The organism is Methylomonas stagni (assembly GCF_050154735.1).
Lineage (GTDB): Bacteria > Pseudomonadota > Gammaproteobacteria > Methylococcales > Methylomonadaceae > Methylomonas > Methylomonas koyamae_A.
The window spans coordinates 4,350,675-4,812,047 of the sequence record NZ_CP189557.1 but is presented as its reverse complement, the minus strand read 5'-3'; the positions used below and the strand labels follow the sequence as shown (position 1 = coordinate 4,812,047).

The window sequence follows — 461,373 nt, the reverse complement described above, 5'->3', positions numbered from 1 at the left end:
ATACGTTTATTGTTTTCGCCCTGGCGGATCAGATTGGCGACTTCGAGCTCGCGCGCCGACAAGCCGGCGATCTGCTGCAGTTTCTGCTCGGCGTCGTAACGATTTTTCACGGTTTGAGTTTGTCTGGCGCGGGTCAACGCCCCGATCACCTTGGGGACCAGGGCGCGGCGTATCCAGATGTCGCCGTCCAGAATGCAGGCGACGGCCCGCTTCAATAATTCGGCGGATTCGGATTGATCGCAGTAACCGGCCGCGCCGTTGATCAACACTTCGATTTGCCGGCTATCCGGCCAATCGCAGCCCATCACTAGAAAACGGGTATGGCGGTTGGAAAACAACGCCATCAGACTGGCATCGTCGTCCAGCTTCTTGGCGTCCAGAATGACCGCGTCGGCGGTGAATTCGGTCTTGGGATTGTGCAACATACTGACCGTGTATTCCGAAATCAACGCGTGGTTCCATTGCGCGGTCAACTGGGGATTATTAGAACAAATCAATAGGTTAGCCACGGATATGCCGTTTGTAATTATCGTTCTCTCAACGCCCTATCCCTGGCCTTGAATATCGGCTTCATCAGGTATTCGAGCACGGTTTTCTTGCCGGTCAATATATCGACCTCGGCGGTCATGCCGGCAATGATCTGCAAGCGTTCCCCTCGGTTTTGCAAAGTGTTCGTGGCGGTGCGCAGGCGGATCAGGTAATAGCTGTCCTCATCCTTTTTTTCGCCGGGAATACTGTCGGCGCTAATATGCTCCAACACTGCGTCCAAACCGCCGTATATCGAATAGTCGTACGCGGTTAGTTTTACCACAGCTTGCTGCCCGGGGTGAAGAAAAGCGATGTCGGCCGGGCGGATTTTGGCCTCGATCAGCAACTGATCCTCGACCGGCACGATTTCCAACAAATCCATACCCGGCTGAATTACGCCGCCGACCGTATTGATCTTGATGCGCTTGACGGTGCCCTTGACCGGCGACAACACCCGCGTCCGGCTGACCCGGTCTTCCAGCGCAACGGCGGAAGCGCTGGTGCGATCCAACTCGGCCTTGGTCTCGTTCAATTCCTTCAAGGCCTCGGTCCGAAACCGCGCCTTGATTTCGGAAAGTTTGTTGCGGGCTTCGTCCAGCGCCGAACGCGCGCGCGGCATCGCCAGATTGGCCGAATTCAATTCGCCGCGCAAATCGTTGGCGGCCCGCTGCAGCCGCAACAATTCGACTTGCGACATCGCGCCGTCGGCCACCAGCGGCTCGGACATTTTCACCTCGTCCTGCAGCATTTTATAGCTACGCCCGAGTTGCTCGCTCTTGGACTGCAACTCGACGATTTCCTGTTCGCGCTGGCGAATCTGCTCGCTGAGAATATCGGTGTTCGACTTCAGTTCGTGTTGGCGGGAAGCCAGCAACTGCCGGACATTGTCGGCGATTTGCGGCGCCTGCTTGCCCACTTCGTCCGGCAATTGCAACGCGCCGCCGTTGATTTCGGCGTTCAAGCGGGCGGTATTGGCCAGCAGCTCGTAATACTTAAGCTTGGCTTCCTGAAACGACGAGGCAAAACGCACCCGGTCCAGTTGCAGCAAGACTTGATCTTTTTCGACGCTATCCCCCTCGCGCACCAGGATTTCCGAGACGATGCCGCCTTCCAGATTTTGTACGACCTGGATCTGGCTGGACGGTATCGTCTTGCCTTGACCGCGCGTCACTTCATCCAGCGTCGCGAAATTGGCCCAGACCAGCGCCACGACCACGAAGACCAGCGTGGTCAGCAAAATCAAATGACTTTGGATCGGCAATTCGTACAGCGCGCTGCCGTCGGCGATGTCGAAATCGCGGCGGTCCTCGCTGCGATAGCGGTAGTCGGCCAGCCAAGCACCCAAAGTTTTTTCATCCGGCCACCTTGATCTGGCCTTGCCGCAAGGCTTCCAACACGTGGTCTTTCGGCCCGTCGGCGACGATATGGCCGCCGTCCATGACGATGACCCGGTCCACCAGACTCAACAGCGAAGCTTTGTGGGTCACTAGGATCAGGGTCTGATCGGACAATTGCGCCGCGAAGCGCTGCTTGAAGGCTTCCTCGCTGCTGTTGTCCATCGCGTTGGTCGGCTCGTCCAGCACCAACAACGCCGGCTGCAACAGCAAGGCCCTGGCCAGCACGATGCTTTGGCGTTGACCGCCCGACAAACCGGCGCCGCGCTCGCCGACCGGCATGTCGAAACCGAGCGGATGGCGGGCGGTAAACTGCGCGACGCCGGCCAACTCCGCCGCCCGCAGCATCGCCGCGTCGTCGACGTACCCGGCGCCGAATACGATGTTGTCGCGGACGCTGCCGAACATCAACGCGTTATCCTGCGGCACGTAGCCGATTTGGCGACGCAATTCGGCGGGATCGAGCTGGCGACTATCACAACCGTCCAACAAAATCGCGCCTTGTTGCGGCTGGTACAGCGCCAGAATCAATTTCTCCAGCGTACTTTTGCCGGAGCCTATCCGCCCGATCACGCCGACCCGCTCGCCGGCCCGAATCTTGAACGACACATTGTCCAGGGCCGGCACCGGCTGGCCGGGATAGCTGAAGCCGACTCCGCGAAACTCCACCTCGCCGGCCAGACGCGGCCGGTGCAGATAATCCTTACCGGCCTCGCGCTCCACCGGCAGCTCCATCATCCGCCGCACCGAGGCCAGGGCCATCCGCGCCTGATGATAGCGGGTCAGCAAGGCCGCGACCTGACCGACTGGCGCCAAGGCCCGGCCGGCCAGCATCGTGCACGCCACCAGGCCGCCGGTGGTCAAGTCGCCGTCGCCGATCCGGTAAACCCCGGCCACGACCAACAGCACCGCCGCCAGTTGTTGAAAGAACGCAGTCAAATTGACGGTCAAGCTGGTGTACAACCGGGACTTCAAACCCAGCCGCGCCAATTCGCCGATATTGTTTTCCCAACGCCGTTGCAACTGGCTGGCCGCGCCGGTGGTTTTAACGTTTTCCAAATTAGTCAGGGCTTCGATCAAGGTCGCCTGGTTCTCCGCGGCGTAGCGAAACATCGTATCGACGGTTTGCCGCAACGGCGCCTGCAAGGCGATGCCGGCCAATACCGCCAGCGGCAATATCGCCAACGGAATCCAGGCTAGTGGGCCGGCAATGCTGTACACAATCAATACGAACAGCAGCAAAAACGGCAGATCGACCAAGGTCACCAAGGTGGCCGAGGTCAGAAACTCGCGGAAGGCCTCGAATTCGTGCAAGCGGTTAGCGAATGCGCCGGCCGAGGCCGGGCGAGCTTCCAGGCGAATGTTCAACAATTTTTCGAAGATGCCGGCCGACAACACGATGTCGGCGCGCTTGCCGGCGGCGTCTATAAAGTAGCCGCGCAACAGCTTCATCGCCAACTCGAAGCCGAACACGATCAACACCCCGAGCGCCAGCACCCATAGCGTTTCCAGCGCGTGATTCGGCACCACCCGATCGTAAACATTCATGAAGAACAACGGCGCCGCCAACGCGAACAAATTGATCAGCAACGACGCGGCCAACACCTCGGCGTAGATCGGCCAAGCCGCGTAGACCACATTGCGTATCCAATGGCCGGACCGTGCCGCGCCGAGATCGGCGGTTCTGGCATCGAAGCGGTGATTGACTCGAACGAAGAAAGCCCGGCCGGCATACAGATTCTCCAGTTCGGCGCTGGGCAAGGTCTTTTCGCCGCCGGTTTCCGGCACCGCGATGCGGCAAGTTTCGGCGTCCTTGCCGACCAGCACGCAAGCATGGCCGTCGCGCAACAACAGCACCGCCGGTAGGCTCAAGGCCGGAATGTCGGCCAACGGCCTGCGCAGCAAGCGCGCCGACAAACCGGCCCGCTCGGCGGCCCGCCCGAACAGCGCCGGCGTCAGTTTGTGATCGACCAAGGGGAGTCCCGCCGTCAACGCCGCCGGCGTTTGCGAAATATGCAGGCGCCGGCAAACCGTCAATAAGGCGGCCAGCAACGGATCGTCGAAACCGGTGTCCTGGGTTCCGGCTATCGCTAGTGGGTCGGACATGGAGGTGGGAGAAATTGTTGAATAAGTGACGGAATCGACGGTTCAACCGGCAATTATAGGCTAGTTGGCGCGCGACGGAGAAAATCGCCGAGCACGGGGAGTCTGATAGTCACTCACGCTCGTGAAAGGATTTTCGCCCCGAAGATTGAAGCAAATGAGCGTGGGAAGCGCTTTAGCCGAAATCAATGGCGTTCCAACACCGGGATGTCCGTCATTTACCCGACGACTGTCAATGTGTGCTTACTGTCGTTGGGGTTCAGACAGGCCCGTCAAATGCGACAAAGCTTGCGCTGAGCTTCGGGCTTGTTACAGAAATCCAGATAAAACCAAAACCAAATTCGAAAAGCGTGGTGCTGTTGATCAGGCACATTTCGCTGATCGAGTTGCGCCTCAAATGCTTGGCTAACAGATGCGAGAACGGCTAACATGACAAACTCCAACGCCAAAGCTGATACTGGCACGATATGAATGATATACAGAAGGGAAAAACCCATGCTGATCACAGAGTTATTGGAGAAGCACGGCTTTTATGGTAGATATACGGAACTATCTAATAACTAGTTAGGCGAATGAACGGTCTCACGTTAAATATGCTGAATGTCTTTCCGGTAACGACTCGAGAACACACGCCCCAAGAATTAGCATTCTCAAAAGCTGGGATAGAACCGCTTCGTGAAAGGATAACCTATCAAGATGAAGCCGAGATGGTTAAGGCGGTCATTGATGAAGAAGGGGCTGGCCAGGCATCCTCAGCAATGTCTGATGCGTTGCAAAAATCATCGGTATATCAGTCTTGGCAATGCGCCATGCCCTATTTGAAAGATGTGAAAAATATTCACTCATACAGGGTTAATAAAAAGCATCGGCATAGCATTAACGATGTGAATACGGAAATTCTTTATAATGGTGGGTACTTGGAGAAAGGCCAAATATTATTCAGAGGTGGCAATTTTCTAGAAGAGAGCTTCAAAGTTACAAACGGTCCTATATCAACATCCACTATGCCAAGCGTAGCTCGATGGCATGGAATTGAAGTTCACGGAGAGATAGCAATCCTGAGAATTTCCGAGTCAAATTCTGTAAAGGGTTTTGCTTTTAAAACCAAAGGGCATCAAAAGCACACGCGAGAATTTGAGGTGCTATTGCAGAATAACTTGAAACTCGAATTTCAAAATACCTTTACTCATAATGGGATGAAGGTACTCAGTTATGATGTATGCAGCGCCTAACAAGGCCGTAAACGCGGACGCATTTTTCGTTCGCTGCGCTCACTGCAAATGCGCCGGTTACGGCTGGCGTTATGAGGACCCTCCCTGGAGTATGCTAAAGATGTTGGTTAAATTCACTGGAGAAAATCAATGGAAAAAAATTTACTTGGTGTAGTTCGGGATCATCTTTCACCAGAGTTTTTATTCTCTGCTTCCTTTTTTGCCGAGGAGGCAGGAAAAATTGAGACACAGTCGGAACCTATCGGTGCAGAAGTAATTTTTAAACACCGATCTTATATCATCTCATCAATAACAGCTGCGGTTTCTTTTCTTGAAGCAACGATTAATGAAGTCTATTGTGTAGCATGCGATGATCTAATAAAAACGGAACGAATGCCTGCTGAAATAAAGCGAAGGCTTTCAACAATTTGGAAAATTGATAGCTTTAGAGATCGAGCACGTTTGTTAGAGAAATACCAAACCGCAGTGGAGTTGACAACTGGTGAGCCGTTTAATACCGGAATTACACCATATCAAGAAGTAAAACTTGTTGTTCAACTGCGAAATGCTCTTGTACATTACTCTCCAGAAACGATGGAGATATTTTCCGAGAAAGAAACTGGCAATATGCAGGGTTTAGAAAAAAACTTCAAGGTCGATTTGGAACTAATCCGTTTTCGCAGAAATTTCCTGTTTTACCAAATGGCAACCCAAATAAAATGGTGGAATATCCTTTTTTCCAGAAAGGTGTCTCAGTTATGGCTGTGCAAAATGGGCAGCAGACAGCTCACTTAACTTCGCCAAAGATTTTTTGGAAGGATAGGCGTCAAGCCGTTCTACAGCAATATGGTCGTTAATACTGGATCTTAAGAACGAGATTTCGCATAACAAAGGGTTCAACCTGACTCAGGCAATTCGGCCATCTCAGGCTAAACCAATGTTGAATGTCAGCTCTTTCGCCGCCTGCCGACATTTAGCGCAAACCTTCGAACGTCAACAAGGGGTCGACTGCGCCAGCGCGGCTACGAACATGCCCCTGGGTCAGGCAGCAAGAACTTCCCCGGTATTGCCTTCAATTTCCGCATCCGGTTTGAGCCACCCGGTCCGCCGTTCAATACATCCGCTTACGAAACAACCAACCGGCACACGTTAGCGAGGCCAAGCCGATCAAGGCCATCGGCCAGTATTGATGCAGAAGCGCCGGGCTGTCCAGGCCTTGCAGGAATACCCCGCGGACGATGACCAGAAAGTAGCGTAGCGGATTGAGCAAGGTCAGGGTTTGCACGGCTTCCGGCATGTTGGCGATCGGCGTGGCATAGCCGGACAGGATCACCGCCGGTACGATGACTAGAAAGCCGCCCAGCAAGCCTTGCTGCTGAGTCGTCGATAGCGAGGAAATCATCAGGCCGACCCCGACGATCGCAAACACGTAGAACACGATGCCGATATACAAGGCCGTCAAACTGCCCAGCAGCGGCACCCGGAACCACAGCACCACCATGACAATGCTGAAGGTGGCTTCGAACACGCCGATCAGGAAGCCCGGCACGGCCTTGCCGATCACGATTTCCCTCGGCGTCAGCGGCGTCACCAATAACTGGTCGAAGGTCCCCTGCTCGCGCTCGCGCGCCACCGACAGCGAAGTCACCAACATCGTTACCACCAAGGTCAGCAAACCAACGATGCCCGGCACGATAAACCAACGGCTTTCCAGGTTGGGATTGAACCAGGCTCGGGTCCGCAATTCCGCGGCCGGCAGCGGCAAACCGTGGTCCCTGGCCCAGGCGAGGTTGAAATCGGCGATCACCGTTTGCGCGTAGCCTTGGGCGATTTGGGCGGTATTCGAATCACGGCCGTCCAGCAGGATTTGCACGTCGGCCGGTTGGCGGCCGCTCAGCAGGTCGCGGCTGAAATGCCGACCGATATGCAACACCAGCAATACTTGCTTGGTATCCAGCACTTCGGCGACTTCGGCCTCGCGCCGCAAGCGCCGCGCCTCCCGAAACGCCGGCGCGCCGCCGAAGCGAGCGATCAACTCGCGCGAGGCGATGCCGGCGTCTTCGTTGTACACCGCGATCGGCACTTGGTTGAGATCGTAAGTGGCGGCGTAGCCGAACACGAACAATTGCACGATGGGCGGCGCGATCAGCACGAAACGACTTTTCTTGTCCTTGACCAGATCGAGGAACTCCTTGACCAGCATTGCGTAAATCCGCCAAAACATCGTTCACTCCAAGCGGCGCGGCGCCCGCCACCAAGCCAGCGCCATGAACAGTGCCGCCATCAAGGCCAGCGCCAGCGCGTTGGGGACGACGACTTCCCAGACGTTGCCGGCCAGAAACACCGTCTGCAAGATCGCGACGAAATAGCGGGCGGCGATCAAATACGTCGCCCACTGGACGACGGTCGGCATACTGTCGATGTTAAAGATGAAGCCTGACAACAAAAACGCCGGCAAAAAGGTGATGATGATGGCGATCTGGCCGGCGACAAACTGGTTTTTCGCGGCAATCGAAATCACCAAGCCCATGCCCAAGGCCGCCAGCAGGAACAACGAGCCGCACACCAGCAACACCCACAACGAACCGATCAGCGGCACTTCGAACAGCCACACCGCCATCGCGATCGAAAGCAGCATGCCGCCCATGCCTAGCAAATAATACGGTATCAGTTTGCCGAGCAAAACCTGGCGAACGCTGACCGGCGTGGCGATCAAGGCCTCCATCGTGCCGCGCTCCCATTCCCGCGCCACCACCAGCGCGGTCAGCAAGGCCCCGATCAAGGTCATGATCACCGCGATCAAGCCTGGCACCAAAAATTCCGGCTGCGTAGCGCGCTGTTGTACCAAACCCGATTCCGTAATTGCACCGGCCGTACCGCCCGCAAGCCGCGGCTTTCGGCGCGCGCGTTCAGCCAGCGGTCCCAAACGCCGAGCACGTAACCGCTGACCAGCCGGGCGGTATTGGCATCGACGCCGTCCAGAATCAATTGTATCGGCGCCGGTTCGGTACCGTGCAAGCGCCGGTCGAAGTCGTCCTGCAAGTTGACGATGGCATTGATTTCGCCTGCCTGCAACGCAGCGGCGGCGGCCGGCATATCCGGAAAATAACGACTGCGAAAATACTCGGACTGCTCGAATCCGGTGGTCAGCGCGGCGGTCTCGGCGCTTGGGGCCACCACCACCAAGCCGATCGGCACCCGCTTGGCGTCCAGCGACACGCCGTAGCCGAACAACAGCAGCAAGAACACCGGCATCACGAAGGCGATCGCCAGGCTACTGGGATCGCGCCAGACCTGCAGGAACTCCTTGCGGATCAAACCGATCAGCCGTTGCCGGGTCGCCGTCATGCTGCCCCTCCACCGCCGGCCGCTTCCACCAAGCGTATAAACGCTTCTTCCATATTCGAGGCCGCTTCGCTTCCGCCGGCGCGGACGATTTGCGCCGGCGTGCCGGCCGCCAGAATGTCGCCCTCGCGCATGATCAGTAGGCGGTCGCAATATTCCGCCTCTTCCATGAAATGAGTGGTCACCAGCACCGTCACGCCGCCGGCAGCCAGTTGGTTGATACGCGCCCAAAATTCGCGGCGGGCCAACGGATCGATACCGGAAGTCGGCTCGTCGAGAAACAGGATTTCCGGCTCGTGCATCAGCGCGCAAGCCAGCGCTAGACGCTGCTTGTAGCCCAGCGCCAAATCGCGGCTGTCGGTATCGGCGAACTCGGTCAAGCCGAACTCGCCGAGCGCCCAAGCGATGCGTTCCCGGCGCGCGCCGCCGCGCAAGCCGTAGGCGTGACTGAAAAAATCCAGGTTTTGCCGTACCGACAATTGCCCGTACAACGAGAATTTCTGCGACATATAACCCAAACGGCCCCTGGCCTGGGCCGCCGCCCGCCGCAAATCCACGCCGGCCACTTTCAGGCTGCCGTTGCTGGCCGGCAGCAAGCCGCACAACATTCGAAACGTGGTGGTCTTGCCGGCGCCGTTGGCGCCCAGCAAACCGAAAATTTCGCCGCGTCCGACCTGAAAGGAAAGTTTTTTGACGGCCTGAAAATCGCCGAACCAGCGATCCACCGCCTCGACCTCGATGACCGGCGCGGCGGTTGGGCCGGTAACAGCCAGCGGGCAGACGTTCTCGACGACGCCGTGGCCGCCGTCGCGCTCGGTCAATAGCCAAATGAAGGCATCTTCCAAGCGCGCCGGCACCGACCGCGCCGTCACGCAGTCGCTTGCCGTAAACCAGCCGGCCCAGTCCGGCGCGGCACCCGGCGCCATGACCGCCCGGACCGCATCGCCCTGCACTACCGCGTCGATGACGCCATGCTGGCCCACGATGCGTTGACGCAGTTGCCGACTAGACAACACCGCGCTAGTTAGACGATAGCCGCACCCCCGCACCAATTCGTGCAGCGCGGCCGGCGCGCCCTGTCTGAGTATTCCACCATGATCCAGCACGATAACATGTTGGCAGCGCTCGGCTTCGTCCATGTAGGCGGTGCTGAGCAGGACCGTGGTACCGTGGTCGCTGACCAGCGCGTCGATGATATGCCACAGTTCGCGGCGGGACAGCGGATCGACGCCGACCGACGGTTCGTCGAGCAACAGCAAACGCGGCCGGTTCAGCAAGGTGCAAGCCAAACCCAGTTTTTGTTTCATGCCGCCGGACAAGCGTCCGGCCAAGCGGCTTTCGAATTTGCCTAGCCCGGTCATCGCCAGCAATTCGGCAAAGCGCTCGGGTCGGTCGGCCTGGGCGATACCGTGCAGATCGGCATACAGCGTCAGGTTCTCGCGCAGACTCAGATCTTCGTACAAACCGAAACGCTGCGGCATGTAACCGGTGGTGGCGTGCAACAGCGGCCCGGCCGTCGCGGTGTCGTTACCAAAGCTTTCGACGCTGCCGGCTTCCGGCAGCAACAAACCGGCGGCCAGACGCAACAAGGTGGTCTTGCCGGCGCCGTCCGGCCCGACCAGCGCGGTGATGCCGCCGCCGGGCAATTCGAAATCGATCCGGCGCAAGGCCGCCACTTCGCGGCCGCCGGCCCGGAACGATTTATCGACGCCTTGGAACCGCAGCGCCGGGGCGTTCGTCGGCGAGATCACGGCCGCTCGGCGCAGCCCGGCTGTCCGGCCGGCGGAGCGTCGACATCGATCTCGACGCTGACGGGCATGCCCAAGCGCAGTTGATCTTGGGCATTGCAGACGTAAACCCGCACTTGGTAAACCAGACTGGTCCGCAACTCGCTAGTCTCGACCGACTTGGGCGTGAATTCGGCGGTCGGCGAGATATATCCGACCCAACCGGCGTAATGCCGGTCGGGAAAACTGTCGCTGACGATGCGGGCCGGCAGGCCGTGGCGCAATTTACCGAGATCGGTCTCGGCCGCGTAAGCTCTGGCCCACAGCGGCTCGGTCAGGGCCAGCGTCAGCACCGGCGTCTGGGCGTTGGCCATGTCGCCGGGTTCGAGAATCCGGTTTTGCACAACGGCGTCGGCCGGCGCGTAGAGATGAGCGTCTTCCCAGGATTTCTTGGCCAACAGCAATTCGGCTTCGTCGACTCGAAGTTGAGCTTGGGCGGCTTGAATGTCCTCGCGGCGCGGGCCGATCGCGGTCAACTGGTATTGTTCCTTCAGGGCTTGCAAGGTCTCGCGGGCACCGTCGTAGGCGGCCTTGGCTTGATCGACCGACTCCACCGAGGTCAATTTGCGTTCCGCCAAATTGCGCATGCGCTCCAATTCCTTCTTGGCCAATACCAATGCCGCTTCGGCGCCCTTGACGTCATTGCCGGCCTTACCGATTTCCTGCGGCCGCGAGCCGTTCAAGGCCTTATCGACCACGTGGCGCTGGACCTCGACTCGGGCTTGCGCCGCATCCCAGGCATACTGGAAACGTTCCAGGGTCTGCACCGCCAACAATTGGCCGCGCTTGACTCGCTCGCCCTCTTGCACCTGAATTTGCGCGACATGTTCGGAATCGTGGAAGCTGAGTTCGACTTGGCGAATATCGATATTGCCGTAAAGCTTGAGCTGGGTGGGCGGCGATTCGGAATGCCGCCAATGAAACCCTGCGGCGGCGATACCGGCCGCCGCGAGAGTGGCGAACGCCGCGATGCGTAGACTGGACATGGTGTCCTTCCCGGTCTGGTTAAATCCGTCCTGGGACGATTGAAGGCGGCCCCTTCCCGATGCCGCCGCCGTCGGCCCCAGCCGACGACGGTCTCAGTATACTGAACGGACTCGCCGCCCGCCAATGACTTACCTCCCCCAACGCACCGACGCCGAGGGGCCGGCCGAGGTGACTGTACGCTCGGCATCGACCATCCGCCATCCTTGCCAACTTGCACGGTTCGGTTGAGAATATTGACGACGCAGTTTTGATCCAAGCCGTTGGCAATCGCTGGCCTTTACCCTACCATTCCCAGCAGTAACGCCAATAAACAAAACAATTTTGCCGTCGGTACGTTCATCGTCTTGATCGCCCGAACCCTAAGCCGCTGATCTATTTTTTAATCGATTGATGATGTCTGCAAAGGCCTCGCGGTAAAACGCCACGAGTACCGAATGCCACACGCCCAAACCAGTACCGAATTTGTCGAAGCAAGCGCCGCCGGCAAAATCTACGTTTGCTTTTTGTGTCCGCCTAATTTGATTTCGACCATTTATTACAATCGTCATATAAATGCAGATTATATTTGGTGTCGGCGCAAACCAAAATCATCGTCGGATTCGGGTAATGTCCGTATCGAATGCAAATGGTCTGACAAAATTACCACCTGATAAGCACCTTGCAAAAGTTCACATCTATTATGTTTATTACCAATTCATGCGCTCCTAGAGATGTCAATCGCGCTCACTGACTTATTCCTAAGCACTTATCCGTCGTTTTCCGCTAAAAAAATCAGTTATTTCCGATGCCATGCATCGCGGAAACATGGAGGCGAGCGTAACGATGCGAAACTCATTCTATCGACCTTCAAAAGCCCAATGAATATCCGCTATAAAATCCTCCTTAGCTAAAACGTGACCTGTGTCGATTGTCTGATCGAGAATTCTAGCCTTTATTAGCTCGTCGTTAACTCTATAGTAGACATATGAATCGTTTACCCAGAGAACTTCACTATCCCCTTGACTAGTAATTATTTTATATTCTTTGCCTGTATTGATATTGTGCAACATTAAAATTCCCGAGAAAAAAACATTAGCGCTATCAAATCGCCAATCGATCGGCGTGCCGGTTTCTGCCATATGTTTTCTTCTTCTATCAGATCCAGGACTTTGTGTTTTCCTAGCTATATCTGCCACATAGCCCACAAGCCACTCATTCAAACCTCGCACCTCTGTTCTCCCTCCCGGAAAACCAATAATCTTCCATTTAGAGGAACGTTTGTTGAAAACATAGTAAGTACTTTTCCCCAGCTCTTCAGCGGTACTTCTTTGCTTATTGTCTCTTGAACTTAATACCAGCATATTATTTGAATTAACATAAGCAACAACATTATCGCCTTGACTAAAAATAATATTTTCCGGAAGCCTCCAATTGGTAGTCAATTTTTCACGACCCACCCAAATTGACAATTTAGAATCAGAACCAACTTTAATATAAAAATCACCAGAAATAATCCCACCAGGAATGCCACCAGCCTTTATTTCGACTACGTCATTCAACTTATAATCAATCTGCTTGCCATCAACCCCTCATGACATTGTTATATCGGAATTACTCTTACCAAGAAAATAAGTATAAGCCAACTGTTTATTAGGCAAATTGACCAAATGGGCTTCTAATACCGAACATGCCGGACACTTGTCAAAAACACCAGTTTTGATAGATTTTTCCTTCATTGGGTCATCCATTTCAAGAATGTTAACTGTATCCGGCTTAACAGGAGGCGAGCCAATTACAATCAATCTTTCATCGTAATAAACTTTCAGAAATTCCGCACCAAGCTGCTTAGACACGACTTCACGGCACAAATTCAGCGCCTGCTCATTGTTATCATACGAATATAATCGCGTTGGAAACGTCCCTTCACTCAAAGGCGTGGGTGTTGAACTAATAAAAAAATATCCTTATTAATCTCCGTTGCAAATAAATGCGCATCTGTAAACAACAGCGACAACAATATAAATATGTGATTTATCTTCATCTAAATTCCATATGGCACTCAGCAACGGGGATCAGAGAAAAGTTAAATACAATGTTACTCTAGCCCTATTATTCATTATTGGCTATCCGACCAGGATTCCAAAATTTAAGTGCATCAAGCAATGCATCAACTTGACACTCAGCACTACCAGATAATTTATTTATTAGGTTTGATAACTTCACCCACTGAGAAATAAACGATAGTAGAAACAACTCTTCATGGATAACGCAAAATTTATAACGGAATAGGCAAGCCGCACTTAATCTATCTCTATGCGAATAGAGGAAAGATAAATTCTTTTCTTTTATAGACGAATATGCGGACTCGAAAATAAAATCGCTTGAATACTCCTTTGCTAACTTAAAAGCATTTGCCCTAGAATATTTTTCGCTATAAAAAATAGTTTCTTCATTTGCGTATAACACATCCGGCCTAGTAATTACGTATTGCACCATGTTGCCTGCTATTAGAGTTAACTCCTCATTCCCTGGCAATCCGTATATCTCTTGACATGAATACCAAGTCGAGTTTTCCAGGACAGAAACAAATGCATTTTGCATCAAGTCAATACGATCTTTTGAGGCACCGTCTAAACAAAATAGTTTATTTAAAATATCCATTAATCCAGCCAAAATAAATTATTAAGGGACGCAATTTTTTGCTACTGAAGTTGAGCAACGTGCGGCAGCATTTCGTTTGCTAGAAAAGGCCGCAAGGCGTAATCTTACGGCGTCGAGAGGCGAAACCGTATTGCGCCGCATGTTGACTTTTAATCATTCGGCGCATTACGCTATTGCCAATGCGCCCTATGCGAGCTATAGCCCCTACTCATATTCGGGTTAACTATCCTACATACACCCATCATACCCAGATCAGTTACAGCCGTAGATCGCTAAGACTAATGATTTTATGCAAAATAAATTTACCTCCTTCAATAACAGCTTTCGAATTATTTTGAACGACAAAAAGACCATTTTCGTTTTTAAATAAAAAAATCTTAGTCGAAAGGTTAAATATCATTCCTTTCTCTGCAAAGTCCTTTTCAATTAACTTTCGACCTCTGCCATCTAATATATCAAGCCTCATGCCATTTTCCGGCAATCCATAAACGACAACAATTCGATCATTATAAAAACTTACACCCCCTGCCATATCAGCTACTTTATTGTCTTTTATCGAAAAGACAACGTTCTCCCATTTCTCCTTAAAATTAGAATCGAACAAACTGACAACTCTGTTTAATGAACCAGACTTGAAATTCTCATACGCAATTACAACATCACCAGCTTGATTTAATTCAAAACTCGCATTGCGTCCTTCAACGAATTTGCTTTTAATTATTTCGCCATCCGACGACAACCAACCAAACCAGATTGAATCTTTACCTTGCGAGCTAAAACCAGAACCAAGCAAAACTATTTTTCCGTCTTTTGCAAACAATCCATTATGAACATCAATATTGGACTCATAATAACGCTCCCATTCAATGGCTCCGTCCAAGCCTGTTTTCAGCGCCGCACCTTTACCCTCGGAACTTCCAATCAACAAATAGCCTTTATTCAGGACTAACAGCCTCTGAAATACTGGCATATGAAACAATTTAAACAAATCAAGCCTAATAACAGGAAATCCATCCCGAATAATTAAATAACCAGAACTTTTTTTAATTAAATAAATAGAAACATGACCATCTTCAATCACAGACTCTACACTGAAATCCTGAGTTTCATTATTTAGATACTTGCCCTTAATATCACTATAGATTGAGTCTGACTCAATAACGCCAGAAGCATTAACTCTCCATATTTTTTTACCTATCAATTTCGAACTGTTTCTTTCGTTTTCATCTAACGTAATCCATAATTTCTGCTTATCTGGAGCAAAAAAACATTACGAACAATATAATCATTCCTCAAATCAGAAAACTCTTTAATATTTGAAACCGTTAAAATTTCAGCATTTACTAACTGTGGAAAAATAATAAAAACCAGAAATCGGAAAAATATTTTCATGACTAATACTTTCATTTGCAACTCAGTAAGTCTTTATCATCATTATCTTTTGGCGAAGGTTTACCACCTATACAACCAGTCGTGTAGGATGGGTAGAGCGGAGCGAAACCCATCACGAGAACATCAAACCCACCGAAACCCAATGTCAAAATCGACATCTGACCAAAACACGTATTTAAGTTAAACAAATGATTTCGGCCTTATCTGATGGATTTCAGCTATAGTCTCTACCCATCTACGGGGTACGGCTTTAACTTAATCCGACCACACCCAATATATTTTCATATTTCTGGCGGAAGTCGTCAGGCGTTCCGCCATGTCGGAGCCAGCTACTTACCCGAAACAGACGAGTACAGTTGAAGCCAACATTCGGCGGCTCATCCCATGGAGTACTCGCCTTACGGGTTACGGGTTACGGGTTAACCATCTGCGGGCCATCGAAATCCATTTTATGGGCTTTGCCCCAAACACATGAACCATCTTTAAAATATGCTAAATAGGGTAAATTTAAATAATCAACAGCAACAACTAAGGACCCATCCTCATAGCGAAACATTTTAATATCCTTATTTATTTTCGGAACACCAATTTCAAACACTAGATCCTCAGCTTTTACAGCGGATTTTTCAGAACTACTTGAGAAATATACAATCATATGCTTTCCATCTTCTTTATACACGATATTACCCAACCATTTATGTGGCACTTTTATTATGGTAGGCATTTGTATAGGAACAATTGGCATATCCATATTTAATCCATCACCGAAAACGAGGCGAACTAATGGAGCTTTAGACTTACTGTCCACAGAGTAGCGGTAACTTAAGCTTGACGCTTTAACCACGCCTATACCAATAATACCACCCGATTCAATGCATTGAGTATCAACATTACTTCTAACAATTTCCTCTTTGGAAGACTCAGCGCTACAAACACGACAAAATCCTGAAAATAACAAATAACATATTAAAACAACATAAAAATAGCGCATCACATTATCTATCCAAGGCCGTAAGGCGTAATCGTAGGGCGTCAATAGGCGAAGCCGTATTGCGCCGCATGTTGGCTATTAATCATTCACACCGCATTACGCTATCGCTAATGCGACCTACGCGGGCTTGAAGCCAACATACGGCGACTCGCATCCGCCTTATGTGTTACGGTTATCAGTCCTAAGCAGGCTACAAGTCAGGAGAAAGAAATACATTCTCCATAACAAAATCCATCGACGAATTAAAAAACTCAGACTCACATTGCTTGCTCTCTACAGCGTACAAGAAATAAAAACCCGAAACTATTGTAATACCCCCCTTTGATTAGTTCATCAGGAAGTTTGTTACCATTTAAGAAACTCTTGATTTCAAACAACCATGAATACGTATCTCCAGGAGGCAGAAATATCTCTTTTAAAGGCCTTAAAACCCTATTATCAGTTGAATGCTTTACATGCGGTTTAGAAACCTCCCGACCATTAAGTAAATAGGTAATCATAAATGATTGACTTATATCCTCCCAGACACGAATCTTAATGGACTGAGCAAGGGTATTTTGAAAAAAATACTCTATTTTTTCAGCTCCTCCGCCAGATTTATTATGAACAATCATTGTCATTTCGACGTGCGACTTATCGGAATTATATTCAGCCTTATCAAAACAGTTAGAATCTCGAACTTCTAGCTTATTTATTCGCATCGCCTCATCACCCAAAACCTTACCCCCAAAAAAATCATAAGCAATGCCGACAAACAAATATTGACAACTAAAGCACTCAACTTTCTTTTCTCCATAATAAACGCTCTTGAATTTTATATTCCAATTCATTGCGATAGCGAAAATCAAATCCAACAGACTGCGGTTAAGCACCTTACAAAAGGTTAGCATGTATTTTCGGTGTTGCGCCCCTGGGTAGATAACAAGCATAAAATAGTTATAAACGTTATTAAAATACTCACCAAATACCAATAGAGTTATCAAGGACACCCAAGTGCCGTCCTTCTCGTATTTATTTTCGCTATCACAGGATCGACAACACCATGCTCTATGTCAATAAAGGGCTGCATCGGATTGTGCGCTGCCGTAGCGTTATTTGCCGCAACATCATCAGTGTGAAAAATAGTCATCGCATTAGAATAACTCGCTAACGCTTGAATTTTGACTTTTGCTTCCGCGGCATTTTTTGCATCTGTTAATGGTATCGAAAGAGCCTCTATGCTATTTTTCAGCTTTGTATACGCAGGATTTAAGTCATTTCTATATTGAATAATATGCAAATCTTCATGGGCTTGAACTGCAGAAAGCACATAATAACCACTATCTGCATTTTGATCCGCAACATCATTTAAACTCGTTTTCATCGCGTTTAATACCAAACAACTTGATGTAGACTGAATTATCGCTGATGTAACTCCGGCAACTCCAGGAAGTAAACGAACCCCTTGATGAACCTGTTGGTCCGCTTTTGTAATTCTCACTTTCCAGTCGACCCCTGCACAATAAGCGGTAACATCAAATATCGCATCATCTTCTTCCGTGACGCCCCATCCCTTCGGAGACAGGTCCATTTTGACCGGCAAATAATTTAGTGCAGCCAAACCACCTGGATCTGTGGTACTTGAAACATCGATAACATTGCCAGTCCCTTTTTCACAAAATTTACATTTTTCTGTAGGCTTGTCTGAGTCATCTGGTATTTGCTTAGATCCATTATCACAAACCAGTTTCTTACAGTCTCCTTTACTATCAGTGAGAGAAGTAGGTTTTTTACTATTATCCCAATAACAAGTGCAACTCGCATCGCAACTCTGACACTCCCCACAGTTATGAGTACACCCACTTCCTCCCGGTTGACTACCGCAATGCCACCCCGCCTTAATCACTCCCACGCCGTCGTTACTCTTGATGACCCTGCCGTCCTTTGTGACCGTCCCCAAACCGATCGCCACGAATTCTTCCAGGTCGTGGTCGTAGGAGTACATTTCCACTTGCGCGCCGGGTTTGTGGCCGTCGACGTTGGGAGGGTCAGCCGGGCCGGCGGGTCGAATTTGGCGCCGACCGGTTGGATCGTGACGATAAATTGCGGCTGCATGCCGTTCGGCGGTGCCATCGGGATTTTGCTGGCGTTGACCGGCGTGACCAAGAGCTTGCCGGTCGTCTTGCCGTCCGGGAAGGTGACCGAGCCGCGTTTGACTTCCAACGCGAAGCCGGGTAGGTCGGGCAGCGTCAGCGTGACGTCTTGGTCGCCGACGGTTTTGGCGTTGACGGTGTCGAGTTTGACCAGGTAGATCGGCGCGGACAGCGGGTTGTCGGCACCGGCGATCGTAAGCGATCCATAAACCCCATCTACCCCGCTCACTTCAATCCGTTAATATAGGCCGGATCGACAGCCCAAGGCAGCAGTTTCTCGATGTCTGCAAGCGTCTTAGCTTTGGGCGGTTCCGTAAAAATAGGCTGCAGATGGCGATAAGGCTCCAATCCGTTGAGTTTGGCGGTTTCGATCAGGCTGTAGAGGTTGGTGCTGGCCTTGGCGCCGCCCACGGTATCGGAAAAAATCCAGTTGTTGCGACCAATCACGAAAGGACGAATGGCGCGTTCCGTGGCGTTGTTGTCGATGTCCAGCCGCCCGTCTCACAGTAGACGGTGAGCGAGGCCCATTGCTTGCCCAAATAAGCCAAGGCTTTGGATCAGGCTGGTCGGGGCGACTTGAGTTAAGGATACATCGGCCCAGACCTTGATCTCGTTTAATAACGGCACAGCCTGTTCCTGGCGGATGCGGTATTTATCCGCCGCTGGCAGATGCTTGATCTGTGTCTCGATACGATAAAGCTTTTGGATGAAGCCTAAGGCTTTACTGGCCTTGCCGGCTTTGGGTTGACCTTTGCCGGTGGCTTTCAGCGCTTCATCGACGTAGCGCCGGGCATGCGCCCAGCAGCCGGCGTGGCGCAAACCATTTTTGGCTCACACGGCCGCATAGGCGGTGTAACCGTCGGTTTGAACGGTGCCGGAAAAGCCTTGCAGCAGTTGGTCGGCAACGGCTTGGCTGCGACTGGGCGCGTAGTTGAACAGTACCACCGGCTGGCCGGGCGGGCCACCGCGCCTGACCCAGAGGTAAGACTGACTTTCGGCCGCGCGGTCGGGCTCTTTGAGGACCTGCAGGGTCGGGGCAGAAAAATGCTCCTGCATTTTCTGCACTTCCCACATCCCTGTGGGTCGTCGTCCATCTGCAGCGCCGGATAATTCAGCAGATGTTCTTCGAACAAATTGATCAAGGGCTGAATCAACCCGCCGCTGCGGATCATCCAGGTCGCCAAGGTGGCGCGGTTCAATTCGACGCCGATCCGGGCAAACTGCTTGCTCTGCCGATTGAGCGGCAAGGCGTCGACGAATTTGCTGGCGGCGACATAGGCCAGAAGGCCGGGCGAGGCGTTGCTCTTGGGAACCGGCTGAAGCGGCAAGGGTGCGGTTTTGACGTATGCCTGACAACAAGGGCAAGCGTACTTCTTGCAAATATGGCGCAACACTTGCACCTTGGCCGGGATGATGTCCAGTCGTTCGGAAACCTCTTCGCCAATGACTTTTAAGGCATGGCCTTCGGCGCAGTAGCGTTGCTCTTCGAGCAAGTCGTGGACGATGTCGACGCGGGGCCGTTCGGCAGGTAAGGGTTTGCGGGGTCCCGTGGGCTCGGTCGCGGTCGTTGTTTCGGCGAGTTCTTCTACGGTCGCGGAATCGACGTCCTCGTTTTCGGCTTCGCCGCCTTCCTCGGCATAGGCTTCCGCTTCGTTGAACAGATCGGCTTGCTCGGCGCGGTATTTTTCGCTGTTGGCACCCAATCGCTTGTGCAGCAGCAGATTGATCTGCTCTTGCGAAACGGCGTTCTCGCCCAACACCGTGCTGTAATCCGATTTCAACTGCGCAAGTTCCGTGGCAAGATCGACGGCTAAACGGCGTAGCGCATCCATCTCGTCGGGCAGTTTCAGATCGGTTTCCATGGGGGCCTATTATACCGCATGGAAACCCAATAAGTCATTGAAGCGCAATGGAAAAACATCAAATCACCGACTTGAAATCCAGCGTCTTACGCAGCGTCATCCGGTTGATGTCATAGCCATCCAATAGCCAATTCAACTGCTGCGGCGTCAACGCCAGCGTACCGGAAGCATTCCCCTTGGGCCAACAAAATCGTTCCTGCTCCAAGCGTTTCTGCCACAAGCAAAAGCCGTTGCGCTCCCAATACAACAGTTTCACCACCGTCGCCGAGCGGTTGCGGAACACATACAAGCTCTTCGTAAACGGATTCAAGCCCAACTGCGCCCCCACCAGCACCGCCAAACTGGCCATACCCTTGCGGAAATCCATCGCCTGAGTACAGACATAGACCGACAGGCGATCATCCCGAGGCCGCATCATGAGGCTTGCCGAGCCAGTGCCTGTAACAGCGCGGCGCCCGTCGCTACATCTGCACCAACCTGGCAACGCAAATCGCCCGGCAAATCGAACGCTAACGTCAGCGGGCCAGACGCAAGCGGTTTTGCTTCAACCAATGCGACTGCTTGAAACAATGGTCGCTGTGGCCAAGCACCTGATGCCGCCCAAGCCGACAAACGCTGACTCATCGCGTAGAACGTGCTAATCGCCAAACCCTGTTGACGCGCGTAAGCCGCCATGCTCAAGCCTGAGTGCTGCTGTTTGAAATGTTCAAGCCATCGTCGCTGCGCGATGGTCAGCGTGGCTTCGGATAAGGGTGACTCTGTCATCGGCAATCTCCTTGTTTGATTGCCTGATCGTTTCGCGGATTTACACTACGGTTTCGATTTGTGGTTATTCAATCGCTTACGTTTATTCCCCAATATCATAAAACCGCTTCTTCAGCAAATCGCCAAGATCGCTGCGTTTGAGCAAGTCCTTGATCCGGGCCGACGCGCCGCCGGTGCCGTAGGGTTGGTGCAAATTCGCCAGGGTTTCGGCCAGTTCGCCGGACCAAACTTTTTCCAACGCGGCTTGGATCGCTTCGGCTTGCGGCGGGCAATGCAATACGCTGGCGGCGCACAGCCGGCCGCGTTGGCGGTCGCCGATGTTGACGGTCGGAATCTTGAAGGCCGGCGCTTCCAGAAGGCCGCTGGACGAGTTGCCGACCACCGCGTCGACGTGGCGCATCGCCGACAAATAGCGTAGCGAACCGAGCGAGACAAAGGCCGCGACCCGCTCCGGCCAGCGCGCCAGATAGTCTTCGATCAACCCGGCGATGACCCGGCCGCCGGCGTCGGCGTTGCTGTAGGTGAAAATGACGCGAACCGCCGGAAACGCATCCAAGGCTTGCAGCAGCTGTTGAAATTGTTCGGCGGCGGTTTCGGCTTCCAAGGTCGCCGGATGGAAAGTCGCCAACAGGTTACGTTCTGCTAATTTGAAGTCGATGGCTTGTTCTAGCCCGGCGCGATCCAGCAACGGCAGCCGAGCGATATTGTCCAAACCCGGCGCGCCGACGTTAAACACCCGCTGCGGCTGTTCGCCGAGTTGAATCACCCGTTGCCGGTAGACTTCGGCGGCGGTGAAATGCAGGTGCGACAGCTTGGTCAAGGCGTGGCGGATGGCGTCGTCAACCGCGCCCTCGCTGAGTTCGCCGCCGTGAATATGAGCGATCGGAATCCGCAGGTTCATCGCGGCCTGCGCGGCGGCGAAAATCTCGAAGCGATCGCCGAGCACGACCACGATGTCAGGGTTCAGCTCGCTGAACGCATCGGCAAAGCCAATCAAGCCCAGACCCATCGCCTTGCTGATGCCGGCCGGCGTGTCCGACGACAACAGCATTTCCACCTTGCGGGCGATGCTAAAACCGTCGGCTTCGATTTGCCGCCAAGTCAAGCCGAACTCCGGCGACAAATGCATGCCGGTCGCGACCAATTGCAATGTCAAATCCAGATCAGCCTGAATTTCTTTGAGCAACCAATACAGCAAGCCGTATTCGGCCCGCGAGCCGGTGACCACGCAAATATTACGCGCGGCCATCAGATCGTCACGCTGCTGGGCAAATTGACCAAGCGTTCCGCCAAGCGCCGCGATTGGCTCAAACCGTCGGTTTGGCAATGCCGATACATCGGCAAGTCGGGCATCAAGGTCCACAACGGCCGGGTCATCACGCCGTGGGCGTTGCTGACTTCCAGAAACGCGTCGCGTTGCGCGGCATCGTCCAGTAACAGCGCATTGAGCCAGTAATTGGAGCGGGCGCCGGCCGACTCTTGGACAATCTCGGCGCCATTGGCGCGCGCCCAATCCAGATAACGCCCGGCCAGCGCCCGCTTGCTGTCGACGAAGGCCGGCAATTGTTCCAGTTGCGCCAGACCCAACGCGGCATTCAGATTCGGCATCCGGTAGTTGTACCCGATTTGGTCGTGCTCGAACTTCCAGGCGTGCGCCAGTTTGGCGGTGGTGGTCAGATGCTTGGCCTGCCGGGCCAGATCGTCGTCGTCGGTCAAAATCATGCCACCGCCGCCGGTGGTGATGATTTTATTGCCGTTGAAGCTAAGCACACCGAGCCGGCCGAAGGTGCCGCAATGGCGCTCGCCGATGCGGCTGCCCAAGGCCTCCGCCGCGTCTTCCACCACGGGAATTCCGTAACCGTCGCAGACCTTCAGCAAGCCGGCCATGTCGCAAGGATGGCCGAAGACGTGCATCGGCAGGCAGGCGGCGATGCGCCGGCCGCTGGTTTTGTTGTAAACAACGCCGGCCCGCCGCTCGCAGCCGCATTCCAGAAACTCGGCCAGCGCGGCCGGCGCCAAGCCCAAGGTCGCGGCTTCGATATCGACGAACACCGGCTCGGCGCCGCAATAGGCGATCGCGTTGCAGGTGGCGACGAAGGTCGCGGCCTGGGTGACCACTTCGTCGCCCGGCCGGACGCCGGCCAGCAGCAAGGCGATATGCAGCGCGGCGGTGCCGTTGACGGTGGCGACCGCGTGTCTGGCGCCGCTGTACTCGGCGATCTTGCGCTCGAATTCGCCGACATACGGCCCGACGCTGGACACGAAAGTGCTGTCGATCACGTCGTTCAAATAGCGCTTTTCGTTGCCGCCGAAACGCGGCTCGTGCAGCGGGATGAAGGCGTCGGTTTGGTAAATCTCCCGCACCAAGCCGAGCAAACCTTCAAACATTGTAAATGTCCGTTTTGTACTTTTTCAGATTGTCGGCCTCTTTAAACCAAGCCACGGTCCGGCGCAAGCCTTCCTCCAAACCGACTTGCGGCGCGAAGCCGGTCAAGGTCTTGAGCTTGGCGTTGTCGCACCACAGCCGATTGACTTCCGACTTTTCCGGCCGCAAACGCTGTTCGTCCACCAGAAACTCGACATCGCTGGCCATGATGGTCTTAATTAACGCCAGGGTATCGCCGACCGAGATTTCGAAATTCGAGCCGATATTGACCGTCTCGCCGATGGTACTATCCGATTCGGCTAGTGCGATGAAGCCCCGGCAGGTGTCTTCGACATAATTGAAATCGCGAGTCGGCGAAACGTCGCCCAGCTGGATTTGCTTTTTGCCGGCGGCGATTTGGGTGATGATGGTCGGAATCACCGCCCTGGCCGATTGGCGGGGACCGTAAGTATTGAACGGCCGGGCGATGGTCAGCGGCAGATTGAAGGCGTTGAAAAAGCTCATCGCCATCGCGTCGGCTGCAATCTTGGAAGCGCTGTACGGCGATTGCGGTTGTAAGGGATGCTTTTCGTCGATGGGCACGTATCGTGCGGTGCCGTAAACCTCGCTGGTCGAGGTATGGATCACCCGGCGTACGCCGGCATCGCGGGCGGCCTGGCAGATGTTCAAGGTGCCGCGAATATTGGTATCGACATAGCTGTCCGGTGCCTGGTAGGAATACGGGATCGCGATCAACGCGGCCAAATGAAACACCGTGTCGATGTCCCGGCAAATGGCCCGGCAGAACGCCGGATCGCGCACGTCGCCGCACACCACTTCGATGTCGTTCTTGCACGCCGCGTCGTCGAGCCAGCCCCAACTGTTAAAGGAATTGTACTGGGCCAGCGCCCGCACCTCGCAGCCGCGCGCCGCCAGCATTTCGGTCAAATGCGAGCCGATGAAGCCGTCGGCGCCGGTCACTAGCACTTTGTTCATACCAAACCTTGTTTAATAAACGCCTCGGCGATGGCCCAGTCTTCCTCGGTATCGATGTCCAGGCTTTGCACCGCGTTCATGATTAACGGCCGGGTGTTGGGCGGATAAAAGGATAGCCGTGCCAGCAAATATTCGCTGAGGCATAGATACATCGCCCCGTTCGGGGTTAGCAATGGACGACTTTGTTGCCGGCTGGTCTGAGTCGGTTGCCGACTGTCCAACGGCACCAGATAGCCGTCGTCGGCGCGAAACAGCGTGGTCGGGTCGCGATGGATTTCCTTGCAACCCACGACCGCATCGACATCCGGCTCCGCCATCATCCGCGCGGCTTGCCGAAGTGCACCCGGCGAACGAAACGGCGAAGTCGGTTGCAGCCACATCAGGCGCTCGGGCAAATAACCGTATTGATCCCGAAACCATCCCAACGCATGTTGCGCGACTTGCAACGCCGACGCGCTATCGGTCGCGCAGGCCGCCGGCCGGATAAACGGCGTCGCCAAACCGTATTGCCGGCCGATCTCGGCATACTGCTCGGAATCGGTCGATAGAAGACTCAAGCAATCGGCCAAATCGGCCTCGGCGATGGCCCGAGCGGTCCAGGCCAACAGCGGCTTATCGCCCAGCCGCCGGATGTTTTTATCCGGCAAACCCTTGGAACCGGCGCGGGCCGGTACGACGATCAGCGTGGCGATCGACATTAGCCCGGCAACCCGCGAACCCGCAAAATTAAAAAAACCGCCATTCAGGCCATCACTTGTTCGTAAAAGCCGGTCAATCGATGAATATTGTTATGCATTTGCAATTCCTCGCGGGCCGCTACGACATTCTGCTTCAGCTCGGCCACATCCAACATCTCGATAATCTCAGGCAAAAACTCGATTTCGCGTTGATTAATAATCACGCCAATCCGGTATTCCTTAACGATACTGCAAACCGCGCTAAAGCGATCGCTAACCAAAACCGGTAATCCGGCTTCCAAGTAATTAAACAACTTGGTCGGTATCAAATGTTTGAAATGCAAATCACCGGTATAAATACCGCCAAAATCGTAAACCATTAAACCGAAATCGTAATGGGCGATTTTTTGATTGATATGTTGCGGCATATCGCCGATAAAAAAATTGAAATTGCGGTGGCGCTTGGCTAACTCGACAAAATCCGGATATAACTTCGCGTAATCTTCCTCGGCGGCGATCAACGGATTATTGTAAATATCCAGATAACATCCCCTGGCGATTAATTTCATCACCAGTCCCAGCAACTGCGAGTCCCCAAATAATTCATGCGGCCTATTCGCTGAAAACGGTGGCACCCCCCAACAAACACTAGCCTTTTCTCTTGATTAACAATATTCGAGGCGTGGAAGAAATCCTTGACCGGTAAGGCCGGGAACGCCAAATGCTTGTTCCGTAAATGCGGCGAATCGCGCTTGACCAAGGGCTGCCGATATTCGTCGTCGCCATTAAAAATCACGCCATCGGCATGGTGAACAATATAATTCTCGCAGGCCAGTTGCAATTGATGGTTTTCGATGACATTTTCGCCCCAGGCCATTTTCATCGTATCGGGAATTTTCGATACGGTGGCCTCCGGCAGGTAAAACGATTGACTGTCCATAATCTCGATAATTTGCCGACAGTGCTTGGGCTTATACGTATCGATTAATACCGGAATATGGTATCGAAACAGCCAGCCCTGAGTATGCAGCAACAGTTTTCTATCGACCGAGTTTAACAGCATTAAAAAACTGATAAAATCGGTATAAATAATATCGTCGAAGAAACCGGCTTGATGTTTAACCATATTTTGGTCGAATACCAATGCCACGGTTTTATAGCCGCAGTCGCGCAATACCTTGCTCAGCCGCAATTGATTGAAATAAACCTTTTTCGCCGCGAAAACGATGACCGAGCCATCGTGACCGGTTGCCTGCTCCAAGGCGGATTGCAATGTCCGGCGATGTTGTACGAGCAACGAAACATATTGCCGGCCCAGCCGTTCGCCGGAAAATACGTCGTTTACCAATATATCGCCGTCGCCGATCTCGCGCACCACCGGGGTGCCCATGAAGGTATTGGACCGATGGGACGCACTCAACACACCCAGATTCTGATGCAGCGGTTTCAACGCCTGCAATAATGCAATACTGAGTCCGGAAACCCCATCGATTAACCAACGCCGGTTTTTAGGCTCGGATTCTTCCGGCAATAGGCCGTAACACTGTTTGATAACTTGATGATTGATACCCTCTTCTTTTAATAATTCGATAGACGAGCCGCCGAGCACATCCTTAGCCTCTTCGCTAACGACAGTCAATTTCTCGAAGGACGAGAAAAATATCTCTTCAAAAAAATCGCTTCTCACGCCCATTCGTATCCATTATGCCAGTCGGTGATAAAAGGAATGCCTAATTTGGCGGCATATCCGGCTAATTCCGGCGCGGAGCGGTCTAGTTGTTCCTGAATCAGCTCTTTATTCTCCGCGGAAATGGAATCGAAATACCCCTTGGTCAAGCCGGCTCTAAAATGCGAGCCGCCGCCGTCGCTTTCGGCTTTTTTTGCATCGTCGAAAACGCCGAATCCAGACAAATAGCCTCGATTTGTTGCTCGGTCAACTCCAAGCTTAAAAACTCGGCGCATCGCCGCACGCAAACCGCTTTATCTTCGACCAATTGTTCAAACGTCAATATTAAAGCTGACCCGGCCGCCGCGAACTCAAGCATTTTTTGCATTTGAAATAATTGCCCGCCGATACCCTGCCAGTTAAAACCATCCGACTGCCTGCGACAAATAATCCTGGAAATGCCTTCATCCTTGCTCAAACTCGCGAAGAAGTCGGACTTATTGGCACCGCGGCCAATTTCCCAGTCGATATTATCGGCAAAATGATGGTACATCGATAAGGTCATCGCATAGATATTCCTGACCACAAAGATACTGCGCGCATCGTTTTCGATCAGTTCTCGCTGAATTTCCGCTACCGGCACGAAATGCCACGAATAAAAGGCGTCGGTTTTAAATACAATATTCGCCGGATCGCTCGGATCGATACCTTTAACCAGCGCCGGCTCGAACCAGGGTAGCCCGGTCATGCCGGATATGATTTGGCGTATCATCCACGTGCCGCATTTCAACGGCGTCCCAACCACAATAGGCGAATCTGACTTAGTTAAAGTATTCATACCCGCCTATATCACTGTAAAACGCCAGGGTTTGCGGTTCGACAATCCGCTCGAACGCTAATTTTTCCAGTCCGGCCAAGCCCGATACAGACTATCCGGCTTGGCCGACACCCGCGCCTCGCCGCGAAACGGCCGGTAAACCCAGCGATAAATATAGGCTAATAAGGCGTCGGAAAACTCGACGCGATTCTTGGTTAAATACGCCACAATCTCCGCGAAACGTTGCGGCGATGTCACCAAACTTTCCAAGGCAACCCGGCGGATGCGGGCATCGATATCGACCCGGTGGCGATTTAATTGATACATACCCTGATAGGCCGACCATATTTCGACATCGTCTTTTCGATAAGCTTTAAGCCCCAACGCCTTGAAATAATCGTGCTGGGCTATCGACCATTCGTGTTCTATCGGTCCGAAACTGCCGTCCGGCATGCGCATGTTACCGGCCCGCCAACTTACGTAAAACTCCAGCCAGGCGTAGGGATGGCGAGCCAGAAACAGCAACGGAACTTTATCGATATATTGGTCGATCACGTCGCGAAAATGCCAAGGCCGATACGACCAACAATCGCCGATCGCTTGATAGGTGGTACCCATATCTTCCAAAAATGCCGTGAAGGCGTCTAGCGGCGGACGTTCGGATCGGCTACGCTCGGCTAAATATTTCGGTCGCGAGCCTTCGTGAGCCATCAGCGCGAATATTTCCGGATGTGCGTTTAAAGCCTTGGCAAACCAGCTAAACCAATGGTCGCCGGCATATCCCCAAGCTAGCACATAAAACACATGACTGGATTCGTTAATTTGGAACAATGGCGATCCCGGAACTAGGGTAAGGTAAATTGAATATTCATCGAATTACACGGACGAATAGCCTATCGTTTTTAAATCGTTGAAAATAGAATCGACGCGATGCCGCCAGGTGTGATGGTTCAGAATTTCTTGTGCGGCATTATTTCTGATTCGATTCGCCTCCTGTGGATTGTCGCGGTAAAACTCCACCTTATCGGATAAATCGTCGATATCGAACTCGATATAATGCTCACCTGGCGTAAAAAAGGTTTTAATTCCGCCGGGTTTCTCGTCGTATTCGCCTTTTCGAACGAATATCAAACCGGCCGACGCCATACAATCCACTACCCGAAAATGCATGCCGTTTCCCTCATGGAAATTCATAGACGACTCGTATACCGCTCGCATATCGCCGGGATCATTCAAAAATCGCCGATAATCATCGCGATAAGCCGGCCAATCGCGCCAATTTTCCGGACCGTAAATGTCCAGCGGCAAGTTCAAATCGACCAGCGCATCCAGTAATTCCCGACGATTCACCAGCCGTATTAGCCGGCCGGTCATGTCGTATGCCAAGGTCCGGTCGGAAGCTAATTCAACGCCGAACACACTCGACGCCAAGTCGGTCAGCAAACGCATATAGTCTTCATGCACTTTCAAACTCGCCCGATGTTCCAGCAAGGCTTGTTCTATATGCGGCAGAAATTCGCCAAACTTTAATGGCGGGCCGGATTGGGAAATGTCCCTCGCCAATTCCTCGTGCCGCCAGGGCCGCGGAATATGTCCGACGAACGCGGCGCGGCCGGTCGGCGCGGCGACGCTCGGGTAGTAGCTTTGGGGGCACGCGCCGGGTCCAAACCAACCATGAAAAGCGCGGTGCGGGTATTTCTCCAGCCACTTGGGTCCGAACAAATAAGTGATCTCGCTACCGTGAAAGTCATTGATCGGCCTGCCGTTAAAATCCACGACCCAGCAAATATGGACGATGTCTGCGGGCAAGCAAGGCAAATCGCTTCTGGGCCGATTCATATCGAAAATGACGCGCGTACCGCGCTCCTTGATCCAGGCTAGCATTTCCGCCTCGCTCAGCGGGCCGCAATGCCAGGATAGGCGAACGTCGCGGCCGGCGAATCCGCCGGCAATTTGGCCGGCCAGATGGCGGTACCACGCATTGTCACGCGGGAAAAACAGCGAAACGCTAGTATCCGTCACGACGCCTAGGATGGGCTATAAGGCGTTAAAATCACGAACAATTTTTTCGACCCGATGTCGCCAGGTATGATTCTGTCGGATAAGGTCGATCGTCTCCAGGCGCTGCTTTCCGTGCCGATAATCAAGCGCCAAGGCATGCGCATAAGCCTCATCGAACTGGTGCCACAAAAATTCGACATAATGTCTGGAATTATCGAAAAAACTATGCAAACCGCGCCGCTTGTGCGGGTCCAAACCCAAGCGGTTGTATTTGTCGCCGGAGTTTTCATTATACCAGCACAACAATCCGCCGGAGGCCATGCAATCGATGGCCCGAAAATGAAAGCCAACCCCGTCGTGCAAATTAAACCGGCTAATTTGATGTACTCTGTTTAACTCAGTCGGGTCATCGATATAATATCGATAATACCCTTGATACTCTGGCCAGGCCCGCCAGTGTTCCGAACCGTATATCGCAACCGACCGAGTTTTCGACAGTGGAAACGCGATGATCTGCGTGCGATTTTTAACGCGCTTTACCCGTTCCAAAAAATCGTAACGCATATCCAGTGTTAATTCGACATGTAAACCCGAACGTTGAAAAACGATATTATCGATAATATCCAACAAGGACGCATGCGTTTGACCGAAATAGCTGATTTCATTCATACGTCGGTTAAAAATCTCCAGCAACTCGCCGAAAAGCATACCGGTATCGACAGCGCCTTCGCCAATAATCGGTCGATTTAATTCCGCTTGGCTCCAGGGTAAAGGAATATGGCCGATAAAACTGAACTCGATAGTCGGCAGATATTCGTCGATCGGCCGATAGGTATCGACGCAGGTGCCTGGCGGTAACCAATCTTGAAACCCGCAGGTCGAGTAATTATCGTCCCATCCGGAATCGAAAAAATAAGTGATATCGCTACCTAAAATCGAGTGCTCGTTACGGCCTTGGAAATCGACTATCCATGTGATATGCGGAATTTTTAAATCGTGCAGCACCGGTATTTCGTTCTTGACCCGATTCATTTCGAATATAAACTTCGGCCGATACGACTTTACCCAATCCGACATCTCCTGATTGTCAAGAACTCGGCATAAGCCGCTTACGCTAAACCCGGCTTGCAAAAACGCCTTGGACAAATGCGAGTACAGCCGTCGATAAAAAGCCGTATCCTTGGGCAAGAAAATCGAAATGTTATTCAAAAACCGATTGCCCTATAAAGCGTAACGAGACTAAGCCAAAGCCGATTGAGCCAACCAGAACTCTCGAACTTCGCCGCCTTGATTCGCGTACTCAATAGACTGAATAATTGCGTCCATCGAATAATGCTCCACTGCTCGGCGGCCGAAATGATCGGATATCCTATCGAAGCTCATCACCTCGCAAAACCGGCACAACGCGCAGGTCGAGTTATTTGGCGCCGTCACTTCCCGAACGTAGCCTTTGTACTCTTCGGACAGAATCAATGCGCTCAAGCCTTGTTCAAAGATATTTCCTAAATATTTCTTACCGTAACAGGTTGTCATTGCCCCTGACCAATCGACATAAAACCGGTCCTTATAGCCGGTGCAAGTATCTCGGCGTGATTGGCTGTTGTCCGTATCGAATAACCCGTCATTAAAACTCATGCTATTTTGGTGGGCCTCAATAATCGATTTAATCTCTTTTACTACCTGATAAGCTCTCAACTTTTCGTAGATTAACAATTCTCCGACCAGTTGATCGTTGGGTTTGCGTAACTCCAGAAAACCGACCCTGAAACTGCGAAATTGATAATCTAACAAATAAGCCGCAAGTTGCGGAAGCTCGTCGAGATTGCAACGCATCGCGACCGCATTCGACGCCAGATAGGGGGTGTCCGATCCCAAACGAAGTTTCGCTTCGTTGATTAAGTCTATGGCTCTGGCGATCTCCGAGAATCCCAAACCCCGCGGATTTTTTTGACCGTGACATCGGTGACACCATCCAACGAAATCGACAACAAGGTTAAACCGGACCTAACCAAGTTTTCGGCATCACCGGCATTACGAATCAGTTTGGCATTGGTTTGCAGCGATACCGGAATATCTTGCGTCCGTAAATAAGCGATAATTTCGAAAATATCGTGATTGATCAGCGGTTCGCTACCGTCACCAATATGCACCAAGCCAAAGCCATCAAAACCTTGCGTTACGGTTTTCAGCCGATCGGCTGGCATCCACCGGAATTTCTTCAAGTCATCGTGAAACGTACACATCGCGCAACTGATATTACAGCCCAACGACACTTCCAAATGTAGACTGGGTAACGTGCGTATGCCCAGCATTTGCTTGAACTCGGTCCGACTCATTAACATAGCGTATTCCTGATTTAGCAGTTAAACAGGCTCGGACAAGCGCAGTGCAACGGAATCTCGAATACGTTCCGCGATACTCCGATAGGAAAACAAGCGCAAGGTTTTTCGATAAGCCTTGTCGACGATTTCCGCGCGGGCAGCCTCGTTATTTAGATAAAACTCGACTTTCTCGATTAACTCCTTTTCATCCGCGTAATAAGCCACCTCATCGTCGGAATAATATTCCGACAGCGGCGCGGCATCCTTGTAAATACGCCGGGATAACATAAAACAACCCGCCGCCATGATTTCCAGCGCGCGCATGTGCAAACTGGTGCCTGGACTGCCGTTAAAACAAATCCTAGAGCGATTCATTAATTCGTTAATATTTCCACCATTTTCCGCGACGCCATGCGCATAAGGCGAAAACTTGGCGAATTTATCCCAATTTCTTCCGTATAGCGCTAGCTCAATACTCAGCCCGGCATCGAGCAACGCGGCGATCGGGCGGGTTTTCATTTCGGTTAAATAGTGATAATGAAATCGACTGCCGCTGCCGGCCATTAATTGATTAATAACGTCAATCGTGATGGTTATACCGTGGTCGCCCAATAATTGTTCCACCAACTTAAATTTACCGATTTGATTATCTAGACAAAAGCGGTGAAATTGATCGATCGGCAACTGATCGGTATATTCTAAAATAACCTGATATATCCTGAATAAAAGCTCGGCTGGCAGTTTACGCTGTTTCAGCAAGCTCGATTCAGTCGAATCATATTGTTTAAAATAGCCGCCGCCGGATCGGAATGGTGCCAGCGTTTTGGCCGGATCGATCAGATGGGTAATAAACAAGAAGTCGTATTGGTAGGCGCGGTTTTGGATCGGATAATAATAGGCGTCGTTAAAGCCGAGCGGTAAATATTCGACCGGAAAACTGGCATATAATGGATTGCGATTCATCGCCAACCAATCCTTGGAAAATACGAAGGTAAAATCCCTGGATTTGACGGCGCGGCGATTTTGGGTGATCGACGGCAACATATCCTGTATCCAATTGACGAACGGCACCGGTTCCGGCAAGCCAGAAAATTCGTGGCGAAAATGATCGATGGACAGTATCAGGTCCGGTTTAAACTCAGCGATTTGCGCCACGATACTTTCCATGCCGTTACGGCGGAAATTGGCGGTATCGGTGGATAGCTGAATTTCAGCGCCGGCTCTGGCAAACCCGTCCAGCAAGTCCCGCATGCAATATTGCAAAAAGCTGGTAAATCGCGAGGCAAAGCCCATCACTCGAATTGGCGTTGCCGGGTTAGGCCGGAATTTGTCGCGCCAAGTTTCCAAACTCATTTGCCGGTAGTAGTCGTCGATTATCGCCAGCAATTTCGCGTGGGAATCGCTTCTATTGTCCCTGGCCTCGTCCACCGCGCACTTAATTTGATGAAACTCGGTTTCCGTCGCGCTAACATTAATCGTCACTTCCGGCAAAATCGATTGCTTAGCATTCAATTCGGCGACAAACTCGTTAAAACCGGACGCTTGAAAGCACAACCATACTCTATTCTCGGAGAGCACATTTCGAATATCCCGAACTAACATAGTGACCAGCAAGTCGCCCAAATCGGCATCGACCAGATAAATCGGAATCTCGAGATTCGGCATTTCCGCGATCGGCGTCGATGTGGCGGAAAATATCTCCGCTAATTCGCCGCCGTCGCCGATGCCGGCCAAGCCGTAACAAGGCACGTTAAAGCGTTGAGCCACCTTCGCCTGGGCGCGTATATTCCTGATGTTTTCGGCTTTTTTCGGCAAATCCAATTGGTAAAGCCGCTGCTCGCCGGCAAATACCGCGACCGCATAAAATTCGCCCGCGATGGCTTCGCCGACAAATACGTTAATTTGGCGATCGGCTAAATAAATTCCGAGGTTTTCATAGAGCATCGGCCTAAATTGTTTTAGGGCCTGCAAATTACCGGACCAGCGTTCCGCGCATTGATTAATCTCCTCAGCGGGTCCTTCCAGCACGATCGGCGGCTCGAGTATCTCGCGCCGCGAATTCGGCCGCGCATGATTGAAACTACACCACGGTATCGGTAGAGTCAGCTCGTCGGCTTCCGGCTCGATCCGAACAACATTGTCGGCCCCGCAACGTTTTAAATGTTGGAAAACGGTTTGTTCTCGGCAGAAATTAAAATCGTTCTTTCTAAACGGCAGCGACGCCAAGGATTCGAATCCCATATCGTCGGCCAGCCAATAGACCATATTAATGACGTCGTCCGCCAGAAAACCATTATCCAATTGATTTTCCTGAATCAGAATATGCGGGCGGAATTCGACATATTGATTCAGCGCATCGACCCTGTTTAGCGTATGCATCACATCGCTAATAACATACAACATCACCGAGTATTCGGCGCTAGCCAGCGTTTCCGCCAGCGAGCATAATATCGACGAAGAATTGGCCGCGTAGATTAGAATACGCCATGGCCGATCGGCCACGAAATCCGGTTGCTGATCTAGCGCTTGCCGTTCCAACTCAGCCGTGAATTGCGCCCTGGTTTCGAGTACCGAATTCAGCACCTGTTGGTAGTCGGCCATTAATTCAGGGGCCGCCCGCAACTCTTCCGGCAAACGCAATCGAGTGAATACCAAAAACTCCAGAATACGGTCCAAATCCACATGGATCAGATTTTCCAAATCGCTTGCCAGTTTTTCGCCGTGGTAATAGCAAAGCTGCAAACCGGTACTACCGTCGTCGGCAATCCGAACATTGCGTTGCTTTGCGGTATTCAAGGCCTCCAAGGCATTAAAAAAGTCGGTATCCTTATGATTCGGCCGGTGATTGTCCGCGTTTCGCAATACCAGAATTTCTTCAAGCATATTGCCGGGATCGGCCGTTAAATCATGCTCCCGACCGTCTTGGTCGACGACGTATTTCGGTATCGGCAGCGTGTTATTCGCAAAAAACTCGCTAAATTGATATTGCGAAACATAAATTAAATTCGGCAATAGGCTATCGCTTAGCGGCCCGTCGTAATAACAATATTGCAAGCGCTCCACGCCGGCTTCGTCGACGCAACGGTTTTGCCGCTCGGCTTCTAGCAAAGCCAATTTCAGATCGAGAAAATAGCAATCCGGTCTAACGGCCATAGCGTCATTTAAGGTTGGATTAGCGGCCGACAAACATTGAAATCCGGCTCTGCTTGGCTTGGCTAAGTTCACCGATATTGCTGTGTTTAATAAAGTTGTCGACGGCCGCGGTATAAGTAAACCGTTCGGCAATAACCGTGGGTGAAAGCGCCGGCCGGGCTTGTGTTTTTAATATCTCCAGCAATTCCCGACGGGTTTTAAAAAACAAACAGGCGTCGTCCCAGTGCGGCTTTTCCGCCACGTCGCGGCAATCGTAGACCAGCGGAATGCAGCCGCAGGCCGCGGCTTCGGCCAAACGTTGGGAATTGATTTCGAAAGGATGGGACACCAGCGCGTAACGCGCCGAACGATACACATCGGCAACCTGCGTGCCGTGTTTCAACTCGCCGTTGAAATGGGCGGCCACGTCGGGATCTTGCTCCCAGTAGCGCCCGTAAATTTCTACCGGCATTGCCGTGGATTCACACAGCCATTTCACCGAATAATCGCGTATTGCGTAATGCAATAAATTCCAAAATACGAAGGCGGGCGGCAATCCAAAGCGTACCGCGATTTCGCCGGCCATCGACTCGGTGACAATCTCGCCGTTATCTATTTTATCGATAAAAACCTCTACAATTTCGCGCTGCTCCGGACGACTTAAATCGACCGAGTTGAGATACGAACTACCGACGAATACGACCTTGTTTTGCCGCTCGATGTCGCCATCGGTATTGAATATCTCGTCATCGACCGCGAAATGTTGGCGAACGATATTTTTCGCACCGGTTAACGCCAAATGGCGGTCGAGTACCGGCGAAATCGAAAACACATAGTCATTGCCTCGCCAACGCAATGCTTTATGTTCGGTAATTTGCGGCATGCTGTCCTGCCACCAAGAGATATGCGTGACATTATCGTTAAGCGCCAAATTATTTAATTGATTGACGTAAAAAATAACGTGGGGATTAAATTCGATATAGTTTCGGTAGAACTTAATCAGGTTATTGGTTTCCATTTCCCCGTCTTCCATGTAAAACCATACTTGGTATCCGCGCTTTTCGAAGGCCTTGGCGACCGCCCGCGAGCAATATTGCATAACCGTGGTCAATCGGCTCGACGGCAGCATGATTTTCAGTGGCTCGCCGTCGTGAAATTTAGGCGTTACTTGTTTCGCTTGCGCCAGCAATTGCGAAATCAAGGTCCGCCGCTGTTGCTTAACCTCGTTAACGATCGTCTCGAATCCGCTCCGAATCGAGGTTTTTAACTCGTCTTCCAACTCGTCCGGCAATTCGATTTTCGTCGGCAACCGGTAAGCGGTATCGACGAAGAATTCGATGGCTTGATCCAATTCCAAATGCAGCAGATTTTCTATGCCGTGCTCGGGTAGTTCCCCGCGGTAATAACAGATTTGCAAACCGTCTATCGTCGGATGTCCGCAATAAATTCGGTTCCGTTGTTTGGCGACATTTAACGCTAATAACGGATCGGCGAAAAAACTGTCCGCATGAATATAATCGACGACTTTATATTGCGTACGCTGCTGGTGAATTTCGTCGATAATATCGGCCGGCATCTCGTTGAAATGCACGACGCCCTCGTGCGAAATAGCAATTAACTCAGGTATCGGCAAATGATTATGCGAAAAGAATTCGCTAAAATTGTCGGTGGGTACCTGAATAAAGTTCTGCAATACAATGTCGGTGAGCGGACCGTCGTAATAGCAATATTGCGGCCGAGTCCGGCCGTTTTCGACCACCGGATTTTGTTTAAGTGCGGTCAGGTAGGCATCTTCTATATTCATAAAAAATGCATCCTTCGCCGAATCGTGTTGGCTTTGCGTCTCGCTCACTTGATTCATCGCGCACCCGGTTTGGTCGATATTAAATAAAATTAATATGTTCCGGCGGATTTTTTAAATCCCACAGGAATTTGTTCACATAATCCTGGCGGCAGCCGATCGCGCAATCCTTGTGAACATCGACCGACTCGGAGACGTCTTTGTGCACTTGCCAGTAGCGCTCGCTGTTGGCGACCAGATCGTAAAACGAATCGCTGTGCAGATCGCCGATGTAAAACCGTTCCTTGTTGAAGAACGGTCCGCACGGATAGATTTTGCCGTTGCCGGAAATCTGCAATAGAAACGGCGTGCCGAAGCATTGGTCGTATTTACGGTAGCCGTCCTTGTACAGATTGGTTTCGCCGGCGGCGTTGATCTTGTTCCATTTGGCCTGCACCACGTAGTGCTCGTTGCTTAGTGCTTCGGCCTGTTTCAATAGGTCGTTGACGTTAAGATAGGCGTCGTAATCGATGCCGATTTCCTTGTATTCGGAATCCGAGCAATGCTTGATGACGAAGTAATCCACGCCCAATTCGGCGCCCAGCCTGGCTTCGGCCAATACTTCGTCGAAGCACTCGGGGATCAGGACCATTTGCAGGCCTATCGTGCATTTGTAATTGTTTTCTTTCTTGATTTTGACCAGTTCGCGGATCTTGGCGATCAGCACGTCGAAATTGCCTTCCACCGATTGATGCACCCGGCGGAACCCCTCCGGGGTGCCGGCGGACAGGTTGAAGCGGATGTAGCTCATATTTTTCAGCAGGTCGTGGGCGCGATCCATGTCCAAGGCGATGCCGTTGGTTGCCATCGCGGTGTCTATACCCAATTCGCCGGCCAACACGGTCGCGTCGTACAGCGTCGGATTCAGGGTCGGCTCGCCGTCGCCGATGAAGCCCAGCGAGCGCACGCCCAGTTTGCCGCAGTCGCGCACGAAATTTAGCAGCGCCTCGCGGCCTATCATCGCGCCTTTGGTCATGTTCTGTACCACCGCATAGCAGTACAAGCAGGCGGTGTTGCAGAACTTGGTCAAGCCCATGTCGATATGCACCGGGGCGAAGCGCTGGCCGTTTTGCCAAGCTTGCACCCTGTCCAAATGGTGCATCATCTTGTGGCCGTCGAAGCGGAAGCGTTCGCGCTGAGTACGGAAGCTGGGGCCGGTGAACTGATTGGGCACCGAAGGCTCGTGTTCGCAACCGGCGTCCAGGCGCACGATGCCTTCCTGACCGTCGTGGCTGACGGTCTGGAATTTCTGCCCCGGCAAACGGCTTAACTGGCTGGTGTCGATGACCTGATAGTCTTGCGACAACGCGCTACGGTCGACGATCTGATTGGAGGTGCGCAGCTTGTGGCCGGGCTTGTTGAACAACGGCGCGTCTTCCGGGATGGAGGTGACGGCGGCATTGCCGAATCGGTTGATTTGCTCGGGTTTGCACATGGCGAGTTCTCGAATAAGTTAAAACGGGCCGACGAAACTGCGGTCGGGCTGATCCTTGGCCAAATCGGAATGCAATTGCCGCCGGACGCTGTCTAGTAGCGGCCGGCGATCCAATAACTCCAACACCGTCTCGGCGATGCGCTCCGCGCCGGGGTAGTACTGGTTGGCCAGATAATGCGTGGTCGGTACCGGATGGTTGGGATAGGCGATCAGGCGCGGCGCTTGTTTTAACAGGTTCGGCTGCCGTTGATACAAGCGCGAGATCAAGGTATGACCGAGCGAAGCCATCTCCGGCGCGCAATCGGCCACCAGCAATAAGCCGGTTTTGGCGGCCGAGCGTGCGACAGTATCGACATCCAGCGGCGTCAGGCAGCGCATGTCCACCACGTCGGCTTCGATACCGTGTTCGGCCAGTACGGCGGCGGCCTTCAGCGCTTCAATCGTCATATGCGAGAACGCGGCGATGCTGATGTCGCGGCCTTCGCGCAATCGCGCCGCGCCGCTCAAGCCGGCTGCGGGCCGGTCTTTATCGACTTGGCCGATCACATGATGCAGCCAGCGGTGTTCGACGAACAACACCGGGCCGTCGTCGGCGATCGCGTCCAGCATGAAATGGTAGGCGTCGCCGGCCGTGGTCGGCATCACCACCTTCAGGCCGGGAACCTGGGCGAACATCGCTTGCAAGCTTTGCGAATGCTGCGGCCCCTGCCCCCAGCCGCGGCCGATGATGACTCTCACCACCAGCGGCACGCTTTGCTTGCCGTCGAACATGTAATGCCATTTGGCCGCGTTGTTGACTAGTTGATCCATCGCCAGCAACGCAAAATCGATGCGCTGATGCACCAGCACCGGCCGCATGCCGGCCAGCGCCGCGCCGATGCAGATGCCGGTCATGCCGTTTTCGGCCAGCGGCATGTCCAGCACCCGCTCGGCGCCGTATTTCTCGCGCAAGCCTTGGGTGGTGGCGAAAATGGTTTTCGGATCGGGCACGCCCTCGCCGATCAATAGCGAGTCCGGAAACCGCGCCAACCCGTCGTCCAAGGCCTCGCGGATCGCCGCGCCGTAACTCAAGGTCAAGGTCTCAGACATACAGATACCGCTCCATGCTCGCCCACGCCGGTGCCGGGCCGGTCAAGGCTTCGGCGAAGGCTTCGGCGATTTCGGCGCCGACCCGTTGCTCGATTTCGAGCAATACCTCGGCGCCGACGCCGGCATCGGCCAAGGTCCGCCCGGTATGCAACAGCGGACAGCGCTGTTTCCAGGCCAACAGTTCGCCGGGCATGCGGTAGCCCAGCTCGTCGTCCTCGTTCGGTCCGCAATGTTCCGGCCAGCGATGGGTATGCAATTCCAGGAACTGCGGGCCCTCGCCGTTGCGGGCGGCGGCGATGGCGTTTTCCGCCAGCGCATGGACGTGTTCGACTTTATTGCCGTCGCCGCTGACGGCCTGCAAGCCGTGGGCGGCAGCAATTTGATAAATGTCGCGAGCCGGCTGGCGTTCGTATAACGGCGTCATCACCGAGTATTGGTTGTTCTCGCAAACCATCACCAGCGGAAGATTTTTCAGCACCGCGAAATTCATGGTCTCGTGCAACACGCCTTCCTCGAAACAGCCGTCGCCGAAAAACACCACCACGACGTTGTTTGAATTCCGGCGCTGTTCGCCCCAGGCGTAGCCGGCAGCGACCGGCACCGTGCCGCCGACGATGGGTGTGGAGGCGATAAAGCCGGCCGATAAATCACTCAAATGCATCGAACCGCCACGCCCGCCGCAACAACCAGCGGCTAAACCGTACAGTTCGGCGATCAGGCCGACCAGACTGCCACCCTTGGCCAGATAATGGCCGTGGCCGCGATGGTTGCTGAATACCTTGTCGCTCTCGGTCAGATGCGCGCAAACGCCGACCGCGATGGCTTCCTCGCCGATGCACAAATGGGTCGGGCAACGCATGTGCTGCTCGGCGTAACGGGCGGCGATGGCCTCTTCGGCACGGCGGATGCGCAGCATGCGGTAATACAAATCTTGCAGTTCGGCGGTTGTCGGCACGTTCATTTGAGCAAGGTGGTGATGTATTTGAACAAAGCCACCGCCCGCACCGGCTCGCGGTTGCAGACGATTTGCACGTCCAGCGCCGCCGCCGCGCTACCGGCGAACAAGGCCGCGTCCGGCGCCAAGCCGGCGCCCAGACACAAGCCGGCCAGCGACAAGAAGGCATCGCCGGCGCCGATGCGGTCCACCACTTTGGACGACAGGGCCGGAATCTTGTACTGGGTCTTGGCTTGATCCAGCAGCAACGCGCCCTTGGTGCCACGGGTGATCGCGATGTGGCTGGCCGCCAGCCTGTCGGCCAACTGTCCGGCCAGTTCCTCGATCGCCCCGCCTCTGTCGTGTACCGCCAAACGCAATTCCGGTTCGTTCATCGACAGGAAATTGGCGCGCGGATAGCGGGTGATCAAATGGTAACCGCGATTGCCGCTGTTAACTTGGGCGTTGACGGCCAGGAACTTGGCGCCGGCGCACAAGGCCGCGACGATGTCGCCGGAAATGAAACCGTTGCCGAAGTCCGGCACGATCACGACGTCGAAATCGCGCAAATGCCGTTCCAGCCAGGCCACGATCTTGCGGTTGACTTCCACCGGCAACGGGGCGTCGTTGTAAAAATACACCTCGAACAACTTGGCGATGTCGGCATCGACGTAGCGGCGCTTGACGATGGTCGGCCGATCCTGGCTAAAGAAAAACACCGGATCGATGTTGGGATTCAAATTAGTGCGGATGAAGTCTTCGTGGCTTTTCGTCGCGCCCAACCCGGACAACAAGGTCACGTTGCCGGCAAACTCGGCCACGTGGTTGGCGACCGCGATCGCGCCGCCGGCGAAGCGTTCGTAGTCGTTGTATTTGACCGAAAACACGTTGCCCTTGCCGGACTGGCCCAAGGCCGAGGTGTAATGGTACTCGTCGACGATGGCCTCGCCGACCACCAGCACATTCAGGCCTTGCAAACCTTTCAGCTGCTCTATCATCGCGTTGGCCGAAATCCGTTCCTTGAATTCGTCCAGATAGGCGGAAATTTCCGGCGAGAACACCTCGAAATATTCGTTCAGCAAACGGGTGGAACTGGAGGTCAGTTCGTCGGTGAAAAACACCTTGCCGCCGTGGCGCTCGACCGCGTCCTGCTCGTGCTGAATATTGCCGGTCAAATCGTCGCTGGTGCTCTTGTAGTCGCTGCCCTTGACGTACAAATCCGGCTTGACCGCATCCAGCACGTTGACGGCGGTCACGGCATGGTTGATCGCCACGCTATCCACGCAAGCCAGCGCGGCAATGTTTTCGGCGCGCAAATATTGGTTGAACACCGGCCGTCCGGGACCTTTGTTGACGTATTCGTCGGCGGTGACGCTGACCAGCAGCGCGTCGGCCTCGCGCGCGGCGGCCTGTAAATGGCGGATATGGCCGATGTGCAATAAATCGAAAGTGCCGTGACACAGCGCCACGGTTTTGCCTGCCGCCTTCAATTCGGCGGAACGCTGGGCCAATTGCTCGATCGAGACGATTTTGGATGTGGACATGGTTTTAGCTTTTTATCAAATGATCGGTGATGTGGTGCAACACGAACAAATGCGCCAGCTCGACCATGCCGTAGTGGCTGCTGTCCAGCCAGACGTTCCAGCGCCCTATTTTTCTTAATGGGTTGTCGGCCTTGAAACCGCTCAGGGTCAGCACTGCCAAGCCCTTGGCGTTGGCGGCCTCGACCGCGTTGACGATGTTGGCCGACTGGCCGGAGCTGCTGATCGCGATCAGCAAGTCGTCGGGATAAGCAAAGGCCGACACCTGCTTGGCGAAAGCCTGCTCGTAGCCGAAGTCGTTGGTAAAACAGGTCAACGGCGCGGCCTCATGCAGGGTCAACGCGCACAAACCGCCGACATTGCGCAGGTCGGTAATCACGTGGCTGGCAATCGCGGCGCTTCCGCCGTTGCCGAGGATGATCACCTTGGCCTGTTGTTGCTTGACCCGCGCGAATTCGGACAAAACGTCGGCGACAACGCCTTCGCCGTCCAATTCGGCGCCGGCCGCATCGCTGAAACGGCAGCCTGCCATCAGTTCGGCAAATTGTCCCGCGGCTTGTACTAACGGCATCGCGACCTCCTATTTATCCAGGTATTTAAACCAGTCCGCGGTGGCGTCGGCGATCGAGGCCGAGGTCCACAGCGGCGCTTCCCGCCAATAATCGATGTGCGCCAGCATGTTGGCGACGCCTTGTTCGAAACTGACTTGCGGTTGCCAGCCCAGTTTCTCGCGAATCTTGCGAGTGTCGGCGAAGGTGCAGTCCGGCTCGCCGGGGCGTTTGGGAATGTATTCGACCGGGCCGCCCAGCAAGCCGACCAATTGATTCACGCTGTAAGTGCCGCCGCTGCCGACGTTCATCACCTCGCCGACTAAGGCCGACTCGGCGGCGGCGATAAAGGCATTGGCCACGTCGGTGACGTAAGTAAAGTCGCGGGTTTGGGTGCCGTCGCCGACCACGGTAAACGGCTTGCCGTTGAGTTTTTGCGCCAAAAACACGCCGAACACCGCGCCGTAAGCGCCGGTGGTACGGGCGTGCGGTCCGTAGACATTGAACAAGCGTAGCGATAGCGCCGGCAGGCCGTACAACTGCGCCCAGTGCAATACCAATTCCTCGCCGAGATATTTAGTCAAGGCATAGGGATATTGCGGCTTGACCGGCGCGGTTTCCGGCGTTGGGAACTGTTCGGCCAGGCCGTAGCAGGACGACGAAGCGGCGTAGACAAAACGCGTGACCCCGGCGGCACGGGAAGCTTCCAGCACGTTGAAAGTACCGTCGACATTGGTTTCGTAATAGGCGCGCGGCTTTTCGATGGAGGGTACGATGTCGGCCAAACCGGCCAGATGAAACACCCAATCTGCGCCGTCGAATAAGGGTGCGATGGCGGCAAATTCACGAATATCGGCCTGATGAAACGCGAAGCGGTCCTGGCCCAGTAAATCTGCGATGGTTTCCTTGCGGCCGCCGATCAGGCTATCGATGACTTGGACCGTATGGCCCCGACGCCACAGCTCGCGGCTGAGATGACTGCCGATAAACCCGGCACCGCCGGTAACAATAACCTTCATGATTTGTCCTTAAATGAAATTGACATGGGCGGGTTCGTTGTCGGCCAGTTTGTCCAAATATTGATTGACAGCTTCCATCCGGCAATTCTTGCGGCACTCGTGAATGTCCAGTTCGTGGCCGATGTAATGCCAGTTCGCCCGGCGCTTGTCGCCTTCCCAGATCGCCTGAAAACTTTGTTCGGCAATATTGCCGTAGGCAAAGCGCGGGTCGGTCAAATAGGCGCTGCAGCCGTAAACCTCGCCGTCGGCCATGATATAAGCCCAAAAATATGGCGTGGCGTGACAGGTTTGGTAACGTTGTTCGTCCGACTGGCTGTAATTTTTCATGGTTTGTTCGCGAAACACCACGTTGAAGCCGTCGCCGTTAAAGGCCGCCAGTTCTTCGGCCATGCCCAGCAAATCGTCGTAGCGCAGATTTTCGTAGACACGAGTCTCGCTGAACAGGTGTTGGGAATAGGGTTTGACCACCAGATAATCCAGGCCGATGTCCTTGCAAATCCCGGCCAAAATGGCGATTTCGCCGCGGTTTTCGGGTAACAGCAAAATCTGCGCGCCTAGCGTGCAAGTCAGGCCATAGGCGCGTTTATGCGCGACGGCGGCTCGCAAATTGTTCAGCACCAAGTCGAAATCGGCCGCCTTGGTACGGTGTATCGCCGCGTAGTTCTCGGCGCTGCCGGCGTTCAAGGAGACTTTAATCCACGAGGTCAGCGGCAGCGACTGTTCGATAAACTTGGCGTTCATCAGGGTGCCGTTGGTGGTGAACGACACGTCGATGCCGGCATCCACGGTAGCTTTGACGATGTCGTTAATGTCCTTATGCAGCATAGGCTCGCCTTCGCCGGCGTACATGATGCTTTTCACGCCCAGCCGGCCCATCTCGGCCAAACGATCCGCCAGAATGTTGACGTCCAATCGCTTGGCCTGATAGCCGATGTAATCGACCGCGCAAAAAGTGCAGCGATGGTTGCAGGCGCCGACCGGCGAGATTTCCATGTAGATCGGGTAGACCGATTTGGCGAGTTCCCAGTCCTGCTTGCCGTCCAGCCATTGAGCGACGCGCTTGGGGTGGTACACCAATTTATGACTGTCGATGCCGTATTTGTCCGTCATATTTTTGTCGCTTGCCGGTGAAAAACGCTATTGTCCCAGTAAAAGCGATAATTGTGCCAACGGGATACCTATTAAGTGTAGCGTCCGGCCGGACGAATGCGGAAATGTCCGCGCGCACCGTCAACATCCAATGCAGGCTTACCGGAACCGCTTGCCGCAGCGCGCACCTAGCCAACCAGCCGAGTTTCTATCAAAAATTTTGATTGACATCACAAAATTTCGCTCGATAGAATGGAACCGTCGCAATAATTGTCACACGATTGTCATAAATACAAGGCGAAGAGCTGGAAAACAATCGGGAGCAAACACTTGCGCGACACCAGTCCATCACAATTGCAGCAAGGAGAGTGGAATGAAAGCACTGATAGTCGGCGGAATTCTGTCCCTGACGTTAGCGGTACCCGGTTCGGCAAACGCCGTTTCGTTGTTGACGCTGGCGGACGGCACATTCGGCGAGATAGCCCTGACCCCTAACGATGACGAATCGAGTTCGATGTTGAATCTGCCGTTTGCCGTTAATTTTTACGGAAACGTGTTCAACAACTTTTACGTGAACAACAACGGCAATATCACGTTTCAGTCGCCGCTATCCGAATTCACGCCCAGCAGTTTCCCGATCTCCGAACAACCGATGATCGCGCCCTATTGGGCCGATGTCGATACGCGTTGCGACGGTTGCGGCAACGTTTACGTCGGCGCGCCGAACAGCAATACGACCATCGTCACCTGGAACAACGTCGGTTACTACAGCGAACACGCCGACAAAACCAATAACTTCCAACTGGTGTTGCGCAACCAGCAAAACGGCGACTTCGACGTCGAATTTCGCTACGACCGGCTGGAATGGACCACCGGCGACGCCAGCAACGGCAGCAACGGCTTAGGCGGCACCCCCGCGCAAGCCGGTTTCGACGCCGGCGACAACGTCAATTACTTCACGCTGCCGGGTTCGTTCACCAGCGATATTCTCGATATTGCCAATAACACCAATGTCGTCAACGGCGACCCCGGCTTCTGGTCGTTCAGCATCCGCAACGGTTTGACGCCCGGCGCAACGCCGTCCAACCCGTTGTTGCCGGTTGTCGTAGACGGCGCTTTTGTCTTCGATTTCAATGTTCAACCTGAACAACCCATCTTTATCGACCCTGAGGTAGCGGTCGGTTACGACTACGAAGTCACATCCGGTCCCAACATTGCTTCCGTTCTGCTGCCCACCAATCTCGGGGACGGAATTTACGATCTGTACCTTTGGGAGAATACGGAGTACGTGTTCGCGGCGGCATTGACCGCAGGCATTGAGTACTTCTTCGAACCCGGCGGCGTCAGCCGCTTCCGAATTCTGGGCATCGAAGTCAGCGCGGGCCTGGACCCCAACAATCCGCAAGCCTTCGTAACCGGTCTGACCTTCGTCGGTGCCGGCGCGGTCAGCCTGACTCAAACACCGCTGGTCAGCCAAGTGCCGTTGCCCGCTTCCGGACTGCTGATGTTCTCCGGATTGCTGGCTGTCGGTTCCATGAAACGCTCGCGATCCGCACGTTCGGCCGGCTAACGGGTTAGTCGCTACTCCAAAGAGGGGCGGCCGTCGCAAGGGACCGCCCCCACCCTAATGACGGAGTGAAGACTCCTCCCATCCCACTCGAGTTCGAAACGGCGCGTTGACCGCGCCAATGATTTTCGCCACCTTTACCAAGCTTTACACCCAGCTACGGCTCGACCGTCTTGCCAAGCGTCCGCGCAACACCTAAACTGAACACCGGCTCACTAGCGAGCCGCGATCCCGCCGCCGAATTGTTCAGGCTCGGGAAGATTTACCCACCTACCGCTGTCGAAGCCATCGCCACTACTGCCGGTCGGAATGTTTACTAGTACCAACCGTAATCAACCGATACCGTTGCCATGCCGCCAAACCCGGAGAATAACCGTAGCCGTCAACGTCGGCCCGCGATCATTTTGCTGTTGCTGTTGACTACCGCGATCGCGGCTTATCGCTGGCTGACGCCCACTAATAAGTCCACGGATGCCGACCGCCCCGCGTTAGCGACCGTCACGCTCGGGGACATTGAGGAAACCGTCACCGCTCAAGGCAAACTCGAGCCCAAGGAATACGTGGATGTCGGCGCCCAAGTCACCGGTCAGTTACAAAAAATCCAAGTCAAAATCGGTGACGATGTCGAGGCCGGCCAACTACTGGCGCAGATCGATCCGCGAATTTATGCGGCTCGGGTCGCCGCCGACGAAGCCAATATCAAGAACCTGCAAGCGCAATTGCGCGGTCAACAAGCGCAAGCACTGTTCGCCCGTCAGCAATACGAACGCAACCGGGAATTGCTGGTCAGCCACGGCGTCAGCGTCCAGGATTTTCAAAACAGCGAATTCACGTTGAAAAACGCCGACGCCACCGTCGCGGCGCTGGAAGCGCAAATCGAGCAATTGCAATCGACGCTGAACGGCGATAAAACCAATTTGGGCTACACCAAAATCTACGCGTCGATGGCCGGCACGATGGTCGATCAAAAGGCCCGCGAGGGCCAAACGTTAAACGCCAATCAAACCACGCCGATGATCCTGCAGTTGGCGAAACTGGACACGATGACGGTACGCGCCCAAGTCGCCGAAGCCGATGTGATGCGGCTCCGCCCGGCCATGGCGGTATATTTCACGACGATGGGCTCGGGCGAGCGGCGTTGGCAAGCCACGGTCAGGCAAATACTGCCGACGCCGGAAGTCATCAACAACGTCGTACTGTATAACGTGTTGGTCGACGTCGACAACCGCGACCGGCAATTGATGACCGGCATGAGCGCCCAGATGTTTTTCGTGCTGGGCAAGGCCGAGCAAGTCCCGCTAATACCGATCAACGCGCTCGGCGCCCGCGACCGCCGCAACGACAGCGACTTGGGAGACGCCTATCGCGTCAAGGTCGCCGGCCCGGACGGCGGCGAGAAAGTCGTCCAAATCGGCTTGCGCAATCGCCGTTTCGCCGAAGTTCGGGCCGGACTGGCGGTCGGCGACCGGGTCGAACCGCCCGCCGGCGGCGAAGACAAGATCAAAAACCGCCGTAAGGACCCCGGACCGCTCGGTCCGAACGCGGCGCCCGGAGTACCGCGCCTATGAATCAGACGCCATTGCTGCAACTGACCGACATTCAGCGCGTCTATCCGAACGGCGACGCCACGGTTCGAGCGCTGGACGGCGTCTCGCTGACGATTTGGCCCGGCGAATTCGTCGCGATCGTCGGCCAGTCCGGGTCGGGCAAGTCGACGCTGATGAATTTGATCGGCTGCCTGGACCGTGCCGACGCCGGCGCTTACCGGGTGCTCGGTCGCGACGTGGCCGACCTGGACCCCGACCAACTGGCCGCGCTACGGCGGGATAGCTTCGGTTTCGTATTCCAACGCTACAATTTGCTGAATACCGCCACCGCCACCGAAAACGTCGAGATACCTGCCCTCTACGCCGGCCTACCGAAGCTCGAACGCCGACGACGCGCCTTGCAGCTGTTAAGTAAACTGGGTCTGGCCGAGCGTGGCGAGCACCGACCAATGCAACTTTCCGGCGGCCAGCAGCAACGGGTCGCAATCGCCCGTGCCTTGATAAACGACCCGCCGGTGATTCTGGCCGACGAACCGACCGGCGCGCTGGACAGTCACAGCGGCATGGAGGTGATGAGTCTGCTCGGCAATCTGCACGCCGAAGGCCGCACGGTATTGCTGATCACGCACGACGAAAAAATCGCGGCCCATGCGCAACGCGTGATTCATATCGCCGACGGCAAGATCGTCGGCGACGGGGAAGCTCATATTCGCGGTTCGGCCGTGCCGCCGCCGGCGCACCCCGGCATCGGCGGCGCCGGGCTGGCGGCGGAACTGGGCGAAGCAGCCAAGACCGCGCTACGCTCGCTACGCGTCAACCTGTTTCGCACCGCGCTAACCTTGCTGGGCATCGTCATCGGCGTCGCCGCCGTCGTGACTATGCTGGCGGTCGGCCAAGGCAGCCAGGAAAAAGTGCTGGAGCAAATGCGGGCGATGGGCACCGACATCCTATCGATCCGCCCCGGCCTGCCGGGCTTTCGCGGTGGCGGCGACGTGGCCACCTTGACACTCGCCGATACCGACGCGATCGCGGAACTGGCCAACGTCGCATCGGCCGCGCCGGAACGCAACGGCCGGATGACCGTGCGTTACGGTAGTGTCGATTACGCGACCAGCGTGCAAGGCGTCGCGTCCAGCATGCCGTGGGTACGCGACTGGCCGGTCGCGCTTGGCGATTTTTTCGACGAGCGCGACCAGCGGCGCTACGCACCGGTGGTGGTATTGGGCGAAACGGTACGCAAACTGTTGTTCGCCGAAGGCGAAGACCCGCTGGGCCGTTTCGCGATGATAGGCAATATTCCGTTCGAAGTGATCGGGGTAATGGCAACCAAGGGTGCCGACGCCCAAGGCAGCGACCGCGACGACGCGGTGTTCGTACCGATTACGACCGGCCTGACCCGTTTGTTCGGCCAGAAGTATCTGGGGGGCGTCACGGTGCGGGTCGAGGACGTCGTTAAGATCGACGCCACCCAACAAGCGATCACCGATTTGCTGATCGCCCGTCACCAGACCGAGGATTTCCGGATACGCAACATGGCCTCGATTATCGAATCGGCCACCGAAACCCAGAATACCTTTACCTTGATGCTAGGCATTGTCGCCGCTATTTCCTTGCTGGTCGGCGGCATAGGCGTCATGAACATCATGTTGGTCAGCGTCACCGAACGCACCCGCGAAATCGGTATCCGTATTGCCACCGGCGCCCGGCGCCGCGATATTTTGTTGCAATTCAACACCGAAGCCGCGGTGGTCTGTACCTTGGGCGGATTAATGGGCGTGTTGCTGGGATTTGCCGCCGGTTACGTTTTGAAGTACTTCGAGATGGCGGTGCTGTTTTCGCCGCTACCGGCGATCCTCGCTTTTTCCTGCGCCTTCGGTACCGGCGTGTTATTCGGCTACCTACCGGCCCGCAAAGCCGCCTTTCTGGATCCGGTCGTGGCCTTGGCGGCGGAATGACCAAGAAAGCCCGACATCCAGCGCTCCTACTTGCGTTACTAAGCCTGAACGCCGGCTGTAACCTGTTGTCCGACTACCGACGTCCCAGCGCCGAAACGCCGACGCAGTGGCGGGAAGCGCGCGCGGACGATCCGGCCGATATCGATGAGCAATGGTGGCGAGCTTTCTCCAGCGAGCAACTCAACCTTTTGATCGGCGAAGCCTTGGCCGCCAACAAGGATCTGGCCGCGGCCGTTCAACGGATAGCGCAAGCGCGCGCTCAAGCCAGAATCGCCGGTGCCGACCTCTGGCCCAGTGCGACGTTGGACGGCAACTTCAGCGACAGCCGCAACGAACTGAGCGACAGCCAGAAAACCAGCGGCCAAATCGACATCGCTTACGAGGTGGATTTGTGGGGCGCCAATCGGGCCAAGCGCGACGCCGGCGGCGCTCGCGTGCTGAGCCAGCTGTTCGCCCGCGACGCGCTACGGCTGGTCGTAATGGCCGACATCGGCCAGACCTATTTCAACCTGCTGGCCCTCCAAGAACGCCGGCAAATCGCGGCCGATTTCCTGGAAACGGTCGGCGCGATCTTGACTATCGTCGAAGCTCGCCAACGAGCCGGCGCCGCCTACGAACTGGAAGTGGCCCAGCAACGCACGGCCCATGCCAATGCCCGCGCCAGCCTAGACCAGCTGATCCAGCAACAAGCGCTGGCGGAAAACAGTTTGGCGATTTTACTCGGCCACCCGCCGCAACATTTACACTTGGCGCCGGCGCGATTCGCCGATCTGGCGACACCGAGCATTCCCGCCTCGCAGCCCGCCGACCTATTACAGCGAAGACCGGACATCGGTCAATTGGAAATGGAGCTGGTGGCCGCCAATGCCGATATCGCCGTGGCGCGCGCCGCGTTTTATCCGAAGTTGCAGTTAAGCCTAAGCAGCGTGCTTGCCAACCCGCAACCGGCCGGCGTGGCGGCGAGTCTGGCGGCCGGACTTTCCCAGCCGCTGTTCCAAGGCGGGCGCTTGGAAGCCGCTCTGGACTACGCATTAGCCGCGAATGCCGAGTTGATCGAAAACTACCGACAAACCGTGTTGACCGCCTTCAAGGAAGTCGAGGACGCCGCCGCGACCTTCGCCAACAGCCGCCGCCGTCTGCAAGCCCTACAAAGCGCCGCGGAGCAGGCCAAGTTGGCTTACCGGATTTCCGAGGACCGTTACCGTTTGGGCGCGGTGGATTTCCAAGCATTGTTGAATGCGCAGAGCAGTTACCTGAGCACCGAAAACAACCGCGTCCAAGCAAGATTGGATGTGTTGACCGCTCAAATACAAATGTATAAAGCTTTAGGGGGTGGTTGGTCGCTGGTCGAGCAAAACACCGATCCGACGGCGCAAGTCTTGTCGCCCTAGCTAACAAGAAAACGCAATCACGCAAGTCGGGGCGCGCGGCGCCGCTGCTTTTCTCAGCGCGTCGGCCACGCCAACATCTGTCGACCGCGAATCCTCCGGTATTGTCGTTGTCAACGAATGTTAGCGAGCACGTCGATGCCGTGCAGATGTTTCAACTCGGCTTCCGCCACCAGATAATCGAACAATTTATCCAAGCGCTGGGTTTGGGTCGCATCCAGATTGCTTTCCAGATTCCGGTATTCCATCGGGTTCATCGTGCCAAGCTCCACACTTTTCCGGCCGGCTTCCAGTCGGCGTTCCTGAACCTTGCGCAATTTGTCCAGCAGTTCGATCTGCTCGGTCAATTTGGTTAATTTATTTTGAAATTGCCTGGATTGGCTGCGGGTATCGTCGATCGCGCCGCGCAATTGCTCGTCCAACATGGTCTTGTCGTGAGAGGCCACCTTAACGGCGGCATCGCGAGCCTCGAAATTGGGCAACTCGACTTGCACTTCCACGCCCACGGTCACCAAGTCGTTGATTTCCCTGGATTGCGAAGTACCGACCGACTTGATGTAGGGACTGTAACCGGCCCAGGTCGAGACGGTGGGTTTCCAGACATCTTCGTGCTTGTCGATTTCGACCGCTTGTTGAACTATCTGGATATTGACTTCCTGGGTTTGGAACTGCAAGGCCCGATCGATATCGTAGGCGTGAACATCGCTCTTGCCCGGCTCCAGCGGATAGTCGTCCAATTCCACGCCGGTGGCATTCTTGATATCCAGCCAGCCCAGCAACTCGTTCATTTTGGTATCCATCGCCTCGCGGGTGTCGCCGGCGGTCAATTGCTGATTCAGCAAATTGCCTTCCTCGATCACCACGCCGACTTCGGAAGCGCGCCCCAATTCGAAATTGCGTTGTTGGGTTTTGCTCTGGTCGCTGATCGCCTCGAGTTTGCGAGTCTCGATATCCAGCTTATGTTTCTGCACCAGCGCCGCCAGATAGGCCTTATAAACCGAGAACATCACATCCTGTTCGGTACGGTTCAAACGCGCCTCGGCTAACTGTATACCCAAGCGGCTCTTGGCTGCCTCGTACTTGAATTCGGATTTGTACCACCAGGGCGCGGTCCAGCGTAGACTCATATAGGTGCGTTCCGAATTGGAACGGATCGAGGTCGGATTGGCCGGGTCGACGTTGACCACATTTTCGATCTGGCTGGTATCGCCGAACTGGTAACTTTCATTGACGGTGAATTCGACCTCGGACGCGTATTTGGCGTCCTCGGCGTCGTAGTTCAAACGCGCCGACCGCACGTCGCGACGCGCTTTAACGACCGAAGGGTTGTGGCACAACGCCATTTTGATCGCTCCCGGCAAGCTCAAGCGACCGACCGACTGGCGCGGTATGCCTTCGCAAAATGCGGGCGCGGCGACTTCGCCGCTGTCGGCTTCCGCATCGTCGCCATACGGCCACGCCTGAGCCGAGGGCATGCTCGCGCAGGTCATTGCCGCACCGATCAGCCAAGCCCTAACCCAGCAGCTGTTTCCGGCTTGGGCTTTGCGTGGACGTCTTTCACCGATCTCCGCCCCGTTCGAGGCTTCGACACTCATCTTCGCCGATTTTCTATTCATCATTCTTCAAATTTGACTTTATCGCCGGATTGCAAACCAACTTGTCCGCTCAATACCACGCGCTCCCGCTCGCCGAGTCCGGACGAAATCGCTACCATGCCATCCATGCTGGCGCTGTAGCTGACCTGCTTCAATTCCAAACGCCGCTCGGCATTGACCGTCATGACGACGCCGCGCTGTCCGGAATAATTCAGCAAGGCTTTTTCCGGTATCGCTAGGGCCTGAAACGGATAATCGAAGCGGCAATAGCCGTTCATACCACGCGCCAGCGGTATCGATTCGGTCGGCACCCCCTCCAATTCCAACCAAACGTTGAACGTATAGGGGACTGTCGCCTCGGCCTTGCCGGCAACCGCGATGAAGTTGTCGATTTTAATCACCTTGGCGGCGAACGGCTTATCGGGATATGCCTGCAAATAAACTTCCGCCCGATTGCCGGCTTGTATCGTCGAAAAATAGCGCTGATCGACCGAAGCCTTGAACATCAAGGTATCGCCCAGCGACATCAAGCCGTTCTTAGGGCCTAGGATGTTCTCTCCGGCATAGGTCGCCACCTGGACCACTTCGCCGTCGATCGGTGACAGGATGTCGGTCTTGGCGCCGCGACTGCTTTGCTTGGCGTCGCCGAAGATGTTCTTGCTGCGCGACTCGAACGATTGGCTCAAACTTTCCTGCGCCTTATTCAATTCGATTCGGGCCTGATTCATGTCCGCTTCGTACTGCGCCAAATCGGTTTGGGCGATGATGCCGCTTTTGAAGGCCTCTTTCTCCCGCAAATAATCGCGGCGGGCCTTTTCGTAGGCATTCCGTTTGTCCTCGACATCCAAACGGGCCAAACGGGTCGGACTGCCGCCGTTATCCAGACGTAGCAACAGATCGCCGACCTTGATTTTCGCGCCGCTCTCCACATACACGTCGGTCACGATACTGGCGACTTCGATATTGATCGGCACCTCGTGCAAAAAGCCGATTTCACCGGCCGCCGACACGGTCTTAACCATTTCCCGCTGGCTCGGCAACGCGGTTTCGACTGGAATCTCCGCGTTCATTTTGCGCAACATGGCCGGATAACCCATCGCCGAGCTCCACAAGCGGGAATTGGGCGATTTATAGGTCGGCACGATCGCCGCGTACAGCAAGTAGGCGCCCAGCAGAATTAGGCCTACGTAAAGCCAAAACCAACCGGAAACGCCGGATAGTATCGATAGTGGTTTAGGACTTTTCACGAGTAACCGAACCATATACGTTAGACAAGGCGTCTATGATACGCCGCCAATCGAAATATGTCCTCGCGTGGGCCGCTCCGGCATTGACCAAACGCTCGGCCAATTCGGGGTTTTCGAGTACTTTCAATACCGCATCCGTCAGCGCCTTGGCGTCGCGTTGCGGCACCAGCAAGCCGGTTTCGCCATCGCGAATCACGTCGGAGATGCCGCCGACATCGCAAGCCACCACCGGCGTCAAGTAAGCCAAGGCCTCGACCAACACAATGCCGAGACCCTCGGTGTCGCCTCGGCTGTCGACAATGGACGACAACACGAACACGTCGGCCTCGCGATACAATTGTTCCAATTGCTCGTTGGTCACGACGCCGTGGAAGCTGACACTGGCTTCGATGCCAAGCGTTTGGGCCAAAGCCTTCCACTCGGCGGCCTTGTCGCCGTCGCCGACGATATGCAAGCGCGCTTGGGTGTGCTTGACGATGTCCGTCCACGCATTCAGCAAATAGCCGACACCTTTGCGCTCGATTAGACGGCCGACATACAACACGTCCTTGACCGGCTTGGCGCGGTTTTTCTCGACGGGTTTGATCTCCACCGTGGCGCCGAACGGAATCACGTGTATCGATGCCACCGGAACCCCGGTCAGTGCCGCGAGCTGTCCGGCGGTATAGTTGGAATTGCAGATCAAGGCCTGGGCGTGCCTGACCGCATGGCGAATGAAATAGGCGACGAACGGAAACTTCTTGGATAGCAGCAGTTCGGCGCCGTGAAACGTCAGCACGATGGGCGTGCGATGCGCCATCGCCGCGAAATAGCCCCAGATCCCATGCGGGAACGGCCAATGGACGTGAATAACATCGTAATTGCCGCGCCGACAAAATCCGATCGCCTGGACCAGACCGGACAGAATATAAAACCCGGCCACGAACAAATACAGCGGATTGCGAATCCGGTTGGGCGCGCCCTGAAAATGGGTCAAATTTTCGAAGCGCTTGAAAAAATAACGGAAGCGGTAAACCGGCACGCCTTGCACGCTATGGTTTTCCCGGCCTTCGTAGCTGGGCGCGAACACCTCGACCCGGTAACCGCGCTCGGTCATGTATCGGTTGCACTCGACCAAAAACGAACCGTTACGGTCGTCTTCGCCGAGCGCATACACCGAAGTCATCATGCACACTTTCATGGTTTAGCGATCTCCGGTTTTTAAAATGAATTCGACGGCGGCGCCAATGGCCAGCAATAACACGCTGGTCAACGCCAATCCGGTCGCCGCGACACCGCCGAGCACACCCTGACCGAGCAAGGCAATCGCCAGCGCCGCTACCGCGCAATAACCGAAAAACAGCAAGGGCCGATCGCCGTAAGCCAGCAATAATTTAACCGTCACCAGATCGGCGATAGCGATCGAAAAACGCTTGAGTCCAAAATTGGATCGGCCGTAACGGCGTTGATGCCACTGAGTAACCACTTCCTTGAACCGGCAGCCGCGTTTCTGCGCCAGGATAGGCACCAAAAACCGGTGCCAATCGGAACGCAGCCGCAAATCGCTCAGCTTTTCGCGGCGAATCAACTTGATCCAGTTCATGTCGTGCAAGCGCACCCCAAACAAGTACCAGTTGATCCAATTGTAGATTTTCGAAGCCAACAATTTGCCGTCGCCTCTGTCCTTCCGCCAGCCGACCACCACGTCGGTCTCGTCGTCCATCGCGCCGTACAGCACCGGGATGTCGTCTTCCGGCAAGGACTCCAGATCGGACGGCACCAGACACACGTAGCGGCCGGCGGTGTTGGGATAGGTATCGACAATCGTCGCGGTAATCCCCATCTTGTGCGGCCGGCTGACCAATTTGATCGGAACGTCGCCGGAGCGGCCGGCAAAGGCCGCCACCGCCGCGCCGGTACCGTCGGTGCTGCCGTCGTCGAAAAACACGATCTCGGCCGACACGCCCAGATTTTCGACAGCTTGCAACGCCCCGCTCAGAAAGCGTTCGACGTTACCGACCTCGTTATACGCCGAGGTGACAATGGATAATTCCGGAGCCGCCATGTCGCCGCCTTATGCCTGGAAAAAACGCTGTATCGTTGCCGCGACGTAATCGATCTGATCGCGGGTGATTTCCGGGAACATCGGCAACGACAAAATGTTGGCGGCGGCCTCCTCGGTACGCGGAAAATCGCCGGCCGAGTAGCCCAGGTAAGCCAGCGCCGGCTGCAAATGCAACGGCGTCGGATAATGCACGCCGCTGTCGATGCCGTTGGCTTTCAGAAAGGCGGACAATCCGTCCCTATCCTGGCAACGCACCACGTACAAGTGGTAAACCGGCTCGCAACCTTCCGCGACGGCCGGCAACGTTAACGGTAAACCGGCCAGCTTTTCTTGATAATGGGCGGCGGCTGCCTGCCGACTGGCGGTCCATTTCGGCAAATGCTTGAGTTTGACGTTGAGCAACGCTGCTTGCAAGGTATCCAAACGACTATTGCGGCCAACGATTTCATGCAAATATTTAGTCGAACGGCCGTGATCGCGCAGTTTGGCGATTCTGGCCGCCAATTCGGAATCGTTGGTGGTCACCGCGCCGGCATCGCCGTAGGCCCCCAAGTTTTTACCGGGATAGAACGAGAAACAACCGACATCGCCAATGCCGCCGACGGTCTGGCCGTTGATCGTCGCGCCGTGCGCCTGCGCCACGTCTTCTATAACCCGTAATCCGTGTTTTTTGGCAATCGCCAGAATTTCCGGCATCGGCGCCGGATGCCCATACAGATGCACCGGAATGATCGCCTTGGTCTTGGCGGTGATTTTGCTTTCCAACGCGGCCGGATCGATTTGATAAGTCAGCGGATCGATGTCGGCAAATACCGGGGTGGCACCGGACAAGGCGATCGCTTCGGCGGTCGCGATAAAGGTGTGCGGCGTCGTGATGACCTCGTCGCCTTGGCCTATGCCCAAGCCCATCAAGGCCAGTTCCAGCGCATCGGTACCGCTGCCGACGCCGATCGCGTAAGCGGTTTTGCAATAGCTGGCAAAACTTTGCTCGAATTCGGCGACTTCCTGACCGTTGATAAAGCGATTGTTCAAAATCACCCGATCCATCGCCAGACGGAATTCCTGTTTGTGGCGCTGATACTGGGCACCGAGATCGGCAAACGGCACGCGACGGGCGGGCGCATCGGTCGGCGCGGCTCCGTCGGTTTTGTACGGACTTTGCGGCATCAACTCGTACTGGCATTTAACGCCCTCGACCTCGCCGATTTTCTTGGCCGGCACGCCGAACAAAATCGCGCCGTCCTCGGTCGATTTGGTGATCACACTGCCGGCCCCAACCAATACCCGTTCGCCGATTTCGAGATTCGGGCTGACCGTCACGGCCGCGCCCAAAATCGCGCCGCGGCGGATCACCGGTCCGTTCAGACATTCCTTGGCTTTGTCGCAAGTCGGATGCGGCACGTTAGTGGTGATGACTCTAGGCCCCAGCCAGACATCGTCCTCCAGCACGGTGTATTCGCACAAACCGGCTTGGGCCTGCAGACGCACGTTGTTGCCGATCTGGCAGTGGTGCTCGATGACGACGTTAACGCCGACCGAACAATGATCGCCGAGGTTGGTATTCTCGCGAATGAACACGTAATGACTGACATGGCAATGGCTACCCAGAGCCGCGCCGGCGTAAATGATCGTGTTCGAACGAATATGGGTATCGTCGCCGATCACGGTCTCCAGTTCGCCGGGCTGATAGCCCTTGGGCGGATAACCGATGATGCAAAAATCCTCGATGACGACGTTCTTGCCGAGCTTGACGTTGGGGTGGACGATGGCAGTCGGCGCCACGCTGGCCGACGACTGCGAATTTTCTGAATTGGACATGAATTAAAAATCTCGTGGGTCGAAAAACTGAAGGGGTTACTTGCGCGGTTTACGAAGATCCTCGGCCGTGTCGCTCCGTCTGCGCATTTCCGCCCGGCCCAGTCGACTATGCGTCGGCTGAAAGCGCAACCAGACTTCGCGACTGGTCGCGGCGGACTCGTAAATCGCGCTGATCAAGCGCAACGACTTCAAGCCTTCGAGACCATCCACCATCGCACCGCCGCCGTGATTGATCACGTGCACCACGTTGCGCAAATATTCCAAATGGCCGAAGCCATAGACGTTGGGCGGATTCTGGTTGAACTCTTGCAACACCAGCTCGTCGTCGGGCGTCGGCTCTTCGAACAACCACGTCTTCATCTGGTTAACGGCGAAACCGCCGATCTCGACAGTACCGTGTTCGCCAAGGATGTTGATCGACGCCTCCAAATCTTTCGGCCGGGCCGCCGTGGTGGCTTCGATGACGCCCAGCGCGCCGTTACGGAAGCGTAGCACCGCGACGCCGGTATCCTCGACTTCGATATCCACCAGACTACGCGCGGTGTATGCGAACACCGAATCGACGTCGCCGCACAGCCAGGTCAGTAAATCCACGTGGTGACTGGCTTGATTGGAAAACACGCCGCCGTCCCACAACCAAGTGCCGCGCCAGCCGTCCTGATCGTAATAGGCCTGATTGCGCATCCAGCGCACTCGCGCGGTGGCCATCGCAATCTTGCCGAAACGCCCGGCCTTCATCGCTTGATGCAGCTTTTGCACCGGCACGTTGTATCGATTTTGCTTGACGACGAACAGTTTGACTTGGGCACGATCGCAAGCCTCGATCATTGCCTCGGCATCGTCCAACGTTAACGCCATCGGTTTTTCGACGACCACGTGCTTTTTGTATTCAACGACTTCCAACACGTGCTGAGCATGGCAACCGGTCGGCGTCAGCACGTTGATCACATCAATCTTGTCGCCCATCGCCGCCATCATTTCGTGCAGGTCGGTGAAGTGCGGCACGCCGTATTTGCTGCCGAACAATTCCGCCCGTTCCTCGGTGACGTCGCAAACCGCCACCAATCTAGCGCCTTCCACGGGTCCCGACAGTACCTCCGCATGCCGAGAGGCAATCCGACCGCAACCCAATAACGCAAAATTCAGTGTATTTTCCATTTTCTTCCCGAATAACTCATCCCCACAGAACATAAACGCGGAATCGCCGATTCCGCACCCTAAAACTTTAGATCAACCGTGCTTAAGCGCAAATGCCATCACGCTGTCGGCCAGACGGCCCGCCTCGGCATCGTCCGCGATCACCGACCAGTAGTAAAGGCAATAGGCGACTTCGCCATAATTGATTTCCTTGACCTTGCCGAAGAAACTTTCCTGGCCCAGGCCGGTACGCGTATTGCCTTCGGCCGACACTTCGCCGCTAGTCAGAATACGCGGTTTCAACCAAGCCATACCCAAGCGCACCGCGTCGAACAACTGCTGGCGCAAACGAGCATCGTCGGAATAGGACCAGGCAATTTGCAGATTCATCAATGTGACAGCCTGGTAGCTACTATCGTGACCGCCCTTTTCGACGAATACGCCATCGCCGCGTTGAGCCGCCACCACGTCGCGCAAAAATCCGTTACCGATCGCAACCAAACTAGGATCGTCCAACAATTTGCCGTTCAACTGAAATGCCAGCGCATCAAACACCAGTCGGTTGGCGGTGTGACCATCTTGGCGCAGCATTTCATCGGTATTTTGTCTAAGCCAAGCCATCGCCTGGCGGACCTTAGGCAACAAAGCTTCCAAGCGCGCTGTATAGGCCGGCTGGCTGTTATCCTCTTTCAGTATCCACAGCATTTGCCCGTAAGCTTGCAGAAAAAAAGTGTCGGCATTGATCGCCGTGCGCGGCGATGCACCCTGGCCATTATGAAAATATCCGCTCGGATCTTGCTTGCCGAACGCAAATTCCGCGGCCCGCGCCGCTTTTTCAAACAATTCGGGATTTGCTTCCACCAAAGCCAGCGCCAATACCCAGCCGGCATCGCGCTGAGCCGCGACATCGGAAAACTCGTCGATATTCCGCCCGGCCGCCCCGCTGGCATCGATACGGCGGGGATTGCCCTTATAGGCTAGAAGTTGGCGAAACGTGGCGTTCGACGCCAGCGTTCTGATGACGGCACGTTGCGCCTTGACGGGACTAGTGGATAACGGAGAGGTCGCTACCGGCGACTGGATTGCAGCGCTTGGCGCGCCTGCGTCGCTTTGGGTGGGCTTGGGCTGTTCGAGGGTTTGAAACGTCGCGTCCAGCTCGGAGAGAGCAGCGGCTAATCCGCGCAAATCGTTGTGTTGGCGAGCTTGCTCGATGGCTTGCACCTGAGCGTCGGTCACTCGCAAATCGAACCCCCGCCGTTTTAACCCTTCGTAATGCTGCTTGAGTTCGTCATAGCGGTCGCGCAAAGCCCGCTTGTCCAACTCTTCGGCATGCCCGAGCGTCGCAATGCCAAGCAACGCCACAAGCGCCCAACGATACCAATGCATTTATCCATTCCTCCGGAAAAACTCCGGCGTCCAAGCAAAAAGCACAAGTATAAGTTAAAAATGTGACAATTCCGGTAAAACCAGTATTTTAACGAAATCTTAATAGAGCGACTCTTCTCGTCGAGAGCGGTTAATCTTCCGGCCCAAAGCACTGTGGGTAGTCGTGACAAACCTCGCAGGAGGGCGCCCGACAGACATACAATCCTTCGGCCTCGCAAAGCTGCTTATATAAAAACTTTTTCCACTTCATATCCTTGCTGTTGCGCGCCACCAATTCCGGAAAATTCCGCAGTAACATATCGGACAAGTCCTTGCGCGACCATAAGCCGAGATCTTGCCAAAGATGATCGCTGCCCAAGCAAGCCGAAACGATCAACGAGATCAAAATTTCCCGATCGTCGGCTTCGACGGCAAATTGCCGCAACAACACTTCCAAATCCTGTTTTTCCAGCATCCTACCGTAATCCAGCACGCTACCGGACACTGCCGTTTCCGCTAACGAATATCCGGAAAAATGCCGCGCCAGCAACTGCTTGAAATCGTCGGGCTCCAAGCCCATTCGGTCCGGCAACACGCCGTCTCCGACCGCCCAACTGGCGATAATTTGCGCCAGCCAGACGCGATTGGGCGTCGGGCTGGCACGGGCCAAAAGATCGTCGCGGATCGCCTGCCTGGACTGGTTTTTTGCCGCCAAATCGGCTTCCGCCGGCGACGCTAGGACGGGTATGCAACTCATCGACTTTCCTCCGGCCGGGGTTAACCGAGTTAGTATTCGACCCGGATGTCTTCGTCTCTGACTATCATCTGGCAGGCCAGACGCCACTCGCATGGCAAATCGTCGACGATCATTTTTTCCAACTCCTCGGCGGTTACCTTACCGACTTCTTTCAACACGGTTTTTTCCTTCTCGGTCAGCGGACCGCCCATGCGTTGATTTTTTTGTCGATACTGGTTACCCGCACTAAACAAGTACCGCACTCTCCGTCTTCGCATTCGAAGTTAATCGGAATCTTGTTTTCCAAAGCCAGTTTCAGCACCGTCTGAGTGTGACTGCCGGCTACCGCGTAAACGGTTTTATCCCGATATTCGGGACTGGTAAAGGTCACTAAAGCCATGTCTGCCTCCTGTGAAGTGGGTTACACCGGTTTGACGGAGATTTGACCGCCCAACACTTGCGCCTGACAAGCCAGACGATTGTGTTTGCCGGCCATGTTTTCCCGCAGCACCTTATCTTCCAGCACCGATGGCTCGGTCAAATGATTCCAGCCCGAAGTCACCTTCATGATGCAGGTGCCGCAATCACCTTCTCGGCAGCCGTAGGTAATCCCAGACCCGACTTTTTCAGACACTTCGATGACTCGAGTGCCGGCCGGAACCGTGACAGTGACATTGATATCTTCGAACGTAATGGTCGCTTTGGCCATTGCTAAAACTCCTTAAGGTATTGAAAATAATCCCGAAAACCGCCTAATCTGACGAATCTTCGTTGTGGAGGCCCGATAAGGCCCCCGATTTCCACCGCCTTTCGACGGTGGATCCACCGATGCGTCCTTGCATCGGCCCGGCCGAAACCCAGGGGCTCCGGCCGAATACTCGGTAAACCGCTTGTGCTGCTCAACAAGCGGGACAATCGGTGGCAAGACTCACACGGTCCTGTCCGCGCGGCGCGCGTCGATGTTGTTTCAGGCCAAATCGGCGAAATTCACGGTGCGGTTGGCTCGGGCGCCGGTCAACTCCTGCGCCAGTTCCAAGCCAAAGGCTTTGCATTCCAAAATTTCGTCGTCGGTTGGGATCAGTTTCACCCGCAGACCGGGAATCGGTACCCGCAATTTCAAGCCGCGCAGACGGTCCTCGACCAGACGCACGCCTTCGCCGGTCCAGCCGTAGGAGCCAAACACCCCGCCCAACTTGTTTTTTAGATTGACCACGGTCAGCGAGGACAACAAATCCCAAATCGGCTTGACCGCGTCGCCGTTGATCGTCGGCGTACCCAGCACCAAGCCGTCGGCTTCTTCGATCAAATCGACGAAAGGCGCCACTTCTCCGCCCTCCAGGTCGTACAGCGATACCCGCACGTCCTCGACCTGCATCGCGCCTTGGTAAATCGCTTCCGCCATGCGCCGGGTATTCCCATAGGAACTGATGTAGAAAATCAGCAGAGTCTTCTGATTGGGGCTGAGCTCGTTATGTAGGGCCGGGCTGGACAACTGCCGGTAGCGCTGGATGTAATGCTGCGGCCGGTCGCGCAAAATCGGGCCGTGCGTGGGAGCGATCAGCGTCAGCGGCAACGGCTCGATCAGCTCCAGCGCGCGTACCACGTATTCCTTGAACGGCCGCATGATGTGCGCGTAGTAATACTCGAACGAGAACCGAAAATCGCCGACGCAATCGTTGTACAAACGCTTGTCGCAAAAATGGCAACCGAATACGTCGCCGGAAAACAAGATAGCTTCCTCGGGCGCGTAGGTGCACTGAGTATCCGGCCAGTGCAGGTAAGGTGTGTGCAAAAACTCCAGACTACGGTCGCCGAGCGAGACCGAATCGCCGGTCAACACCGGCGTAAAGCTCAACTCGTTCTGTTTCAGCAACCCCTTCAACATCGATTGCGCTTTTTGCGAGATGAACAACTGCGCTTGCGGCGCCCGCCGCATCAATTCCGGCAGAGCGCCAGTGTGATCCGGTTCCAGATGATTCAGAACGATGACCTTGATTTCCGAATAATCGGCCACGCTTTCCAGTCGAGCGAAAAAATCGCCGGCAAAGCCTTCCTTCACGGTATCGATGACCGCGACACCTTCGCTGCCGCGAATGATGTAGGCGTTATAACTGGTGCCGTTGGCCGTCTTCAGAATGATGTCGAAGGTACGCAGATTGGGATCGAAAGCGCCTATCCAATGCACCCGCTCCGATAACGACACCGCTACCGGAACGCCGTCATCGTTTTCCAACTTTAGGGTGTTCATGGCTTGCACGCCTCGGCGTGGGCCTGCCTAGGACACGTCTCCAAATCCTTGCCGGACGGTATTTTCAAACCTAGCCAGCGATCGACCTGAGCTTCGTCGAAGCCGCATACCCGAGTGCCGTCGACTTCCATCAGCGGCCGGCGGATCAGCAAAGGCTGCCCAACCATCAACGCGATCGCCTGTGCTTCATCCAAACTATCCGGATCGATCAAGCCTTGCTTGACGGCCGGCGCACTACGGTTAAACCATTCGGCAACCGGCATTTCGCCAAAAAACGCCCTCAACAGGTCGGGTTGTTTGGCCCATGGATGCTGCAACAAATCATGCACGACCAACAAGTGGCCGGCCGCGTTAAGCAACTGCTTCTGCCGGGTGTTGTTCAAACAACCCGGTTTCTCGTAGAAATGGACGATGGCCATCGCCGTCAATGGGCTTGCAGTTCCGCCATCGCTTCCGCCATGCGCTCCGGCGGGATACCGGTCAGCGAACCGGGTGGGTTGATTGCGATGCCTTGCGCGTCGAGTATCGCGCCTTCGATCGGGCAAATGCTGGCGCACTGGGTATCTTTGTAATCGCCCTCGCACTCGGTGCATTTGCGCGGGTTGATTTTAAAATGCCCGGCCGATTCCGACATATAAATTGCCTTGCTGGGGCACAAAGGCTCGCAGGCGTAGCAGTTCACGCAGGTTTCAATAATTTTCAATGCCATGACGTCACCTCTTGGCGAATGTGTGCTGAATGGGCGGGTTACCCGCGTACGCAAGCCTTGCTTGCGTACGCGGGTAAATCCGGTCCGTAGTTACGCGGTTGCGCGTTGGTCGTCTTTCACCTCGTCCAACTTGCCGGCGGCGGCCAATTCCTTGTACACCGCTATCACCGCATCTTCGATCGGCTCCATCGCGTGCTCGCCGTTAGGCACGATGCCGGCTTGCTCCAGCATGTCCCAAGGCTCGTAACCGATTTTCGAACACAGCACCACTTCGCAACCTTCCAGCGCCCGGATCGTGCGCTGCAATACGCTTTCGCCGTCGCCGCAAGTCTCGTCACCGCTGCAATACAGATCGGTTTTGCGGTGGCTCATGAAACGCACGCCGTCAGGAGAAGCTTCGTAGATCAAGAACTCTTTAGCATGGCCGAAATGCTGGTTGATCACGCCTTGGCCGCTGGTGGCGATGGCCATCAGTACCGGGCGGGTGTTCAGCTTGGGCTCGTCGGCATGGCTGGCGGCTTTTTCAGCTTTGGCGGCACGCTTGCTGTGCATTTCCTCGGCAATCGCTTCGTGGATGACCTTGCGTTTTTCCATCGCGGACTGGTAATCGATTTCCATCGCTTCGATTTTGTCCATCGTGAACTCGTCGCCGCGGTCTTCGCCCAACAGACCAACCGCGTCGGCCCGGCATTGCCGGCAGTGGCGCATCATGTTCATGTCGCCGGAGCAAGAATCCTGCAGGTCCATCAGTTCGTCTTGGGTCGGACCGCGTTGGCCCATCACGCCGTAGAACGTGCCGTGCTCGGCTTCGGCGATCAGCGGCATCACGTTGTGCAGGAAAGCGCCCTTGGCTTTGACGATTTTGCTGACTTCAGCCAAATGCTTGTCGTTGACGCCGGGAATCATCACCGAGTTAACCTTGACCAGAATGCCTCTAGCTGTCAGCATTTCTAGGCCTTTTTGTTGCTGCTCGATCAAAATCTTCGCGCCTTTCACGCCTTTGATGCGTTTGTTTTCCCAGAAAATCCAAGGATAAATTTGCGCGCCGATTTCCGGATCCACACAGTTGATCGTGATCGTGACGTGGTCGATATTGTGTTTGGACAATTCCTCGACCGATTCCGGCAAGGCCAGACCATTGGTCGAAACGCACAGCTTGATATCCGGCGCTTCGGCGCTGAGGCGGCGGAAGGTTTCGAAAGTCCGTTCCGGATTGGCCAGCGGGTCGCCGGGGCCGGCGATGCCCAGCACGGTCATTTGCGGGATATTGGCCGCGACCGCCATGGTTTTCTTCACCGCCTGTTCCGGGGTCAGCAATTCCGAAACCACGCCGGGACGTGATTCGTTAGAGCAATCGTATTTGCGGTTGCAGTAATGGCACTGGATGTTACAGGCCGGCGCCACCGCCACGTGCATGCGGGCAAAGTAGTGGTGAGCGTCTTCCGAGTAACACGGATGGTTTTCCACCTTGGAGCGAATCTCGTCCGACAAATGCCCTAGTTGGTCATCGGACGTACCGCAAGAGTGGGAAGAACAGCCGCCTGCGCTGGCTGCGGGAGTTTCGTTTAATACTGGCAATTCCATGATGAGTACCTCGCTTGGATGGGTTACGAAGTGAGGTAGCACAGGCTATGCCAGTTCTAAAATATCTATAAACCTATGACTTTAAATAACTTTTTTTCGACAACCCCGATTTGCCCTTGGAAAGGGTCGGCGCAATGTTTGCAACGACACAAACCCCGGAATCCATTTGTAAGAATTTTTACATTGATTTTCAAAGGGGATTTGTGGCTGGACCTTGATCGGTGTCCGCATAGCATTCGGCGATCTCCCGAATTTGCGCTTCTATCCGAAAAAACTCGGCCAGCATGTCCGGATCGAAATGACCGACATGCTGCTCGCGCATCGTCGCCAACGCCGATTCGTGGGACATCGGCGGTTTGTAGACGCGCCGGCTGATTAACGCGTCGTAAACATCGGCGATGGCCATCAAGCGGGCCGGTATCGGAATGGCGTCGCCGGACAAGCCGTGGGGATAACCGGAACCGTCCCATTTTTCGTGATGACCGTAGGCGATCTGTTTGGCCGCGTCCAAAAAGCCGACCCGCATACCCAATTGTCGTTCGGCGCGTTCGATGGCCTCGCGACCCAGCGCCGGATGGGTTTTCATGATCTCGAACTCATCCGGGGTTAGCCGGCCGCGCTTCAGCAAAATCCGATCCGGAATGCCGACCTTGCCGATGTCGTGCAGCGGCGCCGATTTGCAAAAGATCGCCACATCGGCTTCGTTCAAGCGCCCGGCAAAACGCGGCTGGCTGAGCAGTGCCTCGGCCAGCGCCTTCACATAAAACTGGGTGCGCCGAATATGATTGCCGGTTTCCGGATCGCGGGTTTCCGCCAACGCGGTAACGACGTGTATCGTGGCATCCTGAATGGCCAGTACTTCCGCGATACGCCGCCGTATTTCGTTCTCCAGAAAGGCGTTTTGATCGCGCAGAAAATCGGCGGCCGCCTTCAGAGCCAAATGGTTCTTGACCCTGGCCAACACGATCGGCGGGCTGACCGGCTTGGCGATGTAATCGACCGCGCCCAGTTCCAAGCCGTATCGTTCGGCTTCTTGCTCGGTCTTCGCGGTAAGAAAGATCACCGGAATTTGGGCGGTGCGAACGTCGGCCTTCAACAGCCGGCACACTTCATATCCGTCCATTTCCGGCATCATCACGTCCAGCAAGATCAGGTCGGGCGGCCCGTCGCCGGCGGCGATCCTTAAACCGTGCGGACCGCTGCCCGCCACCTTGACCCGGTAATAAGGCTTTAACAAGCCACTGATCAACACCAGATTGTCCGGCGTATCGTCGACTACCAGCACGGTTGGGCGTATCAATCGTTCGTTGGATCGCATGGCGCTACTCCGTTTCCGCGTCGGTTTCGTTCAATAGTGCCAAGGCTTTGGCAAATTCGAAGTTATCGACGGCTTTGCGCAGCTCGGCATACCGCCGTGGAAACGCGCCGGCAAACAGCTGGGCATTTGCCGCCAGATAATCGCCGGACTCGGCATCGTCGTCGCCGAGCAGCGCCTTCAGCCGGTTTAACGCAGTCTGAAATTCGCCCGCGGCGGGCGGCGGCGCCTCCACCGCCGCCTCTTCCGGCAACCAGGGTTGCAAACCCGCCGACAGCACCTGGAGTTGATCGCCGATAGCGGCCAACAGCGGAGCGAATGCGTCCAGCGCCTCGCCGCCGCGCAAACGGGATTCCAATTGCTCCGCCAGTTCCGCGACCGGCAATGCACCGATGTTGCCGGCCAAGCCTTTTAAGGTATGCGCCCGGCGCCGCGCGGTCTCGCGATCGCCGCCGGTCAAGGCCGCGCCGATCGCCTCGGCGGCGTCGGCCTGACCTTCGACGAATTTTTTCAGCATGGCCAAATAGAAGTCGGTTTCGCCCAACATGCGCCGCAAGCCGGCCGCGCTGTCCAAGCCAGGCACGTTTTCCGGCACCGGCGAGCGCGCCGTCGGCTCAGGCGGCCGTCTCGGCGGCCGCACCAGCCAACGTTGTAACAAGGCCAGTAAATCGTCCGGCTCGATCGGTTTGGCAATGTGGTCGTTCATCCCCGCCGCCAGGCACTCGTCGCGGTCTTGCGACATCGCGTTGGCGGTCATCGCCAACACCGGCAAATCCACCAATTCCGGGATTTTGCGAATCTCGCGAGTGGCCTCGACGCCGTTCATGATCGGCATTTGCATGTCCATCAGCACCGCGTCGTAACTGTCGCCGCGCAATTTGGTCAGCGCTTCCGCGCCGTCGCCGGCCACATCCACCCGGTAGCCCCAGCTCTGCAACAACTCGCGGGCAATCTGCTGATTCATTTCGTTGTCTTCGACCAGCAACAGTCGCCCCGCGCAATCCGCAGTCGGCAACGGCATCGACTCGGAAACCAATTGCGGCGCGGGACCGCCAGCCAGCGCTCGAATCACGCTGTCGAACAGGGATGAAGCGTTGACCGGCTTGATCAGTACTTCGTCGATGCCGGCCACGCTCGCCCCCGCCAACACTTCCTGACGATCGTAGGCCGTCACCAGGATCAACTTGGGGCGCGGAGTTAGGCCCATGCCGAGAATGTTACCGGCTAACGCGATGCCGTCGGTCTTCGGCATCTGCCAATCCACGAAAATCAGTTCATACGGTCGATCGACCTTGATCGCCTCGCGGATCGCGGCGACAGCGGTTTCCGCCGAATCGGCCTGATCCGCCGAAAATAACATGCCGGTCAGCAACGACACCAGCACCGAGCGGGCGTTTTCGTTGTCGTCCACGACCAGCAAACGCTTCCCGCGCAAATCCGGCCGGGCCAGCGGCTTGGATCGCTCCTTGCCCTTGCCCAACCACACCGTAAACCAGAATTCCGCGCCTCGGCCCGGCTCCGAGTCCACGCCGACTTCGCCGCCCATCAATTCGATCAGTTTTTTACAGATCGCCAATCCTAGGCCGGTACCGCCGTATTTGCGCGTCGTCGAACTATCGCCTTGCCGAAACGGTTGAAACAGCGCGTGAATTTGCTCACCTGATAGACCAATACCGGTATCCCGCACCGCGAAGCGCAGCTTGACTTCCCGCCCGCTATCCCGGTCCTTGCGTATCACGACGGAGACTTCGCCGTGTTCGGTAAATTTCACCGCATTGGAACCGAAATTGATCAACACCTGCCCCAAACGTAGCGGATCGCCGATCAACACCATCGGCACATCTTCCGCCACGTCGCAGATCAGCTCCAAGCCTTTCTCGTCGGCCTTACCCCGCACCAGGCCGGTCACGGTGTCCAGCATCCTCTCCAGATCGAACTCGATATTTTCGACCGCTAATTTGCCGGCCTCGATCTTAGAGAAATCCAGGATGTCGTTGATGATGCCGAGCAAATGGTGGCTGGATGCCTGGATGCGCTGTAAGTAGTCGCGTTGTTGGCTGCTAAGTTCGGTTTTCAAGGCCAAATGACTCAAACCGATGATCGCATTCATCGGCGTGCGAATTTCGTGGCTCATATTCGCCAAGAAATCCGCCTTCATTTTGGCCCCGTCTTCAGCCAGCTCCTTGGCCTTGCGCAAGGCCTCCGCCGCTTCGCGTTCGATGCCGATGTCATCCACCAAAGCGACAACGCCGTTGGCGGGATCGACGCCGTCCAGCGCCCGCGCCGTCACCCGCGCCCAGAACAGACTGCCGTCGCGGCGCAGCAGTTGTTGCTCGCGCCTATAGCTGCCGCCGTTCAGTATGTCTCGGTCGGCCGCCTCGCCGCCGATCCGGTCAGACTCGTCGTCGGCATACCACAAATGGGTCGAGCGGCCGTCCAATTCGCCCGGCGAGTAGCCGAAGATGCTTTCCAGTTGCCGATTGCAGCGCAAAACGATCTCGACTCGCAGCAGCGCAATGCCGGACGACGCCGAGTCGAAAATCGCCCGCTGTTCGGCGTTGGCAATTCGCAACGACTCTTCGATGTCGCGTTGCACTTGCAACTGCCGGGTCAACTGGCACTGTGCTTCGATGCGCTCGGTAATGTCGTAGAACCAGCCCAGCACGGCCTCTTCGTCCCGATACACGATCGGCATATAAGACGCCAACATCCATAAGGTGCGGCCATTGCGGGTACGGATTTCGACCTGCCTGTCCATCACGCACCGGCCTTCGGCCAATTCCGCCAAGATTTCCCGGTACTCCTCCGGGCGGGTGTAGTAGCGACCGGGATCGTCGCCGGTCGCGTCGACATTGTCGATAACCTCTCCGTAGCGCTGGTTGTAAAACACCACTTCCCGCCCCTGTCGAGTCGCGATCCGCACTGCGATCGGGCTGAAATCCAGAATGTCCAGCAAGCGCTGCTGATTGGCGCGAATATCGGCTTCGTGCCGCTTACGCTCGGAAATATCGCTGAATAACACAAACCGGTACCACAAGCCGCCGCGTTCATCGACGACATCGTTGCCGTATGCCAGACAAGGCAATATTGAACCATCGGCGCGCCGCAAGCCGACCTCGCCCCGGTAACCGCCGCGTAGCACATCGGCGTCGCCTGAAGCAATCCAATCCCGAAACGAACGACCCACGACCTCGGGGTCGGTGAGACCAAGCATGCTCAACATAGCCGGATTGGTGCCGGTGACGACCCCAGCCCGATCCAGCATCAACAAGCCCTGGCTGGTCGATGCCAAAATTGCCTGAATTCGACAGCGTTCCGAGGTAATTCGCCCGATCAGAAAAGTCACGGTCGCGCCGCCGACGATCAAGAGCGTGACAACGACCGCAACCCCAATCGCCATGCCGGCCGAGTCCACCGTCACAGCCGATTCCGCCAAGGTTTGCGCCGGCCGCCGGACGAAATTGGCCGCGGCCATCGCCACGTAATGCATACCGGAAATCGCGCCGCCCAGGCAGACTCCGCCTAGCAGGGACGGCAGCCAATTCGCGCGCGACCCCGCCCGGCGCTGCCGGCTCAGCCAGGGCTTTAACAACATCGCGGTAATCGCCAGCAACACGGCGACCAGCAACGAGGCCACGAACAAGCTACGGTCGTAGCGCAAGGCGCCATCCAATCGGACGGCCGCCATGCCGGTGAAGTGCATCACGCCGATCCCGGCCGCCAAGATCGCGCCGCCGAGGATTTTTCCGGTCGCCGAATCACCACTGCCCGCCAACGTGCGCAACGCCGCCCCCGCCGCGACGATCCCAGGCACTAACGAAAGCAAGGTCAACCAGGGATCGTAGCCGACAGGCACTTCCAAACGAAACGCCAACATCCCGATAAAGTGCATGGCCCAGACGCCACCACCCAACATCAACGCTCCGGCCAATAACCAAATTCGACGCCGACCGTGAAACTGGCGCGCCATGGTTTCCAATGCGCAAAACGACGCGAACACCGCGATCAGCACCGAACACGCGACCATCGCAAGATCTAAGTGCCCATGCATCAAGCCGTAAGATAAGTCGCTGGGTTCCAGGAAGAAATGTTCGAGCATCGCGTCTCCGGGCCAATGCCCTCCGCCGTTCAAAGTAGGCCGGCCGGCCACACCCCGTCAGTTTAGTCGATAACGCGCGGTTTCAGCGGATGGCTAGCGGTTCGCCCCCGCTTAAGACGGACCGAACAGATATCCCGACAACCAGCGGCCCAGCACCTCGCGAATATAAGCGCGTTCAAGCTCGGTCGAAACTCTGCCGCGCGGAATGCGATGCCATTTTTCCAGGCATGTTCGGCAACAACAGGCGGTGGCGTGCTGAGCGACGAAAACCGGGTGGCCCCGATAAGGGGTTTGCTTGCCGTCGTTGACCGGTTCGGCGGCGGCCAGACGCTTGGCGACGAAATCGTCGGCATGCCGTAACACCGTGTCCAGGCCCTTGTCGCGCAGGTATTTCAAATCCTTGTCCGGCAAGCGAAATTGGGCGCGGAATCTGGCCCTCGACAAGGCCGCGAACAACTCGTCCAGGTCCCGCACGCAAAAACTAGCGCAGCACGCCGACGGCCGGCGTATAACTGTCCAGCACCTGCACATAGTTGGCGCGCTCGTAGGCACTTGGGTCGATGGCATGTTGTTGACTGACGCTACCCTTCATTTGCGCGACCGAGGTATATTCGTGCTCGCGCAGCCAGATCAGCAATTCGTCAAGCAAATCGGTCAGCCGGTCGGCACCGTGCTCCAGCAACACACTGCACAAATGCACGACGTCGGCGCCGGCCAGCAAGGCCTTGACCACATCCTCGCCGCGATGAAAGCCGCCCGTTACCGCCAGCGACAAATTGACTCGCCCGTACATTAACGCGGTCCAGCGTATCCGCAGCAAGGCTTCGGCCGGCGTGGACAATTCCAGTTTCGGCACGACTTGCAGCGTATCCAGATCGATATCCGACTGGTAAAACCGGTTGAACAGCGCAACGCCGTCCGCGCCCGCCGTCGCCAACCGCCGCACGAAATGCAGCGGCGAACTGAATTGCGGCGATAGCTTCAGCGTCAACGGAATGTCGATCTGGCTTTTCAGCTCCCGCAGTATATGCAGATAACGCTCCTCGACCGCTTCGCTGTCATCCTCGGCGTTGGCCGCCAGATGGTAGATATTCAGTTCCAGCGCGTCGGCCCCGGCCTGTTGCAACGCCACCCCGTATTCCAGCCAACCGCCCAGCGAAGTACCGTTCAGGCTGGCAATGACCGGGATGCTTAACTCGCCTTTCAACTTATGCAAGTGCTCGAGATAGCGCTCTTGATAGGTTTTGATCTGATCCGGCACCGGATGAAAGCTGTCGGCTTCGCCATATCCTAGGGCTTGGCCGTAGTAAAACCGTTCCATCTGCAATTGCTCGGCTTCGATTTTTTCCTCGAACAACGACGGCATCACGATGGCCGACGCGCCGGCATCCTGCAAGCGGCGGGCGCCGTCCAGATCCTTGGCCAGCGGCGATGCCGACGGCACCAGCGGGTGAGCCAACTTCAGGCCCAGATATTCAGTCGTCAAATCAACCATGTTGGCTCTCCGGGGCAATGTCGGCTTTGATCTGGGCCTTGGCGGCGGCCACGCTGGCGGCCTGACTCCAATCCAGCGCCGCCAATTGTTGGTAATAGCGGTAGCGGTTTTTCACGTCCTGTTGTGCCTGTTGCAAGAAGGCTTCCGCATCGTCGGGATGGGTTTGCCAAAGCATGCTGAAGCGGGTTTCGCTCATCACGAAGTCGCGATACGGAATCGAAGGCTCGGCCGAATCCAGATGCATCGGATTCTTGCCTTGCTTGATCTTGGCCGGATCGAAGCGGAACAGCGGCCAATGCCCGCTCTTGACCGCCAGATTTTGCTGGCGGTGGTTGTTGGACATATCCACGCCGTGGGCGATACACGGCGCATAGGCGATGATGATGGACGGCCCGTCGTGGGCCTCGGCCTCCAGAAACGCGCTGATGGTCTGGGTATCCTTGCCGGCGTAGGCCACATGGGCGACGTAGACGTTGCCGTAATCCATCGCCAACAGCGCCAGGTCTTTCTTCGCGGTAGCCTTGCCGCCGGCCGAAAACTTCGCGACCGCGCCGAGCGGTGTGGCCTTGGACGTCTGGCCGCCGGTGTTGGAATAGACTTCGGTATCCAGCACCAAAATATTGACGTCGCGCCCGCTGGCCAGCACGTGGTCCAAGCCGCCGTAACCGATGTCGTAGGCCCAGCCGTCGCCGCCGATGATCCACACGCTTTTTTTGCATAAATAGTCGGCCAGCGGCAGTAAGGCTCGGGCGGCCGGTTGGTTCAAGGATGGCAAATGCTGCTTCAATTCGACGATGCGCTGGCGCTGCTCGTAGACACCGACTTCGTCGGACTGGTCGGCGTGCAGCAGGCCGTCGACCAATTCGCCGCCCAACACTTCGCGCAGACTCAGCAACAACTCGGCGGCTTGTTCGGCCTGCTTGTCGATCGCCACCCGCATCCCCAGGCCGAACTCGGCGTTATCCTCGAACAGCGAGTTGCTCCAGGCGGGACCGCGGCCGTCTGCGTTTTTGGTCCAAGGCGTGGTCGGCAGATTGCCGCCGTAAATCGACGAACAACCGGTGGCATTGGCGACGATCATCCGATCGCCGAACAGTTGCGAGGCCAATTTGACATAAGGGGTTTCGCCGCAACCGACGCAAGCACCGGAAAATTCGAACAAGGGTTGCAGCACCATCGCTCCCTTGATCGTGCTGGTCTTGATCAAGCGCCGGTCGTATTCCGGCAGACCCAAAAAATAATCCCAGTTTTGGCTTTCCGGCTCGCGCAGCGGGCCTGCGGCGCCATGTTCAGCGCCTTGCGGCTGGCGTTGGATTTGTCGCGTATCGGGCAAATATCCACGCACAAGCCGCAACCGGTGCAATCCTCAGGCGCCACTTGGTAGCTGATCGACAAGCCGGCCGGAAAGTCCTTGCCCAGCATCGCCGCATGCTTGAAGGTGGCCGGCGCGTCGGCCACCGCAGGGGTCGGAAAGATTTTGCTGCGGATTGCCGCGTGCGGGCAAACCATGGGGCACTTGCCGCACTGGGTACATAAATCGGTTTCCCAGACCGGGATCGCCAGCGCCAGATTGCGTTTTTCGTAGGCGGCGGTACCGGTCGGGAAGGTACCGTCGGCCGGCATCGCACTGACCGGCAACGCATCGCCGCGGCCGGCGATGATTTCGCCGGTGACTCGGCGCACGAAGTCCGGCGCGTTGGCGGCGACCGGCGCCTGTAGATCGAATGTGCTATCGGCCCGGCCTGGTAACATGACCTGATGCAGCCCGGACAGGGTTTCGTCGATGGCCTTGAAATTCAGTTCGACGATGCGTTGGCCCTTTTTACCGTAGGTTTTTTCGACCGCATGCTTGACCGCCGCGATCGCCTGCTGTTGCGGCAAGACCCCGGAAATCGCAAAAAAGCAGGTTTGCATGATGGTATTGATGCGCTTGCCCATGCCGCATTGTTCGGCGACCGCATAGGCGTCGATCACATAAAAGCGGATGCGTTTTTCCAACATCTGCCGCTGCATCGTCGCCGGCAGGCTGTGCCAGATGCGATCGGCCGGCTCGGCGCTATTCAACAGAAACACCGCGTTGTCGGCGGCGTTAGCCAACATATCGTAACGTTCCAGGAAGATGGTTTGATGGCAACCGATGAAGCGAGCGTCGCCCCGGCCGATCAGATACGTCGAGCGAATTTGCTTGGGCCCGAAGCGCAAATGCGACACGGTGATCGCGCCGGATTTTTTCGAGTCGTACACGAAATAACCCTGGGCGTGCCAATCGGTTTCCTCGCCGATGATCTTGATCGTATTTTTGTTGGCGCTGACCGTGCCGTCGCTACCCAGGCCGTAAAACATCGCCTGAAAGGTATCGGCATGGGCGTCGGTACGAAAATCGGCGTCCCAGTCCAAACTGGTATGGCCGACGTCGTCGAGTATGCCGATGGTAAATTGATGCTTGGGCCTTTCGCGCTTGAGTTCGTCGTAGACCGCCTTGACCATGCCCGGCGTGAATTCCTTGGAGGACAAGCCGTAACGGCCGCCGACCACTCGCGGCAAAGCGGCGAATTTGCCGCCGGCGGCAAAATCCTGAACCAGCGCCGCCAGCACGTCTTTGTACAAGGGCTCGCCGTCGCTGCCCGGCTCCTTGGTCCGATCCAGCACCGCGATTCTGCGGCAACTGGCCGGTAAGGCTGCGATCAGCCTATCGGCGGCAAACGGCCGGTACAGGCGCACTTTCAGCAAGCCGACCTGTTCGCCTTGCCGGTTCAGAAAATCCAGGGTTTCCTCGGCCGCCTCGGCCCCGGAACCCAGCAGCACGATCACCCGCTCGGCTTGCGCCGAGCCGACGTAATCGAACAAGCGGTATTGGCGGCCAGTCAAACCGGCGAACCGATCCATCGCCCGCTGGGCGATCTCCGGTAGCGCCGCATAAAACGGATTGACCGATTCGCGGCCTTGAAAATACACGTCGGGATTTTGCGCGGTGCCGCGCAGTACCGGCCGATCCGGCGTCAGCGCCCGGTTACGATGCGCGGCAACCCAGGCGTCGTCTATCATCGCCCGAATCACGTCGTCGCCGACTTCGACGATCTTCGCCACCTCGTGCGACGTGCGGAAACCGTCGAAGAAATGCATGAACGGAATTCGGCTTTCCAACGAGACCGCGTGAGCGATCAATGCCAAATCCTGGACTTCCTGGGGTGAGTTGGAGCACAGCATCGCGAAACCGGTCATCCGCGCCGACATCACGTCGCTGTGATCGCCGAAGATCGACAAGCCCTGGCAAGCCAACGAGCGGGCGGCGATGTGAAACACCGCCGGACTCAGTTCGCCGGCGATCTTGTACATGTTCGGCAGCATCAGCAACAGGCCTTGCGACGCGGTAAACGTCGTCGCCAGCGTACCGGCCTGCAAAGCGCCGTGTATCGCGCCGGCGGCGCCGGCCTCGCTTTGCATTTCGATGACGCGCGGCACGGTACCCCATAAATTGACCTGACCGCGCGCCGACCACTCGTCGGCCCATTCGCCCATCGCCGAGGACGGCGTAATCGGATATATGGCGATGACTTCGTTGAGTTTGTGGGCGATAGTCGCCGCGGCCTGATTTCCGTCTATCGTAAGCGTTCGAGGATTTTCCATGACACAACCTTGATGCTAAGGTGAATGGCGCCGCCCGGCGGCAGCCTCTGAATTCGCTGGCGTCCCTCTCCGATTCGCCGGCGGACTGGGTCGGGCGTAGCAAACTTTAGCGGCTGCGCGAGGCTCTCCGACCGGTAAAGTTTTCGACGCCGTGATTAACCCTACTAAGCATAGTCAAAAAATGCTTGCGCAAAATTTGGTCAATTTGATGACAGCCTAATGGCAACGGCGAATGGCGGCGATTGGCAACCGCTTAATCACAAACTTATCCACAGCTTTTGTGCATAACCGTACTTTAGGACAATAGCCTGAAAGTGGCGGCCATAAGGAATTCAATCGCGAATCGGTATCCGCCCCAATTTCTGCTCGATGCCGAGAACGGCACGGTTAAGTAGATAAAAATGCCGGTCCTCGACAAACTGCAAGCCCAACATGTAGAAAGTCGGTCCCCAGAACGGGTTGACCAGCATGCCGCCGAGCACGCTTTTAGCGGTCCTCGACAGATTCCGTAACGGATTGAACGCCACCGCCAAGGTTTGCCTGGGGTGCTCGGCAAACACCTCGGCAATCGGCTGCAATTGACACAGTTCGCGTTGCTCCAGTCCGGCCGAGGACACCGCCAGTTTTTTAGCCATTTTGGCAAAATGCCATCGCGCAACCGTTGCCGACACCGCAAACACCAGGGCCATCAACGGTAACAGAATTTTCGGCGGTAGCAACGGCGCGAATATCGGCGCCAGCAGCACGAGACCATATCCCAACATCACCAAATCCTCGCCGCGTTCGACGTCGCGGTCCAGATGCTCGACTATACCGGCGACTCGATTGCCGGCCTGTAACGGATAACTGTCTGATTCAACCATGTCGCTCGCCTCCGCAATGAATTCGAGAGGGTTCGATTTAATGCTTGTCGCGGGAAAAAGTCAATCTTCTGAAAGAGTAACGGCCGGCAACGGCCAACGCGCTTGCAACACCTCGGCCCGCCACTGGAAAATCCGCTGTAATCGCATTCCGATCAGGCAGTAATGCAACAATTCACCCATCCAGCCCCAGCGCATCGAGTAAAACACGATGTCCTCCACTTCTACTCCGCTTCGGCAAGGCGTCACGACTACTTCGTGGCTAAAGAAAGCGAAAGGACCGACGCGCTGCTGATAGACAAAACGTCGCGGCGGTTCGCAATAGCACACTTCGGACAACCAAGCCATCGGCCATCCGAAAACCGCGCGCATTCGGTATGCAATCAGTAAACCAGGATAAATTTCCTCCGGCACCGGCGAGGCAATATCGACGTGAAAAAAATCCGGGGTAATCGCGTTGAGATGCTGAGGCGACGAGAAAAAACGCCAAGCCTGTTCGGGAGCCACATTCAGATGCTGAGATCGGTGAAGGCGATGAATAACCATGACGTAGTGAGTTCTATATCCGGTTGGACTAAACGCCAATCTACCGCGAAAAAGGTCAAACGCCAGTATAAACCGGCGCAAGTATCGCTTTAACGGTCGCCGTCGCGGTCCGGATCGCGAATTTCGGCAATCAGATCGCCCAAATTCTCTTTTTGTCGCAAAATGAAATTTCTACTTTCCACGGCGGTGCGGCCACTGACGGTCAATAATTCCTTGCGGTATTTGTGCGCAAAATAGCCGCTGGCAATGCCTGCCACGAACAAGCCCAGCGGGCGCCTGACAAAAGCTTTGGCGATACTCCGACTGGCATGGCTGATGCCGGAAATCACAATGCCCATCACCACACCTTTAACCAGTATTTCGCCGTTGGTCGGCGGCGCCATCCTCGCCGACTTAGGTTTACGGATTTTCTTTTGCGGCATTTCCGCGCCTGCTTCCAGTGGTTTTTTCTGTTTCATCCCGCGACTCCAGTACAAATTGATCGAAACCGTCCTAACGTCCCAACAGAAGGCATGCCTGAAAACGCAAATGCTGCTTGACCGACATATCGCTATTCTCTAATCTTCCGCGACTTTTGGCGGCCGGTCAAATTTCCTTAACCGGCGTTCGGTTCGGCTCGACCCGCGCTATCGTCGCGGCTCGAACTTTGCGTCCGCGGAAATAATCCGTCAATGAACAGTCCAAGCGAAATGCCGGCGGAAAACGCCGAACTTCCAGAATCCGAAACTGCCTTCCACCACGGAATACCGATGCCCATGCCCATGCCGCTTTCGCCTATCGCCACTATTCCCTTTCGCGCCGAACAATTGAACGGCTCCTGCCGCTGCGCTTCGTTAAACCGTAAGGCCTTGCGCAAATCACTAGCGGACTCGATGAACGGCGATGCACTGTACCGCATGCTGACCGAGGAGCGGCCGCATTTGTGCGCCGACGTACCGGTATTCGTCAGTCAATCGGATCTGGATCGGCAAGCTGAAATCATTGCCGCACTGGAACGGGTAATCGCATTACCGGCGTTTCGGGAACAGGTATTGAGCCGCGCGCCGCTGAGTGCCGCTCACCAAACCCAAGCTACCGGTGTATTTCTGGGTTACGACTTCCATCTAGGCACCGATGGCCCACGTTTGATCGAGATCAATAGCAACGCCGGCGGTGCGCTGATCAATGCCCTGCTGATCCGCGCCCAGGACACTTGCTGCGAAGTCGCCGACCATCGGCAACCGGGCCGCCCGCCCATAACTCCGCCCGCGCCGGAAGCGGCCTTCGTCGAGATGTTTCTCAGCGAGTGGCGCGCGGAACGCGGGATTCAAGCGCTGCGGACCATCGCCATCGTCGACGAGCAACCCGAACAACAATACTTGTATCCGGAGTTTTTGCTGTTCAAACAACTGTTCGAAGCGCACGGTTCGCAAGCCTGGATTCTCGACCCCAGTGCTCTGGAATATCGGGACGGCGGCGTCTGGCACCAGCAAACCCGAATCGACCTGATCTACAACCGCTTGACCGATTTCGGCCTGGACGAACCCCAGCATGCGGCGTTACGCGCGGCATACCTGGCCGGCGCCGCCGTGGTCACGCCGCACCCGAGAAACCACGCCTTATACGCCGACAAGCGCAATCTGATCTTGCTGAGCGACGACGATTATTTACGAACCCTGGGCGTGGATAACCAAACTCGGGCGGTATTGCGCGAAGGCGTCGCCAAAACCATAGCCGTCGCATCGGAAAACGCCGCTGCCTTGTGGGCGGAACGCAAACGGCTATTCTTCAAGCCCGCCCGCGGCTACGGTAGCAAAGCGGCATATCGGGGGGATAAACTGACCAAACGGGTGTTCGAGGACATTCTGCAAAACGATTACGTTGCCCAGTCGATCGTCCTACCCAGCGAACGCCGCCTGGACAGCGGCGATTTGAAACTGGATTTGCGCCACTACGTGTATCGGGGCGAAACTCAATTGGTCTGTGCCCGGCTCTATCAAGGCCAAACCACCAACTTCCGGACGCCCGGCGGCGGCTTCGCGCAAGTCGTGGCGATTGCCGAATGAGATCAAACCCGCTCCAACAAATGCCGATATATCGCCAGTTCGGCCGCGCCGAAACAGCAAAAAATCACGTCGACCTCGTAACGCGTTAGCTCAAGAGACTCGCTAACCTCCGCTACCGCTACTTCGGCGGCGGCTAGTATCGGAAAACCGTAAGCGCCGGTACTGATGCAGGGAAAGGCGATAGACGACAAAGCGTGCTCGCCGGCCAACGTCAACGAATTGTGGTAACACGCAGCCAGTAGCTCGGCTTCTCGATGAGAACCGCCTCGCCAGACCGGACCCACCGTATGAATGACGAATTTGGCCGGTAAGCCGAACCCTTCGGTAAGTTTCGCCTGCCCAACCTGACAGCCGTCCAAGCGGCGACAGGCGGCCAACAACGCCGGACCGGCGGCCCGGTGTACCGCACCGTCTACCCCTCCGCCACCCTGCAGCGAGGCGTTCGCGGCATTGACGACGGCATCCACCGCCAACGTGGTAATATCCGCTTGCACGGCCTGCATAGTCCGCATTATAACTCCCGGCCGATTTGGGCCTGAAACGCAGTCCGCCTGAAAAGGCGGAGGATAATCTAATGGTAGGCAAAATTTTGACGATTGCCGGCGCCGGTCTGTTATTGCTCGGCTTGGCAATAAGCCATGCGCCTTGGCTGTTGAATTGGTTCGGCAAACTACCCGGCGATATTTCGATTCAAACCGAAAACAGTCGAGTCTTCATTCCGATCACGTCGATGCTGGTCGTCAGCCTGTTGCTGAGCTTGCTAAGCCATCTGATTTTGCGGAAATAACGTCATCCGTCTCTATGAAACACTTAGTCATCTACAACCACGGCATGGACAGTATTCCCTGGGGCGAGAAGGCCTTGGCACTGGCCGACGTCGCCGAGCGGCGCGGGTTTCGTTTCGAAAGCATCGATTATCGGCCCAACAACGATCCGGACTGGCGGGTTTCCCGACTGCTGGCCGAAAATTTGCCAGCGCACGATAAGCTGGTTTTAGTCGGTTCGAGCATGGGCGCCTATGTCGCCACGGTCGCCGCCGAAACACTGAATCCGCACGGCTTGTTCTTGATCGCGCCCGCCTTCTATCTGCCGGGGTACGCCCGCGACCGTTTCGCACCGGGGACTACGAATATCGAAGTCTTTCACGGCTGGCGGGACGACGTGGTCCCGCCGGAACATGCCTGGCGATTTTGCCGGGAACACGGTGCCCGCTTGCATCTGTACGACGCCGATCATCGCTTGCTCAGTATTCTGCCGGCGATGAGCGCGGCCTTCGACCGCTTTCTCGCGGCGTTAAGCGTCGACTAATCCATAGCACAAGCACATCGGAAACCGACCGACTAGTAACGCCCGTTACCCAACCAAGCACCCGCCGCCGCGCCAACGCCGGCCGCCAACGGATCGCCGCCGCCGAACTGATAACCCATCGCCCCGCCGACCACGCCACCCAATAGTCCTGTCGGTGAACGCTGTTCGTAACGGTAATAGACCGGCGGTGGCGGCGGTGCATAATAGCGAGGTACCGGTACGTACTCGACAACTCTAGGAGCCTGTCGGACTTAACTTACCAGCACTTCTGTTGTCATCCAGCTCAGCGAAGACGGCGGTCGAAGGAAGGATTTGCCACTGGTTAGGCGAGCGTTTTGGCGTTGGATTCCGATAACGCCAATCGAGCCTTTTGCTGGCCAATCGTTTCGACCATTAGACGACCCTCGCCAAGATATGCATCCGTTTCAAGTTGAAGGCCATGGCCACCAGTTTCCACTCACCGGTGACCGCATCCAGACCGCGTAAGGAGAATTGGCGAAAGCCGAGTACCTGTTTGATGATCCCGAACACGGGTTCCACCGTGCATTTGCGCTTGGCATAACGGGCTTTGCCTTCGCGGGTTTTCAAGTACCAAGCCATCTTTTCCAGCGGATCGTCGCCAGTCGGTTCCGGCGCATCCGGGGCTAAACGTTCCGCCAACGGCCGATGATGACTGTCACGGCCCATGGCGATTAAAGGTTCGATCCGGTTTCGTTCGCAAGCCTGGACGTTGGCGGCACTGAAGTAGCCGGTGTCCGCCAGTAGGGCTTCGGCTTGGCCCAAGGCGTCGGGCAGTTTTTTCAGTTCGGCCAGCATCGGCTCAACTTGTTGTTTGTCGTTGGTCTGCTGCGTGACCGTGGTGGCCACGATCAGCATCGTATCGACATCGACGGCGGCCTGACTGTTGTAGCCTTGCACAAAGCCTTCGTGACTCGGCAGGATGCGCGATTCCTCGTCGGTCAGGTTGATTTGATCGTCGGGCTTGGGGCCGGCTACCGGCGCCTTGGGTTCCGGGCCTCGCGGCTTTTGGCCAGCTTGCCGCTGGGCTTCCCGGCGGGACACCTTGTCCTCGTATGCCTGTTCGGCTTGCGCGTCGCGCGGTTTGGCCCGCTCGGCGATCTTGGCTTTCGCTTCACGCAAGGCTTTCAGCCGGTCTTCCCGCCGCGCCAATTCGTCCGGCAGATCAAGGCCGTCCCGGTCGTCCACCGCGTCGGTTTCGTCGGCCTTTTGCAGTAAGGCCTGAACTTCGTCTCGTAGCTGTGCTTCGAGCTTTTCGATATGGCTGTGGGACAAGGCCTTGTGCTTGGAGGCATTCGCTTTGAGCTTGGTGCCGTCCAACGCGATTTGCCCCAGCTTCACCAACTTCATCGCTTGCGCCAGACTCAGCACTTGGACGAACAGGTCTTCCAACTCGACCAGGAACGTCTTGCGGAAGTGAGCCAGGGTATCGTGATCGGGATGGGTATCACCAGACAAGAAACGAAACGCCACCGAATCGTAGGTGGCCCGTTCGATCTTCCGGCTGGAAAACACGCCGGTGGCGTACCCATAGACCAGCAGTGCCAATAATATCGCCGGATGGTGCGCCGCCGAACCCCGACCTTGATAGCGGCTCGTCAACCGGCTTAAATCCAACTGCTCGATGACTTCGACGACAAAACGCGCCAAGTGATCCTCCGGCAACCATTCGTCCACCGAGGGGGTAATAGATAGACTTGATGGCGGTTGACAGGAATGAATCGACTCATCAAGGGCTCTCCCGGTTGCTGGTTCTTTCTATACCACCTATTTTATCTAACCAAGTTACCGAATGGACTATTGGCTTTTAAGTCCGACAGGCTCCTAGGCGGCATGTAGATGATCCGCTCCCGAATTATCGGGCCGTGCCCATGGTGGTGGTGGCCGTGATGCCAACCGTGACCGTCGGCGCTAACCGCCGACGAAAATATCAAGCCAACAACCATGAATTTCAAAGTGTTCATCGCATAGCTCCTTTTCCTGGGTGCTTGGACCAGAGCATGCGCCGCGACACTTAATGTTGACTTAAAATCGAACCTCGGGCGACTAAACAGATAATAGAACTTACGCCATCTCGATTGCCGGGCCGGGCTGGGCAGCCACACGTCGAATGCCTTACTCCGCCAGCAAGGTAATCGCCAGTCGTTGTTAATCGTGCGCGTCACAGTTAGTTTGGACCACAAAACGTCCATTGCCGACTTCCTTGAGTAGATGGTTGGTGCGCGGCTTCCCCGTGACTAAAACGATCCTTCAATTCGCCGTCGGAATAGGCGACCTTATCGGCAACGCTGTAGTTTTCTCAACCGACATCCGCTGAACCGACCGCCGAGTCGGCTCTGATTTTGGCTAATTGCAAGCGCATCGCCAAGGCCGCCTCCAATCCCGGCTTGTTCGTCAACAAGTGATCGAGCATCAATTCAGCCGCTTCGTAAATACCCTGATCCAGATATAAACGCGCCAATTTCAACTGAGCGGCACTATCGTCCGGAAACCTGCGAATGTAGGCATTGTAAGTGTCAATCGCCACCAGAATGTCGCCGTGTAAGCGCTGAATTTCAGCGTACCAAGGCTGGTAAAGCGGATTCAACCGCGACAGGCATTCCAATGCCAGATTGGCCTGATACACGTCATCGCGCTCGACCGCGATAACGACGATACGCGCCAGCGCTTCTTCCAACAACGAGTCCCCACCGTCGACAATCTGGCGATACGCATCCAGCGCCGCATCGTGATCGCGTGCCAACTCAGCCAAATAACCGGTTATCAGTGCTTGATACGGCGCGACATTTTCCGGTTCAGAGTGTTTTCGCAGACTATTTCGCAAGTCCGCCAATTCTTCGACTTTTTGGTGTTTGAATAGCATCCCCGCCCGTTGCCTCAGGTTTTGCAAGCTGCTTTGGCCTTTGGCTTGAACAAAATGCCGGGTTTCCCTATCGTGCAGTACCCGTAGATAGGCGCTATCCAATTCGGCCAGCTCGTGTTGCAGCGCCGCCGGGATTAATTCCGCCGCGAAACGCCGGCGCCATAAACGGACGCGACCGAAACTTCGATCCTTACGGGCTTGAGCAATCAATACGCTAAAATCCGGATGCAAGGCCAGCTCCTGTTGCCTGGCCAATACTCTGTCGATCGAGGCTTCGATCAACTGCAGCAGCTTAGCCGCGCCGTCGCGATAGGCATCGTAAAATACGTTACCAAGCTGTTTTGCCTCTTCGGCGGTCCAATCCTGGTCGTTAAACGGTTTCGCCAGCTTGATAAAACGGCGTATGCCGAACTTCTTAACCAAGCGGCTGTAGTGGCGGTGTTCGCGCTTGAGCTTTTTCTCGATTTTATCGAGCTTCTGCTTGTCCTTGTACTCACCAATCACGCCGTGTTCGTTGTACATCGCGTCGTTGATACGTCGGGCGTCTTCCACCAGTTTGGCGATGGAGCGAATCTGAAATCGCGCTCTACGCAAATCCGTCAAGGCCTTGACGTAATACGCGGCTTCCTCGTCGGAACCCGCCAGGCGTGATTGAACAATGTCGGCTACATCAACCGCTGTTTGCGGCAAATCGAGTTCTGCAAGCGCTAGATAGCGTATGCCGTCGACTTTGGCGGCGTGCTCGGACACGTTGACGATGTCGCAACCGGCGGCGGATAGATGACGGGCTTGCAACGCTAGCGAGTGTATCGCTTGGGCAAAGTCGCAACTGGTTGGCGCCATGCCGCCGGCGTTTGTTTGCACTTGCAGGGACGTCAAATTAAAGCGCGGCCCGGCCAGAGCTTCGTTGCTGCCTTTGGCATGGGTAAATCCGTCGCGGGTAAAACATAAATCAACACCGGCCAGTACGATTCGCCGGAAGCCAAAACGATAAGCCACCTGCAGTGCTGTGTTCGTCACGGTCGGTCCAACGCTTTCCAGGTTGGGGCAATTCAGATCGCTGATCCAGGGCAAGCGATCGCCTAAATACAAGGCCAGGCCTCGCCATTGATTTAACAGGGTAGGCACGGTGTGATGGGAACAGACGAAAACGGTGCGCTCGTCGAACTCCAGCATTTCCTTGCTAATATCGAAGCTGAGTTCGGTCGGATCGACCGAAAAAATGAAGTCGGGATATAGATCGGCTTGCAACAATTGTCGGGCGATCCTGGAAACGGCAAAAACGACCAAACGGTCGCGATGGGTCCTGACCCAAGGCAGCGCGCTATCCAAGGACGGGCCGCCGGCCAACAGAACCACAGTTTTACCGGCGAAGGCCCCCGCCAACAATTTGGCGGGCAATTTGTTGTCGGCAATGTTATGGATTTGCCGGGCAATGAATGCCTCCGCGCCTAATTCGACGCTGGTCTGCCAATGCAGTTGCGACAATAGTTCGGTAACATGCCAACTCAGCTCGGCATATTCCTCGATATAATCGTCCTGGGCGCAGATTGCATTGTATGACCGGACCGCATCGATATAGAAATAGTCGGTAATCTTAAAGCGACCGATAGCGTCCACCCAATCGCTCATCGCGATACAGGCCATACGCTCGTCCATATCCGTCAATAAACCGTTAGCGTCGAGCGCCGCTAGTACCGACTCCGGTTCGATAAACAGATAGCGGGTTCCGTTAGGTAGCGGCCTCGCTTGCAAATAACGAAGCAGTAAACCGGAATCGGTGCCGATTATGACGTTTAACGCGTCTTCTTCGAACAAAGCCTTGCCGAACTTCGTATCGAATAGCACCTCGGCGCTAACCTTATCGAAGCCGTGCCGATTCAGGTTGTAATAGTACCGTTCCCCGAAATCGTTAACGCACAATGGCCCCAAGCGTTGTTCTTCCGAACCCTGTTCGCACTGTGTCATGTTTGGAACCCCGGTTAGTCGGCATCTCGACCATTATCCCGTTTGCACGGCTAAACTCAAGCCGGCGTTATTGCAACAACTGCAACACGCCTTGCGTTACTTTGTTGGCCTGCGCCAGCATCGCGGTTCCAGCCTGTTGCAAGATTTGGCCGCGACTCAAGTTCGAAGTTTCCGAAGCAAAATCGGCATCCATAATCCGCGAACGCGCCGAACTTTGATTTTCAATAGACGATTGCAAGTTGGAGATCGTCGTCATAAACCGGTTCTGAATCGCACCCAAATTGGAACGGAACACGTCGACTTTTCGAATCGCGGTATCGATTGCGTTAATCGCCGACCGAACGTTGTTTGAGGTCGCGTCGGAACCGATCGACAATTTAGTGCCAAACAAGGCGCTTAAGCTATTAACGGTCGCCAAATCCGAAACTGTCACCGAAATTTGGTTGTCGGTCGCGGTGTTGGCACCGATCTGAAAATTGGCATTTTTTAACGAACCGTTCAAAATTTTCTTGCCGTTGAATTCGGTATTTTGAATGATACGCTTGACCTCGGCACCCAATTGCTTGAATTCCGTCTGCAATTTTTGTCGGTCTTCGGTACTCACCGCCGCCCGGTTGGCCGCTTGCACGGCAAGGTCGCGCATGCGCTGCAAAGTCTCTGTGATGGTTCCCATCCCCGCCTCAGCGGTTTGCGCCATCGAAATGCCGTCGTTGGCGTTGCGCATCGCGACCGTCATGCCGCGAATTTGCGACGTCATTCTATCGGCTATCGCCAAGCCGGCCGCATCGTCCTTGGCGCTGTTGACTCGCAAACCAGAGGACAGACGTTCCATCGACGTTTGCAAACTGTCGTTCGTCCTGCTTAAAAACTTTTGGCTGTTCAACGAAGCGATGTTCGTATTAATGACCATTGATGATGGCATGATCGTTCTCCCGGTTTATCCTGAATGAAGTAGGCATGTTTGCCGCCATCCAGAATCAATCACTTTCCATGCCAACAAATAAAATGACTTTATTTTCAATAAATTATAAAATTTTGCTTCATGAAACATCGCCTATCTATCCGTAGCGGCAACGGGATTTTGCCGCTCCGCTTGCCGCCAACGCCGGCCGGCGACAATTTTTTGACGACACGCCGCCGTACAATTATCGGACGCGCCTAATAATCTTCCCTCGCCGCTAAAAGCAGACTGAGACAAGTGTCGACGGGATTTCCCGAAGCTTTACCGCAGTAAAATGATTGGCCTCGCAAGTGGCCGTTGAACACTAAAACCGGCGACCTAACATTTCCGGCCCTGCCATTTTTACGACACGTTCAGATTGATAGCTATTTTCGAGATCCGAAGAATTCCGGAGGCGGGGATCAGAGAGAAAGCTGATTTGGCATTTCGATAGGATAAAGAATGAGTTTACTTCTACTTGGAGTTGACGCACGAAAAGCTCAAGCAACACCCCCTTAGCACAGGATTGAACCAATCTCGCGGAAGCCGATCTTGGGCAGTTTTCTAAACTGGCGATTGAACTTAACCAGCGCGATAGGCGCGTAACGCCCGCTTGCCTTTTTCGAAAGCCAATTGATTGGTCTTGGCTTGAGCTTGAAGGTGTTGTATCTGCGCCAGAAACGGTTTATCCAGTTCGGCCACGTTCCGCGCGAACTGCTTCGCCTGAGGTTTTTCCGATTCGGCTAGCGGCATCGTCGCTAACGCCTCCAGCCAAGCCTGCCGCTCGTTCAATAAAACCGACAAATTTTCCCAGTCCTCCTGGGTTATGTGGCCTTTTATGGCTGCGTTAAATTGCTCCAGACGCTCTTGCCAGGCCAGGAAATCAACGCGAGGACCGGTTGCCATCACGCAATCGCATCCCAAGCTTCCTTAATGTCGCGCATCAAGGTCGCGACTTCGTTAAGCTTGTCTTCGCTGTTTTCGCGACTGGCTTCCAATAGCCGGATGTTCATATAGTCGTATAGTTGGCGCAGATTGGCCGCGATCTCGCCACCACGTTCCAAATCCACGGCTTCATTCAAGCCGCCAACGATGCCGATCGCCTTGGAGATGTAGATACTTTTGGCCTCCATGTCATGATGGGCTATCGCGCCCTTCGCGGAGTTGACTCTAGCCAAGAAACCCTCCATCAACATCTGAATCAAACGATGCGGAGAATCCTCTCCGAGACCGCTGGAAGTGTGCACATCGGCATATTGCCTAGCACCTCTCTTATGGGCATCTACATACATGGGAATCCCCCTTCCGGTTTATAAATTATTGATCCAACTTGTCAAAAATGAACCAGTCGAATTAAATTGCCCGACCAGCACATCCATCGCGGTAAATTGCTTTTGCAAGGATTTCTGAAAGTTATCCATCCTAACCTGCACGTCGGTCCGCCTATCTTCCAATGTGGTTAATTGCTTTTTCAACGAGCTTTGCTGAGTATCCAAGTTACCGCCGGACTGCAACAATCCCGTTAACGTCGAGTCCAGACGGGTGGCAACACCGTCGCTCGAAGAAAACACATCGCCGACCGAATCGAAATCGGCCGCCAAGGCGGTATCCAGCTGGGTACTGTCCAAGGACATCACGCCATCTTTATCGATTTTGACGCCAATCAACGCTAAGGAGTTGTAATTGCCCGTCGCCGACGAAACCACCGAGGTCGTATTTGTCCGCACTTGGCTGGTGACATAACGTAAGGTGGCATCGCCAATTAACGCGCCGTTACCGTCGCCGCTGCCATCGGTACTGCCGCCGTATTTGCCAAGGTCTTTGGTGGTGGTGTGCAGTTTGTTGTAAGCGGTAACGAAACTGTTGATAGACTTGGTAATCGCGGCCTTATCCACACCGATGTCTATGTTTACCGAAGTACCAGGCTCCTGGGACTGTAAATTGAGCGTCACTCCCGGTAAAACATCGGTGATAGTATTGCTGCTACGCGTTGCAGTCTGTCCGTCCACCTTAATAATCGCGTCTTGGGCAACCGATGGATTATCGAAATTCGTCGAAAACAACTGAGACAGCCCGGAAGTATCCGTATGGTTGCCGTCGCTATCGCTACCACTGACAGTAAACGCATTCGTCGTGCCGCTGTTTTTGGCGGTCAACACCAGTTTAGATACCGTGCCGGTTCCGGCGGCATTGTCGACATTAACGATGCTGGCGCTGACGAAACTATTATCCGAAGCGCTGTTGATCGCATCGCGCATTTTCTCCAGCGTATTGTTACTACTGTCCACGGTCAGGCTGAATGTCGAACCCGAGGTCGCGGTAAACGATAAAGTACCGGTACCGACCGTCGTAGTCGTAATATCGGAAAACTCGGCTTTGGCGATCGACTTTTGAGCCTTGGCCAGCTGGGTCACTTCCAGCGAATATGAACCGGCAACCGCCGAGGCTCCGGCGGTTGCCTTCAAAATAGATTCGTCGGAGGAGGAAGCGGTGTGGGTCTTAAAAACACTACCGTCTTTCAACGAAGCGAGCGCCGTCTGAAAGTCTGACAGTCCGCTCTTCAACGTACCCAAGCCGCTCAACCGGGCGTTGGCGGCGTCCTCCTGACGCTGAATCGCGTTGAAGGCCGGCTGGCCCTCAGCGGTTACCAATTGAGAGACCAGCGAATTAATGTCGATACCGCTACCGATACCTGTCGTGGAAACTATGCTCATGACACCCTCCTCAACGAACCGCCGCTATCCCACGCTAAGCCCGATCCTGAATAACCGAACCTTGATGCCCGTCTAACTCTTGCATTCGCCTGATAAACGCCAACATTTCCTCCGACGGAATTTGCCTTACCACATCGCCGGTTTCGCTATCGACAATCTTGACGACCAATTCTTGCGTTGAATCGTCCACTTTAAATTGCAGATTGCGGGTTACGGCCTGCAACAGCGAATTGCCTTGATCGGCCGCCTGCTTTACCGTATCCAATGTCACTTTAGCGTCGTTCTGCTTGTCCTCGTCCTGTTTCGAATTCAAAGAAGACGCCGTTGAATCGCTTTGCAACGCAGACACCGCCGAACTGGCTTGATTCGCCTCGGTTCTAGTGCTGGAAAACGACTTTTCATCCGTTTGCTTATCGGTTTTCACAACAGTCAAGGGGGCTAGCTTCAGCACATTTGAAATTTCACTATTCATGATGCTCACCCTATGTTGTCAGTGTTAAAGGAAAGATTGCGCCATGACGGCGCAATCTTCCTATCCAAACTACCGGAGCAAACTCAAGACGTTTTGCGTAGACTGATTCGCTTGCGCCAACATTGCGGTACCCGCTTGTTGCAGAATTTGCTGTCTACTCAAGTTCGATGTCTCTGTCGCGAAGTCCGCATCCAGGATCCGGGATCTTGCCGCGCTTTGATTCTCGATCGACGAGTTCAAGTTGGCAATTGTCGTTGTAAACCGGTTTTGAATCGCACCCAATGTAGATCTAAAAGTATCTATCTTTTTGATCGCGGTATCAATCGCTGTCATTGCCGATCTGACGTTTCCAGAGGTCGCCATCGACCCAATCGACAATTTGGTACCGAACAAGGCGCTCAAGCTGTTGACCGCGGTTAAATCGGAAATATTCACGGAAACCTGGTTATCCGTGGCGGTATTGGCACCCACTTGAAAGTTAGCGTTTTTCAACGAACCGTTCAAAATTTTCTTACCGTTGAATTCGGTATTCTGAATGATACGTTTCATCTCCAAACCTAATTGCTTGAATTCGGTTTGTAATTTCTCGCGGTCGGAAGAACCGACCGCCGCCCTGTTGGCCGCCTGTACGGACAAATCGCGCATCCGTTGCAAGGTATCGGTGAGAGCGCCCATGCCGGACTCGGCCGTTTGCGCCATCGAAATGCCGTCGTTCGCGTTACGCACCGCCACCGTCATACCCCGGATTTGCGATGTCATCTTGTCGCTAATCGCTAAACCGGCCGCGTCGTCTTTCGCGGAATTCACCCGCAAACCGGAAGATAAGCGCTCCATCGAAGTCTGCAAAGACATGTTGGTATTGCTCAAAAACCTTTGACTGTTCAACGAAGCTACGTTTGTGTTGATTACCATTGCCATGATGTTACCCTCCAAAATCCGAAAACTGAGCCGCCGCCGGAATTATTTGTTTTGGTTGATTTACGAAAAAAAGGTTTGTTTTCAAACTCGCTGGATGTATCGGCCCCGATTTGAAATCCTTTAACCCTCGTCATCAAAAATATTTGGCGAATTCGCCCTGCGCGCGCAGAAAATCGGCTTCCCGACCAATATCCAGCCAATAGTCGTTCACCGGAAACATAGACACCGTCTCGCCTAGCGCGATTTGCTGGTTAAACAGTGTCGGCATATCCAGGCTTTTCTGGCCGGCGATCCCTGCAATCAAACTGTGATCGAGCACATAGATTCCGGCGTTGGCCAAGCAGCTCTGCAACGGCTTTTCCTCGATACCGACGATCCGTTGCTGTTCCAACATCACGACGCCATAAGGAATCTGATACTCGTACTGGCGGACGCACATCGTCGCGATCGCTTGCTGTTCGTTGTGGTAAGCCAACAGTCGCGAAAAGTCGATCTGGGTCAAGATATCGCCATTCATGACGATCAACGGCACGTCCGGCAGGCTATCAGGCAGTAACCCAATCGCACCGGCCGTCCCCATCGGCTCGACCTCGTCGATATACCGAATGCTTATCCCCCAACGACCGCCGTCGCCGAAGTAATCCTTGATCTGGTCGGCCCGGTAATGCACCGCGATAAAGAATTGGCGGAAACCCGATTTCACGAAATTTTCGATGATGGTTTCCAGAATCGGCTTTCCGCCGATTTCTAGTAATGGTTTCGGCCTATCGTCGGTATAAGGCCGCAGCCGTTTGCCGAATCCCCCGCCATCAAAAACACCGGATTCGGAAAAGCCGGCTGCTTGTATAAAGCCTGCAGCGATTCCAAGCGCACCACTCGGCCACGCTCGTCCACCACCGGCAACTGATACAAATGATGCCCCTCCATCACCGCGATCAATTGGGTCTTACTGTCGGTCTCGCTGGCCACCTTAGGCCGCTTGTTCATCACTTCGCCGACCGGATGCTCCAGCGCCAGGCCCCGAATCAAGGCGCGGCGAATGTCGCCATCGGTAACCACCCCGACCAAGCGCCCGTCTTCATCCACTACCAACGCGATTTGCAGCGCGCCGCGGTCGATCACCTCTATCGTGGTCCGTAACGTCGCTTCCGGACTTATCACTACCTGCTGCCAATGCTGTTTCATGATTCTATATTCTTGAGCTGCGATCGGGCCGGATAGACAATTTGCCGAACCGCAACGTCGCGCGTCACGACACTGCCGGCACCTATCACGCTACCCGCGCCCACGCGAATTCCTTGGATTACGACCGCGCCGGCACCGACATGTGTCCTATCGCCAATTTCGACACCTCCGCTTAACACCGCGCCCGGTGCGACATGCACATGGCGGCCGATTACGCAGTCGTGCTCGACGATGGCACCGCTGTTTACGATGGTATTCTCAGCAATATGCGTGCCTGCCTGAATTATGGCGCCCGCCATGATTTGCACGCCAGCCGCCAATTCCACGCTCCCCGCCAAAAAACACGTCGGATCGACGACATGACCGAAGCGGTAACCGCGCTCGGCGAATGTCTCGAAAAGTCGAGACCGCGTGCCGGCGTCACGGGGCAGCGAGCCAAGCCCGTTTATCAGCGCAATGTCTTCTGAGCCGTAATCGGCTACGACCTCATCCCCGCCCAATACAGGTAGGTCGAGCCAACTATCACCTTGTCGCTTGGCCGGGTCGGCGACCCCCAGAATATCGACCTCCAGGCGCCGCAAAATATCCAACAACACCTTGGCGTGCCCCCCGCTACCGAGCATAATCACCGGCAACTTCATGAAATCAAGTCGTCTACTTGATAGGCGCGCGGGCTGGTTTGTCCCAACATCCGCCAATATTCCATCGGGCTCAAGCCTGTGCCCGGCCGTTTGGCCGCCAAATTTTCGACGCTGAACGGCTCGCCAATCGCAATATCCGCAGCTGCCACCAGACTTTTGCGTACCACATCGCGATTTTGCAACTCGATCGGTTGCGGGATTTTGCCTGCACCTCCCAAAGCCAACTCGACTGAGCGAATAGCCGCTACCATTTGCGTCAGTTCCGCCGGTTCCAGCGAAACCCGATGATCCGGCCCCTGTAAATCTCTATCCAACGTAAAATGCTTTTCGATCAACACCGCGCCGCGAGCTGCCGCGGCAATAGGCACCGCCAACCCCTCGGTATGATCGGAATATCCCACCCGCAAGCCGAACGCTTGCGCCAGCGTATCCATCGCCCGCAGTTGAACGTGTTCCAGCGGCGTCGGATACTCGCTGGTGCAATGCAGCAACGTGACTTTTTCTCGCAGTGACGCCTGGCCGGCGTCGCAGCCGTAAGCTTGCCGAAACCGCGCCAAACTCGGCCGCTGCCAACCTAAGAAGCCGAAGGCCAACACCCCCAGCGCGGTCTCCACCTCACCCAAAGTCGCCATGCCGGTGGACAACACAAGCTCTTTTCCGGTCGCGGCGTGAGCCAGCAAAAATGGACCGTTGGTAATTTCACCGGAAGGTACTTTCAGTTGCCTAACGCCGATTTCGCCGGTCAAGAATGCCAAGCTGTCGAAATCGAACGCGGTCGATAAAAACTCGATACCGTGCTCGGCGCAGTAGTCGCGCAATCGCACGTGGAATTCGTATTTCAGCTCCAGTTTCCGCAGCATCGCCAGTTGACTCTCGCCGGCATCGGTGGTTTCTCGCTGATAGGCCGCCTTGCCGGCCTTACCGGTCACCAGTTTGTCGGCTTTAAAGGTTTGAAATTTGACCGCATCGGCGCCCGCCGCCACCGCAGCGTCTATCAACGCGATTGCGGTGTCCAGGTCACCGTTATGATTCACGCCGGCTTCGGCGATGATATAGATACTCGTCATCCTGTCGTTCTCAAAAACTCAATCGAACACGTCGCCCCAATCCGGCGGCGGGTTGCCGGCGGCGGACTTCTCTTTTTCGTCGGAAGGCTCAGTCTCTTGTCCGCTGTTGTCGTCCGGCAACTCTTCGCCGGCTACTTCGGCCGTCTCGGAACCCGGCATCGAACTGAGATAACTGTTCAGCAAGCGGCACAAACCGTCGTAAAAGCCGCTAACCGCTTGCTGTTGCATTTGCTGCTCAAAAAAACCGTGCAAAAACTGTTTTTCGGCCAAAATCAGACTTTCGGATAACTCCCGCGCCTTTTGCTCGTCCAGCCGGTATTTGCCGACGAGCATCTCAGCCATTTGATCGCTGCGCTGGCCCTGCCGGTCCTTGATATCGTCCAACAAATGCTCCAGCTCCGCCTGACTCTGTTTGCGCTTGCGCCAAGCGACCAACATCAGGGCAACCAATGCGATCAACAGCACCAGCAGCAGATTGACCAACACCACGACCAGCAGCGATTCGTCCATACTACTCCTCTGCCTCGCCAGCGACATTGATCCGGATGCTGTGTTCGGCTTCCGCGAACACTTGCAACATTTTCTTACTGCTGTTTTCCAATTCCAGCGCCGTCTGATTGCCGCTAAACACGCGGGTATATTCGGCGGAAATTTCGTCTATGGTTTTCATCGCGGTGTCTAGCTGTCGAACCAGTTGTTGGTTGATGCGCTCCATGGCCGCCAGCTTGTCGACCTGCCCAACGGCACCGCTTGTCGGCTCGGGGTGATCAACCAATAGATTCTGGTACGGCTCGGCCAATTCGTCGATTTTTCTCTCGATGTCGGCCAGTGTCGCCAAATCCCGCTGTAAAAACAGCCTAAATATTTGCTGGAACAGGGCCCTCTCGGCTTTGAGTACGGCCGCCAGCACCGATTCGACCGTTTCGACCGGCAAACCGCAGTCTTCGCCTAGAAATTGTTCCAACCGATGTTGTTTGACCAAACTTTGCTCGTCCATTTGATCGATAAATCGGTCGACTTCCGCCATTTCCCGGCCACGCCGGTTCCGAGACAGGAAAAACAACACCGCCATGAACAGTACCAATACGACTAGGGCTTCCGCCATCAGCACCACGACGACCGAGTCGAGCTGAATCATGCCAACCTCTCCAATAACGCTTGCTGTTTGCGAAATTGCGCTTGCTTAAAGGCCCGGTAACCGAAATAACCCGTTCCGGCGATCAACAGGTTCAACCCCAGCACAATGCCGGCAACCTGCAACCAATTGGTTTCGCTCACGGGCTCTCCGTGAACGTCCTCGCTCTCTCCCGCGGCCGCATCGCCGCGCGTCGCGCCGTGCTCCGCATCGGCCGCGACATCCGGTTCGGCCGGATGTGTCTCGGAGGCAGTCGGCTCGGCGACAAACCAACTATCGTCTATCGTGACCGGCGGCACCAACGGTTCCAACGTGTTACCGTCCTTGCCGCGGGCGGTAACACTAAAGCTGACTTGTGTAGTCCCGCCGACCGGAATGTCGGCCAAAACCAAGTCCCAGCGCCCGTCGTGCGCGGCCAACGCTCTGGATTCGCCGGCTTGACCCGCTCGGCCGATGCCGACATTGACGGACATCCCGGTCGTGTCCAGGAGAGCGGTATCGGGAACCAAGGTCAGCGTGACCCGACGCGCGGCAATATCGATCTGCTTTTCGATGGCAATCGGTGCCGCCACCACTTCAAACTCATGGACGATTTCACGCCGGAAAGTCTTGCCGTCGGCCACGACCCGTAACAGATGCTTACCGAGCCCCGGATTCAGCGCATTCCAACCAAAGTAGCCCGCTTCGCCAGTCGCCGCCATATTGGTCGGCGTCTGCTGGTCCACGGTAACCTGCAAGCTCAGCATCGCCAGAAAATCCGCCCTGTCAATCAATTGGCCGCCATCGGTAAAATGCGCTTTGACGGTCAAACCCTGCTTTTCGGTTAAGAAATTCGGCAATTCGCCCAGTTGCAATTTCAAGTCGGTCACGATCATGACCCGGTTATCCGGGTCCACCTCCGCTTCCAGGCGCCATTCGCCGGCGCGCGGCTCTCTGACGGTTATCAGATCGTAATTGGCGCTCTCCAGCCAGGACACGTTGCCGGAGGCGCTTTGCTTGCCGAGCTTTACGCCATCCGGCGTCCACAACAAAGTCGGCGCCGCGCCGGGCTTCTTGAACACCAGCACCGAAAACTCCTTGATGCTGGCGTCCACCTCGAAGCGATTTCCCGCCAGCGGCAGACTGTCCTTGGGCGCGGCCTTTTGCGCCATCTTAACGAAAACCCGCTGCAACTGGTCGGCCGACTCGGCGACTTCGGCCCATCCGCCGGTCTCGCCCGCCAAGCGTTGCAACAACTCCTTATCGGCTTGAGCGGACAACGCGATGGTCTCGACCTTGACCCGCATTTGCTGCAAGCGCGGTATCCATTCGCTGAGGATACGTTCGCGCGAATCGGCACTCTCCATAATGTCCTTGGAAATATCGACGAAACCATCGGTCAGTAAAATCAGATGTTTATTTCCCGTTCCCGCAAACCCACCGTCCAAGACGCTTTTTATCGCGTCCTCGATATTGGTATAGAGTCCGCGCGAGTGAATATTCGCGGTAGCCTTGCCGGCTTGCTGTTTCCATGCGGGTGAAACCGCGTCGCTAGCCGAAAGGACCTCGGTTTTTTCAGCGAACAAACGTAAACCGGCCTTGGCATTATCCGGTAATAAGTTGACCAGCAAACGGCTGGCTTCAATACGCAAATTATGCGGATCGTTTTGCTTCATACTGCCGGACACGTCGATCAGCACTTGAATCTCGTCGGTTGCCGACACTTGCGCCTGGAGACTTGCGCTCCAGGCGACCAACCAGCCGATCACCGCAAAAATTAACGCTTTGGCCATGAATCTATCCGCGAAAGAGGGCAATAGATTGCAAATATAGTTCAAGCCTCTCACGGGAAGACGACTTTTATTCGGCCGGCGCCGGTTACACTTTATAATGGCGACACTATTACACACAAAGGAGAGCTTATGTCTATCAAACGAATGGTCGATCTGGATCTGGCAGGCAAGCGCGTGTTGATCCGCCAGGATTTGAACGTGCCGGTGAAGGACGGCAAAGTCACCAGCGATTTGCGCATCCAAGCCAGCGTACCGACCGTGGAAAAGGCCTTGGCCGGAGGCGCGGCGGTCATTTTGATGTCGCATCTGGGCCGTCCCACCGAAGGCGAATACGACGAAGCTTCCAGCTTGAAACCGGTCGCCGAACGTTTTTCGCAATTGCTCGGCAAACCGGTGCGGTTGGTGAAAGATTGGCTGGATGGCGTGGATGTCGCGGCCGGCGAAGTCGTGCTTTGCGAGAATGTCCGCTTTAACAAAGGCGAGAAGAAAAACAATGCCGAGCTGGGCCAAAAGATGGCCAAATTGTGCGACATCTTCGTGATGGACGCCTTCGGCACCGCCCATCGCGCCGAAGCCTCCACCCACGCCGTCGCCGAATACGCGCCCGTCGCGTGTGCCGGCCCGTTGCTGGCGGCGGAGCTGGACGCGCTGGGCAAGGCGCTGGAAACCCCGGCTCATCCGCTGGTCGCCATCGTCGGCGGCTCCAAGGTGTCCACCAAGCTGACCGTGCTGGAATCCTTGTCCACCAAGGTCGATCAATTGATCGTCGGCGGCGGCATCGCCAATACCTTCATCGCGGCGGCTGGCTATAACGTCGGCAAATCGTTGTACGAAGCCGATTTAATCGCGGAAGCTCAAAAACTGATCGCGGCCGCCAAGCAACGCGGCGCCGACATCCCGGTACCGGTTGACGTGGTCTGCGCCAAGGAATTTTCGGAATCCGCCGCGGCAACGGTCAAAGCGGTTAGCGACGTGGCGGACGACGACCTGATTTTGGACATCGGGCCGGAAACCGCCCGGCAATATGCCGACATTCTGAAAACCGCCGGCACCATCGTTTGGAACGGCCCGGTCGGCGTGTTCGAAATCGATCAATTCGGCGAAGGCACCCAATCGCTGTCGCTGGCGATTGCCGAAAGCCCGGCGTTTTCGATTGCCGGCGGCGGCGACACCCTGGCAGCCATCGACAAATATGCGATCGCCGACAAAGTGTCTTATACATCGACCGGCGGCGGCGCTTTCCTGGAATTTCTGGAAGGCAAGGAATTGCCGGCCGTGGCGATTCTGAAAACCCGCGCGTAACCGCGGCAAGCTCGGCGAGGCGAGGCGAGGCCAACCGGCCGCCTCGCCACTTATCGGTTATCTACAAGCCCGCCACCTTTTTTTCGTCTTCGTCCTGGAAATTGCGATAGTTGATCGATATTTTTAGGCCGGCAAAGCGGCCGGACATTTTGACCAACTCGGACGTGGCCTTATCGAAGGTCAGGCGCACTTCGCTCAAAGCCCGATCTTCGTAACCTTCCTCGATCTCGCGGGCATCCAAGCGGAAGTGGTATTTATAAATTTCCTGTTTGTCTTCATTCTCGACTTCCAGCGGTTCACCCAATTGTTTGACCACTACAGCCTTTTTCGGCAGTTTTGCGGCGATTTTTTCCATCTGGTCCGCTTTGGCTTTCAACTGCTGTTTTTCTTCATTGATCTCGGCACCGCCCAACGAACGGAACGAAGCTTCCAAAAACTCCGGCGGCGCAATCTGTAAAAACAGATTGGAAAAGGTCCAGTCGGTGATTTTGTCTTCTTTATTAAAGGCCAGATCCAGATAAAAACTGATTTCCGGATTGATCGGCTTGCCGTCCTTGTCGATCTTGCGAAACCAATAGCGCCATTTTTTGCCGTCGCCGATTCTTTCCTCGCTGCTGGCGTGCAACTTGGCCAACGACACGAAATCTTGGCTTAGCAACCTCGGCTCCTTGAAATGCACGGTGAAATCGTCTTTAGACGTCACCGCGAAATAGCGGTCGAATTCGTCCATTTGCAGATAAGTCTGATAGGCGTGCAGCCAGTGCAGGCAGCCGGTCAACGTGGAGAGCAGGCCAAAGGCCAACACTAATCGAAAAATGCGGGTGACTTTTTTCATGCGCGTCCTCAATGTCTGGTCGGCGACGGCAGGCCGCTGTCGACCGCCGAATTGTTCAGTAAATGCTCGACATCGACTTTGTCGTAGCGGTATTGGGCTCCACAGAACTGGCAATCGACTTCGATGTCGTCGCGTTCGCGCAAAATAGCCTCCAACTCGGACCGTCCCAACGCCGATAAAGTGCCGGCAATTTTTTGCCGCGAGCAACTGCATTGAAATGCCACCGGCTCGGCTTCGTATAGCCTGACCTGTTCCTCGTGAAATAAGCGATGCAAGATGTCCTCGCAGTCCAGGCCCAGCAATTCGTCGGCGGTGACGGTGCCGGCCAGGATTTCCAAACGCTCCCAATCCGCTTTGTCGGCGGTTTCCCCAGGCAAGGCTTGCAGAAGCAAGCCGGCGGCATGCGTGTTACTCGCAAACAACCACAAGCGGGTATCGAGCTGCTCCGACTGCCGAAAATAAGTCGTCAGTACCTCGGCCAAACTGTCTTCGGTGAACGCGACGATGCCTTGATAGGGTTCGCCGCTGTCGGACTCCACGGTTAACACTAGTCGGCCACCGTCGCCGATCATTTCCCGCAACGTTTCACCGTTCACCTCGGGTAGACTGCGCACCAGCCCTCGAATCCGCCGCTCGTTGCTGGATTGGGCGACCAGCGCGCGCAGATCGCCGCCGCCCTGCACCTGCAAAATCATCGCGCCCTTAAACTTGATGGTCGCCGACAATAGCACCGCCGCCGCCAGTGCCTGTCCAAACTGAGCGTCGACCGCGTCGTTCGGCAAAGACTGATGCTGCTTAGCATCTTGCAAGCTGTGTTGCAACCTGACCCATACGCCGCGCGCACCGGCTTCTTCAAATAGAAACCGCCTTAAACAATCTTGTTGTGTCATATCGTTCCGAAACCTATCCAAATCGAGACGGGATTATAATCCCCGCCATGCTTCGATTCGACCACGGGATGTCCACCATGTCTATTCTGTTTAAAAAATCCGCAATGCCCAGCCCTGAACAAGCCTTACCCGGCCGCCGCAATCCGATTGCCAGCGGCAGTAAGCATCACGTCAGCGGCAACGGCTACCACCCACCGTTTCCGGCATCCATGCAACAAGCCGTCTTCGGTCTGGGCTGTTTTTGGGGCGCCGAGCGAAAATTCTGGCAACAGGCCGGCGTACATGCGACGGCGGTTGGCTATGCCGGCGGATTCACCCCCAACCCCACCTACCAGGAACTCTGTACCGGGATGACAGGTCACGCCGAAGTCGTTTTGGTGGTATTCGATCCGGCCCTACTCGATTACCGCCACTTGCTCCAGGTTTTCTGGGAATCGCATGACCCAACGCAAGGTATGCGCCAGGGCAACGACGTTGGCACCCAATATCGTTCGACCATTTACTGCTACACCGAACAGCAACTCGCCGAAGCGCTGGCCAGCCAACAACAATACCAACAACGCCTTAGCGCGGCCGGCTTCGGCTCGATCACGACGGAAATCGCCCCGGCGCCGAGCTTCTACTATGCCGAGGAAGAGCACCAGCAGTACTTGGCCAAAAACCCGGACGGTTATTGCGGTTTGGGGGGATGCGGAATTTCCTTCGCGGAACCGCTCGATGTCCGAAAAAGCTAAGGCATTATCAGGCTTGACATTATTCCCGCCAACCGGGATTCCCAGAGTTTTTCCGGTTGACTTTTAGGAAAAAATCCTTCAATTTACGCGCTTGGCGTGGCTTAGCCTAGGCTGTGAGCGGCCGGTATCGGGCGTTTCGGGCAGTCATCCAAACAGAGCTTTAAAACTAATATTAGTCTTAACAACACAAAATCGTACTCTGTGTACATCCGCAGATTACCAGGAGGAAACATATGAAGAAGCCTGTAACAAACTGGCTGCTTGCTTCGACTGTAGCTACTATTCTTGCTGCACCAACTGTCTCTACCGCTAACGACGACTTAGAAAAATTAACCCAAAACCCTGCCAACTGGGCTTCTTGGGGCGGCGACTACGCCGGCACTCGTTATAGCAAACTGTCGCAAATCAACGCTCAAAACGTTAAAAATCTGCAACCGGCTTGGTCTTTCTCCACCGGCGTTCTGCGCGGTCACGAAGGCGGTCCCCTGGTTGTTAACGGCGTTCTGTACATCCACACTCCGTTCCCTAACACCGTTTACGCGATCGACCAAAAAACCAAAGCGGTCATCTGGGAATTCACCCCAACCATGGATGCCGACGTCACCATCCCCGTGATGTGCTGCGATACCGTTAACCGCGGCTTGGCTTACGGCGACGGCAAAATCTTCCTGCAGCAATCGGACACCGTACTGACCGCGCTGGATGCTAAAACCGGCAAACGTATTTGGAGCGTGCAAAACGGCGATCCGAAACTGGGCATGACCAACACCAACGCCCCTATCGTTGTTAAAGACAAAGTTCTGACCGGTATTTCCGGCGGCGAATTCGGTGTGCGCGGCTTTCTGGCGGCCTACGACATCAAAACCGGCCAATTGGCGTGGAAAGGTTACAGCATGGGTCCCGACAAGGACACTCTGATCAAACCGGGCAAATCCACCACCTGGCAAGACGGCAAAGTCACCCCTCTGGGACCTGAGTCCAGCTTGGCTACCTGGAAAGGCGACCAATGGAAAATCGGCGGCGGCACCACTTGGGGCTGGTACTCTTACGATCCTAAACTGAACTTGGTCTATTACGGTTCAGGCAACCCATCTACCTGGAACCCTGTACAACGTCCGGGCGACAACAAATGGTCCATGTCTTTGTGGGCGCGTGACGCCGACACCGGTGAAGTTAAATGGGTTTATCAAATGACCCCGCACGACGAATGGGACTACGACGGTATCAACGAAACCGTTCTGGTCGATCAAGAAGTCAAAGGCAAAATGCACAAAACCATCGTTCACTTCGACCGTAACGGCGTGGGATATACCCTGGACCGCGAAACCGGCGAATTGTTGGTTGCCGAAACCTTCGACAAATCCGTCAACTGGCTAACCCATGTCGACATGAAATCAGGCCGCCCACAAGTGGTACCTGAATTCTCTACCGAACATAACGGCGAAGACGTCAACACCGTTGGCACTTGCCCTGCAGCTTTGGGTGCGAAAAACCAACAACCGGTTTCTTACTCTCCACAAACCGGCCTGTTCTACATCTCAGGCAACCACTTGTGCATGGAGTACGAACCGTTCGAAGTTAGCTACACCGCCGGCCAACCTTACGTCGGCGCAACTCTGAACATGATGCCGGCTGGCGCCGATGTTCTGACTGGTAAAAAAGACGGCACCACCAACCTCGGCCAATTCACCGCATGGGATGCTAAAACCGGCAAAATCGCTTGGTCCAACAAAGAGCAATTCTCTGTTTGGTCAGGCTCTGTTGCTACCGCGGGCGGCGTCGTATTCTACGGCACCCTGGAAGGTTACCTGAAAGCGGTTGATGCCAAAACCGGTAAAGAATTGTACAAATTCAAAACCCCATCCGGCATCATCGGTAACGTTAATACCTGGGAATTCGAAGGCAAACAATATGTTGGCGTTCTGTCGGGTATCGGCGGCTGGGCAGGTATCGGTATCGCGGCCGGTCTGGACGACGGCTCGTCATCAACCAACTCGGAAGGTTTGGGCGCGGTGGGTGCGTACAGAAGCTTAGGCTCCTACACCAAATTGGGTGGTACACTCACTGTGTTCGCCCTGCCTAACTAAGATCCAACCTTAATAAGATCCGCGTTAAGCAAGCCTTGGCCGAGCAATCGGCCAAGGCTTTTTTGTGGCTTCATGAAAACGAAGGAAGAAGACTATGACTTACAATCGATGCGTAGCCGCGCTGGCACTGAGCTGCGCGGCCGTTACCGGCCAAGCTGACGAGAATAAATTTCGGGTTTGTGCCGACCCGCTGAATCCCCCTTATTCCACCAAGGAACTTAGCGGCTACGAAAATAAAATCGCGGCCCTCTTCGCCAAACAACTGGGTCAGGAATTGGAGTTCACTTGGTTTCCGGAACGGATGGGCTTTGTCCGCAACACCTTGAAAGCCGAAAACGACAACGGCCAGGGTTTTAAATGCGACGTGATCATGGGCGTGCCGGCGGGTTTCGATTTGACCGATACCACCAAACCCTATTTTCATTCGACTTATGTGTTGTTGATCGCCAAAGGCCGAGGCTGGGACGATATCCACGACCCGATGCAACTAACGCAACTGCCGTTGGAAAAGCAGGAAAAGCTGAAAATTGCGATGTTCGATCGTGGGCCCGGCACCGAATGGTTGCAACGCAACGGCTTGCTGGAATACGGCGTTCCTTATCAAAGCATGACCGGCGACGGCGAACACAATACGGCGATGCAAATTGAAGCCGATCTGAGCACCGGCAAGATCGATATGGTGATTTTGTGGGGACCGATGGCCGGCTACGTTCAATCGAAAAACCCGAAGAACCAGTATATCGCCATTCCGATGCAGTCCACGCCGGGCATGCGCTTCGATTTCTCAATCGCGATGGGCGTGCGACAAGGCGACAGCAAGCGCAAACAACTTTTGAACGACCTGATTGCCAAGAACTTCGATGAAATTCAGCAAATCATTGCCGGCTACCGGATTCCGTTATCGCCGATTCCCAGCGCTCCCGCCAAGCAAGACGACGACTAATGCGGACCTCGGCCGAACAAGCGTATCAAGTGTTCGAAATGGCCGGCTTTGTCGCCGGTTAATTGCGACCAATCGAAACGCCAGCGCCAGTTACCCTCGGTGGTACCTGGCGTATTCATCCGGTCGGCGGAGCCAAGTTTCAAGATATCCTGCATCGGGATAATAGCCAAGTTGGCTACCGAGCCCAACGCGGCATGAATTAAGGCACTAGGCATCGGCAGACTGGACCAGCCCAAATAGTCGTATATGCGCTGCTTGTCGGTATCGTTAAGCGCGTCGAACCAGCCTTGGGTGGTGTCGTTGTCGTGCGTACCGGTGTACACCACGCAGTTACGCCGGTAATTGCAAGGCAAATAGGGATTGCGAGCGTCGTCGCCGAATGCGAACTGCAAAATTTTCATACCGGGCAAATTAAAATCGTCGCGCAAGGCTTCTACTTCGGGGGTGATGATACCCAAGTCCTCGGCGACCAAGGTTAAAGCCGGAAAATGCTGTTGAATCGCTGCCAACAGCTCGCCACCCGGCGCCGTCACCCAGCGACCGTTGACTGCGGTATCTTCGCTGGCCGGGATTTCCCAAGCCGCTTCCAAGCCCCGAAAATGATCGATCCGCAAAATATCGAACATTTCATACTGCGCTTCTATCCGATCCAGCCACCATTTGAAGCCGGTCTTTTTCAGGTAGACCCAGTTGTAATGCGGATTGCCCCAACGTTGCCCGAACTCGGAAAAATAATCCGGCGGCACGCCGGCCACGACATCCATTTCACCCAACGGGTTCAATTTGAAAGCTTCGCGGTTGGCCCAGACGTCGGCACTGTCGTAGGACACGAAAATCGGAATATCGCCGAACATCAACACGCCTTTACTGGAGGCATAAGCCTTTAGCTCGTCCCATTGCTTGAAAAACACATATTGCTCGAACTTGATGCCTTCTATGACCGCCTTCAACAACTGCCGGGACTCGCTCAAGGCATCCGGCTTACGTTGCTTAAGACCATCCGGCCATTCGTTCCAACTTTTGTGTCCGAACACGTTGCGTAGCGCTATGAACAGCGCAAAATCGTCCAGCCAACTCGACTTGTCCTGGCAAAACTGCTTGAAATCCTGCTGGGCCGATACATCCGCCAGCACTTGAAAGCCGTAAAACGCCTTAGTCACCAGACAGCTTTTGCTCAATTCACCATGACCGGAGCAATCGTTGCAGCGGTCCGCCAGTTGCAGCCAACCTCTATCCACCAACCAGTCAATACTGATCAAGGCCGGGTTTCCGGCATGAGCGGATAAACATTGATAAGGAGAACCGTCGCCATGCGGCATGCCTAACGGCAGGGTTTGCCAGATCGTGGCGCCGACATCGTGCAGAAAGTTGACGAAGTTGAACGCTTCCGATCCCAAGTCGCCGCACTCGCCATGCCCCGGTAACGAAGTGATATGCAGCAAAACACCCGCGCGACGTCTATCCAAGCCAACCCCCAAAAACCGTTTTTCGAATTCGTTCAAAGTTCATTACCGCGCCGCATTGCGCCGCCCATCGCCGGACTACCGCTGCCTTGAGTGAAGGATAAGGCTAAATAGCCGGGCGGTTCCTCGCCCAAGAGCCGATACAAATTGGTTAAATTCAATCGGTACTGCTTTTCGAAATCGCTGACCGCCTCGCCGGGATTGTAGTCACCGAACCACCAAAACCAATCGGACCCTTCGCACACCGCCAACTGTACTCGCGCCTTTTCCTGCTGTTGATCGGACAAGCGGCCATCCTGCACCGCGTTGTCGAACGCCTGCTTGACGTCCCCCAACATATCCCAGCCGCAGTTTTTATCGGCGTCGCCGATCCAGGTCGAGAACGTGCCGTAAACCCAACTGCCTGCAACCAGACGCGGCAATGGCTGTACTTGAGCTTCGGCACCTTGCAGGTATTCCGAAAACGTCGTCAACTCTATCCGTGGATGTTCGCCGAGCCGGCGATACAAAGCGCTCAAAAAATGATAGCCGTTATCCGGAAAATACTCCCAGGCATTTTCACCATCCATGATAATCGAAACCAACGGCGGCCGAGCCTCGTAATCCGCAATATTTTCCAGATGCTGAATCAGGTCGGCCACGGCATCGTCGGCATGCCATTTGGAATATTCGAAGCCAATCAGATCGGACAAACCGTCGTCCCGAAAAAGCACACCGTGCTGGCCGACGCCAACCGGAACGCTTGATGCACGCTAGTTTTACCGGCCAGGTCGGAGGCCCGCAAGCTATTGTGCAAGACATTACCGCCGCTGGCGGCCCAGTGAAAACCGAACTCGCCGAGTATCGCCAGCGTACGCTCGCTGACGCCACCTTCGGATGGCCAACAACCGCGCGGTTCGAAACCGAAAAAGTGTCGAAAGGTGTTGATCCCCTTCCGCAAGTGCCAGCATACGCGCTCTTCACCGCCGGGGTAATTCGGCAATTTAGGCAAAGCCACTTCCGGCATCGCCTCTCGGGCGCTGGCGATATCCAACATCAACGGCATGATGGGATGCGCGTATGGCGTCACCGATAATTCGATACGGCCCTTACGGGCTAATGCCTTATAGCGATAAATCACTTTGGACAACAAATCGCCGATCACCTCGACGATTTCTATCCGGTCGTGCAACGTGAACGCCGCGCCTTTTTCGATCAAGCGTTTGATCCGATTGTCCGTCAACTTGACGGTTTCGCCCATCCAGATCAAGTGATACCAAACCAGGATATCGGAAACGAATTGGGCGTTGACATATTTGATGGCGTCCTGATGCCCGAGAATCCAATCGGCCATGTCGATCAATTTGCGGAAGGCCGGATAGCGGTCGATTTGGCGTTCGCGGTTAGCTTTTTTACAATCGCGCAGCAGCTTCAGACGTTTGTCCGGGTCGGCCGACGCCGTCGGCTCGACCAACGCGGCCAACAACGGATCCTTCATAGCGATCCGATCGTGCAAATAGCCGGTCACCTGATTAGAATAATCTTCGATTTGCTCCAGCAAAATCGGCGCGAAATTGACAACCGCCTTAGCCGACGGAGCCGCCTCCAAATGGGCGACCATATCGACGTAATCCTTGATGACGTGCAGATAAGTCCACGGCAATTTGAATTCGCCGCTCTGCGTGTCGCGGTACTCCGGCTGGTGCATATGCCAGCACAGCACCAGCTTGAGTTTTTTACCGGACATAATGCCGTCTTTGACCGAGCATCTCCGGCGTCACCAACACCACACCGCCCTCGCTGACATAAAAGCGCTTTTCGTCGTCGGCGCGGTTCTCGCCGATCACGGTGCCTTCCGGCACTTGGCAGCCCTTCTCGATAATTGCCTTGTCGATCCGGCAATGCCGGCCGATGTTGACTTCCGGTAGCACCACCGAATCCTTGACGGTCGTATACGAGTTGACGCGCACCTGCGAAAACAACAGCGAATGGCGCACCGTTGCCCCGGAAATCACGCAACCGCCGGACACCATCGAATCGATCGCCGCGCCCCGTCTATCGTCGTCGTCGAACACGAACTTGGCCGGCGGCGTTTGCGCCTGATAGGTCCAAATCGGCCAAGTGTTGTCGTACAGGTTCAAGTCCGGCTTGACGCCGATCAATTCCATATTGGCGGCCCAGTAGGCGTCTATGGTTCCGACGTCTCGCCAATAACTTTGCTGACCGCTTTGCAAATCCAGGAAGGGATAGGCATACACCCGATATTTATCGATGACGGCCGGAATAATGTCCTTACCGAAATCGCGGCTGGAGGCTTTGGTGTCGGCGTCCTTGATTAATTGCTCGAACAAAAAGCGGGCGTTGAAAATATAGATACCCATCGACGCCAATGCGGTATTGTCGCGACCCGGCATCGCCGGCGGGTTATCCGGTTTCTCGACAAAGGATTTAACCCGGCGCTCGTCGTCGACATGCATCACGCCGAATGCCTTGGCATCTTCCAACGACACTTCGATGCAACCGATCGTCAAGTCGGCTTTGTTGGCGACGTGATCGGCCAGCATCACCGAATAATCCATTTTATAAATGTGGTCGCCGGCCAAGACCAACACGAACTCGGGATTTCGCGCCCGCAAAATATCAATGTTTTGATAGATGGCGTCGGCGGTTCCCTGGTACCAGGAATGTTCGTCGTGGCGCTGCTGAGCGGGCATCAAATCGACGTACTCGCCGAATTCGCCGCGTAAAAAACCCCAGCCTTGTTGAATGTGCCGAATCAGCGAGTCGGCTTTGTATTGCGTCAAAATGCCAATCTTGCGGATATCCGAATTGATGCAGTTGGACAGCGGAAAATCGATAATGCGGAACTTGCCGCCGAACGGCACCGCCGGCTTCGCGCGCCAATCGGTCATGTCCTTAAGTCGCGATCCCCGGCCACCAGCCAAAATCAAGGCTATGGTGTTACGGGTCAAATCGTTGACCCGTCTTTCCTGTAGATTTGTATCGACGACTGACATGAGCATCCTCTAAGAAAAAATAAGCGACACCGATGGCCGCCCGGGATGGGCATATCGGCGGATTTGTCGGCATGGCACTTGCCGCGTCCGAGCATTATCGTTACTCTTCGCGAAAAAGTAAAAGCCAAGCGATTTGTTACCGAGTAGTCTATCCTGCCTGGCATGGCTGTCCCTGCCAACCATCTAACAAAACTATAACCGAAGGCGTTGCATCATGAACAAGCCAAGCCCATCCCTGCCGCTCGATCCGGAAATCGTCAAAATCATCGAGGCCAGACATCACGACCCCTTTTCCGTGCTGGGTCGCCACGGCCAGGACCGCGATACCGTCGTCCGAGTGTTTCTACCCTACGCCGAAAGCGTGAGTCTGGCCGCCGACGGCGGCGATTTCGTAAGACTACCGGATACCGACGTATTCGAATACCGCCCCGGCACCGGCGACGTTCCGAAGCATTACCAATTGGCCTGGACCGACAAGGACGGCAACGACCACCTCCAATACGATCCCTATTGTTTCGGCCCGGTACTGCCTGAATTCGACCAACACTTGTTCGCGGAAGGCCGCCATTGGCACATCTATCAAAAACTCGGCGGTCACCGCCAAAGCGTGGCCGGGATAGACGGCGTGTCTTTCTCGGTCTGGGCGCCCAACGCGCAACGCGTCAGCGTCGTCGGCGACTTCAACCGCTGGGACGGCCGCTGCCATCCGATGCGCAGCTTGGGCGGCAGCGGGATCTGGGAAATCTTTATCCCCGGTTTAAGCGTGGGCTGCTTGTACAAATTCGAAATCATCAATCGCAATTCCGGGGAATTGCTGGTTAAAACCGACCCCTACGGCCAACAATTCGAATTCCGCCCGCAGACCGCCGCGATCGTGGTCGATGAAGATCGTTACGTCTGGCACGACGGCGAATGGATGGACCAGCGCGCCCAACATGACTGGCTGCACCAACCGATGTCGATCTATGAGGTGCATTTGGGCTCGTGGCGACGCGACCAGCGCGGCAACTTCCTGAACTATCGCGATTTGGCCGAGCAATTGGTCGATTACGTCAAAGCGTTGGGCTTTACCCATATCGAGTTACTGCCGATCACCGAACACCCGCTCGATGCATCCTGGGGGTATCAGACCACCGGCTATTTCGCGCCCACCAGTCGCCATGGCACGCCGGACGACTTCCGCTATTTCATCGACCACTGCCACCAAAACGGCATAGGCGTGATCCTGGATTGGGTGCCGGCCCACTTTCCCAAGGACGCCTTCGCGCTGGCCCGCTTCGACGGCACGGCCCTGTATGAGCACGAGGACCCACGCAAGGGCGAACACCGCGACTGGGGAACCTTGATCTACAACTACAGCCGCAACGAAGTGAAAAACTTCCTGCTGTCCAGCGCATTCTTCTGGCTGGAAGAATTTCACCTGGATGGCCTGCGCGTCGATGCGGTGGCCTCGATGCTGTATCTGGACTATTCGCGCGAAGCCAACGACTGGATTCCCAATATGTACGGCGGCAACGAGAACCTGGAAGCGATCGACTTCCTGCGCCACATGAATACCGTCACCCACGAGCAACACCCCGGCACCGTCGTGATGGCCGAGGAGTCCACGTCCTGGCCGCAAGTCACCCGGCCGACCTGGACCGGCGGATTGGGCTTCTCGATGAAATGGAACATGGGCTGGATGCACGACATCCTGTGCTACATGCAACAGCAACCCATCCACCGCGCCTACCACCACGACCAACTGACCTTCGGCTTGCTGTACGCGTTTACCGAAAACTTCATCCTGCCGTTTTCGCACGACGAAGTGGTACACGGCAAACAGTCGATGCTTAACAAAATGCCGGGCGACGAATGGCAGCGTTTCGCCAATCTGCGCCTGCTCTATACGATGATGTTCACCTATCCCGGCAAAAAACTGTTGTTCATGGGCAGCGAGTTCGGCCAAGGTACCGAATGGAGTTTCAATCGCACGCTGGATTGGTACGTACTGGACTACGCCCACCATGCCGGTCTGCAAACCCTGGTCAAGGACTTGAACCGCCTCTATACCAGCCATCCGGCCCTATACCGCTTCGATTTCGAGCACGCCGGCTTCGAATGGATAGACTGCCACGATTACCAACAGTCCATCATCAGCTACCGGCGTAAATCTGCCCACGAAGAGCTGATCGTGATTCTGAACTTCACCCCGGTGCCGCGCGAACGTTACCGAATCGGCGTGCCGCAACCCGGTACCTACGTCGAAATCTTTAACTCGGATTCTCACTATTACGACGGCAGTAACACCGGCAACGGCAGCGTACTGTCCGAGCCGCAGCCCTGGATGGGGATGGAGCATTCGATCTCCGTCACTCTTCCGCCGCTGGCCGGCATCATATTAAAAATGTAAACCTGTTTAAGCGATGAAGAAAATTTTGTTCGCCACCAGCGAAACCCATCCACTGATCAAAACCGGCGGCCTGGCCGATGTCGCCGGCAGCCTGCCGCTGGCCCTCGGCGAGCTGGAGCAGGACGTGCGTATCATCATGCCCAACTACCAGGCCATCCGCAATTGCGAACCGGGCCGTTACCTGTGCACGGTCAAGGTCAACAATTGCGATGTCAACCTGCTGGAAACCTGGCTGCCCGGCAGCCAGATTCCGGTCTGGCTGGTCGATTACCCGCCGTTCTTTAAAGTACCGGGCAACCCTTACGTCGACGATAACGGCATGCCATGGCCGAATATCGGCGACCGCTTCGCGCTGTTCTGCCGTATCGTCGCCGAAGTGGCAATGAACCGCGCCTACCTGGACTGGCAACCCGACATCGTGCATTGCAACGATTGGCAAACCGGTCTGGTGCCGGCTCTGCTATCGCTGGAACACCAACATCCGGCCAGCGTATTCACGATCCACAATATGGCCTATCAAGGTCTGTTTCCCGCCACCGCGTTTACGTTGCTGAACCTGCCCGGCCAGCTCTGGCACCCGGAGGGTCTGGAGTACCATGGGATGTTGTCGTTCATCAAGGGCGGCTTGGCCTACGCGGAGCGCATCACTACCGTCAGCCCAACCTATGCCCAGGAAATCCAAACGCCGGAATTCGGTTACGGTCTGGAGGGTCTGTTGGCGCATAAGCAATCGCAATTGAGCGGTATTCTAAACGGCATCGATACCGAAGTCTGGAATCCGGCGATCGATCCGCACATCGCCCAGACCTACGGCATGAAGACCCTGAACGACAAAGCCGCCAACAAAATCGCATTGCAGCAACAAATGAACTTGCCCGTCGACGCCGAACTCCCGGTATTCGGTTTGATCGGCCGGCTGGTCGAACAAAAAGGCATCGATCTGATTCTGGCTGGCTTGCCGGAATTGTTGGAACTACCGGCCCAATTCGTTTTCCTGGGCAGCGGCGACAAGAGCAACGAATACCGCTTGATGGAATTCGCCCGCCTGTATCCGGAAAAAGTCGCGGTAACGATAGGCTACAACGAGCCGCTAGCCCACCAGATCGAAGCGGGCGCCGACATTTTCCTGATGCCGTCGCGCTTCGAGCCTTGCGGCTTAAACCAAATGTACAGTCAACGCTATGGCACGATCCCTATCGTCCGCAAAACCGGCGGCTTGGCCGATACCGTCGTCGACACATTGCCGGAAAGCATCGCCAACGGCACCGCGACCGGTTTCGTATTTAACGACACGTCGGCGGCGACACTGACCGAAGCGATCAAACGTTGCCTAGTGATGTTCCGACACAAGAAAGATTGGCGGCAGTTGCAGCGCAACGCGATGAGCCGGGACTTTTCTTGGCAAAGTAGCGCCCAACGCTATCTGGCGCTGTACGATGAAATTTAGCGGGCCGACGCTTGCAATCAGCCTTTGGGCCGCGGCCGTTTTAGCCGACGATACGGTGATGGAAATCATCGAGCTTGGCAACCGGCCGGCGGCGGAGATCCAAGCCCTGCTCCAACCGTTACTAAACGGTGACGACCGCATCGTCGCCGATGGCGCCAAATTGATCGTCAAAACTGCTCCGGCCAAGCTTGCGGAGATCCGCGCCCTGGTCAAGCAATTGGACGGCCCGGTCCGCAATTTGACGATCAGCGTCTTGCAAACCACCAGCCAGACCGCCGAGCAATTGAACGCCGAAGCGGCCGCGACACTGCACCCCGAGCGCGTCGAACTGCGCGGCTTGGCCGGGAATACCGAGGATTTGCGCGGCCAACGCCAACAACAGCAGGTGCGCGCCACCGAGGGACAAACCGCCTTTATCAAGACCGGCGAAATCAAACCGGTCCGTAACGTCACGGTATACGGCTCCAATTACGGAGGCGCGGTGCTGAGCAGCACCCAAATGCTGGAAGCCAGCAGCGGCTTTGCGGTGGTCCCGCGCTTGGCCGGCGACGACCAAGTGACGCTGGCGATATCGCCTTGGTCCAACCAATTTCAAAACGGCGAAATAGCCACTCAAGCCGTTCAAACCACCCTCCGCGCCAAACTGGGCGAATGGATTGAAATCGCCGGCAATGCCGATCAAACCCAATCGTCCGGCGCAGGCATGACGGGTTTCAACCAAAGCACCGAAACCCAGACGACGCGTATCCTGATACGTGTCGACATTGCCAAATAAAACCGGCTAATCTCGGCCGGCCTTACTCGCTAGCACAAAAACCGATTAATACAAGTTTTTCGCGCGATTCGCCAACAATTTACCTTTCTTTCCAACCGCCTTTGGGTATCATGGGCAACCATGAAATCCATCGTCTCTCTCCTAAGCTCCCACCAACGCTTCGCCAGGATGGTTTCGATCACGGCACTGTGGCTGTGCTCCGTTTCGCTGGTAAGCGCGAAACCCTCGTTAAAGGTTTTGGCCTGGCCGGGTTACGCCGACTCGGAGATCGTCGCCGAATTCGCCAAACGCTACGACGCCGAAGTGGAAGTCACCTACGTCGAATCGGACGACGACTTATGGTACAAGCTCAATCACGAGCATCACGACGTATTCGCGGCCAACACCGCCGAATTGCAACGTTACATCGCCGCCGGCATCAGCGTGCCGCTGGATGCGGCCAAAATTGCCAATCGCTCGCGCCAACTGCCGCGCTTTCGCGACCTCGCTACCTTTGGCCTGATTCACGCCGGTCGCGCCTATGCGATACCCTACACCTATGCTGAAATGGGGCTAATCTACGACCGCCGTAAAGTGACCTCCCCGCCTCGCTCGATGTCGGCACTTTGGGACCCGGCCTACCGCCAGCGCGTGCTGGCTTTTAATACCAGCAACCACAACTTTACCCTGGTCGGATTACTCAGCGGCGCGGCCCACCCTTTCAGCCTCGGCGACGCCGAGTTGAACGCCGCCGCCCGCCGACTGGCCGAACTGCGCCGCAATGTACTGACCTTTTACACGTCGGTAGAGGAAGCCGGCGAACTGTACGCCAAGCACGATATCGCGCTGATTTTCGGCAATTACGGCAATCAACAACTCCAGGAACTAAGGCGGCGCGGCGCGGACGTCGGTTACGTCATCCCCGACGAAGGCGCGTTGGCGTGGTTGGATTGCTGGGCGCTTACCCGAAACGCCGGCAATACCGGGCTGGCCGAACGCTGGATAGACTTCATGCTGGAGCCGCAAGTCGGCGCGCACTTAACCGAACGACACGGCCTAGCCAACACCACCAGTCAGCCGGCCGATCTGGCACCCGATGCCAAATTGATCTGGCTGGAGCCGATCGGCAATCCCGAGCGTCAAAAAACCCTGTGGGACCGGATTATTTCCGGCGATGCGCCGGAGGCCTTCTGATGCGTCTGAGCATAGGCCTAAAACTGGCATTCTGGCTGGGTCTGTTCGGCACGTTGTCGTCGGGCCTGACCGGCTATTACGTCTACCAGCGCAGTCGCGCGCTGCTGATCGATTCGGCCAAGGAAAAACTGCTGACCGCGACGCGAGACTCGGCGCAACGCTTCGACGCCGCGCTCAAGGCGACCGTTGCCGATGTCGATTTCCTGGCCGGCTTGGCGCTAAACCGCGCAATACTGGAAGCCGAGCCGGCCACCAAACCTACGATGGATAAAGACAGGCTCGCCGAGATATTTAGCGGCTTGCTGGTCTCCCACCCCGAGTACAGCCAAATCCGCCTGATCGATAGCCGGCATTTTGGCCTGGAAACGGTGCGGGCAGATCGCGACCAATCCGGCGTTAAAGTGATCGAAGCACCCCACTTGCAGGAAAAAACCATTTCCCCTACGTCTTCGAAACCGCGGCCTTGCCGGCCGGTCAGGTTTACATTTCGGAGATCAACTTAAACCAGGAGCTTGGGACCCATCTGGGCTACGGCCAACCGACCATCCGCGTCGCCACCCCGGTCAAGTCCGCCGCCGGGACAACCTTGGGCGTGCTGGTCATTAACGTCGATCTCGCCGACCTATTCAAGCGGCTGCGCGACAGTTACAGCGGCGACAGCTACCCATTGCTGGTCAATCGACGCGGTGATTACCTGATCCATCCCGATCCCGCGAAAGCCTTTAGTTTCGAACGCGGCCGGCCGGTCAGAATCCAAAACGACATTCCGGACACCGCGCCGCTGCTGAACGGTTCCAGCCGGATCGCGGTACTCAGCGATACCGCCGTTAGCGCGTTGGGCGTACCCTATTTGGCCGCTTTCGCCCGCCAGGATTACGGCGCGGCCAGCGAAGGCCGTTTCGTGGTACTCGGTTTATACACCCCGCTGGACGTGGTCTCGATCGGCAGCAAGACTCTGAGCCTCCAAGTCATCCGTATCGCCTTGTCCCTAAGCTTATTGGTCAGTTTGGTTTCACTGCTGCTTGCCAAGATGCTAGCCAAACCGCTGCAGGCAATGACCAAAGCCATTGGACAATTTCAGCTGGGCTTGCCGCTCGCCGATATCCCCGTCGACCGCAACGACGAGATCGGCCATTTAGCTCGCCTGTTTCGAGCGCTGGCGGAGCAGCTCAACGGTCAAATCGCCGAGATACATGCCTCCGAAGCCAAACTGCACGCGATCCTGAACAACGCGCCGGTCGGGATTTGGTTGGTGGACACCAACGGTCGCTACGCCTTCGTCAACCAGACCTTCTGCCAAGCGCTAGGCATTCCGGAAAGCCGGTTTTTGCACACCTCCGCGCTGGACGAACTGCTGGGCACCGACATGGCTGCCCGCTTCGAAGTAGCCGACCAACGCTGTCTTAGCGGCGGCCTGGCACCGCACCTAAGTCAGGAACAACTCACGTTCGTGGACGGCGAGAGCCACAGTCTGGAAATCAGTCGCACCAAACTATTGGGCCTGAAGGGCGAGGTCTTGGGCATTATCGGGATCGCGACCGACATCAGCGACCGCAAACACGCCGCCGATCGCGAACGCGCTCACAACCGGGTGTTGGAACGCCTGGCCAAAAGCCTGCCGCTTGCCGACATTTTGGAAGCGGTCGTCGAGGGCATCGAAACCCAAAATCCGGCGCTATTGTGCTCCATTTTGTTGCTGGACGCAGAAGGCAGCCATTTGCTGGTCGGCGCGGCCCCGCATCTACCGGAATTTTACAATTGCGCGCTACACGGCCTGCGCATAGGCTTCGGCGTCGGCTCTTGCGGCACAGCGGCGGTGACCGGCGACCGAGTCATTATCGAAGACATTCAAAGCCATCCTTATTGGACGCCGTATCGGGAGTTGGCGGCCAAGGCCGGCTTGGCTTCTTGCTGGTCGGAGCCGGTACGCGATGCCGGCGGCAAGTTGCTCGGCACTCTGACCATTTATCAACGTCAGCCGGCGCTACCCACGCCACGCGACTTGCAAATGACCGAACAGGCCGCCAATCTGACCGGAATCGCGATAGAACATTGCCGTGCCAACGAAGAATTGCGGCTGGCTTCGCTGGTCTACCAAAACAGCAGCGAAGCGATGGCCGTCACCGACGCGCTCGGCTCTATCCTGGCCATCAACCCGGCATTTTCGGCGATCACCGGCTATACCCCGGCGGAAGTCATCGGTCAGAATTACAATATTCTGAACTCCGACCGCCAGGACTACCATTTTTATCAAACCATGTGGCATGCGATTAACGCCAGCGGCCACTGGAAGGGCGAAATCTGGAATCGCCGCAAGAACGGCGAAGTGTTCGTGCAATGGTTGACGGTCAACACGATTTTTAACGAAGACGGCAGTCCGCATCGGCGCGTGGCCTTGTTTTCCGACATCACCGAAAAAAAGCAAACCGAAGAGCTAATCTGGACTCAGGCCAATTTCGACCCGTTGACCGGACTGCCCAACCGCCGGATGTTTCACGACCGGCTGGATCAGGAACTGAAGAAGGCGCATCGCACCGGCCGCGCGCTGGCGCTGATTTTTCTGGATCTGGACCGCTTCAAGGAAATCAACGACACGCTCGGCCACGATATGGGCGATTTGTTGCTTAAGGATGCCGCGCAACGCTTGCTGCGTTGCGTGCGCGAATCCGATACCGTGGCGCGACTGGGCGGCGACGAATTCACGATTATCCTGGGCGAACTCGACGATACGGAACATGTCGAGCGCATCGTCGTCAATTTGCTGCAAAAACTGGCCGAACCGTTTCAGCTGAAAGCCAAGGTGGCCTATCTGTCGGCGAGTATCGGCATCACGCTGTTCCCGAAAGACGGCGACAAAATCCACGTACTGATCAAAAACGCCGACCAGGCCATGTATGCCGCCAAGCACCAAGGCCGCAATCGCTATTGTTATTTCACGCTCTCAATGCAGGAAGCGGCGCAAGTCCGAATGGAAATCGCCGGCGATTTACGCGGCGCGCTCGGCGCCGATCAATTCCAACTGTATTATCAACCGATAGTCGATCTTGCCACCGGCGTCGTGTATAAGGCAGAAGCCCTGTTACGCTGGCGGCACCCGCTACGCGGCTGGGTGAGTCCGGCGGAGTTCGTGCCGATCGCCGAGGACATCGGCATTATCAACGAAATCGGCAATTGGGTGTTCAAGCAGGCCGCCGAGCGCGCCAAACTGTGGCGGCAACGGTTTCACGCCGATTTCCAAATCAGCATTAACAAATCGCCGGTCCAATTTCATGATACCAACCAAACTCAGCGCGATTGGCCTGAACACTTACGGCAACTGGGCTTGCCTGGGGCCGGCATCATCGTCGAAATCACCGAGGGGCTGCTGCTGGATGCCAGTAACGACGTCAAGGAGCAATTGCTAAGCTTTCGGGACAACGGTATCCAAGTGGCGCTGGACGATTTCGGCACCGGCTATTCGTCGCTGGCCTATCTGAAAAAATTCGACATCGATTATCTGAAAATCGACCGCTCCTTCGTCAGCAACCTGGGGCCGGAATCGAGCGACCGCGTGCTTTGCGAGGCGATTATCGCAATGGCCCATAAACTGGGAATGAAGGTTGTCGCCGAAGGGATAGAAACCGAAGAGCAACACCGGATACTCGTGGAATCCGGCTGCGACTTCGGTCAGGGCTTTCTATTCTCGCAGGCGCTACCGGCCGAGGCGTTCGAAGCCCGCTTGGCCGGCGGCCCGGCCGAGTTTACTTCAATTTCAGTTTGATCAAGTGCACGCGGCGGTTGTCGGCGCGCAAGACTTCGAAACAAAAGTCGTCGATTTCGACTTTTTCGCCCTTCTTCGGAAAATGCTCCAAGCGTTGGACGATCAAGCCACCGATGGTGTCGCATTCGTCGTCTTCCAGAACCGCCGAGAAGTAGTCGTTGAATTCCTCAATAGGCGTCAACGCGTTGAGTATGAACTCTTTCTCGCTACGCTGGGAAATGTACTCCTCGGATTCGTCATCGTCGTGTTCGTCCTCGATCTTACCGACGATTTGCTCCAGGACATCCTCAATGGTCACCAAGCCGGCGGCGTTGCCGTACTCGTCGACGACGATGGCCATATGATTGCGCTCGGTACGAAACTCTTTCAGCAAGACGTTCAAGCGCTTGCTCTCCGGAACGACGTTGGCCGGCCGCATCACGTTTTCGACTTTCAAGTTCTTGTCGCGCAAAACGCAGCCAAGCAAATCCTTGGCAAGCAGAATGCCGACCACCTTGCTGCGGTCTTCTTCGATGACCGGGAAACGGGAATGGGCGAATTCGACAACCAACGGAAAGATGGTTTCCAATTCCGCGTCCCTAGGAACCACCACCATCTGCGAGCGGGGGATCATGATGTCGCGGACCCGCATCTCGGCGACATGCATCACGCCTTCCATCATGGCCAGCGCGTCGGAGTCCAGCAAGTGCTTTTCCTGCGACTCACGGAGAATTTCCAGCAGATCTTCCTGATCTTGCGGCTCCCCACTCAGAAAATGGCCGATACGTTCGATCAGGCTTTTCTGGTGGGGCTGACTACTCGGGGGGTTACCATCGCTCATCGTTCGTGTTCCTCCATATAAGGATTGGCAATATCCAATTTTTCCAAAATTTCAATCTCCAGGGATTCCATTTGCTCGGCCTCCAACTCGTCGACGTGATCATACCCTAACAAATGCAATACGCCGTGTACAGTGATGTGCGCCCAATGATGCTCAACCGACTTGCCTTGCTCCGCGGCCTCGCGGGCTATCAGCGGCGCGCAAACCACCAAATCGCCCAGCAAATCCATTTCCACGCCGGGCGGCGCTTCGAACGGAAAACTCAGGATATTCGTCGGACCCGCCTTTTGTCGATATTGGCCGTTCAATTCGGCGCTTTCGGTTTCATCAACCAAACGGATCACAATTTCGCTGTCGGCCTCGCGCCCGGCCAGTGCTGCATCGACCCAAACCTGAAACGTCGCCGGCTCGGGATGCTCGGCTTCGGTCGCGACCTGCAACTCGATCAGGTTCATCAGCCGACCTTACCTTGTTCTTGCTCGTAACGGTCGTAAGCCGCCACGATGCGCTGAACCAACGGATGGCGCACCACGTCGCGCACACCGAAGAAGGTAAAACTGATGCCTTCGACATCCTTCAAGACTTTCAATACGTGTTTCAACCCGGACATTTTTTCGTTCGGCAAATCAATCTGAGTCACGTCGCCGGTGATCACCGCCGTCGACCCGAATCCAACCCGGGTCAGAAACATCTTGATCTGCTCGACCGTGGTATTTTGCGCCTCGTCCAGAATGATGAACGAGTCGTTCAGCGTTCGTCCGCGCATGAAAGCCAGTGGCGCGACTTCGATGACGTTTTTCTCCAATAACTTTTCGACCCGCTCGAAACCCAACATGTCGTAGAGCGCATCGTAAAGCGGCCGCAAGTAGGGATCGACCTTTTGCGCCATGTCGCCGGGTAGAAAGCCGAGTTTCTCGCCGGCCTCGACCGCCGGACGAACCAACACGATACGCCTTACCCGCTCGGTCTGCAGCGCCTCGACCGCGCAAGCCACCGCCAGATAGGTCTTGCCGGTACCGGCAGGACCGACGCCGAAGTTGATGTCAAAGCTGAGAATCTTGCGCAGATAATCCTGTTGGTTATGTCCCCGGCCTTTGATGACGCCGCGTTTGGTGCGAATCGCCACCGGCTCGAGCTGCGATGCCGGCAAGGCCTTCAACAATTGGTCGATACTGGCGTCCTGCAGACTCAGATGCACTTGTTCGGGGGTAATCTCTTCGCGCTCGGTCAATTCGAACAGCTTCAGCATGACCGCGCAAGCCGCCTTGACCGCCCCATCGACACCGGTCACCCGAAAGAAATTGCCGCGATTGGCGATCTCGACCTGCAGACGTTGCTCGATTTGACGAATATGACTATCGAGTTGACCGCAAAAATTAGAGAGGCGCTGGGCATCCGCCGGCAGCAGCGTCAGTTCTTCGGAAAAATGAGAGCTGTTCAACACTAGGCAATCTGTTGGATTTTTTCGACGCTGGACTCGGCCAATCGGCCGCGCAGCGAATTGGGTAAGGCTTCGGTAATCAACACATCGACGAATTGACCGATCAGCCGTGGGTGAGCGGCGAAATTGACCACCCGGTTGTTTTCGGTCCGGCCAGTCAAATGCAGCGGATTTTTCTTGGAGACACCTTCCACCAACACACTCTGCACCGACCCCACCATACTTTCGGAAAACGCCATGAACATGTCGTTCAAACGTTCCTTCAGCCGTTGCAAGCGCGCCTCCTTGACCTCCATGCCGACATCGTCGGCAAAACCGGCCGCCGGCGTACCGGGCCGCGCGCTGAAGATGAAACTGTAAGAAAAGTCGAATCCGACCTCATTGATCAAGGCCATCGTGTCTTCGAAATCCTGCTCGGTTTCGCCGGGAAACCCGACAATGAAATCGGACGACAAACTGATGCCGGGACGGGCCACCTTGATCTTGCGGATGATGTCCAGATAGTCCTCGCGGCGGTGACCGCGCTTCATTTCGGCGAGTATTCGATTGCTACCGCTTTGCACCGGCAAATGCAGGTGATTGACCAGTTGCGGAATCTCGGCGAAAGCCTCGATGATGTCGTCGGTGAATTCCAACGGATGCGACGTGGTAAAGCGAATTCGCTCGATACCGTCTACTGCCGCCACGTAATGCAGCAGCAACGCAAAGCTGGCGATGTCGCCGTCTTCGGTTTCGCCGCGATAGGCGTTGACGTTTTGACCTAGCAGATTGACTTCGCGCACGCCCTGCCTAGCCAGCGCTTCGATTTCGGCGATCACGTCGCTGAGCGGGCGACTGACTTCCTCGCCGCGCGTATACGGCACCACGCAATAGGTGCAGTACTTGCTGCACCCCTCCATCACCGATACAAAGGCTTTCGGGCCTTCCGCCCTGGGTTCGGGCAAGTTGTCGAATTTCTCGATTTCCGGAAATGAAATATCGACGACGTGCCTGTCGCCGCTCCGGGCTTTGTTCAGCAATTCCGGCAGCCTATGCAGGGTTTGCGGTCCGAACACGATGTCAACGTAGGGCGCGCGCTTTTGCAATGCCGCGCCTTCCTGGCTGGCCACGCAACCGCCGACGCCGATAATCACGTCCGGACGTTTGTCCTTGATTTTTTTCCAGCGCCCAACCGCCGAAAACACTTTTTCCTGGGCTTTTTCGCGTATCGAACAAGTGTTCAATAACAACACGTCCGCCTGCTCGGGTATTTCGGTCAGTTCCATACCGTGCGAGGCCATCAGTACGTCCCGCATCTTGTCGGAATCGTACTCGTTCATTTGACAACCGTTAGTTTGTATATACAGTTTTTGCGCCATGCTCGATGAGATACTCCAGCCTTTCTCACTAACAAAAAACCCCAGTCTCTCGACAGGGGCTAGATTGGCGCGGATTATAAACCCAATTTTCGGCAAATGCTTGTTTTATACGGCAATCCCCACCGGCAAGGCTTCAAACCAGTCCAGAAAACGCTTGACATCGTCGCCCTTAAACATTCGCCCGTGCTGCGGCGCCAGGATCTGAATATCTAATTTGCGGACGCGCTCGATCCAGACCCGCTTGGCTTGATTGGACGGCATCCAGCGTTGATGGAAATAGCGCATTTTTTCAACATGAGTATCGAAATGCTCGACGAATACCGGCGTATCGCCCTCCTCCAGCGCCGCGCCGACGTCGCCGGACATCAGAATCTTCGCGACTGGATCGTAAATATGAAAGTTGGCCGACGAGTGTAGATAATGGGCCGGCACTATTTGCAATTGCACGCCACCCAGCTCGATAGTCCCACCCTGATCGGGAATGGCGACGTACTCGATCGCGTCGCAACCGAAATGCCTCAAAAAACCCTCCCAAAGTAGCGGCGCGTGCAGTCTAGCGTGCGGTAAGGCCCGATCCCACAAGCCCAACGACGAAATGATGTCGGGATCTTGGTGCGAGGCGAACAAGTCGGTGATTTCCTCGACCGGCGCGTGATGAACGGCTGCCGCCAGCATCGGCGCGAACAATTCGATCCCACCCGGCTCCATCAATAGACAACGGCTGGCGGTGCGCACCATGTACTGATTGGTATCAATGATGGTGGCCGGTTTGGTGTTGTCGCGGCCAAACATCAGCCACTGATGAGCACCTTCGTAGATTTTCGTGATTTTCATAGCTGGCCTTGGTTGCCCTGAGCGTATCCGGCGCTGATCGCGACCAACGCTCCCCGGCACTTGCTAACTTTTTCGTTGATGATTTGCGCGGCACGATCGACACTCTCGGCGACGGCTTGCAAGCTTTGCAGGTATTCGCCGGCTTGCGACGCTTCGATGCGCGAGTTGGCGGCGATCACTCTGGCGGCTCTGGCGGGATAGAGGATGCCGCTTAACTGGTTTAATAAATCATCGACGTGAATCGAAAATTCGCCGTGACAGGCCTCCGCTTGCCGTCGAGCCGTTTCCCTTACCCGTAGCAACGAATCGGCGTGACGAGCACCCGCCGCTGCCGCGACCGCCAAATCAAAGTGCCGATTGGCCTCCCGCATTCGCTGCTCGGCAACCGTCAAACGGTATAAGTTCAGGGTATCGGCGTTGATCCGATTGACCACTGCCATCGTGTCCTTGGCCAACTCGTTGATGAAATCGGTGATCGGTTTGAAGCCCTTGGCCTTTTCGCCGGCCCGAAACGCAATCGCCTTGGCATTCGCCGCTGCCAACGAAATCTCCTTGGCGACCTGTAATACAGCACTCAATTCGGCGGCAATCGAAGCAACCGCGACGAATTGTGAACTAGTTGAACTCCGCATGATGACGCCCCAAGCCCTTGATCCAATCAAGGCAAAGCATAGCCGAGGATCGCCGAAGCGCCATCTAACCGCGAACGTAACGGGTGGGATCGACCACACCGGCCGCCGCGAATCCGGCCGCCCGCAACCGGCAAGCATCGCACACGCCGCAAGCCCGGCCTTCAACATCGGCGGCATAGCAAGAGACCGTGTCGGCGTAATCAACGCCCAACGTCGAACCTTGCCGAATAATGTCGGCCTTGCTCATCGCCATCAAGGGCGTGTGTATTCGGATTTGCTGGCCTTCGACGCCGGCCTTGGTCGCCAAATTCGCCATGGTCTGAAAGGCTTGGATAAATTCCGGCCGGCAGTCCGGGTAGCCGGAGTAATCGACGGCGTTAACGCCGATGAATACGTCGCTGGCGTGCAAGACTTCGGCCCACCCCAGCGCGTACGCCAAGAAGATCGTATTGCGAGCCGGCACATAGGTGACGGGTATGCCGGTTTGCGGCGAGGTCGGCACGGCGATCGCGCTGTCGGTCAGCGCCGATCCGCCCATCGCATTCAAACCGAGATTGAAAATCTTATAGTCGGCGACTCGATACCGTTCGGCGATGCGCCGTGCGGCCGCCAATTCGGCATTGTGGCGTTGACCGTAATCAAAACTCAACGCGTGGCAAGCATAGCCCTGCCGAGTAGCCAACGCCAGAACCGTAATCGAGTCCAATCCGCCCGATAACAACACAATGGCGGCTTTGCCCGCCGAATCATTTTCCTCTCGCGTCATCCCAAAGAAATTTATGCAGTTGAATTTGAAAGCGTACCGGCAACTGGTCGGCTAGAATCCGATCAGCCAACTCGCTTGGAGCCATCTGCCCCATCACCGGCGAAAACAGCACTTGGCAGCGTTCGGCCAAACGATGTTCGTTTACTTGTTGCTTAGACCATTGATAGTCGGCCGAGTCGGCAATGACGAATTTGATTTGATCGCGCGGCGTCAGGCAATCGAGGTTCTCGTAGCGGTTGCGCGCCATTTCGCCGGAGGCTGGCGTTTTCAAGTCCATGACCTTGACGATTCGAGCATCGACACCCGAAACATCCAGTGCACCACTGGTTTCCAAGGAAACCTGATAGCCCGAGTCGGCCAACACACTCAGTAAACTCAAGCAACCGGGCTGCGCCAGCGGCTCGCCGCCGGTCACGGTAACGTAACGGGTCGAATATTCGCGAACCCTTTGCAAAATCGCCGAAATCGGCATTTTCTCGCCGCCGCTGAACGCGTAAGCGGTATCGCAATAAGCGCACCGTAGCGGACAGCCGGTCAGGCGGATAAACACGGTCGGCCAACCGACGCTATCCGCCTCGCCCTGCAGCGAATAAAAGATTTCGGTAATGCGTAACGACAGTTTCGCTAGCTCGTCGGTCATTGCGGCATTTGCGCCAGCTTCTTAGCGGCCAGATGCGCGGCGGTGGTCCCGGGGTAGCTGGTCGTAACCCGGGTCAGATAATCCTTAGCTTTCGCGGCGTTTTGCAGGTCGAACTCGATGTAACCGAGTTTCAGCAACGCGTCCGGCACCTTGGAGCTATTCGGATACTGACTGACCACTTTGTTGAACGCCGCCTTGGCGGCATCGAATTCGCGGTTGATCTTGTAAGCTTCCGCCAACCAGTACTGCGCGTTGTCGGAAAGTTCGCCGGCCGGATTGGCCGCCAACAGTTCCTGAAACATCTTGATGGCCTGGCTGTTATGGCCGTTCCGCAAAGTTTCGTAGGCTTGCTGATAGCGCTCCTGCTCGCTGCTGCTCGTGGCGGGAGTTGAACTGGCGCTCGCGGCCCCACTAATTGCAGGCTTGACTTCGACGGGCGGGACAGTCGCGGCAACCGGTGCCGGGGCGGCCTGACCCGCTGGCGTCGATACCGGCGATCCGGCAACCGAAGGCGGTGTAGCGCCGGTCTGCGCCGGCGGAACCGCGGATGCCGCCGCCGTACTCGCCGCCCCGGCCTGCGCCGCCGCTGCAGCCGGCGCGCCACCCGGTTGCCCGGCCGCCTGCAACGCCTGCATTCTGTCGTCCAGATCCGAATACATATTGCTTTGCTTGCGCTGCAAGTCCGCGATCGTTTGCGATTGCTCCTCGACCATGCCGCGCAGTTGTTGCACTTCCGATTGCAATTGTTCCAGCCGGCTCAACACTTCGAAGATTGCGTTGTCGGTCGGAGCCTGCACGGCATAGCCGCCCTGCTGCCCGACATCGCCGCCGTTCGCCGGAGCGGCTTGGGCCTGGGCGCCCAGGCCCAAGCCGATACTTGCAATCAGAAGCGCCCGCCGGCTCATTGATAGCCTACTTCAACGCGACGATTTTGTTGCCATGCGGATTCGTCATGACCGGAAACCGCCGGTTTCTCTTCGCCGTAGCTGACGACTTCCAACTGGCCGGAACCGACCCCTTGGCTACGCATCATCCGTTCGACCGACTTGGCGCGTTGTTCGCCCAATGCGATGTTGTATTCGCTGGAACCGCGTTCGTCGGCATGACCCGCCAAAATCACGTGTTGATTCGGGTGGGAGGCCAGATAACGGGCGTGAGCGGCAACGACCGGCACATAGTCTTGTTTGACTTGCGCGCTATCCAGTTCGAAATAGATCACTTGCTTGGACAACGGGTTGTTCGGATCGCTGAACTCCGGACCCAGGTTCGAACCGGAGTTGAAGCCGTTACCGGAGCCGAATTGGCTGCCGGACATGGAGCCGTCGTTATAGCCGCTGGTCGACGCGTCGCTACCTTGAGTCGCGTCGCCCAAACCGTTCTCGCTTTCGTCGGTCGAGCTACATCCGCTTGCCAAGACGGCGATCATCGCCAAAGCCAGAGTTTTTTTGCTAAGTGTCATGCTGTTCTCCAAATAAAAAATCAAAGTCGATTAGTGAAAGTTTGCAGGCTATCGCTCGGGCGATCAAGGTGCCCAGGCCGGCTCGCGAACCCCGCCGTTCTCGAAGGCCAATTTCTGCTGCATCGCACCATCGGTAGATACGACGGACAGCGCCGACTTGCCGCCGCGCGTCGCCGCGAACAAGACCATGCTGCCGTTGGGCGCGAAGCTCGGCGACTCGTCCAATCGGCCTTCGGTCAGCACGTTGACGGTCCGAGAGGCCATATCCATCACAGCGATCCGGTAATCTCCACCGCTACCGGTCACCATCGCCAAACTGCGACCATCGGCCGAGAAGCGGCCGCGAGCGTTGTAATCGCCCTGGAAGGTCAGGCGACTGGCTTTACCGCCGGACGCCGGCATGATGTAAAGCTGCGGTTTACCGCCTTGGTCGGACGTGAACACGATCGAACTGCCGTCCGGCGACCAAGTCGGCTCGGTATCGATCGACAAACCGGACGTCATCCGAGTCAAACTGCGGCCGGACAGATTCAGCACGTAAATATCGGGACTACCATCCTTGGACAAAGTCATCGCCAAGCGACTGCCGTCGGGCGAAAATGCCGGCGCGCCGTTGATGCCGGGATAGGCCGACACGCTCTCGCGCTGACCGGTAGCCAGGGTTTGCACGAAAATTTCCGAACGCTTGGTGTGGAACGACACGTAAGCGATCTTGCTGCCGTCCGGCGACCAAGCCGGCGCCATGATCGGCTCCGGCGATTCGGCGATCGTGCGCGGGTTGTAGCCGTCGGCATCGGCCACTTGCAGCATGTATTGCTTGCCGTTGCCGCGCGCCACGCTGGTCACGTACGCAATCCGGGTGTTGAACGCGCCCTTGCGACCCGTCAGTTTTTCGTAAATCAAATCGCTGATATGGTGGGCGGCGCGGCGCAATTCGTTGGCGCCGGCGGTCAGTCGGTAACCCATCAACAATTGGCCGTTATGGACATTGAACAAATGGAACTGAATGTTGAAGCTGCCGCCGTTGCCGACGACCTGGCCGATGACGACGTAGTCCTGCCCTAATACCTGCCAGTCCTTGAAGTTGACGCGCTCAGGCTCGGTCGGCTTGGTCAACATATCGTCTTCGGACAGGGTTTTGAAAAAACCGCTACCGCCCAAGTCGGCGCTAACCACATCCGACAACTTTACATTGCCGACGGCGCCCTGCTGACCGAACGGGACGATGGCGATGGGCACCGCAGTTTGCGAGCCCTTGGTGATTTCTATTGTCAAACCGGCGGCCTGAGCGACGGAAAGTATCGAAGCCAACAGGCCGACGACTAATATTCGGGGGATTAACATCATTTTCTAGGGTTCCGTTACGGGTTATTCCGGCTTAAACACAAAGGTAAATACTCTAAATTCCTGATTGAACAGATTCCTGTCCTGCGGGACCGGCAATGGCGACGCTTTTCTAACGGCGTTTTCGGCCGAACGATCGAAAATCGGGTCGCCGCTGCTGCTAACGACCACCGCATCCATGACATCGCCGCTAGCCAGCAATTTTACCTGAATTGTACATTTCAAGCCCTGCGTCGCGCTGATCGGCCTCGTCCAAGCGCCCTCAACCTTACGGGCGATCGCGTCCTTGGCGGCCGAGCTGGCTTGCTTATCCGACTCGGCTTTCGCGGCCGCCGCGGCAGCGGCTTCAGCCGCCTTGCGTTCCTGTTCGGCTTTTTCGGCGGCGGCAATCGCGGCTTGCCGCTCTTGTTCGGCCTTGGCCTTGGCGGCGGCCTCGGCGGCCAAGCGCTCTTTTTCAGCCTTTTCCGCTTTTTCGGCCGCCAACTTGGCCTGACGGTCTTTTTCGGCTTTGGCTTTAGCCTCGGCTTCCGCCGCCAAGCGCTCCTTCTCGGCTTTTTCGGCGGCGAGCTTTGCTTGGCGGTCTTTTTCGGCTTTCTCGGCAGCCAGTTGTTTTTCCCTTTCAACTTTGGCCCGCGCTTCGGCTTCGGCGGCTTGCTTGGCTTTTTCCGCGTTCAGCGCGGCCTGCCGGTCTTTCTCAACCTTGGCCCTTTCCGCCGCCAGTTGTTGCTCTCGTTCGGCCTTGGCTTTGGCTTCCGCCTGTTTTAACTGTTCCTGCCGCTTCGCTTCCTCGGCTTTTTGTTCCTGTAACTTTTTTTGCTGCTCCAGTACTTTTTGCTCCTGCAGCTTCTTCTCTTGCTCCAGTTTCTTGCTTTCGGCTTCTTGTTGTTGCTTGAGCTTGGCCTCTTCCGCCAGTTTTTGTTCCTTGAGCTTGGCTTCGCGCTCCGCTTCCTGCTGCTTCTGCTTTTCCAGCTGTTTGAGTTTTTCGACTTCCCGTTGCTTTTCCAGCGCCGCTTGCTTTTCCAAGGTCGCTTGCTTTTCCGCGATTTCCCGTTGCTTCTCCAGTTCGGCCTGTTTCTGCTTCTCGGCGGCTTCCTTGGCTTTTTTCTCTTCCAGAGTTCGCCGTTCCTTGGCCTCCTCTAGCTTTTTTTCCTCTTCCTTGCGCTTGGCGGCCAGTTGTTCTTGCCGCTTTTGCTCTTCCAAAGCCTCTTGCTTTCGGCGCTCCGCCGCTTCTTGAATTTTCTGTTCTTCCAGCACTCGCTGTTTTTTGGCTTGCTGCAAGGCCTGTTCTTCGGCTTTCCGGGCATTTTCCAGTTGTTGTTGGTGCTCGACCTCGGCTTGATGCTTATTGGCTTCGTTTTGTTTCAAGCGCTCGGCTTCGGCATCGATTTCGGCGCCGTCTAGGATCGTGGCTTCGATAACTTCAGCCGGCGGCGCGGTCCGAGCCGTATCACTGTCGGTCAGAAAGCTGATACTGAACAGCAACACGATCAATATATGTAAAGCGACCGCCAGGACAAACGAGGGTTTGAAATTTCTCATGCGCTATCGTTATTTACTCTCGGGCGGGGGCGAGGTCATCAAACCAACCTTGGGGGCGCCGGTCTTTTTCAATTCCACCATCACTTTAACGATACTGCCGTAATCCACTTCGTGGTCGCCGCGCACGTAAAGCTGGGCTTTCGGATTGTTTTTGAACACGGCGGCAACCCGAGTCTTGACGGTATCGACATCGACCGGCGTATCGGCCTCTTCGTCGCCATTACCGATATCGACGTAAAGACTGCCATCCTTCTTGATCGACACGATGACCGGGACTTGATCCTGTAGATCGACCGACTCGGCTTCCGCTTGCGGCAGCTCGACATCGACGCCGGTCTGGACCAGCGGCGCGGTGATCATGAAGATCATCAACAAAACGAAGGTGACGTCGATATAAGGTACGACGTTGATTTCGGCCATGACGCCGCGTTTTTTCGCGATCTGCGATTGCTGCCGCCGACGTTCATTTGCTGTGCGCCTGTCTTTGCAAAAGGACCACGAACTCGTCAACGAACAACTCGTAGCGACCGGCCAAGCGATCCAATCGAGTCGAGAAACGGTTGTAGGCGATCACCGCCGGAATCGCCGCGAACAAGCCGATCGCCGTGGCAATCAAAGCCTCGGAAATACCCGGCGCGACGTTGGATAAAGTGGCATTCTTGATTTCGCCCAGCGCCCGAAACGAGTTCATGATGCCCCAAACCGTGCCGAACAGACCGATATACGGACTGGTCGAACCGACGGTAGCCAGAAACGGCAAGGTCTCATCCAGCCGATCCAGTTCGCGCGAAAGTTCGATGCGCATCGCCCGTTGCGCGCTTTCCACTTGTACCGACGGCTCGACGTCGCCTTTCTGGCGCATCCGCGCGAATTCGCGATAGCCCGCCAAAAAGATTTTTTCGATGCCTTCCGGCTCGAAACGGTCGCTGGACATTTTTTTATACAGTTCGGCCAGACCGACTCCGGACCAGAATTCGTCCTCGAAATCGTCGGTAATCTCGATCGCCTGCTTCAACTCCTTGCGTTTGGAGAAGATGAAAGTCCATGAAGCAACCGACGCCGACAGCAAAATGAACATGACGAACTGAACGACAAAACTGGCTTCTTTAACCAGCGTCAGGATGGATAAATCGGTATTCATCAGTTTAGGGTTTCCAAAATGGCAAGGGGAATCGGTTTAGGTTTCATCGTTTGCGCGTCGAGACAGGCAATGCGAATCTCGCCGCTGGCTAATTGGTCTTGGCCGCGCATCAGGGTTTGAGCAAAGGTCAGATTGGTTTTTTGATGCTCGACGACCGAGGCGGTGGCCAGCAGCAAATCGTTAAAGCGAGCCGGTTTCAGGTAATCGACCCTCACCGAACGGACCACGAAAATCAGATTTTGTTCGCGTAACAGTTGGTCTTGCTCGAAGCCGCGATCACGCAACATTTCGGTGCGGGCGCGCTCGAAAAACTTCAGATAATTGGCGTAAAACACGACGCCCCCGGCATCGGTATCCTCGTAGTAGACGCGGACCGGCCAACTGAATGCGCTATTTGACAAGGTCATAAACTAAAGATGTCGTCGCTGCCCGGTTCTTGGTTGGGCGCCGGCAAACCGAAGTGACTGTATGCTTTGTGCGTGACTACCCGCCCTCGGGGCGTCCGCATGATAAATCCCTGCTGTAACAAATAAGGTTCCAATACGTCTTCGACGGTGCCGCGCTCCTCGCTGATGGCCGCCGCCAAGGTATCCAACCCGACCGGCCCGCCCTGAAAGTGTTCAATCATCGCTAAAAGCAATTTACGATCCAACATGTCGAAACCGTGTTGGTCGATTTTCAACATCGCCAAGGCCCGCTGGGCAATATCCCGATTGACGACCCCGTTTCCCATTACCTCGGCAAAATCGCGTACCCGTCTCAAGAGACGATTGGCGATTCTGGGCGTACCGCGCGAGCGGCACGCGATCTCGTCGGCACCCCCGCTGTCCATGCCGATGCCCAGCATGGCCGCGGAACGCGTCACGATACTGGCCAGTTCCTCGATGCTGTAAAACTCCAGGCGTTGCACGATCCCGAAACGGTCTCTGAGCGGCGAAGTCAGCAATCCGGCCCGCGTTGTCGCGCCGATCAGCGTGAACGGCGGCAAGTCCAGCTTTATCGACCGGGCGGCCGGACCTTCGCCTATTATAATATCAATTTGGTAGTCTTCCATAGCCGGATACAGCACCTCTTCGACCGCCGGACTCAAGCGATGGATCTCGTCTATGAACAATACGTCGTGCGCTTGCAGATTGGTCAGCAAGGCCGCCAAATCGCCGGCTTTGTCGAGCACCGGCCCGGATGTCTGCCGAATGCTGACATTCATTTCGGCGGCGACGATATTGGCCAGCGTGGTTTTTCCCAAACCCGGCGGCCCGAAAATCAGTACGTGATCCAAAGCCTCGGCGCGACTGACCGCCGCCTGGATGAAAATCTCCATTTGTTGGCGCAATTCGGTTTGCCCAACGTAATCCTTCAATCGGCGCGGTCGGATGGCGCGATCTTGACGTTCTTCGTCGCCACTGCCGCTGGCGCTGATCAGCCGGTCGCTCTCTATCATTTAACGGCTCCGCGCAAGGCCTGGCGAATGATGTCCTCGCAGCTTTTATCGTCTTCGGCCACCGCGCGGACCATTTTTTCGGCTTCCGACGACTTATAGCCGAGCGCGCAGAGAGCGCTGACGGCCTCTTGCCTAGCTCCGGCCGGCATGCGTGCCGCCGCTTGCTGGGTCGTCCGCGACGCGGGCTCACCGATGTCCGGTAGCCGGCCGCGCATTTCGATAATCAGTCGCTCCGCCGTTTTCTGGCCGACGCCTGGCAAACGCACCAAACTCTTGGCGTCGTTATCGTCGACACAACGGTAGAACTCGTCGATGCTTTGGCCGGACAATATCGTCAATGCCAATTTAGGCCCTACGCCGTTGACTTTAATCAGGGTTTTGAACAGCAAACGCTCGTTTTCGGTCGCGAAGCCGAACAGAATATGCGCGTCCTCGCGCACCACTAGGTGGGTATGTAAACGCACCTCCTCGCCCAAAGCCGGCAAATCGTAAAACGTGGTCATCGGCGCCTCGACTTCGTAGCCGACGCCTTGCACGTCCAAAACCAATTGCGGCGGCGCCTTGTGGATTAATTTACCGCGCAGAAATCCGATCATGCGCCGGCCCTCGCCAAACGCAAGGCGGTTTCTCGATAATGGCTGTGGCACAACGCTATCGCCAACGCGTCGCTGGCGTCGATTTGCATCTCGCCTTGGATTCCCAGCAGTATTTTGACCATGTGCTGAACCTGAGTCTTGTCGGCATTGCCCTTGCCGACCAGAGCTTGTTTGACTTGGCGGGCGGCGTATTCGTGTACCGGCAAATCCAAGTTCATCGCCGCGCAAATTGCCGCTCCGCGCGCTTGCCCTAGCTTCAAGGCCGAATCGGCGTTCTTATGCATGAAAACTTGTTCGATGCCCATCTGCTGTGGCTGATAAAGCGCGACGATTTCACTGACTCCGTCGAAAATCTGCTTCAACCGGCTCGGAAAGTCGTTGGGAAGCACGCGGATGCAGCCACTGGCAATATAGCGAACACCGCGCGGTGTGGTCTCTATCACACCGTAACCGGTGATCCGGGAGCCGGGATCTATGCCGAGTATCCTGATCAATAGCGGGCCAGGGAACGGGTTAAAAAGAACTTAATCATTGCCGAGCGACATCATGATGTCGTCGCTGATATCGGCATTGGTATAAACGTCTTGTACGTCGTCCAGATCTTCAAGACGATCGATTAATTTAAGCATTTTCTCGGCCGCTTCACTGTCCAGATCGGTTTTGACATCGGCGTGCATGGTCACTTCGGAATTTTCCGCCACCAAGCCCACCGCCGCCAACGCTTCCTTGACGTTCAAGTAATCGTCGGGCGCGGTAAAGACGTCTATCGAACCATCGTCGTTGGTTACAACGTCTTCCGCGCCGGCTTCCATCGCGGCTTCCATCACCGCATCCTCGTCGACCTCGCTCGAAAAACCGATGATCCCCACTTTGCGGAACATATAAGCCACGGAGCCGTCGGTACCCAGATTGCCACCGTGTTTGGAGAAGGCATGCCGCACATCGGCGACGGTACGGTTGCGGTTGTCGGTCAGACAGTTAACCATTACCGCCGTGCCGCCCGGACCGTAGCCTTCGTAGCGCACTTCTTCGTAAACCACGCCATCCAAAGCACCGGTGGCTTTTTTGATCGTATTGTCGATGGTGTCGCGCTTCATGTTGGCGCCCAAGGCCTTGTCGATCGCGGTACGCAAGCTAGGATTATTGGCCGGATCGCCACCACCGGAGCTTTTGGCCGCGACGGTGATTTCCCGAATGAGCTTGGTAAAAATCTTACCGCGCTTGGCATCTTGAGCGCCTTTGCGGTGTTTGATGTTTGCCCACTTACTGTGCCCAGCCATGCTATCCCTCTGAAACCTATAAAAAACCGAGAATTCTACCACCCTAGCGCCCGCTAATCGACCCTAGCCTTACAGCAAATAAGGCAAAACGGCCATCAGCGACGGTTCGATAACATAACAATCCGCCTCGGCCTCGACCATAGGACGCCGCACGACCCCGCCGAAACCCACCATATAAGCGCCGGCCTGTTTTGCTTCCAGATCGGTTTTTCCGTCACCGACCATCGCCAGCGCGGCGTGGCGCATTCGTAGCCTGCGACAAATTCTGGCTTTCCCGCCGCTAACCGCCAGCGGCGAATGCACCGCAAATCCGAGATACTGACCGACAGCGTCGAATTCGACGTCAACCGCATGTACATTGGCCTCGGGTATCCCCAAGTAGTCCGCCAACGGCAAAATCGCTTGGCGCAAACCGCCGCTGACGATATGTATTTCCTTGCCATGCGCCAACAGCGAATCCACGGTTTCCTTGACGCCGTCGACGATTTCATCGAGATACAATTGTGCCAACCAAGCAATCGCCGCCCTGTCCGGCCGAATTAATTCCAAGCGCTTGGCATACACCTCTTCCAGGGGTAACTCGCCATTCATCGCCGCGTCGGTTAGCGCCGCCACTTGCTCGAACAAGCCGTTGCGCCTAGCCAACTCGTCGATTCCCTCGACTCTGCTCAAAGTACTATCGCAGTCGAAACAGATAACATCAAACTTCATAACACGATTTGCCTTGCCGTTTGTACCGCGGGCACGTCGCAAACGGCCTGCAGCAATTGTGGATTTAACGGATTGGATACGCTGATCGCCATCATCGCCGATTGCTGGCGATCGGCATTGCTGACCTGCATCCGAGTGATATTGATGCCGGCCCCGCCCAATATCGAGCTAATAGCGGCAATCACCCCCGGCCGGTCGTGATGACGAGTAATCAGCAGCACGCCTTCCGGGACCACTTCAATTTCGAAATGATTCATACTGACCAACCGCGGATGCTGATCTCCAAGCAATGTTCCCGCCAAAATCACTGAATGATCACCGCAATGACCGGTAATCCGAATCAACGATTGGTATCCTTCCGATAATTCACTTTGAGACTCGAGCAAAACAATGCCTTGCCGCTTGGCGATCCGTTCGACATTGACCCGGTTCACCGGTGACGACAATTGCCCGGCCAACAAGCCGATCAGTGCTTCGGCGGAAATCGGCCGAACCTTGGCATACGCGGCCTTACCAAACAACGCCACTTCCAAGCGCTCGATCGGCCGATCGAGCAACTCGGCCAGCACCTTCCCGAGTATATTAGCCAAGCGCATAAAGGGTTGAGCCAAATTCAACTCCTCACTGGACACTCTGTCCAGATTCAGCGCATTGATGGCTTCGCCGGTTTGTAAATATTGGGTCACTTGCCTAGCGATTTCAACACTGACCGCTGTTTGCGCTTCCTTGGTCGAAGCCCCAAGATGCGGGGTAAAAACGACGTTATCCAATTCAAACAAAGGATGTTGTTGCGGCGGTTCTTGCTCGAAAACATCCAAGGCCGCGCCCGCCAATCTTCCGGAATGCAACGCTTGAAACAAGGCCTGTTCATCGACTAGCCCGCCCCGCGCGCAATTGATCAAACGCGCACTTTTTTTCATCGCCGCAAATTGATCGGGCCCGAGCACATGGCGCGTTTTTTCTAGCAAGGGACAATGCAGGGTCAAGTAGTCGGCTTGCCGAACCAAACTATCGAAATCCATCATCTCGACGCCGTACTTGCTGAAAATTTCAGGCGCCACGAACGGATCGTGGGCAATGACCCGCATCCCTAATCCATGCCCCCGTAGTGCGACTATGCGTCCTATCGTGCCAAAACCGAGAATGGCAAGCGTCTTATGAGCGATCTCGCTCCCCATTAATTTAGACCTTTCCCATTTCCCGGCACGCACCGATTGATTGGCGGCCGGCAAATTCCGACTGAGCGAAAGCATGTGCGCAATGGCGAGCTCCGCGGTTGTCGTGGCGTTGGCATCGGGGGTATTCATAACGATAATGCCGCGCTCGGTCGCGGCATTGAGGTCGACGTTATCGACGCCGATACCGGCGCGACCGATAATTTTTAAATTTTTCGCGGCGGCAAGTACTTTAGCGCTGACCTGGGTCTCGCTACGAATCAGTAGCGCATCGTAATCCGCAATCAATTCACAAAGCTCGTCCTCGGTCAATCCGGTTTGAATTCGAAGCTGCAAACCCGGTTGCGCCGTCAGAAAGTTAATACCTTCTTCGGCCAATCTGTCCGAAACCAAGACTTTTTTCATCGTTCCCACCGCAATGCCAAGCATGACGGGCATTCTAGCAGCTTTGCTATAATCGCCGGACCGCCCCGATTGAAAAAACCCATGACACTAAAGACCGCGCTGTTCGCTTTGCTGCTATTTGGCGGTGCCGCCGGAATTTTCCAGCTAATCGACCAAACACCGCTCGCGCCAGACCACACTTTTACCTCGTTAAACGGCGAGCAAATTTCGTTGCGGCAATTGCATGGCTCACCGGTATTGGTCACGTTTTGGGCGACGGACTGCGCCAGCTGCCTTTCTGAAATCCCCACCTTGATCAATTGGCATCATCGATTTGCCAACCGTGGCTTGAAAATTATCGCGGTAGCGATGTATTACGATCCCCCGAATCGGGTATTAGAACTAACGAGAGAGCGAAAGCTACCCTACGACGTTGCGTTGGATGTCGACGGCAGCGGCGCTGCTGATTTCGGTAACGTAAACTTAACCCCGACGACATTCCTAATCGACAGCACGGGGAAATTAATTCTGCATCAAATTGGAATGGGTGACTTAGTCGAGTTGGAAGCTCGCATTTCAACGTTGTGAGTAAGCGCCCTTTAAACCACGCGATTGACTTTTCGGACAAAGCGATAGCGACATCGGCAGTCTCGCCGGTACCCGACGATTAATGGCCGGGATAATCGCCTATTGCGCTCCGTCATAGGTATCCACCTCGTTATCAGTGAACACTATCTCCGCTTGCTTCGATCTGCGGATATAGATGCGGTTAATAAACCGCTTACTTTAAAACCTAAGAGTCAGCCGATAAACCGTTTATCTTCATCCTGCGGAGCAGCTCGCGTCCCCAGCCTTCGCAAACTAGGGTCGTGTAGGCTGAGGTAAGGGCGCGATTTTTCCTGAAATAGGCGACGGGATTAAATTACCCGTCCAATATTCGCCGAAATTACAGCTGGATTTGTCCTCGGCGGAAGACACTCCGCTGGGTGCCGAAGGCTACGTAATGGTCATTGCGTAGCAGGAGAAGACTCGGTTAAAGCCGATCGATCGGGGAAACCCTAGACCGGCTGTTATTGCCGAGAAGTCAGATCGCTTGGCCTTGTTTTTCGATGGTCACGACAATCGATTTTTGTTGGCCGCTCGGACTGGTTTGAGTAATGACGACTTGCAGCGGCAATTGCGCGGCACCAGCGTTGTCGGTACTAAAACTTAAAGAGTGGCTATTGAAATTCAGCCAAGCCGGTAGCGGTTCGCCGTTACCCATTTTGGCTGTAACGGTGCCTTCGCCGGCCGTTGTAGACAATGCGCCGGCGGGCAGCGCAAAGCTGAACCCGCTCGAGTAATCGCTCACCTCGACATGGGCGACGATCTGCACCTGACTTCCCGCTACCAGGGTTTGAGACGCCAATAAATGCACGGTATTGCTTAACTGAGTCGGCGCTTCACCGCCCGTCGCCATGCCGCTTGCGGCGTTCCCGCCGCTATTGATCCCCGAGTCGGCGATACTGAATTGCACGCTGCGGTTGCTGTCGGTACCTCGCAGCGCGGACATGGCCAAGCCGGTAGTCCGTCCGCCGCCGCCACTGCCGGTATTGTTACTATTCGAACTTCCGCCGTTATCCGGTACCACGGTGCCAGCGTTAACGGTCTCGGTCGGCGCTGGGGTATTGACCGTAGGCGGTTGCAGAATGGTGACCATTGGGTTGCCGCCGGCTAATGTGTAATTGCTGGCCAAACCGCCATTACCACCGTCGGCCAAGGCCAAAGTCCCGAGATCGACCGGTTTATCGATACCCGCGCGATTATCCGACATTAAACCCGCGCCGCTCAGCAACAGGGTTTCGTTACCGACCAAGGTGCCTAAATTGAAAATGTCGGAATTCACCACATTGCTGCCGTCGAACACTCTCGAACCGGTTAAATGGATGACGTAGGGCAGAACGGTGCTGGTGGTGTTGTCGCTATAACTGATTGAGTAATTGTTGCCTCCGTTGCCGTCGGAAACACTAATTCCGCTAACCGTCACGGTGCTGCTGCCGTTGGCGTTTTTATCGGTAAACGTGTACACGCCGCCGGATAAACTATCCGAGCCGAAGAGCTGACTACCGCTGCCGGCTTTGACGATCGGTGTTCCCGAGGCGGACGTGGTGCCGTCGTATGTTTTGATGACGTCGCTGGTGGTCAAAACCAAATTGGCTTGGCTAATGTCGGCGCTAAGATCGCCGCCGATCAATGTATAGTTGCTGGCCAGGCCGCCGTTGCTTCCGTCGGCCAACGCCAAGGAGCCCAAACTTACGGTTTTACCGGTACCAACGTTTTTATCGCCTAAGGCGCCCGCCCCCGTGAGGATTAAAGTCTCGCCACCGACCAGACTTCCGGTGTGCAAATCCCCGGCGGCGACAACTGTGGTACCGTCATAACTCCGGCCTCCACTCAGGTTCACGACAAACGGGTTGATCGTGCTGGTGGTGTTATTCAGGTAGGACACCGAGTAATTATCGCCGGAATTGCCATCGTTCACGGTGACAGCGGCAACCGTGACGGTTTTGGTGCCGATACCGACATTTTTATCGGTGAAGGCAAACGAGCCGCCGATCAGGCTGTCGCTACCGTAGAGTGTGCCGCTCGAGACGATCGCGGTGCCGATTGCCGACGTATTGCCATCGTAGGTTTTACTGACGTTTTCGGTGCCGACGGTCAAATTTGCCGCGGAGATGGTGGCGTTATGGGTGCCGCCCACCAGGGTATAGTTGCTGGCCAAACCGCCGTTACTGCCGTCAGCCAGCGCCAGACTGCCCAGCGTCAAGGATTTACCGACCCCTACGTTTTTATCCGCCACCGTGCCGGTACCGGTTAGATTCAAGGTTTCGCTTCCGACCAGAGTGCTCATGGCAAAAATATTGGCCGCCGCGTTGGTACTGCCGTCGTAGCTGCGATTGCCTGTCAAACTGACTGCGTAGGCCGTCACATCGGCGCTACGCGTACCGCCGACCAACGTGTAATTGCTAGCCAAACCGCCGTTGTCGCCGTCGCCCAAGGCCAAGGAGCCAAGCGCGACCGTTTTACCGGTGCCGACATTTTGGTCCGCGACGCTTCCGGCGCCGGTCAGAGTCAATGTTTCACCGCCAACCAGAGTAGAGGTCGTCAAACTGGCTGCATTGATGACTGTGGTGCCGTCGTAGGTACGGCTACCGGTCAGATCGACCGTGTAGGCCCCGATGTCGGCAGTATGCGTGCCGCCGCTCAGCGTGTAGTTGCTGGCCAAGCCGCCGTTCGTGCCGTCGGCCAGCGCCAAAGTCCCCAGCGTCACCGCTTTGCCGGTGCCGACGTTTTTGCTGGCAATGGTGCCGGTGCCGCTCAGGCTCAGGGTTTCGCTACCGACCAAACTCCCCGCCGAGAAGATGCCGGCCGCCACGTTGGCGCTGCCGTTATAGGTCCGGTTGCCGGTCAGGCTGACGACGAAGGGCGTGATGGTGCTGGTGGTGTTATTGGCATAGCTCACCGAATAGTTCGCGCCACTGTTGCCGTCGCTGACGGTCACCCCGCTCACAGTCACCGTCTTGTTGCCGCTGCCGACGTTTTTGTCGCTAAAGGCAAAGGTGCCGCCGCTGAGGCTGTCGCTGCCGTACAGCGAGCCGCTCGTGATGGTTGCGGTGCCGGCCGCCGTGGTGCCGCCGTCGTAGGCCTTGCTGACGTCGCTGGTGCTGACGGTCAAGCTGGCCGCTGAAATATCCGCGGTATGGGTGCCGCCGCTCAATGTGTAGTTGCTGGCCAAGCCGCCGTTCGTGCCGTCGGCCAGCGCCAAAGTCCCCAGCGTCACCGCTTTGCCGGTGCCGACGTTTTTGCTGGCAATGGTGCCGGTGCCGCTCAGGCTCAGGGTTTCGCTACCGACCAAACTCCCCGCCGAGAAGATGCCGGCCGCCACGTTGGCGCTGCCGTTATAGGTCCGGTTGCCGGTCAGGCTGACGACGAAGGGCGTGATGGTGCTGGTGGTGTTATTGGCATAGCTCACTGAATAGTTGGCGCCGCTGTTGCCGTCGCTGACGGTCACCCCGCTCACGGTCACCGTCTTATTGCCGCTGCCGACGTTTTTGTCGCTAAAGGCAAAGGTGCCGCCGCTGAGGCTGTCGCTGCCGTACAGCGAGCCGCTCGTGATGGTTGCGGTGCCGGCCGCCGTGGTGCCGCCGTCGTAGGCTTTGCTGACGTCGCTGGTGCTGACGGTCAAGCTGGCCGCTGAAATATCCGCGGTATGGGTGCCGCCGCTCAGCGTGTAGTTGCTGGCCAATCCGCCGTTCGTGCCGTCGGCCAGCGCCAAAGTCCCCAGCGTCACCGCTTTGCCGGTGCCGACGTTTTTGCTGGCAATGGTGCCGGTGCCGCTCAGGCTCAGGGTTTCGCTACCGACCAAACTCCCCGCCGAGAAGATGCCGGCCGCCACGTTGGTGCTGCCGTTATAGGTCCGGCTGCCGGTCAGGCTGACGACGAAGGGCGTGATGGTGCTGGTGGTGTTATTGGCATAGCTCACCGAATAGTTGGCGCCGCTGTTGCCGTCGCTGACGGTCACCCCGCTCACAGTCACCGTCTTGTTGCCGCTGCCGACGTTTTTGTCGCTAAAGGCAAAGGTGCCGCCGCTGAGGCTGTCGCTGCCGTACAGCGAGCCGCTCGTGATGGTTGCGGTGCCGGCCGCCGTGGTGCCGCCGTCGTAGGCTTTGCTGACGTCGCTGGTGCTGACGGTCAAGCTGGCCGCTGAAATATCCGCGGTATGGGTGCCGCCGCTCAGCGTGTAGTTGCTGGCCAAGCCGCCGTTCGTGCCGTCGGCCAGCGCCAAAGTCCCCAGCGTCACCGCTTTGCCGGTGCCGACGTTTTTGCTGGCAATGGTGCCGGTGCCGCTCAGGTTCAGGGTTTCGCTACCGACCAAACTCCCCGCCGAGAAGATGCCGGCCGCCACGTTGGTGCTGCCGTTATAGGTCCGGCTGCCGGTCAGGCTGACGACGAAGGGCGTGATGGTGCTGGTGGTGTTATTGGCATAGCTCACTGAATAGTTGGCGCCGCTGTTGCCGTCGCTGACGGTCACCCCGCTCACGGTCACCGTCTTATTGCCGCTGCCGACGTTTTTGTCGCTAAAGGCAAAGGTGCCGCCGCTGAGGCTGTCGCTGCCGTACAGCGAGCCGCTCGTGATGGTTGCGGTGCCGGCCGCCGTGGTGCCGCCGTCGTAGGCTTTGCTGACGTCGCTGGTGCTGACGGTCAAGCTGGCCGCTGAAATATCCGCGGTATGGGTGCCGCCGCTCAGCGTGTAGTTGCTGGCCAAGCCGCCGTTCGTGCCGTCGGCCAGCGCCAAAGTCCCCAGCGTCACCGCTTTGCCGGTGCCGACGTTTTTGCTGGCAATGGTGCCGGTGCCGCTCAGGTTCAGGGTTTCGCTACCGACCAAACTCCCCGCCGAGAAGATGCCGGCCGCCACGTTGGTGCTGCCGTTATAGGTCCGGCTGCCGGTCAGGCTGACGACGAAGGGCGTGATGGTGCTGGTGGTGTTATTGGCATAGCTCACTGAATAGTTGGCGCCGCTGTTGCCGTCGCTGACGGTCACCCCGCTCACGGTCACCGTCTTATTGCCGCTGCCGACGTTTTTGTCGCTAAAGGCAAAGGTGCCGCCGCTGAGGCTGTCGCTGCCGTACAGCGAGCCGCTCGTGATGGTTGCGGTGCCGGCCGCCGTGGTGCCGCCGTCGTAGGCTTTGCTGACGTCGCTGGTGCTGACGGTCAAGCTGGCCGCTGAAATATCCGCGGTATGGGTGCCGCCGCTCAGCGTGTAGTTGCTGGCCAAGCCGCCGTTCGTGCCGTCGGCCAGCGCCAAAGTCCCCAGCGTCACCGCTTTGCCGGTGCCGACGTTTTTGCTGGCAATGGTGCCGGTGCCGCTCAGGTTCAGGGTTTCGCTACCGACCAAACTCCCCGCCGAGAAGATGCCGGCCGCCACGTTGGTGCTGCCGTTATAGGTCCGGCTGCCGGTCAGGCTGACGACGAAGGGCGTGATGGTGCTGGTGGTGTTATTGGCATAGCTCACCGAATAGTTGGCGCCGCTGTTGCCGTCGCTGACGGTCACCCCGCTCACAGTCACCGTCTTGTTGCCGCTGCCGACGTTTTTGTCGCTAAAGGCAAAGGTGCCGCCGCTGAGGCTGTCGCTGCCGTACAGCGAGCCGCTCGTGATGGTTGCGGTGCCGGCCGCCGTGGTGCCGCCGTCGTAGGCTTTGCTGACGTCGCTGGTGCTGACGGTCAAGCTGGCCGCTGAAATATCCGCGGTATGGGTGCCGCCGCTCAGCGTGTAGTTGCTGGCCAAGCCGCCGTTCGTGCCGTCGGCCAGCGCCAAAGTCCCCAGCGTTACGGTTTTGCCGGTGCCGACGTTTTTGCTGGCAATGGTGCCGGTGCCGCTCAGGTTCAGGGTTTCGCTACCGACCAAACTCCCCGCAGAGAAGATGCCGGCCGCCACGTTGGTGCTGCCGTTATAGGTCCGGTTGCCGGTCAGGCTGACGACGAAGGGTGTGATCGTTAAGGTGCCGTCGACATAACTGAAATCGTAGTTGCTCGCGGTATAGCCGCTCGCGGTGATGGCGTAGCTACCCGCGTTGGTGGCACCTTGCGAGGTTCCGCCGTAACTGACGCTACCGCCCAATACACTAGAGGTTTCGCTGTTAACGAAGCCGGTAATATTGACGCCATGGCCACCGCTATAGCCCGAGCCGTTGTATGCGCGACTGTCGTTGCTGGCGGTCACGGTCAACGTTTTTTTGTTGACCGTTAAGGTTCCGCTGGCGCCGCCGGTGCCTATCGTCGTCGAATAACCGGCCCCGCCACTGATCGCGGCCGAGCCGACCGCACCGTTGACCGTGTAGCTACCGACCTCGCGACCTGTGCCGGCGGTACCGCCGACGATACTAAAACTGGGCGTGCCGCTTAAACCCGCGACCGTGGCCGAGTCCGTCACGCCGTCGTCGTTGACGTAGCCGGAAAAGGCGCTGCTCGCACTCGGATCGGCATCGCCGTAGGTTTTGCTGATGTTGCCGACATCGACGCTCAAGCTCGGCTGATAGTCGTAGATCAGGTGATTGCCCGCGACGATCGTTCCCGGCAGGTCGCCGTCGTAGGTTTTGTTGTAAAGCCTCGGTAGTGCCGAACCGGCCGCGCCGGTAAGTCCGCCTTCCGTCGATCCGGATGGGCTGTGCATATACACCAACCAACGACCGTTGGCGGCGGAGAGTACGCCGCTGCCGACATTATTGACCAGTTCGCCGCCGCTGGCGGCCGCCAAAACCAGCGCGTCCCCGCTGCCGTTGGCCGTCAAGCCGGCACCGCTGTTCAAAACGATATTCTTGCTGCCGCTCGCGCCTCCGGTGCCGCGATGGATAATGCTGATGGTATCGGCCAGGATTTGTCCCGCCAGCGTGATGTTGCCGCTATCGTCCTCGGTGTTGCCGGTACCGTCGCGCAATTCCATGGTGACCGAACCGGCGCCGGCATCTATCGTAACGCCGTGGGCCAATTCGATAACCGCATTCCCGGCCGCGCGATCGGCGTCGACGACGCCGTTGGCGGCCAAATCGTTGGCGTGCAGCACTAAATTGCCGCCGTCGGTGGTGATATCGGCATTGACGTAAATGCTGCGGCCCGCTTCCAATTTCAGCGTCGCGGTCGAACTGAAAAGCCCGGCGACGTTGAGGGCGCTGTTAACCGTAATGTCGTTGCTGGCTTGTAGCGTGACGTTGGTGCCCCACCCGAGCAAATTGGTCAACACGCCCGGTGCAATGGTCATGTCCTTGCCGATCGCCATGCCGTAGGTGATGCGACTCGGATCGGTGGCGCCCGAGGTGACCCGGCCGGTGTTCTCGTTGGCGAAGCTGACCACGAAGGTATCGCCGTGATCGTAGGCAAAGCCGGGCAGCAAGCTGAAATAGTTGGTGCCGGCATATTGATAATAATCGACCCAGGGTCCGCCGGTATCGAAGCTGATGCCACTATTGGCGGTGGTGCCGACAACGCTGTTCGCGACCGATACCTCGCCGAAGATGCCGTAAAAGGCGTCGCCGTAGGTCACCGAACCCGCGTTCGCCAGCCCGCCGTTACGCCAATCGGTATCGATGACCAGATAGTCGTAATAGTAGGTATTGTAGTTCACCGTTAATCGGACTTGGTTCAGGCCGACATCCTGATTGCTGTAGCTGCCGATCAAACTATTGCTGGCGGACACCGCGCCGGCCCCGCCGATACTGGCCCGCGCCCAAGACAACGCGCCGGCGTCCGCGGCCGAACCATTGTGCCAATGCCGACTACCCACCAGATACGAGACGCCCAGATCAATGACGCCGTCGCTGCCGACTTGGTCGCCGGCATGACTGCCGACCAAGCTGTTAGCGGCGCCGACCACGGCGCCTTGGCTGCTCTCGCCGTAAGCAAAGCCGGTTTTTTCGGCGACCCAGGTCACGGCACCGGCGTCGGCATTCGCGCCGCTGTGCCAATGCGGACTTAAGACCAAGTAGTTATAGGTGTAGACACTGTTGACAGGATCGTAACCGTTGGTCAATACCGTGACGCCGCCGCTGCCGATTTGGTCACCCGCCGTGGCTCCGATCAAGCTGTTGCCGGCGCTGACGGCGCCAAGCAAACCCGTCAAACGGCTTCCCCAGGTCACCGCGCCCAATTGGCTGTCGGTGCCGTTTCCCCAATTAGGGCTGATGACGACGTAGCCTAGTCGCGTCGCGTTGTTATATTCCGCCGGGAGGGCAACGACACCGCCGCTACCAACACGATCGTTGGCGTGCGTGCCAACCAAACTGTTAGCCGCGCTGGCGTTACCTGTCAGCGGGGAAGCGGCGCCTGCCGTGGTTGTGACACTGCCCCAAGTAACCGCGCCGGCGTCGGCGGTAGCGCCGTTATCCCAATACGGGCTAGCGATCGCATAGTAATCCAGATGATATTGCTTTTGACCGTTGGCGTTGGCCGGTCCGGTTGTCCAGTCGTAAGGCAACAGCGTGATGCCGCCGCTGCCGATTTGATCGCCCGCGGTGCCGCCGATCAAGCTGTTTGCCGAGCTGATACTCCCGGTTATGCCGTTCGCGGCGGCGGTTTTGGTGACGGCTCCGACGTTCGCGGTGCCGCCGTCACTCCAATTCGGACTGGCGATCAAATAATACGCGGTGCGGGTGCCGGACCAGGAGCTCCCGTTGTAGGTCAGCGTCGTGTATTGGCCGGCCTTGACACCTCCACTGCCGACTTGGTCGCCGGCGGTATCGCCGACCAAGCTGTTGCCGGAACCGACAGTGCCTTGAATGCCGCTAGCTTCGGCGCCCATCGTGACCGCCCCGCGATCGGCGTTCCAGTGCGGACTGATCACGCTGTAGTAGTAGGTATAGGACCAGCTATCCGCGGTATCGACACCGTTATAAGTTGCCACGACGCCGCCACTACCGACCCGATCGTTGGCGTGACTACCAATCAAGCTGTTGCTACTACTGATCGCGCCACTGACGCCGCTGCCGGAACTACCCCAAGAGGCAGCGCCGGCGTCGGCATTACCGCCGTTATCCCAGGTGGGCGTTAGGACCACGTAATCGGCCACGCCCACATCGACGATATTATTGACGTCGCTGCCTACGCCATCGTTGGCGGTGCTGCCGACTAGGCTGTTTCCCGCGCCGACCGCGCCGCTGACACCGCTGGACTTGCTGCCCCAGGTAATCGCGCCGGTGTCGGTCGCTCCACCGTTATCCCAATCCGGGCTCAACACTAAGTAATAACCGCTTTTCAGCAAAATACCGCCGCCGCCGACATGATCGTTGGCGGTCGAGCCGACCAGACTGTTAGCCGAACCTAGAGTTCCGGTCTTGGTGGCGGTAGCATCCCAGAAGGTAACCGCGCCAGCGCTGCTGTTCCACAGCGGGCTAAGGACCACATAGCCGGGGTCTTGTCCAAGGTCGGTGACGCCGCCACTGCCGACCTGGTCGCCAGCGTGACTGCCGACCAAACTATTGCCGCTGCCGATGACGCCGGACACGCCGCCGTTGTTAGTAGTAGTTTCGGTCGGAATATTGGTTAAGGTGTTGCCGAGGTAGTTCGTTGTGGTGATGGTGCCGTAGGTGATATTGCGACCGTCGCCCCAGGTAATCGCACCTGCATCGGCGGTCGATCCTCCGTTGTTGAAGTGCGGGCTTAGAATCAGATAATAAGGGTGCGTCGAGGTGTATCCTGTATCCTGATTACGGCTCGTGTAGTGGCTGAGGACTTGGATGCCGCCGCTACCGACCAAATCGCCTGCGGTCGCGCCAACCAAGCTATTAGCCGAAGAAACGGCGAAACCGGCAGTCGCGCCGCCGGACGCGTAACCGGTCGCGCCGTCGAGCCAAGTGACCGAACCTTTGTCGCCGTTCCAGTGCGGACTGGCGACCACGTAAGCGGCGTCGGTACGGTAAGTATTCACGTGGCCGTGCGGCGGGGTGTCGCTAGGTTGACTGTTGTAGTTGGTGCTGCTGGTGTAATAAAGCACTTTGATGTCGCCGCTACCGATCTGGTCGTTGGCATTGCCCCCGACCAGACTGTTCGACGAAGAAACGGTACCTGTCAATGCGGCGGAACCGCTAGCCCAAGTGACCGCGCCGGCATCGGCGCTGGCACCGTTTTGCCAATGCGGACTGGCGATCGCGAAAAAATTTCGGTAATACTCGGTGGCGGTAATCAACGCGCCGCTACTGTTGTAATCGTGAAACTCGGTGACAAATTGCGTGACCCCGCTACTGCCGATTTGGTCCCCAGCGGCACCACCTACCAGACTGTTGGAAGATGAAATGACACCGGATATTCCGCTCAAAGCGCTACCCATCGTCACGGCACCGGTATTGGTATTCCACTGAGGATTGAGCACCAGATATTTTAAATAGCCGTTTTCGTTGTTCCACGCATGGCTGGCGGTGCCGTAGTAGTTGTCGATCAACACAATGCTGCCGCTGCCCACCGCGTCGCTCGCCGAACTGCCGACCAAACTGTTGGACGACGTCACCGTTCCGCTCAGCCCCGTGGTTCCGCTGGACCAAGTCACCGCCCCCTTGCCGCCGTCCCAATGCGGACTGGAAATCAAAAAGTTGCCCTGCGAATTGAACGAGACGTTGACGTTAGTGTTGGTATTTTGGCTAACAAGCAGGGTGATACCGCCGCTGCCCAAGCGATCGTCGGCGTGGCTGCCGGTCAACGTCGCCAACAACGCGCCGGACCAACCGTTATATAAATAGACCGCGCCGGCATCCTGACCGCCGAAGTCGTCGTAGGGGTTGGTGACCACCACGTTCGTGCTCCACAGCACCGAGGTCCCGGTACCGAAACCGGAGGTAACGCCCAGTGTATTGGTGGGGTTGGGGTCTTCGAATTCGAATTGCGGGTATTTGCCGCTGTTATCTATCGTGATGTTGCGCGGGTCCAGCAACAGATTGCCGTTGCGGCCCTTGGGCGCGGCCGTCGCCACGCTACCGCCGAAGATCAGCGTATCGTGCGAAGACACCTCAACGGTACCGCCATCGCCACCGTTCTGACCGCCCTTGGCGGATATATTGCCGTAAAAATCGGTATTCTGGTCCGACCAAACCACGACGTCGCCGCCGTCGCCTTTTGCGGTAGCATCGGCTTGCAACTGGGTAAAGGGGTTGATCCGGACCAACGTTGCGTTGCGAACCGCCGCGTCCTTGCCATGAAAACCGCCGCCGATACTGATCTTGCCGCCGCCCTTGGCGCCGTTGGCGGTGAGCGTCGCAGCAGCCAAAGTGACGTCTTTGCCGCCGGTGACGGTGATCTTGCCACCCTGTCCGGAAACGCCGCTAGCATCCAGGGTAGCGGAGCTGAATACGCCACCCTGGCCGCCCGCGGTCACCGCGATGTCGCCGCCATTTTTGGTTCCCTTAGTCGATAGTTTCGCGGACGCAGTCTGGACGACTCGACTGTCGGCGGCAATCGTGATTCGGCCGCCGTGGGAGACGGTACCCTCGGCGCTAAGCGTTCCGGTTTGCAGCACGCGGTCGCCAGTCAGGCGAATATCGCCGCCGCTTTTACCGTCGGCGCGGACCGTGCCGGTATCGACAACCAGCTGGCCGCGCTCGACGACATTGCCGCCTTGAGCATTCTCGGCGGCGGACACGTCCAGTGTACCGCTGTTACTGACTTCGTCGCCGATCAGTTCTATCGAACCGCCGCGATTGACTAGGGATTTGGCCTCGACCACGCCGCCGTTGTTAATCGCGGCACCTCGCAATTGGTCGGCGGCGCTGGCGGTCATAATGACCCGACCGCCATCGGCGCGGATCAGCTGCTTATTCTCGATCAGCGTATTGACGGTGGCGGGATCGACCTGAACATTGACCAGTTTACCTTCGTCCAATTCCAGTGTTACGCCATCGCCGCCGGCCAACGCTACCGTGCCCAAACGGGCCTGGACCAGACCTTCGTTGCTGACGCTAGGGGCCAGCAAGGCCACGTATCCGCCGTCCTTGACACGGATTTCGCCCTGGTTGACAACGCCGGTATCGCCGCCGTCGCGCTTGAAATGGTAATTTCCGGCACGAAAATCGGCATCGCTGATGTTCATCGTCGACGCGGCCATCGCACCAACGTCGACTTGGGCGCCCTTGGCAAACAGCACGCCGTTAGGGTTCACCAGAAACACTTGGCCGTTGGCGGTCAATCGACCGGCAATGACCGACGCTTCGCCGGACGTCACCCGATTCAGCGCAATCGAGTGGGCGTTAGGTTGTTGATAATCCACGTGGGCATTGGCACCGATGTTGTAGCTCTGCCAGTTGATGATGGCTTTCTGACTGCCTTGTACGACATCCATCCGAGCGCCGTTTTGGTGGATTTTCACCTGTCCCGACGCCACTTGCCCTCCGCTCGGCAACGCGTTGCCGGCCATTTCGGCCAAGGCGGGCTGCCAAGCGCCGGCCAAGGCGATCTGTATCGCCAGCACCAGCGGATGACGGTTGAAGTGCGGCGTGCGGCATTGGCTGGCATGTCTAGTCATGAGACTGTCCTCTCGAATCAGTGCGGTTTTTCGGTGCTTGCGGCGGCTTTGCGTTCCAACAGGCGGGCAAAATTGCTCAACGACGCCAAGTGCAGATAGATCAATCCCAGCGCTCCGGTTTGGAACAGGCTGTCCAACGCATCCCGGCTGATTTTTTGGAAGCGCGCCTCATCCACTATCCAAAGACCGGACAACGAGTAACGCTCGCCGCTCGGTGATACCGCATCGGCGCGACGCTCGGTTAAGAGGTCCAATTCGTGCAAGGTGGCGGCGAATTGCGCAGTCCGTTGCGATTCGGCGTGGAACTCCCGCAAAAAGGCGATGATTTGTTGCAGGTAAGCCGACGGTTCGCCGTCGACCAACAAAGGCTCGCCGGCCGTTTCGTTAAAACGTGGGCTAGTGTCGTCAAAACAAACGATCAATTGCTTGTCTTCGGCTTGCTCGGCGGGTACGAACGGGTATCGGCGGACGAAGGCGGGTATGTAATGACCTGCCCAGCGACCGGCACCATTGACGAACAGGTTTTCGCCATCGTTCAAGCCCAGCACCGCGACCGGGACAAAGTGCCCGTCGCCGGCTTTGGCGAAGGCGATCGGGTATTCCTTGCCGGCTTCGCCGAATTCCGGACCAATCAGCGGTACCGAGTTACTAACTCGCGCATATCCTACGTCGTCGGACGGCACGATATGCAACCGACCGTGAGCGGCGGGGTTCAGGCTGACGATGCGTTTATAAAATAGCAATTGGTTGTCCACGGTGGTATCGCAGGTTGAGTTGGTGGAAAAACGGAGCCCGAAGACGCTTAAAACGCTTTGCTCAGGCTGACCCAAAAATGAGGCGTTTTGTAAGTTCCGTCCGAGTCGTTGCCGTCCGTAGAGCGCGCTGGGTTGGCGCCTATGCGTTGAGCAACGCTGCCGCGGATGACGAAATTGCCGGGGACCGTCCAGTTGATACCGACACCGCCGCCGCTGAGCGTGTAGTGATTGGGAACGCCTTCGGTGGCATTCGGCCAAAGATCGTTATGCAACGTGATGCCGCCGTGGTCGATGAAACCGACCAACTCGACATGTTCGTAAACTTCGTAGCGCAATTCGAAATTCATCAGATAGCCCTCATCGCCGAGGGCTTCGTTGACCGGATAGGCTCTGATGCCGAAGGGACCGCCGAGGCTGAATTTTTCGGAGGAATCCAGGTTTTTGGTAGCCAACTGTCCGCTGAAACCGGCGTACAAGCGTAATTTGTCGGTCAGACCTTGCAGGCGGGAAGCATTAAGCGAGAATTTTTGATAGGCGCCGCCGGCTCGAGCCGTGGCCCGATTTTGGGCTTGATCGACTGGGCTGCCCGACAAATCCAGATTGCCGGCCACCATGGTCGCGCCGAACAAGGTCACCGCACCGCCGAGCCAATCGTCTTGATGGTCGCCGCTCAGGCCGACGTAACCGCTTTGCACTTCTTTGTCGCTGACCACGCTAGCAAGGCTGGTATTGTAGTAGTGGCGATCGTCGAAACCGCTGGCAACGTACAGATTCGTACTCACCCCGCGCAGCAGCGGATAGGTCGCGAAAGTGCCGCCGGTCCAGGCCGAGCCTTGCGCGTCCAACGACTGAAAGGGTTCGCCCAAGGTATAGTCCAACGCGGACGCCGCCAAACCAACCCGAAGCCCGGAGTAACCCACCGGCAACGAATAAGCGACCCGCCCGTAAACGTTGCCGCTGCCGCCCTGAACGCGCAACGTCGCCAAGTCGCCCAAACGCAAGGGGTTATTGAGGTTCAGAGACCCACCGAACTGGTTCATGCCGACCGAACGCACGCCGGTATTGCTGTAATCCACGGAGCCGCTGATTAGGTTGCTGGGGTCGATTTTCAACAGCAGGTCGGATTCACCCGCTCTCGCGCCGGCTTTCAGGGTAGACGATACCGTGCCGCCGGTCAGGTCGTTCAACAGCAAAATACCGCGCTGCATATCGGCCAACCGCAAGGCTTCTCCCGCCGGCTGAGCCGCCAACATCGTTTGTCGGGGAATGTCGTTTCGGTAAGTGTTAGCCGAGTCGTCAACTTCGACCTTGCCCAGGGTGGCTTCGCGGATCAGGATTTCGACGATACCGTCGCGAATTTGCTGAGCTGGCAATAGCGCGCGGGCGAAAAAACCACGTTGCTGGTAATACGCCGCGATATCGCGAGTGATTTTGCGCAGTTCAAGCAAGTTCAAGTCCTTGCCGATATAGTCTTTTAGAAACGACTGCAGATCGGCCTCGCTAATCAACACGGCGCCGCTGATCTTCCAACCCTTTACTTGGATGCGGATGTCGCTTTCACCGGCAGGCGCCGGTTGTTCCGATATTTCGAACGGGACTTGCGAGTTGCCCGGCAAAATCGATTCGGGTTTGATATTTCGCAAAATCGAGCCGGCCTCGGGAACCACCTCGACCGCGTGACCGACCACTAAGTAACTGATTAATGAAGCTAAGGCGCCGGCACGAAGCGGAACAAGGCTGACGTTGCGATTTCGATGGTTCGGTTGCATACGATTCCACTTAACTGAAATGAATGAGAGTTGTGGCCTGCCCGTATTCTTAAGGCAGCAAAGTCGGTTGCGACTATCGCCTATAAACTCATTTTACCCGTTACGAATTAGAGTGCCGCTTTCCGGTCGACGTTGTGTCTCGATCGCATCAGCACAACCGCTCAACTCATGGGCCTAAAAGCATGCCCCGAGTAGACCACAAGAACTAGATGGAAATAATATAGTCGATTCAAAACTAACTGACAGCAAAAAAACGCCAAACTTTAATACGCCCGCGTCACAGTTCTGGCATTTTCCGAGCAAGGACGCTCCAGCAACAGTCGTTTTTTGTCAAATTTGTAGGGTAATTTGCATTGCATGCCCTTTAAACCACGCGATTGGCTTTTCGGACAAAGCGGTAGCAGTTTATTCGGATAGCGGCCCGCCTTGCATCGCCCCTTCTTCGCTCCGTACCACCACCGATCAGGACGCCACTTCGCAGCGTCAGGCCGATCAGGCGCAGTATGCGTTTGTCGGTGATCCGTTATCCCATGCGAGCAATCGACCGGTCACGATAGATTCGATCAAAGAATTTCGATAAATCAATATCCACCACGTACTGCTTGCCGCTGTTGATGATGCTTTGTGCCGCTTGATGTGGAATCCGTCCCGGACGGAAGCAAACTGTGCGGCGAAAATTGCGGTTCAAATAGCGGCTCCAGCAGCAGCTTCAATATAGCGTTATCGAATGGCGTTAAACTGGAATTGCAAGGGGTTAGCTTGACCGATCTATCCCCTTTATTGAATATCAAGGGGTTAGCTTGACCGATCTATCCCCTTTATTGAATATATTGAACGGTCTGGCCGCCTTGCTGTGTTCCCTTCGAGCCGAGATTAAAGGTCTACTTGCACCGCGAACCGGTCGATGGCCGCAAGGCCATCAATGGCTTGGCATTGCTGGTCGAGCAGGCATTAGGCTTGAATCCGTTTGAACCGGCGATCGATGTGTTCAGCAATCGGCGGCGGGATCGGATCAAACTGTTGCATCGTCTGTATGCGGCCAAGTCCGAGGCCAGAGCGAATCTGGCTCAGCGCGATCTGTTTCTGAACGAAGCCGAAGCTCTGGCACCCAACGCTGCACCGGTGGCCGAGGAAACCACACCTGAAGCTGTCGAAGGGCAGGCCATAGTCGCAAGAAACGCGGCCGCAAACCGCTCGATCCCCTCCTGCCTCGCGAGATTGTGCGCCATGAACTAGCGGAAGCCGAGCGCATCTGCGCCCATGACGGCACACGCCTGGTGGAAATCGACGCTAACATCAGTGAGCAACTCGATATCGTGCCGCAGCAAATCCACATTATTCAATATCAGCGCATCAAATATGCCTGTCCGTGCTGCGACAACAGCATCCGGATCACGCCGCCACCGGCGCGCATCATCCCCAAAGGCTTACTCACCGAACCCGTGCTGGCTTGGGTGGTGAGGGCGGTGTTGTCTACTGACTTCGGTGCCGCCATTGACAGCACCGGTGCAAAGGCCGATCGTATGGCTGGGGTACTGGGCTGGGCTGCACTGACATTTTCACAGTGCCGGTTAATCCATTTGCGCATCAGATTGGCATTGATGCCGTGTTCCAATGCCATCAAGGCTACCGAAACACCCGGCTGCAGACAGGCTTCACCGAGCTCCCGTTTTGCTTCCGGGTCATAGCGACAACGGCCATGACTCCGATGTCCCACCATTAGCGGTCGCGATAATCGTCTCTTGTTCTCCATCGTAGGTGTCCACCTTGTTATAAGTGGACACTATATTCAGAGCTTTTAATCAGGAGTGATAGACGTGGCTAAAAGGGCTCTTACGATTTATTATGCGCAATAAAAATCTAGTAGCGCGGCTTGAAGCTTATTTCACCTTGCGCTCAAGGGCGTTGGAACGAGCGATTGGCTATCGTTCAGAATAAGTCGCCAAATAGACAGTTACTAATCGAGCAAGACAAAAAAAGCCCGCTTATTAGATTAATAGGCGGGCTTTTGGTATAGGCGCTTGGCGATGACCTACTTTCACATGGCAACCTGCCACACTATCATCGGCGCTAAGCGGTTTCACTTCCGAGTTCGGGATGGGATCGGGTGGTTCACGCTTGCTATGTTCACCAAGCAAACTGGTTAAGTTGGTTGTTGACCAACTGTCATGCAACAGGTCGGTTAAGCCGTTTGGCTTAGCCTTCAGGCATTTACTACGCTAACCACCGCGAGTGCGGATATTCGCGCTTACGTGGTTTTGCCTTTGACCTGCTTTTCATGGAAATCTGTATCGAGTTCGTTCTCTTGCGTTGTTTTCAGCGATCGTCATTTGACGTTACCCAAACGCATTGGGTGTTATATGGTCAAGCCTCACGGGCAATTAGTACACGTTAGCTACGCCCATTACTGGACTTCCACACCGTGCCTATCAACGTTGTCGTCTCCAACGGCCCTTCAGGGGACTTAAAGTCCCAGTGAGATCTCATCTTGGGAGGGGCTTCCCGCTTAGATGCTTTCAGCGGTTATCCTGTCCGAACGTGGCTACCCAGCAATGCCCTTGGCAGGACAACTGGAACACCAGAGGTTCGTCCACTTCGGTCCTCTCGTACTAGAAGCAGCTTCCCTCAAATCTCAAACGCCCACGGCAGATAGGGACCGAACTGTCTCACGACGTTCTGAACCCAGCTCGCGTACCACTTTAAATGGCGAACAGCCATACCCTTGGGACCTGCTTCAGCCCCAGGATGTGATGAGCCGACATCGAGGTGCCAAACACCGCCGTCGATATGAACTCTTGGGCGGTATCAGCCTGTTATCCCCGGCGTACCTTTTATCCGTTGAGCGATGGCCCTTCCATACAGAACCACCGGATCACTAAGACCTACTTTCGTACCTGCTCGACTTGTCCGTCTCGCAGTCAAGCACCCTTATGCCTTTGCACTCATTGCCTGATTTCCGACCAGGCTGAGGGTACCTTCGTGCTCCTCCGTTACTCTTTGGGAGGAGACCGCCCCAGTCAAACTACCCACCAGACACTGTCCCTAATCCAGATAATGGATCGAGGTTAGAACTCCAAACATACCAGGGTGGTATTTCAAGGTTGGCTCCACAAGAACTGGCGTTCCTGCTTCAAAGCCTCCCACCTATCCTACACAAGTAGGTTCAAAGTCCAGTGTCAAGCTATAGTAAAGGTGCACGGGGTCTTTCCGTCTAGCCGCGGGTACACTGCATCTTCACAGCGATTTCAATTTCACTGAGTCCCAGGTGGAGACAGTGTGGCCATCGTTACGCCATTCGTGCAGGTCGGAACTTACCCGACAAGGAATTTCGCTACCTTAGGACCGTTATAGTTACGGCCGCCGTTTACTGGGGCTTCGATCAAGAGCTTCGCTTACGCTAACCCCATCAATTAACCTTCCAGCACCGGGCAGGCGTCACACCCTATACGTCCACTTTCGTGTTTGCAGAGTGCTATGTTTTTGCTAAACAGTCGCAGCCACCGATTTTTTGCAACCGCCTTACGCTCCATCCGCGAGGGACTTCACTTATCAACGGCATACCTTCTCCCGAAGTTACGGTATCATTTTGCCTAGTTCCTTCACCTGGGTTCTCTCAAGCGCCTTAGAATTTTCATCCCACCCACCTGTGTCGGTTTAGGGTACGGCCACTTGTAACCTGAAGCTTAGAGGTTTTTCCTGGAAGCAGGGCATCTATCACTTCGCGTTTCTTTCGAGACACTCGTCATCACGCCTCAGCATATAGCATCCCGGATTTGCCTAAGATGCCTGCCTACACGCTTAAACGGCCACTTCCAACCGACCGCTGATATAGCCTTCTCCGTCACCCCATCGCAGTTACAACTGGTACAGGAATATTAACCTGTTTTCCATCGACTACGCCTTTCGGCCTCGCCTTAGGTGCCGACTAACCCTGCGTCGATTAACGTTGCGCAGGAAACCTTGGGTTTACGGCGAGGGGGTTTTTCACCCCCTTTATCGTTACTTATGTCAGCATTCGCACTTCCGATACCTCCAGCCGACTTCTCAATCGACCTTCGCAGGCGTACGGAACGCTCCTCTACCACTCACGCAAAGCGTGAATCCGTAGCTTCGGTACTATGCTTAGCCCCGGTAAATCTTCCGCGCAGACCGACTCGACCAGTGAGCTATTACGCTTTCTTTAAAGGATGGCTGCTTCTAAGCCAACCTCCTGGCTGTCTGTGCCTTTCCACATCGTTTCCCACTGAGCATAGATTTGGGGACCTTAGCTGACGGTCTGGGCTGTTTCCCTTTTCACGACGGACCTTATCACCCGCCGTGTGTCTCCCGTGCTGACACTTGCTGGTATTCGGAGTTTGCATCGGGTTGGTAAGTCGGGATGACCCCCTAGCCGAAACAGTGCTCTACCCCCAGCAGTGATACACGAGGCGCTACCTAAATAGCTTTCGAGGAGAACCAGCTATCTCCGAGCTTGATTAGCCTTTCACTCCGATCCACAACTCATCCCCTACCTTTTCAACGGGAGTGGGTTCGGTCCTCCAGTGTGTGTTACCACACCTTCAACCTGGTCATGGATAGATCGCCCGGTTTCGGGTCTACACCTTGCGACTCAACGCCCTATTAAGACTCGGTTTCCCTACGCCTCCCCTATTCGGTTAAGCTTGCCACAAAATGTAAGTCGCTGACCCATTATACAAAAGGTACGCAGTCACCCCACGAAGGGGCTCCCACTGCTTGTACGCATACGGTTTCAGGTTCTATTTCACTCCGCTCTCCGCGGTTCTTTTCGCCTTTCCCTCACGGTACTGGTTCACTATCGGTCAGTAAGGAGTATTTAGCCTTGGAGGATGGTCCCCCCATATTCAGTCAACGTTTCACGTGCGCCGACCTACTCGATTTCACTAGAAAAAGGTTTTCGTGTACGGGGCTATCACCCTGTATCGCCGGACTTTCCAGACCGTTCCACTAACCTTATCCTAGCTTAAGGGCTAGTCCCCGTTCGCTCGCCACTACTTAGGGAATCTCGGTTGATTTCTTTTCCTCCGGGTACTTAGATGTTTCAGTTCTCCGGGTTCGCTTCAGTGAGCTATGTATTCACTCAAAGATGACGAGGTTATCCTCGCCGGGTTTCCCCATTCAGACATCGCCGGATCACAGGTTGTTTGCCACCTCCCCGACGCTTTTCGCAGGCTACCACGTCTTTCATCGCCTCTTACTGCCTAGGCATCCACCGTATGCGCTTATTCACTTGACCATATAACCCGAATACGTCTGTATTAAGGTTTTTAGTCGCTGACATGTTCGCTGATGTTGCTTGAGAACGTTTTACGGAGGTTTTGGGCCGCTTTCTTTCGAAAGCCGCTGGCTACCGCCCGCAACTCGTTTTTAAGTATTGATCGTTAGCCGATCAAGACTTAGGTTACAGATTTCCATATTGTTAAAGAGCGTATTGATACGAATATCAATGCTATCGAGCCTTGGGTTATTAACCGAAAAGCTGTATAGCGTTGATGTTGATATCTTGGCTTAAGATCGACGTCACGTGATGGTGGAGCCAGGGAGGATCGAACTCCCGACCTCCTGCGTGCAAGGCAGGCGCTCTCCCAGCTGAGCTATGGCCCCGAATAGATTCAGACTTTCGCCTTTTCGTTAGTTGGTGGGTCTGGGAGGATTTGAACCTCCGACCTCACCCTTATCAGGGGTGCGCTCTAACCAACTGAGCTACAGACCCAGGTGCGTCTTTCAATCGAAATAATTTGTTGTGAGTACGTGTGACAGTGTTCTGTCTTTGTAAGGAGGTGATCCAGCCCCAGGTTCCCCTAGGGCTACCTTGTTACGACTTCACCCCAGTCATGAATCACAAAGTGGTAAGCGCCCTCCCGAAGGTTAAACTACCTACTTCTTTTGCAACCCACTCCCATGGTGTGACGGGCGGTGTGTACAAGGCCCGGGAACGTATTCACCGCGGCATTCTGATCCGCGATTACTAGCGATTCCGACTTCATGCAGTCGAGTTGCAGACTGCAATCCGGACTAGGATCGGCTTTTTGGGATTTGCTGGCTCTCGCGAGTTTGCTGCCCTCTGTACCGACCATTGTAGCACGTGTGTAGCCCTACCCATAAGGGCCATGATGACTTGACGTCGTCCCCACCTTCCTCCGGTTTATCACCGGCAGTCTCCCTAGAGTTCCCGACTTGACTCGCTGGCAACTAAGGATAAGGGTTGCGCTCGTTACGGGACTTAACCCAACATTTCACAACACGAGCTGACGACAGCCATGCAGCACCTGTCTCTCGGTTCCCGAAGGCACCAAGTCATCTCTGACAAGTTCCGAGGATGTCAAGGGTAGGTAAGGTTCTTCGCGTTGCATCGAATTAAACCACATGCTCCACCGCTTGTGCGGGCCCCCGTCAATTCATTTGAGTTTTAGCCTTGCGGCCGTACTCCCCAGGCGGTCAACTTAATACGTTAGCTCCACTACTAAGTTCTTTAAGAACCCAACAGTTAGTTGACATCGTTTACGGCGTGGACTACCAGGGTATCTAATCCTGTTTGCTACCCACGCTTTCGTACCTCAGCGTCAGTTTGAGTCCAGAGAGCCGCCTTCGCCACTGGTGTTCCTTCAGATCTCTACGCATTTCACCGCTACACCTGAAATTCCACTCTCCTCTACTCAACTCTAGTCTTCCAGTATCAAATGCAGTTCCCAGGTTAAGCCCAGGGCTTTCACATCTGACTTAAAAAACCGCCTACGCACGCTTTACGCCCAGTAATTCCGATTAACGCTTGCACCCTCCGTATTACCGCGGCTGCTGGCACGGAGTTAGCCGGTGCTTCTTGTATAGGTAATGTCAGTCTATCGGGTATTAACCGATAGGTATTCCTTCCTATTGAAAGTGCTTTACAACCCTCAGGCCTTCTTCACACACGCGGTATTGCTGGATCAGGCTTTCGCCCATTGTCCAATATTCCCCACTGCTGCCTCCCGTAGGAGTCTGGGCCGTGTCTCAGTCCCAGTGTGGCTGATCATCCTCTCAGACCAGCTACGGATCGTCGCCTTGGTAGGCCTTTACCCCACCAACTAGCTAATCCGACATAGGCTCATCTATTAGCGCCAGGCCCGAAGGTCCCCGGCTTTCATCCGTAGATCGTATGCGGTATTAGCGTGAGTTTCCCCACGTTATCCCCCACTAATAGGCAGATTCCTATGCATTACTCACCCGTCCGCCACTCATCCGGGTGCAAGCACCCTTCAGCGTTCGACTTGCATGTGTTAAGCATACCGCCAGCGTTCAATCTGAGCCATGATCAAACTCTTCAGTTTAATAATGCTTGATACTAAATAAGATTAGTATCCAATCTTGGCTCGACTACAGAACGTCGTTTCTTGCGAATTGACGTGGATTCTCTGCGCCGATAATTTCTAACAGAAACGTATCGCCACACATACCCACACAAATTATTTCGATTCATCTTGTTAAAGAGCCAGAGCATCTCGCCCTGTTGAGCCGACATATTCTACAGAACTTTCAGAAAGTGTCAACACTTTATTTTCGAAGCCAGAAACAAACAACTTCCGAAAAACCAGCCACTACCGCAAGCCCGGCAAATCCTGCCGCTCTTCGCTACCAACTCAGTCAGTAACGAAGAGCCGCTCATTATAGCGGTTTTCTAATTCGCGTCAAGCGTTATTTCGACGCGAGCAAATTTACGCTTACCAACTTGGTAGACATGGTTGGTGTCGACCGGGATAACGGCTTTAACGTCTTCTATTTTTTCTCCATCGATTTTCACGGCGCCTTGCTTGATCAGACGCATCGCTTCCGAAGTGCTATCGACCAACCCGGCGTTTTTCAACAAATTGGCAACTGGAATCCCAGCCGCATCGACCTTCAACCCCACGGACTGGATATCATCAGGCAGCGCGCCGCGTTGAAACCGGGCTTCGAAAGCTTCCAATGCGGAGACCGCCGCCGCCGCCCCATGAAACCTTTCGACGATTTCCTGGGCCAGCGCGACTTTGTGATTACGCGGATTCTCACCGGCTGCGCAGGCTTGCCGTCGTGATTCGATTTCCGCCATCGGCCGAAAACTCAATAGCTTGAAATAACGCCACATCAAATCGTCGGAAATCGACATCAACTTACCAAACATATCGTCCGACGTATCCGCTATGCCGATATAGTTATTGAGCGATTTGGACATTTTCTGAACGCCGTCCAAGCCCTCCAAAATAGGCATTGTCAACACTACCTGCGGCTTTTGACCATATATTTCCTGCAACTGGCGCCCTACCAACAGGTTAAATTTTTGGTCAGTTCCTCCCAGCTCGACATCCGCCTTCATGACGACGGAATCGTAACCTTGAATCAACGGGTAAAGGAATTCATGGATAGCAATCGCTTGACCACTTTTGTAGCGCTTACTGAAGTCGTCCCGCTCCAGCATTCGAGCTACGGTATGCTTGGCCGCCAACTGGATCAACTCGGCACTGGTCATCGCACCCATCCAGGAAGAGTTGAACTTGACTTCGGTTTTTTCGGGATCGAGAATTTTGAAAACCTGGGCCTGGTAAGTCTTGGCGTTCTCCACCACCTCTTCCCGACTTAACGGCTTCCGCGTCACGTTCTTGCCGGTAGGATCGCCGATCATCGCGGTAAAATCGCCGATCAAGAATTGCACCTTATGCCCGATATCCTGGAACTGTTTGAGCTTGTTGATCAGTACGGTGTGACCAAGATGTAAATCCGGTGCGGTGGGGTCGAATCCAGCCTTGATCGTCAACGGCCGACCCTCTTCTAATTTTTTCAGCAAATCCGCTTCCAGCAAAATTTCGTCAGCGCCGTAACGCAGTTGAGCCAAAGTTTCCTGCAACAATTTCCCCTCCCGGTAACCTTAAAGTTTGGGGGCGCATTATATGATGCAATTGTACGTGAGGATAAAAAATGCCCGTTTATGGCAGTTAACGACGAAATTGCCTACAATGAGACGCTCGACAAACAATGAAAAGTGATTACTGTGCAGAACAGAATACTCAAGTCGGCGCTACTCGGCGTCTACACCGTTGTTGCCGCCGGCGCAAGTTACGGACTAATACCGCATAGAACCTTCGAAGATAAAAGGACGCTTGAACAAGAAGCCCTGATCTCCGCAAAAATCAACCAGTATACGAATTACGTCGAGCCTGCTCCCGAGCAGCCTTTGGACGTCACGGAAGAACTTGAACATACCGTCCGATCCGGCGAAAGCTTGTCATCTATTTTCTCCGACTTGAACTTAAGCCGCGAAGACCTGCATAAAATCGTCCATGCCAACGCCACAGGCAAACAATTCGCCGATGTTGCCCCCGGTAACGACGTGGTGGCCACCCTAAACGCCGATGGCGAACTGGAACGACTCACCTATGCAAAAACCCCGTTCGAAACGCTGATTGCGACTCGACACGACGACGAGTTCGATGTCGAACTGCTCAGCAAAAAAGTCGATTACCAACTCGCCAGTGCCAAGGCGACTATCCACGCATCATTGTTTGAAGACGGCACCCGCGCCGGGCTGCCTGAGAAACTGATTTTAAAACTGGCCGACATTTTCGCCTGGGATATCGATTTCGCGCTGAATTTACGGGAGGGCGATCAATTTACCGTGGTTTACGAAAAACTCTTCGTCGACGGCAAGGAATTCGACAGCGGCGACATTCTCTCGGTCGAATTCGTCAACCAGGGCAAGGTCTATACGGCGGTACGCTTCGAGGACAACCAAGGCAACACCGGTTACTACACCCCCGAAGGCAACAGTCTGCGTAAAGCCTTCCTGCAAACGCCGATGGATTTCGCCAAAATCAGCTCGCACTTCGATTTGCACCGCAAACATCCCATCCTGAACACGATACGCGCCCACAAGGGCGTCGATTATTCGGCGGCGACCGGCACGCCGATCAAGAGCACCGGGGACGGCAAAATCATTTTCAAAGGCGGCATGAACGGCTACGGCAATGTGGTGGAAATCGAACACGGCCAAAAATATTCAACCCTATACGCCCATCTGTCCGGCTTTAAGTCCGGTTTAAAAACCGGCGGTTCCGTGAAACAGGGCGAGGTTATCGGCTATGTCGGCAGTACCGGTTTAGCGACCGGCCCACATTTGCACTACGAATTCAGGATCAACGGTGAACACGTCAATCCTCTAACCGTCAAACTACCTCATTCCCTTCCCATGGACGCTACGGTACTCGCCAAATTCAAGGCGCAAACCCAACCCTTGCTTGCCCAACTCAAACAAGCGAAAGGCGAAGCTCAGTTCGCCCAAAATTAAGCCCATGCCCGATCTATATATCGGCTTGATCTCCGGAACCAGTGTCGACGGCATCGACGCCGCGCTGGTCGATTTCAGCGACGGCGCCATCCGTCTGATCGCGTTTCACTATCACCCCTTCGGCGAAGAACTCCGCAACGCCATTTACCGGATTAGCCAGCCCAATCAACCGGTATACTTAAAAGAATACGGCGAACTGGACTGCAGACTCGGCATATTATTTGGGGACGCGGCAACCGCCTTGCTGGCGAAAGCCAACATAGACGCCAGTAGCGTCAACGCAATCGGCAGCCACGGCCAGACGATTTACCATGCGCCGGAACCGCCTTTCCCATTTACACTGCAAATCGGTGATCCCAATGTGATCGCGGAATGCACCGGCATCACAACCGTAGCCGATTTACGCCGCCGCGACATCGCCGCCGGCGGTCAGGGCGCACCGTTAGTACCGGCATTTCATAGCGCGGTGTTCGGCGACTCGACGCAAACGCGAGTAATCGTTAATATCGGCGGCATCGCCAACATCACAGTTTTAAACGATCAGCCGGTAATCGGTTTCGACACCGGCCCCGGCAACGGCCTGATGGACTGGTGGTGTCAGCGACACCGCCAACAAGCCTACGACGCCGGCGGCGCGTGGGCCGCGACAGGCAAGGTTCATGTGGGTTTACTCGCCACCTTGCTTGATGATCGATATTTCCGCTTACCGCCCCCGAAAAGTACCGGCAAGGAATACTTCTCTAGCGCTTGGCTAACGGAAAAACTCCAACCATTCGGCGACTTACCGCCGCAAGACGTGCAGGCCACGCTCTGTCAATTCACCGCCGACTCGATTGCCGCCGCAATCCTCGCTTGGGCAGCCGAAACGAGACAAGTGCTGGTGTGCGGCGGCGGAGCGCATAACGGCCACTTGATAGGCTTGTTGGAAAAAGCGTTAAACGTACCGGTCGAATCGACCGCGAGATTCGGCATCGACCCAGATTGTGTCGAAGCGATGGCTTTCGCTTGGCTGGCGAAACGAACCTTACAAAACCAAGCAGGGAATTTACCCAGCGTTACCGGCGCGAAAACGCCGGTAACGCTGGGCGGAATTTATCCGGGCAATAAGCGTTAAGCGGAAAACGACGATCCGCAACCGCAAGTGGTCGTCGCGTTGGGGTTCCGAATGACAAATTGCGCGCCGGACAAATCTTCTTTGTAATCGATCTCGGCGCCTTGCAAATACTGGATACTCATCGAGTCGATCAACACCGTGACGCCGTCCTTCTCGATTTGGGTATCGTCGTCGTTGATGTCCTCGTCAAACGTGAAGCCGTATTGAAACCCCGAACAACCGCCGCCGGAGATATAGACCCGCAACTTAAGGTTATCGTTACCCTCTTCCTGGATCAGGCCGGCAACCTTCCGCGCGGCATTATCGGTAAATACAATCGCATCAGCCATAATTTAGACTCTTCAGTGACTACAAAATAGGTAACGGATTATGGCTATACCCAGTAATTTAGTCAAGATTACCCAATATCGCACCGCTAGCCGTTGCGCCCCTAACCTCCAGATAACTAGAGCACTATGATCATCACCTTGCTTAGACACGCCGACGCCGAGCCGCAACGTATCGGCATCGCCGACGCCGACCGCCATCTAACCGAAAAGGGCGAGAAACAAGCCAAACGCCTGGCTAGATTCTGTCTCCGCAACCGCCTCTTGCCCGGCAGACTTTACGCCAGCCCGCTGGCGAGGGCCCAACAAACCGCCAAACTGCTGCAGGCGAATCTGACCGGCTGCCCTATGCCGCATACAGCGCCATGGCTAGCAGGCGACAACGACACTCACACCTTGCTTCGAGAGCTGACCATTCTCGCCGAAGATACCGACGACGTGTGGCTGGTCGGACATGAGCCGAATTACTCCGACGTTGTAGGCCAATTGCTAAGCACCTCACCCGCCAGCGTAATCGTCAAAAAAGCCTCGCTAATACGTTTGGAGATCACGTTCGCCGAACCGGCCACCGCCACGCTATTGTGGAGCATTCCGTGTTCCTTGATGCACTGACGCAAAATGACCAACAGAACCGGGACTAGTCTGCGATCCGAGACGGCCCGAAGTTTACGGCCGACAACCGCAAGCAGCTTGGCGACCCGAAAACAGAAACCACCTTCAATTCTAAGCAAGGCCCAGACCTGAATCAGCGTACCGTCCACGGAAAAATGGTCGTCGGACAGCAATTTTTGCCAGTCCGCCAAGGCCGGCACTCGTTCGAAAAACAAGCGACTGATGCGCTCGTTCAGCAAGCGGTCGCGGTTGGCGCTGAAGGTGGAGTGGTCCCAAACTTCGTCGTCCATGGTCAAGCCAACGAACCAGCGATACAACAGGTTGAAATCGATATGCTCTGCCAACTGCCGTTCTGAACGGATGGAAAACAGGACGTGCTGTAGGCGGGTGCGGAGCAAACGTTCCGGCGGAATGGAATCCTGACCGCGACGAGCGCAGAGCGTGTTGAACTCATCGTTGAGTGTGGACAGTAGCAGATCGACCACTTTGCGCGGCTTGCGGAGCGGATGTTTTTTCGGAATCCGTCCTTCCAGGGTTCGGTAACTGAACAGCTCTTATTGGGTGATGTCGGCGCCGCGCATGAATTCGATGGAATATGTGGAAAACAATAGAGTTTTACCGATAATCACAACATGTTACGAATATATCCAGCACCTAACTCAACGAATCCATGCCGATTGAGGAGGAGATAAAATCAACAGCCTGTTACAGCAATTACACCGAAAGTTTTGGTGCCAATATCGGCAAGGTCTATCCCAACCAGCCAGTGCCACCTTCGAGTGCGGAGCAATGGGAAATGGGGGCGAAAACCGAGTTTTTTGGCGGGCGCTTACGCGCCACCCTGGCTTACTATGACCTGACCAAAACCAATGTCGCTACCGACGACAATCTGCGGCCCAATCAAGGCTTCTCCGTGGTGGCTGGCGCGGTGCTCAGCCGTGGGCCGGAGTTGGACATTCAAGGCGAAATTCCGCCGGGCTGGAACCTAATAGCGGCTTATGCCAATACCGATGTCATCACGACAAAAACTTCAATGCCTACCCCGCCCAGGGTGATCGTTATCACGGCGTGCCAAGAAATACCGCCAGCTTTTGGAATACCTACGAATTCAAGAACGGTGACTGGCAAGGATTGAAAGTCGGTGGCGGCATCACCTTGCGCGACAATCAGGCGACTAACGCCCCATCAGGCGCCAATCTGGAGGTGCCGGGTTACGAAACCGCGGATTTGATGGCCGCCTACAGCCGCAACATCGGCAAATCCAAAATCAGCGTGCAATTCAACGTCAACAATCTACTGGACAAGTACTACTACAGCTCCATCATGCCCTATCGCATCCCTTCGGCTCTGGGTTATGACACCAGTTACGTCAGCTTCGGTACGCCCCGTTCGTTTATGGGTTCCATCAAAATCGAATACTGAACTCCGTTAGGTCACGGACGGCTATATCCGCATTCCTCCCCGCGTATCGTTTCGCCGGTAGCCTTTTCCAACAATCGATGGCATAGTTTTATTACATTCAAGTTGGCGACATTCCCCACCATGCCGCCGACCAACAGGTTAAGGAACACACCTCGTCATGAATAAAACCATCGCCATTGATGAACCGTTGACATGGCCCACCGAAACCGCCGCCGCGGTTTCAATCAACCCCTCCCTAGTCGGTAAACTCTACGACGACCATTATCAGGACTTGCAACGCTATCTGCGGCGGCATTGCCCCGATCGCGAATCGATGGAGGTGATATTGCAAGAGGTCTATTTGAAGCTGCTGGAAATGGACGACCTGAGCGCGATTCAAACGCCTGGCGCCTATCTGAACCGCTTGGCGCGAAATTTATTGATCGATCATTATCGCCGCCGACAGCGCGAGGGCGGCCACTGGGTTAACGACAGCGAAGAAGTCTGGGAAAACGCCGACGCCGGCTTCGACCACGAAACCGATCTGCACTACCGGCAACAGTTGGAAACCTACGAGCGCCTATTACAACAACTGCCGCCGCCGATTCCCGATGTGGTCTATCTGAACCGTTATCAAGGTGTCTCGCTGGAACAAATCGCCAAGCGCTACGGTAAGTCCAAAAGCTGGGTCGAAAAAACTATTGCGAAAGCGCTACTGTACTGCAGACAGCGCATGCAGGATTTTTGAACGTGGCCGATTCCGCTTACCGAACAAGCGACGCCGACGCCATCGCCAACGAAGCCGCGCACTGGGTTGCCCGGCTAGAATCCAGCCGGATGGACGAACACGAACGCCGTGCTTTCATGGCCTGGATCAAACAGTCGCCGGAACACCGCGCCCGATTTTTTGAGATGCGCAAACATTGGCAAGGCCTGAGCAGTGCCAGCAGCGCGGTCCGGACGCGGACCACAGCCTTTCGCGCGCCGGCACTCCGCTACGCGGCGGCGATTTTACTGGCGGTCGGCCTGCTGAGTTGGCATTTCAGATTGCCGGACCGGCTGCAAGCCGACTTCGCAACCGCGCCCGGCGAATCCAAAACGGTACAACTGAGCGACGGCAGTACGCTGTATCTGAACGCCGACACCGCGCTAGCGATAGCCTTTACCCCGCAAGGCAGGCAAATTCGACTGTTGCGCGGCGAAGTCGAGTGTCGGGTCGCCCACGACAGCCATCGGCCTTTCGCCGTCGTTACCGGTCCGGATCGCGTCACCGCGCTGGGTACCGACTTCAGCGTCTACCGCGACTCGGGGCAAACCACGGTATCGGTGTTCGAAAGCACCGTACAGGTTGAGCACGCCGACCACCTGGTCGGCGTATTAAACCCTGGCCAACAGCAACATCTCGACGATGAAACCGGTGCCGCTCCGCCGCTTAACGGCGTCGGCGACGACGCCCGCGCCTGGCGTTACGGCCAATTGGTATTTACCGCCCAATCGCTGACCGACGTGGTCGCTGAACTGAACCGCTACCGGCCAGGCAAGTTGGTTTTAATGAATCGGACGGCCGCCCAACGCAAAGTCAGCGGTGTTTTCAATATCAACGACCTGGAAAGCGCAATCCAGACCATTGCCAACACTCAGCAACTACGAATCGTTCGCTTGGGCGCTTGGCTGACGGCGATCTACTGAGCCTACCCGCAAAAAAATTCCGCGAATTTTTACGACCATCCCCCCGTCGTTTCGTCAGTGTAAAAGAAGGCCTACTTCGAGGCTAACCGAAAGGAAACGACACCGATGACTCAAAAACCACTATCGCCGCTATTTTGCCTATTGTGCGCCGCGCTGCCCGCTTCGCTACCCGCGGCGGCCGCCGCCGAACCGGTCCAATCCAGCAGCCAGGGACCGCAAGACTTCGATCTGCCGTCGCAAACCCTGGGCGAGGCCCTCAAGGCTTTCAGCCGCCAAACCCGCTTGCAATTGTTTTACGACGCGGAACTGGTGGCCGGCAAAATCAGCCCCGCGCTTCAGGGGCGTTTTACGCCAAGCACCGCGCTACAAAAAATCCTGGAGAACAGCGGGATACGTTATCGCCTGGAAAACGGGAACACGCTGGTTTTGGAAAAAGCCCCAACGAAACCCGATCAGCCGCAATCGGCGAATACACTACCCTCGGTCACTGTCGTCGGCCAAACCGTTCAATTCGACGCCACCGATCCGTATAACGAAGATTACGTGCTGCCGAACGCCACCAGCGGCACCAAAACCGACACGCCGATCATGGAAACGCCGTTGAACGTGCAGGTGATTTCCAAGCAGGTGTTGAAGGATCAGCAGGTCATCAACCTGGGCCAGGCCTTGAAGAACGTCAGCGGCGTGACCACCGGCAGTTTTGCTTACGGCACGGGGAATGCCAACGTCGCCAACCAGCAAATCACGTTGAGGGGCTTTGCCTCGGAAACCTTCTTTCGTAACGGCTTTAGATTGCAACAAGGCTCGGCCCAGCGTGAAATGGCTAACGTGGAAAGTGTAGAAGTTCTGAAAGGCCCGGCCGCCATTTTATATGGCCTGGCCGAGCCGGGCGGCATGGTCAACGTCGTCACCAAGCAACCGTTAGCCACGCCCTATTATTCCGCCAGCCAACAGTTCGGTTCTTATGACCTATATCGAACCGTATTGGATGCCACCGGGCCGCTGACCCAAGACGACACCTTGCTTTATCGCACGGTTTTTTCGTATGAAAACAGCAATTCTTTTCGCGACTTGGTCTTCAACGACAGCGTGTTTTTCGCGCCTTCGCTGAAATGGAATATCAGCCCCAAAACTCAGGCAATGCTGGAATTGGAATATCAGCATAAAAAGTTTGGCGCCGATGTTGCGGCCGTACCGGTTATTAACGGTCAACTTCTGAATATTCCCAATAGCCGTAATTATGGCGAATATTCGCCAGGCCAGACCGATACCATTTTCGTGGGCCTGAATTGGTCGCACCAATTCAACGACGATTGGTCGATCAAGCATCGGGTATCGGCCAATTTGAACGATAGCTTTATTCCAGTAAGTAGTTACCCCGTTTTTAATCTGGCTGATCCCGCGACATTGGCTGTATTTCAAAGTTTTGTTCTCGGCCCCATCACGCCTAATTCTATTCCGCGACTGTCTTACATAAACCAGAAAAACAATAATGACACCTACTCCACCAATCTCGATCTGGTCGGGCATTTCGATACGTTGGGCTTGAACCATACCCTGCTGTTCGGCGGCGACTATTACCGGCTTGACTCTAGCGGTAGTCACCAGACCGATTTGGGTTCTTTTTTAAATTGGTATGCGGGCGGTCCGGAACCATCGAATATCGATGCCTTCAACCCCAGCCATCCCGGCAGAAATTATCCACCGACGGTCGATCCGACCAGCTACAACAAAACCGTCACCAATACCGATCAATACGGCCTTTATTTCCAGGATCAGATCAAGCTACCTTATAACTTTCAAGTGATGGGCGGCATTCGTTACCAGTACATTCATCAAAAGCAATCATCGCAAAATTACACCGGCACGGTGACTCCACAAGACCCAACGACCCAAGACGCGGTGACGCCGCGCGTCGGCATTCTGTGGCAACCGCAAAGTTGGCTCAGCCTTTACGCCAACTATGTTGAAGGTTTTGGCGCCAATACTGGGAAAACCTATGTCAGTCCCGGCGTCAGCAAAACGATAGACCCCACCAGTGCCAGCCAATACGAAGGCGGTATCAAGACTTCGTTCTTTGATGGCCGCTTGCGGGCTACCTTGGCGTATTACGACCTGACCAAAACCAATCTGGCTTCGACGGACCCCGATGTTACCCATGTTTGCGGAGGCGAGCGTTGCAAGATTGCGATTGGCGAAGTGCACAACCGCGGTCCGGAACTGGATATTCAAGGCGAGATTTTGCCGGGCTGGAATGCAATAGCCACTTACTCGTATACGGACACCACTATCAGCAAAACCAATCCGGAAAATGAAGCCTTTTTGGGCTTGTATCCGGTCGGAACTCGCTATTGGGGCGTACCGCGCAATACCGCCAGCGTTTTCAGTACCTATGAATTTCAAAGCGACACTCTGAAAGGCTTCAAATTTGGCGGCGGAATCAACCTGCAAAGCAGTCAGCTGACTTGCTGCAATGCACCGCAATTTTCGATACCGGGTTATGCCACGGTTGATCTGTTGGCGGCCTACAGTATCAAGGTTGGAAAAACCAAAGTCAGTGCGCAGTTGAATGTGAATAACTTATTGGATACGTATTATTTCACCGGAGCCGGATTCGATAGTCCCAGCGTGATGTTTCCAACCTTCGGTCAACCCCGATTTTTCATGGGGTCCATCAGCGTTCAATATTAGCCCAGGCAAAATGGAACGCCACGTCGGTCCCGCCTGGATGACGGCTGGCGTTCCTCGCCATAGGATGCCAGCCGCTAGCCAACAACAGCATCACGGGCATCGATTGGCGAATCGGCCTACGCGATAGCGCGACGACAATTTGCGGTGTACCATGCGCGAGAATTCACGCATTCACTCGACGCAAACACCCCAACGCATGAACGACTTGGCAAGGCACAGGGTTCAGTGCCTGATAGAAACCCACCAGAAGGATTTGCAGGCCATGTTGCGGCGGCGCCTGGATTGTCCCCAGGACGCCGCCGATGTGGCCCAGGAAGCCTATCGGCGCCTGCTGAAGATCATCCCCGCTCAAGACATTCAAAGCCCCAAGGCCCTGCTGTTTCATATCGCCGGCCAGTTAGCCGTCAACGTGCTGAATCGCCGGGCTTGGCACGACGCCAAACACGATGGCGACGCGGCGCTCGAAGAGCAAACCAGCCGGGACCACAATCCCGAACAACAATTAAGCCTGTCGCAAACTCAAGCCGTGATCCGCGCCGCGATCGACTCGATGCCGCCGCGCCGGCGTGAAGCCTTCGTTCTGCATCGTTTTCACCATCTCACCTACCCGCAAATCGCCGACATCCTCGGTATTTCGGTGGCGATGGTGGAAAAGCACGTCAGCGCCGGCCTTCTGACTTGCCGACAGCACCTGCACGATGCCGGCTTGCTGGAACCGTGACATGAATCTCCCCCCTTTTAGCGACGCGCGACGGCTCGACGGCGACCGGCGATGTCTGACCATCCCAACACGCCATCGCCTGCCGAGGCCGCCAGCGCTTGGTTTGCCCGGCTGCGTTCGCCGGACTGCGGCGCGGCGGACCGGCTCGAATTCGAGCGCTGGCTGGCCGCCGACCCGCGCCACCGTCAGGAATATCAAACGTTGGAGTCGCTATGGCAAGCCATGAGTCCGTTGCAGTCGGTCTATGCCGGTCCGTCAGGCGGTAAACCAGCTCGCCGCGCCGTCGCCAAGCGTTTTTATCCTGTCGGTATCGCCGCCGCGCTGCTGTTGGCGGTTGGTCTCCTGTGGCGGAACCCGTATTTCGGCGAACACTATCAACACTACCATACCGATATCGGCGAACGGCTCGGCGTGACCTTGGCCGACGGCAGTTTGCTGGAATTGAACACCGCGACCGACGTCACGGTTCGATACGACACAGGCCGGCGCGAGTTGGCGCTCGAACGCGGCGAGCTGTTCGCGCAAGTCGCCCACCAACCCTGGCGACCTTTCGTGGTCAAGGCCGACGGCGGCGAAACCCGCGACATCGGCACCCAATTCGCGGTCTATCGCGGTCCGGCATCCACCACGGTCAGCGTATTCGAAGGCGAAGTGGAAGTCCGCTCCGGCGCGGGTGCCCAAGCACTTGCCACCACCTCGCTGCGCGGCGGCGAGCAACTGGCCTACAACGCGTCCGGCCGTCAATCCGCACCGATCGCCATCGACATCGAAGCCCGCCAAGCCTGGCGGCGCGGCGAAATCATCTGGCGCAACCAAAGCTTGGCCCAGGTAGCCGCTGAAATCGAGCGCTACCATCCGGTCCGCATCCAACTGGCCTCGCCCGGACTGGCAAGCCAACGCATCAGCGGCGTGTTCAAGGCCGACGACCTGAACGGCATCGTCTCCGCCATCGCCGCATTGCTGGACGCCGAGGCCCGCCGGCCCTCGCCGGAAGTCGTGGTATTTACCGAAAACCGGCAACGCTTGTAACCGCTTAACGCAAAGCGCAATTTTGCCTTTCGGCGAAATTCAATTTTCGCGATCGCAATTTCAGAGGCGGACGGCCAATTAGAAATTTTGTTTTTGATTAATGACGTGGTAGGGCTGGCTTAATAATTGCCATCATTCAATTGTATTTCGATCAGCTTTTTCCCTGCCTGCCGCAGCACGTGTTCGACGTGGCGTTCGGAAACCCCAAGCTCGGTAGCGATTTGCCGCAGACTTTTGCCTTCCAATCGATGCCAATAAAACATTTGCCGGCTGGACACGGGCAAGCCGCTTAACCAGCGGTTGACCTTCTGCCACTGCTGCTGGGCTTGCAAGTATTCCTCGGGTTGCGGACAAAGACACGGCCATTCTTCGTCCAAATCGCCGCCGTCCCGCTCTTGTTTCCGGGTTTGGGCGCGTAAATGATCCAATGCCAAATTACCGGCGACCCGGTACAAAAAGGCCCGGCCATTAGCGATTTGGTCTTGTGCCGGATATTCGGCGATATGCAAAAAGGTGTCGTGCAATAAATCGGCTGCCGTTTCGGCACAATCCACCCGCCGATACAGAAACTGCCGTAACTCGCTCTGATGGCGTAAAAAGGCTGCGGTCAGCGGCGGAAAGTCGGGGTCCATTATCTAACGTTAAGGGTATTGTCTAAAATAGAACAGGGGTAGACGGACCGCCTCGCCGGCGCTGTATCCAACGACGATTAAAATAGCTTCGCTGCCAGACCGTCATAACGGCGGTAATACCCGGAACGGGTGAATTTTCATCATGATTCCCATGTTAAATTCCCGAATAACTTAAACCGCATCGCTCCAGCAGCCATGCAATATCGACGCACACACCGAGGGCGGCAGCTATTTCTTTACTGTCAACCTGGCAGAAAGAAAACGGCGCTTATTGGTAGAGCACATCGATGCGCTGCGCGAGGCCATCCGCATCGTTCGCAGCCGCCACCCGTTTCAAATCGACGCGATGGTGGTGATGCCTGACCATTTGCATGCCGTATTCACGATGCCGCCGGAAGATGCCGATTACCCGACCCGCTGAATGTTGATCAAAGCCGGATTTTCCCGAAACATCCCCAAAACCGAACGCATCAACGCCAGTCGCCAAAGCGAAGGCGAGCGAGGTGTGTGGCAGCGCCGGTTTTGGGAGCACACCATCCAAAATAAAAAGGTAATTAATATTCGATACGAATAGAACCCAAAAACGTCCTCGGTGCACCGAAGTACACTTCAGCACCTCCGTTACTGCCTGCGTAAAAATATTTGTCCAGCAAATTATCAACGTTTAGCTGAGTAGTAACTTTAGTTGCGCCTACTTTCATTGCATAACTGGACATTAAATTAAGCGCGGCATAACCAGGAATTTCATACTTGTTAAGTGGATTACCTTCACGCTTACTGAGCACTGTTACACCACCTCCAAACTTGAGACCTTTTAACATACCGTCCTGAAACTCGTATGTACTGAAGACATTACCTGAGTTATGAGGTGCATTGGGTAGTCGGTGTCCTTGATTGCCTATTCCACGGTCAAAACCTACATCGCGAGTAATATTGGCAAAAAACAAATGACTATAACCTCCAATAACTCTCCACCCTGGGAGTAGTTCGCCCGAAATATCCAGTTCAAGGCCCCGACTTTCGGCAGCGCCTATAGTGGTCATTAGAAACGTATTATTCGGGTCAGTAACGGCCAAATTTTGTTTTGTCAAATCGAAATATGCCAGGGTTGCGCTAAACTTACCATTCAGTAGCTCGGTTTTTGTGCCTAGCTCCCATTGCTGCGCGGTTTGTGGCGAAAGGGTCTGGCCATTTCCATTAATTCCGTTTTGAGCTCCAAAGTTTTCTGTGTAGCTTCCATAGAGTGACAATTCTGGAATTGGTCGCCATAACAATCCGCCGCGTGGACTGACGCGATTATCATTCCCAGCGACTGAAGATGTCAGATGATCGTATTGATCCGCCTGATCGTAACGAAAACCACCTAATGCGAACACGTTATGCGGTAATTCAATTTGATCTTGCGCATATAAACCATACCATGAGGTTGTATTATCGACACCGAAAGTGATACGGTTATTTACATCAACGCCGTCAAACCCGACAGTGTTATAGACTGGATTAAATAGATTGAATGTCCCTGATATAAAACGTACATCGTATGAATCCTTAGCGTCTGTACGATAATAATCGCCACCAAATAACAAGGTATGTTTAATACCGAGCGTATTTATTTTTCCTGTCAAATTTAATGATGTAAAATAATTATCGGTGCGAGCCGATTGGTGTTCATATCCTCTGGAAACATTGCCTTGACTATCTGCAAGTCCACCTAAAAACGCTTGTCGAATTTCTGCATTAATGCCTGTGTAATAAAATCGATGCGAGACGGACCAGTTATCGTTGAAACCATGTGACCAATTGAACCCTGCCAAAATCCTGTCACCCTTATTAGAATTAAATGACGGTTCACCGGTAAATAAATTACGGTGGAGGCTAGACAAATAAGCGTGACTACCATTACGTAATGCCGTAATCCTAGCTGATCCCGGAGTTTCATCGAAACGCTGATATTCAAACTCGGTGGTGAATTGTGTGCGCTGACCAATATTCCATTTCAGCACTGGCGCCACAAAAAAGCGGTCACTATTGGCAAAATCGGTAAACGATCCAGCACCTTCATATGCGGCATTAAGCCGATACAAAAGGTTGCTATCTTTAGTAACAGGCCCTGTTGCATCAATCGTTGTCCTGTAATAATCGAACGAACCAAATTGCTGCTGTAAAGCGTAGTATGGGATATCAAGAGGTTGCTTAGTAACCATATTTACAACCCCACCCGGTTCGGCTCGTCCGAACAAAATAGAGCCGGGACCTTTTAGTACCTCAATACGCTCAAGATTCGCCGGATCGCGTTTGGTCGAATAAGCATTTCCACCATTTTGCGGATACGGTGAGCCATCCCGGTAAGAAAGAATATCGTTCCCTGTCGAAAATCCACGAATAACAAAACTGTCGCGCATCAATCCACTTGAAGCTTCTTGTACAACGCCCGCTACGTTTTGCAGAGCTTTTTCCAATCTTATAACTTGTTGGTCTTCCAGTACTTGTTTGGGTACAGCTTTAACTGAATAAGGCGTCTCCATGATCGGCGTATCGGTTTTAGTCGCAGTCGAGGCGTTGGGCAGGCTGTAGTCTGGATTGTATGGATCACTACTATCATACACCGCCTGTCCCACCACCTTCACCGCCGGCAAAGTCGATGCCCCATTGCTTCCTGTCTCGGCAACCCTAACCGCCACCGCGCCCTCCGCTGTAAACGTATAAGTCAGACCTGTGCCGACCAGGAGTTTTTTTAATGCGTCTTCGGCGGTGTACTCGCCATCCAGACCGGCCGTGGTTTTACCCTCGGTCAATTCAGCTTCCGCCGAATACAACAACCCGGAGTTGGTCGCAAACTGTCTTAACGCCTGCCCCAATGAACCGCCGCTAATGTGATAGTTATGCCTGATGCTGGCAGTATCCGTACTGGTCTGTGCATACGCCGCTGCGGATACGGTGAGTGCGGAGGCCAGCAGGATGTGTTGGATGGCCTGGTGCAATCGCGAGGGTTGTAGACCTGAACGGCTGGTGTGACTCGTCATTGACATCGGTTTTATCTCCTTTAAATAATGGTGTTGTCATTCTCCTTGCCGGTCGAGATTCAAAATCCGGAACTCAAAAATGAAAAAAATTTCAAATATTTTTTAATTCAATGATTTTGTTGTAAAAATAGATTGATATTTTTGTGGTATGCGCAAGCACTGACTGTTGAAATTTAGTTGCAGCCGACTTGCTCTGGGAAACGCTGGAGTCCATAAAGTGGCTGCAGGTGCCAGTCATGGGTCAAGTTGCGGAACGCAGTGGTCCTAGTAAAACAATCCGACTAGCGCGGTAGAATTTTTACCCAGTATGGGAATGGGCTGGATAGCTTGATCGGCAAGTTGGCCTGGAGATTTGACAGGATTTTGTCGGTATCTTTGAGTGGGAAGGAACCAAAAATGCGCAAGTCGGCAATTTCAGGCGCGCAGGTGACATAGCCTTTCCGGTAACGATTCAGTTGTAACAGAAATTCGCTGAGCGGAATGTTGTCGGCAACGATGACGCCTTGACTCCAAGCCGGTTGGTTGAGTTTTACTGAGTGAGTTGGATCAACACGGGTTGTGACAAACTGGGTTTCTTGGCCTGCTTGCAGCAGCTGCTTTGAGGCGGTTGGATCGGTGGGTTGGATTTCAACGCTATTGGCATACACAGAAACGTGGCTGTAGTCGGCTTGTTTGTTAACGCTAAAACGGGTGCCGAGCGCCCGAACCCTGCCGTCTTGGGTATCGACCACTAAAGGCCTATGCCAACCGATGTTGTCCTTGGCGGTTTCGATGTAAATCTCACCGGCCAGCAATTGTAGGCGGCGCAAATCCATGCTGAATTCAACGTTCAACGCGCTGCCGCTATCCAGCATGACTTTTGAGCCATCCTCCAAAGCAATGGTTTTGGTTTCTCCTTGCGCGATATGATAATCCGCCGTCCATGCCTGCCAGTAGCGGCTACGGGAAAATTGCCAACTGGATAATCCCACCGCGCCTAACAGTACCAGGTTCTTGATGGCGCGCCGGCGCTGTAAATCAGGCGCTGTGAGTGCAACTAAAGCGGCTTTGGGTGGGAGTGATTTGAGTCGATCTGCATGGAACTCCACTCTGGCCCAAGCGGTTTGGTGGTCGGGGTGTTCAGTCAGCCAGATTTCCCATTCTGCTTGCTCAGTCGGGTGTGCCTGCCCTTTACGCAGGATCGCATACCATTCGGCAGCCTGAGCCAGGATTTGCGGGTCGATAGTAACGCGGCGTTGATTTTGCATGTTGCGTTAAATTTCGGCGCACAAGCATTGCAACATGGCTTGCGCGACATATTTTCTGACCATGCGGTCGCTGACTCCCAATTTTTGGGCAATTTCGGCATCCGTGAGATCTTCAAAGTGCGCCAAGAAGAATGCCTGGCGGACTTTTGCCGGAAGTTGATTCAGTAATTCATCGATTTCCCGCAACACTTCGAGAATGATGACATTTTCTTCGGGCGAAATGACAAACTCATTCGGATAGGCCGCAAGTCGCTCCAGGTAAGCTTGTTCTATGTCGCTTCGTCGCCAGTGGTCGATCAGCAAACCTTTTGCGATCGTTGTCAGGAAAGCGCGAGGCTCTTTCAGGTTGGGAGCTTGTTTTGATGCAATGACGCGCACAAAAGTATCATGCGCATGGTCTTCTGCTTGCAAGCGGCAGGAGACTTTGCGCTCTATCCAATGTAAAAGCCAATCATGGTGATCTGAATATAATTGGCTGATGATGTGATTGTCAGTTAATCCTTTTGATGTCATGCATTACATGGTCGAAACAAAAATTAATTAAACCCCTTAACTAGGCAATTTTTGCGCCTTTTCTTGAAATGGCGCCTTTTGTTTTTGCGCTTATCAGTTTTTTCTGCATATACAATTGGTTATGAAGCGCTTGACTAAGAGCGAATTCCTTGGGTAACTGATTCAGCTAGACGCAATTACGCAATGATCGCGGGATTTAACACAAACAATATGCGTTAAATGACATTGTTTAATTTATTAAAATGCGTCATCTTGTCTTTTGATACATCAAAAAAGTAACTGCAACAATGCTCTTTTGCGTGGCTAAATTTGGAAATAACGGAGCCCCGTTAAATATGCGCACAACTCTCCGATTAATAACTCGCCCATTGAACGAAAATAACTTAGTCGGCCAACATTAGCGTCCTATGCGATTTATTAAAAAATTTCCTCAGCCCCTCTTATTCAAAGAGGAACTGATCGCTGAAGAGTTACTTTTTTCACGCTTATAGGTAGGGTAAGCAGCGGCTTCGTTTGGCTTAGTGCGCATAGGGATCGAAAACAGTGTCCCGGTCTACAAGGAGATCGCCCATGCCGAACCACCACCGCCGGTCAAATCATCAGCCTTCCGCTCGCGGCAAGTCCAAAACAATGCGCTGGGCGCTGGCGACGGCCCTGGCCGGCTTGCAGTTGGCTAGCGCCCAGGCGGTGGAAGCCGACTTGGATTTGCATCTGCCGGCGCAACCCTTGGCGGCGGCTTTGGAAGCTTACTCGCGCGCTACCGGCTTGCAACTGATCTTCCGCCCGGAAAGCGTGGCCGGCCTGAGCAGCCCGGCCCTCGACGGCCGCTACAGCCGAGCGGACGCCCTCCGGCATCTGCTGAAAGGCACCGCCTTGAACGTGCAAACGGTTGACGACCATACCTTGGCCATCAAACCGAGCCAGCAAAATCCGGACAATATCGAAAAGCCCGACGCGGCGGCCACCTTGCCGGCCGTCAAGGTGGTCGGCCAAGCCGCCTACGACGCCACCGATCCCTACAATCCGGATTACGCGTTGCCGAACGCCAGTTCCGGCACCAAAACCGATACGCCGATCATGGAAACGCCGCTGAACGTACAGGTGATTTCCAAGCAAGTCTTGAAGGACCAGCAAGTGATACGCCTCGATCAGGCCTTGAAGAACATCAGCGGCGTCAGCGTCGCCAACGGCAACAACAATGCCGCCGGCCCCAGCAACGCCGAGCAATACACGCTGCGCGGCTTCGCGACCAGCACCTTGTTCCGCAACGGTTTTCGGATGGATGCGGGCAGCACTTGGTACGGCAACGGTCAACAAATGGCCAACGTGGAAAGCGTGGAAGTCCTGAAAGGGCCGGCCGCGATTCTGTTCGGCCGGGTCGAGCCGGGCGGGATGATCAACGTCATCACCAAAAAACCCAGAGCCACGCCCTACTACGCGATCAACCAGCAGTTCGGCTCCTACGATTTGTTTCGCACCAGCGTCGATGCGACCGGCGCGATCAACTCCGACGCGAGTTTGCTATACCGGGTCAACGCCTCGTTTCAAAGCAATCATTCCTACCGCGATCTGGTCGAAAGCGACGACAAATTCATCGCGCCGGTCATCCAGTGGCAAATCGGCGCCAAAACCCAAGCGACCCTGGAAATGGAGTATCAGCATAAGCGGGCCAGCGAGGATTTCATGATTTTGCCGACCGACGGCAACAACCGGTTTATCGACCTACCCCACCAGCGCAACCTCGGCGAAAAAAACCTGGCCACGACCGACGGCTACTTCGCCGGCTTCAACTGGACGCATCAGTTCAACGAAGATTGGAGCATCAAGCATCAAGTCAACTTCCGGCGCCGCGAGGTGCGGCAAGGCCCCAGCACCTTGCCGATTTTCTTGGCGGGCAACACCTTGAGCCGGGTGGTTTACGGAATCAATCCGGAAACCAACGACACCTTGGCCAATATTCTGGACCTGACCGGCCATTTCACGACCGGTGCGTTGAAACACACCTTGCTAGTCGGCGGCGACCACTACGCCACCGATTATTTTCAGGACCTGACCTTCGGCGGCATCGGTTTCACGCTGTCCGATATCGACATCAACCGGCCCGCCCATCCCGGTCCGGGCTTAGTATTGGACCCCAGCTTGCGCCAGCTTTTCGCCCAAAAAACCGACAATTTCGGTGCCTATCTTCAGGACCAAATCGAGCTTCCGCACAACATTCACCTGCTGGGCGGGTTTCGCTACCAATATGTGCATTCGAAAATATTTCGCGGCGGCGCGGACGGCGTACTGCGGCCGGACGCATTCGGCCTGCCGCAAACCGACGACGACGTGACCCCTCGCGTCGCGGTACTGTGGCAACCCGCCGCGTCGCTCAGCGTCTACGGCAATTACGTCGAGAATTTCGGCGCCAATACCGGGCGGTTTTCGTTTGTGGAAGGCGCGGCCTTCGGCAAGGCCTTGGCGCCGGAAACCGCCCAACAATGGGAGCTGGGCGCAAAATCCGAGCTGTTCGACGGCCGTCTGCGCCTGTCCTTGGCCTATTACGATTTGACCAAACAAAACGTCGCCACACTGGACGTCGCCCGCGGCGCGCTTGCGGCAACAATTTTTGTTATTTGTCGGTCGGCGAAGTCAATAGCAGCGGACCGGAGCTGGACATACAAGGCGAAATTCTGCCCGGATGGAACGCGATCCTGACCTACGCCCACCAAGACGTGCGTGTCACCAAAAGTTCGGACACCTCCGGCCAGATCAAAGTCGGCAACCGCTTGCAGTTTGTGCCGGAAAATACCGCCAGCGCCTGGACTACCTACGAAATCCAACAGGGGCCGGCCAAGGGCTTGAAATTCGGCGGCGGCGTAAGCTTGCGCGATTATGTCGTGAATGCCAACAACCAAACCCGTTCGGTCGGCAATACCTTGGTCGGCCTGATGACCGGCTACAGTTTCAAAGTCGGCAAATCGAAAGTGACGGCGCAACTGAACGTCGATAATTTGCTGGACCAACGCTATTTCACCGACGCGTCGCCGGTGACCGACTCCGGTTACGGCTATGTCAGCTTCAGCAACCCGCGCAGTTTCATCGGCTCGCTCAACGTCGAGTATTGACGGCCCTCGTTGCCGATTCTCCCTGCCGTGTTGGCGGGTTTTCCGTTCGGCCGCGCCTGAAGAACGCTGCCAAGGATTAACGGGGCTTTCGAGGCGAAGTTGCTTTATCGAGCATGAAAAGTCGTAGCGCAAAGTACGGGTACACGCGTATCCGAAGGGGTTCTCGGTCGCGGCTGAAGCCGTTGCCGGGCCCATCTGTTCCTGCGTCGCGATAATGACCGTTAAGTCGCTAGATGCGATAAATCGCAAATTTCTGTCTGGATTTAACGCCGAGATTCGTCTTATGGATTAAACGACCTTTAACAAACTTTATATGACGCGACACTTCTGGGTTTTGGTACACCGTTACGCCGGCTTGTACATGGCGTTCTTTTTGACCGTGGCCGGGCTGACCGGTTGCGTGCTGGCCTTTTACCACGAATTGGACGACTGGCTGAATTCCGACCTGTCTCGGGTGGAACTTCGCGACCAGGCGATGCTGGACGAGTTCGTGCTGCGCGACCAAGCCTTGGCGCTGGAACCGCATGCGTACATCAACCAACTGATGTTAAGCCGGGAATCCAACCGGGTTTTCGAAGCGGGGTTGACGCCGCGCACCGATCCGGCCACCGGCAAACCCCACGAGCTGGCTTATCAAAGCCTGCGCTTGCATCCCTACACCGGCGAACTGCTCGGTTACGGCAAGGACGAAGGCTTATGGCCGCTGACCCGCCGCAACATCCTCCGAGTGATCTACAGCTTGCACTATTCGTTGGCCTTGGACGAGGTCGGCGTGTGGTTGTTCGGCATCGCCGCGCTGATCTGGACCGTCGATTGCTTTGTCGCGTTTTACCTGACCTTTCCGGTGCGGCGTAAATCCCCTCACCCTAACCCTCTCCCTGAAGGAGAGGGAACAACTTCGCGCGGCTTTTGGTCGCGTTGGGCGATTGCGTGGAAAATCAAATGGCCGGCCTCGGCCTTTCGGCTGAATTTTGACTTGCACCGGGCCGGCGGTTTGTGGACCTGGCTGATGCTGTTCGTGTTCGCCTGGTCGTCGGTTGGCTTCAATTTGAGCGAAACCGTCTACCAACCGGTGATGGCCGCGCTATTCGACATGCCGGATTTACGGCAATTTCCGGTCCCGAATCTGCCGGAACCGCGCCCGGAACCGCGCATAGCCTGGCGTGAGGCGCACGTGATCGGCCGGCGTTTGATGGCCGAACAAGCCCAAGCGGCGCACGTGCGGGTGTTGGCGGAAGAAGCGCTGGCCTATCAACCGGAGAAGGGCATGTTTTTGTACGTGGTAAAAAGCGACCGCGACCTCAGCCCGGACCACGCCGGCACCGCGATCTGGTTCGACGGCGACAGCGGCCGGTTTGGCGGTCTACTGTTACCGACCGGCGAAAACCTCGGCTTGACCTTGAGTATGTGGCTGTTTGCGTTGCACATGGCAAAAGTCTGGGGACTGCCGTTCCAAATCTTCGTTTGCGCAATGGGTTTGGTGGTCGCGATGCTATCGGTCACCGGCGTCTATATCTGGCTGAAAAAGCGGAGCGCTCTGCGGTCGTCCAAAGCCAGACAAGCCAACATCGCCGGGCGTGTCGATGCTTAAGTGTTTCGCCGTCTCCATCGAAGAAACTACCGAGCGAATGCAGCCAGGGAGTTTAGAGCTTAAGCGCGCGATGCCCTTCGAATACAGTCAATACCGATATGCCGTCGTCTTCGACGCGATAGACGATTCGATAGTGCTCGACAAACACTTCTCGAATATCGGCTTGGCCCAGCTCCGGCACAATCCGGCCAATCAATGCCGAGTGAGCGGCATCTCGGGCACGCTTTCGGAGTTTGTCCACCCACTGCTTGGCGTTTTGGGGATTGGCACGCGCGATATACCAGTAGATCTCGGCCAGATCGTCCGTGGATCGATCGCTCCAGCGCAACTTCACAATTTGGCAATTTTATGTTCCAGAACTTCCGCCAGTTGCTCGTCCTCTATGACCCGTCCCGCCTGAATGTCATCCAAACCTTGCCTCACGGCGGAGACAAATCGGGCTTGGCTATTAAGCCGGTCGAATTCGCTAGGCGACAGTACCACGGCGGCCGGCTTGCCGTTCTGGGTAATGACGATGGAACGGTTACTGGAATTAATGCTTTTAATCAATGCGGAAGCCTGCGTCTTGAACTGCCCCAGCGGCAATATATCTTCGGAAACTTGTATGGTTGACATAACGATAAACGCTCGAAACGGATCGAAATTAAGCGTCGAATATAGGTTTTATATCTCCGGGAAGCAAGGCCTTTCGCGGCAGTCTTTTTTCATTGCCAAGGCGCCACACTCCGATGATAGAAGCCCGAGAACTGACTAAACACTATGGCGCGATCCGAGCCCTGGACGCGTTGAATCTGCAAGTCGCCCCCGGCGAAATCTTTTGTTTGCTCGGCGCCAACGGTGCCGGCAAAACCACGACGATTCATCTGTTTCTGGACTTTATCAAGCCCAGCGCCGGCGTGGCCAGGATAGCCGGCCTGGACGTCAACCAAAACCCCGATCGGGTTCGGCAACGGGTCGCCTATTTGCCGGAGAACGTCGCGCTGTATCCCAGACTCTCGGGCCTGGAAAATTTGGACTATTTCAGCCGCTTGTCGGGCCATCGCTATGACAAAACGCGTTTGCGCGACTTTCTGTGCCGGGCCGGCTTGCCGGACGAAGCCGTCGAACGTCCGGTCGCCGCTTACTCGAAAGGCATGCGCCAGAAAGTCGGCATTGCGATGGCTTGCGCCAAAGAAGCCCAGGTTTTATTGCTGGACGAACCGACCTCGGGCCTGGACCCGCAAGCCGCCTACGAGTTTTCCAACTTGCTGGTCAAACTGGCGAACGCCGGCGTAGCGATCTTGATGGCGACCCACGATTTGTTTCGCGTCAAGGAAACCGGTCACCGGGCCGGCATCATGAAGGCCGGTCAACTGTTGACGGTTCTGAAAACCGCCGACACCAGCGCCGCCGATTTGGAACGGATTTATCTGGACTATATGCGGGCCGGTTTGCGCGCTGCGGAGCCCATCTCATGATTGCCGTCATCGCCGAAAAAGAGTTCACCGAATGCCGCCGCGACGGCCGCTTCAAGCTGGCGGCATCGTTGATGCTGGCCTTGATGATCGCCGCCAGCGGATTTGGTTGGCGCAACTACCTGGATTTGCTAAATCAAGCCGACATCGCCGCCGAGCACGACTATCGGCGTTTCGGCCAACAAGACCCCAAACACCCGCACGACGCCGCTCATTACGGGGTGTACGCATTCAAGACGCCGCGGCCGCTGACCATTGTCGATGGCGGGATCGAGCCGTACGTCGGCGCCTCGATCCTGAATGGTGCCCACATCCAAGGCGAAGTGGAATATCCGCCGGCCCAGGACATGAGCGCGCTGCAGCGCTTCGGCGACTTGAACCCGGCCAATGCCGCCCAAACCCTGCTGCCGCTGTTGGTGATACTGCTCGGTTTTTCGGCTTTCGCCGGCGAACGCGAGCAAGGCACCTTGCGACAATTGCTGAGCCTCGGACTGCGGCCTTCGTTGCTGCTGTGGGGCAAGGCGGCCGGCATCGCGCGGGCGCTATTGCCAATACTGTTGCCGCTTGCCGGATTCGGTATCGCCACTGCCGGCTATCTAGCGCCGGCCGAATCGCGCGGCGACGAACTGGCCCGCGCCGGTTTACTGGTGGTGTTGTACGGACTGTATCTGACTCTGCTGTTGTTTCTGACACTCGGCGTGTCCGCCTGTTGCCGCTCGGCGCGAACCGCGCTGGCGGTGCTATTGGTGTTCTGGGGCGTCACGGTGTTCGCGCTTCCTCGCATGTTGCTGGATGTCGGCGGCTACGTTTATCCGGTCCCGTCCACTCATCGGTTTTGGGTCAATTTCATGACCGATCTGAGCCAATCCTGGGAAAGCGCCGAACAGACCTTGCAAAAGCAGTTGCTCGCCAAGTACCGGGTCGAGCGCGTTGAGGAGCTGCCCTTCGATTACACGGGCCGGAGTATGCAAGTCGGCGAGGAAGCGGCCTGGGCGGTGTGCGAACGTTACGACCGCCAACGCTACGATATTTACGCCCGGCAAAACCGCTTACTGGAGTGGGGCACGCTGATCGCGCCGAGCGCCGGCGTCTCGCTGCTATCGATGGCCCTGGCCGGCAACGATCCGGCGCAGCATCAAGCTTTTACCCGGCAAGTCGAACACTATCGTCGCCACTTGAACCGCCTCCTCAACGATTACGTCTCCAGCCATCAAACTCGGAATGCCAACGGTTGGGACAGCACGTTAATCAAAGCCGACGCGAGCTTCTTCCAACGCGTTCCGGCGTTTCGTTATCGGCCGCCCGATTGGCGGGAAGCACTAAGCCCCTATCCCAGAGCCATCGCTTTATTGCTAATTTGGACGGCCGCGGCGGTAACGTTTGCCCGTTACGCGGTTTCCCGTTTGTCGGGGGCATCGGCATGAAGGGCTGGAGCTTATGCCGCATCGAGTGCCGGCAACTGCGTCACGACCGGGTGTTTTGGGTGACTAGCTTGCTGTGCGCGGCGGCCTTGCTGTTCGGTTTCAACAACGGCAGGCAATGGCAAACCGGCCAGGATGCCTTGATCGCCGAATACGCCCAACAGAGCCGCCAAGATTTCGAGGAATTGTTGAACATGGCCAAGGAGCTGCGCGCTAAAAACCAGCCGCCGGCCCAAACCGTCGCGGAGCGGGAACGCGATCCGCGCTACGCGCTGACCCTGGGCGGCATGGCGCAACATATCTGCCGGCAAAACGGTGACTTGGCGGCGCTGACCGTCGGCCAAACCGATCTGTACAACGCCTGTATCCTGGTCAACGCGTGGGAAGTCGGCGGCGCTTACGACGAGCGCTTACATCGCACGCTGGAAAACCCGTTGCGCTTGCTGCTCGGCCGCTTCGACGCCACGTTTGCGATCCTTACGCTATTGCCGATCGCGATTTTGCTGCTGACTTACAACCAATTGTCCGCCGAACGCGAGCTCGGCACGCTGGCCCTGCTCGGCTGCCAACCGGTTCCGCCGCGACGCATCATAGCCGCCCGCTTCGCTGTCAGATCCGCATGCTTCGTCGCGTTGACGCTGCTCCCGTTGAGTCTGGCGCTGTGGCTGGCAGCACCGCCCGCCGACGCGCCAAGCTTTGTCGCGGCTTGGGGCGGTTGGTTGCTGGTCAGTACGGCGTATCTACTTTTTTGGTTTGCCTGCGCCTTTTGGGTCAATTCGCGCGGTCAGAGCAGCGCCGAGAACGGTCTGCTATTGGCGGGACTGTGGCTGTCCTTGGTGGTCGTGTTGCCGGGCTGCCTGAATCTAGGTTTGAAACAGTGGTACCCGCTACCCTCGCGGATGGCCTTCATCGACGCCAGCCGCGAAGCCACTATTGAAGTCGGCAAGCGTAAGAGCGCATTGCTGGGCAAATACTTGATCGATCATCCCGAGCGAGTGCCGCCATCCTCGAGTGTCAACGCCGACGACTTCATCCAGACCCGCATCGCGTTGGACGAGGAAACCCAACGGGTACTGGCACCCGGCCGGGCCGAGTTCGCGGCCCAGCAAGGCCATCAACGCGAACTGGTCGAACGACTAGGCTTTTTGTCGCCGGCCATCGTCTATCAGCACACGGTTCAGCAACTGACCGGGCAGGGCCAGGACTACCAGCAGGCCTTTCTGGAAGCGGTCGCCGACTATCACCAACGACTGCGGGCTTTTTATTTTCCGAAATTTGTTCAGGACGGGCCGGAATTCAACGATTACCAGGCCATTCCGCAATTCCGGCACCCGGCGCCGGCCGATGCGTTTCGACGCTCCAATCTGCCGCTGGCTTGCGTAGGCGTGGGCTTGCCAAGCTTGCTGTTGGTCGTTGCCGGCTGGCGGAACATGCGCCGAATCCGTTTTAAAGTCGGCGCATGATGGGCATGACCGTTTTCCCGACTCCCAACCAACCACTCCGGCGCGCGGCGCACGCTAAGGCAACGGCCCGCGCATCCAGGTTTACATTGGAAAAGCCGATTGCCGCCTGGTTGGCGGCGTCGTGGTTAACGCTATCGGCTGCCGCATGGGCGGACGATCCGGTTGCCGTGCGGGTCGCGCCGCTCGCCCAAGTCGCGATTTACCCGGAATCCGCCGCGCCGGCGCTGGTCGTCAGTTTGAATCACTCGCCGATCGCGGCCGAAATCGACGCCTCGGTCGTCGAGCTGCCGGTCAGGGTCGGCGACGCGGTCAAGCTCGGCACGGCCCTGGCGCAACTGGCCTGCCGAGACTTCGAATTGGAACGCGCGCGTTTGCAGGGTGAGCGGTTAGCCGCCCAGGCCAAGCTGGAACTGTCGCAATGGCAGCTCAAGCAAGCGGAAACCCTGGCCCAACAGCAAACCCTACCCGAAGAGCAAGTCCAGGAAAAACGCGCGCAATTGGCGGTCTTGCGCGGCGATCTGGCCGCGAATAGCGCCCGTCTGGAAACCACCGACCAACAAATCAAGCACTGCACCGTGAAAGCGCCGTTTGCCGGGGTGGTGACCGAACGCTTGATCGCGGTCGGCCAATTCGCCGCGCGAGGCACGCCGTTGGTACGCCTGCTCGACACCGGCCGGCCGGAAGTGTCGGCGCAAATCCCCGATCAGGAAACCCAGGCCTTGCGGCAGGCCAGCGACTTGAACTTTGAACACAACGGCAACCGCTATCCGTTGAAGTTGCGCAGCGTTTTACCGGCCATCCGCACCGAAACCGGCACGCACGATGCCCGGCTGGATTTTGCGGCCGCCACCGCCGAGGCCGGCAGCGCCGGCCGCGTGCTATGGCGGGACAAACTGATGCACGTCCCGGCCGAATTCGTCGTCAAGCGCGGCGAACAATTGGGCGTGTTTCTGAACCTGCAGGGGATTGCCCGTTTTCACGCCTTGCCGGCCGCGCAAAGCGGCCGGCCGGCGGCCATCGCGTTACCGGGCGACAGCCAGCTCATCGTCACCGGTCAATTCGCGCTGCGAGACGGCGCCGCGATCACGGTCGAAGCAGCGCCCGCCGCCAAGAGCAAGCCTTGAACATGCGGCTGGATTCGCTGTACCGCAACCACGTCCTCGCCAATCTCAGCTATTTGATGGTGCTGATTCTGGGGGTCTTGGCCTATCCGCAACTCCCCAAGGAAAAAGCGCCGGATACGCCGGCCCACACCGCCAGCATCTCGGTGGCCATGCCCGGCGCCGGCGCCGAGGATGTCGAGCGCTTGATCGTCGATCCTATCGAACGCACGCTGCGCGGCAAAATCCGCGACATCAAGCACGTCAGCAGCAATGCCCAAACCGGTATCGCAACGATCACGGTTAGCTTCGAGGAACTCGATAAACCGGTCTACGAACGCCGGATGATGGAGCTGCGGCGCGAATTGCAGACCTTGGCGCAATCGGAATTGCCGAAGTCGGCCGCGCTGCCGGAGATTTTCGAAGGCAATTTGGGTTCGGATTGGTTCAAGATTTTGGTGTACGGCCCCGGCGAAGACGAAAACTTTCGCCGCCAGGCCCGCCAAGTCAAACTCGATTTGCAACGCCTACCCGGCGTGGCGAAGGTCGAGACCAAAGGCTTGGAAGATCCGGAGCTGCAGGTGGTGTTTCATCCGGAACGCCTGGCCGGCCTGGGCATCAGCCCCACCGCCCTGGCCGATACGGTCAGCGCGTACTTCCGAGACATCGCCGCCGGCGTCGTCAAGGTTGACGAACGCGAGTGGCTGCTGCGCCTGACCGGCACCGAGGACGCGGCAAGCCGGCTGGCACAGTTGCCTATCCTCGGCGCCAAGGGTGAAGTCAGGCTGGGCGATTTGGCCGACATCAGCCGCGCCAGCAAAGCCGTGAAACTGGGCGCGCGGTTTCGCGGCCAACCGGCGGTGGCGGTGATGCCTATCAAGCAAGCCGGCGCCAACACGCTGACCTTGATCGATCAACTGAAAGCCTATATCGATGCCCGCAACCGGGTCGGCGCCCATACCGGCGTGCAACTGTTTTTACTGATCGACCAGTCCGATCAAATCAGGAGCGCCATCGCCACGATGGAGGAGCACGCCTGGTCCGGCATGTTGTTGGTGTTGGCGGTGACCTGGCTGCTGTTGGGTACCCGCTTGTCGCTGCTGACCACGTTGGCGGTGCCGTTCTCGTTGGCCGGGGTCTTCATCGCGTTGCAGGTTACCGACCAATCGCTCAATCTTAGCGTGTTGCTGGGGGTCATCATCGTGCTGGGGATGTTGGTCGACGATGCGGTGGTGGTGATCGAGGCGGTCGGCCAACAGTTGCGGCGGGGTTTGCCGCCCTTGTCCGCGACGGTGGCGGCCTTGCGCGAAGTCTGGCTGCCGGTCGCCACCTCCTCGCTGACCACGATCGCCACGTTTGTGCCGCTGATGTTGATGAGCGGCTATCTGGGCATTTTGATGGGCGTGGTGCCGCAAGTGGTCTGCCTGGCCTTGCTGATCAGCATCGTCCAGGCCTTGTGGATTTTGCCGGCCCACGCCGCCGCTACCGTCAGGGCCGAAGCGCCAAATGCCGGCAAAGCCGCGACACATTGGCGAGAACGGATGCGTTTAAGCCTGCAACGCCGCTACGGCCATGCCTTGGTTTACGTGTTACGCCGCCCCATTCAGGCCTTGCTGTTGTTGCTGGCCTTCTTCACCGTGGCCGGCTCGGCCGTAGCGTTTTCCTGGGTAAAATTTAATTGGTTGCCAACGCCACCCGATTACGGCTTCGTCGTCACGCTGGAAATGGCCAGCGGCACGCCGTCGGCGAAGACCCTGGCCACCTTGGAGGAAATCGAACGGCGCATCACCCCGTTATTCGAACCGGGCGAATTACGGGCCAGCGCGGCCGAAAGCGGCGCTATCGCCAAGGAAGGCCAATATTTGTACGGCCACCAATACGGCGATTTGTGGTTCAGCTTGAACCATGGCAGTCGCAATGCCGCCGGCTTGATACCCTCGGTCAAGCCCCTGCTGACGAATCTCGACGGAGCCGTCGAGGCTTGGGTCGAGGGCGAAGGCTCGGCATTGGGCGGCGGCGTCGGCAAGGCGATTAACCTCAACATCCAAGGCGGCGCCGGCGCCCAACTGGATGCCGCCGTCGTCGAATTGAAGAGCATGCTCGCCGCGACGCCCGGCATCAGCCAAATCCGGTTGGACCGGATCGCCGGACTCAGCGAGTTGAAATTAAGGCTGAATAGCGCGGCGATTCAACGGGCCGGCCTAAGCCCGGACACCGTCTCCCGCACCCTGCAATTGCTGGCGGACGGCGAGAGCGTCGCCAGCTATACCGAGCAAGGCGAGCCGGTCGGCGTGCGGGTACGCGCGTATCAAAACGACATACGCGACATCGGCGAGCTACTGCGTTACACCGTGGCCCGCACCGACGGTTCGACCGTGCCGCTCGGCCAATTGGTCAGTGCCGAGCCGCGTATCGGCCCCGCCAGCATCAATCATATCGATTACCAACAGATGCTGACCCTGCAGGCCGATCTCGATAAAAGCCAAATGGATACGCTGGCCGCCAACGGCGAGATTCAGCGCCGTTGGGAATGGGTCAAGGATCGTTATCCGGACATCAAGGTGAGCTTCGGCGGCGAAATGGAAACCGTCGAAGAAGGCCTAAAACAGCTCTGGCAATTTTTGGTGTTGGGGCTGGGGCTGATATTCATCATCGTCGGCGCGCAATTTCAAAGCTACGGCTTGCCGCTGCTGGTGTTGCTGAAAATCCCGATGGCCTTCGCCGGCGTCATCCTGGGGCTGATGCTGTCCGGGGAAGCGGTCAGTTTGTACACCTTTTACGGCGCCGTGGCGCTGGCCGGCATCGCCGTCAACTCGGCGATCCTGATGTTCTCGGCGGCCCACGATCGCTTGCAATCCGGCATGGGCGTGGTACATGCCAGCATCTGGGCGGCGCGGCGGCGATTACTGCCGATTCTAATTACCTCGTTGACCACCACGGTCGGTCTGTTGCCGCTGGCGCTGAGCGAGGACCAGTCCACGTCCGCCTGGCGGCCGGTGGCGACCGCGATCGTCTGGGGAGTGGGCTTTTCGACGCTGTTTACCTTATTCCTGATGCCTTTGCTGTACCGCTTGGGGATGGCGGGGGCCTTGCGGGGTAAAACGCATGGCGCTTAACCGCGCGGCGCGGCCGGCGGCCGCCCCAAGCCCATCCGGCCAGCGCCATGCCAGGCCGGCTCCGCGCCGGGCTGGCTCGATCGGCTGGCTGCTGGCCGCCGCGCTAGCCGCTGTTCCGGCAAGCGCGCAAAATTTGCTGGCGGTGTATCGCGACGCTCTGCAAGACAATCCCAGTCTGGAAAAAGCCCGCGAAGGCGTGGAAGCCGTCGTCGAAAGCCAATCCCAGGCGCAAGCCGCGCTGTTTCTTCCGGAGGCCAGCTTTAGCGCCAACGTTGCGCGCGACTACCAAAATATTCGTTACGGCGGCGCGGCCGCGATCGGCTTGGGCGGTCGTAGCGAATTCATGACCGGCGCCTACAGCTTATCGATCAGCCAACCCTTGCTGCATATCGACCGCTGGGTCGCGCTGGAGCAGGCCGACAATCGGGTCGCCCAAGCCGAGGCCGACAGCAGCGCCGCCGAAATTGCGCTGATGCTGACGGTTTGCGAACGTTATTTCGACGTACTGGCCGCCGAGGAAAACCTGAAATTCGCCCAGGCCCAACAACAATCGTTGCAGCGCAAGCTCACCGAAGCCGAACAACGGCGAGCGGTCGGCTTTCTGGCGTTGACCGATGTCCAGGAGGCTAGAGCCGGCCACGACCGGGCCGTGGCCGACGCCATCGCCGCCGATCACCAACTGCGCGACGCTCACGAGGGGCTGCGGGAAACGTCCGGCCAGCACTATCCGCAATTGGACGCACTCAGCGCCGACATGCCGTTGTTGGCCCCGGAACCGGCCGACGAACAGCGCTGGGTCGAGTTGGCGCTCACCCAAAACTACGGTTTGCTAGCGCAACAAAAAGCTGTTCAGGTCGCCCAAGATGAAATCCAGCGACAGCGCGCCGGCCACCTGCCGACGCTGGATGCCAGCGGCAGCCACGGTTTTGCCACGTCCGGCGGCCGATTCGGGTCGGCGGATGTCGAGGACGACGTGATCGGCCTGAATCTGAACCTGCCGCTGTACCAGGGCGGCCGCACCGAATCCCGGACCCGCGAAGCCGAACACCGCTACCGCCAGGCGCTGGCCGATCTGGCCCAACAAAAGCGCGCGGTGCGGCGCGGCGCCAGCAATGCCTATCTGGGCGTAGTGGCGGGCATCAGCCGCGTCAAGGCATTGCAGCAAGCGCTGAAATCCGCCGAAACCGGTCTCGCCGCCACCCAGGCCGGTTTCAACGCCGGCCGGCGTACCGCGTTGGACGTCATCGTCGCCGAACGCGAATTGCTCGGCGCTCAACGCGACTACGCCCGCGCCCGTTACGACTACTTGCTTGACAGTCTGCGCCTGAAACAAGCCGTGAGCAGTCTGTCGCCGGCCGATCTGGAACAAGTGAACCGCTGGCTAATACCGGCTAAAACAAACGAGCTCGAGGATGCAGGCACGGCGCTGCCTTAGCATGTGTCGCGGGAAAAAGGCTAGGGCCAAACCTTGGTTACGTTTTCAGGACGACTGACGGGGAATCAAGGGTTGATGGCGCTGAAAGGCAGCGGTCGCATAGGCGAGACACCGGTGTCGGAACGACATCGATCGCGGCTAAAGCCGCTCCTACACCAGTGATTTTGATTTTCCGGGCGACCCGTTTGCCGATCGCCAGGCTAGGGGCATTGGTTGCTCCCGAAGTGCGGAGTGTTCCGCATCAGCCGTTTACGGCCGCTCTATCCAGCTGATTCGAGGGGCCGGCAATTTCCACGTCGCTTAGATAGCAGCCGGGGTCCTCGGCCCAGCAATCGCCGGTCAATTGCTGGGCGCGGACCCGTGTGTTGCCGTTGCAGATGGCTTGGTAGTCACAGGTACCGCAACGGCCTTGTAGCGGCCGAGGCGAGGCTTTCAATCCGGCCATCAGCGGATCGGACAGATCTTGCCAGATCTCGGAAAACGGCCGCTGCCGGACGTTGCCGAGCCCGTAGTGCCACCAAAAGGTATCCGGATGGACATTACCTAAGTTGTCGATATTAGCCACGTTGACGCCGGAAGCGTTGCCGCCCCATTGCCGCAGTTTGGCCTGGATATGGCCGGCGCGCTCCGGGAAGCGGCGTGCGACCCAATGCAGAAAATACACCGCGTCGGCATCGTTGTTGCCGGTAACCACTTCGCGGTGCAGGCCTTGCGCCTCCCAGCTCAACGACTTTTCGAACAGCGCATCCATGATCCGGCGCGTCAGTTGAAACTCGGCGTCGTCCTTGCGGTTTTTGTTACCGCGCCCGCCGTAATTCAGATGCGACAGATAAAATTTGTCGATGTCTTCGTCATCCATTAATTGCAGCAGGGCTTCGAAATCGTGGGCATTGTCCTGGGTTAACGTAAACCGAATACCGGCCTTGATGCCGTGCTCACGGCACAGGCGAATGCCGGCCAACGAAGCGTCGAACGAGCCTTGCTTCCGGCGAAATTTATCGTGGGCCTCGCGCATGCCGTCCAGACTGACGCCGATATATTGGTAGTCGATCGCGGCAATCAGGGCAATGTTGGACTGGTCGATCAAGGTCCCGTTGCTGGACAAGGCGACGTAAAAGCCCATGTCGCGGGCCCGCCGCGAAATCGCGAAAATATCCGGGTGCAGCAGCGGCTCGCCGCCGGACAGGATCAATACCGGCACCTTGAACGCCTTCAAGTCGTCCATCACCGCGTAAATTTCCGGCGTGGCCAGTTCGCCGGGGAAATCGATGTCGGCCGACGTGGTGTAACAATGCTTGCAGGTCAGATTGCAGCGGCGGATCAGATTCCAGATCACCACCGGACCCGGCGGCTTACGCGCAGGTGCTAACGGCGTCGGCGCCAACACTTCACGCATGAATTGACTCAATCTGAACATCGCTTAGCCGCCAATCCGCAAGCCGGTTTTTTAAAATTTTGGTGCTGTACAACACCTCGTGGGCGCGGGCATGTTCGCCCAGGCGTTCGGCGATCATCGCCACCTGCCGCTCGGCATCCTGCTCGGTTTTCGCGTGTACCATCGCGAACAGGTTATAAGGCCAATCCGGCAAATGCCGGGGGCGCCGATAACAATGGCTGACAAACGGCAGCTTCGCTAGCTGTTGTCCAAGCGCGTCGACTAGACGATCCTCGACGTCCCACACCGTCATGCCGTTATAGCGGTAGCCCAGCTTGTAGTGATTGGGCACCGCCGCGATGCGGCGAATCACGCCGGTCTGTTGCATTTCGGCCAGGCACAACATCACGGTGCGCGCGGACAATCCCAGTTGTTCGGCAACGGCTTGGTAAGGCTCGGCCACTAATGGCAAGCCGGATTGGGTAGCCTGGATGATTTGGCGATCGATAGGATCGAGCGAGCTAGGACGGGGCATGGTCATTTGCGGATCAGATAACCGATCAAGCCGCCGGTGGCCGCGGAAAGAATCGACATCGCCCATTTCTTTTCCTCGGCACTGGCTGAAGCGGACAGCAACGTGGAGTAGCACAAGGTAGCAATCGTGATCACAAAGCCCAGCGCCACCAAAAACAGGGCCAAATCCTTGAACAATCTTACCCGCCGCTCGCCGTCGGTTTCTTCCCGATTGACCGAAACGCTGAAAGTATGGTTGGGCGGCGGCTGGTTGAGATCGATATGGTTCATAAACCAATGATTTCGGTTTCCAATTTTTGGGTGGTCGGCTCGACCAAGCCCAGCTTCAGCCCACGCCGGCGACCATCCTGCGCGGCCAAGTACAAGGTCATGGCCTTGCGCATGATCTCGCTTTTGTTGGTCTCATTTTCCTGGGCCACGCGATCCAGCTCGCGGTTGAGATCGTCCGACAACACGACATTAAAACGTACGGACATGGCAGACTCCTATTTAATAAATGATGTGTATTTTATACACTCATTCCACACACCAAACAACGTTACCCATGACTCGGATATTCGTATTTCGAGACTTCGAGACTCGGCCACGCTAAGCCTCCAACTGCAAACCCACGAAATATTCGTTGATCTTCGGCATGTTGTAGACGACAAGACCGGTGCGGCGCTCGATTTCGGCGATCACGTCCGCCACTTGCTCGGGTTGTTCGGTGGCCAGCACGAACCACATGTTCAAGACATGGTTGCGGGCGTAATTGTGGGCGACTTCCGGGAAGGCGTTAACGATGTCGGCGACTTCGTCGAAACGCGCTTCCGGCACTTTCAGCGCCGCCAAGCTTAACGCGCCGCCCATTTGCTCGGCGTGATACATCGGTCCGAACCGCGATAACACGCCGTCGGCCAACAAGGCTTGCAAACGGCTCAGTAAATCCGCTTCCGCGATGCCCAATTCGTCCGCGACCCGCCGGTACGGCGCCGCGCAAATCGGAAAACCTTGCTGCAGGCGGTTGACGATGGCTTTGTCGGTGGCGTCCATGTTCAAGCCATTTGCAGGTCGAAGCTCAACGTGGCCGCGGCCGCTTCGGCTCGGCCCTCGCCTGCCAAAACCGGGCTTTCCCGATGAGCGGCGTGGCGGGCGTACAAGGCTCCGCGTTGCTTGAAGCACTGCCGGCTAAACAGCACCTCGAAGGCGTACTCGTCCAAGCCGCAGACATTGCGCAACGCCGCCCACTGCGCCAACACCACGTCGCGGCTCTTGCCGTGAATCATGCAATACAGGTTATACGGCCAGACCTCGCCTTGCCGTGGCCGTTGATAGCAAAGATTGACGCAGGCCTGCCGGCTGACCAAGCCGCCAATCTCGGCAACCCGCTGGTCGGGCACGTTCATCACGATCATTGCATTGGCGCGATAGCCCAACTGCCGGTGTTTGACGACGACGCCCCAGCGCTTGATCAGACCCTGCTGTTTCAGTCTGGCCAAGCGGCTGAGCACTTCGTTTTCGCTCAAGCCCAAGCGCTCGGCAATCAGCGCATACGGCCGGGCGGCAATCGGCAGGCCCGCCTGCACGGCGGCAATCAAACGGTAATCGACGGCATCAATCATGCAAATTCAACTCGAAGCCCAGGTTGATGAAGTAATCGGCCAGCATCGGCAGTACCATGGCCGGATAGCCGGCTTGCGCTTCGATAGCGGCAATCACCGCGTTAAGATGGTTTTCGTCATCGGCGATCAGCACAAACCACAGATTGAAGCGATTCTCGCGCTCGTAGTTGTGATTGACCTCCGGATACGCACTGACCAATGCGGCGACGCGGGCCAGATCGGCGCCCGGAACAGCCATCGCCACCAACGCACTGCTGCCTATACTGTTTGGCGCGATCACCGGGCCGATACGGCTGATCATTTGCTGCCCGGCCAACTGTTCGAAGGCCTGCAACACTTGGTCCTCGCTGACGCCAAGCTGCTCGGCGATGTCGCGATAGGGTGTCGGGCTCAACGGAAAATCCTGTTGGTAATCGTTGAGCAGACGTTGCTGCAAGGGGGTCAACATGCGCTACCAGCCTATCCGATTCGCGCGGTCCGAGAAGAAAATGCCGCTGGGCTTTTGCGCCGGCAGACGGGCGGTTTCGGCGAAGGTTTCGGTGTCGTAGACCATCACCCGGTCCTCGTCGCGCACCGCCAGCCACACCGCTTCGCCACGCGGGCTGAATTCCATGTGCAACACCGCCTTGCCCGGTTGCAGGGTTTTGACGATATTGAAATCCTTGACGTCGATGACTTGCACGGTCTGATTATCCGGAAAGGCAAAATTCACCCAAATCTGCCGGCCGTCGGGCCGGCCGCTGACGAACACCGGCTGGCCGGCCACCGGAATCCGCTTGACCAATTCCCAGTCCTTTTTATCAATAACCAAGACTTCATGCGCACCGATTGCCGGCACGAACAGCCAATCGCCAGCCATGGTCCAGCCTTCCAGATGCGGCATTTTATAAACCGGCAATTGCTCGTCGTCCTTGCCGTAATCTTCGAGGATATGCTCGACGCCATTTTCCGGCTGCCACAAGTCCAGCAAGGCCAAGCCTTTTTCGCCGAACAGGCCGGCGGCATAGAAATGGCCGTCCGGACTCAGTAAGGCATCGTAGGGTTGTTTGCCGATGTCTTTAAACTTTTTGACCACGGGTTGGCGAGGATTTTTGGCGTCGATCAGCCAGATTTCGTTGGCTTCGAACAAACTGCAGACGAAACGTTGTCCGGGCGCATCGACCAAGCCGACCACCTTGGACAACTTACCGTCGTCGCCGTAGACGGCCGGAATATCGGCCAGCGGCTCCAGCGTATCGGCATCGAATAATTTCACGCCGCCCGGCGTGTAATTGGATGCGGCGATGACCTTACCGTCCTGCGAAATCGCGCCGCCTATGCTGTTGCCGGCTTGCACGATGCGCTTGGCTATCTGGTCTTGCAGCAAATCCAGCTTGGTCAATCCGCCGTCGCGACCGAACACGTAGGCGTAACGCTGGTCGCGCGAAAACACCACCGAAGCATGCGACAAGTCGCCCAGGCCTTCGATGCGACTCAGCGTCGCCGGCTTGCTGGTGCTGACGATTTGCACCGTACCGGCCTCGCGCTCGATGACTACACCCAGATCGCCGGTGGCGCGCAAATCGGCGCTAGCGGACAGGGTGTAAAAAGCGAAAGCGCCAGCCAAAGCAATGAGTCGTTTCATGAAAAACCGTAAAAATTATTCGGCAAATACTTCCTGCAAATCGATCGTACAATCCGGAAATAGATGTGGTGTAGCACTGTCCTCCCCGGAGAACATGTTCAGCAAACGGTATTGATCCAGTTCTTCGTCGAGCACGAACTGATGCACCGCCTGTTCGAACGGGTAAACGATCCAGTATTCCTTGACGCCGCTTTCCCGATACAGCTCGAATTTAGTCTGCATTTCCTTCTTGGAATTACCCTTAGACAAAATCTCGATGATCCAGTCCGGCGCTCCCAGACAGCCGCGCGGGTCGAGTTTTTCGACATCGCAAATCACACACAAGTCGGGTTGAACAACGGTATAAATATCCTGGTTGGCGGCTACCGATTTACGGCGGTCGTATAGACGCACGTCGAACGGGGCGGCAAATGCCCGGCAAGGTTTCTTCCGAAAATACTCGAAAAGCAAACCATTCAACTGCCAGGAAACTCGTTGATGATCCAGACTCGGCGCCGGACTCATCAGGCTGATCTTGCCTTTAATCAGCTCTATGGTTTCGTTCAGGCTCCAGCTCAGGTAATCGGCATAGGAATAATGACCATTCGGGTCCAGTTGCGAGAGTTCGGTAATCGTGGTCATGACTGTTCCTCTGAAATCGAAAAGCAAGGTCCGATTGTAAATGGCGAGGTCTTATTGATAAACCCTGCCGCCATGCTTCAACCATCCAGCTGCGTGCCGCCCACCCGGATCGCGATGGGTCCAGTGCAAGGTGCCGCCTTTATCGCTCCACTCGTATTCGCCGGCAAAAGCCAGCTTGTCGCCAACCTTGAGGCCTTCGATTTTCGGCGCCAGGTCAATGTTATGCGCCACCAACAGGGTTTGTCCGGACTCCAGGCGAATGATGAAACGCTGATGACGGCTGCCTCGATTGTCGTCGGCCAGCAGCTTGATCACCATGCCTTCGCCTTCGATTTGCAGGTCGCTACGCTGTTGGCGGTAAGCCTGTTCGATTTGCGCGTTGTCCGCCCAAGCCAAGGGATGGACGGCGAGAAATAGCGCGCAGCCCAGAATCAGCGCATTGCGTGTCATGGCAGCCAACCTTGCCTCAATCGCGCGATCAACCAACGGCTTTCATTGATGCTCAAAAACGGCTGCCAAGGCGGCATAGCCGTACCGGCTCGACCTTTCTGGATCGCATCCAGCAATAATTCGTCGCTCTTGCCGGCCAATGCGTCCGGCATCAACGACGGTCCCAAGCCGCCTTTCGGCGGCAGGCCGTGGCAGGAACCGCAGTCGTGCTTGAGCATGTTTAACAATTCCTGCTGGCGAGCCGGATTGGGTTGGTCCGCCTGCGCGGCAACGCCGACGCCCCAAGCCAGACAGCAAGCCGCCGCACGCGCTATCAAGGCTTGACGCTACCGTAATACGCGGCGATGTCGTTGATCTCGCTATCGGTCAACGAGCCGGCGATCGCATTCATGATGTCCGATTTCCGGGTTTTGTCGCGGTATTGCTTAATCGCGGTTTTCAAATACTCGGGATCGCGGCCGCCTAGCGGCGGAAACGGTGCATCGGCGCTCGGCATCCGAATGCCGTGGCATTGCGCGCAAACCGCGCCGGCCTTGTTTTGGCCGACGTACAAACTGGTGGCCTGTCCGGGACCGGCCGCGATTAAGCCGCCGAGCAGGATCAAGGAAATTTTCGCTCTCATTTGCCTTGCTCCATTTCGTCGGGCGACAAGCCGCGGGTCATGTATTTGACCCGGCCTCTGGAGAAAATGCCGGCCGGACTTTCCATCGGAATGCTCGCGACTTTTTGCAGGCTGTTGGAGTCGTAGACCACCACTTCGTCGCCGTTGTAGCCGGCGCTGATGTAGAGGAATTTGCCGTCGGCACTGTATTCCGGGAAGTAGGCGTGACCGCCGACATCCAGGGTTTTGGCGACTTCCAGCGTTTTCTTGTCGATCAACTGCACGGTGCGGGCACGTCTGTCCTTGCTGATGATGTCCACGGCCACGTAAGGCGCGTTGGCGTGAGCCGCCGGCGATTCGGTACCGCCGGAAACCGGTACTTGCTTCACGACTTCCATTTTGTCCAAGTCCCAAACGCTGACCACCATTTTGTCGCAATCGCCGAAGTTGGTGCCGAAGCCCAAGGTACGGCCATCGACCTTGACCGCCGAGCCGCCGCCAACGTGCGGCACGCAACCGGCTTCGAGTTTTTTGATCAATTTGCGTTCTTCCAAATCGATCGCAGCGACGATGCTATCGTCATAGGAAGCGACCATCAACTTCTTGCCGCCGTGGGTCAGGAAGGCGTCGTGCAAGTGACGGCCGACATTTTCGATCCGGGTCACCGGGAAACCTTCTTTCTTGTAATCGACCACCCAAACCTGGCCGGCGTTTTCCAACGCAATCGCGAAGATGTCGGCATACGGCGTGCCGATGATCATGCCGGAGTCGGAAGAAACGTGTTTGCCGTCGGGATCGGTGCCTTCCAGTTCGAAGGTTTTCAGCGGTTCCAGGGTATCGGCATCCAAAATCACGGCGTTATGCGGCACGAAGGAGCCAGCCATGATGTATTTGCCGTCGCGCGATACGCCCATGCCGGGTCCGTTCCAACCGGTTTTAATGCTGCGCACCGCTTTCATTGAATACAGATCGACCTTGAAAATCTCGGCGGTATCGGTTTTGACGTAAGCCCAACGCGGATTGGCCGGGTTGAAGTCGATGATGTGGGCGGCGGTACCTGTCGCGACTTCGCCGACTTTTTGGTGCGTCGTGCTATTGATGAAAATGGCTTTGGAGCCTTCGCCGCGCCCGTATTTACCGCGCGCCGCCACACCGATCAGGTTTTCGAATTTATCATCGATTTGAAAGGTCGGCTTGGCCGGCAACGTGGATTCATCCTTGACGTAGACTCTCAGCGACTTCTTCATGTCGTCGATGGTCCAGGCCGGATTCGCTTGCTTCGGCGTGGCTTGCAAATATTTGATGACGCCGCGGATTTCGTCGTCGCTGAGTTTGCCGTAGAACGGCGGCATCAAGGTATCGAAACTGCCGGCCATCACGATGGTGCGCAATGCGGTCGGACTGCGGCCCTTGAGTGTGGTCGCGTTGATCGCCGGAGCCAAGTAACCGCCCAAATCCGAGCCGTGGCAACTGGCGCAGTTATCTTGAAAAATCTGGTGCATGTCGTCCGATTTTGCGTTCGCCAAACCGGATGACAACAGCGTCGCGACGGTGCCCGCCAATAGGGATAGGTTCAGTTGTCTTTTTCTAGTTGTTTTCATTGAATTTCCTGGTCATCCGCTGGTGAAAAAAGAGTCAACGCGCGGCATTAAACCACAAAAGGTCTGGCCGGACAGCCTTGGGACCCGCGTGGTAAAATAAGCGCTTGTTGACTCCAGGCCGAATGTTATAAATTAATGTTTCGATTCGCTATTAAGTTACCGCTCGATGCACGCTCTTGTCAACCTTCCGCATCCAAACCGAAAGCAACGTATGCAACAGACTGATATTTATGAACTTATCGAGTGCATGACCACGCTGATCCGTTCCGAGGAACGGAAGAAATGCACGGAGTTGGGCTTGCAACCGGTCCATTTTCAAGTTTTAAACTACCTGTCTCGCTGCAACAAATACAGCGACACCCCCGCGGCGGTCGCCAATTATCTGGGAATGACACGCGGCACCGTATCGCAATCGCTGATTATCCTCGAGAAGAAAGGCTATATCGGCAAGACTCAAGACACCCGCGACAAGCGAGTCGTGCATCTGCAATTGCTGGCCGACGGCGCGGACGTGCTGAAACAAGCCAGACCCTCCGACTTGTTTCAAAGCGCCACCCAAATCCTGATCGCCAGCGACGCCCCGCCGTCCGACGCCAACGTGTTTCAGCAAGCGCTGACCGCGCTGCAGAAAGCCAACCAGTCGCAATCGTTCGGCGTCTGTAAAACCTGCCGCAATTTCAGCGAGAAAGACGGCGACTATTTCTGCCTGCTGACCCAGGAAAAACTCAGTAGCGCCGATAGCGAACAAATCTGCCAGGAACATGCACCGCGCTAACCTTGGTGGCCGCAAACGGCGTTCCGCATGACTCCGGCGGTCCGCATCGCGCTGACGCCGGGCGAACCGGCCGGCATCGGTCCAGATTTGTGCGTGCGGCTCGCGCAGTCCGCCCATCCCTGCCAATTGGTAGCCGTCGCCGATCCCGAACTGTTACGACGACGCGCCGATACACTCGGTCAGCCGCTGACAATAGACTTGTTCGACCACCAAGCGGCTTTCGAACCCAGCCAACCCGGCCGCCTCACCGTCTTGCCGGTCGCAATGAAAGCCCCGGCCGACTGCGGCCGACTCGATCGGACCAACAGCGCTTATGTGCTGGAAACGATACGATTGGCAACGCTGGGCTGCCTGGACGGCCGGTTCGCGGCAATGGTCACCGCGCCGGTGCATAAGGGCATCATCAACGATGCCGGCATCGCGTTTAGCGGCCATACCGAATTCATCGCCGACATCACCGGCGGCACCCCGGTGATGATGCTGGCGACCCCCGGATTGCGCGTGGCGCTGGCCACCACACATTTGCCGCTGGCACAGGTCAGCGCGGCAATCACGCCGTCAAGCTTGACCGAGGTTATCCGCTTGCTGGACCGCGACTTGCGCCAACGTTTCGGTATCGCCCAACCTAAAATTCTGGTCTGTGGCCTGAATCCGCATGCCGGGGAAGGCGGTCATCTGGGTCGAGAAGAGATCGAGACCATCGAACCGACCCTCGCCTCGCTACGCGCCGCCGGTTTGAACCTGATCGGCCCGCTGCCGGCCGACACGCTGTTCACCCCCAAATACCTGGACGATGCCGACGCGGTGTTGGCGATGTACCACGATCAAGGCCTGCCGGTGCTGAAATTCAAAGGCTTTGGTCAGGCCGTCAACATTACGCTGGGATTGCCCATCGTCCGGACCTCGGTCGATCACGGCACCGCGCTGGAACTGGCCGGCACCGGGCTGGCCAATCTTGGCAGCCTACAATTCGCGTTGCAGACCGCTCTACAAATGACAGCTAACAAGCAGCCGGTCTAAATCTGCGTCTAGGGGCTTTTTCACAAAGTTCCGGCAAATTTGCTTCCTAAAAAGAAATAAGCCATGTCAAGTTTCACCCATTGTTAATTAATTGCTCAAGCCCTATTGTGTCAGCGTGTTAGATTTTTAGGAGATCGACATGAGTAATTTACAACGCGACATTTTGACGGGCTTGATTTTCGTCACCGGTCTCGTCGGCTTTTTCTCCGGCGAATACATTATTTCCTCGGCGCTGTTCGCGGCCAGCACCTACGCCAGCAATCTCGGCGGGGACGATAGAAAAAACCACTCTAAGTAAACGAGACCGGGGGTCGGGCTTCGTGGCGACTGGATCAAAGCGGTATCAACCCGGCACGTCAGTATCGGCGCAGGCCAGCAACTAAGGCGGAGAAGGTTAGCATTCCGTGCCCACGGAACGGCAAACGCGGCTGGCATGGACTGTCGATCGGAACGGCGATGCACTAAAATGCCGGCGCGGGTAGGTGCCCGCGCAGTCTTTAATTCGAAATGACCGACAGTAAACTCTATCTGAACGTGCCTTACGCGCAAAAGGATGCCGCCAAGGCGCTGGGCGCGCGCTGGGATGCCGCCGCCAAAAAATGGTACGTGCCGGCCGGCAAGGATCCCGCCACCTTCGCGCAGTGGACCAGCGCCGAGCTTGGCGCCTCCCCAGCCAAACCGGCTAAATCATCGCCGCCCAAGTCTTCGAGCGTCAACGCTACCGTCACGCTGCCGACGATCGCCGATTTCGTTCCCTATGACGGCGACGAACCGCCCTGGAATCCATGACCGAACTGGCCGCCCTGTGGGCGGACCCGTCGGTTCAACGCGGCTGGGCTTACTTGGCGGGCGGGATCGGCGTGCTCGTGGAATGGCGGGCCTATTTCGCCCAAAACGGGTTGAAGTTCCGACGCTGGTCCGCCGCCGGGGCGCTGTTGTGGGCCTTGCAGTACGTTTTGCTGGCCGCCTGGACCGCCGCGCTGACCATGGCCTGTACCGCGTTGCGGACAGCACTGTCCGCCAAATGGGACCAAGCGCCGCACAAGCACTGGGCGGCAATCGGCTTCGTCGCATTATTCATCGGGTTGACCGCAATGTCCTGGCAAGGCGAAGTCTCGTTGCTGCCGGCGTTCGCCGTCGTCAACACCACGCTGGCCTTGTTTTATCTGGACAACCGGCGCATGCGCATCGGACTTTTGGCATCCAGTCTAGCCTGGATCGGCAACGACTGGTATTGGCAAGCCTGGCCGGCGCTAATCGCGGAAAGCGTGGCGATGTTGATCAACCTACGCACCCTGAGCCGGCTACCGGTACATCGTTGATCGCGAAAAGGGCTATTTCTACCTTGTCAGATTCTCGGTAGTGCCCGTCATTTCGGCAGGGATTGCCGAAATCCAGACTCCACGGACGGATCGAAGCTTGCCATCCATGGCACTGGATGCCCGCTTCCCGGCGGGCATGACGGCGTTGCTCAAATCTGACAAAGTAGAACTATCGCCTGAAACGCAAAAAACCCCAGCCGCGGCTTTCGCCAACGGCTGGGGTTTCGATTGGCGCCGCGGAACAAGCCGCGCCGGCCGAACTTAGGCGTAAGTCGGTTGAAACGCCTGCTCCGGATTGGCGACCGGGCAATTGTTGACGCTGTCCCAATACGGCGACAGTTTCCGCAAAGTTGCGACAATGTTAGGCATTACCTTCAACACTTCTTCCACGTCGCTCATCGTGTTGTAGCGCGAGAACGAAAAGCGGATCGTGCCGTGAGCGGCGGTGTAAGGAATGTCCATCGCCCGCATCACGTGAGAAGGCTCCAGCGAGCCCGAAGTACAGGCCGAACCGCTCGAAGCCGCGATGCCCGCCTTGTTCAGCAACATCAAAATCGCCTCGCCCTCGATGTATTCGAACGCGATGTCGGTGGTGTTCGGCAAACGGTTTTCCAGGTCGCCGGTCGCGAAACAATGCGGAACCGCCTCGACGATGCCTTTTTCCAAGCGGTCGCGCATCGCCTTGACCTGAACGTTTTCGAACTCCATGTGCTGCATCGCCAACTCGCAAGCCACGCCGAGACCGACAATCGATGCGGTGTTCTCGGTACCGGCCCGCCGACCGCGCTCCTGATGACCGCCGCGCAACAACGGACGGAAACGGGTGCCCCGGCGCAAATACAACACGCCGATACCTTTAGGCGCATGCAGCTTGTGGCCGGACAGGCTGAGCATGTCGATTTTGGTGTCCTGCAACATCATCGGAATCTTGCCGACCGCCTGCACCGCGTCGGTGTGAAACATCACACCGGCCGCGTTAGCCATTTCGGCCATTTTTTCGACCGGGAAAATCGTGCCGGTTTCGTTGTTGGCCCACATCACCGATACGATCGCGACTTGGTCTGACAACAGCTTTTGATAGGCATCCAGATTCAAGCGGCCGCATTTGTCCACCGGCAAGCGGTGTACCGTGTAGCCTTCTTTTTCCAGATTTTCGACCAGATTCAGGATCGCCGGATGCTCGACCGTCGTGGTAATGATTTCCTTGCGGTTTGGCTGGCACTTGATCGCCGACAGAATCGCGGTGGAATCCGACTCGGTACCGCACGAGGTAAAGATAATCTCGGAATCGTGCTCGGCGCCCAACAGTTCCTGAACCTGGCTACGGGCTTTTTTAATGCCCCGCGCCACGCCGTCGGCGAAGCGGTGAATCGACGACGGGTTACCGAACTGTTCGGTGAAATACGGGATCATCGCATCGACGACCACGCTATCCACCTTGGTGGTTGCGTTGTTATCCAGATAAATATCAGGCATGACCCGCCTCCTGGATGCTCACCAGTTTAGGCATTTGCGAAGCCGGCACGACTTTAATGAATTCGCCCATGACTTCCATCAGCCTTTGCTGAATACCGGCGATGGTCATCGCCGACATTTGGCAACCGTTGCAAGCGCCGGTCATGTTGACGTAAGCGGTTTTGTCGACCACTTCCACCAACTCGACGTCGCCGCCGTCGGCCATCAATTGCGGACGGAAGGACATGATCACTTCCTCGATTTTCTTGATGCGTTGCAAATTGGTCATAGGACCTTTTTCGGCGACCACCGGTGCCGGTTTAGCGATTGGCGCTGCGTTCGGATCGAAGGTCTCGCCGCGTTCCTTCAGGACTTTTTCCAGAATCGCTTCGATGTCTTCGTGGCAAGCCGCGCAACCGCCGCCGGCTTTGGTGTAGTTGGTCACGTCTTCAACAGTACGCAGCTTGTTGGCCCACACCATCTCTTCGATCATCACGGCATCGATAGCAAAGCATTTGCAGACCAGCGCGCCTTCTTCGTGATCGTCTTTCCACTCTTCGCCGCGATAGTTGGCGACCGCCGCTTGCAGGGCTTCACGACCCATCACCGAGCAGTGCATTTTTTCCGGCGGCAGGCCGTCCAGCTCGGCGGCGATATCTTGGTTGGTCACTTTCAACGCTTCGTCCAGCGTCAAACCCTTGATGATTTCGGTCAACACCGAAGAAGAGGCAATCGCCGAACCGCAACCGAAGGTTTGGAAACCAGCATCTTCGATGACCTCGGTATCTTCATTGACTTTCAAGGTCAAACGCAACGCGTCGCCGCAACTGATCGAACCGACTTCGCCAATCGCGTTGGCATCGGCAACCGCGCCGGCGTTTTTCGGGTTGAAAAAATGATCTTTAACTTTATCTGAATAATCCCACATGACTTTAACCTCGCAAACTTAAGAACAGGATTTAGGAGCACCGCCGTTGTCGCCGGTAGTGAACGACGAACCGCAGGCGCAGCTCTTCACTGCGTTGGGATTGGTAAACTTGAACCCGGAGCCTTCCAGGCTATCGACGAAATCGATCGACATGCCGTCCAGTTTTGGAAAGCTGAGTGGATCGACAAACACTTTGACTTCGCCGCAATCGATAATACTGTCATCGGGATTTTCCTTGGCTTCCAATCGCAAGCCGTAAGACAAACCGGAACAACCGCCATCGGTAACTTCGATGCGCAGTCCGCCGGTCGGCTTGTCGGAACTGCTGATAAAACGACCCACGGCCTTAATTGCGCTTTCTGTTAATGTAATCATGTTCTTGAGTCTCCTGAGAACGGTTTGGCATTGATCTTGTAACTCGTTAATGCAACCAGCATGCCATGCCCGCCAATTTCGGCAAAAAGGCTGATTTTGCTGGATAGCAGGCCGCCGAAAACCTCGATTCGGCGAGCCGTTTCGCAACAATGCCGGCCTATTTGTCGGCTTTGCTACAAACAAGATTGGAGAAAAAATGAACGTAGAAGATTTGGATTTGGGCGACGTGGTTTATGCGGCTCATAGCATCATAGACGACGGCAGCATGCCGGAAGGCGAGGAAGGCGCGGTCCTGGCCGAAGCCGGCGCTCGCGGCGTGATCGTCATGAAGGGCCACGTCGAGGAAGACCCGTCGCTGACCGTTTTTCTGGTGCGCTTCGAGGACCAGGAAATGAATTTGGGCCGCCCGATAGGCTGCTGGAGCGAAGACTTGGTCGTGCCGGAATCGGAGGCCGAAGCGGTCACCCATCACTGAACCGCAACCATTCCATATCGTACCGGCGAATGAAATACATCGGCGTAGCAGCGGTTCCGGCCGCGATTGACGGCGTTCCGACACCGGATTGGCGATTCCGCGCCGCATGACTTTCATCGCCACTCGTTAACCGAACCGAGCCCTTACCGCCCCATGCCCAACGCCACCGCCGTCATTGCGTACCACAACCGCACCAAACACCAACTCAACGCCTACGCCAAAGGCCCGGAGTCGCTGGACTGGGACGACCAGCCCAGCCCGTTTCGGCGTTTTGCCGATTGCGATATCGTCAAACTACCGTTACCCGGCGCTGAGTTGGCGTGCCGCTTTGCTGAGTTGGACCGCCCCGAAGCCATAGCCCCTCGGCCCGTCTCACTGGAAAATGTCGGACTATTGATGGAACTGGCCTTCGGCTTGTCGGCCTGGAAACAATTCGGCCCGGACCGCTGGTCGTTGCGCTGCAATCCGTCCAGCGGCAACCTACACCCGACCGAAGCCTATCTGATCAGCACCGACCCCGAGCTGCTAGGCCCCGGCGTCTACCACTACGTCAGCCACGACCACGCGCTGGAACGGCGGGCGGCGTTTAGCGCGGACGGTTGCGAGCCGGCGCTGTACCTGGGCTTGTCGTCCATCCATTGGCGGGAAGCCTGGAAATACGGCGAACGTGCCTTCCGCTACTGCCAACACGACATCGGCCATGCGCTAGCGGCGCTGAGCTACGCGGCCGCCGGGCTGGGCTGGCGCGTGGAATTGCTGAGCGAATGCGGCGACGCCGACATCGCCGCTTGGTTGGGCCTGGATCGGGCCGACGACTTCGTCGCCAACGAGCGCGAGGCGGCCGACCTGTTTTGTCGCATTCACGCCGACGCGCGAAGCACGGCCGATTTCGATCCGGCCGCTTTGTCGGGTTGCCTGCAAACGGCGGAGTGGTTCGGCAAAACCGGGCGCTTGAGCGGCCGGCATTTCTATCGCTGGCCGGTGATCGACGAAGTCGCCGAACACGCGCTGAAACCGCCGACGCCGGCCGAGCGGCAAACCTGGCCGGCCGCCGAGCTACCCGCGCCCAGCCGTGACGATTCGGCCAGCCGGCTGATTCGGGGCCGCCGCAGCGCCCAACACTTTAACGGCAAATCGGCGCCGCTGCCGCTCGCCGATTTTTACCGCATCCTCGCCGCACTGCTGCCCGGCGCCAAACCGCCGTTCACGGCCTGGAACTGGCCAGCGCAAGTGCAATTGTTCTTCTTCGTGCATCGGGTGGACGGCCTGGAACCCGGACTGTACTGTCTGCCGCGCGCCGGCGAACTGGATGCGCTGAAACAAGTTTGCTCCGCCGACTACGTTTGGCAGCGCGTCGAAGCGCCGTTCGAGTTTTACTTGCTGACCGCCGGCAACGTCCGCCAAGCCGCGAAAACCCTATCCTGCCACCAACCGATTGCCAGCGACAGCGCCTTCAGCCTGGGCATGCTGGCCCGCTTCGCCGCCAACGTCAACGCCGAAGCCTGGCGCTACCGGCGGTTGTTTTGGGAATGCGGCCTGCTCGGCCAGATTTTATATCTGGAAGCCGAAGCCGCCGGCGTGCGCGGCACCGGCATCGGCTGCTTCTTCGACGACGCCGTGCATGGCGTTCTGGGCTTGCAAAACGACGTTTGGCAAAGCCTCTACCACTTCACCGTCGGCGAACCACTGGACGACAACCGCCTGCAAACCTTTCCGGCGTATGCGCATTTGAGTGATCCGGGGGCGCCTTAGAACCAAAACCTAACGATTGGCGCGGTTCGCCTACCGGATTGAGCGCCGGCAAAATCGCGGCGTCGTTTGATGGAACCGTCCCAATCGAACACCGACAAAGTCGCGGCAATTACACCGTAATTGCCCACGTTTGGCTTAACGCTATTTAAAGTCCACCCAACCACAAACCCTTTTGCGGTAGGACAAATCGTGACGAACCTTTATCGCCGAGGCACGCGGGTCAACCCACTATTCTGACGGCGGAGGGCGACGCGCATAGCACACCCAATATCCTGCAATTTCCGGAATCGAGGCCGCACCATTCGGGCGACACACTACGCCGACGACAGAACCCGCGACGCTGCCCAGCCACAGGTAATATCCGTGGAATGTCTGCGGCTCGGCCTGACGCAACCAGTTCGGTAGGCTGAATTTACCTTGACTGATCTTACCGCTAGGAGCCTGTCGGACTTAACTTACCAGCACTTCTGTTGTCATCCAGCTCAGCGAAGACGGCGGTCGAAGGAAGGATTTGCCACTGGTTAGGCGAGCGTTTTGGCGTTGGATTCCGATAACGCCAATCGAGCCTTTTGCTGGCCAATCGTTTCGACCATTAGACGACCCTCGCCAAGATATGCATCCGTTTCAAGTTGAAGGCCATGGCCACCAGTTTCCACTCACCGGTGACCGCATCCAGACCGCGTAAGGAGAATTGGCGAAAGCCGAGTACCTGTTTGATGATCCCGAACACGGGTTCCACCGTGCATTTGCGCTTGGCATAACGGGCTTTGCCTTCGCGGGTTTTCAAGTACCAAGCCATCTTTTCCAGCGGATCGTCGCCAGTCGGTTCCGGCGCATCCGGGGCTAAACGTTCCGCCAACGGCCGATGATGACTGTCACGGCCCATGGCGATTAAAGGTTCGATCCGGTTTCGTTCGCAAGCCTGGACGTTGGCGGCACTGAAGTAGCCGGTGTCCGCCAGTAGGGCTTCGGCTTGGCCCAAGGCGTCGGGCAGTTTTTTCAGTTCGGCCAGCATCGGCTCAACTTGTTGTTTGTCGTTGGTCTGCTGCGTGACCGTGGTGGCCACGATCAGCATCGTATCGACATCGACGGCGGCCTGACTGTTGTAGCCTTGCACAAAGCCTTCGTGACTCGGCAGGATGCGCGATTCCTCGTCGGTCAGGTTGATTTGATCGTCGGGCTTGGGGCCGGCTACCGGCGCCTTGGGTTCCGGGCCTCGCGGCTTTTGGCCAGCTTGCCGCTGGGCTTCCCGGCGGGACACCTTGTCCTCGTATGCCTGTTCGGCTTGCGCGTCGCGCGGTTTGGCCCGCTCGGCGATCTTGGCTTTCGCTTCACGCAAGGCTTTCAGCCGGTCTTCCCGCCGCGCCAATTCGTCCGGCAGATCAAGGCCGTCCCGGTCGTCCACCGCGTCGGTTTCGTCGGCCTTTTGCAGTAAGGCCTGAACTTCGTCTCGTAGCTGTGCTTCGAGCTTTTCGATATGGCTGTGGGACAAGGCCTTGTGCTTGGAGGCATTCGCTTTGAGCTTGGTGCCGTCCAACGCGATTTGCCCCAGCTTCACCAACTTCATCGCTTGCGCCAGACTCAGCACTTGGACGAACAGGTCTTCCAACTCGACCAGGAACGTCTTGCGGAAGTGAGCCAGGGTATCGTGATCGGGATGGGTATCACCAGACAAGAAACGAAACGCCACCGAATCGTAGGTGGCTCGTTCGATCTTCCGGCTGGAAAACACGCCGGTGGCGTACCCATAGACCAGCAGTGCCAATAATATCGCCGGATGGTGCGCCGCCGAACCCCGACCTTGATAGCGGCTCGTCAACCGGCTTAAATCCAACTGCTCGATGACTTCGACGACAAAACGCGCCAAGTGATCCTCCGGCAACCATTCGTCCACCGAGGGGGTAATAGATAGATTTGATGGCGGTTGACAGGAATGAATCGACTCATCAAGGGCTCTCCCGGTTGCTGGTTCTTTCTATACCACCTATTTTATCTAACCAAGTTACCGAATGGACTATTGGCTTTTAAGTCCGACAGGCTCCTAGTATCTCAAAACAGGTAGCAACAACCTGAGACATGTCCCACGTCCAAGCGCGCTATCGATCTTAAATTCACCCCCTAAATATTCCGCACGCCGATTCTGGTTGCGTAATCCACGCCCCAATGAGACGGTATTTAAATCGAATCCACAGCCATTGTCTTCAATATGAATTTCGACATGATCTTCCGAAGCGCGGGTGGCCAATCGAACGTGATCGGCGCGAGCATGCTTAAGCACATTGGCTAACGCTTCTTGCACCAACCGCAGTACATGCAGCGCATCGGGCGGTTCCAGCCAGGGCAGTTCCGGTAAATCATGGATGTCCCAGTCCAACGTGAGGCCGGCATCTGTCAGGCGCGGCCCCAAGCGATAACGGACCGTCGCTAGCAAAGTAACCAGATCATGCTCCATCGGCTCCAGTGAATCGATCACCAAGCGCAGGTCATCCACACAGCCACGCAAGGCTTCAATGACGGATGATTGCGGCAGATTGTCACGTTCAATAGCGCAGAGGGTAGCCAGTAACGTCGAGCCTAAGCCATCGTGCATGTCATACATCAAACGTTGTCGCTCCAACAACAAGGCGTTTTCACGCTCGACAGTCACCAATTGCTTCTGTTGTTGGGTCAATGCTTCGTTAAGATCCCTGGCAAGATGGCGCTCGGTCATGGTGGTATGGATAGCCGCTTGCACCCGCAAACCATATAAAAGAACCAAGCTTATTACGACCAGGAAATAACCCGCATAGATCAACTCGCTACGGAAGGCTAGCGCCGAGGTGTTTAGCAACATAACCGGAAGCACTGCGCAAATCAGCATCTTTCGTGTGCAGGGCGAATTGACCACACAAAACACCAGCATCAAATTGAAAAGACTGACGTAAGCAAATACTGTCGGTATTGGAGGAGACAACAGCCAAGGCAGCGAACCCCAGACTACGCCGCTAACCGTGATCGAAAACAACAGCCACGGCATATAGCGAGGAATCGCCTTAACTAAGGATTCCTCGGTTTCCATCTTCCAAGACACAAACGATTGCGCTAAATAGTTACCAAAGGCGGCTACACACCAAACCAATTGAAGATGTCTGGGCCAGTACTCGCCCCAAACATACAGCACGGCCATGGTCAGCAGCGATACTGCCAGTAAAGACATGCGCCAGTGCGCCAAAAACAACGCCACTGCATCGACACGGGTTCGCTCTCTAAGGCTTTCCTCTAAACCACCCGAATTCGACTCAATCACGCAACAGCCCCAACTTGCGGGCTTCATAAATCGCTTCGCTCTTGCTGTGGACCTGTAATTTCAGATAGATGCGTTTGACGTAAGTGCCGACTGTGTTGCCGGACAACTGCATCAAGCCGGCAATCTCTTCGTAGCTATAGCCCTTGCTGCTCATTTCCAATACTGTGCGCTCCTGAGCCGACAAGCGCTGCGCCTCCAAGGATTCACCATTGTTGTTCTGAAAGCGTTTGATCAACAACTGGCGGGCTATCGCCGGGCTAATCGGGCTGCCGCCCTGATACAAGGCCCGAATCTGTTCGACAATATCCAAGCTACTCGCACCTTTCAGCAAATAGCCCGTGGCACCGGCCTCGATACATTGCAGCACATGGCGTTCATCGCCAAACACGGTGATCACCATCACATCGCAGCGTGGCAAAAACTGCCGGGCCCAGCGGATCAATTCGATGCCGCTACCGCTGGGCAGGCCAATATCAACCAACAGCACGTCGGGTTTAGTCTGCTCCAGCAGGCGACGTCCCTCCGACAAATCGTCGGCAACGCCCGCCAAACGCAAATCGGCGGCACTAGCAATGGCATCAGCAAACGTCGCGCGGAATTGCGGGTCGTCTTCGACGATAAGAACAGAATGACTCATGGTTTGAGTCTATCACCCAACAGCATCCCAGGTGATCGTTTCCCAGGTAAAACATTACGATTTGTCCCGTCTTCACGGGACAGGACTGGCTAGACAAAGAGGCTTGTAAGCAGAAGAATGTGTCCGTGTTCACAACGCAAAGGTTTTTCGTTGTGTGTATTGCAGAGAACCTCGTGATCTCGCGCCGGTAAGGCGAAAATCAGCGGGTCTTAAATTACCCATAAACCCCAGTTCGTCGATTGCGTTCAGCTGGGATATTTTTGTAAAAAACGCCCAAGGGGGCAATATGCAAAGCAAAGCCATACTCTTCAATTCAATGCTGCTCGCCGCGCTGAGCTGCTCCGCTATATCCGCGGCTCATGCCGGTTATGCTGCAATAGGTTTTGAGGCTTCAGCTGAAAATTATATCTATGAAGGTCCCACTCACACCTATATCACTAACAGTGTTCAGACGCCTGGCAATTGGGGCGATGTAGCCAATGGCTACTATGATACCGGTGACGTGGTGGGTGAAAGAGGCAACCACGCGGGGGTCAGTGGCTCCATCTACACGAATGTCGTGCCGACAATATCGCTGCAAGGCTATGCGGTTTCGGCTGCTAACGGACCTCATCATTGGGACTATGAGGAAAGATTAACCGCTAGTTTCTCGGGCTCAGGCACAATCGAGTATCTTGTCAACGTCACTGGTCCAGGTGGCTATGTTCCTTTTTTTGTCTCAGGTACGACATACGGCCATAAGACCAGTGGTGTTGGCTTTGGCGGAGAGATTAAGAGTTATCTCGACTTGCAAGATGTTAAGGCAAATGGGGTTTTCGATTCACAGGCCGATGCGGCGACTTCTACTTATACCCACTATCGCGCATCAACCGGAGATTATAACTACCATGCCAATTTCGGGAATGAGTTTGGCAAAAACAATGACGATAGCTTCTCGACTTCGTTTGTTTACGAGATTTATGTCCAGGCGAATACGACTTTCAAGTCGTTGATGACGGCCAGCGTCCAAGGGTTTGCCGGAGAAGGTGAGGGTCAAGCGTCGGTTTATATGGATCCCTACTTCTACATCGACCCGGTCTGGCTGCAAGCCCATCCTGGGTACAGCTTGCAAACTGAAGCGGGATTCGGCAATTCAGCAGCAGTACCCGTACCCGGTGCAATCTGGCTGTTCGGTTCCGGCTTGCTTGGGTTAATCAGTTTGAAGCGTCGGCAAAACATCAGTTGAAGTTGTTCTTTTCAGCGCTGAAGGTTATCCGTCTGACCATACTTGCCAGGCTGATAATCACAGTTCAGCTTTTTAAATTCCCATTTTGTTGCATTCGCCTTCGGCAATTGCCGCATTGCCTTCTATATCGCTGAGCCTTTTAAGAGACATATCGACCATGAAATTATCCCTAATTCTAGCGACGCTTGCGCTTACCACCGCAACGGCGGGCAGCTATGCCAGTTCCGTAACAGTAACGGCGAACTTTACCCAATTCACGATGGGCGGCTTCGCCAGTGCAGCCGCGACCTTCAACAATCAACTGTCGGTCAATGGCACACCGATTGATGTTTGCGGAGGCGATCCCACGTGTGCGGGTGCTATTAATAACCCCTCGAGCATCACTGTAGGCCTATCCGGAAATTCAGTCACTTTTGGATACGACCCAAACCGGTTTCCGACAGCGCGCATGAATGAGTTTTCCTTCAGCGGTAGCCCGATGGAGGTGGCTGGCCTTGGTCCTGAAAACTCCTTCAAACTGGGCAGCATAACTTACACCAATGGTATGTTCTATTCATTGGCATTTCTGGACTTTACCCTGACCACCCATTCCAATGACGCTGCCTTGGACAATCACATGTTCAATGGTCGTATCCGCCTAGATACCAATCAATCTCTTACTTTTCCCGCCGATCCAATGGTGGAGGCCGATTACTTTACCGTGGGTCAACCAGGGGGAGGTACGTTTACTACCATGGGTAGCGTACGGGTATACGATTACGGCTACTGCCCCGACGGTATCGGGCCAAATTGCAATACGGGTTCCGTTGACTTAATCGGACACATCAATTCGCTTGACCTGGACAAGTTTGCCAATCCTGCCGGCGGCGCTTTTTAAATGCCAGTACCACCTCGACGCTGACACCGGTGCCGATACCGCCGGCCGGAATACTCCTTGGCTCCAGCTTATTTGGCCTGTCGAGAATCAGAAAAAGCCGTACTCGGATTTAGTCCTTATTTCACAAACGACGGATATTTTGAAATCGGAAGCCCCCAGCTGAAGCGACTACGACTGACACCCCATGAATTTTCGAGCTTCGACGCAAGCATGCTTTCATGTCGTTAGGCGAATGATTACGCCACCCCTTGCCGGCCCCGCATGTCGGCCGCCGTCGCAATTTCAATAGCGTAAAGCCCGCACCATCAAACCCGCTCGTCCAACCCGCCCGGCAACGGCATGCCGTCGATGCGTTTCAGTTTGGTCAGTACCGATTCCAGAAAATCGGTATTGGTGCCTCGGCTTTTGTCGAAGGCGATGGCGCCTTCGATTTGGCCGAGATAATCGATCTTGACGTCGGCCTGGGCTTGGGGTTCGGTATTTGCGAACAGGTTGCCGTGCATCATCGGCACGATGTCCAGCAAGCCATCTACTCCGGCCTTGATTAGCGAGTTGATTTCGTTCAGCGACACATTGTGCAGATCGACCGTGCGCGCGGTACTGTCCACCGCCGACGTTGCGCCCGCTTCGCGGCTGGTTGCGATGGCCGGCCGGCTGTTGCCGGTTTGGGCGGCATAGGCGGCAAGGGTTTGCCCGATCGCGGCAATGTTCATAGTGAGCTCCTGTTAATGGGTTTGCGGATCGTCCGGTCTGACGCGAATGTTGGCTGGACGGCAGCCGGCGCTTGGAAATCCGTCAGCCAATTGCATGCCACTTTCCCAGAGCAAGCTGCCCAACAACGGCAATTCCGCGCGGCACCAAGCCGCGAACCGGGAATAGCGGAGATCATGCCGTCAGCGCCAGCCCGGCAATATCCGTCGCCGTCGTCATCGCACTTCAAGTTTGGGTTTTTATCCCCTCACCCTGCCCTCTCCCGCGAGGAGAGGGTTCTGTTTCGACTTTTACGACGGCCTCCACCGGGAGAGGGGCTTTTACGACACGCTCCGGTGGGCGAGGGAGCGGACGCGCCGAAATTTGAAATGCGCAAGGCTATTCGGCGTCTACCGCGTCGGCCGCCGGCAGCCAGCGGCTCAACAAGGCGTACAGTGCCTCGGGATCGACCGGTTTATGCAACACGACATAACCTTCCAGGTCGGCTTGATGCAGCGCCGGGGAGTCGAATTCGCCGCTAATCATCGCCCCGACAGCGGCCGGGCAACGTTCCAGCAAGGCTTGCAGCAGTTCGAAACCGCTTTCGCCGGAGCGCAAGCGCTGGTCGCAAAAAATCACCCGCGGTTCGAAGCCGCCGGCCAGCGCGGCGAAGGCCTCGCCGCCGGACCCGACGCAGACGGTTTCCACGCCCCACGCCGCCAACATGGCTTGCCAGGCGCCGCGTACTTGCGGCTCGTCGTCCAACACCAGGCAGCGTCCGTTCAAGGCCCCGCCCCGCCCCGCCGGCGAAAAATCGCGGTCGCGGGTCGCCGCGCGCCGTTCGACGATGTCGGCGCTCGGCAATTGCAACCAAAACCGCGAGCCCTTGCCTTCCCGCGAACTCAAGCCTTGACTGGCCCCCATCAGATCGGCGCACCTTGCCACCACCGCCAACCCCAGGCCGTGGCCGGCGTTGTCAATGCGCCAAGCGTGCTCGGGCCGGAAGAACGGCGAAAAGATGCGTTGGCGGTCGTCCTCGGCAATGCCCACGCCGGTATCCCACACTTCCACTCGCCAGCCGCCGCCGCGTCGGCGCGCCGCCAGCAACACGCCGCCGTGTTGGGTGTAACGCAGCGCGTTCTGCATCAGATTAATCATGGATTGGCGTAACAAAGTCGAGTCGGCGCGCACCAGCGCGTTACCGGCACCTACGCGCACCCGCAATTGGATGTCGCGGGCATGGGCTTCCTCGCGAAACAGGGTGGCAACGTCGTTCATCATCGGTTCCAGCGCCACGGTTTGCAGATTGACCGGTTGGGCGCCCAGTTCGATGCGCGACAGGTCCAGTAGCGAATTGAACATCTGCGTCACCGATTGCACGCTCTGTTTGAGGTCTTGCAAGGCCGGACTGAGCAGCAAATCCCGGTTGCGACGAGAGATGGATTCGATCAAGAACCCCATCGCATGTACCGGCTGGCGCAGATCGTGGCTGGCGGTGGTCAAAAACTGGTTTTTGGCCCGTAGCGCTTCCTCGGCCTGCTCCATGGCCAAACGGTAACTTTCCGCGAGTCTGGCGCTATCTTCCTCCAGTTTGATCTGTTGCAAGAAAAAGCCGTGGGCAATCGACGAATGGCGGTGTATCGACAATACGTAGCTGAGGCATAGGGGTAGCGTCAACGGCCAGTGCTCGGGAAAGGTCCACGGCGTCAGCAGCGTACAAACGCCCCAACTGGCGGCGAAGAAGCGTTTGAAGGCGCTGAATACCGGCGATTGATGGGTAGCGTTGGCCGCCATCACCGCCGCCAAGCTCATGTACAGCGTCAACGCGAATTCGAACGGCACCCGGCCGGCGACGACCAACACCAATGCGGTCAACCCGAAGCCGTGCAGCAGCGCCGTCCTCAGGACTACCGGCAACCATTCGGCCACCGCGAGCGCCGGATCGAGTTGCGCGCGATCGCGCAGATATTGGCGATGCAGCCGCCGAACCGCGACCACGGCAATCGAGTAGGATGCGGTCCACATCAACAAACCCCAGGGGTTCCGGTCCAGTTGGTATTTCCAGTAAGCGAAGGGCAAACCGACGAAAGGAATAATGGTAATGCTGTAGACCAAGCGGTTTAAGGTCATATCCAACAAGCGCGCCTGACCGTCGGGGCTGATGTCTGCAAAACGTAAAGGGTCGGCGGCAGTTGAATCAGAGAGTGCCGACTTCATTACGAACCTTCCAGTTTTCTGCCGCGCAGCATGGTAATCACCTCGATCCGATTGCGGGCACCCAGCCGCTCCAGAATACCGGTGACGTGCTCTTTGACGGTTTGTTCGGACAAGGACAGGTTCAAGGCAATGCGTTTGTTGGGCAAGCCCTTCAACATCATCGCCAGTACCTGGCCTTGACGGGCGGTCAGACCCAGCTCGGCGGCGGTGACCGGCAGCTCCTTGAGCGGCTGATTGATACCGGTCGCGGCAAATGGACCGGTGTGAAACCAAGTGTCGCCCCGCAGCAACGCGGCCACGGCGCGGCCGAAAATATCCGGCGCTTCCTGCTTGTGCAGAAAACCGTCGGCACCGGCTTCGCGCACCTTGCCCGACACGGCCGAATTGTCGTCCGCGCTGATGGCCAGCAAACGCGTCGCTGGGCATTGCCGTTTCATTTGCACGAGTAAGGGTAGCGACGCACCTTCCGGCAGCCAAAAATCCACCACGGCCAACGACGGCGGCTGGGCGGTATCGAGAACTTCCCAAAACTCGGCGATGCTGGACACCGGCCGCGCCTGACCAAAGCCGCAATGCGATAGCAAAAAATCGGCGATGCCGCTCGCCAACAGCGGGTGGTCGTCGATAACCAACGCGCTTGCCGAATTTGTCACATTCAATTCTCCCCAATGGTCGACAGTCTCGTTCGGCATTCTCCGCCGAACAAGGCTGTCGCTAAAACATGCAAAATGATTACATCTTAACAATAGCCGGCGTGTCCCAACACCCTACTCCGGTAGGGTTCCGCCGCCACGCCGCGCTTCCGATAATGTCGCCCACTCATGTAGTCGATAGCCTGGTTTTCGGGTATCCGCATCCGTTCAAGACGGCTGTTTGGCGGAAGTTTTTTGACCTTGCTGTTTTATAAAACAATTAATTAGAGCAGCTAATACCGAAGGTACGACAAGTGACGAATTTTATAAGACATTCGATGCCGTATGCATCACTAAGGCCTATCGATTAAAAGGGGGCGCGGTGAAACCTTGCTTTCTATCGTTATCGGTTGTTGTTTTAACGATTAGTTGGATCTGCTTTAGGTTTTCACGCCAATGACAAGGCTAATTCATGAAAAATGTTATGACAACAATTGCCGCGTCCATGCTCTGTTCATGTGGTTTTATGACGCCGGCCAAGCAATATGCGGGCGACAGTCTGGGACCAGACGAGATTGCGGTAATCCAAAGTGTTGTGGGCTCCCCGTTTGCCGATGCTTATCATACGACCATCATCGGCTATTCGAAGATTGAACCCAACGGCTCCGGCGAACGGAAGGAATTTGGCTGGCCGGGTTTTACGGACTACCCCAGCGAAATTCATCTCCTGCCTGGAGAGTATGAAATTCAAGTCTATTGCTTTAAAGGGTTTTCGAGTCGTAGACCCAAGAAAACGCTGGTCCTACAAGCAGGTCGAATCTACCGGCTCAAATGCGATGTCCGAAACGATCAGGCACTCGTCACTGTGAGCTTGCAAGTCAACTAACCCGCTAGGGTGGTCGGTGGTCACGCAACATTTAACGCGATCTACGATTCTTGCTCAGTCGAAACCCATTTTCCGAGACCAACGCGCTGTTCCGCTTGACGTTACAAGACCGACGATAGCCGGCTCCGATGGTTGAAACAGCGCGGCGCAGGTTTGCCTCATGCCTGATCGTGTCTCTGTTGATACATCTTGGGCTAGCGTCGGCGTTGACCGATATATTTCGACCGAGGAAACCGACGGACCGGTTGCCGGATCGCTTGGCAGTGCTATCAGTGGAATTCAAGATCCTACATTTAGCGGAAAATGGCAGGGACAATCAGTCGCCGCCAAGCTTACCTGCTAAGACGGTGGGAGGCAGATCAAGGGCTCAACCCAAGCCTGCGCCGATTTTGACGGCCTCGCCACGGCAAGCGATTAACGTTGCACCGCGGACCGCTACGTCAGCGAATCCCGCACATCCGGAGCCTCCCAAACTCGACCTATCCAAGGTACTGAACGATATGCGCCAAGTCGTCCGAGAATCGGCGGAGCATTATGGAGAACAGAAATTCGATCGCCGCAAATTGGCAGTTAACCCGGAAAATCTTCACGCTCCGGATAGCGGGCCTAAGGACGTAATAGAGACTTATACGCTTCCCAATGGTTACCAGCGCCGATGCGCCGTCACTGCGGACGGCAAAAAGCAATGTATGAGTAAAGAAGCGGATGACGACGGCATTTGGAACGCTAAGATTTATGTACCGGACTCGCTGCCGTCCGACGGCAAATCCGTCGAGTTTGCTCGACGTCTACAGCAGGCTGTCGGAAAACATTAGCGCTGTCGCTCGGCTTGATGAAAACTGATGACTTAGGGTCGCATCGTAATTTCGATTCGGCCGATGTAGGCTTCGGCCAATTGCACGGCGCTCGCTAACGCGAGCCAGCCGAACAACACGCCTTCGGCAACGCGTTGGATCAGTCCCCTGTAGTCCGCCAGACAGGGGATGGCAAGCGACACCAGAACCGTCAGTACCAGTGCGCCGGAAATCTTCAAAGGGATTGCGATGCGGGAGCCCGGAATGCGCCCAAACAGCAGCAAAGCCAAACCGCCTCCCAGGTATTCAAGCGCACCGAATAGGTTATGAATTTGCTGGCGCCAGGAGCCGATCAGCGGGGAGCCGGGATCGCACGGGAATAGCGCGCAGAATACATAAGCCGTTCCCACCCAGGAAAATGCCAGTAATCCTTCGCGTAGACTGGGGTACTGCTCGAGCATGCGGTACTGGCAGACCAGTGCTAGCCATTGCATCAAGCCCACCGGCAGGAAAAGTCCGTAATTGATTTGGTCCGCCAATGGCGTTCCGAACGCAGCCAATTCGCTGACTGTCTGGCGCGCGGCGTCGTAGTTGGGTAGCGTTTGGGCATAGTGCCAGTTTCCCCAAGCCAACAGGCCCGAGGATGCCAGTCCCAACCAGCCGGCATGGCTACTAAGTGGCAGTTTCATTTGTCTGGGCTACCCCTGTCGGCAGATCGGATGGCAATAGCCGGCTTAGCAGAGCATACGAAGCCACCGGGTCCGACCGCTTGTGCAACACCAGATAACCCTGCTGCTCGGCTTGGGCCAGGGTCGGCGAATCGAACTCGCCGCCGATCATGGCCCCGACGGCGCCCCGCCCGACCCAAACCGTGGCCGGCATTGTCTATCCGCCAGGCCGATTCGGGGCGGAAGAATGGCGAATAGAAGCGTTGCCGGTCGTCTTCGCCGACTCCGACTCCGACTCCGACTCCGACTCCGATGTCGGGCATTACTTCAGCATTTGCCGGCAGCTCGTAGTAATGCATTACAGTTTGCATTGTTGGTTTTTCCGATGTCGCTCGATCCCCGAGTAAAATCCGTACACATGGCGTCCGCCCCGCTTGCCATCCCCCACGTCGCGAATTTACCGAGCCCCGACGGCTCCAAAATTTCGCATTTAAAGGTGGCCCCATCGTTCGTTTTAACGGTGTACTGCATACCGTTATAACCAGTGGGCGCTTCCGTTGCCTGTGAATTAGTGATCGTGAAGTTGCCAATTTCACGGCCGATCGCCATTGATATTTTGCTCTCGGCTTTGTTGCCTCCTTGGGCGGGAGCGTTATTTGCCGTGGTTGCGCAGCCGGAAAGTACCAACAACAGCGTTACCGTCAGAAGTTTTTCTACCATTTTTGCTCTCCAACGCTCCGAGTTACAAAAAACGCAAGGCATCGGAGCGTGAAGATATGCCTAACGTCGAGTTGCGGTATCAAGCCGCCAAACTAAGCATTCGGTGGGTTATTGCCACATGAGTCGATTGCCGACACTGGCTGATTTTCTGCAGTTGGCGGGACTCATTCAGACCGGTTCAAAACATGCAAAATAATTACATCTTAACAAACCGCCTGGTTGGCATGACACCCTACTCCGGTAGGGTTCCCAGCCTGTATCTGTCTTCCGATAATGTGCCCAGCCTTGGAGCCGTTAGTCCGGTTACCGAGTATCGGCATCTGTTCGAGAACAGCCTTTTGGAGAAAACGATGAAACGTATAATTTTACGCGCGGCCTTGTCTGCGCTCGGCACGCTGGCAGTCGGCAGCGCGCAAGCCCAGTTGTTCGACCGGGGCGGCGGCCTGATCTACGACAGCGAGCAAAACGTCACTTGGCTGGCGGACGCCAACTACGCCAAAACCAGCGGCTACGACGCCGAAGGCAAAATGAGTTGGCAAAACGCCGTGGCCTGGGTGGATGGCTTGACCTTCTTCGACGACGTACGCGGCGCGAGTTACGACGATTGGCGCCTGCCGACCTTCAACGACCTGGGCGTGCCCGGTTGCGACTATGGATACAGCGGTAGCGATTGCGGATTCAACGTCTCCACGGCCAGCTCGGAACTCGCGCATCTGTTCTACGGCGATTTCGCTAACAAAGGCGCCCTCGATTCGCATGGCGGACCGCAGTCCGGCTACGGCCTCGTCGACGATCCGGCCACGGCCGACGACGAAAGCCTGTTCAGCCATCTGCAATCCTTTGGCTATTGGCTAGGCACCAGTTACGGTGGTGACGCCAGTAAAGCCTGGTATCTGAGCACCGCGACCGGCATGCAAAATTACATCAGCAAAGGCACCAATTATTACGTCTGGGCGGTGCGCGACGGCGACGTCGCCGCGCCGGTGCCATTGCCGGGCGCGGTCTGGCTGTTCGGTAGTGCGCTTATGGGCTTGATATACGCGAAACGTCGCGGCGTATAACTTGATTTTTAATCCGGCGGGCGGCTTTTGTAGGCCGCTTGTTACTTTCGAGGAAATCTTATGAAATTGAAACAAATGGCCGGGGTTTGGGTTATGGCCTTATTAAGCGTATCGGAGGTTTATGCCTCGCAAACCGTGCTCACCTTTGAAAACTTGAACGATTGGGATTTGGTTGACGGTTACGGCGGCATTTCCGGATGGCAAGCCGGCGGAAGCTTGCGAGATTATTCCATTTACCCGTCCCATCAGCCGGACATGGGGGATCGTTATTTCGCGGTTTCTTACGGCGGCGCGGAGCTGAGTTTCGACTCGGCGCCGGTGGTATTCGAGGGCGTGCATTATAATTTTGTCGGCTTCGACAGTCATGTCAGCTACGACCTGTATTACCAAAACCAACTGGTTTATAGCGCACCGCTGGTTCCGGAAAATCAGCCGCCGGAAGTTTATTGGTTGGCATCTGGCTACGCTGGGCTAATCGATAAAATCTATTTTCACGGGACGTCGGACGGCGTCGTCGTCGACAACCTGACCTACTCGACCACGGCCCCGGTACCGCTACCCGGCGCGGCTTGGCTGTTCGCAAGCGCCTTGGCCGGCGTCGCGGTCCGCCAGCCGCGTCGGCAAACGCGGTGGAAATAAAATGCGTGCGGTCAAACCCGCGGCCTAGGCAATCATTCCACCGGTCCCGCGCGATAAAGCCGTGCGCCGCCGGTTAGCTCTGAGTTAGACTCCGCATCTATCTCTGATTGCCGCGGCCGCCGCTGATGAAACTCCTTAAACTTCTACTCGCGATAACCGTCGGCGCCGGTGCCTATAATCACTGGCTGCGGCACCGGCAAGATAGTCCCCCTGGGAGTTCCGAAACGCTCGCAAACGTATCCAGCGCGTTTGTGGAGTTACCCGCGATCAGCGGTCAGAGTCCGTCCTCGGTTATTGTGGTCGCGGCCGAACACTGCCCGCATGCGGATGCGCGGCGCGCCGATCGCCTTGCGGAGGACTTGTCTCGAAATGGCGTGCCGGTGGTCCGAACGCACTCGGTAAACTTTGACATACCCAACGGCGGACAGGCCGATCTGGACAAAATCGACCAAGTGATGACCGGTCCGCTCCCAGTCGTCTTTGTCCACGGCCGAGCGAAGGCAAACCCAACGCTAGACGAGGTACTTTCAGAATTCAGAAGCTCGGAACAGTGACTGCCTCGGCATTAGAAAGATTCGACATCAAGCCAGCCGTCAACTATTTCTTGCGGCCAAATAATCAAGGTGAAATTCTCGCTTAATCGCGATCGGTGACCGCGTGTTCAATGGGCATGTCTGCCTGTTCAGCGAAGAAGCTTGGCTGTTTACATGGCGATGCCGAGTGTTGGTATAAGAACGCCGCGCACGCAAACGGCAACGTTGCCTATCTCTATTAGACCGCACCCGGTCTAATGCTAACGCTCGACTGTTAAAACGACAACACTGCCTGTTCCAACAGCCCCTACCGCGACGTATTGCGGCGATGGCGAGAAAGTTCCCTAATAAGCACAAAGTTTATGTGATTTTAATCATAAATTAATTTTAAGTTAATTATTAAATGCTAATGTTCAGCCGGGAACTTTTCCGGTTCCGCCGTTCGTCACGACTCGCGTTGCGATCTTAGAATCCAAGCCAGAAGACAGGAAGCCTCGCGCGAGTACTCGTCACCGATTATTGAAGGTAATAGGTTGAACACCATGAGAAAAACCGGTTTTCTGATTCTGCTGACCAGCCTTTTGGGCTTGATGAGCCACCAAAGCCAGGCCGCCAATGCGGTTTTGTTGGGCTGGAATAATCTTGGCATGCACTGCATGGATTCGCGCTACGCCGAATTCGCCATCCTGCCGCCTTACAACACCATCGAAGCGCAATTGATCGTCGGCGGCAAATTGATGAAGGCCAGCACGGTACCGAACGCCGCCGATTACACGCTGAGTTATCAGGCCATCGTCGATCCGGTCAGCGGCGTGATGAACAGCACCTCCAGCGGTAAGAGCGATTGGGAAACCTACGCGCCCACGCTGTTTCCGGTTTTGAAAACGTTCAATCCGGCCTACACCGCCGACATGGGCTTGGCCGGCTGCAACATGCCGGGGATCGATAGCCCTTACGTGCTGAATAGCGCGCAGCCGATGAGCTTTCAACCGGCCAACTCGCCGGAAAATACCTACCAGGCCGAAGGCGTGCCGATCACGCCCACCGACGATCAGGGCAACAAAAACACCTATCCGTTGATGCGTTTGGTCGCCAGGGATGCCAACAACGCCGTGGTCGCGCAAACCGACATCGTGTTGCCGGTCTCCGACGAAATGAGCTGCAAAACCTGCCACGCCGCCAATACTAACGACAAGGCCAAACCAGCCGGCGGTTGGATCAGCGATGCCAACCTGGAGCGCGAATACCGCCTGAACATACTCAAACTGCACGACGACACCGAATTCGCCGAGCATGCCGCGCTGTACAACGAAGCCTTGGCGGCCAAAGGCCTAGACCCGGCCGGCTTGTACGCCGCCGCGACCACCGACCAAGACCCGGCGACGCCGGGCGTACAAGTCAAACCGATGTTGTGCGCGGCTTGCCATTCTTCCGAAGCGCTGGGCGCCCCCAGCTTCAGCGGCAACAACGGCACCGTGCCGGCGCTAACCCAATCGGTGCACGCCACCCATGCCACCGTCACCGCGCCAGGCAGTTCGCTGACCTTGGATAGCTCCGACAATCGCGCGGCCTGCTACGACTGCCATCCGGGCTCCAAAACCCGCTGCTTGCGCGGCGCGATGGGTAGCGCGGTCGCCGCCGACGGCAGCATGGAAATGCAATGTCAAAGCTGCCACGGCAACATGAGCAAGGTCGGCGACAGCCATCGCACCGGCTGGCTCGACGAGCCCACTTGCCAAAGCTGCCATACCGGCACCGCCACCAACAACAACGGCAAAATCCGTTACAGCTCGGTGTTCAACAATCCGCTGACCTACGACAGCCAACGGGTCGCGGTCAACCAAACCTTCGCCACCAACGCCGATACGCCGGCCCCCGGATTGTCGCTGTACCGCTTTTCCAAAGGCCACGGCGGCCTGCAATGCTCGGCTTGCCACGGCTCGACCCACGCCGAATTCCCGTCGTCGCACCAAAACGACAATATCCGCAACGAGCAACTGCAAGGCCATGCCGGCGTAACGGTGGAGTGCAAAACCTGTCACACCGCCGGTGTCCCGAGTACCACCGACGGCGGACCGCACGGTCTGCACCCGATCGACCAAAACTGGGTGGGCCGGCACGGCGACGCGGCCGAGCGCTCCGGTACCGCCGGCTGTAAAGGCTGCCACGGCAGCGACCTACGCGGCACCGAGTTGTCGCGCGTTCAGGGCGACCGCTCGTTCAACGTCGAAGATTTAGGCACAGTCAAATTCTATCGGGGTGGCACGGTCGGCTGTTATTCCTGCCACCGAGGCCCTAGCAGCGAGAGCATGAACACGGCGGCCTATCCGATCACCGCCGACGTTTCGGCCAGCACCGCCGCCGGCACACCGGTCAATTTGACCTTGCCGGTCACCGGCACCGGCGTGACGATGCGCATCCTGAAGCAGCCGCAACACGGCACGGTCGGCTTGAACAATGCGGTCGCCACCTACTTCCCGGAAGAAGGCTTCAGTGGCACCGACAGCTTCTTGTTCGCCGGCTACGACGGCGCCAAAAACACCGTGACCAGCACCGGCAACAAGGGCGCGGTTCCGGCCACGGCGACCATTACCGTCAATGCCGCGTGTTCTTATAGCCTGCAACCCGGCAGCCAAGCCGCCGCCAATAGTGCCGGCAGCTTCAGCGCGACGCTAACCACCGGCGCGAATTGCGTCTGGCAATTGCAAAGCGACGCCGCTTGGCTGAACGTGACGTCACCGACCAGCGGCAGCGGTCCGGCGACGATTCAATACAACGTCGCGGTCAATCCGGCGCTCAACACCCGTATCGGCAACCTGACGGTATTGGGCGGCAGCAATCAAAACGCCGCCCAGTTAGCGGTTACTCAAGCGGCCGGCACCGATGGCGATGGCGACGGCGTAGTCGATGCGGTGGACAACTGCACCGCGCTCGCCAACGCCACGCAATTGGATAGCAACGGCGATCACTTCGGCAACCTCTGCGATGCCGATTTGAACAACGATTGCAAAACCAACTCGCTGGACTTGGGCTTGTTCAAAAGCGTTTACGGTAACGCCGCCGGCAATGCCGACTTGAAGGCCGCGGCCGACATGAACGGCGACGGCAACGTTAACTCGCTGGATCTGGGCTTGTTCAAACGCATCTACGGCAAAGCGCCGGGACCTTCCGCGCAAGCGACTTGCCCGTAAGCACGCCAAACTGAACATCAACTTTAATTGGGAGTTAAATCCATGAAAATAAAAACCTTGCCCGCCGCATTCACCCTGCTGGGCGCGCTCTGTTTCGGCGAAGGCCAGGCCGCGTTAGCCAACCACGTGTTCTTCGATCCAAGCAGCCTGGATGTCAATCTGGGGGATACCTTCAGCTTGGTGTTGAAAGGCGAAGCCTTTAGCGGCGGACTGGACGGCGGTTCGGTGGATCTGAGCTTCGACAGCGCCATCCTGCAAGCCGATTCGGTGGTGGTGAATGCCACGTTGTGGAGCTTCATCAATCAACCCGGCACGATCGACAACAACGCCGGGAAGATCGAGTTTACCGATTTCAGCCAATTCGGCGCCAATTTGAGCAGCGGCTCGTTCGACATCGCCACCTTCACCTTTGTGGCTATCGGTAGCGGCTCGAGCGCGATTAATCTGTCGGTGAACAATCAAGACCCCTTCGGCTCGGCCGGCAACGTCATCACCCCGGATTTCAGCAACGCGCTGATTAACGTCAGCGGAATTTCCAACGTACCGCTGCCCGCTTCGGCATGGTTGATGTTCAGCGCGATGGCGGGCTTTATGACGCTCAAGCGCCAACGAAAATAAGCGAACGCAAGCCCCCAATAAAGCCGGCGGACCGAGCTTCCAGCCACAGCATCCCGAACCACGCGAAGCGATTTCGGGATGTGATGAAGCCACGTTTTAAAATGTTTGAATCATCTGTACATGCCCTTCGCGGAGGTAGTCGCCCACGGATACCTCGCAGGGCTATAACCGCCTGTTCCTTTTTCCGAGTATGGACATTTGATCGAACTTAGTTCGCACGGGGTTTAATGCTCAACCAACTCCCGTTCTATTTGCTCAATGCTCGGCAAACTGGTTTGCAATTCGGCTGGCAAAGCTTCAACTAATTGATACTCCGCCACGCCGATCGGCTTGTTGGTATCGCGCAAAGCGTATTCGGCCACGACCCGGTTTTTGGTCTTACACAACAGTAAACCGATGGTTGGGCCGTCGTGCTCTGATTTAAGTTGCGAATCTACCGCCGTCAGGTAAAAACTCAATTGCCCCGTGTGTTCCGGCTTGAAAGCACCCGTCTTGAGCTCCACCACCACATAGCAGCGCAACTTCAGGTGATAAAACAACAAGTCGATGAAGAAATCGTCGCCGCCCACTTCCAGATGATACTGCCGGCCGACAAAGGCAAAGCCAGCGCCAAGTTCGATCAGAAAACGGGTGATATGCTGAACTAGCGCGCTTTCGATCTCCCGCTCGTCGGCTTCCTGGCCGATGCCGAGGAAATCGAACAAATAGGGATCTTTCAAGGATTCGCGGGCCAGATCCGAATGGGGCTTTGGCAAATTGGCTTCGAAATTAGTGACCGCGTTGCCTTCCCGTTCCAACAAACGGGTTTCGATGTGGATGTTCAACACGTTGCGCGACCAAGCATATTCGATAGCCCGCTCGGCGTAGCGCTTACGGTTTTCGGCGTCTTTTAGTTTGCTGAGTAACACCAAGTTGTGGCCCCAGGGTAATTGTCCAACAAGCTGTTGGACAATTTCGACGTCAGGCCAAGCTTCCGCGAAAGCGCGCATGTACATCAAATTGGCGCGCGAAAAGCCTTTCATATCCGGAAACGAGGTGCGCAAATCGTGCGATAGCCGTTCGATTACCTTGGCGCCCCAGCCTTGTTGCGCTTGCCGCTCCAATATGTCGCGACCGATTTGCCAATACAGCAAGACTAATTCGCGATTGACGGATAAGGCCGCGCGTTGCTGAGCGGAATGAATGCGGGTTTTGAGTTCGGTTAGCCAGTCGGTGTAGCCGGTGGGTGTATCGAACAAGGAAATGAAATCTGGAGTCATTCCTCCTCCCTATGGTAAATTGGAGCTTTACCACGTTCATTCAGAAACATATCTGATAGCCATAGCAGTAGGATATCTTGTAACGCGCTCTGCCAACACCGCTCGTAACTTGTAAAGTCAAAGTCTACAAAACCAAATAGTATCCTTGAGCATCTCAATAACCACCGATTTGTGTAAGATGCTGTCGATATTGGGAGAAATATCATTCCAGCTTTATATGTTTCACTAAGCTCAATGCGTTTGTTGTCGAAAATCATTCGCTAGCTGCCATCCTGTTCAAATACTTTCCAAAGCGTAGGCCAATTTTCTGTAGGTATATATGCCTCTATACGCCGAATAAAAACACAGAACTCACTAAATTCCTTTGTATCAATTGAAAGAGCATTGGCTATTCGATTCATGGCAACAATGAAACTATCGACTCGCAATAAACGGTTCTCATCTCGATAAGCTCTAAAGAGTAAATCAGGAATTAATGACCAAAGGCCTCGTTCGGTGTGCAATGCGTTGACCGCTTTTTCAATGAGCTGCTCGCGCAAATCTAACGCATGATCATTCTTTAACCGTCCAAGCAGCTCGGCTTGTGCTAAAAACGATTTCTGGTTGACTTGATTAAACGAAGCTTCCTCAAGAAATTTTTCTACAATGCTGCTTAGCGATTCAACCAGTTCTGGTTCTACAGGGTCTGGATAGCGTGCCAGAATGGAAAAGTAACTATTCAATAGATTACTGTCCCCGTTCTTAATAGCTTCTAGCCAAAAATTCATGGGCTGGTTTTGCGTGTACGATTGGTTTCCAGATAATTGCGCGTGGAGCTGTTCTGCGTATGTCCATCCTTGATTGGTGATAACGCTATTTTTGTGATTATTAACAAAATCGTTTGGCTCAAGAAATTCAAACTGATGCAATTTAGTATGGTCGAATGCGTTGCAAGAGTTTAAAAGAGGCTGAATCATTTTAAGAACGGATTGCTTAGCATTGCTTAAGTAATCAATATCTCGCCTGAGGATGCCTAATGTTCCGCCAATGATTGTTCGCCACCAAGAAGCTGCACTAGGCAAAATGACATCAGCTTCATTATCTACTTCGCTGACAAAAGGGTTCTGTTGTTTTTGCAATGTGACAACTGCTTCCTTAATGTTTTTGGATGCTATAACCCAATAATCTAAATCAGAAGTCTTTTGCTGTAACATTCCGCCTAATATGCGGTCGGCGTAAATATATGCCCAGGTAACACGCTCCTCGTAAGTATTATTTTTGAATTCTGCTGTGATTTGAAAATAATTCCATATTAGGTGTAGCAGTTCGATATAGTGTTCAAACGCTTCTTTGGTATCCGGGCTTTGATCCAACCTTAGCAAGGTTTGAATAAGTGCTTCAATCTGCTTTTGCTTACTGGATTCATCAGGGAGGTGCAGGTAGGTTGCAAGCAGATTTTGAAGAACGATTGGATTTAAACTTGATGCCGCTAAATCATCCATCAGTTCAGTTATTGTTCCTATAGGAATCATGCCTGCAGAAAGGGCTTGTTCTACAAACGTGGCAAGGTCAAATGGTTTTCCAAAAGGTAGCGCGGCAATACTTGCTAAACGTTTTTTCGTTTTTACAGTGTTGACAGCATCAGCAAAAAGCCATTCAGCGGATATTTCAGCCGGGCTGGCTGATATAAGTATGTCACTATAAGCAGGGAGGATTTGCAGCCAATGATGCTCGGAAAGTTTAGAAATTTTGAGCGCATATTGAGCAAAGGAAAAGAAAAAGTCAGCTGAATGATCACAGCAAGTTCGCAAAGCATTAACCGCTACATTAAAACCATCACTAGCCAAAATAGATCGGTGGTTAATTGAATCCTCTTCCGATAAAAGTCCTATTTTGACTATTTCATCCAGCCAATTGATACGTTTTTCAGGCATTGAATGTTCTAAACGTATATATGGAGTCAGGATGTGAAGTTGGGTAAGGCGTCCATTGGCAGCCTGACCTGAAACGCAAATCATATCGCCGATCCCATTTTTTGGCTTAAATTCAATAGTAATTTTTCGGTCATTTATGGTTTTAGCAAGCGATTTTCCACCCCCTAGATTAATACTTGATTCGGTCAACTCTTTCCATTCGTCTTCAGGAATTAATAAATCAAGTGTTTCGATGTACTCGCCTGTCTGGAAATAGCAGCTTAAATGAGGTTCTAATGCAGGGTGGGACAATAATTTGACTAAAATATTATTAGGAAGACATCTTAAAGGAATTGCGAATACTTCGATCGCCAGTGCCTTATCTTCATCTTTTAAACAAAATTTAAATTGATCGATAATTAATTCGGTAAAACGAAATAAAGTTGCTTCACGTAAAGCAGGCTGATTCCGCCATGCCGGTTCCAGATAGGAAAACAGCCATTGATAATATTCTCTAATAGAACCGGATTGATTAAGTAACATCCATGGCAAACACATTCTTAAACTTTGTTCCGTTGCCATACGCTGAATTGGATCAATGCTGAATTCTTCTCCAAATGAAACCAACCTTCCTCTCTGAGGCAAGAATTTGTAATACAACCAGTCTGCCACTGCTATTCGTTGTGCCCGATTAATTTTTTTCGACGCCCAAATATCTACCATTGCAGCATCTACTAACCGATGCAGTTGAAATCGAAACGACGCCTCCTCTGGCATTAAGTCGGGGCGTAAGGGTTCTTTATTGAGAATAGATGTAGGCGATAGGGTTAAGAACAGGCTTTCGCGCAGTTTTGCCAAAAAAGAATTTTCTATTAAACAACCTGATGTTGCATCGATCTTGGCTAGAGCTATTTCGCCCATCAAGTAACTTAACGGAGGTAAGCGGCAACCGACGCTGACACGAGTCAAATTTCGAAAGGATTCAACAAATTTGCCTTCTGTAATCACTTTTCGTGAATAGAGTAAGGCTAATATGTCATGTACACCAACAATAGGTACATTTTGATTTGCTGAGGCTGTTGTATAGCTACCGAGCAAACGATCATCTATCCAAACGGGAAAGTTTATCTGCTCAACACCTAGCAATAATTGTTGCAATGCTAAACTCAAGTTCCAATCATCAGGCGACTCGTCGGGTAATCGCGGTAATGTAAGAAGTTTAAGCTTGTCTTTGGCTTGCAAGCGTTTGAGTTCAGATTGCAAGGATTCTAACCAGGCTTTGATTTTATGCCGATATCGGTTGCTTTCAATATCTGAATGTAGTTGCTCCTGCAAACCATCAATACAATAAAAATTGAATAATTTAGCAGCAGATTCTAATAGATTTAAATTAAGCAATCGCTCTAAAAATGGTCGATCTACTAACAAGTTATTGCAACTGCTAAGCTGTTTAAATTTTAATGGATCTGGACTATGAATCGATATTTTTTCGAGCAGATTTTCGTCCAGAAATAACTCACCTTGCTCCTTCATGAATGTGAAAACATCCACATATGTCATCCTTAGAGCTTTCAAAGCTTCAGGAATTTCTCCACTTTCAAATAATTCAGTCGCGAAATGATCCTCTACAATCCAGAGATTAAATTTATCAGCAAGATGCCAATTAATGCGATCAAGGAGCTGTAAGCCTGAAAATTCTCCAGCTTCCAGCTTTGGCTCTGGTAGCCATTTCAACGACAAACTATCCAAATGATTAAACAACTTTTCAGCCTGTTCAATCAAGTCGGATTGAGCGCGAGCCAATTGCTGGATTTCATTTCCAATAATGGAAAATAAACAAGGTGCAATATAAATTTCATCAAAAGCTTTATCGATAAATGGAAAGAGCTTTAGTTGATGTGCAATTAAACATGCTGAATAGTCCATGATTATGGAGTTTTCATGCCAATCTTTAAGCAAAGGCTCTATGGAGCCTCCTCCGTAACTCATGAGAAAGGGCACATGCTGGCATAGCGGCTGATTATGGTTATTTTGCCACCGCCAATAGAACTCAGCGCCAAACCCACTACGTTTGCTATCTAACCATAAATGCTGCGGTAGTTGTCCATCAAGAAATTGTTGCCAATTTGCTCTGCTACGTTCTTGGCCTTCATGCATCCAGTCTAAAAGCGTTGGTAATTTAACTTCCTGTAACAAGCCGCTATCCGGAAACTTGTGCCGTAAAGCTCCCAGTTGCATGGCGGCCCAATCGCTATGACCGGACTCAAAGCCAACCATTGCAGCGCAGAGCAGTAATTGCGGATCGTCAGGATGCAGGTCGACTGCGTACTGCGCATAACGGAATGCTTCCTCGCGGTCAATTGGTAGGCTGTATTGTGCGATTTGCACTAAAACTTGAGGAGTTTTAAAACCTTGTTCAGCGCCTTGCTTGAGTAGCTCGATAGCTCGCGGAACGTCACCCAACGATACTTGCAATGTTGCTCGTTGCACCAAAAGCCGCTCATTTGGTTTCGCTAACCACAAAGGTTCGCTTGCCTCCCACGCAGGCAAATATTGACCCAAGGCAATTTGTACGGACATACGGCTAGCGAAGTAATTGTTTATAACCCCCTCGCGCTCAAATACAGGCTGGTATTGATCTAAAACCGCCAAAGCTTCTTTAGGTTTATTTAATGCCCATAGCGATTGGGCGAGCTTTTCGACAATATGTGCAGGAGTTTCTTCTTTGAAGCGTTCTAAACATAGCTTGGTGGACTTAGCTAATTCCTGCCACATCCGCTCATGATGATAGATATTCACAAGATTGATGTAATCGAGTCGTGTACCTGGATTTTTTACCAGTTCTTTAGCAATAGCGAGTCCATCGGCAATTTTGCCACACCGTAGCCAATAACCAGCCTTAACTCGACGATATTGGTCTGTATCGTCCAATTCGATTATTCGTCCCGATAGTTCATATAATCGCCCTAATGAGTCAAGACTATGAACGGCTCGATCAATCCAATGTATTTTGTCTTCGTCGTTTGCAGAAAAACGGTTTTCAAAGCGTAAGAGATGTTGCCACGCGGACTCGTCTTGGCCCGCGTGCAATAGTAAGTCTGTGTACATTTCAATCTGCCACATCGGAGAATGTGGCTGTTCACATGCTTCATGCAGTGCATCAAGCGTATGGCTCCAATCATAATCTGCCATCAGTCGCATCAAGCAAAGAATGGGTGCCGGATCGATTGGATTTTTAGTCAGGACGGACTTTGCTTTTTCAATCGCATCGGTATGTTTGTCTGGCAAACAAATACAAACGGCAAGATCGGCGCTGATAATCGCGTCCCTTACTTCGCTTCTTGGCTCTGCGTTTATATTTTTTAGTGCTTGCTCTACATAACTCAGAGCTACTCGCATTTGCGTTTCGTGATCTTCACCTAGCGCAAACATATTGGATACAAAGAACTGCGGCGGAATCACACCAACGCTGTGAAGATCAGTAGGTAGCGCTTGCCAAAACGCAATATAGCTAGCAGTCAATTGAAAGAGAATATTGTCCTTATTTTTAGAAAGTGTCGGCGCAAGAATTTGCCATGCACCATCTGCATTTTTCATGGCTAATAAACAAAGCGCTTGAAACCGCCTGATTTCATCAGTAACCGGCGTTGCCAACTTGCTCATAAACTCGTCAATTTCCGAGAATCGTCCGGAATCCAGTAAATACTTGAATGAGTAAATTACAGCGGGTTCAGAATCGAGCGGTGCAAGGATAGCAATGGCATCGTCAAATTTCCTTTCTCTGGCAAACTCAAAAGCTCGATAAGTTCGATCATCGATTTTTGGATTAAGACGACAGGCTGTTCTGTAGTAAGAGGTATATTGCTCGACAGACTTATCATCTTCTTGAGCCCAACGAGCCGCGTAGTAATAATATCGCGCTTGAATATCTTGAGGAATATGACTGCTGGTTAGCGAAGTTAGCTCAACCGTCAGTTTATTCCAAGCAGCTTCGATGTTTCCTGCGCCTCGAATTGCACTAATTGATTCGAGCTTTTCCGCATAAACATCACCGAGTTCGGTGCACAACTGTTCTAGCTCTGCGGAAAACGAGGATCCAATTATTTTTGATTCGGTGGCAACTCCAACGTAATTAGTTACTGTATTACTGAGTGACGCACTTTCATTTTTAAAGCCCAGCGGCGGTTTTAAAGGAGCATGTTGCAGTGCATAAAGAACAAAAGTAGCTGCATTTTGTGCAGCTAGTTGCTGACGTTCTTTTTTGTCTTGATGTTTATTTCCATCTGCCCAATCGCAAATAGCCTTAACTAATATCCAATCGATCTTTTCGTCTTGACACGCTGTATAGAGTCCAGCGCCTTCCATTTCTCCACCAATAGCCTCCGATTCTAATTTTATTAGCGAATCTCGGTAGTTAATATTATCAACCAATTTTTCACCGGTTAATATCAAACCAAAATCAACCTTAGAACCATCCCAATCCAAATCAGCATTTTGTAAGTAATTTATCAACCTTGTAGATGCATGTGGTCGGTCGCCACGAGGTGTGATTTTTCCACTCTTACCCTTTTTTAGGAGTTCATAAAGCATCAATTGTTTGGAAACTAAAATTTCGCCTATAGCTTGCTTTTCTTTGTTAACTCCAAAAGCAATTCCTACCATAATGACAGCATGGGGGGTTAATGCTTTTATTCCCTTTTGAACGGATTGCTGGGATGCCCCCAATCCTCCTGATCCCATCTCAGACAAGGCCATGAAAACTCGCGCCCCGTTAATCTCTCCTAAACTTCGGTAAACGCGATCATCAATGGTGATTGAAGTTGCGCTATTACCCGTAGCCTTCTTAAAAGCCTCAAGCACCGCCATACTTTCGACTTTAGTAACCGTAACGATCAAAACGTCGGCTTTTTCGTTTTGTGGATTAGTCATGCTTCTATTGCTTTGTGATTTCGGTTGGCGTGGCTTTCGTCGGCGACGATCAGGTCGTAACACCCGACCGACAGGCGTTGATAAACCTGCATCATGCTAGGATAGGTAGCGAATTGAATACGCGCTCCAGAGGTTGAACCGCCTTCTATTCGGCTCAAACTCTCGTTGGGGAGATGGGTTTTGAATTCGGACATGGCCTGACGGACCAGTTCTCGACGATCCGCCAGAAACAGCACTTTTTGCACACGCTTGGCCCGTAGCAGGGTATCGACCAAGGCAATGGTGGTGCGGGTTTTACCGGTACCGGTTGCCATCACCAATAAAAATTTGCGTTTGGCGGCATCGATGCCTTCGGTCACTCGGCGGATCGCTTCGTTTTGATAATCACGGCCGGCAATCTCGGCATTGATGGTGACTTCGCTCACCGGTAGCGCGTATTGCTTTTGGTGCCTTAGGCGTTCCAGGTCGTCGCGGGTGTAAAAACCAGCGATCTTACGCGGCGGGTAGCGGTCTCGATCCCAGAACTGGATTTCCTTGCCGTTGGTCAAGAACACAAACGGATCAACACCAGTTTTGGCTTTAATGGCTTCGGCATAATCCGCCGCTTGGCGTTTGCCCGCCAACTCGTCACGCGAAGTGCGTTTCGCCTCGACGACCGCCAATGGTTTACCGTCGGAGCCAAGCAAGACGTAATCGGCGAATTGATCTTTTCCGTAAGGTTGGTCCGGCGTGGCGACTTGCATTAAGAATTCTTCAACCAGCATTTTTCGCTGCTTGGACCAACCGGCAAGGGCGAGCTGGGTATCAATCAAGTCGTTTCGCGTGGCTCTCTCGCTAGGCATCCGAATTACCAAATATATTCCAAATATACGATACAGCTTGGCTTTATAGCCGAATAACACTCGATAGGTAATGACATTTTCCCTTCGCAGAGCCAATACTATCTAAAAAAGAACGAAGCAAAGCCTCCCAGATCGTAACCGATCGACCGCGAAGTTTGCAAAAGCAGTAACAGGGGCGAACCCCAAAATATCCAAGCCTTCCGGCCGGCGCACGGCAGCCGCTAACAAAACGCCAATCGGCTCGGATAACACTCCGCGCTTCTCCATCGCAGGGTCAATGCTTCATGCCGGACACGCAGGCATCGCCGCTAAACAGCCGGCATTCCAACGCGAACAGCGAGCGATGCTTGGTTAACAGGCAAGCGTCTGATTCGAACACCGGGCGGCCAGTGTTTAACACCCGCGTTCCGCATATAAACACCGGGCGCCCGCCGATGAACACGCGGCGATGTTATGCGAACACCGAGATGTCGCCGATGGACAGTCGGCCGTTTCCGTCGAACAGCGGCGCGTGTCCGATGAACTGCGGCCCGCGCCTCTTGATCGGCGACGCTTGCGTGGTAAACATGAAAGCTTGCGTGTTAAACCATCGACGTTGCGTGTGCATCAGGTATGACTGCGTGTTCAACAGGCATGACTGCCTATTCGGCGGAGAAGCGTCGATGTTTAGATGGCAACGCTGACGGTTCGGATAAGAACCTTGCACATGCAAACGACGGCGTTACCTGTCGCGAGTAGATCGTTGCGGTTCAAACACGGCCGCGCGACTGTTCAAACGGCAACGCCCCCGTTTTTTTCGCCGTCGTCTGTTTACCGGGATTTTGTTGGGCTTGTGCCTGACCGTATTCAGGTTTCCCTCAACGCTCGCGTTATCGGCGCGGCAAGGCGGCGCTATTCGGTTTGAGTTAGCCGCTGCTGCTTTTCGGCTTGCCGAAAGCTCAAACCCAAAATGCCGGATTTTTGCATCGATTGCTTCAACGAATACGCCAACGCCGAGGCCAGCACTCTGGCGTAATACGGCAGGGTTTCGACGTAGACCGGCAAAGCGTCTTCGATTTTTTCGGCCTGTTGCAGTGTCTGTTCCAGTTGCCGGCGGCGTTCGGCTATCGTTTGCAGGAAGGCCCGGTCGTTGGCGCAGTCGGCGGACAGTTCCAGGGTCCAGGTCAAATCGGCTTGCAGCTCGCAGGCGCCAATGAAGCGGCCGGACCGATCCGGCGACCACTGCACCGGCGCGATCAACGACAGCCGATATTCGCCGTCTTTCAGATAAAGCCAATAGGTTTGCTTGGCGGTCGGTTTGAAACGAATGTGGCTGTTTAACACGAACAACGAGGTAAACAGGTCGCTGCTGATTTGCCGCAGGCTTTTGGCTGGGGCGACCAATTGGTTCCGGGCCTGCTGCAAGCTGTCCAGCACGGCAACGCTCCCTTCCCCTGCGGATTGGCCGGTTTCGCGATCGAGTGGGTCATTCGAGTTTTCCTTTGGCTGGTCAAAAATCCAAGTCGATGCCGGTTGGTTTGGACGTGGGGACATTGTATCGATTCGGCGTTTGGATGGGAGACGTTCCCTTCGACTCCGCTCAGGGACCGGGTGGCTCTACTCTTGGCTCAGCCAAGGGACCGGGTGGCTCGATTCTCGGACCGGGCCGCTCCGCTCGGGGGCAATGTCGTTAAGTTAAGGATTGACCGTTCGTCCTGAGCCTGTCGAAGGGCGAATAGTTAAGCCGTTCATGGTTCGACAAGCTCTCGGCAACTGCTCCTACGTTGCTCTGCTTCTCGCATCCATGCAGTCAACCACGTACGGCTTAACTTAACGGCATTGCGCTCAGGGATCGGACGGCGCCTGTTAGGAAACGGCCACGGAACAATCAACTCCGCTCGGCTAAAAACCGGCCCGCGCCCTGAGCGGAGTCGAAGGGAGCGGAGTCGAAGAGGCGGGCCGATTGGCTCGGCCCGAAAACCTCGCCACCTCATTCATCGACGGCCCCTCAATGCCAGCCCTGCCGCCACGTGTCCGTATCCAGCAAAGCCCGCCACGGCAGCCGTTGCCTGCGCCGGCTATGCACGGCTTCCAATTCAATGAATTCCAATGGAGCCGCCGGGTCGTCCGGCCACAGCACTTCGCTGACGATGAAGTGTTTTTCTTTACGCCGAGGCGCCACGGCGGTCCATTTGCTGAGCAGCAGTTTGCGCGGATTGAGTCTGGGCGATTTGCTTGCGGTCATGGTTGGTCACACGAGTGGTTCGTCTTGTCAGCTTACCAGCCGGTCGCCAAATGGCGAGCTAGCTGGCAACCGGGCGCGGGGGCCTCGCGCGCCCGGTTGGGGGTAAGGCATCAGTTCCCCGGTTGCAAGGTCACTTCGACTTCGCGCGTCCGGCCGTTGTTGACCAGCCGCACTTTGACGACGTCGCCGACTTGCCGATCGTCCAAACGGGCGAACAATTTGGACAGGGAATCGACATCCTTGCCGTCGATCGCGACGATGACGTCGCCGGGCACGACTCCGTCCGGCGTGATTTCGACGCCCCGCAAGCCGGCTTGATCGGCCGCCGAGCCGGGTTGCACCCGTAACACCGCGACGCCTGCGATACCGGTCAACTCGGCCAAGCGCTCGTTCATTTGCTGGTCGATCTCGATACCCAGCGCCGGGCGAATGTATTTGCCTTGTTTAATCAACTCCGGCACTACCCGCATCACGGTATCGACCGGCACCGCGAAACCGATGCCGGCCGACGCGCCGCTGGGGCTGTAAATCGCGGTGTTGATGCCGATCAAGCGGCCGGCCAAATCCAGCAGCGGACCGCCGGAGTTGCCGGGATTGATCGCCGCATCGGTCTGGATCAAGTGCTCGACCGCCGGGCCGTCCTGGCCGCCCAGCGAGCGATCCAGCGCCGAGACGATGCCGCTGGTCAAGGTCCAGTCCAAACCGAACGGGTTGCCGATCGCGAACACTTTTTGCCCGACCTTGAGGTCGTTGCTGGTGCCGACCGGTACCGGCGGCGGCCGTTTGAAGCCGACGCCGATTTCCAACACCGCGATGTCGTGCACCTGGCTGGCGCCAACCAGCGCCGCTTTATAGTCGCGGCCGTCGGCCAGTTTGACCGTGGCTTCGTTGGCGCCGGCGATCACGTGGAAATTGGTGACTACGTGGCCGGCCTCGTCCCAGATAAAACCGGAACCGGAGCCCTTGGGCACCGAGAATACGTTGCGGGTCCAGGCGTCGCGCACCAGCGAAGCGGTGGTGATGTAAACCACCGAATCGCGGGATTTTTCGAATAGTTCTATCGTGCTTTTTTCATCGGCGGCCAAATCGCCGCGCGCCGCGACGGTTCTGACCGGCGCCGGCTCGATCGGTGTTTCCGGCCGCCAATGCCACAGCAGGATCAACGCGGCCGCCATCGCGCCAACGGCGATCAGGCGTTTGACGAATACATCGGCTGAATGGGAATTGGGAGAATGTTGCATGATGACCTCCGGCTTGGTGGTTCCCGCGACGGTTCTCGGAAACCTCAATCTACGCTTTGCACGCTGGGCGACTGACTAGAATCTCTCCAGCAAGCGGCGCTACATCCACAGCATGGTGAGCGATGGCATAAATTTCAAGCGGAAGCTTCATTTTGATTGGCGAAACTGAGCCGGCCAACGCTCACAAACCACGACGGCCTCATCCAAATCGGCCAGCCGCTATACTGCTCCAAAGCTAGCCGATGGCGAAATCGGCCCCGCCGGTTTGGGATCACGCCGCCGGCGGGGTTTTAGCGCTTAGTAGAACAACACCGACGCGGTGCAGTTGAGGTCGATGTACTTCGAAGCATTCACAACGCCAACGGGGGGTTCGGTGGTGAATGGCGTCTGTACGTGGGTCAAAATCAGCTTGCTCGCGAAGCGGTAAGGCGCATTGCCGAGATTGATTTGCGGAATGACCAACGAAGCGTGATCCACGCTGACATCCGGGATAAAGCCCAAAGTTACCTCCCACAGGTCGCCAATTAAGGTCGATTCCACGGAAATATCGGTATCCTGGTAAGAATAACTCTTCTTACCCAGCTCCAGATTGAGCACGGTGGTCGCCGGCAGGATGCCGACTTCCGATTTACTGCCGACACTGAGGCTTAGGCTGGCCCCGCGACCAACGCATTCATAATAATTCGGTTGTTGCGCGGCGTCAGCGGCACTCAGTCCCGCGCCTAACAGCACGGCCGTCATAAATGAGGTACGTAATAGTTTCATGATAACTCCTGTTTGTCTTGGAAATGCTCGGACAATCGATTGATCGAATCCGACTACGCTGACCAGCCGCTCTAGCAACATTCATCAGCGGGTACACAATAACCGCAAATCCGTGTTCCGGAAACCCTCCCTAAGTAGGGTATTTGCGCGTTAGGCCCATTGAGTCGTCAAGTAAAAACTCGATAGGGCCGCGCCCGCCAAAGCTCTAACGACCAAACGACGGTTTTCGCGCCGGAAGAAGCCTCTGCTGAATCGTTACAAGTCTCTTAGAGAGGTTTCGGCCGGAACCGAGGCCTTTCCAACTTAAGGTATCTCCGTACGTTATCGAAACACTTTCCAAGGACTCAAGCCCCATTGCAGAGCCGCTAAATTAAGCCGCCGAACCAAACCGGCGCGACGTCCGGCTGCCAGGCGGGGTAACCGTGCATAATGCCCGCGAAACGTGTCGACGCCAAAAACTCGCTCAACCAGCGCCGCAACGCCGGGTAAGCGGCGGCCTCGAACCAGGCGCTGTCGACCGCCGCGAATTGGCGGACGAACGGCGCAATCGCGGCGTCGGCCAAACCGAACCGGTCGCCGCGCAAGTAGGCCGAGCCCCTTAGACGATCATCCAATGCCGTCAAAAACGCCTCGCCGCGTCGGCGATAATCGGTCTGGCTGTGTTCGGGATAGCGATCGGCATACTTATAGCGGTCCAGCCAGTGCTTGAACTCGCCGTCGTTGCGCGCGATCAAGGTGCGCGCCGAGTCGGTGCCGGCCAGCCAACCTTCGGGATCGGACCGCCGCAAGGCCCAGAACATGATGTCCAGGCTTTCGTCGACGACCTCGCCGGTTTCGGTCAGCAGCACCGGCACTGTGGCCTTAGGCGAAATCGCCAACAATGCCGCCGGTTTTTGACGCAATTGGACTTCGCGCAGCTCGACAACGACGCCGGCGGCCGCCAGTGCCAATCGAGCCCGCATCGCGTAAGGACAGCGGCGGAAGCTATACAGGATAGGGAAAGCGGACATCGACATAGCTAAACCGTATCGGAAAAACGCGGGGGTTTTATCACAGGCGCCGGATCGGGAGCGGATTTTTATCCTCGCTAAAAACATCGGTGTCGGCGCCGCGTGCCGGAGCGACTTGGATTTAAGCGGATCGCCAACGCCTAGCACTGCTTGCAAAGACCGGCAAAGCCTAAAAATAGCCCTGGCCTTTCTACCCGTCGCTGAACGCTTGAGTCTTTTATGTCCATACCGCTGCCGCAACCGGTCCTACTCAGCGCAGAGGATTACCGGCGGCTTCGCAAACAACCGCGCGGGACACTCCGCCGGCGCTTAATGTCCGACCTGAAACTGAAAGTCGAACCGGCCGCCGCCAGCTCGAAGGACGCTTACCTGCCAGGTATTGGCTGGCTGGCGGCCAGCACGGCCCCGGCGGGTTCGCCACCACCCAAAACTTGCGGCTGGACGGCGGTAGAGGTAGCGGCAGTGACCGTGACAGGGTCGTGCCCTCCGAAAATCCAGGCGAACATCGCGTGGATGGCCGCGCCGCCGACGATCAAGTGCGCGAGCACAACCACCAGCAAGCCGGCTTTTATCGGATGTTTCATGTTGATGCTCCTATCGGCCCCGGATTTCGAATTGCCCGAAGCGCTACAAAGTACGAAATCTAACAAACCTCGTGATTTTTCGATATGCGTTGAATTGCCGCACCGCCGAGCCGCCAACGCGAGACCGTCGCGACAACGCCTGGCGGCCGTGGGTGCGAGACATCCTCGGTCCGGTTCCAAGACGGCGTTGTCTCGTGCGGACCGCGAGTATTGAGGCAAGAACCGATCAATCCGGCCCGCCGCTACAACCCGTATTTGCGCCGCTTGCGCCAGAAGGTGGCTCGGCTCATGCCGGCGTAGCGGGCGGCTTGCTCCAAGTTGCCGCCACCCTGAGCCAAAGCTTCGCGGATCAGCCCGGCTTCGTCGCCGCTACGCGCCCCGGTCTGACCTGCAAGCGGGAGCTTGGCCGCCGTGCCGAACGGTTCGCGGAACTCCGGCGGCAATTCTTCCAAGCGCATTTCGCTGCCCCGCCCCACAGCAAAGGCGTATTCGACCACGTTCTGCAATTCCCGGACGTTGCCGGGCCAAGGGTAATCCAACAGCAAGCGCATTGCTTCCGGCGCGATCGCATCGATCCGGCGCCGGCCTTGCAAGTTGTGGCGTTCGATCAAATGCCATAGCAACAGACCAATATCCTGGCGGCGATCGCGTAACGGCGGCAGATAAATCGGCACCACCCGCAAGCGGTACATCAAATCTTCGCGAAAGCGGCCGGCCTTGACTTCCTCCCGTAGCGAGCGGTGGGTGGCGGCAATGATGCGCACGTCCACGCTGACCGCCGCGTCGCCGCCGACCGGAATGAAATTGCGCTCCTGCAACACCCTTAGTAGCTTGGCTTGCAATTCGAGCGGCAATTCCGCGACTTCGTCCAAAAACAGCGTGCCGCCGTTGGCGCGCTGGAACAGGCCGATGTGATGCCGCACCGCGCCGGTAAACGCGCCCTTGACGTGGCCGAACAGTTCGCTCTCCAGCAAGCTGGGCGTCAGCGCCGCGCAGTTAATCGCCAAAAACGGCTGGAAATGGCGAGGGCTTTCCAAATGCAGCGCGTGGGCGACGATTTCCTTGCCGGTTCCCGATTCGCCGCGTATCAGTACCGTCACTTCGGTTTCGGCAACGTTGCGGATGATGGCAATCGCTTCCCGCATCAAGGGATCGCGGGTCAGGATACCGTGGAAACTGTCGTGGTCGCCGGCACTGGCCGGCTGGGATTCGGTTTGCGGTCGAACGATCTCCAGCGCCCCGACGAACACCCCGTTGCCGTCGAAAAACGCCCGCGCGGTTCGATAACACGGCAGCGTGACGCCGTTGGGCAAGTGGACGTTCAATCCCTGTGACTTGATGATGCGCAGTTCCGCCAAGTTGCAAGGGTCGCCTTCGCCGTCGCAATGCAACACCGTGTGACAGGGTTGGCCCAGCGCGGTTTCGGCGCCGATGCCGAACAGCTTTTCGGCGCTCTTGCTCCAGAACAGTATCTGGCTGTCGGCATCGACGATGAATACCGCACCGCTGTCGGCCAGATCGCTGAGCGCCTCGACCAGCGGCTCGGCGCCGGCCCGGTAAAGCCAAGTTTTAAACAATGCGGATGAAAACGACATAGGCCTTCCAAGCGGTTGTTTCAAAAATGTTTCAAGCGTATCAGTATTGTTTCAATGTTTCATCATGAAACAACCGTTTCCGCCTTGCTCCCTACCGACAGCCAGTAAAATCAATTACTTAGCCTATGGCAATTCAGTGCAAGCTATTGGCACGGCTCTTGATTACGTATTGACAACGTCTACCCGATTCAACCAACCTGGAGAACGACGATGCTTTTCCGCCAACTATTCGAACCCGAAACTTCCACCTATACCTATTTGCTCGGTTGCGAACGTACCCGCCGCGCCTGTCTGATCGACCCAGTCGCGTCGGAAGTACCCGCTTACATCGATTTGCTGACCAGCTTGAACCTGAAGCTGGTATACACGATGGAAACCCACGTCCACGCCGACCACATTACCGGCGCCGGCCGCTTGCGGGAAACCTTGGGCAGCAAAAGCGTCGTGCATCGCGACGCCGGCGCGATGTGCGCCGACTTGTTGGTCACCGGCGGCGTGCCGCTGCAAATCGGCGACCTGGACTTCGAAGTCCGCCATACGCCGGGCCATACCGCCGGCTGCGTATCCTACGTGATGAGCGACCGGGTGTTCACCGGCGATGCGCTACTGATCGGCGGCAGCGGCCGGAGCGACTTTCAACAAGGCGATGCCGGCCAACTCTACGACAGCATCACCGGCCAACTATTTACGTTAGCTCCGGACACGCTGGTGTATCCGGGGCATGACTACCAAGGCAACACCGTCTCGACCATCAAGCAGGAGATGGCCAAAAACCCGCGCATCGGCCAAGGCCGTAGCCGCGAGGAATTCATCGCGATCATGGCGGAACTGAAACTGGCCTATCCGCGCTTCATCGACCAAGCTTTACCGGCCAACCAATCCTGCGGCATGACCGAAGCCGGAGCCTAAGCCATGATCACGGCCTTCGCGTTGGCGATTGCGATCGGGTTGCTGCTGGGCCTGTTGGGCGGCGGCGGTTCGATTCTGACCGTGCCGGTATTGGTTTACTTGCTGCACGTCGCGCCGAAAACCGCCATCGCCACCTCGTTCGTCGTGGTCGGCATCTCCAGTCTGATGGCCTTGATTCCGCACGCCCGGCGCGGCCATGTTTGCTGGAAGAGCGCGCTGGCCTTCGGTACCGCCGGCATGCTGGGCGCCTTCGGCGGCGGCCGGTTAGCCGGCCAATTCTCCGGCGACCTGCTGATGGCCTTGTTCGGGCTGGTGACATTGGTAACGGCCTTGGCGATGATCGCCAACAAGCGGCCGCCTCGGCCCGACGAAGTCGTTTCAGGCGGTCTGTGCCCGCTAAATACGCCCTACCCGCGCCTGTTGTTCGACGGCTTGCTGGTCGGCGGCCTAACCGGTTTGGTCGGTGTCGGCGGCGGCTTTTTGATCGTGCCCGCGCTGGTGTTGCTGGTGGATTTGCCGATGACCGCGGCCATCGGCACCTCGCTGCTGATCATCGTCATCAATGCGGTAGCCGGCTTGGCCGGTTACAGCAATCACGTCGAGCTGAATTTGACGCTGACCTTGACTTTTACCGGCGGCGCGGTGGTCGGCAGTTTGCTCGGCGGTTGGTTGTCGAACTACTTAAGTCCGGCGGCCTTGCGGCGCGGTTTCGGCTGGTTCGTACTGCTGGTGGCCGGGTACGTTCTGTCCAACGCCGTGACCGCCGAACTGTGGAGCGAATTGCAGGACTTGATAGCCGATCGCGCGCATGTCAACCGCTTGTTGGCCGGCATCGCCATTTTGCTGACCTTGTTGCTGATTGGCGGACGAATTCATCGCCGGCCGCCCGGCGCGCCGGCTAAACGGCCACTGACGCATTAATCGCGAAGCGCGGAGACGCTAAGCGCTCGACCGCGAACGCCACGGCGTTTCGCGCCGACCCAGGGACGGCCGCCGTGCCGGAATCACCGGGCGGATAATAACGATAACCGAGGTTCGAGGGGGGAATATGTCTCAAACGTTCAGCCGTGCGCGTCGGCATTTTTTCGCGCAAGCAGGTGCGGGTCTGATGGCTTGGGCAGCGATGCCCGGCTTGACACTGGCGATGGAAGGCATGGGCGACATGCCGAAAACGCCGCCGCGCAGGGCTTCGGCCAACTTTCACCCGGACGTCGAACTCGACTTGATCTGCCAGCAAGCGACTCAAACGATATTGCCCGGCCAGCCGACGCGGGTATTAAAGTACACGGGAAAACTGCTGAAGGGCCCCGCCGGCACGTTGAGCGAATTGCCGGATTCTTATCTGGGGCCGCTGTTGCGTTTCGAAACCGGCCAAAAAATTCGCATCAATCTGCGCAACCGGCTGCATGGCCCCACCATCACCCATTGGCACGGCCTGCACGTACCGGCCGAGATGGACGGCCATCCGCTCTACGAGATTGCCGCCGGCGAGACCTACGTTTACGAATTCGAGATGCGCAACCGGGCGGGCATGAACCTGTACCATCCGCACACCCACAATTTGACCGGCAAGCACGTCTACCAAGGCTTGGCCGGCGCCATTCTGGTGAATGACTCCGAAGAACGCCGTCTGGGACTGCCGGACGGCGAATACGAAATTCCGATCGTGATCCAAGACCGCCGCTTCGACGGGCAAAACCAACTGGTATACGCCAGCCACATGCACGACCGAATGATGGGATTCTACGGCGACCGGATTCTGGTCAACGGTCGCCCCGATTTTCAGCTCGACGCCGCCGCTCGGGCTTACCGTTTCCGCGTCCTCAACGGCTCAACGGCGCGCATCTACAAACTGGCTTGGGACGACGCTAGCCCCGTCACCGTCATCGGTTGCGACGGTGGTTTGCTGGAAACCCCGATCGACAAACCTTACGTGATGCTGGCACCCGGCGAACGTATCGACGTCTGGGCGGATTTCAGCGGGCGTAAAGTCGGAACGCGGTTAACGATGCGTAGCCGTTCTTTTTCCGGCGTATTGCCCGGAATGGGCGAGCGAATGATGGGCGGCATGCACGGCTCGGCGCTGCCGGTTGGCGGCGATTACCCGATTTTTCAAGTGCGGATAGCACGACCGGCCGGCGACAGTCCGGCATTACCTCACAAATTGTCTACTATTAAACGCTATCGGCCGACCGATACCGCCAATCCGCGACAACCCGTCCCGATCGGTATCTCGGAGGGCCCGATGCGCATGGTGCTGAACGATAGGCCTTACGCGTTCAACGACATCCAGCCCGGCGAACGCATCCAGGTCGACACTTTGCAAACCCTGGAAATTTTTCATGCGCACGGCGGAATGGGTCGCGGCGGGATGATGGGCATGAGGCGGCACGGCATGGGCGGCAATATGGGCATGATGATGGCGATGGCCCACCCCATCCATTTGCACGGTCAGCAATTCCAGATTCTCGAGCGCGACACGGCCGGCGTAAGCGCGGATTACGCGTCAGTCAAGGACGGCTTTATCGATAGCGGCTGGAAAGACACCGTGTTGGTCATGCCGGGCGAACGGATAAAAATGATCAAACCGTTCCAGGATTTCAAGGGCTTGTTCATGTATCACTGCCACAACCTGGAACACGAAGACATGGGGATGATGCGCGACTTCCTGGTGGAATAGCGCTTCGCCCAAGATAGCGGAGGATCGAATCATGTCGGTGGAAACAGTACAACTCGACATTGGCGGCATGCATTGCGGCGGTTGCGAAGCGGCCATCGCGGATATTTTGCAAGCCCTGCCCGGCGTTCAGGTCGATGCGGTCAGCTATGCGGAGCACCAAGCCAAATTTAGCTACGACAACCGCTTGATCGATCTAAACCGCGTGCAAGCCGCGTTGGCGGCGCGCGGCTACCAAGCCAATCCGCGGCCGGCCGCCCGAGCCGGTCGCGTTTGGAGCGTGTTGGCGTTTGTGCTGCTCTTGATCGGCGTCGGCGGCGTGACGTTTTGGGGCAAAAGTCTGATGCCGGACGTGATGCGGCAAATCGGACCGCACATGGACCGCGGTCTGTTGTTGGGTCTGGGCTTTTTGACCGGCTTTCACTGTATCGGCATGTGCGGCGGCTTCGTGGTCGGCTACACCGACCCGACAAGCGGTAAATTTCGGCAAGCACTGTCTCACTTGGTGTACGGCTTGAGTAAAACCGCTTCCTATGCCGTGATCGGCGCCGGATTCGGCTTGCTGGGCGCCTTGATCGCGATTACGCCGACGATGCGCGCCGTTGCCGCGTTGGCGGCCAGTCTGTTCTTGGTGCTGTACGGGCTGAAAATGCTGAATGTCTTCGGTTGGTTGCGGCATTTTGGTTTACGCGGACCCGCCGCGTTAAACCGGCAAGTCCACGAAGGGCTACGCCGGCGGCCGCGCAGCCCGTTGGCGACCGGCCTGTTGACGGGATTGTTGCTGGGCTGCGGACCGTTGCAAGCCATGTACGTGATGGCGGCAGGTAGCGGCGATCCGCTGCAAGGCGCGACGATTTTGAGCTTGTTCGGTCTCGGCACCCTGCCGCCCTTGTTGGGCTTCGGCCTGTTCGCCACGCTGTTGCCGGCCGGCGTGATGCGGCAATTGCTGAAAGTGTCGGCGCTGTTGCTGATCACGATGGGGGTGATGATGGGCATGCGCGGCATGAAAATGTTGAAAGCGGCTCCGGCCGACCCGGCGGCGGCCATGCACGGCCAAATGCACTGAGGAAAGCCGCATGCAACCGCAACGTTTCGACCTTTGGTACGAACGCAACAAGGTCAGGGCCGACCAAATCGGCAACCTGCTGATCGAAGCCTTTCATTACCTGGCCCTGTTCGTGATTGGCGCCAGCATCGTCTGGTCGGCGGTCGTGGCCTACGGCGGCATGATGATGCAGGGCCACGCCACGATAGGCGACATCTTGCTGTTGTTTATTTACCTGGAACTGGGCGCGATGGTCGGCATTTATTTCAAAACCAATCTGATGCCGGTACGTTGCTTGATTTACATCGCGATCACCGCGCTTGCCCGACTGCTAATCGGCGATATTCAAGCCCACCACCAGGCGGGACCCGGCATTTTGATGATTGCCGGCGCCATCCTGATGCTGGCGATCGCCACCCGGATCATCCGCAAACCCACCGACGACAACTAAGCACACGGACCCACGGAGTCAAACTCATGCAAAACGTCAAACCCATACCGCCCAACTTGCCCCGCGCCGGATTACTGCGTTGGGAGATTGGCTTCGCCCTGCTGATTAAGTTGCTGTTCTTGATCGGCCTTTGGTTTTTACTGTTCCGCTGGCTCGACCGTCCGGCCGGGCCGCCGGACATCGCCGCCCGACTGGCCCTACCCGCCGCGACGCCGGCAACGCTTTCCACCACAACCGTAAAGGAGTCCAACCATGTTCGGTGACGATATAGTCATGCTGTCCCGCATGCAGTTCGGTCTAACCGCGCTGTACCATTTTTTATTCGTGCCGCTAACGCTGGGCATGACCTTTATTCTCGGCATCATGGAATCGGTGTACGTGATGACCGGCAAGGAAGTCTATAAAGACATGACCCGCTATTGGGGCAAGCTGTTCGGCATCAACTTCGCGATGGGGGTGACGACCGGTCTGACGCTGGAGTTTCAATTCGGCACCAATTGGTCGTATTACTCTCACTATGTCGGCGACATCTTCGGTGCGTTGCTGGCCAGCGAAGGCTGGATGGCGTTCTTTCTGGAATCGACCTTCGTCGGCCTGTTCTTCTTTGGCTGGGACAAATTATCCAAAGTTCAGCATTTGAGCGTGACTTGGCTGCTGGCGATCGGAACCAACGTGTCGGCACTGTGGATTTTGATTGCCAACGGCTGGATGCAATTTCCGGTCGGCGCCGAATTCAACTACGAAACCCTGCGCATGGAAATGACCAGCTTCGCCGACGTGTTCTTCAACCCGGTCGCCCAAGTCAAGTTCGTGCATACCGTGGCGGCCGGCTACGTGACCGCCTCGATGTTCGTGCTGGGCATCAGCTCCTGGTATTTGTTGAACAAACGCGACATCGGCTTTGCCAGACGCTCGTTTTCGATCGCCTCGGCCTTCGGCTTGGCGTCCATCCTGTCGGTGATCGTACTCGGCGACGAGAGCGGTTATACCTCGGGTGAAACCCAAAAAATCAAGCTGGCGGCCATCGAAGCCGAATGGGACACCCACCCCGCCCCGGCCAGCTTCACGGTGTTCGGTTTCCCGGATCAGGAAAACCAACATACCGACTATGCGATCAAAATTCCGTTCGTACTGGGCTTGATCGCCACCCGCTCGATCGACGAGGACGTCAAGGGCCTGAAGGACTTACGCGGCGAAAGTGCCGAGCGCATCAAGAGCGGCATGATCGCCTACGCCGAATTGCAGAAACTGCGGGGCGGCGACCTGAGCGCCAAAACGGCTTTCGACGCACATAAGGCAGACCTCGGTTACGGCCTGCTGTTGAAAAAGTACACCGAAAAGGTCGCGGACGCCACGCCGGCGATGATAGAAAAGGCCGCCGACGACACCATCCCCCGCGTCGCGCCGCTGTTCTGGACCTTCCGGATCATGGTCGCCTGCGGCTTTACGATGCTGTTCATCTTCGCGATGGCGTTCTATTACTGCGCAACCCGCGTCGCCGATCAAAAACGCTGGCTGATGCGGATGGCGGTTTGGTGCATACCGCTGCCGTGGATCGCCGCGGAAACCGGCTGGTTTGTCGCCGAAGTCGGCCGCCAACCCTGGACCATTTCCGGCGTGTTGCCTACCCATCTGAGCGTGTCCAACCTGGAAGCCGGCCAGCTCTGGTTCAGCTTGGCCGGTTTCGCGCTGTTCTATACGGTACTGCTGATTATCGAGATGTATTTGATGCTGAAGTATGTCCGGCTCGGGCCTAGCAGTCTGCACACCGGCCGGTATTGTTTAGAGCGCGGCGCGGCCGTGGCTGGCGCCCACTGAGTGAGCCATCGTCGATAAATAGGAGAATCGAATGAAGCATATCCATCCATCTCTGCTAGCCCTGGCGATCGTCGTCTCGGCCGGCACCAGCCAGGCACAACCGCCGGCCAGTCCGGCCCGTTTGGACCAGGTCGCCGAACGCGGCGGCCACGTCATGCCGTTCGCGTTGGACAAAACCCTGCATGTGTTCGAAAAGACCGAACACGGCGGTCTGCAGCAAGTGATTGCCAAGGACGCCAACGACGCCGAGCAAATCAGTCTGATTCGTCAACATTTGGCCGACATCAGCGCCGGCTTCCGCAAGGGCGACTTTTCCAGACAGCGGCGAATACACGGCGACGACATGCCGGGCCTGGCGGAATTGGCCGCCGCGGCAGGCGCGGTGCGATTCGATTACCGCGAGTTGCCCAATGGCGCCGAAATCGAATATTCGGCGGAGCAGCCGGCCCTGGTCGACGCGATCCACCGCTTTTTCGGCGCTCAGCTCAGCGATCACGCCCGCCACGCCGTCGGCGGACAAGCCATGAAATGCGAGCATGACGGACCCGCCGGCGATGCCGGTCGCATGCGCGACACGCGCCACGGCCATCGCGGCCGCAACGCGCAATCTACACACCCACAGGAGTAAGTCATGTTCGATTACGAAACCATACGAGTCATCTGGTGGCTGTTCATCGGCGTCGTCGGCATCGCCTTCGCGCTGACCGAAGGCTTCGATTTCGGCGTCAGCACGCTGTTACCCTTTATCGGCCGCAACGACATCGAGCGCCGCGTCATCATCAACACGGTCGGCGCCACCTGGGAAGGCAATCAGGTTTGGCTGATCCTGTTGGGCGGGGCGGTGTTCGCGATCTGGCCGGCGGTTTACGCCACGCTGTTCTCCGGCCTTTACGCGGCCATGTTGCTGGTGCTGTTCTCGTTGTTTTTCCGGCCGGCCGGCTTCGACTACCGCAGCAAGATCGAAGACCCAACCTGGCGTAACACTTGGGATTGGTGTTTGTTCCTGGGTGGCACCTTGCCGCCGGTGTTGCTGGGCGTACTGGTCGGCAATCTGATCCTGGGGCTGCCGTTCCATCTGGACCAAGACCTGCGCACCTTTTACGACGGCACTTTCCTGGGCCTGCTGAGCCCGTTCGCGCTACTGTGCGGCGTTACCGGCTTGTTGTTGACCACCTTCCACGGCGCGCTGTTCTTGAAATGGCGTAGCGAGGGCACGATACATCATCGTTCGATACTCGCGGTCGAACTGCTCGGACCACTGCTGCTGACCGCGCTGCTGGCGGCGACGCTGTGGGTGTTCTTCGGCCTGGAACGCCCGGAAATCACGCAAATGGCGGCCGGCGACGCGCCGTCCAACCCCTTGCGTAAAACCGTGGTGGCGGCCGGTGCCGGCTGGTTCCAGCACTTCATGGCCTACCCTTGGATGTGGCTGGCGCCGGTGGCCGGCTTCATCGGTCTATTCGCCGCTTGGCTATTGGGCAAGGGCGAATCGCGTGGCGCGGCATTCTGGTTCAGCAGCTTGGGTATCGCCGGCATCGCACTGACGGTCGGCTTCGGCCTATTTCCGTTCTTGCTGATTTCGTCCACCGATCCGGGCTCCAGTTTGACGCTGTGGGACGCCAGTTCCAGCCACACCACCTTGCTGTGGGCGTTCTGGATCACCGTGGTATTCCTGCCCATCGTATTGCTGTACACCCGATTCGTTTACAAAGTGATCTGGGGCAGCGTGACCGAGGAAACCGTCCTGAACGACAGCCATACTCTTTACTAAACCGGAGACACACTATGTGGTACTTTGCCTGGATACTCGGCGTCGGCTTCGCCGCCGCTTTTGCGATCATCAACGCGATGTGGCTGGAATCGGTCTGCGATATCGACCGCCACGGCGTGGACGAATCCTGCGATCATCTACGCCAACGCAACGACTGACGGCAGACCCGGCCGCGCCCGCGCGGCCGGGTTTCTTATGTTTGGGAGATAGGCAACACGACTCGAAACGTCGATCCCCGCCCGAGTTCACTACTGACTTCCAGCCGTCCGCCGTGTTTTTTGATGATGTTTTGCGATACCGACAGCCCCAACCCCGTCCCCTTTCCGACCGGCTTGGTGGTAAAGAACGGCTCGAACAGACGGTTGAGATGTTCGGGAGCTATGCCTTCGCCGGTATCGGCGATCTCCACCCACGCTTCGGCGCCGGCCGTACCGGTGCGAATCGCGATCTCGCCCGTGGTCTTGATGGCTTGGCCGGCGTTGATCAGCAGATTCATGAATACTTGGTTCAGCTGTGACGGCAGACAATGGACGGGCGGCACTTCGCCGTATTGTTTGCTGACGGTGCAATGGTATTTCAGCTCGTTCCAAATGATGTTGAGCGTCGAATCCAGACCCTTATGCAAATCGGCCGTTTCCCACAGGTTTTCGTCCGCGTGGGAGAAGTCCTTCAAATCCTGGATGATGCGCCTAACCCGCGCCAAACCTTCCCGCGATTCGGCAATCAACTCGGGTATGTCGTTGCGTAGAAAAGCCAAATTCTTGGCCTGTTTTAGCGCGCGAGCCCGCGCCAATGCGTCGCTATCGGTTTGACCGCCCGCCACCGCCGCGTCGCAGGCGTCGAGCACGGCAAACAGATCGGCGATATAGTCGTTTAACGCATTCAGATTGGACGTGACGAAGCCGATCGGGTTATTGATTTCGTGAGCCACGCCGGCCGCCAATTGCCCGATCGCCGCCATTTTTTCAGATTGCAGCAATTGCAGATGCACGTGTTGATTTTCCTGTTGCCGGCGTTGTACTTCGGCCTCCAGAAAAGCGTTTTGATTTTGCAACCAATCCCGGGATTTCTTCAGTTCCAGATGAGTGCGCACCCTGGCCAACAAGATCGACAAATGGCAGGGTTTATTGATGTAATCCACCGCGCCCAATTGCAGGCCGCGTTCTTCGTCGCTGCCCGAGGTGAGCGCCGTGACGAAGATCACCGGTATCGCGGCGGTGGCCGGATCGGCCTTCAAGCGTTCGATGACTTGATAGCCGTCCATGTCCGGCATCATCACGTCGAGCAGAATCAAGTCCGGACATCCGCCGGCCCGTATCAGTTGCAAGGCCCGTTCGCCCGAATTGGCCACCAGCACGTCGTAATACGGTGCCAGCGCCTGTCCGAATACCGTCAGATTGGTCGGATCGTCGTCGACCAACAGGACAGTCGCGTTAGAATCGGTATCGGAAGTTGCAATGTCCATCGGATCGCTTACAGTTATGAGGGTATGAGCTAAAGGCTGAGGCTCCTCGGCCGACAACCCTGTTTGATAAATCATTCTCCGGGTATTATCCGGCCTTCAAATCCAGAGAACCAATGTTAATACATCCATGGCTATATTAACCTGGAGCAATCAGCTCAATGTCGGCATTCCTTCCGTCGATGCCCAACACCGGCGGTTGGTGGAAATCCTCAACCGGCTGGACGAGGCGGTCGCGGTCGGCGACGAGCCTCGCGCCATCTTGGATCTGGTCGCGGCATTGATCGATTACACCGATTACCATTTCAAGCACGAAGAAGAGCTGATGCGGGCCGGCAATTACGCCGCCGACGACTTCGAGCTGCATTGCCAGCAACACCGAGACTTCGTCGCTACCGTAGTGGCCGAGCAACAAAAAGCCATCGCCGAACCCGATCGGGTGTCCAATGCCTTGCTGGAATTTCTGGTCGGCTGGCTATCGTCGCACATTCTCTACGCCGACAAGAAGATGGCTCAGGCCATCAACGACACGCATCCGGACAATCCGGAAGCGCTGAAGCAACAGCAGACCGACATCATGCAAAGCAACTTATATTCGGCGTTACGAGAGAGCGAAACTCGCTTTCGAGCGCTAGCCAACCTGTTGCCGGCGCTGATCTGGATCACCAATGCCCAGCACGTTCCGATTTTCTGCAATCGCTATTGGCTGGAGACCTTGGGCTTGGCGAAAACCGAACTGAACCTGGAAAATTGGATGCAATTGATCGACGAGCAAGACCGGGCCAGGGTCAGACAAAGCTATTTGCAGGCGGCGGTGGATTTACGGGCGGTACAGCTCGAATACCGGCTGCTGCCCGCCGGCAAGGCGCCAATTTGGGTGCTGGAAACCGCGGTTCCCAGACTACGCGGCAACGGCCGGTTTGCCGGCCTGATGGGCTGCGGCATGGACATCAGCGTGCAAAAACAAGCCGAAACGGCGTTGGAGGGCTTAGTCGAACAGCGCACTCAGGAGTTGCGGATCGCCAACGAAACGCTGCTGATCGAGAAAAACCAGGAAAGCTTGCTGAACCAACAACTCAAGGAAGCGCAAAACCACCTGCTGCAATCGGAAAAAATGGCGTCGATAGGCCAACTGGCGGCCGGCGTGGCCCATGAAATCAACAATCCGCTCGGCTATATTTACTCGAATCTGAACACGCTCCGCCAATATCTGCAAGACCTGTTGAAACTGAGCGAAGCCGGCGAACGCTTGGCGGGCCAATTGCCGGCCGATCACGCCGAAGCTCAAACCTTTCGCAACCTGCAAAAATCGCTGGACCTTGCCTTTATCAAAAGCGATCTGCCGGATCTGGTAAACGAGGCAATGGAAGGTGCGGTGCGCGCCAAAAAAATCGTTCAGGACCTGCGCGATTTCTCGCGGATCGATACCCAGGAGCTGGCGCCGTTCGATTTGGAAGCCGGCTTGAACGCCACGCTGAACATTATCAACAACGAGCTAAAATATAAGGCCGAAGTCGTCAAGGAATACGCCGGACTCAAACCCTTCGCCTGCGTCGGCGCCCAACTGAACCAAGTATTCATGAATCTATTGGTCAACGCCGCGCAAGCCATCGACGACTTCGGCAAAATCACGATACGGACCGGTTACCAAGACAACGATTGGCTGTGGGTAGAGATCGAGGACAGCGGCCGCGGCATTCCGGCCGACATCCGCAATAAAATCTTCGATCCGTTTTTCACGACCAAACCGGTCGGCAAGGGAACGGGCTTGGGGCTGTCGCTCTCTTACAAAATCGTCCAGGATCACCGAGGCCGCATCGAACTGGAATCGACGCCCGGACAGGGCAGCCGGTTTCGGGTGTGCCTACCCATCCGCTAATCCGCCGCAGGCAAGGTAACGACCATGACCGACCCGACCGCCACCGAATCCGCCGCCGCGCCGATCAATCTGCTGTTCGTCGACGATGAAGCCAACATTCTGAAGGCCCTGCGACGGCTGTTTCGCGGCGGCGATTATCGGGTGGAAACCGCCGAAAGCGGCGCCGAAGCGCTGGAAATTTTGGCCCATCAACCTATCGACTTGATCATTTCGGACATGCGCATGCCGCAAATGGACGGCGCCGAATTCCTGACCCGCGTCGCCGAGCGCTGGCCGGACACGGTCCGTATTCTATTAACCGGCTACGCCGATCTGGAATCGACCGTGGCGGCGGTCAACAAGGGACGGATTTATTGCTATTGCAGCAAGCCGTGGGAAGACAACGAACTGAAAATTCTGGTCAACAACGCCGTCGAGCAAAAGCGTCTGCGCGACGAACGCCAGCGCCTGTTCGGGATCATCAACCGCCAAAACGAGGAGCTTAAGGAACTCAACGTCCATCTCGAGGAAAAAGTCGAGCATCGTACCGAACAGCTGCGGCTGTCGTTGCAAAAGCTGGATCGAGCTCACAATGCCTTGAAGCGGCAGTATGTGGATTCGGTAAAAGTCTTCGCCAAAATCGTCGAAATGCGACCCGGCATCAAGAGCGGCCATTCGTTGTTCATCGCCGAAAACGCCCGCAATGTCGCGCAGCGGCTGGGCTTGAGCGCCGACGAAGCGCGCGACGTACTCTATGCGGGCCTGTTGGCGCAGATCGGCAAAATGAGCCTGCCGGACGAATTGCTGCGGCAACCGCTGCACCTGATGTCCAGCCACGACAAGAAGCGCTATTTGCAAAACGGCCGGGAAGGTTTCAATCTGCTGCAAGGCATCGACGCCCTGCAAAATGCCGCCAATATCATCCACCACCAATACGAACATTTCGATGGTTCCGGCGAACCCAACTCGCTGCACGGTTCGGAAATTCCGCTGGGCTCCCGCATCCTGGCGGTGGTCCGCGACTATATCTGCTTTCTGGACGGTTTCATCACCGGCTCGGCGATGACGGTAGACCAGGCCAAAAGCCGCTTGCTGTTGCGCAAACACAGCGATTACGATCCGGATGTCGTCGAGTCCTTCTTGCGATTGTTGTCGGAAACCAGTGTCGAAGACACGCGGCCGGTCATCGAAATTTCCTGGACCCAATTGCAAGCCGGCATGGAAGCCGCCGAAATCATCTGCAACGACGTGCTATACCTAAAGAACACGATCCTGACCGCCGCTCAGGTGGATAGCATCCTGGACATGCGCAAGCGCAGCAAAAACCTGGTGCTGCGTATCCGGGTCTAGCGGGCAACGCCGCTCATTTCACGCCGTAACGTTTGAACAAATAACGCAGGTCTTCCAGGCCGTCCTCGATAGACCAGGTCACCGATTGCGATAGCAGATCGAGCACGATGATCGCATTGACGGTGGCGTCCTGACTGCTCGCCGCCTTGAAGCGCCGCGTCAGGGCTCGATTGACGATCTGCAACTGTTCGTAAATGTCGCTCAGTCTGTCCAGCTCCAACCTCGCCTCGCGGCCGTCCTTGTGCAAGAAATATTGCGCGAGCAAAAACATCGACGTCGTCCGGTAAACCGTTTCCTCGGCACTGGCCAGCGGCAAATGAAAATGCGCCATCGGTTTTAGAAACTCGGTATGCGGACAAGGACTGGTTGCCATGATCAAACCGAGGATGGAACTCAAGGCGCGCTGCAGCGTGGTTTCGCCGCTGACGCTACGCTCGGTGGTGACGACTTCCACCTTGACATTGGTATAGGAAACCAAGGTCCCGCTCCACTCGATCAACGAAATCAAATTGATCGCCACCGGGCAAAACGGCGAACGCTCGACCGACAACGGGCAGTTTTCGCACTGCTGGTAATCCAGCTTGCTCCAGAACGGCGGGGCCTCCGGCGGCGGCGCGACCAACGTTTCCGAACCCGCGTCGATCTCCAGCAGCAAATCCCGAGAACTGCCGTCCTCGAAGGTCAAGGTATATCGAAAAAAGTTGTTTTGCTTGTACACGGCCGCGAAAACCCTAACTATGATTATGTTATTGACGCAACGAGCCAACGACCCGCCTCCCCACGCCGATGAACGCCCAACCCGCCCGCATCCTGATCGTCGACGACGAACCCAACATCCTAAAAGCCCTGAACCGGCTGCTGCGCCCCTACCAGGTCGTATCCGCCGACAGCGGCGAGCAGGCGCTGGTGCTCGCCGGCAAGCAACCGTTCGATCTGGTGATCAGCGATTACCGGATGCCAGGCATGGATGGTATCAGTTTTTTAATGAAATTCATGGTTCTACAGCCGGACGCCGTTAGACTGATCCTGACCGGTTACGCCGACTTGGAAGCCACGCAACAGGCTATTAACGAGATTGGGGTATTCCGATTCTTGAACAAACCCTGGAACAACCACGAAATCGTCAACGCCGTCGAAAAAGGTCTCGAATTGAAACGGGTGTTGTTGGAAAACCGGCGACTGGCCGATCAGGTCCGCGACCAACAAACCCGCCTCGACCAGCAAGAGGCGATTCTACGCGCCCTGGAAGCCGAAGAACCCGGCATCACCAAGGTCAACTGGGGGCCCGACGGTTCGATTATTCTCGATCCCGCCGACCTGGACGACAACGAGCCGCTCAACGACTGGAAACGCTGAGCTTGGCCGCGCCAAGATTTCGCGTTCATTCCTGGTCCGAGGCCAAACCATTCCCCAAATCCAGCCACTGGGGATTCGGCTGCCAATTGGCGATCCAATCGGCCAATCGCGCGGCCGGAATCGGTCTGGCAATACAAAAGCCCTGCGCCTGTTCGCAACGCAGTTTCAACAATTGTAAACCCTGCTCGACGCTCTCCACGCCCTCGGCCACCACCTGGCGGCGAAAGCTGCCGGACAGGTTGATGATGCCCTCGACGATCGCCAAGTCTTCGGGATCGCGCAAGATATCGCGGATAAAGGATTGATCGATCTTCAGCACTTCGGCCGGCAAGGCTTTCAAATAGGTCAACGACGAGTAACCGGTACCGAAATCGTCGAGCGCGAACGTGACGCCCATCTTCTGGCATTCGCGCATGACCTGGTAAACCCGGCCGATGTCGGCGAGCGCGGCGGTCTCCAGAATCTCCAATTCCAGACAAGAGGCCGGCAAGTCGGGGTGGTCGTTCAGATGCGCCGCCAAGCGCCTGGTGAAATCCTCGCGCAGCAAATGCCGCGGCGCGATATTGATCCCGATCTTGATCGTCAAACCGTTTCGCCGCCATTCTTCCAGATGATCCAGCACGCTGCGCAAAACCCAATCGCCAATCTCGACGATCAAATCGCTGTTTTCGGCGACCGGTAAAAACTCTTGGGGCAATAACAGCCCGCGTTGCGGATGGCGCCAACGGATTAAGGCCTCGGCGCCGAGCACCTTGCCGGTGCGCATATTGACCTTGGGCTGAAAAAATAACTCGAACTCTTGGTTGCGCAAGGCTCGTTCGACGTCGGCCAACGCCCTGCCTCGCTCGTGTGCGGCCTTATCCGACGCCGGATCGAACAAATTGTGACGATTCTTGCCGGCGTGTTTCGCGCCGTACATAGCTTGATCGGCATGCCGCAGCAAGGTATCGGCATCGGCGTCGTCATCCGGAAACAAGGTAAAACCGATGCTGGCCGACACCCGTAACGCCAGATTGTCGATCAAAAACGGCCTGGCCACCGCGGCCAAAACCCGCTGCAAAATCGATTCGCATTCGTCGCGATCGGGCAAGTCCAGCAACAGCAAGACAAACTCGTCTCCGCCGATCCGCGCCACGGTGTCGCCCGCCCGCAAGCATTCGGTTATGCGCCGGGCAATCGCAATCAACAACTGATCGCCCAATTCGTGACCGTAACTGTCGTTGATCGGCTTGAAACCGTCCAGGTCCAAATAGCAAACCGCCATCTGCCGTCCCGAACGCCGGGTCTGGGCAATCCCCTGAGTCAGCCTGTCGACCAGCAGCAAGCGATTGGGAATCCCGGTCAACGGATCGAAATGAGCGATTTGCTCCAGATCGTGCTCGTGGTTTTTCAACTGAGTGATGTCGGCAAACAGACCGATGAAGTGGTGAATCGCGCCGTTCTGATCGCGCACCACCGAAATCGAACTGAGTACCGCGTAATGCCGGCCGCTCTTGTGGCGATTCCACAGCTCGCCATGCCAATAGTTTTGCTCCAACAGCGTGTGCCACATCGTCTGGTAAAACTCGGCCGGCTGGCGGCCGGATTTCAGGACCCGCGGATTTAGCCCCAACACCTCGTCGCGCTGATAACCGGTGATTCGGGTAAACGACGCATTCACATCGATAATCAGATTGTCGGCATCGCTAATGACAATGCCGTCATGGGTGTGGGCGAACACGCTGGCCGCCAAGCGCTGCTCGGCCTCCCGCGCCAGCAGCGCCATCCGCAAGCGCTCCCGTTCCAGCAAATTATGAATCCGCAATCTGGCGACATTGATGTCGATGGGCTTGGTCAAATAGTCGGTGGCCCCCAAGGCCAGCCCGGCCATTTCGGTATTTTTCTCGTTGAGAGCCGTCACGAAAATGATGGGTATGTCCTTCAAGCCGGCATCCGCCTTAAAGCGCCGGCAGGTCTCGAAACCGTCCATGTCGGGCATCATAATGTCCAGCAACACCAAATCGGGTGGGTCGTCCTGAGCCAGCGCCAGACCTTTCGCGCCGGACGTGGCGATTTGAACCGAATATTCGTCCTGCAACGCCATGCCCAACAAGGCCAAATTGGCTGGCGTATCGTCGATCGCGAGGATTTTTAGTTGACGTTCGCTCATAGCGGACCGCTCCCGGTCGAGGTTTCGGCGCGCAAAGCCCGTAACCGGACCAGCGCCCGGTCGAAACTCATGTCGTTGATCGCTTGCCCCACCGCCAGAAACCGGTTTTGCAGCGGACTGCCTTGCAGCAACTGTTGTAAGGCCTGGTATTTGCCGACCGCGTTGAACAGATTTTTTTCCAATAGCCCGTCCAGTTCATCCAACATAACCGCGATCCGCTCCGAGTCCAGTTGCACGGCGGATTCAGGCACGGTTGCCGCCGCTTCGACAGTGTGCCATCCGGGCAAAAACCGGGCGAGTTGGCCCTTCAAGGCGCTCAGCTCCAAGGGCTTGACCAATACGGCATCCATCCCGGCATCCAGACAACGCTGCCGATCTTCGGCAAAGGCATGACCGGTCAGCGCCACGACCGGCACGCGCCGGCCGCCTTCCCCAGCTTCCCTTTGCCGCAGACACCGGGTTGCTTCGTAACCGTCCATGTCCGGCATGCGGCAATCCATCAACACCAGATCGACGGCCTGTTCGGCCAGCACCGCGAGCGCGCGCCGGCCATCCTCGGCACTGATCAGCCTGACCCGCTGGTCGGACAACATCGCTTCGACGACCGCCCGATTGGTTTTATCGTCGTCGACGATCAAGATATTCGGTATCCGCCCATCGGTCGGCTCGACGATTTGCCGGCGGGGTTCGCCGACCGACGGCATTGGATCGGCTGCCGGCTCGACCTCCGTCGGCTCGCCGCGCACCCGAAACCAAAAGCGGGCGCCCGAGCCCGCCGCGCTGTCGACGCCGGCGCATCCGTGCATCAGTTCGGCGAAACGCCGTACGATGGATAGCCCCAAGCCGGTGCCGCCGAATCGGCGGGCGGCACCGGTATCGATCTGAGTGAACGGCTTGAACAGCAGTGCTTGTTGCTCCGCCGGGATACCGATGCCGGTATCGCTGACCGAAAACTCCAATTCGGTAGCGCCGGTTTCGCCGGCCAGTTCCCGACCTTCGATCCGAATTTCGCCGCGCTCGGTAAATTTGATCGCGTTACTCAGCAAATTCGACAGCATTTGCCGCAAGCGCACCGGATCGAGCAAATAATGCCGGTCGGGCTCCGCCAGCCAATCGGCGTGTAGCGACAAGCCTTTTTGGCGGGCGCTCTCGGCGTAAAGCTGACGCGTTTCTTCGATGATCACGGCCGGCGCGACGGCGACTTCCACCAATTCCAGCTTGCTGGCCTCGATTTTGGAAAGATCGAGGATATCGTTCAACAAGGCCAACAGGGTTTTCCCGGAGGTCAGTATGGTTTGGGCGTACTCGCGATGCTTTTCCGGATTGCCGCCCGGCAGGCTCAATAATTGGGCCATGCCCAGAATACCGTTCAGCGGCGTGCGGATTTCGTGCGACATCGTCGCCAGAAAGTTACTTTTGGCCCGGTTGGCGGTTTCGGCGACACGCGTCTTGATTTCGTTATTCAAGATCAAGGCCATATGCGAAAGAAAGGGTTGTAGATAGTCGCGCATTTGTGCCGAACCCAATAAATCGGTCATTTTGACGACGCCGATCAGTTCCTTGCCGACCAGCAACGGCATCACCCAAGTGCAGGCCACCGGCACCTCGGTACCGCGCAACAAAGTGTGCCGGGCGTCGCTGGCGGATTCGATAAAGCGCTGGCTGCTAAAGGCTTCGGCGACCAGCGGGTCTCCGATCTCGGTCAACACGCAACGCTCGCCGAACAAATTGGCGTAATGGAGTTTGCCTTCGTCGAGATAGTAAATTTCCACATTACTGCCACCCAAGGTGCCGCAAAGCGCCGCCATCCAGCTTTCCAGCAAACTCTCGACGCCGGCGACGGTATTCAGCAATTCGACCATGTGCAACACCAAGTATAAATTGGCTTTTTCTTCGGATAACTTACGGACCCGCGCCTCCAGGTGCTCGATGCGCTGTTGCAGATGGCGAGGATCGGCCGCCGCTGTCATGATTCCTCGGCCAAACGGCGTTGAATGGCATCGGCCAATACCCCTTCCAGGTGTTCCAGGCTAACGTCCCGCCATAGCAACGGCAAATCGACGAAACGGGCGGCAGCCTCGGCGGCCGACGTGAAGTCGCCGTTGCAAGGCGTGCGCAAAGCCAGAATATATTTGTGGCTGCTATGAAAGATTTCCCGGACTACGTCCAGTTTGGTGCCGAAGCAGGCGGTAATCATCGGCTCCCAGGTCAACGCCCAATCTTCGACCAGAAAATACGCGCCCTTCTCCAGTTCTTGCATGAACGCCTCGTAGCCGAGCAGCATGACGATGCAATTTTGGCCGTGGGTCCGGCAGGTGTGGTGCTCATCCAGGAAATGTTCCATCAAGGGATGGCAACCGCCGTAAAACACCACGGTTTTTTCGCCGGCCCGCTCGCGCTCGGTCAAGGCCTGATTCAATTCGTCCGAAAGCCGATTGAGATAATTGTGCAACGCGGAATCCAAAAAATAGGTGTGCACGTTCCAGCGGTTCTTTTCGATCAGCAGATCCACTTCCTTGCGTAGGATGCCGCAGCCGACCATGGTCAGCGGCGGGTCTTGCTTGAGTTCGAAGCTTTTCATTCCAGCCTCCCGTATTCGAAAGCGGCATCGACCATCGCGCGGATGTTGGCTTCCGGCACCGCCAACGGCATCACACCGTTGCCGAACAGAAAATGGCCGCCGGGTTTGCCGATGTCGAGGATGCGCTTGACCTCGGCCCGCGTCTGCTCGGGCGTCCAATGAATCATTTTAATGTCGTCGATGACGCCGCAAGTCAGCCCGCGCGCGCCGATCAACCGCTTGGCCTCCGCCAGATCGGCCAACGGGCTGATATAGTGAGTGCGGATATCCAACTCGTCGAACACCCAATCGATGACGTCGTTAAACGGCGCCATGCCACAGTAATAGACCACGTTTTCCACGCCGTCGGCCAAATCCCGTTTCATCCAGGGCAGCACCAGGTTTTCGATCTGCTTGCGGCTAACGAAGGCCGGCGAGCCGAACGGCGTCGAATACACCAATACATCGGCCCCGGCGGCACGGAGAGCGGCGATTTCCTGGCGGAAGAATGCCGAGCACTTACTCAGCAATTCATCGCGCAGATCGAAGGGGCCCAGCAAAAACAACTCCAGCCACTTGTCCATCCCCATCAAGATGGCCGGCAAGGTGGTCGAGGCGGTGATGTACGCGCAAATCGGATGAGTGCCGCCCACTTCGGCGCGCAAAATCCGCAAGCAATCCGCCATGGACTGCCAGGCCGGTAGCAAGGTGATGTCGGCCGGCACCTCGAATTTAGCGATGTCGTCCAAATTCTTAATCACGAAATCGGCGACATTGGGCACGCCGTCGTCGGCGAACAATATTTCCCGGCAACCCAACAACTCGGCTTCCTTGCCAACGTAATGCAAACTCCACACGTTGTCGTGGCCGTACAATTTCAACAGCCGCAATTGCGCCTCGGCCACCGCCGCGCCGTCGGCGAAATAATCCTTGGCCCGCATGCCCAGCAGACCCGCGCCGTGGTCTAACAGATTACAGAACACCGGGATACGCGGCGCCGGTTCGCCGGCGATCGCGGCGGCGAGAATTTGCGACGGGGTCATGGCTTCACCTCCCGAATCAAATCGACGATGACCTTCGCGGCGGTCACCCCGTCGGGCGCCCAGGCATCGGCGCCGACCTTGATGTACAACGCCGGGTCGAAGCGGTAAGGCGCTCCGCCCACCGCCAATTTAATCCGGCCTTCCAAGCCGCGTTCCTTCAGCAAGGCCCGCACCCGCGTGCTGCCTTTCTCGCCGGTCGCGGTGTGGACCATCATCGCGGAAATCGCAATCACCTGCGCGTCTTCCTCGACCGCGGTATCGACGAATTTTTCGGCGCTGACGTTAGTGCCCAAATCGACGACATCGACCATCAGCGACTTCAAGCAACCGCTGACGATGCGTTTGCCCAAGGAATGCAGATCGCCGTAAGCCGCGCCGATGACGACCCGGCCTATCATTTCCGGCGGTTTCCGGAATTTTTCCAGCATGCGCTCGGTCACGTCGGCGGCGATCTGCGCGGTCATGAAATGCTGAGCCAGATTGGCGTCCGGATCTTTTTCGATGATTTCCATCATCTGTTCGACGGCCGGAATCACCAGTTTGAAGACCACGTCCTCGGCACTGAGTCCTTGTTCCAACGCTTGATTGACGACAGCGAAAGCCCCTTGTTTGTCGGTTTCGAAAACCGCCTCGTTGTAAGACTTGATGTAGGACTCCAAATCCATGATCGCTCCTAATTGGGCATCGGGCATAAACGCAGATGGTCGATAAAACGCGCTTCGTAAGCCGGGGAGTCGCCCAGATTGACGACACCGGCCCGCGCCAAAATGGCCTGCAGCCGCGATTCGCCCCGAGCATCCAACAGCAATTGCTCGCATCCGGCCAATCCGGCATTCGCCATAATTTTAGTGCGCTCCGCCGACAATGCCGGCAACAAACCGACCCGAACCGCGTGACGCAAATCCAGATGCCGGCCGAAGCTGCCGCAAATCCACAGCGTGGCCAGATCGGCGAGCTCCAATCCGGCATCGGCCAACAGTTGCGCCATCGCGGCGGCGGCCGACGCCTTGGCGCGTTGAAAGGCATCGATATCGCCAGGGAAGATCGCGGTGCGCGGCACGGCCGGATCGAGGCGAAAGCCTTCGACCGGCGGCGCTTCGGCAAACCGCCCGGAGGGCTTGAGCAACCCGGCGTCCAACAACAATGCGATCGCGTCGATAAAACCGCTGGCGCAGAAACCGCGCGCCGGCCGGTCGCCCAGGGTATGCCATTGCCAGCCTTGTTCATCCTTGGCCACGCGAGCGATCGCGCCGGGCTCCGCCGACACGCCGTTACGCAAACCGACGCCTTCGAAGGCCGGCCCGCCCGGCACCGACGTGACGGTCAAGCGGTCACCGTCCCACAAGGCAATTTCGGTATTGGTCCCGAAGTCGGCCAACATCATCGGCTCGGCCTGCTCGGTGATGCCGGTGGCCAGCACGTCGGCCAACAAATCCGAACCGATAAAGCCGGCCAGCGGCTGCACGATACGAATATCCGCCGCCGGCGTGCGCCAGTCGCGACGCCAGACATCAAGATCGTTCGGCAGGCAGGCAATCGGCCGCCGCCAGTTCTCCGGCCGATAGAGCTTGTCGCCGTCGCCGCCGCAAATCAGCGTCAGCATCGCGGTGTTGCCGACGATGACCGCTTTACCGAGTTGGGCCAGAATCGGCGTGATTTCGCCCAAGTCCCGGCTCAGAATATCGCGGATACCGTCCATCACCGCGTCTCGGGCCAGCCGGCCTATCGGCCGATCCGCGCCGTCGCGGCTTTCCGCATCCAGCCGGGTCAACACGTCCGCGCCGACGGCGATTTGCGGATTGACGCCGATGCGGGTGCCGATGCGCCGGCCGGATTGGCGGTCCCAAAACGACAAGCGGATATGGGTGGTCCCCAAATCGACCGCGACAGCGTAACGGCCGCCGCTAAGCTCGGGTTCGCCCGGCCAGCGGTCGCACCCGTCTTCGTCCAGCGCCAGCCAAACCGATGCCGGCGCCGGGTTGTCCAGATACAGTTCGCCCGGCCCGCGCGGCCACAACTGGCAGGCCAAGCGCACGCCGGCGTCCCGTTCCTCGCGGGGAATTTTTTGATATTCGGCCAAAGTCGGCGGATTGAAGTCGCCGCTCACGATCCGTATCAAGCACGCACCGCAGGTTCCCAAGCCGCCGCAAGCCGCGCGCACTCTCAAACCGGTGGCGTCCAGCGCTTTTCGCACCGAAATATCGCCGGTCAACGCTAACGTCAGTCGCTGGTCGGCGCTGGCGATCGTCACAGGCCAAACCGGCGGGGTCTCCATGGATTGATCCGCCAAAACCGCTCTCCAGTAAATTGCCATCCCTGAAAAAGCCTTCCACCAGCCGGCCGGGGACTCTCTCGGCCAGACCTCCCCCACCACCCCGAAAGCCCTGTGTTTGACCGAGACCTTGAACTGCCACCGATCGGCTAACCAATCTACTATAGTCCGAAAACCGGCCGCCGACCGTCGAAACGCTCGCGCCTAGCCGCCAGCAAACGACTCATTCTCCGAAAAAAATGTGGATTGCGTGGCGCCGATTCGTTTGATCCAATAGGACACCTGAAACTTGACCGGCATGGCCGATCGGGCCGGCCAACGCTAAACCAGTCGCGGCGCATTTTGCACAATCCAGCAAGAGCGCGACTTGGCCTATACCGCTCGGCTCGCCCGATCACCGTCGCGGCCCCTCCGGAAACGAACCGCCGTCCCTACGGAATTTGAACACTGTTGCCCCACATGGCCTTATCGATAGACGACATTAGCGGGATCTACTTCTGCGCGCGACCGCAACTCCAGCAATTTCTGGTTCGGCGCGTGCACTGCCCGGATACCGCCGCCGAGCTGCTGCAAGAAGTGTATTTGCGCCTGCCGCACCTGAAACCGCCGCCGCAAACCGAAGGCGAGGTTCGTGCCTGGCTGTATCGAGTGGCCGGCAATCTGTCGATAGACCACATCCGCGCCGAAAGCCGCCACGCCGAGTTATTGGAACGGTTTTGCGGCGACGCCGGCGAAGAAGACGTGACGGCCGCGCCGGACCACGTCGCGATGTTCTGCGAGGAAATTCAACGGGTCCAGGCGCTATTGGCGCAACTACCGCCGCGTTGCGCGCAAATCCTGCGGCTGAATCGGCTGGAAGGCTTGACCTACGCCGAAGTCGGCGCCCACCTGGGTATTTCCCGCAGTCTGGTCGAGAAAGAGATGGTGAAAATCCTGGACCATTTGCGCGCGGGGCTGGACGACGAGGACGAGGCGTGATGAATCGGCCGCCAAAATATGTGCCGCAACGTTGGTTGGTTCGTTATTGGGGTATCCACTTCGCTCAAGGTAAGGCCTATGTCTAGCTCCGATACCCACCGCCCAAACCGCGAAACAATCGAACGAGAAGCCGTGGTTTGGCTGGCTCGGCAACTGTCCGGCGAAATGACCGACCGGGAACTGGCCGAGTATCGAATCTGGTTGGCCCGCGACCCGCAGCACGCCGCCGCCGACCGTAAAATGCAACGCCTGGCGCGCCTGCTGCCGCAAGCTATTGGCGCGGTGGACGCCCAGCCAAGCGCCACGGCCATCGCGCCGTGCCCGCGCACACCGGACGCCAAAATGCCGCCGCGCCGGCGGATGTTCCGGCGGGCGGGATCTCTCGGTGGCGGGCTGGCCGTCGCGGCCAGTCTGGTTTGGGCGGTCTGCGGCGGCTATTGCGTCAATTGGCTGTCCCATCCTTGGGCCGACTATCGAACGCTGGTGGGCGAACAGCGCACCGTTCAATTGAGCGACGGCAGCACCGTCCATCTGAACACCGATACGGCGCTAGACGTCAACATGAGCGCCGGCGAGCGCCGCGTCCAGCTACTGCGAGGCGAAGCGGAATTCGAGGTCGCGCACGACAGCCAACGCCCCTTCCGGGTCACCAGCGGCCAAGCCACGACCGAAGCGCTCGGCACGCGTTTTGTGGTGCGTTACGCCAACGCGGCGGGCGATGTTACCTTGCTGGAAGGCAAGGTACGCACCACCCGAACCAATCATCAAGGCCAGCTACTGGGCAATGTCATCCTCGAGCCGGGGGAGCATATCGCGTTCAACGACGATCAACTCGGCGCGGTGCAAGCCACCGACTTGTCGATAGCAGACGCTTGGCGCAGAGGCCGGATAGTGATGAATTTTGTCCCGTTGCAAGATGTCGTCGACGAAATTAACCGTTACCGCCCCGGCCATGTGTTTTTACTGAATTCTGAACTGGCGCAACGCAAAATCCACGTCGCCATGGACGTCAAACGTATCGATGATTGGCTGAATGCACTGGGTAACACGCTACCGGTTCAAGTACTGCATGCCGGGCATATTGTGGTGTTGCAAGGGCGACAGATTACAACTGACGATCATGAAACAGCTGCATCGCCCCGGTAAACGAAAGTCAGTGGCACGGGAACGGCTTTAGCCGCTATTGACAGCGTTCCGACACCGGATTGAGTGACGGCGTCCGGTGACTTTCATAGTAAGCCAAATAAGACTGGCTGCAGAAATCCCGCCCATCATGCAATTTCCAGTTCATCGGCAACGTCGGCGAACGCTTGTCGTAGCTTCCTTAAACCGCATCTCACACCACCTGTAGACCCAAGAATTGTTGAAAAGCTTGAAAATCCTTGTCCGAATGCAACAACGGCATCTGGTTTTCGATACAGTAAGTTGCAATGATGGTATCGATGGTTTTTCGAATGGTAATGCCTTGTTTACGCAGATGTCTGAAATTATCGGCGGCTTTTAAACTCATTGCCGTTCCTAACAGGGCATGTACCGGCAAGGCACACAGTAATTTTTTTGCCGCTTGATAATCCTCATCTTGCCGAAACCCTTGCAACACTTCCGCCAGAATCAAATCGCCAGTGCAGACAGGCTGCACACCCAGCAAACCATCCAGCTTTAGGGTTGCCAGCGTTTCTGTGCCGTTGAAATAATCGATCCAGACGCTGGAATCGACCAAAATCATCGGTCAGCGCGCATTTGTTCTAAATCGCCTTCCCATTTTAATTGACCTTTGAAGGCTTTGATGGCTTCTTGCTGCTTTAACATCAGCAAGGTTTTTAAACCCAGCTCAACCGCCTCGCGTTTGGTTTTTAAGCCCGTCAGGCTTAAAACATCGGCCATCAATGTTTCATCGATCATGATATTGGTACGCATCGCAATCTCCATGTGTATGACTTTTGAAAACAATACACCAAAACAAGAATATGTAGCCAATTAAATGCAAGACAATGGCTGTATTTTTCTCAGCCACTCTATCCGGCAGTGCCGCGACAATTTGCCACAGCAGAATTTTTGAGTCTTTGCATGGGCAGGGGCGTTATCTAAACGGACATTACAAAAACAAGGAACCCTACCGATGAAAAACGTTAAAACCCTTTCCAAACGCCCAGCGGCATTGACGCCGCAACTAGCCTTTAAATCAGGCAAAATCCCTTTGTACCTTGGCCTGGCGGCATTGATCGCACCGACGATGTTGTTAGCGACCGAGGTTGGCAATAGCGCCACCGGCAGTCGCGCAAGTACCGCCACCCACAGCTTCAATATCGCCAAACAACCTCTGTACGCCGCGCTGAATGCGTTGGCCGAACAAGGCGGCGTGCAATTTGTGTTTACAGAGGAAATGGTTAAAGGTTTGACTTCGCCGGGTGTTAGCGGGCAATTGTCTATTGACGAAGCATTGACCCAGGCGCTGAAAGGTACCGGGCTGGGTTATCGGATTGGCAATGGCAATACCGTCACGTTGGAAGTTAAGCCGGTTGATGCGCCGAGTAGCAACGCCAATCCAGCGACTTTGCCGGCGGTGAAGGTGGTGGGGAAGGCGGTTTATGATTCGACTGATCCATATAATCCAGATTACAGTTTGCCAAACGCTTCTACAGCGACTAAGACTGATACGCCGATCATGGAAACTCCAATTGCCATCCAGGTCGTTCCCAAAGCGGTAATACATGACCAACAAGGGGTTCAAGTTGGTGACGCCATTAAAAATGTTAGCGGTGTATTTCCGGGGCAAACACAAGGAGGATTTGCCGAACAATTCATGATAAGAGGGTTTAATACCAATTTCTCTAACTACTATGATGGATTTAGGTTCCCTGCCAGCCGTCTTTCACTCGCGAATATTGACCACATTGAAGTTGTGAAAGGTGCTGCTGCGAATCTCTATGGAAGAATTGAGCCTGGCGGCATGATTAACATGGTAACTAAAAGACCTCAAGCAACGCCGTATTATTCATTAGAACAACGTTTTGGTTCATATGACCTGTATCAAACATTAGGAGATGCTACGGGGGCGATCAACAATGATGGCTCATTGATGTACCGAATAAACTTTGAGAATTTAAATAAAAACTCTTTTAGGGATTTTGGATTTACAGATCGAGTTTTTGTAGCGCCTTCTTTAACGTGGAAAATAAGCGATCGTACTCAGTTAGACTTTGATTTTATGTATTCAGATGAGGATACAAGAGATGAAAGTGGCGTCGTAGCTAGCACACTAACTCACAGGCCATTAAAGATTCCTATTTCTACTTATCTTGGAGAACCATCTACAGACAAGAGTAATACTAAACTTTATAACTCTGGTGTAACACTATCACATAATTTTAACGATGACTGGAAGCTTAAAGCTAAATTCAATTATTTGAAAAGAGATGCTAATGATCCTTCTACCACGCCTAATGGCTTCATAAGTGAAGCGAATGGTATTGTTAGTAGATCATTTTATTCATCGAATTCGTCTGACGACGCATATAATGGAACTGTTGACATAACAGGAAATTTTTCAACCTGGGGATTGAAACATAAAGCTCTCATTGGCTGGGATTATTACAGCATCGAAACTAACTTAACAGCCAGATCTGGAAATGCCAATAGCATTAATATTTATAACCCAATATATTCACCAATAACACCTCCATCAGTAAATGGGTATTTAAATCAACCAATTAATTGGAATGGTGTATATTTTCAAGATCAAATCACAATTCTGGACAAACTCCATATCTTAGGTGGCGGTCGATACGACTGGATTTCCTCTTCATCTGGATTTTCAACTTCCTCTATGGATTTGGCGCTTGAGGCATCAAAAAAGGTCAATTAGATAACCAGCGTTTTAGCCCAAAAGTTGGCTTAGTTTACCAACCTTGGGATTGGTTATCTTTATATGGAAATTACGTTGAATCTATCGGAAACTTAAGTAGCCGTATAGGGCCAAATGGAAATGTGCTTCCACCTGAAACTGGCGAACAATATGAAGTCGGATTCAAAAACTCTTTCTTCGACAATAGATTAAGTTCAAGCGTTTCATTTTTTCAATTAACAAAACAAAATCAAGCCTACAGACTTTTTCCTACTAATTTTTATGAGCCAACTGGAAAAACACGAAGCGAAGGTGTCGAGATTGATATTAGTGGTCGAATTACTGACAATTTAAGTCTGATTGGTAGCTATGCATATACTGAAACATCCATAGTAAAAGCAACAAGTAATCAGGGTAATCAATTATGGAATGTTCCTAGAAATGCAGGCAGCTTATGGGCTAAATATGATTTCACGCAAGATGAGTTACGTGGGTTAAGTGTTGGTGCTGGGGCATACTTCCAAAGCCAAAAACAAGGCAACAATGCTAACACCTACCAATTACCTGGCTGGGGAAGATTAGACGCAATGATTAAATATCAATTGCCATTTACTCAAAAATCCAAAACCACATTGCAATTAAATGTTGAAAATCTACTTGATCATGAGTATTACGCCGCAAGTTCTGGCAATCAGTTTTTTGTGAATCCTGGGGCGCCAAGAACATTTATAGGCTCTGTCAAGGTCGAGTTTTAATTTATGGGCCGTTGGGGTGAAGTAACGAACCCCAACATTTTTAACGACTTGAACTTTACAAATCATTGGCTGTTTTGTTGGCTCAATGTCTCGCTTTTATGTTTGGTTGGTGGCTCAATGGTTGTCGTGTTGGGGTTCCTATCGTCATCCCAATCTACGCTCCCCAAATTTTTGGTCGCCCATACTTCAGTCAAACCGCCCGTTAACTCGGTAAGTTGGGGTAAGGTAACGAATCCCAACATTTTGACCGGTTTGGCCTTTGTTGGTTGCCGATGGCTTTATTGGTCGAAATGACTCGCTTTCATATATGGCTGGCGGCTCAAAGGTTGTCGTGTTGGGGTTCGTGCATCACCCCAAATATAGGCTCCTCGCCAATTGCAAGGCAAGATTGCCCAAAATAATGTTTCCGACTTAATGACACCTCTAGTTGGGGAGAGGAGTCCATGTATTCAACTTACGCGCTGAATGCCTTGCCCAGCCATACTTGCTCGCGTTAACCGCAAGCCGGTAGCGGCTAGAAGCTAAGGCTTTTCGCCTCACAGCCTTGGCTTTTAGCGACTCGCGCAAGCAGAAAAGCCTTAAGCGAGAGCTGATTTGCCCAATCCGCAAACCGGTACAGCTGCGAAGTCGCGCCTATTTGCCAGGAGATCATGGCTTTTAGCTGCGACCGTCAGGCGCTTCAGCTCACGCTTAACCCAAACCTCTTCGAGCTCCGGGCATTTTGGTTCTGGTTCAAGGCTGAACAGGTTCAACCACAAGGCTATTTGCGTTGCGCGACCGGCAAAAAGCCTTACCAGACCGGCTTTTTGCCGTAAGCTTCCGACGCGCAAGCTCGCGGCAGAACCGTTTTAATTAATGGCCTCGTCCAGTCTGAAAATGGATGACATTCGGAGAAGCAGGGGTCAGCGAATAACTTGGTACGCATAACGTACCTTATTGCTGCGGCTGGATATGTTTGCGTCGGGAAATGGTATGCAATGCATACGTTCGACTGAATTTTTATAAATGCGCTGTGTAATTCATTCTGTCATGAAGTACCCGTACAATGTGAATTTTGGTTGCTGTAATACGGTAAAAAACCAAATGGCGATTGATGTGAAATTGCCTATATCCTTCACGTATGTAATCACAGGCAATACCCAATTCCGGATTTTTAGCGATTAAAACGAATGAAGCATTTAATTCATCAAAATAGCAATCCGCCTGCTCATCTCCCCAGTTATTAAATGAGTATAGCCAAATACATTTTAGGTCCTGTTTCGCGAGGACCTGAAGATGGATTTTTCGCATTTCAGGTTAAACCGGCTTCCTTTTTTGCTTCCAGTTTAATTGTTTCCATATGTAATTCGCCAGCATCACCACTCTCTTCGCCTTCAATTAGGGCTGTGCGTAAAGATTGCAGTTTTGAGTTAGCTTCTCGCTCTTCAAGCAAACGTAAGGAATCGCGCATAATTTCACTTACGCTTGCATAACGTCCACTCTCTAGCAACGACTCAATCAGGCTATTCCAGTGCTCGCCGAGGCTAACAGTTTGGGTTCGTGCTTGCGCCATGTTGTTCTCCTAGCCGGTTTACGAGAGGCTATTGTAAGATACATTCTTACACTTCGGAAAGCCTTAATTTCCGGTATGTATTAGCACACGCACCAGCCAATTGAGCCTTTACTACTGACGGGAATATACAGCTGTGTAAATCATCTACTAATGAGGTGCGTTCAATGAAACAAATGAGTTATTAATTTTTTTATTTTACTATTACACTTCGACTCTGTTTTTGCTGTTGGAACATCTGAAAATGGCTGTTTTGAGCGACAAGGCCGTAAGGTGCAAAATTGTAGGGCAATGGCCAGCGTCCCAACTCCATGAAAAGCGAAAGCGTCCAAGCGTTGTGCTCCCAAGCCGGAGCTTGGGAACCAGGATAAATCGCGCCACAAACCCCGATGCGCCGCTCGGCAAACCCCGACAATATTATCTGGCTAGGTAATAAATAGCCATTTCGTAAAATCGGAATATTGTCGCCTTCGGAGTGTAATCTTTAGAATACTTCTTAGTTTAAGCCATCATCCGTTAATACAGCTTTGGAGGATTCCCTTTATTTTCGACAACGCTAGCAACATAACCCGTCCATTTTTTGAATATTTGTTTCCATTCGTCAGTGAGAAGATAATCCTTCGCCGGCAAATCCAAATTAAACTCAGGCATGTAGGACCCCAATATGCCTTTTTCTAGAATTCCGTCGGCAAAAACCCCATGTTCTCTAAGAATTAAAACCGGCAAACCTATCTGAAAAGCCATCGCCGGTTCGATATGTGAATACGGGCTGGTTAACCAAGTCTCACCCAATGATTTTTCCGCCTCCGACCCAGGTTTAAATACACCTGTCAAGATTTTACTACGCCGAAAAGCAATGGTGATGATGCCATTCGACTCCATCATAATTCTACGAATCGCTCTCAGCGGGGACTCCATATCGTAGTCGGTAACGCCCAACGTTCTCGGTTCCAATTCGTTGTTGTGCAAATAGTTTACTAGCCTCTCAATGAAATCTTGTTGTGCTTGATTAAAAGGATTTGGATAACTTAGAAATATAGGCGTTTTCATTGTTTTTAATATAAGAGTGAGGCGAATAATGGTTTCCGTATTAGCGGCTTAAAAACCACATATTGATCCTGAGGTTTTATTCGAACTCATTATGCCGCTATTTATAACTCGCAGACAGATCAATTGAACCGACATGCGCAAAACCCTGGCGCTCCCCGGTTTCTATCGAGGCTTCCCCTAGGGCCGCAAGGCGGATAAGCGAAGCATCATCCACCGATAAAACCGTCGATTACCCGAGACTGCCCCGCCCTGTTTGACAGGGTTGTAATAGACGTACGACTTAGTCGGCATCATCGCGAGCGAGCCCCGGCCGATATTGTCGCCAGTCCGCCGGCCGTGGTCTAATGAAAAAGGACTTCCACTCAATCGGACGATGTATCGCTTCTCACCGGATTTTGCCAACGACCTGATTCAGCGTCACCGCGACGAGTTGCTGGGGTTTCTGGCGCCTCGGGTTCGTTGTCCGGAGACCGCGGCCGACATCTTGCAGGATGCTTTTTTTCGTTTGACGCAGTTCGAATCGGAAAGTCAGATCGCCAATCCGCGAGCTTTTTTGTACAAAGTGGTCGGCAATTTGGCGATCGATCATTTGCGTAAACATCAGCGCGAGGCGGAGCGGCACGCCGCCGAGGAAGAACTGGCGGAACACGCCGACGCGACGCCCGACCTGGAACGCCAAGTCTACAGCCGGCAGAAACTGCTGCATTTGCAGCAAGCGGTCTCCGAATTGCCGCCCAAATGCCGGGAGGTGTTTGTGCTGCATAAGTTTCACCATTATCCCTACTCGCAAATCATGCGCGAATTGAACATTGCAGAAAGTACGGTGTTGAAACATATCAACAAAGCGCTGGAACATTGCCGCCGACGCATGCGCGAACTGGAACTGTCCGAGCGGGAGCGTCACGATGCGTAACGCCGCTGACCGCTCGGTTTGCCCAATTATTTCCCGGCGGATGTCGCCGGTGGCCGGCCGATGAACAAAGCCCCGTCCGAAACATTTTCCGCGCGTGCCGAACGCGAGGCGATAGCCTGGCAAGCCACTCTAAGCTCCGATTTGCTGAGCAACCAGCAACGCCGAGCATTCGAGACTTGGCTGGCCGCCAGCGAGCAGCACCGGGCGGCGTGGCGCGACGTCAACGCGTTCTGGCTCGGACTGGACACAGTGAGCGCCGCCGACCTGGAGCTGGCCGCGCCACCGGCGCCGGCAGCCGCCCAAGAACGGTCGCGCGCGACCGCGCTGCGGCGCGGGCCGCCAGTCCGCCGCCATCGCGCGAGTCTGGCGCTGGCGGCATCGCTATTGTTGGCGGTGGCGGCGCTCCATTTGCGCGCATCCGGCTATTGGGCCGATTACCGATCGGCGGTCGGCGGCCAGCGCCAAGTTCAGTTGGCCGACGGCTCCAGCGTGATGTTGAACACAGGTAGCGCGCTGTCGGTCGATTTTTCGGCTAAACAACGCCGGGTCAGCCTGCATCGCGGCGAAGCGTTTTTTCAGGTTGCCGCCGATCCCGCGCGACCGTTCGTGGTCGACACCGGCGCCGGCACGGTGCAGGCGCTGGGCACCGCTTTCGATGTCCTGCGCGACGACGACCGGGTGAGAGTCACCGTGCTCGAGCACGCGGTCAAAGTCAGCAACGCGGACGGCAAGACCTTGGAACGATTGAACGAAGCCGAGCAAATTCAATTCGACAGCCGCGTTTTAGGTCGCGCCGAGACCGTCAACCCGTCACGCATCGCCACCTGGCGCCAGCAGCGGATCGTGTTTCAGGAACAACCGCTGGCGACGGTGGTCGCCGAGCTGGAGCGCTATCGGCCCGGCAAAATCCTGATTACCGATTCGGCCATCGAGAACCTACCGATCACCGGCGTATTCGGGATCGGCGATACCGATCTGGCCCTGCAAGCCATCGAACAAAGCCTGCCGGTACGCGTCCGCACCTTGGGTTCCCACCTGGTTTTGCTGTCCGCCCGTTAGTCCGCCGCAACTCGCGCAAAAAGTTTACCCGGCGAGTAGATACTCCCCCGCCGTCGTTTCGTCTTATCTCCAAGTTCGCCGCACGGCAGCGCGCGGCGGGCGTTTCCAATTCGGATAATCAGGAGATCAGATGAAACATGCTCGTAAGGACTCAAACATCGGCAACCCGCGTCGCGTCGAACTTTCGCCGTTGCTTGCGGCAATCGCGGCACTATGCGGCAGTTTGTTAGTGACCGTGCCGGCTGTCGGCACGGCCGCCCCGGACAGCGGCATCAGCCAACAGACGATGAATTTCGATATTGGCGCCGGCTCATTGTCCGATGCGCTGCTACGATTTTCCGAAATCAGCGGCCAGCGCGTCCTGTTCGGTGCCGAACTGGTACGCGGTCTTGTTAGCGATGGCTTGAAAGGCCGCTACACGCCATCCGCCGCACTGCAACGCTTGCTCAGCGGTAGCGGCCTCACCGCCCGACAAACCGACAGCGGCAGCATCACGCTGGAAAAAGCCGCCGAAAAACCGCTGCCGTCCGGCGCCGCGACGATGCCGGCGGTGACGGTGCTCGGACAGGCGACTTACGACTCGACCGACCCTTACAACCCCGCCTACAGCCTGCCGAACGCGTCCACGGCCACCAAAACCGACACGCCTATCATGCACACGCCGATGTCGGTCAAGGTAGTCCCGCAGCAAGTCTTGAAAGATCAGCAAGTCGTGACCTTGGATCAGGCTCTCAGAAACGTCAGCGGCGTCGTCAGCGGCGACGGCAACGATCGCGAGTTTTACGTACGCGGCTTTAGCTCCACGTCATCCAGCGGTTCCAACGGCGGCGGCGGCTCCACCTACTATCGGGACGGTTTTCCATTTATCAACGGCTGGCATCATACGGTCGATTTAGCCAATATCGACCGCGTCGAAGTATTAAAAGGTCCAGGCTCGATACTGTTCGGTCGCTCCGAACCCGGCGGCATCATCAACTTCGTCACCAAGCAGCCGTTGGATACCCCGTACTACAGCGTCCGCCAACAATTCGGTTCTTACGGCCATTTTCGCACCGATATTGATGCGACCGGCCCGTTAACCGCCAATAAAGACTTGGCTTACCGCGTCAATTTTGCTTACCAAGCGAACGACGCCATCGCCCAATGGGGCGGCGGCGAACGCATATTCGCGGCACCGATGCTGCGCTGGCGCATCTCGGACAAAACCACGTCCACGTTTAAATTGGAATACAGCGATATCAAAACCAATGCGGACAATCCGGTTCCATACAACTTGCTGGGAAAAGTGCCTAGAAGCCGCAATTTCAACGATCCCTGGGCTTACAGCGAAGATCAGTACGTGATGTTCTCGGCGAATACCGAACACGTTTTCAACGAGAACTGGACCCTCCGCCACCGCTTTAACGCCAGCTTCGCGGAAGTCACTTCGCGCAATGTCGCCGCGGCCGGTTCAGCCGACGCCAGCGGCAATTTTGGGCGGTGGGGATTCGAACAAAATTTCGATGGCGGAGACTACTACAACAATTACTTCAACTCGCTGGAGTTGACCGGCAAGTTCGAAACCGGCTTCGCCAAACACACGTTGCTGATCGGTAGCGATTATTTGAAGACCGACGCCAGAGCCACCATGGGACCGGTGTTTGCGTGGATGCCGGGATTCGAGAGCAGTAATGCCTACCAGCCCATCCACCGTTACCAAATGCCGGGCATGACGGTGTCCAACTTTCCACCGCAAAGAACGGCCTTTAATACCTTCGAATACGACAACCCCTGGTTCGGCTTTTACGCTCAAGACCAAGTGGAACTGCCCTACCACGTGCATCTGCTGGGCGGTCTACGCTACGACAATGCCGACACCGACACTTACGCCGACTACGGCGCGATCCCGCAATTTTTCCCCAGCGTTCAGGCTCCGTTCGTCGAAAAACAAAGCAACGACCGCGTATCGCCGCGCGGTGGCGTGCTTTGGCAGCCAATACCGGAATTGTCGCTGTTCGGTAGTTACACCGAAAACTTTGGCGCACCCAACGGTCTGAACGCACAAGGCCGAGTGTTGGCGCCGCAAACCGCCGCGCAATGGGAAGCCGGGGTCAAAACCGAGTTATTCGACGGCCGCTTGATCACTACCCTGACCTATTTCGATTTGAAGAAGTACAACTTGTCTTTCCAAGATTTTCCGCCCGGTTCGCCGTCGCAATTGATAGGGAAAGCGGAAAGTCGCGGTTTGGAACTGGACATCAGCGGCGAGATTCTGCCGGGCTGGAAGATCATGGCGGCCTATGCTTATATGCCGTTCGCGCAAACGGTGGAAGATCCGATTCATACTCAATATGTCGGCAAACGCTTGCACAACGCCCCGGAAAACAGCGGCAATCTTTGGACCACCTACGAGTTTCAACAGGCAATTCTGCAAGGTCTGAAGATAGGCGCGGGCGTACAAGCGGTTGGTCAGCGGTTTCTCGGATATGACGAAACCCAGAAAACGCCAGGGTACGCCACGCTCAATCTGATGGCCAGCCAGGCCTGGAAGGTCGGACAAACGCGGGTGACAGCGCAGATCAACGCGGACAATTTGTTGGATAAAACCTATCTGCAAGGTCTCAATACTTACGGCGTGGGCACCTATGGCGCGCCTAGAACGTTTATGGGCTCCGTGCGGATCGAATATTAGGCAACTCGGCTTACATGGAGCAATCGGCGCGGTCGGGCTTGCCCGTCCGCGCCGACTTGCACGCCAATCCCGCACAGCGTCTTCCAATCTAAATCAACCCTCTGCCGGCTCAGCCACTTTAAGCCGTCGCGCCCCCGACCATTTGGTCTCCTCAAACTGAACCTCAACCGATCGAATTCTCCAAGAGATGATATCCCCATTCGCCGCTTCACCCTCGATACGCAGCGAGGCGCCTTCCTGACACAGGCACAACCACCAATCCAAACCAGATGCGCTTCGACGGCCGAATGCGTTATGCTGAATTAACCGTCGCCGGAATGTCGGATTTAAGCCTTCGGGTGCTAACCACCTAAAAAACGTTGCCGGCACCGGATCATCGAAATCGAATTGACCGCGAACCCTTGCCTATGACGATCAATCACCTGCTGGACAAACTGTTTCGCCGCCACCGCGAGGAATTGCTGGCGTTCGCCGAGCGCAAAGGCAATTACGACAATGCCGAAGACTTGGTGCAGGATGCTTTTTTGCGCTTGCTGCAACATGCCGATTTGCCGGCGGTGAACAACCCTCGCGCCTATTTGTTCAAGATCACGTCGAATCTCAGCGCCGATCAATTCCGCCGGCCGTCGCTGGAATTGATCGACCACGAAAACGCTGAGTACGACAATTATGCGTGTCCGCTACCGTTACCGGAAACGGTGGCCGAAAGCCAGCAAAGCTACCAATTCAGCCTGCAAGCGCTGCAGGATTTGCCGGAAATTGTCCGAACCTGCTTTTTACTGCACCGCATCGACGGCATTCCCCAGGCCGATATCGCCAAGGCCTTCAATCTGCCGCGCCGCACGGTCGAACGTTACTGCGCCAAGGCCTTGGCGCATTGCTGCGCCCGCTTGGATCAGCCGCGAAAATGACTGGCGGGTTTTACAAATCGCCATCGTAGTCCTCAGTCGCGTTTCACCGCCGCCATGATCAAACCAACCGATCCCGATATTGCCGAACAAGCCAGCCACTGGGTGTTAAAACGCCTGGACGGCGCCGGTTCAAACACGGAACAGCGCGCTTTCCAGGCTTGGCTGGACGCCGATCCCCGTCATCTTCCGGCTTATCGCCATGCCGCCGCCGTTTGGCGGAACTTCGCGCCATCCGAAGGCCAGCCCGCCGATGTGAACTTGACGAACGCCCGCGCCCAATTTCGCGAAGCGCAATACCAAATCCGGCGCGCGCGAAACCGGCGTTTGCGCGGCCTGGCGTTGGCAGCGTTGCTGGTCGCCACGCCACCGCTAACTTGGAACAGGCTGAATTCGGCCGAATACCGCACCGGCAAGGGTCAACGCCTGTCGGTTGCGTTGGCCGACGGTTCGCGGGTCGAATTGAATACCGATAGCCGTCTACGAGTGAATTACGCTTGGCAGACTCGGCAAGTCACCCTGGAGCGCGGCGAGGCTGTATTCGACGTCAAACACGATCCGGCCAAGCCCTTCGAAGTGCTCGCCCCCTCGGGCCGCATTCGCGACATCGGCACCCGTTTTAACGTCTACCAAGGCCGCGACGGCACCACTGTCAGCGTGATGGAAGGCGAAATCGAAGTCGCCACCGTCAGCAGCACGCTAAACGAGCGCCTGCCGGCCGGCAGCCAAATTCATTTCGACGCGCGCGGCAGTTTGGGCGCACCGACAGCGTTCGATGCCGACGCGGTGATGGCCTGGCAAAAGAATTTACTGGTGTTTCGCAACGCGCCGCTGACCGAGGTCTTGGAGCAATTGAGCCGCTACCACGCGGTGGACTTGCAACTCGCCGATCCGGCCTTGCGCGACCTGAAGGTCAGCGGCGATTTTCCCAGCACCGATTTGACCGGAGCCCTGAAGGTCATCGCGGCGGCCTTGCCGATCAAGATCCGGCAAGCAGCGTCCGGCGTGATCGTGTTGGATCGCTAGGCGGTTTTCTCGCGCGAGCGATAGGCAGAACCGACAACTTGACGCACCCCGCCAGCGGCATCCTTATCCGCACACCGTCCGATAGATAAGCCAACCGGCAGATTCCGTTCGCGTTGGCGGGGAAAGCTGTCGGGCCGCTCCCTGAGCGGAGCCAAAGGGCCGTTCCCTGAGCGGAGTCGAAGGGCATACAACCTTGGATTGCCCAAACATTCCGGACAACCCGCGTCCTTATCGACCGCGAGATTTTTTTCGAAAAAGTGGCGGTTGTCGGCGGCAAATTCCCTCTTAACGGGTAGTGAAGCAAAAATAACCAAAGGAGGGATTATGCACTCACTATCCAAACCCCTGATGATCTGCGCGTTGGCCGCCGGCGCGCTGACCGCGTCCGCGCAAGAGAAAAGTTTTAGCTTCGATATTCCCGCGCAACCGCTGGCATCGGCGCTGGAAAGCCTGCGGAGCCGGACCGGCATACACGTGTTCTATGCCGAAGACGCGGTAAAAGGTAAAACCAGTGCCGCGTTGTCGGGCGACTTGACGGTTCAGCAAGCGGTGAGCAGACTATTGGCGGGTAGCGGTCTGACTCACACCTTCACGTCGAGCGACACGGTCGCGATCAAGCGCATCGACACCGGCAGCGATGCCCATACCACGATGCCGGCGATCACGGTGGTCGGTAATACCGAATACGATACCAACGATCCTTACAACACCGCCTACCAAACCCGCAGCGCGACGACCGCGACCAAAACCGATACGCCGGTGATGGAATTGCCGATGTCGGTGAAAGTGGTGCCGAAATCGGTGATCAACGACCAGCAAATCACCCGTCTGGACGATGCATTGAAAAACGTCAGCGGTGTGTTTGCCAGCCCCGGCAACGGCGGCACCACCGACTCGTTTATCGTACGCGGCTTCGTCGATTTCAACCCGTATTACAACGGCGTGCGGCTGGAGACCGGCTGGACCCAGGGCGGCCTGCGCGATGCCGCCGGCTTGGAACGGGTGGAAGTCTTGAAAGGTCCGGCCTCGATACTGTACGGCCGCATCGAGCCGGGCGGCATGGTCAACATGGTGCCGAAAACGCCGTTGGCGACACCCTATTATTCGTTGCAACAGCAATTCGGCTCCTACCGTTTTTATCGAACCACGATAGACGCCACCGGCCCGGTGAACGCCGACAAATCGGTACAGTATCGCGCCAATCTGGCCTACGAAAACAAAGGCTCGTTTCGCGACTTTATCGAAGGCGAGCGGGTTTACTTCGCGCCGACCGTGCATTGGGACATCAGCGACCGCACCCAGGCGACTTTCTATGTCGATTATTTGCACAACGACACCGCGCCGGACGTCGGCGGCCCGCCGCGTATCGGCAATCGCCCGGCCGATCTGCCGCGCAATCGCAATTTAAGCGAACCCAATATCCGCGCGGTCAGCGACGACATTCTGTTCGGCGTGGACTGGAGCCATGCCTTCAACGACCAATGGACCTTCCGCCACCGCTTCTTCGCCGATTTCACCGAAGATAATGAAAATCTGCCCGGCGCGCCGGCCGGGTTGGCGGACGACAACCGCACGCTGCACCGGACGAACTTCGGCAACCGCGACAATTTGGGTACGACCTACAACACCAACGTCGATCTGACCGGCAAGTTCAAGACCGGTATGTTGGCGCACACGTTCATGATCGGCGGCGATTATTTTACGTTCGAAAATACCTTCGCTTGGCCGTCGCCGCAAGCGGTACCGGACATCGACATCTATAACCCGGTCTATTCGGGCAATCTCGGCTTGCTTTCGCGGCTGGACGCGGTCGGCAATTTGGGCTTCGAATGGTTCGGCCTGTATTTGCAGGACCAGATCAAGCTACCGTACGACGTACATTTACTGCTAGGGATGCGCTACGACAATGCCAACTCGTGGCAAGACTTCGGCGCTTTCGGCAGCGGCATCAAGGACACCAATCACGAGGATAAAGTCACGCCGCGGGTCGGCTTGCTCTGGCAGCCCATCCCGTCGCTCAGCGTCTACGGCAACTACGTGCAAGGCTTCGGCGCGCCGAACATTGGGGTTTATGCCAGCGGTGGAGCCAAAATCAAACCGCAAACCTCGGAGCAATGGGAGGCCGGCTTCAAGAAGGAATGGCTGGACGGCAAACTCAATCTGACCGCCGCCTATTTCGAAATCACCAAACAAAACATCGCCACGCCGATCGCCAATTCCCTTTTTCGAAGCGGTCGGCAAGGCTCGCAATCGCGGCTACGAATTGGATTTGACCGGCGAGGTACTGCCGGGCTGGAAGGTGATCGGAGTTTATTCCTACATCGACTCTGAAATCGTCAGCAACGGCGGCGTCGATGAAGGCCATCGATTGGCCAACGTCCCGGCGCATGGCGGCAGCCTGTGGAATACCTATACCTTGCAGGACGGCGCGTTGAAAGGGCTGAAGTTCGGCGCCGGCGTCGTCGCCCGCTCGCAGCGACAAGGCTCGAACGAAAACAACTTCCAGCTGCCGGGTTACGCGATATTCAATGCGCTGATCGGCTACGAAACCCATATCGGCAAAACCAAGCTGACCACGCAAATCAACGCGGACAATCTGCTGGACAAGGAATATTTCGAAACCGGCCGGGCCGACCGCAACTTTTGGGGCACGCCGCGCACCTTCATGGGCTCGGTGCGCTTGGAGTATTGATAGTCCTTTCGAATCCGGACGCTTTCGAGCGGCCTAGCCGCTCGATCGCAACGCCGCCATCGGTTCCGATTCAAACCCTGCCAGGTTTTGAATGCTTGGGATCGGCCAATATCGGAATTTTTGATCGTCCGGTTAAGTGCTTTTAACAGATGTAGGGTGGGCAAATTTGCCCACCATTGCAACCCGCGTGGGCACAAAAAGCCGTGCCCACCGGGCTTGGATCGGCCACTCAGCGACATTCAAATATTTGAACATGTGGCGGCAGTAAATCCGAAAGCTGTCATTAAAATCCTACTGGAGTTCATAATTCCATTTCCCGCTATTTATTTTTTGCGTGGATCATCGGTCGGATTCGTATAAATAATATCCCATGGCCCAGTAGCGATTAGTTCGACGATTGTTTCCTCATCAGTGGTCCAAACATAGTGAGTGTGTCCAGCGGGTAACACAAAGCTTGAACCTACGTTAAGCATCTCGCCCTTTTTTGTGTCAAATGTTTTACCCATGCCATTGCCTAGTTTGCCCCGCAGGACTGTAATTACTTCTGTAAATGGGTGTATGTGTGGTGGGATTGGATAATTAGATGGAAATTTCAGCAAAGCGATAAAAACCCCCGCTTTGCTTGGGTCACCAACTAGAATGACGCTTTTGGCACCATTAGGGAGTATCGGCTCGTCATTCCACTTAACCGTATCCGGGATAAACGATTCCATGGTAACGGCGCTCATGCGATCAATTTTATCCTGAGCTAATGCGGAATCTTCGAAAAAATAAGCATTAAAGCTATCAAATACATTCTCATCTGGTATCTCCATTTTCTATGTGGTTGTTAAGGGTCTGCGGCTTCTGGGATGACATGTCTGCCCCCGCAGAGGTTTTGGAGATACCAACTGTCCTAGTAGAAGGAGGCGGCGGCGTATAGATTTTATCTAAATCGTTGTCGATTTTATCGGCAAGACTTTCGACGCCTTTTAAGGTTAATTTTTTATCACCGCCTTTTGTCTCTGAAATGTAATTACCGATTAATTGGCCGTCACTAACCCTGACTAAATGTCCCATAATATAAGCGAATAAGAAGCTTGGTTTATGCAGTCTGCCCACCAATATATACTCAGCTCCGGCTTTTTTCGCCAGTTCTGCGGCAATGTCGCTGTGGTCAAAAAGATACCCAAAACCGCCGTTAGCCTCACGTTGAGTATCCAAATCAACAGCAATGATTTTATAGCCCGCTCTTTTTAATTCACCTTCGAGCATGGCCTTTATGCCCGTCGTCCTTTCGATTTCAGCAGGTATTCCAGGTGCCAGAGTTAAATCTTTTAATTCAAAATCCAATATGGCGATGCTTGTTTCAGCAAATACGCCAACACTGAACAGACATAAAAATACACCAAACAGGAGACGTAATCCTGCATTGTTTCTAGGGTTCATAATTAAATAACACGGTATCTTGTTGAAAAAATGTCATCGGTAACACCATCATTTATTGTTTCATCGTATTCATTTTTTGGTGGCTAGTAGAGTAGCGAGTATGTGTAAGTCCGTAACCTGATATTTGCCCGTGAAAGCCGGGCAATTTGCCCGGCCTTCCTGCGATCTCTATTCCTGCCCTGGAATTCAATCTTAAAATGATCAAAAAATGTATATTTTCCGCTGCTGAATCGTCAGCAAAGCATTTAACAGAAGGCTTGCGCTTGCCATGAATCTAAAATTTCACCTGCTATCACGGATTGTCCTTATTGCTGGCACTTGCCTGGTTGCAACGACAGCCTATGTGCTGTATCAGGCCGATCAGCAAGCTATTCTTGAGACACAAGTAACGGCTGAGTCAATCGATAAGCAACTGGAGCTTCAATTGGTGCATATCGATGCAGGTTTTGCTCAACCGGAACGTTTCCCTGATTTTAATTTATGGAAAGAGACCAGTACTGCATCCGGCGTTTGTATCAGTTACTTATCAACGATTGACAGCCTCAGGCGCAACATTTGCAATGGCGCAAAAATAACGTCACGAAGCTGGCCTATTTGGTTTGCAAGCTTTTACCAATGGGCTTTCCATCCCGGCTTGGAGGTAGTGCGACCAGTGGAATTCAAGGGGCGGATTCATGGTTCAGTAATGGTTGCACCCAGCGCTGAGATGGGAATAGCAAGCGCCTGGCAAAATATCCGTGGCTTAATGGGGCTGTCTGCCAGTACCACTTTGGCGCTTTGCTTGCTGGTTTATTTTACGATAAGTCGAGTTTTACGACCGGCACAGGTGATCGTTACAGGCTTGGAGAAAATGGAAAAGGGTGAATTGTCATTTCGGCTACCCGTTTTCGAGTTAGATGAATGGCAGCGAACCGGGAAGGCCATCAATCAACTGGCGGCAAGTCTGGAACAACTCCTTTCCGAGCGTAAGAAATTAGCCTTAAAGCTGATGAATATTCAGGAAGAAGAGCGCCGTTACCTGGCCCGAGAGCTGCATGATGAGTTCGGTCAATGCCTAGCTGCGATCAACGCGGTCGCAGCTTCCATTTCACAAACCGCAGAAAATGAATGCCCGGAACTGGTTCCGGAAGGGAAAAAATCAGTCGAATTGTCCATCATATGATGAAATCGATACGTGGATTATTATTGCGCTTACGCCCTTCTGACATTGATGAACTGGGCCTTACTGTCAGTTTAAAAAGCCTGGTGGCTGGCTGGAATGCCAGCAGTGGCGGCAAGATTCATTATAGCCTTGCTGTTCATGACGACCTTGACCGGTTACCCGAACCTATTCCCGTTACTATTTTTCGGATTGTTCAGGAATGTCTGACCAATGTGTCCAAACACTCAGCCGCTACGAATGCGAAAGTAACACTCCGAGCAGTATCTGCGAATAATTCAATAACAACCATTGAACTTAGTATCGAAGATAATGGTAAGGCCAATAAACTGCCGTTTGAAGACAGCCCCGGGATTGGTCTGCTCGGTATACGTGAACGAGTAACCGCAATCGGCGGACGGTTGACATTAAATACTGGTAACCCCAGCGGACTTGCCGTCCATATATGGCTTCCGGTTCAATCCCTTTCAGAGACACAAACATGACAGGCTCGGAAAGTATCAGAATTTTGCTGGTCGATGATCATGCCATTGTTCGTGAAGGCTATCGCTCACTATTGGAGAAGCAATCAGGAATGGAAGTGGTTGCTGAAGCAGCTGATGGAGCAGAAGCCTATTCACGCTTTAAGGATTGCAACCCAGATATAGTCGTTATGGATATTTCGATGCCCGGCCAAGGGGGGCTGGAGGCTATTGTGCGTATTAAACAACGACGCCCGGATGCGAAGATCCTGGTATTCAGTATGTACCAGAATCCAAGCTTTGCTGTTCAGGCAACTCGGGCGGGTGCGCTGGGCTATGTCACCAAGAGCAGTGCGCCGGATGTTTTAATTCGGGCTATCCATGATGTCTATGCAGGGCGAATTACGTTGAGTGCCGACATTGCGCAAGCCTTGGCCCTGGAAAAATTAGGCGGCGATAGTATCGCGCTGCAAGAATTAACGGTACGAGAATTCGATATTCTGCGTATGTTAGTCGATGCTCGGTCAACAGATGCTATTGCTCAAACACTCAACATCAGTCCAAAAACCGTATCGAACAGCCATTATATGATCAAGCGAAAACTTGGCGTTGCCAGTGATATCGAGTTGACTCGCCTAGCCATTAAGATGAATATCATTAATCTTTTGGATTTATCTTGAACGCCTTTTAAACGCTTGTCGACAAACGTGAAAGGGGAATTTAATAAAACTCTTCCTGCGAATGGACTTTTCTGACAACCGACCTGCGATAAATGGCACTGATCATCCTGAAGCAGACAGAATCAAACACAGATGTGACGTCGCTTATGGGTCGATTGCGCCAATTCATCACTTCCAAAAGCTGTCATTCAACACTGGCGTAATCATATTTGGAATCGATGGCCTGGTTTGCATCGGAACGGGTGGCGGTTTTCAATTATTTAGCTTATTCGGACGGAAACCCATACTCCCGCGTTTCCGGTTGACTGCCACTGCCACTGCAATGATATAGGGAGCGGCTTGCATGCGTCTGGGCCATGCCTCGGTTTCTCGACCGCTCGGTCTACGTATCCGCCAGTATTTTTTGTAATTTCTCGCTAATTAATTGATCCAATTCCTGCTCGGATAAATTTTCCACCGCCGTCCGGGCGGTATCGGCGTTAACGTCCTCGACTGGGCTCGGTAGCGGTTTTGCGTGGCGCTCCAACAAATACGCGCAGACATCGGCCACATTGGCGTAGTCAAACAATAACGTCGTCGGCAAATCGCAACCTAGGCGACGCTGCAAATTTACCCTCAACTCGACGATGGTGATCGAATCAAGCCCCATGTCGAAAAAACCTTGATAACTATCGATGGTTTTAGCTTCGTCCAGATACAGCACTTGCTTGATCGCTTGCTCGAGTTGGGTTTTGGCCAATTGGTAAGCTTCGTCCTGGCTTAACTCGGCTATTTGTTGCTCGAAATTAAGCACTGCTGGACTATCCGCGATAGCGTCGGCCTCTTCTACCAGCCCGCCGGTCACCTGCCATAAAGGTTTAGTCGCCGCCTCGGCCAAGGCCTTGTGAAATAGCGGCCAATCGACGTCCATCAACACTTGCTGGCTCGCGCCGGCACTCAAGGCTTTCGCCAATAAACTCACAGCGAACGGCGCTGGCATCGCCACGACGCCGCTGGCTTGCATACGCTGTTGATCAACCCGGTCCAAGCCGGCGGCCATGCCGACATCGGCCCAAGCGCCCCAGTTGACGGTTAATGCCGGCAAACCCAAGCGATTGCGGTATTGCGCCAAACCGTCCATCGCGGCATTGGCGGCGGCATAAGCCGCTTGCCCCTGGAACCCAGCACCGAAGCCGCCGACGAACACAGCACGAAAAAATCCAATGCAGCATCTTTGGTGGCTTGATGCAACAACCAAGCCCCCGTCACCTTAGCCGACCATACCGCTTTAAAATCGTCGGCTTGCAGATTTTCCAACAGGCCGTCTTTTAAGATGCCGGCCGCATGAACGACGCCTTTCAAGCGTCCGCCCTGTTGCGGAATATGCGCCATTAACCCAGCGACTGCCTCGCCATCGGCGATGTCGGCTTGAACGCAGCGCACGTCGCCGCCTTGCCGCCGTAAATTTTCAATCTTCTGCTGCGCCTCGCCTGCAGCCGGACGGCGGGCAATCAGCCATACCCGGCCGGCTTTGTTCGCCACCAACCAGCCGGCAATAGCCAAACCCAAGCCGCCCAAGCCGCCGGTAATCAGGTAATCGCCGCGCGGATCGATGACGACAGCGGCGGCGGGTAAGGCGCTCGGTGTCAATCTGGCCGCATAGCAACCTTCCGGCCGAATCGCAATTTGTTCGCCGCGAGGTGCTATCGCCATGATCGCCATCAACTTAGTCAACTGCTCCGGTCCGCTACCTGCCATATCCAGCAAGCCGCCGAACAGAGCCGGTTGTTCCAAGCCGATCACCCTGCCAAGCCCCCACGCGGCGGCGCTTACCCAGCCGGTAGCCGCGTCGCCGTCAGCAGCGACCTGAGCGTTTTCGGTTAACCACCAGATCGGTAGCGGTTTATCCGCTTGTTTCAAGGCCCGGTAACAGGCAATAAACCGAGCCATCACCGCGCCGAGGGCTTCCGGCCCGCCATCGGCCAAATCACAGGCTTGAAAATTCATTACCGCCAGTTCCCTCGAGGATGTCGAGGCAATATCCTCCAAACAACGTTGCCAGTCCTGCTCGCTATCGAAACACAGGCGATAATGTTGCGCGCTTATTTTTTGATACTCGCGCCCCGGTTCGAGCAAGACCATCGGCATCTTGGCGCCCGAACCGGCATCAAACAGCGTTTTGGCTCGCCGTTGCCGGTCGGCGATCAACAACCAGGTTTTGGCGGCCCCGGCTTGCGGCAATTCGTAGCGCTGCCAGCTAATTTGATAAGCGCATTGCGCCTGCCGATCTTGCGAAATCGCCTGCTGATGCAATGCGGTCAGATTGTGCAGAATTTGCAGGGTTAATTTTCGTTCGTCCTCGTTCGGGGTTTTATCCTGCCATAAGGCGGCCAACAAACTTTCGGTTTGGCCTTCGGCCAAGGCCTGTAAAACGGTAGACGCCGACTGAGCCTCGGTAATCGCTTGTTTAGCCGTTGGCGCAGCCAGCCAATAAAACTGGCGTTGCCAGGGATAGTTCGGCAATTTGATTTTTTCGCCGCCGGTGACGGCCCGCCAATCGGGCGTCAAACCCGCTTGATATAACCGAGCCAGCGCCCGGTAAGTTTCCACCCGGCTATCGCCCTTGCCGGTTTGGCCGTGCAGACAGATTTTTTCCGCGGCGGACTCGATCTGCCTGACCAAACCGAATAAGACCGGCCTTGGTCCTATTTCCAGCAAAATATCCGCCCCTAGCGCGGCGAGTTGCCGCACGGCCGGATAAAACTGTACCGTTTGGCGGATGTGCTTAACCCAATAATCCGCCGCGCCGATTTCCTCGCCCGCTATGCGGCCTGTCAACGTCGATACCAAGGTCTTATCCGGGGCGCGAAAATCGATCGTCTCGGCGACTTTGGCAAAAACCGGTAAAGCCGCTTGCATGGCCGGCGAATGAAATCCGTGGGCGACATTCAACGGGGTAACGGAAAGCCCAGCCTGCTCCAACGCTACGCTAATTTCTTGCAAGGCATCCTTCAAGCCTGAAATCACCAGACTCTTGGCGGTATTCACCACCGCGATGCCGGCGCTATCGACGAACGGCGCAAGCCAGGGCTGAACGGTTTTTTCGTCGGCGGCAACGGCGATCATCGCGCCAGGTACGGCATGCTCGTTGATACTGCTGCTACGCGCGGCAATCAATTTCAAGGCATCGGACAACGCAAACACCCCGGCATGGCAAGCCGCCGCGTATTCGCCGATGCTATGCCCCAACACGAAATCGGCCTTGATCCCCCAACTTTGCCACAAGGCCAGCATCGCATACTGAAACACGAAAATCGCCGGTTGAGCATGGGTTCTCAACCGTTGTTCGTCTGCTTCGTCGCACAACAAGGCCTTGACCGAATAACCAACCCGAGGCGCCAGAATGGCATCGCATTGGTCCACCGCCGCCCGGAATACCGCTTCACTGCGGTATAAATCCAAGCCCATGCGCGGATATTGACTACCTTGTCCGGTAAATAAAAAGGCCAGTTTCGGCGTTTTCCATTCCGAGCACGGTCTGACGTCGTTCAACAAGCCCGGATCGCGCAATTGTTGGATCAACTCCTCGCCGCCGCTCGCAACCAGCGCCTTGCGGAAGGAAAAATGGCTGCGGCAGGTATTGGCGGTAAAGCAAAAATCCTGAATTCGACTGGCGGGCAATGCCTGTAAAGCGTCGGCATATAGACCGGCGACCGCTGCTAACGCCGCTTGGGTTTTTGCCGACAGGGTCAAAAGATACAGCTCTGGCTGCGTTTGACAGCCCCGCTTTTTCGGTGGCGGCGATTGTAAGAGGGCATGCGCGTTGGTACCGCTCATGCCAAACGAACTGACGGCGACAAAACTCTGTTCAGCCTTATCCGGCCAAGCGGTTAACCGGGTCGGGACTTTCAGATTGAACGTTTCCCAGGGAATATGGGGATTGGGCTCGGAAAAGCCCAAACTGGCCGGAATCTCGCGATGTTTTAACATCAAAGCGGCTTTAATCATGCTGGCAATACCGGCCGCCGCTTCCAGATGGCCGATATTGGTTTTCACCGAACCGATATACAACGGATTGTCCGGCGCCCGGTCTTGGCAATAGACCGTGCCCAAGGCTTCCGCTTCGATCGGATCGCCTAATACCGTGCCGGTCCCGTGGGCTTCGACGTAAACCACTTGTTCGGCGTTAATTTTGGCTTGCGCCAAGACTTGCCGTATCAGTTTTTGTTGAGCCAAACCGTTGGGCACCGTCAAGCCGCTACCGGGGCCGTCGTGATTCACGCCGCTGGCTTTGATCACTGCGATGATGTCGTCGCCGTCGGCCTCGGCATCGGACAGGCGCTTTAAGACCAACGCGCCGCAGCCTTCCCCTCGTCCATAACCGTCGGCCGAAGCATCGAAGGCTTTGCTATGCCCGTCTTCGGCCAGTGCCCCGACCCTGGATAGAAACATCGCCACGTTGGGGGTCAGCATTAATTGCACGCCGGCCGCCACCGCCACCCTGGACTCGGCCTTGCGCAAACTTTGGCAGGCCAAATGCACCGCTACCAAGGCCGACGAACATGCGGTATCGATAGCAAGACATGGGCCTTGCCATCCCATCACATAAGAAATCCGACCGGCGGCGAAACAAAATCCGTTGCCGCTACCGTCGTAGGTATTGATGCGCGAATAATCGTCGGAATAGAGCTGCAACAGGCCATAGTCGTTTTGGCCTATGCCCAGAAACAAACCGGTATCGCTATCGCGTAGCGAATCGGGAACGATGTTGGCATGCTCCAATGCCTGCCAACAAACCTCGAGCAGCAAGCGTTGTTGCGGGTCCATGCTTTTGGCTTCGCGCGGCGAAATACCGAAAAACTCGGGATCGAAATCCCCCGGCCGCTCGATAAACCCGGCTTTGCGGGTATACATTTTCCCCGGCACGCCGCGCTCGGCGCTGTACAGGCTAGCCATATCCCAACGGTCGCCAGGCACGTCGACGATGCCGTGTTCGCCGCGGCTCAATAACTGCCAGAACGCTTCCGGCGTATCAATGCCGCCCGGTAAGCGGCAACCGATGCCGACGATCGCAATCGGCTCGTTCGCCTTGGCTTCCTGGTCGAGCAAACGCTGTTTCATTTTTGCCAATGCCAGCGAAGCGCGTTTTAATTGATCTTCATTCTCCGACACGTCTCTCCCCGTACTTTGTCTGCCGACATGATTCAGAAGTGTTCCAAAAACCGGTCTATATCGGCTAATTGTTCGTCCAAGGATAATATCGGCTCCTCGCTGTTTATCGCGTTTTTTGCGTCGGCAACAGGCTCGGCGCTCGGCTCTTCCTGCTTGGGCCTAGTATCCACCAGCAAGCTCAACAGATAATCCGCCAACGCCGACAAGGTCGGATATTTAAAGGTCAAGGTCGCATCCAACGGCGGTTCGAACTCGCGTTGCAAGCGGTTGCGCAGTTCCATCGCCGTCAACGAATCCATGCCCAGCTCGAAAAATCCGCGCCTAGCGTCGATGTCGCCGGCAATCCCCAATACCGACCCGAGTAAGCGACTGACATGCTCCAGCATGACTTCCCGTTGCCGATCGGGGTTTTGCCGCAACAAAGACACAATAGATTCCCCGCCGTTAGAAGCGGCCTTGGTCGCCTGCGCCTGCCCCTGTTCCCGGCGGCTCAATAGCGCTTGAAAATAACCGTCGTGATCTTGATTGCCGGCATAGCGATCGAAGTCGATGTCGATAATCGCCAGATTGGCGTCGTCGGATTCGATCGCGGTCCGCATCGCGGCCAATGCAGTATCTGTCGCCATCGGCTTGACGCCCATCGTTTGCCATTGTTGGCGGCGAATATCGTTGACCGCCGCCGCCATGCCGGTATCTTGCCAGACCCCCCAATTGATAGCGTGCGCCGGCAGATTTTGCCGACGCCGGTAAGCCGCCAAGGCATCGACAAAGGCGTTGGCGGCTACATAATTGGCCAAACCGCCGGCGGCCAATACCGACGCCGAAGAAGAAAACAGCACGAAATAATCCGGAGAGCTTTCAAGCTCCAGACTCAGCCTATGCAAATTCCAAGCGCCCGCCACCTTGGCCGGAAAAACGCTGCTGAACACCTGCCAATCGTAGTCTTGCAGCAAACAATCGGCGAACACGCCGGCACTATGGAAAATACCGGCCAAGCCTTGCCGACCCGGTACATCGACCGCCCGACGCAAAGCGTCGTAATCGCTGACGTCGACGGCTTGGATATGGATCTCGACGCTCCCCGCCGCCGCTTGGTCCAGCGCTTGCTTCACTGCCGCGGACGGTGCCGTTCTTGCCAACAAGATTAAGTGTTTGGCGCCCTGCTCGATCAACCATTGGGTTAGCTTAAAGCCCATGCCGCCGAATGCACCGGTCACCAGATAAACGCCTTGTTCGCGTATCGTCAAAGGCTGATTGCCGCCGGGAAGGCAAGACACTAAACGCGGCACGAATAGCCGCCCGTCTCGCACCGCATTTTGCAATTCGGCCTGGGCATCGGTTTGGCAAACCAGTTGGCAAGTCGGTAAATCCAAGTCCATCCCTGCTTGCAAATCGAATAAGCGACATTGAAGCCGCGGATATTCCTTGGCGGCGACTCTGACCATGCCCCACAAGGCCGCCATTGCGGCTTGCGGACAGTCGCCGTCGACAACCGGCTGCGCACCTTGGGTCAGCACATTGAAAGCCTGTAATCCGATAGACGCCGCCCCTAAGGCCTGCAACAAATGCAAAGTGCCGGCGCAAACGATAGCCAGCGTTTTTTCCACCGCCCGACTGTCGCTGGTTTCGTCGATAACGCCGTCCAGGCCCGAACAAACCAGCACCGCATATTGGCCATTTTCTTCAGGCTCAAACCAATGTTGCAGCACACGTTCGAAATCCCGGCGTTGGAATGGGTCCACAGTCCACGAAGCGTCGGCGTGTTGAGAAAGCGCTTGGCCGTAATCGATCCTGGTACAACGATCGCCACGCGCGTTTAAATAATCCGCCAACCGGTCCGCCGCGCCCAAGCTATCGTCGACGATCAACCAATGGCGGCCGCGGGTTCGCGCCGCCTGAGTCAAAATCACGCTTTGTCGGCATAGGCGTTCGGTTGCGTCTAACGGCGCGGTAATGAAGGCCGTCGACGCAAATCCGGTTTCGCTCAATAAACCCTGCCAGCCGTTTTGATCCAATAACGGATAATTCGCCTGGCACCGCTGATCGTTGAACGCCCACCAACCGTCGGTCAACCCGAAAATCAAGTCCACCCACAGCCGGGGCTGTAAACCTTCCAACAACAGCAATACGCCCTGATCGTTTAACAACTGCCGGACATGGGACAGCGTTTGCGGTAAATCGGCAGTGGCATGAACAACGTTGGCGGCGACGACCAAATCGAAGCCATGTTCGGCAAAACCTTGACTGAAAGGGTCTTTGGCGATATCCAAGGTTTGATATTTAAGCGGCGGATAGTCGGCAAAACCCGCTTGGGCCGAACTAAAAAAAGCCGACGACAAATCGGTATACCAATACTCGAAATCGACCCTGCCGGCCAACAGCGGCAAGAGATGCCGCGTCGTGCCGCCGGTACCGGCGCCGATTTCCAAGACCCTTAATTTACGGCCTTTGGGGATTAACGCCAACCAGCCGTCCAAGGCCAGAACCGCGCTACGGTTCAAAATCGTAAAACCTTCCGCTTGGCTATATAAAGTCGCGGCGGAAATGTTGCTGTTTTCCGGAAACAGCAACGGCAGAAAATCGATGTTGCCGTTTAATACGCCGGCCAAAGCCCGCCCGCATTGCCTGAGCAATTGCATCTCGATGCCGCCGGCTATCGAACTCTGTTCCGGCCCGGCGACCAGCGGTTTCAACACTCGCCATTGCTCCTGTTCCAGACTCAAATATTGCGCTTGGCTTAACACCGTTAAACAGCGCTGCAGCAACTTCGAATAACGCGGTAAAACCCCAATTGCCGCAGGCACTGCGCCAATTCGAAACCTTCACCCACTTGGTACGGAAACGCCAAATCCTGCAAGGCTTTCAGCACATAATTCAAGGCCTCGGCTTCCAAAACCTCGGCTTGGTTTTCGGCTATGCCTGGTGGCTGCGGCCAGTATTGCTCGGGGCCTCGGGCAATTTGCGCCAGCCAAGCCGCGCTTGCCTCGGGGTTTATCTCGTCGCTCGGGTTAGCGACGGCTTGCCATTGAGTTTTATAAAAAAGCCCGTCTTGCCGATTGGACGGCAATCGCTTTAAGCCCAAACCTAGTATGCGGGCGATAGTCTCGCCGTCTTCGGCCAGAACATCGATATCGAAAAGCCATTGCCCTGCTTCGACACCCGTTAACCGTGCGTGCGCATGGATATCGCCCTGGCCTATCGGCCGGTAATACGTCAGCAACGCCAGACTCGTTTGCACATAGGTTTCTTGGTCCTGCGGCAGCAAAGCGCCCGCCACTTGGAAACACGCATCCAGCATCGGCGGATAAAGAAAATAAGCACTGTCTCGCGGGGCGGCTTTGATCTTGCCCAGCGCCTGCTGGTCTTGCGCGGACAGGCTGTCCAGCAAGCGGTAAGCCGGACCGAAATCGATGCCTCGCTCGGCCATGGCCCGGTAATAGCGCTCGACATCCAAACCTTGGTTGAATACCGGGATAGGCGACATCGATTCAGCCGCTTGATTCAGCGTCTCTATCCTGGCGCTAAAATGGCATTGCCAGGGTAAATCATCCGCACAACGCGCATAAATAGCGCAAGCGTAGCCGTCAGCATCGGCCGTCAGTAACAATTGCAGGCTCACCGCCTGCTCCTCGTCGAATAGCAATGGCGCGGGATAACTCGCCTGCGCTATGCGGCAAGGCAGACCGCCCAAGGCCGCAACCGCCATTTCCAGATAATGGGCGGCGGGGAGCAAGAGCTTGCCGTGGTAACGATGGTCGCGGTGGAAAGCCAGATGGCTGGCTTGCAAAACGGCGCTAAAGACTTGCTTTTCCGGCTGATCGGCCGTTTCGAATGGGTTTTGCAAAAAGGATGCAAGGCCGGCGCTGGCGCGGCCGTTCTCGGCGCGGCTTTAAACCAGTAACGCTGCCTACTGAAAGGATAAGCCGGCACATTCAAATGACGGCCTTTAAAATCCTGATAATAAGCCTGCCAATCGATCTTCAACCCGCCGCGATAAAGCGCCGCCAGCGTATCCAGCAAACCGCCGTCGGCTTGCCGGCTATCGAGGGAACTGATGGCTTTAATCCGGCCGTCCGGGTATTCGCGTTGTACCAATTTACTCAGCACGTTTTGCGGTCCGACTTCCAACATCCCATCCACGTCGTTGGCGACCAACTCGGCCAAGGCTTGGCTAAACAACACCGGGCTGCTGATCTGCTTCAGCCAATACTCGGCACTCGCCATTTCCGCACCGATTAACTGACCGGTCAGCGTGGAAATAATGTTTTTAGTCGGCGACCGATACGCGATGCCGGCCGCGCTAGCCGCGAATTCCCGAAGCATCGGCGCCATCAGCGGCGAATGAAAGGCGCGATCGACGTTCAAGACCGCATAAGCCATCCCTTGCTGCTCCAGATAACGGCTGAAGCGGTGCAGTTCGTGTTTGGCGCCGGATACCACGGTATTGGTTTTGCCGTTGTAGCCGGCGACGCAGAGGCTACTGCCGCATTCTTGCAAGGCGAGCCCGACTTTATCGGCCTCGGCCAACACCGCCAGCATGCCGCCCTCTTCGCTCAGCGCCGCCATCAGCCGACCGCGCTGCTTGATCAGCGCCAAACCGTCTTCAAAGCTGAATACCTCCGCCAAACACGCGGCGGCATATTCGCCGACGCTATGGCCGAGCAAATAATCCGCTTCGACGCCCAAGGCCAACCAAGTCCTAGCGAGAGCCACTTGAAAACAATACAAGGCCGGTTGGGCATACTCCGTCGATGCCAACCGCGCCGCGCCCTGTTCGGTAAACAGCAATTCGCGCAAGGAGAATCCCATTTGCCGATCAAATGCCGCTTCGCAGGCAGCGAAATCATCGGCAAACAACGGCAAATCGGCGAACACGTCTAAAAGCGGGCCGTTAAACGCGCCCTGGCCGGTGAACAGCAAGGCCATGCGCCTTTCCTCGCCGGCTTGGCCTTCGCTAAGCTTACGCAAACCGTCGACCGCTTCGGCCATATTGGTGCACGGCAAGGCCAGCCGATAGGCGAAATGATCGCGCCGCACATTGACCGTATAACAAAAGTCGGCCAGCTCCAAGCCCGGATTGGCCGACAAATAGTCGCTATAAGCCTGTGCTAGCGCGCGCAATTCGAGCGGAGTCCGCGCCGACAGCGTCAATAGCTGCCGGCGATGGCGGCAAACGGCAGCCTCGTGCGCCTGTTTCGGCGCTTCGGCGACCAAAACGTGCGCGTTACTCCCACCAAAGCCGAAGGAACTGACGCCGGCAATCCTCGGCTGGCCCTGCTCGACCGGCCAATCGGCCAATTGCCGGCTGACCGTCAGATTCATGGATTGCCAATCGACGTGCCGGTTCGGCTGCTGAAAATGCAATTGCTTGGGAATTTTTTGGTGTTGCAGCATCAACACGGTCTTGATAAAGCCGGCAATACCGGCCGCCCCTTCCAGATGGCCGATGTTGCTTTTCACCGAACCGATCGTCAACGGCGTTTGCCGCCGGCTGCCGTAAACCGCCTGCAAGGCTTCGATCTCGATAGGATCGCCCAGGCTGGTGCCGGTACCGTGCGCTTCGACATAAGCGACTTGTTCGGCTTTCAATCCGGCGGCTTGCAAGGCTTGTTTCAGCACTTGGCGCTGAGCGCTACCGTTGGGCGCGGTCAAACCGCTGCTGCGTCCATCCTGGTTGGTGGCAGAACCCTTGATCACCGCCAAGACCTTGTCGCCGTCGCGCTGGGCATCGGCCAATTTTTTCAATACCACCACACCGCAGCCTTCACCGCGCACATAACCGTCCGCGCCATCGTCGAAGGTTTTGCAGCGCCCGTCCGGCGACAACATGCCGGCTCGCGAAAAATTGATGCTGAATTCGGGCGCCAATAAGGCGTTGACGCCGCTGGCCAAGGCCAATCGGCATTCTCCGGCGCGCAGACTTTGACAAGCTAAGTGAATTGCCACCAACGACGAAGAACACGCGGTATCGACAGCCACCGCCGGCCCTTGCGTCCCCAAATAAAAGGCCACGCGGCCGACGGCGGTGCTATGCGCGGTGCCGGAAGCCATATAACTATCGATTTCGCGATAGTCACGGCTGGCCAGCAGATGGTAATAATCGTTGCCGCAGATACCGGCGAACAACCCTGTTTGACTGCCCATTAACGAAGAAGGCGGAATACCGGCCTGTTCCAACGCCCGCCAATGGCTTTCCAACAGCAGGCGCTGCTGCGGATCGAGACTGTCGGCTTCGCGCGGCGAAATATAAAAAAACTCGGCGGCAAATTGATCGATATCGTTGAGGTATCCGCCTTGAATGCTCAGGATTTTACCGGCGGCATCAGGGTTGGGATCGTAAAATTGCGCTTTGCTCAAACGCTGCTCCGGCGCCTCTCTGACGGCGTCCACGCCGTCGGCCAAAACCTGCCAAAAGGCCTCAAGATCCCCCGCATCCTCCCGGCCGCCCGGAAAGCAGCACGCGGCGCCAATGACGGCAATGTCGTCCTGTTCGCGGTTTTGCTCCAATTCGGCGATAGTGGCTTTTAGCCTTCGAATTTCGACTAAAGCGTTTTTGACCAATTGCTGATAATCGGGGGCTTCGGTACTCGCCATATTTATCCTAATTCCTTCGCCAGTAATTCAGCCGCTTGTTCCAAGGACAGCCCCTCCAGTTCGTCGCCGGCCGTTTCGTTTGTCCCGGCAACCCGTTCGTCGTTTGCCAGCAGCGACATTAAATGACCGCTCAAGGCTTGAATCGTCGGAAAGTCGAAAATCGCCGACGCCGGCAATTTGACCGCCAAGCCGTGATTGATCTTGTTTTTGAACTCCACCGAGGTTAGCGAATCCAGCCCCAGATCGAAAAAGCCGGAATGACGTTGACTCAAAGCATTGAGTTGCGCCACGTCCATCCCCAATACCGCCGCCAACTCCGTGGTAAGAAACTGTTTCAGCTTATGGCCGCGGTCGGCTTCGCTCAAGCGCCGCAGCGCCTCCGCATCGAATTGTCCGGAATTTGCAACCGGCACCGTTTCAATCGCGGGCGCCGCCGTACCGAAGGCCGCAAAAAACTCCCGCATCGGTGCATCGGCCAGGAATACCGGCCAATCGATGGGTAAAGCCGCCAGTTGTACCTCGTTACGTTTTAGGGCTTCGTTTAAAACAAGCCCGCCCTGCTCCGGCGAAATGTCGGCCAAGCCCTTGCGAATCCGGTCGCTCAGCTTCAGTTCGGCGGCGGAACCAATTTCCGACCAGCCGCACCAATTGATGCTTTGTCCAGCCAAGCCCCGCGCCCGCCGGTAAGCGGCAAAGGCATCCAAAAACGCATTGGCGGCGGCATGGTTAGACTGCCCGGCGCTACCGAGCAAAGAGGCCACCGAAGAATACATCAGGAAAAAGTCCAAATCGTCCGCTTGGCTGAGACTATGCAATTGCCATGCGCCTTTGATTTTCGGCTCCAATACGGTCCGAAAACGCTGCCAATTTTGTTGCCTTAACGTACCGTCGCTCAACACGCCAACCGAATGCACGATCCCCTTCAACGGCCTGCCGGTTTGCCGGATGCTTTGGAAAACCGCCTGCATGGCCGCCTCGTCGCTGACGTCGGCAATCAAGACTTCAACCTCGGCACCCAGAGCCCGCAGTTCTGTTATTTTGGCTTCGTTGGCTTCCGTCGGCACGGAGCGCCCGAGCAAAAACAACCGCTTGGCGCCTTTTTCAACCAACCACCGCGCACTATACAAACCCAGCCCTTTCAGGCCACCGGTGATCAGATAACTGGCATTGGCATCGCAAACGAAATCGTCGATATTGGCTTGGTTGGTCAACACGATTTTGCCGACATGTTTGGCCTGCTGCATGAACCGGAAAGCGTGTTGCATTTGCGGCCACTCGAAGCGGGTATAGGGCAAGGGCCGGTAGGTTTGCAGTTCGATATGCGCGATAACCGTTTGCAATAATTGCTGAATCATCCGCGGCTGGCTTTGGCATAAGGCTCTGACATCGATCGGCTGATAATTGACTGCCGGCGCCCATGCCGCCAACTGTTCGTCCGTCAACAGCTCGCGCTTGCCGATCTCCAAGAAGCAACCACCTGCTTTCAACAAACTCAAGCCTGCCGGAATAAAATCGCCGGTCAAACTATTGAACACAATATCAATACCTTCACCGCCCGTTGCCTGCTTGACTTGGTCGACAAACGACAGGTCGCGGGAATTCATCACTAATTCGACGCCCAACTGCCGCACTTGCGGCCATTTGGCGACACTGGCCGTCGCATACACTTCGGCGCCGGCCGCCAAGGCGACTTGTACCGCCGCCATGCCGGTACCGCCCGCCGCGGCATGAATCAGCACCCGCTGTCCGGGCTGCAGTTTGGCTACCTGGAGTAAGGCGTGGCTGGCGGTCACAAAAGCGACCGGCAGGGTCGCCGCCGCCAAAGAAGGAATCGTGTCCGGCAATGCGGCGACGCAAAAAGCATCGACGATCAGTTCATCGGTAAACGCACCTTCGGCCAGGGCGATCACCCGCTGTCCGACGCTAAAATCGACAACCTCGGCGCCGCAACGGCTAATCACTCCGACGCATTCCATGCCTAAACCTTCGCGCTCGAACGGCAGCAAACCCAGCACATCCATGACGTCGATAAAATTCAGTCCGGCGTGCTGAACCTTGATTTCCACCTGATGCGGCCCTAGCGCGGTGTTGGCCACCTCCACGAGTCGCAGGGCATCGATAGCGCCTGCATTGGCTTCGGTTACCCGCCAGGTACGCTGGCTTTCCGCGCCGTTCCGTTGGTCGATCGCCGCCAGTCTGGGCACGAAACGTTGACCCTTCCGGTAAACCTGCTGCGATTCCAGCGCACCTTGCAACAAGTCTTGTATCAACAACGCGGCACTGGCCGGCTGATCGTCAAGATCGGCAACGACACTGTTCAATTCGGGGTGTTCCAACAAGCTGACTTTATTGATCCCCCATAGGGTTGCTGCTTCCGGGCAAGTGCTTTGGTCTTGTTGATCGATGCTTTGCGAGTGCCGGGTCAGGTGGCACAAAAGGCTTGCCGGGCGCTCGCCGGCCAGTAATGCTTGAATCAAGGACAAGGCGCCGACACTCATAAAACGCGTGTTCTCCATCAGCAGTTCGCCAGACCGCGACTCCGCGGCCGATAACGACAAAGGCCAGCAGTTGACCACTACGTCGATATGCTGGCGGCGTTCGATGGCGGCTATCGCTTGCCGGTAATCGTCCGCTTGCTCCAGGTTAATTTCAAACCGCTTCGACTCCAAGGGTTTAAATTGCTCACCGGCAACCAGTCGAAAACAATCCATGCCCCGCTGTTCCAGAATTCGACTTAACTGCTCGGCCAAGCCATTTTGATCGCCCGCCACCAACCAGGTCTTCGCGACCGGCTTCGGAGCCGAAGCCAACACCAAGGCTTGTTTAAATGGTGCATCCTGATGATCCGCGACCAAGCATTCGGCCTCCAAACCCAAATCTTGCAAGGCCTGTTGCCATTGCCGGCTATTCAATAACGGATAATCCCTGCGCAAGTTATCGTTAAAGGCCCACCAACCCTCGGTCAGGCCGAATACCGCATCGATCCAAGGCGTTGCTTCCACGCCTTCCAGTAAGACTAGATGTCCACCGCCGGCTAATAACTGCCGACAATGACTTAAAGTGCGATGCAAATCGGTCGTGGCGTGCAACACATTGGAAGCAATGACGATGTCGAAAGACTGAGCCGCGAAACCCTGTGCTTGCGGATCGGCGGCAATATCTAAGATTCGGTAATCGACGAACACGTGGCTGGCAAAGGCTTGTTTGGCCTGCTCGGTAAAATAACGCGAGACGTCGGTGAAGGTATAGCGGCATCGCTCAGCGTCCAGGGCGTTCAGAATATGGTAAGTCGCCGACCCGGTTCCCGCGCCGATTTCCAAGATGCGGCAAGCGTTAGTGGTTGCCGTGCCGCGCGCCAATTGGGCAACGGCAACCGCCAAGGCTTGGTTCAGCACGGCAAACGACGGCGAGTGCCGATAAAAATCAGTAATCGCCGAAGGATTATCCGCCGGAAAAATCAATGGCAAGGGATCGCGTTCGCCCCGCCAAACCGATGCCAGTTGTTCGCCGCAACGGGCCAGTAAATCGACTTCCGCCGCCAGCGCCGGATACTCCAGCCGTAACCGCTCCGCCAACATCCTAGCCGATGAAGGCAAAGTCCGCCGAAAACGCCAACCGCCATCGACCACATCAATGCAGCCGGCTTCACGCAAAATGGCGAGCATGCGCTCGAACAAACGGCTAAAACGCCGCTGAACGCCAGAGCTCGCCATCAAGTCGGCGCTGTCGGCATAGACCCGTGAAGGTTCCATCCCCAGTTGCTCCAAGGCCTGCAGAAAATATCCCACCGCGACTTGATTCAAGCGGCCGCCGGTGCCCTTGACGGCCTCGAAGCTTAGTCCCTGCGCAAACTCTTGCCGCAAGGTGCTAATCACCTCGCTCTTACCCGCTGCGGCTTCTTGGTGTTGCCACTGGATTCGATAGAGCCCGTCCATGATCGCTAGGCTGGCTTGAGCGGCTCGCGCGGCGACCCGTTTCAGCATCACACCGTTGAGGGCGGCAATCGCTAAACCTTCGCTGTCGTAAATGTCGATATCGACCAATAGCGCATCGTCGTAGCGCTTTACGAGCTTCGCCAAGCTCCATAATGCCGAGCCGGGCTGGCCCCATAAGGCAAAGCGCTCGATACTGAACGGCATGTAACGCTGAACCCCGTCCCGAGGCAGCAACATCAAGGCGCATTGGATCGCGGCGTCGAGCAATACGGGATGCAGGCGGTAACCGGCGCCCGGTTGATTGCAAGACGCATAGGCCAACGCACTATCCCGGCCTTGGTAGAGTTGTTCCAAACTTTGGAAACAACCGCCGAAACGGTAACCGCGTAGCGCTTGTTGCCGGTAAAAATCATCCTTGGATAGCGTTTGCAATTGCCCTTGTATCTGGGGCAAATCCAAATGCCTCTCGGCCGCTTCACGAGTCTCTATAGTGGCGACCGAGCAGCTGAAATGTTGCCGCCAATCGCCGTCTTGGCGGCTGTAAATAGTAATGTTATCGGCCTGTTTGACGGTATGCAGCGTCAAAGCGGTTTCGGTAACGGCGCAGGCTTTCGCAACGACAATCTCTTTCAACGCCAGCCCGGTACCCGCCGCCGCGACGGCCATTTCGAGATAAGCGGCCATCGGCAAGATGACCTCCTCGTCAATGCTATGGCCGGCCAACCAAGCCAAATCGTTTAAACCCAGACTGGCTTGATATTCGTCGGCCAGCGGCGAGGAAATAGCCTGGCCCAGCAACGGATGGCAATAGGCGGCGCTTAATGCCGCCGGTTTGGTCCGATAAACGTCGTCAAGCCAATAGCGTTGTCGCTGAAACGGATAGGTCGGTAACGAAACCTTGTTGTACGGCAGACTGCGGTAAAACGCCTGCCAATCAATATTCAAGCCTAACTCGTACAAACGGCCGACATTTTCCGCCACCCTAAGATCGTCGTCCACGCCGGGATCCAAAGCCGGTAAGAACACGATATTTTCCGTTTGGCCGGTGATTTGTTTGGCCAAGCTCGTCAATACGCTTCTCGGTCCGACTTCCAACAATATCTGCTCGCTGCCCTTCAGGCGCAAGGTGTCGATTGCCCCGGTAAAATTGACCGGTTCGACGATTTGCCGCAACCAATAATCGGCATGGCTCATCTGGTCGCTCACCGCCTGCCCCGACAAGGAGGAAATGATTCGTATCGCCGGCTTACTGAATTGAACCTTTGCCAATGCCAGGCTGAATTCGGGCAAAGCCCCCGCCATCAGCGGCGAATGAAAGGCGTGGGACACTTTTAGCTCGGTAGCGGAGAAGCCGGCATCGGTTAAGCGTTCCAACAAACGGTCCACGCCGCTTGCAGAACCGGATACCACCAGCCGCTCCGGGGCGTTGAAACAAGCGATGACCACGTCTTCGCCGGCACTCAGATAAGGCGCCAATTGCGCTGGCCGGCAATTGACCGCCGCCATTTTGCCGTTGGCCGGTAACGCTTGCATCACTTGGCCGCGCTTGGCCACCAGCATCACGGCTTGATTCAGGTCGAACACCCCGCCAAGCACGCCGCGGCGTACTCGCCGATGCTGTGGCCTATCATGACGTCCGGCTCGACACCCCATTGCTGCCATTGTTTGGCCAACGCATATTCCAGCGTGAATAAAGCCGGTTGAGTCAGCCCCGTTTGTCGCAGCGCTTGTTCTGAACCGTCTTCACCGAACAACACGTCCACGATAGAGCAATCCAGATAAGCGGCGAACAGTTCGGAACATTGGTCGAAAACCTGCCGGAAATAGCTACGGCTAGCATAAAGTCCCCGCGCCATTTGCAGATATTGCGCGCCTTGGCCGGTGAATAAGAACACCGTTTCCGGTCGCGCGCGTATCGGATAGGTTGCTTGACCGCAATGATTTAATTTCTCCAGCAACTGTTCGCTATTGGCCGCGGCAATCGCCAATCGAAAATCGAAATGCTGTCTTCCGGTTGCCGCTGTCGCGGCGATGCTCAACAAATTGAGCGACTTACCCGTCGTTAAGTACCGTTTATAGTCTTGAACCAAGGCTTGCAAAGCCTCGGGCGTTTGCGCCGATAACGGCAATACGCAGGCTAAATCTATAGGCTCCGGGCGTTCGGTTTCCTCGGCCTCGGCAATAATCATGTGCACATTGGTGCCGCTAAAGCCGAACGCACTGATCGCCGCAGTTCTGGGTCTGTCGGCTTGTTTGGGCCAATCCATGCCTTCGGACGGCACCTTAGCTGGAATTTCGGCCAACGGAATGCGCGGATTGAGGTGTTTGAAATGCAGATGCGGCGGGATGAATCGATATTTAAGCGCCAAACACAATTTAATCAATCCGGCTACGCCGGCCGCCGCTTCGGTGTGACCGATATTGGTTTTAACGGAGCCGATCACCAAGGGATTGTCCGCCGTCCGGCCTTCACCGTATATTTTCGCGACCGACGCTATCTCGATAGGGTCGCCCAACGGCGTTCCGGTACCATGCGCCTCCAACACCGAAACCGCCGCGGCCGGTAGCTCGGCGTCAATCAAGGCTTGCCGTATCAGCGCTTCCTGTGCCAAACCGTTCGGCGCGGTAATGCCGTTGCTCGCGCCGTCTTGGTTGACGGCGCTGCCTTTGATGACCGCGAAAATCTGGTCCCTATCGCGAACGGCATCGGCCAACGGTTTTAACAACACTAAACCGCAACCTTCGCTGCGCACATAGCCATCCGCCTCGGCATCAAAGGTTTTACAACGCCCGTCGGCCGCCAGCATGCCGCTTTTGGAAAAGGCCATCGTCAAATCGGGCGCCAGCATTAAGTTGACGCCGCCGGCCAACGCCAAACGGCAATCGGAACGACGCAAGCTTTCACAAGCCTGCCGGACAGCCAGCAACGACGAGGAACAGGCGGTATCGACACTGACGGCAGGACCGTTAAAACCGAAAAAGTAAGCCAAACGTCCAGCGGCCATCGCCGCTGAATTACCGATGGCATGATAGACGTCGTAATGTCTATCCCGATTTTTTCGGCCGCCAGCAACTCGTAATCGTGCCCTGATAAACCGACGAATACCCCGGTCTGTTGAGCCGACCGCGGATTAATCCCCGCCTGCTCGAACGCTTCCCAAGCCGTTTCCAATAATAAACGGTGTTGAGGGTCTATTAAACGCGCCTCTCGCGGCGTCACATTGAAGAACTCGGCATCGAATCGATCGACATCGTCAATAAAACCGCCGTACGGATTGGCATCGGGCTGGTAGGACCGGTAATCCCAACGTTCCGGCGGTACTTGGCCGATACCATGCAAACCGGCGCGCAAATACTGCCAAAAGCTATCTGCCGAACGAATACCCCCAGGAAAGCGGCAAGCCATGCCGACAATCGCGATGTCGAACGGCCGCTGTTGCGCTGCTGGCCTTTCCGCTGCAACCGGTTCTGGAAAACCGAGCAACGGAGGCATTGCCGAGGGTTTCGCCGATTCGCCGTTAAAATAAGCGTCGATCGCATTGGCCGTGCCGTAGGAAAAGAAAAACATCGGCTCTAGCGGGACGCCCAATTGCTTGCTTAAAAGCGTGCGCAGCTCCAACAAGTCTAAGGAGTCCAAGCCCATCTCCATGAGGGCACGCTCGGGAGAAAACATCGCTTTTCTGGATTCGCCGAGTATCGTCCGTATCGCTTCGTTAACAATCTTAGCTTTCGAAACCGCATCGGCAACGGAACCCGCCGCTATAGAATCTTGGCAATGGCGTTCAGCCTCGGCCATCGAATACCGAACTAAAACGCCGTAGCCCTGATTCTCAAGGTCATCGGGCCAGTAATCGGCAATCGGCTTGACCACTTCGGCTCCGTGATGAACGTGAAAATGCAGCACCGTATCCCACTGGCCGCTGTCGCGGCATTTTTGCAAATACTGCGGCATCGTCAAACTGCCCTGTTCGGCAAACTGCTTGCAACGGCTGATGCCCACGACCGCTTCGCAGTTACCGTCCAAACCACAGACGTACAATAAAAAATCCAGTATTTGATCGCCCAGGCCCAAATGTTGAACGCTGGGCTTAATATTCATACCCAGAATTTGTAGGATCGAGCCTTGAGGATCATGGAGCTGCGGCAATTGCAGGAAAGTCGCCTGATCGAGAATCGCCTGCTCTTTAATGCGTTGCGTATACAGCGCGCCTAACACCTCGCCTTGTTGTTCGAGCACATATTGGCCTTGCGGGTAACGTGCCAACCTTGCCGCGATCATGTCGCGTCCGGCGGTTAAATGCACGGGCCAGCAGGCTTGATCGAGATCGACCAGGGCATCCAGGTCATCGCTAAATGCGGGCCGCAGCCGATAAGGGCGCTTTTCGAACCAATTTAACGTAATGCGGCTAAACGGTAGGGTTCTAGGATAATGTCGAGCATAAGCCAGACGCGGAAATAAGCCGCTTTCCGCCGCCGCCCATAAAAACTCGTCGGCATCGGCCAACATCTGCCCCGAAAAGGCGTGATAGGCGTCGAAATGCAGGTTTTCGCATTGATCCAAATAGCGGGCAATCACCTGGGGCGGCAAGCTGTGGACCTCCAAGAACATCGCCCCGCTGTCGCCGATAATCGCCGACCAGCGGGTCAAATGTTCGACCAGGCTCTGATAAACCACCTTTGCGGGGATCGCCTGACCATCCCTGTCGATATAAACCCCATGCGTCCGTCCTTCGGCTCTTTGCCGCAATTGATCTTGCAGCTTCGGTGCGATGTAGGGCCGGTCATGATCGAGAAAAGAACGGATATGTAAAATTTTTCCGGTATTCGCGATGCCGGCAGCTTGTAAATCCGCCAAAAACCGGGCTGGATTACCAATGTCGGCTTGAATGGTTGTATGCGGAAATTCAGCCAAGGTCGCCGCCGTTGCCGATAGCGCCTTTTGATTGTAATCGGCGCCGATCAACATTAACGGGTAGCGATCGAGCTGCCGGCCTCGCTCGGTTTGGCTCTGAATGACCTGATAAACGCGCTTTAATAAGGTGCCGTCGCCGCAGCCCATATCGGCAATATAATCGGGCTGAGTTTCGATCGGCGTTTGATTAAAGATTTCAACGATGATGGCTTGGCAATCTTTAAAATATCGTTCATGCTGAAATCCGCTGGCCTGAACGTTTAACAAGCGGTCCAAATGATTTTCATGGCCTTCCGCGTCGCGACAAAATACCTTGCCGACGTCGCCGAATAACAGTTCGCCCATATTTGCCAGCATCGGCCGATAGGAAAACACCGTACCGGCAACAAAAATACGCTCACACAAATGCCGACCGGCGGCACTGAAAACCCATCGCTCGGCTTGGCGCTCTATCCAGCCTTTATTTAAAAAACACTGTCGCAGTCGGTCGCGCTGAGCTAAAAAATGAAACGTTTCGTCGAAACCCCGACCGTCGCGATCCGGTTTTTGTTGAAAAAACAATGGCAGTAGCCATAAACCATCCAGAAAATCGGCCAACAACGAATCCTGAGTAGACCAATGCCGTAAGGACTGATCCAACCAATAGTCGATGGTCTGTTGGCTATCGGTAGAAAAATCAAGCCTTAATAAAGACTCGAAGTTATCCGGTAGCCGAGCCGGCCAATCAAACCTAGAACCCGCTCGATAAGTTTGATTCAACGCCAATATTTCTAAAGACTCGAGTAGCCTCAACGCGGCTTTCAAATGCCCTGAGTTGCCTTGCGTACGCGCTAACAGAGCATCGAAACTAACGGCCTTGCCGTCGTTGAAAATGCTAAAAAATGTTTGTTTCCGCAAACCATGTATGACGGGAAGAGCAACAAATCCGTGACAATAGCGGTTGATCAGTTCTAACATTTCAACGTATTCCGATGAAAAATGGCACGTAGCCAATATCCGCCAAAACGGCCCGTCAAACTCGCCGAGCGCCTAATTATTGATCCATAGCCCGCCGCAAACTCAGCGGCCGCATGTCTGTCCACACTTTTTCAATATGATCCAAACACACTTGCTTAAGGCCTTCCGTACCGTCGGCTGTCCAGCCGGATGGCAAATCGCGGCTTATCGGCCAAATTGAGTATTGTCCCTCGTGATTCAATACCACCCTAAATATTGTATTTTCGTCGTCGAACACAAGTAATCTCCACAATAGTTATATAGTCATTTAAAAATACGATGCGCAACTTAGCCCGCCAGCGCGTCAATGATCTTTTTGGCCAATTGCTTCAACAAGAATTCATCATCTTTAAAATAAAAATGACCTCCATCGAAATACGTAATATCAATCGGCTGCAAAGTCTCCAGTTGCCAAGCTAAGGCTTGCTCGTCGCTAACATTGTCATAGCGGCCTAAAAACAAATGTACGGGAATATCCAACGCATTCTGCTTTTGATGACAATAAGTCTCTATCATCTGAAAATCCGATCGAATAATAGGTTCGAACAGCGACATGATTTCCTCATCCCGCCAAACCGCATCCGGAATGCCGCCCAGCTCTCGCAATACTTGCCTAAATCGCTGACTGGGCATTTTATGTTTTGGTTCGTCTTCGATCACGGAAGGCGCTCTACGGCCGGATAAAATCAATTTCTTAGGTAACGGCATATTTTCACTATCGATCTTCCTGCAGAGCATATAAGCGATAAATGCCCCCATACTGTGACCAAAAAAGGCGTAAGGCCGTTGTAGGCTATCCTTGATCCGTTCGAAAAGGTAATCGGCCATTTCCTCGCTACAGGATATGCACGGCCGCGACATCAGGCTGCCCCGCCCCGGCAACGGCAGAACATTCAAGCGAATGCCGGTTAAACTATTACCCAACTCACGATAACAATGTTCGTTACCCCCGGCAAATGGAAATGCAAAAAGCTCCATTCCTTCCTCAACCTTAACTAGTTAAGACTTCAATCCGCTTAATTTGTGTAGCCGTCAAAAAGTAATTTTGTACCGTCGTTGAAAAACATAGCAAAATTTAAGCGGCTGTATAATTTGCAACAATTCGTTAACTCTAGAAACCGTTCGATAGCTGGTACATCAAAATAGTCCACACACAAATACCGGGTTGTTTAACCTTGAATTACAGTGGCCACGGGTTCAGCACAAAATTCAAATTACCGACCACCTAACCCTCCCGGCAATCCGTCATAGATTTGCCATTTAACCAACGCCCAATCACTAACGTTTGTCACTGGCGAATAACCGCGTTCTAGACTAGCGCCATACCTTCTTCCGAAATGGAGAATAATCGTTCTTAGTCAGTCCGCCGAAAGTCTATACTCGGGAAACCGTTTTTTCCGCTTCAATTCCCAGAAAACCGCCTTCCATATTACCCAATTATCCACAATCCATATTGGATCAAAATAGTGATCGGCTACTAGAAAACCCGAACCGCGCCAACGCCGAAATCATGATCACTAAAACGAGCTAAACCCGAGCCGGAGTACAGGTAACGTCGCTATCGGTTTCCGATAACGATACCGCCAACGCACAATTGGCTTGCACATTAAGTGCGGTCACTATCGGATCGACAACGGGATCAATCGCAATGAGCAGAATGATAGCTACACTGCTCGGTAATCCCAACGGATCAAGAATCATCGCGATCATACTCAAAGCCACCATACTCGGCGCACTCGACGAAGCCACGCCGGCCAGTATCGATCCCATAAAAATAATCAAAAGTTGCTCAAAACCAAGCTCCGCACCATAGATTTGCGCAATGAAAATGCTGGATATCGCAAATTGCAATACAGATGCCGGAGGATTGATCGTAGCCCCTAACGGAACAATCAAATCCGAAACATTTTCATCAACTTGCAAATTATCTTTCAAAGCAGCCAACGCGGAAGGAATAGTGGCGAAACTGCTAGCGGTACCCAACGCGACAATCATAGGCTGCCGCAATCCGGAAACCGTTTGCCAATAAGATAATCTGTGCTTTAATTTCCACCAAATAATTACACTGTAAACGATTATCGTAACCACGCATGCGATATAAAGATATTGTATCAATTTAACGGTGGCCCAAACGATATCGATACCCACTTGGGCAATTTGTCCGGCAAATAGGCATAACAAACCAAACGGCAATAAATGCATCATCCAGCCGATAATAGATAAAAACACATGGTAAAACGCATTCACTACAGCCAAAGCGGTTTTATTGGCTTCGGTATCTATCATACCCATACTAATACCGATCAGTATCGAAAAAAACAAAATTGCCAACGTGTCGCCTCTATCGAGCGAGCTAAAGATATTCTCCGGAATGATCGCTTGAGCATAGGAAAAAACAGTCGGCTTTTGGACTTCCGGCGGCGCCGTTACACTCAATTCTGAACGATTGATAGTCTTACCCAGCGTAACTTGGGCATCGTGTTGCAATCCGTCCCCAGGATGCCCAAGAACCCCGAACGCCACGCCTACGCTGCTGGAAATAACCAAGCCTAAAAACAAAAAACTACCCAGCCTCGAAAGCTGGCTTTTTTTTATGCCCGAAACAAACAAATTACCCAGACCGGATATCACTGCCGATATCAGAATCGGCAATACCAACATCTGCAGCAACCTTAAATATAAGGTACCTATCGGAAGCAGTTGCCCAGCTAACGACTTATCGAATATGCCAATAGCCACACCGGAAAAAACACCGCCAAAGATCACCCACGGACTCAGCAACCAGGTTTTTTGAGGCTTAAATGAGGCTATTTTTAAAAAAACGCTTAAATAAACACATTGTTGTTAATAAATACCGTATTCCCTAGCGACAGAGGCTACCCGCCCCCAATATGCAACTTAGAAGGGAAATATATAAACAGCCAATAGATATAAAAATATCAAACTACTGAATGTTCGAATATTTCGCATTCAATTCCGATATAAAATTATTTTTGGCGTGTTGGATGTATAAATTGAGCCATGCCAACAAGTGAGTATCCCGCCAGTTTACCGCCATCGCCAAAGTATCTTCGCTTTTCTTGATAAACTCCGACTTCAAAAACAAACTATCTTCAGGATGCTGCTTGCTCCAATTCATAACCTCTACTTCGTCATAAAGAAAAGCCAGCACTTTTGCTTTCTTGGTGTTTTCTATTCCTTCGGCCACACTGTCGTAACTAACAACCCCAGCCAGCGGAAATATTTTAGCGGCAAAGTCCACATAAGAACTGCCTTTTAAAACACCAATTTGGATACCGTTTTGATTTAATAATCGCTCGATTTGATTAAAGTCCGGATGATCCTTAAATGCGGATAACTTCAAGCGGTTAATCAGCAGCGCTTGTCTCAGCGACCAATAGGGAACGGTAAAGCGCACCATCATCGCTCTATCCAAAGTATCGCTTAACGAGCTAATTCCGACATCCGCTTTTCCTTGGGCGATAATTTGAGCGACCTCGTCAAAAGTCCTGGCTTCTCTGTTTAAAACCAGCTTTACATTCAATTTTTCCGCGATATCTTGTGCGATTTCAATATCAATCCCTTTAAGTTGTTGGTTGCTCGCCCTCTCGCAAAACAGAGGCACGTCATCGTAATACATCGCAACGATTAATTCGCCGCGCTGTTTGATACGCATAATGTCGGAAGGCATTAAGCTGGAATCGTCGGCAACCGCTCCAAAAATCATAAAAAACAGCGACAAAAACAATTTAAAATTTAAATGACGCATAAACCATAGTTTGAATCCACATTTCATTGCCACCGCCAAATACCTGCTTCCCGCCTTTGTTTGGGATAAATGTTTCGATGCCCGCGGCAATATCTACAGCGTCGCTTACGGCCCAATCAGCGACTAAATCAACTTCATTACCGTAGTCGGATGAACTGACACTCCATACCGCCGGATCGTCCAGCTGGTAATTCAAATAAATTAAATTAACGGTAACGCTTTCAGTCGGCGACAACACCAATCTCGTAGCATTAGTGATAAGATCGGTATTATCAAATATAAACTCGCCATTAATTTCACCTTGAAACCAAGTGCCCCAAGTTTTAAACCCGAAATTCATGAAGTCAAAACCTCTTTGCATGTAAGCATAGCGATAACTTAGCGTCGGCTGCCAAGGAGTTTCTGAAAAACGGTATTCAATTTGACCAAAACCGCCGGAAATGGATTTTTCACCCATATCCCCGTACCAATAAAGAGTCGGATTATTCGGATCAACGTCGGTTAACTTATTGTTTAGCTGATAAACATATTCAGTGCTAATCGATAAACCAGGCAATTCATGCGGCAATGGCTTAAAGTCCAACCGAAAGTCGTATGCATCGGTGACAGCAGTCAAACTGCCACCATAATGATCATCGTTAATATAGCTGAATCCGACATTAACAATATCCTTATAATTATATTCCATATTCATCCCTGTATATCTCTTCCGATTCTCCGGATTTCTGGGATTGTTTTCCAAATAAAAGCCTTCGAATTTCAGGCCTTTGAAGTTAATGCGGGCAATCAGTGTATTGACAAAGACCGTTCTCGAACCGATCCAATAAGAACCTCGAAAACCACCATCGTCGGTACCGTTTGCCAATAACAAGCCGGTTCCCAACTTGTAATCTTGAGACCCGGCTGAAAAGTCAATCGCGTCCTGTCCCAATGCTTCAAATAATTTGCCGGACTTCCAGCCGATATGCATTTGTTCCGCCATCATCCATTCTTTAAAGTCCGGGTAAGGGGCATAATCATCTCTAGAGGAATGTGGGTGCCCCCTAAAAGTAATACCAGAAGGATCGTGTCCAAGCATCGCGCTATAAATCATACTAAAATCGCTGTATAGCTGACTGCCCTCGCCCAGATTCAGCCCCCCGCGTATTTCCGGCTCGAAAGTATGTTCCCAATAAATATTACTTAACTTATCCGCGCCAGGGTCTCCGGAGCGTTCGTTAATTTCCCCCAAGGCCGCCATTTGAACTTGCATTCTGCCGGAAAGAAAGCCATATTCTCCTTGATACACAGAATATTCCGCGCTTGCCGAAGACGCCGTCAGCGAAATAGTAATGAAAAAATCCGCCGCCATGGGTTTTGGTTTAAAAATGAATTAATCTTCATCTTCAGGCGTGCTTGTTGCCGTATAACCAGCTTGATTGCTCGTCCATTCCATGCAAACATAATCTACGGAAAACTCGGTGGGCAGCGTAATTTCCAATAACTCTTCCGGCGACATTTCCAATACAGCCTGATTGTCGAATTTATATGGAAACGGTTTATAACCAACGAAATCGCGACTTAACGCGACAATTCGCTTTAAGGTACCTGGAAAACGCTTTTCCCACGCTAACGCGGCTGTCTGTACCGAACGCATTTTATCGATTAAATATTTATTGGGAATTGGGCACTTCCGATGATCGGCAACTAAAAACTTTGTCGCTGTTTCATTTGCCGGAAAAAGCGGGTACCAAGAACAGTCCATAGGCTTAAAATCCCCGTTTTTACAAGGCTTTGAACATATAGCGTGAAGATTGTCTTGAAAAGCCAAATGATCGGTTTTCAGATCTACTTCGCCAGCCAACTCATATTCACCAGGCAACAGCATAATCCAATTACCACCGCGGAATTTACAGCAGGCGTATCCGCAGAGCGCTTGGCGCTCCATGCATGCCGAGAAAACACCGTCATCATTTAAAACTGTATTTCCCGTGTTGTACATAAACCGCTATTGACCTATTTAAGCAATGCCATAACCGAGGATGAATAAATGTGTAACAGTTAGATATTGATTACTTATCCTTCACGACATCCGAAGCGCATAATAAAATTATTCCGATGAATGGGGTGAACAGCAAAGAACCGAATAAATACCCCCAAAAGCCAAACTTTTTATTTCTCCCCAAAAACGCGATAAACCAGCTGACAAGCACATAAACTAGCGAAATTACGATTACCATAAACCCCTCTATTCGACCAGGACAAAACGCCCATCAACTATCTGCTTGATATATATTTCTTTATTGCTAGCCAAGCCATTTTTGTCAAAAAAATATCCGCCGTAACCTTGCGCGTAACCATATTTCAACGTTGAAGCCACTTGAATAGGGTTGCTGCTCCCGGTCTTTTGAATAGCATCGGCTAAAACCCGTATCGCCTCGTAGCCCTGATAAGCGCTATAGCTACCCTCTACGCCATATGTGCTCTTGAATTTTTCGTTAAATTCATTTTTTCCCGAAAAAATCGATGCTACATAGGTTTGATTCGCAGTTTGGTTAGACCAATCCCATATTTTTAGGATATCCAGACCGTCCCCTCCAATAATCGGCTTATTAACCCCCATTTCACGCAATTGCTCAATCATTTTAGCCGCATGCTCTTCCGCAGCCGCCATCACAACCGCGTCAAAATCCTTATTCATCAAATCGTAAATCATTCCTTTATAATCGGATTGCTCCACGAAAAATGATCGAGCGGCTACGATTTCCAGCGGAGGCTCAACTTGGGCGGAAAAACGCTGATACAAATTTAAACCATACAAATTCCTAGAAAATACCAGCAAAAGCTTATTCCAGTTTCTTTCCTTAGAAAACTTAATTAATTTACCAACAAAAAACTCCTCGGTTGGAATAATGCTAAAGGTATATATAAAGTTATGCTCCGTCAACAAATCAGCAGTGGCTGCCGTAGAAATGAATAAAATACCGTTATATTCGTAAGTAATCGAGGCTGGTATTGCGGATGCCGAAGAAGAATGCCCTACGACCGCGACAATTTTATGATCCTCCGCGATGCTTAACCTCGAGTCCTGCGCACTATCATCAGTCGTATCGTCATACTCGTGAATAACCAATTTAGCCTTAACCTTTTTATCATCCAATTTAAGCACAAGCCCTTGTTCATTTACTTCCTTTACGGCAAGGTTAACGCCATCCATAAAAGCTCTATCGCTGTCCAGCCAAACCGCTGCGACATGAATCTCGCCATCCCCTTGATTAGCAATGTCCGAACGCGTATTCAACGAATAGTCGTAGGTTAATGTGTACGAAAAAAAGCCTCTGTAAATTCCAAAAGAAATACCGAAAAATAATGCAACGTGAAAAATGGTCCGTAAAGTTGCCTTTATATTTCTAAGTATACTAACCTGTATGCGCATCTTTATTGCCCGGACTCACCACCAATGATAATAGGCAATTGATTACCGCCATTACCAATAATGACAGTTTTCGCATTATTCGATTCAGCTAATGCACGCGTCGCCTCTATACCCTTCCATTTCAAAACGTCATTATTCAAAGATTGACTGATTCGAGTATTGTAGTTATATATCCCATCCGCCTCGATTTTCTTTCTTTCCGCCTCCTGCGTTTCTCTCGCCAACTTATATTGATAGGCCTCGGATAATTGCTTCTGCTCGATCTTTGCCTCAATTGCATCCTCGACTTGTTTGGGTAAGATTACTTGCTGTAAAACAACATCCTGAATATAAATGTAATTTTTTTCTACTTCGGACGCCGCTTGAACGATAATGTTATGCAGACTTTCCCCTTTGGTCGTATAAATATCACTAACAGAGGTTTTACCGGCATGTACCCGAAGCGTATGATCAACTTCCGGTATAACAATTTTTTCCAGGTAATCCGGTCCAATTTTTTGATGCAATATACCGACCGAATCACGCTCCGGGTAGTAGCGTATCGAAACTATAAGCTCAATTCTTAATCCTTCTTGAGTAAGCACCGAGAGTGAGTGCCCTTGTTGCTGAACCCTAGTGTTGTAAATCGCCATAGAGTTCCAAGGGAAAATTATGTGGAACCCTTCCTTATACACTCTATCGGTAACGGTACCGCCAGCGAACCTCTTATATAGAACGCCCGCCTCACCCGCCTTGATAGTAATAAACATCGTCTGATAAAAATACGCAACGACTAATAAAACAATAATCGTAGAGGTGATTACGGCAGGTAGAAAGCGCTTCATCGTTTAAATTGAGCTCAGAGTAAAATATGAAGCTCATGCCTCAAAGGAAATTAAAAATGAGCCAATCGCGGTCAGTCGTTGATAACTAACCGCGACCCGCTCATCGTTATATATTTAATTCTCAAAAGATCAGGCAGTTACTTTTTTAGCGTCAGAGGATGCCGCCACGGCTTTACCCTCTTTAAATTTTTCGGAATAGTAGGCTCTAACTTGTTCTGGATCGAATGTCAGAAAAGTACCGCCCGATTCGAAATGTTGAATAAAGACTTTACCAACCGCATAAGTCGAGGCACCGGCAATCAGCGGCAAACTCACCGCACCGACCGTTGAACCGACAACTGGTATCGATTTAAATAAACTCATGACCAGTGGCGTTACCGAAGTCGGAAAGCTACCACCTATTAAAGCGGCCAAAGCATTTTTGCCCTTACCCTCCATAAAAGTCACGCCATAAAGATGGCTTAATCTTCTCAGCATCTCCAGTTGTATACCGGATACCGCCAAAAAATCAAAAATAGGCACTGGCACTAAACCAGCAGCCATCGAAGCATACATGCTTTTCTTTACCAAATCATGAGCAGCATCTATTGCATTATCAGTTTTTACTAAGTCAGTCATTACATCACACCTCGGTAATTTGCGAAAAATCAAACCTCACTGCTATTCAACAAATCGATACATCGATAGCCAGCAAGACGAAATATTACAATTCATGACAAAAGGCGGTGTACGCATAACAGAATGCAACCGAACATTGCCACGACTCCTCTACAATAAGCAACCCAATACCAATTGCTTAACACTTTTATTCAAACTATCAATATCAAACCTCCTTCAGAAACAGCCACTTCTAAAACACCATCAGCATTTTCCATTCTTTAAAATGCAAAAGATGGAATAAAAACCATGCTCCAGATATTGCCAATCGTTACTACCAAATATTGATATCCTCCATTAGAGAGAGAATTTAAAATATAACCTCCATACTTTAGAAACAACTCAATAAATTCGGTGTTATATCGATTGCGATGTATTGACCCTAGTATACCTTTATCAGTTGTTGAACCGGCATATCTTTAGGATCCAACGAAACGATCGTGAATAAGTCATTTAACACTCTAAACGAATCCCTGTTCCAGGTAACGTACCCCCCATCGTTGAGATCCGCTATCTTATATTGGTTTCCGTTATATTCTACTTCCAAACCTGAGTCCACTAATTGCGCACCTTCAGACCATTGCAGAGTCAAAATTGGCCTGCGCTCGGTTTCCGGAACATCCTGCAAGTTTTGACCGGATGCCAACCAACGCTCAAAATGTTTTTGCGCCAGTCCCAACGCCCCTAAAACACCGTCGAATGAGCGCATGACAAAAGAAACCTTAGGAATACCGTCGCTTACTCCAAGCACAAACGGACTGTCTTCCCAAAAACCGTACTCGTGCGAAGAGTACAATTTTTCTAATAACGGCAAGGCCTCGGGTGGAATAGTCAACACATTTTGGCCATTTTCAGTATCGATTCTTAGGACTTGCTGCAACTGCATTTGTCTAGCAAGACCCGCCAAGCGTAAAAAATTTCGAAAATTCTTGGGTTGGTCCTGATCAGCGATATTGTTTAAAACCAATCTTTTTCCTGACGGATAATCGAGAACAATTGAGACAACCAAAATACGCATTAGTTGATTAACCGGTACACCTTGCCTTAATTGTTCGAAAAAAATCCTACTATCGACCGGTGTATACGCGGTTTTGGCAAACGAAGCACCGCTCAACGGCGCGAAGGAGAAGGTCGGCGATTCAGTCGCGCTTAAGCCCACGGTACCTGTAAAACTAAATACCTTAGTAGCGAGAGTAGCCAACGATGCCAGCGCGGCAACCAACGGCATCGATGTATTGGTGTGGGTTGTCTGCGTACCGACAGTTGCTCCAAAGGAAAACGACGCGTTGACGCCCGACATCTGTAGAAAATGTGACGGAACGGAATTCGCTCTACGCGCCAAGTTTAGCAACATTTGCTCGTCGGACAACGACGCATGATTTTCCGAAACGTCCCGGAATTCGCTTTTCAAAGCCGCGCCGCCACATCCGGACGTAGCGAGCGATATTGCAAGTAACGAAACCAAATAACCCGACTTTTTTCTATTTATTATCTTCAACTTATGCCTCCTCTGTATAAATTTTTCACTCTTCGGCACGGCCGTAAATTTATGTATAGAGCTATCAACTCTAAGTGAATGTGTATTATTTTATTAACCCAAAAGCCAGTGGAGCTTATGTATTAACGTTTTCTTCTTCCCTCAGCTGCCCCATGTCGACAACCAATAAGCGGTCACAATGGGTAAAATATTTTTCGTCGTGAGTAACAACAATCACGGTCTTTTGTTTTTCCTTCAACTTTTGCAAAATAACATCATAAAAAAACTGACGAAACTCTGGGTCTTGGTCAGCAGCTACTTCATCGAACACATAAATAGCTTTATCTTCCAAGAGAGCAATTACCAAGGCCAAACGTTTTTTCTGCCCGGTCGATAAATTAATATTGGTGAACCTGCCATTCTTAAAGCCGGTTTTCTTCTCCAAACCCATTAGAATCAAATATTCGTTGACCATTTCGACATCAACATTTTGCTGCCCGTAAAATCGATCGAATAAATGAAAGTCGGTGAAAATAATCGAAAAAAGGCTTCTATAATCAATCAATAAGTCATTTCCTATGGTCTTATTGTCTACGATGATCGCGCCTGAACTCGGCTCGTATAAGCCCGTCACCAGCTTAAGAATAGTCGATTTTCCGCTACCGTTACCGCCACGAATAAAAACAAGCTCGCCTCTGTTCAAGTTCAAACTGAAGGGGCCTACCGAAAACGGCCGCCCCTGGTCTGTGTTCGGATAACTAAAATATAGTTGACTGATGGAAATCCGATTAAAATAATCCGGAGAAACAAACGCGCGTTGTCCACTTGAAACACTTTCCTGCGCGACATTCAATTGCGACTCCAATTGATGCAAAAAATCGATCGCCACATTCGCTCTAGCCATGCTAGGAACCATATCGATAATGACGACGATGGGCCCCATGATAAAAAATATAATCGTAGTGATCGACATAATTTTATCGGCCGTTAAACTACTTAACTGCGGCAATAAAAACACAACCGATGCCATTAAAATATAAAAATATAACTGCGCATAAAGTTGCAAATTGACATTACTAATGTCGGTCGACACATTATTCCGCCAAGCTTCTTCCGAAACCTGCCTCATATAATTGCCATATAAGTCATCCGTCTTTTCCCGGTTGATCTTCAGCTCCTTAAAACCGTCCAACACATGTTGCATATAAGCAAAATATTCATTGTCTTTTTCCATGGCTTGTTGCATCGAAACGCTGATCGATTGAACGAGGACATAAATACTTATCATGGCGCCGGCGATACAGACCAAGGCCATCATCAACGCCATCTTCGAAATCGTCGCCATATAAATGAAAGAGCAAATCAACATCACAGTAGCTGGAACACCTTCGGCAAGCCGATGCGCCGCTTGGGAAATCAACTCGGTCTTTTCCGATAACAAGGAAAGAATCTGCGACTTGCCTATGGACTCATAAGACAGAAGCTTTATTCCTCGCAGCAAATACAGTACGCGTGTTCTATAATCAAAAATTCCACCCTGTACTAACTCGGTGATCCTATGCGTCACATAACGCTTAGAGACAAAATATAAAGCCACCGACAACACAAATAAAATGAATAAGCGTTCGTCCAAATCCGGCTTATCAAAGTCTTTTGCCGCGGCATTCAAGATCACCAACGTCAAAGCGTTAATAATCCCCGATATTAACGCGGAAGAAACCAATAAAAATTTTTTTCTTGGTTTTGTATATTTATAAATTCCAACAATTTAGGCCGAAACAGGCCCAATTTTCCTGTCATCTTGTTGTTAACTTTTTTTAAATTGATAAATAAACCGATTAAAACGCAACACCCATCGCCAGGGAAACAAATTCATCGCTTGGATTACAAAGCCCCGTATCGTTTGGAAACGGCGGCGCCAAGGCTTCACTTTCCAAAAATGATTGCAGGAGCATACATAACCTTCACCTTGCGCAATAACCTCGTGCCACCATTGAGTCGGTATAAACAAGAGCTGGCCGGGGCTTAGTACCACCTCAAACCGATCCGCGGCCGCCTTACTAAAATCTGGATAGGCGTCAAGATCGGGGGCTAGACTATTCACCTGACTCACCCAGAATGGTAGAACATCGTAAAATCCAAATGGGTAAAGATGCTTGCTTTGTTTCGGCGGATACAAAACCACTCGTTTTTCGCCGTGCATCATGATCAACGTACCGTCGCCGGGATCGAAATGCATCGGTTCGACATGGCCAGAAGCTCCTAACCACAAATTTAACGAAGCCTCCGGAATAATCGGCTCGAATCCTAAGGTTTCAGTTAAAAACCGCATTTCATCGGCAATCGTTTTGACGGCCTCGCTATCGCCGATAGGGTTTTGCGCCAAATACAAATTCCTGGATTTTGCACTGCCATCGCGTAAATGCGCGGCAAAATCGCCCATCGTCATCTGAATATGGTCACAATACTTCGTCCATTCTCTTCTCGGTGCATCAAAATGGCCCGATCCGTAATCGCGTACTTGAAATTTCCGTCCATCTAAATGCTTACATAAAAAATCCAGATCCCAATCGACGGTTTCGGCCAAAAAGTCCGTGATAACCAACGGTTTTCCGGGAACTCGATATTTCCGATTGAATTCTTCCCGGTTTAATTCGGCAACGCTTAAACGATCGATGGGTTTGCCAGCACTGGGTGCATTAGTCATCACTTCCCTCATGGGCTTCGGATTGCTCTAACATTTCTTTGATCAAGCGAGCGATGTCCCCGACGTGCGGCGGCTCCATCATATTTTCATGTTGTCCCGGCAACCAACGTAAACGAAGTTGCAAGCCTGCCACTTGTCCCCAAGCCAGATAATCATCAGCGCTGACACGCCGACTACCGTCCCGGGCCCGGATCAAAACCACGGGCGCTTCGATCTTTGGCGGGAAATAAACCATCTGTAAATTACATCGGCAAACGTTGAAATAACGTTCGATGGCTTCGTTGTCCATCGCCCTGGGAACGAATCCCGCCTGCTTAGCTTGGCTAAACACTTGCGCCAATTGCTCCGCTCTCGGCAACCGCCTCAATCGCTCGCTCTCGAAACCCAATGTGGGAAATAACGCGACCAATAGTTCGGCATCGTCGGTGTTTTGCGCCGTTTCGGCCGTCAACGACGGATGCGCGGTATCCAGCAAAGCGACGAATTCGACCTTGTCGCCGCTTTTCTCCAATTGCCGAGCGACCTCATACGCCAAAAGCCCACCAAAAGAATAGCCTAACAGCCGATAATGTCCCTCCGACTGAACAGATTTAATAAATGGCAAGTAATAAGACGCCAATTCCGGCAATTGCGTGATAAGCGCTTGCTCCGACTCCATGCCCGGCGCTCGCAGCCCATAGACCGGCAGGTCTTCGGGCAAGGACTTAGCCAAGTCGTTATAACAAATGACGTGTCCCCCGACGGGATGAAAACAAAACAATGCCGGATTTTCCCCTTGGCGCTTTAAAGGAACTAAGGGCGACCACTCCGGCGATAGCACATTGTCGTTCAGTAACTGGCTTAACGCCGAAATCGTCGGGGCCTGAAAAATAGTAGCTAGGGGTAGCGCTTTACCGAAGGCCGACTTGATTTGAGTCATCAAGTCCAAGACCAGCAATGAATGACCACCCAACGCGAAAAAATCCTCATCGACCGAGACTTCCCGGTCAATGTCTAGAATCTCTCGCCAAATCGCCGCCAGCGTCTTTTGTACGAACCCGGTAGGCGACATCTCCGGGGACAAGGAGCGCTCCAATTCCGGTTCGGGTAAGGCCTTCCTATCGATCTTCCCGTTCGCCGTCAGCGGCAGATGCTCCAAAACGACAATCGCCGAAGGCACCATGAACCGAGGCAATTGCCGTCGGGCGACATCCAGCAAGCGGGTTTCCAGCACTTGTCCAGCGGCAGATGCAATATAAGCCACCAATTTCCGGTCGCTGGCAGCCGCTTCACCGACCGTCAAGACGACGCAGTCATCGACGCCGGCCACCGATTTTAAAACCGCTTCAACTTCGCCCAACTCGATGCGAAACCCTCTGACCTTAACTTGGTGATCCAAACGGCCGTGATAAATTAGCCTGCCTTGGTCGTCGTAGCTAACCAAGTCGCCCGTCCTATATAGCCTTGCCCCCGCTTGTGCGCTAAAAGGATTGGGAACGAATTTTTCCGCAGTCAGCGCCGCTCTGGCGTGATAACCACGCGCCAAGCCCATGCCTCCCAAAAACAGCTCGCCCGGCACGCCCGGCGCTACGGGCTGCATATAGGCATCCAGCACATAGGCACTGCTATTGCCGATTGGACGCCCGATACTGGGTTGGGCATTCACCTGGCGCAAGCAATACGTCGAATACGTCGTATCTTCCGAAGGCCCGTATAAGTCGTACACTTCCTTGATGTGCGGTTTCGCGTATAGCCTATCGACCAATTCCCCGGACAACGGCTCACCAGCCAAATTAACCGTTGTTACCGTATCGGGTATCGCATCGGCTTTCAGCAGTTCCTCCGCCGCGGACGGCACCGTATTGATCAAGGTCGGAACACACTCCGGGCATTCCACCAATTCGAGCACGTTACGCAATAAAACCAAGGTTCCGCCACTGGCGAGAGTCAGGAAAATTTCGAAGACCGATAAGTCGAAACAGATCGAGGTACCGGCCAACACTCGACTCAATTGTTCAGGTCGATAAACGCTTCTAGCCCAAGCGATCATGGCCAGGGCATTGGCATGGGTAATCGCCACGCCTTTGGGTTTGCCGGTCGAACCCGAGGTATACAACACGTAAGCCAGATTTTCGGCTCTTCGCTCGGGCAAGACCTGAACGCCGATCTCCGGCAAGGCTTGATCCAACAGAATTTTCGAGGCTGCGGCGAGTCCCGGAATAGCCTCGGCCAAATCCGACTCGGTCAATAACAGCAAAACCTTGGCATCGGCCAACGTATGCTCCAGTCTGGCACTGGGGTAATCCGGATCCAACGGCACATAAGCCGAACCGCTTTTAAGAATCGCCAACATCGCAACGATCAAACGCGGCGAACGCTTTAAACAAACCCCAATCAACACCTCCGGGCCGGCTCCGAGACTCAGCAACACATTCGCCAAGGCATCGACGCTATCGCTTAGAGCTTGATAACTGAGTTGAACATCGCCCTGAACCAAGGCGATTTGGTCGGCGGCATTCGCGACACTCCGCGCGAATAAATCGTACAAACCGGCGGCGGCACCGAAAGGCATCACATTTCGGTTCCAATCGACAACAACTTGCTTGTACAACACCTCGTTAATCAGTGAAAAATCGCCGACCCGCTTGTCCTGTCCACCTGGGAGTTGCTCAAACAAATACGCCAGTCCGTCGCACAATCCTTGCACTTTATCGGCCTTGAACAAATCGGCGTTATATTCGAAAGTGCCGATTAGGCTATTCCCACTCTCGTGCATTGCCAGGGTCAAATCGAACTTCACGTCTCTGCTGGCCAAAGTCAGCGGCTCAATAGTTAAGCCATTCAATTCAGGTGTTTGCCGCGCGCCATGATGAAAAAGAAACATCACTTGAAACAAAGGCGTGCTTGAAAGATCGCGTTCAGGCTGTAACGCTTCGACCAGTTTTTCGAACGGCAATTCTTGATGGGCAAACGCGTCGATCACCGTCGCCTTAACTTGCGCTAAAAACGCCGACCATAATGGATTGCCCTGGATTCGATTCCGCAATACCACGGTATTCGCGAAGAAACCAATCAAATTTTCGGTTGCCCGGTGACTACGGTTGGCAACAGGCGTACCGATGCCGAAATCGTATTGGCCGCAATACCGCGCCAAAAATAGATTGAAACCGGCCAACAACAAGACAAAAACCGAACAGTGTTGCCGTTCGGCCTGCTGCTTTAACGCCGACGTCAGCTTCGCATCCAGCGTAAACGACGCACTTTGCGCGCGAAACGTTTGGATTGCGGGACGCGGGAAATCGCTAGGCAAGCTCAAAGCCGGCGGCATATCCGCCAGGGTAGTCCTCCAATAAGCCAATAATTGCTCCAAGCGCCTGGAATCCAGCCTATGTCGTTGCCAGACTGCGTAATCCTTGTATTGAAGCGCTAAAGCCGGCAAATCGGCCTCAAGCGCCGACCGGTACAAAGTCAGCCACTCTTGCATGAATACGCTTTGCGACCAGCCGTCGGATATGATGTGGTGGTTATTAACGACCAACCAATGGCTTTGCGCGCCGGTTTTTACCAGCGCAATACGGATCAGCGGCAAACGGTCCAAACGGAACACATGTCGGCTTTCTTGCGCTAGCAATTGCTCCAATTTCGACTGCTGCGTTGCACCATCCTCCGAAGACCAGTCCAGACTTTGGAAGGGTAACGGGGTGGCAGGCAAGATTTTTTGCCTCGGCCGAGCATTTTTCAGCACGAAAACGGTGCTCAGGCTGTGATGCCGCTGAATAATCCTATTAAAGCAAGCTTGCAAGCGCTCGACATCCAAGGCGCCGCCGATGCTCAACGCAATCAGCATGTTATAAGCGCTGCTTTCGGGATATAACTGCTGTAAAAAATACAAACGTTCCTGAGAAAAGGACAGCGGATAATCGTCGGCATCGGCCGCGACGCCTAATTCAAAACCGTGTTCCCGCTCGCTAGCATCGATTGCATCGGCCTGTTGTCGCAAGGTCGAATGCTGAAATAAGGTTCGGACATCGAGTTTGACTGAAAACTCGCTGAGAATACGGTTGGCCAACTGCATGGCCAACAGCGAATGTCCACCCAATGAGAAAAAGTCGCTATCCCGACTGGCCCGAACCCCTAATAAAGCCTCCCAGATTGCCGCCAACTCCATTTCGGTGCCGGTCGCCGGCGGCTCCTGCGAAACCCCTTGTTGATAATCCGCCGCGTCCGGCTCGGGCAGGGCTTTATCGTCGACTTTGCCGTTCGGATTCAGCGGCAGTTCCGGCATCTCGACCAAGGCCGCCGGCAGCATATACGCCGGCAATTGCGTCTCGAGATAGCGACGAAGGTCCCGAACGTCGATTTGCTGCCCAGATATAGCACTGAAATAAGCAATCAGGCATTTCCCTTGTCCGGCGATCTCTTTGACCCGAATATGACTCTGCTTGATAGGCGGATACGCGTTAAGCGCCGTTTCGATATCGCCTAATTCGATACGGAAACCCCTGATCTTCACCTGATGATCGGCGCGGCCGACGAACTCGATCATGCCCTCGGCATTCCAGCGGACGCTATCGCCACTGCGATACATGCGCTCGCCAGGTTGACAGGAAAAAATATCCGGCACGAATTTAAGCGCCGTCTCCGCGGCTTGATTCAAATAGCCGCAAGACAAACCCTCGCCGGCGATGTAAAGTTCGCCAACGACCCCCTCGGGTACAGGCCTAAGCGCTTGATCCAATACATACAGACGAGTGTTTGCCAAAGCCGAGCCGATAGCGACGGTTCGCGCGTTGTCGCCGACCGTTTCGATTTCATACCACGAAGAAAAACTGGTACCTTCCGTTGGCCCATAAACGTGTAAAAAGTGCTCGGGCTTGCCATGCTTCAACACTTTTTTGACCTGTTCGGGATCAACCAACTCGCCACCGAACAATAAATACCGCAAGCCTAAAAAAGCATCGGCCCGCTGCTGCACCATTTGATTAAACAGCGCCGTCGTCAAAAACAACGCGCTAATCCGGCTTTGGCGTAAAAAATCGACAAACCGGTCGGTAGACAAACTCGTATCGCGGTCGGCAATTTCCAGACTGGCACCGTTCAGCAACGCCCCCCAAATTTCAAAGGTCGCCGCGTCGAACGCGGTATTGCTGACATGCGCGATTCGGTCGGTCGGTTTCAAATCGACATAATTGCTGTTTAAAACGAGTCTGGCGATGGCCAAATGCTGAATGCCGATGCCTTTAGGCACGCCGGTGGAACCCGAGGTAAACATCACATAGGCCAAGGCATTGGCCGGCACGCCAACGGCAGGATTCAAACAGGGGTAGCCCGTTAAGTCCAAGCGGTCCGTTATCAATAAATTGGCGTCGCCGAAGACTTGCGCGTTGTCCTCCAAAGCGCTTTCGCTCAAAATAACCTTGCAATCGGCTTGCCGGTACATCGCCGCCAGTCGCTCCAGCGGATAAGCCGTATCGAGCGGTAAATAGGCCGCGCCTGTCTTTAAAACCGCGAGCATCCCGACCACGCAATCGCAGCCTCGCTCCAAATACAATGCCACCAAATCGCCTGGACGTACCCCTTGTTCGAACAAAAGAGAGGCTAATCGATTGGCCCGCTCGTCCAGTTGGCGATAGGTTAAGCGGCGCTGTCCATGAACCAAGGCGATCTGTTCGGGCCGCTGTTCAACTTGTTTTTGAAAATGTTGAACCAAATTAAGCCGGCGAGGAAAATCGCTGGCGCAATTGTTCCAGTCGTAAATAATGCGCTGGTAATCTTCGGCGGACAATAAATTGATGTCCTCGATCAACACCTCCGGCTGAAGAACCACGGCATCGATAATGCGCAAGTATGATTTCGCCATCCGTGCCAGGGTTTCCGGCAGAAACAACGCTGTCGCGTATTCGAACAAGCCATTGAACGACTGGCCTTGCTCTTGTATCGACAGGGTTAAATCGAATTTCGCCGCGTTTCTGGGCGCGGGAATCATCTCGACCGATAAATCCGCTAAAGACGTGCTGGCGACGGTTTCGTTGACGTAGGTGAACATGACCTGGAACAACGGGCTGTATGCTTCGTTCCGTTCCGGTTGCAGGGCATCGACGATTTTCTCGAAGGGCCGATCCTGATGGCTATCGGCGGCAAAAAAAGACTGCCGGGTTTGCTGCAAGACTTCGACAAACGATTGCTTATTCGAGCACTCAACTTTAATCGGTAAGCTATTGACGAACAAGCCGATCAAGTCTTCCAGCTCTTTTTGATTCCGCCCGGCGAACGGCGTGCCGATCAAAAGCTGACGCTGCCCGGAATATTTCGCCAGCAACACCGCAAAGGCACTCAACAGCAACACAAAAACCGACACCTGCTGTTTTTTGGCTAAGTCCGATGCCCTGGCCCTGGTATCGGCATCGATAGCAAACTCATAACACCCGCCCTGATGGTTGGCGGTTTTCGGACGTTTAAAATCGCAGGGCAAATCCAAGAAATGAGGCACATCCTTTAAATACGCTTGCCAAAATGCCGCGGCCTGCTTACCGGCATCGGAGTTCAAGTTTTTTTGCTGCCAAAGCGCGTAATCGCCAAACTGAATCGGCAGAGCCGGTAAATCGGCGCGCTCCTGCCCGAGGCCGGCGCGATAAAACGCGGCAAAATCGCGCATGAACACATTGGCCGACCAGCCGTCGCTAATCAAATGGTGCACGCAACTGGCCAGCACATAGTCGCACTCGGCCAATTTGACCAAGCGTACGCGGATTAAGGCCTCGTGCTCCAAATCGAATCCACGACCGCTCATCTCCTGTAACACGGCTTGCAAGTCCCGCTCCGGTCGATCGCTGCTCGTTAAATCGACGACGTCCAGCTTAAAGGGCTCGACCGGTTTAATATCGATAAAAAACCCCTGGTCGTTCTGATAGAAATTCGCCCGTAATATTTCATGGCGCTCGATCACGCAGGCCAATGCCTGTTCCATGCTCTCGGGCGCTAGCCTCCCGTGCAAACGCAAAAATACCGGGATATTGTATAAGCTGTCCGATCCGCTATAGCGCTGCAAAAACCACAAGCGCTGCTGGGCGGAAGTCATGGGTATCCGCTCCACCTCCTCTCTGCGCGGAATCCCGGGCTTTGCGCCTTGCTCTTTATTCTTGGCCGACAGCTTCTGGAACAGCAGCGCTTTTTGGGCCGGGGTTAATAGCGCGAGTTTATCTTTCAAGTCAGTCATAAAACCAAAACCGCCCTAAAGCAAATAACTCGTTTGATCGTCGGACAATCGAGCCAAATCACCGAGCAAGTCCGCTTGCTCTTCGACGTCGAGCGCATCGAATTGGGAAGCGAGTATCCAATCCGCTTGCCGTTTAATGCTGGGATGTTCGAAAACCACGCGCATCGGTAACTCCAAGTCGAATTCTTGTTTGATCCTGCTGACGATCTGGGTTGCCGTCAAAGAATGGCCGCCCAAATCGAAGAAATTCTGTTCGGTGCCGATTTCCGGCACTTGCAAAACCTCTCTCCAGATGCGTAACAAACTTTCCTCTATCTCGTTTTCGGGCGCCAGCAACGCCCCACGGACGATCCCGTCGTCGGCCACATCGGGCAAGGCACGGCGATCGACTTTGCCGCTGGGCGTCAGCGGCAATTTATCCAACATCAGCCATTTCTGCGGCACCATGTAGTGCGGCAAGCGTTGCGCCAAATTATCCCTGATCTCCGCCGCGTCAAGCCGGTCATCGCCAACGACCAAATACGCCGTTAAATAACCGTCTTCACGTTCGCCCTTGACGGCCGTGACTACAGCCTCCTTCACGGCGGGATAGGTATTTAAAGTCAATTCTATTTCCGCCAAATCGATCCGAAATCCCCGAACCTTGACCTGATGATCGTTGCGACCCAGAAATTCGAAACCATCCGCCAACGTAAACTTCACCTGGTCGCCGGTCCTATACAAGCGACTCCCCGGCTGCTCGCCGAAAGGATCGGGCAAAAAATATTCCGCCGTACGCGCCTTATCGTTCAAATAACCCACGCCAACGCCAGTTCCGCCCACGCAAAGCTCCCCCGGCAGACCGAAGGGCAGCGGATTCAAGGCTTCGTCGACGACATACAAGCGTGCATTGCCGATCGCCTCGCCAAGCGGTACCGTTTTTTGCCAATAGCGATCGACGGGATCGATGGGGAAAAACAAGCACACATCGGCGCATTCGGTCGGCCCGTAACTATTGACGACGGTTGTCGTCCGCTGTACAGACTCCAACCAAGGTCGAATCCGCCCCAAGGCGATGGGCTCGCCGCCGAGAAACACATATTTCAACGACGCCAGCGAACCCGGCTGGCCGGCCGCGATGTCGGCGAGCGGGTAGAAGGCACTAGGCGTCGCGTTGACCCAACCGATTCGGTAGCGATCGATTAACTCAACGATCAAGGAAGGATCGTATTCCGGCGTCTCATATAAATATAAAGTGCCGCCCACTACGAGCGGCGCGAAGAAATTTTTTGGGTTAAATCGAAGCTTAACGACGTATAAACCAAGGTCGATGTCGCTTGACTCAAATCGAAATCGGCGACATACCAATTCAACACCAAGTTGGCGAAACTGCGGTGTTGCACCCCCGCCCCTTTCGGAACGCCGGTCGAACCGGAAGTGAAGATCATATAGATCAATTGCTCGGCGGCGATTTCCGGTAGTTCGCGCCGGACCGGACTAGCCGCCAATAAATCTTCGATATAAAACAGCGCCAACGTGCCGTTATCGCTCAAATGAGCCAGAGCGAACGATAAGCTCCGCTGCGATAACACATGCTTGATGCCCGCTGCGCCGACCATCAATCGGACCCGTTGCTCGGGATATTTCGGATCTATCGGCACATAAGCGGCTCCGGCCTTTAGGATCGCCAACATCGCAACCAACATGTCGACGCTGCGTTCCACACACAGACCGACCAAGTCGCCGGGCGCGACGCCGGCGTCGGCTAAGAGCCGAGCCACATGCGAGGCGCGTTGCCCCAATGCGCCGTAGCTCAGGCGCTGGTCGCCGCAGACCACGGCGGTCGCGTCGGGATGCAAGGCCATTTGCCGTTCGATAACTTGCAAAACGTTACCGTCTTTCAGCTCTGGCTTCCGGCCGCGATTCCAGGCCGCCAGTACACCGTGGTATTCGCCGACCGCCATCAACGGAATGCTCCCCGGTTTTAAGGCGGCATTAGCGGCAACGGCCTCGCAACAATTGATGAAGTGCCGTCCAAAGGCATCGATCGTTTCCGGCTTGAATAAATCGGTGTTGTAACCGAACTCCAAGCTGATATCGTCGGTATTTTCCGACACCATCAATGCCAAATCGAATTGCGCATTGCTCCGCCGCAACTGCAACTGCTCGATGACGACCCCTGGCAGTTCAAATGCCTGCTCCGGCGCGTTTTGATAGCTAAACAGCGTCTGTATCAGCGGCGAATAACTTAAACCGCGCTCCGGTCTCAGTTGGTCGACGATTTGCTCGAACGGGCAATCCTGATGCTCGACAGCCGCCAACAACAGCGCTTTTACGTGATGCAGCAATTCGCGAAACGTTAAATGCGGCTCGATACGGGCGCGCAGGACTAAAGTATTGACGAAAAATCCGATTAAGGGCGCCAATTCGGGTTGGTTCCTGTTGGCGACCGGCGTGCCGACCACCAGATCCTGTTCCTGGCTATAGCGATGCAGCAAAACGAAATAGACGGTTAACAACACCATGTTCATGGTGGCGTTTTCCCGATGAGCCAAGGTTTTCAACGCGGCCGTCGTTTGCGAAGACAGCGCGAGCATCAGGGTTGATCCTTGAAATCGCTGCACCGGCGGCCGCGGATAATCGCTCGGCAACGCAATCAACGGCGGCATGCCGGCCAACTGCCGTTGCCAGTAAGCCAACTGCCGCTCCCTAACGTCGCCGCTAAACCATTCCCGCTGCCAAATGGCGTAATCGCCGTACTGAATGTCCAAGGCCGGCAAATCGGCTACCGGTCGATTTTCCAGATGGGCGCTGTAGAATTTCATCATTTCGTCGACAAACACGCCCATCGACCAACCGTCGGAAATAATATGGTGCACGACCGACAGCAACACGTGCTCGCTATCCGAAAGAGTCAGCAGCTGCAACTTAATCAGCGGCCCTTTTTCCAAATCGAAAACCATGCCCGCCAAATCGGCGGCGAGTTCGCGGCAAATTTGCAGTTGCCGGTCTATGTCGGCTTCGGCTACGACCTTTTGTTCCAATATCAAATCGCTCTCAGGTTCCACCCATTGACTAGGCTCACCGTTTACCGTGCGAAAAGTGGTTCGCAAAATCTCATGCCGTTCGACGATTTGCCGCAAGGCGGCTTCCAAGGCCAAGCAATCCAAGGAGCCGGTCAGCCGCAGCGCGCCGGTAATGTTGTAAGCCGTACTTTCCGGCTGCAGCTGTTGAAAAAGCCATAAGCGCTGTTGCGCGAATGACAATGGGAAAAAATAGGATTGCCGTGGCACCCGCGCCTCTTCGTTCATGGTGATGCTCCTCTAACGTTAACCGACAGCAGAGGGGGTCAAAACGATGTAACGCGATGACCATAATTCCTGAAAGGCCTCGTAAAGCGCCGATTCGTTATCGGAACCGACACTTGCTCGCGCCATCAAGGTTTGTAGCGGCATTTTGCCGTCGGCCGCTTGCAATACGCGATAGAGGTCATTGGGTATTACCCGGCGCGAACTACCGCCGTAATTCCATTCGATATAGCTTTGTAGCGACCGGTGCAGGTTATCCCGGTAACAATCTTCCTGAATCAACCGTGCCGCTTTGGGCAAGGCCGGTATCAAACTCTTCAGTTCGGTCTCGCCCCAGGCTTTTTTTGTCAGCAAACAATCGCCGACGACCAAATAATCCAAGCCTGACGTCAGGTAGCAGACCATAGCGTCGTCGGCACTATCCACGATCGGTTCGGCATGGTTATTGAACGAGGTATTGAGCACCATCGCAATGCCGGTTTTTTGCCTGAAAGCGTCGATCAATTCCCAATACTCTGGATTATGAACTTTACTGACAGTTTGTAACCTCGCGCTACCGTCAACGTGAGTAATCGCCGCCAGGGTATCTCTATGCGCCGACTTGACCGGCAAAACGAAGGCCATGAACGGAAAGTCTCGCTCGTCGCCCGGCACGTCGAAAAAATCGCCGACATATTCTTCCAACACCGACGGCGCGAAGGGTCGATAACTTTCGCGCATCTTAATCATTGCGTTAATGGTCTCCTTATGCGAACCCAAACGCGGGTCGGCGATAATGCTGCGGTTACCCAAGGCCCTGGGACCGAACTCGGAACGCCCTTGCACCCAGCCGACCACTTTGCCCGCTATCATCAAGTCGCTAACCCGGTCGGCGCGATCCGTCATTTTTTCGATGGTCGCGAAAGCTTGCCATTTAGCCAGGGTTCGGTACAAATCGTCCCCGGCCAAGGTCGGCGTACCCCAATAAGCGTGCGGTACGCGTTTAAACGGCAGCTCAGGCAGGCTGCAATGCGCCGCATACATCGCCGCGCCGAAAGCGCAACCGGAGTCGGCGGCAAAGGAAGGCGCAAACACTTTTTCGAACAAGCCGGACTGCATAATCTTGCCGTTCATACTGCTGTTTTGCCCGACTCCGCCCGCCAACGCCAGCCTCTTATGTCCGGTCGTTTGCTGAAAATGACTCAACATATGCATGACGATCGTTTCCAAGGCTTGTTGCAAGGCAGCGGCCAAATCTTTATGGATTTGCTCGAACGGCTGATCGCCATGCCTCGGCATTAAGGCTTCGTATAAGCCAACGATTTTCTCGCGGTGCAAGGTGTAATCGCCGTTCGGCAATAGCGTATAGAATCCGGAAAACTGATCGGCGAAACGGTTGGCGTCACCGTAAGGCGCCAATCCCATGACTTTATATTCATCAAAAATTCTGTATCCCAGAAAGCGGATGACGTCGAGGTAGAAAAAACCCAGGGATTCGTGCACCGGTTTGGTCATCAAGGTGTTAAACGTATTCGCCCGCACGTCGACCACGGTTGTCGACACATTGTCGCCGGAACCGTCTATGGTCAACACCAAGCTCTGTTCGAAGCCCGACATGTAATAAGCCGTCGCGGCATGAGCCAAATGGTGGTTGACGAAACTAAATTTCTCGCGCGGTAGATCGACGCCGAACTCGCGCCTGAACAAGTACTGATACATAGCCCGCCCATCTTCGACGGCGGCCATGTCGGCTTTGACCAATCGCAGTTGCTTTAGCGACTCGTCCAGAAAAGCTTCGCTGACGTAAACGGCGATTAGGTCCAGCTCCTCTAAGCGAATATCGGCTTGTTGCAAACAAAACCGGACCGCGGAATGCCAGATTTTATTGGTATGTTTAATCCGGTTTAAGCGCTCTTCCTCTATGCCGGCGACGACCTCACCGTCCCGAACAATAACCGCCGCGGCATCGTGCAGCAAATCGGCGCCGAAATCGAAAAACGATTCGTACAACCGATCGAAACCGCCTGCCAGACCTAAAATTATCACGCTAACTCCTCTTTTGTTGTTTCATCCGTTCAGACGACCTTTTGCTGGCTGCGGTCCCGCTTAACCAGTTTTGGCCCCGCCTGACCGGCCTTTTCGATTGTCGACAATCTTTCGGCCAACAAGGCAATGGTCGGTGCTTCGAAAATTAGCCTTAACGGCACTTCGATCTGCAATTGCTTGCGGATTAACGCGACGATCCGCGTCGCTTTTAACGAATGTCCACCCAAATTGAAAAAATCGTCGCAAACACCAATAGCTTCGTTATTCAAAACCTGTTGCCAGATCGCCAACAGTTCTCGCTCCGTTTCATTGCGCGGGGCGACTTTCAGCGCCGATGTCAATGCGAAGGGATCGGGCAATAGAGCGTAGTCGACCTTACCGTTTTTATTTAACGGAAATTCGCCGACCTCCATCCAGACGTCCGGCAGCAAATAGCGCGGCAAGCGCTCAGCCGTTGCCGCCACCAAGCCGTCGCGATCGAACGTGCAACCGGACTTGACAATGACATACGCCACCAAGGTGTTATCGCCGCCGGGATCTTTAACGGCCTGCACCAGCACATCCCGCACCGAATCCTGCGCCTTAATCGCCGCCTCTACTTCTTGCGCCTCGATGCGGTAACCCCTGATCTTGAATTGCCTATCGGCACGACCGAGAAACTCCAAACTGCCGTCCATTCTCATGGAAACCAAATCACCGGTCGCATACAGCCTGCTGCCGGGCCGCTTGGCATAAGGATGGGGAATAAATGCCGCAGCCGTGAGTGCCGGCTTGCGGTAATAGCCGTAAGCAACTCCCTCCCCCGCGACATACAAGCGGCCCAGCGCACCAATGGGTTGCAAGCGCAGTTCGCTATCCAATACCCAAGCCTCCGAATGGGCAATGGCCTTGCCGATGGGCACGCTAGCTGCCAACGCCGACGCTCGAGTTATCCGCTGACAACAACTAAAAGTGGTGTTTTCGGTAGGCCCGTAACCGTTAACAAAGGTCGCGGCAGGAAAGCGCTGCAATAGGCGGCGCACGTGTTCCGCCGACACCACGTCGCCGCCGGCCAGCAATTGCCGGACGCTGGCCAGGTTCTCGAGCTGTTCGTCGACCATCTGCTGGAACAGGCCGGCCGTCAACCAGAGGATCGTAATGCCTTGCTGCTCGATATAAACACCCAGCTGTTGCAAGCTGGGTTGGTCTTGTTCCACTACCGATAATTCCGCGCCATTCAATAACGGCGCCCAAATTTCGAAAGTCGAAGCGTCGAACGACAACGGCGCAAACTGCAAGAATTTGTCTTTTTCCGAAATTGTCACGTAATCGCTATCGACAACCAAACGAATCACGCTACGCTGACTGACAAAAACCCCTTTCGGTTTGCCGGTGGAACCGGAAGTATAGGAGACATAAGCGACAGCCGCCGACGGAATCACTCGCCGAGGAGGCGTTTCGCCGAGGTCTTGATTTATTGGCTCATAGGGATCGAAGCCCCGCACGCCGTTGAGTTCGAATCCGCCGCGCTGAATCGATAGACGCACGCCGGCATCCCGGCAGATTGCCTCGGCCCGTTGCGTGGGAAGATCCAACTCCAATCCAAGATAAGCGGCGCCAGCCTTAATAATGCCGAGCACGGCAATAATCCGCATGCAGGACCTCGGCAACGCCACCGCGACGATGTCGCCCGGCTTGACACCAGCCATCGTTAAACGTTTGGCGATATGAATGGCCTCGGCGTTCAGCTCGGCGTAACTGTAACGGGCATCCAGGCCGCGCAAGGCAATTTTTTCCCGATAACGCGCGGCAGTTTGCTCGAATAAACCGGCCAAATCCGGCGTCGGCAGCGGCGGTTCAATCCCGGCACTGATCTGCGTCAGCCAAGTCTGCTCGGCGACCGTCAGCATTTCCAAGTCGGCTATACGTTGCTCGGCGGATTCGGCCAAACCGTTTAACAAGCCTATGAAATGCCGCATCACTTGTTGCAAATAGCTTTCCGCATAACGGGCTTTGTTGTACAGACAAGTCAACCGCCATGGCCGACCGGGGCTGATGACGACGGTCAAATCGTAGTGGGTCTGTTCCCTGGTTTGCACATCGGTGACCGTTAATTCGGCCTGACTATCGCCTTCCTCGGCTTGTAGATGATAGTTTTCGAACACCAACAAGTGGTCGGGCGCACCTTGTTTAGGCTGACTCTCCGCCATGGTTAAAAATTGGTAAGCCTGGCTGCTGCTATTGTGTTGGTGCAAACGGTTTAACAACACAAAAACCGGTTCCGCTTCGTCAAAGCTAACCCGCACCGGCACCGCATTAATCAACAAGCCCACCATCTGCTCGATGTTGGCGATGGCGCTCGGCCGGCCCGAAACCACGGTGCCGAAAACCACGTCCCGCCTGTCGTTATAGCGCCCCAACAGGATACCCCAAGCGGCTTGCATCAAGGCATTGACAGTAACCTTATAGCGTTTGGCGGTCTGCTGCAGCCGCTCCGGCAAATCGGCCGGCAGCGTTTGCTTGAATTCGGCTTGGCCTTGCTGTTGGGTGGGATGAGACGGCAATGCGGCCACTTCGTCGTAGCCTTCCAGATAATCAGCCCAGAATCGGCCGGCGGCCTGTGTATCCTGCTCCTGCAACCAGCGCAAATATTGGCTGAAGGGCGGCGACGCCGGCAGCTGCGGCTCGGCATGACTTAGAATGCCCAAATAAAGCCGGGTCATTTCGTTCATCAAGATTCCGACACTCCAGCCATCCAATAAAATATGATGAAAACTCCAAACCAAATACCAGCGCTGGTCGGGTAAGCGAATCAGCTTAACCCTCACCGGCGGTCGTTCGGCTAAGTTAAACGGCTGCTCCAAATCCTGTCGTAAATAATCCGCCAAGCTCCGCAACGCCTTTCCGTCCTCGCGCCAATCTTCCACTCCAAAATTCGAGTCGGCGTGCTTCAGCACGATTTGCAAGGGTTTACGCGCTTGGTCGTCGACGAATATCGTGCGTAATATGCCGTGCCGCGCAACCAGCTGATCCCAAGCCTTGCGATAGCCGTCGCAGTCCAAGGCCCCTTGCAAACTAAAGCTGATCTGCTCGTGGTAAGCGCTGGAAGCGGGTTCCCGTACGGCGTGATAGAGCATGCCTTCCTGCATCGGCGTCAACGGACAAACATCGCTGACGTTTTGCCGGTAAGCGATCAAAAGTTCATCCAATTCATCGAGGCTCAAATTGCCGTGGCAAAGATCGGACGGCGTCGGCACGGCTGATGTTTGCCGCAGGCAATGGTCTATGACCGCCTTCAAGTTCTCTTCATATAAACGGCTCAAGCGCTGCATGGCATCTTCGGCAAACAAATGCCGGTCATAGCGCCATTCGATACACAAGCGATCTTCCAACACCATCGCACTGAATTCCAAGGCGGCGGGCCTCATTCCCTGCCCCGCGACCGCCGCGCCGACGTCGTTGCTCAAGGCGCGATACAGGCCGGCGTCGTCGTTGCGCTCGAAACGCCCCAAATAATTGAACACCAAGTCCGCGGCAAACCCCAAATCGGCAGCCGACCTTAATTCGGCCGGCGTCAAATAGCGCAACACGCCGTAACCGATGCCTTTATTGGGCACGTGTCGCAGATGTTCTTTCAGCCAGCGAATTTGATAACTTAAATCCCGATTCGGCTGCTTTTCCAATACCACGGGATAAAGGGAGGTAAACCAACCGACGGTCCGACTAACATCCAATTCCGGCAATACTGGTTCGCGGCCGTGACCTTCCAGCAATAACACCGTTCGGGTCAAACCGCTCCAGGCTTCCAAGGCCGATAACCAGGCCGCCAATAACAGGTCTTCGACCCGCGTGTTATAGGCAGCATGGGCTTGCTGCAATAATTGCCGCGTCCGGTCGGCGCTTAATTGAGACTGATGGCTCAGCGCATCCTGGTAGCAACAAGCTTTTCCGGACCAGGACGCGGCGCTTTTACTAGCCGATTGCGCACGCCAATAGGCCAATTCGTCCAGCAAGGCCGGCTGCCGGCTATAGCGCGACAAGCCTTCCGCCCAGTCGGCATAACTATCGGTTTGCCGAGGCAGTTCATGCACTTCGCCGCGGCTCAAGGCATCGTATAAGGCGCTGAAATCTTCCAATAAAATGCGCCACGACACACCGTCGATCAGCAAATGATGCACGACTATCAATAAGCGGTCGGCGGCCGGGCATTGGTACACAACCAAGCGGATTAACGGCGCTTGATCCAACTCGAAACTTTGTTGCACTGTAGCGGCATGCGCGACCATGGCCGCTTCGACGTCCGCCGCCGACAACAGCGAAACCGCTTGCACCGCGATGCGGCAGCGATCCTCCGCTAGAATCTCGGCTGCCATGCCTTGCTCTACCGAATGAAAACAACTGCGCAAGGCCTCGTGGTGTTGCAATAACTGCTGCCAAGCGCGCTCCAGATAGGGATTTGCCAACTTCCGCTACACGCTTCCAGCAAGGCTGTGTGATTAAAATGATGGGCTTGACTGCCCTGTTGCTCGAAAAACCATCGTTGTATCGGCGTCAATGGCAAACGACCGCTGAGCTGGCGCGTTTTGTTTTCGACGGACAGCACTTTTAACTGCGGCGCTAAAGCCTGGATGGTCGGGTAGCGGAACAAATCCTGAACGTCGATTCGATAACCCTGCTTACGCAAGTGAGACACCACCCGAATCGCCTGAATCGAATCCCCGCCCAAGGCGAAAAAATCGTCTTGCACGCCGACATGCTCTTGTTGCAACAGTTTTTGCCAAACTTGAACCAATAAATCTTCTTCCGCCGTTTCGGCCGCCGAATAAGGCTGGTCCGCCGCCGTTTCGGGTGCCGGCAAAGCCTGCCGGTTTACCTTGCCGTTGACCGTCAACGGAAACTGCGACATATACACAAAGCAGCCAGGTACCATGTAAATCGGCAACTGTTTGGCGACCAGCTCCCTTAATTCGGCGGTTTTTAACGCCTCTCCGGTCCGTGTGAGGTAATAAGCAACCAAGGTTTGCTGGCCTTGCTGGTTTTCGATCAGCATGACCACGGCTTGTTCGATAACCGACTCCCGTAGCAAGGCTTGCTCGATCTCGCCCAATTCGATCCGGAAACCGTGGAATTGGACTTGTTGGTCCAGACGTCCCAAATACTCCAGCTCGCCATCGTCCAAATAACGGCCGCTATCTCCGGTACGATAAAACAGCGTATCCAAGCCTAATTGGGGTAAGTGCACAAAACGCTGAGCAGACAGTTCGGCCCGGTTCCAATAACCCAAACACACCCCGGCACCACCGATGTACAACTCGCCGGGCACACCCGGCGCAACCAATTGGCCGTAACGATTCAAAAGATAAACCGATAGATCCGGCAAGGGCTTGCCGATCACGCTGCCGGGTAAACTGATTTGCTCGGGGGCAATTTTTTTAAAGGTGACGTGTACGGTGGTTTCGGTGATGCCGTACATATTGATCAATTGCGGCCGGTCTCCGTAGGCGTCGAACCAGGGTTTCAACTGCTTGAATTCCAGGGTTTCGCCACCGAAAACCACGTAACGCAAGGCCGATAGCTTGGCGGCGTGTTGCCGGTCGACATCGATCAACTGTTTGAACGCGGTCGGCGTCTGGTTCAGCACCGTCACCTTTTCCCGGCCTAACAAGGCATGAAAATCGTCCGGGGAACGGCTGATCCAATACGGCACGATCACTAAACGGCCGCCGTAGGCCAGAGCGCCCCACATTTCCCAAACCGAAAAATCGAAAGCGTATGAATGGAACAAACACCAAACGTCGTCGGCATTGAATTCGAACAGCGTATCGGCCGCCGAAAACAAGCGGGCCATATTGCCATGGCTCACCAACACGCCCTTGGGCTGGCCGGTGGAGCCCGAGGTATAAATCACATACGCAGGACTATCCGGCCTTGCTTGCCAATTCACTGACAAATGGCTTGCCGCGTTCAACTCGGCAAGCGCCACCGTTTCCAAACGTGGTGCCACATCGGCCAACTGTGCGGCTTTGTCCTTCGTCGTCAACAGCAATTTGATCCCGGAATCCCCGGCGATAAAACGCATCCTTTGTTCCGGCAACAGCGGGTCTAGCGGCACGTAAACCATACCGGCTTTCAATACCGCCAACACGGCAACTACCAACTCCAAAGAGCGATCAAAGCACAAGCCGACGAAGTCTTCGGTCGCTAAACCCGAATCGTACAAACGCCGGCAAAGATCGTTGGCGTATGCATCCAGCTCGGCATAACTCAGCTGTTGCGCTTCGTAGCTCAATGCAATCGCGTCGGGCGCCGTATGAACGGCACGTTCGAAACGTAACAATAAGGCATCGAAGCTAAAGCAGGTTATACCTTGCTCAGTCTGTTGAATAATTGCTTGCCGGCCCTGCTCGTCCAACAACGAAATTTCCGCTAATTTCATTGCTGGTGCTTCGATAATTTGCCGCAAAATTTGGCATAAATGCGCCTCGATGTAGCGATGCATATCGGCTTGATACTCCGAGCCGTAGGCCATTTGTACCTTAATGCCGCGCTCGGCGGGCAAAAACTGGATGTCAAACGGATAATGGGTGCGCTCGATCACCTCGTTGGCTTGCACGCTTAATTCGGCATTCTCTTGAGCCGACATCTGCTTAAAGCGTTCGTCGAGCGGAAAATTTTCCAAGGTCACATGGGTGCTGATCAGGCGGTTTTGCAAGGGGTGTTGGCTCTGGATGGTCGAAAGCAGCGAATAATGATATGCCTCCGCTTCTATCGCCCGCGCCTGAATACTCAACAATAAGTCCCTAACGCTGATCGTCGGCGTAAGCAATACCCTGACCGGAATGGTATTGATAAACAAACCGACGATTCGCTCGACATGGTCGATCTCGGCCGGCCGGCCCGACACCGTGGTACCGAAAACCACGTCCTCGCTGCCGTTGTAATGGGCCAGTAATAAGGCCCAAGCCGCGTGCAAGATGGTGTTCAGACTAACTTGAACGGTTTTGGTCAAGCCTTGAATGCCGTTAAAAATAGCCTCGGGTAATAGAAAAGTAGCTCGGATACGATCGGAATTCTGGAATGAAGAAGTCGAAATAAACGGCAATTTCACTTCGTCTTGATAGTCCGCCAGATAATGGCGCCAAAACGCCAAAGACTGTTGCTTATCCTTTCCTTCCAACCATTTCACATACTGTGCGAAGGGAGTCGTAAACGGCAATTCGCTATTTGGATTCGCATAGAGCGCGGTACATTCCGCCAATAGAATCCCTAAAGACCAGCCGTCCAAAATAATATGATGGTGGGTCCAAATGACCTCGGTCAAATCGTCCCGCAACTGCAACAAGGTAAAACGCGTCAGGCAATCTTGCTGTAACCGAAATCCGCGTTTACGGTCTTTAGACTTAATTTGCCGGCGCCGCTGTAACTGCTCCTGCACCTCTAAATGGCGCAAATCGATAGTCTCGAAAACCGGGGATTGTTTTTTCAAAATCACCTGTAACGGACGCTCGGCTCCGGCATGAAAGAACAAGGCCCGCAAAATTTCGTGACGTTCGAATAATTTGTCCCATACTTGGCTGAATCGTCGCGGATCGAAGCGCCCATTTAACAAATAGGCAATCTGCTGAATATAAGAATCGTCCTGATTGGATAAGGCGTGAAATAAAAACCCTTCCTGTAACGGCGTCAACGGGTAAATATTCGCCACATTTTGTTTATCGACAGCCAAGGTACAAATCCTATTTATTATCTAATATTCAAGATGACCGACATTAAAAACCGAAACACATTCCGGATGGTTTATCTCGTCAATGCTTATCGATGAGGCGCAATGCGCTTTCAGTAATCGACTTTTGATCCCAATCCAGAAAATGTTCTTTGAACGCCGTTATTTTTCTTATTACGGTATAACTATTTTGGTGTAACTTATACGGCTCAAAAAAGCTGAGCAACTCAAAATCAGAAAATTGACTCACCTGTTTTAACTTCAGTTGCTTAACAAACATTGCACACTTTGGACAGCCGTTAACCGTATTATGAAAAATCATTAATCCGCCATTCGGATTCACAAGCGGCCAATATTCATCGAAAAACGCTTCATAGTCCAATGCATCATTCCAAGCCAGATCAATAGGCAGACGCGATGGCGCGATAATCGAACTATGATTAATCGCCGACGATTTCGACAAAGTCATAAAGCGCTCCAAACCCAAGGCAGTCAATGCCTCCATTACCTTCGGAGCGGAGCTATATTCCTCGGAGAAATCATCAAAAGCATAAAGCATGGGCTGATACTCAGGTTCATAAAACCTGGGATCGGCACCGGTCGGCTGCGCTAAAAACCAGTCTCTTTGAGATTCGACGGTGTTCGCAACTTGATGAGCCTGTCGAGTTTTAGCGATTAACAAAGGCCGTTCTCGGTCAACGTCCTGCTGATTATCTGAAAGCGCTTTGACAATGAAAGGCGTTGTGTAACCCATGCCAAATTCCACTACAGACCTAGGACGCACGCTGCGAATCAAGCTATAAAGTAATGGCGCTAAATGCTCCGTGCCTGATAAAGGACTATAGAGCGAAGCTGTTCCAGATATAAACCGAGCATCTAACATAGATTTCATCCACTTTTAATTTTAGATGCTTGAGTTCGCTCTTGAAACAAACACTCTATTAAGGCCAAAGGCTAAACAAAATAAAAACGTTAAAGCGGTTTATATTTGCGCCAGAAAATCGTCCAATTGATTGATATCGAATCCATCGTAATCGATATCCGACGGCGTCAAGGATTGCGCCTTGCAAGTGGCGGCATGATCGATAATCGCCAATAAAGCCTGCTCGAACGCCGCCGCAAACTCGCCTATCCCTTCGCCGCGATACACCTGCCGGGGATACGCTATTTCAAACATTAATCGACCTGCCGCATGCCGACCGACAAATTCGATCAAATACGGCGTCCGTGCATTGGGCGACATGATGGCGCCGATGTTTTCATCGGCGTAAGTAAAGCGGCCCCGACTATGCTCACCGAACTGGCCCAGATAGTTAAAACTGATCGCGGGGTCTTGAAACGAATGCCGGTTTGTAGCATCGTCCATATAGCGAACCAAACCGTAACCCAGGCCCTTGTCGGGAATTGCGCGCAGGGCTTCCTTGACGGTTTTGATCAAATACCCCAAATCCCGATTGGCGGGATATTCCAGGCTAACCGGATAACGCGTGGTAAACCAACCTATCGTGCGGCTAAGGTCTACATCGTCCAGAACATCCCGACCGTGGCCTTCCAAAATCAGGCTTAATGCCGAATCCCCCGCCCATTGGTGATAAGCCGACAGCAAGGCTGCCAGCAACAAATCGTTGGCTTCCGTGCCGTAAGCATGATGGACACCGGTCAAAAACCGTTCGCTATAGTCTTGATCGAATTCGATCTTAACGATCTCAAGGTCTTGATATTTAACATCCCGGCCGTCCAAACCAGGCGATAAGGTTTGCCGCCGCCAATAATCGTGTTGATCGGCGATGATCTTCGCGCCCTGTTGCTGCAACTGTTGCATCCAGGCACGCAACGACAAGGTCGGTGGCGGCGCTTGCCAAGTGCTACCTTGTTGGTAGGCTTCATCGAGCTCTTCCATCAATATTCGCCAGGATACCCCGTCGATAATCAAATGGTGCGCCAGTAATAACAAGAACTGCTTGTCCGGCAGCCGGTAATATACGGCTTTCAGTAACGGCCCGACCGTCAAGTCGAACGACTTTTGCAATTCGGCCGCATGCGCGCTTAAGTCCGCCATCGAAGGCAGTTCCAGCTCGAAAAAAGCCAGGCGCTCGCCGTCGGCATAAAACTGTCGCCACTGCCCGTCTTGGTATTGGTAGCGCAGCAAAAACGCATCGTGACCTTGGCAAACCTGCAGCAGCGCCTGACTTAGACGATCGGCATCCAGCGCTTCGGTTTCCAATAAAAAAGCCTGGTTGAAATGATGAAAATCGCAGCCGTGATACCTAAAGAAATGCTGCTGAATCGGCGTCAACGGCAGTTCGCCTTCGGCCTTGTCCAACACTTCCGCAACCGCCTTGAGCGGGCTCAATCTAGGCGCCAATCGGCTTAGCGACGGATAGGCAAACAAATCCCGCACTTCCAGCTTCCAACCTTGCCGCCGCAAGCGGGAAACGATCTGCAAAGCCTTGATCGAGTCGCCGCCGGAGGCGAAGAAATTATCCTCGCGGCCGATGCCGTCCAAGCCTAAAACCGAGCACCAAACTTGCGCCAACAGCGTTTCCCGCTCGGTTTGCGGCGCGCCGCCCAGTTCATCACTCACGCGCTGTGTCTCGGACCATTTCGGTAAAGCTTTCCGGTCGATTTTGCCGGAAGCGTTGATCGGCAAGCGTTCCAACACTACAAAATGAGCAGGAATCATATAATCGGGCAAATGCGTGGCTAAACCGGCGCGCAAATCAGCAAGGCTTAGCTTGTTTTGCACGACCAAGTAGGCCACGATTTCAGCCGTTTCGCCCCGATTGACCACAGTGACGGCTTGCAAAACATCCGGAAGTCTCAGCAATTGAGCATCGATCTCACCCAACTCGATACGGTAACCGCGGATTTTGACTTGTCCGTCCAAGCGGCCCAGAAACTCGATTTCACCGTATCGATTGACCCGCCCTTGATCGCCGGTTCGGTAATAGCGTTGGCCGCCATCCGCCGGCACAAAGCGCTCCGCGGTCAATGCCGCTCGTTGCCAATAAGCCAATGCCAACGCCCTGCCGCCGATCGCGATTTCCCCGGCCAAGCCGTCGGGCTGCCGGTTGCCGTAAATATCGACGATTTCCACCTCGGCATGGTCCAGCGCGCTGCCGATACTGACTGCGGCGGCGGCGTAACGGCGCTGTAGATCGACGCGATGCAGCGTGGCGTCGACGGTACATTCGGTCGGGCCGTAGACGTTGTAGATTTCCAAGCGGCCGCCTTCAGAACCGCTCGCGATTGTTTCAATGAGCGGCGGCGGTAATGCCTCGCCGCCGACGATCAATTGTCTTAACCGCAAATCGCTGCGTTCGGCCAAACCCGCCTCGAGCATGATTTGCAACAAAGTCGGCGTGCAATCGCTTAAATCAATCGCTTGGCTTTGCAAAAATGCCAACAACATCCGCCCGTCCCGCCGGACTTCGTCATCACAAATATGCAAACAATGACCTTGCAGCAGAGCGGCGAAAATCTGTTGCACCGAGGCGTCGAAAATAAACGACGCCATCAGCGCGACATTCATCGCTTCGCCACCATGCCAATAAATTCGATCCGCCAAGGTGCCGACCAAACCCAGCACCGATTGCTGGCTGATCAACACCCCCTTGGGCTGGCCGGTCGAACCAGAGGTATAAATCAAATACGCCGGCGCTTGCGCGGGGATGTTAGGCATTGGTAAAGAACTGGCCGGCTGCTGCAAATCCCGGCAATCGATATGCGCATACGCCGGAAACAGGGATTCCCGGCCCACCACGGCGGCAACCTGAGCGTCCTGCAAGATAAATTCGATACGCGCCCGCGGTAAGGTCGTTTCTAACGGCAAATACGCGCAACCGGCTTTTAAAATGCCGATCAACGCCACCAGATAATCGTTGCCGCGCGGTAAATAAATCGCCACGATAGCGCCGGGCCAAATGCCGGCCGACGCCAAGCGCCAAGCGAGCGCCGCGGCCCGATCCGACAATTGCCGGTAGGTCAAGACCTGCCGCCCGTCGTTCAAAGCCTTGGCCTCGGGAGTCTTCGCCACCTGAGCGTCGAATACCGAAATCAAATTTTCTCGGCCCGGCTCGGCAAGACTAGGTATACGGCCGCCGCGAGGTTCGCACAGCCGCACATCGGCGACCACCACGTCCGGGTTTTCCACGATGCCTTGCAATATTTTGCTGTAATGCAGCACCATGTTTTCGATTGTCGGCGCATCGTACAAATCGGTGCTGTATTCGAACACGCCCTGTATCCGGCCTTGTTCCAAGCCCAACTCCAAGGTTAAATCGAATTTGGCGGCTTCGCTAGGCAAGGGTTCGCGCTGCATGGTCAGCCCTTTGAGCGCGACGTCCGCTATCGGCGCGTTCTGCCAAAGAAACATGATTTGCACCAAGGGATTGGAACCGAAGTCCCGTTCCGGTTTCAGTGCCTCGACCAAACGCTCGAACGGCACATACTGCAAATCAAACGCCTTAAGACAAAACTCCTTAACCTGCGCCAACAGCTCGGCGACCCTGGAATTGCCGTCGATACGGGCGCGCAACGGCAGAGTATTGACGAAAAAGCCGACGATAGGCTCCAAACCCGGCTCGTTGCGGTTGGCGGCCTGAGTGCCGACCAATACATCGTGCCTGCCGCTATAGCGCTGCAGCAAAATGAAATAGGCCGTTAACAGCAATACGAAAAGACTAACGCCTTGACTTTCGGCCAAGCGCTCCAGCTGTCCGCTCAACGTCGGATCAAGCCGCAACGGACAAGTCGAACCGCGATAACTACGCGATTCCGGTCGTTTTTTACCGGTATTCAAATCCAGGCGGTATTCGCTACCCGCCAACAGCTCGCACCAACGCTGAACACCCTGCTCGATTAAGGCACGCTGCCTTGGCCTTTGCTGCCATACCGCATAATCCCGGTAACGAACGGCAATGTCCTCACTATGGGATTCTCTGCCGTCCCTATCCCGCTGATAAGCCAAACCCAATTCTCGGCTCAAAATCCCCATCGACCAACCGTCACCGATGATATGGTGCATCGCCATTAACAACACCCATTCTTGATTGCCGTAACGGATCAGTCTCACCCTGGATAAAGGCGCCTGTGTCAAATCGAAACGAGTTGCGGCCATCCGGCCTTTGGCTTGCTCCAATAAGTCTTGTTTTTCGCTGTCGGGGTCAGCGGAGATATCCTCCACCACCATCTCTAAATCGAAGCCCTCGGCGATCACTTGCCGCGCGAGTCCGTCGTCGTTTTCCCTGAAGGAGGTACGCAAGCTTTCGTGACGGCGAATCAAGTACTCGAAACTACGGCGCAACCTCGGAACGTCCAAGTCGCCCAGCAAGCGGCTGGCCATCAGGATGTTGTAGGTAGGCGTGGCGCCTTCCAACTTAAACAAAAACCATAGCCGCTGCTGAGCCATGGACAAAGGTACCTCGTCGGTATCGGCGAAGCGGCTCAACGGTTCGCTCAACGCACCTCGGCTTGCTTCGGCTTGTCTGAGCAAGGCCGTCAATTCGGCCTTATTGGTTTTCAACAGCGCCAGGGTATCCGGCGTCATAGCGCCCTTGGGCGCCTTAAAGCGCAGCTCGCCTTGCTCTAAATAAAGCCGGATACCTCGTTGGTTTAACGGTTCGAGCAAATCGGCGACCGAACTCAAATGACACCGCCTTCATATTGGGTTTCGTCGTCTTCGTTAGCATCCGCATCGACAGCCGACAGGCGTAGCACCGATTGCAGGGTCTGGATCCGGTCGGCCAAACGGGCGATGGTGCTGTATTCGAAGACTAACTTCACTTCCAGATTCATATCCAGCGCCTCTTTCAGCCGCGATACGACCCGAATCGCAATCAAAGAATCCCCGCCCAACGCGGCGAACTCGTCGTGTATGCCCGGCTGGGCGACGCCGAGCACATCGGACCAAACCCCGGCGATCAATTGCTGGATTTCGTTTTCCGGCGCGACATAGCGCTGGGCCAAATGCGGCCGCTGGTGGCCGCTTGGCCGAGACTCGGCGGCGGATTCCACTGTCGACGGACTCAGTTCCCGGCCGCGCCCGGTTCGAATCAACAACTGGCGGTAGCCCGATGCCAGCGCTCTACGCAGGGCTTCGCAACCTTCGACATCGCTAATGCCGCCTTGCAAAACAGCACCCGAGCTATCGGCGACCCGCCGCTCGAAAGCGACCGCCTGACCGATGCTTTGCCAACGGTCCCAATCCAACGCGTAAACCCTACCCAAGTCGCGGTGACGGCAATAATGGGCAAAGGCATCCAAATAGCTGTTCGCCGCCGTATAGGCAATATTTCCCTGGCCGCCGGTGATGGCATTCAACGACGAAAACAAGGCGACAAAATCCAGTTGTTTGAAATCCAGGCATTGTTGCAACACCTGGGTTCCGACGACTTTGGGTTGCAACTCGGCCAAGGAGCGGGACTGGTCTTGCAGATCGATTAAGCCCCGACTATCGCTGGCGGCGGTATGGAACACCCCATCCAATCCACCGTAGGCCAAGCGGGCTTGCTCGACCGCAGCTTGCATGGCTTGCCGATCGCAAACGTCGGCCGTGCAAACCATCACTTCGGCGCCGAGTCTTTGCATATCCAACAAGGAGGCCACGGTTTCGGCCTGCGGCCTGGCGCGGGTATGGCCGTCTCCAGTTGCAAGCCGCTTTTGGCCCGGCGCCCGACCGACGACCAGGCAACAATCGGTTTTCGCCCGCGCCTCGGCTTCGCGCGGGAACACCGCCACATCAGCGAACAAACCGCTACCTTGCAACACTTCTTGCCAAGCATCCGGACTCAACAATGGCGTCGTGCCGGACCGCAGTTCGGTATCGTTAAAATACCACCAACCTTCGGCCAGCCCCCAAACCATCTCGTACCAACGCGGAATCGGCGGGGTTTCCACCAAGCACAACGCCCCGCCCGGTTTCAATAAGCGGCTGAGCTGAGTCACCGCTTTAGCGACATCCGGCGTCGCATGCACGACGTCCAAGCCGTAAATCAAATCGAAACTTTGAAACTCGAAACCTTGGGCAACGGGATCCCGAAAAATATCGAATACCGCAAAGCGCATGAAATCGAAACCTTGCTGTTGCGCTTGTTGCTGCACTTTCAGCACAAACGACTTGCCGATGTCGGTGAAATAATATTCGACCTTCTTGCCCAACAAGCCGGGCGCGATCTGGCCAGTAAGCACGCCGCTGCCGCCGCCGACTTCGAGTATCCTGACGACGCCATCGGAACTATCGAGGGTGCGATGAACGAAATGTTTTAATAACTGGTAATAAACCCGGTGATTGGAGTGTTCTATGGTTTTTTTACCGGTTTCCGAAATCAAGCTGCGGTCGCCGTCGGGATACAACACGCCGATCGCGGCTATTTTGCCGGACAAGGCCTCGGCAAAATGGGCCACGCAATGCGCCACCATTTCGTATAAGGGCTTAAAGCCCGGATAATCGCTATCGATCCGGCATTCGAGCTGCCGAATTTCGATCGACCAATCGCTAGGTTCATCTAAGTTGAAACGAAAACGCTCGCCTTGCCAAACGATCAAATCGTCTCGTTGCAAAATCTCCAATAGCAGGCCTAAAAATTTGTCGAATTTGGCCAGGAGTTGCAGTTGAGCACCGATTTCGCTCACGGTCCACCACGTGCCACCGTAAGGCGAGATGCCGGACTGCGCGAAAAAATTCAACAAATGCAGGCTGCATAATCGTTCCAGGCTTGATTGCAAGCCCGGAAAATCGTCCAAGCCGGGAATCCGCAGCTCGGCTATCAGCCTACGCTCGGTCTGCGCCAAATCCGCGACCAAGGCATTAAAATCCTCGCTATCGTCTAGTTCGACGGCGGACGGCCATAGGCTAGGCTCCGGAAACGTTTGCCGGCTGGTCAACAGCAATCTGGCTTGATAATGACGCGCCAAAAAGCCTGCCAGCAATAGACCGATGCCGCCCAAGCCGCCGGTAATCAAGTAACGGCCGCCGCGTTTCAAAGCATCCCGGTCCGGTTCCGGCAAATCCAGGCTTTCGAGTACCGGCTGCCAGTAATAACCGTTCCGCCACGCCACCACCGAAAGCTTGGGATGCAAGGCCAACATGTCCGGTCTCACGGACAGACTAGCGTCGAGATCGACCAAACGGCACTGTATGTGCGGATATTCCTGCGGCACGACTTTAACTGGGCCCAGCAATAAAGCCTGTAACGGCGACAGGGCGGTTTCCGCGCCGCTCACTTCGAACAAGTCGCGGGTGACGACGCTGATGCGGCACGGCGTACCCGGCGACAAGCGCTGCCATGCTTTGCAAAAATGCAACAAGCCCAGATAAGGCTCGGCGTAAGATGCTTGGCTCTGGTGCCAGGCATACACCACTTCCAGCACCTGGCCCGCCAAGCCCAAGTCGCCGATTAAACGCTCGAAATCGTCTTCCCGGGCCGGATTTAAAGTACAAACTCCATCGCTGACAGTTCGGTAATTCGCCGCCATGGTTATTTGGCGCCAAGGTTGCGAAGCCGCTTCCAAATCTAGTCCTTCGGCGCCGACAAACGCCAAATAGCCGTCCGCCGCCAGCCGGTCGGTTGTCGGCGGCAACAAGCAGCGCTGCCAATTAACCGTAGAGAACCAATGGCTCAAATCCGCGCTCTCGTCCCGGCAAGGCGCTTGGCTATCGGCTGTTCTCGCCTCGACCCAGTAACGCTGGCGCTGAAAAGGATACGTCGGTAGGGCCAAGCGTTGCCGCTGCTGATCTCGATAAAAACGCTGCCAATCGACCGCGATGCCGGCGCGCCAAAGCTCGGCAACACAGGCCTGTAAATCGGAACCCGCATCGGCCAAGGTGCCCAAGGCCGCTTGTCCACCTTGCAACAGCGGCTTGGCCAAGACCTGCAAGGTATGTCCGGCACCGACTTCCAATAACAGCAATTGCCCGAATTCGGCACACAGCGTCTGCAAGCCGTCGGAGAAACGCACCGGTTTCAGCATGTGTTGTTGCCAATACGCAGCCGACGAATCGGTCGCATCGTACCAGTCACCGCTCAAGTTGGAGACAAAGGGAATCGCATTGGGCCGCAGGTTCAGCGTTTGGAACGACTCGGCAAACTGGTCAGCCGCCGTCCGCATCAACGGCGAATGGAAAGCATGGGACACCGCCAAGGGATGATAGGCAATGCCTTGCTCTTTCAGGGTTGGCAATAAGCGATCGATGGCCGTTTGACAGCCGCTTAACACGCATTGGTTTTCGGCATTCACCGCCGCCAACACCAAGTCGTCAGTCAACCAGGGCCGGCATTGCGCTTCCGTCGCCCTGACCGCCAGCATACCGCCGGACGGCGCTTCCGCCATCAAGCGAGCGCGTTCCGCCACCAGCGTTAAAGCCTGTTCCAGGCTAAATACCCCAGCGAGACAGGCCGCGACGTATTCGCCCAAACTGTGGCCTATCATCGACGCAGGTGCTATGCCCCAGGCAATCAATTGCTTGGCCAAGGCGTATTCGAAAACAAATAACGCCGGCTGAGTATGTTCGGTTTGCCGTAGCCGCCACTCCGCCTGTTGCTCCTGCCCAGGCTCTGGAAACATCAAAGCCCTTAAATCCAAATCCAACAGCGCTTGTAAATAGTCGCAGCAAACGTCCACTTCCTGCTTAAACACCGCTTCGCTCTGGTAAAGCGCCAGTCCCATGCCGGCTTTTTGCGTGCCCTGGCCGGGAAACATAAACACCAGCGCCGGTTTGACGGTCGCATCATAGCCTTCCTCCTCACGGCTCAAGGCTTGCGCCGCTTGCTGCAGGTTTTCCGCCAACACGAACCGCCTTAGCGGCAGTTCCCGGCGACCGACCGCTAGACTATAAGCCACATCGGCCAACGACAATTCTTCCCGCTGGGTTAAATGCTCTGCCAGTGACGCCGCCAGCCGCGCCAAGGCTTCCGGCGATTTGGCCGATAAGGGCAAGATTTGCCGCGCTCTGCCGGCGTCGGCGGAATGCAGGATTTCGGGGGCTTCTTCCAGCACCACGTGAGCGTTGGTGCCGCCGATACCGAAAGAACTGACGCCGGCGCGCCGCGGGCACTCGGTCCGCGGCCAATCCTGCAACTGTCGGTTGACGTAGAAAGGACTTTGCTGGAAATCGATGTTCGGATTGGCTTGATTGAAATGCAGCGACGCCGGGATTTGCTTGTGCCGCAACATCAATGCCGCCTTGATCAAACCGGCAATGCCGGCCGCGGTATCCATATGGCCGAGATTGGATTTGATCGAACCCAACGCGCAATATTGCTTTTGCTTCGCCCTGGCAAAAGCCTGTTTCAGCGCGGCCACCTCGATCGGATCACCCAGCGGCGTCGCCGTGCCGTGGGCTTCGACATAACCGATGCTATCGGCCGATACGCCCGCCACGGCCAGGGCTTCCGCAATAACCGCCGCTTGGCCGTTGACGCTGGGCGCGGTAAATCCCAGTTTATCGGCACCGTCGTTATTGACCGCCGAGCCTTTGATGACCGCATAAATCGTATCACTATCCCGTAGGGCATCCTCCAGGCGTTTGAGCAACACCAGCCCGGCGCCGCTGGCAGGCACCGTGCCGCCCGCCTGGGCGTCGAAGGCCCGGCAATGGCCGTCCGCCGAAGGAATTCCGCCTTCTTGGTAGAAATAACCCGCCCGTTGCGGCACCAATAACGTCGCCCCGCCCGCGATGGCCGCGTCGCATTGATAATCCCACAGGCTTTGGCAGGCGTAATGCACGGCAACCAGAGAGGTCGAGCAGGCCGTATTGACCGCGACCGCCGGGCCTTTCAAATTCAATTTATACGCCAAGCGGGTGGCGGCAAAGTCTTTATCGCTGCCGATCAGCATTTGGTAAAAATCGGTCGATTCTTTCAGCCGGTAATCGCTCAACAAATGGCTGAGCAAATAGATATTCATGCCCACGCCGACATAAGCGGCCATATCGCCTTCGAAGCGGTCAGGATCCAATGCCGCCCTTTCCAATAGCTGCCAAGCGCATTCGAGCAAGACCCGTTGCTGAGGGTCCATCAACTCGGCTTCGCGCGGCGTGTAACCGAACAAATGCGCATCGAAATTTTCGATGCCTTCGATCATGCCCTTGGCTTTGACATAAGCCGGCTGCGCCAACTGCGACGGCGAAACGCCGGCGGCAAGCAGTTCCTCGTCGGAAAAAAACCGTATGCCCTCTTCGCCCTGAATCAACAAGCGCCATAAGTCCTCGATACCGTCCGCTTTCGGAAAGCGGCACGCCATGCTGACGATCGCGATCGGCTCCAATTCGTTTTCCGCTGACTGTTGTTCGTTCATGGTTGCGCTTAGCTGTTGATTAGATTTTTACGCCGGACGGTTTTTTGCCTCGACGCTTTAAGTTCGGCTTTGGCAACGGCGGCGGAGGCATCCGCGCCGCTGTCATCCAGAAAAGCCGCCAATTTGGCTATCGTCGGATAGCGGAATAAATCAACGGTTTGTAAGGCGGGATACTGTTGTTGCAGCGCGTTCCATACTTGCATCAACAATAACGAATGGCCGCCCAAATCGAAGAAACTCTCTTCGGTGCCGAAATCGTCGCGCTGCAATACCTGCCGCCAGATGGCCAACAGTTGTTTTTGAGTTTGGGTTTTTGGCTGACCGGCAACGGGTTTGGGACCGTCGCTACGTTGAGGTTTGGGCAAGGCTTTGCGGTCGACTTTTCCGGAATGGGTCAACGCAAACGTTTCCAAATGAATAAATTCGCTAGGCAGCATATAGGCGGGCAAATACTCCGCCAAGTAATCGCGCAGCTCGCGGGCCGACGAAAGCTTGCCGCGATAGTAAACCAGCAATTGCTGGTTGTCCGCCTGCGTTTGATTGATGACGGCCACCGCTTGCTCGATATCGGCTCTATCTTCCAGCCGGGCTTCGATCTCGCCCAGCTCTATCCGATAACCGCGGATTTTGGCTTGAAAATCGAGCCGTCCCAAGTATTCGATGCTGCCGTCGAGATGGCGAACGACCTGATCTCCTGTGCGGTACATGCGCTCGCCGGCGGCCGAAAAGGATCGGGGATGAAGCGCTCGGCCGTCAAACCGGCGCGATGCCGATACCCCCTGGCCACGCCCTCCCCGGCTATCATCAACTCGCCGGGAAACCCCGGCGGCAGCAGATTCAAGTCTTCATCGACCACGTACAACCGGGTGTTGGCCAAAGGCTCGCCTAGTTTGATCTTGCCGTCGCCCGTTACCAGGCAACGGCTAGACCAAACCGTGGTCTCGGTCGGACCGTAGACATTCCACACTTCGCCAGCTCGCTGCCTAAGCTGGTCGGCCAAATTTAGCGGCAAGGCTTCGCCGCCGCACAACACCTTAAAGCCAGGCCTGCCTTGCCAACCGGAAGCGAGCAACAGGCGCCAACTGGCGGGCGTCGCCTGCATCAGCGTAATATCGTGCTCTTGCAATAAAGCCTGTAAGACGTGGCCGTCAGCGCTTTGCAGGCTATCGGCCAATACCACGGTGGCACCCACCGTCAGCGGCAAATACAACTCCAACGCGGCAATGTCGAACGCCAAGGTCGTCACCGCCAACAAGCGGTCGTCGGCAACGATGCCGGGCCGTTCCGCCATGGTCAGCATGAAATTAACGATATTTTTATGACTGATTTGAACGGCTTTCGGCTTGCCGGTCGAGCCGGACGTGTAAATCACATAAGCCAGATTATCGGGCCTGACCTTGGCTTGTGCACGCCGCGTGTCGGTGGCGTCGGCCGATAGCCGGGCTATATCGCAAGTGGCCGCCGGAAAAGACATCGCGGTCGAGCCCTTCACCAACACCAACGCCGCCCCCGAATCTTCGACCATATAGTGCAAACGCTTGACCGGCAAATTCAAATCCAGCGGCAAATACGCGGCACCGGTTTTCAATACCGCCAGCAACGCCACGATCATTTCGATGCAACGCGGCATGCAGATCGCGACGACGCTTTCGACGCCGATACCCAACGCCTGCAACTGCCCGGCCATGCGCTCGGCCCGCTGTTCCAACTCGGCATAGCTCAGCGATTGCTCGCCGAATGTCACGGCGGTTTTATTGGCGGACTGCCGCGCCTGCCGCTCGATCAGACTATGCAAACACAGTCCCGGCAGACAATGGCTGGCGACCGCCCGCCGGTCAAGCTGCACTAAATCTTGCTGCGCCGCTTGCGACAACAAGCCTATCCCCGACAGCAAAGCGCCAGGTGCGCTTAACATCCGCGTCAGGATGTCTTGCAAATGCCGTAACACACCTTGAATAGCGTCGGCGTCGAAGCGTTGCCGTTGATAGGAAATTTTCAAGCTCAATTCTCGACCCGGCGTCACCAGCAGCGTCAACGGCAAGTCGGTTTGCTCGTAAACTTGAAAATCGTTCAGCTGCAAGATCGATGAGGACTGGCTCAGCGCTTCGTCTATCGGATAGTTTTCGAAGATGAACAGCGTGTCAAACAGTGCCTGACCCGCCGGCACTTGACTCCAGCCTTGCATTTCGGCCAGTTGGAAATAAGTAAAAGGCTCACGCTCCATGCCGTCGTCCATCAATTGTCGCAACAGTTGTTCCACGGTTTGCCCCGATGCCAACTTCGCGCGTACCGGCACGGTGTTGATAAACAGACCCAGCATGTCGCCAACCCGCTCCAACTCGGCCGGCCGGCCGGAAACCGTCAAACCGAACAGAATGTCGCGGCTGCCGCAATACCGGCTCAGCAACACGACCCAAGCCGCCTGCAACACAATGTTGACCGTCACCCGTTGTTGCTGAGCAAACTGTTGCAAAGCGGCCGTCGTCTTACGATCCAAAACCGCTTGCGCTTGAGCAAACTCCGCCTGCCGGCTATGGCTGTCGCCACCGCTATCGATCGCCAGTTTGTTAACGTCGCTAAATCCATCGAGTTGCCGCCGCCAATAAGCCTCCATCGCGCGGCTATCCTGTTCGAGCAACCAAGCAATATAGTCGCGAAAAGGCCTTCTATCCGGCAAACACGGTTGCCGGCCGCTTACGTAAGCGGCATAAAGACCGAAGGCGTCCTCGATCAGTTTCGGCAAACTCCAGCCGTCCAGCAAAATATGATGATAGCTGCAAACAAACACCGATTCCGTGGCACTCAAACGCAATAGGGCAAAGCGCAATAACGGCTGGGCTTTAACATCGAACGGCGTTTGCCTGTCTTGGCGTAAAAAGCTTGCCGATAATTGCTGCCGTTCCGCCGGCGACTTTTTGCTGTAATCGAGGTCCCGCCACACGAACGGCACGTCATCAAACACCACTTGCAGTGGCTCCCGCGCGCCCGGCCAATCGAAGCCCGTCCTTAAAATCGAGTGCCGCCGGATCAATTCCCGCCAAGCTCGCCGCCAGTAATCGACTTGCAGCTCACCGCTGAAACGCCAACTGACTTGTTGCAAGTAGCTGCCGGATTGGCTGTCGAACACGCTGTGAAACAGCAAGCCTTGCTGTAACGGCGCGAGCGGATAAACATCCCGCACGCCGCCGCGCCGCCTCATGTCGCTCAGCCTTTGCTCGTCCGGCATTGCCAACTCGAAGCCGGATTCGACGGGTGCCTGGGCCAAAAGGCCACTCAAATGGCGTTTAAAATCGGCGAGCAATTGCAAAACGGTCGAACGATCGAACTGTAACGGGCTGTAACGCAACTCCAGCCTTAGACAATCTTGATGTACGGCGCCATTAAAATCCATCAACAAGCCAAAATCCTGCCGGCCGGAGCGCTCGTCGCCGCGTCGTTCTTGCGCCTGGGCGATGAATACCGAAGCCTGTTTAGCCTTCTCGAAACGCCCCAAGTAATTGAAGCGAATACCGGTAGCCCGTTGTTCCGCATCCTCCAGTTTCCTTCGCAGAGTCGCGTCGGCGCTCAAATAACGCAAAACACCGTAACTCAAGCCCCGATGCGGCAAAGTGCGCATGGCCGCTTTGACAGCGGACAAGGCCGTTGCTAGGTTTGCCTCGACCGCCAACGGAAACAGCGAGGTAAACCAGCCAACGCTCCTGGAAACGTCCAAATCCTCGAACACATTTTCCCGGCCATGACCTTCGAGTTCGATGACTAGCGTAGTTTTGCCCAAGCGTTGCCACAAGCTTTCCAGCAGCGCCGCCAGCAACACTTCTTCGACGCTGGCTTGTAAGGCTCTCGGCGCCAGCATCAAGGCTTGAGTGATCTCATGGTCGATTTGCAAGGACTCGACAACGGTATCGGCCAAGGTTATCTTGTTGCCGGCCGCATGGTCCAAGGGCAAGCGGGCAAAGCCATACTCACAATGGCGCAGCCAATAGGCTTGGTCGGGCAAGGTCTTGGACCATTGCCGCAAGCGCTCGGCCCAAGCGGGAAAGGCACTGGTTTTTTCGGCAAATTCGGGACTTGTCCCGCGCTTGCCGCCTGATAAGCCAGCTGTAAATCTTCCAACAAAATCCGCCAAGAGACGCCGTCCACCAACAAGTGATGCAACACCAAAAACAAACGGCTATTCCGGTCTTGCCCCTTCGCTTGGAACAACACGACCTTTAGCAACGGCGCATTGAGCCATTGCAGCGAAGCTTGGACGGCTTCGGCCTGCTCGGCCAAATCCTCGGCATCGCGGAAGGTTTTCAACTGAAGCACCTGCTCTATCTCACCATCGGGTGGGATATAAAGCTCGACCGGCGACCTGACTTGCAGTCTGAGGACATCGTGATGATCGAGCACCGCCGCCAAGCTCTTCCGCAATGCGGCAACGTCGATATCAGACGGCACTTCCAACAGCACTGACTGATTGAAATGCTGAACATCCTTGGTCACCGTCTCGAAAAAGTAATGCACTATCGGAGTAGGTATGACAGTCCCCGTAACCCGTCCTTGCTCGGCGCTGGATTTTTCGGCCGCCTCGGCCGATTCGGCGAGAACGGCAATCGTCTGGGCGGAAAACAACTGCTTCAAATCCAGCCGGATCCCGGCTTGTCTTGCCTTAGCCACGATCTGAATGCTTAAAATAGAATCGCCGCCCAATTCGAAATAGTTGTCGTCGATGCCGATGCGGTCTTGGTTCAAGACTTCCCGCCAGATACCCACCAAGCGTTGTTCCACGGCATTGCGCGCTTCCCGGTAGGGCTGTTGGGCTTGAATGTCCGGTTCTTTCAGCGCTTTGCGGTCCAATTTGCCGCTAGCGGTCAATGGCAGTTGCTCTAGCCTGACAGTTTGGCTCGGCCGCATGTACTCGGGCAGTTGCTGCAATTGCTGCTTGACGACCTGATCGAGGTCCGCCGCGTGGCTCACCACATAGGCCACCAGGCGCTTACTTTGCCCTTGGCTCCAAACCTTGACCGCCGCCTCTTGAATCTCGGCATGCTGTTTGAGCACGCTTTCGATTTCGCCCAACTCGATCCGAAAGCCTCTGAGCTTGATTTGGCCGTCTTCCCGGCCTTGGTATTCGATGACGCCGTCGGCCCGGTAGCGGCATATGTCGCCGGTCCGGTACAGCCTTTCGCCTTGACCGAACGGATTGGGTACGAAGCGTTCCGCGGTCAGCTGCGGCTTTTGCTGGTAGCCGCGCGCCAAGCCGATGCCGGCGATGTACAGTTCGCCGGACACGCCGATCGGCACCGGCTGCAATTGGCCGTCGAGGATGTATAAACGTAGGTTGTCGATCGGTTTGCCGATCGCGACGATGGGGCTGGCGGTGTCGGCTGCGTCGCAAGCCCATTCGCTGACGTCGATCGCCGCTTCGGTCGGGCCGTAGAGATTGTAGAGACGCGCCGATGTCAATTTGCCGTAAACCTGTTGTTGCAGGCTCAACGGTAAGGCTTCGCCGCTGCAGATGATGCGCCTTAAGCTGCCGCAGTGCGCCGCTTCGGGGTCGTCGATGAAGGCTTGCAGCATGGACGGCACGAAGTGCAGGGTGTCGATGTGCTGGGCTTGGATCAGTTTGGCCAGGTAATCGCTGTCTTTATGTCCACCCGGCTTGGCGATGACCAAACGGGCGCCGGCGATCAACGGCCAGAAAAATTCCCAGACCGAGACGTCGAAGCTGTACGGGGTTTTTTGCAAGACCCGGTCTTGTTCGCTCAATGGATAACGCCGCTGCATCCAGTTGAGTCGGTTGGCCAGCGCTTGATGGTGGTTGGCGACGCCTTTGGGCTGGCCGGTGGAGCCCGAGGTGTATATCAGGTAGGCGATCTGCCGCGGATGGTATTCGACGGCCGGCGCGCCGGTCGGTTGCTGGGCCAGCTCGGCTTGCAAGGCTTCGATGACCAGCACTTGGCCGGGATAATCCGGCAATGTGGCGATCAAGGCCTGCTGGGTCAGACACCAGCCGGCACCGGCATTGGCGATCATGTAGTCCAAGCGTTCCCGCGGGTAGTCGGGGTCCAACGGCAGGTAGGCCGCGCCGGCCTTGACGATCGCATGCAGGCTGACCACCAACTCCAGGCTGCGCTCCATACACACCGCCACCAAGCTTTCGGTGCCGACGCCTTGCGAGATTAGATAATGCGCCAATTGGTTGCTGCGCCGTTCCAGTTCGTCGTAGGTCAATTGGGTTTGTTCGAATACCAAGGCCACCGCCGCCGGCGTCCGTTGCGCCTGGCGGCTCAACAGCTCTGGAATCAAGGCTTCCGGGTACGCGTAGTCGGTCGCGTTCCAGTCTTCGAGGCAACGCTTTCGCTCTTGGGCCTCAAGCAAGCCAAACTCGGCCAACGGTTTAGCGCCGGCCGACAGCAAGAAATTCAACGCCGATTTAAAATGTGCCAATAGCCTGTTGACGGTGGCGGCGGCAAAAACCTCGGCTTGGTACATGGCCTTGATTTGCAATTGCTCGCCCGGCACGACGACCAGCGTCAGCGGATAATTGGTTTGTTCCTTGAACTGCGCGGCAACGATTTTCAAACCCGCCTGTTCGTCATTCAGCAAGCCGGCGTCCAACGGATAATTTTCCAACACCAACAAACTTTGAAACAAAGACTGGCCGGCCGCATGGCGGCCACTGCATTCCATGATCTTGCTCAACGGCAAATAAGCGTGGGCATCGCGCTTGAACTGTTCGGCCGTCAGCGCTTGCAGCCAATCACAGGCCGATTGCCGGTTATCGATATGGGCCGCGACCGGAATCGTATTGATGAACAAGCCTACGACAGACTCAATCCCCGGCAATTGCGGCGGCCGGCCGGAAACTGTCATGCCGAACACGACGTTTTGCTCCGAACTGTACCGGCTCAGGATCAAGGCCCAGGCCGCCTGCAACAACACCGCTAGCGTGGTGCGCTCCTGTTTAACGAAAGCGCCGATGCGGCGGCTTAATTCCGCCTCCCAAACCGTCGCCGCGTCGGCATAACCGGCAGAGGTTTTCGGTTCGACGCAAGGCAGCACGGTCGCGCCCTGAATCGCCGCCAACTGCTGTTGCCAATATTGCATGGCCGGCTGCGGGTCTTGCTGTGCCAGCCAATGCAGATAATCGGCAAACGGCCTGAGCGGTTTTGCCTGGTAGGCCTGTCCCTGCACCAACGCTTGATACTGCTTGGCAACGTCCTGCAAAACCAAAGGCAAGGACCAGCCATCCATCAATAAATGATGGTAACTCCAGAGTAAACAATATCGCTGCTCGCCCAGTTTAATTAAGCTCAAATGCGACAACGGGCCACGGCTGACGTCGAAGCCTTGCCCGGCTTGTTGCTGCTGCAATAACGCCTGCCGTTGCCGCTGTTCGTCGGCCGCCATGTAGCTCCAGTCCAGTACCTGCCACGAGCAAAACCCGGTTTCGATCAATTGCTGATAAGGCTTGCCGCCGCTTTGTTGCCAAATAAACACCCTTCTTAAAGCATCGTGGCGCAGGAAAACCGCCCACCAAGCTTGTTTAAACAAATCGGCTTGCAGATCGCCCTCGAACGTCAAAACCACCTGTTGGCAGTAAACGCCTTTGTCGTCATCGTACAAGGCATGAAACAGCATGCCTTCCTGAGTCGGCGACAAGGGCAGGCATTGGTTATCGCCATCGGCGGCGAGCACCGATTGTTCGGCTTGTTTAGCCAAGCCGGCCAATTCGGCAATCGTCTGGCCGAGGAACAAATCCTCGACGCGCAACTCAAGGCCCGCCTCTCTGGCTCTGGCCACAATCTGAATACTTAAAATAGAATCGCCGCCCAATTCGAAGTAGTTGTCGTCGATGCCGATGCGGTCTTGGTTCAAGACTTCCCGCCAGATACCCACCAAGCGTTGTTCCACGGCATTGCGCGCTTCCCGGTAGGGCTGTTGGGCTTGAATGTCCGGTTCTTTCAGCGCTTTGCGGTCCAGTTTGCCGCTAGCGGTCAACGGCAGTTGCTCTAGCCTGACAGTTTGGCTCGGCCGCATGTACTCGGGCAGTTGCTGCAATTGCTGCTTGACGGCCTGATCGAAGTCGGCCGCGTGGCTCACCACATAAGCCACCAAGCGTTTACTTTGCCCTTGGCTCCAAACCTTGACCGCCGCCTCTTGAATCTCGGCATGCTGTTTGAGCACGCTTTCGATTTCGCCCAACTCGATCCGAAAGCCTCTGAGCTTAATTTGGCCGTCTTCCCGGCCTTGGTATTCGATGACGCCGTCGGCCCGGTAGCGGCAAATGTCGCCGGTCCGGTACAGCCTTTCGCCGTCGCCGAACGGATTGGGTACGAAGCGCTCCGCGGTCAGCTGCGGCTTTTGCTGGTAGCCGCGCGCCAAGCCGATGCCGGCGATGTACAGTTCGCCGGACACGCCGATCGGCACCGGCTGTAACTGGCCGTCGAGGATGTATAGGCGCAGGTTGTCGATCGGTTTGCCGATCGCGACGATGGGGCTGGCGGTGTCGTCTTCATGGCAAGGCCATTCGCTGACGTCGATCGCCGCTTCGGTCGGGCCGTAGAGATTGTAGAGACGCGCCGATGTCAATTTGCCGTAAACCTGTTGTTGCAGGCTCAACGGTAAGGCTTCGCCGCTGCAGATGATGCGCCTTAAGCTGTTGCAGTTCTCGGCTTCGGGGTCGTCGATGAAGGCTTGCAGCATGGACGGCACGAAGTGCAGGGTGTCGATGTGCTGGGCCTGGATCAGTTTGGCCAGGTAATCGCTGTCTTTATGTCCGCCCGGTTTGGCGATGACCAAACGGGCGCCGGCGATCAACGGCCAGAAAAATTCCCAGACCGAGACGTCGAAGCTGTACGGGGTTTTTTGCAAGACGCTGTTTTGGCCGCTCAATGGATAACGCCGCTGCATCCAGTTGAGTCGGTTGGCCAGCGCTTGATGGTGGTTGGCCACGCCTTTCGGTTGGCCGGTGGAGCCCGAGGTGTAAATCAGATAGGCGAGCTGTTGCGGATGGCATTCAAGGGCCGGCGCGCCGGTCGGTTGTCGGGCCAGCTCGGTTTGCAAGGCTTCGATGACCAGCACTTGGCCGGGATAATCTTGCAGCTTGGCGGCCAAGGCCTGCTGGGTCAGACACCAGCCGGCACCGGCATTGGCGATCATATAGTCCAAGCGTTCTTGCGGATAGTCGGAGTCCAACGGCAGGTAAGCCGCGCCGGCCTTGACGATCGCATGCAGGCTGACCACCAACTCCAGGCTGCGCTCCAGGCACACTGCCACTAGGCTTTCGGTGCCGACGCCTTGCGAGATTAGGTAATGCGCCAATTGGTTGCTGCGCCGTTCCAGTTCGTCGTAGGTCAATTGGCGTTGTTCGAACACCAAGGCCACCGCCGCCGGCGTCCGTTGCGCCTGACGGCTTAACAATTCCGGTATCAAGGCCTCAGGGTACGCGTACTCGGTGGCGTTCCAGTCCTCCACAACCTGCGTCAGTTGCGTTCGAGTCAAGAGCGGAATCCGCGCCAACGGCAAACGCGGGTTCTCGGCCAATTTTTCCAACGCATTGGCCAGCGCCGACAGCAAGGCTGTGATACTGGCTGGCTCGAACAAATCGCTGCTGTATTCCATCGCCAGCGACCAATGCTGGTCTTCTTCGGTCGCATATAAAGTCAAATCGCATTTCGCCGTGGTGCTGGGCAAAACCATAGGCTGGACGTCCAAATCCGGCAACGAAAAAGCTTGCTGCCCTTGGCTTTGATACACGAACATCACCTGGAATAACGGCGAAACCGCCAAATTCCGCTCCGGCTGCAAGGCTTCGACCAAACCTTCGAAGGGATAATATTGATATTCGTAAGCCGATAACGCGGTCGCCTTGACCTGATCCAGCAATTGTTCGAAAGACGAGTTGCCGTCGAGCTTGATCCTCATCAACAAGGTATTGACGAATAAACCGACCACATCCTGCACGTCCTGTCGATCCCGGTTCGCCACCGGCGTGCCGATCATGAAATCCGCCTGGCCGCTATAGCGGTATAAGACTGCCGCAAATGCCGCCAGCAGCAACATGAAGTCGGTTGCCCCCTGCCGTTGCGCTTGCGCGTGCAACGCGGCCCGAATGGACGCCGGAATCGCGTGAAATTGCATCGCGCCGCGGAAAGTTGGCAGCAGCGGCCGGCTGTGGTCGTAATTCAATGCCAAGGTCGTCGGCGCATCGCCTAAAGCCGTCAACCAATAATCCTTAGCCGCCTTAAACCAACCTTGTTCGGCCAGCATCCTTTGCCAACGGCAGTAATCGCCGTATTGCACCGGCAAATCCGGCAATTCGGCGGCGGCGCCCGTCAGGCATTGACGATACAAAAGCGATACGTCGTGCAGCAAGACCTTAACCGACCAACCGTCGGCCACGATATGGTGTATGACCAGCAACAGCAAATGGTGCCGAGGGGCGATTTCCAATAAACATGCCTTGAATACTTGCCCGGTGGCCGGATCCAAGCCGCTATTGGCCTCCTGGCGGAGGATGGTTTCCAGCCCTTGGGCGGCAACCACCGGTGCGCTATAGCAAGCCAATACCGGAACGCCGTGTTCTAGAACTTGTTGACGCAAACCGAGCCCTTCGCCGAAAACCTTGCTGCGCAAGGCCTGATGCCTATTCACCAAGGCTTGCAAGGCACCTTGTAAGGCCTCGCGGTTTAAGTCCCCATAGACATGAAAAGCCAGCGGAATATGGTAAACGCCACCGGCATTTTCCAGACTATTGACGAACCATAAGCGTTCTTGCGAGAACGATAAGGGCGCATCCGCCCGGTCTTGCGGCGAAATCGCCGGCCAAGCCAGCCGCTGCCGATCGCCGTCCAGCAAAAGCTCGCCTAAGCCTTGAATGCTGGCGTGGTTGAAAACATCTTCTATGCTGAGTTTGGTGTGAAAAACCGCCGCCAATTTGGCGATCAAGCGTAGCGCCAGCAGCGAATGGCCGCCGACATGAAAAAAATTGCTGTGAATGCCGAACTCGCGGTGTTGCAATAATTGCTGCCAAATATCGGCTATTTGCCGTTGCAAGTCGTTTTCCGGGGCGCTAAGGTCTTCATCCTGACTTACTACGTCCATAGCCGGCAAGGCCTTGCGATCGACTTTGCCGTTAGCCGATAAAGGCAGCTCGGGCAGCACCATAAATGCAGACGGCAGCATGTAATCGGGCAAAAAGCCCTGCATGAATTCGCGTATCGGCTTAATCAAGGCCGGCGTATTCTCGACGCCGTCCCGCAAGGTCAGATAGGCCAGCAAGGCTTTTTCGCCGCGAAACGATTTAGCCGTCAATACGCAGTTTTGCACGGCCGGATGTTGTTTTAAGACCGCTTCGATTTCGCCCAACTCGATCCGAAAGCCTCTGAGCTTGATTTGGCCGTCTTCCCGGCCTTGGTATTCGATGACGCCGTCGGCCCGGTAGCGGCATAGGTCGCCGGTCCGGTACAGCCTTTCGCCTTGACCGAACGGATTGGGTACGAAGCGTTCCGCGGTCAGCTGCGGCTTTTGCTGGTAGCCGCGCGCCAAACCAATGCCGGCGATATACAGTTCGCCGGACACGCCGATCGGCACCGGCTGCAGTTGGCCGTCGAGGATGTATAAACGTAGGTTGTCGATCGGTTTGCCGATCGCGACGATGGGACTGGCGGTGTCGTCTTCATGGCAAGGCCATTCGCTGACGTCGATCGCCGCTTCGGTCGGGCCGTAGAGATTGTAGAGACGCGCCGATGTCAATTTGCCGTAAACCTGTTGTTGCAGGCTCAACGGTAAGGCTTCGCCGCTGCAGATGATGCGCCTTAAGCTGCCGCAGTGTGCCGCTTCGGGGTCGTCGATAAAGGCTTGCAGCATGGACGGCACGAAGTGCAGGGTGTCGATGTGCTGGGCCTGGATCAGTTTGGCCAGGTAATCGCTGTCTTTATGTCCGCCCGGTTTGGCGATGACCAAACGGGCGCCGGCGATCAACGGCCAGAAAAATTCCCAGACCGAGACGTCGAAGCTGTACGGGGTTTTTTGCAAGACGCTGTTTTGGCCGCTCAATGGATAACGCCGCTGCATCCACTGAATCCGGTTGGCCAGCGCTTGATGGTGGTTGGCGACGCCTTTCGGTTGGCCGGTGGAGCCCGAGGTGTAAATCAGATAGGCGAGCTGTTGCGGATGGCATTCAAGGGCCGGCGCGTCGGCCGGTTGCTGGGCCAGCTCGGTTTGCAAGGCTTCGATGATCAGCACTTGGCCGGGATACGATTGCAGCTTGGCGGCCAAGGCCGGCTGAGTCAGACACCAGCCGGCACCGGCATTGGCGATCATATAGTCCAAGCGTTCTTGCGGGTAGTCGGGGTCTAACGGCACATAAGCCGCGCCGGCCTTGACGATCGCATGCAGGCTGACCACCAACTCCAGGCTGCGCTCCATACACACCGCCACCAAGCTTTCGGTGCCGACGCCTTGCGAGATTAGATAATGCGCCAATTGGTTGCTGCGCCGTTCCAGTTCGTCGTAGGTCAATTGGCGTTGTTCGAACACCAAGGCCACCGCCGTCGGCGTCCGTTGCGCCTGACGGCTTAACAATTCCGGTATCAAGTCCTCAGGATATGCGTACTCGGTGGCGTTCCAGTCTGCCAATAGCTGGCGTCGATAATCAGCGTTCAGCAGCGGCAGCAAGACCGCCGGTTTGTCTTGAAACTCCGGAAAGGACTGTAAAACGGTTTGATAATAATCGGCGAGTCTTTGGGCATCGTCGGCATCCAGTACCTCGCTATTGAATTTAAGCGAACCGACTAAGTCGCCGCCCGCTTCCATCAACTCCAACGACAGATCGAACTGCCCTTCCTGTTGAAACAAGGCATAGGGCGCCAACGCCAAACCACCCCAGTCCACGGTTTGCCCAGCAGTTCGACCGCTGCCGCTGGCATCGAGCAGTAGCTGGGCTTTTTGCAATTGCTGGAACACGAAAGCGGCCTGAAACAACGGCGGACGGCTGGTATCGCGGGACAGCGCCAGCCGCTCGATAATCAAAGCTAACGGAAAAACCTGATGCGCCATGGCCGACAATACTTCCCGACGACAGGCGCGAACGAAATCGGCGACCGTTTGCCCGACGGTTAATTCCGATAACAGCGGCAAGGGATTGACGAAATACCCCACGACGCCGGCATAACGATCGTCATCCCGACCGGCCAGCGGCGTACCGACACAAAGCCGTTGCTGACCGCCGCAGCGGTGTAGCAATAACTGATAAGCCGCGAGCAATAACACGTATAAGGTAACATCCAGCTCGACGGCTAGCGCCCGCAAGGCGGAGACTGTCCGGCTATCGATACGTAAAGGATACGAGGCGCCCCGGTAATTCCGCCGCGCCGGAAAAGGCCGCTTGGTGGGCAGGTTTAATAACGGTGGGGCTTGCACGAATTTATCGCGCCAATACCGCCAATCCGCTTCCAACGTTCCTGAATCAACCTCGGCCACCTGTGTTTCGGCATATTGACGATAAGAAAGCGATAACCTCGGCAAATCAGGCTCACGCCCGGCCACTAAGGCCGAATACACCTGAGCGAGTTCGTCGAGCAACAGCCACAGCGACCAGCCGTCGCCGATAATATGGTGAAAAACCAGCAATAACACCGATTGCCGGGGCGCGCATTGAAATAAACCTACCCTGAACAACGATCGCGAACCGTTCAAATCGAATGGCGCGGCGTAATGTCCGGCCACCTGATCGCTTAAGGTTTGCTCGTCCCAGCCGGACGCATCGATGTGTTGAAAATCGATGCTTGCGCCAGGATCGATGAACTGGCGCGGCTCGCCGTCTTGCGCTTGAAAACGCAAACGTAGCGCAGGATGGCGCTCCGCCAAATAGCGCAAGGCTTGCCGCAGGCGCTCAGGGTCGACCGCCGACAAAATCCTGGCCGAGAAAGCCACGTTATAAGCCGCGCTATCCGGCGCCGTTTGGTGCAGGAACCACAAAGCCCGTTGCCCGTAAGTCAAGACAAAGGGCTCGCGTTGCAAGGTTTGAAAATGCTCGATTAAAGCTTGTTTATGGCTTTTAAGCGCGTCCAGCAGCGCCTCGTTGATGGCTTGTTTGGGTGCCCGGTAACGTAATTTATCGCCTTCCAGCCACAGTTCCACCCGATTGTCGGCCAAATCCCGCAGTAACCCTTGCACGCTCAAATTTCCCCCTCCAGCATATCTTCATCCTCGGCTATCGAGGCGGTCTTAATCCGCTCTATCGGCAATAGGTTCACTTGCAGATAATCGACCAAACCCCAACCTTCGCACTGCAATAGCTGGCTGACCGGCACTTCGGTTTGCAAGGTTTTGCGCATGACGGCGCGTAACTCCACGGCGGCCAAGGAATCCAAACCCAGAGAACTCAACGAGCGGCTCAATTCGCATTGCGCCGCCGATAATTTCAAGATTCCCGCCAATTGCCGCTTGAGCCAATCGCCCAACATCGCCTTGGATTGTTCTGAGTCGGCGGAACGTAAAGCCCGCAAATATTCGTCGCCGTCAACGGCCTCCACGCCGACAACCGGCATCAGTTCCGCCAGCAATCCCTCCGCCGCGCCATGCCCCGCGCTCTTGGCGGCCTGCCGCCAATCGCAATTCACCACGCAAACTTGCCCGGTCTGGCGGCCGCCGAGCAACCCCTGCAACACCGTTCCAGCGCGTTCGTCATCGATCAAGCCCAAACCCGATTGGCGCCAAAATGCACGTAGCCCATCGCTGCTCTGTTGCTGTATCCCACTCTGCCAAGGGCCCCAGTCGATAGCCAGAGCCGGAAAGCCGTCATGCCCGCGTTGCCATGCCAAGGCGTCCATCGCCGCATTGGCCGCCGCGTAAGCGCCTTGGCCGACATTGCCCAACAAGGCGTTCAACGACGAATACAGCCAGAAAAAATCCAGCGGTTGGTTGCGGGACGCTTGATCCAGCAAAACCGCCGCTTGTAACTTGACCCGATTCAATTGCGCCAACCGCAACGCCGATTGCTTTAGCAACAGATCGTCGTCGGTAAAACCCGCGCAGTGCACAATGCCTTTTAGCGGCCTGCCGCTATGTTCGATGGTAGCAAACAGCCGCTCGACGGCCAGAGGTTCGCAAACGTCCAGCGTCATTACGATTAACTCGAGATCGGCATATTGGCCTTGCAAATCCAGCAAGCGGCTCGGCAACCGCGCATGCTCCCGGCGACTGCTCAGATAAAGATGGCGGGCACCTTGCTCGATCAACCAACAAGCGGTCGTTAACCCTAAATCGCCCAAACCGCCGCTCACCAGGTAACTGGCCTGTTGATCGATCTCCACCGGCGTTTCGGCCAGCGGTTTATATCGCTGTAAACGCTGCCCCCATAAGCTATCGCCTATCGCGGCCAAGCGTTGCTCGCCGCTGTTGTCCAATAAGCCCGCTAGCAATGCCTCAGTGCTATCGGCATCGATGATGCGCGGTTTCAGCTCGCCATGCTCCCGGAACAAAACCGCCGCCATCCCCCACAACGCGGCACCGCCATAATTCATTTGTCGGCAAAATTCGCCTTGCGCGTTGCGGGTCGTCAGCGTCAAATTCAGGCGATGGCCTTGCAACAACGGCAGCAAGGCCAACAACTGCCCCGGCGCCGCCATGGCATGTGCCGCGCCATCCGCCGCTAAAAACCCGCTCAAATCGACCAACTCATCGACGCCGATTAAATCGTCGGCACTCAGCCGATCGAAACTCAAGGCGCTAACCCTATGGCCGTGCCTGATTAGCGAGTTGAGCAACGCCGGCTGGTCTTGGTCGGCAATGAAAAGCCAGGACTTTCCGCCCTGTCCAACCATGGCACGATGCGGCCGCCAAACTGGTTGATAGAACCAATCGGGCATGGGCGACAGCATTTGTTTCAAACGACTTTCGCTGACAGTCGCCACTTCGACGCCGGCAATCGAAAACTGCAATTGCCGCTGAGCGTTGAATATCGCCAAATCGGTCTGCCCTGAATCATTCAAGGTAGCGCTAGCCCAACAACTATCGGCAAAATCCCCTCGCCAGCATTCGATCCGCCGGATACGCACCGGCAAACGCAACCCCCCGCCGTCCGGTTCGAACACCGCGGCCATCAATTGCAGCGCCGAATCGAGTACGACCGTATCAAGCGCGGCGGAGTCCACCAACCGTTGATCGAGCCGGGCAACAGCCCGGCCTTGCTGTTGCCAAAGCTTGGCGATGCCTCGAAAACGCGGCCCGTATTGCAAACCGTGCTCGGCAAACAAGCGATAAAATTGCTCTGCTGAGTATTCGTCCCCTTGTTCCGGCAATCCTGACGACACGGCCGTAGTATCGATACTTTCGCTCAGCGGTTGCAGGGCAGCGCTGAGATGCTGCCTCCATTGCTCGCCACCTTCCTCCCGGCTGACTATTTTCAAGTCAGCCGAGTCGCCCACGCCGCTGAATATCAATTGCACGTCGACAGACTCACGCTCGGGAATCAGCAGCGCACGTTCTATTTCCAGATCGACGATCGCAAAGCCCTTGTGACCATCGCGCTTGAACAACGCTTGGTAAATCGTGGCGATCAACAAGGCCAGCGGCGCGACAACCAAACCATAAACCCGGTGTTCGCTTAGCCAAGGCTGGCTAGCAAGACTTAATGTCCAGGCGTAAACACTGCTATTTTCCGCAAAGGCCGGACTACTGAGCCAACGGCCTTGCCGGTCAACCGGCGGTAGCGCTTCAGACTCGAACCAATCGGGCCAATAACGCTGGCGCTGCCAAGGGTAAGTGGGCAGATCCGTCAGTTGGCCGGCGTTAAGCGATTGCCAATTCAATTCCAAACCGGAAGCGACGACCTCGGCCAAGGCTTGGTTAAATGAGCTTTCGTTTCCGGGGCAAGCCGAAACAGCAGTCACGTTCGCCGCCTGTTGCCGAATCAAGCCGGTCAACACCGGCTTAGGACCGATTTCCAGCCATAAATCCACATCCTGCCGCGCCAAGGTCTCCAGGCTTTGTTGAAATAGCACCGGCTGGCGCAAATGCCGTAACCAATAATCGGCCTGAGCGTAAGCAGCGCTTGCAAGGCCGCCGGTCAAATTGGCAATCATCGGAATCGAAGCGGCGTTTAACGCGACCGCGGCAAAACAGGCGGCAAATTCTTTTAATATGGGCTGCATGCACGGCGAATGAAAACCGTGCGAGGTGTTAAGGCGGCGATATTCCAGGCCGTGCTCGGCGCATACTTGCAAAAATCCGGACAGTTGGGCCTCGTCGCCGGAGACCACTTGATTTTCCGGACTGTTATAAGCGGCAATGCTCAAGCTTGGAAAGTCGGCCAACATCGTTTGCAGGCGCTCGGCAAACGTAAACACCGCCGCCATGCCGCCCCGACCGGGCGCTTCTTGCATCAGTTCGGCCCGCTTTACGATCAGTCGCAAACCTTGTTCCAAATCGAACACGCCGGCAATACAGGCCGCCACGTATTCGCCTAGGCTGTGACCGATCAGACAAACGGCATTTACGCCCCAAGCTTGCCATTGTTTGGCCAGGGCGTATTCGAAGGCAAACAAGGCCGGCTGAGCGTTCGCACTTAAATGAATGTCCTCGGCCGATGGCTCGAGCAACAAGCGCTTCAAATCGATGGTACTGAACTGGCGCAGCAACCGATCGCAGCAGTCGATTTGCCGGCTAAACTCCGGATAAACGTCGTACAACTGCGCCGCCATCCCCGGCCATTGCGAACCTTGTCCGGTAAACGCGAAGCCAACCTTAGGCTTGGCGCGTGAGACATGGCGATAGCTTGAAAAAGCGGCGCCCTGCTCCGCAAATGCCAGTAAGCGCGACTTGAAGTCGGCCGCCGAATCGGCCGTCACGGCCAAACGGTGAGCAAAACGCGAGCGCCGGGAATTGGCGGTATAACAAATATCGGCCACCTCCGCAGTTTCCGAGCCGAATAACCGAGTCGCATAATCGGACGCCAGTTGCTGCAAAGCCGGCAAGGTTTTCGCGGATAACAGCAACAGGTTTACGCCCGCGGCCGCCCTTGCGTCTATCGGTTCGGACGGCGGCGCTTGTTCGATTATCAGATGAGCATTGGTCCCGCTTAAACCGAACGAACTGACCGCCGCCAACCGGGGTTGCCCGTCGGCGGGCCAAGCTTGGCGGGTTAGGGAATATTTACCGGCCAGGCCTGCCAATCGATATGCGAGCTGGGGCGGCTGAAATGCAAATGCGGGAACAATTCGGCTTCGTGCAGCGACAACGCGGTCTTGATCAAACCGGCAATCCCGGCGGCCGCTTCCAAATGGCCTAAATTGGTTTTGACCGACGCAATGTACACCGGGCTGCGGTCAGGATGTTTACCGTAGCAGGCGGCTAAGGCCCGCATTTCGATCGGGTCGCCCAACGGCGTTCCGGTACCGTGCGCCTCGATATAGCCGACTTGTTCGGCCTTCACCCCGGCGGTCGTCAGGGCGGCATTGATCACGGCCTGCTGGGACGGGCCGGACGGTATCGTCAAGCCGCCGCTGGCGCCGTCTTGATTGACGGCCGAGCCGCGAATCACGGCCCAGATGCGGTCGCCTTGTTTTTCGGCGTCGGACAAGCGCTTTAATACGACAGCCCCGCAGCCTTCCGAGCGAATGAAACCGTCGGCGTCTTCGGCAAAAGTCTTGCATCGTGCGTCTTTGGAAAGCATACCGGCGCGGCTGAAAGCCACGTAAGTTTCGGGCGCCAAAATCACATTGACGCCGCCGGCGATCGCCATCGTGCATTCGCCGGCGCGCAAACTCTGGCAGGCGTTATGAACGGCGACCAAGGACGAGGAACACGCGGTATCGATAGCCATGCTGGACCCGGTCAAACCGAGCCAATAAGATAGACGGCCGGCCAGAATATTCAGCGAAGCGCCGGTGCCCAGATAAGCGTCGACCTGATCCGGCTGCAATTTTTTAGCCATAACCGCGGCAAAATCAAAGCTACTGGCGCCGACGAAAACCCCGGTCTGCGTGGAAAATAAATCGCCGGGAACGATATTGGCATGTTCCAAGGCTTCCCAGCAGACTTCCAGCCACAAGCGTTGTTGCGGGTCCATGGCCATAGCCTCGCGCGGCGAAATGCCGAAAAAATCGGCATCGAAGCGATCCAAATGCTGGATGAAGCCGCCTTCGCGGACATACATTTTCCCTGGTCGTTCCGGATCGGCATTGAAATAATCGTCCACCCGCCAACGCCAAGCCGGCATTGGCCCGATGGCGTCCATCCCGTGGCGCAACAAATCCAAATATGCCGCCAAACCCTCGGCCCCTGGAAATCGGCAGCCCATGCCGACAACGGCGATGGCTTCCCGCGATTGTTGGGCGGTTTTAAGTTTTCCTTCCAAGGCATCGATCTTACGCAACGCCTCCAGCATCAAGGCTCGATAATCGGTTTTCGGTTCGCTCTTTTCGGTCATCTTCAATCCATAGCCGCCAAACGCCGTTCCAATAAAGCCGAAAGCTGCTGTTCCGAAAAATCGTCGAGATTGTCGCTCAAGGGCTCCTCTTCCGCGCCGAATTCCGTTGCCAACTGTTGACTAAGATAAGCCAACAGCGCCTCAATGGTCGGATAGTCGAAAAGCATAGTCGAGGCCAGTCGCAATTCCAACGTCTGGCCTAATTTTCGGCTTAACTCCATCGCCAATAAAGAGTCGAAGCCGATATCGAACAAACGCTGCCGGGGCGCCAACCCAAGGCTTTCCGGATTCCGCAACACCTGGGCGATTCCCTGCCGCACGGCTTGTTCCAATAAAGCCGGCCGCCGGGCAGCGTCGCTTTGCCGCCATTGTTGAATCAAACTCTCCGACTGAGTATCGTGGCCAGCCTCGTTAGCCGCCATCGTTCGATAATAATTCGGCACCTCGAACGGTAAGGCGGCAAAAAACGCCGGCCAGTCCACCGGCATCACCGCCGCCTGCGGTAAATCTTCAGTCAACAAACGCTCGAATAAAGCCAAGCCCTGCCGCGGTTGAATCAGCTCCAAGCCCTTTTCGGCCATCGCCTCAGCCGCACCGGCCAGCATGCCCTCGCCGCTCCAGCCACCCCAGTTAATTGTCAACGCCGCTAAACCTTGGTGTTTTCGGTTCAGCATCAGCGCATCGGCATAGGCATTGGCCGCCGCATAATTGCCCTGCCCCGGCGCCCCGGTCAATGCGGCCAACGATGAAAACACCGCGAAAAACGCCAGTTCCGGGAACGATTGATCTAAAAACCGCAACGCGCTGACTTTAGCCCGCCAAGGCCGCTCGAAATCGGCTTGATTCATCTTCAACAAAGACGCATCGCTCAATGCGCCGGCGGCATGGACAATGCCGGCCAAGGGCGGCAAGGACTGTAATTGCGTCATCAAAGCGCTGACGCCTTCCGCTTGCGCCAAGTCGGCCGCGACTCCGATAATTTTCGCGCCTTGAGCTGCCAATGCCTGCAACTTCAACGGGTCGATGGCGGTTAAGCCCTTGCGGCTGGCAATCAGCACGCTATCCGCGCCGTGTTCAACCAGCCACTCCACGACCGCAAAGCCCAAGGCGCCGGAACCGCCGGTAACCAAATACGTCTTGTCGGCCGCTATGGTTAATGCCGCGCGGTTTTCCGGACGCCAAGGCAACAATCTCGCGGCATAACATTGCCCGCCCCGCAAGGCCAACTGTTGTTCGCCGCTGATGCCGGACAACAACCGCGCCAGCTTGCCATTTTCGGCGGTATCGATAGCGTCTACATCCAATGCTTGCCAAATCCGCTGCGGAAACTCCAGTGCCGCGGTCTTAAGCAAAGCCACGCAAGCGCTTTGTTTCGGGCAAACGGCCTCGAGGTCGATCACAGCGCCTCCCCGAGTCAGCAGAGTGACTTTAGCCGCTATATTCCGGATTTCCAACGTCTGAACCAACGTTAAAAAGCCTAAACAGACGCTGCTGTCCTCTTGGCCTAAAAAGTCCTCGGCGCAATAAACCAAATGCAAGGGTTTCGAGCTTGCCGAAAAAGTCTGCCAATACCCGGAATCTCGCAACTGTTCGGGACTCATCAAGCTCAAGCCCACGACTTGGGTCCGTAATTTAGCCAACAACCGGTTTGCCGTTACCGTGCCGATGCACAAAACGTGCTCGCCAGCCGGCTGTTCGGTCAGTTCGGTATCGGCTAGCAATGTCCAACCCGGCCGACAAAGCCAATCCTCCGGCCGTTGATCCGCCGCTACCGCCAACGCTTGTTTGGCTAATGGCTGAAAACTGACGCCTTGCATAGCCAATGTCAGGTTATCACGGTCTTTCAGGATCACATCGACCTGACAAGCTCGGTCCGTTCTGGCCGACAATCTGGCAAAGCATGCACCGCCAAACTCGAGCGGCCGGTAAAAATCGATACGTGCTATCGCGACCGGTAGCCAGGTTTCGTCGCCGGCGGTTTCGCCGACCGCTATGCCGGCGGTTTGCAGACAACCATCCCAAATAGCCGGATGCAAGAGATGTCCCGGTTCACATGCTCTGGGTTTAAAGCCGGCAAAGACCGTCTGTCCGGCGATCTCAATGCTCTCCAACACTTTAAAGGTCTCGCCGTACACGATGTCTTTTTGCCGAAATTGCCGGTAGAGCTTGTCCGCTGCAAGGCTTTGCCGCTCGTCGTCAGCCGCCGGCGCTTCGAAATCTTTAAAGCTCATGCAAACGTCGGTTTCGGCGCTGATATGACGATGCCAGCCGGCAGCGTCCAAGCGGGAAAAAATACCGAGTTGATATTGGCCGCCGACGGCCTTAGCCTTAATTTGCAACTGAGTTTCGCTATCCCGCGACAAAAGCAAAGGCCGTTCGATCCGCAGATTTTTCAGCGCCAGGGCCGACGATTTACTCAACTGTTGCCCGGCTTCGCACAATATTTCCAGCAACACCGCCAACGGTGCCAATAGCCGGCCGAAGACTTGGTGTTCGCTCAAATAAACCTGTTCCCTCGGCGCCAGCCAAGTTTCGAAATAAACCGACTCCGAATCGGCTAGCTCCAAACGCTTGCTCAGCAACGGCGATAAGGTTTGCGTTGTTTCTACTCGTCTACTTTTTAACGCGCTGTCGGGCAGCCAATAACGTTTACCGGAAAAAGGGTACACCGGTAGCGGCGGGCAACACGCGCTAGGCTCTTCGCCGAAAATCGCTTGCCAATTCAAATCAAAACCGCCGGTATATAAACGGGCCGCGCAATACAGCACACTATCGGCTTGCTTGGGCTGCAAACTGGCAAATATCCGCTCCGCCTCGATCGCGTTGGCCGACAACATCGGCGCCAAAACCGGCTTCGCTCCGCATTCCAAAAACACGTCGCAACCCAATTGCCGTAACGCGCCCACATTGTCGGCAAAGGCGACCGGTTGCCGACAATGTTGCAGCCAATAATCGGCCCAAACGATGTCATCGCCGATGATTCGTCCGGTGACATTGGAAACCAGCGGCATGAAGGCTTTGCCGTACGCCGCTTGTCCGAAGACCTGCCTCAACGCCGGTAATACTGGCTCCATCATCCGGGAGTGAAAAGCATGCGAGACCGCTAGCGGCGTACACTGTACGGCACTCTCCGAAAAATATTGCCTGGCCTGCTCGATCAGTACGCTAGAGCCCGCCAAGACGCAATGCCTAGGCGAATTGACCGCCGCGATGTCCAACTCCGGCCAGTTAGCCGCCAATAACGTGCCAACCTCTTCGCGGCCTGCCGCGACAGCCAGCATCGCGCCTCCGCTCGGGGCTTGCTGCATCAGTTGCGCCCGGGCTACCACCAAGTTTATAGCCTGTTCCAAGCTGAATACGCCGGCGACGCAAGCGGCGACGTATTCGCCCAGACTGTGCCCCATCACCGCATCCGGCTCTATGCCCCAAGACTGCCATAGGCGAAACAGCGCGTAATCGACCGCGAAAATGGCCGGCTGCGCATAGCAGGTTTGTTGCAATTGCGCGTCGCTGCTGTCGAATAACAGTTGCTGCAGCGGTATAGGCAAAGATTTTTGCAAATATTCGGCGCATTGATCGATGGTTTGCCTGAAAACCGGCCAGCGCCGGTATAAATCTTGGGCCATGCCGGGATACTGCGAACCCTGACCGCTGAACACCATCGCCAATTTTGGCTTTTGCCGGCCTTGCCCGGAGCGGTATAAACGCCCATCGTCCCGACCTGTTGCTAACGCCGACAAAGCCTGTTCGATCTGCTGTCGGTCGGTGGCGACGATCAGCGCGCGGTGTTTCAAATCCGCCCGGCTAACGGCGGCGCGATAACACACCGCATGTAAATCGGCATCGTGCGCAGCCAGCCAGTGTTGATAGGCCGCCGCCAGCGCCGTTAAGGAAGCCTCGCTGTTGGCCGAGAGCTTTAGCGCCAAACCCCGGCCCCGTTCAGCAGGGTGTTCCGCATTCCGAGCCGGCGCTTCCGCCAGCAATACGTGCGCATTGGTGCCGCTCAAACCAAAGGCGCTAACGCCGGCCACCCGACTTTGCCCTTCCGCTACCGGCCACGGCGCCAACCCGGTAACCACTTTCAACGGTATTGCTTGCCAGGGAATATGGGCGCTGGGGGTGGTAAAGTTTAAATGCGGCAGCAGCATGCGCTGTTGCAACATCAAGACGACCTTAATCAAACCGGCAATCCCCGCCGCGCCTTCCATATGACCGAAATTGGTTTTCAAGGAACCGATATAAAGCGGATTGACCTCGGCTCTATCGCCGCCCAGGACGCTGTTCAAGGCGCCGACCTCGATCGGATCGCCCAAGGCCGTGCCGGTGCCGTGAGCTTCGATATAACCGACATCGGCCGCCGTCAACAGCGCATCGGCCAAGGCCGCTTTCAATACGGCTTCCTGTGCCCGTTCGCTAGGTACGGTCAAACCGCTGCTACGGCCGTCGTGATTGGCGGCGCTGCCTTTGATCACCGCGCAAATCGGATCGCCTGCCGCCAACGCATCACTAAGCCGCTTCAATACCACCAGCCCAACACCGTCGCCACGACCGATGCCGTCGGCCTTCGCATCGAAGGTTTTGCACAAGCCGTCCGCCGCAAGCATCATCGCCTGACTTTCGGTAATCGCGGCACGCGGCGATAGCTGCAAATTAACGCCGCCAACCAAGGCCATATCGATTTCGTTGCCGCGCAGGCTTTTCACCGCCAAATGCACCGCCAACAACGATGAAGAACACGCGGTATCGATGACCATCGCCGGGCCTTGCATACCGTAATAATAGGCCAAGCGGCCGGCCAGAATACTCGGCGCGTTGCCGGTACCGGTATGCACGTCGATGGCGCTGTCGTCCTTGATCAGCTCGGCATATTCCTGCGTCATGCAACCGATATACACCCCGCTACGGCTATTGCGTAAGGTTTTGGGATGAATGCCGGCGCGCTCGAAAGCTTGCCAGCTGGTTTCCAGCAACAAGCGTTGCTGCGGGTCCATCTGTTCGGCTTCACGAGCGGCAATGGCAAAAAAATCGGCATCGAAGCGGTCGATATCGCTTAAAAAAGCGCCGTAACGGCTGCTGATTTTGCCAGGCGTTTGAGCCGGTTCGGCATAATATTCGGCTAGCGACCAGCGCTGTTCCGGTACTTCGCCACGGGCATTTTTGCCTTCCGCTAAAAACTGCCATAAAGCCTCGGGAGAATCGCAAGCGCCGGGAAAACGGCACCCGATCGCCAGCACGGCGATCGGCTCGTGCGCGGCCTGTTGATAGTGGACCAACTGGCCGCGCAACTCTCGCAACTCGTCCAAGGCCCTGCGCATTAAGGCTTGTTGTTTCTCCGACTCAGTCATCGCTCTGTCCGCTATCCCATTTCGACAATTCCCGCTCCAACAGCACCGCAATATCCTCTTCTTCCTGATCAAACGCTTCCGTCGGCGACTTTTCCTGTCCGGCCTGCTCGCTGAACAACGCCGGGAAAACCTCTAGGCTGATAAATTCGAATAATTCGTCGACCGACGGATATTTGAACGCCAGCGTGGATGGTAAAGCCGTCTGGGTGGATTTTTGCAAACGATTGCGTAATTCCAGCGTCATCAAAGAATCCATGCCCAACTCGGCAAACCCGATTCCCGCAGCCAATTGCCCAAGGTCGTGCAAGCCAAGCACCGCAGCGACATGCTCGGTCAAATGCCGTTGCAAAAACCGCCGCCGCTGCTCGAGCGGCAACAGGCCAAGCTGTTCGGCCAGGGTCTGTCGGTTTTGCTCAACCGGCTCGAAGGCTTTGGTCAACGACGAACGGTTAAATTTGAAGTGCCGCCAATCGACATTGAATAAACCGACCGGCGCCGGAAGACGCTCTCGATTGTCGGACAAAAGCCGCTCGAGAAACGCAAACGCTTGCTCGGCGCTTAATTTGCCGATCCCCGCCAAAGCCAAACTATCGGCAGTTTGAATATCGGCCATGCCCGCGCCGGCCCAAGGCCCCCAGCCCATACTCAAGCCCGGCAAGCCTTGCCGCCGCCGCCATTGCATCAAGGCATCCATAAAACCATTGGCCATCGCATAATTGCCTTGTCCGGGCGCGCCCAACCAGGCCGCCATCGAGGAATAGGCCACGAAACAATCCAGGTTCAATCCCTGGCTAAAACGATGCAAATTCCATAAGCCAAAGACTTTGGGTTTCAGCACTTGCGCCAGCCGTTCACTATCCAGATTGGCCACAACGCTGTCCTGCAACACCCCGGCGGCATGGAAAATCCCACGTAAATCTTCGCCATGCTCAGTCAAAATGGCTTGTACTTGTTGCGCATCGGCAATATCGGCTTTAAGCTCGATCACTTCGGCACCTAAACGCAAAATCGCGTCTAACCGGTCTTTGCCACTGTCCGGAATGCCGTGGCGCGAGATCAAAACCAGTTTAGCGACGCCTTTTTCCGCCAACCAGTGCGCCGTTTGCAATGCCAAAGCCCCGGAACCGCCGGTCAGTAAATAAGTGCCCCGCGCGCTAAAACCCGGTTTTTGGGCGACGCTAAACGTATGCAACCGCGGCGAAAAACAAGAGTCACCGCGTAAAGCGATTTCGGTTTCTTGCGCGTGACGCGTTAAAACTGCCACGACATGCTCGGCGGTAAGCCGGGTTTCATCCCAATCCAACCATTGGCAAGGATTTAGCGGATACTCGTGGTTAAAACTACGCAATAACCCGGATAAGCCCTCGAGAGTCGGATCGAGCCCATCTGTATCAGTAACCGGCCTGGCTTGCCGGCTTAACAGCGCTATTTTGACCCCGGCCTGTTCGCCGATGGCGGCGGCCTTTTGCAAAAATCGCAATAAAACATCGGCGTTTTGCCCAGCTTGCCAGGCCATATCCTCGGCCAAGGAATTGCTATCCAAACCCAGCAACACACCTTCGGCGCTAAGATCGTAAGCCATAAAGGTATCAAAATCCAGCCATTGCGCCCACGCCGCCGTATCGGCGAGCGCTTTGGCCAAGGCATTCCCTGTCACCAGCCATCGCGACGCAACCGGTTCGACTGTCGCCTTAGACAGCACCTCGGTTTGACGCCAAGTTAAGGCGTAAGCGTTTTTTTCTGCGGTCAAGGCTTGCTGCATCGACTTGCTATTGGCTTTACGCAAGGTAGCAGCAGACAACTCGGCAAGCACTTGCCCCGATTCGTTGAATACTGTCACCCGGCCTTGAATGCTGCCTTGCTGGCCGACTTCCCCATCCGTCAAGCACGCATGGCACCATAACTGGGTCAAGCGGTTTTCCGCCGCCAATTGCAATTGCTCGACGGCCACGGGTATGTAAGTCTCGGTGTATTGCTCCGGCACGGCGGCGCCCAATAATTGAAAACAGGCATCGATAAGTCCGGGCGGCAGTCCGAAGGTCTTATCCTGAGCTGTCAAGGGACGAATCCTGGCCAAAGCCTGATGTTTGCCTTTGAATAATTGCTCGAACCAGCGAAAACTTTCGCCCAATTGCACGTGTTGCAGCGTCAGCAATTGATAGAAGTGTTGCACATCGACTGCTTCCGGACATTGCCGGCGTAGCTCCTGCAAATCGAGAACGGCGAAGTCAGCCGAGGCCGCTACCATCGACGCCGTCAGATGCTCGGTAAACTCGGCAGGCTTTTCCTCGAACAAGCTAATCACTTTAACTTGATATTGCCGCTCGCCCAGCGGCGTCAGTCCCAGCTGTAATAAGCGCTGTTCCTGTTCCGCCAGTTGCAGGGCTTCGATAAACTCGATATCTTGGATCTTGAACGCCAACATCGGGTAGCGCTCCCGGCCGACCGCAATCAAGGCCGACAAGTGACACGCACCCGCGACCACCACCCGATCGAAGACTTTATGATCGAGTAAGAACGGCAAATGCCGGCAAGCCATCCGGCCTTGGTACAAATCCCCCGTCCAGAAGGGCGACGTTATCGCTTGTTGCAACATCGGATGGATGCTCTCGCCTAGCGAGACATCAGCTTTAACCGGTCTTGGGCTGAACCAATAGCGCTGTCTTTGCCACGGATAATTCGGCAAACTCAGCAAGCGCCGGCGCCGGCCTTGGTAAACGCTTGGCCAATCCAAGTCGTGGCCGGCTTGGTATAAAACCGCCGCGACTTGTTGGCAGGCGCGCCAGTCGTTGCCCTTGGCATCCAGGGAACACGCGCCGGCAAGATTCGTTTGTTGCACCAGGCTACTCAATACCGGCCGACCGCCAAATTCGATAAAGAAATTAGCACCTAGTCGCGCGGCCGCCGTCAATGCCTGTTTGAATAAAACCGGCTGCCTGACATGCCGAAGCCAATAGTCGACGCTACGCAAGACTTCGCTTTCCGCTTTGCCGGTCAGCGTTGAAATAAACGGCCATTGCGGTTTATTGAAGGCAATCCCGTGCAAACAGGTTTCGAAATCCGCCAACATGCTATCGACCTGGGGCGAGTGAAAACCCCGCTTGACCGGCAAGACTTTAGTAAACCAATCCTGTTGCCGGGCCCGCACGGTAAAATCGTGAATCGCTTCGCCGGCACCGGACACCACAATCTGCTGGTCGGCGTTAACCGCGGCAATAGCCAGTTTGGATTCCAGACCGCTGAGCAATTGACGGACTTGTTCCTCATTGGCGTAGACGGCCAGCATGGCGCCGTCTTCCGGCAAGGCCTGCATCAACCGGCCTCGGCAAACCACCAAGCGCAAGGCCGCCTGCAAATCGAATACCCCGGCGATACAAGCCGCGGCATATTCGCCCAAGCTATGGCCCAACACCATGGCGGGCTTTACCCCCCACGACAGCCACATCTTGGCCAATGCGTATTGCAACGCGAATAAAGCCACTTGCTCGTGCTCGGTCTGCTCCAAACGAACCGAGGCTTGGTCGCCATAAAGCAATTCAGTAACTTGAGTCCGATTTTGTTTAACCAATTCGGCGTCGCAAGCATCCAAGGCGGCCTTGAATACCGGCTGCCCGTTGTATAAGGCCCATCCGGCACCGGCTCTAACACTGCCTTGTCCGGCGAATAAAAATACCGGTGCAATAGGCGCTTTAAGATTCGATTGCCAAGTTTTTTCCGCCAACGAGGTTTGTAAAAACCCTTGCAACTGTTCGACGCTATCGACTACCGCAGCCAGTCGCCAATTAAAATCGTCTCGGCCGATATTGGCGCTGAAGCAAAAATCCGCCAAGTCTTCAGCTTTTAATGTAGCCAATTGCTTAAGGTGGCTTGCCAGCCAATCCTGCAAAGCCGGTTCCGATTTGGCCGACAATTTGAACAAATAGCTGCCTTCCGCATCGCTCGACACGGCGGTTTGCTGGCAATCGGCCGCCGCCACGAGTACCTGGGCATTGGTGCCGCTCAAGCCGAACGAACTGACGATCCCCGCTTTGGACGGTAGCGGCCAGGCCGCAGCCTGTGTTGCAACTTTCAGCGGATAATCCTGCCAGGGAATGGCCGGATTGGGCTGGTCGAAATGCAAGCTGGCCGGAATCCGGTTATGGCCTATCGCCAAGATCAGTTTAATTAAACCGGCGATTCCTGCCGCGGCTTCCAAATGGCCGATATTGGTTTTCACCGAACCCAACAATAATGGCTCGGTTGACTGCTTGCGCAGTACCTCGGCCAAAGCCTGGTATTCGATGGGATCGCCGAGCGAAGTCCCGGTACCGTGAGTTTCGATATACGCAATCTCGTCGGCCCGCGCATTAGCCGTTTGCAATAATTTTTTCAATAACAGTTCTTGAGCCCGGCCGTTTGGCACCGTTAAGCCGCTGCTGCGGCCGTCGTGGTCAACGGCGGAACCGCGGATCACCGCCAAGACTCGGTCACCGTCGCGTTGGGCGTCGGACAAACGTTTCAGCGCCAGCATGCCCGCACCTTCGCCGCGCCCGTAGCCGTCGGCCGAGGCGGCGAAACTCTTGCAGCGGCCGTCTTTAGCCAAGGCTTTGGCTGCCGACATCAACACAAATGCGCTGGGCGACAGCATCAATTGCACACCGCCGGTTAAGGCCAAATCGCACTCTTGAGCCCGTAGACTTAAACAAGCCTGATGCAAAGCCACCAGCGAAGAAGAACAAGCGGTATCGATAGAAAAACTAGGGCCTTGCAGACCTAGTTGATAAGACAACCGACCCGAAGCAAAACAAAATCCGTTACCGGTACCGGTATAAAGTTCGGCGCCGGCCATATCCCCCGACTCACGTAATAGATGTAAATAGTCTTGCTGGCCGATACCAATAAATACACCGGTTTGACTGTTCTTCAAGCGTCGGCTGGCAATGCCGGCATGCTGTAAGGTTTCGTGGGCGAGCTCCAGTAACAGGCGCTGCTGAGGGTCCAGGCTGTTGGCTTCGCGGGGAGGAATGGCGAAGAATTCCGCGTCGAAACCGTCGATTTGCTGCAGAAACGCCGCTTCGCCGACATAGGTGCTACCCGGCCTTTCACCGCTAGGATCGAAAAATAAAGAATGGTCCCAGCGCTCTTTAGGGATGGGACCGACCGCATCCACTTCGTCCTGCAGCATTTGCCAGTATTGCTCGACGGAGTCGGCTTTTCCCGGAAAACGGCAAGCCATACCGATAACGGCAATCGGCTCAGTCTGCGAGCGCTGATAATGTTCTAACTTAGCCTGTAATCTTTCAATCGCCAAAAAGGCTTTTTGTAAAGGCGTTAGCGAGTGATCCACGTGATTTACCATGCTACTGATAGCACAACCCTCTTAAATTTAAGAAAATCATCGAATAATTTCGTTAACTTGTAATATCTAGCGTGACAGTATGCGCCTCAGTTAACTGACAATTAAGGATAGTAAAAATCCTCCGCAAGGCCGGGAAATTTATAATGCGACCACTAACGCGCGTCCTTATCGTTAACTACCAATCGGTGGCGACTCGTGGCCAAAGGTGTATTTACGCCATTCGCGGGTCTTCCTGCCCTTGATGCCGGAAACTTTCCCGGTCCATCCCCCTGCCGGCCATCTAAACAAAATACCGTCACGCCCCGTAATGCTGCCGCGCGAAGTCGCGCTTTTTCTCGCGTTAGAGCCTGGGCAAATGAATTGCGCTCTTGCCTTTGATGTCGTCAATAATCTGCGACATCGAAATTTTTGGCAATTGCAAGATCAGCGTATGCACATGGCCCGGCATCGCTTGCCCTTCCAATGCTCAGCTTTCTATCTGGCTACTACTTGCCAAAACACTTCACGGAACGATCATGAAACTGCCGCATCGCCCCGGCGAATGCAAGATGCTGTGCGAGAGGCGGCGGAAAGAGGTCGATTAACTTTTAAGAAGCTAGAGCCCGACACCTAACATACCCCGTTGGGCTGTAGCTCAGCCAAGCTCACCGTTTGTGTGGTGTCAGAAAACAACTAGGGCGAGTTCGGCAGTCTTAAACAGAGCGGCGCGAGATGGCAATGGATGCGTCGCTTCAGCCGGAACTCGTTGCGCAAAGCACCGGCATTGAGTGGCAAAGCCCATATGCGGCTTTGGAGTGGCACGGCTCAAGACCAGCCGAGGTCTACGCCAGCCATGTCAAGCAAAGCACAGGGCAGAAACGGCTGATTACCGCCACATCCCAGAACTTTGGCATCCACAGCCGCCAAAAACCGGCGTTGCCGCTCATCCTGCGCTTCTCGGATTAGCACCCAATGTTGGCGAATGCAGAATCAGATACCATGCATCGAAGAATATACGACTACAGGGAGTTGAATAAGCTATTTGTTAACAATACATTAGCGATACAGCAACAAAACGCAAAAGTCATCTACCAATGCTGACGCCGAAAATTCAGAGGTTACCTTTTGATTTGCCATCGACAATTGACAGCTTTGCCGCAGAGCAGTTACGGGAGACCTAATTTATTAGAGCACCGCGTGCAGGCTTTACAGGGAGGGATTTGTTTTTTAGAAGGCGACGCCAGCAACAGCAATCTATTAAGATGCCTGATGGCTTTTTAAAGCGGAGAGCAACACTTGCAAGGCGCTGATTTTACTGGGGTGAACGATGGGGCTCGAACCCACGACAACCGGAATCACAATCCGGGGCTCTACCAACTGAGCTACGCTCACCATAACGTGAATTTGCAATGGCACGCTTGGCAGGACTCGAACCTGCGACCCTCGGCTTAGAAGGCCGATGCTCTATCCGGCTGAGCTACAAGCGCAAAACTTGGTCGGGGTAGAGAGATTCGAACTCCCGACATTCTGCTCCCAAAGCAGACGCGCTACCAGACTGCGCTATACCCCGAATTGATCTTGTTTTCTCCCCGCCACTCGCATGAGCACCGGAAAGACCGACATCTTACCTATCCATCCAAGCCACGTCAACCACTTTTTACGTTACCGAGCGCGGCAGACGTGTCGGTTCCCGAAAACACCACCGCATCTGAATCAAACCACACTTTCCAATCCATCGACTTTTTGAAAGCCTCTAGGCAATATATTTCCGCGGTTGGCGCGGCTGCCGGAGTATTGAGCGATGTCGATGGCCTTCAACGTGACGAACCGCTTGCCGGACAGAATTTTCAGCTCACCGTGGGTCGCCAAGGCCGTCACCGCGACCACCGCATCCTTACCGGATGCCAGATCGGCGGACGGAATCTGAATCAGCTTGTTACCCTTGCCCTTTGCCAATTCCGGTAAATCTGCGACCGGGAAGATCAGCAAGCGGCCTTGCAAGGTCGCTACCGCCAGCGACTCGGCGTCCCGCGGAATCGGCGTCGGCGTCATGACTTCGGCCTTATCCGGTACGGTCAAGACCGCTTTGCCGGCCTTGTTCTTGCCGTAAAGTTCCTTTAATTGCACCCGGAACCCGTAACCGGCGCTGCTGCTCATCAACACCCAATCCTCGGCCTGCCCGGTAAACACGTCGGTGAAGATGCTGCCTGGAGGCGGATTCAGCCGCCCGGTCAACGGTTCGCCTTGACTACGCGCCGACGGCAGGTCGTGGGTGGTAATCGTGTACACCCGACCGGTCGAATCGAGCACATAGGCCGGCAAGGTAGTTCGCCCCTTGGCCGACGACAAATAGCCGTCTCCGGCCCGATAACTTAGGCCCTCGACTTCGATGTCGTATCCTTTTGCCGCGCGAATCCAGCCCTTCTGAGACAAGATGATGGTCACCGGTTCGTTGGCGATCAGCTCCGTGGTATCCAGGGCTTGGGCGGCTTCGCGGGCCACAATCGGCGAACGACGGGCGTCGCCGTATTTCTCGGCGTCGCGCTCGATTTCCTTTCGGATCAAGCGGTTCAGCAAATGCGCGGAGCCAAGAGTCTTTTCCAACTCCTCCCGCTCCCGCTCCAACTCGTCCTGCTCGCCGCGAATCTTCATTTCTTCCAATTTCGCCAAGTGGCGCAGCTTCAATTCCAGAATCGCTTCCGCCTGCACGTCGCTCAAACCGAAGCGCGCCATCAATACTGGCTTGGGATGATCTTCCCGGCGAATGATCGCGATCACTTCGTCGATGTTCAGGTAGGCGATCAGCAAACCTTCCAGGATGTGCAGGCGCGCCAGGACCTTGTCCAAACGGAATTGCAAACGCCGACGCACGGTTTCGGTTCGGAACGAAATCCACTCGGTCAGAATTTGCCGCAGATTTTTCACTTGCGGTTTGCCGTTCAGACCGATCATGTTCAGGTTGACCCGAAAGTTTTTCTCCAGATCGGTCGTAGCGAACAGATGCGACATCACGGCGTCGACATCGGTACGCTTGGTCTTGGGGATGATTAACAAGCGGGTCGGATTTTCGTGATCGGACTCGTCGCGCAGGTCCTCGATCATGGGCAGTTTTTTCGCCAACATCTGCGCGGCGATCTGCTCCAACAATTTCGCGCCGGACACTTGATGTGGCAACGCGGTGATGACGATATTGCCGTCTTCGACCTCGTATTTCGCGCGCATTTTCACCGAGCCGTTACCGGTCAAATACAGCTTTTGCAAATCGGCGGCCGGCGTGACGATTTCCGCGTCGGTCGGGAAGTCCGGACCCTTGATATGCGCCAGCAAGCTTTCCAGCGGCGTCTCCGGCTCGTCGAGCAGTTGGAGGACGGCGGCGGCCACTTCCCGCAGATTGTGCGGTGGAATATCGGTCGCCATGCCCACCGCGATACCGGTGGTCCCGTTCAAAAGCACATTGGGCAAGCGCGCCGGCAGCAGCGATGGCTCTTCCAGCGTGCCATCGAAATTGTCCACCCAATCCACCGTGCCCTGGCCCAACTCGCTGAGCAGGGTTTGCGCGTAGGCGGTCAGCCGCGATTCGGTATAACGCATCGCCGCGAAGGATTTGGGATCGTCGGGCGAGCCCCAGTTGCCTTGCCCGTCGATCAACGGATAACGGTAGGAAAAATCCTGAGCCATCAACACCATTGCCTCGTAGCAGGCTGAATCACCGTGCGGATGATATTTACCCAATACGTCACCGACGGTACGCGCCGATTTCTTGTATTTAGCTAGAGCTGTCAGACCCAGTTCGGACATCGCATAGACGATGCGCCGTTGCACCGGCTTCAAGCCGTCGCCGATGTGCGGCAGCGCCCGGTCCAGAATGACGTACATCGAGTAATCGAGGTAAGCCTTTTCGGTAAAATCTTTGAGAGGGAGAGTTTCGAAGTTTTCCTGTACGCCCATATCCAGTCGTTTGCAATCAATGGCTAGCCGCAGGTTGCGGTGAAGTTTTGTCTTTCTAAAATATCATAAGCGTCGAAACGGGTTAGCGAGAAAACGCGAAAGCGCGCCCATCTCGGCCTGATAGCGAAAGCCTGACGTCGGCAGCCGCGTTGGGCTCGTCGATTCGACCCGACAAAACATCGTGTCCGGCGCGGTTTTCGAGTATCATTTTCGGCCTTCCGAAGCCTCCCCAAGTTATGCGCATAGGCCCTTATTACCTGCCCAACAATTTGCTGCTGGCGCCGATGGCCGGCATCACCGATCAGCCTTTTCGGCAACTTTGCCGCCGATTCGGCGCGGGACTGGCGGTATCGGAAATGGTAATCTCCAATACCGAATTGCAACACCACCCCAGAACGCTGCAGAAAACCGATTACACCGGCGAAACCGGCCTCAGAGCCGTGCAAATCTTGGGTAACGATCCTGTCAAAATGGCGGAAGCGGCCAAATTGAATCAACAACGCGGCGCCCACATCATCGACATCAACATGGGCTGCCCGGCCAAGAAGGTCTGTTCCACCGCCGCAGGTTCGGCCTTGTTGAAAGACGAGAAGCTGGTGGAAAACATTTTGACCGCTGTCGTCGCCGCCGTCGACATACCGGTAACGTTGAAAATCCGGACCGGCTGGGACCGTGAAAACCGTAACGCGGCCAAAATCGCCAGTATCGCCGAAAACTGCGGCATTCAGGCTCTGACGATCCATGGCCGCACCCGCGCTTGCAAATTCGAGGGCCAAGCCGAATACGACACTATTCGGCAGGTCAAGCAAACCGCGCGGATTCCGATCATTGCCAACGGCGACATCGACAGCCCGGAAAAAGCCCGACGGGTACTGGCGCACACGGGCGCAGACGCCATCATGATCGGCCGAGCCGCGCAAGGTCAGCCGTGGATTTTCGCCGAACTGGCCGCCGCGCTCAACGGCGAACATTGGCAATACCCTGCGCTGGCCGACGTCCAGGGCGTAATGAACAGTCATCTGGAGTATTTATACCGTTTTTACGGTGACGACTGCGGTGTTAGAATTGCCCGCAAACACATCGGCTGGTACTTCGAACGTCTGGGCGGCTTGCCCGCCGAGCACAAGCAGTCTATCAATCAAGCCCAACATCCCGTGCAACAACTGACGCGGGTTAACGCGTCGTTCAATCATCTCCTACCAAGAGCCGCCTAGATGGGAAGCCACGACAGCCAAAATGCCAGCGACAGCGTCGATACGTTGTCCGACCACGTCCGCCATTGCGTCGAAGACTATTTTTCGCATCTGAACGGCCACGATTCCAGCGGTCTGTACCATTTGGTGCTGGCCGAAGTGGAAAAACCGCTACTCGAAACCACGCTGAAATATTGCGATTTCAATCAAAGCAAGGCGGCGGTCATTCTGGGTCTCAGCCGCAGTACCTTGCGTAAAAAGCTCGACCACTACGGTATCGGCTAAATCGATTTTCTTTTGTTTTTGAGGTTTGCATGAAAAAACAAGTCAACCGGGCGCTGGTTAGCGTCTCGGATAAAACCGGCGTACTCGAATTTTGCCGAAGTCTCAGCGCGCTGGGCGTGGAACTGCTGTCCACCGGCGGCACCGCCAAATTGCTGGCCGAGCATAAAATCCCGGTTACCGAAGTGTCCGACTACACCGGCTTTCCGGAAATGATGGACGGCCGAGTGAAAACCCTGCATCCCAAGGTGCATGGTGGAATTCTGGGCCGGCGGGGGATTGACGACGCGGTAATGGCCGAGAACGGCATCAAGGCCATCGACATGGTCGTGGTCAATCTCTATCCCTTCGAACAAACCGTCGCTAAACCGGATTGCGATCTGGAAACCGCGATCGAAAACATCGACATCGGCGGCCCCAGCATGATTCGCGGCGCGGCCAAAAACCATAACGATGTCGCCATTGTCGTCGACCCGGCCGACTACTCCAGCATTCTGACCGAACTGCAAGCCGAGGCCGGTTCGCTGAGCCACGAAACCCGCTTTCGATTGGCGCTAAAAAGTTTCGAGCATACCGCCCGCTACGACACGATGATCGCGGCTTATCTAAGTAAGGTTGCCGATGCCGGCCATTTTCCGGAAACGCTGAATTTACAATTCCATCGACTGCAAAGCATGCGTTACGGCGAAAACCCGCATCAAAACGCGGCGTTTTACGGCGAGAAAAACCCGCCGGCCGGCAGTATCGCCAGCGCCAAGCAACTGCAAGGTAAGGAGCTATCGTACAACAATATCGCCGACGCCGATGCCGCGCTGGAATGCGTCAAATCCTTCGACGAGCAACCGGCCTGCGTCATCGTCAAGCACGCCAATCCGTGCGGCGTGGCCATCGCCGATAGCCTATTCGACGCCTATAACGCCGCCTATACCACCGATCCGACGTCGGCCTTCGGCGGCATTATTGCCTTCAACCGGGAATTGGACGAACAAACCGCCGGCGAAATCGCCCGCCGCCAGTTTGTCGAAGTCATCATCGCCCCGCTAGTTTCCGCCGGCGCTAAGGCCGCGCTAGCAAAAAAACCGAACGTCCGGGTTCTGGAAACCGGCCTCTGGTCACCAAGCCAACCCGAGGCGCTGGACTTCAAACGCGTCGCCGGCGGTCTGCTGGTGCAGGACAAAGACACCGGCAGCATCAGTCCCGCAGACTTGAAAGTGGTCAGCAAGCGCGTGCCGACAGAGCAAGAGCTGGCTGATTTGTTGTTCGTCTGGAAGGTGGCCAAGTTCGTAAAATCCAACGCCATCGTCTACGGCAAGGGCGGCCAAACCATCGGTATCGGCGCCGGTCAAATGAGTCGGGTTTATTCCGCCAAGATCGCCGGCATCAAAGCCGCCGACGAAGGCTTGGAAGTGCCGGGCTCGGTAATGGCGTCCGACGCGTTTTTCCCGTTTCGCGACGGCATCGACGCGGCGGCGGCGGCCGGCGTCACCGCAGTGATACACCCCGGCGGCTCGATGCGCGACCAGGAAGTCATCGACGCGGCCGACGAACACAACATCGCAATGGTGTTGACCGGCATGCGCCATTTCAGACACTGATCACGGAGTAAGTACATGATGAACGTATTGATCGTGGGTAGCGGCGGTCGCGAGCACGCGCTCGCCTGGAAGGCCAGACAGTCTCCGCTGGCGGGGCAAATCTATGTCGCGCCCGGCAACGCCGGCACCGATTTGGAGAACGGTATCGTTAACGTCGACATCCCGGCGGACGACATCGAAGGTTTATTGGGGTTCGCACTGGCCCGCGACATCGGCCTGACTATCGTTGGCCCGGAAGTGCCGCTGGTAAAAGGCATTGTCGATCGCTTCTCGGCGGCAGGCTTGAAATGCTTCGGCCCCAAAGCACAAGCCGCGCAATTGGAAGGCTCCAAATCGTTCTGCAAGGACTTTCTGGCCCGCCATCGCATTCCGACCGCCGAGTACCAAACCTTCACCGACACCGAGGCCGCAATCGCCTACATTCGCCGCAAAGGCGCCCCCATCGTCGTCAAGGCGGACGGCCTGGCGGCCGGCAAGGGCGTCATCGTCGCCCAAAACGAGCAACAGGCGATAGACGCGGTCAACGATATGTTGGCTGGCAACAGTTTCGGTGAAGCCGGACATCGGGTTGTCGTCGAGGAGTTCCTGGTCGGAGAGGAAGCCAGCTTCATTGTCATCGCCGATGGCGAACACGCGCTGGCGATGGCCACCTCGCAAGATCACAAGGCTCGGGACAACGGCGATCTAGGCCCCAATACCGGCGGCATGGGCGCCTATTCGCCGGCGCCGGTGGTCACGCCCGCCATCCATCAGCGTGTCATGGACGAGGTAATTTATCCCACCTTGCAAGGCATGCGCGACGATGGCACGCCCTACACCGGCTTCCTCTACGCCGGTTTGATGATCGACGCGCGCGGCAACGTCAAGGTGTTGGAATACAATTGCCGATTCGGCGATCCGGAAACTCAGCCCATCATGATGCGGCTAAAATCGGACTTGGTCGAACTCTGCTTGGCGGCGTTGGACGGTAAGCTGGACCAAATTACGACCGAATGGGACGAGCGAGCCGCGCTCGGCGTGGTGTTGGCGGCCGGAGGCTACCCGGACGCATACGCCAAGGGCGAACCGATTTCCGGGCTGGACGGCGTCGATTCTGCAAATGCCAAAGTCTTCCACGCCGGCACGCAAAGCGCCGGCGGCACCATCGTCACCAACGGCGGCCGAGTACTGTGCGCCTGCGCGCTAGGCGACAATATCGCCGACGCACAACGCGAAGCCTATTCGCTGTGTAAACGCATCAATTGGCAATCCATTTATTATCGTACCGATATCGGCTTCAAGGCCATCACGGCTTAGCGCGAACCATCGAAAACAAAAAGGCGCGATTGCCCGACAATCGCGCCTTTTTCCGCGCTAAGCTTCGCCCCAGCGCAAGATTTCGATCTTGACTTGAGCCAACCCGGCCTGGACAAATCCCAGCTCCTTGGCGGCTCGTTTGGAGACGTCGAGCAAGCGCTTGTTATGCCGGCCCGGCCGTCCGTTGACCCGCAGATCAACACTGCGGTTATTGTTGAGATTGACCACCCGTAGCAAGGTCCCGAACGGGAGATTGGCATGGGCCGCTGTTAACGAATTTTTGTCGTAGATTTCACCGCTTGCTGTCCGCTGACCATGCAGTTTGTCGCTGTAATAAGAGGCGACTCCGCTATGTGCAATGGACAATAAACCGTGTCTTTCTGTTTTCGCTAAACTTACAGAGCTAAAAGACGCTAGACTCATAGAAACCAGCATAACTGCCGTCCATTTCGTTTTTCGCATCCTACCCTCCTTTCGTTGAGTATTGACAGGAGGTAGGGAGGTTACCCCAGAAGGCATTGATTTGGCAAGCCTTTACGGCCAAACGGCTCTAGCGTCGCTCCAAAAACGTGACGATCCGCCAACAAAAATCCAGAGCCGGCAAGGGATAGCCGGCGTCAACCGATCAGCCAAAAAGAAGAAAATTTGCTTGGTCACCGCGACTTTCGAAATATAAAACAGACAAAGCAAGGCCACGCCAAACCACCTCCAGCGACTTGCGCCCTCCTCGCGGATAGTCCGAACACCGGCGATCATAAAGCCGACCAAAACCACTAATTTCGCGATAATCCACCCGAAGTTGCCGGCAAGCCAGTCGCCTTGAAATACCAAAACCGAGCCACTCAACAACAGCACGCCGGCGATGACATGCGGAGCCAGTTTCAGCCATTTCCGCGCCAATAGTTCCGGCTTAAATTGCGCCAGCGCCACCCGCCCAAAAAAACTGACCACCAGCAATGCCACGAAAAACAAGTGAATATGCTTAACCATGTAAACGTTTCTCCGAATGTAAAAAGACAACCAAACCGCCGAATACCGAAGCTATCCGCCCGATCAGTAGCGCTGGCGAGCTTAAGATACCCCGAACCGAAGCTAAAACCCACATCCGCCTCGACACCGGTCGCCTGTCTGCAAGCGACGCCTTGCGCCCCAGCCGCATATAAAACAAATTTTTATCAATCAATTCATAAACATAAGCCGACACCAACGACAATCAGCACAAAAAAAATAATGTTTTGACACAAAACAAATTTAAGTGTAAAAAATACCCCGTCGACTAAAAAAACACTAAACATTCGACATACAACTCGAGTTGCCCCTGCTAGACGGGCTGATTATTACAACAAAGATGAGGATTATAAAAATGGCTGAACAAGAAAAAGACAATACCTTTACCGTCGTCGCTGTCGTAACCGCTATCGCTATTGCTGGCGTACTACTTCTGAAAATGGACGAAACTAAACATTTGAAAATGAGCGGCGAAACCACTGCTCAAGCGGAAGCGCAAGTCTTGGCTAAACACAAAGACTTCAACAACGATATTCTGAGCCAAGCAAAGTAATCGGTTTCCATAATAATAATTAAGTTCTTCTTTCGATTAGGCGCTGTTTCGATAGAAACAGCGCCTTTTTTGTGCCTCACGTAAACCGGTCCGACGCTTCGACTGGCGCTTAACTACGGTAAAATCACCGGTTTCCAACCATCTCTGCAAAGCTCAATGGATGTCATCAAGCGCATAGCCGCGGAACTCTCCGTCAAACCTCAACAAATCGCCGCCGCCGTCGCGTTGCTCGACGAAGGCGCCACCGTGCCGTTTATCGCCCGCTACCGTAAGGAAGTGACCGAAGGCCTTGACGACACCCAATTGCGGCATCTGGAGGAACGCTTAACGTATTTGCGGGAACTGAACGACAGACGCAATACGATACTCGACAGCATACGTTCGCAGGGCAAACTGACACCGGAGCTGGAACAGGCCATACTCGACGCAGATACCAAAACCTTGCTGGAAGACTTGTACCTACCTTACAAACCCAAGCGCCGTACCAAGGCGCAAATCGCCCGCGAAGCCGGACTGGAGCCGCTGGCCGATGCGCTATTGGACGATCGCGATCTGGTTCCAGAGCAAGTCGCCCAGCGCTATATCGATGCGGACAAAGGGATAGCCGATGTCGCCGCCGCGTTGGATGGCGCCCGCCAGATCATCATGGAACGGATTTCCGAAGACGCCGAATTACTTTCCGAACTGCGGGAGCGCATTTGGAACAAAGGCATATTGCAATCGACCATTGTCGCCGGCAAGGAAGTTGAAGCCGTGAAATTCAAGGATTACTTCGATTACAGCGAAGCCATCAACAAAATTCCGTCGCATCGCGCGTTGGCCCTGTTCCGCGGCCGTAACGAGGACATGCTGAATTTAACGCTGAAACCGGCCGAGCTTGACCAGGAAGAACATCAACTCTGCACCCAATTCGTTTGCCAGCGTTTACAGATCACCGACACCGCTAAACCCGCGGACTCTTGGCTGGCCGATACCGCCCGTTTCGCCTGGAAGATCAAACTCTTCACCCGCATCGACATGGATTTGAAACTACGCTTGCGCGAAGCCGCCGAGCAGGAGGCCATCCGCGTTTTCGCCAGCAATTTGCGCGACTTGTTGCTGGCGGCGCCGGCAGGTCCGAAAGCGACGATGGGTCTGGATCCCGGTATCCGCACCGGCGTCAAGGTCGCGGTGGTCGATGCCACCGGCAAACTGCTGGCCACCGAAACCGTTTATCCCCACCAGCCGAAAAACCAGTGGGACCAATCCATCGCCACGCTGGCGCGCATGATTGCTCAATTCGGCGTGCAACTGGTCAGTATCGGCAACGGTACCGCATCCCGTGAAACAGACCAATTGGTCGCCGATTTGATGAAACGGCATAAAGAACTACTGTTCCAGAAAATCACCGTTTCGGAAGCCGGCGCCTCGGTGTACTCGGCATCGGAATTGGCCGCCAAGGAATTTCCCGATCTCGACGTATCGTTACGCGGCGCGGTATCCATCGCCCGCCGCTTGCAAGACCCGTTGGCCGAATTGGTCAAGATCGACCCCAAATCCATCGGCGTCGGCCAATACCAGCACGACGTCAACCAAGTGCAACTGGCTCGCATGTTGGACACCGTGGTCGAAGATTGCGTGAACGCGGTCGGTGTTGACGTCAATACTGCATCGGTCGCCTTGCTGAAACAAGTCTCCGGCCTGAGCGCCAGTATCAGCGAAAACATCGTCGCCTTCCGCAACCAAAACGGCCCTTTCGCCAACCGCGCGCAGTTGAAGAAAGTGCCGCGCCTCGGCGACAAAGCCTTCGAACAGGCCGCCGGCTTTTTACGCATCATGAACGGCGACAACCCGCTCGACGCCTCGGCGGTGCATCCCGAGGCTTACCCGGTGGTCAACGCCATCCTGGACGACACCGGCAAATCGATACGCGATCTGATTGGCCAAAGCCAGGCACTACGTAGCCTGAATCCCGCCAACTACGCCAACGCCGACTTCGGCCTGCCGACCGTCACCGATATTTTGCAGGAATTGGAAAAACCCGGCCGCGACCCGCGCCCCGAGTTCAAAAGCGTGCAATTCAAGGAAGGTGTCGAGAAAATCACCGATCTGGAACCCGGCATGACACTGGAGGGTGTGGTCACCAATGTCGCCGCCTTTGGCGCCTTCGTCGACATCGGCGTGCACCAGGACGGTCTGGTGCATATTTCTCACTTGGCCGACGACTTCGTCAAGGATCCGCGCGATGTCGTCAAAGCGGGCGACATGGTCAAAGTCAGAGTATTGGAAATCGATGTCGCTAGGCAGCGGATTTCGTTGAGCATGAAAAAGAGTGTCGACGAAGCCGACATCGTGCGCGGCGAAAAGCCGCAAAGGCCCGCGAACAAACCGGCGCTTAAAGGCAAACCACAACAGGTTGTGCCGAATACCATGAGCAATGCCTTCGCCAAGGCCTTGAAAAAGTAAGCACACCCACTGCTATACTTGCTCGGGTACCGTCGCCCGCTTGCGGGCGGCGCCGATTCGTCAACAGATTCAGGATACGCTATGAAAGCAAAGCAAACCGTTTGGGCCTTCTGGCTGATCGCCGCGTTCGCCGCCGCCGCGCATGCCCAACCCGGTGAAAACGAAAGCTATGGAGAAACGGTAGGCCGCAAACTCAGTTCCGGATTGGCCAATATCGCCACCTCGTCGCTGGAAATCCCTAAGAACATCATCATCATCAATAATCAGAGCAATGTCGTTTACGGCTTCGTCGGCGGCACCTTCAAAGGCTTGATCAACATGGGCGCCAGGATGGGCGTCGGCGTGCTTGACTTAATATCGGCGCCGATTCCCACTCAGCCCATCGTCAGACCGGTCTACGTTTGGGACGATTTCAACGCCGACACCACTTACGGCAAAGCTTTCAAACCGACACCCAATCCGTGAACACCTAAACCGGCCTGATCCTGCCGGCAGGGTCAGGCCACCATTTTCAACTCGCTAAAACCGTTGGTGTTTTTGACCAACTCGATTTGGGTCTTAATCCGCCTTTTTACCGCATCGACGTGAGAAATCACGCCGACAATCTTACCTTGGGTTTTCAGGCTCTCCAGCGTCGTCATCGCCAGATACAGCGCCTCGGCGTCAAGGTTGCCGAATCCCTCGTCCAAAAACAAGGAATCGATCGCTCTTCCGTTGTTGGCAATTTCCGATAGCGCCAAGGCCAGCGCCAGGCTGACCACAAAACTCTCGCCACCCGATAAGGTTTTCGGCAAACGCCGTACATTGATCTGCTTAGTGTCCTCGACCTCCAACGCCAAACCGTGCTCGCTGAACCCGCTGCGCAAATAATAACGGCCACTCAAGCTTTCCAATATCCGATTCGCCTGCCGCAGCAGCTTCTCGACCAACAACTGTTGAATCCGCCGCCGCAAACCACCCTGCTCGTCTTTAATCAAATTCAACTCCGCTTCCGCTTCGGCGAAAGCCGCCAGTTCCCGCCGTAGTTGTTCTTGCAGTTCGCCAAAGGTCTCCGCGTAAGTCTGTTGCTTGGCAAGTTTGTGCTCCAGGCGACGGATCTCGTGCTCGGTGATGTCGATTTTTTCAGACAGCGCGCGTTGCATGGCTAGTAAATCGGCCGCTGTGTCGTGCCCAGGCAACGCGGCATAGGCTTTTTGCAAGCGTAAATCCAGCTCGGCCAATTCTACGTTCAATGCCGCCAAGCGCTGCTCCATTTTCGCTAGAATCTCGGCCATTTCCGTTCTGCTATTCGATTGCTCCAACACCGACCTCAAGCTCTCCAGATCGCTGAAACCGCCGGCCAGCAATCGCTGCAGCAATTGGTCGTGGTCAACCTCGTAATCCGCCTCCAACTCACTGAGCCGGACTTCAAGGTCGGCGATTGACGTTTGTTTCTCGAACAATGCCAAATGCAAACCCGACAACTCATGGCTTTGCAAGGCTTCGGACAGTTCGGCAATTTCCGCTTGATAGCGAATAATGCGCGCCTGACCGGATTGCAAACCGTCCTGCAAACCGTTGATATCGCCAAGCACACCCTGCTTGCGCAAATCGCGTATTTGATAGTCCTGGCGCCGGACATTCAGGCGATCGAACAAAGCATTTTCCTTGGACTTGCCCGGTATTTTCTCCCCCAGAGGCATCAACGCTTTCTCCAGTTTGTCCAACAAGGCCTTTTCAGAAGCTTTCAACGCGGCCAATTGCTGTTCGCCTTCAATGGCTTCGGGCGGACGGTTGTTCCACGCGGTTTCCAATTGCTCGACCACAGCCGCCAATTTGAGGATTTGCGCTTGTTTCACGCCGATTTCGTCGGTCCATTTCCCGATGTTGCGTTGCCACTGGCCGACATCTTTCAGCAGCAGTTTAATTTTTTCGAGTTCTTCGGTTTCCTGATCCAAACACTGCTTTTGCAAGCTCAGATTTTCGATCGTCATACCGTCGCGGGCGACATTCAGCCGATTCACCAAAACCCGCCATTGCGCGCGCATTTCCTGCAAGCGCCGTTCCTTGGCGGACATCTGTGAACTACGTTTTTCCGCCGCGGTCAACTGGGCTTCGATATTGGCCATGGCAGCCTTCAAAGCTTGCATTTTGCCGCGCTGATCGACTAACGCCTTTTTCGAGTCGGTCATTACCGGCGGTTTCGACGTGTAAGGATGATGCAAGGAGCCGCATAGGAAACAAGGTTTGCCGTCCACCAATTTCCCGCGATCAGGCGTCATTTTGCGCAACAAGGCCTCGTTGGCGATCGCTTGTTCCAGCGCCGAGCCGATGTTTTCCTCTCGGCCGAATTCGTGTTTCAGCGCAGCCAATTTGTCGCGCAGTTCGCCCTCGTCGGGAAACTCCGACGACTTGTTCGTCGACAGCCAACCGAACAAGCCCTTTTTGGTCACCTTCGCATTGACGCTGGCTAACGAATACAACTCTTGGAAATCGTTGACCCTCGCCTGTTGCTCGGATAACAGCTCGCGAATTTCATCGACGCTTCTACCCTGACCGTGCGTCGCGATATTTGCCTCGGCTGCCGCGATCCGCTCCTGTAACTCAACCAAGCCGGCCTTGGCATCGGTCAAGGCCGTTTGATTCTTTTTCAAGGCCGCCGAGGTATTTTTCGACCAGGCCAACTGTGTCTTCTGCTTGGCACCTAGTTCCGCGATCTCGGTTCTGAGATTGCGCAACTGCACGACATCCGGAAAGTCGGTTAGCAGAATGGCCTCGCCGCGATGCTCTTGCAACCACCCTTCCAGCTCGGTGAGCGCGGCACGTTTGTCGGCCAAGGTTTGCTGGGCCGCTTCCACCGCCGCCATTTCTCTGGGCAATTCTAATTTCAGCTCGCTGAGCCTGATCTTGATGTCATCGATAATCCGTTTCCGCGAGGCCCAATCCCGGTCGCCGGCCGGCGGATCCAGATCGCTGCCGCCAACACCCAACTGCTGACGCAGGCTGGCCACCTCCCGGCGCAAACTCGCCAACTCACTTTGGAGTTCGCCGATTTTAGACTGCTTGGCATCCAATCCCGCCAACTGTTCACGATAGCTGTCGACATCGTCAATCGCGGCGATTCGTTGCAAATCCGATTGCAAAGTCTGCATTTGGGTTTGAAGCTCGGCGGTTTGCCGGGCCAGTTGCCGCTCTTCGGCCTCCAATGCTGCGACGTTTTCCAATTTAAGCTGATGTTGTCGTAAATAGTCCTGCTGACCGGACAATTCGGTGTGTTGATCTAGAAAATCCCGCAGGTCGGCGCGACTGGCGTCGAGTTCCGCCTCTTCGAGCAAGGGAATCGCGACGCTATCCTGTTGCAATTGGCGCACGCGATCGGCGATTTGGCGATAGTGGGCTTCGGCTTGTTGGCGGTATTGTTCGTAAATGTCGCCACCGGCGATTTTTTCGAGAATGTCCATGCGCTCGCTATCCAACGCATTTAAAAACGCCGCGAAATCGCCTTGCGGCAACACCATCGATTTGCTGAATTTATGGAAATCCATACCGGTCAGTTCGGCAATCCGCCCACGCACCGTCGATGGCGTTTCGGCCAACAACTCATCGCTCTCGCCAAGCTTGGTCAACGACATCTCGGTCTCGGCCCGCGACTGTTTATCGCCTTCCGCCCGCCTGGCATACCAATCGGAACGAAACTTCTCTCCACCCAACGAAAACTCGACGCTGGCCACGCTCTCGTCGGTCTGTTTGGTCATAACATGCTCGGCCGGCTTGTCAAAGCGAAAGGTCTCGCCATAGAGGCCCAGCGTGATGACATCAAGGATACTGGTTTTACCCGAACCGTTGGGACCGGTAATCGCAAACACGCCGGCCTCGGCGATCGGGCCTTGGTCGAAATCGATCCGCCCTTCGCCGGCCAGGGAGTTGATGTTTTTGTAACGAATATTCAGGATGCGCATAGCACTGAGATTTCACACGACTTAATTGACGAGCGCATGCCGGCGATTAGCGGAGCATACCGTGGCGTAACCTTCACATGGTACACGATAGGACAGGTAGAGAAAACCTAACTGGCATTCGACGCGTTTTTCGCACCGGAGGATAAAACCAGTGCAAGAGCGGCTTTAGCCGTTGCGGATGGAGCTCCTACACTGGTATGCGCTGTTTTACCAAACAGCTTTCGTAAGCAAATCGAGTCAGGGCGTTGCGTTGGAAAGCTCGGTTGAAATAATTTTGCGAAGCCCAGCAAACTCTTGCTTGTCGAACCCATTGGCCACGTTTAATTGTTCAGCACTGAGCAGCACTTGCTCAGCTTGGTCGAACTTGCTCAAGGTAATCAGCAAATGCGCCTTTTCCGCATAGAAATACATGCGCCGTGGCGACAGCTCGATGGCTTTGTCCATGTATTCGAATGCCCGATCGATATTTCCTTGGTTAAATACGACTTTTGCTTTAATGACATATATCATCGCCACATCGAAAAAATCGGGCTGTGCCAATGCCGCATCAATCCATTCGTTCAAGTCGGCGGCGATTTCTAGACACTCGTAATGTCGATCGATCAAACAATTCGCGGCATTACGCAGACTTGCCACGGTCCGTAGCGGATAGGTTCTCGCATTTATTCTGCGGATAATCTCGCGATGCAATAAAGCCTTCAAAGCTCCCATATATCGGCTATCGAGTATTAACTCGTCATCGTAGGTTTTAGGCAAACCGCTATCCGCTTTATCCTGAGCGGGGTCGTGAAAATGTGATAGACGATTTAGTTCCATATACACCTCCATTAACGAGGCGACTTCATAGGTATTTAGTCTGGATGCAACTAAGTAATGACGATAGGTTTCAAGATTGGGGCCGCTCTTTAACTCGAGCGCATTGGCGTAAATACTATTGGTTCTGGGCGAATCCGGGTGATTTCTCACTTCGAAATAGGCAAAACTGTCCAGCCGCCCCCAAATCGTGGCTCTGGTATAGGTTGCGAGCCCTAAACTGACGACGATACCTGCGTATAGTGCGTTAAGCAAACTAGCGGCGATTACACCGGCGAATGCCTGATAAATCAAAACCACCACCCCAAATACGACACCGATGCTTGGCAAATAATTGCGATGTTCGAAAACCAGTTCCAGCGGATAAATCGTGGACTCCATACTATGACCGGCAAAAAACCACAGTACCGCGACACTAAGAAAGGGCATTTTCCTTGCATGGACATTTAAAATCGCCAGACCAACCAGAAAAACAATTAGGACGCAAGAATATAAGGTCGTTATCGGCTGTAAAAAACCCTTACTAATCGAAAAGTCGTCGTGAAACAGCGCCAATTGAGTATTATCCGGATAAAACAGCAAACTCAGATAATAAATCAACACTCTGAACTCGGTCATTATCCGCTCGAACAATGTAAACTCGCGAACCTGATAGTCTCTTAGAACAATTTCTGGATGCCATACTAAATAAATACATCCAATTATCGCAGGCAGCACAACAAGGCAGCCATAAAAGCCCTTTAACTTATTGACATCAACCTTTTCGATTGGCCGAGGCAATAGGGAAACTTCGACGACGAGAATCAACAATGGCAACAATAACGCATTTTCCTTGGCAAAAAAACCGATGCCACTGCCTCCCAAACTGCCGAGTATCATCCAAAACAAACCGTTGGACTTGCCAATCCCAAGGCGGCCATGTAAAAAAACCAGCAAACCACCCAATGTAAACAAGCAGGCCAGACTAGTCATGCGCTGCACAACGTATAACACGGTACTGACTTGCAGCGGATGCACGGCCCAAATTAACGCAACAACAAACGCTAACTTAGCCGGCGGCAGATTCGGCGTAGCGGCGCGAATCAATAACTTGGATATAAAAAACACTAATATCGAATTTAGCACATGAATTGCGACATTAGTTAATTTAAAAGCCACCTTATCAAATTTCTGACCGGCAAAGTAATAATTAAGAGCAAAGCTTAGATGCGCTAGCGGCCGCCTCGCACCACTCGGTCCACTACTGAATGCACCTTGCAAATCATCAAGCTTTAACTGCTTTAGTAACGCCCCGTTATTGTCAACAATATTGGGGTAATCGTCGGCTAAAAACGGCCCGGAAAGACCGTTGAAATAAACGGCGAAAATAACGGCAATCAGAACAAAAACCGGCAATACCTTGTTGGCCGATTGCAGTACGGTCGTTTTAACGTAATTCATATTTTCGAAATACCGGGAAGCTACAAAAAGAAAAGGGGCTTTTCAGCCCCTTTTCATCACTCAACTCCTAACGGTTAGGTTTTAGGATGATATTTAGAATTCAGCGTCGAGTTAGTTGTGTTAGTATCTATGCGCCACTGCATGCCGGAACCTGGAGAGCATTCCCCTCTATACAACAACTTATCACCGCCTGTAACGGCAGTACCAATCGTTGTGTAGACTATCGTCACTGTCGCGGAATTACTAGCGGCGGACGTAATGTTCACCGAGCGAACATATTTGCCGTTGATTTCACTCGACGTGGATAAACCAAAACTTAAATTGGTCGTGGAATCCACGCCCAAGGTACCGTCGCTACACGCCACGCCGCCCGCGGTCAACGCCGGCGATGCCAAACTTGGGCCTTCGGACACTTTGGATCTGACCGTATAGTCTTGATAAGCCGGAATCGCGATAGCGGCCAAAATACCGATAATCGCGACGACGATCATCAGTTCGATCAAGGTGAAACCTTGTTGTGTTTTTCGCATTTGAATGTTCATAGCGGTATCTCTCTGTCTGATTGAATAACGAACGCACTAACCAATACAAGACTTATGCCAGAACGGACTTTTACGATTGCGAAATATCGAGTGCTTTTTTAAAAACAAGATCAACAACTTACCTAAAACCCAGCCCTAGACCACTAAATCAAACAGCAACCCGCGGAAACCCGGCAAGCCTTGCACCATCGCTCCAAGTCGAAAACTGACGTTTTTTGTCACTCGTCTTGCCGCGTGCATCACGCCTTTTGTTTACCGGCAAACCACAGTTCCAACATCATCAAAATCCAGATCAGTTCGCCGTAGTAGGCCGCGTGTATGCTTTGATGCATCGCAATCGCGTGATCGAGGAATTCCGGCTTGAAATAACCGCGCTTTTTCAACGCGTTGATCGCGTCGTAGGCCAAGTCCTTCAATGGCTGATGGTCCTTGAGCCAGATACCGAACGGCAGGCCGAAGCCGTGCTTGGGTTTGTTGATGATCGCGTCCGGCAGAAAATCCGCCATCGCCTGCTTATAAAACCAACGTAATTTTTGACCGTGCAATTTGGCGGCGGACGGTATTTGGCAGGACAACTCGACGATACGGCTATCCAACAGCGGATAGCAGACTTCAACGCCAGCCAGTTCGCACATCCGGTTGACCTTGACCAAATCGTTGTCGTGCAACGTGGCTTTCCAGTCCATATACAGCATTCGGTTCAAGGTGCTGGCCTGATCCGGGCGCCGGTAATTGTCTCGTAGCAGTTGCAGCGGTTCGCCGGTATCGATTTGCGCCAGAAACTCGCCGACAAAAATGTCGGTAGCAGCATGACGGTGCAAAAAGTTGTAATCCTGCAATCGATCCGGCATCGCGGCCTTGGCTTGCTCGATATAGCGTTTGGCCTTGAACGGCAATTTAGTATTCGCCAAACCAGCCGGCAAGGCGTTCAACACCCCTTCCAAGCCAGCGCCAACCGCTCGGGGCAAACGATGATAATGCTCGAACAACATCTGCTTGGCGTAGCGCTCGTTACCGGCGAAGATCTCATCGCCGCCATCGCCGGCCAGCAAACGCCCGACGCCGTTGTCCTTAGCCAATTTCGCGCAATAGTAGGCCGCCAAGGCCGAAGAGTTGCCGAACGGCTCATCGTAATACGCGGCAATCATCGGGACCGCATTGACGGTGTCTTCCGGCGTTACGTAATACTCGTGTTGACGCGTATTGAAATGTTTGACCGCAATGTTGGCGTATTCGATTTCGTTGTAACCTTCGACCGGAAAACCCATCGAAAAGGTCTTGGCCTTCCCGGGAAACACTTTAGCCAGCGCGCCAACCACGCTGGAACTATCCAAGCCACCGCTTAAAAATGCGCCGGTTTCGTCTTCGCTGCCGACCATGCCGCGCACGGTTTCGATCAAGCCGGCTTTCAAATCCTCGCCGACCTGCCTTAAATCGAGCGCAGATTCGTTAAACGACGGCAACCAATAACGGCGCAGTTCCAGTTTGCCGTCTTCGAAACTCAATTGCTGACCGCCTTCCAACTTCTTGACCTTGGTGTAGATGGTGTTCGGGCTAGGGCAATGGTGGTAATAGACGTAATCGTAAATAGCCTGCGCCGAAATTTCGCTTTCGACCGCCGGATGGCGAACCACGAAATCGGCACTGGAACCAAACACGATCACGGAATCGGTAACCGCGTAATAAATGTGACTCAAGCCGATAGGGTCCGTGGCAGCCAACAGCAAACGGCGGACGCTATCGATCAAAACCACGCCATCGCATGCGCTACCGCCATCGAATAACGCGGCACCGTGCCGCCGATACCGCGCCAAGACTTCCCGCAAATGCTCCGGAGAAGCAGCCGTCTTCAAAGCAAACAACAGAATGCCATCGTCTCGGAGCAGCGCCGGCGCTTGACTGGCCAGTCCGAAATGACCGTCGTATTGAAAATCGAAGGCCGACCCGGCCCGACCGACCAACTCGGTCAGACTCGCGACAGCGCTTTCGTTCCAGGGTCCGCTGCCCACCCATCCCGCGAATTTTGTCATGTTGCTCGATTAAGGCTTGACGTGGCTGATAACGTACCGGAATTTGCCGGAACGCTCCTTGGGTATGTAATCGGTATATTCGATCGCAACGTTGACCGTATCACCCAATCGCTTTTTAAATTCCGCGACGATGCGTTGTTCGGATTCGGCTCGGTAAGCGTCGGTCTTGACGATTTGCACGCTGGTCTTATCCAGACTGTCTTGCGTGATCTTGAAAGCGTCGACACCTTCTAAATCGCGCAACACATAAATCAAGGCCAGGCCGTGCAGCACGGTGCCGTCCCGCGCCACAACGAAGTCGGTGGTGCGACCTTGTATCTCTTCGAGCAACGGCAGCCCTCGCCCGCAAGCGCAAGCTTTGTCGGACAAAATTCCCATATCCCCGGTGCGGTAGCGGATAAACGGAAAATCGCGCGTCGCCAGATGGGTGACGACAATCTCGCCCAACTCGCCATTGGGCAGCGGCTTGCCTTGTTTATCGACAATTTCGACGATGATGTCTTCCGCCGTAATGTGCATCGCGCCTTCCGGACATTGGTGGGCGATAAAACCGGCATCGCGGCCGCCGTAGCCGTTGGCAACCGGGCAGCCGAAGACCGTTTGGATTTTGTCGCGCTGATAATCGTACAAGCGCTCGGACGTGACGAACGCCACCTTAATGCCCAAATCGTTCATTGCCACGCCGTGCTTTTCCGCATGACTGGCGATATGCGCCAACGCCGACGGATAGCCGAACAACATTTTCGGCCGGATTTGCCGTATCCTGGCTACGAAGCCGTCCAATTTTTCTTGAGACATCTCGAAGGCCGGTATTAAATGGGTCCGCAATAGCTTGTCGCGAATCAACCGAATTTTATCCTGCGCGCCCAGCTCGATCGGCGACCCCCATATCACCGCTTCCGGATCGCCAATGTCGACACCCCACCAACGGGTGGCGCGCCATTTGGCGGCCACGTCGTGACTGACGCGGCGACTGCCGATGTAAAAAATCAATGGCTCGCCGCTTGATCCGCCGGTATTAAAGCGGGCCAAACCCTCGGCATCCTCCGCCCGCATTTTATCCAAATTGGCGCGTATCGTCGGTTTGTCCAACAAGGGCAGGCGAGCTAAATCCGCTAAACTGGTGACCTGCCCCGGATTGAAGTCTAATGCCGCAAACAATGTCCGATAGTAAGGCACATGCTGGCCAATATCGGTTAGAAACCGTGTCAAGTCCTTGACCTGAGCCTGGCGAATTTCGTCCACGCCCAACCACTGGCTACGCTCCATCGCCTTGCGCACTCTGACGGTACTGTGTTTTTTTAACGCTTCGTGTAGAGGAAACAGCACGGAGGAGCACAGCGAGGTGTAAAGGCTCATGATCGATTTACCAGTTGGTTGAATTCCGCCACCAAGACAGCGACGCGTTGATCCCAGGCATTCTGAGCGGCATAGGCGATAATCGCATGGCGATCCCAGTCGCGCCCCAGCGCGGCATCGAGCGCCGCAAGCAAGGCATCGCGATCGCCGAACGGCACCACCTGCCCCAAACTATCGTCGCAAACCACCTCGCGATTGCCGCCAACATCGGTGGTTACAATCGGCAAACCGCAAGCCATCGCTTCCAAGAACACATTGGCCCAGCCTTCGTTAGCAGTCGCCAATACAAAAACGTCGGCGGCGGACAGAACCTCTTTCAAGGCTGCGGCGGGCATCGCACCCAGGAAACGCACCTGTTCAGCGAGGCCGAGTTCGGCGACTTGCTTCTCCAGACGCTGGCGAATATCACCCTCCGGACTGCCGCCACCGACAATCAAGTAGCGTAAACCGGGATGTTTTGCCAGCAGCGCCGGCAATATCTCGATGACTCGGTGAAACCCTTTGCGATCGACCAAGCCACCCACTGAAATCAGCACCGGCGCATCGACGTTGAGTTGCAAACTCTGACGAGTCGAGACTTTATCCAGCGGATAGAAGACATTCGTATCGACGCCATTCCCCACCACCAAAATTTTATCGGCTTCGGCACCGATGCTAACGACATGTCGTTTAAGCGATTCCGACACAGAGAACACTCGAGCGGCCCTACGAAGCGCCGCCAACAGGCGCGCCCGCCGACTGGCGATTTTGGACAACGGTACTTCGGTGCCGCGTAGCGTGATTGTAACCGGCACGTGGAAACAGCGCCCCAACCATCCTGCCGCGTAGCCGTCCGGATAGGCAAAATGCGCGTCAATCAGATTAAATCCGAAGTTGCGAGACAATCGGTATAAAGTCCGATAACTGCCCAACGCCATCATCAATCCGTCCCACCGGCGGCCTAATCCTGGCAAGGACAGAAACCTCGGGAAATAAACGTCGATACCGTCCTGACATTCGTAAGTGGCGGGCTGTGGCCGGTAATTGGGCTTGAATTTGCGGATCACCCCTTGAAACGGGAACCATGGTACCGGCGAGACCACCGCCAACGCACAGTGCGCCGCGACCCTGCGCATGCGCTCCCGGACGAATACACCGACATTCGGGCGAACCTGACTGGGGTAGAGACTGCTGAAAACCACCAGCCTGGGATCAGTCCGTGTCATGCCCGTCCCGTATCAATCCGGCATACACCGCTTGATAACGTGCCACGCTGGTTTGCCAGTTACGGATTTGTTCGACATAGTGCCGTCCAGCTCGACGGATGTCGTCCCAATGCGATTTATCGGCCAAGGCATTCAAAACGGTCGACGCCAAGGCCGCTTGGTCGCCGGCTCGGAACAAATAGCCGGTCCGACGATCTTCGATCAATTCGTGATGACCGCCGACATCCGAAGCCACCAACAGGCGACCTTGCGCCATGGCTTCGAGCGGCTTCAGGGGCGTAACCAAATCGGTCAGTCGCATCGACAATCTCGGATAGACGAAAATATCGACCAAATTGTAATACCGTTGCACCTGATCATGGGGAACCCGTCCCGGCATCACAACCCAATCCGCCAGCCCTAAGGCTTGAATTTTCTGTTGGATTTGTGCTTGTTGCGGACCACCGCCAACCAACAGCAGCCGGACATCCGGCCGCTGCCGGACGATCTCGGGCAACGCATCCAGCAACAACAGTAAACCTTCGTACGCGTAAAACGAGCCGATGAAACCGAGTACGATTTTTCCCGTCAGGCCTAGTTGATCGAGTAGCGCGGGTTCTGCAACATCACCGAAACTGAATTTTTCGATATCGACCGCGTTGGGAATCACGGTGATTTTTTCGGCAGGAATACCCCGTCCGATAATATCGTTGCGGAGCCCTTCGCAAATCGTCGTCACGGCATCGGCATTCTTAAACACATACGTTTCCAGGGCTTTGGTAATACGGTAACGCAAGCTACCTTCCGCGGTCGTACCGTGGTCGACGGCGGCATCTTCCCAAAATGCCCGGCATTCGTAAACCAACGGCAATCGGTATTTTTTGGCCATTCTCAAAGCCGCCATCCCGTTTAATGCCGGAGAATGAGCATGCAGGATATCCGGGCGAATTTCCGGAATGATCTGGTCCAACCTCCGCGCCAGAGTCTGAACAATCGCCCATTGGTTCATAACGGGTAATTTTGCCTGTAAACCGCGCGGTTGGGACGAACGATAAAAATCCAAGCCATCCACCGTTTCGAAATCGCTACCGGGAGCCTGATGCTTGGCGGAAGTCACATGAAAAGTGTGCCAACCCAGCTTACGTTGCTGTTCGAGTATCGCTCGGGTACGAAAGGTGTAGCCGCTGTGCAACGGAATCGAGTGATCCAGAATATGTAAGATTTTCATGTCGAGAAGGTTCTTGTTTAAGACTGTCAAGTCGGCTCGCCATGAAGTGAGCACCCGGAATTAGTGCTTCTCTTTGCCGGTCAGACGCATCCAGGCCTTGATAGTCAGATGGGGCAATAGCAAATACCACGGCATTTTTAACCAATGCGCCCGCAAAAATAATACGTTACGGGCCAAACCTGTCCAGCGGTCGGTGCAACTTGGATGGACCGGCATCAGCGCGCGAATGAACAAAAAATCCATCACCGCGAGAATTGCCTTGGCGGGCGTCACTTGTTGAAGTTGCCGGGCCAATTCGTCCGACAGCGGTGTACCGAGTATTGTAGTCGAGTAACGCAATGCGTAAAGGACTGGCCTTGCCAGACCCAATTCGGATGAACGTGAAATCAATCTGACCTGCTGTTCGCCCAAACCGCGAATCAGCGCATCTAAATCGACCAAGTCCCGCAAGCCGTGCTCCAATTCACCGTCGTAAAACAAATGAACCGCGCTGTGTATCACTTGATCGACCGGGGATAATACCGCTAGTCCATCGAATTTCTCCAATGCGCGCGCATCGGCTAGTAGTAATCCGGCATCGGGACAATCCTTACACGTTATCGGCAGGATGTTATGGTGTAGATCGATGACGCTGCCCCTGGACAGGTGTCTGATTGGTGGAATTTCATGCATCCAGCGCCGGTAATAACGTTCGTTGTAAACGCCGTTTTGCCCGCCCATCCAACCATGAATCATCAAACGCTTCTCGGCGGAGCCTATTTTTTCGCGGGGAACCAGTAAATCAATATCTGAAAAGACCCTACCTCTCGCGGCGGGGTGTTCAGTCACTGCATACGCCGCGCCCTTCAACAAGACAAAAGGAAACTCTAACTGTCGAGCCACTTTTTGCAACTGGCGAATTTCCCAAAATAGGTCGTTGCTTTGTTTTTCGGAAAAACATTTTGCGGAGATTAAATGCCGACGCGCGGCTTCCGGAATTTCATCCAGTCCGCCACGGCTCTCCACCCAGTGAACCAGCTTCGCCAGTAGCATCGATGCACGTGCCTGCCTGACTAATAATCCCCATTCGGGTAAGGACAACTCGGCATGAGACACCTGATCGTTGATCACCTTGACCAACAAGGGCCATTCAAAACTCATTCGGCTATCTTAAGTTGGTCGAAAATTTGAACCGCTTCGTCTAGGCAGCTGTAACGCAACTGGTAACAGCTTGCTCGGTCCAATACATTACGCAAGGCGTAAAATCCCGCGTAGCCTAACCGACTAAAATTAAACGCGTTATCCGCTACATCAATAAACGTTAACGATTTTGCCTTTGGCGCAAACTCGGTCGCGGAGCCAGCTTCATATTTTGGAAATATGATCCACGCAATCGGACAAGATTCGCTCTGCCGACTGATGCTGGTTTCGGGTGGCTTAAGATGGCAAACAGTGCCCTTCGATGTATCCGTTGACAATGGCCCGAACACAAGGCCAGGATAGCGCTTGGCGACGATGTCAATGGATTGATTCTTCAAGCTGACGGGACGGGGAAAGGGGTGTACTCGGAAAGTCACTGGATCAACCAGAGTCAATTCGTCCGATAGTAATCGCCAACCTTCTTGAATCAACGTGGCGGTCAAAGTACTTTTTCCGGATCCCGGCGGCGCCGGTAACACAGCCGCCCAGCCATTTTTCTCTATCACAGCAGCATGGATTATCAAAAAAGTATTAATTTGACTAGATACACACCAATTCATCCCCCATTCGATCAAAGCCGGGGCATGTTGTAGCGGTAAAGGATTGAAGGGCGCGTAGCCATCAAAACGAAATTCAGCGCTTTTACTTATCGAGCTGAACCAATTATGTCCAGAAGCAACCGATACGGGGAAATCGACGAACACACTACTATCAAAAACTTCAAAATCGGCATACAAAATCGAAAGACTCTGCGCCACTGAAGCCAATTTAGTCGTGATAGCAAAGCAAAACTGACCAAGTTGCAAATTCAAACCGCTATTTCGCAGTCGGCTATTAACCTCCTGGAAAGGCAAATGCTGTAATCTCAATTTACCGGCTCAATTAATTCTTTTTGCAACAAAACCTGTATCAGACTTTCTAAATACCCAGCTTTGTCGCGCGATTTATCCGATAAGTCGAAATTTCCGATGATGTCTTCAAGCATCGTTTGATCAAATGGCGTAGGCTGAAAACATCGCTGAATCAGCTCTAACGGCATCGCCTCAAACAAAAACGTAGTACCGGAGTTGCGATGATAAATCACGACCCCATCACCCCAATCCACGCAATAGACTTCTCCAACTACTCGCCAGAGCATAAAACCAGAAGACTGTTGTCTTACGCCGTGCAACCGTCAGCGATCAAGTGATGGCAAAAGTCAATAATATCCTGGGCTGAACAATCTACTGCACCAACTTTATACTTACCTCCGGTCTTTACCGCCTGAAAACAAGCTTGGACATCCGACAGCGAGCTTCCAACCACATGTTTGCCATCACAAGCGTTAACAAACAACCAAGCCATACAGTTATCCAACCCTATATCAGTCCCTTGATCCAGCTCTTTTATACAATCGTTTAACGTTTTGTTGGCATTGGTGGTAGGCCCTAACGCAGTATCACTGAAGATATAATATCCGTAGGTGGCCTCGTTACGCTTAAGAGTCGCATAGTCATTCTGGCCGTTGGATCGCAATTCACTCTTCGTTTTCGGCGCTTGAGTGCTTTTAGTCCACACCGCATTTAAGTTCCATTGCCCCTTTTGAGTGTCGTTCCGGTTTGAGGTCCAAGAGTTTGGCGCCGTTCTATCTCGTCGACACCCAGATCCCCCTTCCAAAGTTCCACCCGTCTCGTGTTTACTCGAGTGAGGCTTACATTTGCTTAAAGGCCACTGACTCGGGTTGTCGCAATAATGCTTCGGGGGACGCGGCCCCGGATTAGTCACAATATTACCGGAGTACGCAGTTCTATTCGGACCGATTGAATGAAACCCAGAAATGGTACATTCGTCAACGCCACCAGTACCCCCTCCCCATGCAGGACGATTAGCCAAAGTTAGGATGACAGGAACCGCAACGCCAGCTTTAGCAAACTTTCTTCTGGATTTATCAATGACTTGCTTGCCCTCTTGCAGTTGACCGTTCTCGATCAGGCTATCATCTTCTTCGAATCGCATATTACACCGCCACTTAGAAAAACTTGAATTGGTTCACACTCTAGCAAATCAATTAATTAATGTCTATTGCCCGCTCGTACAAGTTAACCAGCGTCAAAACCCGGCATTTCTAAGAAACGCCTCGAACATTAACAGCGACCAAATCGCAGCGCTGTAATCTCGCAAACCTGCCTGGTGTTGGGTCACCATATGCTCCAAGTAAGTGCGATTAAACCAACCCGTTTGACCAAGCGTATTACCCAACAAAGCCTCCCGTACGCGTTCTTTCAAAGGCCCTCGGAACCAACTGCTCAAAGGCACGGCAAACCCCATTTTAGGTCGATACAGAATATCGTTCGGAAGATAAGACTCCAGTGACTTTTTAAACAAATATTTGCCTTCTCGACCATTGAGCTTATAGGACGGCGGCAATGTCGCCATCCATTCCACCAGTTTGTAGTCCAACAACGGAACCCTGACTTCCAAGGCGTGAGCCATGCTTGCCCTGTCGACTTTAGTCAGGATGTCACCGGCTAGGTAAGTCTTCAGATCCAGATATTGAACCATAGACAGAGGATCGCTCGGTGCTTTTTCCCGATATCGATGAAATACCTCGATTGCGCCGTAACCTTGCAATTCCGCCCTTAGCTGCTCGCTAAATAATTGCTGACGCATGCCATTAGACAGCACCGACACGCTATGAAAATAGCCCGCCATAGAATCTCGGCCTATCGACTCCAACGTGGTTTTTGCTCTAAATACCTTCGGTGCCCAGTCGAGTTTTGGGTAGACCCGACCTAAGGTCGAAAACAAAGGCATCCGCAAACCGTCCGGCAATAAAGAACGCATTCTCTCCTCGTAGGTATGCCAGCGATAGCGCCGATAACCCGCTAAATTTTCGTCGCCGCCATCCCCGGACAACACCACGGTCACTTGTTTTTTGGCTAACTCGCAAACCCGATAAGTGGGTAATGCGGAACTGTCGGCATAGGGTTCGTCATACAAACCGGATAAGCAATCAATCAGACTGAAATCATCGGGATCGACTTGTTCGACCCGATGAGCAGTGTGATATCGACCGGCAACTTGAGCCGCGAATTGCGATTCGTTGAATTTTGGATCGCCGAACGAAATCGAGCAAGTGTTAACCGGATCGTCGGACAAACCGGCCATTAAAGCCACGACCGCGCTGGAATCAACGCCGCCCGACAGGAAGGCTCCCAAAGGCACGTCAGCCATCATCCGGATTTTAACAGCCTCCCGTAACCGTTCGATCAACTCTTCACCAGCAGCATCCATGCTAGAGAAATTACCCGGATCGAAAGTCACATCCCAATATTGACGAGGCTTAATCCGTTCGTCTCCGCGCCGAATCGCCAAACTATACCCCGGCTCCAGCTTATAGACATCCCGATAAATTGTTTTAGGGTCTGGCACGTAACCGAAACCGAAATAGTCCTCGACCGCCGTCGGATCAATCCGAGTTGGCAGCAGCGGATGCTGCTTAAGCGCCTTCAACTCGGAACCGAATATGAAATGTCCGTTAGCCAATAGTGAGTAGTACAACGGCTTGACACCCAATCGATCACGCGCAAGGAACAAGGTTTGTTGTGGTCTGTCCCACAACGCAAACGCAAACATACCCCGTAGTCGGTCCACGCAAGCTTCTCCCCACGCTTGCCAAGCGTAGAGTATTACCTCGGTATCGCAGTGAGTTCTGAAGCTGTAGCCCAAGGCTTCCAACTCGCCGCGCAACTCGGGAAAGTTGTATACCTCGCCATTGTAGGTTAGGACGACATTTCTATCCGCGCTGTGCATCGGTTGCTGACCGCTAGACAAGTCGATGATCGACAAACGACGATGCCCAAAGCCCAAGCCGGGCTCGCTATGCAGACCGCCCTCGTCCGGTCCACGATGAAACTGGGATTCGTTCATTTTCGACAACAATCCGCGGTCAATTTCCCCGCTGCCTTGCATATCGAATATCCCCACGATGCCACACATATTATTATTCTCCGGCGCTATTTATCGCTCGTCATAAACCCGTTGGTAGCGAGACACCATATTATCGATCGAAAACTCCTGGCGGATGCGCTCCAATCCGGCCGCCCCAAAACGGCGACGCTTGTCGGAATCGGCAACCCACTCCGCTAGCACCCTTGCCATAGCCTCCGGATTTTCCTTTTCGACCAGCATCCCTGTCTCTCCGTCCAAGATCAGCTCAGGATTGCCTCCAACCCTCGTCGCCAACACTGGAAGCCCCGTTGCCATCGCTTCCAGTATAGTATTGGATATACCTTCGGCCTTGGATGGCAACACAAAAATATCCAGGCAACGCAAAATATCGGGGATGTCGTCACGATCACCAGACATCCAAGCTTGGTCTAGCAATCCGGCATCCGTCAATAGGCCAGCACTCTCTGCTCGTAAAGGCCCATCGCCTATCAACCAAAGCCGAGTCACTCCAGCAAAGCCCGGATACGTTTGGCAAGCATGAATGTACGCCCTAACCAGTGTCAATTGATCCTTTACTCCATGCATACGCCCCACCGTGCCTATGACGACTTTCCCGGACAAAAGCATATCGCAATGCATTGGAGCCGCCCGATCGCAATCGCGAGGATAAAACCGGTTTGTGTCAACACCGTTACAAATGCGAGTGATTTTAGCTGCCGGAATTTTGACCTTTTCCTGCAAATAATCCTGCAAATGTTTGGACAATGGAATGAATCGATGAATGATTAGCCCCAACGCTCGACGCAAGCGCTGATACTTTAGGTTATTGCCGTCAGGATCAAACACGTCCCAGCCGTGTTCCCCGTGAACCCGGTAGGGTATTCGAGCCAACCAGGCGCAAACCTGATATTCGATAGCCCCTAGATTTCGGGTATGCACAACCGCAGGCTTCCAAGCCTTAAACAACTTATAAACCTTATAAAACGACGCCCAGTCCTGCCCCGGTTTCTTATGCAACTGGTGGACGACAACATCGGACCGGTCGATACGCTGGGTAAAATCTGTCGCATCGGCCAAACAAATGATGGCATGCCGATAACGTTCTTTCGGCATTTTGTTAATGATATTAACTAAGCCATTTTCCAAACCGCCGATGCCGAGACGGTAAATGATATGCACAACCAAAGGCACCGCTTCGTCCATCGTCAACCTTAACCTGCGAGCAAAGTCAAAAGCTTATCGGCATTCGCGGACCAGCCAAACGCACGTTCGACAAACCGACGGTTGTCTTCGGCGTAAACAGTAGATTGTTGCAGGTAAGACACAACCCTTTCGGCAAACTGATTCGGTTCATCGGCGACGGCGACCTGCAACTCTTGACCAGCAGATATCCCTTCCATCGCCCCCGACGTTGCGACCACGGGCTTAGCCATCGCCATGGCTTCCAAAACCTTGTTCTGTATGCCTCGAGCAATACGTAACGGTGCCACGATCAAACGGGCGTGAACAATATATGGTCGCACGTCGTCGACTTTGCCGGTAACGATCACTGCCGAGTCGTTTTCCGATAACTGCAGCACTTCCTTGGCAGGCTTGGAACCGACTATGTAAAACTTAGCATGCGGGCATTGTCGCTTGATCTCCGGGAACACAGTCTCGGCAAACCACTTGACCGCATCGACGTTTGCCCAATAATCCATGGCACCTGTAAATACGATGGGTGATTGTCCGCTCGGAAACGGCGAATCACCGGCGACTTTAGGATCAAAACGATCGGTATCGACGCCGTTATTTACGAAATCGATCTTGTCTTTCTCAAGCGGCGCCAGGGTTTTAAACAACGCGGCTTCCTGTTCCGAAACAAATATCGTCTTGGCCGCCCGGCTGGCAATACGTGTTTCATAACTTAACAAAGTCCGGGCTTCGCGCCGGTAGATCCAAGCGGCCGGCCAGCTTTTACTGTTGGCATACTGGCTCCACTTATCGGAATCGACATCCACGAAATCCGCGACGACCCTTAACTCGGGGTAACGCTCGACGTACTGAGCCATAGGCGACGAGAAAATCAGCGCGCGGTCTATACCCTCGGTACTTATGACCTGATCAACCCAACGACGCAATGCCTTATCTCGATAATACGGAAGACTCAACGCCTCGCCGCTGAATAGGCCGCGCGCACTTTTAAGCTTATTGAGGCCGGGCGACAATTCCACACAACATACATCCCTGCAATAAGGCTTGAGCGCTTCAATATATTGGCGGTCTTCAGGATCATCCACAAAAGTGCCGAGGAATATCTCGTACCGTTTGGCTAGCGCTCGCAGAAAATGAAACGAGCGAATTTTGTCACCCTTGTTGGGGGGAAACGGAATCCGATGAATCAGGTATAGCAGTTTAGGCACGAATTATCCCAAATCCTTGGCCAGCCATGGTCCCACAACCTGACTGACTGGCAGCGGCAGCTTCTTCCAGGCTGCAATAAATAATCGATACTTGGGATTCAACGGATTGATGTCCGGAATTTGCTCCGCCTTCACCAAATCGATTTCGTAATACAGCTGCTCAGGCTCAAAGCCCCAGTGCTTCTTGAAGCGATAAGAGCCGGTGTCGATCTTGCTGCGCCCGTAATCAAACACGCGACACCCTCTATCCACCGCCCGCCGCATAACCTCCCAATACATGAAATCGTTAGCTTTCAGGTCTCGAGCAGCCTCGGTACCGCCGCCGTAATAAGGCAAAACTTCATCCTTGAAATAAAAATTCATCACGCTAGCCACTAAACGGCCTTCGTGCTCGATCGACAATATCTCGCAATCGTTACCGAAAGCCTCTTTTAGTACTTTAAAATAATGCCTCGGAAACACTGGCGTCCCCAAGTTTCTGACGCTTTCGGAATACGCTTGAAACAATCGATCCACATCATTATCTACTACACCGACTAAACCCGCTTTGATGCCCGCTCTCACCATCGCTCGCTGTTTTCTGGGAATCGCGTTCAGGTTTTTTTCGTGGTCGGAATCGAGCGTTTTGCGAAATGTTACGTACAACGCTTTATGCGGCCAATCGCGATGCGTTTGAACACGATTTCTCATTTCAAGGCAATCAACGTTCAACGTTCTGGCCAATTGTTTGCCTTGCGCCTGTAACGCACGGAAAGCCTCGTCGTTACTGGCGACAATACCGCCGTATACGCAAAAGGCATTCGAAACCAGCGTGTTTCCAAACAGTAAACTGTTGATGTGCGTCAGCGGTAGAATGCCGGTAATTTCGCCGTCCTGCTCGGCATAATAGTAATAAGTATCGTGACCGAAGGCAGCGGCAATAACGCGTTGCCACGCAGACAAGTGGAAAAAGGTCGAGTCGGCCGCAGCCATCACATAAGCATCCCAACGCTGGGCTTGCGATGGTTCAAGTAATTTGATCATGGCGGTGTTGTGGATTTCACGGATTCCGATAAGAATACCTTTTGCATGGTATTCCATTCAAAGTCGCTCAACAGCCTTTCCAAGCGGCCAGCGACTTTATCAAGATTCAAATAGTGGCGAAACCGAGCCTTCGCAGGCAGATTGGCCTGCCGAGGCTGCTCCGGATCGATTTCCCAAGGATGGAAATAAAAAATTCCCGACTGCATTTCGGTATCGTTGAGACGCTGATAGGCCCATTTCGACACAGCATAGGGATACAAGCGGAAAAAGCCGCCGCCACCGCAGGGCCAATTACGGTCAAATATGCGCAACGTGGTTATCGGAATTTCCAACAAGTCTGGCGCATTGTCGGGCCGATAGGCAAATCGCGGCGCGCCGGGCATTCCGTACAAATCGTGCCTGACGGGATAGATACTGGAACTGTAAATAAAACCCTCATCCTGTAATATTTCCAAGGCCCAAAGATTATTTGCGCCTATCGAATAACTCGCCGCCCGATAACCGATGACCTCTTGTCCGGCTAAGTCTTCCAGAATTTGCTTGCTAACCCGAATGTCTTCCCGAAATTGCTCCGGAGACTGCTGGGTGACTCTAATGTGTCGATAGCCGTGACAAGCCAGTTCGTGACCATCCTGCACAACGCGGCGTATTAAATTGGGATAGCGTTCCGCGACCCATCCCAATGTAAAAAAGGTAGCTTTTACTTTATACGCATCGAATAAATCCAGAATCCGTTGGGTATTGGCTTCGACCCGATGCGGCAGATCATCCCAATCGGAACTAGAAATATAGGGTTCAAACGCGGATACTTGGAAGTAGTCTTCCACATCCACCGTCATGGCGTTAACGATGAGTTGAGGCTTCATATACCCACTTAGAAATAACGCTGCAACAAACGCTCGACAATCCGTGTCGCCGCGTTACCGTCCCAATACTCCGGAATCCGCCCCCTTTTACCGCCGCTGTCTAATATCTCGTGGACGCAGGCCTTAATTTTTTCCGCATCGGTACCGACAATCGTATTCGTACCGTCGGTAACCGTTATCGGCCTCTCTGTATTTTCTCGCAACGTGACGCACGGAACCCCCAGGGCGGTAGTTTCCTCCTGTAGCCCCCCCGAATCTGTCAGAACCACTCGCGCTGCCCGCATCAGTCCCAGCATTTCCAAATAGCTAACTGGCGGCAATAGAGAAACACGTTCAGTTGAGAATTCGTCGAGCAAACCGGCATGGGCAATTTTTTGCTGTGTCCTAGGATGTACAGGGAAAATTACGGGAAGCCTCTTACTAATTTCACCGACGGTTTTGATCAAACGCACCAGTGTATCAGGATCGTCGACATTGGACGGACGGTGCAAGGTAAGCAACGCATAGCCTTCTTCCTTTATCGCTAGAGAACTCCCATAGGTCGCTAGCGTCAGATCGGGCGTCACAGCTTGCTGACAATTCGCTAACAGCGTATCGATCATCACGTTGCCAACAAAGCACACCCGCCCTTCATCGATACCTTCTCGCTCCAAGTTATGGAGAGCGCCGCGCTCGGTCGTAAACAGCAGATCTGAAATTTGATCGGTTAAAACTCGGTTGATTTCTTCCGGCATATCCCGATCGAAACTTCTCAGCCCAGCCTCAACATGTATCAAAGGGATGCTTTTCTTAACCGCAACCAGCCCACATGCGATTGTCGAGTTAACGTCACCGACCACCAATACCGCGAAAGGCGACACCTCATCCAACACCGGCTCGAATCGCAGCATCGTGTTAGCGGTTTGAACAGCATGACTGCCAGATCCAACCCCAAGATCTCGATCAGGCTCGGGGATCCCTAATTGTTGGAAAAACGTGTCTTTCATCGCTTGATCGTAGTGCTGCCCGGTGTGCACCAGATAGGGAACTATCGGCTGACCTACCGCTTTCAAAGCTTTAATAATTGGCGCCATCTTCATAAAGTTTGGGCGCGCGCCGACGACGCAAACAAGCACATTCGATTTCATGAACTATTCCGAACTAGAGGTGTCGTCGTAGACCGGATCCATGTCCAGTTGTAGCAAAATCGCTTTCCTAAGTAGCGCTCTTTCCTTATTGATGGTGCTGCGAAGATTAGTAACCAAATCTTCCAACCGCCCTATTCGCGTTTCCAAATCCATATCTTCACTGTTACGAGAATGGAGCGAGTGTAACGGCAAATCCTCTGAACGCGATTCATCGCCACCTTCCAATAACATTTCTTCCTTAACCTCAACGATAACCCGGTTAACCGACTGCTCATCAATAAGACCGAGTTCTTCCAAATAACCGAAAAGCATCAATCGATCACACAAAGTGTTAATCCGACGCGGAATACCTCCGGTAAATTGGTGGATAGCCTCGAAAACACCGACACCGAACTCTGGCTTGCCTTGCCAACCAGCGGTTTGTAATCTAAACAAAATATATTCTCTAGTTTCCTCGACATCTAAGGGATCAAGTTGAAACGTAGAAACAATGCGCTGCTTAAGTTGCTCCATATCGGCCGAATATATGGTGCGCTTCAACTCAGTTTGGCCTATCAAAAACACCTGAAAAACAGGGTGACCATTCACATCTAAATTTGTCAACATCCTAAGCTCTTCAAGGGACTGCTTAGGCAAATTCTGCGCCTCATCAACGATCAACAAAAGACGTCGACCTTCACGCGCCTTTTCGACGATAAAACGTTCAAAACCAGTCAATAAACTAGCTTTATCACTTAACGTAAATTTAAATCCAAACGTGGATGCGGCCATCCGCAAGGTATCTTCAGGCCCAACCTGAGAGGTCATCATTACCCCAATGAGCAATTTGTCCTTGTTCAGATTCTTAATCAAACTCTTAACCAGCATTGTCTTGCCAGTACCAGGCGATCCAATCACTAGAACAAAACCCTCTCCCTGAGTTAGCCCGTAGTGCATGTACGCCAAAGCCCGCTTATGAACTGTACTTTGAAAAAAGAAGTCCGGATCCGCGCTTAATTGAAAAGGCTTTTGGTTAAGGTTATAAAATCCGTCGTACATATTGAGTAGGCAAATTAAAATCGCACAGCAAAATTGGCGGTTGCCCTATTTTCGGTATAATCGAATCCGAAAGAGCTATCTGAATTCTGTTCTATGTGCCTAAACTCCAACTTTGTGTTCATCAATAATGGCCGCCCCAAATTTATGGGAACGGAGCGAGTTAAACCCAATGCTACATCGTAACGTGTATTACTTGCTGCGGAACCAACCGAATGTTGCCAGGAGGGCTGAAGATAAAAACTTAATCGAGGCACAAAACTCCATTGCCACCCCCGGAAATTCCATAAGCCGAATCTTCTCCCACTCTCAGCTCATAGCTTCTTCTTTCATTAAAAGCAGTGGCATTGAAGCGACTTTTACCGGTCTGATACGCCAAATTTACGCTAGCACGCTTTCTAACAATTACGTCATCAACCAAATCAAAAGGATTTAATACTAATTGAGAGTTATTATAATTAGGACCTTTTATTACGTTACCCGACCCATCTAACGCTAAAAAACCCTGACTAATAAGGTCTTGAAGATCCGTCACACCCGTCAAATTGCCAGAAGCATCTCGCAAGAAGAAGCCTTGCTCTACTAGAAGTTGTTGAAGAGTGGTCGTATCTTGAGAATAACTAAACCCCAAGCTAAATCTCTGCACTCGATAGTTTAAATTAGCATCCCACGAGCTTCCTGTATTTAGCCCGACATCCTTATTACGGTAAGTAATTGCCGAACTAAAATTAGAAGACGGATTAAAAGTCATAGTGACATGCTTATTATTACCGACTCCGACTTCCAATGAATACCATAAACTCGGACTCCACCGCCCGCCAATGGTATAAAAAAACCATTGTTAATACTGTTCGCCGCTAGAGTTCGGTAGCTATTATCCGAAAAGCCTGCCTGACCAAACACATTAAACTTCCGGTTAAAATAATACCGAGCATTACCACTATACTCCTCAAATCGAACATCTTGTCCAGAGTTTCTATTTTGCTCGCGCGAAGAATAGTTCATTCCCCAAGTAACCGAGCTGAACTCGCTACCACTGGTCAATCTCGCTTCTTTAAAAAAACTATCGGAATCTGATATCAGATTTTGAACGAGCGGAGAAACCAATGCCGAGTCACCATTATCGAATGAAGAACGACTGTAACCGACTTTAAATAAACCGTTGGCAAATCGCCCGAACCGTGGTGTCCAATATGGGGAAATATTGAAATTTTTTGCCTCGGTTCGACTACCGTTACCTGAGATATTATCAGTCGCAACAAAAGCATTACTAATATTTTGCTGACTGATAGAACTGCTGGTTTCAACAAACAATCTGTTTCTAATAATCTGATAACGAGAACTCATCTGTAACTGATGATTAAAGTCTACGCTATCCGAACCTTGAGCATTATACAAACCCTGCAACCGGTAGTTCAGATTAAAACTGCTGAGCGCGGAAGACCCAAATAGCGATATTCCAGGACTAATATCGGTAACAAAACCACTTTTCTTTGCATTTTCAGACAAATTCAAATTATCTGAAAATATTTCGCTGACCGACATGCTAGGTGTAGCACGCCACTCCAAAGCGACCACATAGCGCGAGTGAAATATACTGATACAAACCAAAAACGCAATGTACCGAAGCCTTAACCTATTAAAACAATGGGCTTTACTGCTGTCCATACTTACCGTAACTGTAATTATGGCCGTATATATCTATCTCACGCCTAGTCTTATTCAGAAGAGTCATTACAACATCACAATTACTCAGCTTTGAAACCGCTTCGTTAACGACACTTTGTGGGGTAATTTCGGCAGCAATCACCAAAACAACCTGTCCCACCAGCTCAGCCAAAATCTGAGCTTGCGTAGCCACTAGCAAGGGCGGGGAATCGAAAATCACAATTCTGTCTTTATATCTACGACTGATTTCCTCCGCAAAAAGATACATCCTTTGACTTGACAGTAGCTCCGTAGAGTATTTATGGCGTTTGCCAGCAGTAATCAAGCTAAGATTTGGCAGATCTGTTTTTAACAGAATATCAGAAAATGTTATTCTATCGTCCTCCAAGTATTCAATCAGCCCCAATGGGCTTTGAACACCCAATTCCTTGGCAATACTGGGCTTTTCCACATCAGCATCAATCAACAGAACCTTTTTATCTCGTTCATTCGCCAAACTAAGAGCCAGATTAATTGATATAAAAGTCTTTCCTTCACTTGGCAAACTACTACATATGAGAATCAAATTTGGACGACTAATGCCGTTACCATCCCCTCCTTGTACATTATTTACCAAAGGACGCTTAATAACACGAAACTCCTCGGCCAATTGTGACTTAGCATCATTGTTATCAATATAACCTTTCTCCGCCAACCCCTTCCAATCAAGGTTAACCTGCCGCTCGGAAAATTGACCATTGACTGACTCGGCCAATGCTAATTCTTCGGAGTTTATTACAATAGCAGGGCTGGAAGCACTCCCTTTTGGCAAAACTTGATCATCATCTAAAACCAAGCCCTGCTTTCCGGCTTTCTTGAGCGCATTTTCGATAATGCTCATAAAGTTACCTATAAATTATTCGAACTATTTTAATAGCTCGAATATCATTATTCCAAGATAGCTTGAAATAAAAATCAAAAATGTAGCAATCAACACCCAGTCGACGTTATTGGACTGATTTATACCTTGAGAAGTTAAGGAAACACTCCCCAAAGAAGGCAACCCCGTCACCAAACGAACCTGTCTGGCTGACATAAATACCGGCCGAATAAAATATATCAAAAAGGCCACTCCGAAGCCCACCACCACAGACACTACTAAAACCAAAGAGTAAAACAATTTCCTATTAGGGAAGCTAGGCTTGTCAGGCTTGCTAGGAGGATCGGCGATTTTAAATTTGAGCCTAGAAGTCTGATCATCAACACGCTCTGTAATATGAGCTTGCTCACGCCGCTCTAATAACTCGGAGTACTTATGACTGATAGTCTCATAATCACGATTCAAATTTTTCATTTCAGTTTCAATTGTAAGACGCTCATTTAGACCCTCTTGCAACTTATTAATTCTAGACTGAATCGAGTCTACAAGCGACTGGTTGGAAGCAACCTCGGCAGCTGCGTTATCCAAACCCATTTTTAAAGCTTGAACATAGGGGTTTGCCATCTTATCAGCCCCTAAAGCAACTCCTCCCACCGCCGGCTCCTCAACTGGAGCTTTTGCTGCCTTTGCCTCTTCCTCCTGTTTCTTGAGTTGTTCAACTAGCTTATCGATTTCAAGTATCTCTGGATGCCTTTCAGTGTATTTCAGGAGCAGTTCTGTTCGTTTATCTTTTAAGGATTCGATTCTCGCATTATCAGCGGAAACCTCTTGACTAGCCGTAGGCATACCCCAATCCTCATCCGAGTCTTGAACATCAACCACCTGTTCCGCTAGTACGCTTTTTCGTGAAAGCGCCTGTTGTAAAGCCGTATTCGCTTCTTGCAATTGCTCCTTCAACTTTTGCAGCATTTGGAATTGATCGGACTCATTTAGCAAATCTAAATTTACTCTCTTGAATTCCTCCTTAGCCTTTTCAGCGTCTTGCAACCGTATTTCGTAATCACGAATTTGTTGTTCAATAAACCGCTGAGCATCACTTGCATCAGCCATCGCCTTACCTTCAGTTTGCTCTGAAAAGACGGTCAAAACAGCCTGAACGACACTTTTAGCAACCTCGGGATCCTGAGAAGTGTATGCGATATCGAAGATATCCCCTCGCCCACCAGTTATCGTTATATCTTTTTTAAGATTTTCAATGAGCTCGGTAGCAGCTGCAGATTCGTTTTCAGAGCGCGACAATTGAGACAACTCTATGATTTTCTCTAAATTTGGCCGAGTAAACATAAGTTGCTGAATAATACGAATTAACGCCGAGATGTCCGGCTCTACCACCATCCCTCGCATTAAAGGGCGAATTACCGTAGCCGAATCGATATGGACTTTCGCCTTTGACTCGAATTTATCCGGCATAAAAAAAACGTATGCCCAAGCGACTAAAGAAACAAACAAAGCAAGTATGATTGCCAGACGCTTATACTTCAATGTCCCTTTCAAATAAAAATATACTTCTGAAAGTTCTTGTTGCATATCAAACAGCCATGACTAAGTAATAAAAATCAAACGTTTCTAGGGACTTAAAAATAAGCATCCGGGATTATTAATATGTCACCAGGCATCATCAAAACATTAGCGGATAAATCTGCATCATCAATCAAGTCGTCAATTCTAACCCCGTAAGATTTCAACTCTCCATTGAAGTTACGAATGACAGTAGATCTATTGCCATCGGCATATTGGTTAAGTCCGATTTGGATAACAACATCCAGTAAACTCATTCCTCGCTCATAGGGAATTGTTTTCCCTTGGTATCGCCCAATACCCCCACCTGTTCCGCCGCCCCCTCCACCAGATCCACTGCCGCCAGAAGAACCTCCACCGATTCTGCCGATCACTCGAATTTGTTGGGTATTGACTCCCTTAAAACCCGAAACCATGACGACTACTTGCGGGCTTTTCACATAGGTCGCTAGAACTTTCTCAATTTCTCTTGCAAGTTCGAACGGAGTTTTACCGTTAGCCAACAACTCCTCAACTAAAGGAACTGTGATTTTACCATCTGGCCTGACAACCGCAGAAGTCGACAACTCAGGGTTACCCCAAACAAAAATATTAACGCTATCCCCAGGTCCAACTTGATATGTATAATCAGACGCTTGCTGAACGTCCTCCAACATTGGCTGAGAACATCCAGCATTGAGAAATAGCAAAACAGCAAATCCAACAGTATTGAAAAACCTATTCATTTCAGCGCCCGATAATTTCCATTATTTATGTTCTAGTTCACTCAAAATCTTTCTCGCGTCGCTTTGCCCAGCAAACTCACGCCCTAATTTCTCGGACAGAGCAATAGCTTGCTTCAATTCGGATATTGCTGTCGCTTTGTTTCCAACTTTTGCGTGAGCAACCCCTAGATGATATCTTAGCTCTGGCATCTTGGGTTCCTTCAACACCAATTGTCCGAGCAGTTGCAATCCGAGATCGGTTTTTCCGATTTTAACCAAAGACCACGCGTACGTATCTTTAAAATAAGTATTTTCAACATCTTTTAACCTTTCAGCGAGTTGAGCCCCCTTATCCACTTCCTCAGAGTTAGGTGATTCAATCAGAAGAGCCGCCAGATTATTCACTACCATCATAGAATCGGGAAATTTCTCCAATAACTTACTATAAAGTCGCTTAGCGCTTGCAAAATCCCTGAGCTGCTCATAAACAGCCCCTAGCGACATCGACAACTGAATGCTATCCGGATTGGCTTCCAACCCTCTTAAGAGAATATCTTTGGCAATTGCAATGTCCTTGTGTAACGAGGCTTCGATTCTTGCCAAGGATTGATACAATGGCACAGCATTCGGAAATCGCTTCAGTTGTTCGTTTATAAAATTTTTAGCTTTAGCCGAGTCGTTGTTCGCAACATAAAAGTCAGACAAAACACTCGCAATAGCAATATTACCTAAATGTTTCGAATAGTGATCCTCTAAAAAATCTTGCGCTTTTCTAGGTTCGTTTATTGCAGCATAGACCTTAACCAAGTTTATCATCGAGTTGAGATGATCGGGAGACTCAATCAACACAGACTTATATAACTCAGCCGCGGATTGAAATTGTTTTTTCCCCTGCATTACCGTTGCCTGTAAATAGAGCGGAATTGCTTTATTTTTAGAAAGCAGTGCAACACGCTGAACGACCTCTTGCGCTTCGTCTAATCGCCCTTCCGACACATCTGCTTCTACCATGGCAATCAGAAATAGGATTTGGTTTGGTTTGGCTTTAATCGCTTTTTCTAAATAGTGCCTAGCAGTATCTCTCTGCCCCGCTTTCATATAGTCTTCATACACCGGAAAAAATGCTGCAGCATTGGCTGGATTAATATCAAGAGCCAATTTTAAATTCCGATCCGCCTGCTTTCGATCATTTTTCATCGCGTATGCTTGACCAAGCAATTGATACGCGGAGTCAGCATCCTTTTTTTCCCAAACCAATTTATTTAAAAACTCCAAGGCATCATCAACTTTATTTTCAGAAAGCAATAACCTACCGCGTAATAACTTCGCTTCGTAGAAATCTGGTTTTACGGTTAATACTTCGGTCAAGGCTTTATCTACCTCGTCATAGCGCTTATCTCCTAGCGCCATCTCAGCTATCACAGTTTTTGCAGCTAACCCTAGATCGCTATTTTTTTCCACTGACAGCACGTCTTTCAATCCATTTACACCGGCGTCCCTAAACCCGGAAGCGATCATCCATTTGGATAACTCAAAGACTGTGTTTTGGTCGTTTTTTGCTGCTCTGGACAATGCAGAGTATTCGGAAACAACTCTGTCTTTTGCTTTTGCATTTAAAAATTCTAGCAAAACGACTTTAGGTTCTATTTTATCTTTAGAAGCCTCAACAATCTGCCTAAGAACATTTTCAGCCTTATCAAGCTTTCCTGTCATAGAATACATTGATGCCAGGGTTACCTTGAAATTATCGACATCTGGGTACAACGTCACTAAGGACTCATATTCGGCAACCACTTTCTCAATATCATTGCGAGCGGAGTAAGCTTTAATTCGTAACAACCTGAGCGGCAAATTTTCAGGCTTTATGGCTAGGGCTTTTTCAATTAATGACAATACTGAATCAACTTCCCCTCGTTCGAATGCTAGGGCAGCGCTCAGGGAGATTGCCTCCGGATTTTCCGGCGCGGATTTTAATACAGAGTCGACAATATCGCTTGCTTCCTTATATTTCCCCTCGCGGATGAACGAAGAGGCAAGCAAAATCTGCCCATCAATCTCTACCGGCTCTTTTTGTAATACATAATTCGCTTGCTCTCTCGCCTTATCCACCTCACCAAATATTAAACTTATTTTCCCAAGCTTTAATCTCGCTGGAATCATATCCGGAGCCAGCTCAATAGCTTTGGACAAATTTTGCCTCATCGATTTTAAGTTATTTTTCTTTTCATCTACGAGAGCCATATAATAATAAGTATCAGCATTACCTGCTTGACTCTGATTAGCGCTTTTAAACTCTAAGAAAGCGGTGTCTATCTCTCCTTTATCAAACAACTCCTTGCCTTTTTGAAAATGCTCTTTCGCGGCTTCTTCCGGGGATTGACACCCTACTGAAACTAAAATGAGAGTGGCCAAACATAACGATCTAATTGTTAGCACTCTTGCCGACGGAAAACCCACTTTTATCTCCAAAAATTTCAACATTATCTAGAAGATTAAAAAATCACTTGTAAATATTTGCTCTTATCCATTGGTACAGCTCCTTTAATTCGGGATGCATATTTTCCAACGCTGACTGAGTCGTTATAAAATAAGGAGCGCGAATACCGTGATAGTCAATGTCTTTGCCGACTCTTTGAAAATGAATACCGGACTTCCCCATCATTCTTGGCAAGAACGGCTCCATCATCGCGAATACGTTGGTCTTTTCGACCATCTCAGTCAATACCGTGGCGGCAAAAAAACACGCCACCGCAATTGAGGAAAATGTTCGTTGTTCCTGGGGCGAAAATTGGAAGCCATTTATTTCGCCAAATCGCGTCAAGGTTTCACCACTCCGACGTCTGAACGCGCCATCTACAGCCAATCTTGAAATTTCGCAGACAGAGTGTCGATCTAACTTCATAGCGTCAATCATTTCAACATTGAGGCTTTCACTACAATAGCGTTCGAACGGCAACGGAGACGTCATTCTATCGCCATCCGCAGGCACCAACCTTACACATCCGGCCGGCATGCCGCTCTCCTTGTGAGTAATTAGACAATGTAACGAAGACTTATCGTAATCGTCCATTTCCATCTGATCCGGGAAATGATCAGTCGATTCATATTTGAACTCTTCACAATAAACACGATATCTAATTCTGTAGACCAAATCCTTTTGCTCTGCCTGATCCGCAAGCGCAACCGAAAAAAATCGACTGAAACTTTCTGCAACAGATACCTTGTTTCCAGGCTCCATCATTTCCTCTCGTTTAAAAGCGCGATCCGTCACGCTTAAAGATACTTGTCGATGTCATGCGCCTTAATTCCCCATACCAAAAGATGTTCTATTCTTTCATTTGCTAAGGTTAAACGATTGGACATACTTTGAAACAACGCCTTGAGAAAAAGGTACCCCTGAACAGGGTGGTCATCCAAATAGACGCTTAGCATATCGCTACGCACTTCCAGCAAGGAAATATCGGTCAACGCGACGACCGATGCCGTGCGCTCCCTCGGCCCATACAAACAAACATCCCCGAAAACCGCGCCTTCAGGCAAATCGCACAAACCAGGCGAGATGCGGCGATTTTCGTCAAGCTCCGCCCCGCCTAGCACTCGAACTGTCCCACTCTCGAGATAAAAAAGGGAGTTACCCTCGTCACCTTTTCGAATGATCGTTTCACCGGCTTTCTCGTCAAACCTACGCCAAGCGATGCCTTCTTGAAATTTGGAATCCGCTAGCAAGTCGTGGATTATTTGTTTCATGTCGCCGTCTGTCTAAGCCTAGCTACCTATGCACAAGCATAAGACCCATTCAATGCAAAACATACCACCAAAATATCGACGTATAATCATATAATATGGAAAACTACATCTATGTCAGCTACCTGAGCGCCACCGTCGCTTACGCACTACTGCTCGGCTACTCTATTCTGAGGAAACCAAAGCACCTTCCCTTTATGTTTGCGGCACTTTCATCCTTATTATGGTGCGCACGAACCACTATAACAACATCGAATAGCTATTATTTTTATGCCGATACCCTTAGCTATGAAACGGTCCGCAATTTCGCGTGGTTCGTCCTCTTAGGTTCGCTACTATTCCAACAACGACACCAACGCACCTTATCTCTATTGAGGTCTAAAACAGCGCGGCTTGCGTCGCTTTTGACCCTCTTCATCCTTAGTATAGAGAGTTTTCCAGATTACCAAGACTTCCTGAGAGAGTCTTTCGATTTCGATCCCAGATTTGTAGCGCATGTAGTGTTCGCGGTATTCGGTCTGATCCTAGTGGAGCAACTGTATCGTAGCACACCGCTGAAGCAACGCTGGAACATAAAATTCTTATGTGTCAGCTTAGGTGCATTGTTTGCGGTTGACCTCCTACTTTTTAGCAAATCATTGCTGTTCAAGCAGTTAGATTTTTCACTTTGGCAGTCCAGAGGCATCATTAACGCGATTTTGACGCCCTTCTTAGCCATTACGTTGCCTCGTCTTCAATTTCCGGACTCGAACACAGAGCTTACCGTTCCCAGAAAATCGGTTTTTCACTCCACCATTCTGTTTGGATGCGGTATCTACCTGATTTTAATGTCATTTGCTGGATTTTATATTAAGCACGCCAACGAGAAATGGGGAGAAACCGCTCAAACACTGTTCATTTTTCTTGCCATTATTCTTCTGATTATTCCATTTACTTCAGGAAAAATGCGCGCGCTGTTCAAGATCTACTTCAGCAAGCATTTTTTTCACTACAGCTACGACTATCGTGAAGAATGGTTGAAAATTTCCAAATCCTTGGCGAAGCTAGAATCCATAGAGGAACTAAAGCTTTTTATTATCAACACCTTAACCGACCTTGTTGAAAGCGCTGGCGGCGGGTTGTGGCTAAAAAACGACCAAGGCCAATTTTTTCTTGCTGCGGAACAAAATTTGAAGCTAACGCCACAGGAATTGGAATATTTGCACCATTTGGAAGATCTGCCCGAGTACCTTACCAACAAACAATGGGTCATTGATTTTTTTGAACTGGCTCACGCCCCTGAAGTATACGATGATATCGATCTGTCGCCCTGGTGCTACGAGGACAGTCAGGTCTGGCTGATCGTTCCGCTGTTTCACATGAACAAATTGGAGGCATTCGCGGTTTTAACGCAAGCCCGCGTGCCAAGAAAGCTCGATTGGGAAGACCATGACCTACTGAAGACCGTTGGCATGCAACTAGCCAACGCTCTGGCGTTGAGTCGCGCTAGCGAAGAGCTGGTTAGCAGTCGCCAATTTGAAACCTATCACCGTTTGTCGGCTTATCTAGTTCACGATCTTAAGAATGTCGGCGCTCAGATTGGTTTGATTGTAAAAAATGCAGCCAAACACAAACATAATCCGGCGTTTTTTGACGACACTATCGACACCCTCAACAATGTTTCCGACAAAATTCAGCACATCGTCGAGCAACTTAAACAAGGCGAAAACCAAGTCAGCTCAGTCGTTTTGGTAGATTTGGTCGACGTTATTCGCCGGATAATCGCCAGTAACATAAACCCAATTCCGGTGATTCTAAGTACGACTCTGACCGAGTGCCTGGTAAAAACCGACCAAATCAAGGTCTCTAACGTGTTAGCGAATCTGATTCAAAATGCTCAAGATGCTTCTAACGGCAAGGGCGACAAAGTAGAGCTTGAATTAACCAAAGACCCTGACTATGCTGTGATAAAAATTATTGATAACGGTAGCGGAATGGATCAGCGATTTATCGCTGAACGACTCTTCAAACCATTCGACACCACCAAAGGGAATGCCGGCATGGGCATTGGGGCGTACGAAGCGCGCGATTATGTTTTAAAAAGCGGAGGCCAGCTTCAAGTTGACAGCACGCCCGGAATCGGCACCACGTTTACGATTTACCTACCATTAGCAAAGCGGGTTTCCGCTCAACCAGGGCATAATGACTGAATCCAAACTTCTACTGATCGTCGAAGACGATCCAGGCTTGCAAAAACAACTGAAATGGAGTCTAGAGCAGTACGAAATAGTACTGGCAAGCAATCGCGACGAAGCGATCGCGGCTTTGCGCCGCCATACCCCTAGCGTCGTTACTCTCGACCTTGGTTTGCCACCAGACCCCACCAATGCGAGCGAAGGCATCGCCACGCTACAGGAAATGTTGGCACTAGCGCCCTCGACCAAAATCATCGTCGTGACCGGAAACGACGATCGAAACAACGCGATTCAAGCCGTTGCGTTAGGCGCTTACGATTTTTATCAAAAACCGATAGACCCCGACGTGCTCGGACTGATAATCGAACGAGCTTTTCAACTAGACGCGCTGGAGCGCGGTTATCAGGAACTGAAACAACAAAAACCACTGCACGGAATCATCGCCACTAGCCCGCAAATGCAATCGGTGTTGCGGATGGTGGAAAAAGTGGCACCGACGCAAGCAACCGTACTCTTGCTGGGCGAAAGCGGCACCGGTAAGGAAGTCTTGGCGAGGACGGTGCATAGACTCAGCGCGCGCGCCGACCAACCGTTCGTAGCGGTGAATTGTGCCGCGATTCCGGAAACGCTGTTGGAAAGCGAATTGTTCGGGTACGAAAAAGGCGCATTCACCGGCGCGGTCGCTCAAACCAAGGGTAAAATTGAATACGCACAGGGCGGGACTTTTTTCTCGACGAAATCGGCGACCTGCCGTTCGCTTTGCAGGCCAAACTTTTGCGGTTCATACAGGAGCGGGTCATTGAACGACTCGGCGGCCGGAAGGAAATCCCGGTAGACGTCCGCATTATCTGCGCCACCCACCGTCATCTACCCGATTTAATCGAACAAGGTCAGTTCCGTAGCGATTTGTATTACCGCCTTAGCGAAATTGCAGTCGACATTCCGCCGTTGCGTAAGCGAGAAGGCGACATCATCGCTATCGCCACCGCCTTGCTGCAACGCTACTGTCGCGAAAACAGCCGGAAGGAAAAGCATTTCTCGCAGGACGCGGCACAAGCGCTCGAAGCCTACCTTTGGCCGGGAAATATTCGGGAGATGGAAAACAAAATCAAACGCGCGGTGATTTTGTCGGACAGCAATTTCGTCACCGCCGAGGAACTGCAACTCGGATCGACAACCGACAAGTCCATGCCCCTAAATCTGAAAGCGGTCAGAGAGGCGGCTGAAACCGTCGCGATCAACCGTGCACTGTCCTATACCGACCATAACGTTTCCGAGGCAGCCAAACTGTTGGGCGTCACTCGGCCCACGCTATACGGATTGTTCGAAAAATACGGAATTCCGATCTCGGCCCGCAACCAGAGCGACGACTAGCCTCCTAAGGCAAGCGATTCCGAGCGGCATTTTGCGGCGCGGAATCATTCTATAGATCCATTACCACTGCGATTCGCCGGTCTCCGGATCGTACATTTCATGAAACACCTTATGCCGGTTAGCTATCAGCTCATCAATGCTGGGAGAATTACTCATCGCGCGCTGAATAGCCAATTTCATCGCCTCGTAATTCGTACGGTACAAATCCTTACGGTCCAAATTGGGGTTGGTTGCGCAAGAGGGATCTATCCAAATCATCGCGACGATACACAGTTCATTGGCTTGTAACCGAGGAATGACACCATCCGCGACACTGTCGATCACAGCGTCGGCCACTGCGGACTGCACCGGTCCGCCAAATAAATTAACGTAAGCGGAAGACTTGATCGTCACCTTAGGTACCATAATCGTCGCCGGCCGCACTTGCTGATTTGTCGCCCTGATGGCGAACATCCGGGTATGGCCTTCGGTCTGGCCCATCAAATTGGCGAAAGCATGGCCGGCCGGACCTTTGACGTCGCCGAGCAGTATTTCCGGCATTGCGTCGGTACCTTGGCCTTCGCTCGAAAATACGGTGGCTTCGCCGGTTCTAAACCAATATGAATCTGACATGGTGAGTCCTTGATCGTAATTGCGAAAGCCGGCATTCTATGCCGCTCGCAACCACCCGGCAATAGCCGACAGCAAGGAATCAGGAGTCCTAGCGCTTACGTAACAATTGCAGACACTGACGGTTGGCCGCCAAATCCAATGCGCTAAAGTCGTCGTCGGTGGTCAGACGCGGATTGGCGCCAGCGTCGAGCAATTGAGCAACCACGGCGTGTTTGCCGGCCGATGCCGCGTAGATCAATGCGCTGGAACCGCTAGGATTTTGATAATCGATGGCGATACCGGCTTGCAACAGCAACGCAATACACTCCGCCGATTCAGCAAAACAGGCAGCCCACAACGCGTTATTGCCGTAGGCATCCAAAACAGTCAAATCAGCCCCGCTTTCAAGCAAATACACCACCACATCCGCTCGACCGTGTCGAGCCGCCAAGATCAAAGCCTGCTCTCCCCGCCCGTTAACCGGTGCGGCAGGCGGAATCGTAAAGCCGTTTTGAGCCAGCCATTCAGTGATTTCGGTATTCGGACTCATCCTAACCCCACTTATACCAATGACGGCCTGGACAACAGCGACACATGCCCAACCCCATGTTGGCGCAAGGCCTCCAACAATTCCAAACGTGCAGCCTCGCCCTTGCCGCGCAGATAGCGTAACTCCGCGACCGTTAGCAATGTAATCGCCACTAGCGCCACCGGTCCTCCCGGCAACATGGCCACGGCATCAAGGCCAGCCGGTAGCGACAACAGCGCACCAACGCGACCGCGACCGTCCTTGATGTGTTCGATATTGAACTCGATCGACAAAGGCTCGCCCGCCAATAATTTCTCGCAAAGTACCGGGTAGCCGGCCAGGGTATGGCTGACCTCGGCAGTCAACGGAAACAGCCAGGTATCCGCCAACGCAGTGAGCGGGTGATCCTCGGTGAGTCCGGCATCCGGACTTTCGATAAAGACCTCCAGACCCAAGCCGGTTTCCGGCCGATCGCGTTCGACCCAAGGGTCGGACAGACCGTCGGAAATGACACAAGCGTTAGCGCCATGCCGAGCCGCCAACCAAGCGGCGCCGGCCGGCCATTCCGGCCCATCGCTCATAGGCCCCATCAACGACGTCAACGACGCAACTTCCGATTCGAACACGCGACCGATCAAAGCCTGCCGCGCCTCGCTCGCCAACCGCAAACGGTCGGCATAGGTTAAACCTACGACAAATTCAGCGCTCATTCGCTACCTGCTCGGCGCACCGCGCCTGCCATCGTTCCCGGGCCATCAGCGCGACTTCCTCGTCGGGGTCTTCCATCATCCGCTGCAATAATTCGCCATCGGCCCGCAAGACCACCTCGTAACGCACGGTCCAGTCCGGATCGTCGGCCATCATCACCAAATCGTCGATCTCCATACGCTGCGCCACGATGCGGCGAATACCCACTTCATGGTCTTCAGCCATTAAACCCAGACTGACGGCGGGAATACGCTCGGCGACGGTACGCCGAACCTCGGTGTCGGCATCGGCCACCAAGCGAAACAGCCGCCCCTCGGGCAGGCGTTTGGCAACATAAGCTCGCACGAGATAATCGGTGTCGCCCGCCATCAACTCCAACTGCGCCTCCGGCAAACGGTCGGCAACCGTCACTCGCACCTCTCGATCGCTGTCGTTGATTAGTTCCAGCAACCACTCCAGCGGGACTCTGTAGGCCAATACCCGTCGCACCGCTTCGTCGGGATCGGCCAACAGCGGCCGCAACAAATTCGTCGGCAGATAGCGGGCGGCTATCGCCCGTCGTTCCCAAAATGCATCTTGCATGTACTCGCGAGCCAAAGCGGGATGCAGCTTGAAAAACCGGTCTATTTGCCGACCGCTCTCCGCCATGATGCAAATATCGCCGGGCTTACAAGCCCCTGCGCCAACAAACTGCTCCGATACGCGCAAGCGTTGCAGTCGGCCAACGGCGTCAGATCAGGTTCCCGAACTTCCGGTGATTGGGCGGCCATCGCTTAAGCCGCCTCGGCCCTGACGGGCAACAGTTCCGGCGTCACTTGCGATAGCCAAACCCGTATACGCTCGTCGGTCAAATGCGGTTGAGTCCGCTGATCCAGTACCAAACCGACAAATTGACCGTCGATGATCGAATCGGAATGTTCGAATTGATAACCGTCTGTGCTCCAGCGCCCAATCACGTCGGCGCCATAGCCGCAAAACACGCGGTACAGTTGAATCAGCGAACTGGCAAACCGCGAAGCGTAGCGCTCTTGATGTCCGAGACCAAACAACGCAATGCGCTTGCCGGTCAGATCGCAATGTTCCAACTGCGGTACAAACTCCTGCCAACTGCGCTCCTGGCAACCGACGGCCATGCCCGGCAAATCGCCGATACCGTAACTGGGTGTCCCCAGGATCAGCGCATCGTATTGCAGCAAATCGTCCAGACTGGCCCGATTGACATTTTTCGGTTTGTCCGCCAACTCTTCACCCAGCAGACTGTAGATCTTCTTTGCCACCAACCGGGTACTGCCGGTATCGGTGCCGAAAAAAATGCCGATTTTGCCCATAAATCACCTGTAGACGAGTTTGCGAGGAATGGCCTTAAGCCTTTTCGCAATTCTCAGCAAATTTCGATCCAAAACAGAATCCTTGCTCGCCAACATTTTTTAATCACAAATTCAATAACATAAAACACCCGGCATGCCCCGACGGTTGAGCTCTTTGAAGGTATGGCTACAATTGCCGGGAAACTGGCGAGATTGCCACACAGCCGAACAGCCCGCCGGTTAGCGACTCATATCGCCCGCCCGCGAACACAAGAAGTCAGAACCGCTATTGTTCGCCAATCCAGACTAGGCCTCCGAACCAACAACACCGTTTTCAAGACCAAAAGGGAGATTGATCCATGGCAATTTTGCGTTGCAGCGCTTGCGCCTATCTGCGAGAGGTACCTTCCGAGCATGCCAGCAAGACCGTCAAATGCCCTGTGTGCGAAAAGCCTGCGGCGATCCACGACACGGTGGGCTTCGTGACCGGTTTGATCGACAAGTACAGTGCGCTTTTAAGCAAATACCGGGCTCTGGAAGCGTCGCAATCCACCCCGCCGCCCAAGGGCCAAGCGCCGCAAAAAATCGAGTATCTGGATTTGCACAATACGGCGGTGATGAGCCAAAGCACTCAATATCAACCGATCATCCGTTGGTTCGAGCGTAAAAGCGTGCAAGTCGAAGTCAATCACGACGCTCTCGATACCCAGGGCTTTTTCGACGAAGTTGCAGTGGAGCTTGGAGATCAGCTGGCGACGCTGGGGGAACTGCACGACAAAATCCGCAAGGCGCAGCGCAATGACTACGGTTCGGTGACGATGAATTTAAGCAACCACAATCAAAACCAAATCAAAATCATCACCGGTTTTTGCAAATCGCTTTACGACTACTCGTTCGTCGCAAAATATTTCTACAACAAAAACGAAAAGCGCGTCCATCTGACGCTGCAAACTGCGCCGGCCATCGTCAACTTTTTCAACGGCGAATGGTTGGAATGGTATGTGTTCATGAAATTGCTAAAGCATTGCTACGACGGCAACGGCCTGTTTTCCTGTCTCCGCAATTTTACGATCCGCTTCGCCAACGAGGACCAATACGAAATCGACGTGTTTTTCCTGATTAATAGCCGTATTCCAGTGTTCATCGAATGCAAATCCGGCGAATTCAGACCCTTTATCGACAAGTACAGCAAAATGCGCCGCCGCCTCGATATCGACAAAAACCACTTTTTGCTGCTGGCCTTGGGAACCAGCGACGAACAAGTCGCCGGGTTGACCAAAATGTACGACATTACCTTCGTCAACGAGACCAGCTTTATCAAGCACATCAGTGCTTTGATGGCGCCATAGCTTCAACGCGCCGGCGCATCGCCGACCGGCGCTGCAAACGCGTCGGAAACCAATCGACCGACATTGGCGCCGGTCAGCGCGTTTAAAAACGCCACCAATTCGTTCACTTCGCCGTCAGTTAAGGCCAACGGCCGCATCGCGGGCGCCAGATTGTCGTTGGCAACGCCACCCCGATTGTAAAAACGTACGACCTCTTCCAAGGTCGCCAGCGAACCGTCGTGCATGTAAGGCGCGCTCAACGCCACATTGCGTAGCGACGGAGTTTTATAAGCCCAGCGGTCGGCCGGATTCTGGCTGATTTCGTAATAGCCTAGATCGTTAGGTTTTTCGCCACGCACCCCCGACAAATGCCGGATATCGACATCGACGAACACTCCCGGCGCCACTTGCACGTGTTGAGTATCCGGCGCCTTTTGCATGGATTCCGTATAGCCGATGCCGGTGTTGTGGCGTTTTTGATCGGTGAACAGCGCCGACTTTTCTCCCACGCTATGACAGTTGCTACAGCCCGCCTTGCCGGTAAACAGCGCGAAACCCCGCTTGGCGGATTCATCGAGCGCATCCGAGCGCTTGCCGAAATACCAGCGATCGAACGGCGAATCCGCCGAATTCAAGGTGCGTTGATAACTCGCCAACGCCTGACCTATCGTCTCCATCGTCGGCGCTTTGCCGAAAGCGGCTTCGAACAGGCCACTGTAGTCGGCGGCGGTTTTGATTTTGTCGATTACATAGCCGATGGACGGATTGGCCATCTCGTTATGCGCCAACAATGGCCCCCAGGATTGTTGTTCCAGCGTATTTTCGCGGCCGTCGTGGAACAACAATTGAGCATAACCAACGTTGTACAGCGAGGGCGCATTGCGGCGCACGCTCCGTCCCTCGACGCCGACCGCCGTCGCCATCTCGTTGTTGGCGAAACCCTGTTCCGGGATGTGGCAAATCGCGCAGGAAAAGGTATTGTTCAGCGACAGCCGCCGGTCGAAAAACAACTTGCGGCCCAGCGCGATTTTGGCTGGCGTGAGCGGGTTGTCTTTGGGCACGGGCAACTTCGGCAAACCCAGCGGCGGCTTTAGGGCAAAAGCCAGCAAATCGGCGGACTTACCTCGCCGCTGTTCGAGCGCCAGCGAGTCGGTCCGATAATCAGCTTGCCGATAGCCCTGTTTATCGTCACCGGCCCGATACAAACGTTCGTCATTAACCGTTTGCGCCGATCTCATCGGTTTGGCAAGCGTCAATAGCGTTTTGACGTCGTTGAGCAAGGTATCGGCATGCAAGGAATCGACGTTATAAATGTTGCGTACGTTCTTGTCCTTATCGATCAGATACACCCGCAACAGATGTGAATACGTGCCGCTAAAGCGGCCTTGCTCGTCGAGGATTTTTTGCACGCTCTGCTGGTAGCCGTCCAAAATCGGCTGTAAGGCCGCTTCGTCGCGCGTGGTCAAAAACCGCCAATCGAATTGACCGGCGTTAAAGCCGGCGCCGTAGTGGCGCATCATATCCGGCGTATCTTGAGTCGGATTAAAGCTCAGGGTTATCAATCTGAGTTTGTCGGCCAATTCCGGTTGTTTCTGTAACTGACGACCGATCTTCTGCAGCACTTGGGTGGCCAGCGGGCAGCCGTTGCTATCGCTACAAGCCGCATAAATAAAGCTGAGCAAGACCAGCTTATCGCCCATCAGATCGTGAAGACGCTTGGGCCGATTATCGCTGGTCAACACCTCGCCGTCGGCCGCCGCCTGTATGACCTGCAACTGGTAAGAGCCGGGGGCCGCAAGTTGAAAAACGAGACCGGCATGACCGGGAGCGAGCGTTTGCCGATCCAACGGATCGGCAAAGCCTGGTGCGGTCGCGAGAACGGCGACCAAGCCCAATAGAAAGCTGAATTTCATTGCGGTGGATTCCGTTGGCGAAATTGAACGATCCTTTCGCCACGACCAGCGAATCCCGGCGGTCCGCGCCTAAGCAACGGAACCAGCGGTTACGCTGGCGTAGCGACGACCTTTTCGGTGTTTTAAACGCCCGCGCGAGCTACTTCGGCGCCTTGCCGTACAAAGCATACGCTCCAAACCGCATTTGATGGGCCCTGCCCAGTTTCTCTTTGTTGAAATCAATCGAGAACTGTTCAGTCAACTTGCTACCATCCCAACTATAGGCTTTGAAAAATTGTTCGTTGTCCGCGCCTTTCTTATCCCAGTTCGCCAGCAGCGACGAGGTGTAATACAGGCGTTTGCCGTCCCAACTCGACGACACCATATTCACCTGGGCGCCGATTTTTTGCTCGAACACTTGTTTGGGGTGGAATGGATCGCTGATGTCGAAGCGGCGAGTCATGCCGTCCATGAAGGTGTTGACCCACAGGGTTTTATCGTCGCTGGAGATGGAGATGTCCACCGGCAACGGGATTTTGGCCGGTTCGCCGATGTCCGCGACATCCTTGGCTTGCCATTCACCTTTGTCGTCTTGATGAATCAGCCAGATTTTGGAAGTCAACGCGGTGCTAGTGAAGCAGTAGTTATGATCTTCCGCCCAGGCGCAGCGGATTTCCAGGGGCGCGCCGGGTACGTCGAAGACTTTCTTCGGCTGGCGACTGTGTAAATCCCATTGCACCACGGTGTTGCCGAAGCGTTTCATCGCTTCCGGGTCGGCCAGCATTTTGCCGAAGTCCATCATGTAATTCGACCAACCGGTGAACGACGAAGTCAGCATCAGGTTTTTACGCGGCAATACCCGCACGTCGTAGTTGTAGCCATCGGCGTATTTGCCTGATTTGATCGCGCCTTCCAGGTTGCTGTCGGTCGGCAGCCAGTAGGTAGCGATGTAGTCGCCAGTATTTGTGTATTCGACCAGCGCGGTACGGCCGCCATGATCTTTGTTATTGGACAGGCCGGTGATGATCATCCGGCCCGGCAAGGCATACAAGCTGTGCGGACCGACCACGCCACCGCTCTTGGCGACAAAATCGGTGATGATTTTGCTGAGCTTGGGTTTGGCGGGATCGGTAGAGACGTCGAAGATGAAAATCTTGTTGGTATCCAGGCCCCCGGCCCACAAAAAGCGGCGATCGTCGGTGAAGTCGGAGTGATGGGCCTCGTTGCGGCCACCGACAGACAAGCTGGCAACCACCTTGCCGTATTGCTTGGATTTTGGGTTGACGTCGACGGTGACCAGTTTGTCTTGTTCGTCGCCAACGCCTTCCGCGCCCAAAGTCCAAATGTAGACAAAATCTTCCTGGCCGGTAATTTTCACCATGTACGGCGAGGCGCAGGTTTCGTCCGCGCTGGCCGACAGGCTGGCGGTGCCGAGCAATAGCGCGGCGGTAAAGGTTTTGAGTTTAAAAGTCATGAGTGTTATCCCCGTAAATTATCGTTTTAATGGTGTCCTATCTTCCGCGCTCGAACGCTCCACCCTGGCACGCGCAAACGCTGATGAACCGCTCCAGCGGTTCAGCGTTGTAGGGTGAGCACTGCGTAGCTTTTGCCCGGCAATCGCGACCTCCGACGAGGTACGCGGCGCTCACCCTACCCAAGCTCAGTCCCCCGTGGTCGGATCGATCACGGTCTTGATTTCTTCTATCCGATTGGCCGGAAAACCGCCTTGCTCGGCGTGTTCGCGTATCGCTTGTTCGTTGTCGGCGATATAAATGCAGTACACCTTGTCGCCGGTCACATAGCTGTGCAGCCACTGGATGCGCGGCCCCATATCGCGCAACACGCCGCAGGATTTTTGGGAAATGCCTTGCAACTCGGCTTGCGTGAACTGGCCGGCGCCGGGAATGTCGCGTTCGATGATGTATTTGGGCATGATAATCTCCTAATAAATGACCGGTCGTCTAATTTGCCGGCGTTAAAAAATGCTGCCGGGTGGGCAGCGGATTGTTTGGTCAATGTAGGATGAGCCGACGACAGGAGGCGCATCTGTCGCGATCGATGAGCTTCATTGCATTCAGCTCATCCTACTTAGCTAACCCTCCATGCGTATAGGCCTCCATAGCAGCTAACACAATGGGATTTTTGAAAACGTTTTTTATATCACTATCAAAGACAACAAAAAGAAAATCAAATACATAACGTCCACGTAGCTTCAAATCAATTGTTGATGCAACCGAGTTCGGATCTAGGTAATCTGTTTCCCCTTCAAGTTGAACCTGAGTAAATAGCAGCCCTCTTTTTATGTTAACGGAGTATCGAGTAATTTTTCGGCTATAAGAGCCGACATCAACAGCGGTATATCCAGAGTGTTCATAAACTTCACCTATATTTTCGCCCTCCGTCGAAATGATAAAGTCCTTTTTACCCCCATTAGCAATAAGGCCCGCAAACTGATCCGGAGTAATGTTGAATTCGGCATGAGGACCGCCATCTGCTCTTGCATGGTTTCTTATTGAAAATACATCTCTACCAAAGTAAAGAGACAACTTAGCCTTTATCGATTTGCCATTTATACAAATATCGCCGTCTATACAACTCTCTTCATTCAGCATGGATATTGTCTGAACCTCAAATAATCATCCCACACATCCCCACAAGCCGTTTGCAACAGTTCCACCGATGCTCGACCTTCACTATCGGCAACGCACCCTGCCACTCATCCATCACCAAATCCGCGACATCATTTTCTAGAATTCCAATAATTGGGCAGTTTTCGCAAATGCATCATGGCCAAAACTTCCAATCTCCCGACTTTTTCCCGATAAACCAACGCATACGGAAAATGCAATATCCGACATTTTCGAGTTTCATCATCCATCTTTCGATACAGCATCGGATTGCGACAAACCCGGTGAATGGCATCGTCCACCGCCTCTATAAATCGCTTTTCCAAACCTGCTTGTTGTTTTTGATAAAACAATATTGCTTGTTCCAACTCCTCGCGGGCCTGAGGATGCAGGAAATATTTCATAAAAAGCGCTGTCTTAGCTCCGCCATGACTTGTTCGCCATCCAGCAGTAGCGCCGAATTGGCGTCTATTTCCTTGCAACGCTTTTCAATTTCTTGCCTCCACTCCTCGGAAACCGGAAAATCGTCTTCATAGTCCAGGCTTTCGATCAGTATTTCCGCGATATACGCTCTTGCTGCCGGAGCCAGTTTTAAAGCCTGTTCGGTTATCGTTTGTGCATCCATCAATCACCTCCAATTTAGCGCTAGCATGCGATAAGGCAGGAACTCAATCAAGCCCTAAAATAATCATCCAGCAAATCCCGACAAACAGCCTGCAAGGGCTCCACCGACTGCTCGACTTTCATTCGCAACAACGCCCCCTGCCAGCCGTTTAACATCAAATCCGCCATACTTTTCGCGGTCTTATCGGTGCGTACTGTACCGTCTTTCTGGCCGCGCTCCAGCGCGGTTTTCTGCAAATCGGCGTAGCGACCGACCGCGTCCAGCAAGGCGTCGCGGCATAGCGGACTGGTATCGCCGATTTCCCCCATCAAATTGCCCAGCAGACAACCGCCCTTGAAACCGGTTTTGGCCACTTCCGCTATCAATTCCGCGTAATACGCTTTCAATGCGCCCAGTCCGTCCAATTCCGGGTTTTGCAAATGCCCGGTCAAGCGGACGATAAAAGGCTCGATGTAATGATGGATCGCTTCGGCGGCGAAGCGTTCCTTGCTTTCGAAATAGGCGTAAAACGAGCCCTTGGGAATTTGCACGGTGTCCAAGATCTCTTTCAGGCCGGTGGCGTGATAGCCTTTTTCCAGCAGCAAACTGACGCCCTGCTTGAGCAATCGATCTTTTTTGACTTGTTTCGGCTTTAGCGATGACATGGATTAATTATGCGACCGGTCGTCTAATTTGTAAATCAGTTTTTCCTAATATTTTTAAACGCGACCCACGGGCCGATAAAACCGGCCGAACGCGGCCGGAGTAGCGATTTTTCAGCCTTGATATGCTATGTTGGCAGTCTGTTCCTTTTTTAATGGTAAGCCCAGCAACATGAGCATCAAATCAGACCAGTGGATACGCAAAATGTCCGAGCAACACGGCATGATAGAGCCGTTTCAGGCCGGCCAAGTTCGCGAATCCGCTCAAGGCCGGATCATCTCTTACGGGACGTCGAGCTATGGTTACGACGTGCGCTGTTCCAACGAATTCAAAATTTTCACCAACATCAACTCGACTATCGTCGATCCAAAAGATTTCGACGAAGCCAGCTTTGTCGATGTCAAGTCAGACGTCTGCATCATTCCGCCCAACTCGTTCGCGTTGGCGCGTACCGTTGAGTATTTCCGAATTCCGCGTGACGTGCTGGTGGTCTGCCTGGGCAAATCGACTTACGCCCGCTGCGGCATCATCGTCAACGTCACGCCGCTGGAACCGGAATGGGAAGGCCATGTGACCTTGGAATTCTCGAATACCACGCCGCTGCCGGCCAAAATCTACGCCAACGAAGGCGTTGCCCAAATGCTGTTTTTCGGCGGCGACGAAGTCTGCGAAACCTCCTACAGGGACAGAGGCGGCAAATACCAGGGACAAACCGGCGTCACTTTACCCAAGGCCTGAACCCGACCATTCCGTCCCACCCAGCCCGGCACCGATATGACCCAACCCAGTAGCGACGCGTTAGACCAATATTACCGCCAAGTCCACGACATCATTCTCAGCCGGCAAAACTGGATTAGTGGCCTGCTGCCGGCCAGCACCGCTGTCACCGTACACGGCAACTATACCGACGCCTGGGTTAGAGATAACGTTTACAGTATTTTGGCGGCTTGGGGGCTAGCGTTGGCTTACCGGAAGAACGGCGAAAACCCGGAACGCGCTTATTTGCTGGAGCAAAGCGTCGTCAAACTGATGCGCGGCCTGCTGACCGCGATGATGCGCCAAGCGCCTAAAGTCGAGAAATTCAAGCACAGCCAGGACCCGCTTGACGCGCTGCACGCCAAATACAACACCCAGACCGGCGAAATCGTGGTTGCCGACAACGAATGGGGCCATTTGCAACTGGACGCCACCTCGTTGTTTTTGTTGATGCTGGCGCAAATGATCGCATCGGGTCTCCGCATCGTGTTCAGCGTGGACGAAGTTAATTTCGTGCAAAATCTGGTGCACTATGTCAGCCGCGCCTACCGCACGCCGGATTACGGCATTTGGGAACGCGGCAATAAAATGAACCACGGCATCGCCGAATTGAACGCCAGTTCGATCGGTATGGCCAAGGCGGCGCTGGAAGCGATGTCTGGCTTCAACCTGTTCGGCAAGGATGGCGGCCAGACCGCGATCATCCATGTCGTCGCCGACGACATCGCCCGTACCCGAATTACGCTGGAATCGCTGCTGCCGCGCGAATCGATTTCCAAGGAAGTCGATTCGGCGGTACTCAGCATCACCGGCTTTCCAGCCTTCGCGGTCGACAATGCCGCTCTCCGCGAAAAAACCGAGTCGCTGATCGTCGAGAAATTGCAAGGCCGTTACGGCTGCAAGCGTTTTCTGTTGGACGGTCACCAAACCGTCATCGAAGACCACCAGCGCCTGCATTACGAACCCAGCGAGCTGAAGCAGTTCATGGACATCGAGTGCGAATGGCCGCTGTTTTTTTCGTACTTGCTGCTCAATCGCTTGTTTGCCCGCGACGTCGACGGCGTGCGCGACTATCGGCGCCGTTTGGAACACTTATTGGTGGAACGTAACGGTCAATGGTTGTTGCCCGAGCTGTATTTGGTGCCGGAACCGGCGATCCTTGCCGAGAAGCGCCACCCCCACAGCCAAGAACGGCTGCCCAACGAAAACGTGCCGCTAGTCTGGGCACAAAGTCTGTTTATCCTAGGCTGTCTGCTGCAGGACGGCTTGATCGCGCTAGACGACATCGATCCGCTGGGCCGTTACAAATCCACCCGCCTGTATAACCGAACGCCTTTACAGGTGGCGCTGCTGGCCGACAGCGAGGCGGTACAAGCCGACTTACACGCTACCGGCATCGTCTCGCAAACACTCGGTGAAATCGCGCCGATACAGGTGCGCGAAGCCAGCGAACTCGCTGCGGCCTACACCCAAGTGGGACGCAACGATCGAATCGGCCTGACCGGACGCCCCTTGCGCCAAATTCGCAGCTTGGCGACCTCCCGCCTTTATCTGCTGGCCGGCGAACCGCTGCTGTTCCTGCCGCAATTCATGAACCAACAAGGATTCTATATTGCGATGGACAATCGCTTGTTGATTCAACGCCTGCGCATGGAATTGACGTATTTGGCACACCACTGGGACAGCCCTAAACCGCCAATCTTCGTCATCAACGTCAAGGACAACATGCTGCACGGCGCCGATCGCGAAATGTTGCTGGATTTCATCCAGCAAATCGGTTCCGGCAAATTGGCCGACATTGAGGTTAGGCTCGGCCTGTTAACCGAATTCGCGGCCGACTCCTGTCGTGAGAAAATCGGTTATCTGCACGATTTTCGCTTTTCGGAGCCGCGGCGTGACGACGCCGAGCGCCCCTGCGCGCACGCAATGCCGCACGAGGCCGCCACCCCACAACCGTTGGACAGCTATACGCTGACCGCCTGGGAAATCGGCGACGATGCGTTGTTACTAGAGCAATTGCGCGGCAACGGCAATCTGTATGCGCAACTGGAAGCCTTAAGTCTGCTCGGCGGCCGCCACGGCTTGGACCATCCTGTGCGCTTGGCCGGCCAGGAGTATTCGGTGCGCGACCTGCTGGAAGAGGTTTACGCCCGCGCCGGCGACCGCCACGTCTGGTACATCGTACGTCGCGCGGCCGGCATTCTGGGCAAGTACGATATCAATCTGGAACAGGCGGCGACCGACATCCTGGTCCGCCAACACGGCTTGACCGTCGGCCGCGCCTACAGCGGCAAAGCCACGTTACGGCGGCCGACCGACTCCTGGGAAATACTGCAAACCATCCGTAGCTTTAACAATCAGGATAGCAATCAGCACATTGTCATCCAGGAATTGATCATTTATTTGGGCATGCTGATCAAACTCAAGCCAGAATTGTTTGCCGACATGCATACGATACGGGTCGGCCATATTCTGCAGCTGATCGTGGCCCGGCAAAAACGCGCCAGCCAAGTTTCGCTGGACCAAGCATTTACCGAGGTATTAGGTCTGCCGTCGCACCGACTGGTGGAACTGCTCAGAGAAACTTTAGAGGATTACGGGAATAGCCAAACCCAACTAGGCTTGGTGGAAACCCTGCATTACGACGGCGCGCAACGCGACTTGACTTCGGCTCGCTTCCCGGCAACGATGAACCCGAATCGCGGCGACTCCGAGGACTGGTACGACTGGCGCGAACGCCAAGGCAGCGTCGGCCGTGAAAACGACGCTTTTTTCACCGGCGTTTGGACGGTACTGGAGCGTTGCCAGGGCCTGATGATAGGCGAAAAAATCAACGGTATGCGCCGGCTCGACAGCGAGACCACGCTGTCGCAGATGACGCCGGGCGAGCAAACTTTTAAATTGCACGTCAATCACGTACTCAATAAAATTCAGGCGCCGGTCTACCGGCAATTGACCGCCGAGGCATTGCGGGCGTTGGGTTCTATTTTCCGGGACAACCCGGCCTTACGGGTGGACGATACGATAGTCACAGACATTCTGATCGGCCATGCCGTCAGAATCTGCTGGCTGCACGATCACCCTGACCACCGCGACCAATACGAAAATTACGTGTCGCTGGCTTGGCAGGCCTTTTATCAACTGCCGCCCCACGCCGTTGCCAACGGCATTCTCGACGCCCTGATGCATTTACTCGACACGCCCAACGCCCAGTGAGGACCGATATGATTTTAGCCGGCGACATCGGCGGTACCAAAACGGTGCTGGCCTTAATTGAACCATTAGCCGACGGCACGCTGCACAGCGTGCGCGAACAAACGTTTGCCAGCCGAGAATTCCTGGACTTCGAGGAGATTTTGGACTTATTCCTCGCCGATCAGCCCCCGCCAACGTCAGCCTGTTTCGGCGTCGCCGGACCGGTGGTCGAACAACGCTGCCAAACCACGAATCTACCCTGGTTGCTGGATGGTCGGCGGTTGCAACAGAAGCTGGGTACCGACCAAGTCAAACTGCTTAACGATTTGGAAGCGATGGCTTTGGGCATGCTGCACCTGCCACCGGAAGATTTCGTCGAACTGAATCCCGCCGCCGAACCCCAAACCGGCAATATCGCCGTGATCGCGGCCGGCACCGGACTCGGCGAGGCCGCTTTGTATTGGGACGGCCAACGCTATCATCCCATCGCCACCGAAGGCGGACATAGCGACTTGGCGCCGCAAACCGAACAACAGGATCGGTTGTTGGTCTATTTGCGCCAACTGTTTCCAGACCACGTCAGTTGCGAGCGGGTGCTGTCCGGAAACGGCTTCAGTCATTTATACGATTTTCTGTTAGCCGACCGTTTCGCGCCTGCCTGCCCAGCAATTCCCGCCGCGCACGCCGAATCCGAAGTGGACCGCAACGCACTGATTTCGCGTTTGGGTGTGGGCGGTGAAGACCCGCTCTGTGAAGAAGCAACCCGTTTATTCGCCGAATTGTACGGTGCGGAAGCCGGCAATCTGGCCTTGAAGCTGCTTGCGACGGGCGGCGTGTTTATCGGCGGCGGGATAGGCCCGAAGATTCGTAAGGTTCTGGAGTCGGGTGAGTTTTTACGCTCATTCGCAGCCAAAGGCCGCTTTCAGCCGCTGTTAGCGAAAATACCGGTAAAACTCGCGTTGAATCCACGCGCACCGTTGATTGGCGCCATGCATTATTTTGCCGATTTGCTTGGCAAGCACTAACTATTCGGCGAATGCTCAGCGATCTGTCACCCCCTCTTTCAAAAAGGGGGAGCGGCGATATCCGCCTCGAGCTCCCTTTTTCGACGGGAAACTTGGATTTAGGCCGGTTGCGAAGCCTATGCTGAACAGCTACCGCGCGCCTTAATCGAGCCCGCCTTGCACGATACTTGGTCTGCGGGTCCCCCATGCGATGCGGCTTTGGCAATCGACACTATCAGCCCGCGAGGTTTATTGTTAAGATCGATACGTAGCAGTCTCTCACAGGGCTCGGCTAGCCGAAATCGACCTATACCAAAGCGCTGACATGGCCCACACCAGATCCAAGCTCGAACACTCCCTATCGCTACTGAAAGCGACGTTGGACGCCACCACCGATGCCATTCTGGTTGTCGACGCGGCCGGTCGCGTCATGCAATACAACACCGAGTTCGCCCGTATGTGGCAGATTGACCGGGAGTTGCTCAACGCGGACACCCAATCCGCACCGCTCCGCCGGATCCTGAACGGCACGGATTTGCAAGACGATGCGGAAACCCGCTGGTTCGAGGTACGCCGCGATCCGGAACGACACGCTTACGACGAACTATTGTTAAGCGACGGTCGGATCATCGAACGCCACCAGATGACCGAATATCGCGATGGCATCGCGGTTGGGCAAATTTGGCATTTTCGCGACATTACCGAACGCAAGGCCTCGGAAACGCCGTTGGCGCAATTGAGCTTCGGCATGGATCAGATGCGCGACGCTGCTTATTTGATCGACAATGATGCCAGGATTATCTACGCCAACCGCCACGCTTGCTTGGAATTAGGCTACAGTCGCGAACAATTGCGAGGCATGCGGGTTGAAGACGTCGACCCCGCGCATACCGACACGATTTGGCGAACTCATTGGCAAGCGCTAAAAGCATCGGGGTCGCTAACTTTAGAGACCCTACATCAAACCAAGGATGGCCGACTGTTTCCGGTCGAAGTCGTGGCCAACTTCTTCGAATACGCCAACACCGGTTACAACCTGGCGATAGCCCGGAATATCAGCGAACGCAAGCGTATCGAAGAAGTCTTGCAGCAAGCCGCGTTAATTTACCAAAACAGTAGCGAAGCCATGCTACTGGCTGACGCAGAGGGACGTATTATCGCGGTCAACCCGGCTTTTACCCAGATTACCGGCCATTGCCGCGAGGAGATCGAGGGCCAATCCATCGATCTTATCAATACCGAAGATCACCGCAAAGCGATGTGGCAGAGCGTTCGCAAATCCGGTTTTTGGCAAGGCGAAGTTTGGGATAGGACCCAATCCGGGGACAGATACGCAAAATGGCTGACCGTGAACGCCATCAAGGATTCGGAGGGGCGAATATTTCGACTGGTGGCGCTGTTCGCGGACATCACTGAAAAAAACAGGCCGAGAACTTGATCTGGCAGCAGGCCAATATCGATCCGCTGACCCAATTGCCCAACCGGCGTATGTTTCATGACCGATTGGAGCAAGAAATCAAAAAGGCCGGCCGGGATAAAACCCGGCTGGCTTTGTTTTTCATCGATCTGGATCTGTTCAAGGAAGTCAACGACACGCTGGGACACGACATGGGCGACAAACTTCTGCAAACCGCCGCCCAGCGTATACGACTGTGCGTCCGAGACTCCGACACTGTCGCCAGATTGGGTGGCGACGAGTTCACGGTGACCCTAAGAGAAGTCGGCGAACCTTGTAACGTGGAACGGATTGCGGGTGCGATATTGGAAAAAATGGCGGAGCGCTTCGAGTTAGGCGCGGACGTTGCCCACATTTCCACCAGCATCGGTATCGCCTTCTACCCGGATGACGCTAGAGATATCAAATCGCTGCTAAAACACGCCGACCAAGCCATGTATGTGGCCAAAAATCGCGGTCGCAATCAATATTGTTTTTTCATCCCTGCCATGCAGGAAGCCGCGCGGCATCGACTTGGCCTGAGCAAGGACTTGCGCTCGGCGCTGTCCACCCGGCAATTGACTGTTTACTACCAACCCATTGTCGAACTGAGCAGCAATCGGGTATGCAAGGCCGAAGCGCTGATTCGCTGGCACCATCCCCAACGCGGCCTGATCGGCCCGGCCGAGTTCATTCCCATAGCCGAAGAAACCGGTCTGATCAACACAATAGGCAACTGGCTCTTCGAACAAGCCGCGCAACAAGCTCGCAAATGGCGACTGTCGATACACGACGACTTTCAAATCAGTATCAACAAATCCTCGGTGCAATTTCGCAACGAACGCGAAAACCACCAAGCGTGGCTCGAAAAGTTGACTCAACTGCAATTGTCCGGCCAACACATCGTCGTCGAAATCACCGAAGGCGTGCTACTGGAAAGTGGCAACCGCTTTCAGGACCAGTTGTCCTCATTTCGCAACGCCGGCATTCAAATCTCGTTGGACGATTTCGGTACCGGGTATTCGTCGTTGTCTTATTTAAAAAAATACGATATTGATTATTTAAAAATCGATCAGGAATGCGTTAACAATCTTTCCGCCGATCCCGCGAACTTGGCACTATGCGAAGCCATCATCCTGATGGCCCACAAGCTTGGCATTCGCGTCATCGCGGAAGGCATAGAATCGGAAGCCCAGCGGCAATTGCTCAAAAACGCAGACTGCGACTTCGGCCAAGGCTTTTTCTTTGCGAAACCGTTACCGGCGGATTTGTTCGAAAGCCGATTTTCCGAACAAACCTAAAAAGGTTGAGAACAAGAACCGGAGCGGCCGACTAGCGCATGGGCCAGCCGGCTAAACCGTGACGAACTTAGTGCGCGGCGTTATAGACTTTCAACATTTCCTTATAGATTTCCAGCGTGGCTTTCAAGCTCGCAGGACCTTCCGCGTCGCCGTTTTCCAATTGCTCGCGAGCGGTTTTCAGACGATCACCGGCTTTTTGGCGCAAGCGTTCGGTCTGCTCGTAGCGGAATTCCTTTTGCAATTGACGCACATCGCTCAGCGCTTTCAGGACTTCGGCTTTATCGGCGCCCTTTTCCACCAAACTAACGGCTTCTTCGACTTTCGCTACCGTGCCTTCAGCGGCGGCACGAACTTTGGCATCGCCCGCGCTGTTTGCAAATGCCGGAACGGAAATTGTCGCAGCCATCAAGCACAAAGCCGCCAAAGTTTTTTTAATCGGATTAATCATTAGGTTTCCTGTCTTAATTGTTTAAATTTCCCTAATAAATCTATGTTATTACCACCCATTTATTAGTGCATATTCAAATGCACCGGCATGCTATCACAGATCAAAGCAACACCGTTAAAACAGAAAAATGACAAGCAATAACCTTATTAATACAGGGTTTAATAATCAGAAAATCCCCCTCGAATAGCCATTCAAATTGCAAGAAATTTCACTTAGAAATTAAATCGGAATGACCAATAGAAAGCGACTCGATATTAATAGACGAGGTCATCGATATTTGGAGCGGACACCCAAGACATACCTACCTTGGGCGATACCAAGAACAACCTGCAAAATACATCACGGGAATGCAACTGCCCAGCGAAAATCGACGCTGATCTTTTAATGTTCACGATTGCAACGATAGTTCCGACGGTCCGCTCGCGCCGACACTTCAAGAGCGACGCGAGCTCCCCCACCATCCACCAGTCAAACTCACGCTAAAACGGCAAGCGACAAATCGGCTCCGACGAATATTGAGAAATAAGCCGCCAGTTTTCCTGATTGTTAGCTCTTATTCGGCCGCCACGTATTGTCCGGGCAATGCTGGGCTTTCGTATTGAATGCCTTCCGGAAAATACGCTAACGAATTGTTGGCAATTTCACGAGCCGCCAGAAACTGTGCATAATAGTTTCTGGACGCGAAACCGAACGCAGGACCGTCATAGCTTTCCACTATCCGAACGAAATCACGACCCGCCTGATTTTGAGCGCGTTTCATACCGCCGATACCGTGATTGTACGAGGTCACCGCAGCGGGCCAATCGCCGAGCTTAGCGTAGGCGTAACTCAGGTAACGCGCCGCACCGGCCGCAGAGGCAAAAGGATCCAGACGTTGGTCGAAACGGTCGCCACCTGGCATAAAGGTTTTTGCGGCAGCCTTGGTAAACTGCCACATGCCGACCGCTCCGGCGGAGGACTTCGCCGCCGGCTGAAACGACGATTCAACATGCGGTAAATAAGCCAGATCCTCGGGCAAACCAGCATCGCGAAACACTTTGCGGAATTGCAAATCGTAGCGACCGCTGATTTCCATCCCTCTTTTGAAGCGCTCCCGAGTTCCGCGCTGCGAGCGCAAACGCTCTGATGAGCCAGCCAATATCGTCGTCAGCGGCTTCCCGGTACTTTCCAAGCGAGCGATCAAATCCCTATCGTTGTTACTTAACGCCGCGTTGTAACGTAATTTGGTTTCCAAACCTGACAGCTGAGATTTCCAATATTCGCGGCGTTGGCTGATCAGTTCTTTTTGCACGCTGGTCAAGCCTTCTCCTACGTAGCCGGGCAAAGTCATCACTTCATAGACAATGTCCAGATACCTATCATCATGAAACGCCACCTGCGATCGCGACCATACCGCATAGGTATTTCGCCAAAAGCCGACTGCCGGCTCCAACTCCGCAGGCTTTGGGAAAATCCCAACATAAAATTCTGGTTGAAGCGACGGGCGTTGCGGCAAGTGCCGCTGCGACTGCGGTTGTTGCTGTACACTGTAAGGCTTAAAGCCGGCCAATTTTTCTTTTTTGACCGAAGGACTGCTGCACGCACTTAACAGTGCGAGCATCATCAACATTGAGACTAGATGTGACTGAAATCGGCTCATGGAAATTTCGAAATTGACAATTGCGCAACCGAGGCACTCCAGCCAAAAATGGCCGCACCCTGGGATTCTTGGAATTTCAAGGAATAATAGCGCTTATTTCGAAAGTTCGTGAAGATTGGATTAAAAAGTGGTCAATTTTTTATGCAAAATTCGATAAACGTTTTCGCGTCAGCTATACCGAAATTAAAAACCGGTCGATATTCAAGCGCGCCACGGATAGGCATGCGTATCGCACGCCGCGAGCGTAACAAATATCGCGCATGACCAAGACTCGACCCTTTTTCAAATTGCGGAAAATTTGTGCAATACTTTGAGAACTTCTGGATAATTCACAATACCGAAGAAAAGACTACGAGAAAATGTTGAATTAGCAACAGATATTATTCGTTATCCGCAGTATCCTCAAACGCTTGTCGGCAAGGAGGATCTATGAAAAAAACCGCAATACACCCTATGTTGTGCTCCCGCTGTGGAGACGAGATCAGTATTTCGGATCTACCGTTTTTGGAAAATAGCCGCTTATGCGCACTATGTAACAGCATACATTTTGAGTTTACAGATTTTGGCGCTAAAACCGATCAAAAACTTAAACAATTTTTGAAACCAGTCCCGCCATTCCACTCTCAAAGCAAAGAAGCGACCGGTTGACCAGTGTCGGGGTGGTCGGTTATCACTGCTTCAAATTTTTGTAACCCTCTTCGCTTTCGCGCATGATTTTCTGGCCCTCTTCCATCATGCGACGCGCCTCTTCCAGCTTGCCCTGAGCATCGCGTTGCATGATCTCGGCACGCTCGACCATTTGCTTACCCTCCTGCCAACGGCTACCCAACTGTGCAATTCCTTGACTATCACGTAGCATTTGATCGCCCGATAGAATTTTTCCCGGGCTGGCTTCGCAGGTTCGCCAGCGCACCCGCTCAATGCAGCGGCCGTCAGGAAAATAGCAGGAGTTACGAATAACGGTGCGAATTTGCGCATCTGAATTTCCTCTTTTTTACCTAAGAACAACTTAATAAAAATTATCGCCTCCAGAAAACCACCGCTGCAAAGGCGACTACACCTCTAGTGGGCTCGACTTCCCCCAACTAAGCCAAAATCGGATACCAGCCAGCGCCAACAACAACCAAACGCTAACCAAAGGCCCGATGACTCCGTCATAATAGGTATTCACTAAATACAGTAGCTTCGACTGCAAATTAACGTTAAAAAAATCCCTAAAGACTTTTATCTGCCAAACCCAAGCCGCATGGCAACCAACACAAAGCCCCAGCGATTCCGCCCAACGCAACCGGATGGCCGCCAGAAAACAACCGACAACCAATAGAGCGATGAGCGCGGTCAAGATATCGGGGTTCAACCAACCGCGGAACGCTTCTCCAAGCAGTTTCATGCCTGAAAAAGGTGTTAGTTCGGCATACGGAATCAAAGATGTACTTTTTAAGAAATGCAGGGCGGCGTAATACAGCGAACTCAGTAGGACCGCGATCGAGAGTGGCAAGACGCGCCGCAACGCGGTCAGTAACAACCCGCGGAATAATAACTCCTCACCGACGCCAATCAATAACGAGAAAAACAACCCCAAACCGAGTTTTTCAGCAACTTTGTTGACACTCCAAACCCGGCTGTCGTCCCAGACATGCACCCCTAGTCCGTAAAGTACGATTAACACGGGCAATAGGCTCGCCAAACCCAGTAAGAACCCCCGACCCATCTGCCGAAAAAACACTTGGCGCGATGCGAAGCCAAAATTCGACCAATCCAGCCGCAAATAGTGCTTCAACGGCCATACACTTAGCAACAGCAACACCAATGTAATCTTACTAACTAACTTCGCAAGCGGCAGGACATCACCCACCAGCAGCAGAACGCCGTAACCGATAAACCCGGCGACAACGGCCAATAATAGTAACAAAGCTAGCGGCGCCAGCAACGCAATCGCGGTCCGCATTAACGAAAATCCCCCCACAAGGCCTGCACCGCGGCCAATGCCGCTAGGACCGCGGTTTCGGTACGCAAGATCCGCCCTCCCAACTTGACAGGGATAAAGCCAGCCGATTTGGCAGATTCCCGCTCCGCCTCGGAAAACCCACCCTCCGGACCGGATAGCAAGGTCACGGTTTCACCCTCCGGCCTCAAATCGGCCAAACTGAAATCAGCATACGGATCGAGAAATAGGCGCAACCCGGTTTGTTCCGACGCCCACTTAGGCAAGTCGGCTAAGTCCGCCAATTCCGGCAGAATGGTTCGGCCCGACTGTTCGGCCGCATGTTGAATGATGCCCCGCCAGTGAGCTTGACGCTGTTGCTTTTTATCCTCGTCAAATTTAATTACGCAACGCTCGGTGACCAACGGGGTCAGACTTGCAACACCCAGCTCTACCGCCTTCTGTATCGCCCAATCCATGCGATCGCCCCTCGACACCCCAATGCCAAGTATTACCTTTAGCGGCGTTTCGACATTACGCTCGATACGGCTTTCTACTCTTGCACTAACCGTTTTACGACTAACTTCGTCCAAACGACAAAAATATTCATCGCCCAAGCCGTTGAATAATATAACTTCGTGATCCTGCTTTAGTCTCAGCACGCTACGCAAATAGTGAGCGCGCGTCTCGTCAAGTTGGACACTGCCCCCAACCTGTAGCGGCTGGGAAATATAGAGACGAGAAACCCTCATTAGTCCTGCACCGCCAGCTGCACACCCTGCCAGGCCACCTCAACCATCAACTCGATCTCCGCTTCGTTGATCACGTATGGCGGCATGAAATAAATAACGTTTCCAAGCGGTCTCAGCAACACCCCTTGGGCCAGCGCATGCCGGTAAACCCGTAACCCTCGCCTTTGTTGCCAAGGGTACGGCTCTCGCGTCCGCTTATCCTTCACTAATTCTATCGCCGCGATCAGACCTGTTTGACGTACTTCTCCGACCAGGGGATGCTCGCGAAAGCGTTCCAGCGCCCCCGCCAATACCTCCGCCAAGCGCCTATTGCGCGCCAAAACGTCTTGTTGTTGAAAAATACCGATAGTCGCGAGGGCGGCCCTACAACCCAAGGCATTACCGGTATAACTATGCGAATGTAGGAATGCGTTCAGGTTTCGATACTCGTCGTAAAATGCCCGATACACATTATCGGTGGTCAATACGGCCGAGAGCGGCAGATAGCCGCCGGTCAATCCTTTAGAAAGACAAAGAAAATCCGGACTAATACCGGCCTGCTCGCAGGCGAAGAGAGTACCGGTACGTCCGAAACCGACCGCAATTTCGTCGGCGATCAAATGCACCTCGTAACGATCACAAGCGTCGCGCAGCAATTTCAAATACACCGGATCGTACATACGCATATTGCCGGCACATTGCACCAAAGGTTCGACGATCACCGCGCTCACGGATTCGGCGTGTTCAGCCAAGGCTTCTTCCATCGCCTTGAAGCGGCGACTTGAGTAATCCCGCCAACTTTCGCCGGGCTCGCGAAAATAGCAATCGGGCCCCGGCACGCTGATTACATCCATCAATAGCGGCGCATAGGTTGACTTGTACAAGGCAACATTGCCTACCGCTAAAGCACCAAGCGTTTCGCCGTGGTAACTGTTCTCCAACGTGACGAAGCGGTTTTTTTCAGTCTTACCCAGATTACGCCAGTAGTGAAAACTCATTTTAAGCGCAATTTCTACAGCTGCCGAACCACTGTCGGCGTAGAAACACTTATTCAAGCCAGCCGGCGTAATTTCCACTAATTTTTCGGCAAGCTCGATCGCGGCTTGATGGCTAAATCCACCAAGTATCACGTGTTCAAGAGTATCGAGCTGGTCTTTAATGGCTTGGTTTATCGTTGGATTAGCGTGACCGAACAGATTGACCCACCAGGAACTGATCGCGTCCAAATAACGGTTGCCGTTGAAATCCTCCAGCCAGACGCCGCTACCAGACTTGATCGGGATCATCGGCAATGCCTCATCCCCGCTTAATTCATAGTCTTTCATCTGGCTACACGGATGCCAAAGCACAGCCAGATCGCGTTCGATTAAAGCACGGTTGTTCAACAATATCTCGCAATGGAAGAGTGGTGACTTGACGACAATATTGTGCCATTTTTCTCAGTCCGACGATCATCTTCGCCACCCGGAAGGAACGCTGGTCGCACCAGCAACTCGGCAAATTGGAAACACTTCAATTCAAAATGGCCAGTTGCACTAAAATTCCATCAGACTCCAGCTGCAAGACGAACATTCGAGCCCATCTTAACAAAACATGATAGATCGCCTGAAAGTGGGAATTTTACACAAGTATCGGTCAGCCGCGCATTCTGCTACGACCGACGACGCGTTTGTTTTCGCCTTTTGCTGCGGACGCTCAAATGCTTAGAACTTTGGCGGGAATAATACTGATCCTGCCGAGCCTCGCCGTAGCGGCTCCCGATCCTGGATCGGTGGATCTAACCGATCTGTCAGTAGAACAATTGCTGAATGTTCACGTTATCAAGGCATCCAGACTTGGCTCATCCGTCGCCCATGCCCCAACGTCCATTTCGATACTCACCGGAGAAGATATCCGGACGTTCGGGTGGAGAACCTTAGCCGACGCCTTAAATAGCTTACGCGGCATCTTTCTCAGCAACGACCGCAATTACACCTATCTAGGAGTTCGCGGATTTGCCCGAAGCGGAGATTATAATTCCAGGGTCTTGTTGATGATCGACGGCCAACGCATGAACGAAAATGTCTACGATGGAGGTTACATCGCCCAGGAATTCATGCTCGACATGGAGCTGATCGACCGCATCGAATACGTGCCCGGCTCAGGTTCGTCTATCTATGGCGCAAACGCCTTTCTAGGCATGATCAATGTCATTACCAAGACAGGCAAAGGGATAGACGGTGCGCTAGCATCCGGCCAAATAGAAAGTTTCGACACTTACAAGGGCAGAATTAGCTACGGCAAAACCTTGGAGAACGGTGCGGATTTGGTATTTTCCGCTTCGCATTATGATCGCGCCGGGGTCGATAATCTGTATTTTCCGGGATACGGTACGCCAGAAACGAATAACGGCATCGCCCAAAACCTCGACACCGAAAAAGCCGACCGGCTATTCGGCAAAATCGCCTACCAAAATTGGACCTTGAGCGGCGGCTATGTGAGCCGCGGCAAGCAAGTGCCGACCGCCTCTTACGACGCCATTTTCAACGATCCCCAGTACTTCACTAACGACAAGCAATTCTTCACGAATCTTAAGTATCTAAAAACGCTCGATACCAATAGTTCTGTTTCCGCGAAAGGTTTTTTCCAGGGCTACGACTACTACGCGGATCAACCTACCGGAACGGAAAACGCCCGCGTCATCAATTACGACGAAGCCAGCGGTCGTTGGTTTGGCGGCGAAATACAGTTGACAACGACTGCATTTGATATCCACAAACTGATTGCCGGTCTGGAATATCAGTACGACCAACGCCAACGACTAATCAACTACGACAAAGATCCTTATTTCAGCTATGTAGCCGGCCATCGTAACGGTCATCGGCTGGAGCTGTTCGTTCAAGATGACATAAAGCTGGATACGAATTGGATATTCAGCGCCGGCCTACGCTTGGACTATCATCACATGTTGAAAAACTTGCAGCTCAATCCCCGGCTCGGTCTGGTTTGGACCACAAGCGACAACCTATCGGCCAAACTCTTGTATAGCTCGACATTTCGAGCTCCCAACGCCTGGGAGCGCGACTACAACGCCTTTGGCATCATCCCGAATCCCAAGATGCACGAAGAACAAATCAAGAGTTACGAAGCAACTGTTGAATGGCATTCCAATGACAATCTTCGCCTGTTGGGCTCGCTTTTTTCAACGACATCTCCAACCTCCTGCAAGCCGCTCCAACTGGCGATATTGACGGAAATTACGCCGTTATGAATGTGGGCAAATATCATGCCTATGGCGCCGAATTCGAATCCGAAAAGCGTTGGCGGAACGGCCGTTTGCTTAAAGCTTCCTACACCTATAGCTGGTTAGAGGACCACAACGCCGACGAAACCTGGAGCAACGATTCGCCGCAAAATCTGCTCAAACTGCATTTCGCCGAGCCTCTCTTCGATGATCGATTGCGACTGGGGATTGAAAGCATATTCGTCGATCAACGTAAAACTTACTGGGGAACCAGTGCCCGTGCTTATGAATTGATCAATCTAAATCTGAGCTCGGATAAGTTGATCCCAAAAACGGATATTTCCTTCGGCGTATACAATGTATTCGACTCCCATTACGAAATGCTCGGCCCCGATCAACGCGCGAACGTGTTGAAAATGAATGGCCGAGAATTTCGCTTAAAAGTCGAAACTCGGTTCTGAACTACGCCGCCGGGAATCTACCGAATAATCAGACCACAAAAAAGGGGGCCTACGCCCCTTTTTTATTACTATCCCGCTATTAATAACGGTAATGGTCCTGCTTGTAGGGTCCATCCACCGTGACGTTAATATAAGCTGCCTGCTCTGCGGTCAACTTGGTCAATTTCACGCCGATTTGCGCCAAATGCAGGCTGGCGACCTTCTCGTCCAACTTTTTAGGCAGCACATAGACTTTGTTTTCATAGGCCAAGGCGTTGTTCCAGAGCTCGATTTGCGCCAAAACCTGGTTGCAGAACGAATTGGACATCACGAAACTGGGGTGGCCGGTTGCGCAACCCAAGTTCACCAGCCGGCCTTCCGCTAACACGATAATCCGCTTACCGTCCGGGAAGATGACGTGATCGACTTGCGGCTTGATGTTTTCCCAGGGATATTGGCGCAACGAGGCAATATCGATCTCGGAATCGAAGTGACCAATATTGCAGACGATGGCCTGATCACGCATCGCCTTCATGTGATCGTGAGTAATCACGTGAACGTTGCCGGTCGCGGTGACAAAAATATTCGCTAGCGAGGCAGCCTCATCCATCGTCACAACCCGGTAACCCTCCATCGCCGCTTGCAACGCGCAAATCGGGTCGATTTCGGTAATCAAGACAGTGGCACCCAAGCCGCGCAACGACTGCGCACAACCTTTGCCGACATCACCGTAACCGCAAACCACGGCGATTTTACCGGCCACCATCACGTCGGTTGCACGCTTGATGCCATCCACCAGCGATTCGCGGCAACCATACAGATTATCGAATTTGGATTTGGTCACCGAATCGTTGACGTTGAAAGCCGGAACTTTTAAAGACCCCTTGGCGACGCGTTCGGTCAACCGCAAAACACCGGTCGTGGTTTCTTCCGACAAACCTTTAACATCGGCCATCAGCTCCGGAAACTTGTCATGCATCATATTGGTGAGGTCACCGCCGTCGTCCAATATCATGTTCGGCCGCCAGCCGTTCGGTCCGAGAATGGTTTGTTCGATACACCATTCGGCTTCGGCTTCGGTCTCACCCTTCCAGGCAAACACCGGAATGCCGGCCGCCGCGATCGCGGCGGCGGCGTGATCCTGAGTCGAAAAGATGTTGCACGATGACCAGCGAATTTCCGCACCCAGCGCGGTCAAGGTTTCGATCAGCACCGCCGTCTGGATAGTCATATGCAAACAGCCGGCGATACGCGCGCCTTTCAGAGGTTGCGAGGCTCCGTATTCGGCGCGCAAAGCCATCAAACCCGGCATTTCGGTTTCGGCGATTTTGATTTCCTTACGGCCCCAATCCGCCAGGGCCATATCGGCGACTTTGTAATCATTTTGCGTCATGTTAATCTCCTTGATTAAACGCCGGCCGCATCTTTCAATGCTTCGGCCTTATCGGTTTTTTCCCAACTGAAGCTGGCTTCATTGCGACCAAAATGGCCGTAAGACGCAGTGGGGCGATAGATCGGTTTCAACAAGCCTAATTGGGCAATCAAACCTTTCGGGCGCAAGTCAAAGTGTTCGCGAACGATTTTGACCAAGCGCTCTTCTTCGATTTTGCCCGTACCGAAGGTTTCAACGGTAATCGAGGTCGGTTCGGCAACGCCGATCGCATAAGAAACCTGAATCTCGCAACGCTCGGCAAGACCGGCCGCGACGATGTTTTTTGCGACGTAACGCGCCATATAAGCCGCGGATCGGTCGACTTTCGACGGGTCCTTTCCGGAAAACGCGCCGCCACCGTGGCGAGCCATACCGCCATAAGTATCGACGATAATTTTCCGACCGGTCAAACCGCAGTCGCCGACCGGGCCGCCGATGATGAATTGACCTGTCGGGTTAATGAAGTATTTGGTGTCTTTATGCAGCCATTCTTTCGGCAAGGTTGGCAGGATGATTTCATCCATCACCGCTTCTTCCAACAATTTCCCACCGACCTCTGGCGAATGCTGAGTCGACAGCACTACGGCATCAATCGCCACCGGCTTATTGTTTTCGTAGCGGAATGTGACCTGGCTTTTCGCGTCCGGACGCAGCCAAGGCAAGGTCTTGCTTTTGCGAACTTGCGCTTGGCGTTCCACCAACCGGTGCGCATAAGTAATTGGCGCTGGCATCAGCACATCGGTTTCGTTACTGGCATAACCAAACATTAAACCTTGGTCGCCGGCACCTTGTTCATGATCTTCGGATTCGTCGACGCCCATGGCAATATCGGCGGACTGCTTGCCAATGGCATTCAATACCGCGCAACTGTTGCCGTCGAAACCGATATCGCCATGGTCGTAACCGATTTCGCAAACCACCTTTCTGACCAGCTCTTCGGTGTCGACCCAAGCACTGGTAGTCACTTCGCCGGCCAACACAACCATTCCGGTCTTAACGAGTGTTTCGCAGGCCACCCGTGCCCTAGGATCCTGGGCTAGAATCGCGTCGACAATGGCATCGGATATTTGGTCGGCGACTTTGTCGGGATGACCTTCCGATACCGACTCAGAGGTAAAGAGATAGCTTTTGTTCACGGTGATGGACCTCGCAATTAACGTGGCGGACATAGAAAAGGCCGCGAGTACGGCCGAGAGTATCAATGGTGGGCCCTGTAGGACTTGAACCTACGACCTGCCGATTATGAGTCGGAAGCTCTGACCAACTGAGCTAAGGGCCCCGGTATTATTCATCTAGGAAACAGCGAAGCTGCTCCGAACGGGATGGGTGACGCAGTTTTCTCAGCGCTTTAGCTTCGATCTGCCGGATTCGTTCGCGGGTAACGTCGAATTGCTTCCCGACTTCTTCCAATGTATGGTCGGTATTCATGTTGATACCGAAGCGCATACGCAACACTTTCGCTTCCCTTGCCGTCAATCCAGCCAATACGTTTTGAGTGGACTCGCGAAGACCCGCGATTGTAGCAGATTCTATCGGTGATAACATCTTCGAATCCTCGATAAAATCCCCCAAATGCGAATCCTCGTCGTCGCCGATCGGAGTTTCCATCGAAATCGGCTCCTTGGCTATTTTCAGAACCTTGCGAATTTTATCTTCCGGCATCTCCATCCGCTCCGCCAACTCCTCCGGAGTAGCCTCCCTGCCAAGCTCTTGCAGGATTTGTCTCGAAACCCGATTCAGCTTATTGATGGTCTCGATCATATGCACCGGAATTCGAATCGTTCTGGCCTGATCGGCGATAGAACGAGTAATCGCTTGGCGTATCCACCAAGTCGCATACGTTGAAAACTTATACCCGCGGCGATATTCGAATTTGTCGACGGCCTTCATCAGACCAATATTGCCTTCTTGAATCAAATCAAGAAATTGCAAGCCACGATTGGTATATTTTTTAGCTATCGAAATCACCAACCGCAAATTCGCTTCGATCATTTCCTTTTTGGCGCGCCGAGCTTTAGCCTCGCCGAGCGAGATATTCCGACAAATATTTTTCAGCACCGAGATGCTCAAGCCATACCGAGCCTCGATATCGGCCAGTTTTTGTTGCACGGCGACAACATACTCACGATGCTCGTTTAAAACGCCGGCATAGGCAGGATGTTGCTGGACATAATGATCCAACCAAGCGATATTGGCTTCATTTTCAGCAAACGCATTGATAAAGTCTTTGCGTGGCACCTTCGCCTTTTTAACGAAGACTTCCAGCACCGCTTTCTCTTCCTCCCGAATTTGAGCGATCAGCTCTTCGGAAATAGAAACCATTCTTTTCAAATATTGCGGAGTCCATTTGAACTCGCTAAAAATCTCGTCCAATGCGTCGAACAGTTTCTCGGTTTTGTCATGCCCGTAACCATGTTTCTTAATCGAAGCGGTTACTGATTTAAGCGCTTTTCTGAGCTGATCGACTTTTTCCTTGACTTCATCGTAATCGACGACCTTAGATTCCTCTTCCGCTTCCTCCGTCGGCGCGTCAATATCGACAGCCTCGACTTCGATCTCCGCCTCTATTTCCGACAAATCAACGAAACCGGTTACTAAATCACCCAATCGCACACCAGACTCTTCGTCCTTGACCGAATCGAACGTCTCGATAAACGATTCAACGATAAAGCCGGAGCGGGAGATAGCCCCTACAACTTGCCGCTGACCCTCTTCTATTCGCTTGGCGATTTTTAATTCTTCTTCGCGGGTTAAGAGCTCAACAGACCCCATTTCGCGCATGTATAGGCGTACCGGATCAGTGGTTCTACCAAATTCACTATCCACCGACGCCAATGCCGCAACCTCGGCCACTTCCTCGTCGTCGTCCGCGGTGACAACCGCGTCCGAGGCAATCAACGAATCATCATCGTCTGGCGCAACCTCATAAACTTGAATGCCCATGTCGTTGATCATGCCGATAATATCGTCGATCTGCTCGGGATCGATGATATCGCTCGGCAGGTGGTCATTGACCTCCGCATAGGTCAAATAACCTTGCGCCTTGCCTTTCGCTATCAGCTGTTTAAGTTGAGATTGCTGTTGTTCTTGATTCATTCTTCACTCACAATACGTTTTCAGCACCAAGCGCCGCAGAACCGGCAATTATATCTCGAAAGCCTGCCACGGTCACCCCCTATAAAACCACT

344 protein-coding genes, 6 tRNA genes, 3 rRNA genes and 17 pseudogenes (1 of these 370 cut by a window edge) are annotated in these 461,373 nt (G+C 54.7%); 103 read left to right on the top strand and 267 right to left on the bottom strand.

Annotated features, from left to right (window positions below):
- The 4 genes from ACP4CD_RS22000 to ACP4CD_RS21985 form a co-directional block, all read right to left on the bottom strand.
- Positions 1–509 carry the 5' portion of a response regulator transcription factor gene (locus ACP4CD_RS22000; RefSeq protein WP_064029655.1) on the bottom strand. 133 nt of this gene lie to the left of the window's left edge, so 509 of the gene's 642 nt are visible here — the first part of the coding sequence; its start codon is at positions 507–509; its stop codon lies off the left edge, out of view.
- Positions 510–526: 17 nt separating this feature from the next.
- Positions 527–1,873, bottom strand: a complete 1,347-nt coding sequence (locus ACP4CD_RS21995; protein ID WP_426992641.1) for an HlyD family type I secretion periplasmic adaptor subunit — start codon at positions 1,871–1,873, stop codon at positions 527–529.
- A 7-nt stretch (positions 1,874–1,880) separates the two neighbouring features.
- Positions 1,881–4,028, bottom strand: coding sequence for a type I secretion system permease/ATPase (locus tag ACP4CD_RS21990; protein WP_426992640.1), 2,148 nt, complete (start codon positions 4,026–4,028; stop codon positions 1,881–1,883).
- Between the two features lie 269 nt (positions 4,029–4,297).
- Positions 4,298–4,522: a hypothetical protein gene (locus ACP4CD_RS21985; RefSeq protein WP_426992638.1), complete on the bottom strand. Its 225-nt coding sequence runs from the start codon at positions 4,520–4,522 to the stop codon at positions 4,298–4,300.
- A 75-nt stretch (positions 4,523–4,597) separates the two neighbouring features.
- Here ACP4CD_RS21985 and ACP4CD_RS21980 point away from each other — a divergent pair, with 75 nt between their 5' ends.
- Entirely contained in the window at positions 4,598–5,257 is a 660-nt protein-coding gene (locus ACP4CD_RS21980; protein WP_426992637.1) for a hypothetical protein, read from the top strand.
- A gap of 129 nt (positions 5,258–5,386) precedes the next feature.
- Positions 5,387–6,031 carry a hypothetical protein gene (locus ACP4CD_RS21975; RefSeq protein WP_426992635.1) on the top strand — a complete coding sequence of 215 codons (645 nt, stop codon included), beginning with the start codon at positions 5,387–5,389 and terminating at the stop codon, positions 6,029–6,031.
- A 316-nt stretch (positions 6,032–6,347) separates the two neighbouring features.
- On the opposite strand, the gene ACP4CD_RS21970 is transcribed toward ACP4CD_RS21975, so the two are convergent.
- The 40 genes and pseudogenes from ACP4CD_RS21970 to ACP4CD_RS21775 form a co-directional block, all read right to left on the bottom strand.
- Complete coding sequence (locus ACP4CD_RS21970) at positions 6,348–7,460, bottom strand: ABC transporter permease (RefSeq protein ID WP_426992633.1); 1,113 nt, start codon at positions 7,458–7,460, stop codon at positions 6,348–6,350.
- A gap of 3 nt (positions 7,461–7,463) precedes the next feature.
- On the bottom strand, positions 7,464–8,048 hold the full coding sequence (locus tag ACP4CD_RS21965; RefSeq protein WP_426992631.1) for an ABC transporter permease: 585 nt from the start codon (positions 8,046–8,048) through the stop codon (positions 7,464–7,466).
- Positions 8,036–8,584, bottom strand: coding sequence for an ABC transporter permease (locus tag ACP4CD_RS21960; protein WP_426992629.1), 549 nt, complete (start codon positions 8,582–8,584; stop codon positions 8,036–8,038). Before ACP4CD_RS21960 ends, ACP4CD_RS21965 begins: the two co-directional genes overlap by 13 nt.
- Entirely contained in the window at positions 8,581–10,332 is a 1,752-nt protein-coding gene (locus tag ACP4CD_RS21955; RefSeq protein WP_281021245.1) for an ATP-binding cassette domain-containing protein, read from the bottom strand. The genes ACP4CD_RS21960 and ACP4CD_RS21955 overlap by 4 nt, the downstream gene beginning before the upstream one ends.
- Entirely contained in the window at positions 10,329–11,354 is a 1,026-nt protein-coding gene (locus tag ACP4CD_RS21950) for an HlyD family efflux transporter periplasmic adaptor subunit (RefSeq protein WP_064026699.1), read from the bottom strand. Before ACP4CD_RS21950 ends, ACP4CD_RS21955 begins: the two co-directional genes overlap by 4 nt.
- Positions 11,355–12,191: 837 nt before the next feature.
- Positions 12,192–12,893: a hypothetical protein gene (locus tag ACP4CD_RS21945; protein WP_426992628.1), complete on the bottom strand. Its 702-nt coding sequence runs from the start codon at positions 12,891–12,893 to the stop codon at positions 12,192–12,194.
- 30 nt (positions 12,894–12,923) lie between these two features.
- On the bottom strand, positions 12,924–13,187 hold the full coding sequence (locus ACP4CD_RS21940) for a hypothetical protein (RefSeq protein WP_426992627.1): 264 nt from the start codon (positions 13,185–13,187) through the stop codon (positions 12,924–12,926).
- Positions 13,188–13,443: 256 nt separating this feature from the next.
- Complete coding sequence (locus ACP4CD_RS21935) at positions 13,444–13,995, bottom strand: hypothetical protein (protein WP_426992626.1); 552 nt, start codon at positions 13,993–13,995, stop codon at positions 13,444–13,446.
- Positions 13,996–14,251: 256 nt separating this feature from the next.
- Positions 14,252–15,196, bottom strand: a complete 945-nt coding sequence (locus tag ACP4CD_RS21930; RefSeq protein WP_426992624.1) for a hypothetical protein — start codon at positions 15,194–15,196, stop codon at positions 14,252–14,254.
- 603 nt (positions 15,197–15,799) lie between these two features.
- Positions 15,800–16,378, bottom strand: a complete 579-nt coding sequence (locus ACP4CD_RS21925; RefSeq protein ID WP_426992623.1) for a hypothetical protein — start codon at positions 16,376–16,378, stop codon at positions 15,800–15,802.
- A gap of 257 nt (positions 16,379–16,635) precedes the next feature.
- Positions 16,636–17,307, bottom strand: coding sequence for a hypothetical protein (locus ACP4CD_RS21920; protein WP_426992621.1), 672 nt, complete (start codon positions 17,305–17,307; stop codon positions 16,636–16,638).
- Between the two features lie 50 nt (positions 17,308–17,357).
- Positions 17,358–18,329, bottom strand: a complete 972-nt coding sequence (locus ACP4CD_RS21915; protein ID WP_426992620.1) for a hypothetical protein — start codon at positions 18,327–18,329, stop codon at positions 17,358–17,360.
- Entirely contained in the window at positions 18,260–18,739 is a 480-nt protein-coding gene (locus ACP4CD_RS21910; protein ID WP_426992619.1) for a hypothetical protein, read from the bottom strand. The genes ACP4CD_RS21915 and ACP4CD_RS21910 overlap by 70 nt, the downstream gene beginning before the upstream one ends.
- Complete coding sequence (locus ACP4CD_RS21905) at positions 18,736–18,957, bottom strand: transposase domain-containing protein (protein WP_426994721.1); 222 nt, start codon at positions 18,955–18,957, stop codon at positions 18,736–18,738. The genes ACP4CD_RS21910 and ACP4CD_RS21905 overlap by 4 nt, the downstream gene beginning before the upstream one ends.
- Positions 18,958–18,966: 9 nt before the next feature.
- Positions 18,967–19,566: pseudogene (locus ACP4CD_RS21900) on the bottom strand (IS66 family transposase); the annotation flags it as partial.
- Positions 19,567–19,607: 41 nt separating this feature from the next.
- Positions 19,608–20,342 (bottom strand): annotated as a pseudogene (locus tag ACP4CD_RS21895) (IS66 family transposase); the annotation flags it as partial.
- Positions 20,343–20,430: 88 nt separating this feature from the next.
- Positions 20,431–20,790: an IS66 family insertion sequence element accessory protein TnpB gene (tnpB, locus tag ACP4CD_RS21890; RefSeq protein ID WP_426992618.1), complete on the bottom strand. Its 360-nt coding sequence runs from the start codon at positions 20,788–20,790 to the stop codon at positions 20,431–20,433.
- Positions 20,787–21,137 (bottom strand): IS66 family insertion sequence element accessory protein TnpA, encoded by a 351-nt coding sequence (gene tnpA, locus ACP4CD_RS21885; RefSeq protein ID WP_426992616.1) that lies wholly within the window; start codon positions 21,135–21,137, stop codon positions 20,787–20,789. Before tnpA ends, tnpB begins: the two co-directional genes overlap by 4 nt.
- An 82-nt stretch (positions 21,138–21,219) precedes the next feature.
- Positions 21,220–22,386: a UDP-N-acetylglucosamine 2-epimerase gene (neuC, locus tag ACP4CD_RS21880; RefSeq protein WP_426992614.1), complete on the bottom strand. Its 1,167-nt coding sequence runs from the start codon at positions 22,384–22,386 to the stop codon at positions 21,220–21,222.
- Positions 22,386–23,525 (bottom strand): LegC family aminotransferase, encoded by a 1,140-nt coding sequence (locus ACP4CD_RS21875; protein ID WP_426992612.1) that lies wholly within the window; start codon positions 23,523–23,525, stop codon positions 22,386–22,388. Before ACP4CD_RS21875 ends, neuC begins: the two co-directional genes overlap by 1 nt.
- The gene (locus ACP4CD_RS21870) at positions 23,518–24,498 is read right to left on the bottom strand and encodes an NAD-dependent 4,6-dehydratase LegB (RefSeq protein WP_426992611.1); all 981 of its coding nucleotides are present in this window, start codon (positions 24,496–24,498) and stop codon (positions 23,518–23,520) included. The genes ACP4CD_RS21875 and ACP4CD_RS21870 overlap by 8 nt, the downstream gene beginning before the upstream one ends.
- A complete protein-coding gene (locus tag ACP4CD_RS21865; protein ID WP_426992610.1) occupies positions 24,495–25,196 on the bottom strand; it encodes a cytidylyltransferase domain-containing protein in 702 nt (233 codons plus the stop codon). Before ACP4CD_RS21865 ends, ACP4CD_RS21870 begins: the two co-directional genes overlap by 4 nt.
- A gap of 44 nt (positions 25,197–25,240) precedes the next feature.
- Entirely contained in the window at positions 25,241–25,744 is a 504-nt protein-coding gene (locus ACP4CD_RS21860; RefSeq protein ID WP_426992608.1) for a glycosyltransferase, read from the bottom strand.
- Complete coding sequence (locus ACP4CD_RS21855) at positions 25,744–26,862, bottom strand: hypothetical protein (protein ID WP_426992607.1); 1,119 nt, start codon at positions 26,860–26,862, stop codon at positions 25,744–25,746. Before ACP4CD_RS21855 ends, ACP4CD_RS21860 begins: the two co-directional genes overlap by 1 nt.
- Entirely contained in the window at positions 26,859–27,011 is a 153-nt protein-coding gene (locus ACP4CD_RS21850) for a hypothetical protein (protein WP_426992606.1), read from the bottom strand. Before ACP4CD_RS21850 ends, ACP4CD_RS21855 begins: the two co-directional genes overlap by 4 nt.
- Positions 27,008–27,613 carry a sulfotransferase domain-containing protein gene (locus tag ACP4CD_RS21845; protein WP_426992605.1) on the bottom strand — a complete coding sequence of 202 codons (606 nt, stop codon included), beginning with the start codon at positions 27,611–27,613 and terminating at the stop codon, positions 27,008–27,010. Before ACP4CD_RS21845 ends, ACP4CD_RS21850 begins: the two co-directional genes overlap by 4 nt.
- A gap of 123 nt (positions 27,614–27,736) precedes the next feature.
- Positions 27,737–28,489, bottom strand: coding sequence for a hypothetical protein (locus tag ACP4CD_RS21840; protein ID WP_426992603.1), 753 nt, complete (start codon positions 28,487–28,489; stop codon positions 27,737–27,739).
- Between the two features lie 45 nt (positions 28,490–28,534).
- Positions 28,535–29,680, bottom strand: a complete 1,146-nt coding sequence (locus ACP4CD_RS21835) for a glycosyltransferase family protein (protein WP_426992601.1) — start codon at positions 29,678–29,680, stop codon at positions 28,535–28,537.
- Positions 29,681–29,695: 15 nt separating this feature from the next.
- Entirely contained in the window at positions 29,696–30,868 is a 1,173-nt protein-coding gene (locus ACP4CD_RS21830; protein ID WP_426992600.1) for a hypothetical protein, read from the bottom strand.
- 30 nt (positions 30,869–30,898) lie between these two features.
- Positions 30,899–31,492: an SPASM domain-containing protein gene (locus tag ACP4CD_RS21825; protein ID WP_426992598.1), complete on the bottom strand. Its 594-nt coding sequence runs from the start codon at positions 31,490–31,492 to the stop codon at positions 30,899–30,901.
- Positions 31,493–31,560: 68 nt separating this feature from the next.
- Complete coding sequence (locus ACP4CD_RS21820; protein WP_426992597.1) at positions 31,561–31,995, bottom strand: radical SAM protein; 435 nt, start codon at positions 31,993–31,995, stop codon at positions 31,561–31,563.
- Positions 31,996–32,022: 27 nt separating this feature from the next.
- Entirely contained in the window at positions 32,023–35,133 is a 3,111-nt protein-coding gene (locus ACP4CD_RS21815; RefSeq protein ID WP_426992595.1) for a glycosyltransferase family protein, read from the bottom strand.
- Between the two features lie 19 nt (positions 35,134–35,152).
- The gene (locus tag ACP4CD_RS21810; RefSeq protein WP_426992594.1) at positions 35,153–36,916 is read right to left on the bottom strand and encodes a glycosyltransferase family protein; all 1,764 of its coding nucleotides are present in this window, start codon (positions 36,914–36,916) and stop codon (positions 35,153–35,155) included.
- Between the two features lie 79 nt (positions 36,917–36,995).
- Complete coding sequence (locus ACP4CD_RS21805) at positions 36,996–38,387, bottom strand: radical SAM protein (protein WP_426992592.1); 1,392 nt, start codon at positions 38,385–38,387, stop codon at positions 36,996–36,998.
- 18 nt (positions 38,388–38,405) lie between these two features.
- Positions 38,406–39,476 (bottom strand): alpha-ketoacid dehydrogenase subunit beta, encoded by a 1,071-nt coding sequence (locus ACP4CD_RS21800; protein ID WP_426992591.1) that lies wholly within the window; start codon positions 39,474–39,476, stop codon positions 38,406–38,408.
- Positions 39,469–40,437 (bottom strand): thiamine pyrophosphate-dependent dehydrogenase E1 component subunit alpha, encoded by a 969-nt coding sequence (locus tag ACP4CD_RS21795; protein WP_071160522.1) that lies wholly within the window; start codon positions 40,435–40,437, stop codon positions 39,469–39,471. Before ACP4CD_RS21795 ends, ACP4CD_RS21800 begins: the two co-directional genes overlap by 8 nt.
- Positions 40,434–41,954, bottom strand: a complete 1,521-nt coding sequence (locus ACP4CD_RS21790; protein ID WP_071160523.1) for a PfkB family carbohydrate kinase — start codon at positions 41,952–41,954, stop codon at positions 40,434–40,436. Before ACP4CD_RS21790 ends, ACP4CD_RS21795 begins: the two co-directional genes overlap by 4 nt.
- A gap of 4 nt (positions 41,955–41,958) precedes the next feature.
- A complete protein-coding gene (locus ACP4CD_RS21785) occupies positions 41,959–42,522 on the bottom strand; it encodes an SIS domain-containing protein (protein ID WP_426992589.1) in 564 nt (187 codons plus the stop codon).
- 9 nt (positions 42,523–42,531) lie between these two features.
- A complete protein-coding gene (locus ACP4CD_RS21780) occupies positions 42,532–43,518 on the bottom strand; it encodes an SDR family oxidoreductase (RefSeq protein WP_426992588.1) in 987 nt (328 codons plus the stop codon).
- Between the two features lie 9 nt (positions 43,519–43,527).
- On the bottom strand, positions 43,528–44,628 hold the full coding sequence (locus ACP4CD_RS21775) for a radical SAM protein (protein WP_426992587.1): 1,101 nt from the start codon (positions 44,626–44,628) through the stop codon (positions 43,528–43,530).
- Positions 44,629–44,980: 352 nt separating this feature from the next.
- Here ACP4CD_RS21775 and ACP4CD_RS21770 point away from each other — a divergent pair, with 352 nt between their 5' ends.
- From ACP4CD_RS21770 to ACP4CD_RS21755, 4 genes are all read left to right on the top strand, one after another.
- Complete coding sequence (locus ACP4CD_RS21770; protein WP_168032617.1) at positions 44,981–46,177, top strand: nidogen-like domain-containing protein; 1,197 nt, start codon at positions 44,981–44,983, stop codon at positions 46,175–46,177.
- A 347-nt stretch (positions 46,178–46,524) separates the two neighbouring features.
- Positions 46,525–47,742, top strand: a complete 1,218-nt coding sequence (locus ACP4CD_RS21765; protein ID WP_281021271.1) for an efflux RND transporter periplasmic adaptor subunit — start codon at positions 46,525–46,527, stop codon at positions 47,740–47,742.
- Positions 47,739–49,676 (top strand): MacB family efflux pump subunit, encoded by a 1,938-nt coding sequence (locus ACP4CD_RS21760; protein WP_426992586.1) that lies wholly within the window; start codon positions 47,739–47,741, stop codon positions 49,674–49,676. The genes ACP4CD_RS21765 and ACP4CD_RS21760 overlap by 4 nt, the downstream gene beginning before the upstream one ends.
- Complete coding sequence (locus ACP4CD_RS21755; protein WP_064030661.1) at positions 49,673–51,067, top strand: efflux transporter outer membrane subunit; 1,395 nt, start codon at positions 49,673–49,675, stop codon at positions 51,065–51,067. The genes ACP4CD_RS21760 and ACP4CD_RS21755 overlap by 4 nt, the downstream gene beginning before the upstream one ends.
- Before the next feature lie 110 nt (positions 51,068–51,177).
- Here ACP4CD_RS21755 and ACP4CD_RS21750 read toward each other — a convergent pair whose 3' ends face one another.
- From ACP4CD_RS21750 to ACP4CD_RS21645, 22 genes and pseudogenes are all read right to left on the bottom strand, one after another.
- Positions 51,178–52,554 carry a TolC family protein gene (locus ACP4CD_RS21750; protein ID WP_426992584.1) on the bottom strand — a complete coding sequence of 459 codons (1,377 nt, stop codon included), beginning with the start codon at positions 52,552–52,554 and terminating at the stop codon, positions 51,178–51,180.
- A gap of 125 nt (positions 52,555–52,679) precedes the next feature.
- Complete coding sequence (locus ACP4CD_RS21745) at positions 52,680–53,906, bottom strand: efflux RND transporter periplasmic adaptor subunit (protein WP_426992583.1); 1,227 nt, start codon at positions 53,904–53,906, stop codon at positions 52,680–52,682.
- Positions 53,893–55,086, bottom strand: coding sequence for a glycosyltransferase family 4 protein (locus tag ACP4CD_RS21740; RefSeq protein WP_426992582.1), 1,194 nt, complete (start codon positions 55,084–55,086; stop codon positions 53,893–53,895). The genes ACP4CD_RS21745 and ACP4CD_RS21740 overlap by 14 nt, the downstream gene beginning before the upstream one ends.
- A 3-nt stretch (positions 55,087–55,089) precedes the next feature.
- On the bottom strand, positions 55,090–55,950 hold the full coding sequence (locus tag ACP4CD_RS21735; RefSeq protein ID WP_064030665.1) for a glycosyltransferase family 2 protein: 861 nt from the start codon (positions 55,948–55,950) through the stop codon (positions 55,090–55,092).
- Between the two features lie 9 nt (positions 55,951–55,959).
- Complete coding sequence (locus tag ACP4CD_RS21730) at positions 55,960–57,768, bottom strand: aminotransferase class I/II-fold pyridoxal phosphate-dependent enzyme (protein WP_313730751.1); 1,809 nt, start codon at positions 57,766–57,768, stop codon at positions 55,960–55,962.
- A gap of 36 nt (positions 57,769–57,804) precedes the next feature.
- Entirely contained in the window at positions 57,805–58,926 is a 1,122-nt protein-coding gene (locus ACP4CD_RS21725; RefSeq protein ID WP_064030666.1) for a Gfo/Idh/MocA family protein, read from the bottom strand.
- Between the two features lie 72 nt (positions 58,927–58,998).
- A complete protein-coding gene (locus ACP4CD_RS21720) occupies positions 58,999–60,291 on the bottom strand; it encodes a hypothetical protein (RefSeq protein ID WP_064030667.1) in 1,293 nt (430 codons plus the stop codon).
- 130 nt (positions 60,292–60,421) lie between these two features.
- A complete protein-coding gene (locus tag ACP4CD_RS21715; RefSeq protein WP_064030668.1) occupies positions 60,422–61,027 on the bottom strand; it encodes a nitrogen fixation protein NifQ in 606 nt (201 codons plus the stop codon).
- A 29-nt stretch (positions 61,028–61,056) separates the two neighbouring features.
- Positions 61,057–61,406, bottom strand: a pseudogene (locus tag ACP4CD_RS21710) (2Fe-2S iron-sulfur cluster-binding protein).
- Positions 61,407–61,427: 21 nt separating this feature from the next.
- Positions 61,428–61,715: a 2Fe-2S iron-sulfur cluster-binding protein gene (locus tag ACP4CD_RS21705; protein WP_064030670.1), complete on the bottom strand. Its 288-nt coding sequence runs from the start codon at positions 61,713–61,715 to the stop codon at positions 61,428–61,430.
- Between the two features lie 258 nt (positions 61,716–61,973).
- Entirely contained in the window at positions 61,974–63,254 is a 1,281-nt protein-coding gene (locus tag ACP4CD_RS21700) for an FprA family A-type flavoprotein (protein ID WP_064030735.1), read from the bottom strand.
- Positions 63,251–63,673 carry an ArsC/Spx/MgsR family protein gene (locus tag ACP4CD_RS21695; protein WP_313730746.1) on the bottom strand — a complete coding sequence of 141 codons (423 nt, stop codon included), beginning with the start codon at positions 63,671–63,673 and terminating at the stop codon, positions 63,251–63,253. Before ACP4CD_RS21695 ends, ACP4CD_RS21700 begins: the two co-directional genes overlap by 4 nt.
- Before the next feature lie 5 nt (positions 63,674–63,678).
- Complete coding sequence (locus ACP4CD_RS21690) at positions 63,679–63,963, bottom strand: 4Fe-4S dicluster domain-containing protein (RefSeq protein ID WP_064030672.1); 285 nt, start codon at positions 63,961–63,963, stop codon at positions 63,679–63,681.
- Positions 63,964–64,053: 90 nt separating this feature from the next.
- Positions 64,054–65,547, bottom strand: a complete 1,494-nt coding sequence (gene nifB / locus ACP4CD_RS21685) for a nitrogenase cofactor biosynthesis protein NifB (protein WP_426992579.1) — start codon at positions 65,545–65,547, stop codon at positions 64,054–64,056.
- A 190-nt stretch (positions 65,548–65,737) separates the two neighbouring features.
- On the bottom strand, positions 65,738–66,865 hold the full coding sequence (locus ACP4CD_RS21680) for a response regulator (RefSeq protein WP_064030674.1): 1,128 nt from the start codon (positions 66,863–66,865) through the stop codon (positions 65,738–65,740).
- Between the two features lie 4 nt (positions 66,866–66,869).
- Positions 66,870–70,961 carry a response regulator gene (locus ACP4CD_RS21675; protein WP_426992577.1) on the bottom strand — a complete coding sequence of 1,364 codons (4,092 nt, stop codon included), beginning with the start codon at positions 70,959–70,961 and terminating at the stop codon, positions 66,870–66,872.
- 111 nt (positions 70,962–71,072) lie between these two features.
- Complete coding sequence (locus ACP4CD_RS21670) at positions 71,073–71,435, bottom strand: DUF4186 domain-containing protein (protein WP_426992575.1); 363 nt, start codon at positions 71,433–71,435, stop codon at positions 71,073–71,075.
- A gap of 7 nt (positions 71,436–71,442) precedes the next feature.
- Positions 71,443–72,456, bottom strand: a complete 1,014-nt coding sequence (locus ACP4CD_RS21665) for a dihydroorotate dehydrogenase-like protein (protein ID WP_064030677.1) — start codon at positions 72,454–72,456, stop codon at positions 71,443–71,445.
- A pseudogene (gene nifJ / locus ACP4CD_RS21660) lies at positions 72,449–76,083 on the bottom strand (pyruvate:ferredoxin (flavodoxin) oxidoreductase). Before nifJ ends, ACP4CD_RS21665 begins: the two are co-directional and overlap by 8 nt.
- Positions 76,084–76,415: 332 nt before the next feature.
- Positions 76,416–76,946 carry a hypothetical protein gene (locus tag ACP4CD_RS21655; RefSeq protein WP_426992574.1) on the bottom strand — a complete coding sequence of 177 codons (531 nt, stop codon included), beginning with the start codon at positions 76,944–76,946 and terminating at the stop codon, positions 76,416–76,418.
- Between the two features lie 60 nt (positions 76,947–77,006).
- Positions 77,007–77,450 (bottom strand): SRPBCC family protein, encoded by a 444-nt coding sequence (locus tag ACP4CD_RS21650; protein ID WP_426992573.1) that lies wholly within the window; start codon positions 77,448–77,450, stop codon positions 77,007–77,009.
- A 128-nt stretch (positions 77,451–77,578) separates the two neighbouring features.
- A complete protein-coding gene (locus ACP4CD_RS21645; RefSeq protein WP_082885634.1) occupies positions 77,579–77,947 on the bottom strand; it encodes a hypothetical protein in 369 nt (122 codons plus the stop codon).
- A gap of 291 nt (positions 77,948–78,238) precedes the next feature.
- Here ACP4CD_RS21645 and ACP4CD_RS21640 point away from each other — a divergent pair, with 291 nt between their 5' ends.
- Positions 78,239–79,534, top strand: coding sequence for a hypothetical protein (locus tag ACP4CD_RS21640; protein WP_426992572.1), 1,296 nt, complete (start codon positions 78,239–78,241; stop codon positions 79,532–79,534).
- A gap of 2 nt (positions 79,535–79,536) precedes the next feature.
- Here the strand turns inward: ACP4CD_RS21640 and ACP4CD_RS21635 are convergent, their stop codons facing one another.
- Positions 79,537–80,046, bottom strand: coding sequence for an O-acetyl-ADP-ribose deacetylase (locus ACP4CD_RS21635; protein ID WP_426992571.1), 510 nt, complete (start codon positions 80,044–80,046; stop codon positions 79,537–79,539).
- A gap of 62 nt (positions 80,047–80,108) precedes the next feature.
- Here ACP4CD_RS21635 and ACP4CD_RS21630 point away from each other — a divergent pair, with 62 nt between their 5' ends.
- Complete coding sequence (locus ACP4CD_RS21630; RefSeq protein WP_064030738.1) at positions 80,109–80,321, top strand: DUF2905 family protein; 213 nt, start codon at positions 80,109–80,111, stop codon at positions 80,319–80,321.
- Between the two features lie 14 nt (positions 80,322–80,335).
- On the top strand, positions 80,336–80,842 hold the full coding sequence (locus ACP4CD_RS21625; protein WP_426992569.1) for an alpha/beta hydrolase: 507 nt from the start codon (positions 80,336–80,338) through the stop codon (positions 80,840–80,842).
- Positions 80,843–81,235: 393 nt separating this feature from the next.
- Here the strand turns inward: ACP4CD_RS21625 and ACP4CD_RS21620 are convergent.
- The 15 genes and pseudogenes from ACP4CD_RS21620 to ACP4CD_RS21550 all read right to left on the bottom strand — a co-directional run bounded on the left by ACP4CD_RS21620 (position 81,236) and on the right by ACP4CD_RS21550 (position 96,535).
- Positions 81,236–82,590: pseudogene (locus tag ACP4CD_RS21620) on the bottom strand (IS1182 family transposase).
- Positions 82,591–83,159: 569 nt separating this feature from the next.
- Positions 83,160–85,691: a 6-hydroxymethylpterin diphosphokinase MptE-like protein gene (locus ACP4CD_RS21615; RefSeq protein WP_426992568.1), complete on the bottom strand. Its 2,532-nt coding sequence runs from the start codon at positions 85,689–85,691 to the stop codon at positions 83,160–83,162.
- 67 nt (positions 85,692–85,758) lie between these two features.
- Entirely contained in the window at positions 85,759–86,613 is an 855-nt protein-coding gene (locus ACP4CD_RS21610) for a flagellin (protein WP_064030685.1), read from the bottom strand.
- Positions 86,614–87,213: 600 nt separating this feature from the next.
- Positions 87,214–87,537 carry a flagellar protein FliT gene (gene fliT, locus ACP4CD_RS21605; protein WP_426992566.1) on the bottom strand — a complete coding sequence of 108 codons (324 nt, stop codon included), beginning with the start codon at positions 87,535–87,537 and terminating at the stop codon, positions 87,214–87,216.
- Positions 87,537–87,923 (bottom strand): flagellar export chaperone FliS, encoded by a 387-nt coding sequence (fliS, locus tag ACP4CD_RS21600; protein ID WP_064030687.1) that lies wholly within the window; start codon positions 87,921–87,923, stop codon positions 87,537–87,539. Before fliS ends, fliT begins: the two co-directional genes overlap by 1 nt.
- A gap of 18 nt (positions 87,924–87,941) precedes the next feature.
- Positions 87,942–89,345 carry a flagellar filament capping protein FliD gene (fliD, locus tag ACP4CD_RS21595; protein ID WP_426992564.1) on the bottom strand — a complete coding sequence of 468 codons (1,404 nt, stop codon included), beginning with the start codon at positions 89,343–89,345 and terminating at the stop codon, positions 87,942–87,944.
- A gap of 34 nt (positions 89,346–89,379) precedes the next feature.
- The gene (locus ACP4CD_RS21590) at positions 89,380–89,817 is read right to left on the bottom strand and encodes a flagellar protein FlaG (protein ID WP_064030689.1); all 438 of its coding nucleotides are present in this window, start codon (positions 89,815–89,817) and stop codon (positions 89,380–89,382) included.
- 69 nt (positions 89,818–89,886) lie between these two features.
- Entirely contained in the window at positions 89,887–90,735 is an 849-nt protein-coding gene (locus tag ACP4CD_RS21585; protein ID WP_064030690.1) for a flagellin, read from the bottom strand.
- Positions 90,736–90,868: 133 nt separating this feature from the next.
- Positions 90,869–91,522, bottom strand: coding sequence for a nucleotidyltransferase family protein (locus tag ACP4CD_RS21580; RefSeq protein WP_426994720.1), 654 nt, complete (start codon positions 91,520–91,522; stop codon positions 90,869–90,871).
- Positions 91,483–91,920, bottom strand: a complete 438-nt coding sequence (locus tag ACP4CD_RS21575) for a CBS domain-containing protein (RefSeq protein ID WP_426992563.1) — start codon at positions 91,918–91,920, stop codon at positions 91,483–91,485. Before ACP4CD_RS21575 ends, ACP4CD_RS21580 begins: the two co-directional genes overlap by 40 nt.
- Positions 91,917–92,561: an acetyltransferase gene (locus ACP4CD_RS21570; protein WP_426992562.1), complete on the bottom strand. Its 645-nt coding sequence runs from the start codon at positions 92,559–92,561 to the stop codon at positions 91,917–91,919. The genes ACP4CD_RS21575 and ACP4CD_RS21570 overlap by 4 nt, the downstream gene beginning before the upstream one ends.
- Positions 92,558–93,628 (bottom strand): N-acetylneuraminate synthase, encoded by a 1,071-nt coding sequence (neuB, locus tag ACP4CD_RS21565; protein ID WP_426992561.1) that lies wholly within the window; start codon positions 93,626–93,628, stop codon positions 92,558–92,560. Before neuB ends, ACP4CD_RS21570 begins: the two co-directional genes overlap by 4 nt.
- Positions 93,629–93,646: 18 nt before the next feature.
- Entirely contained in the window at positions 93,647–94,138 is a 492-nt protein-coding gene (locus ACP4CD_RS21560) for a hypothetical protein (RefSeq protein ID WP_168032661.1), read from the bottom strand.
- Position 94,139: 1 nt separating this feature from the next.
- The gene (locus tag ACP4CD_RS21555; protein WP_064030695.1) at positions 94,140–94,766 is read right to left on the bottom strand and encodes a hypothetical protein; all 627 of its coding nucleotides are present in this window, start codon (positions 94,764–94,766) and stop codon (positions 94,140–94,142) included.
- Positions 94,763–96,535 carry a VWA domain-containing protein gene (locus ACP4CD_RS21550; RefSeq protein WP_426992560.1) on the bottom strand — a complete coding sequence of 591 codons (1,773 nt, stop codon included), beginning with the start codon at positions 96,533–96,535 and terminating at the stop codon, positions 94,763–94,765. The genes ACP4CD_RS21555 and ACP4CD_RS21550 overlap by 4 nt, the downstream gene beginning before the upstream one ends.
- Before the next feature lie 129 nt (positions 96,536–96,664).
- Here ACP4CD_RS21550 and ACP4CD_RS21545 point away from each other — a divergent pair, with 129 nt between their 5' ends.
- A complete protein-coding gene (locus tag ACP4CD_RS21545) occupies positions 96,665–97,837 on the top strand; it encodes a phosphoglycerate kinase (protein WP_071160548.1) in 1,173 nt (390 codons plus the stop codon).
- Between the two features lie 61 nt (positions 97,838–97,898).
- Here ACP4CD_RS21545 and ACP4CD_RS21540 read toward each other — a convergent pair whose 3' ends face one another.
- A complete protein-coding gene (locus tag ACP4CD_RS21540) occupies positions 97,899–98,672 on the bottom strand; it encodes a hypothetical protein (RefSeq protein ID WP_064030698.1) in 774 nt (257 codons plus the stop codon).
- A gap of 8 nt (positions 98,673–98,680) precedes the next feature.
- Complete coding sequence (gene hslO / locus ACP4CD_RS21535) at positions 98,681–99,562, bottom strand: Hsp33 family molecular chaperone HslO (RefSeq protein WP_426992558.1); 882 nt, start codon at positions 99,560–99,562, stop codon at positions 98,681–98,683.
- Between the two features lie 77 nt (positions 99,563–99,639).
- On the opposite strand from hslO, the gene msrA reads away from it, so the two are divergent.
- From msrA to ACP4CD_RS21520, 3 genes are all read left to right on the top strand, one after another.
- Positions 99,640–100,296, top strand: a complete 657-nt coding sequence (gene msrA / locus ACP4CD_RS21530; protein WP_426992557.1) for a peptide-methionine (S)-S-oxide reductase MsrA — start codon at positions 99,640–99,642, stop codon at positions 100,294–100,296.
- Between the two features lie 233 nt (positions 100,297–100,529).
- Entirely contained in the window at positions 100,530–102,383 is a 1,854-nt protein-coding gene (locus ACP4CD_RS21525) for a methanol/ethanol family PQQ-dependent dehydrogenase (protein WP_064030701.1), read from the top strand.
- A gap of 94 nt (positions 102,384–102,477) precedes the next feature.
- Positions 102,478–103,326, top strand: coding sequence for a quinoprotein dehydrogenase-associated putative ABC transporter substrate-binding protein (locus ACP4CD_RS21520; protein ID WP_426992555.1), 849 nt, complete (start codon positions 102,478–102,480; stop codon positions 103,324–103,326).
- Here the strand turns inward: ACP4CD_RS21520 and malQ are convergent.
- The 4 genes from malQ to glgC are packed head-to-tail and all read right to left on the bottom strand — an operon-like array spanning position 103,323 to position 107,785.
- Positions 103,323–104,828, bottom strand: a complete 1,506-nt coding sequence (malQ, locus tag ACP4CD_RS21515; protein ID WP_426992553.1) for a 4-alpha-glucanotransferase — start codon at positions 104,826–104,828, stop codon at positions 103,323–103,325. The two genes, ACP4CD_RS21520 and malQ, sit on opposite strands and share 4 nt — an antisense overlap.
- Positions 104,825–105,481: a hypothetical protein gene (locus ACP4CD_RS21510; RefSeq protein WP_426992552.1), complete on the bottom strand. Its 657-nt coding sequence runs from the start codon at positions 105,479–105,481 to the stop codon at positions 104,825–104,827. Before ACP4CD_RS21510 ends, malQ begins: the two co-directional genes overlap by 4 nt.
- Positions 105,469–106,515, bottom strand: coding sequence for a hypothetical protein (locus ACP4CD_RS21505; RefSeq protein WP_426992551.1), 1,047 nt, complete (start codon positions 106,513–106,515; stop codon positions 105,469–105,471). Before ACP4CD_RS21505 ends, ACP4CD_RS21510 begins: the two co-directional genes overlap by 13 nt.
- On the bottom strand, positions 106,505–107,785 hold the full coding sequence (gene glgC, locus ACP4CD_RS21500; RefSeq protein ID WP_064030704.1) for a glucose-1-phosphate adenylyltransferase: 1,281 nt from the start codon (positions 107,783–107,785) through the stop codon (positions 106,505–106,507). Before glgC ends, ACP4CD_RS21505 begins: the two co-directional genes overlap by 11 nt.
- A 214-nt stretch (positions 107,786–107,999) precedes the next feature.
- Here glgC and glgB point away from each other — a divergent pair, with 214 nt between their 5' ends.
- The 6 genes from glgB (at position 108,000) to ACP4CD_RS21470 (ending at position 117,332) form a co-directional block, all read left to right on the top strand.
- The gene (gene glgB, locus ACP4CD_RS21495; protein WP_426992550.1) at positions 108,000–110,177 is read left to right on the top strand and encodes a 1,4-alpha-glucan branching protein GlgB; all 2,178 of its coding nucleotides are present in this window, start codon (positions 108,000–108,002) and stop codon (positions 110,175–110,177) included.
- A gap of 13 nt (positions 110,178–110,190) precedes the next feature.
- Positions 110,191–111,624, top strand: a complete 1,434-nt coding sequence (gene glgA, locus ACP4CD_RS21490) for a glycogen synthase GlgA (RefSeq protein WP_064030706.1) — start codon at positions 110,191–110,193, stop codon at positions 111,622–111,624.
- On the top strand, positions 111,614–112,399 hold the full coding sequence (locus tag ACP4CD_RS21485; RefSeq protein WP_426992548.1) for a type II and III secretion system protein: 786 nt from the start codon (positions 111,614–111,616) through the stop codon (positions 112,397–112,399). Before glgA ends, ACP4CD_RS21485 begins: the two co-directional genes overlap by 11 nt.
- Positions 112,400–112,519: 120 nt before the next feature.
- A complete protein-coding gene (locus tag ACP4CD_RS21480; protein WP_168032683.1) occupies positions 112,520–113,572 on the top strand; it encodes an extracellular solute-binding protein in 1,053 nt (350 codons plus the stop codon).
- Positions 113,572–114,075, top strand: coding sequence for a hypothetical protein (locus ACP4CD_RS21475; protein ID WP_426992546.1), 504 nt, complete (start codon positions 113,572–113,574; stop codon positions 114,073–114,075). The genes ACP4CD_RS21480 and ACP4CD_RS21475 overlap by 1 nt, the downstream gene beginning before the upstream one ends.
- Positions 114,036–117,332: an EAL domain-containing protein gene (locus tag ACP4CD_RS21470; protein WP_426992545.1), complete on the top strand. Its 3,297-nt coding sequence runs from the start codon at positions 114,036–114,038 to the stop codon at positions 117,330–117,332. The genes ACP4CD_RS21475 and ACP4CD_RS21470 overlap by 40 nt, the downstream gene beginning before the upstream one ends.
- Here ACP4CD_RS21470 and ACP4CD_RS21465 read toward each other — a convergent pair.
- The 21 genes from ACP4CD_RS21465 to serA all read right to left on the bottom strand — a co-directional run bounded on the left by ACP4CD_RS21465 (position 117,313) and on the right by serA (position 134,914).
- Positions 117,313–118,152, bottom strand: a complete 840-nt coding sequence (locus ACP4CD_RS21465; protein ID WP_071160556.1) for an HlyC/CorC family transporter — start codon at positions 118,150–118,152, stop codon at positions 117,313–117,315. The genes ACP4CD_RS21470 and ACP4CD_RS21465 overlap by 20 nt on opposite strands.
- Positions 118,149–118,607: an rRNA maturation RNase YbeY gene (gene ybeY / locus ACP4CD_RS21460; protein ID WP_426992544.1), complete on the bottom strand. Its 459-nt coding sequence runs from the start codon at positions 118,605–118,607 to the stop codon at positions 118,149–118,151. Before ybeY ends, ACP4CD_RS21465 begins: the two co-directional genes overlap by 4 nt.
- The gene (locus ACP4CD_RS21455) at positions 118,607–119,596 is read right to left on the bottom strand and encodes a PhoH family protein (RefSeq protein ID WP_426992543.1); all 990 of its coding nucleotides are present in this window, start codon (positions 119,594–119,596) and stop codon (positions 118,607–118,609) included. The genes ybeY and ACP4CD_RS21455 overlap by 1 nt, the downstream gene beginning before the upstream one ends.
- The gene (miaB, locus tag ACP4CD_RS21450) at positions 119,596–120,951 is read right to left on the bottom strand and encodes a tRNA (N6-isopentenyl adenosine(37)-C2)-methylthiotransferase MiaB (protein WP_426992541.1); all 1,356 of its coding nucleotides are present in this window, start codon (positions 120,949–120,951) and stop codon (positions 119,596–119,598) included. The genes ACP4CD_RS21455 and miaB overlap by 1 nt, the downstream gene beginning before the upstream one ends.
- A gap of 105 nt (positions 120,952–121,056) precedes the next feature.
- Positions 121,057–121,785, bottom strand: coding sequence for an MBL fold metallo-hydrolase (locus tag ACP4CD_RS21445; RefSeq protein WP_426992539.1), 729 nt, complete (start codon positions 121,783–121,785; stop codon positions 121,057–121,059).
- The gene (locus ACP4CD_RS21440; RefSeq protein WP_426992537.1) at positions 121,782–122,417 is read right to left on the bottom strand and encodes a chemotaxis protein; all 636 of its coding nucleotides are present in this window, start codon (positions 122,415–122,417) and stop codon (positions 121,782–121,784) included. Before ACP4CD_RS21440 ends, ACP4CD_RS21445 begins: the two co-directional genes overlap by 4 nt.
- Positions 122,418–122,481: 64 nt before the next feature.
- Complete coding sequence (gene queC / locus ACP4CD_RS21435; RefSeq protein WP_426992535.1) at positions 122,482–123,183, bottom strand: 7-cyano-7-deazaguanine synthase QueC; 702 nt, start codon at positions 123,181–123,183, stop codon at positions 122,482–122,484.
- The gene (gene queE, locus ACP4CD_RS21430) at positions 123,164–123,823 is read right to left on the bottom strand and encodes a 7-carboxy-7-deazaguanine synthase QueE (protein ID WP_426992533.1); all 660 of its coding nucleotides are present in this window, start codon (positions 123,821–123,823) and stop codon (positions 123,164–123,166) included. The genes queC and queE overlap by 20 nt, the downstream gene beginning before the upstream one ends.
- On the bottom strand, positions 123,820–124,728 hold the full coding sequence (gene ybgF, locus ACP4CD_RS21425) for a tol-pal system protein YbgF (protein ID WP_426992531.1): 909 nt from the start codon (positions 124,726–124,728) through the stop codon (positions 123,820–123,822). The genes queE and ybgF overlap by 4 nt, the downstream gene beginning before the upstream one ends.
- Entirely contained in the window at positions 124,725–125,282 is a 558-nt protein-coding gene (pal, locus tag ACP4CD_RS21420) for a peptidoglycan-associated lipoprotein Pal (RefSeq protein WP_064030719.1), read from the bottom strand. The genes ybgF and pal overlap by 4 nt, the downstream gene beginning before the upstream one ends.
- A 63-nt stretch (positions 125,283–125,345) precedes the next feature.
- Positions 125,346–126,629: a Tol-Pal system beta propeller repeat protein TolB gene (tolB, locus tag ACP4CD_RS21415; RefSeq protein WP_426992530.1), complete on the bottom strand. Its 1,284-nt coding sequence runs from the start codon at positions 126,627–126,629 to the stop codon at positions 125,346–125,348.
- A gap of 21 nt (positions 126,630–126,650) precedes the next feature.
- Positions 126,651–128,165, bottom strand: coding sequence for a cell envelope integrity protein TolA (gene tolA / locus ACP4CD_RS21410; RefSeq protein ID WP_426992528.1), 1,515 nt, complete (start codon positions 128,163–128,165; stop codon positions 126,651–126,653).
- A gap of 9 nt (positions 128,166–128,174) precedes the next feature.
- Complete coding sequence (tolR, locus tag ACP4CD_RS21405; RefSeq protein WP_231883721.1) at positions 128,175–128,585, bottom strand: protein TolR; 411 nt, start codon at positions 128,583–128,585, stop codon at positions 128,175–128,177.
- Between the two features lie 43 nt (positions 128,586–128,628).
- The gene (gene tolQ, locus ACP4CD_RS21400; RefSeq protein ID WP_064030723.1) at positions 128,629–129,306 is read right to left on the bottom strand and encodes a protein TolQ; all 678 of its coding nucleotides are present in this window, start codon (positions 129,304–129,306) and stop codon (positions 128,629–128,631) included.
- The gene (gene ybgC, locus ACP4CD_RS21395; RefSeq protein ID WP_168032703.1) at positions 129,306–129,713 is read right to left on the bottom strand and encodes a tol-pal system-associated acyl-CoA thioesterase; all 408 of its coding nucleotides are present in this window, start codon (positions 129,711–129,713) and stop codon (positions 129,306–129,308) included. Before ybgC ends, tolQ begins: the two co-directional genes overlap by 1 nt.
- Entirely contained in the window at positions 129,710–130,747 is a 1,038-nt protein-coding gene (gene ruvB, locus ACP4CD_RS21390; RefSeq protein ID WP_064030725.1) for a Holliday junction branch migration DNA helicase RuvB, read from the bottom strand. Before ruvB ends, ybgC begins: the two co-directional genes overlap by 4 nt.
- Positions 130,744–131,343 carry a Holliday junction branch migration protein RuvA gene (gene ruvA / locus ACP4CD_RS21385; protein ID WP_064030726.1) on the bottom strand — a complete coding sequence of 200 codons (600 nt, stop codon included), beginning with the start codon at positions 131,341–131,343 and terminating at the stop codon, positions 130,744–130,746. The genes ruvB and ruvA overlap by 4 nt, the downstream gene beginning before the upstream one ends.
- Positions 131,340–131,837 carry a crossover junction endodeoxyribonuclease RuvC gene (gene ruvC / locus ACP4CD_RS21380; RefSeq protein ID WP_064030727.1) on the bottom strand — a complete coding sequence of 166 codons (498 nt, stop codon included), beginning with the start codon at positions 131,835–131,837 and terminating at the stop codon, positions 131,340–131,342. Before ruvC ends, ruvA begins: the two co-directional genes overlap by 4 nt.
- 30 nt (positions 131,838–131,867) lie before the next feature.
- The gene (locus ACP4CD_RS21375) at positions 131,868–132,623 is read right to left on the bottom strand and encodes a YebC/PmpR family DNA-binding transcriptional regulator (protein ID WP_064030728.1); all 756 of its coding nucleotides are present in this window, start codon (positions 132,621–132,623) and stop codon (positions 131,868–131,870) included.
- A 69-nt stretch (positions 132,624–132,692) separates the two neighbouring features.
- A complete protein-coding gene (locus ACP4CD_RS21370; protein WP_064030729.1) occupies positions 132,693–133,334 on the bottom strand; it encodes an HAD-IB family phosphatase in 642 nt (213 codons plus the stop codon).
- Entirely contained in the window at positions 133,331–134,914 is a 1,584-nt protein-coding gene (serA, locus tag ACP4CD_RS21365; protein WP_426992524.1) for a phosphoglycerate dehydrogenase, read from the bottom strand. The genes ACP4CD_RS21370 and serA overlap by 4 nt, the downstream gene beginning before the upstream one ends.
- A gap of 69 nt (positions 134,915–134,983) precedes the next feature.
- On the opposite strand from serA, the gene ACP4CD_RS21360 reads away from it, so the two are divergent.
- Positions 134,984–135,481, top strand: a complete 498-nt coding sequence (locus ACP4CD_RS21360) for a TlpA disulfide reductase family protein (RefSeq protein ID WP_426992522.1) — start codon at positions 134,984–134,986, stop codon at positions 135,479–135,481.
- A 496-nt stretch (positions 135,482–135,977) separates the two neighbouring features.
- On the opposite strand, the gene ACP4CD_RS21355 is transcribed toward ACP4CD_RS21360, so the two are convergent.
- The 4 genes from ACP4CD_RS21355 to ACP4CD_RS21340 all read right to left on the bottom strand — a co-directional run bounded on the left by ACP4CD_RS21355 (position 135,978) and on the right by ACP4CD_RS21340 (position 151,141).
- Entirely contained in the window at positions 135,978–147,929 is an 11,952-nt protein-coding gene (locus tag ACP4CD_RS21355; protein ID WP_426992521.1) for a YDG domain-containing protein, read from the bottom strand.
- 17 nt (positions 147,930–147,946) lie between these two features.
- Positions 147,947–148,684 (bottom strand): SapC family protein, encoded by a 738-nt coding sequence (locus ACP4CD_RS21350; RefSeq protein WP_175463715.1) that lies wholly within the window; start codon positions 148,682–148,684, stop codon positions 147,947–147,949.
- Between the two features lie 47 nt (positions 148,685–148,731).
- A complete protein-coding gene (locus ACP4CD_RS21345; RefSeq protein ID WP_426992520.1) occupies positions 148,732–150,453 on the bottom strand; it encodes a ShlB/FhaC/HecB family hemolysin secretion/activation protein in 1,722 nt (573 codons plus the stop codon).
- Positions 150,454–150,976: 523 nt separating this feature from the next.
- Positions 150,977–151,141 carry a hypothetical protein gene (locus ACP4CD_RS21340; protein WP_281023426.1) on the bottom strand — a complete coding sequence of 55 codons (165 nt, stop codon included), beginning with the start codon at positions 151,139–151,141 and terminating at the stop codon, positions 150,977–150,979.
- A 197-nt stretch (positions 151,142–151,338) separates the two neighbouring features.
- Here ACP4CD_RS21340 and ACP4CD_RS21335 point away from each other — a divergent pair.
- Both ACP4CD_RS21335 and ACP4CD_RS21330 read left to right on the top strand, forming a co-directional pair.
- A pseudogene (locus ACP4CD_RS21335) lies at positions 151,339–151,419 on the top strand (hypothetical protein); the annotation flags it as partial.
- 54 nt (positions 151,420–151,473) lie between these two features.
- A pseudogene (locus ACP4CD_RS21330) lies at positions 151,474–151,920 on the top strand (IS66 family transposase zinc-finger binding domain-containing protein); the annotation flags it as partial.
- Between the two features lie 127 nt (positions 151,921–152,047).
- Here the strand turns inward: ACP4CD_RS21330 and ACP4CD_RS21325 are convergent.
- The 7 genes and pseudogenes from ACP4CD_RS21325 to tyrS form a co-directional block, all read right to left on the bottom strand.
- Positions 152,048–152,173, bottom strand: a pseudogene (locus ACP4CD_RS21325) (hypothetical protein); the annotation flags it as partial.
- Between the two features lie 299 nt (positions 152,174–152,472).
- A 5S ribosomal RNA gene (rrf, locus tag ACP4CD_RS21320) occupies positions 152,473–152,588 on the bottom strand.
- A gap of 225 nt (positions 152,589–152,813) precedes the next feature.
- A 23S ribosomal RNA gene (locus ACP4CD_RS21315) occupies positions 152,814–155,707 on the bottom strand.
- A gap of 292 nt (positions 155,708–155,999) precedes the next feature.
- Positions 156,000–156,075 (bottom strand) — tRNA-Ala (locus ACP4CD_RS21310).
- Positions 156,076–156,107: 32 nt separating this feature from the next.
- Positions 156,108–156,184 (bottom strand) — tRNA-Ile (locus tag ACP4CD_RS21305).
- Between the two features lie 60 nt (positions 156,185–156,244).
- Positions 156,245–157,778: ribosomal RNA gene (locus ACP4CD_RS21300) — 16S ribosomal RNA — on the bottom strand.
- Together the 16S, 23S and 5S rRNA genes with 2 tRNA genes alongside form the textbook arrangement of a ribosomal RNA operon.
- Before the next feature lie 347 nt (positions 157,779–158,125).
- Positions 158,126–159,328, bottom strand: coding sequence for a tyrosine--tRNA ligase (gene tyrS / locus ACP4CD_RS21295; RefSeq protein ID WP_426992518.1), 1,203 nt, complete (start codon positions 159,326–159,328; stop codon positions 158,126–158,128).
- A 144-nt stretch (positions 159,329–159,472) separates the two neighbouring features.
- On the opposite strand from tyrS, the gene ACP4CD_RS21290 reads away from it, so the two are divergent.
- Positions 159,473–160,765, top strand: a complete 1,293-nt coding sequence (locus ACP4CD_RS21290) for a peptidoglycan DD-metalloendopeptidase family protein (RefSeq protein ID WP_426992517.1) — start codon at positions 159,473–159,475, stop codon at positions 160,763–160,765.
- Between the two features lie 4 nt (positions 160,766–160,769).
- Complete coding sequence (locus ACP4CD_RS21285) at positions 160,770–161,879, top strand: anhydro-N-acetylmuramic acid kinase (protein WP_426992516.1); 1,110 nt, start codon at positions 160,770–160,772, stop codon at positions 161,877–161,879.
- Here the strand turns inward: ACP4CD_RS21285 and erpA are convergent.
- Positions 161,876–162,208: an iron-sulfur cluster insertion protein ErpA gene (erpA, locus tag ACP4CD_RS21280; protein WP_064030567.1), complete on the bottom strand. Its 333-nt coding sequence runs from the start codon at positions 162,206–162,208 to the stop codon at positions 161,876–161,878. The genes ACP4CD_RS21285 and erpA overlap by 4 nt on opposite strands.
- A 126-nt stretch (positions 162,209–162,334) precedes the next feature.
- Between erpA and sixA the strand changes: the two genes are divergently transcribed.
- On the top strand, positions 162,335–162,817 hold the full coding sequence (sixA, locus tag ACP4CD_RS21275) for a phosphohistidine phosphatase SixA (RefSeq protein ID WP_064030569.1): 483 nt from the start codon (positions 162,335–162,337) through the stop codon (positions 162,815–162,817).
- A gap of 119 nt (positions 162,818–162,936) precedes the next feature.
- On the opposite strand, the pseudogene ACP4CD_RS21270 reads toward sixA, so the two are convergent.
- Positions 162,937–163,368, bottom strand: a pseudogene (locus tag ACP4CD_RS21270) (transposase); the annotation flags it as partial.
- A 119-nt stretch (positions 163,369–163,487) separates the two neighbouring features.
- Between ACP4CD_RS21270 and ACP4CD_RS21265 the strand changes: the two are divergent.
- From ACP4CD_RS21265 to ACP4CD_RS21235, 7 genes are all read left to right on the top strand, one after another.
- Positions 163,488–163,952 carry a TonB-dependent receptor domain-containing protein gene (locus ACP4CD_RS21265; protein ID WP_426992514.1) on the top strand — a complete coding sequence of 155 codons (465 nt, stop codon included), beginning with the start codon at positions 163,488–163,490 and terminating at the stop codon, positions 163,950–163,952.
- Complete coding sequence (locus ACP4CD_RS21260; RefSeq protein ID WP_426992512.1) at positions 163,949–164,239, top strand: hypothetical protein; 291 nt, start codon at positions 163,949–163,951, stop codon at positions 164,237–164,239. Before ACP4CD_RS21265 ends, ACP4CD_RS21260 begins: the two co-directional genes overlap by 4 nt.
- Before the next feature lie 157 nt (positions 164,240–164,396).
- Positions 164,397–164,966, top strand: a complete 570-nt coding sequence (locus ACP4CD_RS21255) for an RNA polymerase sigma factor (protein WP_426992511.1) — start codon at positions 164,397–164,399, stop codon at positions 164,964–164,966.
- Positions 164,967–164,968: 2 nt separating this feature from the next.
- On the top strand, positions 164,969–165,907 hold the full coding sequence (locus tag ACP4CD_RS21250) for a FecR family protein (RefSeq protein ID WP_426992509.1): 939 nt from the start codon (positions 164,969–164,971) through the stop codon (positions 165,905–165,907).
- Positions 165,908–166,012: 105 nt separating this feature from the next.
- Positions 166,013–168,598 carry a TonB-dependent siderophore receptor gene (locus ACP4CD_RS21245; RefSeq protein ID WP_426992508.1) on the top strand — a complete coding sequence of 862 codons (2,586 nt, stop codon included), beginning with the start codon at positions 166,013–166,015 and terminating at the stop codon, positions 168,596–168,598.
- A 151-nt stretch (positions 168,599–168,749) separates the two neighbouring features.
- Positions 168,750–169,319 carry an RNA polymerase sigma factor gene (locus ACP4CD_RS21240; RefSeq protein ID WP_426992507.1) on the top strand — a complete coding sequence of 190 codons (570 nt, stop codon included), beginning with the start codon at positions 168,750–168,752 and terminating at the stop codon, positions 169,317–169,319.
- Positions 169,320–169,370: 51 nt separating this feature from the next.
- Complete coding sequence (locus ACP4CD_RS21235) at positions 169,371–170,348, top strand: FecR family protein (protein WP_426992506.1); 978 nt, start codon at positions 169,371–169,373, stop codon at positions 170,346–170,348.
- A 119-nt stretch (positions 170,349–170,467) separates the two neighbouring features.
- Here the strand turns inward: ACP4CD_RS21235 and ACP4CD_RS21230 are convergent, their stop codons facing one another.
- Positions 170,468–170,980 (bottom strand): RNA polymerase sigma factor, encoded by a 513-nt coding sequence (locus ACP4CD_RS21230; protein ID WP_426992504.1) that lies wholly within the window; start codon positions 170,978–170,980, stop codon positions 170,468–170,470.
- A gap of 271 nt (positions 170,981–171,251) precedes the next feature.
- Here ACP4CD_RS21230 and ACP4CD_RS21225 point away from each other — a divergent pair, with 271 nt between their 5' ends.
- Positions 171,252–171,401 carry a transposase gene (locus tag ACP4CD_RS21225; protein ID WP_426992503.1) on the top strand — a complete coding sequence of 50 codons (150 nt, stop codon included), beginning with the start codon at positions 171,252–171,254 and terminating at the stop codon, positions 171,399–171,401.
- A 133-nt stretch (positions 171,402–171,534) separates the two neighbouring features.
- On the opposite strand, the gene ACP4CD_RS21220 is transcribed toward ACP4CD_RS21225, so the two are convergent.
- The 3 genes from ACP4CD_RS21220 to ACP4CD_RS21210 all read right to left on the bottom strand — a co-directional run bounded on the left by ACP4CD_RS21220 (position 171,535) and on the right by ACP4CD_RS21210 (position 175,763).
- Positions 171,535–174,003, bottom strand: coding sequence for a TonB-dependent siderophore receptor (locus tag ACP4CD_RS21220; protein ID WP_426992502.1), 2,469 nt, complete (start codon positions 174,001–174,003; stop codon positions 171,535–171,537).
- Positions 174,004–174,284: 281 nt separating this feature from the next.
- Complete coding sequence (locus tag ACP4CD_RS21215; protein ID WP_426992501.1) at positions 174,285–175,250, bottom strand: FecR domain-containing protein; 966 nt, start codon at positions 175,248–175,250, stop codon at positions 174,285–174,287.
- A 6-nt stretch (positions 175,251–175,256) separates the two neighbouring features.
- Positions 175,257–175,763, bottom strand: a complete 507-nt coding sequence (locus tag ACP4CD_RS21210) for a sigma-70 family RNA polymerase sigma factor (RefSeq protein ID WP_426992499.1) — start codon at positions 175,761–175,763, stop codon at positions 175,257–175,259.
- 570 nt (positions 175,764–176,333) lie between these two features.
- On the opposite strand from ACP4CD_RS21210, the gene ACP4CD_RS21205 reads away from it, so the two are divergent.
- The 3 genes from ACP4CD_RS21205 (at position 176,334) to ACP4CD_RS21195 (ending at position 180,461) form a co-directional block, all read left to right on the top strand.
- Positions 176,334–178,460 carry a TonB-dependent siderophore receptor gene (locus ACP4CD_RS21205; protein WP_426992498.1) on the top strand — a complete coding sequence of 709 codons (2,127 nt, stop codon included), beginning with the start codon at positions 176,334–176,336 and terminating at the stop codon, positions 178,458–178,460.
- A complete protein-coding gene (locus ACP4CD_RS21200; RefSeq protein WP_426992497.1) occupies positions 178,379–178,870 on the top strand; it encodes a TonB-dependent receptor domain-containing protein in 492 nt (163 codons plus the stop codon). The genes ACP4CD_RS21205 and ACP4CD_RS21200 overlap by 82 nt, the downstream gene beginning before the upstream one ends.
- A 313-nt stretch (positions 178,871–179,183) precedes the next feature.
- Positions 179,184–180,461 (top strand): PepSY-associated TM helix domain-containing protein, encoded by a 1,278-nt coding sequence (locus ACP4CD_RS21195; RefSeq protein WP_426992496.1) that lies wholly within the window; start codon positions 179,184–179,186, stop codon positions 180,459–180,461.
- Positions 180,462–180,513: 52 nt separating this feature from the next.
- Here the strand turns inward: ACP4CD_RS21195 and ACP4CD_RS21190 are convergent, their stop codons facing one another.
- Complete coding sequence (locus ACP4CD_RS21190; RefSeq protein ID WP_426992495.1) at positions 180,514–180,795, bottom strand: type II toxin-antitoxin system RelE/ParE family toxin; 282 nt, start codon at positions 180,793–180,795, stop codon at positions 180,514–180,516.
- On the bottom strand, positions 180,792–181,076 hold the full coding sequence (locus tag ACP4CD_RS21185) for a type II toxin-antitoxin system Phd/YefM family antitoxin (protein ID WP_071156009.1): 285 nt from the start codon (positions 181,074–181,076) through the stop codon (positions 180,792–180,794). The genes ACP4CD_RS21190 and ACP4CD_RS21185 overlap by 4 nt, the downstream gene beginning before the upstream one ends.
- Positions 181,077–181,189: 113 nt before the next feature.
- On the opposite strand from ACP4CD_RS21185, the gene ACP4CD_RS21180 reads away from it, so the two are divergent.
- The 6 genes from ACP4CD_RS21180 (at position 181,190) to ACP4CD_RS21155 (ending at position 190,450) form a co-directional block, all read left to right on the top strand.
- The gene (locus ACP4CD_RS21180) at positions 181,190–181,918 is read left to right on the top strand and encodes an ABC transporter ATP-binding protein (RefSeq protein WP_426992494.1); all 729 of its coding nucleotides are present in this window, start codon (positions 181,190–181,192) and stop codon (positions 181,916–181,918) included.
- Positions 181,915–183,339: a DUF3526 domain-containing protein gene (locus ACP4CD_RS21175; RefSeq protein ID WP_426992493.1), complete on the top strand. Its 1,425-nt coding sequence runs from the start codon at positions 181,915–181,917 to the stop codon at positions 183,337–183,339. Before ACP4CD_RS21180 ends, ACP4CD_RS21175 begins: the two co-directional genes overlap by 4 nt.
- Entirely contained in the window at positions 183,336–184,799 is a 1,464-nt protein-coding gene (locus ACP4CD_RS21170) for a DUF3526 domain-containing protein (RefSeq protein WP_426992492.1), read from the top strand. Before ACP4CD_RS21175 ends, ACP4CD_RS21170 begins: the two co-directional genes overlap by 4 nt.
- A gap of 86 nt (positions 184,800–184,885) precedes the next feature.
- Positions 184,886–185,923 (top strand): efflux RND transporter periplasmic adaptor subunit, encoded by a 1,038-nt coding sequence (locus tag ACP4CD_RS21165; RefSeq protein WP_426992491.1) that lies wholly within the window; start codon positions 184,886–184,888, stop codon positions 185,921–185,923.
- 2 nt (positions 185,924–185,925) lie between these two features.
- Positions 185,926–189,015 carry an efflux RND transporter permease subunit gene (locus ACP4CD_RS21160; RefSeq protein WP_426992490.1) on the top strand — a complete coding sequence of 1,030 codons (3,090 nt, stop codon included), beginning with the start codon at positions 185,926–185,928 and terminating at the stop codon, positions 189,013–189,015.
- On the top strand, positions 189,005–190,450 hold the full coding sequence (locus ACP4CD_RS21155; RefSeq protein ID WP_426992489.1) for a TolC family outer membrane protein: 1,446 nt from the start codon (positions 189,005–189,007) through the stop codon (positions 190,448–190,450). Before ACP4CD_RS21160 ends, ACP4CD_RS21155 begins: the two co-directional genes overlap by 11 nt.
- A 241-nt stretch (positions 190,451–190,691) precedes the next feature.
- Here ACP4CD_RS21155 and nirJ read toward each other — a convergent pair whose 3' ends face one another.
- The 13 genes from nirJ to ACP4CD_RS21090 form a co-directional block, all read right to left on the bottom strand.
- Positions 190,692–191,846 (bottom strand): heme d1 biosynthesis radical SAM protein NirJ, encoded by a 1,155-nt coding sequence (gene nirJ, locus ACP4CD_RS21150; RefSeq protein WP_426992488.1) that lies wholly within the window; start codon positions 191,844–191,846, stop codon positions 190,692–190,694.
- Positions 191,839–192,360, bottom strand: coding sequence for an Lrp/AsnC family transcriptional regulator (locus tag ACP4CD_RS21145; RefSeq protein WP_426992487.1), 522 nt, complete (start codon positions 192,358–192,360; stop codon positions 191,839–191,841). Before ACP4CD_RS21145 ends, nirJ begins: the two co-directional genes overlap by 8 nt.
- Before the next feature lie 2 nt (positions 192,361–192,362).
- Positions 192,363–192,629: a hypothetical protein gene (locus ACP4CD_RS21140; protein ID WP_426992486.1), complete on the bottom strand. Its 267-nt coding sequence runs from the start codon at positions 192,627–192,629 to the stop codon at positions 192,363–192,365.
- Complete coding sequence (locus ACP4CD_RS21135; RefSeq protein ID WP_064031144.1) at positions 192,626–192,835, bottom strand: ribbon-helix-helix protein, CopG family; 210 nt, start codon at positions 192,833–192,835, stop codon at positions 192,626–192,628. Before ACP4CD_RS21135 ends, ACP4CD_RS21140 begins: the two co-directional genes overlap by 4 nt.
- 112 nt (positions 192,836–192,947) lie before the next feature.
- The gene (locus tag ACP4CD_RS21130; RefSeq protein WP_426992485.1) at positions 192,948–193,391 is read right to left on the bottom strand and encodes an Lrp/AsnC family transcriptional regulator; all 444 of its coding nucleotides are present in this window, start codon (positions 193,389–193,391) and stop codon (positions 192,948–192,950) included.
- Between the two features lie 2 nt (positions 193,392–193,393).
- Complete coding sequence (locus ACP4CD_RS21125) at positions 193,394–193,960, bottom strand: AsnC family transcriptional regulator (RefSeq protein ID WP_426992484.1); 567 nt, start codon at positions 193,958–193,960, stop codon at positions 193,394–193,396.
- A complete protein-coding gene (locus ACP4CD_RS21120; protein WP_168033161.1) occupies positions 193,953–194,408 on the bottom strand; it encodes an Lrp/AsnC family transcriptional regulator in 456 nt (151 codons plus the stop codon). The genes ACP4CD_RS21125 and ACP4CD_RS21120 overlap by 8 nt, the downstream gene beginning before the upstream one ends.
- A gap of 3 nt (positions 194,409–194,411) precedes the next feature.
- Positions 194,412–195,584: a cytochrome D1 domain-containing protein gene (locus ACP4CD_RS21115; protein ID WP_426992482.1), complete on the bottom strand. Its 1,173-nt coding sequence runs from the start codon at positions 195,582–195,584 to the stop codon at positions 194,412–194,414.
- A 15-nt stretch (positions 195,585–195,599) separates the two neighbouring features.
- The gene (locus ACP4CD_RS21110; protein WP_426992480.1) at positions 195,600–196,205 is read right to left on the bottom strand and encodes a Uma2 family endonuclease; all 606 of its coding nucleotides are present in this window, start codon (positions 196,203–196,205) and stop codon (positions 195,600–195,602) included.
- Positions 196,206–196,256: 51 nt separating this feature from the next.
- Entirely contained in the window at positions 196,257–196,655 is a 399-nt protein-coding gene (locus ACP4CD_RS21105) for a DUF3465 domain-containing protein (RefSeq protein ID WP_281021345.1), read from the bottom strand.
- Positions 196,652–196,972 carry a c-type cytochrome gene (locus ACP4CD_RS21100; protein WP_281021346.1) on the bottom strand — a complete coding sequence of 107 codons (321 nt, stop codon included), beginning with the start codon at positions 196,970–196,972 and terminating at the stop codon, positions 196,652–196,654. Before ACP4CD_RS21100 ends, ACP4CD_RS21105 begins: the two co-directional genes overlap by 4 nt.
- Entirely contained in the window at positions 196,969–197,277 is a 309-nt protein-coding gene (locus ACP4CD_RS21095) for a c-type cytochrome (RefSeq protein ID WP_064031137.1), read from the bottom strand. The genes ACP4CD_RS21100 and ACP4CD_RS21095 overlap by 4 nt, the downstream gene beginning before the upstream one ends.
- On the bottom strand, positions 197,274–198,857 hold the full coding sequence (locus tag ACP4CD_RS21090) for a cytochrome D1 domain-containing protein (protein WP_426992477.1): 1,584 nt from the start codon (positions 198,855–198,857) through the stop codon (positions 197,274–197,276). The genes ACP4CD_RS21095 and ACP4CD_RS21090 overlap by 4 nt, the downstream gene beginning before the upstream one ends.
- A 211-nt stretch (positions 198,858–199,068) precedes the next feature.
- On the opposite strand from ACP4CD_RS21090, the gene ACP4CD_RS21085 reads away from it, so the two are divergent.
- The 5 genes from ACP4CD_RS21085 (at position 199,069) to ACP4CD_RS21065 (ending at position 201,974) form a co-directional block, all read left to right on the top strand.
- A complete protein-coding gene (locus tag ACP4CD_RS21085) occupies positions 199,069–199,632 on the top strand; it encodes a MarR family winged helix-turn-helix transcriptional regulator (RefSeq protein WP_064031135.1) in 564 nt (187 codons plus the stop codon).
- A 27-nt stretch (positions 199,633–199,659) separates the two neighbouring features.
- Positions 199,660–200,652, top strand: a complete 993-nt coding sequence (pdxA, locus tag ACP4CD_RS21080) for a 4-hydroxythreonine-4-phosphate dehydrogenase PdxA (protein WP_071156040.1) — start codon at positions 199,660–199,662, stop codon at positions 200,650–200,652.
- Between the two features lie 139 nt (positions 200,653–200,791).
- Positions 200,792–200,950 (top strand): hypothetical protein, encoded by a 159-nt coding sequence (locus ACP4CD_RS21075; RefSeq protein ID WP_168033175.1) that lies wholly within the window; start codon positions 200,792–200,794, stop codon positions 200,948–200,950.
- Positions 200,951–201,159: 209 nt separating this feature from the next.
- Positions 201,160–201,441, top strand: a complete 282-nt coding sequence (locus tag ACP4CD_RS21070) for a DUF5710 domain-containing protein (RefSeq protein ID WP_426992475.1) — start codon at positions 201,160–201,162, stop codon at positions 201,439–201,441.
- Positions 201,438–201,974, top strand: a complete 537-nt coding sequence (locus tag ACP4CD_RS21065; RefSeq protein ID WP_426992473.1) for a YgjV family protein — start codon at positions 201,438–201,440, stop codon at positions 201,972–201,974. Before ACP4CD_RS21070 ends, ACP4CD_RS21065 begins: the two co-directional genes overlap by 4 nt.
- Before the next feature lie 261 nt (positions 201,975–202,235).
- On the opposite strand, the gene nifS is transcribed toward ACP4CD_RS21065, so the two are convergent.
- Genes nifS through ACP4CD_RS21050 form a run of 3 tightly spaced genes read right to left on the bottom strand, consistent with a single transcriptional unit; the run spans position 202,236 to position 204,732 of the window.
- Positions 202,236–203,450, bottom strand: a complete 1,215-nt coding sequence (gene nifS / locus ACP4CD_RS21060) for a cysteine desulfurase NifS (RefSeq protein WP_064031131.1) — start codon at positions 203,448–203,450, stop codon at positions 202,236–202,238.
- The gene (nifU, locus tag ACP4CD_RS21055; protein ID WP_064031130.1) at positions 203,443–204,357 is read right to left on the bottom strand and encodes a Fe-S cluster assembly protein NifU; all 915 of its coding nucleotides are present in this window, start codon (positions 204,355–204,357) and stop codon (positions 203,443–203,445) included. The genes nifS and nifU overlap by 8 nt, the downstream gene beginning before the upstream one ends.
- A gap of 18 nt (positions 204,358–204,375) precedes the next feature.
- Positions 204,376–204,732, bottom strand: coding sequence for a HesB/IscA family protein (locus ACP4CD_RS21050; protein WP_064031129.1), 357 nt, complete (start codon positions 204,730–204,732; stop codon positions 204,376–204,378).
- 196 nt (positions 204,733–204,928) lie between these two features.
- Here ACP4CD_RS21050 and ACP4CD_RS21045 point away from each other — a divergent pair, with 196 nt between their 5' ends.
- Positions 204,929–205,207 carry a nitrogen fixation protein NifZ gene (locus ACP4CD_RS21045; protein WP_064031155.1) on the top strand — a complete coding sequence of 93 codons (279 nt, stop codon included), beginning with the start codon at positions 204,929–204,931 and terminating at the stop codon, positions 205,205–205,207.
- A 153-nt stretch (positions 205,208–205,360) separates the two neighbouring features.
- Positions 205,361–206,959, top strand: a complete 1,599-nt coding sequence (locus ACP4CD_RS21040) for a SagB/ThcOx family dehydrogenase (RefSeq protein WP_426992471.1) — start codon at positions 205,361–205,363, stop codon at positions 206,957–206,959.
- Between the two features lie 592 nt (positions 206,960–207,551).
- Here the strand turns inward: ACP4CD_RS21040 and ACP4CD_RS21035 are convergent.
- From ACP4CD_RS21035 to ACP4CD_RS21025, 3 genes and pseudogenes are all read right to left on the bottom strand, one after another.
- A pseudogene (locus ACP4CD_RS21035) lies at positions 207,552–208,906 on the bottom strand (IS1182 family transposase).
- Positions 208,907–209,000: 94 nt separating this feature from the next.
- Positions 209,001–210,245 (bottom strand): sensor histidine kinase, encoded by a 1,245-nt coding sequence (locus ACP4CD_RS21030; RefSeq protein ID WP_426992470.1) that lies wholly within the window; start codon positions 210,243–210,245, stop codon positions 209,001–209,003.
- Positions 210,238–210,882, bottom strand: coding sequence for a response regulator transcription factor (locus ACP4CD_RS21025; protein ID WP_313730657.1), 645 nt, complete (start codon positions 210,880–210,882; stop codon positions 210,238–210,240). Before ACP4CD_RS21025 ends, ACP4CD_RS21030 begins: the two co-directional genes overlap by 8 nt.
- A 286-nt stretch (positions 210,883–211,168) precedes the next feature.
- Here ACP4CD_RS21025 and ACP4CD_RS21020 point away from each other — a divergent pair, with 286 nt between their 5' ends.
- Positions 211,169–212,107, top strand: coding sequence for a PEP-CTERM sorting domain-containing protein (locus tag ACP4CD_RS21020; protein WP_281021354.1), 939 nt, complete (start codon positions 211,169–211,171; stop codon positions 212,105–212,107).
- Positions 212,108–212,264: 157 nt separating this feature from the next.
- Positions 212,265–212,984, top strand: coding sequence for a hypothetical protein (locus ACP4CD_RS21015; RefSeq protein WP_426992468.1), 720 nt, complete (start codon positions 212,265–212,267; stop codon positions 212,982–212,984).
- 305 nt (positions 212,985–213,289) lie between these two features.
- Here the strand turns inward: ACP4CD_RS21015 and ACP4CD_RS21010 are convergent, their stop codons facing one another.
- From ACP4CD_RS21010 to ACP4CD_RS21000, 3 genes are all read right to left on the bottom strand, one after another.
- The gene (locus ACP4CD_RS21010) at positions 213,290–213,697 is read right to left on the bottom strand and encodes a hypothetical protein (protein WP_426992467.1); all 408 of its coding nucleotides are present in this window, start codon (positions 213,695–213,697) and stop codon (positions 213,290–213,292) included.
- Between the two features lie 376 nt (positions 213,698–214,073).
- Positions 214,074–215,891 carry an ATP-binding response regulator gene (locus ACP4CD_RS21005; protein ID WP_426992465.1) on the bottom strand — a complete coding sequence of 606 codons (1,818 nt, stop codon included), beginning with the start codon at positions 215,889–215,891 and terminating at the stop codon, positions 214,074–214,076.
- Positions 215,891–216,544, bottom strand: coding sequence for a LuxR C-terminal-related transcriptional regulator (locus ACP4CD_RS21000; protein WP_071156053.1), 654 nt, complete (start codon positions 216,542–216,544; stop codon positions 215,891–215,893). Before ACP4CD_RS21000 ends, ACP4CD_RS21005 begins: the two co-directional genes overlap by 1 nt.
- A 451-nt stretch (positions 216,545–216,995) precedes the next feature.
- Between ACP4CD_RS21000 and ACP4CD_RS20995 the strand changes: the two genes are divergently transcribed.
- Complete coding sequence (locus ACP4CD_RS20995; RefSeq protein ID WP_426992464.1) at positions 216,996–217,409, top strand: hypothetical protein; 414 nt, start codon at positions 216,996–216,998, stop codon at positions 217,407–217,409.
- Positions 217,410–217,909: 500 nt separating this feature from the next.
- Positions 217,910–218,224 (top strand): hypothetical protein, encoded by a 315-nt coding sequence (locus ACP4CD_RS20990; RefSeq protein WP_426992462.1) that lies wholly within the window; start codon positions 217,910–217,912, stop codon positions 218,222–218,224.
- Between the two features lie 32 nt (positions 218,225–218,256).
- On the opposite strand, the gene ACP4CD_RS20985 is transcribed toward ACP4CD_RS20990, so the two are convergent.
- Together ACP4CD_RS20985 and ACP4CD_RS20980 are read right to left on the bottom strand one after the other, a co-directional pair.
- Positions 218,257–218,892: a DUF998 domain-containing protein gene (locus ACP4CD_RS20985; RefSeq protein ID WP_064031120.1), complete on the bottom strand. Its 636-nt coding sequence runs from the start codon at positions 218,890–218,892 to the stop codon at positions 218,257–218,259.
- A 306-nt stretch (positions 218,893–219,198) separates the two neighbouring features.
- Positions 219,199–219,591, bottom strand: a complete 393-nt coding sequence (locus ACP4CD_RS20980) for a hypothetical protein (protein ID WP_426992460.1) — start codon at positions 219,589–219,591, stop codon at positions 219,199–219,201.
- A 350-nt stretch (positions 219,592–219,941) separates the two neighbouring features.
- Here ACP4CD_RS20980 and ACP4CD_RS20975 point away from each other — a divergent pair, with 350 nt between their 5' ends.
- From ACP4CD_RS20975 to ACP4CD_RS20960, 4 genes are all read left to right on the top strand, one after another.
- Positions 219,942–220,652, top strand: a complete 711-nt coding sequence (locus ACP4CD_RS20975; RefSeq protein WP_426992458.1) for a DUF1566 domain-containing protein — start codon at positions 219,942–219,944, stop codon at positions 220,650–220,652.
- Between the two features lie 60 nt (positions 220,653–220,712).
- Positions 220,713–221,291, top strand: coding sequence for a hypothetical protein (locus tag ACP4CD_RS20970; protein WP_426992456.1), 579 nt, complete (start codon positions 220,713–220,715; stop codon positions 221,289–221,291).
- Between the two features lie 1,075 nt (positions 221,292–222,366).
- Positions 222,367–225,015, top strand: coding sequence for a dockerin type I domain-containing protein (locus ACP4CD_RS20965; protein WP_426992454.1), 2,649 nt, complete (start codon positions 222,367–222,369; stop codon positions 225,013–225,015).
- 42 nt (positions 225,016–225,057) lie between these two features.
- Positions 225,058–225,633 carry a hypothetical protein gene (locus tag ACP4CD_RS20960; RefSeq protein ID WP_426992452.1) on the top strand — a complete coding sequence of 192 codons (576 nt, stop codon included), beginning with the start codon at positions 225,058–225,060 and terminating at the stop codon, positions 225,631–225,633.
- 224 nt (positions 225,634–225,857) lie between these two features.
- On the opposite strand, the gene ACP4CD_RS20955 is transcribed toward ACP4CD_RS20960, so the two are convergent.
- The 10 genes from ACP4CD_RS20955 to ACP4CD_RS20910 all read right to left on the bottom strand — a co-directional run bounded on the left by ACP4CD_RS20955 (position 225,858) and on the right by ACP4CD_RS20910 (position 241,974).
- The gene (locus ACP4CD_RS20955) at positions 225,858–226,892 is read right to left on the bottom strand and encodes a PDDEXK nuclease domain-containing protein (protein ID WP_426992450.1); all 1,035 of its coding nucleotides are present in this window, start codon (positions 226,890–226,892) and stop codon (positions 225,858–225,860) included.
- A 260-nt stretch (positions 226,893–227,152) separates the two neighbouring features.
- Positions 227,153–233,713, bottom strand: coding sequence for a hypothetical protein (locus tag ACP4CD_RS20950; RefSeq protein ID WP_426992448.1), 6,561 nt, complete (start codon positions 233,711–233,713; stop codon positions 227,153–227,155).
- Positions 233,710–234,477, bottom strand: a complete 768-nt coding sequence (locus ACP4CD_RS20945; protein WP_426992446.1) for a DEAD/DEAH box helicase family protein — start codon at positions 234,475–234,477, stop codon at positions 233,710–233,712. Before ACP4CD_RS20945 ends, ACP4CD_RS20950 begins: the two co-directional genes overlap by 4 nt.
- 969 nt (positions 234,478–235,446) lie before the next feature.
- On the bottom strand, positions 235,447–235,971 hold the full coding sequence (locus ACP4CD_RS20940) for a DUF2452 domain-containing protein (protein ID WP_426992444.1): 525 nt from the start codon (positions 235,969–235,971) through the stop codon (positions 235,447–235,449).
- A 571-nt stretch (positions 235,972–236,542) separates the two neighbouring features.
- Positions 236,543–236,779 carry a TIGR02450 family Trp-rich protein gene (locus ACP4CD_RS20935; protein ID WP_426992443.1) on the bottom strand — a complete coding sequence of 79 codons (237 nt, stop codon included), beginning with the start codon at positions 236,777–236,779 and terminating at the stop codon, positions 236,543–236,545.
- A gap of 110 nt (positions 236,780–236,889) precedes the next feature.
- Entirely contained in the window at positions 236,890–238,020 is a 1,131-nt protein-coding gene (locus tag ACP4CD_RS20930) for a S1C family serine protease (protein ID WP_426992441.1), read from the bottom strand.
- A gap of 297 nt (positions 238,021–238,317) precedes the next feature.
- Positions 238,318–238,785 carry a hypothetical protein gene (locus ACP4CD_RS20925; RefSeq protein WP_157197715.1) on the bottom strand — a complete coding sequence of 156 codons (468 nt, stop codon included), beginning with the start codon at positions 238,783–238,785 and terminating at the stop codon, positions 238,318–238,320.
- Between the two features lie 365 nt (positions 238,786–239,150).
- Positions 239,151–239,801, bottom strand: coding sequence for a glutathione S-transferase (locus tag ACP4CD_RS20920; protein WP_426992439.1), 651 nt, complete (start codon positions 239,799–239,801; stop codon positions 239,151–239,153).
- A 359-nt stretch (positions 239,802–240,160) separates the two neighbouring features.
- Positions 240,161–240,379: a hypothetical protein gene (locus tag ACP4CD_RS20915; RefSeq protein ID WP_426992437.1), complete on the bottom strand. Its 219-nt coding sequence runs from the start codon at positions 240,377–240,379 to the stop codon at positions 240,161–240,163.
- A 242-nt stretch (positions 240,380–240,621) separates the two neighbouring features.
- Positions 240,622–241,974 (bottom strand): sigma-54 interaction domain-containing protein, encoded by a 1,353-nt coding sequence (locus tag ACP4CD_RS20910; protein ID WP_064024702.1) that lies wholly within the window; start codon positions 241,972–241,974, stop codon positions 240,622–240,624.
- Positions 241,975–242,184: 210 nt separating this feature from the next.
- Here ACP4CD_RS20910 and ACP4CD_RS20905 point away from each other — a divergent pair, with 210 nt between their 5' ends.
- The 10 genes from ACP4CD_RS20905 to cydX all read left to right on the top strand — a co-directional run bounded on the left by ACP4CD_RS20905 (position 242,185) and on the right by cydX (position 250,803).
- Positions 242,185–242,883, top strand: coding sequence for an MBL fold metallo-hydrolase (locus tag ACP4CD_RS20905; protein ID WP_426992435.1), 699 nt, complete (start codon positions 242,185–242,187; stop codon positions 242,881–242,883).
- A gap of 3 nt (positions 242,884–242,886) precedes the next feature.
- On the top strand, positions 242,887–243,804 hold the full coding sequence (locus ACP4CD_RS20900; RefSeq protein WP_426992433.1) for a sulfite exporter TauE/SafE family protein: 918 nt from the start codon (positions 242,887–242,889) through the stop codon (positions 243,802–243,804).
- 127 nt (positions 243,805–243,931) lie between these two features.
- A complete protein-coding gene (locus tag ACP4CD_RS20895) occupies positions 243,932–245,563 on the top strand; it encodes a multicopper oxidase family protein (protein WP_426992431.1) in 1,632 nt (543 codons plus the stop codon).
- A 31-nt stretch (positions 245,564–245,594) separates the two neighbouring features.
- Entirely contained in the window at positions 245,595–246,626 is a 1,032-nt protein-coding gene (locus ACP4CD_RS20890; protein ID WP_426992429.1) for a sulfite exporter TauE/SafE family protein, read from the top strand.
- Positions 246,627–246,636: 10 nt separating this feature from the next.
- Positions 246,637–247,056 carry a phosphate-starvation-inducible protein PsiE gene (locus ACP4CD_RS20885; protein WP_064024711.1) on the top strand — a complete coding sequence of 140 codons (420 nt, stop codon included), beginning with the start codon at positions 246,637–246,639 and terminating at the stop codon, positions 247,054–247,056.
- A gap of 26 nt (positions 247,057–247,082) precedes the next feature.
- Positions 247,083–247,319, top strand: a complete 237-nt coding sequence (locus ACP4CD_RS20880; protein WP_426992428.1) for a hypothetical protein — start codon at positions 247,083–247,085, stop codon at positions 247,317–247,319.
- The gene (locus tag ACP4CD_RS20875; protein ID WP_426992427.1) at positions 247,309–248,874 is read left to right on the top strand and encodes a cytochrome ubiquinol oxidase subunit I; all 1,566 of its coding nucleotides are present in this window, start codon (positions 247,309–247,311) and stop codon (positions 248,872–248,874) included. The genes ACP4CD_RS20880 and ACP4CD_RS20875 overlap by 11 nt, the downstream gene beginning before the upstream one ends.
- A gap of 31 nt (positions 248,875–248,905) precedes the next feature.
- Positions 248,906–249,502, top strand: a complete 597-nt coding sequence (locus tag ACP4CD_RS20870) for an aspartate carbamoyltransferase (RefSeq protein ID WP_426992425.1) — start codon at positions 248,906–248,908, stop codon at positions 249,500–249,502.
- Between the two features lie 3 nt (positions 249,503–249,505).
- Positions 249,506–250,645: a cytochrome d ubiquinol oxidase subunit II gene (gene cydB / locus ACP4CD_RS20865; protein WP_426992424.1), complete on the top strand. Its 1,140-nt coding sequence runs from the start codon at positions 249,506–249,508 to the stop codon at positions 250,643–250,645.
- Between the two features lie 14 nt (positions 250,646–250,659).
- The gene (cydX, locus tag ACP4CD_RS20860) at positions 250,660–250,803 is read left to right on the top strand and encodes a cytochrome bd-I oxidase subunit CydX (RefSeq protein ID WP_064024721.1); all 144 of its coding nucleotides are present in this window, start codon (positions 250,660–250,662) and stop codon (positions 250,801–250,803) included.
- A gap of 35 nt (positions 250,804–250,838) precedes the next feature.
- Here the strand turns inward: cydX and ACP4CD_RS20855 are convergent, their stop codons facing one another.
- A complete protein-coding gene (locus ACP4CD_RS20855) occupies positions 250,839–252,110 on the bottom strand; it encodes an ATP-binding protein (protein ID WP_071156108.1) in 1,272 nt (423 codons plus the stop codon).
- A 127-nt stretch (positions 252,111–252,237) separates the two neighbouring features.
- Between ACP4CD_RS20855 and ACP4CD_RS20850 the strand changes: the two genes are divergently transcribed.
- Both ACP4CD_RS20850 and ACP4CD_RS20845 read left to right on the top strand, forming a co-directional pair.
- Positions 252,238–253,986, top strand: coding sequence for a bacteriohemerythrin (locus ACP4CD_RS20850; RefSeq protein ID WP_426992423.1), 1,749 nt, complete (start codon positions 252,238–252,240; stop codon positions 253,984–253,986).
- A 24-nt stretch (positions 253,987–254,010) separates the two neighbouring features.
- On the top strand, positions 254,011–255,315 hold the full coding sequence (locus tag ACP4CD_RS20845; protein WP_426992422.1) for an HD domain-containing phosphohydrolase: 1,305 nt from the start codon (positions 254,011–254,013) through the stop codon (positions 255,313–255,315).
- 13 nt (positions 255,316–255,328) lie between these two features.
- Here the strand turns inward: ACP4CD_RS20845 and ACP4CD_RS20840 are convergent, their stop codons facing one another.
- Positions 255,329–256,033, bottom strand: a complete 705-nt coding sequence (locus ACP4CD_RS20840) for a DUF6901 family protein (RefSeq protein WP_064030377.1) — start codon at positions 256,031–256,033, stop codon at positions 255,329–255,331.
- 68 nt (positions 256,034–256,101) lie between these two features.
- Between ACP4CD_RS20840 and ACP4CD_RS20835 the strand changes: the two genes are divergently transcribed.
- Entirely contained in the window at positions 256,102–256,671 is a 570-nt protein-coding gene (locus tag ACP4CD_RS20835; protein ID WP_071156114.1) for a response regulator, read from the top strand.
- 25 nt (positions 256,672–256,696) lie between these two features.
- Here the strand turns inward: ACP4CD_RS20835 and ACP4CD_RS20830 are convergent, their stop codons facing one another.
- The 6 genes from ACP4CD_RS20830 to ACP4CD_RS20805 are packed head-to-tail and all read right to left on the bottom strand — an operon-like array spanning position 256,697 to position 264,713.
- Positions 256,697–258,820, bottom strand: a complete 2,124-nt coding sequence (locus tag ACP4CD_RS20830) for an EAL domain-containing response regulator (RefSeq protein ID WP_071156116.1) — start codon at positions 258,818–258,820, stop codon at positions 256,697–256,699.
- Entirely contained in the window at positions 258,817–260,790 is a 1,974-nt protein-coding gene (locus ACP4CD_RS20825; RefSeq protein WP_426992420.1) for an ATP-binding protein, read from the bottom strand. Before ACP4CD_RS20825 ends, ACP4CD_RS20830 begins: the two co-directional genes overlap by 4 nt.
- The gene (locus tag ACP4CD_RS20820; RefSeq protein ID WP_168033230.1) at positions 260,787–261,401 is read right to left on the bottom strand and encodes a DUF1638 domain-containing protein; all 615 of its coding nucleotides are present in this window, start codon (positions 261,399–261,401) and stop codon (positions 260,787–260,789) included. Before ACP4CD_RS20820 ends, ACP4CD_RS20825 begins: the two co-directional genes overlap by 4 nt.
- Positions 261,398–262,423 carry a uroporphyrinogen decarboxylase family protein gene (locus ACP4CD_RS20815; protein WP_426992418.1) on the bottom strand — a complete coding sequence of 342 codons (1,026 nt, stop codon included), beginning with the start codon at positions 262,421–262,423 and terminating at the stop codon, positions 261,398–261,400. Before ACP4CD_RS20815 ends, ACP4CD_RS20820 begins: the two co-directional genes overlap by 4 nt.
- Positions 262,420–263,088, bottom strand: coding sequence for a cobalamin B12-binding domain-containing protein (locus ACP4CD_RS20810; protein ID WP_071156139.1), 669 nt, complete (start codon positions 263,086–263,088; stop codon positions 262,420–262,422). Before ACP4CD_RS20810 ends, ACP4CD_RS20815 begins: the two co-directional genes overlap by 4 nt.
- A gap of 8 nt (positions 263,089–263,096) precedes the next feature.
- A complete protein-coding gene (locus ACP4CD_RS20805; protein WP_426992417.1) occupies positions 263,097–264,713 on the bottom strand; it encodes an ASKHA domain-containing protein in 1,617 nt (538 codons plus the stop codon).
- A gap of 441 nt (positions 264,714–265,154) precedes the next feature.
- Here ACP4CD_RS20805 and ACP4CD_RS20800 point away from each other — a divergent pair, with 441 nt between their 5' ends.
- On the top strand, positions 265,155–265,673 hold the full coding sequence (locus ACP4CD_RS20800) for an RNA polymerase sigma factor (RefSeq protein ID WP_426992416.1): 519 nt from the start codon (positions 265,155–265,157) through the stop codon (positions 265,671–265,673).
- Positions 265,674–265,751: 78 nt separating this feature from the next.
- Complete coding sequence (locus ACP4CD_RS20795) at positions 265,752–266,819, top strand: FecR family protein (RefSeq protein ID WP_426992414.1); 1,068 nt, start codon at positions 265,752–265,754, stop codon at positions 266,817–266,819.
- A gap of 190 nt (positions 266,820–267,009) precedes the next feature.
- On the opposite strand, the gene vapC is transcribed toward ACP4CD_RS20795, so the two are convergent.
- Both vapC and ACP4CD_RS20785 read right to left on the bottom strand, forming a co-directional pair.
- On the bottom strand, positions 267,010–267,399 hold the full coding sequence (gene vapC, locus ACP4CD_RS20790) for a type II toxin-antitoxin system VapC family toxin (RefSeq protein WP_064025561.1): 390 nt from the start codon (positions 267,397–267,399) through the stop codon (positions 267,010–267,012).
- A complete protein-coding gene (locus tag ACP4CD_RS20785) occupies positions 267,396–267,590 on the bottom strand; it encodes a type II toxin-antitoxin system VapB family antitoxin (RefSeq protein WP_064025563.1) in 195 nt (64 codons plus the stop codon). The genes vapC and ACP4CD_RS20785 overlap by 4 nt, the downstream gene beginning before the upstream one ends.
- A 202-nt stretch (positions 267,591–267,792) precedes the next feature.
- Between ACP4CD_RS20785 and ACP4CD_RS20780 the strand changes: the two genes are divergently transcribed.
- The 3 genes from ACP4CD_RS20780 (at position 267,793) to ACP4CD_RS20770 (ending at position 271,087) form a co-directional block, all read left to right on the top strand.
- Positions 267,793–269,538, top strand: a complete 1,746-nt coding sequence (locus tag ACP4CD_RS20780; protein ID WP_426992413.1) for a TonB-dependent siderophore receptor — start codon at positions 267,793–267,795, stop codon at positions 269,536–269,538.
- On the top strand, positions 269,520–270,272 hold the full coding sequence (locus ACP4CD_RS20775) for a TonB-dependent siderophore receptor (protein WP_426994719.1): 753 nt from the start codon (positions 269,520–269,522) through the stop codon (positions 270,270–270,272). Before ACP4CD_RS20780 ends, ACP4CD_RS20775 begins: the two co-directional genes overlap by 19 nt.
- Before the next feature lie 650 nt (positions 270,273–270,922).
- On the top strand, positions 270,923–271,087 hold the full coding sequence (locus ACP4CD_RS20770) for a hypothetical protein (RefSeq protein WP_168033238.1): 165 nt from the start codon (positions 270,923–270,925) through the stop codon (positions 271,085–271,087).
- A gap of 184 nt (positions 271,088–271,271) precedes the next feature.
- Here ACP4CD_RS20770 and ACP4CD_RS20765 read toward each other — a convergent pair whose 3' ends face one another.
- From ACP4CD_RS20765 to ACP4CD_RS20755, 3 genes are all read right to left on the bottom strand, one after another.
- Positions 271,272–271,562: a type II toxin-antitoxin system RelE/ParE family toxin gene (locus ACP4CD_RS20765; protein WP_071156126.1), complete on the bottom strand. Its 291-nt coding sequence runs from the start codon at positions 271,560–271,562 to the stop codon at positions 271,272–271,274.
- Between the two features lies 1 nt (position 271,563).
- Positions 271,564–271,824: a type II toxin-antitoxin system ParD family antitoxin gene (locus tag ACP4CD_RS20760; RefSeq protein ID WP_071156128.1), complete on the bottom strand. Its 261-nt coding sequence runs from the start codon at positions 271,822–271,824 to the stop codon at positions 271,564–271,566.
- Positions 271,825–272,337: 513 nt separating this feature from the next.
- Entirely contained in the window at positions 272,338–272,871 is a 534-nt protein-coding gene (locus tag ACP4CD_RS20755; RefSeq protein WP_071156130.1) for a hypothetical protein, read from the bottom strand.
- 373 nt (positions 272,872–273,244) lie between these two features.
- On the opposite strand from ACP4CD_RS20755, the gene ACP4CD_RS20750 reads away from it, so the two are divergent.
- The 6 genes and pseudogenes from ACP4CD_RS20750 to ACP4CD_RS20725 all read left to right on the top strand — a co-directional run bounded on the left by ACP4CD_RS20750 (position 273,245) and on the right by ACP4CD_RS20725 (position 282,140).
- Positions 273,245–273,784: an RNA polymerase sigma factor gene (locus ACP4CD_RS20750; protein ID WP_071156132.1), complete on the top strand. Its 540-nt coding sequence runs from the start codon at positions 273,245–273,247 to the stop codon at positions 273,782–273,784.
- 60 nt (positions 273,785–273,844) lie between these two features.
- Positions 273,845–274,843, top strand: a complete 999-nt coding sequence (locus ACP4CD_RS20745; protein WP_426992412.1) for a FecR family protein — start codon at positions 273,845–273,847, stop codon at positions 274,841–274,843.
- A gap of 130 nt (positions 274,844–274,973) precedes the next feature.
- A complete protein-coding gene (locus ACP4CD_RS20740; RefSeq protein WP_426992411.1) occupies positions 274,974–277,514 on the top strand; it encodes a TonB-dependent siderophore receptor in 2,541 nt (846 codons plus the stop codon).
- Positions 277,515–277,921: 407 nt separating this feature from the next.
- Positions 277,922–278,425: an RNA polymerase sigma factor gene (locus tag ACP4CD_RS20735; protein ID WP_426992410.1), complete on the top strand. Its 504-nt coding sequence runs from the start codon at positions 277,922–277,924 to the stop codon at positions 278,423–278,425.
- A gap of 54 nt (positions 278,426–278,479) precedes the next feature.
- Positions 278,480–279,448 (top strand): FecR family protein, encoded by a 969-nt coding sequence (locus ACP4CD_RS20730; protein ID WP_426992409.1) that lies wholly within the window; start codon positions 278,480–278,482, stop codon positions 279,446–279,448.
- Positions 279,449–279,772: 324 nt separating this feature from the next.
- Positions 279,773–282,140: pseudogene (locus ACP4CD_RS20725) on the top strand (TonB-dependent siderophore receptor).
- A 323-nt stretch (positions 282,141–282,463) separates the two neighbouring features.
- Here ACP4CD_RS20725 and ACP4CD_RS20720 read toward each other — a convergent pair.
- Both ACP4CD_RS20720 and ACP4CD_RS20715 read right to left on the bottom strand, forming a co-directional pair.
- The gene (locus ACP4CD_RS20720; RefSeq protein WP_426992408.1) at positions 282,464–282,955 is read right to left on the bottom strand and encodes a cupin domain-containing protein; all 492 of its coding nucleotides are present in this window, start codon (positions 282,953–282,955) and stop codon (positions 282,464–282,466) included.
- Positions 282,939–283,568 carry a DUF2380 domain-containing protein gene (locus ACP4CD_RS20715; RefSeq protein ID WP_082885498.1) on the bottom strand — a complete coding sequence of 210 codons (630 nt, stop codon included), beginning with the start codon at positions 283,566–283,568 and terminating at the stop codon, positions 282,939–282,941. Before ACP4CD_RS20715 ends, ACP4CD_RS20720 begins: the two co-directional genes overlap by 17 nt.
- A 268-nt stretch (positions 283,569–283,836) precedes the next feature.
- Between ACP4CD_RS20715 and ACP4CD_RS20710 the strand changes: the two genes are divergently transcribed.
- Genes ACP4CD_RS20710 through ACP4CD_RS20700 form a run of 3 tightly spaced genes read left to right on the top strand, consistent with a single transcriptional unit; the run spans position 283,837 to position 285,868 of the window.
- Positions 283,837–284,730, top strand: a complete 894-nt coding sequence (locus tag ACP4CD_RS20710; protein WP_426992406.1) for a histidine kinase — start codon at positions 283,837–283,839, stop codon at positions 284,728–284,730.
- Positions 284,727–285,212: a sensor histidine kinase gene (locus tag ACP4CD_RS20705; protein WP_426992404.1), complete on the top strand. Its 486-nt coding sequence runs from the start codon at positions 284,727–284,729 to the stop codon at positions 285,210–285,212. Before ACP4CD_RS20710 ends, ACP4CD_RS20705 begins: the two co-directional genes overlap by 4 nt.
- Positions 285,209–285,868 carry a response regulator gene (locus ACP4CD_RS20700; protein ID WP_426992403.1) on the top strand — a complete coding sequence of 220 codons (660 nt, stop codon included), beginning with the start codon at positions 285,209–285,211 and terminating at the stop codon, positions 285,866–285,868. The genes ACP4CD_RS20705 and ACP4CD_RS20700 overlap by 4 nt, the downstream gene beginning before the upstream one ends.
- A gap of 382 nt (positions 285,869–286,250) precedes the next feature.
- On the opposite strand, the gene ACP4CD_RS20695 is transcribed toward ACP4CD_RS20700, so the two are convergent.
- From ACP4CD_RS20695 to ACP4CD_RS20520, 36 genes and pseudogenes are all read right to left on the bottom strand, one after another.
- Positions 286,251–286,778 (bottom strand): acyl carrier protein, encoded by a 528-nt coding sequence (locus tag ACP4CD_RS20695; RefSeq protein WP_426994718.1) that lies wholly within the window; start codon positions 286,776–286,778, stop codon positions 286,251–286,253.
- A 195-nt stretch (positions 286,779–286,973) separates the two neighbouring features.
- A pseudogene (locus ACP4CD_RS20690) lies at positions 286,974–290,968 on the bottom strand (type I polyketide synthase); the annotation flags it as partial.
- Between the two features lie 83 nt (positions 290,969–291,051).
- On the bottom strand, positions 291,052–293,823 hold the full coding sequence (locus tag ACP4CD_RS20685) for an SDR family NAD(P)-dependent oxidoreductase (RefSeq protein WP_426992402.1): 2,772 nt from the start codon (positions 293,821–293,823) through the stop codon (positions 291,052–291,054).
- Positions 293,766–294,806, bottom strand: a complete 1,041-nt coding sequence (locus tag ACP4CD_RS20680) for a polyketide synthase dehydratase domain-containing protein (protein ID WP_426992401.1) — start codon at positions 294,804–294,806, stop codon at positions 293,766–293,768. The genes ACP4CD_RS20685 and ACP4CD_RS20680 overlap by 58 nt, the downstream gene beginning before the upstream one ends.
- Positions 294,807–295,105: 299 nt before the next feature.
- Positions 295,106–297,613: pseudogene (locus tag ACP4CD_RS20675) on the bottom strand (type I polyketide synthase); the annotation flags it as partial.
- Positions 297,614–297,615: 2 nt separating this feature from the next.
- The gene (locus ACP4CD_RS20670) at positions 297,616–303,132 is read right to left on the bottom strand and encodes an SDR family NAD(P)-dependent oxidoreductase (protein ID WP_426992400.1); all 5,517 of its coding nucleotides are present in this window, start codon (positions 303,130–303,132) and stop codon (positions 297,616–297,618) included.
- Complete coding sequence (locus ACP4CD_RS20665; protein ID WP_426992398.1) at positions 303,120–304,553, bottom strand: type I polyketide synthase; 1,434 nt, start codon at positions 304,551–304,553, stop codon at positions 303,120–303,122. The genes ACP4CD_RS20670 and ACP4CD_RS20665 overlap by 13 nt, the downstream gene beginning before the upstream one ends.
- Before the next feature lie 71 nt (positions 304,554–304,624).
- A pseudogene (locus tag ACP4CD_RS20660) lies at positions 304,625–307,417 on the bottom strand (type I polyketide synthase); the annotation flags it as partial.
- Positions 307,418–307,493: 76 nt separating this feature from the next.
- Positions 307,494–307,694: an MbtH family protein gene (locus ACP4CD_RS20655; RefSeq protein WP_426992396.1), complete on the bottom strand. Its 201-nt coding sequence runs from the start codon at positions 307,692–307,694 to the stop codon at positions 307,494–307,496.
- A 50-nt stretch (positions 307,695–307,744) separates the two neighbouring features.
- Positions 307,745–308,434 (bottom strand): thioesterase II family protein, encoded by a 690-nt coding sequence (locus ACP4CD_RS20650; RefSeq protein WP_064031425.1) that lies wholly within the window; start codon positions 308,432–308,434, stop codon positions 307,745–307,747.
- A 549-nt stretch (positions 308,435–308,983) separates the two neighbouring features.
- On the bottom strand, positions 308,984–310,222 hold the full coding sequence (locus ACP4CD_RS20645; RefSeq protein WP_426992395.1) for a dicarboxylate/amino acid:cation symporter: 1,239 nt from the start codon (positions 310,220–310,222) through the stop codon (positions 308,984–308,986).
- Between the two features lie 178 nt (positions 310,223–310,400).
- Positions 310,401–311,225 carry a substrate-binding periplasmic protein gene (locus ACP4CD_RS20640; RefSeq protein WP_426992393.1) on the bottom strand — a complete coding sequence of 275 codons (825 nt, stop codon included), beginning with the start codon at positions 311,223–311,225 and terminating at the stop codon, positions 310,401–310,403.
- Positions 311,206–312,576: a hypothetical protein gene (locus ACP4CD_RS20635; protein WP_426992392.1), complete on the bottom strand. Its 1,371-nt coding sequence runs from the start codon at positions 312,574–312,576 to the stop codon at positions 311,206–311,208. The genes ACP4CD_RS20640 and ACP4CD_RS20635 overlap by 20 nt, the downstream gene beginning before the upstream one ends.
- 21 nt (positions 312,577–312,597) lie before the next feature.
- Positions 312,598–313,206 carry a hypothetical protein gene (locus ACP4CD_RS20630; RefSeq protein WP_281021412.1) on the bottom strand — a complete coding sequence of 203 codons (609 nt, stop codon included), beginning with the start codon at positions 313,204–313,206 and terminating at the stop codon, positions 312,598–312,600.
- A gap of 246 nt (positions 313,207–313,452) precedes the next feature.
- The gene (locus tag ACP4CD_RS20625) at positions 313,453–314,505 is read right to left on the bottom strand and encodes an ABC transporter substrate-binding protein (RefSeq protein WP_175463674.1); all 1,053 of its coding nucleotides are present in this window, start codon (positions 314,503–314,505) and stop codon (positions 313,453–313,455) included.
- A 137-nt stretch (positions 314,506–314,642) separates the two neighbouring features.
- On the bottom strand, positions 314,643–315,464 hold the full coding sequence (locus ACP4CD_RS20620; protein ID WP_064031419.1) for a prohibitin family protein: 822 nt from the start codon (positions 315,462–315,464) through the stop codon (positions 314,643–314,645).
- A 129-nt stretch (positions 315,465–315,593) separates the two neighbouring features.
- On the bottom strand, positions 315,594–316,082 hold the full coding sequence (locus ACP4CD_RS20615) for a YcjF family protein (protein WP_064031418.1): 489 nt from the start codon (positions 316,080–316,082) through the stop codon (positions 315,594–315,596).
- A 421-nt stretch (positions 316,083–316,503) separates the two neighbouring features.
- Positions 316,504–317,619 carry a hypothetical protein gene (locus tag ACP4CD_RS20610; protein WP_139306187.1) on the bottom strand — a complete coding sequence of 372 codons (1,116 nt, stop codon included), beginning with the start codon at positions 317,617–317,619 and terminating at the stop codon, positions 316,504–316,506.
- A 115-nt stretch (positions 317,620–317,734) separates the two neighbouring features.
- The gene (locus ACP4CD_RS20605; RefSeq protein WP_426994717.1) at positions 317,735–319,273 is read right to left on the bottom strand and encodes an ATP-binding cassette domain-containing protein; all 1,539 of its coding nucleotides are present in this window, start codon (positions 319,271–319,273) and stop codon (positions 317,735–317,737) included.
- Positions 319,274–319,405: 132 nt separating this feature from the next.
- Positions 319,406–320,305: a cupin-like domain-containing protein gene (locus tag ACP4CD_RS20600; protein WP_064031415.1), complete on the bottom strand. Its 900-nt coding sequence runs from the start codon at positions 320,303–320,305 to the stop codon at positions 319,406–319,408.
- On the bottom strand, positions 320,298–327,500 hold the full coding sequence (locus ACP4CD_RS20595; protein ID WP_426992390.1) for an amino acid adenylation domain-containing protein: 7,203 nt from the start codon (positions 327,498–327,500) through the stop codon (positions 320,298–320,300). Before ACP4CD_RS20595 ends, ACP4CD_RS20600 begins: the two co-directional genes overlap by 8 nt.
- A 15-nt stretch (positions 327,501–327,515) precedes the next feature.
- Positions 327,516–328,745, bottom strand: a complete 1,230-nt coding sequence (locus ACP4CD_RS20590; RefSeq protein WP_426992389.1) for a non-ribosomal peptide synthetase — start codon at positions 328,743–328,745, stop codon at positions 327,516–327,518.
- Positions 328,745–330,790: a non-ribosomal peptide synthetase gene (locus tag ACP4CD_RS20585; RefSeq protein ID WP_426992387.1), complete on the bottom strand. Its 2,046-nt coding sequence runs from the start codon at positions 330,788–330,790 to the stop codon at positions 328,745–328,747. Before ACP4CD_RS20585 ends, ACP4CD_RS20590 begins: the two co-directional genes overlap by 1 nt.
- A gap of 18 nt (positions 330,791–330,808) precedes the next feature.
- On the bottom strand, positions 330,809–332,812 hold the full coding sequence (locus tag ACP4CD_RS20580) for a carbamoyltransferase family protein (RefSeq protein WP_426992386.1): 2,004 nt from the start codon (positions 332,810–332,812) through the stop codon (positions 330,809–330,811).
- Positions 332,813–332,841: 29 nt separating this feature from the next.
- Positions 332,842–337,254, bottom strand: a complete 4,413-nt coding sequence (locus tag ACP4CD_RS20575; protein ID WP_426992384.1) for an amino acid adenylation domain-containing protein — start codon at positions 337,252–337,254, stop codon at positions 332,842–332,844.
- On the bottom strand, positions 337,173–340,517 hold the full coding sequence (locus ACP4CD_RS20570) for a non-ribosomal peptide synthetase (RefSeq protein ID WP_426992382.1): 3,345 nt from the start codon (positions 340,515–340,517) through the stop codon (positions 337,173–337,175). Before ACP4CD_RS20570 ends, ACP4CD_RS20575 begins: the two co-directional genes overlap by 82 nt.
- A gap of 79 nt (positions 340,518–340,596) precedes the next feature.
- Complete coding sequence (locus tag ACP4CD_RS20565; protein ID WP_426992380.1) at positions 340,597–341,406, bottom strand: hypothetical protein; 810 nt, start codon at positions 341,404–341,406, stop codon at positions 340,597–340,599.
- A gap of 90 nt (positions 341,407–341,496) precedes the next feature.
- Entirely contained in the window at positions 341,497–346,161 is a 4,665-nt protein-coding gene (locus ACP4CD_RS20560) for an amino acid adenylation domain-containing protein (protein WP_426992378.1), read from the bottom strand.
- On the bottom strand, positions 346,158–351,809 hold the full coding sequence (locus ACP4CD_RS20555) for a beta-ketoacyl synthase N-terminal-like domain-containing protein (RefSeq protein ID WP_426992377.1): 5,652 nt from the start codon (positions 351,807–351,809) through the stop codon (positions 346,158–346,160). The genes ACP4CD_RS20560 and ACP4CD_RS20555 overlap by 4 nt, the downstream gene beginning before the upstream one ends.
- 8 nt (positions 351,810–351,817) lie before the next feature.
- Positions 351,818–352,516: a phosphopantetheine-binding protein gene (locus ACP4CD_RS20550; RefSeq protein WP_426992376.1), complete on the bottom strand. Its 699-nt coding sequence runs from the start codon at positions 352,514–352,516 to the stop codon at positions 351,818–351,820.
- Positions 352,417–365,963, bottom strand: a pseudogene (locus tag ACP4CD_RS20545) (amino acid adenylation domain-containing protein); the annotation flags it as partial. The pseudogene ACP4CD_RS20545 and the gene ACP4CD_RS20550, both read right to left, overlap by 100 nt.
- A gap of 14 nt (positions 365,964–365,977) precedes the next feature.
- Positions 365,978–369,973 carry an acyltransferase domain-containing protein gene (locus ACP4CD_RS20540; RefSeq protein ID WP_426992375.1) on the bottom strand — a complete coding sequence of 1,332 codons (3,996 nt, stop codon included), beginning with the start codon at positions 369,971–369,973 and terminating at the stop codon, positions 365,978–365,980.
- Positions 369,943–371,229, bottom strand: coding sequence for a type I polyketide synthase (locus tag ACP4CD_RS20535; protein ID WP_426992374.1), 1,287 nt, complete (start codon positions 371,227–371,229; stop codon positions 369,943–369,945). The genes ACP4CD_RS20540 and ACP4CD_RS20535 overlap by 31 nt, the downstream gene beginning before the upstream one ends.
- 2 nt (positions 371,230–371,231) lie before the next feature.
- The gene (locus ACP4CD_RS20530; protein WP_426992373.1) at positions 371,232–376,574 is read right to left on the bottom strand and encodes an SDR family NAD(P)-dependent oxidoreductase; all 5,343 of its coding nucleotides are present in this window, start codon (positions 376,572–376,574) and stop codon (positions 371,232–371,234) included.
- Positions 376,567–381,900 (bottom strand): type I polyketide synthase, encoded by a 5,334-nt coding sequence (locus tag ACP4CD_RS20525; RefSeq protein ID WP_426992372.1) that lies wholly within the window; start codon positions 381,898–381,900, stop codon positions 376,567–376,569. The genes ACP4CD_RS20530 and ACP4CD_RS20525 overlap by 8 nt, the downstream gene beginning before the upstream one ends.
- 352 nt (positions 381,901–382,252) lie before the next feature.
- Positions 382,253–382,375: a transposase gene (locus tag ACP4CD_RS20520; RefSeq protein WP_083385627.1), complete on the bottom strand. Its 123-nt coding sequence runs from the start codon at positions 382,373–382,375 to the stop codon at positions 382,253–382,255.
- 254 nt (positions 382,376–382,629) lie between these two features.
- Here ACP4CD_RS20520 and ACP4CD_RS20515 point away from each other — a divergent pair, with 254 nt between their 5' ends.
- The gene (locus ACP4CD_RS20515; RefSeq protein WP_064024850.1) at positions 382,630–382,857 is read left to right on the top strand and encodes a hypothetical protein; all 228 of its coding nucleotides are present in this window, start codon (positions 382,630–382,632) and stop codon (positions 382,855–382,857) included.
- Between the two features lie 350 nt (positions 382,858–383,207).
- On the opposite strand, the gene ACP4CD_RS20510 is transcribed toward ACP4CD_RS20515, so the two are convergent.
- The 4 genes from ACP4CD_RS20510 to parC all read right to left on the bottom strand — a co-directional run bounded on the left by ACP4CD_RS20510 (position 383,208) and on the right by parC (position 385,839).
- Positions 383,208–383,283: transfer RNA gene (locus tag ACP4CD_RS20510), tRNA-His, on the bottom strand.
- 18 nt (positions 383,284–383,301) lie between these two features.
- A tRNA-Arg gene (locus tag ACP4CD_RS20505) sits at positions 383,302–383,378 on the bottom strand.
- Positions 383,379–383,384: 6 nt separating this feature from the next.
- Positions 383,385–383,461 (bottom strand) — tRNA-Pro (locus tag ACP4CD_RS20500).
- A gap of 143 nt (positions 383,462–383,604) precedes the next feature.
- A complete protein-coding gene (gene parC, locus ACP4CD_RS20495) occupies positions 383,605–385,839 on the bottom strand; it encodes a DNA topoisomerase IV subunit A (RefSeq protein WP_426992371.1) in 2,235 nt (744 codons plus the stop codon).
- Between the two features lie 236 nt (positions 385,840–386,075).
- On the opposite strand from parC, the gene dusB reads away from it, so the two are divergent.
- From dusB to purD, 4 genes are read left to right on the top strand one after another with little or no spacing between them, the layout of a single operon-like run.
- Entirely contained in the window at positions 386,076–387,053 is a 978-nt protein-coding gene (gene dusB / locus ACP4CD_RS20490) for a tRNA dihydrouridine synthase DusB (RefSeq protein WP_426992369.1), read from the top strand.
- Complete coding sequence (locus ACP4CD_RS20485; protein ID WP_064024856.1) at positions 387,054–387,317, top strand: helix-turn-helix domain-containing protein; 264 nt, start codon at positions 387,054–387,056, stop codon at positions 387,315–387,317.
- 29 nt (positions 387,318–387,346) lie between these two features.
- The gene (gene purH / locus ACP4CD_RS20480; protein ID WP_426992368.1) at positions 387,347–388,909 is read left to right on the top strand and encodes a bifunctional phosphoribosylaminoimidazolecarboxamide formyltransferase/IMP cyclohydrolase; all 1,563 of its coding nucleotides are present in this window, start codon (positions 387,347–387,349) and stop codon (positions 388,907–388,909) included.
- Positions 388,910–388,927: 18 nt separating this feature from the next.
- Positions 388,928–390,205 (top strand): phosphoribosylamine--glycine ligase, encoded by a 1,278-nt coding sequence (gene purD / locus ACP4CD_RS20475; protein WP_426994716.1) that lies wholly within the window; start codon positions 388,928–388,930, stop codon positions 390,203–390,205.
- A gap of 57 nt (positions 390,206–390,262) precedes the next feature.
- Here the strand turns inward: purD and ACP4CD_RS20470 are convergent, their stop codons facing one another.
- Positions 390,263–390,667: a septal ring lytic transglycosylase RlpA family protein gene (locus ACP4CD_RS20470; protein WP_064024900.1), complete on the bottom strand. Its 405-nt coding sequence runs from the start codon at positions 390,665–390,667 to the stop codon at positions 390,263–390,265.
- A gap of 72 nt (positions 390,668–390,739) precedes the next feature.
- Positions 390,740–391,195, bottom strand: a complete 456-nt coding sequence (locus ACP4CD_RS20465; protein WP_426992367.1) for a SirB2 family protein — start codon at positions 391,193–391,195, stop codon at positions 390,740–390,742.
- Between the two features lie 373 nt (positions 391,196–391,568).
- Here ACP4CD_RS20465 and ACP4CD_RS20460 point away from each other — a divergent pair, with 373 nt between their 5' ends.
- The 3 genes from ACP4CD_RS20460 to ACP4CD_RS20450 all read left to right on the top strand — a co-directional run bounded on the left by ACP4CD_RS20460 (position 391,569) and on the right by ACP4CD_RS20450 (position 394,676).
- Positions 391,569–391,766: a hypothetical protein gene (locus tag ACP4CD_RS20460; RefSeq protein WP_064024863.1), complete on the top strand. Its 198-nt coding sequence runs from the start codon at positions 391,569–391,571 to the stop codon at positions 391,764–391,766.
- 156 nt (positions 391,767–391,922) lie between these two features.
- Positions 391,923–394,211: a Tex family protein gene (locus ACP4CD_RS20455; protein WP_426992366.1), complete on the top strand. Its 2,289-nt coding sequence runs from the start codon at positions 391,923–391,925 to the stop codon at positions 394,209–394,211.
- Between the two features lie 81 nt (positions 394,212–394,292).
- The gene (locus ACP4CD_RS20450; protein WP_426992365.1) at positions 394,293–394,676 is read left to right on the top strand and encodes an exosortase system-associated protein, TIGR04073 family; all 384 of its coding nucleotides are present in this window, start codon (positions 394,293–394,295) and stop codon (positions 394,674–394,676) included.
- 32 nt (positions 394,677–394,708) lie between these two features.
- Here ACP4CD_RS20450 and ACP4CD_RS20445 read toward each other — a convergent pair whose 3' ends face one another.
- The 26 genes from ACP4CD_RS20445 to ACP4CD_RS20320 form a co-directional block, all read right to left on the bottom strand.
- On the bottom strand, positions 394,709–398,149 hold the full coding sequence (locus tag ACP4CD_RS20445) for an AAA family ATPase (protein WP_426992364.1): 3,441 nt from the start codon (positions 398,147–398,149) through the stop codon (positions 394,709–394,711).
- A 237-nt stretch (positions 398,150–398,386) separates the two neighbouring features.
- Positions 398,387–400,402 carry a tetratricopeptide repeat protein gene (locus ACP4CD_RS20440; protein WP_426992363.1) on the bottom strand — a complete coding sequence of 672 codons (2,016 nt, stop codon included), beginning with the start codon at positions 400,400–400,402 and terminating at the stop codon, positions 398,387–398,389.
- 74 nt (positions 400,403–400,476) lie between these two features.
- Positions 400,477–400,944, bottom strand: coding sequence for a pilin (locus ACP4CD_RS20435; protein WP_426992362.1), 468 nt, complete (start codon positions 400,942–400,944; stop codon positions 400,477–400,479).
- A gap of 239 nt (positions 400,945–401,183) precedes the next feature.
- Positions 401,184–402,974 carry an asparagine synthetase B family protein gene (locus tag ACP4CD_RS20430; RefSeq protein ID WP_426992361.1) on the bottom strand — a complete coding sequence of 597 codons (1,791 nt, stop codon included), beginning with the start codon at positions 402,972–402,974 and terminating at the stop codon, positions 401,184–401,186.
- Positions 402,975–402,983: 9 nt separating this feature from the next.
- Positions 402,984–404,333: a phenylacetate--CoA ligase family protein gene (locus ACP4CD_RS20425; protein ID WP_426992359.1), complete on the bottom strand. Its 1,350-nt coding sequence runs from the start codon at positions 404,331–404,333 to the stop codon at positions 402,984–402,986.
- Positions 404,330–405,538 carry a glycosyltransferase gene (locus ACP4CD_RS20420; RefSeq protein WP_426992358.1) on the bottom strand — a complete coding sequence of 403 codons (1,209 nt, stop codon included), beginning with the start codon at positions 405,536–405,538 and terminating at the stop codon, positions 404,330–404,332. Before ACP4CD_RS20420 ends, ACP4CD_RS20425 begins: the two co-directional genes overlap by 4 nt.
- Positions 405,525–406,745 (bottom strand): TIGR04063 family PEP-CTERM/XrtA system glycosyltransferase, encoded by a 1,221-nt coding sequence (locus ACP4CD_RS20415; protein ID WP_426992357.1) that lies wholly within the window; start codon positions 406,743–406,745, stop codon positions 405,525–405,527. The genes ACP4CD_RS20420 and ACP4CD_RS20415 overlap by 14 nt, the downstream gene beginning before the upstream one ends.
- Before the next feature lie 60 nt (positions 406,746–406,805).
- Positions 406,806–407,885: a nucleotidyltransferase domain-containing protein gene (locus ACP4CD_RS20410; protein WP_426992355.1), complete on the bottom strand. Its 1,080-nt coding sequence runs from the start codon at positions 407,883–407,885 to the stop codon at positions 406,806–406,808.
- A complete protein-coding gene (locus tag ACP4CD_RS20405) occupies positions 407,882–408,736 on the bottom strand; it encodes an HprK-related kinase A (RefSeq protein WP_426992354.1) in 855 nt (284 codons plus the stop codon). Before ACP4CD_RS20405 ends, ACP4CD_RS20410 begins: the two co-directional genes overlap by 4 nt.
- Before the next feature lie 53 nt (positions 408,737–408,789).
- On the bottom strand, positions 408,790–409,062 hold the full coding sequence (locus ACP4CD_RS20400) for a hypothetical protein (RefSeq protein ID WP_064024887.1): 273 nt from the start codon (positions 409,060–409,062) through the stop codon (positions 408,790–408,792).
- 20 nt (positions 409,063–409,082) lie between these two features.
- The gene (locus tag ACP4CD_RS20395) at positions 409,083–409,919 is read right to left on the bottom strand and encodes a hypothetical protein (RefSeq protein WP_064024890.1); all 837 of its coding nucleotides are present in this window, start codon (positions 409,917–409,919) and stop codon (positions 409,083–409,085) included.
- 93 nt (positions 409,920–410,012) lie between these two features.
- Positions 410,013–411,902 (bottom strand): XrtA/PEP-CTERM system amidotransferase, encoded by a 1,890-nt coding sequence (locus tag ACP4CD_RS20390; RefSeq protein WP_426992353.1) that lies wholly within the window; start codon positions 411,900–411,902, stop codon positions 410,013–410,015.
- A gap of 21 nt (positions 411,903–411,923) precedes the next feature.
- Positions 411,924–413,057 (bottom strand): TIGR03088 family PEP-CTERM/XrtA system glycosyltransferase, encoded by a 1,134-nt coding sequence (locus ACP4CD_RS20385; protein ID WP_064024906.1) that lies wholly within the window; start codon positions 413,055–413,057, stop codon positions 411,924–411,926.
- Between the two features lie 8 nt (positions 413,058–413,065).
- A complete protein-coding gene (locus ACP4CD_RS20380; RefSeq protein ID WP_426992351.1) occupies positions 413,066–414,256 on the bottom strand; it encodes a TIGR03087 family PEP-CTERM/XrtA system glycosyltransferase in 1,191 nt (396 codons plus the stop codon).
- A gap of 3 nt (positions 414,257–414,259) precedes the next feature.
- On the bottom strand, positions 414,260–415,336 hold the full coding sequence (locus ACP4CD_RS20375) for a FemAB family XrtA/PEP-CTERM system-associated protein (RefSeq protein WP_426992350.1): 1,077 nt from the start codon (positions 415,334–415,336) through the stop codon (positions 414,260–414,262).
- Positions 415,276–416,145 carry an XrtA system polysaccharide deacetylase gene (locus ACP4CD_RS20370; RefSeq protein WP_426992349.1) on the bottom strand — a complete coding sequence of 290 codons (870 nt, stop codon included), beginning with the start codon at positions 416,143–416,145 and terminating at the stop codon, positions 415,276–415,278. The genes ACP4CD_RS20375 and ACP4CD_RS20370 overlap by 61 nt, the downstream gene beginning before the upstream one ends.
- Positions 416,146–416,153: 8 nt before the next feature.
- Entirely contained in the window at positions 416,154–417,272 is a 1,119-nt protein-coding gene (gene wecB / locus ACP4CD_RS20365; protein ID WP_168032898.1) for a non-hydrolyzing UDP-N-acetylglucosamine 2-epimerase, read from the bottom strand.
- A 3-nt stretch (positions 417,273–417,275) separates the two neighbouring features.
- Positions 417,276–418,310 (bottom strand): XrtA/PEP-CTERM system-associated ATPase, encoded by a 1,035-nt coding sequence (locus ACP4CD_RS20360; RefSeq protein ID WP_426992348.1) that lies wholly within the window; start codon positions 418,308–418,310, stop codon positions 417,276–417,278.
- A 241-nt stretch (positions 418,311–418,551) separates the two neighbouring features.
- Complete coding sequence (locus ACP4CD_RS20355; protein WP_426992347.1) at positions 418,552–419,058, bottom strand: hypothetical protein; 507 nt, start codon at positions 419,056–419,058, stop codon at positions 418,552–418,554.
- Positions 419,055–419,852 carry a TIGR03016 family PEP-CTERM system-associated outer membrane protein gene (locus ACP4CD_RS20350; RefSeq protein WP_426992345.1) on the bottom strand — a complete coding sequence of 266 codons (798 nt, stop codon included), beginning with the start codon at positions 419,850–419,852 and terminating at the stop codon, positions 419,055–419,057. Before ACP4CD_RS20350 ends, ACP4CD_RS20355 begins: the two co-directional genes overlap by 4 nt.
- Before the next feature lie 109 nt (positions 419,853–419,961).
- Complete coding sequence (locus tag ACP4CD_RS20345) at positions 419,962–420,855, bottom strand: XrtA-associated tyrosine autokinase (RefSeq protein WP_064023855.1); 894 nt, start codon at positions 420,853–420,855, stop codon at positions 419,962–419,964.
- Between the two features lie 24 nt (positions 420,856–420,879).
- A complete protein-coding gene (locus ACP4CD_RS20340) occupies positions 420,880–422,421 on the bottom strand; it encodes an XrtA system polysaccharide chain length determinant (RefSeq protein WP_071155757.1) in 1,542 nt (513 codons plus the stop codon).
- Positions 422,422–422,468: 47 nt separating this feature from the next.
- A complete protein-coding gene (locus tag ACP4CD_RS20335) occupies positions 422,469–423,137 on the bottom strand; it encodes a polysaccharide biosynthesis/export family protein (protein WP_064023853.1) in 669 nt (222 codons plus the stop codon).
- 21 nt (positions 423,138–423,158) lie between these two features.
- Positions 423,159–425,597, bottom strand: coding sequence for a tetratricopeptide repeat protein (locus tag ACP4CD_RS20330; RefSeq protein ID WP_426992342.1), 2,439 nt, complete (start codon positions 425,595–425,597; stop codon positions 423,159–423,161).
- A 19-nt stretch (positions 425,598–425,616) separates the two neighbouring features.
- A complete protein-coding gene (locus ACP4CD_RS20325; RefSeq protein WP_254786680.1) occupies positions 425,617–426,357 on the bottom strand; it encodes a PEP-CTERM/exosortase system-associated acyltransferase in 741 nt (246 codons plus the stop codon).
- A gap of 32 nt (positions 426,358–426,389) precedes the next feature.
- The gene (locus ACP4CD_RS20320) at positions 426,390–426,863 is read right to left on the bottom strand and encodes a Crp/Fnr family transcriptional regulator (protein ID WP_071155761.1); all 474 of its coding nucleotides are present in this window, start codon (positions 426,861–426,863) and stop codon (positions 426,390–426,392) included.
- Positions 426,864–426,958: 95 nt separating this feature from the next.
- Between ACP4CD_RS20320 and prsK the strand changes: the two genes are divergently transcribed.
- The 3 genes and pseudogenes from prsK to ACP4CD_RS20305 all read left to right on the top strand — a co-directional run bounded on the left by prsK (position 426,959) and on the right by ACP4CD_RS20305 (position 430,408).
- Positions 426,959–429,049, top strand: coding sequence for an XrtA/PEP-CTERM system histidine kinase PrsK (gene prsK, locus ACP4CD_RS20315; RefSeq protein ID WP_071155763.1), 2,091 nt, complete (start codon positions 426,959–426,961; stop codon positions 429,047–429,049).
- Positions 429,042–430,154: pseudogene (locus tag ACP4CD_RS20310) on the top strand (sigma 54-interacting transcriptional regulator); the annotation flags it as partial. The gene prsK and the pseudogene ACP4CD_RS20310, both read left to right, overlap by 8 nt.
- A 68-nt stretch (positions 430,155–430,222) precedes the next feature.
- Positions 430,223–430,408 carry a helix-turn-helix domain-containing protein gene (locus tag ACP4CD_RS20305; RefSeq protein WP_426994715.1) on the top strand — a complete coding sequence of 62 codons (186 nt, stop codon included), beginning with the start codon at positions 430,223–430,225 and terminating at the stop codon, positions 430,406–430,408.
- 60 nt (positions 430,409–430,468) lie between these two features.
- On the opposite strand, the gene fae is transcribed toward ACP4CD_RS20305, so the two are convergent.
- The 5 genes from fae to ACP4CD_RS20280 form a co-directional block, all read right to left on the bottom strand.
- Positions 430,469–431,020 (bottom strand): formaldehyde-activating enzyme, encoded by a 552-nt coding sequence (fae, locus tag ACP4CD_RS20300; protein WP_064026793.1) that lies wholly within the window; start codon positions 431,018–431,020, stop codon positions 430,469–430,471.
- Between the two features lie 88 nt (positions 431,021–431,108).
- Entirely contained in the window at positions 431,109–431,549 is a 441-nt protein-coding gene (locus ACP4CD_RS20295) for an ankyrin repeat domain-containing protein (RefSeq protein WP_071155765.1), read from the bottom strand.
- A gap of 11 nt (positions 431,550–431,560) precedes the next feature.
- The gene (locus ACP4CD_RS20290; protein WP_071155767.1) at positions 431,561–432,238 is read right to left on the bottom strand and encodes a hypothetical protein; all 678 of its coding nucleotides are present in this window, start codon (positions 432,236–432,238) and stop codon (positions 431,561–431,563) included.
- Positions 432,228–432,884 (bottom strand): (Fe-S) protein, encoded by a 657-nt coding sequence (locus ACP4CD_RS20285; protein WP_426992339.1) that lies wholly within the window; start codon positions 432,882–432,884, stop codon positions 432,228–432,230. Before ACP4CD_RS20285 ends, ACP4CD_RS20290 begins: the two co-directional genes overlap by 11 nt.
- Before the next feature lie 125 nt (positions 432,885–433,009).
- Positions 433,010–433,564, bottom strand: coding sequence for a flavodoxin (locus ACP4CD_RS20280; RefSeq protein ID WP_064026785.1), 555 nt, complete (start codon positions 433,562–433,564; stop codon positions 433,010–433,012).
- A 338-nt stretch (positions 433,565–433,902) separates the two neighbouring features.
- On the opposite strand from ACP4CD_RS20280, the gene ACP4CD_RS20275 reads away from it, so the two are divergent.
- Positions 433,903–434,892, top strand: a complete 990-nt coding sequence (locus ACP4CD_RS20275) for a hypothetical protein (RefSeq protein WP_426992337.1) — start codon at positions 433,903–433,905, stop codon at positions 434,890–434,892.
- A gap of 2 nt (positions 434,893–434,894) precedes the next feature.
- Here ACP4CD_RS20275 and ACP4CD_RS20270 read toward each other — a convergent pair whose 3' ends face one another.
- From ACP4CD_RS20270 to ACP4CD_RS20240, 7 genes are all read right to left on the bottom strand, one after another.
- Complete coding sequence (locus tag ACP4CD_RS20270; protein WP_426992335.1) at positions 434,895–436,784, bottom strand: cytochrome c peroxidase; 1,890 nt, start codon at positions 436,782–436,784, stop codon at positions 434,895–434,897.
- Between the two features lie 139 nt (positions 436,785–436,923).
- Entirely contained in the window at positions 436,924–438,237 is a 1,314-nt protein-coding gene (locus ACP4CD_RS20265; protein WP_426992333.1) for a selenium-binding protein SBP56-related protein, read from the bottom strand.
- Positions 438,238–438,423: 186 nt separating this feature from the next.
- On the bottom strand, positions 438,424–438,696 hold the full coding sequence (locus ACP4CD_RS20260) for a DUF4242 domain-containing protein (protein ID WP_064027354.1): 273 nt from the start codon (positions 438,694–438,696) through the stop codon (positions 438,424–438,426).
- A 151-nt stretch (positions 438,697–438,847) separates the two neighbouring features.
- Positions 438,848–439,375: a hypothetical protein gene (locus ACP4CD_RS20255; RefSeq protein WP_426992331.1), complete on the bottom strand. Its 528-nt coding sequence runs from the start codon at positions 439,373–439,375 to the stop codon at positions 438,848–438,850.
- Between the two features lie 128 nt (positions 439,376–439,503).
- A complete protein-coding gene (locus ACP4CD_RS20250) occupies positions 439,504–439,794 on the bottom strand; it encodes a type II toxin-antitoxin system RelE/ParE family toxin (protein ID WP_426992330.1) in 291 nt (96 codons plus the stop codon).
- A complete protein-coding gene (locus ACP4CD_RS20245; RefSeq protein WP_281021451.1) occupies positions 439,791–440,015 on the bottom strand; it encodes an addiction module protein in 225 nt (74 codons plus the stop codon). The genes ACP4CD_RS20250 and ACP4CD_RS20245 overlap by 4 nt, the downstream gene beginning before the upstream one ends.
- 47 nt (positions 440,016–440,062) lie before the next feature.
- Positions 440,063–440,659 carry a TetR family transcriptional regulator C-terminal domain-containing protein gene (locus ACP4CD_RS20240; protein WP_426992329.1) on the bottom strand — a complete coding sequence of 199 codons (597 nt, stop codon included), beginning with the start codon at positions 440,657–440,659 and terminating at the stop codon, positions 440,063–440,065.
- A gap of 169 nt (positions 440,660–440,828) precedes the next feature.
- Here ACP4CD_RS20240 and dcd point away from each other — a divergent pair, with 169 nt between their 5' ends.
- The 5 genes from dcd to ACP4CD_RS20215 all read left to right on the top strand — a co-directional run bounded on the left by dcd (position 440,829) and on the right by ACP4CD_RS20215 (position 448,348).
- Positions 440,829–441,395, top strand: a complete 567-nt coding sequence (dcd, locus tag ACP4CD_RS20235; RefSeq protein ID WP_064031738.1) for a dCTP deaminase — start codon at positions 440,829–440,831, stop codon at positions 441,393–441,395.
- A 36-nt stretch (positions 441,396–441,431) separates the two neighbouring features.
- Positions 441,432–444,629, top strand: a complete 3,198-nt coding sequence (locus tag ACP4CD_RS20230; protein ID WP_426992327.1) for a glycoside hydrolase family 15 protein — start codon at positions 441,432–441,434, stop codon at positions 444,627–444,629.
- 8 nt (positions 444,630–444,637) lie between these two features.
- Complete coding sequence (gene glk, locus ACP4CD_RS20225; protein ID WP_064031700.1) at positions 444,638–445,633, top strand: glucokinase; 996 nt, start codon at positions 444,638–444,640, stop codon at positions 445,631–445,633.
- Between the two features lie 304 nt (positions 445,634–445,937).
- Positions 445,938–447,050, top strand: a complete 1,113-nt coding sequence (locus tag ACP4CD_RS20220) for a PAS domain S-box protein (protein WP_426992325.1) — start codon at positions 445,938–445,940, stop codon at positions 447,048–447,050.
- On the top strand, positions 447,047–448,348 hold the full coding sequence (locus ACP4CD_RS20215) for a putative bifunctional diguanylate cyclase/phosphodiesterase (RefSeq protein ID WP_426992323.1): 1,302 nt from the start codon (positions 447,047–447,049) through the stop codon (positions 448,346–448,348). The genes ACP4CD_RS20220 and ACP4CD_RS20215 overlap by 4 nt, the downstream gene beginning before the upstream one ends.
- A 67-nt stretch (positions 448,349–448,415) precedes the next feature.
- Here ACP4CD_RS20215 and ACP4CD_RS20210 read toward each other — a convergent pair whose 3' ends face one another.
- Both ACP4CD_RS20210 and ACP4CD_RS20205 read right to left on the bottom strand, forming a co-directional pair.
- Positions 448,416–448,796, bottom strand: a complete 381-nt coding sequence (locus tag ACP4CD_RS20210; RefSeq protein WP_064031702.1) for a hypothetical protein — start codon at positions 448,794–448,796, stop codon at positions 448,416–448,418.
- Positions 448,797–449,349: 553 nt separating this feature from the next.
- The gene (locus ACP4CD_RS20205) at positions 449,350–450,405 is read right to left on the bottom strand and encodes a lytic transglycosylase domain-containing protein (protein WP_426992322.1); all 1,056 of its coding nucleotides are present in this window, start codon (positions 450,403–450,405) and stop codon (positions 449,350–449,352) included.
- A gap of 459 nt (positions 450,406–450,864) precedes the next feature.
- Between ACP4CD_RS20205 and ACP4CD_RS20200 the strand changes: the two genes are divergently transcribed.
- The gene (locus ACP4CD_RS20200) at positions 450,865–451,083 is read left to right on the top strand and encodes a hypothetical protein (RefSeq protein ID WP_426992321.1); all 219 of its coding nucleotides are present in this window, start codon (positions 450,865–450,867) and stop codon (positions 451,081–451,083) included.
- 22 nt (positions 451,084–451,105) lie between these two features.
- Here ACP4CD_RS20200 and ACP4CD_RS20195 read toward each other — a convergent pair whose 3' ends face one another.
- The 4 genes from ACP4CD_RS20195 to ACP4CD_RS20180 all read right to left on the bottom strand — a co-directional run bounded on the left by ACP4CD_RS20195 (position 451,106) and on the right by ACP4CD_RS20180 (position 454,475).
- Positions 451,106–451,234, bottom strand: a complete 129-nt coding sequence (locus ACP4CD_RS20195) for a hypothetical protein (protein WP_426992319.1) — start codon at positions 451,232–451,234, stop codon at positions 451,106–451,108.
- Between the two features lie 255 nt (positions 451,235–451,489).
- Entirely contained in the window at positions 451,490–452,383 is an 894-nt protein-coding gene (locus tag ACP4CD_RS20190) for a CPBP family intramembrane glutamic endopeptidase (protein WP_281021456.1), read from the bottom strand.
- On the bottom strand, positions 452,383–453,111 hold the full coding sequence (locus tag ACP4CD_RS20185) for a 16S rRNA (uracil(1498)-N(3))-methyltransferase (protein WP_426992318.1): 729 nt from the start codon (positions 453,109–453,111) through the stop codon (positions 452,383–452,385). The genes ACP4CD_RS20190 and ACP4CD_RS20185 overlap by 1 nt, the downstream gene beginning before the upstream one ends.
- The gene (locus ACP4CD_RS20180) at positions 453,111–454,475 is read right to left on the bottom strand and encodes an adenosylmethionine--8-amino-7-oxononanoate transaminase (RefSeq protein ID WP_426992316.1); all 1,365 of its coding nucleotides are present in this window, start codon (positions 454,473–454,475) and stop codon (positions 453,111–453,113) included. The genes ACP4CD_RS20185 and ACP4CD_RS20180 overlap by 1 nt, the downstream gene beginning before the upstream one ends.
- A gap of 314 nt (positions 454,476–454,789) precedes the next feature.
- Here ACP4CD_RS20180 and ACP4CD_RS20175 point away from each other — a divergent pair.
- A pseudogene (locus ACP4CD_RS20175) lies at positions 454,790–456,774 on the top strand (TonB-dependent receptor plug domain-containing protein).
- A 79-nt stretch (positions 456,775–456,853) separates the two neighbouring features.
- On the opposite strand, the gene ahcY reads toward ACP4CD_RS20175, so the two are convergent.
- From ahcY to rpoD, 4 genes are all read right to left on the bottom strand, one after another.
- Positions 456,854–458,146, bottom strand: a complete 1,293-nt coding sequence (gene ahcY / locus ACP4CD_RS20170) for an adenosylhomocysteinase (protein ID WP_426992315.1) — start codon at positions 458,144–458,146, stop codon at positions 456,854–456,856.
- Positions 458,147–458,160: 14 nt separating this feature from the next.
- Positions 458,161–459,354 carry a methionine adenosyltransferase gene (metK, locus tag ACP4CD_RS20165; RefSeq protein ID WP_426992314.1) on the bottom strand — a complete coding sequence of 398 codons (1,194 nt, stop codon included), beginning with the start codon at positions 459,352–459,354 and terminating at the stop codon, positions 458,161–458,163.
- Between the two features lie 33 nt (positions 459,355–459,387).
- Positions 459,388–459,464 (bottom strand) — tRNA-Ile (locus ACP4CD_RS20160).
- Positions 459,465–459,469: 5 nt separating this feature from the next.
- Positions 459,470–461,281, bottom strand: coding sequence for an RNA polymerase sigma factor RpoD (rpoD, locus tag ACP4CD_RS20155; protein ID WP_168032863.1), 1,812 nt, complete (start codon positions 461,279–461,281; stop codon positions 459,470–459,472).
- Positions 461,282–461,373: the final 92 nt, after the last annotated feature.

Coding starts and splice junctions, on each gene's coding strand:
- ACP4CD_RS21990 (WP_426992640.1), bottom strand. CDS start 4,028: ATGTCCGACCCACTAGCGATAGCCGGAACCCAGGACACCGGTTTCGAC.
- ACP4CD_RS21985 (WP_426992638.1), bottom strand. CDS start 4,522: ATGGGTTTTTCCCTTCTGTATATCATTCATATCGTGCCAGTATCAGCT.
- ACP4CD_RS21980 (WP_426992637.1), top strand. CDS start 4,598: ATGAACGGTCTCACGTTAAATATGCTGAATGTCTTTCCGGTAACGACT.
- ACP4CD_RS21975 (WP_426992635.1), top strand. CDS start 5,387: ATGGAAAAAAATTTACTTGGTGTAGTTCGGGATCATCTTTCACCAGAG.
- ACP4CD_RS21970 (WP_426992633.1), bottom strand. CDS start 7,460: ATGTTTTGGCGGATTTACGCAATGCTGGTCAAGGAGTTCCTCGATCTG.
- ACP4CD_RS21960 (WP_426992629.1), bottom strand. CDS start 8,584: ATGACGGCGACCCGGCAACGGCTGATCGGTTTGATCCGCAAGGAGTTC.
- ACP4CD_RS21950 (WP_064026699.1), bottom strand. CDS start 11,354: ATGTCCAGTCTACGCATCGCGGCGTTCGCCACTCTCGCGGCGGCCGGT.
- ACP4CD_RS21935 (WP_426992626.1), bottom strand. CDS start 13,995: ATGGATATTTTAAATAAACTATTTTGTTTAGACGGTGCCTCAAAAGAT.
- ACP4CD_RS21925 (WP_426992623.1), bottom strand. CDS start 16,378: ATGCGCTATTTTTATGTTGTTTTAATATGTTATTTGTTATTTTCAGGA.
- ACP4CD_RS21920 (WP_426992621.1), bottom strand. CDS start 17,307: ATGCTTGTTATCTACCCAGGGGCGCAACACCGAAAATACATGCTAACC.
- tnpB (WP_426992618.1), bottom strand. CDS start 20,790: ATGATGCGGCCTCGGGATGATCGCCTGTCGGTCTATGTCTGTACTCAG.
- tnpA (WP_426992616.1), bottom strand. CDS start 21,137: ATGACAGAGTCACCCTTATCCGAAGCCACGCTGACCATCGCGCAGCGA.
- neuC (WP_426992614.1), bottom strand. CDS start 22,386: ATGGCCGCGCGTAATATTTGCGTGGTCACCGGCTCGCGGGCCGAATAC.
- ACP4CD_RS21875 (WP_426992612.1), bottom strand. CDS start 23,525: ATGTTTGAAGGTTTGCTCGGCTTGGTGCGGGAGATTTACCAAACCGAC.
- ACP4CD_RS21870 (WP_426992611.1), bottom strand. CDS start 24,498: ATGAACAAAGTGCTAGTGACCGGCGCCGACGGCTTCATCGGCTCGCAT.
- ACP4CD_RS21865 (WP_426992610.1), bottom strand. CDS start 25,196: ATGTCGATCGCCACGCTGATCGTCGTACCGGCCCGCGCCGGTTCCAAG.
- ACP4CD_RS21860 (WP_426992608.1), bottom strand. CDS start 25,744: ATGAAATTAATCGCCAGGGGATGTTATCTGGATATTTACAATAATCCG.
- ACP4CD_RS21845 (WP_426992605.1), bottom strand. CDS start 27,613: ATGATACGCCAAATCATATCCGGCATGACCGGGCTACCCTGGTTCGAG.
- ACP4CD_RS21825 (WP_426992598.1), bottom strand. CDS start 31,492: ATGCGTTGCAATCTCGACGAGCTTCCGCAACTTGCGGCTTATTTGTTA.
- ACP4CD_RS21820 (WP_426992597.1), bottom strand. CDS start 31,995: ATGAGTCGGACCGAGTTCAAGCAAATGCTGGGCATACGCACGTTACCC.
- ACP4CD_RS21815 (WP_426992595.1), bottom strand. CDS start 35,133: ATGGCCGTTAGACCGGATTGCTATTTTCTCGATCTGAAATTGGCTTTG.
- ACP4CD_RS21810 (WP_426992594.1), bottom strand. CDS start 36,916: ATGAATATAGAAGATGCCTACCTGACCGCACTTAAACAAAATCCGGTG.
- ACP4CD_RS21805 (WP_426992592.1), bottom strand. CDS start 38,387: ATGTGCAAACCCGAGCAAATCAACCGATTCGGCAATGCCGCCGTCACC.
- ACP4CD_RS21800 (WP_426992591.1), bottom strand. CDS start 39,476: ATGTCTGAGACCTTGACCTTGAGTTACGGCGCGGCGATCCGCGAGGCC.
- ACP4CD_RS21795 (WP_071160522.1), bottom strand. CDS start 40,437: ATGAACGTGCCGACAACCGCCGAACTGCAAGATTTGTATTACCGCATG.
- ACP4CD_RS21790 (WP_071160523.1), bottom strand. CDS start 41,954: ATGTCCACATCCAAAATCGTCTCGATCGAGCAATTGGCCCAGCGTTCC.
- ACP4CD_RS21785 (WP_426992589.1), bottom strand. CDS start 42,522: ATGCCGTTAGTACAAGCCGCGGGACAATTTGCCGAACTGATGGCAGGC.
- ACP4CD_RS21780 (WP_426992588.1), bottom strand. CDS start 43,518: ATGAAGGTTATTGTTACCGGCGGTGCCGGGTTTATCGGCAGTCATCTC.
- ACP4CD_RS21775 (WP_426992587.1), bottom strand. CDS start 44,628: ATGACGGACAAATACGGCATCGACAGTCATAAATTGGTGTACCACCCC.
- ACP4CD_RS21770 (WP_168032617.1), top strand. CDS start 44,981: ATGAAAGCACTGATAGTCGGCGGAATTCTGTCCCTGACGTTAGCGGTA.
- ACP4CD_RS21765 (WP_281021271.1), top strand. CDS start 46,525: ATGCCGCCAAACCCGGAGAATAACCGTAGCCGTCAACGTCGGCCCGCG.
- ACP4CD_RS21760 (WP_426992586.1), top strand. CDS start 47,739: ATGAATCAGACGCCATTGCTGCAACTGACCGACATTCAGCGCGTCTAT.
- ACP4CD_RS21755 (WP_064030661.1), top strand. CDS start 49,673: ATGACCAAGAAAGCCCGACATCCAGCGCTCCTACTTGCGTTACTAAGC.
- ACP4CD_RS21750 (WP_426992584.1), bottom strand. CDS start 52,554: ATGACCTGCGCGAGCATGCCCTCGGCTCAGGCGTGGCCGTATGGCGAC.
- ACP4CD_RS21740 (WP_426992582.1), bottom strand. CDS start 55,086: ATGAAAGTGTGCATGATGACTTCGGTGTATGCGCTCGGCGAAGACGAC.
- ACP4CD_RS21735 (WP_064030665.1), bottom strand. CDS start 55,950: ATGGCGGCTCCGGAATTATCCATTGTCACCTCGGCGTATAACGAGGTC.
- ACP4CD_RS21730 (WP_313730751.1), bottom strand. CDS start 57,768: ATGTCCAATTCAGAAAATTCGCAGTCGTCGGCCAGCGTGGCGCCGACT.
- ACP4CD_RS21725 (WP_064030666.1), bottom strand. CDS start 58,926: ATGGAAAATACACTGAATTTTGCGTTATTGGGTTGCGGTCGGATTGCC.
- ACP4CD_RS21720 (WP_064030667.1), bottom strand. CDS start 60,291: ATGCATTGGTATCGTTGGGCGCTTGTGGCGTTGCTTGGCATTGCGACG.
- ACP4CD_RS21715 (WP_064030668.1), bottom strand. CDS start 61,027: ATGAGTTGCATACCCGTCCTAGCGTCGCCGGCGGAAGCCGATTTGGCG.
- ACP4CD_RS21705 (WP_064030670.1), bottom strand. CDS start 61,715: ATGGCCAAAGCGACCATTACGTTCGAAGATATCAATGTCACTGTCACG.
- ACP4CD_RS21700 (WP_064030735.1), bottom strand. CDS start 63,254: ATGAACACCCTAAAGTTGGAAAACGATGACGGCGTTCCGGTAGCGGTG.
- ACP4CD_RS21695 (WP_313730746.1), bottom strand. CDS start 63,673: ATGGCCATCGTCCATTTCTACGAGAAACCGGGTTGTTTGAACAACACC.
- ACP4CD_RS21690 (WP_064030672.1), bottom strand. CDS start 63,963: ATGGCATTGAAAATTATTGAAACCTGCGTGAACTGCTACGCCTGCGAG.
- nifB (WP_426992579.1), bottom strand. CDS start 65,547: ATGGAATTGCCAGTATTAAACGAAACTCCCGCAGCCAGCGCAGGCGGC.
- ACP4CD_RS21680 (WP_064030674.1), bottom strand. CDS start 66,865: ATGCGATCCAACGAACGATTGATACGCCCAACCGTGCTGGTAGTCGAC.
- ACP4CD_RS21675 (WP_426992577.1), bottom strand. CDS start 70,961: ATGCTCGAACATTTCTTCCTGGAACCCAGCGACTTATCTTACGGCTTG.
- ACP4CD_RS21665 (WP_064030677.1), bottom strand. CDS start 72,456: ATGGTTGATTTGACGACTGAATATCTGGGCCTGAAGTTGGCTCACCCG.
- ACP4CD_RS21655 (WP_426992574.1), bottom strand. CDS start 76,946: ATGGTTGAATCAGACAGTTATCCGTTACAGGCCGGCAATCGAGTCGCC.
- ACP4CD_RS21645 (WP_082885634.1), bottom strand. CDS start 77,947: ATGAAACAGAAAAAACCACTGGAAGCAGGCGCGGAAATGCCGCAAAAG.
- ACP4CD_RS21640 (WP_426992572.1), top strand. CDS start 78,239: ATGCCCATGCCCATGCCGCTTTCGCCTATCGCCACTATTCCCTTTCGC.
- ACP4CD_RS21635 (WP_426992571.1), bottom strand. CDS start 80,046: ATGCGGACTATGCAGGCCGTGCAAGCGGATATTACCACGTTGGCGGTG.
- ACP4CD_RS21630 (WP_064030738.1), top strand. CDS start 80,109: ATGGTAGGCAAAATTTTGACGATTGCCGGCGCCGGTCTGTTATTGCTC.
- ACP4CD_RS21625 (WP_426992569.1), top strand. CDS start 80,336: ATGAAACACTTAGTCATCTACAACCACGGCATGGACAGTATTCCCTGG.
- ACP4CD_RS21615 (WP_426992568.1), bottom strand. CDS start 85,691: ATGACACAGTGCGAACAGGGTTCGGAAGAACAACGCTTGGGGCCATTG.
- ACP4CD_RS21610 (WP_064030685.1), bottom strand. CDS start 86,613: ATGCCATCATCAATGGTCATTAATACGAACATCGCTTCGTTGAACAGC.
- fliT (WP_426992566.1), bottom strand. CDS start 87,537: ATGGCAACCGGTCCTCGCGTTGATTTCCTGGCCTGGCAAGAGCGTCTG.
- fliS (WP_064030687.1), bottom strand. CDS start 87,923: ATGTATGTAGATGCCCATAAGAGAGGTGCTAGGCAATATGCCGATGTG.
- fliD (WP_426992564.1), bottom strand. CDS start 89,345: ATGAGCATAGTTTCCACGACAGGTATCGGTAGCGGTATCGACATTAAT.
- ACP4CD_RS21590 (WP_064030689.1), bottom strand. CDS start 89,817: ATGAATAGTGAAATTTCAAATGTGCTGAAGCTAGCCCCCTTGACTGTT.
- ACP4CD_RS21585 (WP_064030690.1), bottom strand. CDS start 90,735: ATGGCAATGGTAATCAACACAAACGTAGCTTCGTTGAACAGTCAAAGG.
- ACP4CD_RS21575 (WP_426992563.1), bottom strand. CDS start 91,920: ATGAAACAGCATTGGCAGCAGGTAGTGATAAGTCCGGAAGCGACGTTA.
- ACP4CD_RS21570 (WP_426992562.1), bottom strand. CDS start 92,561: ATGAAGTTGCCGGTGATTATGCTCGGTAGCGGGGGGCACGCCAAGGTG.
- neuB (WP_426992561.1), bottom strand. CDS start 93,628: ATGACGAGTATCTATATCATCGCCGAAGCCGGCGTGAATCATAACGGT.
- ACP4CD_RS21560 (WP_168032661.1), bottom strand. CDS start 94,138: ATGGACGAATCGCTGCTGGTCGTGGTGTTGGTCAATCTGCTGCTGGTG.
- ACP4CD_RS21555 (WP_064030695.1), bottom strand. CDS start 94,766: ATGATTCAGCTCGACTCGGTCGTCGTGGTGCTGATGGCGGAAGCCCTA.
- ACP4CD_RS21550 (WP_426992560.1), bottom strand. CDS start 96,535: ATGGCCAAAGCGTTAATTTTTGCGGTGATCGGCTGGTTGGTCGCCTGG.
- ACP4CD_RS21545 (WP_071160548.1), top strand. CDS start 96,665: ATGTCTATCAAACGAATGGTCGATCTGGATCTGGCAGGCAAGCGCGTG.
- ACP4CD_RS21540 (WP_064030698.1), bottom strand. CDS start 98,672: ATGAAAAAAGTCACCCGCATTTTTCGATTAGTGTTGGCCTTTGGCCTG.
- hslO (WP_426992558.1), bottom strand. CDS start 99,562: ATGACACAACAAGATTGTTTAAGGCGGTTTCTATTTGAAGAAGCCGGT.
- msrA (WP_426992557.1), top strand. CDS start 99,640: ATGTCTATTCTGTTTAAAAAATCCGCAATGCCCAGCCCTGAACAAGCC.
- ACP4CD_RS21525 (WP_064030701.1), top strand. CDS start 100,530: ATGAAGAAGCCTGTAACAAACTGGCTGCTTGCTTCGACTGTAGCTACT.
- ACP4CD_RS21520 (WP_426992555.1), top strand. CDS start 102,478: ATGACTTACAATCGATGCGTAGCCGCGCTGGCACTGAGCTGCGCGGCC.
- ACP4CD_RS21505 (WP_426992551.1), bottom strand. CDS start 106,515: ATGTCCGGTAAAAAACTCAAGCTGGTGCTGTGCTGGCATATGCACCAG.
- glgC (WP_064030704.1), bottom strand. CDS start 107,785: ATGTCAGTCGTCGATACAAATCTACAGGAAAGACGGGTCAACGATTTG.
- glgB (WP_426992550.1), top strand. CDS start 108,000: ATGAACAAGCCAAGCCCATCCCTGCCGCTCGATCCGGAAATCGTCAAA.
- glgA (WP_064030706.1), top strand. CDS start 110,191: ATGAAGAAAATTTTGTTCGCCACCAGCGAAACCCATCCACTGATCAAA.
- ACP4CD_RS21485 (WP_426992548.1), top strand. CDS start 111,614: ATGAAATTTAGCGGGCCGACGCTTGCAATCAGCCTTTGGGCCGCGGCC.
- ACP4CD_RS21480 (WP_168032683.1), top strand. CDS start 112,520: ATGAAATCCATCGTCTCTCTCCTAAGCTCCCACCAACGCTTCGCCAGG.
- ACP4CD_RS21475 (WP_426992546.1), top strand. CDS start 113,572: ATGCGTCTGAGCATAGGCCTAAAACTGGCATTCTGGCTGGGTCTGTTC.
- ACP4CD_RS21465 (WP_071160556.1), bottom strand. CDS start 118,152: ATGAGCGATGGTAACCCCCCGAGTAGTCAGCCCCACCAGAAAAGCCTG.
- ybeY (WP_426992544.1), bottom strand. CDS start 118,607: ATGAACCTGATCGAGTTGCAGGTCGCGACCGAAGCCGAGCATCCCGAG.
- miaB (WP_426992541.1), bottom strand. CDS start 120,951: ATGGCGCAAAAACTGTATATACAAACTAACGGTTGTCAAATGAACGAG.
- ACP4CD_RS21445 (WP_426992539.1), bottom strand. CDS start 121,785: ATGAAAATCACGAAAATCTACGAAGGTGCTCATCAGTGGCTGATGTTT.
- ACP4CD_RS21440 (WP_426992537.1), bottom strand. CDS start 122,417: ATGCGGAGTTCAACTAGTTCACAATTCGTCGCGGTTGCTTCGATTGCC.
- queC (WP_426992535.1), bottom strand. CDS start 123,183: ATGACGCGAGAGGAAAATGATTCGGCGGGCAAAGCCGCCATTGTGTTG.
- queE (WP_426992533.1), bottom strand. CDS start 123,823: ATGACCGACGAGCTAGCGAAACTGTCGTTACGCATTACCGAAATCTTT.
- ybgF (WP_426992531.1), bottom strand. CDS start 124,728: ATGAGCCGGCGGGCGCTTCTGATTGCAAGTATCGGCTTGGGCCTGGGC.
- pal (WP_064030719.1), bottom strand. CDS start 125,282: ATGACACTTAGCAAAAAAACTCTGGCTTTGGCGATGATCGCCGTCTTG.
- tolB (WP_426992530.1), bottom strand. CDS start 126,629: ATGATGTTAATCCCCCGAATATTAGTCGTCGGCCTGTTGGCTTCGATA.
- tolA (WP_426992528.1), bottom strand. CDS start 128,165: ATGAGAAATTTCAAACCCTCGTTTGTCCTGGCGGTCGCTTTACATATA.
- tolR (WP_231883721.1), bottom strand. CDS start 128,585: ATGGCCGAAATCAACGTCGTACCTTATATCGACGTCACCTTCGTTTTG.
- tolQ (WP_064030723.1), bottom strand. CDS start 129,306: ATGAATACCGATTTATCCATCCTGACGCTGGTTAAAGAAGCCAGTTTT.
- ybgC (WP_168032703.1), bottom strand. CDS start 129,713: ATGACCTTGTCAAATAGCGCATTCAGTTGGCCGGTCCGCGTCTACTAC.
- ruvB (WP_064030725.1), bottom strand. CDS start 130,747: ATGATAGAGAGCGACCGGCTGATCAGCGCCAGCGGCAGTGGCGACGAA.
- ruvA (WP_064030726.1), bottom strand. CDS start 131,343: ATGATCGGATTTCTGCGCGGTAAATTAATCCACAAGGCGCCGCCGCAA.
- ACP4CD_RS21375 (WP_064030728.1), bottom strand. CDS start 132,623: ATGGCTGGGCACAGTAAGTGGGCAAACATCAAACACCGCAAAGGCGCT.
- ACP4CD_RS21370 (WP_064030729.1), bottom strand. CDS start 133,334: ATGAAGTTTGATGTTATCTGTTTCGACTGCGATAGTACTTTGAGCAGA.
- serA (WP_426992524.1), bottom strand. CDS start 134,914: ATGAAAAAAGTCTTGGTTTCGGACAGATTGGCCGAAGAAGGTATTAAC.
- ACP4CD_RS21355 (WP_426992521.1), bottom strand. CDS start 147,929: ATGACTAGACATGCCAGCCAATGCCGCACGCCGCACTTCAACCGTCAT.
- ACP4CD_RS21345 (WP_426992520.1), bottom strand. CDS start 150,453: ATGCAACCGAACCATCGAAATCGCAACGTCAGCCTTGTTCCGCTTCGT.
- ACP4CD_RS21285 (WP_426992516.1), top strand. CDS start 160,770: ATGCCCGATCTATATATCGGCTTGATCTCCGGAACCAGTGTCGACGGC.
- erpA (WP_064030567.1), bottom strand. CDS start 162,208: ATGGCTGATGCGATTGTATTTACCGATAATGCCGCGCGGAAGGTTGCC.
- sixA (WP_064030569.1), top strand. CDS start 162,335: ATGATCATCACCTTGCTTAGACACGCCGACGCCGAGCCGCAACGTATC.
- ACP4CD_RS21265 (WP_426992514.1), top strand. CDS start 163,488: ATGCCGATTGAGGAGGAGATAAAATCAACAGCCTGTTACAGCAATTAC.
- ACP4CD_RS21255 (WP_426992511.1), top strand. CDS start 164,397: ATGAATAAAACCATCGCCATTGATGAACCGTTGACATGGCCCACCGAA.
- ACP4CD_RS21245 (WP_426992508.1), top strand. CDS start 166,013: ATGACTCAAAAACCACTATCGCCGCTATTTTGCCTATTGTGCGCCGCG.
- ACP4CD_RS21240 (WP_426992507.1), top strand. CDS start 168,750: ATGCGCGAGAATTCACGCATTCACTCGACGCAAACACCCCAACGCATG.
- ACP4CD_RS21235 (WP_426992506.1), top strand. CDS start 169,371: ATGTCTGACCATCCCAACACGCCATCGCCTGCCGAGGCCGCCAGCGCT.
- ACP4CD_RS21230 (WP_426992504.1), bottom strand. CDS start 170,980: ATGGACCCCGACTTTCCGCCGCTGACCGCAGCCTTTTTACGCCATCAG.
- ACP4CD_RS21220 (WP_426992502.1), bottom strand. CDS start 174,003: ATGACGAGTCACACCAGCCGTTCAGGTCTACAACCCTCGCGATTGCAC.
- ACP4CD_RS21215 (WP_426992501.1), bottom strand. CDS start 175,250: ATGCAAAATCAACGCCGCGTTACTATCGACCCGCAAATCCTGGCTCAG.
- ACP4CD_RS21210 (WP_426992499.1), bottom strand. CDS start 175,763: ATGACATCAAAAGGATTAACTGACAATCACATCATCAGCCAATTATAT.
- ACP4CD_RS21205 (WP_426992498.1), top strand. CDS start 176,334: ATGCCGAACCACCACCGCCGGTCAAATCATCAGCCTTCCGCTCGCGGC.
- ACP4CD_RS21195 (WP_426992496.1), top strand. CDS start 179,184: ATGACGCGACACTTCTGGGTTTTGGTACACCGTTACGCCGGCTTGTAC.
- ACP4CD_RS21185 (WP_071156009.1), bottom strand. CDS start 181,076: ATGTCAACCATACAAGTTTCCGAAGATATATTGCCGCTGGGGCAGTTC.
- ACP4CD_RS21180 (WP_426992494.1), top strand. CDS start 181,190: ATGATAGAAGCCCGAGAACTGACTAAACACTATGGCGCGATCCGAGCC.
- ACP4CD_RS21175 (WP_426992493.1), top strand. CDS start 181,915: ATGATTGCCGTCATCGCCGAAAAAGAGTTCACCGAATGCCGCCGCGAC.
- ACP4CD_RS21170 (WP_426992492.1), top strand. CDS start 183,336: ATGAAGGGCTGGAGCTTATGCCGCATCGAGTGCCGGCAACTGCGTCAC.
- ACP4CD_RS21160 (WP_426992490.1), top strand. CDS start 185,926: ATGCGGCTGGATTCGCTGTACCGCAACCACGTCCTCGCCAATCTCAGC.
- ACP4CD_RS21155 (WP_426992489.1), top strand. CDS start 189,005: ATGGCGCTTAACCGCGCGGCGCGGCCGGCGGCCGCCCCAAGCCCATCC.
- nirJ (WP_426992488.1), bottom strand. CDS start 191,846: ATGCGTGAAGTGTTGGCGCCGACGCCGTTAGCACCTGCGCGTAAGCCG.
- ACP4CD_RS21145 (WP_426992487.1), bottom strand. CDS start 192,360: ATGCCCCGTCCTAGCTCGCTCGATCCTATCGATCGCCAAATCATCCAG.
- ACP4CD_RS21140 (WP_426992486.1), bottom strand. CDS start 192,629: ATGAACCATATCGATCTCAACCAGCCGCCGCCCAACCATACTTTCAGC.
- ACP4CD_RS21135 (WP_064031144.1), bottom strand. CDS start 192,835: ATGTCCGTACGTTTTAATGTCGTGTTGTCGGACGATCTCAACCGCGAG.
- ACP4CD_RS21130 (WP_426992485.1), bottom strand. CDS start 193,391: ATGGACGCCACCGACAAAGCCATCGTCAACCGCCTGCAGCAAGGTTTT.
- ACP4CD_RS21125 (WP_426992484.1), bottom strand. CDS start 193,960: ATGATTGATGCCGTCGATTACCGTTTGATTGCCGCCGTGCAGGCGGGC.
- ACP4CD_RS21120 (WP_168033161.1), bottom strand. CDS start 194,408: ATGTTGACCCCCTTGCAGCAACGTCTGCTCAACGATTACCAACAGGAT.
- ACP4CD_RS21115 (WP_426992482.1), bottom strand. CDS start 195,584: ATGAAACGACTCATTGCTTTGGCTGGCGCTTTCGCTTTTTACACCCTG.
- ACP4CD_RS21110 (WP_426992480.1), bottom strand. CDS start 196,205: ATGACCACGATTACCGAACTCTCGCAACTGGACCCGAATGGTCATTAT.
- ACP4CD_RS21105 (WP_281021345.1), bottom strand. CDS start 196,655: ATGACACGCAATGCGCTGATTCTGGGCTGCGCGCTATTTCTCGCCGTC.
- ACP4CD_RS21095 (WP_064031137.1), bottom strand. CDS start 197,277: ATGAGAGCGAAAATTTCCTTGATCCTGCTCGGCGGCTTAATCGCGGCC.
- ACP4CD_RS21090 (WP_426992477.1), bottom strand. CDS start 198,857: ATGAAAACAACTAGAAAAAGACAACTGAACCTATCCCTATTGGCGGGC.
- ACP4CD_RS21085 (WP_064031135.1), top strand. CDS start 199,069: ATGCAACAGACTGATATTTATGAACTTATCGAGTGCATGACCACGCTG.
- pdxA (WP_071156040.1), top strand. CDS start 199,660: ATGACTCCGGCGGTCCGCATCGCGCTGACGCCGGGCGAACCGGCCGGC.
- ACP4CD_RS21075 (WP_168033175.1), top strand. CDS start 200,792: ATGAGTAATTTACAACGCGACATTTTGACGGGCTTGATTTTCGTCACC.
- ACP4CD_RS21070 (WP_426992475.1), top strand. CDS start 201,160: ATGACCGACAGTAAACTCTATCTGAACGTGCCTTACGCGCAAAAGGAT.
- ACP4CD_RS21065 (WP_426992473.1), top strand. CDS start 201,438: ATGACCGAACTGGCCGCCCTGTGGGCGGACCCGTCGGTTCAACGCGGC.
- nifS (WP_064031131.1), bottom strand. CDS start 203,450: ATGCCTGATATTTATCTGGATAACAACGCAACCACCAAGGTGGATAGC.
- nifU (WP_064031130.1), bottom strand. CDS start 204,357: ATGTGGGATTATTCAGATAAAGTTAAAGATCATTTTTTCAACCCGAAA.
- ACP4CD_RS21050 (WP_064031129.1), bottom strand. CDS start 204,732: ATGATTACATTAACAGAAAGCGCAATTAAGGCCGTGGGTCGTTTTATC.
- ACP4CD_RS21045 (WP_064031155.1), top strand. CDS start 204,929: ATGAACGTAGAAGATTTGGATTTGGGCGACGTGGTTTATGCGGCTCAT.
- ACP4CD_RS21040 (WP_426992471.1), top strand. CDS start 205,361: ATGCCCAACGCCACCGCCGTCATTGCGTACCACAACCGCACCAAACAC.
- ACP4CD_RS21025 (WP_313730657.1), bottom strand. CDS start 210,882: ATGAGTCATTCTGTTCTTATCGTCGAAGACGACCCGCAATTCCGCGCG.
- ACP4CD_RS21020 (WP_281021354.1), top strand. CDS start 211,169: ATGCAAAGCAAAGCCATACTCTTCAATTCAATGCTGCTCGCCGCGCTG.
- ACP4CD_RS21015 (WP_426992468.1), top strand. CDS start 212,265: ATGAAATTATCCCTAATTCTAGCGACGCTTGCGCTTACCACCGCAACG.
- ACP4CD_RS21010 (WP_426992467.1), bottom strand. CDS start 213,697: ATGAACATTGCCGCGATCGGGCAAACCCTTGCCGCCTATGCCGCCCAA.
- ACP4CD_RS21005 (WP_426992465.1), bottom strand. CDS start 215,891: ATGAAGTCGGCACTCTCTGATTCAACTGCCGCCGACCCTTTACGTTTT.
- ACP4CD_RS20995 (WP_426992464.1), top strand. CDS start 216,996: ATGAAAAATGTTATGACAACAATTGCCGCGTCCATGCTCTGTTCATGT.
- ACP4CD_RS20990 (WP_426992462.1), top strand. CDS start 217,910: ATGCGCCAAGTCGTCCGAGAATCGGCGGAGCATTATGGAGAACAGAAA.
- ACP4CD_RS20985 (WP_064031120.1), bottom strand. CDS start 218,892: ATGAAACTGCCACTTAGTAGCCATGCCGGCTGGTTGGGACTGGCATCC.
- ACP4CD_RS20980 (WP_426992460.1), bottom strand. CDS start 219,591: ATGGTAGAAAAACTTCTGACGGTAACGCTGTTGTTGGTACTTTCCGGC.
- ACP4CD_RS20975 (WP_426992458.1), top strand. CDS start 219,942: ATGAAACGTATAATTTTACGCGCGGCCTTGTCTGCGCTCGGCACGCTG.
- ACP4CD_RS20970 (WP_426992456.1), top strand. CDS start 220,713: ATGAAATTGAAACAAATGGCCGGGGTTTGGGTTATGGCCTTATTAAGC.
- ACP4CD_RS20965 (WP_426992454.1), top strand. CDS start 222,367: ATGAGAAAAACCGGTTTTCTGATTCTGCTGACCAGCCTTTTGGGCTTG.
- ACP4CD_RS20960 (WP_426992452.1), top strand. CDS start 225,058: ATGAAAATAAAAACCTTGCCCGCCGCATTCACCCTGCTGGGCGCGCTC.
- ACP4CD_RS20955 (WP_426992450.1), bottom strand. CDS start 226,892: ATGACTCCAGATTTCATTTCCTTGTTCGATACACCCACCGGCTACACC.
- ACP4CD_RS20950 (WP_426992448.1), bottom strand. CDS start 233,713: ATGACTAATCCACAAAACGAAAAAGCCGACGTTTTGATCGTTACGGTT.
- ACP4CD_RS20945 (WP_426992446.1), bottom strand. CDS start 234,477: ATGCTGGTTGAAGAATTCTTAATGCAAGTCGCCACGCCGGACCAACCT.
- ACP4CD_RS20935 (WP_426992443.1), bottom strand. CDS start 236,779: ATGACCGCAAGCAAATCGCCCAGACTCAATCCGCGCAAACTGCTGCTC.
- ACP4CD_RS20930 (WP_426992441.1), bottom strand. CDS start 238,020: ATGCAACATTCTCCCAATTCCCATTCAGCCGATGTATTCGTCAAACGC.
- ACP4CD_RS20925 (WP_157197715.1), bottom strand. CDS start 238,785: ATGAAACTATTACGTACCTCATTTATGACGGCCGTGCTGTTAGGCGCG.
- ACP4CD_RS20920 (WP_426992439.1), bottom strand. CDS start 239,801: ATGTCGATGTCCGCTTTCCCTATCCTGTATAGCTTCCGCCGCTGTCCT.
- ACP4CD_RS20915 (WP_426992437.1), bottom strand. CDS start 240,379: ATGAAACATCCGATAAAAGCCGGCTTGCTGGTGGTTGTGCTCGCGCAC.
- ACP4CD_RS20910 (WP_064024702.1), bottom strand. CDS start 241,974: ATGTCGTTTTCATCCGCATTGTTTAAAACTTGGCTTTACCGGGCCGGC.
- ACP4CD_RS20905 (WP_426992435.1), top strand. CDS start 242,185: ATGCTTTTCCGCCAACTATTCGAACCCGAAACTTCCACCTATACCTAT.
- ACP4CD_RS20900 (WP_426992433.1), top strand. CDS start 242,887: ATGATCACGGCCTTCGCGTTGGCGATTGCGATCGGGTTGCTGCTGGGC.
- ACP4CD_RS20895 (WP_426992431.1), top strand. CDS start 243,932: ATGTCTCAAACGTTCAGCCGTGCGCGTCGGCATTTTTTCGCGCAAGCA.
- ACP4CD_RS20890 (WP_426992429.1), top strand. CDS start 245,595: ATGTCGGTGGAAACAGTACAACTCGACATTGGCGGCATGCATTGCGGC.
- ACP4CD_RS20885 (WP_064024711.1), top strand. CDS start 246,637: ATGCAACCGCAACGTTTCGACCTTTGGTACGAACGCAACAAGGTCAGG.
- ACP4CD_RS20880 (WP_426992428.1), top strand. CDS start 247,083: ATGCAAAACGTCAAACCCATACCGCCCAACTTGCCCCGCGCCGGATTA.
- ACP4CD_RS20875 (WP_426992427.1), top strand. CDS start 247,309: ATGTTCGGTGACGATATAGTCATGCTGTCCCGCATGCAGTTCGGTCTA.
- ACP4CD_RS20870 (WP_426992425.1), top strand. CDS start 248,906: ATGAAGCATATCCATCCATCTCTGCTAGCCCTGGCGATCGTCGTCTCG.
- cydB (WP_426992424.1), top strand. CDS start 249,506: ATGTTCGATTACGAAACCATACGAGTCATCTGGTGGCTGTTCATCGGC.
- cydX (WP_064024721.1), top strand. CDS start 250,660: ATGTGGTACTTTGCCTGGATACTCGGCGTCGGCTTCGCCGCCGCTTTT.
- ACP4CD_RS20855 (WP_071156108.1), bottom strand. CDS start 252,110: ATGGACATTGCAACTTCCGATACCGATTCTAACGCGACTGTCCTGTTG.
- ACP4CD_RS20850 (WP_426992423.1), top strand. CDS start 252,238: ATGGCTATATTAACCTGGAGCAATCAGCTCAATGTCGGCATTCCTTCC.
- ACP4CD_RS20845 (WP_426992422.1), top strand. CDS start 254,011: ATGACCGACCCGACCGCCACCGAATCCGCCGCCGCGCCGATCAATCTG.
- ACP4CD_RS20835 (WP_071156114.1), top strand. CDS start 256,102: ATGAACGCCCAACCCGCCCGCATCCTGATCGTCGACGACGAACCCAAC.
- ACP4CD_RS20830 (WP_071156116.1), bottom strand. CDS start 258,820: ATGAGCGAACGTCAACTAAAAATCCTCGCGATCGACGATACGCCAGCC.
- ACP4CD_RS20825 (WP_426992420.1), bottom strand. CDS start 260,790: ATGACAGCGGCGGCCGATCCTCGCCATCTGCAACAGCGCATCGAGCAC.
- ACP4CD_RS20820 (WP_168033230.1), bottom strand. CDS start 261,401: ATGAAAAGCTTCGAACTCAAGCAAGACCCGCCGCTGACCATGGTCGGC.
- ACP4CD_RS20815 (WP_426992418.1), bottom strand. CDS start 262,423: ATGACCCCGTCGCAAATTCTCGCCGCCGCGATCGCCGGCGAACCGGCG.
- ACP4CD_RS20810 (WP_071156139.1), bottom strand. CDS start 263,088: ATGGATTTGGAGTCCTACATCAAGTCTTACAACGAGGCGGTTTTCGAA.
- ACP4CD_RS20800 (WP_426992416.1), top strand. CDS start 265,155: ATGGCCTTATCGATAGACGACATTAGCGGGATCTACTTCTGCGCGCGA.
- ACP4CD_RS20795 (WP_426992414.1), top strand. CDS start 265,752: ATGTCTAGCTCCGATACCCACCGCCCAAACCGCGAAACAATCGAACGA.
- vapC (WP_064025561.1), bottom strand. CDS start 267,399: ATGATTTTGGTCGATTCCAGCGTCTGGATCGATTATTTCAACGGCACA.
- ACP4CD_RS20785 (WP_064025563.1), bottom strand. CDS start 267,590: ATGCGTACCAATATCATGATCGATGAAACATTGATGGCCGATGTTTTA.
- ACP4CD_RS20780 (WP_426992413.1), top strand. CDS start 267,793: ATGAAAAACGTTAAAACCCTTTCCAAACGCCCAGCGGCATTGACGCCG.
- ACP4CD_RS20770 (WP_168033238.1), top strand. CDS start 270,923: ATGGCTTTTAGCTGCGACCGTCAGGCGCTTCAGCTCACGCTTAACCCA.
- ACP4CD_RS20765 (WP_071156126.1), bottom strand. CDS start 271,562: ATGCGAAAAATCCATCTTCAGGTCCTCGCGAAACAGGACCTAAAATGT.
- ACP4CD_RS20760 (WP_071156128.1), bottom strand. CDS start 271,824: ATGGCGCAAGCACGAACCCAAACTGTTAGCCTCGGCGAGCACTGGAAT.
- ACP4CD_RS20755 (WP_071156130.1), bottom strand. CDS start 272,871: ATGAAAACGCCTATATTTCTAAGTTATCCAAATCCTTTTAATCAAGCA.
- ACP4CD_RS20750 (WP_071156132.1), top strand. CDS start 273,245: ATGTATCGCTTCTCACCGGATTTTGCCAACGACCTGATTCAGCGTCAC.
- ACP4CD_RS20745 (WP_426992412.1), top strand. CDS start 273,845: ATGAACAAAGCCCCGTCCGAAACATTTTCCGCGCGTGCCGAACGCGAG.
- ACP4CD_RS20740 (WP_426992411.1), top strand. CDS start 274,974: ATGAAACATGCTCGTAAGGACTCAAACATCGGCAACCCGCGTCGCGTC.
- ACP4CD_RS20735 (WP_426992410.1), top strand. CDS start 277,922: ATGACGATCAATCACCTGCTGGACAAACTGTTTCGCCGCCACCGCGAG.
- ACP4CD_RS20730 (WP_426992409.1), top strand. CDS start 278,480: ATGATCAAACCAACCGATCCCGATATTGCCGAACAAGCCAGCCACTGG.
- ACP4CD_RS20720 (WP_426992408.1), bottom strand. CDS start 282,955: ATGGAGATACCAGATGAGAATGTATTTGATAGCTTTAATGCTTATTTT.
- ACP4CD_RS20715 (WP_082885498.1), bottom strand. CDS start 283,568: ATGAACCCTAGAAACAATGCAGGATTACGTCTCCTGTTTGGTGTATTT.
- ACP4CD_RS20710 (WP_426992406.1), top strand. CDS start 283,837: ATGAATCTAAAATTTCACCTGCTATCACGGATTGTCCTTATTGCTGGC.
- ACP4CD_RS20705 (WP_426992404.1), top strand. CDS start 284,727: ATGATGAAATCGATACGTGGATTATTATTGCGCTTACGCCCTTCTGAC.
- ACP4CD_RS20700 (WP_426992403.1), top strand. CDS start 285,209: ATGACAGGCTCGGAAAGTATCAGAATTTTGCTGGTCGATGATCATGCC.
- ACP4CD_RS20695 (WP_426994718.1), bottom strand. CDS start 286,778: ATGGACGTCGATTGGCCGCTATTTCACAAGGCCTTGGCCGAGGCGGCG.
- ACP4CD_RS20665 (WP_426992398.1), bottom strand. CDS start 304,553: ATGGCCGCTGGACGTTTGGCTTACTTTTTCGGTTTTAACGGTCCTGCC.
- ACP4CD_RS20650 (WP_064031425.1), bottom strand. CDS start 308,434: ATGGAGCTTTTTGCATTTCCATTTGCCGGGGGTAACGAACATTGTTAT.
- ACP4CD_RS20640 (WP_426992393.1), bottom strand. CDS start 311,225: ATGCGTCATTTAAATTTTAAATTGTTTTTGTCGCTGTTTTTTATGATT.
- ACP4CD_RS20635 (WP_426992392.1), bottom strand. CDS start 312,576: ATGGCGGCGGATTTTTTCATTACTATTTCGCTGACGGCGTCTTCGGCA.
- ACP4CD_RS20630 (WP_281021412.1), bottom strand. CDS start 313,206: ATGTACAACACGGGAAATACAGTTTTAAATGATGACGGTGTTTTCTCG.
- ACP4CD_RS20620 (WP_064031419.1), bottom strand. CDS start 315,464: ATGAAGCGCTTTCTACCTGCCGTAATCACCTCTACGATTATTGTTTTA.
- ACP4CD_RS20615 (WP_064031418.1), bottom strand. CDS start 316,082: ATGACTGACTTAGTAAAAACTGATAATGCAATAGATGCTGCTCATGAT.
- ACP4CD_RS20600 (WP_064031415.1), bottom strand. CDS start 320,305: ATGACTAATGCACCCAGTGCTGGCAAACCCATCGATCGTTTAAGCGTT.
- ACP4CD_RS20595 (WP_426992390.1), bottom strand. CDS start 327,500: ATGACTGACTTGAAAGATAAACTCGCGCTATTAACCCCGGCCCAAAAA.
- ACP4CD_RS20585 (WP_426992387.1), bottom strand. CDS start 330,790: ATGAACGAAGAGGCGCGGGTGCCACGGCAATCCTATTTTTTCCCATTG.
- ACP4CD_RS20565 (WP_426992380.1), bottom strand. CDS start 341,406: ATGAAATCTATGTTAGATGCTCGGTTTATATCTGGAACAGCTTCGCTC.
- ACP4CD_RS20555 (WP_426992377.1), bottom strand. CDS start 351,809: ATGAACGAACAACAGTCAGCGGAAAACGAATTGGAGCCGATCGCGATC.
- ACP4CD_RS20550 (WP_426992376.1), bottom strand. CDS start 352,516: ATGTACCGCACAGGAGATCAGGTCGTTCGCCATCTCGACGGCAGCATC.
- ACP4CD_RS20535 (WP_426992374.1), bottom strand. CDS start 371,229: ATGACCGAAAAGAGCGAACCGAAAACCGATTATCGAGCCTTGATGCTG.
- ACP4CD_RS20530 (WP_426992373.1), bottom strand. CDS start 376,574: ATGACTGAGTCGGAGAAACAACAAGCCTTAATGCGCAGGGCCTTGGAC.
- ACP4CD_RS20515 (WP_064024850.1), top strand. CDS start 382,630: ATGGATGCGTCGCTTCAGCCGGAACTCGTTGCGCAAAGCACCGGCATT.
- parC (WP_426992371.1), bottom strand. CDS start 385,839: ATGGGCGTACAGGAAAACTTCGAAACTCTCCCTCTCAAAGATTTTACC.
- dusB (WP_426992369.1), top strand. CDS start 386,076: ATGCGCATAGGCCCTTATTACCTGCCCAACAATTTGCTGCTGGCGCCG.
- ACP4CD_RS20485 (WP_064024856.1), top strand. CDS start 387,054: ATGGGAAGCCACGACAGCCAAAATGCCAGCGACAGCGTCGATACGTTG.
- purH (WP_426992368.1), top strand. CDS start 387,347: ATGAAAAAACAAGTCAACCGGGCGCTGGTTAGCGTCTCGGATAAAACC.
- purD (WP_426994716.1), top strand. CDS start 388,928: ATGAACGTATTGATCGTGGGTAGCGGCGGTCGCGAGCACGCGCTCGCC.
- ACP4CD_RS20470 (WP_064024900.1), bottom strand. CDS start 390,667: ATGCGAAAAACGAAATGGACGGCAGTTATGCTGGTTTCTATGAGTCTA.
- ACP4CD_RS20465 (WP_426992367.1), bottom strand. CDS start 391,195: ATGGTTAAGCATATTCACTTGTTTTTCGTGGCATTGCTGGTGGTCAGT.
- ACP4CD_RS20460 (WP_064024863.1), top strand. CDS start 391,569: ATGGCTGAACAAGAAAAAGACAATACCTTTACCGTCGTCGCTGTCGTA.
- ACP4CD_RS20455 (WP_426992366.1), top strand. CDS start 391,923: ATGGATGTCATCAAGCGCATAGCCGCGGAACTCTCCGTCAAACCTCAA.
- ACP4CD_RS20450 (WP_426992365.1), top strand. CDS start 394,293: ATGAAAGCAAAGCAAACCGTTTGGGCCTTCTGGCTGATCGCCGCGTTC.
- ACP4CD_RS20445 (WP_426992364.1), bottom strand. CDS start 398,149: ATGCGCATCCTGAATATTCGTTACAAAAACATCAACTCCCTGGCCGGC.
- ACP4CD_RS20440 (WP_426992363.1), bottom strand. CDS start 400,402: ATGAATTACGTTAAAACGACCGTACTGCAATCGGCCAACAAGGTATTG.
- ACP4CD_RS20435 (WP_426992362.1), bottom strand. CDS start 400,944: ATGAACATTCAAATGCGAAAAACACAACAAGGTTTCACCTTGATCGAA.
- ACP4CD_RS20430 (WP_426992361.1), bottom strand. CDS start 402,974: ATGACAAAATTCGCGGGATGGGTGGGCAGCGGACCCTGGAACGAAAGC.
- ACP4CD_RS20425 (WP_426992359.1), bottom strand. CDS start 404,333: ATGAGCCTTTACACCTCGCTGTGCTCCTCCGTGCTGTTTCCTCTACAC.
- ACP4CD_RS20420 (WP_426992358.1), bottom strand. CDS start 405,538: ATGACACGGACTGATCCCAGGCTGGTGGTTTTCAGCAGTCTCTACCCC.
- ACP4CD_RS20415 (WP_426992357.1), bottom strand. CDS start 406,745: ATGAAAATCTTACATATTCTGGATCACTCGATTCCGTTGCACAGCGGC.
- ACP4CD_RS20410 (WP_426992355.1), bottom strand. CDS start 407,885: ATGAGTTTTGAATGGCCCTTGTTGGTCAAGGTGATCAACGATCAGGTG.
- ACP4CD_RS20400 (WP_064024887.1), bottom strand. CDS start 409,062: ATGCTCTGGCGAGTAGTTGGAGAAGTCTATTGCGTGGATTGGGGTGAT.
- ACP4CD_RS20395 (WP_064024890.1), bottom strand. CDS start 409,919: ATGCGATTCGAAGAAGATGATAGCCTGATCGAGAACGGTCAACTGCAA.
- ACP4CD_RS20390 (WP_426992353.1), bottom strand. CDS start 411,902: ATGTGTGGCATCGTGGGGATATTCGATATGCAAGGCAGCGGGGAAATT.
- ACP4CD_RS20385 (WP_064024906.1), bottom strand. CDS start 413,057: ATGGACGAAGCGGTGCCTTTGGTTGTGCATATCATTTACCGTCTCGGC.
- ACP4CD_RS20375 (WP_426992350.1), bottom strand. CDS start 415,336: ATGGAATACCATGCAAAAGGTATTCTTATCGGAATCCGTGAAATCCAC.
- ACP4CD_RS20370 (WP_426992349.1), bottom strand. CDS start 416,145: ATGAAGCCTCAACTCATCGTTAACGCCATGACGGTGGATGTGGAAGAC.
- wecB (WP_168032898.1), bottom strand. CDS start 417,272: ATGAAATCGAATGTGCTTGTTTGCGTCGTCGGCGCGCGCCCAAACTTT.
- ACP4CD_RS20360 (WP_426992348.1), bottom strand. CDS start 418,310: ATGTACGACGGATTTTATAACCTTAACCAAAAGCCTTTTCAATTAAGC.
- ACP4CD_RS20355 (WP_426992347.1), bottom strand. CDS start 419,058: ATGACTTTTAATCCGTCTTCTAATTTTAGTTCGGCAATTACTTACCGT.
- ACP4CD_RS20350 (WP_426992345.1), bottom strand. CDS start 419,852: ATGTCGGTCAGCGAAATATTTTCAGATAATTTGAATTTGTCTGAAAAT.
- ACP4CD_RS20345 (WP_064023855.1), bottom strand. CDS start 420,855: ATGAGCATTATCGAAAATGCGCTCAAGAAAGCCGGAAAGCAGGGCTTG.
- ACP4CD_RS20340 (WP_071155757.1), bottom strand. CDS start 422,421: ATGCAACAAGAACTTTCAGAAGTATATTTTTATTTGAAAGGGACATTG.
- ACP4CD_RS20335 (WP_064023853.1), bottom strand. CDS start 423,137: ATGAATAGGTTTTTCAATACTGTTGGATTTGCTGTTTTGCTATTTCTC.
- ACP4CD_RS20330 (WP_426992342.1), bottom strand. CDS start 425,597: ATGTTGAAATTTTTGGAGATAAAAGTGGGTTTTCCGTCGGCAAGAGTG.
- ACP4CD_RS20325 (WP_254786680.1), bottom strand. CDS start 426,357: ATGATGGAGCCTGGAAACAAGGTATCTGTTGCAGAAAGTTTCAGTCGA.
- ACP4CD_RS20320 (WP_071155761.1), bottom strand. CDS start 426,863: ATGAAACAAATAATCCACGACTTGCTAGCGGATTCCAAATTTCAAGAA.
- prsK (WP_071155763.1), top strand. CDS start 426,959: ATGGAAAACTACATCTATGTCAGCTACCTGAGCGCCACCGTCGCTTAC.
- ACP4CD_RS20305 (WP_426994715.1), top strand. CDS start 430,223: ATGCCCCTAAATCTGAAAGCGGTCAGAGAGGCGGCTGAAACCGTCGCG.
- fae (WP_064026793.1), bottom strand. CDS start 431,020: ATGTCAGATTCATATTGGTTTAGAACCGGCGAAGCCACCGTATTTTCG.
- ACP4CD_RS20295 (WP_071155765.1), bottom strand. CDS start 431,549: ATGAGTCCGAATACCGAAATCACTGAATGGCTGGCTCAAAACGGCTTT.
- ACP4CD_RS20290 (WP_071155767.1), bottom strand. CDS start 432,238: ATGAGCGCTGAATTTGTCGTAGGTTTAACCTATGCCGACCGTTTGCGG.
- ACP4CD_RS20285 (WP_426992339.1), bottom strand. CDS start 432,884: ATGGCGGAGAGCGGTCGGCAAATAGACCGGTTTTTCAAGCTGCATCCC.
- ACP4CD_RS20280 (WP_064026785.1), bottom strand. CDS start 433,564: ATGGGCAAAATCGGCATTTTTTTCGGCACCGATACCGGCAGTACCCGG.
- ACP4CD_RS20275 (WP_426992337.1), top strand. CDS start 433,903: ATGGCAATTTTGCGTTGCAGCGCTTGCGCCTATCTGCGAGAGGTACCT.
- ACP4CD_RS20270 (WP_426992335.1), bottom strand. CDS start 436,784: ATGAAATTCAGCTTTCTATTGGGCTTGGTCGCCGTTCTCGCGACCGCA.
- ACP4CD_RS20265 (WP_426992333.1), bottom strand. CDS start 438,237: ATGACTTTTAAACTCAAAACCTTTACCGCCGCGCTATTGCTCGGCACC.
- ACP4CD_RS20260 (WP_064027354.1), bottom strand. CDS start 438,696: ATGCCCAAATACATCATCGAACGCGACATTCCCGGCGCCGGCCAGTTC.
- ACP4CD_RS20255 (WP_426992331.1), bottom strand. CDS start 439,375: ATGCTGAATGAAGAGAGTTGTATAGACGGCGATATTTGTATAAATGGC.
- ACP4CD_RS20250 (WP_426992330.1), bottom strand. CDS start 439,794: ATGAAATATTTCCTGCATCCTCAGGCCCGCGAGGAGTTGGAACAAGCA.
- ACP4CD_RS20245 (WP_281021451.1), bottom strand. CDS start 440,015: ATGGATGCACAAACGATAACCGAACAGGCTTTAAAACTGGCTCCGGCA.
- ACP4CD_RS20240 (WP_426992329.1), bottom strand. CDS start 440,659: ATGTCATCGCTAAAGCCGAAACAAGTCAAAAAAGATCGATTGCTCAAG.
- dcd (WP_064031738.1), top strand. CDS start 440,829: ATGAGCATCAAATCAGACCAGTGGATACGCAAAATGTCCGAGCAACAC.
- ACP4CD_RS20230 (WP_426992327.1), top strand. CDS start 441,432: ATGACCCAACCCAGTAGCGACGCGTTAGACCAATATTACCGCCAAGTC.
- glk (WP_064031700.1), top strand. CDS start 444,638: ATGATTTTAGCCGGCGACATCGGCGGTACCAAAACGGTGCTGGCCTTA.
- ACP4CD_RS20220 (WP_426992325.1), top strand. CDS start 445,938: ATGGCCCACACCAGATCCAAGCTCGAACACTCCCTATCGCTACTGAAA.
- ACP4CD_RS20210 (WP_064031702.1), bottom strand. CDS start 448,796: ATGATTAATCCGATTAAAAAAACTTTGGCGGCTTTGTGCTTGATGGCT.
- ACP4CD_RS20205 (WP_426992322.1), bottom strand. CDS start 450,405: ATGTTGATGATGCTCGCACTGTTAAGTGCGTGCAGCAGTCCTTCGGTC.
- ACP4CD_RS20200 (WP_426992321.1), top strand. CDS start 450,865: ATGAAAAAAACCGCAATACACCCTATGTTGTGCTCCCGCTGTGGAGAC.
- ACP4CD_RS20195 (WP_426992319.1), bottom strand. CDS start 451,234: ATGGTCGAGCGTGCCGAGATCATGCAACGCGATGCTCAGGGCAAGCTG.
- ACP4CD_RS20190 (WP_281021456.1), bottom strand. CDS start 452,383: ATGCGGACCGCGATTGCGTTGCTGGCGCCGCTAGCTTTGTTACTATTA.
- ACP4CD_RS20185 (WP_426992318.1), bottom strand. CDS start 453,111: ATGAGGGTTTCTCGTCTCTATATTTCCCAGCCGCTACAGGTTGGGGGC.
- ahcY (WP_426992315.1), bottom strand. CDS start 458,146: ATGACGCAAAATGATTACAAAGTCGCCGATATGGCCCTGGCGGATTGG.
- metK (WP_426992314.1), bottom strand. CDS start 459,354: ATGTCCGCCACGTTAATTGCGAGGTCCATCACCGTGAACAAAAGCTAT.
- rpoD (WP_168032863.1), bottom strand. CDS start 461,281: ATGAATCAAGAACAACAGCAATCTCAACTTAAACAGCTGATAGCGAAA.